The sequence below is a fragment of the Sphingosinicella humi genome (assembly GCF_003129465.1).
Classification (GTDB): Bacteria; Pseudomonadota; Alphaproteobacteria; order Sphingomonadales; family Sphingomonadaceae; genus Allosphingosinicella; species Allosphingosinicella humi.
The window spans coordinates 390,445-839,605 of record NZ_QFFF01000001.1 but is presented as its reverse complement, the minus strand read 5'-3'; the positions used below and the strand labels follow the sequence as shown (position 1 = coordinate 839,605).

The following is a 449,161-nucleotide window of genomic DNA, read 5'->3' as shown; positions in this document are numbered from 1 at the left end:
GGCGATGCTGGAGGCGCATTATGCCGGCCGGGGCGGGCTCACCGAGGTCCGGCTCCGGATGGCGCGGGTGCCTGCCGGCGCGGAGCTGATCGAGAACATTCGGTCGGGCGCCCCCGGGATCAGGTGCGGCAATATATTCATGCTGGCCGGAGTGCCGCACATTGCGGCGCAGATGCTGGAGGCTTTGACGGGGACGCTGGAAGGCGGCCGGCCGCTCCTGTCGCGCACGATCGGCTGCTGGGTGCCGGAAAGCGAGGTCGCCGATCTGCTGGCGGCGACGGAAAGGGCGCATGACGGATGCCGGATCGGCAGCTATCCCTTCTTCCGCGAGGGCGGGGTCGGCGCCAATTTCGTGATCCGCAGCCCGGACGAGGCCGCGCTGGAGGCCTGCGCCGCCGATCTCGTCGCGCGACTTGAGGAGACGGGAAGGCCGGTCGTCAGGGGCGGGATCTAGGCCGAAGGCTCCGTTTCGACGCGGTTCCGGCCCTCATGCTTCGCTTTGTAGAGCAGGGCGTCGGCCCGCTGCATGATCGTTTCATAGGCCTCGCCCTTGGCGGCAGCGACCACACCGGCCGAGAAGGCGACGCGGCCGAGCGGCGCGTCGGTTTCGCGGACCGTAAACTGGCGCTCCGCCACCGCCTCCCGCGCCGCATCGACGATCGCCGCGGCGGCGGCGGCTTCCTTGGCGGGGAAGAGGATGGCGAATTCCTCGCCACCATAGCGGGCGACCGTCGCGCCCTCGCAGCTTTGCTGCAAGATGCTGGCGACGGTCTTCAACACGCGGTCGCCGACGGCGTGGCCATGGCTGTCGTTGATGCGCTTGAACCGGTCGATATCGCAAAGCGCGACCGCGAACGGCGTGCCCTCGTTCGACAAGGCGGCGAATCGATCGCCGAAGGCGCGCCGGTTGGGAAGGCCGGTGAGGGGGTCGCGACGCGCCTCCTCCTCCGCGCTTGCGAGGCGCGCCCTCAGCGCCCTTGCCTCGCCGGTGGCCGCTTCGAGCCGGCCCTCGGCCGCGCGCGTGCGCTCGATCATCGTGCCGGTGACGCGGATGAGCTCGGCGATGGATTCAGCACCGGCTGCGGCGGCGAGCTGCGCGGCGCCCGATTTGAGGTCGCGCCCATAGACCTTCACTTCGGCGCGGGTGGTGTCGACGATGCCGGCAAAGTCGTCCATCTGCCGCCGCACTTCCTTGATCGCCGCGTCGGCCGCGGGGGAGGGAGGCGCCGGCGGGGCCTCGCCGATCATCGCCAGGATGCGATCGGCTTCGTCCTGGCTCAGGCGCAGGCCGTCTTCGGTCGCTTCTTCGACGGCGGCGACGGCGGAGGCGTTGCTGCCCGTCACCAGCATGTGGACGAGCATATAGTTGGCGGGGCTGGGCTCCAGACGGTGATCGAACAGGAATTGGCCGATGCGCTCGTACAGACGCCGGCGATCCTGCTCTGCTTCGGATTTGCCTGTCACAACGCTCCCCCACTCCCATGGAGTAACCGGAAATCAACTGTGTGGAAAGCTGGAGCGGGTGAAGGGAATCGAACCCTCGTCGTAAGCTTGGGAAGCTTCTGCTCTACCATTGAGCTACACCCGCTCGCGGCCCGATATCTAGAAAGCGTGGCGGGGCTTGTCGAGAGGCTCGATCAGGATCAAAAGCGGCGTCACGCAGCACAGAGGAGACGGACCATGGCCGAGGCTCTTCGCAGGCGGGTTTGGACGGCAAGGCTCAGCTGGACGGCGCTGGCGCTGAGCGTTGGTGCGGTGGCGGCGGCGCTGATCGCTGCTCTCGGCACCCGCGAAGGCGCCTGGCACTTCAGCGACGGCTTCCTGATTCTGAGGTGGGCGTTCTACGCGGCCGTGGCCGGCGGCCTGCTGGCGATCGCCGCCTGGTTGATGGCGCGGCGGGCGGCCGGCTCGCTCGCGGCCGTCAATCTCGCCGCGCTGATCATCGCGCTGCTGTTTGCCGGCTATGTCGCCAGCCTCGCGATTGCCGCGCGGAGCGTGCCGCCGATTCACGACGTCACCACCAATTTGGAGAGCGTGCCGCGCTTCTTCCGCCTCGCCCTTCGCGAGGACAATTTCGACGTCGTCCCCGCCCAGGGCGATCCGCGGCTGATGCGAATGGCGCCGGTCGAGCGCTGGCGAATGCTTCACGCCCGGGCCTATGGCGACCTTCGCACCGCCGAAGTGCCGTGGAACGTCGAAGAGACGGTGCGGCGTGCCGAGGCGTTGGCGCGCGATCGCGGATGGGAGATCGCCAGCGCCGACCCGAGAGGAGTCGTCGAGGCGACCGACACCAGCACCTTCTTCGGCTTCAAGGACGATGTCGTGATCCGCGTGACACCCAACCCGGCCGGCGGCAGCTTCGTGGACATGCGCTCCGTCAGCCGCGTCGGCGTCAGCGACCTTGGCGTCAACGCCGATCGAATCCGGAACTTCCTGGAGGATCTGCGGCAGGGCTGAACCAACGCCCGGGCCCCGCGCGTTGCAGCGACATGCGGCCCAGCCTTCATCCTTCGCTCGTTAACGGGCGCTTCGGCGATCCGGCCTTGTTCGTCGAGCGGCTCCACCACCGGGGCGCGCTTCTGTTCGACCTCGGCGACCTGGCCCCGCTCAGCGCCCGGGACCTGCTGCGCGTCAGCCATGTCTTCGTGACGCATTGCCACATGGACCATTTCATCGGCTTCGATGCGCTGCTCCGCGTGTCGGTGGGGCGGGAGAAGAGCGTGACGCTGGTCGGTCCGGTCGGCTTCCGGGACCGGGTCTGGCACAAGCTCCAAGCCTATGATTGGGACCTGGTCGGCCGCTACGATACCGAACTCGCCTTCCATGTCACCGAGCTCATGGCCGATGGCCGGGCCGCTTCGGCATCCTTCCGATTCAGCCATGCCTTCGCTCGGGGAGACGAAGGAGAGCGGGCGATGGCGGATGGCGTGGTTGCGGACGAGCCCGATTTCCAGGTCCGCGCCGTAACGCTCGATCATCACGGCCCGTGCCTCGGCTTCACGGTTGCCGAGCGGGCGCACGTCAACGTCTGGAGGAACCGGCTGGACGAACGCGGCCTTCCAACCGGGCCGTGGCTGCAGGCGCTGAAGCAAGCCGTGCTGGAGGGGCGCGGCGACGACCATCCGGTCGCGCTGCCGGACGGCGGCTCCGCGCCCCTCGGCGAATTGCGCCCGCTCGTCAGCGTCTCGCGCGGCCAGAAGATCGCCTATGTCACCGACGTCGCCGACACGGCGTCCAATCGAAACGCCATTGTCCGCCTCGCGGCCGACGCGGACCTGCTCTTCATCGAGAGCCGCTTCGCCGCGATCGATGTCGAACGGGCGCGCGATCGGGCTCACCTCACCACGACGGCGGCCGGCGAAATCGGCCGCGCGGCTGGGGTTCGCCGGTTGGAGCCCTTCCATTTCTCGCCCAAATATGAGGGCGAGGAACTGCGGATGCTGGACGAGGTGGCGGCAGCGTTCGGTGAACCCACCGGCTCAGGGCGCCGCTAACCGCGTCAGATCAGCCAGATACCGAGGCCGAAGGCGAAACCGCCCCAGATGATCACCGCCGCCGAGCGCAACACCGCGTTGACAAGGAACTCCCCGATGCCGTCGTCCCGGTAATATTTGTAGAGGATGCGCTCGCCGGTCGCGAGACAGATGCCCGCGACCAGCGCATAGGCCAGCAGATCCTCGAACCGGGAATCGAGATAGCCGATGTAGAAGGGGAGCGCGATGATCGCGACCAGGCTTACGACGGCGTCGAGCCAGATATCGTCTATCAGGTCCACCTGGCGATCCTCGCATCGATGCCGTCGCCTTTCAACGGACCGGCTCCCCTTCCAGCTTGCCGCGGACTAGGCGGCATTCACCCGGCCCCACACGTACCAGCAGATGGCGGCGAACGGTGTCAGCGTCATCAGCAGGAACAGTGCATATTCCTTGGGCCCGAGCGCGAAACGCTTGCGATGATCGCGTTTGAACGTCTCGATGCGGGGGCGAACGCCTTCGCGCGCACCGAGCAGGCCGATCTCGAGATGGCTGCCTTTCTTCAGGAACTGGACGATCTCATCGGTTTCGTCCGCGTCGATGTCCGGATAGCGCAAGAGCAGTTGCTCGCATCTCTTGGCGAGAGGCGAGAGCTTCGTATTCGTCATGATGATTTTCCATTGCCGTGCCGCGCCGCAGCCCGCCCCTTCAGGCGAAGGAGCGGCGCCGGGCGCTGGCGATTTTCCGATAGTCGCCGCCGAAGCGGCGGCGGGCGGTCAGGCGATGGATGGCGGCGCCCGGGCACGGACGCCCTGCCACGGGCGTTGGCGCGGAGGGATTTGAGTGTCGAAGCCGAATGGCTTCGCCGCGTAGGCCTGCGGGAGTTGGACAATGGGGGCCGAGCCCAGGCCGCCGGCGCCGTCGAAGCCAGGCTGGTCGTCCTGTGAATGCGTGCCGCGAAGACTGGCGAGGCGCCCGGTGTCGCGAACATCGGCGAGGGCGGCGCGCGGCGCGATCGCCAATGGCGGCGCTTCGCTCAGGCTCGCCGGCGCGGAAAGCGAGGTCGGCGCCGGAGCCGGTGCAGGGAGCTGCAGCGCGAGTAGACCGAGCCCGAGCCAGGCGGTGAGGAGCGTGAGCAAGCTCCCGGTCCACCCTCTCTCCACTCGCGGCTTCGCCGTCACCTTCCTGTGCACCTCGTCAAATTCGCAGATCCTTTATCGATTTAGCCATCAACGGCAGAATTGGAAGGCGTCGACGGGAGAAGGAGCCGCCGCTCTTCGCGCAAACAGAAAGGGCGGCGCCTTTCGGCACCGCCCTTTCCATGGTCGAACAGGGTCCGATCAGCGCTTCGAGAACTGGAAGCTGCGGCGGGCCTTGGCCTTGCCGTACTTCTTGCGCTCGACCACGCGGCTGTCGCGGGTAAGGAAGCCCGCGCGCTTGACGGTGGTGCGCAGCGCCGGCTCGTAGCGGGTGAGCGCCTGGCTGATGCCGTGCTTCACCGCGCCGGCCTGGCCGGAAAGGCCGCCGCCGGTGACGGTGGCAACGACGTCATACTGGCCGCGGCGCTCGGTGATGTCGAACACCTGGTTGATGACGAGACGCAGCGTCGGACGCGCGAAATAGATCGCCTGGTCGCGGCCGTTGACGGTGATCTGGCCGGTGCCCGGCTTCAGCCACACGCGGGCGACGGCGTCCTTGCGGCGGCCGGTCGCGTAGGCGCGGCCATGGGCGTCGAGCTGCTGCTCGCGCAGCGGCGCTTCGGGCTGGGCCGGCTGGACCGGAGTCTCGCCTTCAGCCGGAGCCGTGGCGGCCGCCGGAGCGGCACCTGCGCCCTGGGCGAGGTCCTTCAGGTCGGACAGGGATTGACGGGTATCGGACATCAGGCACCCACCTTGTTCTTGCGGTTCATCGCCGCGACATCGAGAGTTTCGGGGTTCTGGCCGCCGTGCGGGTGCTCGGCGCCGGCATAAAGGTGCAGCGCGCGCATCTGGTCGCGGCCGAGCGGGCCGCGCGGGATCATGCGCTCGATGGCCTTTTCAAGCACGCGCTCGGGGAAGCGGCCCTCGAGCACCTTGCCCGCGGTGATCCCCTTGATGCCGCCGGCATAGCCGGTGTGCTTGTAATAGACCTTGTCGGCGAGCTTCTTGCCGGTGAACTTCACCTTGTCGGCGTTGATGATGACGACATGGTCGCCGCAATCGACGTGCGGGGTGTAGCTCGGCTTGTGCTTGCCGCGCAGGATGTTGGCGACGATCGTGGCGAGACGCCCGACCACCAGCCCGTCGGCATCGATCAGATGCCACTTCTTCTCCACCTCGGCGGGCTTCGCCGACTTGGTGGTCTTCATCAGCGCCTTCATGGGGCAGACCTCTTTTAAACGATTCGCGCCGCCCGTGCTGGAGCGGCGCCGACGGGCGGCCAAATGGCAGCGGCAGGGCGGAAAGTCAATAAATCCGCGACCTTCCTGGAAGGTAATATATTACCGGCTATTGTCCAGCACCCAAGACTGGTAGGCCAGGGTCGTGGCCGCGATGGGCCAGATCGCAATGGCCGGAACGTCGTAGCTGTGGCTCTCGACGATGGCGGCAGCGAGGGATTCGCTCGATTCCCAGCTGGTCTTGAAGATCGCCGCCACTTCGGTGGCTTCCTCGACCGCGTCTTGCCACCGATAGACGGAATGGCAGGGGCCGAGGATGTTGACGCAGGCGGCGAGGCGGCGCTCGACCATCTCCCGGCCGATGCGTCGGGCCTCATCGTCGGAGCCGAAGACGACGTAGACCGATACCGTCTCCGTCTTGGGAAGCGTGGTCACGCCCGTCGCTCGCCGAGGCGATGCGCCGTCCAGACGACGCTCCCGAGGAGGATGGCGGCCATGCCCTGATGGGCGACGGCGACATGGATATGAACGCCGGTGAGTAGAGTCACGATGCCGAGGACGATCTGGAGGAGAACCGCGGCTACGAGGACGACTGCCTCGGTGCGCTTGCCCCGCCGCCACGCCTCGGCGGCGAGAATGCCGACCACCGCCGCGACCGCGAAGGCCAGCCAGCGGTGCACGAACTGGACCACGATTGGATTATCCACGAAGTTGCGGACGAAGGGCTCCAGCATCGGCGTGCCGCCGGGGAACCATTCGTCGCCCATCTTGGGCCAACTGGAGAAGGCGTATCCCGCCTCGAGACCGGCGGTATAGGCGCCGAACAGAAGCTGCAGCGCCAGGATCGACAAAGTCCAGATGGCGAGCGTCGGCATCCGCGCCGGCCTCGCGTCAGGGTCGCGGGCGAGCTGCCGAAGGTCGAGCGCGGCCCAGATCAGCGCCGCAAAGATGAGCAGCGCCGCCAGCAGGTGCACGGCAAGGCGGATGTGGCTGACTTCCGGCCGGTCGACGAGACCAGAGGCGACCATCCACCAGCCGATCGCGCCCTGCAGTCCGCCCAACCCCAGGAGCACGAGGAGGCGCCAGCCGTGGCCGGCCGGAATCGCGCGCTTGATCCAGAACCAGAGCAGCGGCAGCGCGAAGGCGAGGCCGATGATGCGGCCGAGCAGCCGGTGGACATATTCCCAGAAGAATATCTCCTTGAACTCGGCCATCGTCATGCCCCGGTTCACCTGCTGATATTGGGGGCTCTGGCGATAGGCGTCGAACTCCGCCTGCCAGGCCTCGGCGTCGAGCGGCGGGATGGCGCCCGACACCGGCTCCCAGCGCACCATGGACAGGCCGGACTCGGTCAGTCGCGTGATTCCGCCGACGACGATCATCAGCAGGACGAGCGCCGCGACTGCGAACAGCCAGTTGGAGATCGCACCCGGTCGCGCGCGTCCCGCGGCCGCGGGAGCGGTGGATTGTGCCTGGGAAGCCATGGCGGGCGATATGGCCCCGTCGGCGGCACTTGCCAACTCGTACTTTTCAACACATGTGATGTTGTAACTTCACGCCCGCCATATTATAAACGAGCGCAAGCAAGGACGATCGAAGAATGTTCGCGGAAACGGCAAGAGGAGGAACGCTCGACCGGTGGGCCATCGGCCTGTCCGGCCTGTGCCTCGTCCATTGTCTCGCGAGCGCGGTGCTGCTCGCCGTACTGGCCTCCGCCGGTGGGCTGCTTCTGAGCCCGATGATCCACGAGGTGGGCCTACTGCTCGCGATCGGGCTCGGCATTCTCGCTCTCGGGCGCGGGGTCGTCCAGCATGGTTTCATGATGCCGGCAGCGGTCGGCGGGCTCGGCCTCGGCGTGATGGCGGGGGCGCTCGGCATGCCGCACGATGGCAGCGAGGTGCTCTACACCATCATCGGCGTGGCGATCCTCGCCCTTGGTCACGATCTCAACCGGCGGGCGGCCGTCTAGCGACTCGGGCGTCCGGCCCCAGCCGGCGCAGCCACTGCTTGTCCCGACCGTCATATAGGCCTAAATCGCAGCCATGGCCCATGTTCACTCAGTTCATGCCGGCAAATCGCTGGCCCAGGCCGCCCAGGCGACGATGGAGCGGTCCGGAGAGCAATGGACGGCGATGCGCGCCGCCGTGTTCGACGCGTTGTCCAGCTTCCAAAAGCCGGCCTCGGCCTATGACATCGCCGATCGGGTTTCGAAGAACCAGGGACGGCGGGTCGCGGCCAACAGCGTCTACCGCATCCTCGACCTGTTCGTCGGCGCCAACCTCGCCCATCGGGTGGAAAGCGCCAACGCCTACGTCGCCAACGAGCATCCCGATTGCCTGCACGACTGCATCTTCCTCATCTGCGACCAGTGCGGGCAGGCAACTCATATAGACGACGACCTGCTGGCAGGCGGCGTCCGGGACGCCGCGCGGCAGGCCGGTTTCGCGCCGGAGCGGCCGGTGATCGAGGTCCGGGGCCGCTGCAGCCATTGCGAAGCCGACTAAGGCGCCAGCTAATATTCGACAGCGCGGGGTTGCCGGTCTAAGAGCGGCGGCCGAGAAGGACCACGCATTTTCATGACCGACCGACCCAGCACCCCGCTCCTCGACACCGTCCAGACGCCCGACCAGCTCCGCGCGCTTCCCAAGGATCGGCTGCGCCAGTTCGCCGATGAGCTGCGCGCCGAAACCATCTCGGCTGTCTCTGTGACCGGCGGCCATCTCGGCGCCGGCCTCGGCGTGGTCGAGCTGACGGTGGCGCTCCATTATGTGTTCGATACGCCGCGCGACCGGCTGGTCTGGGACGTCGGACATCAATGCTATCCGCACAAGATCATCACCGGGCGCCGCGACCGGATCCGCACCCTGCGCATGGGCGGCGGCCTGTCCGGTTTCACCAAGCGGTCCGAGAGCGAATACGACCCGTTCGGCGCCGCCCACAGCTCGACCTCCATCTCGGCAGCCCTTGGCTTCGCCGTCGCGAACAAGCTCGCCGGCGCACCGGGGAAGGCGGTGGCGGTGATCGGCGACGGCGCGATGAGCGCCGGCATGGCCTATGAAGCGATGAACAACGCCGAGCAGGCGGGAAATCGGCTGGTCGTCATCCTCAACGACAACGACATGTCGATCGCGCCGCCGGTGGGCGGCCTGTCGCACTATCTGGCCCGGCTCGTCAGCTCGAACAAATATCTGTCGGTGCGGCACCTGGCGCAGCGCTTCGCCCGTCGCCTGCCGCAGCCGCTCCACAATGCCGCCCGCAAGGCCGAGGAATATGCCCGCGGCATGGTCACCGGCGGCACCCTCTTCGAAGAGCTCGGCTTTTATTATGTCGGCCCCGTCGACGGCCACGACGTCGAGCGGTTGGTCGATATCCTCGAAAATGTCCGCGATGCCGACGAAGGGCCGATGCTCGTCCATGTCGTCACCAAGAAGGGCAAGGGCTACGGCCCGGCCGAGGCGGCGGCCGACAAATACCACGGCGTCCAGAAGTTCGACGTCGTCTCCGGCGTGCAGGCCAAGGCGCCGGCCGGGCCGCCGAGCTACACCTCGGTCTTCGCCAAGGCCCTCGTCGCCGAGGCGCAGCGGGACGACAGGGTGGTGGCGATTACCGCCGCCATGCCGGCCGGCACCGGGCTGGACAAGTTCCAGGCGAAATTCCCCGACCGCACCTTCGACGTCGGCATTGCCGAGCAGCACGCGGTCACCTTCGCCGCCGGCCTCGCCGCGCAAGGCTACCGGCCCTTTGCCGCCATCTATTCGACCTTCCTGCAGCGGGCCTACGATCAGGTCGTGCACGACGTCGCGATCCAGAACCTTCCGGTCCGTTTCGCCATGGATCGCGCGGGGCTGGTCGGTGCCGATGGGCAGACCCATGCCGGCAGCTTCGATCTCGCCTATCTCTGCACGCTTCCCAACTTCGTGGTGATGGCGGCGGCGGACGAGGCGGAGCTGGTCCACATGGTCCACACCATGGCGCTGCACGATAGCGGCCCCATCGCCGTCCGCTACCCGCGCGGCAACGGCACCGGCGTGCCGCTGCCGGAGACGCCGCAGAAGCTGGAGATTGGCAAGGGCCGGATCGTCCGCGAAGGCAAGAAGGTCGCCATCCTGTCGCTCGGGACGCGGCTGGAGGAGGCGCTGAAGGCCGCCGAGGCTCTGGAGGGCAAGGGTCTTTCGACCACCGTGGCCGATCTCCGCTTCGCCAAGCCTCTGGACGAGGCGCTGATCCGCCGCCTGCTCACCAGCCACGAAGTGGCGGTCACCGTGGAGGAGGGCGCCGTCGGCGGCTTCGGCGCACATGTTCTTACGCTCGCCAGCGACGCAGGCCTCACCGATGCCGGCCTCAAGCTGCGCACCATGCGTCTTCCCGACCGTTTCCAGGACCAGGACAAACCGGAAAAGCAATATTCGGAAGCCGGGCTGGACGCCGAAGCGATCGTCGACACGGTGCTGAAAGCGCTGCGCCATAACAGCGCCAGCGTCGTCGAGGGCGCGCGAGCCTGAAAAGGAAGGCTCCGCCGCGAAAGGGGAAAAGCGGCGGAGCCGCCCGATACCGCCCTCACTCTCGAGCAAAAACCGATATAGGATTGCGGGATCGTCATTTCACCTGCCGAGCGGGCACGGGCCACTGATTTTATGTCAAAGCAGCGAGCCGATCAGCTTCTCGTCGAACGTGGCCTCGCCGAAAGTCGCGCCCGGGCGCAGGCTCTGATTCTGGCGGGGCTCGTCTTCTCGAATGAGCGGAAGATCGACAAGGCCGGCCAGGCACTGGCCGCCGATGCGCCGCTGGAGGTGAGGGGACGGGAGCATCCCTGGGTTTCGCGCGGCGGAATCAAGCTGGCCCATGCGCTCGAACATTTCGGCTGGAACGTGGAAGGCGCAGTGGCGCTCGACGTGGGCTCGTCCACCGGCGGTTTCACGAACGTTCTCCTGCAAAGGGGCGCGGCCAAGGTATTCGCGGTCGACAGCGGCACCAACCAGCTCGCCTGGAAATTGAGGCAGGACCCGCGCGTCGTCGTCCACGAAAAAACCAATGCGCGGTATTTGACTTCTGAAACCGTCACCGAGCCGGTCGATCTCATCGTCTGCGATGCGAGCTTCATCTCGCTGGCCAAGGTGCTCAACGCCGCGCTCGATCTCGCCAAGCCCGACGGACGGCTGATCGCGCTCATCAAGCCCCAGTTCGAAGCCGAGCGGAACGAGATCGGCAAGGGCGGTGTTGTGAAGGACGCGGCCGTGCACGAACGGGTTTGCGCGCAGGCCGCTAAATGGCTCGAATCACGAGGCTGGACGGTGCAAGGCCTGACACGAAGCCCGATCACCGGACCGGAGGGGAATGTCGAGTTCCTGATTGCGGCAAACCGCACTTGATCGGCGACGAACCACAAGGTAGCGGCCTCCGGTGAACAGGTTGAGGAATATCATTTCCTTTGCGCTGCTGGGACTTGCCGCCTGCAGCAACGGCGAAGGCGCCGAGCGCGAGCGGGCCGCGCCAGTGGTCAGTGCCGCGCCGGCCACGACCATGCGTTTCGTCGAGGCGATCCAGGCGGTCGGCACCGCCCGCGCTGCAGAACAGGTCACGCTTTCGGCCCCGGTGACAGAACGGCTGGTGCGGCTGAACTTCGACGACGGCGACTATGTGACGCGCGGCCAGACCATCGCGATGCTCGCCGCCGCCGAGGAGGGTGCGCAACTCAACGAGGCCCAGGCGCGCGCGCGCGAGGCGCAGCAGCAGCTGGAACGGATCGAGGCGCTGAAGGAGCGCGGCTTCGCCACCCAGAGCAGCCTCGACGCGCAGGCCGCGCTCGCCGCCCAGGCGCGGGCCTCCGCCGCCGGCGCCCGGGCGCAGATCGGCGACCGCATCGTCACGGCGCCTTTCTCGGGCTGGGTGTCGCTCCGCACCATCTCGCCAGGCGCCGTGGTCAACGCCGGCACCGAGATCGTCACCATCAGCGACATCAGCTCGATCAAGCTCGATTTCCCGGTGCCGGAGACGATGCTGTCGGCGATCCGGCCGGGGCAGCCGATCGTAGCCCAGGCGGCGGCTTGGCCCGGCCAGCCGTTCCGCGGCCAGATCAACACGATCGATCCGGTCATCGATCCGGCCACCCGGGCGGTGACGGTGCGTGCGCGCCTTCCCAATCCGGACCGGAAGCTCAAGCCCGGCATGCTGCTGACGGTCGCGATCGAGACCGCGCCGCGCATGTCGCTGTCCGTGCCGGAGCTCGCCGTGATCGGCGAGGGCGACGCCCGCTTCGTCTTCGTCGTCGGCGAGGACGAGGTCGCCCGGCGCACCGAGGTGAAGACGGGCATCCGTTCCGGCGGACGCATCGAAATCGTCGACGGATTGCGCCCCGGCCAGCGCGTCGTGACCGAAGGTGTGGTAAAGCTGACCGACGGCATGAAGGTCCAGCTGGCGGGCACGCGCAATGCCGAGCCGCCCGGGGTCGGTCGCACGGCAAAGGGCGGATAGTGAGGCGGCGATGAAGCTATCCGACGTCTCGGTCAAACGCCCCGTCTTCGCTGCGGTCCTGGCGATGCTGACCATGGTGGTCGGAATTGTCGGCTTCTTCAGCCTCTCCATCCGCGAATATCCGGACGTCGATCCGCCGGTGGTGTCGGTCGACACCGTCTACACCGGGGCGGCGGCCAGCGTCGTCGAAAGCCGGGTTACCCAGGTGCTGGAGGAAAGGCTCTCCGGCATCGAAGGCCTGGAGACGATCACCTCGCGTTCCGAGGACGGCCGATCGGACATCACCCTGGAGTTCGCCCCCGGCCGGGATGTCGACGTCGCCGCGAACGACGTGCGCGATCGCATCGGCAGCGCTGCCGACGATCTTCCGGACGAGGCGCGGCCGCCGGAAGTGCGCAAGGCGGATTCCAGCTCCTCGCCGATCATGTTCCTGGTCATCTCGAAGCCGGGTTGGGATCGCCTTCGCCTCAGCGACTATGTCGACCGCAACATCGTCGACCGCTTCTCCTCGATCGACGGCGTCGCGCGGGTGTTCGTTGCCGGCGACGCCCGGCCGGCCATGCGCATCTGGCTCCAGCCGGGCCGCCTCGCCGCCTACGCCCTGACGCCGGCCGACGTCGAAAATGCGCTGCGCACCCAGAATGTCGAGCTGCCGGCGGGGCGGCTCGAATCCGCCGCGCAGAATGTCACGCTTCGCGTCGACCGCCCCTTCTCCACGCCGGCGGAGTTCGCCTCGCTCATCATCGGCCGCGGCAGCGACGGCTATCTGGTGCGGCTGGGCGACGTCGCCCGCATCGAGGAGGGGCCGGAAAATCCCTATGCCGCCTTTCGTGCGAACGGCCAGCCGGCGGTCGGGCTCGGCATCGTCCGCCAGTCGGGCGCCAATACGCTGGGAGTGGCCGAGGCCGCCAAGCAGACGGCGGCGGATATCGCGCCGACCCTGCCCGAGGGCATGACCATCACGGTCGGCTCCGACGATTCCGAGTTCATCAATCGCGCCATCGAGAAGGTGTGGGTGACCCTGGCCGAAGCCGCGGTGCTGGTCGTGCTGGTCATCTTCCTGTTTCTGGGAAGCTGGCGCGCGACTTTGATCCCGGCGGTGACGGTGCCGATCTGCATGCTGGCGAGCTTCGCCGTCCTGTGGATGCTCGGCTATTCGATCAACCTGCTCACCCTGCTGGCGCTGGTGCTGTCGATCGGCATTGTCGTCGACGACGCCATCGTCATGCTGGAGAACATCTACCACCGCATCGAGGAGGGCGATCCGCCGCTCCTCGCCGCCTATCAGGGCGCGCGGCAGGTGGCGTTCGCGATCGTGTCGACCACCCTGGTCGTCTGCGCGGTGTTCGTGCCCGTCATGTTCATCGCCGGAACCACGGGCCTATTGTTCCGCGAGCTCGCGGCGGCGATGATCGGAGCGGTGGCCTTTTCGGGTTTTCTCGCGCTCAGTCTCGCGCCGATGCTTTGCTCCAAGCTCCTCCGCAAGGAGAAGCGGGGGAAGCTCGCCCACTGGATCGACGATCGCTTCAAGCGGCTCGAGGCCTGGTATGCCCGGCGGCTCGACGCCGTTCTCACCCGGCCGCTTATTCCGATGGCAGCCGTTGGCGGCATGCTCGCCCTCGCGGGCGTTCTGTTCCTGACTTCGGAGTCTGAGCTCGCGCCGGCCGAGGATGTCGGCGTCCTTTCCGCCAATATCTCGGCGCCGCTCGGCACCGGCTTCGAGCAGATGGACCAATATGTGCTGGCCGCGCAGGACAAGCTGCTGCCGCTCCTCGGCGACGGCGCGGTTCGCACGGTGATCACCCGCACGCCGGGCGGCTTCGGCGCCAGCGACGATTTCAACAGCGGCGCCATCACCGTCTTTTTGAAGCCCTGGGAGGACCGCGAGGAGACGACGCAGGACGTGGTCGACGAGGTGAACCGGCGTTTGGGCACCTTGCCGGCCGTGCGCGGCAACGCCTCGGTGCGCTCCTCGCTCGGGCGGGGACGCGGCCAGCCGATCAGCTTCGTCATCGCCGGAAACACCTATGAGGATCTGGTCGTGGCGCGCGATCGCATCCTCGCCGCCGCGCAGAGCAATCCCGGCATCATCAACCTCGATTCCGATTACAAGGAAACCAAGCCCCAGCTGCGCATCGAGGTCGATACGACGCGGGCGGGCGATCTCGGCGTCTCGGTGAACGAGGTGAGCCAGGCGCTCCAGACCCTGCTCGGGTCGCGCCGCGTCACCACCTATATCGACCGCGGCGAGGAGTATCGCGTCGTCGTCCAGGCCGAGGGGCCGGAGCGGGCGACCAAGGCCGATCTCGCCTCCATCTACGTGCGCAGCCGGACCGGCGTCCTGGTGCCGCTGTCGAACCTCGTCACGACGCGGGAGACGGCGGGTGCGCGGGAGCTCGGCCGCTTCAACAAGATCCGCGCGATCACGCTCGAGGGCGGCCTCGCGCCCGGCTATTCGCTCGGCGCGGCGCTCGAATGGCTGGAGACGCAGGCGCTGGCCTCGCCCGAGGTGACGGCGATCGGCTATCGGGGCGAGAGCAAGTCGTTCAAGGACACTGGCGGCTCCATCGCCGTCGTCTTCCTGCTCACCATCCTGATCGTCTATCTGCTGCTCGCCGCCCAGTTCGAAAGCTTCGTCCATCCGGCCGTGATCATCACCACCGTGCCGCTCGCCGTCGCCGGCGGCATCATCGGCCTTGCCGTAATGGGGCAGACGCTCAATCTCTACAGTCAGGTCGGCATCGTCATGCTGGTGGGCCTGGCCGCCAAGAACGGCATCCTGATCGTCGAATTCGCCAACCAGCTGCGCGATGCCGGCAAGGACATCGACACCGCCATCCGCGAAGCCTCGAAGCGGCGCCTCCGCCCGATCCTCATGACCTCGATCGCCACCGTTGCCGGCGCGGTGCCGCTGATGATCGCGACCGGCGCCGGCGCGGCGGCGCGCTCCACGATCGGCGTCGTCATCGTCTGGGGCGTGTCGATCGCCACCGCGATCACACTATTCCTTATTCCCTTGCTTTACGCCCGCTTGGCGCGCTTTACCGGCTCTCCGGAAGAAGTGAGCCGCAAGCTGGAGGCGCAACTCGCGCAGCCGCTGCCGGCCGAATAAGGGGGGCCAGAATGACCGGAATCGCGTCGAAGGGACAGCTGCGCATGTCGTTCCTGCGCATCGCATTGATCGCGGTTCCGCTCGTGCTGCTGCTCGGAACCCTTTCCGGCCGGGCATCGGGCAGCGGCTATGGCAATCCCTGGTTCGATGCGCTGGTGAAGCCCGACGCGATGCCGCCGGGCTGGATGTTCGGAGTCGTCTGGACTTTGCTCTACATCTTTCTTGGTCTCGCGCTGGCGATGATCCTCCACGCCCGCGGCGCGTCGGTGCGGGGGAAGGCCTTGGCCGCATTCATCATCCAGCTGCTTCTCAACTATGCCTGGTCGCCCGTTTTCTTCGCGCTCCACAAGGTGGAGACGGCGCTGACCCTGATCGCCGCGATGATCGTGATCGCCGCCGCCGCGACGGTGCTGATGGCGCGAGTCCGCAAGGCCGCGGCGCTCTTGATGCTGCCCTATCTCGCCTGGCTCTGCTTCGCGGCCTATCTCAACTACCAGATCGTCGTCCTGAACCCCGATGCCGAAACCCTTGTGCCGGGGACGGCGAGCGCCGATATCAGCCTCTGAAAGCCCTAGGAGAGACGTGCATGCAGTCCGAAAACCGCCTGTTCGACGATTTCGTCAAGGTGCTGAACGGCGCCGCCGGCACCTTCGCCGGCATGGGCCGGGAGGCCGAGGCCAACTTCCGCGAGCGGGTGCGCGAATGGGTCGGCGGCATGGACATGGTGAGCCGCGACGAGTTCGAGGCGGTGAAGGCCATCGCCGTCGCCGCCCGCGAGGAGAATGAGGCGCTGAAGCGGCGGATCGAGGCGCTGGAAGGCGGCGCCGCGCCAAGGAAGCCCGCGGCGAAGAAGAGTTCCGGCGAGCCGCCCAAGCCGAAGCGCGAGCCGTCCGGCCGCGGCGACTAGGTTTGTCCACCGTCGCCGCGATGAAGCGGAGAACGGATGGCTTTCGTCGTCCCGCTCCTCCGCTGGCGTTAAAGGGCGACTAATCCACAACTTTGTGGCGCTGTCCTCAACGCTTCTCTTGCGCTTGCCCCAAGGCGGGTGCACGATTCTTTTGTTGAATATGGGTGCAGGACTTGAGGATGAACGTGGACGAGTTTGAGCTGGAGCGCGAAACGAGCGCCCCGATCGACATGCTCGAACATTATTTCAGCGCCCATGGCTGGGCCTATGAAAGAAATGGCGACGAAGAGATCGTCGCCAACTTCCAGGGGAGCTGGGCCCAATATGAGCTGCGGGCCATCTGGCGGGACGACGACAATGTCCTCCAGTTCCTCGCCCTTCCAGATATTCGCGTCGCCGCCGACAAGCGGGCCCAGACCTATGAGACGATCGGCCTCATCAACGAGCAACTCTGGCTCGGCCATTTCGAACTGTGGCAGACCTCCGGCCTCGTCCTTTTCCGCCATGCGGCGCTGCTGGAAGGCGAGGAGGGCGGCACGCTGACCTTGCAGCAGGCGGAGACGCTGGTCGAGACCGCCATCGAGGAATGCGAGCGTTTCTACCCCGTCTTCCAGTTCGTCCTCTGGGCCGACAAGTCCCCCGCCGAAGCCATCGCCGCCGCCCTGATCGAGACGCAGGGCGAAGCCTAGACCCTTCCCGCTCGCCCTGAGCTTGTCGAAGGACTGTTCTTCTCCCTAAGGCAGGGCTTCGACAGGCTCAGCCCGAACGGAGTAGATATGACAGCGGCGCTTTCCCTTCCCGGACCCTTCTGGCTGATCGGCTGCGGCAACATGGCGGGCGCGATGCTGGAAGGCTGGCTCGCCGCCGGCCTCGACCGTTCTCAAATCACCGTCATCCGCCCGAGCGGCCGCCCGCCGGCCGAAGGCATCCGAACCCTCACCAGCTTGCCCGAAGACGAGGTTCCCGCCTTGGTGATGCTCGGCGTCAAGCCGCAGAAGCTCGACGAGGTCGTCCCTTTCGTCGCGCCCGTCCTGGAGCCGGAAACGGTCGTCATCTCGATCCTCGCCGGGGTGGAGCTCGCCTCGCTTCGCCAGCGCTTTTCCAAGCCTCGGACGCTGGTGCGGGCGATGCCGAACCTTCCGGTGCGGCTTGGCAAGGGCGCGATCGGCCTGTTCGGAGAGACTGTCGGGCCCGAGCCGCGGGAGGAGGTCGAGCGGCTCATGTCCACGCTCGGTCGGGCGGAATGGGTAAGCGAGGAGCCGCTGATCGACGTGGTGACGGCGCTCGCCGGCAGCGCGCCCGCCTTTCTCTACCGCTTCATCGATGCCCTGGCGGAAGCCGGGGTGGCCGAGGGCCTGCCGCGCGAACAGGCGGAGCGGTTCGCGCTCGCCACGGTCGAGGGCGCAGGCGCGATGGCCGCAGCCTCCGACGAAAGCCCCTCGCAACTGGTCGAGCGGGTGGCCAGTCCGGGCGGAACGACCCGCGCGGGGCTGGAAGTCCTCGACGGGGAAGGGGGGCTGCGGCCGCTGATGCGACGCACGATGGCCGCCGCCGTCGGCCGCGGCCGCGAGCTGGCCGAGGCGGCGCGGCGTTAGCCTGCGACCCAAGTTGACCGCCCCTCGGGTCAGCCCTATCGCCGAAACAGCTTCCCACATGGAGAATCGGGGCCGAAATGACGGACCAGCGCAGCTATGACGATCGCGACGGGTGGATCTGGTTTGACGGCAAGCTAGCGCCCTGGCGCGAGGCCAATATCCATGTGCTGACCCACGCGCTCCATTACGCCTCCTCGGTCTTCGAGGGGCAGCGCGCTTATGGCGGCGAGATCTTCAAACTGACCGAGCACAGCACGCGGCTGAGGCGGAGCGCCTCCCTTCTCGGCTTCGAGCTGCCCTGGTCGGTCGAGGAGATCGATGCCGCCTGTCGCGAGACGTTGAAGGCCAATAACCTCGAAGACGCCTATATGCGCCCCGTGGCCTGGCGCGGCTCCGAGCAGATGGGCGTCGCCGCACAGCGGACCAAGCCGCACATGGCGATCGCCTGCTGGGAATGGGGCGCCTATTTCGGCGACGAAGCGGCGCGCAAGGGCATCCGCCTCGACATTTCCCCCTGGCGCCGGCCCGCCCCCTACACGGCGCCGACCCAGTCCAAGGCGTCCGGCCTCTACATGATCTGCACTCTGGCCAAGCATGCGGCGGAGAATAAGGGCTATAACGACGCGCTGATGTTCGATTGGCGCGGCCAGGTGGCGGAGGCGACGGGCGCCAACGCCTTCTTCGTCAAGGACGGCGCGATCCACACGCCGACGCCCGACTGCTTCCTCGACGGCATCACCCGGCGCACGGTCATGGAGCTTGCCCGCCGCCGCGGCATCGACGTGATCGAGCGCACGATCTGGCCGGAGGAGCTGGAGGGCTTCGAGCAGTTCTTCCTCACCGGCAGCGCCGCCGAGGTGACGCCGGTCGCGTCCGCAGGTCCCTGGAACTTCGAGGTGGGCGATCTCACGCTCCAGCTCCGCCAGGACTATCTCGACCTCGTCAACCGCCGCCTCGCCAACGCCTGATGTTCGAGTCCGTGCAGGAAGCCCGGACGCTTTTCGAGAGGCTCGGGCTGCCGCAGGAGGCGATTGCGTCGGGCGACCTCGCATCGCGCTCGCCTATCGACGGCACGGTTATCGGTCGCGTCGCGGCCGCAAGCCCCGACGAGGTCGAGGCGGCGATCGGCCGTGCCTATGAGGGCTTCCTCGCCTGGCGCACCGTCCCGGCGCCCCGGCGCGGCGAGCTGGTTCGCCTGTTCGGCGAGGTCTTGCGGGAGGCCAAGGAGCCTCTGGCGCGCCTGGTGAGTCTGGAGGCGGGGAAGATCCTCCCCGAGGCGCTCGGCGAGGTCCAGGAGATGATCGACATCTGCGACTTCGCCGTTGGCCTGTCGCGGCAGCTTCACGGTCTCACCATCACCACTGAGCGGCCCGACCATCGCATGATGGAGACCTGGCATCCTCTCGGTGTCGTCGGCGTCATCTCCGCCTTCAATTTTCCGGTCGCTGTCTGGGCGTGGAACGCCTGCCTCGCTTTCGTCTGCGGCGACAGTGTCGTCTGGAAGCCTTCGGAAAAGACGCCGCTGTCGGCGCTTGCCGTTCAGACGCTGTTCGAGCGCGCCGTCGAGCGTTTCGGCGATGCGCCCGCGAACCTGTCGGTGCTGGTCCAGGGTGGACGCGCTACCGGCGAGGCGCTGGTCGACGATCGCCGCGTCGCGCTTGTCTCCGCCACCGGCTCCACCCGCATGGGCTGCGAGGTCGGGCCGCGCATCGCCGCCCGCTTCGGCCGCTCGCTGCTCGAGCTGGGCGGCAACAACGGCATGATCGTCACGCCCTCGGCCGACCTCGACCTCGCCGAACGCGCGATCACCTTCGCCGCCGTCGGCACCGCCGGCCAGCGCTGCACGTCGCTCCGCCGGCTGTTCGTTCATGAGGATGTCTACGATCGCCTCGTGCCGCGCCTCAAGCGCGTCTGGTCTTCGGTCGAGGTCGGCAATCCGCTGGAAGGCCTTGCCCTCGTCGGACCCTTGATCGACGAGGCCGCCTACGACGCCATGCAGACAGCGCTGAACGACGCCCGTTCCGAGGGCGGCGTGGTCCAGGGCGGCGAGCGGCTTCTGGCCGACAGCTTTCCCGACGCCTGGTATGTGCGTCCGGCTATCGCCGAGATGCCGGGTCAGACGCCCGTCACGCAGAGAGAGACCTTCGCGCCCATTCTCTACGTCATGCGCTACCGCACCTTCGACGAGGCGATCGCCCTCCATAACGCCGTGCCGCAAGGCCTCGCCTCCTCGATCTTCACCACCGATCTCAGGGAAGCCGAGCGCTTCCTCTCCGCCGCGGGCTCCGATTGCGGTATCGTCAACGTCAATATCGGGCCGTCGGGCGCCGAGATCGGCGGCGCGTTCGGCGGCGAGAAGGAGACCGGCGGCGGGCGCGAGAGCGGCTCCGATAGCTGGCGCGCCTATATGCGCAGGTCTACCAACACGATCAATTACGGCCGCGATCTGCCGCTCGCCCAGGGGATTGATTTTTCGGTCTGATCGGGACGCCGTGAGGGCTTTCCCTCTCGGCAAGGACGGCTATAAGGCCGCCGTCTGCTGGGGCGTCGCCAAGTGGTAAGGCAGCGGCTTTTGGTGCCGCCATTCGCAGGTTCGAATCCTGCCGCCCCAGCCAAGCACATCCGCCGACCCAGCCAATGTGGCTGTAAGTGACTGAAATTGCTGACTAACTAGAGTCGGCTAGTCACTGAGGCATCCCCTGATTGTGCATCAGAGTGTGCCAATGTGCTGGCCCGAAAGGTCAGCCATGGCGTCCCTTCACACCTACCGACGCGGCCATATTTTCTGGTGGCGGCGAATCCACCCAATCTCCGGTGGCCGAAAGCTCGATATTCGCTTATCTTTGAAGACGTTCGACCGGATTGAAGCGAGCCGCAGGGGGGCGGCTCTCACGACCGCGTCGGGGGATGTAATCGAGATGTTGAACCAGCGCGTCGCAGCCGATGGAGGCCTGACGGAGGCCGAACTGCAGGCCATTGCAAAGACGGCTTACGAGCAGTTGTTGGCGGAGCTATGCCAGGATCAGCGCTCGACGCCCTACTATGCTCCGCTCCACAGCGTCTCGAACCTGGCGTTCGCCCATTATTACCAGCGCCTGGCCGATCACGGGGGCCACCTCTCGCTGCTGCCGGCGGAGGAGCAGCGCCTCGCCGAGGAGGCAGGGTGGGATCCACAGCGGATCGAGGATCTGAGGACGATCATCAAGCTCCGCGAAGAACAGGGCGTCACCCGCTTCCGGCCCGACTATATCGACGGGTTGTTGCGTCAGCACGGTCGCGCGCCGACCGACATGCTGCGATGGGCGGTCGAGCTCGCTCTCTATCCCGCCTTCCGGGACGCCCATATCGACGCCGAAGAGGCGCTACAGCGTCAATTGGCGGTGCGGTCCTACCCCACGGGGGCTGTGCCGGGCCCCTCCGTGCCAGCCAGGATTGCTAACGATCAGGACGAGACCGCCGGGTCGGAAGCATCCGTTCCCTCCGAGTGGCTCCATGTCACCGCCACCGAGGCGGCCGAACGGCTGATCGCTGCAACGCCGAAGATGTTCGAGCATCGCAAGACCGGCAAGCGCAAGGAGGAGCAGGTCGGCGAGCAGACGCTCCGTCAGATACGATGGGCGGCGGCGTTGCTCGAGCGGTCAATGGATGGCCGACCGTTGTGGTCGCTCACCTTTGGGGACCTGAAGGTACTCGATCAGTGGTTCGACCGGCTTCCGGTCACTTGCGGGAAGGCGCCGTGGCACCGGTCACCGGAGACGACGCTCAAGGAAATCTGCCGGGACGCCGAGGAGAAGATCGAACTTGGCGACTATGAGGCCGATGCGATCGGCTTGCTATCGGGAACGACCAACAAACACTTCCGCAAGCTCGCCCAGATTCACAGCTTCCTGCGCGACCACGTCCCATCGGTTGCCGAAGTCGACTTCGGAAAATTCATGGTCCCGGACCGCAAGGACGAGCGGAACGCCCGCGCGGCCTACACACTGGAGCAGGGACGGGAGCTCTTCAATCTCCCGCCCTGGACCGGCTGCCGATCGGTCGAGGAGCGCCTCGAACCCGGAAACCAGATCTATCACGACAGCCTGTTCTTCGTGCTCCTGCTCGTGTGGTATACGGGCATGCGCAGGGAAGAGGTTTGCAAGCTCCTCGTGACCGACGTCGACTGCGTCGACGGCATCTGGTTCATCAGCATCGACTTCACCTCCGCCGGCCGCGTCAAGAACCGATCAGCGGTACGCCTCATCGCGATCTCGGACGAGCTGGTCCGCCTCGGCTTTGTCGAGTATTTCGAGGCGATAAGGACGGCCGGCCACGACGCCCTTTTCCCGGAGCTGGTTTCCGAACGGGCCGGCGCCAAGAAGGGTGATACCTTTTACAAGCTCTGGTGGATCTACGTCGCTCCCCATTTGAAGACGCTTCAGCGCGGTCAAGCGCTCCATGCGGCTCGTCATACCGTCAGCACGGAGCTGAAGGAGCTCGAGGTGTTCGAGGAGCACCGTAACGACGCGCTCGGGCACAAGGGCAAGGGCGAGGGATCCACCCGCTATTCCAAGGCGACCCGTCTCGCCAAGCTCAAGGCGCTGGTCGACCAGATTCCCATCGTCACAGACCATCTCCCGGATTACCGGGAGATTCACCTGCTTCCCGCTGCCATGCGGCGGCCTCGTCCGCGCCGCGGGCAGAATTTGACGGGAGCTGCGGAGTGAGGCGACGGGACGGGTAAGAAAGCTCGAGACGGAGGGTGTAGCGACTCCCCCGTCATAGCTTCCGGACAGCGCCTGAACCAGAAACCTTCACTCCCTTCACCAACCCGGCAGCCGCCGCCTGAAGCAGCAGGTCCACCTCGTTGTCCTCTGAGTCCGCTACGGTGGCTCGCACGGCAGGGTCGTTCGCTAGAGTCGCCACTGCTTCGAACGCCGGTGTTCTTCTGAGGGTATCCCGCTCCACTTCAGGGACGGCGTTGTAGCGTGCCATGAAGGTCTTCACCGCCTCGGTCACGGTGTCCACGAGGTCGCTTGCCTTCTGCTTGGCCTCGCTTTCGATCTCCGCCGCTTTCGCGGCTGCTCGCTGAGCAAGGGCGACGACCGCTTCCCATACTTCGGTCCACGCAGGCAGAATCAGGGGTTTGACACGCTGTTTGGTCGCTTCATCCCGCCATTTGAACCCCGGCCCGCCATCCTTCGTCCGTCCCGCCAATACGATGTCGCCGGCCGCCCATGCTTCAAGGCCAGCCTTGAACGCCCTTGCCTTGGCGCCCTCGTCCGCCACTTTCGCCGCGAGGGCCTCGATTTCCGCTTGGCGAGCTTCAAAAGAAGCTTTCCGGGATGCCAGCTCCTCCTCTGCCTCAGCGAGACCTTCCGCCTTCGCTCGGGCCCGTTCAGCGTTCGCCGCCGACAACGCCGCTGCCGCAGCGTCGCGATCCTTCTTGGCTGCTGCCCTCGCTTCCGCCGCAGCCTCCTGATCGCTTTGGATCAACGCCCGGGCGTCGGCCAAGCCCTTCTCTCTGGCGGTGTGCTCGGCGGCCGCCTTGATCTCGTTCGCTTCCGCCTCCGCCTTGTCACGCTCCGCCTTTGCGTCGGTCTCCGCATTCTCGCGCGTGACCCTCGCATAGGCATCTGCATCGCGGCGGGTGTCGTGGGCTTCTCGCTGCAAGTCTTCCTTCGCCGAGGCGATCTGAAGCCGTTCCGAAATCTGATCGGCTTCCCGGATAGTGATCCGCTTTTCCCTATCATCCAGAAGCCGCTCGCGCGCGGCGCGATTCTGTTCGGCCGCCGCGAGACCTTCCTCGTAACCGACTTTTCGAGCTTCTTCGCGTGCCCTCTCGGCACTCGCAATCAGCTCGTCGAGTTCTTCCATCCGGAGTTCCTCGGCCGACTTGTGGTCCGGACCCGCGAATTCCTTGGGGGACCCGCGTTCCACATCTTCTAGGCCCATTTCGTCACGCAGATATTCGAACCATGCTGTCTGAAGGGCTCGACCCGTTCCCTGGGGAATTGGCGGTTCGCCATACTTCTTGGCGAGAGCCTTGAGGTCTCTTGTCATCGAGACCGCCACCTTGGCTGTGTGCTTGGTTGCCTTGAGATATTTCGGCGCAATGAGCAGGTCGACAACGTGCTGGCTCTTTTCGTCCCGGTCGACCCGGTCCGCGAAGATCGCATTGTCGCCGAACACCCGCCTCGCGAATGCGCTGGCGTGATACAGCATCCCGTCGGCATCGCTCCCGTCAACCAGATCGGTCGGGAACTGAACAATCATGTGCATTGCCTTCGATTTCGCGCTCGGCACGAAGGCGTCCGCCACATGAGCCTGATAAAGATCATTAAGATCCAGGCCGGTCGACGAGATGGGAGGCTCATCGTTGATGACGCGAGCCTTGCTGGTCTTATCGAGGCGTTTCCCGTGAAGCTCAGTGCGGGTGAGCCCAGCCATCGTGAGCTGGTTGATCCGGACAGCTCCCGCCACACCCGACACAGCACTTTTCATGACACCCTCCCCACGGCCCGGAAACAGGATAGCGGTAGCAAGGCAGAAAAAGAAGAACATGCTCTTCTTTTTTTCCTGCGTAAAAAAAGGCATGTCGGGGGAGCGCCCCTGAACCCCCTGCCAAGTGGTTGCACCCTTGGATCCCGCCCCCGCTGCGCGGCAGGGCGTCGCGCCCTGGAAGGGAGGCCCCAACGCCATCGGCCTATACCATGAGCGTTCCCGCCATCTTCGCGTTGCCACTTGACGCTGTCGCCCACCGGTGCCGCGGACTCTGCCGGCGCCTCCTGGCCCACCCGGCAGCGGGTGTAGCGCGCCGCCGGCCGGCGCTTCGGCGGGCCAAGAACAAGGGACGGAAGGGGAGAAGCGAGCTTCCCGTTGAGATGAAATTCGAAGGGGGGCTTAGGCCGGCACGAGCCGGACCTCACGCTATCGGAGTTCCTCCTTATGAATATCGTTGTTTTGGGTGACGGCACCTCCCGCACTGCTCGTCGAATGATCAAGTTTCTCCACGCGGCGGCGGGAGGGGGCGCGGCCTCGGTCGCCCCAGACCTGCTTCCGGCCGGGGCGATCTATCTGGAGCAGGAGAGGCTCATCCTCGCCACAACCCCCTGCGGCAAAGGGGTCTTCAACGAGGCGATGCTCGACGTTGCTACCCAGACGGGGGCAGACATCATCCTCGCCCATCAGGGGCGCTATCCGATCCCGGAGATCTTGGACGAGGTGACCTTTACCGCCCTGGTCCATGTGGACAGCGACCCGCGCATCATGGAGGACATGGTTCTCTACTGGCTGCCTGGAGACGGCTACTGGCTTCTTCCACCCGGACCGGCTCCATTCGTAGAGCTCAATGCGGACGGTTCGCGAGTGTCCTTCTGTTCACCATTCGTCGACCGATTGGAGCGTGCCGACGGCGTCGACGCGGCGGCCGCGAAGATGATCCGGGCCACTCGGTATGAGGAGGCCTTCTGATGTCGATCAAAAAGCACGCCCCGATGCCGAATGGCGACTACGCTCCTGTGACAGGGGCGCATCCGGAGATCAGCTTCGGCGTCGTCCGAAATCCCGCCCCCGATGGAATGGTGATGACAGCCGAGAGGGCCGTCTTCCGGCGGCTCTATCCTGTCGCGAAGCCCGCAGATCCTACTGCCCCTTGGGACCGGCCGACCTGCGCGCGTTTCGACGTCCTGTTGCCACCCGGAGCGCCAGACCACTTCATGGACGCGCAGACCCTCTGCAGGGCCTATGACGAGGCGTCCTTCGGCACGATCCGCGACATCGTTACGAACGTCACAGTGCGATTCGCCGAAGCCGACCTCATCGAGGCGCCTCTGCGGCTGGCCGAGGTCTGGGAGATCGGCAGGAGCTATTTCTTGGGCCTGGCCCGCACCTATCAAACTCCGATCGTGCTCTGCCTCCACCTCCCGGGTAGGGCGGCTCGCCCGGGCGTGCCTCACCTTCACGGGCTGCTCCTGGGACGCACCTGTTTGCCCAGCGGATGGTCGCTGTTCTCGAAGCTGGCCACTGATGAGGCCCGCGCCATCATCGACGAAAGCTGGGCGAAACACCGGGAGGAAGTGCGCCTTGGAGAGTGAGGGCGACCTACTCCTGAAGCTTGAGCGGTGGCTCGCGACGCGCTCGCGACCACCGACTCTCGGTGACGTTCTGGAGACCCGCGATATAGGCTTGCTCGGAGCCTATATCCTCAAGGGTTTCAGGGCCGCCGCAGCGGAGGCTGTCGAACAGCGGGAGCGTGTGGCGCGGGTGCGGAGGGCGGCCATCAAGGCGTTTGATGGGTGTCAGGATCAAGCTGAAGACTTCCTTCGCTCTCACCATGATGAGCTTGGCGGAGGGACTCCGCTTCATATAGCCGTTTCATCTGATGAGGGTGCCGAGGCGGTCCTCCAGATCCTGGCGCATAGATAGCTCGTCACAGGACAATTGCTCAGACGGTTTATCAGGTTCTTTCCATCCGGGCGCGCCCCTCATCTTCCCAGTCAGATTTGCAGGGTTGAGAAGCGAGGAGTCTAGAAGGTACTCGCGACCTCGGGCGCACCGGGTTCGCCTCGGATCCGCCTGGCCAGCCCGGCAGCAGTCAAGCCCAGCCGTGACTTGACGGTGAGTTCGCACTCCCACGCAACGAAGACACGCCAACCCAGCGCTTCCAGCTCCCGGGTGACCTTCGCATCGCGCTCGACATTCCGGTCGAACTTTGCCGTCCAAAAGCCAGTGTTCGACTTTGGTGTTGACGCGACTTTACAACCACGATGACGATGCCAAAAGCAGCCATGAACAAAAACCACGGCACGATGGCGCGGCAGTACGATATCAGGGCGACCGGGAAGCCCTGCGCCTCCGAGACGAAAGCGTAGGCCGAGCTCGTGCAATGCTCGCCTCAGGATAATTTCGGGCCTTGTGTCCTGAGACCTGATGCGCCCCATGCGCCGCGATCGTTCGCCTGGTTCAAGGAAGTCCGCCAACTTGCCTCCTAGATGTATGCTACGAACAGCTAGATGGTGGTAGTCGCGGACTTTGCCAGGGGGAGGCGTCGAGGAAGCGCGGGGAGCCAGCCAAGCGCCGCAGAGCGACCAGAATCGAGCAACCAGCCATCCTCGCGGCGATTGTTTCGCTATCAAGCAAGAGTGAGATAAGCCCTTCGAATGACGACGCCAGAATCCTTCCGAATCAGTACCCACCTCAAGGACATCATCGGGCGCGATCTCGTGACGAACGAGTTCGTGGCCATCTTTGAACTTGTGAAGAATTCGATCGACGCCGGAGCAACGAAGGTCGACATTGAGTTCGACCCCGATGAATCAAGCATTGCAATAGTCGACAATGGACGCGGAATGACCGCTAACGACATTCGCGATAAGTGGCTCTTTGTGGCGTATTCTGAGAAAGCGCTCGCCTCCACGGACAATTACCGTGATAAAATCAAGCCAGCTGGACAGTTTGCCGGAAGCAAGGGGATCGGGCGTTTTGCATGTGATACTTTAGGCGAACAACTAGAACTTTATAGTCGTTCCAGCGGCGGAAAATCTATCACAAAACTCGATGTGGATTGGACCAGATTCGAGAAAGATAGCACCAAAGAGTTCCAAACAGTTTCGGTAAATCTAGGTTCGGTTTCATCGTTTCCTAAGATCTACAATGCGGATTCTCCCAAGGACGGCGGGACGATACTAGTAATTAAAGAAACGCGACAGGAATGGGATGAGGACGCGATCCGTTGGCGATGGCCCGGCCCTGCAGGGGTTGAAAAGGGCCTATCCCGATGTGTCTTTCACGGGCGTGCTGTCGGGCGCGGATCTGGCCTCGGCTTATGCGGCCGCAGACGTGCTGGTCTTCCCCAGCCGGACGGACACATTTGGGTTGGTGATGATCGAGGCGCTGGCCTGCGGAACGCCAGTCGCGGCCCTCCCCGTTGCGGGCCCGGCGGACATCCTGCGGGAGGACGTCGGCGCAATGCACGAGGATCTTGAACGGGCCATCGTGGAGGCCGCCGGCAAATGCCGGAACCGATGCGCACATTATGGGAAAGGTTTCAGCTGGTCAGAAAGCGCGCAGCAGTTCTGCGGCGCGCTCGTCCCGCTATAGGCTGCAACGATCGATCGTCGGCTGCGCGACCACTTAATAGGCGTTTGTCATCAGAGCGTCACCCAGCTGTCGCCAAACGAACGCATGCGACCCGTATCGAAGCCCCGGGGCATCGATAGGAGACGTCTGTTGGCGCAATTGGGTGTTCACACGGTCAAGGCGTTCGATGAGGATCTCGAGCAGCTCCGAGCGCTGGTGGCCGAAATCGGCGGGCGTGCGGAGGCCGCCCTCGCCAACGCGATGCAGGCCCTGGCGATGCAGGACGAAGCTCTTGCTGCGGAGGTGGTCGACGGCGATCGCAAGATCGATGCGCTGGCAAGCGAGATAGAACGCCAGAGCGTACGCCTGATCGCGCTCCGCGCTCCGATGGCCGATGACCTGCGCGAGATCCTCGCGGCCTTGAAGACGTCGATCGTGATCGAGCGGATCGGCGACAATGCGAAGAAGATCGCGCGCCGCGCCTTGCCGGCTCGAAGCGGTCGCGACCCGGAGGCGGTCGCATTGTTTCCGACGATGGCAGAATGTGTGGCCGCGATGATAAGATCGGCGCTCGATGCTTTCATCGCCCGGGACGCCGACGCCGCGCGGCGAACGGCGTTGGCGGACGAAGAGGTCGATCAGCTCTATCACACCATCTTCCGTCAACTCGTCGCCGAGATGATCGAGAGCCCGTCGACGATCGGCCGCGCGACGGACTTCATGATCATTGCCCAAAGCCTCGAGCGCATCGCGGATCATGCCGTCGACATCGCCGATGCGGTCTGCTTTGCCGCGACAGGGGATCGCCTCGCGGCCGAGGCGCAGGCCCATGCCCAAGCGGTCCCCGCCTGAGATGAGTACGGCAAGCCGGATCCTCCTCGTGGAGGACGATGTGGCCCTGGTCGAACTGCTGCGTTGGCACCTCGAGCAGGACGATTTCGAAGTCCAAAGCACGCCCAGCGGCGAGACCGCATTGCGCCTCGTCCAGGAGCAGTCTCCCGATCTCATCCTGCTCGACTGGATGATCGAAGAACTGTCGGGGCTGGAGGTCTGCCGCCGTCTTCGAAATGGCGGTGACTATCCGAACGTCCCGATCATCATGCTGACCGCCCGAGGAGAGGAGGTCGACCGGGTCAATGCGCTAGAGACGGGAGCGGATGATTATATCACCAAACCCTTCAGTCCGAAGGAGCTTCTGGCCCGCGTCCGCGCCGTTCTGAGACGGGTTCGGCCGGTTCTCGCGACCGAGCGGTTGCGCTTTGCCGATCTCGAGATGGACCTGGCCAGCTACCGCGTCAGGCGCGGCGGCCAGTCGGTATCGATCGGGCCGACCGAGTTCCGTCTCCTCCGCCACTTCATGGAGAACCCGCGCCGGGCCTTCCCGCGGGAGCGGCTGATGCACAATGTCTGGGGCCCGAGCAGCGACATCGATGCTCGAACCGTGGACGTCCACATCCGGCGGCTGCGCCTGGCCCTCGCTTCGGTGGAAGGACCGGAACTCATTCGAACCATCCGCGGCGTCGGCTATTCACTCGACGACGATCTGGGTTGATGTCGCGAGCGGGGGCGCCGGCAGGCGTGAGGCCGCTTCCGCGCGTCTAGGTCGCGACGAACAAGGCGGTCACTGCCTCCGTCAGCCGCGCCTCCATGTCTTGCCGCAATACCTGCGACACCGCTTCACCCGTGATGAGGGGCAGCGCGACGGCGCCGATCAGCATCAGCAGCGCTAGCTCGGGATCGACAGCCGGAACGATGCCTCCATCGATCCCTTCCCGCAGCAGCGGGAGCAGGGCGCGCCGGTTGGGCAGCCAAAGCCGCTCCAGCACATAGTCTCGCCGCTCGCCGGGCCGAGCGACTTCGTTGACGAAAAACTGCCCAAGTTCGGGATGAGCCGCATTGAAGGCGACGAAGCCATGGAGCGCTCGGCGGAGGCGCTCGGCGAGTGGCATTCCGGCCGACGGCAGCTCGCCAGTGTCCGCCTGGGCGTCGGCCATCCGCTGCGCGATCGTGTCGACCACGGACTTCCACAAGCCCATCTTCGATCCGAACTGGCGCGCCACCAAGGCAACGTCCACCCCCGCCTCAGCGGCGATCTCGCGCAGGTTGGTGCCGTCAAAGCCGTTGCGCGCAAATCTTGCGAGCGCCGCCGTCCTGATGGCCGCCGGATCGGGCGCGTCGCTGCGCCTGGGCCGTCCCCGCTTTCGCCTCGTGCCTTTTTCGCCCGTCGGCATCGTGCCCCCCTTCTTCCAGTTGACTGGCACAAGGCCGGTATTTAATCAACATATGTTGAAATAATCTTTCAGGAAATCCTTCGTGCCGTCCTTCCGCCTGAGTTACTGGATGCACGCCGACGAGGCGCCCCGGCTGCTGGCGTTTGAAGCGCCCGATCTAGAGAGCGCCCACGCGGTCGGCGCGAAGATGATCGCCGAGGCTTTGGGGCGCCCGAAAGACTTCGCGCTGCTGGATCGAGAAGCGGGCCGCTACGTCGTAGGGGCGGCCGTCTGGTCACGCAGCGGCTTCTATCGCCTGGAGGTCGAGGAGGCGGGAGCCCCGGCTCACGCCGATCTAGACGAGCCTCAGGACTATCACCCATGACCTGGCTGGCGCTCACCCGCGGACGCCGACGCGTATTGGAGCTGATCGACGAAGCGATCGCGTCCCTCGAACGGGATGTGAGGGCGCTGCTGACTTCGGAGCGCCTGCGGAGCAGCGAGCGAATCCCGCTCGAATGCGCGATCTTCATCTACTGGTCCGTCCACGTCGGCATCGTGAATGCGCAAACCTGCGCCCTCGACCGCTGGTTGGCTCGGCGGGCGCTCGATCGCGAGCTTCGCCGCGTCTCACGGCCGGCCGGGGGCGGCGTCGGTCCGATGAGCGAGCTCGTTGCGGGCTACGAACAGCGACGCCGGGAAGTGCTGGCGACGACCCGCAACATCTATCTTTACGCAGGACGCGGAGCCGATCGCCCGATTGTTCCGGTGACCCAGGCCAGCGCCAAGCTCTTCCTGCGCAAGCTCGGCTATGGCCACATTCTCCCCCACGTCGCGCCCCGCCTGGCGGAGACGCTCAGCACCCATTTCTGGTCATGCGCCCGCCACTTCCAGCCGCTCATCCGGACCAGCTTCCCCTGATCGCGCGAGAGAAGGCGAGGTCGTGAAACGGTGCAAGCTGCCGATCCTGCGCCGCTTAATCTGAGACGGCGCCGAGCGGCCTTACTTCGTTAATGAGTGCCTTCAACGTCCGCCCCGGCTCCTCGATCATGGGCAAATGTGCCGAATGCTCGAACCAGATCACCTGTTTCTTCGGTGCGCTCAGATCTCCCATCCACTCGTAGGTGATCGAGGACGGTGTCGCGTAGTCATGGCGACCGAGCAACATGATGACCGGCACCTCCAGGCGGCGCACATCCTTGAAGCTGAGGTCTGCCAGGCGAGGGAACAGCGTCTTCACAGTGAAAACCGCGCCGTCTGCCCACGCCTGCCGATCCTCGGCGGAATATTCGGGCGAAAGCCGCGGTGCACGAAGATAGAAGTTCGCGTCCGGACGGTAGGCGGCCAGCGCACCGTAGCGGATCGCCCATTTGCGCCATCCGTCAGCCTGATCGATCGTGAAGGCGCCGCTGTCGGGATAGGGTCGCAGCGCCTCCACTTCGCGAACGGCCGCCTCGTCGCCGCGCTTGTGCGCCTCCTCCACGGTCCATGCCATGCCGACGCGCTCGTTCTCGCGGAAGTCGATGATCTGGCCCATCCCGACATAGGCGTGGAGCAGGTCTGGACGCTTCGCAGCGACAGCCAAGCCGACGGCCGAGCCCCAACTGTGCCCGAGGACGAATATCTTGCGCTTTCCGTATTTGGCGCGAAGCATCTCGATCAGCTGAATCGCGTCGTCCCGGTAGCGCTCCAACGTCATAGTCGGCGCGATCGCCTCGGGATCGTTCAGCGGATAGGAGCGCCCCGCGCCCCGCTGGTCCCACTGGACCACGGTGAAGAAGTCCTCCCACGGTCGCTGGAAGGACCAGGCGATCGGCATCTCGACAGCGCCCGGGCCGCCATGGATGAAAAGGAGGACCGGGTTGGCGCGATCGGCGCCGCGGACGTTGACGACCTGGCGCGCCCCGCCCAGCTCCACGGTAAATGTCTCCTGCACCCCGTCAGGTGTCACGATCCGGCCTATGTCCGCGACGATGTCACGGCTCGCGGCATAGGGATCGGCCGTGTCCGGCGCTGCCGCCAGAACTGGAGCGGCGCACAGTGCGACAGCGGAAAGGAACAACGGCAGTCGAAGCAATATAACCCCCCAAAAGCGAATGGCGGCTCTAGCGAACCTATGCGAACCGCCACAAGTCCGCCATCGTAGCAAACGAGCTTGGCGATATCAGTCGTTGCCAATGCTGCCGGTGGGCGGCGATAGTTCGATGATGTGCGTTCTGGCTTTTGCTTGGCGAGCCCATCCGCGATGGCCTCTGGTCGTGGCCGGCAATCGGGACGAGTTTCATTCCCGTCCCGCCGCGCCGCTGGCGCGATGGCAGGCGGCGGATCACCTGATCGCCGGCCGCGACCTGCAATCGGGCGGAACCTGGCTGGGCGTCTCCGAGCGGGGTCGGTTCGCAGTGGTCACCAATCTCAGGGGCTATGATGCGGCCGATACGGCCCGCACCTCTCGCGGCGCCCTGGTCACTAGCCTGCTCGTCGATGATGCGCCGGTCACCGAAGTCGGGAAGACTGAGCTTGGCGATTTCAACCCGTTCAACCTGATTTTCGCGGATCGGGAGCAGGCCTGGTTCCTGTCGAACCGGCCGAAGCCTTTCCGCAGCCGCCTGGCGCCCGGCCTCTACGGCCTGTCGAACGGCGCGCTCGACGAACCTTGGTCCAAGACGCTGCAGCTAAAGGCGCACTTACTCGATTGGATCGTAAAAGGGGCCCAACGGCCCGAACTGCTACTCGACGCCCTTCGCGACGAGAGGCTGTCCGATGCGGGAATAGCCTCGGGGCTTCCGTCCGATGTGCCGCAAGAACCGACGCTTTCCCCGATATTCATCCGCAACCCGATCTACGGAACACGTTGCAGCACAGTCGTGGCGATCGACGATCGGGGAAGCGGGATCATCGCGGAACGGCGCTTCGACGATACCGGCGAGCCGGCGGGCGAGACCGCTCTCGCCTTCTCCTGGCACGGCTGAAGCGACGGCAACGTCCGCTCGGGGCTGGCGCAGCCTGCCAGCGACGAGGTGAGACGGTCGGAGGCCGGCCGGCCCTCCGGCGCGGCGCGGGTCGCGTCAGAAACGGAATGGCACGCGGACGCTGAGCACCATGTCCGGAGCGTCGCTCGTCATCCCGACGCCGAGATTGGTGAGCAGCGCGATCTTCTCGGAAAGGGAGAATGTCGCGCCGACATTGAAAATGCCGACATTGGACTGACTGCCAATGATGAACTGGCTGCGTCCGCCATCCCGCTGGATCCTGGCGCGCTCGCCGAAGCGCTGGGTGAAGGAGAGGCTGAGGCTGGATCGCTCGTTGAGGGCGAAGGCGACGCCGGCGCCATATTGGATGGCATCGCCGATCTTGGTTTTGCCGGGCTGGTCGCCAAGGGCTTCATCGATGTCGCGGAAATGCTCGCTGAAATTATAGAAATAGGTGAGGCTGCCGAAGACGACCATCGGGTCGAGCGTTTTCAGCACGGAGATGCCGGCCGAAGCGCCCCATACCCCGCTTCCGGTGGACAGGCGTTCGGGCACCTTGAGATTGCCGGCTGTACCGGGGATCTCGACCAGCTCGACGCCGAAGGGATGCTGACCCGTCGGCGCCTTGACCCTCGCGTTGAGGACGATGTCCGGACGCCGGAACGTCTCTCTCAGCAGCCGATAGCTCGCGCCCACGCTGATGTCGCCGATCCCTGATTCGGTGACGTCCACTTCCGCGGTGCCGGAGGCGCTTCCGCCCGCACCGGCGGATTGGAAGTTGGAATGGCGGAAGAGATAAGGGACGCTCACATCGAACTGGAGCCGATCCGTGAGGCCGTAGCGAGCGACGAATTCCGACGTGATGACGTCCGCGGTGATCTCGTCGAGGCTGATGCGGCCCAGGAAGATGGCGTCGAGGGCCAGGAAGCCGCTGAGGTTGATCTGGGCGTCGTCGAAATGCGAGTAGGTGACGCCGGCTTCGAAACTGAGCCGATCGCCGAAAATGCCTTGTTCCACCTCGGCGACGGTCTCCACCGCTTCTGAGGGCGCCGGCGTCTTACGGGTTGGCTCTTCGACCGGGTCCGCGGTGCCGGCGTCCGGTGGCACTTCCATTTGAAGGGCTACCGTGTCCCCATAACGGCGCGGCTCGAGGGAGCGGGGATCGCCGCGGCCGCGAAGGGCCGCCTGATCCTCATCGGAAAGAAGGTCGGCATCCTGAGTTCCCAGACCGGCGGCGGCCTCCAGCGCCTCCAGCCGGTCTTCAAGCGCTTCGATCCGGGCCTGAGATTCCGCATTGCGGACCTGCATCTCCTGCAATTGTTGCCGAAGATCCTCCCCCACGGCTGAAACTATTTGCGCTTCGGCGGGGGCGGCGAATGTAAGTGCGAGGGGTAGGGCAGCTGACAACAGGAACCTGGATGACCGACGCATGCGCACCCCCCACTATCACTTATTTTATTATCTAATCGCCCTGGTTCCTATAGTCTTATCTTCGCCTCATGGGTTCAGGAGCACCCACAAAGTAGCCGCGTCGGGTATACCATTGGGCTGCAGCTTTGCCAAACGCTGAAATTCAGTCAGCGCAGCCTTCGTTTCGGCCGAGAACTTGCCGTCGACTTCGCCATGATACAGTCCCTTCCGGGACAGTTCGGTCTGCGCCCGCTTCAAGACTGTCTCGTAGAGGAGGGCGTTGTCGGCTCCCGCGCCAACCTCGACCATCTTGGAGAAGTCCGCCAGTCGAAACGGCTTCATCGCGAGGACCAGTTTCTGCGCCACCATGGCGAGCGCATCCTTCGCATTCTTCTCCTTCTGACAATGTTTGTAGAGGATGAGCGCGAACGCGTTGGCGTTGTGCCAGGGCGTAAGGTCGAACGTATTGGGTTCATAGCGGTTCGCCGCCGTAAGATAGCCTTCGATGAAGCCGACATAGCGCGCATAGGCTTCGGACTTCTCGGCCCGCGCCTTCACGAAGGCAGGACAGAGCGCGCGTCCCGCCTCTTCGACCGCGAAGACGCCGTCCTGCGTGCCGGCCCGCGCCGCCGACGCCCAGCCCAGCAATCCCAGGCAGATCGCCAGGGTCAGCCCCCCATTCACAACTCGCCTGTCCGTCATGTCTTCCCTCCGCCGCTCGCTGTTCAGAATCCGCGTCCCTTCATCGCGGCCAGGGCAGTCTGCGTCCGGACCGCATCCGCCTGCATCAGCTCGTTAAGGCCGACGGTGATGCCGATGTTGTTGTGGATGCTGTTGAAATCGCTCGCCAGGAGGACATGCTGGGCTGCCTGGCTGAAGTGTCCATCGATTCCTTGCCGCACGGCGTCCGGTCCCTGGCCGCTGGACATCGCCAAGGTGAGCGAATTGGACCCGAGCAGCACATGGACCGAGTCTCCGTCGGAGAAGGTTTCCGACGCGCTGCCGGTCACTTCGGTCAGACCGTCGGCCTGCAACGTCGGCAGCGAGCTCGCGGGCACGACCGCGATCTGCATGTCGTTGCGAACCTGGTTGTCGGAGCCGCTGATATTCTGGCTCTGCACCGCGCCCTGCACAGTGCCTAAGCCGCCGACCTGAAGACCGCCCGAACCGGTGTCGATCGCGACATAATCGTCCTGTGCCGCGGGGCCGAAGGTCGTCACGTCCATCGCGGGATCGCCGCACCCGTCGCAGTCGCGGCTCCATCCCACGAGCAGCCGCGGCGTGGCGCTCTCCGCCTGGGCCCCCAGCGAGGCGAAATCGACGCTGAACAGGACCGTCGCATAGGTCGTGACCCCGTCGGTGCCTTGCCAGCTCGTCTGCAATTGCAGCCCGAAGAAGGAGACCCCTTCGGAGTTGATGAACTTGCCGCGCATCTCGGCCAGCTCGGCGTCGGGAACCTTCACGCCTATGCTCTCGATTCCGGTCGAAAGCGGCGCGAAGCCGGTGACAAGGGGATAGCTGCTCGCGAGACACAGCACCGCCAGCGCTTTCGAGGGGACGCTGGACCAGGGCGAAGGCCGATCCGATCGCCTTTCGAAGCCGGTCATGATCCCGTTCCTTTCATAGCACGAAGTTGAACGCCGGTCCGAAGCCGAAATCGTAAACCTCGGCATTGGCGACGGGCGATCGCATCTCGAACAGGCGACGCGCCGACAGGGGCGGCGGCGGATCCATCAGCACCGTGTCCGGGTTGAAGCCCTCGCCGACGATGACGAAAACGACGCGGTTCCACGCCTTTTCGAAATCGCCGCGTCCCATCACCCGATTTCCGAGCGCCGGATCGGCAAGGTGGATCCGATCGTCCTCCGCCTTACGGACGACGACGAAATGCTTGTAATTCTTGATGTTGAGCAGAACGATCGCGGGCACCTTGAGCTGGCGAAGCGCCTGATAGGGCACTTCATAGCCTTCGCTCGTCATGCCGATCGCGTTGGTGTAATTCTTCATGTCGAGCAGCGAGAAGCCTTTCTCGCGCACGACGTCCGGGTCGGCGACCTTGAGCATGTTGACGAGGACTTGCTGCTCGCTCGTGTCGCGCCCGTAGGCATAGTTGAAGATCGTCGCGAGAGCCGCGGCACCGCAGCTGAAGTCGGTCTGCTGCCGGACGAGGTTGGTGAATTTGAGTTCTTTCCAGCTCTTGACCGGCTTGGCGAAGGTCTGGCGACCTTCGGCGACCTGCCCCATCCAGATCCGGGCATCCCCCGGCGGCGCGGTCATGCAGCCTGACGTGGCGCACGCAAGCAACAGAGCGGTCGCCGACACGAGCCGAGGCCTGGAACGAGAAAAGGTCTCGCTGATCCGCATAAGGTCATCCCTGAAAAAGAGTGAGGGAAGCCGGAGGGGGGGCACGGCTTCCCTCTAGTGGGGCGGGCGCTTTACTGCGGTCCGCCGCCGTTTCCGCCGTTTCCGCCGTTGCCGTTGTCACCGCCGCCAGAGGAGAAGGCGATGGCCAGCGAGTTGATCTGCTGGTTGCCGACGCCGGCCGCCAGGTTAACGCCGAGGTTGCCGGTATTGTTGGTGATCGTCGCCGTTCCGGTGAGGTTCTGGCTGTCGACCGCCATGACCGTGTTGCCCAGGCTGGCCTGGATCACCGCGGCGCTGGCCTCGGCCATGGAGGCGTTCGACGCAGACGCGATGGCAAGCGCGTTCTTCTGCTGGTTGAAGGCACCGGCCGCCACGTTGACGCCGAGATTACCGGTGTTGCCGCCGATATTCGGCGAGCCGGCAATGTTGCGGTCGCGGAAGTCGTTGTCCGGATCGAACGTCTCCTCGTCCTCGTTGGTGTCCTCGAGGTTCGGGCCGTAATAGTTGCCGAGCGAGCCTTGAGCCGCCGTTATCGACGCTTCGGCCATGCCGCCCGAATCTTCCTCGGCGTCGGAGGCGTCGAAATCGGAGGCCGCGATCGCCGCGACATTCTCCTGCTGGTTGTAGTAACCGGCAGCGGCGTTGACGCCGGCATTGCCGTCGCCATTGGTGACAGCGAGGTCGCCGACGACGTTGATGATCGGCGAGAAGTGGCCGACATCGGATTCGCCATTGTCCGCGACGCCGTCATTGTCGTCGTCGAGATCGCCGAAATAGTCGGCGTCGTCGTCGATGGTGCCGGAGACGCCGCCCTCGGTGTCGGGGTTGCCGTCATTCAGCTCACCTTGGCTGTTCTCATCGACGGTTTCGCTGAAACCACCCGTCTGGGTTTCCTCGCGGAAGGTGACGGCATTTTCGATCAGCAGCTGCTTGTTGTCGACCACGGCGACCGCGGCGCTGTTGACGTCGATGTCGCCGTCGAGCTCGATTTCGCCCGCAAGCGTCACGTCCTTGGTGAAGGCGACATCCGTCACCACACTGGTGTCAATGTTGTTAGCGTAGTTGATGTCGACTCTGCCGTTGTCCAGTTGAGCATTTGCCGCTGAGGTGAACGCCACGGCAGCCGTGGCGATGCCTGTCATTAGCCATACCTTGCGCATTTTCTCTTCTCCCTAATGAACGGGCCCTTCCGGCCCCGCTAATTCGCGCCGCCCTGGATGGAGAGCGCGAAAACGTTGGCGGAAGTGTTCCTTTCGCCCCCGACAAGGTTCACCTGCACGAGTCCGCTGCTGCCCTCGAATGCGCCCGGGCTGATCCCGGTCACGGCCGCGGGCGGCGCGGTCTCGGCAAGCTCGCCGATCGGCTGTTGCGAGGCGCGGGTCTGACTGAGCGCGGTTTCGGTCGCGACCTGCCCCTCGGATCCCAATGCGATAAGCGCCAGATTGGCCTGTTGATTGTCAGAGCCGCTGGCGACGTTGACGGCGATGCGGCCGCTGCTGTTGGCGAACGCGCCGCCTTCGATCAGCGACGTGACCCGGCCGCCCCGGCCCCTGGAGGTCTCGTCCAGACGCTGAATGAGGACGCCGGTCGCGATGCCGGTGCCGCCAAGAGCGATGGCGGCGCCATTGGCCTGCTGGTTGTTGTTGCCGGCGGCTGCGTTAACTCCGATGTTCCCGGCGGAGCCTTGATGGTCTTGGCCGCCGATGATCGCGGAATTCTCCGGTTGAGCGAGCACCGCCTCGCGGGGGAGAGCGAGCGTGGCGAATGCCGCCGCCGACAACAAGGTGAGACGGCGCAGCGATGCCGCCGTCGGAAGGTGGTGGTCCGGCATCAGTGGCCCCCGCCCGGCAGGTTCGCCAGCGGCGCCATCGCGCCCTCAAGGGCGCCCATGCCGGCGTCGACGACGCCGGTGAGGGCGCCCGTGGCCCCGCCCATGGCCTCACCGAAGGCGCTTCCCGGCGCGAACTGCGGGTCCGCAGCGCCCCGTGTCAGCGCCCCGGAAAGAGATGCGTTGAGCGTCACGTCGATCGTGCGCGCCGCCGAGGACAAAGTGGTGTCGAACGGAAGGTCGGCCCCCATGGTCGCGCTTTCGACGTCGCTGATCGGAATGAGCTCGTCGATCTGGTCCGTGAAGGCTTCCACGCCAGGATCCGTCCTGGCAAAAGTCACGATGCCCGGCTCATAGGCCTTGGCCATGTTGCGGTGCGGGACGTCGCGCTCGATGGTGATCGATCCCGGAGGCGCTACAGTTGTCTGGCCGGAGGACTTGTCATCCTTCGCCCCCTGCGCATGTGCCGGGGTGACGACCAGCAGCGCGGCCAAGGTCGAGCTCAGCACGAACAGCGAACGGCCGCCCGCGGACCGGGCACGCAGCATCGAACGGAGAAGGATGATCCCCACGACGTCCTCCCTGTTTTTCATGCATCAGGACAATAACAGCCATTGTCGAAAGCCCTTGCGGACTCCCGCATTATTACGGTCTGATGTGAAATGGTCCTGACGCTTACATTTGGAACTGTATCGGTGATTTGGCCGAGTCGCGTCACAATTTGTGGTGAGGCAAGTTTAATGGCGGGCCATAGTGAGTTTGCGAGCCGTCATCAAAGCCATTGCAGACGCGCTGCTGCCGCAGCGCTGCAGCCGCCCGGCTCTCCTTGAGAGCCGGTGACGAGCGCCAAGGGATGGGAGCAATTTCAGTTCAGGCGGTATGGCGCCAGCCGGTGCCACATCTGATCGCGCGACGAGACATTGAGCTTGTCATAGGCATGGCGGATATGGGTCCTGATCGTGTCGAGCGACAGGCCGTGGGCCTCCGCGATCTGCTCCGCGCTCAGGCCGGCCAGCAGGGACCTCACAACCTGATTTTCTGCCTTGGTGAGGTGAAAGGCCTGCTTGAGATCGGCCCAGCGGGGGCTGAAGCCGCGGCCGACGATCCGGATGGCAAGTCCGATGAGCGTCTTGCCTTGGCGTTCGCAGATCTTGGAGGCCTGGACAATGAGGTGCCCGCCATGGCTTCCTTTCAGACCCAGGGACTCCAGCCCGGTCCTGGACTCGATCAGCTCTTCGAACGCCGGAAGATCATCGGCGTTGGCAGGTTCCACTCGACTATCGCGCAGCCTCAGCCCGCCGCCCGGCTTCAAAACCGTCCGCCCCCGCTTGTCGGCGCAAATCAGTGTCCGCGTTTCGTCGATCACGAGCCGCGCCCGATCGTCGAGAGCGCTCCAGCATCTGAGCCAGTCTTCCGGAGCGATCGACTCCAGGATCCGGTCATGGTCGGACTGCGCGGCTGGCGGCGAATGAACAGCGGTAATCGTCCAATCGTCTGCGATGCCAGCGTCTGATCCTGCTCCAAAGAAAATCCTTCGATTGGCCATAGCAACGTCCTCCCACCCGAGCGATTCAGCCAAGGCGCACTTGCAAGCTAAGCTACAAATTGAACGTCGGTCAGAATGTTGGCCGAAGTGAACAGGTTACCACAATCCAGAGGCAGGAGGAATAGGCGCCTGTCCCGGGCTGTTAACGCGATCGACTGGCAACCGAGGCAACAGACTTGCGCTCAGACGAAAAAATTGGGCGAGACACGGTGGAGAGTCTGGAAACAGCCTCATGGAAACGGCTGAGTTCGTTGAGAGTTCAATGGCCTATAAGCCGGACGATTTTCAGGAGATAGTCACTGCCTGGCCAGAAGGGCAAGCTCAACGACAAGAAGTCATCAGATACTAAGGAGAGGAGGCCGTTTCACATGCCGAAAGCGGCTATTCTAGACAATATTCTGTGCCCCGGCCCCAGGTTTTGGGCGATCGACGTCGCGTCCCGCAACGCGCTTCGCGCGAAGGACAGGCGCGAGATGCTCCAGGCTGGGTTGAGACTTGTAGATCTTAGTCGTTGGCGGCGGAAAAGAGTTCCGGTTCCAGGCGCCCGACCAGCCGGTCCTGCTGCCAGACTTCGATCACCTCGGAGCGTTGGAGTCGTCGCGCATGCTGTAGGGCGCCGTCATCGTTGAAGAAGCCAAATTCACGAACGCGATTGTTCTTGCGATCCGATCCGATGCGGCTGAATCGGTACATCGGCATAGTCCAGCCCCTTGTTTATTTAACTTACGCTCGCTTGGCAGCGACAGGGGTTATAGTGCGAAAGCCCGCACCCGCGTCAATGGGCATCCACCCGCACGTCCGAACGGCGCGCCGATTTTATGGAGTTGGTGGCCAATTTGCAGCTTGCGGATATATCGGCTCGGATGGTCGACATGACAGGGGGCGTGGGAGAGACATGAACGCCAAGCGTTTGACTCGCCGTGCCGTTCAAAAGCCCTGGGGTCGCCCTGATCTGCCGGCATGCTTCGCGTCAATGGCAGAGGGGACGCAGCCGATCGGCGAAATCTGGTTCGAGGACGGCCCCGTTCCGCACCGGCCGCTGCTCGTCAAATATCTCTTCACCTCCGAGCGGCTGTCGATCCAGGTTCATCCGGGGGAAGAGGCTGGCCGGAAAGCCGGCCATTCCGGGGGCAAGGACGAGGCTTGGTTCATCACCCAGGCGGAGGAGGATGCCGTGCTCGGGCTCGGCCTCACGAACAGCATCTCGCGGGCCGCGCTGCGCCAGGCGGCGGTGGATGGGTCGATCATGGATCTCGTCGACTGGCGGCCGGCCGCGGCGGGCGACTTCTACTATTCGCCGGCCGGCACCGTTCACGCGTTGGGAGCTGGCCTCGTGCTAATCGAAGTGCAGCAGAATGTCGACGCGACCTACAGGCTATACGACTATGGCCGCGAGCGGGAACTCCACCTCGACCAAGCCGTGGCGGTGGCCAACCCGGCCCCGTTCAAGCCTTTGGGCACCGGCCGCGACCTGGGCGGCGGGCGTGCCGTCCTGATCGATGGAGGCGCTTTCGTCGTCGAACGCTGGAGCCACGGAGCGAGCGGCCTGCTGGAGGCGAGCAAGGCCATGCCGGTCTGGATCATTCCGCTGGCCGACGGCGGCGACATCGACGGTAAGCCGTTCCGGGCGGGGCATGTCTGGATAGCGGACGGGCGCGCCGGGGTGGATGTTGGCCAGGGCGACATCCTGGTCGCCTATGAAGCGGGGCGCCATGTTCCGGGGCTGATCGGCTAGCGCGAGCCGGGGTTCGCGTCAGGGGAGCGCTTGGCCAGGAGGTCGGCGATTTCCCTTACCCTCTGGCTCTCGCCGCGCGGCAGGACGAGAACGGACCCATCGCTGACCAGGATCAGCAGGTCCCGGACTCCAATGGCGGCGACAGTCGGTCCGTCGGAATGGATCAACGAGCCTTCCGTGCCGAGCGCCAGGACGTCGCCGGAGAGGGCATTCCCCTCAGCATCCTTGCCGCTGAACTCATAGACCGCATCCCAGCTGCCGATATCGGACCAGCCCATCTCGACCGGGACCACGGCCGCGCGCTCGGTCTTCTCGATGACGGCATAGTCGATCGAGAGGGAAGGGGAGGCGCCGAAGGCTTCGGGGTCGGGGCGGATATGGATGCCGTCCTTCCGGGCAAGCTCAAGCGAGCTTTGGGCGGCCACCGCTATCGCAGGCGCGTGGCGCGCCAGCGCGGCGAGATAGTCGCCAGCGCGGAACAGGAAGATGCCCGCATTCCACGAATATCCGCCTTCAGCCAGATAGGCTGTCGCCCGTTCCAGCTCCGGCTTCTCGACGAAGGCGTCCACAACATGCACGCCCTCGGACAGCCTCTCGCCGATCCGAATATAGCCATAGCCGTTTTCCGGCCGTGTCGGCTCGATGCCGAAGGTGACGATCCGGCCATCGAGGGCGGCGGGAAGGGCGAGGTCCACGGCCCGCCGGAAAGGCTCTGCCCGTTCCACGAGATGGTCGCTGGGCATTACCAGCAGCGCCGTCTCTGGCGCGACGCTGGCCGCGGCGAGCGCGATCGCCGGTGCCGTATTGCGGCTGGCCGGCTCGACGATCATCGTCGCCGGTGCGGCGCCCGCCTCGACAAGCTGATTCTCGACCTGCCGCGCATGCAGAGTGCCGCAAACGACAATCGGTGCGGCGTAGCGCGTGCGGTCGCTCACCCGGTCGGCGGTAAGCTGGAGCATGCTCTTGTTGCCGACCAGGGGCAGCAGCGGCTTCGGCTGTTCCGGGCTGGAAAGCGGCCATAAGCGCTGTCCGGCGCCGCCGCACAGGATCACCGGATGAATCAGCGCACTCGCCACGGCCCACCGCTCCCCTTGCCGGTCATGCCAGCGCCGCCTGCACCGGCCCCGCCAGCTCCGGCGGGCAGATCAGCAGGTCCGGCAGGCGCGGGTCGGGCCGGTTATATTCGAGCGGCGCCCCGTCGAGGCGGGTGGCGTTGAGGCCGGCCGAAAGCGCGACGGCGGCGGGCGCGCAATTGTCCCACTCATATTGGCCGCCGGCGTGTAGATAGACGTCGCCGGTGCCGAGCAGGACCGCCATCGCCTTGGCCCCCGCCGAACCCATCGGCACCAGCTCCGCCTCGAGCGCCGCCGCGACCCGGTCGGCCTCGACCGGCGGGCGGGTGCGACTGACGAGAAGGCGCAGCGGCCCCGACGGCGCCTGCGGCACGGCGGGAGGTGCGTCCGATCGGAAGAGGACGCCTTGCGCGGGCAGGGCGACGGCCCCGACGGCTGGTTCGCCGTTGATGCTGAGCGCGATATGGACCGCCCAATCGGCGCGGCCTTCGCAATATTCCCGGGTGCCGTCGAGCGGGTCGATGATCCAGACACGCTTGTGGGTCAGGCGTTCCGGGGTGTCGACGCTCTCTTCGGAGAGGATGCCGTCATGGGGACGCTGGGCGCGCAGGGCGTCGAGAATATAATGGTTGGCGATCCTGTCGCCGGCGATGCCGAGCGAGCGCCCGTGCAGCAGGCCGGCCTTCCGGATCGCCAGCAGGATCTCGCCCGTCGACTTCGCCAGCACGGCGGCGAGCTCCGCATCGGTCATGCGAGCAGCCTGTCGACGATGAGGTCCGCCGCCTGCTCCGCGGACAGACGGGTCGTGTCGATCCTTATCTCAGCCTGCTCGGGCGGCTCGTAGGGACTGTCGATGCCGGTGAAGTTGCTGAGCTGGCCGCGGCGGGCCTTTTTGTAGAGGCCCTTTTCGTCGCGCCTTTCCGCGTCGGCGAGCGGGGTGTCGACGAATATCTCCATGAACTCCCCTTCCTTCATCATCTCGCGCACCATGCGGCGTTCCGCGCGGAAAGGCGAGATGAAGGCGCACAGCACGATGAGGCCGGCATCGCTCATGAGCTTCGCCACTTCGCCGACACGGCGGATATTCTCGACGCGGTCGACGTCGGTGAAGCCCAGATCCTTGTTGAGGCCGTGGCGGACATTGTCGCCGTCGAGCAGGAAGGTGTGCCGTCCAAGGCCGTGCAGCTTCTTCTCGACCAGATTGGCGATGGTGGACTTGCCGGCACCGGAGAGGCCGGTGAACCACAGCACGCGCGGCTCCTGGTTCTTGAGGCGGGCATGGGCCGCCCGATCGACCTCGAGATGCTGCCAATGGATGTTGTGCGCGCGCCTCAGCGCGAAATGGATCATGCCGGCGCCGACGGTGGCGTTGGTCAGGCGGTCGATGAGGATGAAACCGCCAAGATCGTGGTTCTCCCCATAGGGTGCGAAGGGGAGCGGACGGTCGGTGGAGAGGGTGGCGACGCCGATGCCGTTCAGCGACAGCGTCTTCGCCGCGCGCCGCTCGAGTGTATTGACGTTCACCTCATGCTTGAGCTCGTTGACCGAGGCTGTCACCGTCGCCGCGCCGATCTTCAGCCAATAGGCGCGGCCGGGGAGCAGCGGCTCCTCTCCAAGCCAGACGAGGGTCGCCTCGAACTGATCGGCGATCTCGGGCGGAGCGTCGGCGGCCGCGATCAGGTCGCCGCGTGAGCAGTCCAGCTCATCCGCCAGGGTGAGGGTGACCGACTGGCCGGCGACGGCGCAATTAAGATCGCCGTCCATGGTGACGATACGGCCGATCGTCGACGTGCGACCGGAAGGAACAAGGCGTACCGCGTCGCCCGGTCGCGCCGTGCCGCTGGCGACCAGGCCGCTGAAGCCGCGGAACTCATGGTTGGGTCGGTTCACCCATTGCACGGTCATGCGAAAAGGCGCGGAGCGAAGCGCGTCCTGGTCAAGCGGAACCGTTTCGAGATGATCGAGGAGGGCGGGGCCGTCGTACCATGGCATCGCATTGGATAGGGCGGTGACATTGTCGCCCCTGAGGCCCGACACGGGGATGGCCACGAACGGGTCGATGCCTATCTCTTTCGCGAAGGCGCGGTAGTCGGCGACGATCTCTTCGAACCGGGCCCGGTCATAATCGACCAGGTCCATCTTGTTCACGGCCAGCACGACGTTGCGGATGCCGAGGAGGCTGGCGAGATAGCTGTGCCGCCGCGTCTGCGTCAGCACGCCCTTGCGCGCGTCGATGAGGATGACGGCGAGCTCGGCGGTGGAGGCGCCCGTCACCATGTTGCGCGTATATTGCTCGTGGCCGGGCGTATCGGCGACGATGAACTTGCGCTTGTCGGTGGCGAAAAAGCGATAGGCGACGTCGATGGTGATGCCCTGCTCGCGTTCCGCGGCAAGGCCGTCGACGAGAAGGGCGAAATCGATCTCCTGACCCTGCGTCCCATGCCGCCGGGAATCCGCCTCGAGGGCAGCGAGCTGGTCCTCGAAGATCATCCGGGAATCGTAGAGAAGCCGGCCAATCAGCGTCGACTTGCCGTCGTCGACGCTGCCGCAGGTGATGAAGCGGAGCAGGCTCTTGCGCCTGTGCCGTTCCAGATAGGCGCCGATGTCCAGATCGATCAGATCCGTCGTCCCCTGAAGCTTAAGGGTCATCAGAAATAGCCCTCCTGCTTCTTCTTCTCCATGCCGGCGTCCTCATCCTTGTCGATGGCGCGCCCCTGTCGCTCCGAGGTCGTGGCGAGCAGCATCTCGCGGATGATCTCGGGAAGGGTTGCGGCGCTGCTCTCGATGGCGCCGGTAAGGGGATAGCAGCCGAGCGTCCGGAATCGGATCGATCGGGTCACCGGCTCCTCGCCGTCTTTCAAGCGGAAGCGTTCATCGTCCACCATGAGGATGAGGCCGTCTCGCTCGACGGTCGGACGGGGCGCGGCGAAATAGAGCGGCACGATCGGGATGTTCTCCAGATGGATATATTCCCAGACGTCGAGCTCGGTCCAGTTGGAGAGCGGGAACACGCGGATGCTCTCGCCCTTGGATTTGCGGGCATTGTAGAGGCGCCAAAGCTCCGGCCGCTGATTTTTCGGGTCCCAGCGGTGGTTGGCGGAGCGGAAGGAGAAGATCCGCTCCTTGGCGCGGCTCTTCTCCTCGTCCCGTCGCGCACCGCCGAAGGCCGCGTCGAAGCCATGTCGGTCGAGCGCCTGTTTGAGGCCTTCCGTCTTCCACATGTCGGTATGGAGCGGCCCATGATCGAACGGGTTGATGCCCTGGGTTTCGGCCTCGGGATTGCGATGGACGATAAGCTCCATGCCCGCTTCGCGCGCCATGCAGTCGCGCATCTCGTACATGGCCCGGAATTTCCAGGTCGTGTCGACATGGAGCATCGGAAAGGGCGGCGGGGCCGGATAGAAAGCCTTGCGGGCAAGATGCAGCATGACCGCGCTGTCCTTGCCGACGGAATAAAGCATCACCGGCCGCGCCGCCTCGGCGACCACCTCGCGAAAGATATGGACGCTCTCCGCCTCCAGCCGATGGAGATGGGTGAGACCGCTGCTGGGAGAGGTCGTGAACGTCTCTGCCTTCAAGCCTTCCGCTCCAAGGGTCGGCCCGGGCATATGCTCACCGCAGCCCGCGCTAGGGTCGAACCAACAGGATAAATGATCGTGTTTCCTCTGACCAGAAGACGTGAAGAGATGGCCGGACCTCGTGTGCAGCCGGGTGGCTGCCACAAGCCTTGACAGTAGCATAGCTCCCGTCCCGTTCACCAGGAGGACCGCATCCCATCGAAACCGGCGGGTGATGTCGATAAGTTAATTCTTCATCATTGGCTGCTACACCCTTGCCAGCGGGCGAGGGGCGGCATCGGATAGTGAAGGTCCTGAGCGTTTTCGGAACGAGGCCGGAGGCGATCAAGATGGCGCCTGTCGCCTTGGCGCTCGCTGATGATAGCCGTTGGCAGCATTCCTCTTTCATGGCGATACCAGCACCTCGATTGCGGCGCGTTTGCGGCCTTTGACGCGGCATCCGGTCGGCATTGTCGAGGCTTTATTGGGGCGCGCAACCTAATATCGCCCTGGCCGGAAGAAGCCAGCCGCCAAGTGGCCGTTGACGCCGCACTGATCGCAGACGTCATTGCCTTCCTCACTGTCCCAGGCGCCTCCTGCTCCGAGCCCACTTCTGAACAAGAGATTTCCCCCTACGAAAACCCGGAGTCCGGAGACTTTATCGGAGGTCTGCTCCCGCTTGCGCGGCGGCCGGAGCATGATGCAGATGGCCGGCGGCGTGTGGCAAAAAACCATCACTGTAGGGTCACCATGTGCGGGTCTGCAGAGCTAGCCAGGCTGGGATTTAGAGAGAAACACATGATCGGGCTTTGACAGACTGTGTCGCAAAGCTATCAGGGCGGTCAATGTAAGGGGATAGAGCCCCAGTGGGCCAGCAATTATGAATGAGCAGCAGCTGCCGGATCAGGGCACGACTTCGCTAATAGATCGATTGCGGGTGCTTCCTCGCCATTGGAAAATACTGATCGTCGTCGGCTTCGACTGCACCGCATGTGTAATGTCGATGTTGCTTTCGGTTTACCTGCGTGTTGGGCACATCCCTCGGATCACGCCTGCTGTCGCAGTCGCTACCCTAGTCGCCGTGCTCATGAGCGTTCCGACGTTGGCGATGGTGGGCTGCTATAAGGCTGTGTTCCGACACATCGGCTCGGCGGCTGTCGTTCGGATTGGCCGGGCGTGCGCGATATTCGCCATTCCCTACTCTACCGTTTACACGCTCTGGGGCATAGACGGCGTTCCAAGAACCGTCGGCTTGCTGCTGCCGATGATCCTGTTTCTGCTGCTCGTCGGTGGTCGGTTGCTGGGGAGTGAGATCTTCCGGCGCCATGATTGCCAGATGCCGAATGGCTCTCGTGTTCTCGTCTATGGCGCGGGAATGGCAGGGCGTCAGCTGGTCTCTGCCATCCGATCCGCGCGTGAGATGATTGTTATTGGCTATATAGACGACAATCCGGAGCTGGTGGGCAGGACGATCGACGCATTCCCGGTATATGCAATCGACCAAGTGCCCGACTTGGTGGAGCGGCGCTCGATTACTCATATCATGCTGGCTATCCCTTCGGCGGGTCGTCGTCGACGCGCCGCGATCATAGAGGCGCTGCAGCCCTTGCCGGTGAAGGTCCAATCCTTGCCAGGAGTTATGGATCTTGCGCGGGGTAAAGTCCAGGTGAGCGATCTACACGACCTGGATATTGAAGACTTGCTAGGGCGAGGAGCCGTCGAGCCGAATCACGGCCTTCTCGAGAAAAATATCCGTGGAAAGGTGGTGCTCGTCACCGGCGCCGGCGGGTCGATTGGGAGCGAGCTCTGCCGTCAGGTGCTTGCCTTTGCGCCCGAATGTCTGATACTGGTCGATAATAGCGAGTTCGCGCTCTACCAAATCAACGAGGAGCTGCGTCGGCGCATAGCAGCAGGCGAGGACGAGGTAGGAATCTTCCCTTACCTCGGTTCCGTGTTGGACCGCGCTCGGATGGACCGGCTCCTGCACTCCCGGCGCCCGCATATCATATTTCACGCGGCGGCTTACAAACATGTGCCTTTGGTTGAACATAATCCCGGGGAAGGAATTCGGGTGAACGTGTTCGGCACCCTGATCATGGCCGAATTGGCGCATCAGCATCGTGTGTCGAATTTCGTGCTGGTCTCCACCGACAAGGCTGTTCGCCCAACCAATGTCATGGGCGCAAGCAAGCGTTTGGCCGAAATGGTACTTCAGGCGCATACGGCGCGTGGCAGCGGCACACGATTTTCGATGGTCCGGTTTGGGAATGTTCTCGGTTCGAGTGGTTCAGTCGTGCCCTTGTTCCGGCGCCAAATCGCTGATGGCGGGCCGATCACCATTACACATCGTGAGATGACCCGCTATTTCATGCTAATACCCGAGGCGGCCCAGTTGGTCGTCCAGGCCGGCGCCATGGCCCAAGGCGGGGAGGTGTTCCTTCTCGACATGGGCGATCCCGTTCGCATTCGGGATTTGGCCCGGAACATGATTGAGCTTTCCGGCCTCAGCGTTCGCGACGTCGACAATCCCGATGGGGATATAGAGCTCCTGGAAATCGGTCTCAGGCCTGGCGAGAAGCTCTATGAAGAGCTGTTGATCAGCGGCGACCCGGAGCCCACTTCCCATCCTCTCATCATGAAAAGCAGAGAAACCTTCATGCCATGGGAAGATCTGGAGGTGCGGCTGGATCAACTCCAGCGGCAGCTTGCGGCGCAGGACGATAGCGGCGCCGTCGCTCTTCTCCGGCAAATCGTGCCCGATTACAGGCCCGATAAGGGTAGCCAACGCGCATCTGTGTCGGTAACGGTCGAGCTGGCGGCGGAATAATCCTAACCACAGAGCAGTCTTGACGGTCCGGGCAAACGTGAGCAGACACTTCCACGCCTCCTATCCGTTTTGGGTCACCGTGTTCTTTCTCGCTGCCGTCTTCCTGATGGGGGGCGGATCGAGAGGCGATATCCAATCGCTGGTAATCTTACGCCCCCTGACGGCGCTTTGCATCGGGATCTCACTGTTGAGCATGACCAAAGAGCAGTTGGCCGCGATACGAGTTCCGCTGCTGCTGGCCCTGCTGCTGCCTCTAGTCATGGTCATCCAGCTCATTCCCTTACCGCCGGCGATATGGACGAAGCTGCCTGGGCGCGAATTATATGCCATGGCCGCGCCTCTGGCTGGGATTGAGCAGCCATGGAGGCCGATTAGTCTCGTGCCGTATCGCACTTGGAACAGCCTGTTCGCCTGGCTCGTGCCGATTGCCATGCTCCTTCTGGTGGCGAGACTGGATCGGGAGCAGAGGTTTGCATTGCTGCCAATCTTGATCGGTCTAGGGTTCATTAGCGGAATTGTCGGGCTGGCACAGGCAATCGGCCCCTCCAACGGACCGTTCTATTTCTACGAAATCACGAATAACGGTTCGGCTGTCGGGCTGTTCTCGAACCGGAATCATCAGGCGGCGCTACTCGCCTGTCTCTTTCCGATGTTGGCAGTTTATGCATCCATCGATCACCCTTCAGTCTCGAGGGTGCGGCTGACGACGCTCCTTTGTGGTGCCGCAGCCACGTTCATTCTGCCGTTGCTTCTGGTCACCGGATCGAGGGCTGGCTTGGTGCTAGGCATGATTGGATTGGTGGCAGGCGCACTCCTGTATGGAAATCCCATGCATGGTGTAGGAAGGCTGGGGTCGAGGCGTTCTTGGAATGGTTGGCTTTTCATCGCTGGAGCGGCCATAGTACTGCTCATCGGGGTGACGGTTATGGCATCGCGAGCAACGTCCCTCCAACGACTTCTCGCTAGCGACGAAACGGAAGAGCTGCGGATTCAGTTGCTCGCACCAATCTGGGAAATGATAAAGGTTTATTTCCCAGTGGGAATTGGATTCGGCGCATTTCCCGACGTTTATAAGGTTCATGAGCCATTCGAGCTCCTGTCAACGCAGTACGTGAATCACGCGCATAACGATTTACTGGAGTTCATCCTTGAGGGCGGCCTTCCCTCTATATTTGTTCTGCTGACCGGCATTGCTTTCTGGAGCGCTGGTGCCTACCAGCTCCGCCTAGTCAACGGTGGACACCCAACCCGGACCGTTCTCTTTGCTCGTCTCGGTGCAACGATCATCCTGATTCTTGGACTCGCAAGTATTGTTGACTATCCCTTGCGTGTGCCTTCGATCTCAGCTGTTTTCGGCTTATCCATGATATGGATGTCATTCGGGCCTAAGCATCCTATACGTGGTGGGGCCGCTCTTCGGATGACGAAGTGTTCAGTGGACTCTCGAGCTTAGGAATGTCTAATGAAGTGTAAGCTTTTCATCCTGGCAGCGGCCATTATTGTGTCGTCCTGCGCCGGCCCCGGGCCGATCGGAGGGCCGGGCCTTCAAGTCACTCCTCTCGGCGAGTTGCCGCCACCCCATGGCACAGATCCTGCTTTGGAAGCGAGGCCGTACCTGATTGGTCCCTTCGACAAGTTGCAAGTGAATGTGTTCGGGGTGAAAGAGCTTACTGGCGAGGTTCAGGTGGACGGGAGCGGCCGTATCGCCCTTCCGCTGGCTGGCTCGGTTGAAGCCGCCGGCCAGACACCTGCCCAAGTTGCCGATGAGATCGCCCGGCGCCTACGGGGCGGCTACGTGCGAGACCCGCAAGTTGCTGTGAATCTGTCTGAGTCGGTCAGCCACGTCTTCACTGTCGAGGGTGAAGTGGAGAAGCCAGGAGCTTATCCCGCGGTCGGAAAAATGACGTTGCTGCGTGCCATTGCTCGTGCCGAAGGAACGACGGATTTCGCCGGCCTCGATGATGTCATCATCTTTCGTACCGTGGGCGGAGAGCGTATGGCGGGTGTGTACAACCTCGCCGCGATACGTCGCGGAAACTACGATGATCCCGAAGTGTACGCGGATGACTTGATTGTCGTGGGCGAATCTCCGACGCGCAAGATATTTCGTGACGTGCTGCAGGTCGCGCCCGCTGTGGTGACGCCGCTCGTATATATACTCACCCGATAATTGGGATGAACTTCGTGAATAATATCAATACTGCAATTATAGCAGAGCCCCTCGCGAATGGCATGGATTCTCCTGCTTGGGCAGTCAGGGTGGCTAATGAGCCTCTTCTTAGGCAATATTGGCGAGTTATCCTCAGGCGCAAATGGATCATCGGCGGTGTGATTGCGGCGTCGCTGTTGGTGGCTCTCATTGTGACGCTTTTGATGACGCCGATGTATACTGCCACAGCAACGATTGAAATCGCTCGTGAAGACGAGAATATAGTAAATATCGAAGGCATTAAAGCGGAAAGCACATCGTCTGCTGCCGATCTTGAGTTCTATCAAACGCAGTATTCCTTACTAGAAGCTCGATCACTGGCGGAGAGGGTGGCCGAAGATCTTCAACTTTCTCGAAATGCAGTGTTTTTCGAAACCTTCGGGGTAAACCCGATGGAGGGAGGCCTCTTCGGCGAAGCCAACGACCCTAATTCTCTGGAGCAGAGACGCGAGAGACAAAAAAAGGCTGTCGACGTTCTTCTCGATCATGTTGAAATATCGCCAATACGAGGTTCAAGTCTGGTCGAGGTGAGCTTCACGAGTCCTGATCCCGCTCTTTCCAGACGCATTGTAAATAGCTGGACCGAACACTTCATTGGGTCGAATCTCGATCGACGCTTCGAGGCGACATCGTACGCTCGCAAGTTCCTGGAGGACCGGCTTGAACAGTTGCGACAGAGGCTCGAGGCCTCCGAACGTCAACTCGTCGCGTATGCAGCGCAGCAAGGCATAATCAACGTTGTCTCCGAAGAGCGTGGAGCTGCCGGAAGCACGGTTCGAGAACGTTCCCTTTTAAGCGAGGAGCTGTTGAGCCTCAGCAACGAACTAGCGAAAAGCACTGCCGATCGAATTCGCGCCGGTAGTCTCGTGAATGGTGATGCGGGTGCGAGTGCCAGGGCACTCGAGAACGACGCGCTGAACATGATGCGACAAAAGCGGGCTGAGGCCGCCGCCGAATATTCGAATATGATGGCCACGTTTGGACCTGACTACCCTCCTGCCCAAGCATTGGAGCAGGAGTTGGCTGCCCTAGAGCGTAGCATAACTGCGGAAGAAGCACGCGTTGCGAAGAGCATCTCTGGCGAGTATCAAAATGCCCTGCGGCGTGAACAGGTACTAGCCAGTCGCGTTGGAGACCTAAAGAGGCAGATGATCGATTTGCAGCGTCGAAACATTCAGTACAACATCTTTCAGCGGGACGTGGATACGAACCGCGAGCTCTATAACGGGCTCCTTCAGAGGTACAAGGAAGTAGGAATCGCCGGAGGCGTCGGGACGAACAACATCTCTATCGTTGACCCCGCTATACTGCCGGAAGAGCCGTCCAGTCCCAACCTCATTCTGAACCTTCTGATGGCGCTTATCGGAGGCTGTATTGTAGCCGCGGGCATCGTCCTTGCTCTTGAGCAGATTGATGAAGCCGTGAAGGAGCCTGCGGATGTTGTGGGATCGCTAGGTACTGCCGTCTTGGGTGTTATCCCGAGTTCTGTCGGAGACCCTTTAGATTATCTCCAGGACCGCAAATCCGATATTGCCGAAGCTTATTTATCTCTGCAGACAAGTCTTCAGTTCTCCACTGACCATGGCGTACCAGGGGCTATCGCCGTTTCGAGTACAAGAGCGGCTGAAGGGAAGTCGACGACTGCTTACGCGATAGCTCAGTCGCTAGCTCGCACGGGTCGATCCGTGGTGCTGATCGACGCTGACATGAGATCGCCATCGATCGCACATATGACGAACGTGCCAAACGACAAAGGAGTCAGCAATTTTCTTGCGGGTGACGACGATCTCGATCGGTTCATCAGGAAACCTGAGGGACACGACTTCGCTGTCATCGCGGCAGGCCCGAACCCGCCAAATGCGGCTGAACTCCTGACGGGTGCTCGCTTGAACTTGCTCTTGAGCGAGTTGCTCAAGCGCTTCGACCACGTCGTTGTCGACTCGCCGCCGGTATTGGGATTGGCTGACGCGCCGCTAATTGGCAGCAAAGTTGAAGGTGTGGTCTATACTGTCGAGGCAGGCGCAGCGAGAACAAGTATGGTCAGGTCTGCGCTCAATCGTCTCGCGGCGGCAAACGCGAACGTGCTCGGGATAGTACTCACCAAGTTCGAGGCGAAGCGCGCAGGCTATGGCTATGGCTATGGCTATGACTACGGCTATGGCTACGGAAAAGACAAGGCCAACACGGCGTGATGCCAGCAAGTTTGCCAAGTAAACGGCGCCACTTCTTGGGCGAGCGGAATTGGATTCGCATCGTCCTGATCGTCGTTTCAATGTTGGTGCTGGCGTGGTTTTCGGCGGCTCAAGCCGTAGGCGATATTGCCGCTGCGCGAGCCCCCAGGTTGGCTGCGCGTTTTTCCCCATCCCATGCCGCTGCCCTCGCTGAGCTCGCTGCCCTCGAAGCCGGAATTGGCAATCGAGCACTTGCAGTTCGTCTCGCGGAGGAATCCATACGGCAGACCGCTGTGCCGACCCCCGCAATAAGCGTGTTGGCTTCCTTGGAGGCAACCGAGGGCAATCGGCGTGTAGCGAGCAATCTGTTCAATTATGTTTCAAGCCTCAGCAGGCGCGAGGCTGGAGCACAGATGTGGCTGAGCCAAGATGCGATGCTCGTTGGCGATTCCGACGCGGCTCTTAAACATCTGAATGCGGCACTGCGCGTGTCCAAAAGCAACCAAACGCAGCTTTTCCAGCTTTTGACATTGTTGCTGTCAGTGGACACGCTCGTGGATCCAATCAGTCAGGTCTTCCGGTCGGACCCGCCTTGGTTGGCGGGCTTCATTGCACATGCTACGCAACATCCTCGATCCCTTCCGAACTTAGCTCGTATCATGATCCAGTTGCCTGACGACTCGTCAGCTAAACGTCCTGGAACTCAGGAACAAATCAGCGACGCAATGGTCGAAGCAGGACTTTACCCTGACGCACATCGGTTTCTTAAAACGTTGGTGCCTGGCTATGGATCCGCGGCCGTCTGGGATCCAGGATTTACGTCTCAGAATAGCTATGGACCCCTTCAATGGGAATACGAGCAACATACCGCGAGAGGCGCGTATCAAGAACGCGGAGGGGGCCTCCGTTACGAAGCTGACAGTGGGAAGGGAGGGCTAGTTGCTAGGCAGATTCTATCACTGACGCCGGGCGCCTACATCTTGACGACCATCGGCACCAGTCCATCGCCCTCTTCGGATGGCGAAGCCATATGGCTCCTGCGTTGCGCCGGAACAGGGGCATTAGAACTGGTGAGACTGGCAGTCCCCGACGGGAAAGAGAAATCGGGATCCGATGTTGCCTTTTCTGTTCCGCCAGAATCATGTTCGAATCAATCACTCGAGCTTCATCTGCTTGCTTCTTTTTCGCCTGGGGGGTTGGAAGGAACCGTACATAAGGTTGATATTCATTCGATCGCGAAGAATTGATCTGCGCGAGATCCGGACGAGTGCTCCTTGGCGCACTTGGCAGATAACACTGGCTAGGGGGCGTGTCGGGACGGTACGGTTCTTAAAGAATCTCGGATGAATCGGTGGGGCATTGTCGAGGATCGAAAGTTCAACAGGCCCCTTGCGGGGACTTGCGCGACATCATCCGCCGGGAGGATCTTTCATCGTCACCTGAACCTAGGCGCACTTACTTAGGTGCTTCGTCAGTGGTAGCCCCAGTTCAAATTAGTTATCTCACGGTCCTGTGAGGCGCATGACCAGGTCGCAGCTGCTGCCTAGGTTAGATGTGCTCTAGAATCGGAACCATGTGCAGACCGGGCGGCTTCCCTTCGGACTCCTATCTAGGGTGCTCAAGCCGCCGCGGTGACTGCCTCAGATGTCGTCGGCGCGACCTTTCGAGGGTGGCTTGTTCCTTCGACCGTTTAGCACATTCAAGGTCTCATTAGTTAACAAGTGGTGAAAGGATACTGGATGAAGGTTGCAGTAACGGGGGCCAGTGGTTTCGTTGGAAGACACTTGATACCGCGACTGGCTGCCTCGGGTATTACAACGGTGTTAATCGGGAGGGATCCTGCGCGGCTGAAGGCTCAGTTTCCAGAGAGCTCTTGTTTCGGATATAACGAGCTCGAGCATTTAGCAGGATGCGCGGCCATCATCCACTTAGCCGTTATGAACAACAATAAAGCGGGGACTGTTTCAGAGTTTATATCTGCCAACGTCACTCTTCTCTCCAAAGTGGTAGAAGCGGCTGAATTGTATGGAGTCAAGCGAATAGTCAACATCTCATCATCGCACGTTCTAGATAATACTGTCCGAAGCGGCTATGCGATTTCAAAAACAATGGCCGTAGAGCTTCTCAGAAGTAAGGAAAATGTGGAGACTGTCAATATCGTTTGCTCCAAAATTTTCGACAAGCCAAAAGATGGAAGCGGAGTTAGGAGCGGTTTTGTAGCCAACACAGTTTGGGCAGTTATTTCCGCGATTAAACCAGTGGTCGACGTGTCTGAGGTTGTCGATAATGTGATTGAAGCGTGTTATGGGAGGCGTCGGGGAACGATAATTTGTTCAAGCGACCAAGCCGATAACTATGTCTATCGTTTCGGAAAAAGAACGCTAGATCTTTGCGTAGCGACAGCTGTGAGCTTGTTCCTGAGTTGGGCTATTGCATTGATCTGGATCGCTGTTCGTTTGACCTCGTCCGGACCCGCCATCTTTGCTCAAGCGCGCGTCGGCGAAAATGGACGGATTTTTATATGCTACAAATTTCGAACGATGCATTCTGGGACTCGACAAGCTGCGACCCATGAAATCTCCAGCAGCGCCGTCACTCCTCTTGGTTCTTGGCTTCGGAGGACCAAGCTTGATGAACTGCCGCAGGTCTGGAATGTTTTTAGGGGAGACATCAGCTTTGTCGGGCCCCGTCCGTGCCTGCCAGTTCAATCGGAGCTCATAGAGGAGCGGATGCGTCGTCGGGTTTATGCGGTGAAACCTGGAATCACAGGACTGGCCCAAATTAACGATATCGACATGAGTCACCCTGGGCGCTTGGCCGAGTGGGATGCTCGATATGTTGCACTTCGCTCCCTCTGGAACGACATTCGAATTATGATGCTGACGATCCTTGGGCGAGGTAAGGGCGATCGGACGATCGCGAACTGAGAACAATTATCGTGTCGGGTTGCGCGCCAGCGCAATGATGTCGGCCGCCATTGCCTGCATAATGGAGCTTCTTGCGAAATTTTGGGCGAAGGCAGTGCGCGCAATGTGCGGTGGGCCAGAGCGCAGGCGATCGAACGCGGCCACCATCCCGTGCGCATCGCATGGGTCAAATACCTCTACTCCCGCCACATGGTCACGAAGAAATTCGGCAGCGTAACCTCCAACACCGGCTAATATCGGCTTTCCGGTGGCAGCATATTCGAAAAGCTTTGACGGAAGGACCTTTTTGAACGCTTCAAGGTCGTTCAAATGCAGGAAAAGGATGTCCGCATTCGCATAGTAATTTTTGAGCTCGTCTCGCGCGACGGGTGAATGCAATTCTACGTTATTGATGTTCTGATTTTCTAGTTCCGTCACAAGATGTGCTTTTCGTCCCCCATCTCCGATGATGCGGATGTTCGCTCGATCCCCGAGAATAGTGGCAGCAGCCGGCACTATGTTATGCAAGCCCTGACCCTCACCTATGTTTCCGGCATAAAGTATTGAGGCGGGTACAGTATAGGAGTCGCGTACATTGAAAGACGCATCAATGAACTCGTCGTCAATTCCATTCGTGTACAAACGAAACGGATATCCGGGCTTGAGCTTTTGAAAATAAGGTAGAAATCCCGCCGAAACAAGATTAACTCCGGTGGCTCGCTGGATTGTTCGGTTCTCTAGCCATCGGAAGACCGGCAGAGTTAACCGTAGCGGGCTGGACTGAAGAATGTCATTCATCGTGTCGGTGAATATGTCGCGAATATCAAGATAGAGGGCACTACGTGTGCGCTTTGCGACCTGCGCTCCTAGGGCGGCTGTCATGAGTCGGGACGATGTGGCCACGACCATGTTCCGTTGGTGGCTACCGACGTAAGCTAGAACTCGCCGAGCGAAATGAATAAAACTAATAGCCTGATCGAACATTCCGCTTTCGTGATTTGGCACCGCGAAGCGGCGGATCTTTAGCCAGCCATGATCTTCGAAATCCAATGTGTCATTCTGAAAGCTTGAATACCGATTTGGCTTGCTAGTTATGATTTCCAACTGAAGGTCGGCACCAGCGACTTTGCGTAGAGCGCTAGCAAGCGCTTCGGCTCGAAAGGAACCAGCGCAGAGGTCCGGTGGAAAGTAGAACGTTATCATTAGTATTTTCATCGATTCACCAGCTGAGTCGCGTTGTGTGTTTCTGTGGTAGGTCGGCCCGGCCGGTTAACCGTAGTCGGAAACTGGCGATTGGTTTTCCAAACTCCGGGTGCCAACATGAGGGTTCAATAACTATTGTGGTCGCATCATTGCTGACAACGGAAGCCACGGAGGCGTCGCTCGTAGTATCAACCAGATGAACCTCCGACCCGCTCTGGGAGACAGCTTTGATGCCGGGTGCCAAGTGAAGGAGAATATCGACCTGATGGATGCCTTTGCCTGTAACCTCATCCTCAATGAGCAACTCGTGGTCCGTGAGCCGCCATGTGCGCCTGTGCAGTGGCCGACCTGGCAAATGGGTATAGCCGTCGTGAGTGCCTGAGAGGACAACGCCCAGATGATCAGATGAGGCGCGTACGTCCAGGGGATAGGCGCGGCGGCCTACGCGAAAGCTCGCCCACACCTCCGAGGAGTTTTGCCCGTCAACGACAGCGGTCGAATGAGCGTCCGTCGACCTGTCGCGCGAGCGTGCGGGCCCCACGCCATAGTTAGACGTGCCAGAATTCACGATCACCCTACGGCTTCCCAATGATAGCTCGAAACTCAGCGTGTCGGCGTGCGCGTGGCCCGGTAAATAGTCCGGCCCGATACGGGCGACGTCTGCTAGAACAACGGCGGGACCACGCTGCAATCGAACATACCCGCTGTGTTGGAAGTAAGTTATTGGCTCTTGCGCATGGTTAGCAGCAAAGCCAACACGGCTTGCATAGGAAAAAAGCTCGTGTGGACTTGGTGCAATACCCATGGCTGCATCGTTGAAAAACGAGATCTCCCCGTCGGGGTGGCACATGCGGTCGAGCCATGCCAGCATCAGGGGTACCTTCCCTGCGAGGCGCTGCCTTGTCTCGTTAATACTAATTCGAACGGAAGCCGGTGCCGCAGCAAAAAGGTTGATGAGGTCAAGCAGGTCTTCGATCGCTAATGCGTGGTACATTGTACTGAGTTCAAAGTGTCCTCCGTCGGGAAGAATCTGTTCGTCTAACTGTTTTTCGACTACATCCAGCCCGGTGTCGAGCCATCTGGACGCTTCCGCTCCTTCGAAATAGATTCCCGCGAAGATCAACGCCTTGGCGTTACAAAACAGGTGATTTCCTAGCAAGTGGCGCTCAAGGCGACGCATCAGCCAGCGAGCTTGAACGGCAAGGCTCTGGACAGCTTGGGCAGAAAGCTGTCGATGCTCCAAATCCCATTTTATCCAGTTAACGATCCGAAGCGAAGTTGGATAAGGTGCCCATCCCGTCCCGGTAGAAGGCGGATTGTTGCGCAACCAACTCTCGATGAGGGCCGAGTGCCAACTCGCCCGAGCTAGCCCACCATCTGCATTAAGGTCATCAAAATAATGCTGATTATAGCGCCAAAGGGTTTCGAGTGAATCACCATCCCAGCCATAATCATCAAGACTGGCGCGCTTATTCAAGAAGCAGAATTCGGTCGGCCCGATCAAGCTCGGCCGCCGCCTCGCAGGCAATGCCCAGCCAACAAAGGGCTGCCGGACGGGAGGTGCAGGAGAATGATCTGGGCTCGGCTGTGAACAGCGGAGATACACGCGCCAATATATTTGCTCAGGCCGAAGATGCCGAAGGGTGCGCCAATATCGGGTGATCGAGGATAGTATGTGCACAAACGTGCTTCCATTGCATGTGGGGATCGTGCCTCTTGGGCCGGTCGTGCGGTGGGTACCGCCGGTTATCTCGAATGTTCGAGGAAATCTACACTGGCGTTGGCCTTTTCCGGGCCCGAGGTCCCGCCTCGAAGGACGGCCTTGGTAGCGCTCAGCGTCTGTCTTGCGCCCGGCCGGTCCCTGAAGATTGTGCGCCGCACTAGAACAGTCGGCTTGCCACGGCCGGATGCGGGCGGGCCGATGGAGGTTGCTGCTTGCCGATACGGCAGCCACCTGTTAGCGAGCCGACCTGAAAATGCCACAAGGATGAGGGCCCTTCCTATCCTCAGATAAACATAAAACCACCGGTCGAGTGCCGCTCTTCCGTCGCGCGGGGTGCACCCGCGTCTCACCATCCGGCACCCGAATCTTAGACATGCGCAATCGATATGGACACGGGCCCGGCTCGATGACACACAAGACTAAAATTCTACTTGTCTTTGGCACAAGGCCTGAGGCCATAAAAATGGCTCCAGTGGCTAAGTGTTTAGCCGGCTTGGATTGGGTGGATCTGCGTGTGTGTGTCACAGCGCAGCATCGCGAGATGCTTGATCAGGTCCTCAATCTATTTCGCATCGTCCCAGATTACGACCTCGACCTCATGCGGCCGGGACAGGATTTGTTTGATATCACTTGTGGTGTCTTATCTGGATTGAAGCCCATCCTCAGGGATTTCAAACCCGATCTAGTGTTGGTTCACGGTGACACGGGCACGACGCTAGCTGGCTCGCTAGCTGCTTATTATGAGAGAGCGACCGTCGGCCACGTGGAAGCAGGCTTGCGCACCGGAAACATTTATTCGCCCTGGCCTGAGGAGGTCAATCGACGAGTTGCGGGTGCAATCACCCGGCTACACTTCGCCCCGACGAACGGTTCGGCTGAAAATTTGCGCGCTGAGAACGTGCCTTCGGAGCACATTTTCGTGACCGGGAATACCGTGATTGATGCGCTTCACGAGGTGGTTGGTAGACTAGATCAAGACCAATCAATGCGCGATGATGTCGAGGCTCGCTTCAACCTGGATTCAGCGAGGCGGCTGCTTCTTGTCACAGGCCATCGACGCGAAAGCTTCGGCGGAGGGTTCGAAAAGATTTGCGCAGCCCTGGCCCGGCTTGCCGAGCGAGATGATCTGCAGATCGTCTACCCTGTTCATCTCAATCCTAACGTGAAAGAACCGGTCGAGGCTCGTCTGGGAAAGCTCCCAAATGTGCATCTCGTCACTCCGCAGGATTATCTTCCATTCGTTTACCTGATGAACCGGGCAGATGTCATACTCACTGACTCGGGTGGCGTGCAGGAGGAGGCGCCGTCGCTTGGCAAGCCGGTGCTTGTCATGCGTGATACGACCGAGCGGCCTGAGGCCGTCGACGCGGGCACCGTGCGGTTAGTGGGGACCGACGCCGACCTCATCGTCTCCAGCGTCACTCGTCTGCTCGACGACCGTGCCGAGTATGAATCTATGAGCTTTGCTCACAACCCCTATGGTGATGGTCAGGCGGCAGGCCGAATTGTGGCTGCCATCGAGCAATGGGCGACCAATCGCTGAGCGTATCAAAGAGGAGTGCAATGGCCTTCGAGTTTCAGACTGTGTCCGTCATCGGCCTCGGCTATATCGGGCTGCCGACGGCAGCGATGTTCGCCTCGCGAAGGCTCAAGGTCATCGGCGTAGACGTAAATCCCCGTGCGGTGGACACGATCAACCGGGGCGAGATCCACATCGTTGAACCCGATCTCGACATCGCGGTTCACTCGGCGGTGACTGAAGGGTATCTTCGCGCGACATCGCACCCAGAGAGGGCTGACGCCTTTCTTATCGCCGTGCCTACTCCCTTCCGAGGAAACAATCATGAGCCGGATCTTAGCTATATCGAAGCCGCGGCGCGAGCGATCGCACCAGTGCTGCGTCCGGGTAACCTGGTGGTACTGGAATCTACGTCGCCAGTGGGTGCAACGGATCAACTCGTACTTTGGTTAGCTGCAGCGCGTCCGGATTTAAGCTTCCCGCACCAGTGCGGCGACGCTTCAGATATCCGTGTGGCGTATTGCCCTGAGCGTGTGCTCCCCGGCAAGGTCATGATGGAACTGATCCACAACGACCGAGTGATCGGCGGTATGACGCCGCGTTGCTCCGAGGCCGCGGTCGCGCTTTACCGTATCTTCGTGGAAGGCGACTGTGTGGTCACAAGCGCTCGGACGGCCGAAATGGCGAAGCTGACGGAAAACAGCTTTCGCGACGTCAATATCGCGTTCGCTAATGAGCTGTCGATTATCTGTGACAAGCTTGGCATCGACGTATGGGAGTTGATCGGGCTTGCGAACCGCCATCCCCGGGTAAGCATTCTGCAACCCGGCCCCGGCGTCGGTGGGCATTGCATAGCGGTTGATCCTTGGTTCATTGTTTCCAGCGCGCCTCATGAGGCTCGGCTGATCCAGACGGCGCGCGAAGTCAACGACGCTAAACCCGCTTGGGTGGTGACTAAGGTCGACGAGGCGGTTGCTGGTCATTTGACGGAGTTTCCTGATAAAGAGCCCATCGACGTGACGATCGCGTGCTATGGCCTGAGCTTCAAGGCTGACATCAATGATTTGCGTGAGAGTCCCGCGTTAGCGATCGCGGAGGCTATCGCCTATAAGCATCCCGGCCGAGTTGTTGCCGTAGAACCAAACATCGACGCTTTGTCATCCGGCTCGGGCAAGCTCAAATTTCTGCGAAATGTCGACGGAGTCGCTGCTGACGTTCATGTGATGCTGGTCGATCATCGGCAGTTCAAGGACATGGCTAGACCGAGCGGTGCCGTCGTTGACGTGCGGGGTCTCTGGCGCCCCTGAAGGCCGAAACCCGTAAGATGGTCGCTCAACGCAGGAAGCGCAATGAACAAGTATGTGTCGAAACGAACTGCCATGTCCGACGGGAGTGATTACTTGTCTCCGAACTCGGAGTATCATTCTTCACGGTTTAAGTTCGTCTTCGCTCTGTTGTTTTTTAGGGTCGTGCTCGACCTTTGCTACGTCTTTTATATGCACTTGGCGTTCGGTACCCATTTTCTCACTCCGATGCCGCTAGCCTTCGATCCGTTCCGTTACTTAATGTCTTATGTGATAGCGATCATACCGTCGCTCTTCGTGCCCTATGACAAACGCGATTTCAGCGGAATGTTTTTTCTGATCGTGCTTCTGTTCCTGTATATCCCGATGACGTGCATGTTCGGGCTTGACGTTCAGAAGAGCTATACTGCTATCATTATGTGTTTGATAGCCATTGCAACTTGTTTCGTCATTTCCAAGGTAGAGCTAACTAACGCGAGACTTCCTATTTTTGCCAACGGCGAGAAGTATGCCATATTCATTTCGTATATATTTGTCGCGTACTTCGTATTATACGTATTTTACTCTGGTGCGCTGTCCAATGTTAATTTCGATCTAGAAAAGATGTATGACTACAGGGAGTTATCGACCGAAATATTGGACACGGGTATATTCGCCTATCTTAATCTTTGGACTCAGAAAATATTCAATCCGTTTATCTTGGCCATTGGGATATACCGCCGAAATCGTCTTATGGTGATTACAGCTATTCTTGCTCAGATTTTCTTTTTTGCTGTTACTCAGCACAGGTCTCATTTATTCCTTCCGATACTAGTATATCTCGCCTCCCAGCTTTATGTTCGAAGAGTTTCCATAAGTGGGCTAATCGCAGGTTCTGGTATTTTGATCGGAACGCTCCTGTCGGTGACGGTTGTAATGGAGCTAGAAACAATTCCATCTCTGGTCATTAGAAGAGCGTTTTTTGTTCCGGCCTCCATTACATTTGACTGGATTGAGTTTTTTTCGGATTTGCCAAAGATTTATTGGTCCGACGGTATTTTGAGCTTCTTTATTGATACTCGCTACAATGGCCAGTCCATTCCATGGTACATCGGCTACTATGTTTCCAATGGAATGGAAGTCGCATTCAATGTCGGCCTTATCGGCTCCGGATATGCTCAAGCCGGCTATTTCGGAGTGATTTTATATGCGGTCATTTTGGGACTGATGGTCAAAATGGTGAACACCATGATCCATAGTGGCTTGCCGGCATTCTTGCCGGCGGCATTGCTCTTCAGCCCGGTCCGTGTCGCGTGGGCCGATGCCGACGTGTTGACCGCATTGCTGAGCCACGGCATTTTCGTCGGAATTGTCGTGATGTGGCTGTACGGATCGCACAACGCGTCTCGCCGGGTTTCGAAACGCCTGCGGGCCGACTCTACGGGTGGCGGGGCCGAGCAGCCAGCTGCCTCAGTTCACTGACAGACTAATGCGGAATTAACGAGGGCATGCGCGGACTTGTGAGGCAACGTGCTCTAGTGCAACGCGTGCGGATTCTCGCCGAGCGATTCCCCTTTATCACGAACGTTGCGCTGCTCACGTCGGGAACAATCGTGGGCCAAGCCATCACAGTGCTGGTGCTGCCAGTATTGACGCGCTTCTACTCGCCCGACGCATTCGGCTTGCTCGGCATCTACATGTCGGTCCTTATGATGATCTCTCCGGCCGCCTGCGCGCGGTTCGAACTCGCGATCCCGCTGCCGCAGCGCGATGAAGACGCCATCAACCTGCTAGCGCTTTCGATTATAGCCGCGACCGTGGTTTCCGCCGTTCTCGGGATCATAACGGTGGCTGGCCCGTCCGTCGTGGCTGCTATGCTGCGGCAACCCCGTATCGAACCTTACCTATGGATGATACCGCTTGGTATCTGGTTCACAGCTCTCTATTCGGCCATCCAACTTTGGTCGATCCGAAAGGGTCGCTATCGCGACGTTGCGCGGACGCAACTGATCCGTGCCATTGGCGGTTCCGGTGGTCAGGTTGGCTTCGGTGTCGCCGCCTGGTCGCCTTTTGGGCTGTTGTTCGGCTATTTGCTTTATTCGGGGCTGGGATCTTTCGGACTGGGGCGCCTGCTCTGGCTGCGGGAACGGAAGCTGCTGCATGCGATCAGCTGGACGGCCCTGCGCCGCAACTTGCGAGAGCAACGGCGGTTTCCATTGTTTTCCGTGCCCGAGTCATTGTGTGACGCGGCGGCAAACAACCTGCCCCTATTGCTGATTGCTTCAATCGGAGGCGCGCGCGAGGCAGGATTCATGTTACTGGCGCAGCGGATAACCAGCATCCCCGTCGCGCTGATCGGGACGAACATCTCCCGTGTCTATCTTGCCGAAGGGGCAGGGCGCCATCGGCGCGGGGAACTGGGGGCATTCACTCGCAAGGTCATGCGCCACCTGCTTTTCGTCGGTGCGGGACCGTTCCTTATTCTGGCGATAGTGGCTCCAATCGCGTTTGCCTGGGTCTTCGGCAGTGAATGGGATCGTGCTGGCGTAATGGTGACGTGGCTGGTCCCTAGTATGATGCTGCAGTTCTTGGCGTCGCCGGTCTCCACCATTATGGCGGTCACGCAGAAACAGCATGTATCTTTCCTGCTTCAGCTGTACGGCCTCGTGACAATGATCGCAGCGATTGGACTAGCGGCCGCGATCGCGCCAGATGCGAGCTTCGAGTTCTTTGCCGTCGCATCGGCGAGCTATTATGCGGCCTATGTCATAGTCGTTCTCCATCGCACCTGGCGCTGCGCCGCCGCCGAGTAGGATTTTTAGCGTATGTGTGGAATTGCCGGCTGCTTTACCGTCCATCCTGCGGAAACGGATGGCGAGGCCTTGAAAAGAGCACTTCTCCGTCTAGCCCATCGGGGCCCGAACGGCCGAGGGGCCAAGTCACTCGGGACCGACGCCGGTCAATTGTCGCTAGGGCACCGCCGGCTTTCAATCATCGATCTTTCCGATGCCGGCCTGCAGCCAATGACTTCGGCTGATGGTCGGTTTACGATCGTCTTCAACGGCGAGATTTACAACTACGTAGAGCTGCGCGATGAATTGCGTGGCCGCGGACGCACTTTTCAGACTCGTACGGACACCGAAGTGCTGCTGCAGACTTGGGCAGAATGGGGGTCGAATGCCTTGGACAGGCTGGACGGAATGTTCGCCTTCGCAATCTATGACCGCGTAAATCAAACGCTGTGCTGCGCGCGGGACCCGTTCGGCATCAAGCCCCTATTCTACAGCGCGTCAGCAAAGGGTTTTGCGTTCGCCTCGGAAATCCCCGCATTGCTTGAATTCGGCCTTTTCCCGCCGCGGATCAACCGAGCTCGCGCCCACGCTTTTCTCTGCTGGGGCGACTACGACGACGGCGCTGATACGTTCTACGAGAACGTTTTTCATCTTCGTCCTGGCGAGTTGATGACGATTGACCTCAGACATGAGCCGCTTGCCCAACCGTCACTCAAACGTTGGTGGAAACCCGAAATCACGGAACGCACTAACATCAGCTTTGAGTCGGCCGCCGATGGAGTCCGCGAACTATTTCTGCAGAGCGTTCGCCGTCAACTTCGCAGTGACGTTGCAGTCGGGGCGACCTTGTCGGGGGGTGTTGATTCGTCGGCCATTGTCTGTGCTATAAGGCATCTCGAACCGGATTTTCCCATCCTGACCTTCAGCTATGCCGCGGATTGCGACCGTTTAGGTGAGCGGAAATGGGCGCAGGTCGTCAACTCCCATGTGGGAGCTGTGCCGCACTGGGTTGACGACCGATCGGACGATCTGTTTGGTGAGCTTGACGACATCATAGCTGCTCAGGGCGAGCCGTTCGGATCGACCAGCATCGCTGCGGGTTATCGCGTATTACGCCTGGCCCATGACAACGGCGTTACCGTCACCCTCGATGGTCAAGGCGCCGACGAGATGTTGGCGGGCTATAATGGGTATCCGGCGGCGGCTATTCGCAGCCGACTTGATCGTCATGCTTATGGCGAATTGGTGCGCTTCATCTGGCGTTGGAAGCAATGGCCGGGTCGGAGCTGGAAATGGGCGGCGTTGCATCTTGGCGATGCGATAGTCCCGTCAGAGCTGCGTGATGCAGCTTTCCGCATGATCGGCCACAGCCCCACGCCTGCTTGGATAAACGAGGGGCGCCTAAGGGACTCTGGGGTTATCCCGGAGCCTGCAGCGCGACTGCCGGAAGAGGCGGAGGGACACGGCCGCAGACTGGCTGAACGGCTGCGAACTGCGTTGACAATAAACCGCCTGCCCGCGCTGTTGCGGCATGGCGATCGGAACTCAATGCGCTGGTCAATAGAAAGCCGCGTTCCCTTTCTAACCCCCGACCTGGCGCGCTTCACCCTTGCCCTGCCGGAAGACTATCTACTCAGCCCGAATGCGCAGACGAAACATGTCTTTCGTCATGCTATGCGAGGGATCATGCCCAATGCCATACTCGACCGCCGCGACAAAATCGGGTTCGAAACGCCGGAGCGCGCAATGCTGAACCGTTCGCGCGAAAGAGTCGATAAATGGTTGGACGCAGCCCGCGACGTCGATTTCCTCAACTTTGAACCCTTACGGCGCGAAGTCCATCGGATATTGGATGGGGCCGCACCGTTCAGCTTCAAGGCGTGGCGCATTATCAATTTCTGTCGGTGGATTGAACTGCAGACGGGTCAGATTCGGTAGAGCAGAAGGACGTGTGCGGATGATCGGCACCTGGATTGAAGCATTTTTGTACGCACTTGCTCGAATACAGAAAAAGACGCGTTTAAGTGCCGTTCGGTCTAGTGTTATCGATCCTACTTCTGCGGTTGAGGCTGGCAGCCAAGTAGTTGACTCATCGTTCGGTAGGCATTCTTACTGCGGTTACAACTGTACAATACTCAATACATCAATCGGGTCTTTCTGTTCTATATCAGACGAAGTATACATAGGGGGATCATCGCATCCGATGCATTTTGTCTCAACGAGTCCGGTGTTTCTGAAACACGAAGATAGCGTGAAGGCTAAATTCTCGCGACACGGTTACAACCACATGCCGCGGACCGTCGTAGGCAACGATGTTTGGATCGGGCACGGAGCCAAGGTTCGCGCGGGTGTCAGGATCGGACACGGAGCGGTCATTGGAATGGGTGCCGTTGTTACGCGGGATGTCGGCCCCTATTCGGTTGTAGCCGGCAATCCCGCTCGCGAACTAAGGCGTCGCTTCGATGAGGGCACGATAGAACTGCTCTTAAAGAGCGCGTGGTGGGATTTCGATGATCACCACTTAACTGAAGCCGCCAAGAATTTCCCGGACCCGAAAGCGTTCATCAGGGCAGAGAAGCTCGCATGAGAATAGCACATCTCTGCCTATCTTGCTTCTACGTCGATGGCATGAGCTATCAGGAGAACGAACTAGTAAGGGAACATGTTCGTGCCGGCCATGATGTCGAGGTGATCGCGTCCACGGAGACGATGAATCCTCGTGAGGGGCTGATATATGTGGAGCCCACGCGCTATCTGGGAGAGGACGGTGCGTGGGTAACACGCTTGCCCTATCGCCGCTGGCTTCCTCACAAAATCATGAGAAAGCTACGAGCCCATCCCGGAGTCTATGATCGCCTGCGAGCGTTTCGCCCGGATGTCATTCTCTTTCACGGCGCATGCGGCTGGGAACTTCGAGCCGCCGCACGCTACGTTCGCGATCATCCCGGAGTGCTATTGTACGTCGACAGCCACGAGGACACAAATAACAGTGCACGAGGTTTCATATCACGTGAGTTCCTGCATAGACGCTTCTACGGACCTGTCTTGCGTAGTGCCTTACCGCAGGTGAGCAAAATACTAGCGGTTTCCATCGAGGCGGTAGATTTCGTCAAAGACATCTACAAGGCGCCACCGGATATGCTGGAGTTTTATCCGTTAGGTGGGCACCCGCTTCAGGACGTCGACTACTATTCGCGACGCCGGCGAATGCGCGAACGGCTCGAAATCGGCGAAGGGCAAGTCGCAATCGTCCAGTCGGGCAAGCAGACTCCGCGCAAGAAGCTGATCGAGGCGCTCGACGCTTTTAGTCAGGTTAGCGATCCTTCATTGCGCCTGTTCATTGCTGGGGCACTGCAGAAGAGCATTCGCGCGGCTGCTGAGCAGCGCTTTGCGGCCGATGATCGGATACGCTTCATTGGTTGGCAGGATCGTGAGGCTCTAACTGATCTGCTTTGCGCTGCCGACATCTATCTGCAGCCCGGTACGCAGTCTGCGACGATGCAGCACAGCCTATGCTGCCGGTGCGCCGTGATTCTTGACGATGTGCCGGCGCATGTTCCTTATCAGCGAGAGAACGGTTGGTTTGTGTCCGATCAGGCCGGATTAGTGGCTGCGATGCGGGAGGCTAGCTCAGCTGACCTCATCTCAATGCAGACAAATTCTCGGCAACTCGCTATGGACATGCTTGACTATTCGGTTCTCGCAGAGCGCATCCTGCGATAGGTGCAGCGCTGCTCCCAGTTCGGCAAGGAAGAACCGCGGCGTAGTCCAGCGGAACGACAGAAGGTTTGATATGGCGGATCGTCAGTACCAGATTTGCGTCAATTGCGTGATGGACACGAGCGACAGCGAGATCGTGTTCGATGATCGCGGCGTTTGCGACCATTGCCGCGGCTTCGAGCGAAATGTGCTGCCGAAATGGCACCCCAATGAGCAAGGGCGACAGATGGTCGCCAAGACCATCGAACAGATCAAGGAGAGCGGAAAGGGAAGGCAATTCGATTCGATTCTAGGGATGTCGGGTGGACTTGATAGCTCCTACATGCTGCACCTGATCGTGAAGAAATTCGGCCTAAGGCCGCTCGTGTTCCATGTGGACGGGGGCTGGAACAGCGACATCGCCGTGAATAACATCGAAATGCTCGTTAGTAAGTTAGGGTTGGACCTTTACACGGAAGTAATCAATTGGGATGAAATGCGTGACTTCCAGCTTGCCTTCTTTAAATCAGGCGTACCGCATCTCGACATTCCTCAAGATCATGCCTTCGTTGCTACTTTATACCATTTCGCGCATAAGCACAAAATAAAGTATATCATGAACGGTGGGAATATCTCTACGGAATGCGTGCGCAATCCCAAAGAATGGCTGTACTACGGAACGGACATGGCGCAAATCAAAGATATTCACCGTCGTTTTGGGTCAAGGCCGTTAAAAACATATCCCCTTAGCTCAATTCTGTTTCATAAGGTTTACCTGCGATATCTTCGTGGCGTTCGTGTGTTCAAGCCGCTCGACCTATTGCCATATACTAAGCAGCACGCGATAGATACACTCTCCAGTCTATACGGTTGGAAGCCGTATCCGCAGAAGCATTTCGAAAGCCGTTTCACGAAATTTTTTGAGGGCTATTGGTTGCCGACTCGCTTCGGTTATGACACTCGACGAGTGCAGTTCTCATCACTCATTTTGACGAAGCAGATGACGCGGGACGAAGCGTTGGGTGAACTGAAAAAGCCAGCGTACGACCCGGAATCGATTGCCGACGATTTCGAATACATGGCTAGCAAGCTTCGCATCAGCACCGAAGAGTTGAGGCGATATCACGAGATGCCACGCAGAACTTATCGCGACTACCGCAATCAAGAATGGATGTTCGACCTAGGCGCAAAGGTATTGCAGACGCTCGGGGTCGAGCGGGCGATCAAGAGATGAGCGGCAATGATCGGAATCATTGATTATGGGTCGGGCAATGTCGCTGCCATCATGAACATTCTTCGACGGCAGCGTATCCCCCATGTGCTGTCGGGTGTTCCGCGGGAGCTCGCCGCTGCTGACCGCTACATTCTGCCTGGCGTTGGCGCGTTCGATCCCACAATGGATAGTCTGCTGCGATCCGGCATTGTCGCTGCGTTGAATGAGCAGGTCATCGGCAAGGGCAAGCACGTACTTGGTATCTGCGTGGGCATGCATTTGCTTGCCGAAGGCAGTGAGGAGGGCAACCTCCCGGGTTTGGGTTGGATTCAAGGCCGGATTCGCAGGATCGACCTCGCAGGGCTGGAGCGCCCCAAGTTGCCACATATGGGCTGGAACTCGGTCTCAGGCTGTGAACGATCGCCGCTGTTCCACGGCATCGATTCTCGCCACGGCTTTTACTTTCTGCACAGCTATTACTTTGATGCTTCGGTCGGGAGCGAGGTAGTTGCGCATGTCGATTATGGAAATACGTTCCCTTGCGCCGTCGAGCGAGGCAACATTTTCGGAGTTCAGTTTCATCCTGAAAAGAGTCATTCCAATGGCGTCCGCATCCTCAGAAACTTTGCGGAACTAGCCTGATGCTGCGTTCGCGTATCGTGCCATCACTGTTGTTGCGGGGCGGGGGTCTGGTCAAAACGCGTCAGTTTGCGGGCGAAAAATACGTTGGAGATCCGATCAACGCGGTCAGGATTTTCAATGAGAAGGAAGTTGACGAACTCGTTATCTTCGACATTGATGCAAGCGCGCAGGGGCGTGAGCCAGACTATGATCTCCTAAAGAGCATCGCAGCGGAGAGTCGCATGCCGCTGTGCTACGGGGGAGGTGTCTCGAGTGCTGACCAAGCTTCACGAATACTAAAACTCGGCTTCGAGAAGATTTCAATCAGCAGCGCCGCGGTAGCGCGTCCCGAACTCGTGCGCGAAATGGCGGACGCGATCGGTCGGCAAAGCGTTGTAGTGACAACCGATGTACGTAAGGCCGGGCTGCTCGGACGCTACTATGTTTACACCCACAACGGCCGCCACAAGACCAAATTGAAGCCGATAGAGTTTCTTCAAGAGGTTGAGCGGCTTGGCGCGGGGGAGGCCGTCATCAACTCAATCGATCGTGATGGCATGATGCAGGGTTATGATATCGAACTCGCGAGTTCAGTGCGCGACGCCATTTCAATTCCCCTTACAATCCTCGGGGGAGCAGGTTCGGTTGGAGACATGAAACAGTTGATCGACACAGTAGGAATTGTGGGCGCGGCTGCAGGAAGCCTGTTCGTCTTTACCGGCGTTTATCGCGCCGTCCTTATTTCGTACGCTCGTCCCTGACGCGCTAACCGAGCAGGCACATCGCAGTCGACATGAAACAAATTCTTCAGAATCTCCAGTCGGGGCAGTCGGAGCTTGTTATGGCGCCGGCGCCACAGGCCCGCCCAAACCATGTTCTGATCGATACGACCAAGTCTCTGATCTCGTCCGGCACCGAAAGAATGTTGGTCGATTTTGGAAAAGCCGGCTTGTTTGCAAAGGCACGCCAGCAGCCGGAAAAGGTCGCGCAGGTGCTAGCAAAGGCTCGTGCCGACGGCGTGATGACGACTGTTGACGCGGTGCGATCCAAATTGTCGCAGCCGCTTCCACTCGGTTACTGCAATGTTGGACGAGTGGCCGAGACCGGTGCAGGCGTTGCCGGCTTCAAGCCTGGTGACCGTGTTGTTTCGAACGGTCCGCACGCCGATGTGGTCAGCGTGCCGAAGAACCTATGCGCTCGCATTCCAGACAGCGTTAGCGACGAGGAGGCCGCGTTCACAGTCGTCGCGAGCATAGGTCTGCAGGGTATCAGGCTGGCCCAACCGACTCTGGGTGAGGCGTTTGTAGTGACTGGCGCCGGGCTAATCGGGCTTTTGACGATTCAGCTTCTGCTGGCGCACGGGTGCCGCGTTCTCGCGATTGATTTCGATAACGACAAGCTTGCCTTGGCCCGAGTTTTTGGCGCTATGACGTGCAATCCAGCCGAAGGCGAGGATCCGATCGCTGCCGGAATGACGTTGAGCCGCGGCATCGGGGTCGACGGCGTGATTATAACCGCCTCTACCAAATCCTCTGAACCGGTGAGCGAGGCTGCGCGAATGTCGCGCAAGCGTGGGCGCATCGTGCTGGTCGGCGTCACGGGTCTCACGCTCAACCGTGCTGATTTCTACGAAAAGGAATTAAGTTTCCAAGTCTCATGTTCATATGGTCCTGGCCGTTATGATCCCAGCTACGAAGAGCATGGGCAGGACTATCCGGTAGGCTTCGTACGCTGGTCGGAGCAGCGCAATTTCGAAGCGGTAGTGGACATGATGGCGTCGGGACGCCTACGGGTGATGCCACTCATCTCTCACCGCTACGCGTTCGAGGATGCGGCTTCGGCTTATTCCGTGCTCACGCAAGATAAACGCGCGCTCGGGATCCTGCTAACCTACGACCATCCAATCGATGATCGCCATGGTCGTTCCGTACAACTACGAGAACCGTCCCCGACCCCTCACGCTAACACGCCCATTGTGGGCTTCATCGGTGCCGGCAACTACGCGTCCCGTATGCTGATTCCGGCTTTTCGAAATGCCGGTGCAGCATTGCATAGCGTTGCATCCGCCGGTGGTGTCAGCAGCGTTGTGCAGGGGAGGCGGCTCGGCTTTGATCGCGCGACGTCCGACACAGGAGCTTTGCTAGCCGACACGGAAGTGAACACTATCGTCATTGCCACCCGTCATGACAGTCATGCGAGCCTCACCGTCGAAGCGCTTAACGCAGGCAAGCACGTCTTTGTCGAAAAGCCGCTCGCGTTGACGCTCGACGAACTAGCGGCGATCCGCGAAGCCCAACTCGCGGGGGGGCGGCTGCTAATGGTCGGGTTTAATCGTCGCTTCGCGCCGCTCGTAAGAACGATGAAGCGCCTACTCGATTCGACAGGCGAACCAAAATCGATAATCATGGTGATGAACGCGGGGAACATTCCCTCTGACCACTGGACGCAGGATCCGGCGGTCGGGGGCGGACGCATCATTGGTGAAGCGTGCCACCACATCGACCTGATGCGTTTTCTGGTCGGGGCGCCGATCACCTCGGTAACAGCGCGGCGGATGGGTGATTCCGACGCTGTATCCGTTACCGAGGACAAAGCGGTAATCACGCTCGGATTTGCGGACGGATCCTTTGGAACGGTCCATTATCTTGCCAATGGTGGGGTGTCGTTCCCGAAGGAGCGAATAGAGGTCTTTTCGGCGGGTCGAACGCTTCAACTGGATAACTTCATCCGGCTCCGCGGATACAATTGGCCTCGTTTCCGGCGGCAGAGACTCTGGCGCCAGGACAAGGGGCAGGATGCTTGCGCCAAGGCTTTTTTGGCTGCCGTGGAACAGGGGGGCGAGTCCCCCATTTCATTCCCCGAGCTCGATGAGGTGACTCAAGTCACCATTCAAGCCGCGAACTTGCTGCGCAGGCAGGAATAAGGCAGAAACTGCGGTGCTGAGGTAAGCGATGACCCTAGCAGTCTCTCGGCGCCGGTTGGTTAGTTTTCTCGGCGCAGTGTCAGCATTGTCACTGCTCGGCGGCGATCAGAATGCCTTCGGTGCGGAATATTCGGTAACCCGCGCGTTCGAGACTTTTCTTGAGAGCAGCGCTTCGGATTTCACTGCAGCCCTTGAGGCGGCGGTCGATTGGTCTTCACGCACTCGAGGCGTCGTCACGTTCTCTGGAACGCATCGCCTGAGTCAAACCGTCATCGTGAAAAAGCCGGTCCGTTTCCGGTTTCTAGATGCTCTATTCGAAATCGAAGGCAGCCCCAAGGCGGCGATATCCAATGGTGCCGTTGGGCCGATGGGCTTCCTTTTTCAGGACGTCCCCGACTTGCAGCTATCTGGCAAGGCATATTTCTCTGGCGTAAGCACAGGCTCCGAAAGCGAGTTGGCCGGTATTGTCATCGATTCCTGTGAACGCGTCCGATCAGAGGCGCATTTCACGTTTAAGCAGCTGGCCATCGGAATGTTCGCGCTGTGGTGTGACGATGGGATATTCGGAGATATCGACGCGACAATGATGAAGGGACGACAACCATTTGGATCAAATGGAACTGCTGGAAGCGCTCTTGTGCTGGTCGGCTGCCGAAATTCGCATTTCGGGCGAATTAGTTCCCGCTCGAATTACAAGCCGGTCCTATACTGCTCCGTGGGCTACGATCGAAACAACCGCGCGATCGACAATGAAGGGTGCACCGTCGGGCCTATCCATGCTACCGCATTTCCCGGCTCAGGAGAGTCTGCATTGATTGCCGTGCGGTCCGCGCGAAATTGCGAGTTTTCTACTGCGACCGGTCAGGGCTTTGCGTTTGGTTATTATATTGAGCGCTACGACACCGACGAGGACTTCAGTGTCGACGGTAACTTGTTTGGTCCTCTGACGGGTGATTTCCAAGATACTGGAGCCTCCGCCGATGCGGCAATCATCCAATCAGCCCAGACGGCCGCCGTACCCGTTGGGTCTAATCACGTTCAAAGCGTTGAAGTCTCGTGCGGAGGCGAGTTCGGGATCGCCATATTATCAGGTGCCCTGTCATGTGATCGAATTGAAGTCACAGGAGGGGACAGGCCGATCGTTGTAGCCAATGCTTCGCTGAGCGCGAAATCCATCACCGTAAAGGGTCAGCGAAGGGAAGCCATAACAACGGGGGGGGCGGCAATGTTGGCGGTGCAGGTGATTAACATAGATTCTGGCAGCATGAGTGGCGCTGCTAGCGCGCTTCGCTACCATCCTGCGTTCGGCAATGATGTGTCCGCATCCATGAGAGTGGGCACCATCCGCTACCGTCATAACGGTGCGGGCACACCACTCCAGTATATTATCTATGATCCCGAACACTCGCAGAACCACTGGAGCATTGGGACGATCGACGGAACTCCGACGGTCGCGGACGGGCAGTTCCGCTCCGGAGTAAGGGTGAACTTCCGTAATGAACACGCGCTGCCGGTGGAAAAGTAACAAGGCGCAGCGATGGCGCTCCTCGACGGAGCGCCGACCATCGCGGCATGAGATGGAAATAGGGTTGTCTGCGTGCGGCCGAGTCGATAGAGCCCGCTCCCGTAACGTCTGTATGTCCCAGGATTTATGGGTATCCAAAACTCGCAGCATCAATCCGCGGTCGAGCGGTATCGGTCGCGCCAAGCGACCATTGGCATTGTAGGACTTGGCTATGTCGGCCAGCCGCTTGCATTTTGTTTTGTCGAGGGCGGGCAAAAGGTGCTCGGTTTCGACGTCAACCGGCGTGTCGTGGACCTACTTAATTCGGGTCAAAGCACGATCGAACATATCGGCGCTGATCGCGTTGCTAGCGCGCTTTCGTCCGGATTTGAGGCGACCACGGACTATGCCCGCGTCGCCGAGGCTGATTGCCTCATTATCTGTGTGCCTACGCCGCTGAACCGCAATCGTGAACCGGACATGTCGTACATTCGTGCGACCATGGCATCGATCGAACCTCATCTGCGGGAAGGCCAATTCATAGCACTTGAGAGTACTACCTTCCCCGGTACAATCGACGACGAGGTATTGCCCGTCGTCCATCGGCGGGGGCTGGTTCCTGGCGAGACGATATTCGTAGCGTATTCCCCGGAGCGGGAGGATCCGGGCCGCAAGGACTATTCCACGCGCACCATCCCGAAGCTCTTGGGCGGCGTAACGCCTGTATGCACCGAAGTGGGGGTTGCCTGCTATGAGGCGGCGATCAACACGATCGTGCCTGTATCGTCGACCAAAGTTGCCGAACTGGCTAAGCTACTCGAGAATATTCAGCGGGCGGTGAACATAGGTTTGGTGAACGAGATGAAGATCGTGGCCGACCGGATGGGCATTGATATCCACGATGTTATCGATGCTGCGGCGACTAAGCCCTTCGGTTTCGTACCCTATTATCCTGGACCTGGCCTCGGCGGTCACTGCATTCCCATCGATCCATTTTATCTGACATGGAAGGCGCGGGAATACGGGATCAACACGCGCTTCATTGAGCTTGCCGGCGAGGTGAACGGCGCCATGCCTGACTTCGTTGTGCACAAGATTGCAATGGCGCTCAATGATCGGTTTAAATGTATCAAGGGTGCGCGAGTACTGGTGTTGGGTATCGCGTACAAGCCGGATGTTGACGACATGCGCGAGTCGCCGTCGGTCATCATCATGGAAAAGCTGCGTGATCTTGGAGCTGAGTTATCTTACAGCGATCCCCATATTCCTGTATTTCCCGAGACGCGCGAACACCACTTTACGATGACTAGCGTTTCTCTAGATCCTGAAACGCTCAAAAGCTACGATTGTGTGCTCCTAGCTACCCATCATGCTGCGTTTGATTATGACATGCTCCTTGAGCATGCCCCACTGATCGTGGACACTCGCGGCCGATATCGTGGCGACAATCTGAACGTCGTGTGCGCATGAGGGGCGATAGGGTGGCCATCGCCCAGGTCGGATGCGGCTATTGGGGTCGTAATCTCGCACGTAATTTTGCTGAGCTAGGGGTGCTCGTCGGCGTAGTCGACGGAGATCCTGCAGTGGCTGAGCGGATTTCGGCGGCGACCGCGGCGCCCGTCCGCAGTCTTGAGGAAGTACTCGCTGATCCTATGATTGACGGGATTTCCTTAGCGACACCAGCGGTGAGTCACTCCTCGTTGGCGCTCCGCGCGATTGCGGCGGGCAAGCATGTCTTCATAGAAAAGCCCTTGGCGCTCACTCCGGATGATGCCGAGCGGGTGGTTGCTGCGGCTGCTGCGACCGATCGCGTGCTGATGGTCGGGCATCTGCTGCGCTACCATCCAATTTTTCTTGCGCTCCAAAAACTCGTTGAGAGTGGCGCACTGGGCCGGTTGCGCTACATATACTCGAACCGGCTGAGCCTCGGTAAATTTCGTACCGAAGAGGACGTGCTCTGGTCGTTCGCGCCTCACGATCTTTCGATGGTGCTAGCCCTAGCGGACGCCATGCCGGATCGTGTCTCCGCCCAAGGTGCATCCTTTGTCACGGACGGTATTGTGGACTGGTGCACCTGCCAGCTCGGCTTCCCGTCGGGCCTTTCTGGGCACATTCAGGTTAGTTGGGCGCATCCCTTCAAGGAACAGAGACTTGTCGTTGTAGGCGACGAGGCGATGGCCGTGTTTGAGGATAGCGAGCCCGAATGGGGCCGGCGGCTCGCACTGTACCGCCATCGCATCGACTGCAACGGACCAGTGCCTGTTCCGGATAAGGCTGAGGCTGAGTTCGTGATGGTGCCTAGAGCGGAGCCACTTCGAAGCGAATGTGAGCACTTCATAATGAGCATTGTGTCAGGTGTTACGCCGCGGACGGATGGCGAGGAAGGCCTGCGTGTGCTCAAGGTACTCGACCGGGCCCGTCGAGACCTGATGCAGATGCGGCCGGTCGCCTAGCGACGGCACGGGAGATTCACCATGTTCAATATCGATAAGCGCGCTAGACTCCGCGAGTTCGCCACGTACTTTGACGAAATTGCACGCGACATTGATTTCTATACAATAGGCAAAGTCCCGACGCGCGTCGAATGCCGGTTGGTACCTATCACCGACCGCCGCCATATTCGGGAGGCCGCATCTTGTTCCGGTATCGTCGGCTTTATTTGCCCTGCTGATCTGGTCGACGACGTTCCGCCCGATGTAGGCTGTGCCATTTCCAGCGATCCGATCGCAGCAGCCTATTACGTCCACCGGGAACTATGCGGGCGAAGCGGCTACTTCTGGAGCGATTTCGACACTGTGATCGCTCCGGATGCGTTCGTGCATCCGCGCGCCTACATCGATCCGCGTAACGTTCGGATCGGACCGGGAAGCTGGGTCGGCCCGAATGCAGTGGTCCAAGAGCGCTCTATCATCGGCTCGGGATGCCGGATAGGCGCCGGCACGGTCATTGGCAGCGAAGCCTATGAAATTGCCCCCATCGGTGGCCGTAATCGGCTACAGGCTCATGCGGGCGGCGTATGGATCGGGAACAATGTGGTTTTCTGTAGTAATAGCGCCGTGGCCCGCAGCATTTATCCGGTATTTACTCGGATCGGGGACGATTGCTCTTTCGACAATCTGGTTCATGTAGCGCATGATTGTGAGTTGGAAGCGGGGTGCAAGATGACCGCCTGCTCGATGTTGTCGGGACGGGTCGATTTAGCGGCGGGAGCCTATCTCGGGCCCAATTCCACTGTCTCCAACGGTTTGCAGATTGGCGAGAAAAGCGTGGTGACGATCGGAGCGACGGTCGTACGCAACGTACGGAATGGGGCCAGAGTAACTGGCAACTTCGCGATTGATCACGACAAATTTATCCGAAATCTCAAGGCGACTGTGCGCTGATTCAGCGGAGATTCGCCTCGCCCTTTCACTAGGACATGCCATGACCATCCAGTTTATCGACCTAGCCGCACAGCAGCAACGCCTTCGCGGCCGGATTGATCAGGCGATCGGCGAGGTGCTCGATCAAGGTGCTTATATCATGGGGCCGCAAGTCAAGCACTTCGAGGCTGAACTAGCAAGATTCTGCGGCGCCAAGCATGTTATAAGCTGCGGCAACGGCACCGATGCGCTTCAGCTTACTCTGATGGCGCTGGGTGTTGGTGCGGGCGATGCGGTGCTGGTGCCAACCTTCACATTCGCGGCTACCGCCGAGGTAGTGCCAATGATCGGCGCGACTCCGGTGTTCGTCGACAGCGACGAAGCGACCTTCAACATGGACCCTTCGAGCCTTGAGCGCGCGATTGGCGAAGCGCGCGCCCAGGGGTTTAATCCTCGCGTGGTGATCCCGGTAGACTTGTTCGGTCTTCCGGCAAATATGCCTAGGATAGAGACAATCGCGGCGCGCGAAGGACTCGATGTAGTGTGCGACAGCGCACAAGGTTTCGGTGGCATCATTAACAGCAGGATGACCGGAACGTTTGGACGGGCGACCACAACCTCTTTCTTTCCAGCCAAACCGCTTGGCTGCTATGGAGATGGCGGTGCGATCTTCACCGATGACGACGAGCTCGGCAAGTTGATCGATTCGCTCCGTGTGCACGGCAAAGGCTCGGACAAATATGACAACGTGCGCGTTGGAATGAATAGCCGGCTCGACACTCTTCAGGCGGCAATTCTGTCCGTTAAGCTTTCCGTCTATGCGGACGAGATTGAAGCGCGAAATCGCGTGGCGGCCCGATATCATGAGGGGTTGTCGAACGTAGTTACGACCCCTTCGGTGCCCGAGGGATATCAATCGGTATGGGCTCAATACACTATCAAAGTCGCCGATCGGGTGGAGCGTGCCCATGTTCAGGATTCGCTGAAGGCGGCTAGCATTCCAACTGCTGTCTATTATCCGCTGCCGCTTCACCAGCAAACGGCGTACAGCGAGTATCCGCGCGACCCCGACGGCTGTGCGTCCGCTGACTCGCTGAGCCAGCGCGTGCTGAGTTTGCCAATGCATCCCTATCTCGATGAACTGAGCCAAAGCCGCGTAATAGACGCGCTCCACGAGGCTTTAACGGCCGGCAGCTAACTTGGACTCCTTCAATCGCATGATCGCATGATGTCGAGCGGGTTCGATCGGATTGCTTGAAGGCGCCAAGCCTTGGGGCTAAGCACGAAAGTGCTAGGTTCTCTATGTAACTGATGGACTTGTCGTGTAAGCTCCTAGCGCGCGAACCCTTACGACAAATGTCCGCGTTGAGCCGTGTCCCGGACATTCAGAGCGCCGCTAATTCGCCGAAAGGTGGCGGGCAGTGCGACCATATTTGGCCGGTTGCGACCCTGGCCCTCTTTGCGACACATTTTTTTCCCTCGGCCGCGCCATCAGTGCGCAGCAGGCGGCGAAGACGGCGGCGAGGGCGGCGGTGCGGAGGGGATAGCCGACTGCGCTGTGCACCAGGATCGTGCCGGAGGCGATGGTCGCGGCGCGCTGGAGGGGGCCGGATTCGTTCGACAGCCAGATCGCATGGGTGCGGCGGCCCCACCACAGCAGGAAGGCGATGATCAGCGCCAGGCCCGGAAGGCCGGTCTCGAGCAGCAGCTCGACATAATCGTTGTGCGCGTGGTTGAGATAGACCCGTCCCACGCTGTCGGCATCCTCATAGCGGCGGTAAATGTCGGGGAACGTGCCTATGCCGGACCCCATCGGCTGGAAATCCAGCGCGGCGGCGATGCTCTTGCCGAGAGCCGGGTGACGGGAATCGGGACCCCCGATCGCTTCGTTCCATATCGAGCTGTTCTGGAACGAGGTGAACGACACGACGCCGATGTAGAGAAGGGCGAGAAGGCCGATGGGAAGGGCCCAAAGCCGCGAGATCCTGCGCTTGCGCCGCAGCCATATGCACAGGCAGGCGATCGCTACCGGCAGGGCGAGCCCGAGCGCGGTGAGAGAGGCGCTGAGGATGAGGCCGGCCGCGATCGCGAGCAGGGCCGTGAGCAGGATCAGCGTCTGCCGATCGATCGTCTTTTCGCCTCGTCCCCGCCGTGCCGACCCGACATAGAGGGCGACAAGCAGGGGAAGGGCGACGAGCAGCAGCAAGGCCAGGTGTCCGGCGTTGGCGAAGAGCCCGGTATAGAGGCCGAAGTCGCTGATCTCGTAGATGTAGAAAAGCGAGCCGGCCGTGACCTGGACCAGTCCGAGCGGGAGCGAAAGGGCCGCCACGATCACCACCGACCAGGCCAGCCAGTCGCGATTGAAGCCGAGCCTCAGCATCCCGATCAGGACCGCGAGCGCGGGCAGGAGCCATAGCGCGGACGCCACTGTGTCGTAGGGGGCGAGCGAGATCGGCAGCCAGGGCAGCGGCATGCCGAGCATCTGGTAGCCCTCGACGATCGCTTGGCGTCCTGGCAGCAACGACCAGAGGGCAGGCGGCAGCGGCACGAGCTGCAGCGCGACGAGCGCCACCGCCAGCCCCGCCAGCAATATCAGGCGCCGCGCCGGAGGCGAAAGGGACGAATCCGGCGAGCCGACCAGCGACCACAGGATGATCGGTATCGCCAGCAGCTGGAGCAGCATATTCGCCCAGAGGCCGGCGGCGCTGGCGCCGCCCAGAACCAGGCAAAGCAGCAGATAGGCGGGGGCCAGGCCCTCGCGGATACGGTCCGTCATGCCCCGTCCCATCCCGCGATCTCAAGGTCGCTGATGATGAGGTTGGAGATGCCGGTCTCCTGACCAGGCACACCGACCAGACTCAGCCATTGGGCGGAGCAGCCGGCGGGGACGGTGAACTGCGCCTCGTTCGACTGGGCGATCACAGCCGATGGATTCACTCGAAGCGATGCGAGCCGTGCTCCGGAGCCGTGGCAGGTCAGCGTCCAGACGAGACCGCTTCCGCCGGCCGCGCTCTCGCCCTTGGCTTCGTAGGAAAGCCTATAGGAACCCGGTGGCAGCTGCAGGAGCTGGCGGGCGAACTGCGCCCTGGCCTCGCCAGGATAGGCGATCCTCAGACCATTGCCGAGCTCGGCGGAACCGGCCTCACCACTCTCAACGAGCCAGTTGAATGGCGGAGCGGCGGGCAGATCCTCGAAACCGCCGTTGAAGACGCCGGCCGCGGCCGCGCCCGCCGGGAAGCCGGAGAAGCGGCGCCACGCGGCATAGGCGCGCGGCACCTCGTCGCGCTCGATGAGCGCCGCAATCACCGCCTCGGGCCATCGCGCCCCCGGCGCCGGGCGGGCGCCGTTGGACAGAGTCAGAATAAGCTCAGGCGACTCCGACGAGGCGGCGAGATGCTCCAGCACCGCGTGCCGCACCGCCGGATCCCCCTTCAGCACTTCGGCGATCGCGCCATTGTCGGGCATGCTGGCGGCGAAGCGGGCGAGGCCTGCGATCAGCACCGGCCGAGCGTCCGGCATCAGCCGGGTGAGGGCGGCCATCTCCTGGGCCGCGGCCGCGGGCTTCCCGACGCGGACATGATGTTCGAGGAGCAGGAAGCGAGCCGTGCGGGATCGGGGGTTGCGTTCCTTCGCCTCGACGAGGAGGCGTTCGGCACGGTCTTCGTCGCCGGCCCGGAGCGCATTGGCTCCGGCCAAAAGAAAAGGAGTCTCCTCGAGCGGGGCGCCTTGGGCGGCGTCGAAAGCGCTGTCCAGGGCCGCCTGGGCGACGGGGCCGCGCTCGCGCCGAACCACGGCATCGGCCTGGGCGAGGACCACGCGCGGATCGCTGGGCGATACCGCCGCGGCGGCCGCCAGATCCTGTTCCAGGAGCGCATTGACCGCGGCCGAACGCACGACCAGCCAAGCCAGCAGCACGCCCGCCGCGACGGCCACAACCAGCCTGAACAAGCCGGGCCGGGCCTGAGCCCCGGCAGCGTCACTCGCCATGAGCATCGAGTTCGGCGGCTTCGGCGACCAGGTAGCGGCGGCGATCACCCTCGACGACCAGCGCGGTCAACCGCCCAGTCTGGTAGGCCCCGGTATCGATGGCGATCCGGTTGGACCGTTCGTCCACCGCTTCGACGATCGTATGGCCGTGAACGACCATGAAGCCGTGGGTCCGCGCCTCGCTCAGGAACGGTTCCCGGATCCAGCGCAGGTCGGACAGGTTCTGCTCCTCCAGGTCGATGCCGGGGCGAATCCCGGCATGGACGAAGAGATAGTCGCCGAAGCTGAACGTGTCAGCGAGCTCTTCCAGGAATGCGCGATGCGTGTCCGGCACGCGGTCCCGGACGATCTTCAGGCCGGCCCTTTCCTCCATGCGGCGCAGCTCCTGGCCGTCGATGCCGTAGCTCTCGGCGCATTCCATGCCGCCGAATTTCAGCCAGGACGAGAGAATGCCGCGCTCGCCGTGGAGGAGTCGCAGCAGCACTTCCTCATGATTGCCCGCGAGGAATACAGGCGTTGCGCCCGCCGGATCATAAGTGCGAAGCCGCTCGATCACGCCGGCCGAATCGGGGCCCCGATCGATATAGTCGCCCAGGAACACGATGAACGTCCTGCGCGCGTCGCGCGACGCCATGTCCTCTTCGATGTGGGCCAGGATCATGTCGAGAAGATCGAGGCGACCGTGAATGTCGCCCACTGCGTAGGCGCGCGCGCCGGCCTTTCCCCGTGCCCCAGTCGCTGGCTCGTTCTTTCCGAGAATCTTCTTGAAAAAAACCATGCTTTATCCGCGACTGCCGTTCTTGCTGATTGACCGGTGGCACCGACATGCCGAACCGCTGACGAAGCCCTCGGCTCCCACCGGCGTCCCTTTATAAGCGCGGGTGCCGGGAGGCAAATCTCCATAGGACGGAAAGATCGGCGGCTGGTCTGTCGCGACGCTTGGCGACGTTGGCCGGTACAGCTAAGGAAATGGGCAGCTTCTGGGGGATGCTCATTTCTTCGGCCATTTCCAGTTCAGGCTCAGCGTGTTGACATCGGAACCGCCTCTCCCGTCCAGGCATTTTGAGGGGGAAGGGCGGCTGGCGGGCGCCGGCCGACAAGCAGTGACGACGGGGATGCCATGTATCATCTATCTCGATTAGCGCTTTTCCTCTCCGGTGCCTTGGTCGCGGTGCCCGCGGCCGCGCAGCTGTTGCCCGGCGAGGCGCCGACACAGGAGCAGATCCAATCCGGCGAGGTGCTGAGCGCCCGGCCCGCGCCGCCCGCCGTCGAGGCCGTGCCGGTGATCGCACCGCCGCCGATGCCGGTCGCCAAGTGGGATCGCCGCGACGTCGAGGAATTGCTCGGCTATGTCGAACGCATCGGCGAGGAAGGGCTCGATCCGGCCGATTATCAACCCGATCGCCTTCGCGCCGTCCTCGGCGGAACGGACGAGGTTGAGCTCAACCGCGCCGCGACCGACATTTTCCTTCGCCTTTCCTCCGATCTTAGCCTCGGCCACGCTCGCGGCGACGCTCGCCTCGGCTGGCACATCGAGGACGATGAGATAAACGGCAATCAGCAATATTTGCTGATGGCCAAGGCGACCGAGGACAATAATGTCGGCGACACGCTCACCTCGCTGCTGCCCACCCACCCGCAATATGCCGAGCTGAAGGCCGTGCTCGCGGCGACGCCGAAAAGCGATACCGAGACGATCGACAAGATCCGCGCCAATCTCGACCGCTGGCGCTGGATGCCGCGCGATCTCGGGCAGAAATATGTAATCGTGAACGTGCCCGCCTACACGGTGGCGCTGGTCGAGAACGGCCAGGTCGTCTCAAGACATCGTGCCGTGGTCGGAAAGCCCAAGACGGCGACGCCGCAACTCAGCGCCACCATCAGCGGCGTCATCTTCAACCCCTGGTGGAACCTGCCCCAAAGCATCGTCAAGGAGGTCGGAGCCGGCGCCAAGGGCTATGTCACCACGCGCGGCGAGGACGGGACGGTCTATATGCGACAGCGGCCCGGGCCCAACAACGCGCTCGGCCGCATGAAGATCGTGATGCCCAACGACTACGCCATCTATCTTCACGACACGCCCGCCAAGAACCTGTTCGCCAAGAAGGAGCGTGCGTTCAGCCATGGCTGCATCCGCACCCAGGACGCGCTCGGCTTCGCGGCGACGCTGCTGGGGCCGACCGGCGAGTGGGACGAGGCGCGGATCGACGAGACGGTGGCGTCCGGCAAGACGGTGCAGGCGGATCTGGCGGCGCCGCTGCCCGTCTATATCACCTATTTCACCGCCGCGGCGGCCAAGGACAGCGGCGGGATCATCGCCTATGACGATCTCTATGAGCGCGACCATCCTGTGGCATTGGCGCTGAACGACAGTGACGGGACGGTGTTAGCCTCGAACGGCAACTAGACCTTGTCGGCGTAGAGCAGGCGGCCGGGACCGAGGCGGGCCAGCATCTCCCGGTGGCTGGCGGCACCGAACGCGAAGCAGCCTTCGCTGCGGCCGAGCTTGCCCTGCTGCCGCGCGATCTCCGGCTCGGCATACCAGGCGGAATGGACCACGATGGCGCGGCCTTCGGCGTTGCTGTTGGTGGGGTCCAGCCCGGAGAGGCGCAGCGAATACCCATATTTGCCGGTGTAGAAGTCGCCGGTGACGTAGGATCCGCGCGACGTCGCCAGCGAATTATATTCGTTCGAGAATGCCTCGAGCCAGCCGCAATGGTCCGGATCGGAGCCGCGGCCGTGAGAGACATGATGGGCGCTGACGCGACCGCTCATCACGTCGAGAAGGTAGAAGCGGGGATCGGCTGAGGGCCTCGAAAAGTCGGCGATGCCGATCACGTCCGCGTTGCGGATGCTGGACCGCTTGGCGGCAAGCGCAAGCAGCGCCCGCGCCTTGAGGCGCGAATCGATCTGCGGCGCGAAGGACGCGGCGGCCGTGACGCTGGGGCGCCCGGCAATGGACAAAAGTCCGGCGGCGGCGCCTGCATGAAGAAAATGTCGGCGAGTAAGGTTCAGTTTCCCCTCCCGGTGTTCCTTCACCATTTCTATCCTCTTTTTCCTGTCCCCTCAATGAATTGACCTGCGCCGCAGGGACATCCATCGCGCTATCGTCGCGCTTCGCCGCATCATGGGGAACCATTGTTAACGCCCGGTTGGCGTCTCCTCACGCGGAACCAGTCGGGCGGGGGAGGCGTCGTGGCTCCATGAGTGGTTTTGATCGTCTGCCGGTGCAGCCGGGCCTCCTTCCGATGGAGGCGAAGCTCGTCGATGCCCTGCCGGAGGAACCGGGCTGGCAATATGAACCCAAATGGGATGGTTTTCGCTGCCTCGTCTTCCGCGACGGCGACGCCGTCGACCTTCGCTCCAAGTCGGGCAAGCCGCTGGGTCGTTACTTTCCCGAGGTGGAAGCGATGATCGCCGCCCTCAAGCCGAGCCGGCTGGCGGTCGATGGCGAGCTGATCATCCCGGTGAATGGCGCGCTGTCCTTCGAAGCCCTGCAACTGCGTCTCCACCCCGCCGAAAGCCGCGTCAGGAAGCTGGCGGCGGAGACGCCGGCCCAGCTGATGCTGTTCGATTGCCTCGTCTCCGCCGACGGAGAAAGCCTGCTGGAGAGGCCGCTATCCGAGCGGCGTGAGGCGCTCGAGGCCTTTTATGCGGGTGAGAAGCATGGCGCCTTGCGGCTGTCGCCTTGCACGCACGACCGGCGAAAGGCCGAGGGTTGGCTCGAGGGCGCCGGCGCTTCACTCGACGGGGTGGTCGCCAAGCGGATCGACGGCTCCTACGTCCCAGGCGAACGCGCGATGCTGAAGGTGAAGCGTCTCCGGACCGCCGACTGCGTGGTCGGCGGATTCCGCTATGCGGCGAGGGGCGGCGAGGTGGGGTCGCTGCTGCTCGGGCTCTACAATGCCGAAGGCAAGCTCGATCATGTCGGCTTCACCTCGGCCATCCCGGCCGAGGAGCGAGCGGATCTCACGCGGCGGCTGGAGGCGATGGTCGAGCCGCCCGGCTTTACCGGCAACGCGCCCGGCGGCCCGAGCCGCTGGAGCACGGAGCGGAGCGGCGAATGGCAACCGCTTCGCCCCGAGTTGGTGGTCGAGGTCAGATACGACCATGTCACCGGCCGGCGCTTCCGCCATGGCACCAAGTTCCTGCGCTGGCGGCCCGACAAGGCGCCGGAACAATGCCGGATGGATCAACTTGCAGAAGGTTCGATCGATTCGCCGGCACTTCCATAGGCTGCCGAGTCGACTAGCCGAAATCGAGTTCACTGCCGCGGCGACAGGCGAAGAGTGGATGCCTCCGCCCAATCGGGCATCAAGCGGCTATAGGTTGAACTTAATGGAATCTCTTCGAAATTCATTGAAGCCTCTACTTTTCATCAGGAGACCTTGCGGTTACTACGGTATATCTTGCGCTTGCCTTCGCCGGTCGGGGAGTGTCTAACTCGGCCCGCATCAACTGGTCCTGATGCACAAAAAGGCGGCGGGACCCCCACTCCCGCCGCCGCACCAGCCTTTCCTGGCCCATTGTCTTGATATAGATTAGTCGCCGGTTGACTTGCGACGGTCTGATCCCCCATTTGGGGGACGTCGGACGCAAAATTTGGTCCTGAAGGAAATCGCTCTGTCTTCTCAACATGTTCATGTGGTGGATGACGATCGTGACGTCCGCCGTTCGATCAGCTTCATGCTCGGCACGGCCGACATCAACTCGCGGCCGTTCGCCAGCGGCGCGGATTTTATCGAAAGTCTGGGCGAGCTCGAGCCCGGCTGCATCCTGCTCGACATCCGCATGCCGGAGATCGACGGCTTCGAGGTGATGGCCGAGCTGTCGCGCCGCGGAATCGACTGGCCGGTGATCGTGATGACCGGTCATGGCGAGGTCTCGATCGCGGTGCGGGCGATGAAGCTCGGCGCCGTCGATTTCATCGAGAAGCCGTTCGACGAGGGCCTTCTGCTCAGCAGCCTTGATCGGGCCTTCGGGCTATTGAAGGATCGGGGCGAGAAGGCGGAGCGCAAGCGTCAGGCGCAGGAGCGGATCGCCGCGCTCACGGCTCGCGAGCATGAGGTGCTGCAGGGGCTGATGGCGGGCCTGCCCAACAAGGTGCTGGCGCGGCGCCTCGGCATCAGCCTGCGCACCGTGGAAATGCACCGGGCCAATATGATGGACCGCCTCCAGGCGGGCAGCCTTGCTGAGGCGCTCACCCTGGCGGTCCAGGCGGAGATCGAGCCACTCGAGGCAATGGGCAGCAACTAGCTGCGGGGGAAGTTGGAGGCGTTAAAGTCGGCGCGGAAAGGCGGGGAAGGGTGCCGGGCTTTCAAAATGGAATGAACGAACCGGGCTTTGCCATTCTCGCGCCGGCCTCCGACGGCGCGCTCATCGAGCAGGTACTTTGCGACGGGGGCCATGATTGCGCCCGGATCGGGCCCGACGCACTCGTCGACCTCGTCAGCCGCGGCCGGATAGGCGTGCTCGTCGTGGCCGAAACCATGCTGGAGGCCGTGGACCATGTCGCCTTGCGGCGGGCGATAGAGGAGCAGCCGACCTGGTCGGATCTGCCCATCCTGCTGCTGGTCAATCGGAACGAGGCGCCGCGCTACGCGCCGCTGCTCGACAAGCTTGGGCAGGTGCGGATCGTCGAGCGGCCCGTCGAGGCCTTCATCCTGGAACGCGCCGCGACGGCGGCACTTCGCTCGCGCAACAAGCAACGCGGCTCCCACGCGCTTCTAGAGCAGCTGGAGGAGACGCAGGCGAGTTACCGCCATCTCAGCGAGACGCTGGAGCAGCGGATCGACGAGCGCACCCGCGAGCTAGAGGCAGCTTACGACCGGCTTGTGCGCGAGGCGGAGGAGCGCCGGGCGACCGAGGAACGGCTCCGCGAGAGCGAGGAGCTCTACCGCTATACGGTCGAGCTCAGCCAGCAGCTCGCCTGGACCGCCGCTCCCGACGGCACCATCCTGTCGATCAGTTCCCGCTTCGCCGACGTGACCGGCATCGAAGTCGATCCGTCCGCGCATGACGGATGGATGAAAGCGCTGCATCCCGACGACATCGAAATGACCCTGGCCCATTGGCGAGCGGGGCTGGCTTCGGGTGAGCCGAGTGCGATCGAGTTTAGGATGCGCGTCGCGGACGGCACCTATCGCACGTTCCGCGCCCGCGCGGCGCCGCGCCGCGACGAGAAGGGCCGGATCCTCCGCTGGTACGGCACGGCCGAGGACATAGAAGACCAGAAGCGGATCGACGAGGAGCGGCGCGCGGCGGAGGAGCGATACCGTCTCGCCGCCCATGCGGCCAACGATGCGATCTGGGAGCTCGACCTCTCCCGAAACCAGGTGCATCGGGCCCCCTCCGTCGACGGCTTTCTCGGGCATCCGCAGGTCGAGGCGACCCTGCCCCTCGCCTGGTGGGAGGAGCAGCTGCATCCCGACGACAGGGAGCGCGCTGCCTCCGGCCTCGCCGCCGCGATCGAGGGCAACGCCAGCTATTGGGCCGATTCCTACCGCATCCGCCGCGCCGACGGCGATTATGCCGAGGTCGAGGACCAGGGATTCATCATCCGCGACAAGACCGGGCGGGCGGTGCGGGCGGTGGGCGCCATGACCGACATCACCGAGCGGCGGCGCGCCGAAACCGAGCTCGGGCGGATGCAGTCGGACCTGATCCACGTCTCCAGGCTCAGCGCGATGGGCGCGATGGCTTCCACCCTGGCGCACGAGATCAACCAGCCGCTCACCGCTATCACCAACTATGTCCGTGGCAGCCGCCGCATCATCGACACCGCGCCCAGCGAGCGCCTGCCCGAGCTCAAGCAGGCGCTGGAAGCCGCGGAGGCGGGCGCGCTGCGCGCCGGCCAGATCGTCCGTCGCCTGCGCGAGTTGGTCGCCCGCGGCAACGTCTCGATGCGAACCGAGGACCTGCCGCGCCTGATCGATGAGGCCGGCGTGCTCGGCTTCATCGACTCGCAGCTTCTCGGCATCTCGCACAGGGTCGATGCCGTGCCGGCCGCGCGATGGGTCTATGCCGACCGCATCCAGATCCAGCAGGTGCTGATCAATCTCATCCGCAACTCGGTCCAGGCGATGAAGGAGCAGCCGACGCGCGAGATCCGAATCAGCACCGCCCTGTCGTCCGACGACATGGTGGAGGTGTCCGTGGCGGATACGGGGATCGGGCTTTCGCCGGATATCCGCGACGCGCTCTTTTCCCCGTTCCGCAGCACCAAGGCGGAAGGGATGGGCATCGGCCTCTCGATCAGCCGCACTATCGTCGAGGCGCATGGCGGGCGGATATGGGCCGAAGACCGCAAGGGCGGCGGCACCATATTCCGCTTCACCCTGCCGCGCGCCGACGAGGGCATCGGGGAAGCCACGGACAAGGGCCGCGCCGCCGAGCCGGAACCGGCCGACCCGTTATAATCCTCCGCCGTCCTTCCTATCTGATGGCGGAGCAAGCAAGCGAGGTGACGATCATGGCCGAACAGCAGGCGACATTGGCGGGTGGGTGCTTCTGGTGCACCGAGGCGGTTTTCAACGACGTGATCGGCGTCTCCGGCGTCGAGAGCGGCTATACCGGCGGCACCGTTCCCAATCCGACCTACAAGCAGGTCTGCGGCGGCGACACCGGCCATGCCGAGACCATTCGGGTGACGTTCGATCCCGACGTCATCACGTATGACGACATTCTCGACATTTTCTTCGCCACCCACGATCCGACCCAGCTCAATCGCCAGGGCAACGATATCGGCACCCAGTATCGCTCGGCCATCTTCCCGCACTCGCCGGAGCAGGAAGCCGCCGCCCGGGCAGCGATCGAGCGCGCGCAGGCCGATCGGGACCAGCCGATCGTCACCGCCCTGGAGCCACTCGGCGAATGGTATCCGGCCGAGGATTACCACCAGGATTATTGGGAGGGCGAGGGCCAGCAGAGCTCCTATTGCCTCGCCGTCATCCCGCCCAAGATCCAGAAGCTGCGCAAGAGCTTCGCCGCGCGGGCGAAGAGCTCACAGGCGGCCGCTTAGCGACTGGCCGCCTTAACCGCGTCGCCGCCGCGATAGGCGACCGTGTCGATCGCGGTCTGGCCTTGTATTTGGTCTTGGGGTCGACGGTAGTGAACGGCATTTTCCGCCCCGGCCGGGCCAGTCCTCATTCGCACCCAGCTAAACGCGAGGGCGAGGCTTCGGGCAAGCCTCGGCGCGTATGGGGCTACAGGGCAGAATGATCGACGGGCGCGTGGCGGTCGAGGTGCCGTGATTGATCGGACATGGGATATTTGAGTCCCGTCGCGCAGTTGAACAGCACGACCCTGTCCGATGAGCGGATCAGCCCCTGTTCCAGGGCCTTCCGGCACGCCGCCAAGGTCGCGCCGCCCTCCGGACAAAGCAGCAGGCCGTCGACCCGCACCGCCTCGTCGACCGATGCTCTCAGCTCGGCATCGGACACGGCCATGGCGAAGCCGCCGCTTTCCCGCACGGCTCGGAGGATCAGGAAATCGCCGATCGCCTTGGGCACGCGAATGCCGGCGGCGACGGTATGCGCGCCCTCCCAGCGCGGCGCATGTTCTTCGCCTTGCTCGAAGGCCTTGACGATCGGCGCGCAGCCTTCGGCCTGGACCGCGACCATGCGCGGTCGCTTGCGGGCGATGAAGCCCAGCGACTCGAGCTCCGCGAACGCCTTCCACATGCCGATCAGGCCCGTGCCGCCGCCGGTCGGATAGAAGATGACATCGGGCACCTCCCAGCCGAGCTGCTCGGCGAGTTCGATGCCCATCGTCTTCTTGCCCTCGATCCGATAGGGCTCCTTGAGGGTGGAGAGGTCGAACCATTCCCCCGCCTCCGCCCCTTCCGCGACGATCTTGCCGCACTCGTCGATGAGGCCGTTGACCCGGTAGACCCGGGCGCCGCGCGCGGCGATTTCGCGGACGTTGATCTCGGGCGTATCCTCCGGGCAGAGGACCACGGTCTCGATCCCGGCGCGGCTGCCATAGGCGGCGAGCGCGGCACCGGCGTTGCCGTTGGTCGGCATCGCGATCTTCGTGACCCCCAGCTCCTTCGCCATGGAAACGGCCATGCAGAGGCCGCGCGCCTTGAAGGAGCCTGTCGGAAGGCGCCCTTCGTCCTTAACCAGCAATGTGTCGAGGCCCAGCCGTTTGCCGGCCGCCGGAAGCGCCACCACCGGCGTCGCCGTTTCGCCGAGGGTGGCGATGTTCCTGCTGTCGCGGACGGGGAGCAACTCGCGATAGCGCCACAAATCCATCGGCCTCAGCGAAAGCGCCTGCGGGGTGAGCACTCGGCGCACGCCTCCAAGATCGTAGCGGACGAGCAGCGGCCATCCCGCACGCGACAAGCCATGGAGCCGATCCGCCTTGTAGCGCTCGCCCGTCATCGAGCATTCGAGATGGGTTACGAAAGTGTCTCGGGGACTGGACAGATTGTCGTCCCACATGATCGGCATCGGCTTCTCCTGTTATCGTGGTGCGGCGGCGCGGCGGAGGCGGTCGTTGATGGCGGTGCCAAGGCCCCCCTCGGGGACGGGGGCGACGGCGATGGCGGGCCGATCGGCGGCTTCGGCTTCGTGGAGCCGATCGAACAAGGTGGCGGCGGCTTCGACCAGGTCCCCGGTCGGACTGAGATTGCTGTCGCCGCCGATTGCGCCGAAGCCGATCAGCCATTCGTCGGGGCCGGCTTCGGTCGCGCCGAGGCGGAGCGGCTTCAGCGGAGCATAATGGCTCGCCATCTGGCCGGGGGCCTCGATGGCCCCGGTGCCGCCGGGCGCGAGCGGAAAGCCGAGATCGGAAAGGGGCCCGGGCCGGAGCAGCCTGAGCCCGTCGCCGGCGACAGCGACGATGGTGGATTCGAGGCCGTGCGCCGTGGGGCCGGCGTCGATGATGAGCGGGATGCGCCCGCCGAGGCTCGCCGCGACATGCTCGGCGCGCGTCGGGCTGATCCGGCCGCTGGCATTGGCCGAGGGGGCGGCGAGGGGCCGACCGGCGGCTTCGAGCAGGTCGCGCATGGCCGGATGGGCAGGCGATCGGATGGCGATGGTCGAAAGCCCGGCCGTCACGATCGAGGCAATGGGGCCATCGGACTTGAGCGGGAGGACCAGGGTGAGGGGGCCGGGCCAAAAGCGCGTGGCGAGGGCGCGCGCGGTCTCGTCGAACTCGGCGATTCTCTCGGCGTCCGCCAAGGTCAGCACATGCACGATGAGTGGGTTGAAGCTCGGCCGTCCCTTCGCCTCATAGATGCGCGCCACGGCCTCGCCGCTGGTCGCATCGGCGGCGAGCCCATAGACGGTTTCGGTGGGCACCGCGACCGGCTGCCCCTCCCGGATCAGCCTTGCCCCCGCCTCGATCGCGGCCGTGCCGTAGCGGCGGATTTCTGTGGCATAAACGGGGTTGGGCGCGCTCACATCCTAGCGCTATAGCCGGGGCCTAATCGACGCAATACCGGGACCCTCGCATCTTGACCTACACACCGCCGATCGCCGAGCAGCGCTTTGTTCTCCAGAATATCGTCAAGGTCGACGAGCTTTCCGGCCATAACGTCTTTGCCGACGTCACGTCCGATCTGGTCGACGCCATCCTCGAAGGTGCCGGCCAGTTCGCCGCCGGCGAGTTCGCGCCGCTCAATCGGGTAGGCGACGAAGTCGGCTCCAAATGGTCGCCCGAGGGCGTCACTACTCCGCCCGGCTTCAAGGAGGCCTATGGCGCCTATGTGGAGGGCGGCTGGGGAACGCTGACCGGACCCACCGAATATGGCGGGCAGGGCTTGCCGCTCAGCCTTTCCAGCGTCGTGATGGAGGATCTGGGCAGCGCCAACATGGCCTTCTCGCTGATCATGATGCTGAGCCCGGCGGCGGTCGAAGCGCTGAAACATCATGGCACCGAGGAGCAGCGGCGGACCTGGATGCCCAAGCTCGTGACCGGCGAGTGGAACGGCACCATGAACCTCACCGAGCCGCAGGCGGGCTCCGATGTCGGCGCGCTCAAGACCCGCGCCGTTCCCCAGGGCGACGGCACCTACCGCATCAAGGGCCAGAAGATCTTCATCACCTTCGGCGAGCACGACCTCACCGACAATATCGTCCACCTCGTGCTGGCGCGAACGCCGGACGCGCCGGAGGGAACGCGGGGCATTTCGCTCTTCCTCGTCCCCAAATTCCGGCTGAACGACGATGGCACGCCCGGCGAATTCAACGACGTCCGCTGCGTTTCGATCGAGCACAAGATGGGCATCCACGCCTCGCCCACCTGCGTCATGTCCTATGGCGATCGTGACGATTGCGTCGGCTGGCTGGTCGGCGAGGAGCAGGGCGGCATGCGAGCCATGTTCACGATGATGAACAATGCCCGCCTCAATGTCGGCCTCCAGGGCGTCTCGATCGCGGAGCGCGCCACGCAGGCGGCGACCCGGTATGCGCGGGAAAGGGTGCAGTCTGCCAAGGCGGGATCGGCCAGCCGCGAATCCGTGCGCATCATCGAGCATGCCGACGTCCGCCGCATGCTGCTCAGGATGAAGGCGCTGACCCAGGCGGCGCGGGCACTCGCTTATTACGCCGCCGGCCTCACCGATCGCGGCCAACTCGGCGATGCCGACGCCCAGGCGCGCGTCGATCTGCTGACGCCGCTGGTCAAGGCCTATGGCACCGATGTCGGCGTCGAGGTGACCAGCCTCGGCGTCCAGGTCCATGGCGGCATGGGCTATATCGAGGAGACCGGCGCCGCCCAGCATTATCGCGACGCCCGCATCTCGCCCATCTACGAAGGCACGAACGGAATCCAGGCCGCCGACCTGGTCGGTCGCAAGCTGGGCCTTGAGGGCGGCGCCGTCCTCGCCTCGCTGCTGTCGGACATGCGTGCCGGCGCGGCCGGGGAAGCGCCGCTGATGGCGCTGATCGAAGATTGCGAAGCCGTGGCAGGCCATCTCGCTACATCCTCGACCGACGACCGCATGGCCGCCGCCTATCCCTTCCTCACCCTGCTTTCCGTCGCTGTCTGCGGCTGGCTGATGGCGCTCCAGTTGCGCGCGGCCGAGCGCGAGGACGGCGATTCCCGGTTCCTGGCGATGAAGAAGGCCGCGGCGCGCTTCTATCTCGATCAGGTGGTGCCGGAAACACGCGGGCTCCGCGCGGCTGCCATGGCTCCGGCGGAAAGCCTGTTCGGACTCGATGAGGAGGCGTTCTCGGCCTGAGACTCAGGCGAGGGCGCGTTCGATCAGCTCTTCCGCGTCGAGATTGAGGCGGCGAATCTGGGCGGCGATGGCGGGCCAGCGATTTTCGAGGAAATCCTTGCGTTCGGCGTCGCGGAGGCGGCGGGTGGCGCCCTCCGCCACGAACATGCCGACGCCGCGTTTCACGACGACGAGGCCTTCGTCCTGGAAGGTCTGATAGGCCTTGGCCACGGTCAGCGGATTGGCGCCATATTCGGCGGCCAGGCTGCGCACGGACGGAAGAGGGTCGCCGTCGCGGGCCTCGCCGTCGAGGATCGTGGCGGCGATGACGTCGCGCAGGCGCAGATAGACCGGACGATCATCACTTTTCATTGCGCTATGCTGTACTAATACAGCGTCGCAGTCAAGTTGGCCTGACGCAATTCTTCAGGTCGCGGGCGACCATTCCGCCGCGATTTCCGACAGTTCCGGCCGCGGCCGTTCTTGCAGCAGGACGCCGGGCGTGCCGAGGAAGATGAAGGCGGCGATGCGTTCGTCCGCCGTTCCAAACGCGTCCCGAACCGTGTCGGAATAGGCCGCCCAGCCGGTCACCCAGCCGCCGGCGAATCCCATCGCATGGGCGCCGGCGAGCAGACTGAAACAGGCGGCCCCGCAGGAAAGCTCCTGCTCCCAGGCCGGAATCTTGTGGGGGACGACCGGGCAGGAGAGGGCGACGATCAAGGTCGGTGCCTGATGGGCGAAACGCTCGTTCGCCTCGAGCTCCAGCCGACCCGGCTCCGGCCGTTCTTCCCGATAGGCGCGGTCCAGCAGCGCGGCGAAGGCGGGCCGCGCCCGGCGAGGCACATGGACGAAGCGCCAGGGGTGTAGCTTGCCATGATCGGGAATGCGGCTGGCGATGCGGAAGATCGTCTCCAGCTGTGACGAATCCGGGCCGGGTCCGACAAGGTCGCGGGGGCGCGCGGAGCGGCGGGTCTGGAGAAAGGAGAGGGGGGTCGAAAGATCGTTGAGCATATCCTCAAGGGGCTAGCAGCGTCCTGGGTGGGCAACAATCCGCTTCACATGAGCGTTTATCGCGTTAGTCTGCCGCTCCAACGAGGCCGCCTCCGAGGAGGCCGGCCACTCACTCTGTTGGAGTATCGATCCAGTGGCCACCGATGCAATGAGCGCAAGCGTGGGCGGCAAGACCTTCCTCGGTCATCCCCGCGGCCTGTTCGTCCTCTTTTTCGCCGAGATGTGGGAGCGCTTCTCCTATTACGGAATGCGCGCCATCCTCATTTTCTATCTGCTGCAGCATTGGCTGTTCTCGGAGGAAAAGGCTTACATCATCTACGGCGCCTACACGGCGCTGGTCTACATCACGCCGGTGATCGGCGGCTATCTGGCCGATCGCTACATCGGCCAGCGAAAGGCGGTGGCGTTCGGCGCGGTCCTGCTCACCATCGGCCACGGCCTGATGGCGTTCGAGGGAACGGGCGGCCAGGATTCGCCGATGATCAACGTCTTCTGGCTGGCGCTCGCCTTCATCATCATGGGCGTCGGCTTCCTGAAGGCGAACATCTCCGCCATCGTCGGCCAGCTCTACGGCCAGGGCGACGCGCGGCGCGATCCGGCCTTCACCATCTTTTACATGGGCATCAACCTCGGCGCGTTCCTCGGCTCGCTGATCGCCGGCTATCTCGGCCAGACCTATGGCTGGGCTTATGGTTTCGGTGCCGCCGGCATCGGCATGTTCCTGGGCCTCGTCGTCTTCGTCTGGGGCAAGCCGGCGCTGATGGGCCGGGGCGAGGCGCCCGATCCGGAGCGGCTGAAGCAGCGCGTGATGGGCGTGCCGTTCGAATGGATGATCTATCTCGCCGGTCTTGGCGGCGTGGTCGTCGTCTGGGGCCTCATCCAATATCAGGACGTGGTCGGCTGGCTGCTCGCCGCTTTCGGCGCGGGCGTCGTCCTCTACCTGTTGATTACAGCCGTCGCGAAGCTCGACCGCATCGACCGCGACCGCATATTCGCCGCCCTTTTCCTGATCGCGCTGCAGCCGCTCTTTTGGGCGCTATTCGAGCAGGCTGGCTCGTCGCTCAACGTCTACACGGACGAGCAGGTCAATCGGAACATCCTCGGCTGGGAAGTCCCCGCTTCGATGTTCCAGTCGATCAACGCCTTCTACATCGTCACCTTGGGGCCAGTCTTCGCCGGCCTGTGGTTGTGGCTCGCACGTCGCGGATGGGAGCCGTCGACACCCGCCAAGTTCGGGCTGGGCCTGATTCAGCTGGGCGCAGGCTTCCTCGTTCTCGTCGGGGGCGCGTTCGCGGCCGGAACCGGCAATCCGACGCCGGTGATCTTCATTTTCCTCATCTATCTCCTCCACACGACCGGCGAGCTCTGCCTGTCACCAGTGGGCCTCTCGGCGATGACGAAGCTCGCCCCGGCCCGAATGGTGGGTCTCATCATGGGAACCTGGTTCCTGGCCAGCGCGGCGGGTAATTTCATCGGCGGCCTGATCGCGCAAGCCACCGGAGGCGAGGGGGCCGCGGAGGGCGCGGCGGCCACGCCCGTGCTCGACGTCTACAGCACCATCGGTTGGGTAGGGATCGGCGTCGGCGTTGCGGTTATCGCGGTATCGCCATTCGTCCGACGCCTGATGCATGAAGATGTCGACAATGCGGATCATAGCCACGTGCTCGCGGGGCAGCGAGAGGTCGGCGAGCCGGCGGCGGCTGGGGTCCACACAGAACAAGAACTGAAGCCGGGAGAGGCACGCTACTAATGAAAATAAGATTGGTCGCGGGGCTGCTCGCTGCAGCCTCGCTCACCGGTGCCTGCGCCGGGGGGAACGCGGAGCCGGGGACCGCATCTGATGCGCCGGTCGAAAGCTACTCGCGCAATCCTTATCCATCGACCTACCGTCCCTATCCCAGCGTTCCGACGCTGATCACCAACGTCACCATCTATGACGGCGAGGGCGGGCGGATCGACAACGGTTCCATCCTCCTGGCCGACGGTGAAGTGGTGGAGCTCGGCCAGTCCATCGCTGCGCCGGACGGTGCGACCGTGATCGATGGTAACGGCAAATGGGTTACCCCCGGGATCATCGACGTCCACAGCCACCTCGGCAACTATCCATCTCCGGGGGTCGAGGCCCATTCCGACGGCAACGAAGCGACCAATCCGGTCCACCCGGACGTCTGGGCCGAACATGCCGTCTGGCCGCAGGATCCCGGCTTTTCGCGAGCGCTTGCCAATGGCGGCGTGACCAGCCTGCAGATTCTGCCGGGCTCCGCGGACCTCTTCGGCGGCCGGTCGGTGACGCTCAAGAACGTGCCGGCGCGCACCATGCAGGGGATGAAGTTTCCCGGCGCGCCCTACGGCCTCAAGATGGCCTGCGGCGAAAACCCCAAGCGTGTCTACGGCAACCGCAACCAGATGCCGGGCAGCCGCATGGGCAATGTCGCGCTCAATCGCGCGACCTGGGCGAAGGCGGTCGAATATGACCGCAAGTGGGACAAATATGAGAAGGACGGCGGCGATCCGCCCGAGCGCAATATCGGCATGGACACGCTCCGCGGCGTGCTCGACGGCGAGATCGACGTCCACAATCACTGCTATCGGGCGGACGAGATGGCCGTCGTCATCGATATGGCCAAGGAGTTCGGCTACACCGTCTCCACCTTCCACCACGCCGTCGAGAGCTACAAGATCGCCGACCTGCTGCGCGAGAACGGCATCTGCTCGGCGATGTGGGCCGACTGGTGGGGCTTCAAGATGGAAGCCTATGACGGCATCGAAGCGAATATTCCGATGGTCCACAATGCGGGCGCCTGCACCATCGTCCATTCCGATGATGCCAACGGCATCCAGCGTCTGAACCAGGAAGCCGCCAAGGCGCTCGCCGCCGGCCGCGCGGTCGGGATCAATATCCCGGACGAGGTCGCCTGGACCTGGCTCAGCTACAACCCGGCCAAGGCTATCGGCGTGGACGAGATGACCGGCAGTCTGAAGCCCGGCAAGATGGCCGACGTCGTGCTGTGGAACGGCGATCCGTTCAGCGTCTACACTCGGCCCGAGAGGGTCTGGATCGACGGTGCGCTGCTCTACGATGCGCTCGATCCGAAGCGTCGCCCGGTCAGCGACTTTGAGCTGGGCCAGCCCGGCCAGGGAGACGTGAAATGAGGCTGAGCAGGATGAGAACTCCCCGTTCGTGCCGAGCGAAATCGAGGCACGCCGGCACCGTCGGGAGTGGGTGCGCCCCTCGACTTCGCTCGGGACGAACGGCGTTGCTGCTTGGCATAGCCGCTCTGGTATCCGCCCCCGCCATTGCCCAGACGGTGGCGATCACCGGCGGCACCGTCGCGCTCGGCGACGGCTCGGCGCCGATCGAAGGGGGCACCGTCGTCATCGAGAATGGCCGGATCGCCGCGGCCGGCGCCAATGTCGCCGTGCCGGCCGGCGCCACCGTCGTCGACGCCACCGGCAAATGGGTGACGCCCGGCCTCGTCGCGGGTTTCTCGCGCGTCGGTCTCGTCGAGGTTGATGCGGTCGATGCAACCAACGACACGCAAGCGAACGGATCGCCCTTCAGCGCCGCCATCGATGTCGAGCCGGCGATCAATCCGCGGGCGTCCGCGATCGCCGTCAGCCGGGCCGCCGGCGTCACCCGGGCGGTCGTCGCTCCGGTGACGGCGCGCAGCATCTTCGCCGGGCAGGGCGCGGTTATCGACCTTGGCGCCGACATGCAGCCGATCACGCGCGCCCGCGCCTTCCAGTTCGTCGAGTTCGGCGAACAGGGCGCGCGCGAGGCGGGCGGCAGCCGTCCGGCGGCCTATACCCTGTTCCGCAATGCCCTTCGGGAAGCGCGCGACCTCGGCCGTGACATTCGCGGCACGAGCCGCGAACGCGGCCTTGCAACGGGCGAGCCCGTGCAGCCGCAGGAACTGCCGCTTGAGGAGATTCCGGAAAATCCGCTCCTCTCCTCCGCACTCGAGCGGCCGGAAGACGTGCTGCTTACCCGCTTCGACGCGGCCGCGCTGGTGCCGGTGCTCCAGGGCCGCCAGCTTCTGCTCGTCCATGTCGAGCGGGCCAGCGACATACTGAGAACGCTGGAGCTTAAGCGGGAATTCCCCAATCTCCGCCTCGTGCTCGTCGGCGCCGCCGAAGGATGGACGGTGGCGGACAGGATCGCGGCGGCGGGCGTTCCCGTCATTGCCAACGCGCTCACCGACCTTCCCGCCAGCTTCGAGCAACTCGCCGCCACCCAGTCCAACATCGGCCGCATGGTCGATGCCGGAGTCGAGGTGGCGATCGGCATGTTGGGTGAGGACGAGGCGCGGCAAGTGCGGCTCTCGACCCAGAATGCGGGCAACCTCGTCGCTCTCAACGACGTGCCGGGGGCAAGCGGCCTGACGTGGGGCGAGGCTCTGGCGGCGATCAGCTCCGCGCCCGCCAAGGCGCTCGGCCTCGGCAGCGAGATCGGATCGCTCCAGCCCGGCCGCCGGGCGGACGTCGTTATCTGGAACGACGACCCGCTCGAGCTGTCGAGCGGGGTCGAGGCGGTCTGGATCGACGGGGTACCGCAGCCGCTCGAGACCCGCCAGACGCTGCTTCGCGACCGCTATCTGGAGATCGATCGCGGCGCCCTACCGGAGGCCTACGACCACTAAGATCATGCTGCCGGGCGGGCCCCGGCAGCCGCGCAAGAAGGGGAGGGGCGGGTGATGGTCCTTAGGAAGACGGGCATCGTTGCGGGCGCCATCGCCTGTCTGGCGACATCCTTGCCGGCGATGGCTCAAGCCTCGGGCACGCCCGCGCCCCAACCCATCACGGAACGGGTGAATGGGCAAGCCCAGCTGATGGACGGTTTCGCCGCCCACTGGATTGTCCTCGCGGCCATCGCATTGGGGGTGGTCGTCCTGGTCGTGTCCGACGGTGGCGAGGACCCGGTCAGCCCCTGACACCCGCCAGTCGGTGGGATCCGGCTGCAGGCTTTGCCTACTCGCGTTTCTTGTTCAACAAAAATGACTGCTGGCCGTTCTCCAGGCCATGCATCTTGAGCGTGTAGATGCGGGCGAGCCTTTCATGCTCCCGCCTTTCTTCGGCCGTCGGCGCTGAGCGTGCCTCCCGCAGTTCGAAGGTCACCAGCCAGGCATAGCGTTCAATATCGGTTTCCATGGCCTTTCCTTCGGCCGTCACCGCGCACAATACCAGAGTGCGGACCGATCGTCTCCGGGCGGCCGCCGTCGCGGCTCGCTTACGGGCCGAGGCGGTGTATTATAAGGCTAAGTAGCCTGACTCAGTCGGCCGCTTCCGGGCCGGCCTGGAGCAGCCGGTCTTCCCGGGTCAGCGGCTCCGCCTCGTCGAAGCCGCTCCGCCGGGTGACGGTCGCGGTCGCGGCGACGTCCATCGCGACGTTGCCGAGCGTGCGGAAGATGTCCGGGATGGTCTCGACCGCGATCAGAAGCGCGAGCGGCGCGATGGGAACGCCCATGGCGAAGCAGATGGGCGCGATCGACGTGATGAAGCTCGCCTGCCCCGGCACGCCGGCCGCGCCCATGGTCGTGATCGCCGCCGCCGCCACGCCCGCGGCGATCTGGGCGGGACCGAGCGACATGCCGAACCAGTGGGCGATGTAGATGACGACGGCGAGGTTCATCGCCGGCCCGGTGAAGCGGAAGATGGCGACGGCGAGCGGCAGCACCACGCCCGATGCCCGGACCGGAATGTCGAGCTTTTCGGCGCCGCGCAGCATCGCCGGCAGCGAGGCGAGCGAGGACTGCGTGCTGAGCGCCACCGCATGGCTGGGGCCGGTCGCTCGGATGAAGCGGCCGAAGCCGACGCGTCCGCCGATCGCGCCCAGCGGGAAGGCGAGCAGCCAGATGACGACGCCCACGGCGGAGATAATCAGCACATAGTGGAGCAGCGCCCCGAAAGCGGATCCCCCGGCCTTCGCCCCCACCACATAGGCGAGCGCGAGCACCCCGATCGGCCCGACCCACAAGATCCAGCCGATCATCACCAGCATCACGTCGGATACGGCGCGGAAGAAGACGGTCAGCGTCTCACGCGGCTCGACGGGAAGGCGCGTCATGGCGAAGGCAAAGACCACGGTGAACAGGATCAGCGGCAGGATGGCGTCGTTGGCGGCGGCGGTGACGGGATTGGTCGGCAGGAGCGAGAGCAGGAAGTCGCCGAAGGTCGGCACCTGGCCGACCGCTTCCGTCCCGGCGAGGGCGGAGCGAAGCGCCGTCGCGGCCTCGCTCGGCAGCGGCCAGAGATCGAGGAACAGGGGCGTCAAGATCATCGCCAGGATCGACGAGGTCCACAGCAGGACGATGAACAGGACGAAGGCCCGCCCCGCCAGCCGCGAGGCCCGCGCCGCCTCGGCGCTGGCGGCGATGCCCGTGATCAGCAACGAGACGACCAGCGGCACGATCGTCATTTGCAGGGCGTTGAGCCACAGGCCCCCGATCGGCTGCACGATCGAGATGGCGCGCGAAACCCAGGCGCCGCCGCTCGCCGCGCTGATGAGGCCCAGCAACAGGCCGGCGACCAGCGCCAGCAGGATACGGGTCGGCTGAGATAGTCTCAAATTCGTCGCCCTCCGGCTTGCATGGCGCTATGGTCCTCGCGCATGCCGATCTCGTAACGAGCAAGGCAATAAGGGACCAGCCTTAGATGACACGTAAATTCTTCGGCACCGACGGAATCAGGGGCCGGACCAACACGATGCCGATGACGGCGCAGATGGCGCTGCGCGTGGGGCAGGCGGCCGGTGCGCATTTCGTCCGCGGCGATCACCGGCACCGGGTGGTGATCGGCAAGGATACGCGCCTCTCCGGCTATATGATGGAATCGGCGCTCGTCGCGGGCTTCACCAGCGTCGGCATGGACGTGGTGATGGTCGGGCCGATGCCGACGCCGGCGGTGGCGATGCTGGCGCGGTCGATGCGGGCGGACCTTGGCGTCATGATCTCCGCCAGCCACAATCCGTACGAGGACAACGGCATCAAGCTGTTCGGCCCGGATGGCTACAAACTGTCCGACGCCGACGAAGCCGCGATCGAGGCCCTCATCGAATGCCAGCCCAAGCTGGTCGCCTCGCCCGACATCGGCCGGGCACGGCGTATCGAAGACGCGCGCGGCCGCTATATCCATGCGGCGAAGATGACCTTTCCGGAGCATCTCCGGCTCGATGGCCTCAAAGTGGTGGTCGATTGCGCCAATGGCGCCGCCTATGAAGTCGCGCCCTCGGCCTTTTGGGAACTCGGCGCCGACGTGACGGCAATCGGTGTCTCGCCGGACGGGCTCAACATCAACGACGGCTGCGGCTCGACCGCCACCGCGCTTCTTCAGCGCACCGTCACCGAGGTGGGCGCCCATATCGGCATCGCCCTCGACGGCGATGCCGACCGGCTGATCGTGGTCGACGAGAAGGGCCGCATCGTCGACGGCGACCAGTTGATGGCGCTGATCGCCTCCTCCTGGCGGCGTCAGGGCAAGCTGCGCGGCAACGGCGTCGTCGCCACGGTGATGTCCAATCTCGGCCTGGAGCGTTTCCTGGAGAGCGAAGGCCTGACTTTGGAGCGGACCAAGGTGGGCGACCGCTACGTGCTGGAAGCGATGCGCGCGGGCGGCTTCAATGTCGGCGGCGAGCAATCGGGGCACATCATCCTTTCCGATTATGCGACGACGGGCGACGGTCTGGTCGCGGCGCTGCAGGTGCTGGCCGAGCTGGTGGTGAGCGGGCGTCCGGCCAGCGAGCTGCTGCGGCTGTTCGATCCCTTGCCCCAGCTTCTCAAGAATGTGCGCTTCGACGGTGGCGCCGCGCCGCTCGAGGCCGGCCATGTGCAGGCGGCCATCGCCAGCGCCGAGGCGCGACTCTCGGGCACGGGTCGGCTCGTCATCCGCAAATCGGGCACCGAACCCCTCATCCGTGTCATGGCCGAAGGCGAGGACGAGGCTCTGGTCGCCGAGGTCGTCGACCAGATTTGCGAGGCGGTGAAGGCGGCGGCGTGATGATGGTCTTCGTCTCCGTTCGTGCCGGCGGGATCGCTTCGCTGAGCGTGCAATGACTACAACCCCCCGCATCCTCATCATCGCCGGCTCCGATTCCGGCGGCGGTGCCGGCATCCAGGCAGACATCAAGACGGTGACGATGCTCGGCGGCCACGCCATGACCGCCATCACCGCCCTCACGGCCCAGAACACGCTCGGCGTGCAGGACGTCATGCTGGTGCCGGCGGACATGGTCGTGGCGCAGATGGACTCGGTGGTGAGCGACATCGGCGTCGATGCCGTCAAGATCGGTATGATCGGCTCGGCCGAAACCGCGCATCGGGTGGCGGATCGCCTGGAGCCGCTTTCCGTGCCGATCGTGTTCGATCCGGTGATGGTGGCCACCAGCGGTGCGGTGCTGGCCGACGAGGCGACGATCACCGCCTTCCAGCGGCTGATGCAGCTGGCGTCGGTCGTGACGCCCAACATCCCCGAGCTGGAGGCCCTCGGCGGTGAAGCGGCGGTCCTCCGCCACGGCTGCCACCTGCTCGCCAAGGGCGGCCATGCCGAGGGGTGGGAGATCGTCGACCGGCTTTTGTCCCCGGGCGGTGGAAAGCGCGAGTTGCGCGGCAAACGGTTCGACACCGACGAGACGCACGGCACGGGCTGTACCCTGGCCAGCGCGCTCGCCTGCGGCCTGGGCGCCGGCCTCCCGATCCACAAGGCGTTCGAACAGGCCGTCCGCTTTGTGCGAATCGCGATCTTGGAAGCGCCCGGACTAGGCCAGGGGCACGGCCCGTTGGGGCAGCAGTTCGTGACCGATTTTCAGTGGGAGGATCCGGAGTGAGCGCTGGCGTCCGGCCTTATCCACAGGAAAGGAAAAGCGGATTCCAGCTTTCGCTGGAACGGCGGACCCTCCGGGCATAGGCTTGGGGCGATGCCGCGTCCCTGCTTCAAGATCGAACGGGAATTCCCCGAGCCGCTCGCCGGCGTGGACGAGGCGGGATGCGCGCCGCTGGCGGGGCCTGTAGTCGCTGCCGCCGTGGTGCTGGATCGCACGCGTTTCCCACGCGGCATCGATGATTCCAAGGCGCTGCCTCCCGCCACGCGCGAGGCGATCTACCTCAAGCTGCGCGAGACGGCGCGGATCGGCGTCGGCATCGCCTCGGTCGAGGAGATCGACTCGCTCAACATCTATTGGGCGCGGATGTTGGCGATGGCGAGGGCCGTGGAAGCGCTGGGCTTCGATCCCGCCTGGGTGCTCGTCGACGGTAATGCCTGTCCGCGCTGGGAGCGGCCGTCCAAGGCGATCGTCGGCGGCGACGCCCGCTGCCGCTCGATCGCCGCGGCCTCGATCGTCGCCAAGGTGACCCGCGACCGCCTGATGGCCGACTATGCGCGGGAGCATCCCGGCTATGGATGGGAAAGCAACAAAGGTTATGGCACGCCCCAGCATCAGCGCGCGCTCGCCGAACTCGGGCCGACCCCGCTTCACCGCCGGAGCTTCGCGCCGGTGCGGCAGCTTCTCCTCGCCTTGTGAGTCTTTCCCGCCACACCACTCCATATTGAGTCCGGGCTCCGCGCTCGCGCACCAGATGTAGCGGAGACTCCTTTCGTTCCCGCAACATGTTGGAAAATATTAGCATCGCGGCCCAAGTCATTGTACTTGACCCGGGACTCCCCGTGACTCAGCATGGCTCTCTTTTACGAACCAGCCGGGGGCGGACACGATGCGAATGGAGACGGTGGGAACGGGCGCGCGGCGCTCGAAAGCGGCGCCTGCGCCGGATCTCCCGCTCGACCGCATCATCGAGGACGATTGCATCCGCGCCATGGCGGCGTTGCCGGACGCCTCGGTCGACATGATCTTCGCCGATCCGCCCTACAATCTTCAGCTCGGCGGCGACCTGTTCCGGCCGGAAGGCGGCCGCGTCGACGCGGTCGACGACGATTGGGACAAGTTCGACACCTTCGAGGCCTATGACCGTTTCACCCGCGCCTGGCTGGAAGAGGCGCGACGCATACTGAAGCCGGACGGCACGCTCTGGGTGATCGGCAGCTACCACAACATCTTCCGCTGCGGCGCCGCGCTCCAGGATCTTGGCTACTGGATCCTGAACGACATCGTCTGGCGCAAGTCGAACCCGATGCCGAACTTCCGCGGCACCCGCTTCACCAACGCGCATGAGACGCTCATCTGGGCGTCGCGCTCGGAGGACAGCCGCTACACCTTCAACTACCGGACGATGAAGGCGCTGAACGACGACCTGCAGATGCGCTCCGACTGGGTGCTGCCCATCTGCTCGGGCGGCGAGCGGGTGAAGACGGATGGGGTGAAGGCCCACCCGACCCAGAAGCCGGAGGCGCTGCTTTACCGCGTGTTGCTGGCCTGCACCAATCCGGGCGACGTCGTGCTCGATCCCTTCTTCGGCACGGGCACGACGGGCGCCGTTGCGCGCCGGCTGGGGCGTCACTGGATCGGCATCGAGCGCGAGAAGAAATATGTGAAGGTCGCCCGCGAGCGCATCGCCTCGACCCTGGCGCTCGACGAAAGCGCCATGCGCACGATGGTCTCCAAGAAGAGCCAGCCGCGCGTCCCCTTCGGCGCGCTGGTCGAGACCGGCATGGTCGAGCCGGGCGCCATCCTCACCGATTCCAAGCGCCGCTGGCAGGCGAAGGTCGGCGCCGACGCCTCGGTCGCGCTCGACGGCAAGCAGGGTTCGATCCACCAGATCGGCGCCGCCGCCCAGGGCGCGCCCTCCTGCAACGGCTGGACCTTCTGGCATGTGGCGCAGGGCGACAAGCTCGTCTGCCTCGACGATCTGAGGCAGAAATATATCGCGGCGCTGGACTAGGGATTAAGGAGAGGCCTTCCTCAAGAAGGCTTCGTTCCGATGCGCGAGCGCCCTAGAAGATCAGCACCAGAATGATGATCAGAAGGATAAGGCCGCCAAGGCTGATGCCGATTCTCATCTCGTCTCTCCCGACCGCTCGAACGTGGCGGCTTGAAGGAACAACCGTCTCGCCTTGCTCCGGTTCCGGAACGAGCCGGTCTATGCCAAGGGAGCGGGCATGACACGCGTCTATCTTCGTCCCACGGCTTTCGTGGATGCCCCCTTCGGCTATGACGGACGGGTGGCTCGGCTGGCCGGCGGCATGAGCTGGTTTTCCGCGGTCGAGATCGACACGCTGGACGGCAATCACCGCGTCTCGACCGAGCTGGTGCCGGTCGAGCGGATGGGCGACGTGCTGGAGCGGCTGGACCACGCGGCCCGGACCGCCTGGATCAATCTCACCACCGCCCGGCAGCCGCTCACCCTGGGCGAACGCCTGATTCCGCTCGACCAGCCCCGCGTGATGGGCATCGTCAACGCGACCCCCGATAGCTTCTCCGATGGCGACCGGTACGACGGCGATCCCGACGCCGCGGCGGAAACGGGCTTTGCCATGACCGCGGCTGGGGCGGCCATGATTGACGTGGGCGGGGAATCCACCCGGCCGGGCGCGAAGCCGGTCTGGGAAGGCGACGAGATCGCCCGCGTTCTGCCGGTGGTGCAGAAGCTGGCAGCCTCCGGCGCGGCGGTGTCGATCGACACGCGCAAGGCCGCCGTGATGGAGGCGGCGCTGGGCGCGGGGGCGAGGATCGTCAACGACGTGTCGGCGCTCGGCTGGGAGGAGCGATCCGCCGCTGTCGTCGCCGTGGCGAAATGCCCGGTCGTGCTGCTGCATCATCTGGGGACCCCCGAGACGATGCAGCAGGCGCCCCATTATGAAAAGCCGGTGCTGTTCGCCGTCTATGACTGGCTCGAAGAGCGGATCGAAGTCGCGGTGGCGGCGGGGATCGCGCGCGAGCGGATCATCCTCGATCCCGGCATCGGCTTCGGCAAGATGGTCCAGCATAATCTGGAGCTGATGAACGGCCTAGCGCTGCTCCACGGGCTCGGCTGTCCGGTCCTGCTGGGCGCCAGCCGAAAGCGCACCATCGGCGCCCTGGCGAACGAGGCGCCGGCCGACCAGCGGCTCGGCGGATCGCTGACCTTGGCATTGAAGGGAGCCGAGCAGGGCGCGCAGATCCTCCGCGTCCACGACGTGCCGGAAACCGTCCAGGCGTTGAAGGTCTGGCGCGGCCTTCGCGACGCGGCGCTGACGCCGCCTCGCTACAGCGAATAGCCGCCGTCGGTGACGAGGCAGGTGCCGGTCATGTAGGCCGCCCGATCCGAGAGGAGGAAGGCGATCTGCTCGGCGATCTCCTCCGGCTTGGCATAGCGCCCCATCGGCGTTGCGATCTTCGCCATGGCTTCGAAAGCCGCCGCCTCGCTTCCCATGTCCATCACCATGTCGGCGAAGAAGGGAACACGGCTCCAGATCGGCGTCTCGACGCCACCCGGTGCGATCGCATTGACGCGGATGCCGTCCGGCGCCCCTTCCTTGGCGGCGATCCGGGCGAGGTGGATGACGGCGGCCTTGGAGGCGCCATAGGCGGCGGTGCCGGGCTCGGCCTTCACGCCGGCGACCGAAGCGGTGAGGACGATCGATCCGCCGCCCGACTTCATCGCGCGCATGGCCGCCCTCAGGCTCAGGAAGGCGCCGTCGAGATTGGTCGACATGACGCGCCGCCACTCCTCGAACTCCAGTGCCTCGATCGGCTTGCCCGCGGCCGTGCCGGCGTTGACGAGGGCGTGGGTGAGGCCGGTGAGATCTGCGTCGTTCCACAGCGCTTCGTCGGCGACGTCGCCGATGAGCAGCGCGCGTTCGCAGGGGAGCGAGAAGGCGAAGTCGGAGAGCGCCTCCTCGTCCCGGTCGGCGAGGATCAGCTTCTTGGCGCCGCGCTTGGCGAGCAGGGTCGCGGTCGCCGCGCCGATGCCGGAGGCGGCACCGGTAACGAGGATGCGGCCGCCGGAGAAATCGTCGGTCATGCGCCGAGCCTTATCAGGCGGCGTCGCCGATCCCAAGCTCGCCGAGCTTGCGGTAGAGGGTGGACCGGCCGATGCCGAGGCGTCGGGCGACTTCGGTCATGCGGCCGCGATAATGGCCGATGGCGAGGCGGATGACGTCGGCCTCGATCGCCTCCAGGCTCCTGAGGTTGCCGTCGGACTCGTAAAGGGTGATGCCCGGCCCGTTGGAAAGCGCGGCGCTGTTGGAGGCGCCGCTGAGGCGCGGGGCGTGATAATCGTCGGCGCGCTTGCTGAAGGTCGATTCCTGGGCGATGTGCGGGAAGTCGGCCGCGGTCAGCGCATTGCCGTCGCACAGTACGGCGGCGCGGAAGAGGGCATTTTGAAGCTGGCGGACGTTGCCCGGCCAGCCATAGGCCATCAGCACCGCCAGCGCGTCGTCGGTGATGCTGAGATAGCGCATGCCGGGCTGCTCGGCGATGCGGGCGAGCAGGTGGCGGGCGAGCGCCGGAATGTCGCTGGCACGCTGGCGGAGCGGCGGCACCGCGCAGTGGACGACGTTGAGCCGATAGTAGAGATCCTCGCGGAAACTGCCCTTGGCCACCTCTTCGGCGAGACGGCGGTTGGTGGCGGCGATGATGCGGACGTCCACCGTTTGGATGGCGCGGCCGCCGACGCGTTGAATCTCGCCCGTCTCGAGCGCGCGGAGCAGCTTGACCTGAGTGTCCAGCGGCAGCTCGCCGACTTCGTCGAGGAAGAGGGTGGTGCCGTCGGCGTCCTCGAATCGGCCGATGTGCCGGTCGAAGGCGCCGGTGAAGGCGCCCTTCTCATGGCCGAACAGGACCGATTCGACGAGGTTGGCGGGGATGGCGCCGCAATTGACGGTGACCATCGGCTTCTTGCCGCGAGGGCTTGCCGTGTGAATCGCCTGGGCGAGCACTTCCTTGCCCGATCCGCTCTCGCCCTCGATGAGCACCGAGACGCGCGCCCGGGCGGCCTTGGCGGCGATGGCGAGGGCGGCGCGGAATTCGGGCGCGGAGCCGACGATCTCGTCGAAATTGAGCGGCTGCGCGATCTTCTCGGACAGCGGGCGGAGCTCGCTGCGGGACTTGCGGCGGTCGGTGGCGGCGTTGAGCGCGGCGAGCAGCCGGTCGGGCGTAATCGGCTTCACCAGGAAGTCGTGGGCGCCGGCGCGCATCGCCTCGACCGCGAGCGCGACCGATGTCTGGGCGGTGAGGACGAGGAGCGGCAGATCGGGACGGACACCGCGGATCTGCTGGATGATCTCGCTGCCGGCCTCGCCCGCCATCCAATGGTCGAGCAGGATCGCGTTGACGTCCTGCCCTTCCTCGCTGCGGAGCAGTTTCTGCGCCGCCTCGACGTCGGGCGCCCCCATCACCCACCAGCCGGCGCGCGCGCCGATCGCAGTGACGAGGCGGCGCTGGGCGGGCTCGTCGTCGATCAGCAGCAGGCAGCGGGTCGAATCCGGCCGGAGACTTGGGCTTGCGGTCATGCCGGCTGCTTTAGGGCGATCGGGTAAAGGTCCGCTTAAAGGCAGCGAGAATGCCAACGCGACACCCCAAGGAACTTTGGGCTTGGGTCATCGTGCCGGCGTTGATAAGGGTTGGCCCGGAACCTGGATAAAAGAGGACCCAAATGGCAGGCGAAGGTGACGTGCAGACCGACATGAAGCCGCATGAGAAGAGCTACGCTCTCTTTTCGGGCGTGATGAAATGGGGCGCCGTCGCCACCTTCATTGTCGCGGCGATCGTCGTCCTGCTCATCGCCAGCTGACGAAGGGCCGCGGGGGGTGAAGATCGCGGTTCTCAAGGAAACGGCCGACGGCGAGCGCCGGGTCGCCGCCACCCCCGAAACCATCAAGAAGTTCATCGCGCTGGGCGCCGATGTCGCCGTCGAGGCGGGGGCGGGTGTCCTGGCCTCCGTGGACGACGAGGCGATGAAGGGAGCCGGCGCCACGGTCTCGAGCCGCGCGGACGTGCTCAAGGATGCCGACGCGGTGTTGGCCGTGCAGGGGCCGCCGCCGGGCGATCTTGGCGCGGCGAAGCCCGGCGCGCTGGTCGTCGCCGCCCTCAATCCTTTCGGCGAGCGGCAGCGGGTGGACGCCTATGCGGCGGCGGGTGTCGAAGCGCTGGCGATGGAGTTCATGCCGCGCATCACCCGCGCCCAGTCGATGGACATATTGTCGAGCCAGGCGAACCTCGCCGGCTACAAGGCGGTGCTCGACGCCGCCTCCGAATATGGCCGCGCGTTTCCGATGATGATGACGGCGGCGGGCACGATCTCGGCCGCGCGCGTCTTCATCATGGGCGTCGGCGTCGCCGGCCTTCAGGCGATCGCGACCGCGCGTCGGCTGGGCGCGGTCGTCTCCGCAACCGACGTCCGCGCCGCGACCAAGGAACAGATCGAAAGCCTCGGTGCCAAGGCCATCTTCGTCGAGAGCGTGGCCGGCATCGAAGGCGAGGGCGCCGGCGGCTACGCCACCGAAATGTCCGACGAGTATAAGAAGGCGCAGGCCGAGCTCGTCTCCGGCCATATCGCCAAGCAGGACATCGTCATCACCACCGCCCTCATCCCGGGCCGACCCGCGCCGCGACTGATATCGGACGCGCAGCTCGCGACGATGAAGCCGGGCAGCGTCATCGTCGACCTAGCCGTCGAGCAGGGCGGCAATGTCGAGGGGGCCGTGGCGGGCGAGATCGTGGAGCGCCACGGCGTTCGCGTCGTCGGCCACCGCAACGTACCGTCCCGCCTCGCCGCCGACACCTCCGCCCTCTACGCCCGCAACCTCTACAATTTCCTCAGCGCCTTCTGGGACGCGGAAGCAAAGAGAGTCGTGCTGCCGGACGACGACGAGATCGTCCAAGGCGTGCGGCTGACCAAGGATGGCAAGGTGGTTAGCGAAAGGCTGCTAGCCAGCTGAACGGAGACGAGCGAATGGACTTCATTTCGATCCTGTCGATCTTCGTGCTGGCCTGCTTCGTCGGCTACTATGTCGTCTGGTCGGTGACGCCGGCGCTGCATACGCCGCTGATGGCCGTCACCAACGCGATCTCCTCCGTGATCATCGTCGGCGCGCTGATCGCGGCGGCGACGGCGGGAGTGCCGCAGGCGAAGTGGATCGGGCTCGTCGCCGTGGCGCTGGCGAGCGTCAACATCTTCGGCGGCTTCGCGGTCACCGAGCGGATGCTGGCCATGTACAAGAAGAAGGAGCGCAAGGGGTGAGCTTTCTTCACGTCATGCCAGCGCAGGCTGGCATCCATAGTGAGTCAGCATGGACCCCAGCCTTCGCTCGGGTGACGGGGGAATAACCGATGCATGAAGTTGCCGACGTTCCGGTCTGGGTGCCGCTTGCCTATCTGATCGCCGGCGTCTGCTTCATCCTCGCGCTGAGGGGCCTGTCCTCGCCCGAGAGCAGCCGGCGGGGCAACCGGTTCGGCATGATCGGCATGGCGATCGCCGTCGTCACCACGCTCGTCACGCACGAGATCGGCAGCCTGGTCGAAATCCTGATCGCCATCGCGATCGGCGGGGCGATCGGCTTCATCATCGCCAGGCGCATCGCGATGACGGCGATGCCGCAGCTGGTGGCGGCGTTTCACAGCCTAGTCGGCATGGCCGCGGTGCTGGTCGGAGCGGCGGCCTTCCTCAACCCCGACGCCTTCGGCATCCTCGGGCCGGACGGCGAAATATTGGATGTCAGCCGCGTCGAGATGGGCCTCGGCGTCGCGATCGGCGCGATCACCTTCTCCGGCTCGGTGATCGCCTTCCTCAAATTGAACGGCAACATGTCGGGCAAGCCGATCATCCTGCCGCTGCGGCATGTGATCAATCTCGGAACGCTTGCCGTCATCCTCGGCCTCATCGGCTATTTCACCACCGACCAGTCGGCCTGGGTGTTCTGGACGGTGACGGCGCTGAGCTTCCTCATCGGCTTCCTGCTGATCATCCCGATCGGCGGCGCCGACATGCCGGTCGTGGTCTCGATGCTGAACAGCTATTCGGGCTGGGCGGCGGCGGCGATGGGCTTCACCCTGCAGAACACGGCGATGATCATCACCGGCGCCCTTGTCGGCAGCTCGGGCGCGATCCTCTCCTACATCATGTGCCGGGCGATGAACCGAAGCTTCATTTCCGTGATCTCGGGCGGCTTCGGCGGCGAGACGGCGATCGCGGGCCCGGCAGGAGCCAGCGACCGGCCTTGGAAGCGGGGCTCGGCCGAGGACGCCGCTTTCCTGATGAAGCAGGCCGAGCAGGTCATCATCGTCCCCGGCTACGGCATGGCGGTGGCGCAGGCCCAGCATGCCCTTCGCGAGATGGCGGACATGCTGAAGGAGGAGGGGGTGACGGTAAAATACGCCATCCATCCCGTCGCCGGCCGCATGCCGGGACATATGAACGTGCTGCTCGCCGAGGCGAGCGTGCCCTATGACGAGGTGTTCGAGCTGGAGGACATCAATTCGGAGTTCGCCCGCTCCGACGTCGCCTTCGTGATCGGCGCCAACGACGTTACCAACCCCTCCGCCAAGACCGACAAATCCTCTCCCATCTACGGCATGCCCGTGCTCGACGTGGAGAAGGCGAAGACGGTGCTCTTCGTCAAACGCTCGATGGGCGGCGCCGGCTATGCCGGGGTGGAGAACGAACTGTTCTTTCGCGACAACACCATGATGCTTTTGGCCGACGCCAAGAAGATGGTGGAAGACATAGTGAAGTCGCTCGGCTAGGAGCGACTCATCCCCTCGGCAGCGGCCGCGGGGCTAGCAAAAGTCTATTTCGAGTAGGTCGGGCGCCGCGAGGGTTGCGTCCGGCGCGGGAGTGCAGGTGCGCAAGCTGGGTATCATTGGCGGCATGAGCTGGGTCTCGACCGCGCTTTATTATGACGCGATCAATAAGGGCGTGAGCCGGCGGGTTGGCGGGCTCGCCTCGGCGCCGCTGCTGATCGAGAATCACGACTTCGCGCCCATCGCGGCGCTTCAGAGCGCGGGCGAGTGGGATGCGCTCGGCGACATGATGGCTGCCTCGGCCAAACGCCTGGAGGGTGCGGGCGCAGAGGGGCTGATCATCGCCAGCAACACGATGCACAAGGTGCACGACCGGATCGAGGCGGAGGTCGAGGTCCCGATCCTCCACATCGGAGACGTGACGGCTCAAAAGCTGTTGGCCGACGGTGTGAAGCGGGCAGGCCTCATCGGCACCCGCTTCACCATGTCCGAGCCTTTCTACCGCGAGCGGATCGAGGCGCACGGCATCGCCGTTTCCGTCCCGGACGCGGGGACGGCACGCGAGATCGACCGAATCATCTTCGAGGAGCTGACCCGCGGCGTCGTCAGCCGGATCTCGCAGCGGACTTTGAAGACCTGTCTCACCATCATGAGCCAGGCCCATCAGCAGGGCGTGATACTGGGTTGCACCGAGTTGGTGATGCTGGTCGATCCCAAGGCCAACGTGCTGCCCGTCTACGACACGACCGCGCTCCACAGCCAGGCGGCGGTCGACTGGATATTGGCGGGCGAGGGCGGTGCGGCCTGAAGACCGGCGAGCACAGCCACGGCGGAGGTAATTGACTCCGAAACGGACCTGATTGTTGGCCGGCCGGCCGCCGGGCCTGTGCCCCACTTTCAATCTCATCAGTGGGATAGGCGGACAGACCGCACCGATATGGAGGAGTTCGGCCCACCAGCTCCTCCGCATCGGCTATAGATCGGAGGCGGAACGAGGGTGATGGTCATGCCGCCGAACATCGCGCATGATGCGCTGGAGATGATCGAATATCGGGATATGCCGGCGCTGCTCGTCCTCGCCGACAGCGACGCGGCGGGCGAGCGGGCGCGTCGATCGGCGGAGCGGGCCGGCTGCCGCGTGGCCGCCGTGACCCCTGTCGACCAGGCCTTGGAGCGCCTCGAGCGGCAGGCGGCCCTCGACGCCGTTTTCCTGGATGTGGAGCGGGATCATGGTGCGACGCTCGATCGGTTGCTGGAGAGGCTCGAAGCGGCGGCGCGAGCCGAGCGGTTTGGGAGCGTCATCTCCGCGCCCGTCGAACTGATCGATCCGATCGCGACAAGGGCCTCGCATGCGGCCGTCCACCATCTGTGCGACCCTAGCGAACCGGAGCGCGTGGCGGCGATCGCGGCGGCAACGGCGCCGCGGCCGCCGCGTCTCCACGATGTGCGGCGGGCGCAGGGCCTGGGCCTTCAGCGCCTCAGCGAAGAGGTCGGCCGCATCGCCGACCGTCTCGCCAGCCTGTCCGAGCAAGCGGCGGCGGCCGAGATGCTCGTGCGCTCCACGACGGCGGAAGGGGAGGAGGAGATCACGGTCGACCGGATCCGCGCGATCATCCGGGCGCGGCGGTTGCGCGATCAATATTTCCATTCAGACCTGTTCGCCGATCCCGCCTGGGACATGCTGCTCGATCTGTTCGCGGCGCGGCTTGCGCAGGAACGGGTGGCGGTCTCCAGCCTGTGCATCGCTGCGGCGGTGCCGCCGACGACGGCGCTTCGCTGGATCAAGGGCCTTTGCGAGCACGGGCTGTTCGAGCGCTCGGCCGATCCTGAGGACGGCCGCCGCGTCTTCATCGGCCTGTCGGACGAGGCGGCCGCAGCGATGGAGGCCTATCTCAAGGCGGCGCTGCGAATCTCGCCGCTTCCGGTCTAGCCCGCTATCGGACTTCGTCGTCGCGCCCGCTGTTGGCGCTGAGGAAGACGAGCGCCATCAGGCCGCCGCCGAGCAGCACCGTAAAGCCGACGCCGAGCACCGTCGCGATGATCATGTGCCAAGGCATCGCCACCCCGGTCAGTGCCAGATAGACGAGGGCGCCGACGATCGCGAGGAAGGCCGCGACCCCGGTCCATAGCATCAGGCGGCGGAAGGAGGCGGCAGGATCGGTGTGCGGTTGAAGGTTAGGAGTCACGCGCTTTTCCTCGCAAGTCAGGCAGTGGCCGTCGCCCCGGGCGGCAGGCGGAAAAAGAGGCCGAGCTTCAGGCTCTCGGCGATGTTGGCGGCCTTGGCCTGCAGCGCCGCGGCGGCCGGAGCGGGCATAAGCTCCTCCGTCACCTCGCTCCAGATCGCGAGCCACCGGTCGAACATGGCCGGGGTGATCGCTGCGACGTGCCGGCGATGGGCCGTCATCGGGCTGCCTTTGTAGCGGCCGCTGGTCAGCATCACAGCCGACCAGAAGCGGGTCAGCCGATCGAGATGCTCATCCCAATCCTCGACCGCGGCGTTGAAGAGCGGGCCGATCTGATCGTCGCGCCGAACGCGCGCATAGAAGGTGTCGACCAGCTCGGCGAGCCGGCCTTCGTCGAGGCCGAACGGCCCCGGGATCGGGGAAGTCATCGAACGCGCATCCATCTATAGTCAACAGATAGGGGGCCGGCTAAAAGATGTAAACGCGATATATGATTATTCGGATCGGATCGCGTCGATCGAGGGATGAGAGATGCGACTGACGCTCCATACCGACTATGCGCTTCGCGTCCTCATCTACGCGGGCACCCATGCGGACCGCCTGTGCTCAGTCTCGGAGATCGCCAAGGCCTATGGCGTGTCGCGCAATCATCTCGTCAAGGTCGTCCACGGTCTCGGCAGGGCGGGTTTCCTCGAAAGCGCTCGCGGACGATCCGGCGGCGTTCGACTGGCCCGGCCCGCCGCGAAAATCCGCGTTGGCGACGTCGTGCGTCACGCCGAGGACGGTTTCGATCTGATCGACTGCGGTCCTTGCCGCATCACCGGCGCGTGCCGCCTGCCAGGCATGCTGGGGGAGGCGCTCGCGGCCTTCGTCGGCGTCCTCGACCGCTACACGCTGGCGGACCTGGTGGAGCAGCCGGCCGAAATCAGGGCGATGCTCGCCGAGATCCAGGGCTTGCCCTCCGGCGCGTCAAGTGGCAGTGCGCGGGCGCTGCGCGAGGGCGCGGGCGCTTAGCTCAGTTGGTAGAGCATCTCGTTTACACCGAGAGGGTCGGCGGTTCGAGCCCGTCAGCGCCCACCAGCCGCGTCAGATCCAGCCGAGCAGCGCCAGCAGCACCAGCGTTCCGATCGCCGACAGGGCGAGCGAGGCGAGGCAGCCCAGGCGATTGGAAAAGAAGACGAACAAGGGCCGCTAGTTTCCGGCGTAAACCGGATCCCGGTCCAGGCGCCGGGGAAGCGGCTCGCCGTCGGCCACGAATTCCAGCGAGACGGAATTGAGGCAATAGCGCTGATAGGTGGGCGGCGGACCGTCCGGGAAGACATGCCCCAGATGCGCGTCGCACCGCGTGCATCGCACTTCGGTTCGGATCATGCCGTGGCTGGTATCGCGCAGCTCGCGGATATGATCGGGATCGAAGGGCTCGGTGAAGCTCGGCCAGCCGGTCCCGGATTCGAACTTGCTGCCCGATCGGAACAGCGGCAGGCCGCAGAGGCGGCAGGCATAGAGGCCGCCTTGCTTGTTGTTGAGCAGCGTGCCGCAGAAGGCGCGTTCCGTTCCCTGGTGGAGGATGATCTCGCGCTCCTCGTGCGTGAGGCCCTGGGCGAGCTCATCGCGCTCCGCCTCATCGATGGGAGCGATGTCGTAGCCGCTCGCGCTCTTCATGGTTGGATCCTTTCCAATGTGATTCGAGAACGGGCCGGTACCTGGCCGGTTCCGGTCAGAACGACCGGATCAGCTTCACGGCCACGGCGGCCCAGGGTGGATCGGTGACGACGAGCTGGCGGTGGCCGGAACCCAGCGGCAAGACGTGGAGCTTGCCGTCGTCGCGCCCGATCAGCCGTCCGAATAGATAGCGGCCGGCCGGGCGGGGGATGAGCACGTCCTTGTTGAGCGCCTGTCCGAACCGATCGGGGGCAAGGCGCGACAGCCAGATTTCATCGCCGCCGCGATAGTCGCCGACGCCCGCCGCGACCGTCATGGCGACGAGCCCGGCTTCGGTTTGCGGCGGAATCACAACGCCCTCCCGGCGGGGGGCATGCGCGCCGTCATGCTCCAATATGGCGGCGACCGGTATGTCTTCGCGATCGGGAAGCTTCACCAGGTCGGCGGCTTCCACGCCCAGCGCGCGGGCGATGCGGTTCAGCCAGCCCACCGAGACAGTCCGCGTGCCGGTTTCCAGGCGGCCGATCGTCTGCGGCGTGGTCGGCGGGTCGCAGCGGTCGGCGACGTCCTGCAGTGTCATCTTCTTGGCGCGGCGAACCTCACGAATACGGGTGATCATCATTGCCCCTCATGAACCCCAATGGTTATTTATCTTTCCTACACGCAAGCCGAAATGGCAAGTGCTTCCTTCAGCGAGTCGAAGGAGAGGGCGATGGCGGGGTTGAAAGCGAACCGGCTTTTGGTGGAGCGGGCTCTGCCTCAGGAAGGCGAGGCGCGTGGCCGCGGGAACGGGCCGCCGGCGCGATCGGTGACCGTCAATGCAGCCGAGTCCCCGCTGGGTTGGCTGCGCGCGCGCGGCCATGTGGACGCGCGGCAATTCGAGGCTGGGGAAAGACTGCGGGCGGATTGGGAGCGGGCGCGGCTCGCCCCCGGCATCACGATGAAATGGGACGCGGCGCCACTCGACAAGACGGCGCGCGGCGCGCCGGGCGGATACGACCCGACGATGGCGCAGATCGAAGCGAAGCGGCGTTTCGAAGCGGCTGTCGGCGCCGTCGGTCCGGGGCTGAGCGACATGCTGTGGCGAACGGTGTGCGCGGGTGAAGGCATGCGCGAGGCGGAACGGGCACTCGGCTGGCCCGCCCGCGCCGGCAAGCTGGTGCTGGGTCTGGCCCTCGACCGGCTGGCCGACTTCTACCGGATGCCGCCCACCGCCGGTCGCGGCGGACACCCTAACTCGCCAATGGAGGTTTAGGCGGCGGAAACGCCGTCAGCTGTGTTGCCTGGCGAGGTCCCCTTTACGCCGCATTCTGCTCCGGCCAGGAGGGACTTACCCGGTGACCATGGTTATGGAGGCCGGCGCCCATCAGGCCGGTATCGGTCAGCGCCAGCGCGGTCGCGCAGAAGCCGCACTCGGCCGAGAAGCGTCCGATGATCCAGTGCGAACGGCCGCAGCCGGGGCAGTAGTTGATCTCTCCCGCGCGGTAGACGGCGTGATAGCCGCGCAGCGCCGGATCATGTGCGAATGCCTGTTCCCCCTGCCGATGAATGATCGAGCCGAACATGTTTTTTTTCCTCCTGGTCCTTGTATATCACATCGAGCAGGTGCGACGAAGCGTTAGATTTCATCGTTGAGTTGAGCCATCTCCTTGTGGCGTTCCGGCCACAGCTTGCTGCGCCTCCTCCTTTCGATCGGTCATGACCTTCATCCAGGCAGCAGCCGCCCGCCTGTGTCTTTCGACGAAGCCGGCGGGCCGGTCGGCGGGGCGGATAGAAGGGCGACCAAGGATTCGATCGGCGCGACGAAGCGTTACGGCGGGAGGGGCTTGGCTCCGTGGCGGTGCTGGACGTCTAGAAACAGGGCCTAGCGGGAAGTGAGCCCCAGCGCGTCTCTCCGCATCCAGCGCGTCACCATCAGCACGGCGACGACGGCGAGGCCGAGCGCCAAGCCGGTCCAGATGCCGATCCCGCCCCAGCCCAGGCCGAAGGCGAGCGCGACGCCGCTTCCCAGGCCGATCACCCAGTAGCCGAGCGCCGCATAGATCATCGGCACGGTCGTATCGTGAAGGCCGCGCAGCATGCCGGCGCCGACCGCCTGGGCACCGTCGACGATCTGGAACAGCGCGGCGACGGCGAGGAAGGAGACGGCGAGGGTGATCACCTCCGCATTGCGTGGGTCGGTCTCGTCGAGGAAGCCGTGGACCAGGAGATAGGGGGCGGTGAGCATGAGCAGCGCCATCAGCGCCATGAAGCCCTCACCCAGCGCGAAGCTGGTCCAGCCGGCGCGGGCGATGCCGGCGGGGTCGCGGCGGCCGGCGGCGAGGCCGACGCGGACGGTGACCGCCTGGGCCAGGCCGAGCGGCACCATGAAGGAGAGGGCGGCGATCTGGATCGCGATGGCATGGGCGGCAAGCGCCGCAGTCGAGATGAGGCCCATCAGGAAGACCGCCGCGTTGAAGATGCTGACCTCCATGAAGAGGGTGACGGCGATCGGGAGGCCGAGGCGCCAAATCTCCCGGAAGCGCTCCCAATCGGCGCGCCAGAAGCGCCCGAACAGGCGATAGCGACGGAAGCTTCTGTGCCGGACTACGACGACCGCCAGGCCCACGAACATCAGCAGGTTGGAAAGTGCGCTGCCGATGCCGGCGCCGAGCAGGCCGAGCGCCGGAAATCCGAACGCCCCGAAGATCAGGCAATAGTTGAGCCCGGCGTTGAAGATCACCGCCACGCCGCCGACGATTAAAGACCAAATCGGCTTTTCCAGCGCCGAGATGAAGGAGCGCAGGATGAGGTAGAAGAAATAGGGGAGAAGGCCCCACATGACGGCGCGGACGAAAAGTGCCGCCTCGGCCGCGAGGTCCGGCTCCTGGCCGAGGAAGAGGAGGATGGACGCGGCCTGCCAGAGGAACATCCAGCAGGGGATGGCGACGGCGACGGCCGCCCACATCGCCTGTCGCACGGTGCGGCGGACATCGCGCACGGAGTGGCGGAAGCGGCCGAGCTCGCGCGCCATCATCGGCGCGGAAGCGGTGACGAGGCCGGTGCCGAAGATCAGGCAGGCGTTGAAGAGGTTGACGCCCAAGGCGCCGGCGGCGAGCGCGCGCGGCCCGACCCAGCCGAGCAACACGACGTCGGTCGCATGGATCGTAGCCTGGGCGAGGTTTGTGAGGATGAGCGGATAGGCGAGCAGCAAGGTCGCGCGCACCTCGCGGCGCCAGAGTCCGATTTCCGATATGGAGGTGCCCCTGAGCATCGGCGCGCTTTAGGGCCGGGCGGGCTCAGGTGAAAGCGTTCTCGGGCTTTCGCCTTGCGGTGGACCGCCGACGCAGGTGCTACAGCCTATCCATCGTCAGCCAGCGGCGGTCGCCGAGCCAGGCGCGCTCCAGCGCAGCGTCGGCGGCGGCGGCCTGGGTCGGGCGACCCTGGGCGCGCTCGGTGGCGGCGAGGCCGTAGAGGGCCCAGCCATTATTGGGTGCCTCGGCGAGCGCCTTCATGAAGGCATTGCGCGCTTCGTCGTAGCGGCCGGCGCGGTAGAGGGCTGCGCCGAGCGACTGATGGACCGGATAATACCAGAAGGGCGGCTCCATATAGGGCAGTTGGTCCTCGATCGCCGCGGCCTGCTGATAGAGACGGATCGCCTCGTCATAGCGGCCGGAGGCGTAGGCGAAGCGTGCCTGCGCGGCGGCGTCGGCGAGGTTCAGCAGGTCTCTCGCCGGAACGCCCTGGTCCATCATCGGCTGGAAGTCCTGGCCGTCGCGGATGGCTCGCAGTGCCGCCAGTTCGGCCCCGAAGCCGCGCCGGTCGCGCTCGCGGGCGTAGGCGGTGGCGCGGGCATAACGGCGCATGGCGGCGACATAGGGGAGGCGCTTGTCGGCCTCGCCCAGGGCGAGCACCGCGCGAGGCGGGGCGAACTGGGCATAGGCCAAATAGGGCGCCGCCGTGATCGGCTGGACCCAGGCCACCTTGGAGGCGAGCTCGGCATCGAGGATCGAGCTCAGGCGGCGGGCTTCCCGGATGGCTGTGCCCATGTCGCCGGCCATCTGGGCCGAGGTGACGATGAAATGCACATTATGGGGGTAGTAGCCGTAGCGATAGAGGCCGGACCCGCCGCCGCTTCGGAAGAAGGCTTCGTCGGCGCGGGCGGCGGCGACATTGGCCTTGATCGAATCCTGCCAGCGGCCGAGCCGGTAATAGATGTGCGCCGGCATGTGGACGAGATGCCCGGCGGCCGGGACCAGCGGCGCGGCCAGCCGGTCGGCGGCGGCCTCGGCGCGCTTCGGATTTATCGACGCTTCCATCAGATGGATCTGAAGGTGCGCCGCCTGGGGGTGGTCGGGACTGTGGGCGAGGACGCGGTCGACCAGCGCGATCGCCTCGCCGATGCGGCCCTTGGGCGTCCGCCCGTCCGCTTCCCAATAATCCCAGGGCCGCGTGTCCATCGCTGCCTCGGCGGCGAGGAGGGCGATCTGGTCGTCCTCGGGATAGCGCTTGGCCGCGTCCAGCATGGCGTTGGCGTAGAGCATATCGAGCGCCGGGCGGTCGGCCTCGGGATCGGCCGAGTAGCGGGTGGCGAGCGCGGCGATCAAGGCGCGCTCCGCCGGCTGGGCGCGGCCGGCCAGGGTTTGGGCCCGTTGCAGGGCGGCCATCGTCTCACCGAGGCTGCTCGCGTCCATCGGCGCGTTGATGTTGGGCCCGTGGGCCAGCGCCTCGCCCCACCAGCACATGGCGCAGCCGGGATCGAGCCGCTGCGCCTCGCGGAAGGAGCGGATGGCGGCGGCATGGTTGAAGCCGTAGGCGAGCGTCAGCCCCTGATCGAAATAGCGCTGTGCCAGCGGCTTGGACGTCGTGATCGGAAAATGGACTCTCCCCATGCCCTCGAGCAGCGGCATCGACGCGCTTCCCTCCGGCACGGCGGCGAAGGCGGCGTTGGAGGCGAGGAGCATCAGGCGCGATCGAAGCGTCGAAGCGCCCGGCCCCTTGTTCCCGCAGAGGGTCGCGGCCTGGCGCGAGGGATCGAGCCGGGCGAGGGTTTCGTCCGACATATCGGGGCCACCGCCGGGCGTGATGCTGATCAGCGCGCCGCCGGCAGCGGCAAGGGCGAGGCTTTTGGCGAGGCCGGTCATTCGCGATCTCCCACGAACGGCAACGCGAGGAACCCGGGCCGGCCGCTGCGCGGCGGGGGATCGGCCCGTCCACAGTATAGCAGAAGCGCTTCGGCCCCGCACCGCCCCGCGATCAGCGGCGGCGTTTCCTAAACCAGCTGCCGAGCGCGTGGAACGCGCCGAACAGGGCGAGGATGGCGCTGACGAAAAGGAAGAGACGCAGCGGCAGTCCGCCCAGGGTTCCGATGTGGAGCGGATAGAGGAGATTGTAGAGACGGGGGCCGGCACCGGCTTCGGGTTCGCTGGTGGCGGCGGTCGCGGTAGCGCTGGCCGGATCCCAACTGAGGGTGGAACGGCCGTTCGGGTGGCGCTCTTCAGGCTGGCGGAGGCGGAGCGTTACCGTGCCGTCCGGCTCCGCCGCCGGTATGTAGAGGCGCGGCACGGCCCTGGGGAAGCGAGCCTCGACCAGCGTCGCAAGCGTGCCGGGCTTCGCCGGCACGTCGATCGCCGGGTCCTTCGCGCCGAACGCGCCCGTCAGGACGGCGGTAGTCTGTTTGTGAAAGACGACGGCAGCGCCGGAGAAGGCGGCGAGGAACAGGGCCGGCGCCATCATGATGCCGATCGTCGTGTGGGCGGCGAGGTGAGAGGCGCGGGTCGGACGGTTGGCGCGGGCGTTGGCAAACCGCCAGCCGCGGCGCCACGGCCACCAGAGATAAAGGCCAATCAGCACCAGCCCGGCGATGGCGACGCCGAAGGCGCCGGAGACGATCTTCCCTGTTTCGCCGGCGAGCAGATAATGGTGCAGCTCGAACAGCCAGTCCATGGCCCGAACGAGCCCGAGACTATCCTCGAGCGGAGCGAGGCTGTTCGGGTCGTAGAGCGTGGTGCGATGGTCCGGCAGATAGACGGTGAAAGCGCGCAGGGTCTCATCCGGGAATCTGATCGACGTGAAGCTGCCGGGCTCCAGGTTGGAGGCGAGGCGCTGAGCCTGGGTGACGGTGTCGGCCGGGACGGGGCCGAGCTCCGAATGGGCGAGGGCCAGAATTTCGGGCTTGAAGAGAAGCAGCGTGCCCGTCGCCGCCGCCATCAGCAGATAGACGGCGGCAAACAGGCCGAAGGTGGCGTGGACCCAGCGGAGGATCGGGCGCACCGCCGATTTGCGCCTTGTTCCGCCATTCCCGGCAAGGCGGAAATCCAGACGGCGTCGGCGACTGGCGCGGCCTCGGGCTGGACTCTCGCTTGCGCGGGAATGACGGGGAAGGCTCGTCATCAGAACTCCGTGGAGTAGCCCAGCGTGAAGGTCCGGCCGCGGCCGGCGAAAAAGTCCTCGTCGAGAGTGGAGCCGGCCTGCCCGAAATAGGTGATATACTGCTTGTCGGCCAGATTCTGGACGGCGAAGCTCAAGGTCCCGAAATCGGTGCGGTAGCCGGCATGGAGGTCGAAGAGCGTATAGCCTTCGAAGTTGGCGGTGTTGAGGCCCGCCGCATTCTCGAAGTTGCGGTCGAACAAGGTCGCCGACTGCAGGCGGAAGGAGAGGGCGTCGTTCGACCAGCCGGCGTAAAGATTGAGGCGGTTGGGGCCGATGTTGATGGCGTCGAGATCGGCATCGAGGCGGCCGTCATTGTCGGAATCGACCTCGCCCTTCAGCACCGACAGGTTGCCGCCGACGCGGAAGCCGGAGCCGAGCGCCGCTTCCAAGGTCGCCTCCAGGCCTTCGACGCGGGTCTTCTGGCGCACCACGCTGAAAATTCCCTCCGCATCGGCGACGAGGCGCGATCCCTGGTTCGACTTGGAGATGAAATAGGCGAGCTGCGCGGTCAGGAAACCCTGGCTGACGGTAAGGCCGGCCTCGTAATTGTCGGCGATGACGGGCGACAGGGTGAGGAGATCGTCGACACTGGTATTCGGCACCTTGATGGCGCGCAGCACACGGCCGACATCGGGCACGGTATAGCCCTGCGAATAGCTCGCATAGGCGCTGACGCCATCGAGGAATTCGTAGATGGCCGAGCCGTTGAAGAGCAGCTCGTCGAAGCTGGGGCTGCCGCCGATGACCGGCGTCTCGACCAGATCGGGGCGGTTGCCGGCGATGCTGTTATAGTCGTCGACCTTCAAGATCGCATTCTCCCACCGAAGGCCGCCGGCGAGGGTCAGCCGGTCGGTCAGCGGCAGGTCAAGCTGGATGAAGGGCGCGATATTCTCATAGGTTGTCTCCGGCACCCAGAAGCGGCCGGTGTGGATCAGCGCCTGGCTGGTCGTGTCCTCGAGATAGTCGATGCCGCCGATCACGTCCGCGCCGGAGCCGGCAATGTCGGTGTAGCGCTGGGTGAGGCGGGCGCCGAGCTTCTCGGAGCGGTTCTGCGACTGGTCGAACAGGGTGCCGACGGGCGCGATCGCCGGGTCTTGGAAGATAGCGAAGCGGTCGCCGCCGAATGTCGACTTGAAATCCTGCCGGTAGAGCTGGCCGGTGAAGGTGCCGCCGAGGAAGGCGCGGTGGGTGTAATCGAGCGACATCGTCAGCACGTCGTTGAGCGGCGGCTCACCCTCTGGGGCGCCGCGCTGCGAGGTAACCGGGATACCGGCCGCGCGATCGCCGGATTCGGGATCGGTCGACCAGTCGCCGTCGCCCTCCAAATCGAACTTGTTGATGGTGAACTGAAGGCGCTGGTCGTCGGTCGGTTCCCAGCCGAACTTGCCGAAGAAATTGGTCTGCATGGAATCGGCGAGATCGCCCTGGGTCGCGTCAACGGCGATGGCGCGGCCATGGCCGTCGAAGAAAAGCCCCCGCTTGTGATAGCTGGCCGAGCCTAGGAAATCGAAGTCGCCGAAGCGCTTGGAGGCGTAGACGCCGGCACGATGCTCGAAGCCGTCGTCGCTGAAATCATCAGCGGCGGTGACGGCGGTCTCGATGCCGACGGTCCATTCACCGGACCGATCGGGCTTGCGAGTGACGAAATTGACGATGCCGCCCGTCGCCCCCAGCCCCTGGATGGCGTTGGCGCCGTTGATCACCTCGACCCGCTCGACGGCGATGAGGTCGATCGTGTAGCCGTCGCGCGACCCGTTGCGGAGCGGGTTCGACTGGGGCACGCCGTCGATCAGATAGAGCGGGTCGCGGCCGCGGAAGGATTCGCCGAAGCCGGAAAGCTTCTGCCGGCTGGGCGAGAAGCTCGGCACCAGATTGGCGAGGAGCGAAGAGGTGTCGGTGGCAATCAGCCGCTGCTGATCAATCTCCTCCTCGTCGATGACGGTGACCAAGGCGGGGATGGAGTTCAGGGGTTTCTCGGCACGCATTGCGGTGACGATGATGGAGCCGTCGTCTCCCCTTTGGGCCGTGTCCTGAGCGTGGGCAGCGGCGGGAAGGATGGCGATCAGGGCGGCGGACAGCAGGAAACGGGACAAGGAAACCCCCATGCGATTGCAAGTCATTCTCAATAGCCCCCATAGGGACTGCCATCGCGCTGTCAACAGGGTTGTCGGGAGCGTTCGCGTTGCATATGAAAACCGGATCAGGGAGGCCGTTTATGATCGTCTACGGATCGTCACTATCGCCGTTCGTCCGCAAGGTGCTGGTTTACGGGGCAGAAAAGGGAATCGAGCTGGAGCTGAAGCCGACCCGGCTCGGATCAGACGAGGCCGAGTTTCGCGAAGCCAGCCCGTTCGGCAAGATCCCGGCCTTTCGCGACGGTGATTTCACCCTCGCCGACTCGACTGCAATTGTCACCTACCTTGAGGCAATCAAGCCCGAGCCGGAGTTGGTTCCGACCGAGCCGAAGGCTCGTGCCCGTACAATCTGGTTCGACGAATTTGCTGATACCATCCTTTTCGGCTGCGGGAGCAAGATGTTCTTCAACCGTATCGTTGCGCCGCGCTTCCTCGGGCGGGCGGGCGACCTGGATGAGGCGGAGACCGCGGAGCGCGAGGAGTTGCCGCCGATCCTCGATTATCTCGAACGGACCATCCCCGACAGCGGCTGGCTGGTCGAGGACCGGCTGACCCTCGCCGATATTTCGGTTGCCAGCCCCTTCGCCAATTTCCGCCACCTCGGCATCGATGTCGATGCGACGCAACGTCCGAAGCTCGCCGCTTTCGTCGACAATATTCTGTCGCGGCCGAGCTTCAGCGGCTGGTTGGAGCGCGAAACGGCGTTTCTGGCTCGGACGGCGTAGAGGCCGTGGCCGGAGGCGATTCCTTCCAGGAAGGATAGCGCCGGGCCCGCCGCGCTCGGACATAATAAAGACGAACGGCGATCGTCGCACCGACAAGGACGAGGATAAGCAGATACGCTACGACAGTTCTCAGTTCCATGCGTCGGTAACGAGCCGCGGCCCTTAATGTGCCTGGCCTTCTTGGCCGCTCGCCGCGCCAAGCGCTCGAACGGCCCCGAAACGTTTCTCCGCCGACGTCGGCACCCTAGTAGTTATAGTCGTTCGGTTGAGCGCAGGCGGCGCGATCGCCGGCCCGGCAGGCACGAACGCGCTCGAGCCAGATGGCATGGTTGCGCTCGGCCTCCCGTTGCGTCCGCTCGAGCTCGGCCCGATAGGCGGCCTCGGCTTCGGCGATAGCGGCCTCGCGTTCGGCGAGGCGCTGCTCATATTGGGCCTGCGCCGCTTCCAGCGCTCGTTGACGGGCAGCCTCGCGTTCGGCCCTCGCCCGGTCGAGGGCTTCGAGCCGCGCGCGCTCGGCCGCTTCCCACTGCGCCTGGCGCTCGGCCTCGGTGAGCTCGGGCGGCGCCACGGCCTCCTTCTCTCCGTCCAAGACGTCCTCCTCTTCGCCCAGGACGACGTCGCCGATGATGGCTTCGGTCTCGCTGACGCCTTCCGCCTCCTCGGGCGGCGGCGTCGGCGGACCGAACGGCGTGTCGATGCGCGACGGGGGCAGCGGCGTCGTGCCGATACCACTGGGCGGCACCGGCTTGTGCGGGACCGGCTCGGGCGGAGGCGGCGGCTCGGGCTGGGTCGCTTCCTCGATGGACTTCCAAATGTCGCCGAGCGGCTCGTCGCGCGATTGCGCCGCCAGCGGAGCTCCGAGCGAAAAGCCGAGAAGCAGGACGAGAGGCAAGGATCGGATCGTGGCGTTGACAGTCATCAAGCTTCAATGTCCCGCTGCGAAGAGAGTTGCGGGTCTAGAGCGTCGGCCCTGAACGAGTCCTTTCCATAGCCCTGGTCCCGTCCGGAATGGAAGGCGTCGATCAACTTGCTGAACTGGGTGGCGGCGGGTGGGCCGGCCTGGGCCCACGCGCCTTGGGATCTCAGCATGGTTGACCTCCGCCTAATTCTTTTGTCTTTGACGCTTACGTAATGGAGAGCAGCCGCATGGCCGACCTGGAAACGTTCCGCCGCGAAGCCCGCGCCTGGCTGGAGGCGAATTGCCCGGCCGAGATGCGCGAGCCGGTGCGGGACGAGAGCGACTATTGCTGGGGCGGGCGCAATCCCCTGTTTAAAAGCGACGCGCAGAAAGCCTGGATGGAGCGGATGGCGGCGCGGGGCTGGACCGTGCCCGACTGGCCCAGGGAGTATGGCGGCGGCGGCCTCTCGCCCGCCGAAACCAAGGTCCTGCGCCAGGAGATGGCGGCGGCCGGCGCGCGCAATCCGCTGATGAGCTTCGGCATTTCGATGCTCGGACCGGCGCTGCTCAAATATGGCACCGAGGCGCAGAAGAAGCGCTTCCTGCCGGAGATCGCGCGCGGCGAGATACGCTGGTGCCAGGGCTATTCCGAGCCCAATGCCGGCTCCGACCTCGCCAGCGTCGCCACCAAATGCGAGGACAGGGGAGATCATTGGCTGGTCAACGGCCAAAAGGTCTGGACCTCCTATGCCGACAAGGCGGACTGGATCTTCTGCCTGGTGCGCACCGATCCCGAGGCGCCCAAGCACAAGGGGATCAGCTTCATCCTCTTCGATATGCGGACGCCCGGCGTCTCGACGAAGCCGATCCTGCTCATCTCCGGCAATTCGCCCTTTTGCGAAACCTTCTTCGACGACGTGAAGGTGCCGAAGGATCAGGTCGTCGGCGAGGTGAACAAGGGGTGGGACGTCGCCAAATATCTCCTCGGTCACGAGCGCGAGATGATCAGCGGCATGGGGCTCGGCGGCACCGGCGAGAGCTTGGGCGCGGCGCTGGCGGAGCGGCTGAAGGACGATCCGATCCTTCGCGCCGATGTCGCCCGCTTCGACGTCGACGCCATGGCGTTCCGGGCGATGTCGGAGCGATTCATCGACGAGTTGAAGGCGGGGCGGGCGCATCCCGCGCAGCCGTCGATAATGAAATATGCCGGCACCGAGCTCAACAAGGCGCGGCACGAGCTGATCATGGCCGCGGGCGGCTCGGGCGCGCTCGAATGGGAGAGCGAGCGCTCGAAGGGTGGCAAGGCGCCGCGCGAGTGGCTGCGCACAAAGGCCAATTCGATCGAGGGCGGCACCAGCGAAATCCAGCTCGGCATCGTCGCCAAGCACATATTGGAGCTGCCGGGGACGTGATTTTTCCCGTCATTCCGGCCAAGGCCGGAATCCAGACGGCGGATGGATACAAAATAGTATGGACCCCGGCTTTCGCCGGGGTGACGTGGAGGGATCGACACTTGCCGCTCTACCTTACCGATGACCAGGCCATGCTCCGTGATACGGCGCGCGAGTTCATGGCGGCTGAAGGGTCGATCGCGAAACAGTATCGCAAATATCGCGACATGAACTGCAAGGACGGCTTCGGCCATGCCTTGTGGAAGCAGTTCGGCGAGATGGGCTTCACCGGCATCCTGATCGACGAGGCCGATGGCGGGCTGGGGCTCGGCCATGTCGAGGCCGGGATCGTGCTGGAGGAGATCGGGCGCAACCTGACGCCTTCGCCTTTCCTGGTCACGGCGGTCGCCGTGGTCGAGGCGCTACGCGGCACCAGACACGGCGAGCGCTGGTATCCGGGCATTCTCGCCGGCGAGACGGTGGCGGCGCTGGCGGTCGACGAGGGGTCCAAGCATCGGCCGGAAGCGATCGCCATGACCGCCGAGCGGTCGGGGAACGGCTTTCGTCTCAGCGGCCGCAAGCAGTTCGTCGTTCAGGGCGCTTCGGCGGATGTCTTCGTCGTTGCGGCCGACACGACGGATGGGCTGACATTGTTCTCGGTCGAGAAGGGGACGAAGGGGCTGGAGATCGAGGGCGTGCGGCTGGCCGACGCCAGCATCGGCGCGCGGCTGGAGTTCGATCGGGTGGAGGTCGATGCCGACGCGGTGATCGGCGAGGTCGGGCGAGGCCGGGACGTGCTCCGGCGGGTGCTGAACGCCGGCCGGGCGGGCGCCGCCTCGGAGCTGGTCGGTGTCGGATCGCAGGCGATGGCGATGACCGTCGATTATCTGAAGCAGCGCAAGCAGTTCGGCCGGCTGATCGGTGAGTTCCAGGCGCTGCAGCATCGGGCCGCACATCTCTATTCGGAACTGGAGATCGCGCGCGCGGCCACTCTGAAGGCGCAGCAGTTGCTGAGCGAAGATGCCGAAGAGGCCGATATGATGGTGTCTGTCGCCAAGGCCAAGTCCGGGCAGGCCTCGGCGCTGGCGGTGCAGGAGGGGGTGCAGATGCATGGCGGCATCGGCATGACCGACGAATATGACATCGGACTCTACATGAAGCGGGATCGCGTGCTGAACGAGCTGTTCGGGGATGCGAGCTATCACGCCGACAAGGTGGCGCGGCTGAACGGTTATTGAGGCTGAACCAGCCGGGTCGTCCTCGTCATCCCGGCGAAAGCCGGGATCCAAGAACACCTCGGCTGGGAAAGTAGCACGAAAGGCCGAGCCTTCCTGAATGCAGCAGTGTTCTTGGGTCCCGGCTTTTGCCGGGATGACGGCAGCTAGAACTTCGGCCCCACGTCCCGGCCGGGGAAGCGCTTGTCGATCTGCTGGATCAGCTTGTCGGCTTCGTCAGGCTTCACCGCCCGCAAGATCTCGTCGAGCTTTTCCTCCAGCCGGTCGTCCTCCTCCTTCGATTGGGGCGAGCCAACGAACAGGAAGAAGGCGAGGCCGCAGACCTGCCACATCAGTTGCAGAAATTCCGACTGCCAATTCTCCAGCGTGTCCCGCATCATTTCGGTGAAATAGCCTGCGAACTCGATCGGTTCGCCGTGCGCCTGCTGTTCGGAGACATAGGCCGACCAGCCGAACAGCCAGTGTCCGATGAGCGAACCCAGGAACAGGATCAGGGTGATCCAGAGATAAGCATATTTCTTCCATGCCGACATGGTGAGCCTCCTCGGCGTCGATAACGGCAGCGAAAGGAACCGGTTCCGGCCACCCCCGTTCTGGCTCTGCAACGAGAATGGAAAGCCTGATGGCCAGCCAGGTCGGCGTCGATGCCAAGGATGCTAACCGCGATTATGCGGTCGGACTCGCTCGCGCGTTCGGCGGCGCGATCATCTTTGGCCTGCCGATGCTGATGACGATGGAGATGTGGTTCCTCGGCTTCTACATCGAGCGGGAACGGCTGCTCCTTTTCCTGGTGCTCAACCTGCTGATGCTGGTCGGACTCTCCCGCTTCGGCGGCTTCGAGCGGACGGAAAGCAGCTTCGACGACATCCTCGACGCCTTCGCCGCCTACGCGGTCGGCGTGATCGCCTCGGCGGCGGTCCTGTTCATCTTCGGCATCCTCACGACCGACATGCCGTGGACCGAGATCGTCGGAAAGATCGTAGTGCAAAGCGTGCCTGCGAGCTTCGGTGCGATCATCGCGCGCAAGCAGTTGAGCGGCGGCGCCGAAGAACGCGACGATGAAGAGGAGGAACAGGAGGCGCTGGAGCAGGCGAGCTATGGCGGCGAGCTGTTCCTGATGGCGGCGGGCGCGCTGTTCCTCGCTTTCAACATGGCGCCGACCGAGGAGATGATCCTGATCGGCTTCAAGATGTCGCCTTGGCACGGCATGGCGCTCGTGCTCTTCTCGATCCTTCTCCTCCACGGCTTCGTCTATGGCGTAGGCTTCGCCGGCCAGGAGCAATCGCCGGAGGGGAAGGGGTTCCGCGCCCGCTTCCTCGGCTACACGATCGCCGGCTACGGCATCGCCCTGCTGGTCAGCCTCTATGTGCTGTGGACGTTCGGCCGCACCGACGGTGTCAATTTAAGCCAGATCGCAACGATGACGGCGGTGCTTGGATTTCCGGCGTCCGTCGGCGCAGCCATCGCGCGGCTGGTCGTTTGAAGGAAATATCGTGGCCGAGGACCGAAAGACCGGACGGAAGAGCAGGCGAGGCGGAGCTCATCCCGACACGCCGGCGCTGGAATGGATCGCAGCCGCCATCGGATTGGTGCTGACCTTGGCGATCCTGGGCGCGATGGCCTGGGAGGCCTGGGTCGGCAGTGGCGACCGGCTGCCCGCCATCGAGGCGCGGATCGAGCGGATTGTGCCCGCCGGCACCGGCTATGTCGCGGAGATCGTGCTCGACAACCGCTCGCCATCGACCGCGGCCGCGGTGGAAGTCGAAGGCGAGCTGACCAAGAGCGACGGCACGACGGCGACGAGCACCGCGACCATCGACTATGTGCCGGGCGCCTCGGTTCGGCGGGCAGGCCTGGTCTTCACCGACGATCCCCGGCGCGGACGCCTCGAGATTCGCGTGCTGGGCTATTCCGAGCCCTAAAGCATGATTTTCCGATACCGAGCACGCCGGTCATTGCGAGGAGCGAAGCGACGAAGCAATCCAGCCTCGCGGCAGGCTGGATTGCTTCGCTGCGCTCGCAATGACGATTAATCGAGTATCAATTCCGGCGCAGCAGCAGGTTCATGTGCGCGGCCGCGATCGGCTTGGCACGGTCCTGCTGCCAGGCATGCGCCTCGACATTGGCGACGCGCTTGCCGAGGCGGGTGACGACGGCGGAGGCGCAGGTTTCATGGTCGGTGCCGCCGCGCATGAAATCGACGGTGACGTTGATCGGCTTCACCGTCACCCCCTCGCGCGAGCCGAGCGCTTCATAGAGGGCGCCGAGCGCGGCGAACTCGAGCAGGCCGGCGATGGCGCCACCGTGGAGATAGCCGGGACGGCCGATCACCTCTTCGCGGAACGGCATGATCCAGACGAGCTCGTCGTCGTCGCCCCGCCGCGTGCTGAGGCCGAGCAGCCGGGCATAGGGAGGAAGGGGATCGGTCACCCATGCGCTTATAGTCGGCGCGCTCGCCGACGCTAGCTTTGGCAGGGCGTGCCCCTCGACACGAAATGAAGATCTGCGAAGGCGGCTCGGGCGCTGCCATGGGTATTGTCGGTGTCTGAGGCGACGGCGATCTGGACCGGCCGGCCCGGGTCGCCTTCGAAAGCGGCGTCAAAATCGGCGCCGACATCGGCCCGTTCTGAGACCCACCGGCCGGCCTCGGCGCCGCCCGATTCGGCAACGATCATCTGGGCGCGATCGGTGTAGGCGCTCTTGCGGCGGGTGCCGACCGGGTTGCGATTGTCCCACACATAGGTGACCGCGGCGTCGGGCACATGCTTGCCGAACAGGCGACGGGCGATGCCGAGCTTGAGGCGCGTGCCGACGCTCAAGGCGCTGTCCGGCATGTCGAAGGCAACGTAGACGCGCCCAGCATAATCGTCTCCGCTCTTCCTGCGCATGTCGGCGCCCTCGACGGGCGCGTCGACATACCAGCGCCAGCAGAGGATCGGGGTCTTGGAAAGGTCGACGGAGATCGGTCGCACGAGGATGGCCATGCTGTTGTTCGATCGCGCCTCCAGCGCGCGCCTGCCGCCGACCGTCGTGACGCTATAGCGGGTCGGCGCGACGTCCTTGTCGAGGCGAACGACGCGCCAGGGCGAAGGGAGCGCGCCGTCCGTATCGAACCGCCCTACCCAGATCGGCGTGCCGGCGGCGAGGGCGGTGGCGAGGAGGGTGATCACGGCAGGCTGGCTCCCAATAGGGCGAGGTCTGCAGGCTCGTCTATGTCGCGCAAGGTCTCGCCGATGTGCAGCGACCAGTCCAGCGCCTCGATGCGCTCGGCCGTCTTGCGGGCGACCGTCCCGGTACTCCAGGCGATGCTGGTGAAGAGCGATCTGTCGAGCCTGTTCAGTCCGAGAAGGGCATAACCGCCATCTTCCGCCGGGTGCAGGAACGCGTCGCAGCCGCGCAATCGGTCGGCGGCGGCCCCGAGGCGTCTTCGGTCCAGCTCGGGGCAATCGGCGCCGATCAAGAGCAGGGGTGGCCCGGATCGCTCGGCCGCACGCCAGAGGCGGTCGCCGAGGTCGCCCTCCCCTTGAGCGGTAAGCGTCACGCCGGCCGGCGGCGCCTCCGTCCAGCCCGGGTGATCGGCAAGGCAGAGCTCGACGGGTCCGACCTTGGCGGCCAGCGCTTCCTGGCAGGTGTGGAGCAGCATGCGGTGGGCGAGCTCGGCCGCCCCGTCGGCACCGAGGGCGGGGATGAGGCGGGTCTTCACCTGGCCCGGCACGGGCGCCTTCGCGAAGATGACGATACGCGTCACCCGCGCCTCCAGCCGTGATAGCGCTCAACCCAGCGGAGCAGGCGCTCGGGCTTGTGCGCCTTCTTCCACTCGCCGGCGGCATATTTGTTCGCCTCCGCCATGGTCGGATAAGCGTGGATGGTGCCGAGCAGCTTGTCGAGGCCGATGCCGTGTTTCATCGCCAGCACGATTTCGGCGATCGTCTCGCCGGCATTGTGGGCGACGACGGCGGCGCCGAGGATGCGATCCTTGCCCGGTGCGATCAGCAATTTGACGAAGCCGCGATTGGCGCCCTCGGCGACGGCGCGGTCGAGATGACCAAGGTCGAAGCGGACGACTTCATGGTCGATGTTCGCCGCGCGTGCCGACCGCTCGTTGTGGCCGACAACGGCAACTTCGGGGTCAGTGAAAGTGACGCGCGGGATGATCGAATAGTCGGCGCGGAAGCGCCGAAGCGAGCCGAACAAGGCATTGACGGCCGCATACCAGGCCTGGTGCGCGGCGAAATGGGTGAACTGATAAGGGCCAGCCACGTCACCCACGGCGAATATGTTCGGATAGAGGGTTTCGAGATAATCGTTGGTGACGACGCTCTTGTCCGTCCGGATGCCGAGGTCTTCGAGGCCGTAGCCGGTGAGGCGCGCTTTACGCCCGACGGCGACGATGAGTTCGTCGAACGGCACCGCCACCTCTTTGTGGTCGGCACGAGTGATCAGCGTCTTGCCCTCCACCCGCAGGGCTTCATGGCCGGTGCGGATATCGACCCCTTCCTCGCGCAGCCGCTCCTCCACGAAGGCCGAGACCTCCGCATCTTCCTTGGCGAGAAGGCGGGGGCCGTGCTCGATCTGGGTCACCTTCGAGCCGAGACGCGCGAATGCCTGCGCCATCTCGGTGCCGATGGGTCCGCCGCCGAGGATGAGGAGGCGCCCGGGCAGCGCGTCGCGATGGGCGAGCTCATTCCACATCGTGTCGCTGGTGAGGTAGCCGGACTCGGCGAGGCCGGGGATGTCGGGCACGGCCGGCTCACCGCCCGCGGCGATGACGATGGCGCGGGCCGTGAGGCGTTCGGCGCCGTCTATCTCCACCGTCCAGGGATCGACGATCCGGGCGTGGCCGAGGCGGACGTCGACGCCGAGGCTGGTGTAGCGTTCGACGCTGTCGGCGGGCTCGATGATCTCGATGATGGTGCGGATGCGCTTCATCACCGCCTTGAAGTCGAAGGCCGGCTCGCGCGGCGCGAGCCCGTACCAGTCGGCGTTGCGGATCTCGTGGGCGAGGCGGGCGGTGCGAATGAGCGCCTTGGAAGGGACGCAGCCGGTGTTCAGGCAGTCGCCGCCCATCCTGTTCGCTTCGATCAGGGTCACCTTCGCGCGAACGGTGGCGGCGATATAGGCGGTAACGAGGCCGCCCGCGCCGGCGCCGATCACGATGAGGTTTCGGTCGTAGCGGCGTGGGCGACGCCAACCTTTATAGGCGTGACGGCGGCGAAGGCGGCCGATGACGAATTTCGCAATCAGGGGGAAGAGTCCGAGCAGGGCGAGCGAACCGATCAGGCCGGGCGAGAGAATGTCGCCGACATTGTCGATCGCGGCGAGCTGCGTGCCGGCATTCACGTAGACGAACGTGCCGGCCAGCATGCCGATCCAGCTCACCGCCGCATAGGTCGCGACGCGCATCGCCGTCAGCCCCATGGCGAGGTTGACCAGGAAAAAGGGAAAAATGGGGATGAGCCGCAGCGTCAGCAGGTAGAAGGTGCCGTCCCGTTCGATGCCCTCGTCGATCGCCTTCGCGCGCCGCCCGAAGCGCTTTCGCACCCAGCCGCGCAGCAGATAGCGCGAGGAGAGGAAAGCGAGCACTGCGCCGGCGGTCGAAGCAAGCGACGCGATCAGCGTCCCGAGCCACAGGCCGAAGACGGCGCCCGCCGCCAGGGTCAGGATCGCCGCGCCGGGGAGCGAAAGGGCGGTTACCGCGACATAGACAAGGAAGAAGCCGGCGATCAGCGGCAGCGGATCGGATTCGAGCGCGGTGGCGAGGCCGGCCTGCTGTGCCTTGACGAATTCGAGGGTCAGGAAACGGTCGAGATCGAGCATGAAGAATGCGCCGATGGCCGCGGCGATGAGCAGGAGCAGGCCGGCCTTGCCGAGCTTCATCGGCCTTGCCTCCGCCGAGCCGTCCTCATGCCTCGTCTCTCCTCTGGCGAAGGTGTTGAGACAGGCGTAGCATGACCTTGTCGCCGCGCCGAGGGAGAAGCGCCATCGCCACCGTCCCCGAAGTAACGCTTTCCCCCTTCCTCGACCCGGCGAAGCGGCCGCTCGATCCGGAGAAGTTTGGCGACCCGTTCGTCACGGCCAAGGGGGAGGCGCGGGCGCATGTGGCGCTGGATCGGTTGGAGACGCTCTGGATCAACACCGGCACGCTCTGCAATCTTGCCTGCAAGAGCTGCTATATCGAAAGCTCGCCGACCAACGACGCGCTCGTCTACCTGACCCTGGCCGAGGTTGACGCCTATCTCGACGAGGCCGAACGGATGCGGTGCCGCGAGATCGGCTTTACCGGCGGCGAGCCTTTCATGAACCGCGACATGGTGCCGATGATGCGTTCGGCGCTGGAGCGCGGCTTCGAGGTCTTGGTGCTCACCAACGCAATGCGGCCGATGCGGCGGTTCGAGGCGGAGCTGATCGAGCTCAATCGCGAATATGGGAAGCGGCTGACGATGCGGGTCAGCCTCGACCATCCCGACAAGGCGATCCACGAAGCCGAGCGCGGCCCGGGCACATGGGACAAGGCGATCGACGGCCTCAAATGGCTTTCCGAGCGAGGCTTCAGGCTCGCCGTTGCCGGGCGCCTGCTTCCCGGACAGAGCGAGGCCGCGGAGCGGGCGGGCTATGCGCGTCTGTTCGAGCTGCTGGGCATTCGCGTCGAGAGTGGGCTGGTGCTGTTTCCCGAGATGGACGCGTCGGCCGACGTGCCGGAAATCACCGAGGCCTGCTGGGGGATATTGGGCGTGTCGCCTTCAGCGATGATGTGCGCGTCGAGCCGGATGGTGGTGAAGCGCAAGGGAGCAGTGCGATCGGTGGTCGTCGCCTGCACTCTGCTCCCTTATGACGATCAGTTCGTCATGGGCGAGACGTTGGCGCAGGCGACGGGCGAGGTGAGGCTCAATCATCCGCACTGCGCCCGCTTCTGCGTTCTCGGCGGGGCGAGCTGCACGGGCTGATGCTGTCCATCGTCATTCCGGCGCTGAATTCGGCGGGGGAGCTGTCCGCCTGTCTGGCGGCGCTGGAAGGCGCCGACGAGATCGTCGTCGTCGACGGCGGCTCGGCGGACGAAAGCGTTGCCGTGGCCGAGGCAATGGGAGCCCGTGTGGTCCACTCCCCAAAGGGTAGAGGGGTGCAGCTTCGGGCCGGAGCCGAGGCGGCACGCGGTGATTGGCTGCTTTTCCTTCACGCCGACACGCGGCTGGTCCCTGGATGGCGCGAGGCGGTCGCGGCGCATGTCGCCGAGTGCGCGGGCGAGGCGGCGTGCTTCCGTTTCCGACTGGACGACCGGGCCTGGCAGGCGCGGCTGATCGAGGCCGGCGTCGCCCTCCGCGCGGGTCTGCTCCGCCTCCCTTATGGCGACCAGGGCCTGCTGCTCTCGAGAGCCAGCTATGACGCGACTGGCGGCTTTCGCCCCTTGCCGCTGATGGAGGATGTCGACTTGGTGCGGCGGCTCGGGCGGGTGCGGGTGCTCGACGCCGACGCTGTGACGAGCGCGGCGCGGTGGCGCAAGGACGGCTGGTTCAGGCGCTCGGCCCGCAATGCGCTTTGCCTCGGCCTTTACGGCGCGGGCGTGCCGGTCGATCGTATCGCCCGCGTCTATTCGCCCTCCTGACGCGACCGCACCCTCCCGCAAATCGCGTCCAGCTTCGCCATCAGCGCCGGGTCGCGGCCCGCGGGCGGGGTGATGAGCGCGGTGTCGAGGACGGTGTCAATGGGCGAGGGCAGACGTTGTTTCGGCAATCCCGTGGCCAGCTCGGCGATCAGCTTTTGCGCGGTGGCCGCATTGTCCTGGAGCTGGGAGAGGATATCCGTGATGTCGACATCGTCGCCGTCGCCGCGCCAGCAATCATAGTCGGTGACCATGCCGACAAGGGCGTAGGGAAGCTCCGCCTCGCGGGCGAGGCGGGCTTCCGGCATGGCGGTCATGCCGATCACGTCCGCGCCCCATTGGCGGTAGAGGCGGCTTTCGGCGCGGGTCGAAAGCTGCGGGCCTTCCATGGCGAGATAGGTGGCGCCGCGCGCGACCTTCGCTTCCGCGGCATCGGCCGCCCCGGCCGCCAGGTCGGAGAGTCGGGGGCAGACGGGATCGGCCATCGGCACATGGGCGACGACGCCGGGGCCGAAGAAGCTCCGCTCCCGCGCGAAGGTGCGATCGATGAACTGGTCGGCGACGACAAACGTGCCGGGCGTCAGCTCTTCCTTGAGCGAGCCGATGGCGGAGAGGGCGAGGACATCGGTGCAGCCGGCCCGCTTCAGCGCATCGATGTTGGCGCGGGCGTTGACGTCGCTCGGCGGCAGGCGATGGCTGCGGCCGTGGCGAGGGAGGAAGACAAATTTGACGCCATGGATGCGGCCGATGAGGAGTTCGTCCGAAGGCCGGCCCCAAGGCGTGTCGACGGCGATCCATTGCGCCTCCTCCAGCGCGTCGGTCTGATAGAGGCCGGAGCCGCCGATGATGCCGATGGTCCATTCGCTCATGCGCGGCTCCCGCTGGGGTCGATCAGGATGGTTCTGAGGTCGTTGACGTTGGTGCCGGTGGGGCCGGTCACGAAGGCGTCGCCGAGGGCGGCGAAGAAGGCGCCGCTGTCGTTGGCCTGAAGGGCGGCCGAGGCGTCGAGCTTCCGCGCCTTCGCCCGCGCCAGCGTGGCGGGATCGATGAAGGCGCCCGCGGCGTCGTGGCTGCCGTCGAGGCCGTCGGTGTCTGCGGCGAGGGCGGTGATTCCGGCTGCGCCGTCGAGCGTCAGAGCCAGCGCCAGCGAATATTCGCGGCTGGGGCCGCCGCTGCCCTGTCCCGATAGAGTGACGGTCAGTTCCCCGCCGGAGATAAGCGCGACGCGGCTGCCGGAGCGCAGCGTCTCAAGGGCAATGGAGGCGTGGCGCCGAGCGACGTCGCGCGCTTCGCCCTGGGCATGAGCGTCGATCGGAACCGCCTCCCAGCCGAGGCGCACCGCTTCGCTCGCGGCGGCCTTCAATGCCGTGTCGCCGCCGGCGATGATTCGATAGTCGGCGTTCCAACCCTCCGCCTCGTCGGGCTTCACGGTCTCGCTCCAGCCGCGATCGGGAGCGACGATGCCGTGGCGGCCGAGGATCGCCTTGGCTTCCTCAAGGCTCGTCGGGTCCGTGACGGTGGGGCCCGAGCCTATATCCTCCGGCCGGTCGCCGACCACGTCGGAGATGGCCAGGGTCACCAGTCGCGCCGGCTGGGCGGCGCGGGCGAGGCGGCCGCCCTTGATGCGGGAAAGGTGGCGGCGGACCGTGTTGATCTCCTCGATCGGCGCGCCGGAGCGGAGGAGAGCGGTCGTGAGCGCCTGCTTGTCCGCCAGCGACAGCCCCTCACCGGGTAGGCAGGCAAGAGCCGAAGCGCCGCCGCTCAGCAGGACGAGGACGAGGTCCTCGGAGCCTGCCTGTTGGGCAAGCGCAAGAAGCCGCTCGGCGGCGGTGAGGCTTGCCTCGTCCGGCATGGGATGGCCGGCGCTGATGCAGTCGATCTGTTGCAGGAGCTCGGCGGGCCCGTGCGGCACGACGGCCAGCCCGGACAGTGGGCCGTGCCATGCCGCCTCTACCGCTCGGGCCATGCCGCCGGCCGCCTTGCCGATGGCGAGGAGGATGGTGTGGCCCTCCGGCGGTTCCGGCAGGTATGCGGGGACGACATCGGCGGGGTGGCAAGCGGCGACGGCCGCGCGAAAAATGCTTTCGAGGTCCTGGCGCGCCGTCACGGGGCGATGATGAGGGGAAGCGGGCGGTTCATCAAGACGCGGTGAATCGAAGTAGCCGGACGAGTGCAAGGGTACGTTCGGCCCGAGCGAAGTCGACGGGCGCTGGCACAGAGTCATCACACACGCCCCTCGACTATGCTTGGGACGAACGACTGATGCGCAGGACACTGGCCCGGCTTTCGCAAGCAACCGACTGGCTTTAGTCTCCCGGCCTGATGGCGACGCGGGCGACATGGTGGAGTGTAGGGCATGTTGCTCTGAAGGCGCTGGGTGTGCTGCTGCTCGTGCCTTTGCTCTATCTGCTGGCGGTGACCGTTGGCGGCACGCTCACCGCCAACGCCGACTGGCGCGAACCTGAAGAGGGGGTGACGCTTTTCATCCGCACCAACGGCGTCCACACCTGGATCATGGCTCCGGCGGTGACGCCGGAGATGGACTGGCGGGCCTTGGCACCGGCGGCGGATATCAAGGAACCTCGCCTGGCGGGCAACTACATCGCCTTCGGCTTCGGCAATCGGGATTTCTATCTCAACACGCCGACCTGGGCCGACCTTACCTTCAAGACCGCTTTCGCCGCGGCGATCGGCGGCGGCCCGAGCCTGATCCATGTCGATCATGAGACCGATCCCGTGGAGGACGCATATACCCGGCGGCTGGTCGTCAGCCATGAGGAGTATCGGCGGCTGGTCCGCTATATCCGGGACGGTTTTCAGCTGGACGAGGCGGGGCACTCGATGCCGCTGTTGGGTCGGGGTTATGGCTGGTCCGACGTCTTCTATGAATCCGTCCGCGCCTATAATTTCGTGCGCACCTGCAACGAGTGGACCGGCGAGGCGCTGCGGACGGCAGGCATCCGAATGGGGGTGTGGACGCCGCTGTCGCAAAGCATCATGTGGCGGCTGGAGCGCGAGGAGAACGAATGAGCGAGCGGCGGACGACCATCTTCGAGCATATGTCCGGCCTCGCCCGGGCGCATGACGCGGTGAACCTGGGCCAGGGCTTTCCCGATTTCGGCTGGCCGGAGGATGTCGTCGAGTGGGCGGCCGAAGCGTTACGCACGGGCTCCAACCAATATCCGCCGATGCGCGGCCTGCCGGCACTGCGCGAGGCGGTGGCGGAGCATTATGGGCGGCATCAGAAGCTGCGCGCGGCGCCGGATGAGGTCACGGTCACCTCCGGTGCGACCGAAGCGCTGGCAGCGACCATCCTCGCGCTGGTGAAGCCCGGCGACGAGGTGCTCCTCTTCCAGCCGCTCTACGACGCCTATCTGCCATTGGTGCAGCGGGCGGGCGGCGTGGCGAAGCTGGCACGGTTGGCGCCGCCGGACTGGCGGCTGACGGCGGAGGTGATCGAGCAGGGCTTCACCGAGCGGACACGCGCGGTCGTCTTCAACAATCCGCACAATCCGACTGGGCGGGCGTTCGATGAAGAGGAGTTGGCGCTGCTCGCCGACGCCTGCATCCGCCATGATGCCGTCGCGATCAGCGACGAGGTGTGGGAGCATGTGCTGTTCGATGGGCGAAGGCATATCCCGCTGTCGGCGCTGCCGGGCATGGTCGAGCGCACGGTGAAGATCGGCTCGGCCGGCAAGATCTTTTCGCTCACCGGCTGGAAGGTCGGCTGGACCATCGCGCCGGCGCCGCTGTCGGAGGCAATCGCCGACGCTCACCAGTTCCTCACCTTCACCACAGCGCCCAACCTCCAGGCGGCGGTCGCCTACGGCCTCGCCAAGGACGACGCCTATTTCGAGGGGATGCGCGCCGATTTCGCTCGCTCCCGCGACCATCTGGCGGCGGGACTTCGCGACGCCGGCTTTGCGGTGCTCCCGGCCGAAGGCACCTATTTCCTCGCCGTCGACCTTGCTGCCTCCGGCATCGCCCTCGACGACGTGACCTTTTGCGAACGCGCCGTTCGCGAAGCCGGCGTCGCCGCCATTCCCGTGTCCGCCCTCTACGCCCAGGATGCCGCCCGCAATGTCATCCGCCTCTGCTTCGCCAAGCGGGCGGAGACACTGGAGGCGGGGATTGAGCGCTTGCGCGAAGCCCGGCGGCTATTCGCCTGAGAAACGCAAGTTAGGGCAGGCCCGCTCGTTCACTCGCGCCAGGCGAGTGTGACCGAGATGCGCCGGTTCCTTGGATCATAGCGATCCTCCGGCACATAGGGCTCCCTGTCCGCCACGCCTTCGATACGGGCGAAGCGTTCGATGGTGACGCCGGCGGCGCCTAATTGGGCGCGGGTGGCTTCGGCGCGAGCCGTCGAGAGCATCCAGTTGTTCATGGTTCGGCCGGCGGCATAGGGGAGGGAGTCGGTGTGGCCGCGGACCATGATGTCGTTCGGCACGCCCTCGATCACTTCGGCGACGGCGCCGATCAGGCGGACGGCGGCGGGGAGCAGCCGGTCGGTGCCAAGCGCGAACATGGAGAAATCGGCTTCCTCGACCAGGTCGATGCGCAGCCCCTCCTTGCTCTCGGTGAAGCGGACATGGGGCTTGAGGTTGCGCAGCTCGGGCGTCCGCTCCATCCGCTCCTCCAGAGTCTTCTTCAGCCGCTCGAAGCGCTCGCGATCCTCGGCCCGCTGCTTGGCGGAGCTTTGCTGGGTACCACCGATCGACGAATCCGGAATGACGATCGCCTTGGTGCCGGTCTGGGTCGGCTTGTGCGGATAATTCTCCGCCGCGATAATGGAGGCGCCGCCGAGGAGACCGTTCGATCCGGCGCTGTTGTCCCTGAGCTCGACGAGCGTGGGCGTGAAATAGTCGGCAAGGCCCTTGCGCTTGGCCTCGTCGGTCGCGCCCAGGATCCAGAGCAGCAGGAAAAAGGCCATCATCGCCGTCACGAAATCGGCATAGGCGACCTTCCAGGCGCCGCCATGATGGCCGCCATGCCCTTCGGAGACGATCTTCTTGACGATGATCGGGCGCGGCTCGGGCTCGTTCTTGCCGCGCTTGTTCGCAGCCGTCGCCATGGCTCAGCGGCCCCGCATGCCGTCGAAAACGTCGGCGAAGGCCGGCTGGTTGGTGTGGCTGATGCTGGAGCGGGCGGCCTCGATCACCAGCGGCAGCGGATGGCCGTGGAGCGAGGCGACGATGATCTGCTTCACGACGTGATAGATGGCGGCGTCGCTCTCGATCACCTGGCGGGCACGGCTCGCGAACGGGCCGACGATGCCATAGGCGAGCAGCACTCCCAAAAAGGTCCCCACCAGCGCCGAGCCGATCATGGCGCCGAGGATGGCCGGCGGCTGGTCGATCGAGCCCATCGTCTTCACCACGCCCAGCACGGCGGCGACAATGCCGAGCGCCGGGAGGGCGTCGGCCAGGCTCTGCAGGGTATCGGCCGGGCGTATGGCGTCGTGGTGGTGGGTCTTGAGGCTGTTGTCCATCACCTCCTCGACCGCGTGCGGATCGAGCGTGCCCGACGAGACGACGACCAGCCGCAAGGTGTCGGCGATGAGGTGGATCAGCGTATCGTCCTTCAGCAGCCGCGGATATTCGGCAAAGATGGCGCTGGTCTTCGGGTCCTCGATATGCGGCTCGACGGCGACGGGGCCGTCGGTGCGCAGCATCTTCATCAGCTTGGAGACGAGGAAGATCGTGTCGAGGAAGTCCTGCTTGTGGTAGCTGGGGCCCTTGAAGATCTTGGCGATGCCGCCGCCGAGCTGCTTCAGCTCCTTCATCGAATTGCCGGCGATGATGGCGCCGGCGCCGGCGCCGCCGATGATCAGCATCTCGTGCGGCAGGGCGTGCATGACGGCGCCGAGGTCTCCCCCGGTGATGAGGAAGCCCCCGAACACCATGACGAGCACGACAAGCACGCCAATTGCTGGAAACATAAGATCATCCCCGCCTTGCAAGTGGAGCGACGAGAACGCCTCGCTCCGATGTGATTAACGGCGCGGCGGAGAAGTCTTTATGGTGAACGCGAAATTAGGGCTGATGGTGCCGCGGCTGGAGCGGTGAGCCAAAGGCGTCATTGCGAGCGCAGCGAAGCAATCCAGCCTCCCACCGGCCGGATTGCTTCGTCGCTGTGCTCCTCGCAACGACGATGGGTGCTAGCGCAGCAGGTCGAACAGCGTGTTCTGATTGACCCGGGCGAAGACGGCTTGGGCGGCCTGGAGGCTCAGCTTCTTGGCCTCGAGCTCGGCGATCACCTTGACGAGGTCCGTCGACTCTATGTCGGTGCGAAGCTCTGTCAGCTGAATATCCGATTCCGTCAGCCGCTCGCGAATATTGTCGACGCGGGCGGCGCGGACGCCTTGTTCAGCGCGCGCGGCGGTGATGTGGGCGGATCCATCGTTGACCGCCTCGATCGACGCAGCGATCGCGGTCTTGCGTAGGGCTGGATCGGCCTCGGTGAGGGCGGCGGCGGCCGTGTTGACGATGGCGACCAGGTCCGCCGGACCGCCGGCCGTGGCGATATTCTCGAAAATGTCCGCCTGGCTCGCGACCGGCGCGATGCGCAGCCCCGAATTGACGGGGATCTCAAGGGCGTCGCCCCGACTGAACAGCAGGGCTCCGCGGGAATCGCGCGTGTCGATCAGACTCGCGATATCCTCGGCAATGCCACGGAGCTCGGCGGCGATCGTAGCTCGGTTCTCATCCGACAGCGTCTCGGATGCGCCGGCGACCATCAGCTCCTGAGCACGGACCATTACCTTTTCGACCGCCTCTAGCGTCGTGTCGGCGCGGGCCGCCAGCGCGGCCGCCGTCTCGACGTTGCGCAGCCAGGCCTCCTCGTTCGCCTGGGTGCGGTCGATCTCGGCGACGCGGGCGGCGCCGATCGGGTCGTCGGAAGGATTGAGGATCCGCTTCTGCGTCGAAATCTGCATCTGCGCGCGGGCGATGTCGCGCGCCAGATCGGACTGGCGATTGATTTCGGCAGTGAGGCGATAGCGGGTGCCGCTGATCATGAGCGAATGCCTTCCTTAGAGAATGTCCATGATGGCCTGGATCGTCTCGCGGGCGATCTGGAGGACCTTGGCGGCGCCGTTATAGGCCTGCTGGAAGCGGACCAGCTCGGCCGCCTCGCGGTCGAGGTCGATGCCGGTGATCTCGTCGCGCGCGGCGAAGCTGTTGTCGCGGCGGATGGCGGCGGCGTCCGCTTCGGAGCGAGCGGCGGCCAGTGCCTGCGACTGGGCCGCGACCATGGCGGCCCAGCGGGTTTCGGCGCCGCCGTCGGCCCTGAGTGAGGTCAAAGCGAGGAGATTTCCATTCGGAGTGCCGTCCGCGGAAGCGGCCGCGACGGTCGTGGGATCGCTGGTGAGGACACGGAGCGAGATGGCACCGGTGGTGATCGCCAGCAGGTCGGCGCCCGGATTGCCGTTCTGGTCCACGCCCTGGCTTGACCAGGCATTGAGGTCCGCCGCGAAATCGGCGGCGATGGAATCCAGCTCGCGGCGCTTGTCGGCGGTGGAGGCGGCGACGTCGACGAGGGCAGCGAGGCTGCCGCCGGTCGCGGGCAGGGGGACGGTGGTCCCGTTCGCCTGGAGCTCGAGCGAAAGCCGCCCGTCCGACGCTTCGGTGAGAGTGACGAGGGCCCGGCTGGTCGGATCGATCAGCGCGACGCCGGTGGCTCGGGCGAGGGTGAGGGCGACGGTGCCGTTCTCCGCAACCGCGACGGTGACGTCGATCCGCTTAGCGATTGCGTCGACCAGCCGGTCGCGCTCGTCGAGCATCGCGGCGATGGCGGTGCCGCCCTTGGCGGCCTGGCGAAGGGCGGTATTGACCTTGGCGAGGGCCTCCAGCTCATCGTTCAAGCCTTGGACGTCGAGATAGGCGGATTGGGAAATGCCTTCGGCGACGCGGGTGAGCGACTCCGCGGTGGTGCGGATCGCGCCCGCCGCCTGCTCCAGCGCCTGGAGGATGGCGGCGCGGCCCAGCCGTTCGTCGGGGGTTGCCGAGGCCGAGACGGCGGCGTTGAAGAAATTGCCGAGCAGCGAGCCGACGCCGGTCGGGCCGTCGGCCAGCGCCGTCTCGGCGGCGGTGAGCCACTGCTTTCGTGTCTCGGCGCGACTGGCGGCGGCGGCGGAATAGCGCGCGTCGGCGGCACGGAACGCGTCCCAGGCGCGCTCGATGCTGTTCGCCTCTACGCCGGAGAAGAGCAGGGCTTCGCGATAGATCGGGCTTTGCGAGCCGGCGTTGGTCGCCTGCCTCAGGTTCACCTCGCGGCGCGAATAGCCGGGCGTCTCGGCGTTGGCGACATTCTCGCCGATAGCCGCAAGGGCGCTTCGGTAAGCCGAAACGCCCGAGGATCCGATGCTCAAAAGATCGCTCATTTCTTACCCTCCGTGCCGCCGAACTGGGCGAGCAGCAGCTCGGCGATGCCGAACGAGCCGGTCTTCGCCATGGATTCGGCGAGCTTTGCGTCCTGCATGTCGCGGAACTGCTCGGTCGCACGGCTGCCGAACAGCTCTTCGCCGAGGTTCGCCTGGCGCATCGAGCCGATCATCTGCCGCATGAAGATGGCCTCGAAAGCCTCGGCGGCCTTCTTCAGCTCCTCGTTCTTGGCATTGGCTGCAGTCTCGTTCCTCCCGAGCGAAGTCGAGGGGCGCACGTGGTGAGTCTGCGTCAGCGCCCCGAAGGGCTCGGGACGAACGGACATAGGGGAGGCGCCGTTGATGTCCATCACAGGATCACCAGCTCGGCCTTGAGCGCGCCGGCCTGCTTCAGCGCCTCCAATATGGCGACCAGGTCCGACGGGGCTGCGCCGAGGGCGTTGACGGCCTTGACGATATCGGAGAGCGAGGCGCCCGCGAAGGCGTACATCGGGGCGGTCTGCTCGATCACTTCGATGTTGCTGTCTTCCTCGATCGCGGTGCGGCCGCGCGAGAAGGGCTCCGGCTGGACGACCATCGGATTCTCGTCGACCGAAACGGTGAGCTTGCCGTGGCTCACGGCCGCCGGGCTGATCCGGACGGCGCCGTTGATGACCACCGTGCCCGTGCGTGCGTTGACGACCACGCGGGCAGCCGCCTCGGCGGGATCGACCAGCAGGTTCTCGATGCGGCTCATCAAGGTGGCTCGGCTCTCGGCGCCGGGCGGTGCCTGGATGGAGATGGTGACGGCGTCGGCCGCGCTGGCGATCTGGCCGAGATCGCGGTTGATCGCGTCGGCCACGCGCTGGGCGGTGGTGAGATCGGCCTGGGCGAGGTTGAAGCGAAGCTCGGGCGAGGTGGCGAAGCCGGCATCGACCGCGCGCTCGACGGTGGCTCCGCTCGGAATTCGGCCGGCCGACGGAATATTGACGGAGACTTTGGAGCCGTCCGCCGCGTCCACGCCGAGGCCGCCCACGGCGAGGCTGCCTTGCGCCATCGCATAAATCTCGCCGTCGGCGCCCCGCAGCGGCGCCATGACCAAGGTGCCGCCGCGCAGCGACTTGGCCTTACCGAGCGCGGAGACGGTGACGTCGATCGTCTGGCCGGGCTTGGCGAAGGCAGGAAGCTCGGCGGTGATCATCACCGCCGCGGCGTTCTTCAGCGCCGGATTGATGCCGGGCGGAAGGGTAAGGCCGAAGCGCGAGGCCACGCCCTTCATGGCGAGCGTCGCATAGTCGAGGCTGTCGTCGCCCGTGCCGGCGAGACCGACGACGATGCCGTAGCCGGTCAGCTGGTTGGTGCGCAGCCCCTGGAACGTGCCGAGGTCCTTCACCCGCGCGGCCTGCGCCGGCGCGGCGAGGATCATGAAGGCAGCGAGGACGGTGGCGAGATGCTTGAACATGCGCATGGTCCTAGAAGGGGCTGACGGCGGTGAAGAAGCGCTGCAGCCAGCCCTGGCGGCTGGCACGGGCGATCTCGCCCTTGCCGGAATAGGCGATGCGGGCATCGGCGACGCGGGTCGACGGCACCCGATTATCCGGACCGATATCGGCCTGGCGGACCAAGCCGGAAATCTGGATATATTCGTCCCCGCGGTTGATGTTGACCAGCTTCTGGCCCTTCACCAGCATCGTTCCGTTGGGATAGACTTCCGCCACCGTCACGCTGATCTCGCCATTGAGGCGATTGGACTGGGCGGCTTCGCCTTCGCCGTTGAACGACAGGTCGCCTCCCGTGGCGATATCGGTCGGATCAAAGAAGGACAGCGGCCCAGTCGAGGGCGGCGTGATGCCGAACTCGCCCGAGCGATCCGTGCTGGCGCTGTTCGACTTGCTGGCGACGGTCCGCTCGACGAGCGCGATGGTCAGGATGTCGCCGACCTGGCTCGCGCGGGCACCGCTGGTGAGCGGCGTGTAGCCGTACGATGCCTGGAAGATCGAGCCGTTCGAATGGGGCACCGGCGGAGGCGGCGGCGCGTAGCTCGCCGCAAATTCGGGCGACAGCCCGCCATTCCCTCCGCCCATGCAGGCGGCGAGCGCGAGAAGCGGCAGGGCCGCGGCGATCTTAAAGCTGCTGGTTCGCATTGCGGAGCATCTCGTCGGTTGCGGAGATCATCTTCGAATTCACTTCGTAGGCGCGCTGGGTCTCGATCATGTCGACCAGCTCCTGGACGACATTGACGTTCGAGCCCTCGAGCATCCCCTGGCGGATCGAACCGCGGCCATCGAGGGCGGCGGGGCCCACCTGCGGCGCGCCGCTGGCGGCGGTCTCCAGGAAGATGTTGCCTCCCTTGGCCGTGAGGCCCGAGGGGTTGATGAATCGGGCGAGCTCGATCTGGCCGAGCTCGGTCGGCTCGGCGTCGCCGGCGACGAGCGCCGAGACGGTGCCGTCGGCGCCGATCGTGATCGTCTGCGCGCCCTCGGGAACTTGAATGGCGGGCTGCAGCGGCATCCCGTCCGACGTCACGATCTGACCCTCCGGCGACAGGTTGAAGCTGCCGGCTCGGGTATAGCCGATCGTGCCGTCCGGCATCGTCACCTGGAAGAAGCCGTCGCCCTCGATGGCGAGGTCGAGCGGATTGTCGGTGGTGGCGAGCGCGCCCTGGCTGTTGACGCGGGCGGTGCCGGTCATCTCGACACCCGAGCCCAGCGACAGGCCGGTGGCGTAGCGGTTCTCGGCCGAGGCCGGAGCGCCGGGCGCGGTCATGATCTGATAGGCGAGCGTCTCGAAGGTCGCACGGTCGCGCTTGAACCCTGTCGTGTTCACGTTCGCCAGGTTGTTGGCGATGACGCGCATCCGGGCCGACTGGGCGTCGAGGCCGGTGCGGGCGACGTGGAGGGCGGCGTTGGTCATCTTTGGCTCCTCGGGTGAATCTTAGCTGGGCAGACGCATCAGGTCGGCGGTGGCGCTGTCGAGCTCGCGGGTCGTCGTGATGAGCTTCAGCTGCTGGTCCCAGGCGCGGCTGGCCTCGACCATGTCGACGAGCGCCTTGGTCGGGTTGACGTTGGAGCCTTCGAGGCTGCCGGCGTTGACGCTGGCCAGCGGATCGGCCGGCAAGGCACCGCCGCCGACGACGCGGAACAGGCCATCGAGGCCCTTGGCGACGTTGGAGCCCACCGGCGAGGTGAGCTTCAGGCGCCCGACCTGTTGCGGCAGGTTCGGATCGCCGCCGGTGGGGACGATCCAGATGGTGCCGTCCTTGTCGATCTTGACGGAATCGGCCGGCGGCAGGGTTACGGGACCTTGGTCGCCCAGCACCGGATTGCCGGCACCGGTGGTGAGCAGGCCCGTGTCGGACAGCTGCAGGTCGCCCCGGCGGGTATAGGCTTCCTCGCCATTGTCGGCCTGGACGGCGAGTAAGGCGTCGCCCTCCATCGCGATATCCAGGGCGCGGCCCGTCTCGCTCACCACGCCTTCGCTCATGTCGGCGGCCAGCACTTCCTCCGAGGCGAGGGCACGGGCGTCGAAGCCCTGACCCTGCACCCAGAGCGCGCGCTGGTTCGCGATCTCGGCGCGAAAGCCGACCGTGTTCGCGTTGGCGAGGTTGTTCGCCGTCGACGCCTGGCGGGCCATGGCGCCGCGCAGGGCCGACAGCGATGTGTAGACGAGCCTATCCATGGTCTAATCCTCGATCAGCTCCTGAGGTTCATGATCGCCTGGGTCATCTGGTTGCCCGTCTCGATGGCCTTGGCGTTGGCCTGGAAGTTGCGCTGGGCGGAGATGAGGGCGACCAGTTCCTCGGTGATGTCGACATTGGCGCGTTCGAGCGCGCCCGACTGGATGCGGCCGATGCCGTCGTCGCCGGCCGTGCCGACCACCGCGGCACCGCTGTCGCCGGTCACCGACCAGCGCGCGTCGCCGAGCTGCTTGAGCCCCTCGGGATTGACGAAATTGGCCATGGCGAGCTTGCCGACTGCCTTGGTCTCACCGTTGGAGAAGGTGGCGGTAACGAGGCCATCCTGGCTGATGGTGACGTCGTTCAACGTGCCGGCGGCAAAGCCATCCTGCTCGAGGATGCGCTGCGTGAAGGGACCGGCGGCCTGGTTGGTGGTGCCGAGATCGAGCGCGATTGTGAGCGGCGCCGAGGCGCCCGCCGGATAGACGGGATCGAACACGACCGGCGCGGCGGGCGAGGTCCGGTTGCCAGCGGCATCGAACTCCAGAGCGACAGGCCCGGGCGTCACTTCCTCCGAGCCGACGAACATGCGCGCGTCCCAGGTGCTGGGCGTGCCGTTGCCGGTGCGGATGTAATAGACAGTCGCCGCGACGCTGTTGCCGGCGCTGTCGTAAACGGTGGTCTGGGTCGAATGGTTGTAGCTGTTCGGGTCCAGACGATCGAAGGCGTAGGGATTGGCGGCCGAGTAGACGGGGCGGTCGGCCGGAATGTCGGCGTTCGCGGGCAGCGACACGGTGAGGTCGATGCGGCTGGTTGCCTTCGGCTCGCCGGAGGTCTGCGGAATCTGGATGTTGGTCGCCGCCGCCAGTCCGGTCGCCGTGACATTGCCCTCGGGGTCGACCGGCAGCCCCTGGACGAAGCCACCGTTGGAGTCGACGAGGTAGCCGCTGGCGTCGGTCTTGAACTTGCCGTTGCGGGTGAAGGCGGTGTTGCCGCCGGTCAGCTCGTCGCGAGTGATGAAGAAGCCGGAGCCCGCGATGGCGAGGTCGAGCTCGCGCGAGGTCGCCTCGAAGCCGCCCTGGCTGAACTGCTGCTCGATCGCCTTGAGACGCGTGCCGTTGCCGGGCGTGGTGCGCGACGAGGAGATGATGTCGCCGAACTCGGTGCGGCTCTTCTTGAAGCCGTAGGAGCCGACATTGGCGATGTTGTTGGCGACGGTGCCCAGATCGGTCTGGGCGCCCTTGAGGCCGGAAAGCGAGGTGTAGAAGGACATTTGGGAAGCTCCCTCAGTTTGATCGTTTAGGCGAGGCGGATGGCGTCTTCGGGCGCCATCGCCCCGAGGCCGGTGAGAAGCTGGGTGGCGCCGCCGCTGGCGGGCGACTGGATGCCGGTGACGGTGGCCCAGGTGGCGATGACGGGCGTCGCCGCCTCGCCATTCACGCTGGCGTTCACCACGACCTTGAGCGGGCCGGTGGCGACCGTCTCGCCGGCGGCGTTCTTGCCGTCCCAGGCGAAGGGCAGGGTGCCGGCCTTCTGACCGGCCAAGGTCTCGGAATGGACCATCGCGCCGGTGGCGTCGACATAGGAGATGGTGACATTGTCGGCGCCCTTGGGCAGCGCGATCTCGCCGGCATAACCGCCGTCCTTGCCCGGCGTCGTGGCGTCGGAGGCGACGAGGACGGAGCGGCCGATCCAGCTGGCGGCATCGGTGAGGCGGCCGGGCGCGGCCATGTTCTGGACCAGCGCCTTCAGGCTCGCATTCATCTCGGCGATGCCCGCGACCTGGCTGAACTGCGCCATCTGCGCGACCATCTGGGTGTTGTCCATCGGGTTGAACGGATCCTGGGTGGTGAGCTGCGTGGTCATCAGCCGCAGAAAATCGTTCTGGTCCATCGAACCGACCGGCTTGGTCGCCGTCGGCACGCCCGCAAGCGTCGAGCTGGTGTCGGTGATCGTCGTCATTGGCCGAGCCTCAAGGTGTCGAGGGTGAGGGTCTTGGCGGTCTGAAGGACCTGCACATTGTTCTGATACTGGCGCGCGGCCTCGACCATCTCGACCAGCTCGGCCGCGGTATCGACGCCGGCGGCCCAGACATTTCCGTTCTCGTCCGCCAGCGGATGATCGGGGGCGTGGCGCATCTCCGGGTCCTTGCCCGCCGCGACGACGCGGTCGACGGAGACGGTGGCGACGCCTTCGCCGTTGGTGACGGTGCGGAACACCGGCTTCAGCGCCCGGAAGGCGTCTTCCTTGCTGCCAGAGACGGAACCCGCGTTGGCGAGGTTCGAGGCCGTCGTGTTGAGGCGCACCAGCTGGGCGGACATGGCCCGGCCGGCGATGTCGAAGACGGAGAAGGGCTTTTCCATCGCTTACTCTCCCTTCAGAGCGCGCTTGAGCGTGTTGATGCGGCCCTCCAGGAAGGAGAGGGTGGTGCGATACTGGACCGCATTTTCCGCAAAGAGGGTTTGTTCGGTCGAAAGCTCGACCGTATTGCCGTCGAGCGAGGGCGTGACCGGCACGCGATAGGCGACGGCGGCATCGACCGCGTCTGCGGCCGTGCGGCCGTTGCTCGCGAGTGCCAGCGCCTTCTCGAAATCGATGTCGCGCGCCTTGTAATTGGGTGTCGCGGCATTGGCGATGTTGGACGCCAGCATCTCCAGGCGCTGCGAGCGCAGCCGCAGGGCCGTCCCGTGGATGCCGAAAATGCCGTTACCGTCGGCCATTTCGTTGAACCCCCTAAAAAGCTTCGTCGACCTGTCGTTATTCTGACGGACAGGCCTGTCGGGGCGGCTTGCTGCAATGGCCGTGCCAAATGAGCGCGGCTGCGCGAAAGGCCGCGCATTTCATGGGCCTGGGCCCGGAGGCGGCAAAATCTTGCCGGCCGGCGGCAAAATCTTGCCGGTCAAACGGCAGGGTGGGGAGAAGGAGTTATGCTCGATCTGGCCGCGCGCCTGCTGGACCCGACGGCGCTGGCGCTAGTCCTTGGCGGGACTGTGGTGACGGCGGCGATCCGCGGCACTCGCCAGGAAGCGGCCCGGGCAGTGGCAGCTCTCAAGCCTCTCTTCCGGGCGCGGCCCGCCGCCGACTCGCTGGTCGCCCGACGCGCCGTCCGCGAGATCGAGCATATCGTCGAGCTGAAGGGCGTTGCCTGCGCCGACCATGTGAAGACCGACAACGCCTTCATGCGCCGCGCCGCGCTCCAATTGGCCGATGCCCCGACCGCCGACTGGTTCGCTAGCTGGGCGAGGAAGGAGCTGGACGAGCGGGCAGCCCGCCATGAAGGCGCCATCTCCTTCTGGCGCGCGGCCGCCGACAGCGCGCCCGCCATGGGCATGATCGGCACCGTCGTCGGCCTCATCGGCATGTTCGTGGCGATGGACGACCCAGCGACGATCGGCCCGGCCATGGCGCTGGCGCTCCTCACCACCCTCTACGGCCTGTTCGTCTCCGCGGTCATCGCGACGCCGATCGCCGGGCGGCTGGAGCGGCTGTCGATCGCCGAACGGCGCTGGCAAGCGGCGGCGCTTGCCCGGCTCGAAGCGCTGGCACGGGCGGAAACGCCGGTAACCACCGCCGAGTGGCTGATCCGCCGCGCCGAGGCTTCGGGATGACTCCGACCCCAGTGTCGCGCTGGGCGATGAGCTTCGCCGATCTGGCGCTGCTGCTTCTCGGCTTCTTCATCCTCCTCTACACCGGCCGCGCCGACGTGCGCGATGTCGCGAACAGCGCCCGCGCGGCGCTGGACAGCGAGGCCGTGGCGGATGCGGACCGGGTCTTCGAGTGGGCGGGCGCTGCCCTGTTCGTCGAGGGTGAGGCCCGCCTTGAAGATACGGCGCGCGCGAGGCTGGTGCGGATCGGCGCCGCGGCGGCCCGCGGCGGGCAGATCATCCGCATCGAGAGCTTCGGCGGCGATCCGGCGGCCCGGCGATTCGACGGCTGGGAGCTGGCCGCGGCCCGGGCAGCCGCCGCGGCCCGTGCCGTGCGGGAAGGTGGCCTCGCGGAAGAGGATGTGGAGATCGCCATGCCGGCGCGCCACGACCGCAAGGTCGCGCATCGGCTGGTCGTCAGGGTGAAGGGGTAAATAGGGCGGCCTAGCCAATCACAGCCTTCCGTTCGAGCCTCATCGAGACTTGCCCCGCACTTGGCACGCCTGTTGCTTCGAAGCTCCCCGAAACACTGGGAGCATGATCATGGTGACGCTTTTCCGACGCTTGGCCCTTTTGTCCGTGCTGTGCGCGGCGCCGGCGGCCGCGCAGGGCTTCGAGGATCTGGACATGCTGGAGTCGCGGTTGGTCGCCGCGCTCGGCGCCGGCATCGGCGAGGCAGGCGGCCCGGCCAATCCCATCGATCGGCGCCTGAAGCTCGCCGCCTGTCCGTCTCCCGCCATGTTCGACGCGCCGAGACTGGGTGCTGCGACGATCAACTGCGAGCCGCTCGGCTGGCGCATCCGCGTGCCGCTGGCGCGCAGTGCCTCGGTGACGCTCGCAGCGGCAAAGGCCGAGCCGGTCATCCGCCGGGGCGACCAGGTCGAGGTGATCGCCATGGGCGGCGCCTTCCGGGTCAGCACCCTCGCCGTCGCCGATGAGGACGGCTCGCCGGGCGAGCGCATCCGTCTTCGCTCCGACCGCAAGAGCGCGCCGATCTTCGGCCAGGTGACCGAAGACGGCCGTGTTGCGGTGACGGGATTTAATTGATCGGGCTTGCGGCCGTATATGTATTCAGGTGCGTAGGGCAGGATCCCCAGCGCGAGGAAGGATCGGGCGATGATTGACGGTATCGGCAAGACGGGAGCGACGGGGCGGATCGACGTCGCGCGCGCGACGCTCGAGCGAAGTCAGGCGGCCGCCAAGGCCGGTGATGCGCTGAGCCGGGATGCCGTGTCGGCGCCGGCGACCCCGGCGGCGGAGATGGCCGCCTCCGGCGCGCCGGTCGATTCGGAGAAGGTCGCTGCGATCCGCGCCGCCATTGCCGAAGGCCGCTACCCCGTCGATCCGGACAAGATCGCCGAGAAGATGCTCGAGCTCGACCTGCCGCCGCGGAGCGGCGCGTGAGCCTTACCGCGCTGGACAGGCTGCAGGCCTGCCACGAAGAATTGATCGGCGCGCTCGATGGCCATGATGTCGAGGCGATCCAGGCGAGCGTCGCCCGCTTCAGCGAGGCCGTCCAGGAAGTGCGCGCGCTCGGCGGCTGGCGCGATAACCCCGACGTGAAAGAGCGGGCTGCGCATATCGCCCGCCTCGCCGACGCCGCCCAGGGCCGCGTCAATTTTCTGACGGACCTCAACCGCCACCGCATCGACTCGCTCGATGCCGCCCGCGGGGGCGACACCGGCGCCTGTTACGGCCGCGACGGCGGGCTCACCCGCCCGTAACTTGTCATTCCCGCGAAAGCGGGAATCCACCTTTTCTTTCCCGCAGTCTCGGCATCAGGCCCGGACGCTGTCCGGATTCCCGCTTTCGCGGGAATGACGGGAGGCGGCATCCCAATCTGGCACGGCAGTTGCTTCTAGTCCCCTGACCAACAGGGGGCGTCATGATTCCGACGACGTTGACAGAGGGCTATGAAAGGGTGCCGCACGACCGCGTCGGCAGCGCCATCTTTCGTGCCGCCTCGGCAACCGGCGTCGATTTCGACTATCTGCTGGGCCAGGCGAAGATCGAGAGCGGGCTCAATCCCAACGCCAAGGCGAAGACGTCGAGCGCGACGGGCCTCTTTCAGTTCATCGAGCAGACCTGGCTCGGCACGGTCAAGGAGCATGGCGCAAAGCACGGCCTCGGCTGGGCCGCCGACGCGATCCATCAAGGGTCGAACGGGCGCTTCTATGTCGTCGGCGGAATGCGCCAGACGATCCTCGATCTTCGCAAGCAGCCGGAATCCGCCTCGGCCATGGCTGCCGAATTCGCGTCCGACAACAAGGCCTATCTGGAATCCCGCCTCGGCCGCCAGGTCGAGCCGGTCGATCTCTACCTCGCCCATTTCCTCGGTGCGGGCGGCGCGCGCGAGTTCCTCGGCGCGCATGACGCCGATCCGAACGCGCCCGCGGCGTCGGTTCTTCCCGCCGCGGCGCGCGCCAATCGCTGGGTCTTCTACGACCGTGACGGCAGCCCGCGCAGCTTCGCGGAGATCCGCGCGCGCTTCGCCGACAAGCTCGGCGTCGAGGGCGTGCCCATGCCGCGCCCGGCGGTGGCGCCGGCGCCCGTGGAGCAACCCGTATTTCCGACGGTGCGGATGGCGGCGCTCACACAAGTGCCCGAGCCGCTGACCCGTCCGTCCCCTCAATATGCAAGGCTGGCGTATCTGATGCTGGCCCAGCTCGGAGCCTGATGCATGCTGAATGCCGCGGTAAACCGCAACGTCTGGATCAGCACGAGCAAGGGGGCCATTCTCCCGCTCGCGACCTTGATGCTTGTCATGCTTATGGTCGTGCCCGTCGCGCCGACTTTGCTCGACATCGGCTTCATCGCCAACATCATGATCAGCCTCGCGGTGCTGATGGTGGCGCTGAACGCGGCCAAGCCGCTCGATTTCTCTTCCTTCCCGACGGTGTTGCTGTTCGCGACCCTGCTGCGGCTTGCGCTCAACGTCGCCTCCACCCGCGTCGTGCTGGTGCAGGGCCATGAGGGATCCGACGCCGCCGGCCACGTCATCGAGGCGTTCGGCAATTTCCTGATCGGCGGCGACTATGCCGTCGGCCTCTTCGTCTTCTGCATCCTGATGATCATCAACCTGGTCGTCATCACCAAGGGCGCCGGGCGCGTGTCGGAAGTCTCGGCGCGCTTCACCCTCGACGCCATGCCCGGCAAGCAGATGGCAATCGATGCCGATCTGAACGCCGGCCTGCTGACGCCCGAGGAAGCCAAGTCGCGCCGCGAGGAAGTCGCGACGGAGGCGGATTTCTACGGCTCGATGGACGGCGCCTCCAAGTTCGTGAAGGGCGACGCCATCGCCGGCGTGCTGATCCTCGTCATCAATATCGTCGGCGGGCTGGTGCTCGGCACGCTCAGCCACGGCCTCTCGCTCGGCGAGGCCGCCGAAATCTACATCCTGCTCGCGATCGGCGACGCGCTGGTCGCGCAGGTGCCGGCGCTGCTGCTGTCGATCGCGGCGGCCTCGATCGTGACCCGGGTCAAGTCGCCTTTCGACCTCTCCGGCCAGATCACCCATCAGTTCGGATCGGCCCGCGCCTGGACTCCGGTGGCGGCGATCCTCGCCTTCCTCGGCGTCCTGCCCGGCATGCCGCACCTCGTCATTCTTCCGGCGGCGGCGCTGGCCGGCTTCATGGCGTGGAAGCTGCGCAAGGCGAAGCTTGCCGCCGACGCCGAGGCCGCGATCGAGCCGGAGCCGGTCGCTTCGCCGAGCGCCATCGGCTGGGACGAAGTGAGCGACGGCGCCGCCCTGGGCCTTGAGCTCGGCTACGCCCTCATCGGCCTCGTCGACGAGCGCAAGGGTGCGCCGCTGATGACCCGCATCACCGGCATACGCCGCCAGCTCTCGCGCGAACTTGGGTTCGTCATTCCGCTGGTCCGGGTGCGCGATAATCTCGCGCTCGGGCCCAACAGCTACCGCATCACCGTCGCCGGCGTGATCTGCGCCGAGGACGAGATCTGGCCGGAGGACCTGCTCGCGCTCGATTCCGGCGACCTGCTCGAGAAGATCGAAGGCCGGGCCGTGAAGGATCCAACCTTCGGCCTCGACGCCGTCTGGATCAATCCCGCCAAGCGCGCCGACGCCGTCGTCGCCGGCTACACCGTGGTTGATCCCGCGACGGTGGTGGCGACCCATCTCAACCAGATCGTCCAATCGGCCGCCTCCGAGCTGTTCGGCATGGACGAGGCGCAGAAGCTACTCGACGCGCTCAAGGACAATGCGCCGCAGCTTGTCGCGGGCCTGACGCCGCAGCCGCTTCCCCTGGCTTCCATCGCCGCGCTGTGCCGCTCGCTGCTCGCCGAAGGCGTGCCGCTCAAGGATTTCCGCCGTATCGCCGAGGCGATGGTCGACGCCGCCCGCGAGGAGAGCGATCCCGTGCAGTTGGTCGAGGCCGTCCGCCAACGGATCGGGGCGCTCATCGTCCAGACCCTGGTACCGGTGAAGATGCCTCTGCCGGTGCTGACGCTCGATCCCGGCCTCGAGAGCCTGCTCAACCAGGCGGTCCGCGCGGGCCCGGAGGCCAATCACCCGATCGAACCCGGCCTCGGCCGGAAGATCGTGCAGGCGGTCGGCGAAGTCGCCGGTCCGCTCCTCAACGAGGCGCGACGCTTCGCCGTGGTCACCTCGCCCATCGCGCGCCGGCCGCTCGCCCGGCTGCTCGCGCCGCACATGCCCGATGTGCCGGTCATGTCTTTCCTGGAGATTCCCGATGGTAAGCCCGTGGATGTGATCGCGGTCGTAGGCGGAGCCGCCGCCAAGCCGATGCTCTCGGCGGAGGCCCAGGCATGATCTCGCTTCGCGAAAGAAGTGCCCGCGTCATCGCCGTCACCAGCGGCAAGGGCGGGGTCGGCAAGACCAATATCAGCGTCAACCTCTCGGTCGCGCTCGCCCGCCTCGGCAAGGACGCCATGCTGGTCGACGGCGACATGGGGATGGCCAACGCCAACATCCTCCTGGGCATGAACGCGACGACCACCATCGCCGACGTGCTGGCGCGCGATTGCGGCCTGGAGGATGTCGTCCAGCAGGGGCTGTCCGGCGTCCGGATCGTGCCCGGCCATAGCGGCAGCGGCATCTTGCCCGGTCTCGACCGGAACGACCGCCGGCGCCTGGCCGAAGCCTTCCGGCCCTATGCTGGGAAGCTCGACCATATCATCGTCGACACGGCGAGCGGCATCTATCCCGAGGCGATGGAGCTGGTCGCTTCGTCCGACATGATCCTCGTCGTCCTCTCCGCCGAGCCGACCGCCTTCATGGACGCCTATGCGCTGGTGAAGGTGCTCTCGCTCGATCATGGCTGCAACGCCGTCTCGGTCGTCACCAACATGGTCGAGGACGAGACCAGCGGCCGCGCATTGTTCCAGCATTTCAGCGAGGTGGTGCGGCGCTTCCTGCCGATCCGCCTCAGCCACCTCGGCTCCGTCCCGCGCGACGATCATGTCCGCGAATCCGTGTTCCGCAAGCGCTGCTGCCTGGAGGCCTATCCGGACTCCCGTGCGAGCGCGGCCTTCACCCGCATCGCTCGCGTCGTCGCCGACGCCGAGCTGCCGGCCACGGAGGGCGGCGATCGCTTCTTCGGCATGGAGGTCCTCCATGGCGCTTGTTGATCCCGGTGAGGGTGTGGTGACCTATCAACGCAAACCGGCCAAGGCGGCGCCGGAAATGCTGGCGCGCCAGCATATGCCGCTGGTGCGCAAGATCGCCTGGCACGTCCACGGCCGCGTCTCCTCGGCGATGGAGGTGGAGGACCTGATCCAGGTCGGCATGGTCGCACTGGTCGAGGCCGCCAACGGCTTCGAGGATCGCGGCCACGCTTTTTCCACCTACGCCACCATCCGCATCCGCGGCGCGATGATCGATCATCTGCGCCGCCATGCCACCATCTGCCGATCCGCCATGGCGCGCCGGCGCGAGCTCGCCGCCGTGCGCTCGCGGCTCGAAACGCGGCTGGGCCGTGGAGCCACCGAAGCCGAAATGGCCGAGGAAATGAACCTTGGCGCCGCCGAATACCGCGCGATGGTCGACGACACCCAGTCGATCCAGCATGAATCGCTGGACGACGCCTATTCCGACCAGTCCATCTGGTTCGCCGATGTCGAAGACCGCGCCGACGAGGCGCTGGAGCGGGAAGGGCTGAAGGCGGCCATCGCCCAGGGCATCCGGACCCTGCCGGAGCGAGAGGCGATGATCCTGCAGCTCTACTTCGTCGAGGAAATGAACCTCGAGGAAATCGGCCTCACCCTCGGCGTCGGCGCCGCCCGCGTCTGCCAGATCAAGAAAGCCGCGCTGGACAAGCTCCGCGCCTCCCTCGCCGACTGGGCGTAACGAATTTCAGGACGCTGCGTCCCAGCGCCGCCTTAGCCTTGGGACCGGAGCTGCTCCCGCTTGCTCTGGTGGTGGCGCTTTTCCAGCGCGCGCCGGCGCCTGGGCTTGATAATGGCCACTGCCGAAATCGCGCCGACGACGGCAACGGCCATGGCCGCGGAGAAATAGGCTACGAACTCAATCATTGTTTACTCGTTGAATCTCTGGCGGCCTGCAATAGCCCCAATTTGCCGCGCGCGCCCGCAGGCAGCAAGCCCTTTTGGAGCTTGTGAGCGACAAATGCACCCCGCCGCCGTGTCACGCTGATGATCATCAGACAAAGAAGAACCCCGGCGCGGATCGATCCGCGCCGGGGCTTTCTTGTTCCGCTTGGTTAAGCTTAGCGGAGCAGGCTCAGCACACCCTGCTGGCTCTGATTGGCCTGGGCCAGCATCGCCTGCGAAGCCTGGCTCAGGATCTGCGCCTTGGCGAGATTGGTCGTCTCGGCAGCGAAGTCCGTGTCCTGAATGCGCGACCGCGCATCGCTGAGGTTCGTGACATTCGAGCTGAGGTTGTTGACGACCGACTCCAACCGGCTCTGGCCAGCGCCGAGCGTCGCACGACGCGAAGCAACAGCGTCAAGCGCGGTCGTGAGCGTGCCGAGCGCAGTGGAGGCCGCAGCGGCGTCCGCGAACGACGCTGGAACCGCCGACAGGTCCAGGGCGGCGAAGTCCAGATCCACAACGTCCGTGGCGTCCGAACCGACCTGAATGGTGACCGTTCCGGTAGTGCCGGCATTGCCGGTGAACAGCTCGACGCCGTTGAACTTCGTGTTGTCGATCACGCTGGTGATCTGCTCCTGGAGCGCAGTGACTTCCAGGTTGATGTTGGTGATATCGCCAGCGTCGTAGGTGCCGCTCGAGGCCTGAACCGCGAGTTCGCGGATACGCTGCAGCATGTTCTCGACTTCGCCGAGAGCGCCTTCGGCGGTCTGGGCCATCGAGATGCCGTCATTGGCGTTGCGGATGCCCTGGTTCATGCCGCGGATCTGCGAAGTCATCGAACTGACAATGGCGAGGCCGGCGGCGTCGTCCTTGGCCGAGTTGATGCGCTTGCCGGTCGACAGACGCTCCATGGCGGTCTGCAGGGACTGGTTGGCGACGCGGCTGCCGTTCTGGGCGCGGAGGGCCGCGGTATTGGTGTTGATAACAGTCATCGGAATTTCCTTTCCCGCTCAATCAAGGCGGCCCGGTATCTCCCGCGGCAGCCACGAAACCAGTAACGGCAGGGGTCAGCGGGGCTTTAATCACATTTTTTCGCGTCGGCTTTCCGACGCCCTTTCCCGTCGATCCTTTGACGCGCGCGTGAACGCTCGCGCGTTGCAGGCGCGAAACATGGCCTTTTGAGGGCTTGGCACGTCGCTTGCTTCTTCCTCCGGCGAACCGGGGCAAGAAGGGGGTCTGAATGATCGGATTGAGCGAAAAGGCGGCGGCCGCGAACCCGGCGCTCGCCCGCTGGCTCGCCGGAGCGGGATTGCCCTGCGGCCCGATCGCGGCCGCGGTCGGTCCCAATATTCTCGACGCGAGCGAGGAGGCAATGGCGCGCGCCGGTGATCTCCTCATCGAATTTGCCGAAGGCGCGCCGTCCCTGACCCTGGGCGACGCAAATGCGCCGGCACAGCTCCGCTTCGGCTTCGACGACATGGCTTTCGGTCACGCGCTCGCCGCCGAGCTGGTCCGCCCCGCCCACCGGCCCGCCTGCGGGGAGCCGGAGAGTGCCCGTCTGCTCGCGCTCGCGGAGCGGATCGCCGGCAGCGACGCCACCGCCCTCATCCTCGGCGAGACCGGTACCGGCAAGGAAGGCCTCGCCCGTTTCATCCACGCCGCCTCGCCCCGTGCCGCCAAGCCTTTCGTCGCCGTCAATTGCGCCGCGCTGCCGGACACGATGCTCGAGGCCATGCTGTTCGGTCATGTGAAGGGCAGCTTCACCGGCGCCAGCGCCGAAGGGGAGGGGCTGTTCCGCGCCGCCAATGGCGGCACGCTTCTCCTCGATGAAGTCTCGGAGCTGCCGGTCGCGCTCCAGGCGAAGCTGCTCCGCGCGCTCCAGGAGAAGGAAGTCCTTCCCGTCGGTGCGGTGAAGCCGGAGCCGATCGACGTCCGCGTCATCGCCTGCGCCAACCGAGACCTCGCCGCCGAAGTGGCGGAAGGCCGCTTCCGCGCCGATCTCTACTGGCGTCTCAACGTACTGCCGCTCCAGCTTCAGGTGCTGGGGCGCCGCCGGCTCGACATCCGCGCCATCGCCGCCGCGATCCTGGTTCGCCATGCGCCCGAAGGCGCCGCCGTGCCCTGGCCGACTGCGGCCGCGCTCGACCGGCTGATGGCCCATAGCTGGCCCGGCAATGCGCGCGAGCTCGACAACGTTCTCCAGCGCGCGCTGCTGCTGCGTGAAGGCGACTGCATCGACGCCGCCGATCTCAGCATCGACGCGCTTCCGATCGTTCAGGACAATGAGCCGCAGCGGCTCGGCGACATCGGCCGTTCGGCCGAGGCGGAAGTCATTCGCGCCGCGCTCGCCGCGACCGGCGGCCACCGCGTTCGCGCCGCCGAACGGCTCGGGATCAGTGAACGGACGCTGCGCTACCGGCTCGCCGATATGCGCGCAGCCGCGGCTTAAGGGGAACCCATGACATCGATCGACAGCAGCAAGCTGCTCGCCATGCGGACAGCCATTCTCGAGCAGAACAGCGCCCTCCAGCGCGCCGCCGGCGCGGGGATGCCCGGCGGCATCGCCGGCACCACCGACGCCAAGGGTGTCAGCGGTTTCGGCGATGCGCTCCAGAGCGCGCTCGCCGAGGTGAACGCGCTCCAGGATCAGGCCTCAACCGCCACGACCGCATACGAAACGGGCGAGACCACCGACATCGCCGCGGTGATGCTCGCCCGCCAGAAGGCGTCGATCGGCTTCGAGGCGACGCTGCAAGTCAGAAATAAACTTCTGTCCGCCTACAAGGACATCATGAGCATGCCGGTCTAACCCATGAGCGAACTCGCAGTATCCCCGACGGATATCGTCGCCACCCCGACCCGCTCGGTCGCCACCACCCGCCCCGCGCGCGGCGGCGCCGGCTTTGAGGGCTTCGTCCAGCAGCTGAAGGCGTTCACCGCCCAGCCCGCGGTCGCCAAGAGCCTGCCGGCGATTGCGATGATCGGCCTTCTCGGCCTCGCCGCGATCGTCTGGATGGCGTTCAGCGCGCCGCCCAGCCGGCCTCTGTTCTCGGGCCTTCCCGATGCGGACCGCGCCGCCATGGCCCAGAGCCTCCAGGCAGCGGGCATGGACTATACGATCGATCCGGACACCGGCGCGGTCGCAGTCCCCGAGACCCGCTATCACGAGGCGAAGATGCTGCTCGCTTCGCAGGGGCTGCCCAAGAGCGCGCCGGACGGCAACTCGCTGATCAGCGACCTTCCGCTCGGCTCGAGCCGCGCCGTCGAGGATCAGCGGCTGCGCAGCGCCCGCGAGCTCGACCTCGCCCGCACCATCGAAGCGATCGACGTGGTGCAGAGCGCCCGCGTCCATCTCGCCGTCGCGGAGCCGAGCGTGTTCGTCCGCGACCGCTCAGAGCCTGCTGCCTCGGTGATGCTTCGTCTCGCCTCCGGACGCTCCTTGAGCGATGCTCAGGTCCAGGCAATCGTCCACCTCGTCGCCTCCTCGGTCCCCGGGCTTTCGACCGACGGCGTATCCGTTGTCGACCAGAATGGCCGTCTTCTCTCCAGCGAGGGCACGGGCGGCGCCGCCGAAGCGTCGAGCAAGCGCATCGCCGTCCAGAGCCAGGTGGAGGAGCGCTATCGCCAGGCGATCGCGTCGCTGCTGACGCCCATCGTCGGCGCCGACAACTTCACCGCCGAAGTCCATGCCGACGTCGATTTCACCGAAGTTCAGGCGACGCGCGAGGCCTTCCCCGAAGAAGCGACCACGCTCCGGGCCGAGGAAGGCGCCTACACGGTGGCCCAGCCCGAAGCCGAGGCGATGGGCATTCCCGGCGCCTTGTCGAACGACGCGCCGCCCGCCGCCCAGGTCGCCGCGGCGCCTGACGGCACCGTCACCCCGGAGGTGGCCGCGGGCGCAACCGCCGTTACCGACCCGATGAAGAAGTCGGAGAACTACAACCGCAGCTTCGCCGTCGGCCGGGAAGTGTCGGTCACCCACAGCCAGCCGGGCCAGGTAAAGCGCCTGACCGTGGCCGTGGCCCTCAAGAACCCGGAAGGCGGCCGGCCGCGCAGCAAGGAAGATCTCGCCGCGCTGGAGACGCTGATCAAGGGCGCGGTCGGCTTCAGTGCCGAGCGAGGCGACGTGGTGGCGCTGAGCGCCCGCAGCTTCGCGCCGGTCGAGGAAGTCACCGAGAGCTGGTGGCAGGCCGATTGGGTGGCGATGCTGGCCCGTAACCTCACGGCTCTGGCGCTCGCCGCGCTCGTCGTCTTCGGCGTCGCCCGGCCGCTGCTGCGGAAGACCGGTGCCGCCGTCGCCAAGCGCAGCGAGGCGTCGAAGGCCGCGAAGACCAAGATGGGCGGCGAGATCGCCGCCGCGCTCGCCCAGGAGACGGGCGAGGAGGGGCAGATCACGCTCGGCATGATCGAAATGGCGCCGACCTATGAGGCGCGCGCCGCGCTCATCCGCAACTTCGTCCGGCAGGACCCGGCCCGCGCGGCGCTGGTCGTCCGCGACCTGATCCGCGGCGACGACCAGATGGAGGTCAAGAATGGCTGAGGCGGATCCCGTGAAGGAGCCGGTCGCCGGTCAAGCCGGTCATCCCAACGGCAGCGAAGCGGCGGCGATCCTTCTGATGCTGCTCGGCGACGAGGAAGCGGCCGACGTGCTGAGCCGGCTCGAGCCGGACGATGTCCAATCGCTCGGCAGCGCGATGTTCAGCGTCGCCGACGTCAGCGAGGAGCAGGTGGAGGATGTCTTCGACCTCTTCTTGAACAGGGCGAAGGCTCGGACCACCATCGGCTTCGGCGCCACACCCCGCATCCGGGCGGTCATGCAGCATGCGCTGGGCGAGGAGCGGGCAGCGACGATGCTGGCGCGCATCACCCCGCCGGCCCGTAGCCGCGCCTTCAACTCGCTGCGTTGGATGGACGCCAAGACGATCGCGATGCTGGTAGAGAACGAGCATCCGCAGATCGCGGCGCTCGTTCTCGCCCATCTCGAATCGGCGATCGCGGCCGACGTGCTTCAGCTTCTCCCGACCGACATGCAGTCGGACGTCATCTACCGGGTGGCGACGCTGGGTGAGGTCACGTCCGAAGCGCTCGACGAGCTCGAGCGTATCCTCGCCGAGCAGGCGACCAAGCCTTCTTCCTCGCCGGCGCCCTATCGTGGCGGTGCGAGTGAGGCGGCCAAGATCATGAACAATACGCGGCCGGGTGCCGATCAGCGCATCATCAAGGCGGTCGCCAAGATGGATAAGCGTCTCGCCCAGACGATCGAGGAGGAGATGTTCATCTTCGACAACCTCATGGAGCTGGACGACAAGAATCTCGGGATCCTGCTGCGCAACGTCGAGAACGACGTGCTCGTGGTCGCACTGAAGGGTGCCAACGATGTCCTGCGGGACAAGATGTATGCCTGCATGTCGCAGCGCGCCGCCCAGTCCGTCCAGGACGAGATGGAGGAGCGGGGGCCGATGCGTCTCGCCGACGTGCTCGAGGCACAGCGCGAGATGCTCGGCATCGCCCGTCGCCTCGCCGACGCCGGCACCATCATCCTCGCCGGCCGTGGAGACGATTATGTCTAATCTCTGGCCGCGCGAATTCGCCAACTCCGCCGCCAGCCTCGGCAGCTTCGTCGTCGATCGATCGACGACCATGTTCACGCCCTGGGGCTCGTCGGAAGACGCTCCGCACAGGGCGAACGATCTGGATGAGTCCGCCGAGCCCGCCGTGTCCGATCCCGCCGCGACCCACGCCGATTCATTCGCCCAAGGTTTCGACGCGGGCCGCCGCACGGCCGAGCTCGAATTTGCGGGCGAGCGCCAGGCCATTGCGCGCCTCGCCGAGCAGCTCGAGGCGTTGAGGCCGGAGCCGACTTCGGCGCTGGCCGCGCTGATCGCCGAAACGGTCGAGCGGCTGGTGACCCAGATCGTCGGCTCGGTGGAGATCGACCGGGCACTGCTGCAGCAGCGAGCCGAAACCGCCGCGAAGCTGATCGGCGAAGATACGGAGCCGGCGAAGATGAGGGTGCATCCGGATGATGTGCCGCTGCTCGATGCCGCTCGCATTCCGGTGACGATCGTCGGCGACGACAGCCTTCGCCGCGGATCCATCGTGCTCGATACGGGCTCCGGCTGGGTCGAGGACGGCCCGGCCGTGCGGCTTGAAAGGCTTCGCGCCGCACTCGATTCCTTCGGGACCCATCCATGACCGGTTCCATCGCGGAGCGGGCGCGGGCGATGCTGGGCAGTATCGATCTGTCGGAGGATCGTCCGCGCCTTGTCGGCCGGCTCGTCGCCTATGACGGGCTGATGCTGGAGGCGACCGGCTTCAACCGCCCGATCGGCTCGGGTGCGCGAGTGATCGCCGCCGACGGCCGTGCCGCCAAGGCGGAAGTGGTCGGCTTTCGCGGCGACCGCACGCTCTTGATGGCATTGGACGGCGATGCCGCGCACGCCAGCGGCGCGCGGGTCGAGCCCGATAGCAGTGGCGGCATCGCCGATGTCGGGCCCGAGCTCCTCGGCCGCGTCGTCGATGCCCTTGGCGCCCCGCTCGACGGCTTGGGTCCTGTCGCCACGACCGAGCATTGGCCGCTCGCCGGGCGTCCGGGCAATCCGCTCGACCGCGACCGGGTCACCCAGCCGTTCGACATCGGCGTCCGCGCGGTCAATGCGGTGCTCACCGCCGGCGTCGGCCAGCGCATTGCCATCATCGCCGGCTCGGGTGTCGGCAAGTCGGTGCTGATGGGCCAGATGATCGCCGGTGCCGAGGCCGATGTGGTCGTTGTCGGCCTCATCGGCGAGCGCAGCCGCGAGGTCAGCGACTTCCTCGCCACCAAGCTTCCCGGGCCGGTACGGCAGAAATCGGTGGTCGTCGCGGTTCCGGCCGATCATGCGCCGCTGCTGCGGCTCCGGGCCGCCATGCGCGCCACCGCCATCGCGGAATATTTCCGGGCGAGGGGCCAGAAGGTCCTGCTGCTGATGGACAGCCTGACCCGCGTTGCCCATGCGCAGCGCGAGATCGGCCTCTCCCTGGGCGAACCGCCGACGGTCAAGGGCTATCCGCCCTCGGCCCTCGGCCTGATACCGCGCCTGGTCGAGCGGGCCGGCGCCGACAGCCGCACCGGCGGCTCCATCACCGCGCTCTACACGGTGCTCGCCGACGGCGACGACACCGATGATCCAATCGTCGATTCGGCCCGCGCCATCGTCGACGGTCATATCATCCTGTCGCGTTCGCTCGCGGAGCAGGGCGTCTACCCCGCCATCGACGTCGGCCGATCGCTGAGCCGCGTCATGGCCGATGTGGTGGGGCCGGAACATCTTGCCGCAGCCGCGACACTGCGCCGCATCTGGTCCGCCTATGAGGAGAATCGCGACCTCATCCTGATGGGGGCTTACGCCGCCGGCGGCGATCCGATCATCGACGAGGCCATTGCGCGACGACCCGATCTGCTCGCCTTCCTGCGCCAGACACCCAAGGACCGCGTCTCCTACGCCGAGTCGGTGAAGGCGCTGATCGAGGCGTTTGGGTCATGAACCGCGCCGGCCTTCGCCAGCGGGCGCGTATCGTTCGCGTGCGCCGCGTCCAGCACGACCTGGCCGCCGCCGCCGCCGCGAAGGCGACGGCGCAGCTTCGCGCGCTCGAGCAGAGCGAGGAGCGGCTGAAGCAGCTCCGCCATGGTTTGGGGGCGAGCGAGGGACAGCTTTTCGGTTCCGCGCTGGCAAGTGTCGGCGAGCTGGCGATGCGTCTCGACAAGGCCCGCGAGGGACTCGGCCGGACGATCGACGGCGCCCGCGTCCAGGTGGCCGCGCGCGAAGGCGTGCGCCTTGCCGCCCGGCGCGATCAGGAAAGTGCGGAAAAGCTTGAGGAAAGGGCCGCTGCGGCGGCGCGCCGGGCGGAGGAGCGGAAAAGGTCCGCCATCCGGCCGGCGCGTCCGCGTTTCGGCATCAAGGAAGAGAGGTCATGATGATGACAGTGGGACCCAGAATCGGGATCGCGTCCAATCCGCTGGAGGCTGGCTCCGCCGATGGCGCCGCCGTCGCGGCTGGCATGGGCGATGCTTTTCTTCGCATGCTGTGCGGAATGGACTCGTCATTAACCCTCGAAACGGGCGCAGAGCCATCGATTGAGGGCGTGCCTGCTGCTGAGGGCCAGGAAAATTTAACCATAAAAACCTTTCAGAAACTTTTGGCCGTCAATTCAGGGGAAACGGAGCCGCAATCGGCTCCCGGAGACGACGAGTTGACCAAGCAAGAGGCAGACAAGCTGGCGGAAGGCACCGAGGCGGCAGCGATGCTGTCGATCGGAATCGCCGTGCCGACTCCGCTTGCGCCGCCGACGCTGGAGGGCTCGTTCGCGCTGCCCCCGGCTGCCGGGCAGGCGACCAATAGCGATGCCCGCGCCGCCTTGCTCGCATCCGCCTTCGCCACGTCTCCGGCCGCGGCGATGATCGTGGCCGGCAAGGCGGTGACCGCTGGCACCGCCGGCGATGATGCTCCGACAGCGGAGCCGCTCGCGAAGCCCGGCATGGATTTCAAGATGCCGCTTGCGCAGGAGGAGGCGCAGCCCGTTTCGCTGAAGCCGGCCGACGCCAAGGCCTCACAGCCTCAGCTGGCCGACTCGGCGGCGCCCGTTGAAGCGGCCAGTGTCGATGCACGCCCGATCCAGCCGACAGTCCTCAACAGTTTCCTGTCCGCGGCGTTGCAGCCGGTGACCGGACAGCCGGCGCCGCTCGAAGCCGCAGCGCCGACCGCCCAGCCTGGGGAGATTGTCGACGTCACGCTCGAGCAGCAGCTCGACCTCGCCCATGAAGGCGAGTGGCTCGATCGTCTCGCCCGCGACATCGCCCGCACCGCGGGCGCCGAGGGTGGGCTGCGGTTCCGGCTCAATCCCGAGCATCTGGGTTCCCTCCATGTCGAGCTGACCCAGGGTCAGGCCGGTGCGTCGCTGAAGCTTACCGCCGAGACGGAAGCGGCGCGCGCCATCATCGCCGATGCCCAGCCGCGCCTCGTCGCCGAAGCGCGCGCCCAGGGCGTCCGCATCGCGGAGACGCATGTCGATCTCGGCTCCGGCGGACACATGCAGTCCGGCGAGCAGCGCCGCCAGGACGCCGAGCAGGGTCACGGGTTCGTGAGGACCAGCCGATCGGGGGCCGCGTCCGAGAGCGAGACGCCCGGGACGGCCGCGAACGCGTCTGAACGGTACGCGTGAGGGGGATGGAATGAGTGACGAACGGAAAGCGGCGAAGAAGCCCGGCAAGAAGAAGCTGATCGTGATCGGCCTCGCGGTCCTCCTCATGGTGGGCGGTGGCGTCGGTGCGGGCCTTTACGCCAGCGGGGCCATCGCTGGCGGCGCCTCGCATATCGACCCCAAGCTACCGCGACTCGTCCTCCGCGACGGCGTCGACGACAGCGTGGCGGCCAAATATTTCTCGCCCACGGGCGACAAGGCGGTCGATCCGACCAAGTTCGTCGCCAGCTACTATCCGCTCGGCGAGCAGTTCACCGTCAACCTCAAGGACGAGGACGGCTTCATGCAGGTCGGCATCGGCATGTCGACCTATTATGACCAGCGCGTCCTCGACAATGTGAAGCTGCACGAAATGGCGGTCCGCTCCGCCGTGCTGACGACCTTGTCGCAGCAGGGCCTGGCGAACGTCAGCAGCGCCGAGGGCAAGGAGGCGCTGAAGAAGGATCTTCGCAAGGCGGTCAACGAGGCGCTGAAGTCCCGCGAAGGCTTCGGCGGCATCGACCAGGTCTATTTCACGAGCTTCGTGGTGCAATGAACGACACCACCTCATCCCTTTCCGGCGAGGAAGTCGATGCGCTGATGACCGGCCTCGGCGAGCATGACGCCGCCGATCCGGGCAGCGACGTCGCCAAGCCATACAAGCTCGGCGGTGCGTCGCTGCGTCCGATGACGGCCTTGCCGGCGCTGGAGCGGATGGGGGAGCGGCTGGCCCGCCGGCTGCGCGAGGTGATCGAGCCTTTCGCCCGCGCCAAGCCAAAGGTCGTCGCCGAGACGGTGTCGATCCGCCGCTTCGAGAGCTGGCGCGCCGAGCAGCCCGAATTCATGAGCCTCAGCCTCTATCATCTGAGGCCGATGAAAGGCGGCGTCCTGCTCGCGATCGAGCCGGAGTTCATCAACCGCCTGGTCGACACCTTCTACGGCGGCAGCGGCACCAAGCGCCCGGGCAAGCCGAGGGAGTTCACGGCCACCGAAGAGCGGCTCGTCGGCCGACTGAGCGAGGCGCTGATCGGGGCCGTCGCCGAAGTCTGGTCGGAAGTGAAGCCCGTCCAGCCTCGTCTCAACTCGCGCGAGACCAACACCGCTTTCGCCAGTCTCGTCCGCGACGAGGAGCCGGTGGCGATCGCCCGCTTCCTGGTCACGCCGCCGCTGCAAAGCGCGACGGGAACGATCGACATCCTTTATCCAGTCTCGGCGCTGCGCACCGTGGAGGCGGAACTCAACGCCAATCTGCACGACGACGGCGGCATCGCCAGCCGCCACTGGCGCGACCGCATGTCGATCGCCTTGTCCGATGTGAGGCTCGAGGCGCGGAGCGTCCTCGCCCGCCCCAATATCTCCGTCGCCGAGCTGCTTCAGCTGAAGCCGGGCGACGTCATTCCGATCAGCGTTCCGCAACTGGTGCCGCTGCTGGTCGCGGGCCGTCCGGTGGCGGTCGGCCGGATCGGCGACCAGGACGGGCGCGCCGCGCTCAAAATCGAAAGGGTCGAAGGGGGTTTCCACAATGAGTAAGGTCGAAGAGGCCGTCCTGGCCGACGAGCGGGAGAATCCGCTCCTGGGCGGCCGCAACTATGGCTTGCTGGCCGATATTCCGCTCCGCCTTTCGGTGGAGGTGGGGAGCACAGCGCTGAAGCTGTCGGAGCTGATGAACCTCGGCGAAGGCAGTGTGGTCGAGCTCGACCGCCAGGCGCATGAGCTGCTCGACATCATGGCCAACGGCACCCTCATCGCCAAGGGCGAGATCGTCACCGTCAACGGCCGCTTCGGCGTTCGCGTGGTCGACGTGGTCTCGGCGGACGCGAGGCTCGCGGGGCTCGAGCGCCGCAAATGACCGCCTACATATTGAAGCTTCTCATCATGCTGCCGCTGGTGGCGGGGCTCGCTTACGGCGCGCTCTGGCTCTGGCGGTGCGCTCAGCCGGGCATGGCGCTCGGCCAGCGTGACCGGGCGCTGAAGATCGTCGACGCGCTGCCGCTGGGCGCCGTCGGCCGTCTCGCCGTGGTGGAGTTCGGCGAGAAGCGCCTGCTGGTCGCCGTCTCGCGCGGCCGCATCGAGCTTCTCTCCGAGACCAGTGCGCCGAAAGCTGCCGACGGTGAGTGACCTCGCTCCCAGCTTCCCGGCCAAAGCCGGGGCCCAGTACGGCCGCACGACTGAATCCCGGCTTTCGCCCGGGACCAAGATTCTTCTTCTCGTCCTTGCCGCCGTGTTGATGCTCGCCTTGGCGACGCCGGCGCTGGCCCAGTCCGCCGGCGGGCAGCCGGGTGCGCTCGATCGGGCGCTCGACACCATCTCCGGCGATGGCCGCCCGCTGTCGCTCTCGCTGCAGATCCTCATCCTGATGAGCCTGCTGACGGTGCTGCCGTCGCTGGTGCTGATGATGACGAGCTTCACGCGCATCATCATCGTGCTGTCGATCCTGCGCCAGGCGCTGGGGCTTCAGCAGACACCGCCGAACCAAGTGCTGGTCGGCCTCGCGCTGTTCCTGTCGATCTTCGTGATGAGCCCCTTCATCGAGCGCATCAACGAGACCGCTTTCACGCCCTATGGCGACGGCGCCATCTCGATCGAGGAAGCCGTCAGCCGCTCCGGCGACATATTGCACGGCTTCATGATCCAGCAGACGCGCGAGACGGACCTCAAGCTCTTCGCCGACCTCGCCGACGCGCCGGCCTTCGCCTCGCCCAGCGACGTGCCCTTCTCGATCCTGTTGCCGGCCTTCGTCACGAGCGAGCTCAAGACCGCCTTCCAGATCGGCTTTCTGATCTTCCTGCCCTTCCTCATCATCGACATGGTGGTCGCCTCAACCCTGATGGCCCTGGGCATGATGATGTTGTCGCCATCGATCATTTCGATGCCGTTCAAGCTGCTGCTGTTCGTGCTCGTCGACGGCTGGGCGCTCACCATGGGCTCGCTCGCCGCCTCCTTCAACGGGGTCTAGCGTGGAGCAGCCGGACTATTTCATCGGCATCGCGCAGCAGGCTCTCTGGATCCTGTCGCTCGCCGCGGCGCCGATCCTGATCCCGGCGCTGCTCGCGGGCCTGGTGCTCGGCATGATCCAGGCGGCGACCTCGATCAACGAGGCGACGTTGAGCTTCGTGCCCAAGCTCATCGTCGTCGCCATCTGCCTGGCGCTGTTCGGCGGCGCGATCCTGATGCTGATCGCCGACTTCACCCAGGACATATTCGCTCGGATTCCCGAGCTGACGCGCTGATGCCGGCGGGATTCGCAGGACTGGAGGCGCAGCTCTGGCTCTGGCTGGTGGCGATGATCCGCCCCGGCGCGGCGTTCCTCGCGGCGCCGGTGTTCGGCGCATCCTTCGTCCCCGTCCAGCTCCGCCTGATCATCGCCCTCGCCATCGGCATTCCGTCGCTCGCCGCCACCGATTTCACCCTGCCGGTCGATGGTCTGGCGACGATCGAGGGCTTCATGCTGGTGCTGGGAGAAGTGATGGCTGGCCTCGCCTTGGGGTTCGCGGTCCAGATCGGCTTTTCCGCCGCCCTGGTCGCGGGCGAGACGATCGGCAACGCCATGGGCCTCGGTTTCGCGGCCATGGTCGATCCCTCGACCGGCCAGAACAATCCCGTCGTGGCGCAATTCCTGTCGATCGTCGGGACCTTGCTGTTCCTCGCCATCGACGGCCATCTCGCGCTCGCGGCTCTGGTGGTCGAAAGCTATCGCGCGTTGCCGCCCGGCGATGCGTGGATGAGCGCCCAGAGCCTCTACGGCCTCGTCGTCTTCGGCGGAATCCTGTTCGCCGCGGGCCTTTCCATCGCGCTGCCGGTGGGTTTCGCCATCGTGCTGGTCCAGCTCGTCATGGGCATGCTCGCCCGCTCGGCCCCGGCCCTCAACCTGTTCGCCGTCGGCTTCCCGGCCGCCCTGCTCGCCGGCATCGTGCTCATGGCCATGGCCGCACCGATCATGGGGGAGGGGATCATCGCGGCGATGCGTCAGGGCCTCGAAGAGGCGGCGCGGCTGGCGAGGGGCGGGTAGGCCATGTCGGAGGCACCCGAAAAAGACCAGAAAACAGAGGCGCCGACCGAAAAGAGGCGCCGCGACGCTGCCGAGAAGGGCGACGTCCTTCAGTCGAAGGAGCTAGGCACGGCGCTCGTCGTCCTCGCCGGCGCGGCCTGGCTCGCGCTGGCGGGTCCGCTCTTCCTCGGCACGCTCGAGGTCATGCTGTCGGACGCGCTGACGTTCGGCGCCGCCGACGTGCGCGGCTTCGATCCCGGTTCCGAGACGTTGCGCCTCGTCGGCATCATCATCGTGCCCTTGATCGGGCTCTTCGCCCTCACCATCGCGGCGGCGATCGGCGGTCCGGCCATGCTCGGCTCGCTGGGCTTCCGCTCCAAAGCCCTCAGCTTCAAGGGGAGCAAGCTCAACCCCTTGACCGGTATCAAGCGCATCTTCGGCATGCAGGGCCTGATCGAGCTCGTCAAGTCGCTCGCCAAGGTGATCCTGCTGGGCGCGGTCGGTATCTGGCTGCTGATCGACCAGTCGCGTACGCTGATGGGACTCACCGCCCAGGAAATCCGGCCGGCGCTGGCGTCGCTCGGCTGGACCTTCATCCTGGCGGTGCTGGTCATGTCGCTCGCGCTCGCCGCCATCGCCCTCATCGACGTTCCCGCCCAGATCATGCAGCGCGGCACCCGCCTGCGCATGAGCAAGCAGGAGGTGAAGGACGAGCATAAGCAGACCGAGGGCTCGCCCGAGCTCAAGGCCGCCGTCCGCCGTCGCCAGCATGAGGTGCTTCGCGCTTCGGCCCGTGCCGCCGTGGCCGAGGCGACGGTCGTGCTCACCAATCCGACCCATTTCGCCGTAGCGCTACGTTACAAGCCTGAGATGGATGGCGCGCCGGTGGTCGTCGCGCGCGGCCGCGGCGCCACCGCAGAGGCGATCCGCGAGCTCGCCAAGGATCATGAGGTGCCGATCCTCAGCTATCCGCAGCTCGCCCGCGCCGTCTATTTCACCACCCGCACCGGTCAGGTCATTCGCGAGGACCTCTATCTCGCCGTCGCCACGGTCCTGGCCTTCGTCTTCAACCTCGATTCCGCCGTGGCGGCGGGCGCGGCGCAGCCATCGGTCACGGTGCCTCCGGGCGCGCGCTTCGACGAAAAAGGTCGTCCCGAAAGTTAAGTTTTTCTGATCGCCGCCGTTGCTATTGCCGGCGAGGCAGAGCGTGGGGCGGTGATGGACCGGAGAAAATCGGGCATATCGGAGAAGGAGCTGGGCGCCGCGATCGATCATATCGAGGCGGCGCTCAATCTCGCCTTCTCCAGCGAGCCCGGATCTCGGCGGCTGGCTCTCGAGGCACTCGCCCGATCGCAGCCGGAGCCGCCGCCACCGCCCGCCAGCGCCGTCCGCAGTCATACAGGTCATCTTGCCGCCGCAGTCGCCGAACTGGATCGACTGCGTATCCGCGCCGCGCGTTCCGGGGTGCCGATGGACGAGTGGCTCGAAGCCGTCGCCGAAGACATCAAGTCCGCCGCCCCGGCGCTCGATATCGTCGCGCTGGAAGGCGTAATTTCGCTCGCCAGGCGCATGGCCGAGGATCCGCGCCGCTCGCTCGGCGCCCAGGCCCACCTTCCCGGGGGAGCGGTGCGCACTTTGACCGGCTGAATCCCCTAAAGAAACCTCGTCTCCGGCCGTCAATAGCCAAGACGGAAGGGGATCCCCATGACGACTTCGATCGCATACAGCCTCGGCATCGGTTCGGGCATCGACACCCAAGCGCTGATCAAGGGCCTCTCGGATGCCGTCCGCGCGCCCAAGGAAGCCCTTATCGCCCAGCGCGAAGAGCGGAACGCGGCGCAGATTTCTGCGCTCGCCGAGGCCTCGGGGGCGATCGACTCCTTCGCCACGGCGTTGTCGACCCTGATCGCCGGCGGCACCCTCTTCAGCCAGCCGAACGTCTCCGACACCAATGTCCTCACCGCCACGGCGCTGCCCGGCTCGCGGCTCGGCGACTTCTCGGCGCAGATAGAGGTCGTGCAGCTCGCCCAGGCGCAGACTCTCGAATCCATCTCGCTGGCCAGCGCTTCCGAGCCGGTCGGCCAAGGCGACCTGACGCTCGTCACGTCGCGCGGCAGCTTCACGGTCACGATCGATGCCACCAACGACAGCCTCGACGGCCTCGCCAAAGCCATCAACGACCAGAATGCCGGCGTCACCGCCACCGTCATCACCCAGGCCAACGGCGCACGTCTGATGCTGAAGGGCGCCACGGGCGAGGCCGCGGCTTTCACCCTTGGCGTCCCCGCCGGCACGGCGACCGGCCTGGAGCGCTTCGCCTACGATCCCAACGTCGCTGGCGGCATGACGCGGGCGCAGGTGGCGCAGGATGCGATCGTCAACCTGGACGGCGTCCAGGTGAAGCGCTCCTCCAACTTGATCAACGACTTGATTGCCGGCGTCGAGCTCAACCTAAAAAAGGCGGTTCCGGGGACGACGATCGCGATCGGCATCACCCGTCCGACGGCTTCGATCGAGCTCGCCGTCAACGACTTCGTCGCCGCCTATAATGAGCTGCACTCGATGCTGTCGGAGTTCACCGCCGCCGGCGTCAACGGCGCCGGTGGACCGCTGCGCGGAGACCTCGGCATTCGTGAACTTCAGCGTCAGCTGAGCAAGCTTCCTTCGACGGTGCTGAATTCGCAGGGCGACGGTCCCTCGACGCTGGCGGAGATCGGCGTCAAGACCAATCGGGACGGCACGTTGAGTGTGGACGGCGCCCGGCTTTCGGAAATGCTCGCGTCCGACCCAGAGGGCGTGGAAGCGCTGTTCAATCCCGGCCAGTACAGCAGCAGCCCCTTCGTTCAGATCACCAGCAAGATGGGCAAGGTCAAGCCCGGCACCTATACGCTGACCGAGTTGGTCGCGGCCGCGGGCGGCACTGACGCCACGGGCAAGATCGACGGGATGAGCATGATCTCCTCCGGCGAGAGCCTGATCGCTCCGGTAGGCTCGGCGGCGATCGGTCTCGTCGTGAAGCTGTCCGGCTCCGTCTCGAGCGCGACGATCACGATCGATCCGGGTCTCGGCGGCGCGCTGCAGTCGATCCGTGACGCGCTGAAGGCCAGCTCGGGCCCGTTCGCGGCCAGCAAGGAGCGGCTGAATGGCGAGGCCGAGCAGATCGCCGAGGACCGTGAGGCTCTGGAGCGGCGTTCGCAGGCCTATCATGACCAGTTGGTAAGCCAGTTCACGGCGATGGAGCGTCAGGTGTCGGCCTTCAAGGCGACGCAGAGCTATCTCGAGCAGCAGATCAAGATGTGGAGCGGCGACAACGACTGAGGTCGTCTGGCGCGGTGATTTGAGGAAAGGGAGTGACGGGAATGTTGATGAGGCATGGTCAGTTCGGGGCGGCGCGGGCGCGCTACCAAAGCATCGATATGGCCAGTCGCATCGAAGGCGCCTCGCCTCACGGGCTGGTGGCGATCCTGTTCGACGAGCTGTTGAAGGCGCTCGACGCCATGGCCGCCGCCATCCGCCGCGGCGATCTGGGGCAGCGGGGCACGCGACAGGCGCGGGCGCTCTCCATCCTGCACGGCCTCGAGGGAAGCCTCGACTTCGAAAAGGGCGGCGATATCGCCAAGGGACTCTCGGCCATCTACCGCGAAGCGCGCCGCCTCACCATCGCCGGCGCCCAGGCGAACGACGCGGAGCCGATCGTCCAGGCGCGCGAGATGCTGAACGAAATCGCCTCGGCCTGGAACCAGATCGGCTGAACTAGGCGGCCGCCTGATGGAGGCCGTATTTGCGCATCTTCTCGATGAGGGTCGTCCGCCGGAGCGACAGGAGGCGGGCGGCCTCGGCGACGACGCCTTGGGCATGGTCGAGAGCCTCGGTGATGTAGCGATGCTCCAGGTCGGAGACCATCGCCCGCAGGTCGACCGGCCCTTCGCTGATCAGGCTCTCGTCGGATTTGGCCGGCGCGGCGTCCGGGGCGGGCGAGGAAAGGGGCGCAGTCGGCGCGGCGCGCTCGCTCGCTTCCCAGACGGCCGCGCGCTCGGCGCGATTGACGCGGGTGCGGCGGTGGAGGAGCAGCTCGACTTCCTCGGCGCTCACCGTCTGGCCGGGAAAGAGTATGGCGGCGCGCTCGATGACGTTGCGCAGCTCGCGGACGTTGCCGGGCCAGGGATGGGCGACCAGTCGGTCCATCGCCTCCTTCGTGAAGCGGACCGTGCGCTTGCTGTCGGCGATCTGGCGGAGGAAATGGCGGACCAGAAGGGGCACGTCCTCGCGCCGTTCGGCGAGGCTCGGCAGGTCGATCGGAAAGACGGCGAGGCGATAGAACAGGTCCTCGCGGAAACGCTGGTGGGTGATCGCCTCGTCGATGTCGCGATGCGTGGCCGAGACGATGCGGCTGTCGACCGCGATCTGGCCGCGGCCGCCGACGCGCTGGATGGCGCGCTCCTCGAGGACGCGCAGCAGCTTCACCTGCATGTCGGCCGGCATGTCGCCGATCTCGTCGAGGAAAAGGGTGCCGCCATGGGCTTCCTCGAAACGGCCGCGATGCTGGGTGACGGCGCCGGTGAAGGAGCCCTTCTCATGGCCGAACAGCTCGGATTCCAGGAGGTCGCGGGGGATCGCGCCGCAGTTCACCGCCACATAATTTTTGGACGCCCGCTGGCTTTCGGCGTGGATGGCGCGGGCCACCATTTCCTTGCCGCTGCCGGAGGGTCCGGTGACGATGACCGAGGCGGAGCTGGGCGCAACCTGCCGGACCAGCCGGCGGAGCTCGACGATGGCCGGGCTCTCGCCGACGATCAGGCTTTCGACGCTGGCCGCCCCTTGGGCGACGGGATTGAACGCGACTGACATTGGTTTACGCGCTCTTCTGCCTGGAGCGCTGAACGCGACACATCAAAGTTCATTCCCCCCGTTCACGGCTCTTCCGTGTGACGAGACTTTGTATGGGGGGCATTGGTTAACGTCGGATAAAGACTAACGATGGTGAAAATTCGACTGTCGTCTTCCGGATAAGCTTGTGTCTCTCCGCTGAACTAGCGGCTGTAGCGGAGGCCGATCCACAAGGTGCGCGGAGTCGCACGTTCGATGAGACCATCGCCCGAGATCCCCGCCAGGACGCGCGCGTCGGTCAGATTCTCCGCCCGCGCCTCGACGGTTAGCGCCGGCGTCACCGGCAAGCTCGCAGCGGCGTCGAAGGTCAGCGCGTCGGGCAAGCTCTGGGTGTTGAGGTCGTCCTCGAACTGGGCGCCGACATAGCGGGCGGTGAGGGAGGCGCGGGCGCCGCCGCCATCTTGCCATGCCAGCGTCGAGGCCAGGCTGTGCCTCGGCGTCTGCGCGGGTCTCAGACCATCGAGCGGCCGGGCCAGACCGCCGGCGCTCACCTCGGCATCGACGAATGCATAGCCGGCCGAAAGCGACCATGCGCCAAAATTGACCGCGCCATCTATCTCCACGCCGCGCGCATCGATGGCGCCCAAGTTGCGGCGCTGGCTGAAGGTCCCGCTCGGGCCGACGAAGCCGACGCCCGGGAACATTCCAGGTCCCCGGCCAAGCGTCACATTGGCAATGGCATCCTCGAGGCGATTGACGAATAAGGTGGCGCCGATCCGCGCGTTCGGCACTGGCCGGACGTCGATCCCCAGCTCGGCCCCGCGCAGCCGCTCCGGTGCCAGCTCGGCATTGGCCGCCGTCGCGTCGGCGCCGACCCGAAAGGGACGAAAGAGCTCGTTCAGGGTCGGCAGGCGCCAACCGAGATAGCCCGCCGCCCGCACCGTCACCGCCTCGGCAGCGCGCCAGGCAACCCCGGCCCGGCCGGTCGGCTCCCAGCCGGCGCGATCTGTGAAGGCGACATCGTTCAATATCTCCCCGGTGGCGAACACCCGCTCGAGGAGCGCGCCGTCCTCGATCCACCAGCGGTCGATCCGGGCGCCGCCGGTCAGGGTAAGCGATCCGTTTTCCCAGCCGATCTCCGCGAAGCCGCCCAAGGTGCGGGTCCGGCCGCCGGCGACCCGACCGCGCGTGCCGACGCCGTCGACGAACAGGAATCGCTCCTCCGTCCGCCCCTCCGTCTCGCGCCAGTCGCCGCCGAGGCGGAGCTCGATATGGTCGCCGAGCGGCGGGCGATATTCGGCCCGCGCGCCGACGCCCGTCGAAGGCACGCAATATTGCTCGGCCACCCGCGCCGCCGCGCTGCGATCGTCCTCGACGCTCGCGAAGCTGTTATAATAGTCGCGCGTCTGGACGTAGCCGAGCGCCGACCAGCGCTCGCCGACCAGCCTCAGCGACGCGTCCGCCCCGGTCGTGCTGTTGCCGGTGAACGGCACGCCGCGCTCGCGCTCGTCGCGGAAGAGGAGGCCGTTCGCCTGCAGCTCCACTCCGGCCGAAAGCGGCGCCACCGCCCGCAGGCTCGCGCTCGCCTGTTCATAAGGCGAGGGGCGGTCCACCGGCCCGCGCTGTGTTTCCACAATGGGGATGAAGCCGTCGCCCCGGCCATAGTCGCCCGAAAGCGTCAGAAAGCCGCTTCCCAGTTCCACGCCGATGCCGGCGGACGCGTCGATGCTGTCGCGGCTGCCGTAAGCGAGGCTCGCCCGTGTGCCGTCCAGATCCTCGGGGTCGGCGCTCAGCAGCTCGATCGTGCCGGCGAGCGCACCGGAGCCATGGACACCGCTGCCGCCGCCGCGCGTCACTCGCACCTCGCCAAGCCGTTCCGGGTCGTAGGCCGGCCAACTGATCCAGCCGCCGAACGGATCGGTCTGTGGCACGCCGTCGAGGATCAGCAGCGCCCGGCTCGACGCGTTGCCGCCGAGCGCGCGCAGGGTCACGCCCTGGCTGGTCGGATTGGCCGAGCGCGCGTCGGACCGCCGGAACAGCTGCAGCCCCGGCACATCCTTCAATATCTCGTCCATTCGCCCCGAGGCGGAATCGGTCAGCCGTGCCCGATCGATGACGACGGTGGAATAGACCGCGTCGCCCAGGCTCTCATCGAGCCCGCGTCCGGTGACGACGATGTCGGCAGGCTGGGCGTAAAGCGGCGCCGCGGCGGAAAGGCACAATGCCGAGATCAGGCGGCGCGGCACGGCTACTCCCAACTATTCGGCACGGCCTCAAGGCTTCGGCGCGCGATGACTGGGGCCCTTAGATCATCGGCCAAATTCTGTCCATCTGACCCTATGAACGCGCGTGACGAGCAGGGCAGGATCATGGGCGACCGTCACCGAAATCTCCTCGCGCTCGACGGAGCGCAGGACCATCAGCGTCAGGCGCTCACCCGCTCCGGTCAGCCCGACGACGTTTCGCAGCGAGTGGCGGAATGTGACGCGTCGATATGATTGCACCTCGCGCCTCTGGGGGATGGTCTAACTTGCATCCGGGAGCATGCACAAGCTTGCGCCTATCCCCAGGGTTGATTGCAGAAGTTTGCTCCTTCGCGCTTAGCAGTCAGTCGTCGCGCGGCCGCGACTGAGGCAAATATGGGATCTGGAGGTGAGATAGCCCAGCGGGCGGGGCGCATCGGCGCGGCCCCTTAACGAGGACCGCGCCGTTATGAGGGGTCAGGCCGCGTCGGCGAAGATGAGCTTCTCGGCATCCCGGCGGCACCAGCCTGCCTCGCCAAGGAACGTGACACCGATTCTGCTAGCCAAGTTGAAGGCGGATCGTGAACTGATGCCGAGCCGTGCACCGATCTCTGGCGCGCTGATGTGCGTCGTTGCGAGTTGAAGGACATCGTGGACGCGGACGAACTTCGCCTCGGCCGACCTGCCGATGATCGCGTTGATCACGGGAGTGTATGCCTTAGGCCCGACGTTGAGGGTTTCGCCGGCGTCGAAGCGCGTCATCGAGTATTCGAACGTCGACTCGGGATAGTCGGAGGCGGCGAACTCGAGGGCAATAAGCTGCGAAATGGCAGATCGGTCAACGATGATCCGTTCCGTCAGTGGACCATCTTCATCGTTCAGCTGAAACGGAATGCCGCCGGTGAGGAGGGCATGAAATATTGGCCCCCAAGGCTTTAGCCGCCCACCGATTGCCAGGGCTGCCTTCCGAAGCGTGATCGGGGCCGTGCAGGGGATGTCTTCACTTGCGCGCTGCAAGCGACAACGGAAGTCGTCCATCGCGGTTTCGGTGGTCTGACGAGAACCATAACGAACTTGGCAGTAGCGATCCTCTGTGGTCGCCAACAGTCGCATGGTGACCAGTTGCTCGACACCATGATACGAAATCCCGATGCGCCAAGAGGCGGCAGCGAAGCCTAGCCGTTCCTTGATGAAGGACGAAATGGAGCGCACCTCGGCGGCGTCGAAGAGAGCCACGGGCCGCTTCTCCTTGATAGCGAAGATCGTTTTCAGCCCACCTTGCCGGCGAATTTCAGCGGTTTCCTTTGTTCCACGGCCGAGCGCGGCGGCGACCTCCTTGATGCCCATGGTGCGTTCCTTGAAAAGACATTGTTCGGGGCCGTCGAGTTGGACGGACAGCCTCAGGCGAGCGATCGCATCAGCCACGTCTTGGCGAAGGCCAGGCACTCGCGGGAGCTTCAGGAAGCGGACCGACAGTCCTTCGTTGCCGTCGACGTGCCGAGTTGGCGCCGTTTGAATGCGCTCGCCCATGAACTCGGTCACGGCACCTGGCCAGCCGGCCAAGAGCGGCCAGGCTCGCGCTATTGCTGACGTTATCCTTGCTGCGGGGAGCGACCAAGTCGAGAAGGTGCCCACACGGTTCTTGGCCATCTCTCCGTCGACCAAGGTCGTCAGGCGCACCAGGAGTTCGAAGGCAGCCGCCGGTCCGAGCGCCTGCAATTCGGCCGGAAGTTCGAAAAGACTCCGCTGCCGAAGCGCTGGGTCCGCATGAACCAGCCCGATCGCAAATCGCAGGGCAGGCCGTTCCTCATCCGGAACAGTTTCTGCTGGTGCCAGGGAGAGCTCTTCGACGCATTGATCGCACCGGTCGATGCCATTGGCGTGATACCAGCGCTGAACGGCACCGCATCGCGGGCACTGGTCGACGAGATACTGCCAGGTCTCCGAGCAGAATGGGAAAGGTCTCAGCTGCCACATGGCGCGATGATGGGGTGATAACGCCAACGAGGCTGGAGCGAACCGGCGCACGCGGGTCTCGATGTCTCGCCGTTCAACTTCCACACCGAAGAACTGCCGCCGGTCCGTGCCCTCGATCGCGGGATAGGAGCGGCAACGGAGTTCTTCCACATCGACCTGGAGACAGTCGGCAAGTATCGGCAAGCCGTCCCAGCCGTGCGTAGCGAGTGTCGGCTTGTGCCCGTAGGTGACGCCCGCCAGGTTGGTGATGGTGAGCGCGTTATCGATCCAGCTCGCAGCGGCGACGCGGGCAATGAAGCCGTCCAGCGACTCCCCTCCAATGGGCTGGAGGGGAGCCTCGACACGCCAGGGCGCTTTGGTGATGCTGGTATAGACCCCCATATTAGGCCGCCTCGAACGGGTTGTAGCCGATGCACTGGTTCGGGATGGACCATTCATCCACTGCCACCGACAGGTCGTCGCGGCTGATCGCGTCATCGTCCCGGCGAACGACGGCCGCCATGGCGGTTTCAACGATGTGAGAAATTTGCCGGATATTGCCGTTTGAGGCCTCGCACAGAAGACGAGCCAACTCCGGCTCTGCCAGGCCGGAGCTGACGCGAAGAATACCGCGCTCGACCATCTCCTCGTCCAGGCCGGCGAGAAAATCCATAAAGAGGTCGCGATCCTCCTCGATCAGCCAGTCCAACGGATTCATTGTCACCGGAGCATCGAGGCGGCCTGCAAGATCAGGGCTGCGCCTGAAAACGTCGCGGGCCTCCTCGGTCGCGAGGAACGCAAGCGGCGCAACGCCCTGGTCCATGAGGTCGCGAAGAGCGGTCGCGATTGCCGAGCTCATTGTGGGCCGCCGCGCCGCGCGATTGAACTCGTCGATGATCAGGATTTGCGTTTCGGAGCGGCGGAGCGCGTCGATTGCCCGCATCCACAGCACCGGCTCCGTGCCCTGCTCGGGCCGGGGCACTTCCATAGCCTTGAGGATGCTGGCCGGAATGGACCTGGTGGTGCCGCTGCCATCGATGGTGGCGATGACGATCGGCTTGGAGCGAGGATCATGCTCCTCGGCGGCTTCGACATAGGTTTTGAAACGCTCCGCGCCGATCGTTTTTCCAGAGCCAGTCTCGGCGATCAGGCGGACGCCGCCCTGTGGCTTACCTTTGGTGAGCAGGCCCGTAAGGCGGAGTTCGTCCAAGGCCGCTACAAGCTCGTCCTGACGAGGATAAGGGAGGAGGATGTCCCGGAAACTCGCCCGCGCTTCGGCGACCCGGCGGGACCGGTCGGAGGGGCGCTCAGGGCGCCCCTCCTCGTCATCAATGCAGATGGTGTCAGCGGACTGGATGTTTGATTTTTGTGCCATGGTGATGATCCTTAATTATAGCTGCCGCTGACCCGGCGAGTGCGGGGCCGCTGGGGCGTTTGGGTGGACTGCTGCGCCGATTGATGCGGTTGGCCTGCATCGCGGCTGTCGCGGTCCTTGCGCTTGCGCTTGCGAGGTTCGGCGACGGGAAGGCGTGGCGCGAGAATCTCGTCGTCGAGCATCGTGGTTGCGGCGAGGTCGTGAGAGATGAAATCCTCGAGCGAGACGGCCTCTGGTTCGTCGGTGTGCAGATGAACGAGGTTGCCGGTGATCTGACGAAGACGCGGAATCTCGTAGAGCCGCGCCACAAGCTTCCGTTCGCGCTGTTTTGCCTCGGGCGAGATGTTGCGGATCGCCTTGATGCGCTTGGCGCGGGCAGCGAGCCGTTCTTCCTCGGTGTTGAAGGCCTCAGCCTCGGCGCGGGCAGCCTGCTGGATCTGCTCGTGGAACCACAACGGCATGCCGTCGGCGTAGGTTTCGTCGGCGCAGCGGAGCGTCACATACTTCTTGGTGACGCGGTTCCAGACGTAGATGACGGAGATGTCCTGCGGGTCGAACTTTACCTTGACGGTGGCCGTCGCCTCGTCCCGCCGCTGTCGCCGGGGCTCCACTGGCACGAGGTCGTTGAGCAACGCCGGCACGGCACGAGCGCATTGGTAACGGAGGCTGAAGAGGCGCGCCCCGGACTTGGAAATCTGCACTCCGAGACGGACATCGAGGCACTCGAGCTGAAAGCCCCTGAGGTCATGGATAAGGTCTATGCCATGCTTGTTGACGCTCTTTTCGAAGACGAGGGCGGGTTGTCGCCCGTGCAGTCCTTCATGCGTCTCGATGTGGTATTCGGCGACCGCGTAGTTCCCCAATGCCTCCAGCTCCCCGGTAGTGGCAAGGGCTTCCTTCTCCGGATTGTGACCAAGCTTTCGCGCGAGCGCGATTGGCTTGATTGCACCTGGAATTGACTTTGTCATCTTCAGCTGGAGAGTGGGGAAAACCCGTTCCCCGATGGCGCGATAGGTCGGCTTCTTGATCGGACAGCGCCGAACGGCAAAGCCGGCCGCCTTCGCTGCGTCCTCGAAGGCCTGGCTGCGAAATTCCGCCGCATTGTCGACGATGACCTCGGCGGGCTTTCCGCAAATACGCCGGAGGATAGGGTAGCGCTCGATGAAGCAAGGCGGCGGCCGCTTCGGAAGACTCGCCCGCCGAAGCAGCTCGCCGACCGTCCAGACCGACGGTGGAAGGTAGGAAATCAAGTGGGCGAGAATGGCGTCAGAGTGGACGTCGATCATGACTGACAACCACGGCTGGCCCGCAATCATCTCGCGCTCGGGATCGACAACGAAGTAGCCAGAGAGCGGCGTGTGATCGATGATACAGAGCTCAAGCGCCCGGCTCGCTGTGAGCGGTTTTCCAGAGCCGCGCCAGTCGGCCTTGACGCCCTCCTTGCCGTCGCGGGCTTCGACCGTGTCCGCGCATTCAAGCGCGATGCAGGCGCGGCGGACGGTGTCATACGAAGGGCAGCGATAGGGCCGTTCGGGCTTCGGATACTGTTCTGACCGGCCTTCGTTGATCGCCTGGATCTCGTCAGAGACCTCGGCATGGGCATCGACGTAGCTCGTTTGCAACGTGTAGTAGCGAAGCGCCGCCTTTTGCTTCGTCTCCTCAACGACATCGTCGGAGTAGGGAGCGCGCGGCACCTTGCCCCACATCCGGACCATGTCGCGGCCGTTGCGATTGCCGATAGCGCCGCGCTCGGAGCGCCACCGCTTGATCGTGTGGGGGTTATCATGTTCGCCGAACTTCTGGCGAAGCTCATCGGTCCAATGGTCGGTGAGGCCTATCGTGATGGCCTTCACGCCGTTCTTGACCCCATGGTCATCCAGGATCTGGCACTGGACCAGCATTTTGCGAGCGTTGGGATCAAGAGCTTCGCAGTCGGCCATGTCCCATTCGGCGTCGGAGGCGATCTTCCGAGCCAGAATGGCGCTTTCCGGCTCCTTAACGATCAGGCGACCATCGAGCAGCAGCTCGTCGTAGGCCTCAGGCGTCAGGAGTTCGAGCTGGCCGGTCGGACCGGTGATGCGATACGGCTCGCCGGAATGGAGATGCATAAGGTGGACACGACCAGGAATGGTCGCGCCCAAATATTTGTATGGAGCCCCATCGATCTCGATGATGGCGTTTCGCGGATAGTTATAGTGTGCCATGTTGTGTTTCCCCTGTTGGCAATAGTTTTCTCGATCGCTGCGCCGAGGGCGCAGCGAGGATTCAGGCGCTTGCAGGCGCCTTGGCTGTCTCCTTGTTTGGGTGGTGCGGTTAGATGATCTGCACAGGCGTCTCTTCGTAGAGAAGCTGGGTCAGATCGATGTTCACCCGCCGCCGCACGAGCAGAGCCTGAAGGACGGCTTTGCCTGCAGGAGCGAAGTCCGGTTCGAGAACCTCCGAGAGCTCGCCATAGGTGCTTTCCTGACCATGGCGGTATGCGAAGTCTTCGAGGCGCCGGAGATGTTCGGGGCCGACGCGGGCGAAGCGCCGGGACTGGAAGAGTTCGACGTTCTGCCGGTGATGACGACCGGTGAAGATTTCGCCGGCGAGGACGATCTTGAACGTCCACCCGCACCGTCGACAGATTTCGGCCACGCCAGCAAGGGTCAGGCGATAATCATCGTCGTCGAGATCACGTTCGTCGCGCTTGAGCTCGACGATCTCCGTGGAGCCATCGGTTTTCCGCACCTCGACGTCGCATGTGTAGCGGTGCCTGCGGCCGCCGAGAGGGAATTCGAAGCGACGGGCCTCGCTTTGTGCCCAGTCGACATCGGGATCGACCTCGCACCGCAGCAGGTAGGCGCGCTGCGTCATCCCCTCCCAATATTGGAGGCGGCGGCGCTTGAAGGACGGCCACCAACCATTCTCGTGGGCAAGGTTGCCGGTGAAGGTCCGGATCGAGCCGCCATGTTTGGTGACGAACATGTCGCCCATGCTGACGAGTTCGTCGCCAGCCTCCGGCAATTGATCGAGGCGCCGCAGGCGAGTCCGATCAGGCGTCACCGCTGGGTCGATAAGCTGGCGCATAATGCCGGGCCTCGGATCCGCGAATGCCGCCAAAGGCGCCCTCACGAGCCGCTCGATCGTGTCGTCGGCTTCCATCACGCGGCCACCGCTGAGCGCTGACGAGAAGACATCCACGGCCGAGACGAACGACGACGCCATGTTCCCCGACGGTAGGAGGCCATAGAGCCGATCCATGCCGGGACGCCGGCTGGCACGTCCCCTACTATTTCCTGCACGGGCTCGTGCGGCGGATTCTCGTCATCCTGCGGTGCTTTTTCATCGCAGGTGGCTGGGGGCAGGTTGGACGACATTGTGACCTCATGTTCGGGCTGTTGTGCAATGAACATGAGGTCGGTGCAGGCTTATGTCAAATCCTATTGTTCAATCTGCCGAACATAAATTGATTGTCGATCTCCTCCGGCGCCGTTATCAGCGCGCCTAGGAGGGCACGCGTGTCGGATGATCCCAGGATTGATTTAGTTGGTGACCACCTCTTGGAGGGTGTCTCTGCGTCGTCAGAGCTCAGGGCGCTTTCCACGCTGCCGCGCGAGAAGCAGGAAGCGGTTCTTTCACGCTTAGCGGTGATCGACCGCTATCTTCGGATCGACGCACCTCGAGCAGGGGATGCTCAGAAGGCCGCCGCTGATCTCGGGATGCAACAGCGCAATTTTTATCGCCTTTTGGATAAGCTGCGTCGACACGGTCCGGTGGCAGGCCTCGCTCCTGGCTATCGGACGCGGCGGCCGCCTTCTGCGGCCGAGGGATTGGGCGATGTCGCCGATAACGCTATCTTCGACATACTGGCAGATCATCCGACAGCTTCTCTGAGCGAAGTTCGAGCATCTGTCATTCAGGCATGTAAGCGAAAGGGCTCTGCAGCACCCTCGGACGCGGCGATCAGGCGACGGTTAAATGCTCTGCGTTCGCCGGCGAGCGCACCGGAGCCTGCGGCGGACAAGGCCGAGCGCACGTTTGGACGGTCCTTTCTTGTCGACCAAGCGGCGCTCTCCCTTCCGGTCGAAGGGGCCGAAGGGTCCAGCTTTGTCGTTGGCACCTTTGTCGTGGACACAGAAACGCGACTTGTTCTGGGGCTCGGCCTTACCCTTTCGAAGACCCCCGGGGCGGGCCTTGAGCACGCGATAGAGGACATTGAGGCTCGACATGGAACGATAGCCACCGGCTCCTTCCCGATTGCAGAGGTGCTGGAGGAGCTTCATTGGGTGGTGCCAGACAGCTTGGAAGATACAGCTGAACGATGGGCGCGCGACGCGGCGACGAACGGCATCTTGGGTAGCTTCAGCGCCCAAGGTGAGCGCCGCCACGGGCAAAGACTGTTGCGGCTTCTGGGAGCGAAATTTGGCGGATATGAACTGATGCCGCGTTTGACGGCGTCGCCTCAGATCAAACGACGTGAGGGACTCCCGCCCCCTGTTGACGCGGTTCAGGCCCGCACCTTGCTCGCGGGTGCGGTTGATGACTGGAACTACGAGATCGTTCGCGCTCGTGAAGGGGCACAAGAAGGCGGCGATGCTGACCAGCGAGCGGGGAACCTCACCAGGTGGAAGAATCTCAATCCCCGGCTGCTGCGCATGGGGGCGGAAATGCGGAATTTATTCCGGGTTGTGTTGCCCACCTAGCCGTTAGGGAGACCAGCCAATGATTTCTCCAGCTGCCGGGCGGCATTCCTGCCCAAGAGGTCGCGGAGCGACGCCACGTCGTTGGAGGGCAGCGACGCGTTGCGCTGGTCGAGAATTTCAGCGACCGTAAGCCTGACTTGGTCGAGTGAAACCGCCGTGCCAAATCCCCGAACCGATTGTGGCGCCTTGAAGGTCGCTCTCGGGGCGAACGGGATTCGCCCTAGTTTCAAGCCCAAGACTCGAGTGATGCTCCGTCCAGCGGAGCGGTCTGATATTTCTCGAGGAAGCGGCTTGATGCCTCCCTGTTGAAGCGCATCGATGATGGTATCCCAGATGGGCTCTTGGCCTGCATGGAACCTGAGTTCGACCGGCAGTCGTGCGCGACACCCCGCACCAGCGGGTTGGCTCAAGGCATTGTTTATGGCGCTGATCATAGCGGTTGCGCCGGGGGATCCGAGGCCGAGATAGTGACCCATAACCCGGCCGGTGGGCGTGTGGATCAGCGCGGTGAGGACGGCCGTTTCAACCACCCCATTAGGGTCAGTTGCCTGAAGCTTGAGACCGCAATGATCGACAATCAGGTCTGGAAGGAAATTCGTCCCCGGATTCACGACACGGGCCGCGTTAAGGCGCGTTCTGATCGTCGTGGATGATGGCAAGGTGATTCCCCTGTCGCGGCATCGCCGCTGAACTTCTTCTTTGACGTGAGCGAGCTTGGCATCGGGTCCAAGTTCGGCAATGACTTCTTCGACAGTGGCGGAAGCCTCCGGGTCGATGACCGCCCGTTTGTATTGCTTATCGATGTCGATCGTCCGGGCGGCGCGACGTTCCCGAAAGATGCGGACGAGCACGTAAAAATATCGACGGCGAATGCCTAGCTTACGGGCATGTTCGTCGACATCTGCCACGGTCGGGTTCGCTATTTTCAGGTACTTGGCGATGATAGCTGCGCGCTCAAGCGTCTGTGGCCAGAGATGCGGCGGCACCCCTACCAGCTGCTCTTCAAAGGCTTCAGCCATTTCCTTCTCCAACGAATATCGTCGGAGTGTCTTCACCACCTGTCGGCGGGCGGGAGTTCCGTTCAGTTGGTCTTCTTCAGCATCTGAGGGACGGCACGACAAAGGCTTGCGCCGACCGATTGGGAGGCAGCTCTACGAGCAGTTCGATAATCTCGTTGATCATCTTTCCTCCGATGAGGTCCATCGGAGTCATTCATTTTGTTATTCAAATCGAGAGAGACTCGCGGCTTCAGCGCGGTATCGGTAGATAGCGGTGATGGTGGCAACGCGAACTCGAGTATTTGCTGCGCGATGTCCTATCATCGCCCCGTTGGCGGCGATGGTCGGATGCGCAGCCGACCCACCCACTACTGACGACATCCGCCATGCCTATGCGCAGCACATGGAGAGCGATCCTGTCCATGAAGTAGGTTTGAAGGCAAAGGAGCCGCCTGCGGTCATTCCCAACCAGGAACCGGAATGTTCATCGGACGGGAGTGGACATTTCGATTGCCGCATCAGGGTCATCTACGAGACCAAGGCGGCCCGGCGAAGTGAGGAGCAGACCATCCATATCCGGCGAGCGGATGGCAGATGGGTAATCGATAGCCTCGACTGATGATTGCCAACCATGGAAGCTGCCCAGCTTCGGTTTGATCTGCGAAATAGCCTCTTCGTGCTCGTCGCCTCCTATTTCGGATGACTATGTGGGGCGGCGGCGTGATCGCCACCCTGCTCGTCGAGACAGGCTTCGAGGGTCGCGTGCCCGATAGAGAAGCGCTGTCGCAGCATGCCACGCGCGTCGGCCTTCACCTGCTCGAACGCTTCCAGCGAGGATACGGCGGGCACGAGGTGCGCCTCAAGCGCACGCTCATGCTCGTCGAGGCTCCAAATGTGCACATGGTGCAAATCCTTGACGCCATCGGTCTCGCGCAATGCCTTCACGATCGCATCGAACTCGACGTCGTCGGGAACCGCGCCCATCAAAAGCTTGATCGTCTGCGGCAGCAGCGAGAAGCCTTGGTAGAGCACGTAGCTGGCGATGAGCACCGTCATCACGAGGTCGGCGATGTAGAGGTCGTAGAGCAGAATGAGCGTTCCCGCGATGATCACGCCCACCGAAGCCAGCGCATCGGAAACGTTGTGCAGAAAGGCGGCCTTGATGTTGAGGCTGTGTTTCGATCCCGCATAGACGAGCAGGGCTGTGATGATGTCGATCACCAACGCGATGCCGGCGACGATCACAACGATCCAGCCGCCGACCGGCTGCGGGTCCAGGAACCGGTTGATTGCCTCGACGAGAAGATAAAGGCCCACGATGACCAGGGTCGTAAGGTTGATGAGCGCCGCGACGATTTCGGCGCGGCCGTATCCGAACGTCATCAGCTTGTCCGCCGGCCGTCGCCCTACGCGGCGTGCAAATAGCGCGAGGCCCAGCGAAGCGGCATCGTTGAGGTTGTGAAGAGCGTCCGCGATCAGCGCGAGCGACCCCGAGACCGCGCCGCCCACGATCTGGGCGACTGTCAGGAGGAGGTTGACCACGACCGCGCCGACGAGGCGGCCATCACTCATGTTGCGTTCGCCATGATCATGTCCTGCGCCCATGTCTCAGCTCTCCTTTGCCTTTACCGCCTCATGGTGGGCGTCCCGCAGGATATCGATCCCGCCGTAAATCGCGATCGCGGCGACGCCGATCCCGACGATGAGGTCGGGCCAGTTCTGTCCGGTCCACAGCACCAGAGCGCCGCCGATCAATATCCCCCCGTTCGAGATGAAGTCGTTGAAGCTGAACGTCGTCGCGGCGCGAAGGTTTACGTCCTTCCCCTTCAGCCGCTTTAGCAGAAAGAGGGAAAGGAGGTTCACGGCAGCGGCGACGAGCGCCATGATCATCATAGTGATGCCGAGGGGATCGGAGCCGGTGAGAAAGCGGCGGCCGGCGTCGATGACGACACCGATGGCGAACGCGAGCAGCATGATACCGGAGAAGCGGGCGGCGATCCGCTTCCATCGTGGAGGCCGGGAGAGGGCCATCAGGCTGATGGCATAGACAATCGCGTCCGAGCTGTTGTCGAGGCCGTTGGCGATGAGTGCGCTGGAGTCGCCCAATAGCCCAGTCGCGAAGAAGCCCGCCGCAATGGCGACGTTTAGGGCGAGCACGATCCAGAGGATCTTGCGTTTGTCTTGGCTCCCGAGATCGAAATGCCCTTCGCTCACGGCCTCTCCTCCCGTGGCGCGTTGTGGAGCCAGGCCTCGGCATCTGAGGCCCCAGCTTTCTCGAAGAAGCGCATTTCGGCCGGGAAGAGAGGCGCGGACGCCTCAGTGCCCCACTTCTCCCATTCTTTGTCGCCGACGATGGCTATTCGGCCGAACTGCTTGCGGTGCTCGACATCGAACTGGAGGTCTCGCCACAGTGCACCCAGCGTCCAGCCGGTGAAGCCGGGACCGAGCTCGATCAGCACCGGTCTCGGTTGGTCCGCCAGACGCTCGAAGCGCGGCACGAAATCCACATATTCTTCGGTCGTGAGTTGGCCATCGGCGACGATGTGAAGGATGCCGTCGGGTCTTTGTTCTATCGTCAGCATCGGCTGCCTCCTCTCTTGATCTGCATGATCACTTCGCCGGCAACGGACTGCCGAACCTGTCGACGTCCTCATATTCGCCCGTCTCGTGCTTCTTGCCGCGCACGCGCAGCAGCAGGTGGCTAATCGCGGGCAGCACGAACAGCGTCAGCAAGGTCGCGACGATGAGGCCGGAGATCACGACGATCGCGAGGGGCTTTTGCACCTCCGCGCCTCGACCTGTCGCGATCGCCATCGGGATAAAGCCGATGGCGGGCACGATGCCGGTGATGAGGACCGCGCGGACGCGCTCCATCATTCCATCGATCACCGCTTCATCCACTGGATTTCCGGCGTCGATCCGCTGGCGAATGCTCGTCATGACGACGAGTCCGTTTAGGACCGTGACGCCTGAAAGGACGATGAAGCCGACCGCCGCCGATATCGAGAAGGCGAGGCCCGATATCGCTAGACCGAAGACCCCGCCGGCAAGGCCGAGCGGAACCGCCGAATAGACCGCGAGCGCGGGCATCACGCCTCTGAGCGCGACGAAGAGGATCCCGAAGATCAGGATGAACACGGCGGGGATTACGACCGCCAGGCGGGCCGAGGCGGCTTGCAGGTTCTCGAACTGGCCTCCCCACTCGATGAAGACGCCAGGCGGCAGGTCGACTTGCTCCGCGACGCGGGCTTGGGCTTCCGAGACGTAGGAGCCAAGGTCTCGCCCGCGCACATTGGCTTGGACCACCACGCGGCGCTGGCCGTTCTCCCTGCTGACCTGGTTGATGCCTTCGGAGAATTGGAAGCTGGCGAGCTCGCGCAGCGGGACGGATTGACGGGGGCCTGCGGCGCCTGTTTCGGGCAGCATCACTGGCAAGGCGCCGATCGCGCCGAGATCATCGCGGGTGGCGTTCGCCAGCCTCACGACGATATCGAAGCGCCGGTCCCCCTCGAAGACGAGGCCAGCTTCCCGCCCGCCAAGTGCGGCGGCAACGGTGTCGGTCACATCCTCGATGGACAGGCCATATCGGGAGATCGCATCCCGATCGAACTGGACGTCGAGCGTGGGGAATCCCGCCGTCTGCTCGGTCCTGAGGTCGGCCGTGCCTTCCACCCCGCTCATCGCACTGGCAATTTGCCCGGCGATCCGCTCCAGCTCGTCCAGATCATCGCCGAACACCTTGACCGCGATGTCGCCTCGCACGCCAGCGATCAGCTCATTGAAGCGCATTTCGATGGGCTGGCTTACCTCGTAGGCATTGCCGACCAGGCCAGCCATTTTTGCCTCGATACGTTCGACGACCTCTTCCTTGGTGTCGATCCCCTCCGGCCATTGCTCCTTGGGTTTGAGAATGATGAAAGCGTCCGAAATGTTCTGTGGCATCGGATCGGTGGCGACTTCGGCCGTGCCCGTCTTGGCGTAGATGTAGGCGACCTCGGGCAACGAGGAGATGGCCCGCTCCACCTGGAGCTGCATTTCCAGCGACTGTTCGAGCGATGTCGACGGGACGCGGATTGCCTGCACCGTCAGATCGCCCTCGTTAAGCTGAGGGATGAACTCGCGTCCGAGCGTGGTGAAGATGAGCGCGGCAACGACGAAGGTGCCGACGCCGGCGCCGATCCACGGCCACGGCCGGGCCACGACGCGGCGGAGCACCGGCTCGTAGCGTTCCTTGACCCAGCCAATCGCCTTCACTTCCTTCTCCGCGACCTTGCCGCGAATGAGGATAGCGACCATGGCGGGCACGAAGGTCAGCGACAGGATGAACGCGCCGACCAGCGCCAGCATCACCGTGATCGCCATCGGCGTGAACATCTTGCCCTCGACGCCGGTGAAGGTGAGGAGCGGCGCGAAGACGAGCAGGATGATCGCCTGGCCGTAGATCGTCGGCCGCACCATCTCCTTGGAGGCCTCGAACACCTCGTGCAGCCGCTCGGGAAGGTTGAGGACGCGGCCTTCCAGATGTTGTCGCTCCGCAAGGCGTCTCAAACAGTTCTCGATGATAATGATCGAGCCATCGACGATCAGACCGAAATCGAGCGCGCCGAGGCTCATCAAATTGCCCGACACGCCATATTCGTTCATGCCGATCGCCATCATCAGGAACGACAGCGGGATGACGAGCGCGGCGATGATCGCCGCCCTGATATTGCCGAGCAGCCAGAAAAGCGCCGCGATGACCAACAGCGCGCCTTCGACCAGATTCTTCTCGACTGTCGCGATGGTGGCTTCGACGAGGGTTGAGCGATTGTAGACGGGCGTGACCGAAATACCTGGCGGCAGCGATCCCGCCACCTCCTCGAGCCGCTCCGCGACGTCCTCGGCGACGATACGGCTGTTGCCGCCCGCCAGCATCAGCGCAGTCCCAATCACGGTCTCTTTACCATCGATTGACGCGGCGCCGGTGCGCAGGTCGCCACCGATGGTGACATTCGCGACGTCGCCGACCGTGACTGGAACACCGTTGCGCACCGCGACCGTGGTGCGCGCGATCTCGTCGATATGCCGGATGCGGGCATCGGCCCTGACGAGGAACGCCTCGCCGCCCCGTTCGATGAAGTTCGCGCCGACCGATATGTTCGCGCGTTCGAGGGCATCCGCCAGCTCCGAGAAGGAAATGCCGTAGCCGGCGAGGCGGCCAGGGTCGGGCTGGACTACGAACTGCTTTTCATAGCCGCCAATCGAGTCCACCCCGGCCACGCCTTCGACGGTGCGGAGCTGGGGTCGCACTATCCAATCCTGAATAGTGCGGAGATAGGCGAGCTTCGCGACCTCCGTCGTAAGCAGGTCGCCGTCGGGTGTCAGATAGGATCCGTCGGGTTGGAAGCCCGGTCGGCCGGCGATCTTTGGAGACTCGGCGGTGGCGGTCGGCGCATAGCTGACCGTCCACATCAGCACTTCTCCGAGGCCGGTCGATACCGGCCCCATTTGGGGTTCGGCGCCTTCCGGCAGGCTCTCGCCGGCCTGGGTGAGGCGCTCCGACACCTGCTGGCGGGCGAAGTAGATGTCGACGTCCTCGTCGAAGACGGCCGTCACTTGGCTGAAGCCATTTCGGGAGATGGAACGCGTATGGTCGAGGCCTGGAATCCCCGCCAGGGCAGTCTCGATCGGAAAGGTGACGAGCCGTTCCATATCGAGCGGGCCGAAGGCGGGCGCGGCCGTGTTAACCTGCACCTGCTTGTTGGTGATGTCCGGAACGGCGTCGATCGGAAGCCGGAAGAGTTGGAATGCGCCATAGGCGGCGACAATCAGGGTGACGGCGACCACCGCCCAGCGGAAGCGGACGGCGGTATCGAGAATGCGGTCTATCATGGTGTAGCTGTCCTGTGGCCGCGCGCACGAGGGGCGGCTCGAAAATGGAAGAAGGGGCGCGGGCGCTTAATGGCCGGCCTCGCTGGCGCCGAGCTGCGACTTGAGAACGAACGCCCCCTGGGTCACGACCTGAAGACCGGGCTTCAGCCCTTCCAGGATTTCGATGCGGCCGCCGCTTCTTGATCCGACGGTGACCGGCACCGCCTGGAATCCGCCTTTGACCCGCACGAAGACCACGTCGCGGCCTTCTACCGACTGCACCGCTTCTTCCGGCAGGACGATCCGCCCATCCGTGGGCGCCCCGCGCGGCATGATGCGGACGCGGACGGCCTGGCCCTGGGTCAGGCCGGCCGGCGTTCCCGAAGGCGCGAGCACCAGGGTCGCGGCTCTGCTTTCCGGATTGAGCGACGGGGTCGCCGAACGCACAACGGCGTCGACAGAGCCGCCGCCGGGCAGCTCGATGATGGCCGGATCGCCGGGTCGGATCCGCTGGGCATCGACGGAGGGGACCGATGCTTCGATCTGTATCCGGTTCGGATTGGCGACGTGGAACAGCTCTGCTCCCGCCAGCACATATGCGCCGAGCTGAGTGCTGACCTCGGTGATGCGGCCGCTGATGAGGCTGGTGACGGCGAGATAGCGGCCGTTCCCGGTGACGTTCGCCGCCGCCGTCGCGGCCTGCGTGCGCCTGAGCTCAGCCTCGGCTTCAGCCAACGCGGCTTGAGCCGCTTCCAAATCCTGCCGAGCCGTGATCTTGGCTTCGAACAGTCGCTTTTCTCGGGCATAAGCGGCGCGGGCAGCCTGCGCCCGGGCCGCCGCCGCGCTTCGTTCGGCGACAAATGACGCGGCGTCGCGGCTTTCTATCAGCGCTACCGTTTCTCCGGCCTTGACTGGGTCGCCGAGGCGCTTGTTTATCCGCACGACGGCACCGTCGGCGCGCGCAGTGAGCGCCGCTTCACCTTCCGGCGGCGCGGCCACAGTCGCCTGCGCGATGATTTCGGACGCGAGCGACCCTGCCTCCACCTCAGTCGTGCGGATGCCGCTGGACTGGAGCCGCGTCGGCGTCATCTCGACGAAGCCTTCGCGGCCGTGACCCTCTTCCTCGCCTTCTTCGCCCGCTTCGGCAGCGGCTGTCTGGTCCGGCTGAGAGGGCGACATCGATTGACCGATTACGATTCCGCCAATGGCTGCGACGAGCGCTATGGCCGTTCCGCCCGCGAGGAGCTTCTTGTTGTCTTGCGTGAGTTCCATGTTCGGGAATCCTTATTGAGCGGCGGCGCGGGCGAGCGCGGCGGCGGCCTGCGCTCTGGCGAGGCGCGCCTCGATGAGTTCGGTTTGGGCGGAGGCGAAGGCTTCCTGAGCGTCGAGAAGCTCGATCAGGTCGATCTTCCCCGCCTGATAGGCGAGCTGCGCCAGCCGCAGCGCCTCGCCGGCCTCGGGAATGGCGGCCTCTTCCAAGGCTTCCACCCTCGCATCAGCGGCGACGAGATTGGCCTCCGCATTGTTGATGCGGGCCGAGGCCTGGGCGAGGACATTGTTGAGCCGCGCCTCGGCTGAGCGCGCCTCTGCGCGAGCCGCTTCGATATTGCCTCTGTTCCGGTCGAAGATCGGGAGCGGCATTGAGAAGCCGGCGACGAAGGCTTGGTCTCCCGTCTCTTCGATTCGGCGGACGCCGATCCCCACGGAAGGATCGAGCCGGCGGGCCGCCAGCTCCTGTCCCACTCCGGCTTCCGCGACCGCGATTTCGGCGGCGGCGAGCCTGGCTTCGAGAGTTTGGCTCGCGACTATTTCGGCCGGCCGGATCTCCCCGAGACCGCCGAGGACTGACGATGGGCTAGTGTCGACACCGAAGAACGACGCCAGGGTTCGTCTGGCCGCTTCCTCTGCGGCTTCCGCTGCCCGAAGGGCGGCGGTCGCCTGCGCGGCGGCGGACCGGGCACGGATTGCGCGAAGCGGCGGTTCGCGGCCGACATCGACCAGCACTCCGGCTATGCGGGCGAGCTCGCGCGCGCGCTCCTCGTTTTCCCTAGCCAGCCGGAGCCGTTCGCGTGCCGCGACGGCCACCGCGAATTGCTCGCGCACGGATTGAGCAAGATCGGCTTCGGCGATAGCCAGCCGGAGCTCCTGCGCGGCGAGCCGCGCTTCCGCTGCCGAGACACGGGCCCGTCGCCTACCGCCAAGATCGAGACGTTGGTTGATGGAGACGGTCGTCTCGGTTCCGGAGATGCCAGAATAGGGGCCAGTGCCGGCGAAGTTCTCGACTTCCACGCTTAGCTCGGGATTGGAGCGTACCCCGGCCTGTCCGACCCGGGCGCGCGCCGCGTCCACCTCAGCGCGTGCCGCGACGATAGCGGGCGACCGGGATGCGGCTTCCTCCAGCGCCTGGTCGAGCGTCAGCGACGATGGTAGGGGACCGGTCCGAGGCGCGACGACCGGCGGCGGCGCGGGCGGGCCCATTACCTGTGCCTTGGGTCGAGCCTCTGCTCCGCTTACAGCTCCGACGCGGGGCGTAGCAGCATCGTCGATCTGAGCGACGGAAGTTGCAGGCACCGCCAAAGCGAATGTGAAGAATATTCCGTAGCGTCGCAGCGGCGACCGCGCCGGCGAGAACATCGCCGCGCGACGTGTCGACGCCTTCCGCCCACTATCGGTGGACGAGGCAGTTAGGGTCGCGCCGCTAGCGGAGCGCCCCCCATTTTGAGCAAGTGGCATATTGAATCCTGAAAACCATGGACGTGCAGGATCGCCCGGCTAAGGGCGGCGACGTTGGTCTTCAGGCTTGCGGAGGGTGGTAAGGTCCGTCGGGAGCGGTCGCCGTGAGCGGACGCGCATCGGACCAGAGATGTGTCTCTTTGTCGGTGGAGTGATCGACGCTGGTGGCGGCTGTCACTGGGATAGCAGATCCATGCGCGCCGTGGTTGAAGGCGCAGTGTGCCGGTTGCGGCTGCGATCCTCGATCACCGTCATCCGGAAAGGAATTCTCGATGACTTGGCCGCCCTCATCATGGGCGTCGCCGGCGACTTCCATGTGGGAGATGCTGTCCTCCAGGCACCCGACTTCGGCAAGTGCCGGGGTGAAGGCCGCCAGCATCATCAGCACGGCCAGCGCCGTCCTGATGATCTTTCCAATGGAGAAGGCTGCCCCCGACATTAGCGGCCCCTTACCTGAAAGCCGTGGGCGGCGAAAGGGCGCAAGCTCAAAACCATCGCGGCACGCGCTCTTTGTAGGCCGTGTAGCTCTCGCCGAAGCGACGGGAGAGATAGGCTTCCTCTCGCTTGACGATGGCCCGATCGATGATGATCATCGCCGGCAACAGAAGGATGAGAGCGCCAAGACTTTCAAATCCGATCGCGGCCGAGAGATGAAGGCACGCCATGCCGAGATACATCGGATTACGGGTGCGGCCGTAGATGCCGCTCTCGGCAATCGTCTTCGTCGGCCGCCAGGGCTCCGGCGGCGTCCCCGCACGGCGGAAGAGTGACAATGCGCCGACGACGAGTGTGAGACCCGTAGCGCCGAACAGCGTGGCCAGGCTCCACCGCAGCCACGTCGAAAGTGGGAGCGGCGCGATGGCGAATAGATGATCGAGCCCCATGCCGAGAAGGATGAAGCTTAGAAAAATGAGTGGCGGCGGGAACCGGACGCCCGCATCATCGGGAGCGCTCATGTCCATGCTTCTTGCTCACGAACGGAGCGAAGCTCGCGGCGGGCGAGGCTCATGATCTGCCAGCCGCCCGAAATCCCGAGTAGGGCCATCACTGAGGCAACGATGATGTCGGGCCAGGCGGTCCCGGTGCCGAATACGCCCAACGCCGCCGCGACGACCGCTAAATTGCCGATGGCGTCGTTGCGGGAGCATATCCAGACGGAGCGCATGTTCGCGTCGCCGGTTCGGAAGCGGTAGAGCATCAGCGCCACGAAGACATTGGCGGCGAGCGCCAGCACGCCGATGGCGCCCATTGCGATCGGCTCAGGCGACGTTCCAACCCATAACGCCCAGAGGGACGAGGCAAGCACCCAGACGCCGAGTAGAACGAGGGTAGCGCCTTTCACGAGGGCCGCGCGGGCTCGCCATGCCAGGGCCATTCCGGCGACTCCAAGGCTGATGGCGTAATTTGCCGAGTCACCGAAGAAGTCGAGCGCGTCCGCCTGGAGCGCGCGGGAATCGGCTGCCACGCCCGCGACCATTTCGACGAGAAACATTGCGGCATTCACGCCTAACGCGATCCAAAGGGCGCGGCGCCACGACCCACCTGACGGGCCCGCGCTCAGATTCGCACTACCGCAGCAATGGTCAGCCACTAGGATCGCCTTCGATTCGTTTCATTCACCTGCAGATATGCACCCTGTAGCAACTAGAGGGTCAAGAAGGGCCCTATGAAGATCGGCGAACTCGGCGCGGCAACCGTCACGAAGGTGGAGACGATCCGCTATTACGAGCAGATCGGGTTGCTGCCGCCGCCAGCGCGGTCTCCGTCGAACTATCGGTCGTATGGACCGGAGCATCTGCAACGCCTTGCATTCATTCGGCGCGCCCGCGACCTTGGGTTCCCCCTGGATCAGGTGCGAGAGCTTCTTAGCTTAGCCGACGATAAGGACCGGTCTTGTGAAGCTGTCGACGAAATCGCGCGGGCTCACCGGGCGACGGTGAAGCGGAAAATGGCCGAACTCCGGGCGCTCGGCGACGAGCTCGATAGGCTCATCGGTCAGTGTGGACACGGCGTGGTCGCCGATTGCCGGATTATCGAGGCGCTTGCCGACGTCGAACGGCAGCAAGACGAGAGCGTATCAGGCTGAGCTTAGGTCTTGCCATAAAGCTAAGGTGGGTAGCGCCTTCAGGGCTTGCCGCGCCCGATGATCCATCGAAACTCCCGTCGACGGAAGCTCTTGAAGAGCAGGTAGAAGCCGGTGAGCGAGAGCCAGAGCGCGCTGAAACCGGCGAAGATTATCAGCGGGTGATTGAAGCTCGTCCGGTTTACATAATCCATGTTGTGCAGCATCCAGAAGAAGTCCCAGACGCGCCAGGTGTCGGAGCGATCGACCAGCGGCAGTCCCGTCTCGGCCGAGATATAGCTGCTGCTATTGTCTTCGTTGGCGAAGTCGACACGCCACATCGGACCGGAAAAATCCCGCGCCTCGATGTTGGGCTCCTCCAAGTACGTGACTGAGCGGACTGGCGCATCATGGTGATATGCCGACCGAGCGAGCCGCGCCGCTAGATTCTTGTCGATCACGATCGGCTCGCCGCTACGCGCGTCGAGGAGGCGCAGACCGCCTTGGCCTCGGAGCTCATAAATCGGCCGATCCAGAATCCTACGAAGCGTAAGGCCATCGACCGGTCCGGCTATTTTGGGCGCAGCGATATCTTGGGGCCAAGGAGCCGCAGCGACACTCGCGGGTGCGGCGCTATGTCCGCCGACCTTCTCCATGTCCAATAGCGCCATCGTGGCACCGCTGACGGTCCAGAGCACGAACTGGATTCCCAAAACCAACCCGACCCACTTGTGGATGCGGCGGAATAGGATTGGAGAGATCCGGAAGTGCTTCCTTTTTTGAATGTTGAGGTCGATCCTCATGCCTTTTTCCTCTTCCGGCGTGGGAAGGACCATAACAGCAGCCAAGCTCCGCTGATCGCCATAAAGACGGCGCTCCACGTCGCCACGCGCAGCAGCGGGTTGTTCACGTCCGTACGGTTCTCATAATCCATGATGTGAATCATCCAGGCGAAGTCGAAGACTCGCCACAGATTATGTCGCCTCGAGATGAGTTCGCCAGTCGCCGGCGAGATATAGAGCGTGGGACGGTTCCAGCCCTTGAACTCGATTTGCCAAAATGGCGGCTTCGCCGTCTGCATTTCCATCGGGGCTTCGGTCAGCAAGCGGCTTGAAACGATAGTCGGATCGCCGGTGTAGATCCGCCGCGCGACCTGGTGAACCCGTTCCTCAGTTAGGGGGGGAAGCTTCTTCCCGGTGGCGGCGTCCACCAAGAAGGCCCCATCGGCCGAGCGAACGCGCCAGACTGGTTGGCCCAGGAGGCGCTGCAGTTTGACTTCCTCTGCATGCGGGTGCGTCGCAACCACGCGGGGCGCTTCGATCAGCTGATCCAGTTCGAAAGGACTCACCGCCGGCGCCCGGACCAGATGATCTCCATGAATGTAGTCGATGTGGACCGTGACCATGTAGAATCCGGTTAGGGTCCACAGCACGACCTGAATGCCGACGAAGAGCGCCAGCCATTTATGCGTTCTTCTAATAACAAGCGGCCAGCGAATATTCGTCATTGCCAATTTCCAGATCAAGTCGGTAACCCCTTGTATAGAAGGGGTTTCGCCGAGATATCAACGCCTACAGAGCGTCACGGATTCCTCAAACGCTGAAGGCGACGTGGCATGTTCTGGCGGGGTTGTGCGGTCTTTTTCAAGCTGCGCCCGCCCGGGGTTACCGTGCATCTCAGTGCGACATATTGCTCATATTCCCCATGTCATGCCCGGCATGAGGATCGGCAGGCGGCGCCTCCGGCGTCTTCGCCGGCGCCTTGGGCGTCTCCGTTTCGGCCTTTGCCTCCGGCTGGGTCTTCGCCTGCGGTTCGCGGGCCGGCGTGGTGGGTGCGGGCGCGTCGTTCGAGGTAGCGGGAGCAGGAACGCCGCCGCCTTGGAGCATCTGCTCGAGCTCGTTGGCTTCCTGCGTCTGCTTTTGGGCTGTCATCCGAGCTTTCTCGAGCACCCTAGGGTCGCCGCCTAGGCCCAGCAGGACGTTCGACATTTCTGCGCCGCCACGATGATGCTCGATCATCTTGCGCATCCATGTTTCGGACGGGTTCGCACCCGTTGCCGCCATCATCCGTTCGTGCATCTGGCTTACCGCCTGAGCATAGGGATTCTCTCGACCAGCAGACGTCTGGGAGCTTCCGGCGGGAAGCAGCGCCTCGAGTTCCGCGATTTCCTTGCGCTGCATTTCGGATGTCATTCGGGCCTTCTCCAGCACCTGGGGATCTCCGCCTTGAGCGAGGAGGATGTCGGACATGGCTATGGCGCCCCGATGATGTTCGATCATCTTGCGCGTCCAAGTCTCCGATGGGTTGGCGCCTCGCGCGGCCTCCATCCGCTCCATCATCTGCATCTCGGCCTGCACATAGATGTTGGACGGATTGGCCATCATAACGTTGGCGTCTGCGGTCTCCTGCTGATTGGTAGGCACCTCGGCTTCTTGCGAACATCCGCTGGCGAGGATCAACGCGGCCGTCACCGCGAGCGTGCTTCGAATTGATTTCATGACGAACTCCGTGGCTTGATGATCGGCTTCAACATGTGATGGAGAAGGATCGGGCGACAGGCAAAATGGGGCGGCGATGGCTGCTAGTGACTGGCATCGCGGAGGGTCATGAGTTTCTGTCGCGCGCGGTAGAGGCGGGTTTCGATGGCTTTCTCGCTGATCCGAAGGACAATCGCGGCCTCGGCCTGGGAAAGGCCTTCGATGGTTCGCAGGATGAGCGGCTCCTTGAGCGTGCGAGGCAAGTCGGCGATGGCCTGCCACAGCCGCTCGAGTTCCTGCCGGTCGCCAGCAGCCTCGTCGGCGGGAGGGGTCGGATCGGGCACATCCGCTGCCTGAGACGCCGAGCTCGAGGAGAGGAGCAAGCGCCGGACCGCACGCCGCCTTGCCCAATCCCTGCATTTGTTGATCGCGATGCGGGAGAGCCAGGCGCGGAACGGACGCGCCTGATCATACCGATCGAGAGCCTTGAAGGCGGAGGTGAAGCAGTCCTGGACCAAATCAACGGATTCCTCCGGATCTCCGGTGTAGCCTCGAATGAGACGGTAGATCGGTTCCCTGTGCCGCCGCATGATTTCGGCGAAGGCGTCCTGTCGACCAACCAGAGTCAGCGCGGCCAGCTCGCCGTCCGAGCAATCCGCAGTGCCGCACTTCATTTCGCATCGGCGGTCAGGGCCTTCACCACGGCGCGATCGAACTTCTGCGCCTGATCGGGCCGAAGGATCGCTCGCATCGCAAAGATATGCGACATCGTTTCCTTCTGGAGCTCGCCCATAGCCTGGTGCGACCGGTCGATCTCGGCGGTGACCCGTGGGCCGTAGCCATGTTCCGCCTGTATGGCGGCGGCGAGCCGCGCATTGTCGGCGCGGAGCTCGAACTCGAGAGCCCGCTTCTTAATCGCGAACTCCCTCTCCAGCTCTTCGATCTGGGCCAGCTGCCGATCGTCAAGGCCGAGCTCCTCATGGAGCAACTCATGCAACGCATGGGGCTCTTGAGGGCGTTGGTCGGAGATGCTCCGCCCCACGAGCACGCCGGCGATCGCCGCCAGGAAGGCAACGAGAGCAAGCAGCCATATACGGCGGGCGCCGACGCTCACCATCCCTCCGCCAGCAAGGTAGATGGCGCAAGATCGGCCGCGCCGCCCAGGGGTGAAAGCGATGGCTTCGCTGTCGCGGACTCACCAGGCATGAGGCCTCCGAGGATTCCTATCATGAGTGCGGCCGCGACGGCCGCGATCCGAAAAGGGCGCGAGGCGTCGTGGCTTCGAGGACTTCCACCCGTAATTCGGTCCAAGACCAACGCCTCGGTCGCGGCGAGACGGGAGGGGACTTGGTCCTGCGATAGTCGCAGCAGCGCTGCATCAATCTCGTTCATCATTCGATTCCCCGCATTCCAGTCTCAAATACGCGCGAAGCACCTGAAGCCCTCACTGAAAAGAGAATTCGAAGGAATGTCGTTTCGACTTTTCCTCGGCGGGAGCGTGCTGACCGCTGACGATGGGTGGGCGGTGCCTATGGAAGACACCGCCTAGAATCCCGTCAGGCCGGCTCAACTAGGCTTTCGGTGCGAGACCCGGCTCCTGCCGAGATAGACTGCATCGCCTCGCGACAAGCCTTTTCGCAGCGACGGCACGATTCCGCGCAGATCCGGCAATGCTCATGCTTGCTGGCATGGCGCTCGCATTCTTCCGCGCACACCCGGCAAGCCTGAGCGCAAGCTTCGAGGGTGGCGAGGATCACGCTTTCATTGCTGCCCGTCCGGCGCGTTGCGAGGGCGCCTGAGGCGACACAGATGTCGGCGCAGTCGAGATTGAGGCGGATGCATTGCCGGAGTTGATCGACCATCTCCTCGGCGAGACAGGCATCGGCACAGGATGTGCAGCTCTGCGCACAAGAGTAGCACTCCTCGATGCAGCGGATGAGGACGTCGTTTGTATTTCCCTGGACGTCGGGATGGGCGGAAATCATTTCGCGCATGTGGTGCATGAGGCATCTCCCTAAGTTGATGTGATCCCCGCTCTCTCAAAGATACGCGCGCCCTCGCCCGAGGCCTCATGATATTCGCTGAGCAGCGATGAAATGGCTCATGGGTAAGGGGAAACGATCCGGCGCGCGTATAGCGGTTGAGGGAGGCTCATTCACTATGTTCAAGCGAGTTGCGTTGCGTTTAGCGGTCCTGACGGGGCTGATGCTTGGGTCGCCAGCCATGGCCCATGAAAATCATGAGGAACTGGGCGCCGGCCCCGGACCGGTGGTCGAACAGAATGTCGCCGCCACCGAGAAGGCGGAGGCTGTCGAAATGCATAGCGAAATGGCCACCGCGCATGGCGAGGCGATGGGCCAACATATGGAGGCGGCCGAGGAGAACAAAACATTCGCGCAGCGATTGTTAAGCTGGCTCGGCCGTCTTCACTCGCTCGTCGTCCACTTTCCGATAGCGATGTTCCTGGGCGCTCTTGGCGTGGAGTTGTTCGGCCTCTGGAAGGGGCGCCGGAATTATGAACGTGCCGCCCAAGTGATGCTCGTCGTAGGAGCAATCGGGGCTGTCGCGGCCGCATTCCTTGGATGGTTCGCCGGCGGCTTCTATCTGACCGACCGGAATACTGTTTTGATGGCCCATCGGTGGCTGGGAACAGCGATCGCCGTTGCCGGGTTACTGCTGCTTTACCTGTCGGTCACGGCTCGGCGAGCCCCCGATAAGCCCAGACGGGTTTATTGGGCATTACTGGGAGCCGTGACGGTCGCAATCGCCATTCAGGGGTGGATGGGCGGGACGTTCATGCACGGGGGCGTCGACCATCTGGCATTCTAGGTTCTGGAGTATTTAGCATGACTATCGACCGGATGAGCGTTCGGCCCAGATCGAGGCGTGAATTCATCTATGGCGGCCTAGCGTTCGGAGGGCTTGCGCTGGTCGGCTGCTCTCCGTCCAGCGACGAACGGGCTGCGACAGATCCGAAGGGCGGGAGCGCTGGCGGAGCACCCGCTACAGTCCAAAAGGCAGCTATGACCGTTTATCGCGATCCGAGCTGCGGCTGTTGCGAAGCGTGGGCGAAGATTGCCGAAGATGCCGGCTACCAAGTCACGCTCCTGGACGACAACAACATGACGGCGGTGAAGCAGAGGCTCGGCGTTCCTGCCGAGCTCGCCTCCTGCCACACGGCTGTTGTCGGCGACTATGTCATCGAGGGCCATGTGCCGCTGGAAGAGGTGGATCGCCTCCTGCGCGAGCGGCCCTCCGACATCAAGGGCATTGCTGTTCCCGGAATGCCGCTCGGATCGCCCGGCATGGAAGTGCCGGACGGCACGAAAGAACCCTTCCAGGTCATCGCATTCGACGCGACCGGGAGGACTTCGATCTACAAAGCCTAGCCATTCCGCTGGGTAACAGGAGGGGAGAGTGAGAATGAAGAGATTGTGTGGTGCGGTGATTGCCGGGCTGATGCTTGTGCCTGCGGCGGCCTATGGCCAGCAGAACCAGCCGACGACGCAGAGTGCGTCGGATGCGCGCGCCGCCGACCGAGAGGCGATCAAGGTCGTCTTGGCGAACTACAAGGCGGCGATCGAGCGGCTGGATGCCAGCGGGACCGAGGAGTTGTTCGCGGCCGATTCCCAGATTTTCGAGACGGGAGGCGTTGAAGGCACCTACCAGAACTATCACGCCCATCATTTGGGGCCTGAGTTGGATCATTTTCGATCCTTCAAATTCTCTGACTACAAGGTGGATGTGCGCTTCGAGGGGCCTGTTGCTCTTGCAACGGAGACGTATCGCTATCGGATTGAAACAGAGTCGGGCGAGGTTGCCGAGCGCCAAGGCGTCGCGACCAGTGTGCTGAAAAAGGTCGATGGCGAGTGGAAGATCCTCAATATGCACAATTCGGCGCGGCGGCCGAGGGGCTCCTAGCCAGCGGTAGAAGAGTGAGGGTGTTACGTATCGAAGCGACCGAACGAATTCGCTCCCGCAAACGGTCGTAGTCGTAAAATCCAAGAGAGGTCGTTCAAACTGACAAGAAAGGACACTGGCATGGAACAGGGGAAGAAAATGGAAACAATGGGATGGGGAAGATTTGCCGCGATGATCGCGGTCTCCACCTTCATCATGTTTTTCCTCATGTACCAGCTGGTCTATTCGGCTGAACATCTAATGTTCAGCCTAAATCGATTGATCGCAGCTTTTATCATGGGCTGTGTGATGACGATCGTCATGCTTGGCTTTATGTGGTCGATGTACAAGGGCATGGCTTTCAAGGTCGGCATTCTGGTCGGAGCCCTGATCCTGGGTGTTGCGCTGCTGGCGATCAACAGGAGTCAGGCGTTGGTCGGCGACGTCCTCTTCATGAAGGCGATGATCCCTCACCATTCGATCGCCATCAATAATGCGCGCAGAGCCGATATCAGTGATCCGCGCGTCCGTGACCTCGCCGATGAGATCATCGCGAGCCAAATCCGAGAGATCGCCGAGATGAAGCTTCTCATCCAAGACATCGATCGGAACAGAGAGCGTGGGACGGCTCCACTGCCCGCGCGTCCCGCCGAAGTCACGCCGGATATGTTGCCGGAGATTAGGAACGCGGTGGAGTGATGACGCGACCTCGGAATGAAGGAGGCATCGCTCCAATCGAGATCGACTGACTCTTCTCTATTGATCCGGATCGTACCGTCGAAAGATGTCGCGTATCGCGGAAGCACCTATCCGATTTGCTTACCCCAGAAGACTCGCTGGATCCCGTGAGTGCCTACGATCGTCATGAACTTGGGATGGAATTGGCCGGGAACTGCATCGGTTCTGAGGAGATCTGGCTCGGCCGGTGCAAATCCGAGCTGCCTCAGGACGGATCCAGCCGCTGCATTTCTGTCGGTCGGGTTGAAAACGATCTCGACGAATGAGGCGCACCATTCCGGACGCGTGCAAAGGTGATGCAGCAGTGCATTCTCAATAAATTTGCCCTGGATCCGGCAGGAGAGCATCAGGTCTTCGATCCTGATGCCATCATCAACACGCCTCGCCAGGCAGAAGCCCACAGTCCCGTAGGATCCGTATCTGTCGGAGCAGTCAATGACGTGGCGCTCGGCAGTTCGGTCGAGCATGATCTCCTCGAGTTCGGTTCGCTGATATTTTCGCCCCGAGAAGTTTAGCTGGTTCGTGCGCTGGACAAGCTCTGCTACCCGGTCGAAGTCTTCGGGTTCGCTGGGGCGGATATCTACGCGGATGTCGCATGAGGCGAGGAACTCCATGTAATCGGAGCCGAGCGCCGCTTCGGCAGTCTGGCGTTCCATCGATTGCCGATACATGAGGCGGCGACGCTTCGACTCTTCTGTTACGCTGCCCTGAAGGCGGGGATGTTCCGGAAGGGTGGGAATTGCGCTGTCTGGCAGAACGTCCACCTCCGGTAGCGACCGAGACACTTCGTCGCGCTCGAAAGGGCTGTCATCGACGAAGATGACCGAGTCCAGGCCAAGGCCCAATCGCTCAGCGACTTGTCGCACGCTCTCGGATTTGGCGCTCCAGCCGATGGCTGGATAGAGCGCATATTGATCAAGTCCGAACACGCGCAGCCGCTCCATGGCGTCGTCATGGGCGTTCTTGCTAGCGATGGAAATGAGGATGCCCCTCTCGTCCAGCTGTCTAATCACGTTGGTGACGGCTGGTCGCAGCGTCACGTCGCCCTCGAGCAGGACACCGTCCCAAAGGGTATTATCCAGATCGAATATCACGCACTTCGCCGGAGGGCGCTTGACTCGTTGCTGGTGTTTCGCGGTTAATCCGCCGGCTGCCTGGGCGTAGCTAACGAAATCGAGGCTGAGGAATATGAGGTGCGTCCCCTCGTCGGCCTCAGGTGTAAGCGCAAGGTTGAACGGGAGGCCGGAGCCGATCAGCTCGGCGTATGTTTCGCGGGCGATGTCTTCGCGAAAATAGCCTGGCGGGAGTGTGAGCTTCGCCACTACCGGCCTTGGAAGGTCGGCGGCGGTTATCCCGGGCGTGAGCTTCGTCCGGTCGATTCCCATCGTGAGCATCAGGACGACGTCAGCAGTTCCCGGATTGTAGATTTCGATGACGAACGCATCAGGAAGATCGTGCGGGCTATGGCGGCGATGCAGCGAAGCATTCATCCGCTCCAGCAGGGAATGTGTGAGGTAGGACCAACGGATGTCCCCAAGGAGCTTGGCGCCAGCAGTGCCGATCCGATTGGTGATTGGCGCCAACAGCTCGATCCCACGTTCGAGCAGGCCCACGACCTCATTGCGCAGAAGTAGAGCATTTCCGCGCGCTTCAAGCTTGGCCCAGCGTTTGAAGATGACCTCCGCGCCATAGCCGGAGGACGACTGGAAGGCAGTGTTCTTGAACGCGCCAAAACGGAAGCGTCTGCAGCGCCGATCGGGCCGCGCCTGATACAAATCGCATGAGACGAAGCAATCAGGAGCCGCACACTCGATGCAATGTTCGCCCCACAGCAATAGGGCGCGCTTCCGACCGCCTTCGAAGGGGGTATAGGATATTTTAGGTGAAGCCGGCTGGTGCGCTGCTTCTCGATCATATTTGTCGAACTCGAACATCCCGCCTCCGCGCGAGACAGTCCGTTCGCCCCGCTCATATGGATACGCGGCTTGCGGTCTATTCCCGCAGCGACGGTGACTGAGCGCAATCAGCTTTCCCGGATTCAGACAGAAAGCCGGAGGGAGATTAATCTGGACAGGCATTGTCCACTGCCACCACGGCTCACGAGGCGCGCAGAGGCAGCGGCTAAAGAAAGGGGCGCCCGCTCAAGAGAGCGGACGCCCCTCCGATTTGCTTTAGTTCCTGTCGCCCCCAACGATCCGCAAATAGGCGGCAGCGAGGCGGCTCGCCGCGCCGCCTTCTACGTCCTCCAAGAGGGAGCCGCCCTCAAGCCTTTCCAAGGCACACAGGAGATGCTCGGCTACATCCAGCCGGCCGCTGTCGCACGCGTGCTGGAAGGCCTCCAGTACCGTCTCTTCGAGGCTGCCATGCCAATCCATTCGATCATTCCTCAGACTAGGCATGGGCGCAATCAGACCATTTGCCACAGTATCGGAGTCAAGGAGCTTCCTACGCGCTCCCGATGTTGATGCCGCCTTGCTCGGATTCATGACGTCTGACGGCACAGGCTTGCGGCTGCCGAGGTATATCATATATTCTCGATATATGGATATAGACTCGGCATTGAGTGCACTCGCGGCCCTTTCGCAACGGACGCGGCTCGACACCTTCCGCCTTCTGGTCCGGCATCAGCCTGATGGCTTGCCGGCGGGCGATATCGCGCGGCGGATGGACGTCCCCCAAAACACGATGTCGACGCACCTCGCGGGTCTGGCGCGGGCTGGGCTTGTAGTCTCCGAGCGGCAGAGCCGTTCTATCGTCTATCGCGCTGACCTGGACCGGCTCCGGTCGCTCACCCTATTCCTGGTGAAGGACTGCTGCGGCGGCGAAGCCGAGCTGTGCGAGTCTCTCATTGCCGAGCTCGTGCCCTGCTGCTGAGCCAAGAGGAAGTGCAATGACCGCGATCGACGTAATCATCTACCACAATCCGGATTGCGGAACGTCCCGCAACACCCTCGCGATGATCCGCAACGCCGGCATCGAGCCCCACGTCATCGAATATCTGAAGGCGCCGCCCAGCCGCGCCATGCTTGACCAGCTGATCGAGCGCGCGGGCATCACGCCGCGTGACCTGCTGCGCCAGAAGGGAACGCCATACGCCGAGCTGCGCTTGGACGACGAGCGCCTGACCAATGAGCAACTCGTGGATGCGATGATGGAGCATCCGATCCTCATCAACCGCCCCATCGTCGTATCGCCCCTGGGCGTGAAGCTGTGCCGACCATCCGAGGCAGTGCTGGATCTCCTGCCCACGCCTCAGCAGGGCGCCTTCGCCAAGGAAGATGGCGAGTGGGTTATCGGCACCGGCGGCGAACGACTGATCTGAAGGAATATACATGAGCACAGCAGCTGCGGCTGCGCCGGCCAAGCCGGCGATCAGCTTCTTCGAGCGCTATCTGACGCTATGGGTGGTGCTCTGCATCGCCGTGGGCATCGGGCTCGGCCATATGTTCCCCAGCCTCTTCGCCATCATCGCCTCGGCTGAGGTGGCGCGGGTCAATCTGCCGGTGGCGGTCCTCATCTGGCTGATGATCATCCCGATGCTGCTCAAGATCGATTTCGGCTTGCTCGGTTCGGTGAAGCAGCACTGGAAGGGAGTCGGCGTCACGCTCTTCATCAATTGGGCGGTGAAGCCCTTCTCGATGGCCGCGCTCGGCACCTTCTTCATCGGCTGGCTGTTCGCGCCGATGCTGCCATCGGCGGAGATCCCCTCCTACATCGCCGGCCTCATCATCCTCGCCGCCGCGCCGTGCACGGCCATGGTGTTCGTCTGGTCGAACCTGTGCGAGGGCGAGCCGAACTACACGTTGAGCCAGGTGGCGCTCAACGATCTCATCATGGTGTTCGCCTTCGCGCCCATCGTCGGCCTGCTGCTGGGCGTCGCCGCGATCACCGTCCCTTGGGGCACGCTCCTGCTGTCGGTCGTGCTCTATATTGTCATCCCGGTCATCGTCGCGCAGTTGCTTCGCAAGGCCACGCTGGCAGGTGGCGGTCAGCCCGCGCTCGACAGCTTGCTGAAGACACTCGGGCCGATCTCGCTGGTGTCGCTGCTGACCACGCTCGTCCTGCTGTTCGGCTTCCAGGGCGAGCAGATCCTGGCCCAGCCGCTGGTGATCGCGCTCCTCGCGGTGCCGATCCTGATCCAAGTCTACTTCAACGCGGGCCTCGCTTACTGGCTGAGCCGGCGCTTCGGCGTCGCTTGGTGTGTAGCGGCGCCGGCTGCCCTTATTGGCGCATCCAACTTCTTCGAACTCGCCGTCGCGGCGGCGATCTCGCTCTTCGGCATTAACTCCGGCGCGGCGCTGGCGACGGTGGTCGGCGTCCTCGTGGAGGTGCCCGTGATGCTCTCCGTGGTCGCCATCGTGAAGCGGTCGCGCGGCTGGTACGAGCAGGGGGCGATGGCATGAGGCTGCGCACCCTTGTCGATCCAGACCATCTACCGGCGCTCGATCCGAGATACGTCCACCGGCGGCTTGCCATTGGCCTTGGCGATGATCAACCGCCGCCGCGCATTCTGCTGCTCTACGGTTCCCTTCGCGAACGGTCCTACTCCCGCCTCTGCGTCGAGGAGGCGGCGCGGCTGCTGCAATTTTTCGGCGCGGAGACCCGGATGTTCGACCCGTCCGATCTGCCGCTACCCGACCAAGTGAAGGGTGACGATCATCCTGCCGTCCACGAGCTGCGTGAGCATTCGATGTGGTCGGAAGGGCAGGTCTGGTGCAGCCCCGAGCGCCACGGCCAGATCACGGGCATCATGAAGTCTCAGGTCGATCACCTGCCGCTTAACATGGGCGGACTGCGGCCCACCCAAGGCCGAACGCTCGCAGTCATGCAAGTGTCGGCAGGCTCGCAGTCCTTCAACAGCGTCAACACGCTTCGCGTCCTCGGCCGGTGGATGCGGATGTTCACGATCCCCAACCAGTCCAGCGTCGCCAAGGCGTTCAATGAGTTCGATGAGGCCGGCCGGATGAAGCCCTCGAGCTACTATGATCGCATAGTGGACGTGATGGAGGAGCTGATCCGCTTCACCATCTTGCTGCGCCCTCACGCCCAGCAGCTTGTCGATCGCTATTCGGAGCGTAAGGCGGCGGGGTTGGAGATCGAGGCGGCGACGGATACCTCAACGTTGCGACGACGCGCGTTCGATAATCGATCTTCGATCTAGGATCGGTCCACCACCGCTCAGAACCAGGCCCGTATGCCGAGCAGAAGGTTCCAGCCTCCTACGTCTTCACCCGCCGCTCTGGCGAAGTCTGCCGTGTTGCCGAGCCGTCGTTCATATTCGACGCCAATGTAGGGTGCGAATTCGCGAACGATCTCGTAGCGGAGCCGCAGGCCTGCTTCGATTGTGGATAGGCCGGAACCGATGCCGATTTCCGGGACATCTTGAGCGGCCAGGTCGAACTCAATCCTGGGCTGCAGGATCAGCCGCTGAGTGATGCGCTGGTCATATTCCGCTTCGAAGCGCGCGGTGAGATCACCCTCGTCCGAAAGAAAGGCGGCGGCATCGATCTCGAATTGATAGGGGACAAGACCCTGTAATCCGACGACCAGATGACCGCGCTCGGGGTCCGGTCGAAAGTCGTAGCGAATGCCGGCTTGGAAATCGAACCATGGCGTGATGGCGCGGCTCCAGAGCGCCTGCACTTCAACCTGCTCAGGACTCTCGCCGAGATTCCCTTCGCCCTCCGTCTTGAACCAGAACTTGTTGATATCGCCGCCGTACCAGCCTTGAGCGTCCCAGAGATAGCCATCCTCGCCGTCGCGTATCCGTGCCTCCAGCTGATCGATCATGAGCCAGAAGGTTTTGATTTCGCCCTGGTCGGAGCGCAAATCCTCGCGAGCGGCGGCCATCTCGGCATCATCGAAAATGGTGTCAGCGGCGTGTCTGGGACCGGAGAAAGCTGCCGGTGGAGGCGGAGCTTCCGGCGGAGGCGGCGGCGCGGCTCCTGGGATCCTGTTGGACCCAGTGCCATGGATGGTTGGAGAGGCCGGCTGGGCAGGCTGCATGCCTGGCATCTCGTGCTGCGCATGGGGGTCCGGCTCAGCGGGGGGCACTGGCTGCGGCATGGCATTCATATCGTGCCCGGCGTGAGGATCGGCGGTTTGGGATTGGGGGGCCGGCTGCGCTTGCGGTGAGGAAGGAACAGGTTCCGTCTCGCTTGCGCTTGGCGGCTGGGGCGGAGGCATTTCGTGGCCCGTATGCTGGGCCAGAGCGGGTGTCGCGAAAGTGGAAGCGCCTAGGGCGATCAGGAGAATTTTCATGCCGCTTCTCCGTCCAGGGGGCGAACGGTGACGACGTTGAACATCCCCGCATGCATGTGAAAGTCGAGATGGCAGTGAAACGCCCAATCACCGGGATTGTCCGCCGTCAGATCGAAGCTGATTTTGGTGCCCGGCAGAACATTGACGGTATGCTTCCTTGGATAATGCCCGGGGTGACCGTTCACCACGTCGAAGAAGTGCCCGTGGAGATGGATCGGGTGCTGCATCATCGTGTCATTCACCAGCGTCACCCGGACACGCTCATCGCGAGCAAAGCGGATTGGCTCCACGATCGAACTGAACTTGCGGCCGTCGAACGACCACATGAAGCGCTCCATGTTGCCGGTGAGATGGATTTCCATCGAACGCGTCGGCTGACGAGGATCGGGGTTCGGCTCGAGCGCGACGAGGTCGGTGTAGACGAGCACCCTATGCCCCACATTTTCGAGACCAAGCGGAGGTTTTCCCGCTGAATCCTGAGGGTTCATCGCGATCATGTCGACGCCCACTCCGACCTTCATGTCGGGCGGAGCCAAGGATTCATCCCGCATGTTCATGCCGCCCATGTCCATCGACCCCATGTCCATGCCACTCATGGCGTCGCCAGCGCCCTGACCCGTGCCCATCGCACCATGGTCCATCCCGGCCATGGACCCGGAACTCATGCCGCCCATCGATCCGTGCGACATTCCGGCCATTCCCATATCGTCCATGCCGAGCGTCGGCCGGGGGCGAAGCGGCGGCACCTCGGCGGACATTCCCAGGCGCGGCGCCAGTGTTCCCCGGCCAATTCCGGACCGGTCGGTGGACTCCGCGACTATGGTGAAAGCCCTGTCCTCCATGGGCTGAACGATCACATCATAGGTTTCCGCAACGGAGATCATGAATTCGTCGACCGTAACTGGCCGAACATTATTGCCATCGGCCTGCACCACAGTGATCGGCAGACCAGGGATGCGGACATTGAAGATCGACATTGCCGAGGCGTTGATGAAGCGCAGGCGCACTCGTTCGCCTGGACGAAAGAGGCCGGTCCAGTTTTCATCGGGTCCATGCCCGTTGACGAGATAGGTGTAGGTGGAGCCAGTCACATCTGCGATGTCGGTGGGATCCATGCGCATCCGCCCCCACATCAACCGATCCTTGAGCGGCATCATCTGCTCGGGATCGCCATCGCGAAGCAGGCCAGCTAGTGTCTGCTTCTGATAGTTGAAATAACCCTCCGCCTTCTTGAGCTTGGCAATCATCGTGTGCGGATGCATGAAGCTCCAATCGGAGAGCACGATCACGTGCTCGCGATCATATTCCACCGGATCGGGGCCGGCAGGATCGAAGATCAAAGGTCCGACTTGACCGAGCGCGAGGTGAAAATTCGAGTGGCTGTGGTACCAGAAGGTGCCGGAATGCCGGATGGGAAACTTATAGACGAACGTCTCGCCTGGCTTGATGCCGGGAAAGCTCACGCCGGGAACGCCATCCATCTGAAATGGCACTAGCACACCGTGCCAATGGATGGATGCGTCTTCGCCTTCGACGGTGTTCGTAACCGCGACCCGGAAGGTTTCTCCTTCGCGAAGGCGGATGAGCGGCGAAGGAAGCGTTCCGTTGACAGTGATGGCACGGCCGGTCCTGCCGCCGACGGAGAAGGGTGCCGGACCTATGGTGAGAGCGATATTGTCGCCTGAGAGGGCTTTAGGATCTCGTAAGACCCCTTGGGTGCCGCTTCGAGCCCAGGAGGGGAAAAGGCCGGAGAGACTAAGACTCGCGGCTCCCAACGCCCCGGCTTGCAGCAGTTTACGCCGGTCCACGAAGTCAGCCATGACGGGTTCTCCCCTTTGAGGCAGTTGAGTCTGTTCTTTTCCTCTAGAACTATACGCGCACCCGCAGCGTTCCCCTCGCGGGGGCAGGCCTGCCGCTGTTATTCGGCCGAGATGAGTCTTGTTAAGAGCGCGAGCGCGATCGGCTCAAAGGCTATCCTTGGCGCGGACTCGATCAAATCGCCGTGCTGAGGCTGGCTCGTCAGGAGCCAGCCTCAGCGGTAAGCGCGTTCGGACACGATTTACCAGCCACACGTTCAGGCTTGAGCTACCCTCAGAACCAGCTCCGGAGGCCTACTAGGAAGCTCCAGCCACCGACGTCTTCGCCGGCCGCGCGTGCGAACCGGGCCGTGTCCCCAAAAGAGCGCTCATATTCGACGCCGACGTAAGGAGCGAATTCGGGCACGAACTCATATCTCAGCCTCGCACCTATCTCGGCCGAGGAAAGGCCTGAGCCGATGCCGAGCTCCGGGATATCCTGTGCCGCGAGGTCGAACTCAACCAGCGGCTGGAGGATCAGCTTGTTGGTAATGCGCTGGTCATATTCCGCCTCAAAGCGAGCGGTCACGTCGCCCTTGTTGGACAGGAACAGCTGACCATCGACTTCGAACCAGTAAGGCGCCAACCCTTGGATGCCGACGACAAGATGCGTCCGATCGGAGTTCGGCCGGAAATCATGTCGGATACCGGCCTGGAGATTGAACCAGGGATCGAGCGCCCGGCTGTAAAGGGCTTGGACCTCGGCCTGCTCGGGAGAATGGCCGAACTCACCTTCGCCCTCACTCTTTAGCCAGAGCTTGTCATAGTCGCCGCCATACCAGCCCTGAATATCCCATTTATAACCATCGCGGCCCTCTTGCGCCCTGTACTCGAGCTGGTCGGCCAAGACCATCCAGGTGACATAGCCGCCATGCTCCCTGATGAGCTCTTCTTCCCGTTTGCGGAGGAACAGCTCCGGATCGAAAATCGTGGTTCCGGCATGCTCTGGCCCCGAGAACGCTTCCGGCGGAGGCGGCGCTACCGGCGGGGCTTGGGTTTGCGACATGCTTGGCATGGCATGACCGGCATGGGGGTCGGACGACTGCCCCGGCATCGCATGGCCCGCGTGCGGATCCTGCGTCTGAGGCTCCGACATACTGTGTCCCGCATGCGGGTCCGGCTGTTGAGCTGACGACTGGCCGTGGCCCGCATGAGGATCCGTAGGTAAGGTCTCCGGCTCCGCGCTATGGCCTGCATGCGGATCGACGGACCGGTCGGCGGGCATCTCATGCCCGGCATGCGGATCGCCAGTCGGTGGCGCTGCCGTCATCGGCTGTAGGGTGCAGTGACCCATCGCAGCGTGCTCGGGCGTGCAGCTGTCCGCCGGCGCGGGCGTATTGGCCCTTGGCTGCGTCACGTGACCCGCATGTGGATCGGGGGCCGCACCGCTATGGCCGGCCTGTTGGGCCCAAGCGGGTGACGCGAGTGTCAGCACCGACACTGCAGCAAGCAGAAGTGCGCGCTTCATGCGACCTCTCCTTCATCATCCATGGGCCGGACCTTGACCACGTTCATCATGCCGGCATGCATGTGGTAGAGGAGGTGGCAGTGGAACGCCCAGTCGCCGGGGGCGTCGGCGGTAAGATCGAAGCTCGCCTTGCCGCCGGGCATGACGTTCACCGTGTGCTTGACCGGATTGCCGTGCGGCATCCCCGTCACGACCTCGAAGAAATGGCCGTGTATGTGGATGGGGTGACTCATCATGCTATTGTTGATGAGGTTAACCCGAACACGTTCGTTGCGGGCGAAGCGGATCGGCTCGGCGCCTTCGTTGAGCTTCACCCCGTCGAACGACCACATGAAACGCTCCATGTTGCCGGTGAGGTGGATGTCGACGCTGCGGGTCGGCTGGCGCTTGTCGTGGAAGGCCGTCAGCGGGGCGAGATCGTGATAGGTGAGGACTCGGTGCGGCACCTCCTCAAGCCCGAGGGGTCGGTCGCCGGTGCGGTCGACCGGCATCGGCGCAATCATGTCGACGCCAACGCCCACCTTCACATCCGGCGGGACCAGCGACTTGTCCCGCATGTCATGACTCATGCCGGCCATCGCCTCGCTGGAGGCCCCGTTGTTCATATCTGAGGTGGAGCCGTGCTGCATCGAGCCGTGGCCCATCGCTCCATGGTCCATGCCGCCCATGCCCATGTCCTTCATGCCGAGGAGGGGCTTTGGACGCAGCGGAGGGACCGGCGCCTGCATGCCCATGCGCGGCGCCAGGGTTGCTCGTCCCATGCCTGAGCGGTCGATCGATTCCGCGACGAGGGTGAAGGCCTTGTCCTCGGTCGGCGTGACGATGGCGTCATAGGTCTCAGCCACCGATATCTGGAATTCATCAGTCTCGACGGGACGTACATTCTGGCCGTCGGCCTGGACGATGGTCATCGGCAGGCCGGGAATGCGGATGTTGAAAATTGACATGGCCGAGGCGTTGATGAAGCGCAGACGCACCCGCTCGCCGGGACGGAAGAGGCCAGTCCAGTTCTCGGCGGGACCGTGGCCGTTGATGAGGTAGGTGTAGGTCGAGCCCGTGACGTCGGCGATGTCGGTCGGGTCCATACGCATCTTGCCCCACATCAGCCTGTCTGAAAGAGACATGTTCCGCGCAAGATCGTCATCACCTCCAACGAGACCTGAGAGCGTTTGCTTCTGACGGTTGAAATAGCCGCCCTGCTTCTTGAGCTTGCCGAAGAGCTGGTGTGGATGGAGGAAAGTCCAGTCGCTGAGGACGATCACATGCTCGCGGTCGTAGGCGACCGGGTCGGGCTCGGCGGGATCGATGACGATCGGGCCGTAATGGCCGACCTGCTCCTGAAGACCGGAATGGCTGTGATACCAATAGGTGCCGTTCTGGACGATCGGGAATTCGTAGGTGAATGTGGTCTTCGGCAGAATGCCGGGGAAGCTGATGCCCGGCACGCCGTCCATGTGGAAGGGCAGGATGAAGCCGTGCCAGTGGATGGACGTGTCCTCATCGAGCGTGTTCTCGACATGGATGCGGACATTCTGTCCTTCGCGCAGGCGAATGAGGGGGGCCGGGAGCACGCCGTTCATCGTGATCGCGTGGCCGGTGCGGCCGCCAACGGTGAAGGGGCTGTGCGCAACCTTCAGGCGGATGTCTTCGCCCGAGAGTGTGGGCAGGGTCGGCGCGAGGCCAGCACTTCCGCTCTGAGCCCAAGCCGGAAAGAGGCTTGAGAGACCGACGCCGGCGGCGCCGATCGCGCCCGCGCGCAGCAGCGCGCGTCGTTCGATAAGCTGATTCATTTTGGGATCCCTGACTGCTCCGAAGGAGCTGGGTTTCGGCTCTAGAAAACTGGGAGGCGATGCGTGCACCGCCTCCCAGGAGCCATTACTTCTGACTCATATTATGACCGGCATGCGGGTCGGCTTTCGCCTTGGAGCCCTGCATGTCGCAGCCCTCCATCGTCTTGCCTTCGGCTTTCATTTTTTCGCAGTGAGCCTTCATGGCCTGGGCGTTCATCATCCCACCCATATTGTGGCCGGCATGCGGGTCCGTCGAAGGCTTGGCCTTAGTTGTGCTCATTTGGCCATGTCCGGCGTGAGCATCTGCAAGGTTGGCAGTCTGAGCGAGCGCCGGCGTGGCGATCGTCAAAGCGATCGCGGTCAAAAGCATTTTCATTGTAAACTCCAAGAAACTTTGAGTGAGGTTCAAATCTCTGGAGTGATACGGGGAGGAGGAGTCTCCCCCTCAGGCTGAATGCCAATCAATTTCTGAAAGCCAGCCGGCGTGAGCTCTGCCCTGGGCGGTGCGATCCGATCACTGACCATCGGCTCTGCTGCCGGGACCGCCGCCGCACAGGTGATTGCGCAGCTTATATCCATGCCCGATCGATGGCTGCTGGACGGACTGTGCTTCCCAGCACCATCTTTGATTTTCACCATAGCGGGTGCCGAGCTATGCGGCGCAGCCATGGCTTGCCCATGGGCCATCGCTACCGGTGCGAACATCAGGCCCAAGGCAACCAGCAGGGACGCAAGGAAGCGAAACATGTTGGCGGCCAAGTAGGGCTTCGCAGATGAGCTTGCAATGAACGTTGGTTGATTGCGATGCCTGAGCTTAAGCGACATGCGCCATGTCCTCTAGGATCGGGCAGTCTGGCCGCTCATCGCCATGACAGTGCCGAGCTAAATCCTCCAGTGAAAGGCGCATCGCCCGGATTTCTCCTTCCTTTTGCTTGAGTTCTGCGACCCTTGCCAAGGCGAGTGCCTTCACGTCCGCGCTTGTCCTATCGCGATCTCGCCACAACGCCAGAAGCTGGCCGATCTCTTCGATCGGAAAACCGAGATCACGTGCCCGCCGGATGAAACGGAGCGTGTGGACGTCCTTCTCGTCGTAATCGCGGTAGCCGGAATCCCGCCGCGCCGCCTTGGGGGTGAGGCCGATGGCCTCATAGTGGCGGATCATCCGCTGGCTGACGCCGGACTGCTTCGATGCTTGGCCGATGTTCATCGGAACGGACTTCCTCGCTTCCTCACCAACGGATATGGACTTTGACACAGTGACAAGGTCAAGGGGTGAATACGCGGAGGTCTCTCGCCGCTTTTAGCTGCTCGCATGCGAATGGCCACGAGGCTTGCTTTCTGGAGTAGAGGACGAGGTCCGGCTGATATCGATCGCCTCGGCGCCTTTTTCCGAATCCAGACACCGCTCCTCGATCTGGGTGGTCGAGAAATAGATGTTGTAGCGGTCGCGCAGCAGCTGGCTGACCTCGCCCAGCACCCGCTCACCCTCGGACCAATCTCGCACGCAGACATGGCTTGAGAAGACGTTCATTCCGGAGGTGAGGCTCCAGGCGTGGACATGGTGAACATCGGTCACTCCGTCCACCGCTCGAATGGCAGAAATCGCGCCCTCGAAATCGAGATCCTCCGGCGTTCCCTGCAGCAGGATGTGCAGCGACTCCTTGATGATGCCCCACGAGGCCCAAAGCAGCACGACACCAAACGCCATGCCCAGCAGCGGGTCGATCGCGAGGAAGCCCGTGAAGCGGATGACGAGCGCCGATATGATGATCAAAAAGCTGCCGACAAACGTCTGGATAATGTGCCAGTAGGCGCCCCTCATGTTGAGGTTCCCCTTCTGCCGCTCATAGAGGAGCCAAAGAGCGATTAGCTCGGTGACGATGCCGCCTCCCGCCGCGATGAGCATCGGGGTCGTCGGAAGCTGGATCGGCTCCATCAGCCGCATTGCGCCCATCCAAAAGACGACCAGCGCCATCCCGAGCAGGAAGAGACCATTGAAGAGGGCGCCGAGAATCCGCTCGCGTATAGCCGAACGTCCGCGCCGGATTGGATTTTCTCTCACCAAGCCGCATCGCCACCAAAGCGATTAGAATCCCGCCCACGGCTGAGAATGTATGAAAGGCATCCGAGAGTACGGCGACCGAGCCTGTCCATATGCCGATACCGAGTTCGACGACGAAATAGAGGCCGGTGAGCCAGCCGGAGGCGATCAAGGCCTGCCGGTCCCCTTTTGGGGTCATGTGACCAGAATGTCCGTGCTGCATCGATCCAACCTCCGAGCTAGGCGGTGCCGACCTCCGGCTCCTATTCGTTACGCATGGCTAGCGCTTCACCCGCAGTCGGCGCCCGACCAAGCTCAACTCGCCTGCGGCTTCCACCTCCTGAGCGTCAGCGCGTTGGTGACGACGCTGACGCTGGAAAACGCCATCGCTGCGCCTGCAAGCACCGGGCTGAGATAGCCCAAAGCCGCCAGCGGAATGCCGACGACGTTGTAGATGAACGCCCAGAAGAGACCTTGGCGGATCTTCGAATAGGTCCGCTTGGAAATGTCGATGGCGTCCGCGACCAGGCGCGGGTCGCCCCGCATCAAGGTGATCCCCGCCGCGTGCATCGCGACGTCGGTGCCCGTCGACATGGCGATTCCAACATCTGCCGCCGCCAGTGCCGGCGCGTCATTCACGCCATCGCCTACCATGGCGACGGTGCGGCTCTCCCCCCGAAGCGAGGCCACGGCGTCAGCTTTCCCCTCGGGCAGCACGTTTGCGATCACCTCGTCGATGCCGAGCTGTTTTGCCACCGCGTTGGCGCTGCCGGCATTGTCGCCGGTGAGCATGATGCTGCGTACGCCCCGCCGATGAAGGATCTCGATGGCCTCTTTGGCGGAGGCCTTGGCTTCGTCGCCGAAGGCGAGGAGGCCGATCAGCCTCTTCTTCGGCGAGATCGCGGCTATCCAGGAGACGGAACGTCCGTCCCCTTCCAGATCTTCAGCGTGCGCGGCCAGCGACCCGCGTTCGATGCCTTCCTCGTCCATGAGGCGCGAGCTTCCGAGGACGAGCCGGTCACTCTCAATTTCAGCAGTGACGCCTCGACCGGGTAGTGCCTTCATCGACCGCGTATTCGCCGGCACCACTCCTTGTTCCTTGGCGGCGGCCATGACGGCCTTGGCGAGCGGATGCTCGCTTCCGCTCTGAAGCCCCGAGGCCAGTTCAAGGAGGTGCCGATCATCGACGCCGGGCGCGGCGATGGCGGCAACGAGCGAAGGTTTGCCCTCCGTCAGCGTCCCCGTCTTGTCGAAGGCAACGGCGCTAATGCGGTGCGCGGTCTCCAGCGCCTCTGCATCCTTGATGAGAACGCCCGCCCGGGCGGCAACGCCGGTGCCCGCCATGACTGCCGTGGGGGTGGCAAGGCCGAGCGCGCAGGGGCACGCAATCACCATGACCGCCACCGCATTGAGGATGGCGACCTCGACTCCGGCGCCAGCAACGATCCAGCCGATAAAGGTGACGGCCGCGATGCCGAGGACGATCGGCACAAATACTGCGCTGACCTTGTCGACCAGCCTTTGGATCGGCGCCTTCGCGCCTTGGGCGCTTTCAACGAGACGGACGATCCGCGCGAGTGTGGTTTCAGCCCCGACTGCGGTGGTCTCGATGAGCACGAGGCCATCGCCGTTGATGGAACCGCCGGTCAGCTTGTTCCCGACACTCTTAGAGACGGGCATGCTTTCGCCGGTGAGCATCGATTCATCGACGCTTGTCGCACCCTCGATGAGTCGCCCGTCAACCGGAATTCGCTCGCCCGGCCGGACGCGAATGCGGTCGCCAGTTTTGACGTCCTCGACGGAAACCTCTTCCTCGATCCCGCTTGAACGCATGACACGAGCCTTGTCCGGACGCAGCGCCATCAAGGCGCGTATCGCTGCGCCCGTCTGTCGTTTGGCTCTGCCTTCAAGCCACTTGCCGAGCAGGATGAGCGTGATGATGACGGCGGATGCTTCGAAATAATAATGGCCGTCGGCCCCTTGGCTCGGTCGGAACATCAATTGATAAAGACTGAGGCCATAAGCGGCCGATGTGCCGATAGCGACGAGCAGGTCCATGTTTCCGGTGCGCGCTTTCAGCGCCTTCCAGCCGGCCCGATAGAAGCGGCCGCCGAGCCAGAATTGGACAGGTGTTGCGAGAAGCAGCTGGACCCATCCCGGGATCATCGCGTCGACGCCGAACGGCGACAGGAGCATGGGGATAACGAGCGGAAGGGAGAGGGCCGCCGCGATGATGACATGGCGCAGTTCGCGAGAGGCGACCTCCGACCGCCGGGCCTCCTCTTCATCCGCTTGCCGTACGGGAGATGGGCTGCGCAGCGATGCGGAGTAGCCCGCCTTTTCGACGGCCCGAATCAGATCGGTGTCGGCCGTGGTCGCGACAGCCTCGATGCGGGCGGTTTCAGTGGCGAGGTTTACGTCGGCCTTGAGGACGCCAGGCACCGCGCGAAGCGCCTTCTCCACACGTCCGACGCAGGACGCGCAGGTCATGCCGGTAACCAACAATTCCGTCGTCTTGGATCCGGGCATGTAGCCTGCCTTGAAGACGGCCTCGGCGACTGTTCCAATGTCGGAATCTTCGTCATCGAACGTCACCTCGGCGCGCTCGGTGGCGAGGTTTACGGCAACATTCGAGACGCCCGGCACTTGGCGGATGGCGCGCTCGACTCGGCCGACGCAGGAGGCGCAGGTCATGCCTTCAATCGGCAACGTGAGCGTGGTCTCGGCTGCTCCATCGTCCGGCGCCCGTGACAGCGTCTGCGCGTCCAATTTTCGTCTCCTCAAAAAGAGTGGACCCCTCATATGGTCCTTGACATCGTGTCAGGGTCAAGGCGCAAAAATTAGGTATGGATTGGAACCTGTAGTGGGAACGGCTTTGTTCGACTGAAACGGAAGCTCATGAGTGACGCACTGGAGAAAAGCAGATGGAGCAAACCTACGATCTAATCGTCATAGGCACCGGCACGGCTGCCATGGTCGCCGCGACGCGCATGCGAGACGCGGGGTGGACCGTCGCCATCATAGACGAGAAGCCATTTGGCGGAACGTGCGCGCTGCGCGGCTGTGATCCGAAGAAGATGCTCGTCGCGGGAGCAGAGGTGATCGACAGCAGCCGCAGATTGCATGGTCGGGGGATCATTGAGCCGGCCGAGATAAATTGGCGCGATCTGATCGCGTTCAAGCGGACCTTCACAGACGCGATCCCGGCGAAGCATGAGCAGCGCTACCAAGAGAAGGGTATCGTCACCTTCCACGGCCAAGCATATTTCACCGGTCCCAATTCGATATCGATCGCCGAAGAGCCGTTGCACGGGCGGCACATCCTGATTGCCGCTGGCGCGGAGCCAGTGCGGCTCGGCATACCCGGCGAGGAGCATCTGATCGACCACGAGGACTTCCTGGCGATGGACAGCCTACCGGCTCGGGTCTTGCTCGTTGGCGGCGGTTACATCGCGGCTGAATTCTCTCATGTCGCCGTCCGCGCCGGAGCGAAGGTCACGATCCTCCAGCGCAGCCACCGTCTATTGCCGCAGTTCGAACCGGAGCTCGTCGGCTGGCTGATGGAGGCATTCGAGAGGAGCGGCGTGGATGTGCGCACGGGTACCACGGCGATCGGTATCGAAAAGACAGGTGAGGCTTTCACCGTGCACGCCAGCGCCGAGGACGGCTCTCGGATGTTCGTGGCTGATCTGGTCGTCCATGCCGCCGGCCGAAGACCGGCTCTTGATCGCCTCGATCTCCCGACCGGCGACATCGCCAGCGAACGAGGCCGGCTCCAGCTGAATGAGCATCTCCAAAGCATCTCCAACCCGGCAGTCTACGCCGCAGGTGACGCAGCTCAGATGGGGCCTCCGCTCACACCCGTCTCAAGCCATGATGCAAAGGTTGTCGCGGCGAACCTGATCAAGGGCAACCATGCGAGACCCGACTATCGTGGTGTGCCGAGCGTAGCATTTACGCTGCCTCCAATCGCGGCGGTCGGGATGAGCGAAGAGGCGGCACGAGCTTCGGGATGCCGCTTTCGTGTCAAGTCGGAGCGGGCCTCGCACTGGTATACAGCGCGGCGCGTGGCCGAGCCCGTCTACGGCTATAAGACGCTTGTCGAGGAGGACACGGACCGTATCCTCGGGGCGCACCTCGTAGGGCCTCACGCTGACGAGGTCATCAACCTCTTCGGTCTCGCCATCCGGCACGGCCTCACAGCCGGCGATCTCAAGACGACGATGTTCGCCTATCCGACGGGTGCATCTGACATCGGCTACATGCTTTAGCGGGTTTCGACAGCCTGGAAGACCCTCGCGCAGCGGACTATCAGACGGTCGCGTCTTCGATCATGTCGATGACAGCACAGTCAGCATCGGTGCCGCCAGAACATTGCTCGATGGTGGAAGCCAACAAGCGCTCCATTTCCGCGAGATCGGCTATTTTGGCGCGGACTTCTTTCAGGTGATGGGCTGCGATCTCCCGGACTTCGCCGCAGCAGGCTTTACCGGGGCCACCCAAGTTCAGGATCGCGCGGACCTCCTCAGGCGTGAAGCCAAGCTCTCGAGCGCGACGAATGAAGCCGAGCGCCCGAACATGGTCCTCGTCATAGACCCGATGGCCGCCTTCGGTACGGGGCGGCGTGGCAATAATCCCTACTTTCTCGAAATAGCGGATCGTCTCAATGTTGACCCCGGAGCGCCGGGAAAGCTTGCCTATGCTAATGCGCGCCATGGAGAATCTTCTTGATCCTGTAGTGACTACAGATGGCACATAGCAGCGAATCGAATTGGAGAACACACTTGGCAGAAGCAAAGATCGTGCCTGTGGCCCCATTGGATGGCCCCCCATTGAAAGGGGCTGACGAAGGTGTTGCCGCCGTGGGAAGCGTGATCAGTTTAGGGGCGCTGTTTTCGGCTGCCGCCTGTTGCGTGTTGCCCTTGGCACTGGGGGCCTTGGGCTTGGGAGCAGGCGGACTTGCGGCGGTCGTGCCCTTCCACTGGCCGCTGACAATAGCGGCCATGATCGCCGTGGCAGCCGGATGGCTTTTCTATTTACGGAGGCGGCGCGCATGCGCCGCAGACGGAGACTGCTCGGCTGCACCCCCCAAGCGTATGACATTCGCGATCCTATGCCTGGCAACAATCTTCGTGACGGTTTCTGCTCTGTGGAGCTTAATCGAGGCGCCGCTGATGCGGCTGCTTGGAGGGGCATAATGCAACTGATCTCGACTCTGACCTGCCCCGAGTGCGACCATCGGGCGACCGAGACGATGCCGATCGACGCCTGCCAGTTTTTCTACGATTGCCCAGGATGCAAAGCCGTTCTTCGACCGAAACCCGGTGATTGCTGCGTCTACTGCTCTTACGGCGATGTGCCATGTCCGCCGATTCAGGAAGCTCGCGAGAATGGCTCGCAGGCCAGTTGCTGCGGAGGATCCTAAAAGCCGCCGACCTTGCCCCTTAGCCTCACCGCTAGGCAGCTCTTGACCCTGACACTGTGTCAAACACCACATCGTTCTCACAACAATCGAGTTGGAGAACGAACATGATAAATTTCCGTGTCTTGGGAATGACCTGCGGTGGTTGCGCGAGGGCGGTTACGAACGCCGTGCAGCGCGTCGATGAAAACGCCAAGGTCGATGTCGATCTTGGTGCGAAGCGCGTCTCGGTCCAATCTTCCGCCGATCCGAAGCTCTTCGAAAGCGCGATAGGGGATGCGGGCTATGAGGTGAGCCTGCTGCCCGCCTGATATTTTCCGAGGGCATCGCGGCATTGAGACGTATCTAATAAGGGACGGCACTTCGTCAGCATCAACTCGTTGGCGTAGTGATCGTCTCGTTGGGCAACGATGGAAGGGGTCTTATGGCAGAGGAAGCTCGGCTCTCGGACTCGCCCAGCGAAAATGCGAAGGGAGTCGTTCTTGTAACCGGGGCGAGCGGCTTCATCGGCTCCGCCGTCATTCGAAAGCTCGGCAACGATTACCAGGTCGTCGGACTTGACCGCGCCGGACCCCCGGATCCTCCATCACCAGCGGTGGCGATCGACTTCGACCTAGGATCGGACGAGGCGGTCCGGAAGGCCCTTGAAGAAGTCAGGGATCAGTTTGGTAGCCGAATCGCGTCGGTCATTCACCTCGCCGCCTATTATGACGTTTCGGGAGAGCCCAACCCACTTTACGAGAAGATCACGGTCGAGGGCACGAGACGGTTGATCGATGGCCTGCAGTCTTTCGAGGTCGAGCAGTTCGTCTACGCAAGCACGATGCTGGTTCACCGGGCGACGAATAGCCCCGACGAGCCCATCGACGAGGATTCGCCCATCGATCCGAGCTGGGCTTATCCCGAATCCAAGGTCCGTACGGAGGCCGTTCTCAAGGAACGGCACGGCGACATTCCCGTGGTCTTTTTGCGCATCGCCGGCGTCTACGAGGACGAGGGGCACCAGCCATTCATCGCGGAACAGATTGCCCGGATTTATGAGCACCGACTGATCGCGCACGTCTATCCCGGCATGCTCTGTGCCGGGCAGTCCTTTGTGCATCTGGACGACCTCACCGACGCGATCGCGAGGCTCGTGGAACGTCGCCGCGATTTACCGGCCGAACTGCCGCTGCTTATAGGCGAGCCCGAAGCGCTTGGTTATGCCGAGGTGCAGGACATTATCGGCTGCACGCTCCACGGCGAAGGGTGGGACACTTTCCGCATTCCGCAGCCGATCGCGAGAGCAGGCGCTTGGGTTCAGAGCGAGGTGCTCGGCTCGGGAAGCTCGATTAAACCCTGGATGGTCGAGGCGAGCAACGACCATTACGTGCTCGACATCAGCCGGGCGCGGCAGTTCCTCGGTTGGGAGCCGAAGCACCGCCTGCGCGATGCGCTTCCGAAGATGGTCGCGGCGCTAAAGCGCGATCCGCAAGGCTGGTACAAGGCCAACAAGCTCAATCCGGCCCTCGTCGCCTGGTATGGGCAGCGCCCCGTCGCACCCGCTCATGCCGAGCATGACGGCGGTGCCGATCCCGGCATGGATCACATGGCGATGGGTCATACGGAAGGCCGCCACGAGTCCGATGATATGAGCCACGGGCAGGATGCGGAGCCCGCGATGGCGCATGGCGGCGATCACGATGATATGGCTATGATGGATGCCGACGCTCGCCGCACGCGCTGGGTCCATTTCGCGACGATCGGTCTGGGCGCCTGGCTTGCCGCAAGTCCGCTAGTCTACGACGCCGTGACGAGTGGAACCGTGGACGACGCCGTTCGTGCCGTGACGGTCGATCGCGGGCTGCCGTCCGTCGAATGGCGCGCGGGTGTGCTGATGATCAGCGACGTGATCAGCGGCATGCTGCTGATGCTGTTCGGAGCGATGTCGCTCTCGAAGCGAACGGCTTGGTTTGGTCAGTGGGCGTCCTGTTTCGTCGGCATATGGCTGCTGTTCGCGCCGCTCATCTTCTGGAGTCCAAGCGCGGCCCAATATCAGAACGACATGTTGATCGGCGCGCTGGCGATCGCCTTCTCTGTGCTTGTGCCGATGATGCCCGGGATGAGCATGGCCGGCATGATGGATCCGAAGTCCGTTCCGCCCGGCTGGACCTATGGGCCGTCCACCGCCGCGCAGCGCCTTCCGATCGCCGCCCTCGGCCTGATTGGTCTCCTCATCTCGCGCATGCTGACGGCGTACCAGCTTGGCCACATCGACTCCGCCTGGGAGCCGTTCTTCATGGGATCGCCCGCCGATCCCCGCAACGGCACGGAGGAGATCATCACGTCCGATGTCTCCAAGGCCTGGCCAATCCCCGACGCGGGACTGGGGGCGGTAAGCTACATATTTGAAATCCTGATGGCGGTGATGGGCACGCGCGACCGGTGGCGGACGATGCCCTGGATGGTGACCTTTTTCGGCATATTGGTGATCCCCCTTGGGGTCATCTCGATCTACTTCATCATCATCCAGCCCATCATGATCGGCACCTGGAGCACGCCGGCACTGATTGCCGGGCTCGCCATGGTCGTCATGATACCGTTCGCCTTGGACGAGGTCATCGCCATGGGACAGTTCCTCTATTGGGCGCATTGCCGTGGCAAGCCGTTGATCCGGACGTTCTTCAAGGGCGATGCGGTCGACAAGGGCGAAGAATATACGGGCGATGCGCTGTCCGCCTCTCCCTCAGCCGCATGGGCCGAAGCCAGACGGGGCGTGACGCTTCCCTGGACGCTGGCCGTCAGCACCGTGATGGGCGCATTCCTCATGCTGACGAGGCTGGTGTTCGGCACCGACGGTGCGATGGCGAACAGCGACCATCTGGTTGGTGCGCTAGTTATTACGGTCGCCATCATTGCCACGGCCGAGGTCGCGCGGGCCCTGCGGTTCGTCAACGTCGCATTCGGCGCCTGGCTTGTCGCCGCACCGTTCCTGCTTGAGGGGGCCAACAGCACCGCGACTATCGCCAGCATAGCGATTGGTCTTGCGCTGGTGGCGTTGAGTTTGCCGAGAGGCAAGCGGAGCACCGAACATTATGCGGGATGGGACAAATATGTCGTCTAGAGGTGCCAGGATTGACATGAAGCGACACCTGCCTAGGCTTAAGGGGTGACAAGATTCATCTTGGCCATATTGGTGGCGCTGTCGCTAGTCGGCAGCCCGGGGCCGGCGTTCGCGGCGCCTTCACCCACCTGCTCGATGCCTGGAGCGGCGGTCGGCAATCCTGTCGATCACGACAAAATGGGTTGCTGCACTCCGGACTGTGCCGTGTCTTGTCCTGCCGCCGTGGTGCCTGCCGATGCGTTGCCTGAACCGACGGTCGTGCTTACCGGTGATGCAACTTGGGTGCCGATGGCCACTGGTCTTCACTCGATCAATCCGGCTGCGGTAGACCCTCCTCCAAGACCCTCGCTCGCCTGATTTCTTAAGCTCGGCCCCCACTCGGCGGCCGTGCGGCTGTGGTGGGCTCTGAGCTCATCCGCGAACTCAATTTACGAGCCAACGCTGATTCCTCACCGGGCTTTGCCTGTGCTGCGCTGCTGCTGAGCAGCGGCATCGAAGGGATTGGCGTCGAACAAGGGTAATTCGATGAACAAGATCTATTTTGCCGGTGCCTTGGCGCTGCTTTCCGGCGTCGCTGCCTGCAGCGAACAACCAAACGCTAACCGTGAAGCCACTAGCGCTCCCGCAGAACAATCGGCGACCGTGCCGACGGACGCGGTTTACTCGGCTACGGGCGAAGTGACGGGCATCGCCGGTGAGACCGTGACGATTTCGCATGGGCCGGTGCCGGACCTGCAGTGGCCCGCCATGACGATGGAATTCCGGGCGCCCAGCTCGGACATGCTCGCCACCGTTGCGGCCGGAGACCAGGTCGCCTTCGCCTTCCGCCAGGCGGACGGCGGCTATGTTCTGACGTCGCTGACCAAGAACTGAGGATGAGGCGGGCGGAGGCTCGCACGCGCCTTCGCCCGCCCTTGGCAGGATAACACCCATGAAACCTTTCGCCTCTTCCTTGCGTGGATCGGTGGCAACGGCGCTCGCCCTCGCCGTCGCTCAACCGCAGCCCGCGCTCGCCCAAGCTACTCTCAGCCTCGATGAGGCGCTCGCGCTGTCGGTCGAGCGGCAACCCGCGCTCAGCGCTTTCACGCGGACCGCGAGAGCGGCCGAGGAGGCCGCCGTCGCCGCGCGCCAGCTCCCCGACCCGCAGCTGACGATCGGCATTCAGAACCTCCCCGTCACGGGCTCCGAGGCGTTCGACCTCAATGCCGACTTCATGACCATGAAGTCGATCGGCATCATGCGCACCCAGGTCAGGGAGGCGAAGCGGGACGCCGCGTCCGCCCGTTATCTGGCGGAAGCCGCCGTATCGCTCGCCGAGCAGGATGTGCTCGCGCGCCGCATCCAACGTGAGGTGATGCTGGGCTGGATCGAGGTCATCGAGGCTCAGCAGAAGCGGGAGGTACTGAATTTCCTGATCGAGAAACTGGAAGCCCGTCAGTCGCTCGTTGAAGACAGCATACTCGACGGCACCGCCACGCCGGCGGACGTTATCGCCATCGAAGCGGAGATATCGGCTGCCCGCGCCGAGCTTCTCGCCGCGCAAGACGCCGAAGCCGCCGGCCGCGCGATGCTCACGAGGTGGATCGGCGATGCCGCCCAGCGGCCACTCTCGACGAATGAGCTTCCCATCTGCCGGCCCTCTAACAAGCAACAGGCCTTATCGGCGGTGGCTGAGCATCCGCTGATTGAGGTGGCGCGGCGTCGGGAGACCGTGGCGGAACGCGCCATCGACATCGCTCGCGCCGATCGAAAGCCCGACTGGGGCTGGTCGGCGATGTACGGCCAGCGCGGCGGCGGGCGCTCGGACATGGTGACGCTCCAGGTCACTATCGATCTGCCGCTCAACAAGGCGCGCCTTCAGAACCGGCGGATCGCCGAGGCCTCGGAACTCGCCGCCGCCGCCCGCGACAGGGCGGAAGACACGCGCCGCGAAGTGGTGTCGGATTTCGAACAGGCGTGGGCCCAGTGGAGTGCCGCCAACGCCCGGCTCACCACCACCCTTGGCGATACCTTGCCGGCACTGGAGGCGGTCGAGCGCGCCTTGGAGGCAAGGGTCGCCGGCGGCCAGCCGGCGCTGACCGACGTCCAGGCCGCGAGCGAACGAACGACCCGGACTGCGCTCGAAGTCATCGAGCAGCGCGCTGCGCTCGCCCGCGCCAGTGCGGATCTGAGCTTCTATGTCGAGGAGTGCGCCTGATGGTGGCTGACCGCATTATTGGACCGCTGCGTTCCATGGACCGCCAGAAGCGAACGATGATCGTCGCCGGGCTGGCGCTGGCGATCTCGACCGCCGGCGTCGGCTATTGGGCCGGCTCATCCGGCGTATTCACGGAGAACGGATCGCCCGCCGGAGCCGTAGAGGGCGAAACCATCGATGGCGTCGTTCAGGACGGCTCTGGCCGGAAGGTGCTCTACTGGTACGATCCGATGATTCCGATGGAGCGCTACGACGCTCCCGGCAAATCGTCGATGAACATGGAACTCATTCCGAAATATGCGGATGAGGCCGCTGACGGCGGCGTGAGAGTATCGCCGGCCATGGCCCAGAGCCTTGGGGTGCGGATCGGGGAGGCGCAGGTTCGCGACCTTGCGCCGATCGTACAGGGTGTCGGGCGGGTGCAGATCGATGAACGTCTGATCGAAGAGGTGCAGACCTTCGCACCCGGCTTCGTCGAGGGCCTGGCGGTGCGCGCCGAAGGCGAGCCGGTGCGGGCGGGGACCAGGATCGCCAGCGTCTATTCGCCGGAGCTGCTGACCGCCCAGCATGAATATAAATCGCTGCTCGGCATGTCGCGAGACGTGGCGCCCCCGAGCCTGAGACAGGCCGCCCGTAGCCGGCTCCGGCTTCTCGGCCTCTCCATTGGCGCGATCCAGCGTCTCGAAGGCGGCGGCGCTCCGCAGCGCACCTACGCCGTTACCGCACCCGCGTCTGGGATAGTGACGGAAATCGGCGCCCGCCCCGGCGCCAGGGTCGAGCCGGGTCAGTCGATCGTGACCATCGCCGGTCTGTCGCGGGTCTGGGTCGTGGCAGAAATCCCCGAAGCAGCTCTTGGCGAGGTAAAGGTCGGTCAACCGGTGCGGGTGACCTTCGCCGCTTATCCCGGCGAGGTACGCGAGGGGCGCGTCGATTACATCTACCCCTCGCTCAATCCCGAGACCCGAACAGCGCGCGTTCGTGTCACGCTCGCCAACCCCGACCTTCGGCTGAAGGAAGGTATGTTCGCTAATGTGACTGTGCAGGGGACCGGCGGCACGACGCTAACGGTGCCGAGCGAGGCGGTCATCGCAACTGGAGATCGAACGGTCGTCATCACCCGGCGGGATGGAGCCTTCGTCCCGGTCGAGGTACGGACGGGCACGGTGGCGAACGGCTTCACCGAAATCGTCGACGGACTCGAACCGGGCGACGATGTCGTCCTATCGGGTCAGTTCCTGATCGACTCCGAAGCCTCGCTCTCGGGCGTGATCGACCGCCTCGAAGCGGCGGCTCCAACGGCCGACGAAGCCGCCGCGCGGCTCGCCCGAGGCACGGGCACCATCCAGTCGCTCGATTCGACGCAGCGCCGCATCACCATCGCGCATGGGCCGATCCCGACGATGAACTGGCCAGCGATGACGATGACGTTCGGCGTCCGGCAAGCCGAAATGCTTCGCGGCTTCAAGCGCGGCGACCGCGTCGACTTCGCCTTTCCAAAAACCCAGCAGGGCGGCTTCTATGTGATCGAGCAGCTTTCGCGGGACGCCGGTCGATGATCGCAAGCATCATCCGCTGGTCTGCCGCGAATCGACTGCTCGTCCTCCTCGGCGCCCTCTTCATTGCGGTTATCGGCGCCTATTCGGTGTTGCGGACGCCGCTCGACGCAATACCCGACCTCTCCGACGTGCAAGTGATCATACGGACTCCCTATCCCGGCCAGGCGCCGGAGATCGTCGAGGCGCAGGTCACCTATCCGCTCACCACGACGATGCTCTCGGTGCCGAAGGTAAAGGCCGTGCGCGGCTACTCCTTCTTCGGCGACTCCTACGTCACGGTCATTTTCGAGGACGGCACCGACCTTTATTGGGCCCGCTCCCGCACGCTCGAATATCTGAGCCAGGCGGGCGGGCTCCTGCCCGAGGGAGTGACGCCGGCGCTGGGACCGGATGCCACTGGCGTCGGCTGGGCCTTACAATATGCTTTGGTCGACCGCACCGGACAGCATGATCTCGGGCAGCTCCGCGCTCTTCAGGACTGGTTCCTCAAATATCAGCTGAAGCAAATCCCCGGCGTCGCCGAGGTCGCATCCCTCGGCGGCATGGTTCGGGCCTACCAGATCCAGCTCGATCCGGAGCGGATGCAAATCTACGGTGTGTCCGTCCAGGAGGTGATCGAGGCCGTCCAGGAGGCCAATGATGAAGCCGGCGGGGCGGTCATCGAGCGCGCCGAGGCCGAATATATGGTCACCGTCGGCGGCTATCTCGAAGATCTGGACGATTTTCGCAATATCCCGCTGTCGGTGAGCGAGGGCGGCACCCCCGTCACCGTTGGCGATGTGGCCCGGGTGCAGATCGTGCCCGACTTCAGGCGCGGCATCGCTGAGCTCAATGGCGAGGGCGAAGTAGTCGGCGGAATCATCGTCGTCAGGCAAGGCGCCGACACGCTGTCGGTGATCGAGCGCGTCAAGGAAAAGCTCGCGGAGATCAAGGACGGACTGCCGCCGGGCGTGGAGGTGGTCACCACCTATGACCGCTCTTCGCTGATCGAGCGAGCGGTCGAGAACCTCTGGGAGAAGCTGTTCGAGGAGTTCCTGGTCGTCGCGCTGGTGACCGCCTTGTTCCTCCTTCACCTCCGCTCCGCGCTGGTCGCCATCATCATGCTGCCACTGGGCGTGCTGGCGGCGTTTACGGTCATGTATTTCCAGGGCGTCAACGCCAACATCATGTCCCTGGGCGGCATCGCGATCGCCATCGGAGCGATGGTCGATGCGGCGGTCGTCATGATCGAAAATGCGCACAAGAAGCTCGAACATGCCAAGGCCGAAGAGGGCGACCTCAACGAGCAGAGGCGCCGACAGGTGCTTACCGAAGCGGCGGTCGAGGTCGGTCCGGCGCTGTTTTTCTCGCTGCTCATCATCACTCTTTCCTTCCTGCCGGTCTTCACACTGGAGGCGCAGGAGGGTCGGCTGTTCAAGCCGCTGGCTTTCACCAAGACTTATGCGATGGCGGCGGCGGCCGGCCTTTCGATCACGCTCGTGCCGGTTCTGATGCTGATGTTCATCAAGGGTCGGATTCGGCCCGAAGCCGACAATCCGGTCAACCGAGCCCTCATCGCCGCCTATCGCCCGGGCCTTAGCTGGGTGCTGCGTTGGCCGAAGCTCACCCTGGGTCTGGCGGCGGCGGCGCTGGCGCTGACCTTCGTTCCGGCGAGCCAGCTTGGCAGCGAGTTCATGCCAGCCATGAACGAAGGCGACATCCTCTACATGCCGACGGCACTGCCCGGCCTGTCGGCATCGAAAGCTTCGCAACTCCTGCAGGTGACCGACCGCATCATCAAGACCGTGCCCGAGGTGAAGACGGTGTTCGGCAAGGTCGGCCGCGCGGATACCGCCACCGATCCCGCACCACTCGAAATGTTCGAAACGCTGATCCAGCTGAAGCCGCGCAATGAATGGCGGCCCGGCATGACGATGGAGAAGATCATCGAGGAGCTGGATTCCAAGCTCAAGATACCGGGCCTCGCCAACGTCTTCGTGCAGCCGATCCGCAATCGCATCGACATGTTGGCGACCGGCATCAAGACTCCCGTCGGCGTGAAGATTTCAGGGCCCGATCTTGCGACGCTGGACCGCCTCGGCCGCCAGGTAGCACAGGTGGTGAAGGGGATCGAAGGAACAAGCTCGGCTGTTTCGGACCGTATCTCCGGCGGCCGTTACATCAACATCGAGATCGACCGTCTCGCCGCCGCCCGCTACGGCCTGTCTGTCGAGGACGTCCAGGCGACCGCCGCGATGGCCGTGGGCGGAGAGCAGATCGGCGAGAAGATCGACGGGCTCGCCCGCTTCCCGATCGAGGTCCGCTTCCCGCGCGAGACCCGTGATAGCGTCCAGGCGCTTCGCCAGCTGCCGATCATTGCGCCCTCGGGCGCGGTCGTGACGCTCGGCATGGTCGCGGACATCGCGATCGACGACGGTCCAACGATGATCAAGAGCGAGAACGCCCAGCCATCGGTCTGGGTCTATGTCGACGTCCGCGATCGTGACGTGGTTGGCTATGTCAACGAGGCGCAACGACGGGTCGCCGAGGCCATCGATCTCCCGCCCGGTTACTCAGTCGCCTGGTCCGGCCAGTTCGAATATGCCCAACGGGCCGCTCAACGGATGATGTGGGTGGTGCCGGCGACGATCGGCATCATCTTCCTGCTGCTGTTTCTCGCCTTCGGCCGAGCGCGGCAACCGCTGATCATCCTGCTGACGTTGCCGTTCGCGCTCGTCGGCGGCGTATGGCTCATCTATCTCCTCGGCCACGCCGTCTCCATCGCCACGGCGGTGGGCTTCATCGCCCTCGCCGGCCTCGCGGCGGAGTTCGGGGTCGTGATGCTCGTCTATCTCGACCGCGCCATCGAGGAGCGCGTGCAAGCGGGACGCTTCTCGAGAGAGGAGCATCTCGACGAGGCGCTGATGGATGGCGCGGTGCTGCGGGTGCGGCCGAAGGCCATGACGGTGGCCGTCATCCTCGCCGGGTTGTTCCCGCTTCTGATCGGCACCGGCACCGGCTCAGAGGTTATGCAGCGCCTCGCCGCGCCGATGATCGGCGGGATGATCACTGCCCCTCTGCTGTCGTTGTTCGTGCTGCCGGCAATCTACAAGCTGCTCGGCCACAGTCGATTCAGCAGAGAAGCTCGGGATCCCGACACACCTTCGGTCGATTCAGGCGGCAGGCCGGAGCTCAGCGTTTGAGGACAAGAAGAGGAGACAGACCATGAAACCTGGACCACGCTACGCGGTAGTTGCGGCGGCCATGCTCTTGGCGGCGTGCTCGCCCGGAGAGAGTGAAAGCTCCGCGCAAGACATGACGATGAGCGCCGACATGCCGATGATGGGAGAGCAATCCAACGCGACATCTTCTGATGGGATGATGGGCATGATGGGTGAAGGCATGATGGAGGACATGGGCTCCATCCGCAGCCTGCTCGCCGATCATGAGAAGGTCGAGCGGCAGGTGGAGGATATTCCAAACGGTGTCCGCACCGTGACCACCAGCGATGATCCGAAGGTCGCCGCCCTCATTCGCCAGCATGTTCGGCAGATGGACGCCCGATATGACCGCGATCAGCCTATCCGCATGATGGACCCGGTGTTCCGAGAACTCTTCCGAAACAGGGACCGAGCTTCACTGGAGTATGAAGACATTCCGGGCGGCATCCGCGTTACCCACACGTCCGATGATCCTAACGTAGTCCTCCTGATTCGGCAGCACGCCCGCCACTTCGTGAGCGAAGCCGCCGAGGAAGGGATGGCCCGCGCGATGCGACCGACGCCGCTTCCCGAAGGTTACAGACCGAGGCCGGAATAGAGACCGCCAACCGGAAGAGGTGAACCAGCCACAGTCTATTTTGGATACATCGGCATGGATCAGGTCATTGAAGCGCTGCAGACGGGCGCGGGAATGCTGTGGAAGGCGCTTTGGGCGCTGATCTTCGGCTATACTATCTCCGCCGCCATCCAGGTATTGGTAACACGCGAGCAAATGGCAGAGCTGCTCGGCGAACACGGTGCGAAGGAGGCGGGGCTGGCCGGGTTCTTCGGCTTCATCTCCTCCTCCTGCTCGTTCGCAGCACTCGCCGCCTCCCGCTCGGTCTTGGTCAAGGGCGCTCATCCGGTGAACGCCATCGCTTTCCTGATCGCCTCGACCAACCTCGTCATTGAGCTAGGTATCGTCCTGTGGGTGCTTGTCGGCTGGCGATTCACGCTGGCGAACATCCTGCTCGGCATCATCATGATAGCCTATGCCTATCTGCTGAGCCGCTTCTGGTTTCCCGGCAACCTGGCAGAAAAAGCAAAAGGCTATGCTGAGCAGGCCCAGAAAGACGAAGGCGTGGAGATGGAGATGGGCGGCGGCGACTGGCGCCGAAAGCTCACATCGCGCGAGGGGTGGCACCGGATCGCCCGCGCCTTCCTGATGGAATGGAAGATGGTCTGGAAGGAGATCCTCTTCGGATTCACTATCGCCGGCTTCATCAGCGTCTTCGTGCCACAGGAATTCTGGAACGCTCTCTTCCTGAAGGGCGGAGGTACGCAGCAGGCCCTGCCTTTCTGGGCTGTCCTCGAAAATGCCGCCGTCGCGCCCGTGGTCGCCTTCTTCACCTTCATCGGATCGATGGGCAATGTCCCGCTCGCCGCCATGCTGTGGTCGCGTGACGTGTCGTTCGGGGGCGTCATGGCGTTCCTCGGCGCTGACCTCGTCGCCGCGACCGTCGTGTGGGTGCATCACAAATATTATGGCTGGCGCTACACCTTCTACATCTCGGCGCTTCTCTACGTCTGCATGGTCGCCGCCGGCGTGACGGTCCATTATCTGTTCGCACTCGCCGGCGCGATACCGGAGCAACGGCCCGCCCTCGAGGAGATGGTCCGCTTCGCGATCGACTACACCTTCTTCCTCAATCTCGGATTCGCCGCCGTCGCCGCCGTCCTGATCTGGATGGCCGTTCGCGGCAGCAATCTGGCGAAGTAAGCGCGTGCTCCCAGCTTACAGAGCGTCACGGCCGCAAGCGATCGCAATCACAGCCGAGGAGAAGTTCGATGATGGAAGGATGTCCGATGATGCAAGGCGGCGGAATGATGATGCTCGGCATGGGCCTGATCTGGATTTTGATTGTCGTAGCGCTGCTTCTCGCGATCGCTGCACTCGTGAAGTACCTGCGCTCCGGTCCTAAATGACGGCACAAAAGCTCAACCTTGGTTGGGCGTCCAAAACTGATGATGATCGCCCAGGTTTGTTTCACGATGGCACTAAAGTTGGCGCACACCTTGTAGTGACTATAGGGTTTGATTAGATAGCTTCACGGCCCGCTTTTCGGGTCGTGGGGGTAGAGAGACCCCGTGCCACCATCGGCCGACTGCCAGCGGCCGAAACGTCCTCCAATGTCGAGTAACTGACGGCTTTGAACGATGATGCTTCGAGCACGAGATCTCGGATTCCGGCTTCGGCCGACTTGCCCCGAAAAGATAAGGGAGCATGCCATTGACGACGCAAATCACTTCTTCCGCCCCCACCAACTCTCTGCCGCCGGTTCCGGTCACTAGGGGCTTGGATAGCACCTCCCGCTCGACCGATTGTTGCGACTTGGTAATCCCTGATCCGCTCGATTTCGACCGGCCGGACGATCCGGTGGTTGTGCTTTCACATCGGCAGGTTGGTCGGTTGGTGTTCGTCGCTGCGGAGACTGGATCTCGCTTCACCCGCGAACGCTCTCCCCATGATCCGGCGGCATGGATGTGTGCACCTAGGCGCCTCTTCGGCGGCAGCAATGCGGTGAGTGCCTGTGTCGACCGCGACATGTTCATTCGCGCTCTTGTCTTGCACGGCATCTCGCCGGCGCTCGATATGGAGCCGGCCGAGATGGACATGCTCCTCGAGGATGGGAGCGAGCTTCCTGATCGGGTTGAAGAGTCCTCGGCGGCGCGGTCCACCAGCGTCGGACCGGCTACTCCGGTCTTCAATCGGTTGAAGACGCGACTTCTCTTCACCGCCACCTTTGTCGACGAGTTTGGAGTTGGGGTCTCACACATCTTTTTCGCGACAGTGGCCAGGGATGAGGATGAGGTTCGGAACAAGTTGACCAGCCGTGTTGGCGCACGCGTCTCCTACATGGCGACCGTGGATATTGGCTTTGATCCATCGGAGCCTGTCGCACTGTCCCTTCTCTCGGATGCGATGGCGGAGATGCTTCGACAGATCGAGGATGCGCCCACGTCGCCGCTGAGTGACGGCTTCAGTCTCTTGGTTGAACATCGGTTCGATGCCTGATGATGCCGATGTCGCTGTCGGGAGCCCCGCGCTCCCGACAGTGCTGACGGGCCGTGCTTTGCTGAAAGAGATGGTCATTCCCAAGAGCGATCCATTCATGAATGCGGACGATTGTCGCCGAATGTCGCCAGCTGCGCTTAGAGCCACTCGAAAAATTGGACTGGCATGGCGGATGGAGCTGGCAGATGTTGCTCGGCTGCTCTGCATATCCGAGGTCGATTATGCCCATGCGATAGAGGCACCGGCGGATGCCTCTCTGAGTGAAGATCAGATGTTTCGGGCTGGCCTAATGATTGGAATTTACGGCGCACTCGGGTCGTTGTTCGACATTGAAGCAGCCGAGAGTTGGCCGAACCGTCCAAACAAGGCCCCATTATTCAATGGTCGATCGGCGATCAAATACATGCTGGCGGAAGGCGGTGATGCGATGATCAACGTGCTGAGATATCTGCAAGCCATCCGTATGGGTCTGTAAGAATGGCGATCGAGGCTATCGCCTTCGATTGCTATGGCACTCTGCTACAGATCCATGATCGACGGCATCCCTATGGAACGCTCGCCGCACTGTCTGGCGGTCGTCTGGACCCGTCACCGATGATTGTGCCGCTCGAGCTGGCTGGCGTCGTGTCTACGAACAAGAGGTCGATTGAGATTGACCAAGCGAAATTGCGTGCCCTGGAGGCCGATCTAGCAGCGGAGTTGGCCTCGGTTCGACCGATCTCTGGAGCACGGGAGACGCTGCGGGCGCTCCGGCGTCGTGGCTATCGTCTCGCGACCGCGTCTAACCTCGCGCCGCCCTATGCCGAGCCGCTGCGGCGGCTGGTAGGTGGGCTGGTCGACGTCGAATGCCTCTCTTTCGAAATCGGGGCGGTGAAGCCGTCCGCATCCTTTTACGCTCAGTTGTGCTCGTTACTCGGTTGCGAGCCGAGCGAAGTGCTCATGGTTGGCGATTCACTGCCTAACGACCGTGACGCCGCGATGGACGCTGGCTTAAGTGCGCGACATATCGCGGCCGGGGATACGATTAGCCGCGCGCTGGCAGACCTATGCTGACCAGGCGTGGGACTGGTCACACGCTCGCTGTTGAGGCGGCTATGGAAATTTTTCGATGGTGACAACGGAAAGGCGCTGACGTCCTCACCAAGACGTGAACCCTCGAATATCAGGCGCCAGCCTCAAGGAGCTCGCTCGGCTGTTCAGCGCTATCGCCGTCAAATGCGTCATCCGCTCGTTCATTTTTGATGTCGTCTTCGAGGGCCTGAATGACGGATGCGTGGGAGACCTGCGCGCGTTCGAGGAGCGCCCGCACGCCGATTACAAGCCAATCGGAGCTGGGCCCACTCTTCTGCATTTCGGATAATAGTAGTCGCTCGTCGTCGTTCGTCGTTTTCTCGTCCGGCATTGCGCCGATGAGGTAGCCGTGGACCGTGACCGACCTGTGCAGCTCGTTCTGACAATAGGTGGCCACCTTCGCCATGTATTTCTTCAGCTGCGTAAGGTGGTCGTGGTTGAGCGGCAGCGACGGGCTCTTCAGTTCGACGATCGTAATGAGGTGCGGCATGTCCGTGTCGCTGAGCACGAAAACGAGGTCGGGCCTGGTTGGATCATCGAGTTTGGCCGCCTTGTCCACGGCCAGGTGCTCGGCGATGGCAGTGGAGACGTTGCTGAGGCGCTCGTCGCTCGTGAGGTAGCGCGAATATTCCGCCTTGATCAGCCAAGGGTCTCGCTTGAGCAGGTTGTGGAGGCGATTCTCGATGCCCTTCTTTTTCCAGAGTTCGCCTTCGCCTTCACGGATGAGTTTGAGCAGCGCGTTGATGCCGTTGCGACGGCCACGGTAGATCTTCAGGGCGTCGCTCTTCTCGATTTCGGCGAGCTCGGCAAGGTTGATGGCAATCTGTTGGATTGATTTCGGATCATGGCCCATTTCGCTAAGACGTAGCAGCACCTCGCCGGCGTTGACCGATTCTACGACGAGCGGCGCGAGTTCGTTGAACTCCTTGGAATCCGGCCCATGTTCAACAGCAAGGGCTCGCAGCAGCTTTTTCGCCGAGGTCTTTGCTTTGCCTTCAAGCGAGTTGGTCAAGCGGAGCATGCGCTTGGCCGTGTCCGATTTCTCGATCTCGTCGTCGACTGCAGCTTCACGCCATTTTGCGTGGGCGGCGAGCGATTTGCGCATCGCCTCTTCCACGAAGGCGATGAGGCTGCCGACGATTTCATTGTCTTCGCGCAGCTGGGTGCGGTTTGTGTTCACGAGATCGATGCCATGCTGGTCGAGCGCATCGGCGCGCACGATGGACTGCATGTAGCTCTGGCTATGGAAGTTGTGCATGCCGGTTGGCAGACCGAACATGGTTGGCCCGGCTGCCAGACGACCGTTGCAGTAGATGCGGGCGCCGCGCTTCGAAACGGGCAGGTTTTGCCCGCGAGGCAGGAAGCCGACCATGTATCGCACCGGCAGCTTAGTTAAGCCTTCGACCTCGATCTCAGCCTCAGCGAGGTCGTCTACAGTTGCGCCTTCTGGATAGACGAACTCATAGTCGATCTTCTCGGGCTCAATGGCTTCGTCATTGATACTGATGGCGAGTTCGGCGGCCTCGATGCCATAGAAGGCTTCTCGAATTGCATCGGCTATGACGCGCGTCGAGAAGCGGACAGCGTCAGATTTCAGGCTGGACAGCGTGATGCGCGTCCCTTGCTCGTCTGTCGACAGGCCGTCTTCATAGCTCGCCGGGATCTCGACATCAGCCATGTCCTCGGCGCTCCGAATGATGGAATCGTCGAGGGTGAAGGTGGTGGCGTAAGTCTCACCGGAACGCTTGGTGCGGATGACTACCTTGTTGGCGGCGCCAAAGCCCGCGAGTTTGCCGAGGCCCTTTCGACCCATCACTTTGCGGGCGCCGCTTTCGGAGGTCAGGCGGGTCTCATTGCCCTCATCGTCCAGCCGACGCTTTCGATTGATCGGAAGGAACTTGGTTTCCACATCGTGCGGCGACATGCCATGCCCGTTATCTTCGATGATGATGGCGACGTCGTCCGGCAGCGGCGTCAGCAAGACGGTGAATGGATCGCGAAGGTTCTCCTCGACCTCGCGCTTCGCCTGCGCCCTGGCCTCCTGGCGAGCCTTTGCGATGCCTTCGACTGGAATGGTGATTTCGACGCGCTTGGCCTCACCATCGTAAGCGTTGGCCACGAATTCGACCAGGCACTTGCCGATCGTCGAATACATGTTGATGCCGAGCGCTTCGAGCATCCCGCCTTGGATGCGCAGCGGGAATGCCGAGGGACGGTCGGTCACCGTCCCGCGCATGTCGCGGGTTTGATCGTTCATGGATTGATGATGGCCTGAAAACGGCCGGGACGGAAGCCCCGCCGCGTGACGTTCAAGCAGCCGTTCGGTAGCGCCAGGCCTGGATTGCATCCGAAACGGACTGGGCGACTGCCTCGGCTAGTGGCACCGGCACACCGTTCCCGATCTGCCTTGCGACCGGGTAGGGCCGACCGACGAACTGCCAATTGTCTGGAACGCCTTGCAGCCTGGCGCCCTCTCGGAGTGACAGGGTGCGGTTTTCGGTAGGGTGTAGGTAGCGGCCCTTTGATGGGTTCTGGAAGGTGCAGCGAAGCGTGTTGACCGGTTGATCGGGATCTATGCGGCCCCAGACGTCGGTCGCTTGGCAGCCTACCGTGGCCCAGGAGGGCGGGCACAATCCGGGGGCTAGGCGCATGAGGTCGCGCTTATCTCCGTTGACGGGGATTAGCTTTATACGTTCGGCAGCGACGCCTTTCGGTGTGGGCCAGACATGCATGGCATCGCCGTCAGAGACCGGACGCGATAGGACTTCGCCGGCGGTTGCGTGGGGGCTTGCCAGCGGCTTGGGCTTCTCGATCTCACCGATAAGCGACGCGATTGTAAAGGACCGGCGGCGGAGCTGTGGGGCGCCATAGTCGGCGGCCTCGAGCTCCCAGGTCTGGATCATGTAGCCGTCCCGCTCGAAGCAATCTGCGAGTTCCCGCCACTTTGTGGAACGCAAGAACGGCGGGACGTTCTCGACCACGACCACGCTGGCGCCTGTGCGCCGTGCCCATGTAGGCACCTCGAGTGCAAGGGAGTTGCGGACGTCGAGAGGGTCTTGTCGGCCGAGAGTCGAAAACCCCTGACAGGGCGGTCCGGCTAACAGGACATCCACCTCCGGCAGTTGGTATTCGTCGAGCACGGATCCAACGATACCGACCGAGGCGACATTGGCGTTGTAGGTCGCGATCGCGTCCTTCGAGAGGTCGATAGCGAATAAGGGTGTCATGCCCGCACGCGTCGCGCCAGCGCTGAACAGGCCGGCGCCGCTGAACATGTCCGCAAAAGTGATCCGCATATTCATATATTTTTTAATGCAAATATGCGATATATGCAAGGCTATATGAGCGATCGAGAGAAGTTGGCGGATCTGGCCCGACGGCTGAAAACCCGTGGTCTTCCTTCGCAGGAGTCGCTTGCGAAGGGCGCGAATGTAGATCAGCCGTTAGTTTCTAGGGCTCGCAACGGGCGGATCGTGCGGTTCACCGATCGCGTGCGGCAGCTTTCTGATTATGTGGATATGCGGATCGCTTCGCTGCCGGCATCGGCAACGCAGGGTCGTAGCGGAACATCGCGGCGACGAGAGACGGCCCATGCCGCCGAGGCCGAGGCGATGAGAAGCTGCCGCGACTATCTGCGAGACGGATGTGATCCGAACGTTCTTCTCGACCAGCTAGCGATCCTGCGGCGCGCGCAAAGGGCTCGCTCCGGCAGACCCCCTAAGTCACCAAGCGCCTGACGCTGGCGCCGATCATCGAAGATCTCATTGAAGGTCGCTGACGCTCGCTACTGGGGCTAGGAGCAACCCTGTGCCCCGGCGGGCGCAGGTAACTAGGAAATTCCCGCGCTCGCTTCCTTCGTTTAACGGGAGATCAGGCGGCAGCGCCTTTCAGCAGCCCTTCGGTGATCGACTGCGCCTTTTGGACGAGATGTCGCGTATGTTCTCGGAACATCAGCTGATCGATGATCCGCTGGGCGAGCATCGGATCCATCGCTCGAGCGACCGCTTGGGCGGCTGCGAGGCGGTCGGCTCCGCACTGCTTGAGTGCATGCTTCACATGATCGGCGCCAAGGGACTCGGCCACGGCGGCGATATCGAACATGTCTCGCGGCTGCAGGCGTGAGCCGCGATAATACACCTTTTTGGCGACAATCTCTGCGGGGGTTTCAAGATCGACTTCTCTATCCCGGACCATCGCCTTTTTGGATGGGGTATTCGTCACGTCTGCGCAGCAGATGAAATCGATCTCCCCGATGTCCTGGAAGATGAGTTTTGTGACTTGCGCACCGTCTGTGTCGTAGTCGTCGGGCTGGCGCGAAAGCTTATAATCTTGGGTTGCTGGGTTTAGGAACGGTAGGATCTGCGGATCGTCGATAAACAGGTCAATGTCGTGGCTTTCACGATGATGAATCTGGAGCATGAGGGCGGTGCCGCCCCCGAAGCTCCAGAGAAAGTCGTGATCTACGGCTGTACGGGCGTTATCGATGATTCCGAGTGCGAGATCGAACAGCAGGGCCCATTGACTAGGCCTTTGTACTGACATGTCGTCAGTTCGCGAGTGCGAGCGGGAATCCCGACTTGGCCGCAAACTGGCTTGCGACGCAGTGGGCCTTGTTCTTATCTACGCCCATCGCTTCGATGAACGCCGTCTGGAGCACCGGCTTCACTTCCGAAAAGAAGGAGAAGACGGAGGCGTCAAAGGAACTCGCGCTCTTAGGATCGGCGATTTTCGCTGCAAGCTGGCACGCTGAGAGGTTCGCCCCGTATGGGGCGTTGACGGTCGACAGCACCTTTGTTTCTACATGGGTCATCATAGACCTATAAATTCAGCCTTGCCCTTTGAGCCTTGATATAGACGACTCTGGTTATCGAAACAAGAACGACCAGCCGCCGCCTCGGTTTCATGAACTTCTTGGCAACCTCTAAGCCCATTCCGCAGGAGATCACTGCTCTAGACCGCACCGAGGCACGCGAATGCGCGCTGAGGCGGCATTGAACCCGATCTTCACACCGAGGAGGTGTGGGACTGGTCACACACGCTCGTTGTGGAGGCGGCTATGTAAATTTCAACGGCGGTAACGGAAAGGGGCGGTCTTTCGGCGGTGGAGTTGATGCGAGCCGGCGTCTGGAGAGCATGAAGGAAGTGCTTAGGTATTTTACGGACCATCGGTCAGGGACTCTAGGTCGCAGTGGATCGTGCATCTTCCGCCGGACACGTTGAGCAAAATCGCGGCGTCCCAGTATTTTATTAGGCGTGAACGCCGGCGTCCACGGCTTCGATATAACCCAACACCTCGTCCGCCCGACCAGCGCGGACAAGTTGCATGGCGGTCGCGCCGGCGAATCCCGCCAAAGGTTCGGACTCATACCAATTGCGGGCGAGCCTCGCTGAGCCGAACCTCGGCTCGACCGTGTTAATGATCTCTAGCTCTCGTCGCGTCTCGTCTCTCATGCGGGCGAACCTACCATAGCGATCATGTTTCTCCCACTCAGCTGGTGACACTAGCCACATTGGATTGAAACAATCTTGAACCTGCTCCAAAGAGCGCCTTCTTCAGGATGGGCTAGCTGATCGGGATTCAAGTTTGGCTTGCGCTCGGCCTCGGCAGGCCTTTTAGATACAGAAACACCAGGTGAGGACTAGCCTGACCTGGTGCTCATAATCCTGTGTCGAGGGCGCATAGCGTTAGCCAGTGGGGCCGCTTCGACTGCTGCAGTGGAGTTAAGCTCATTAATGGCTGACAGTCAAGTTCCTTACCCCAATTTTCCTTACCAAATTCGCTCTATCCGATCCTCAATTTCCGAGCCTCGCTTCAGCACCTACCTTACCAAGGGCGGCGGCGATGAAGCCTACGCCCTTGCTCTCTATCTGTATAATGCACGGGTGGCGAAGGCGTTCCTTTACCCTCTGGGGGTCGTGGAGGTCACCCTTAGGAATGCCATCGATGCGCTCCTAGTCAGCCGCTTTGGCCTCACGTGGCACACAGATGAGGCGCTCCGGGTGGGGCTGCTGACCGAACCGGGCTTGGCCACTTTGGAGAAGGCGATCGACCGTGCCGGCGCTGGGGCCTCTCGAGGCCAGGTGGTCTCAGAACTCACTTTCGACTTTTGGTCGAACCTCTTTCGCCCCGACTATCATGACCTGTGGCGCACAAATCTAAATGTCGTTTTCCCAAATTTAGAACGGGGGACGAAACGGCACGATATCCAGGCGATGGTGAAGGCGATTAATCGATTTCGAAACCGAGTTGCCCATCACGAGCCCGTTTTGGATCTGAACGTCACGGATATTTATTCGAAGATTGTCGAGATCGTAGCGCTCCGCTGCAATGAGACGGCCGCTTGGCTCAAGCATCATTCCACCGTGAGCGCGGTGACACGCACACGGCCTCGAGGATCTACAGCAGGGTTCGTCCCGATCTCCTCTCGCCTATCCGCCGATTTTCTCCAGGTTCAGGAAACGACACCGCTCGACACGGTGTTCTCCGGGCTAACGCGGAAGTGCCAGGCAGCCGTTTGTGTGGATAGTGACGGCTCACCGACAGTTGCGTTCACGGCTTTCGCTTTGCTCCCCTTCCTTGCTGGCCATGCCAGCAAAGACGGCGGCTTGGTTGAGCCCGGCGGCTGGACCGTGGCTGACCTGCTAGGGTCGATCGACCTCAGCGAAAGCTGGGCAATGATCAAGGATGACCTTCCCCTTGCTACAGCCGTGGACACGCTAAAGCAGCCCAAGGTCCAGGTGGTGGTTGGCACGACTGCAACTGGAGCGCCCTCGGGTATCATCCTCCGCGCCCACCGCCGATATTAGATCTATCAGCTAGCCGCTATTATCGTCGATCTCTGGGCACTGCGCTGATTCTGAATCGGGACGCTCGCCATCGATGACCCGGAGCAACCATCTGCGTCTGCGGTGCAACTATATTGGTGCATCCCACGGAAGTGGCGCGCCCGGCAGGATTCGAACCTGCGACCCCAAGCTTAGAAGGCTCGTGCTCTATCCAACTGAGCTACGGGCGCGTTGCGGTTGCTCTAGCGTGCTTTGCAGGGGAGCGGAACACCGCTAGTCACGCGGGTGATGGACGGGGGCGATATCAGGCGGGTGGATGGCGCGGCGCTGGCATGCGAGCGCTTCCGCTATTTCGATTTCGTGATGGCGGCCTTCGTCACCGTCCTGCTGCTCTCCAACGTGCTCGGCGCGGGCAAGGTCGCGACGGTCGATCTGCCGCTGATTGGCGACTGGCCGTTCGGCGCCGGCATCCTCTTCTTCCCGGTCTCCTATGTGATCGGCGACATATTGACCGAGGTCTATGGCTATGCCCGCGCCCGGCGTTGCATCTGGGCCGGCTTTGGCGCGCTGCTTTTCATGGCCTTCATGGCCTGGGTGGTGGTGGCGCTGCCGCCGGCCGCGACCTGGGAGGGGCAGACGGCCTATGAGCAGGTGTTCGGCCAGGTGCCGCGCATCGTCTTCGCCTCGATCATCGCCTTCTGGGCCGGCGAGTTCGCCAACAGCTACGTGCTGGCCAGGATGAAGATCTGGACGGCGGGCCGCTTCCTCTGGACCCGCACCATCGGCTCGACCGTGGTCGGACAGGGGATCGATAGCCTGATCTTCTATCCGCTCGCCTTCTACGGCGTGTGGGACAATGACACGCTCCTCATCGTCCTCGTGACGCAATTCGCGCTGAAGGTCGGCTGGGAGGCGCTGCTGACGCCGGTCACCTACGCCGTCGTCGGCTGGCTGAAGCGCCGCGAAGGCGTTGAAGTCTTCGACAAGGGCACGAATTTCACCCCGTTCAGGACCGAGGTGTAGCGATGAGTCTGTTCCAGGATGCCAAGCTCCTCCTCGTCGAGGCGACGAACCTCAGCAAGGACGCGCTCCATATCTATGTGGGGCTCGGCGTTATGCTGCTCGCCGCCATCCTGCTGCGCCGGTCGCTCAAGGACTGGCGCCCGCTAGCCGCCGCCGCCCTCGCCGCGGTAGCGGGAGAGGTGTGGGACGTGATCGACACGCTGAGCCATGGCGGCACGCCGCGCTGGAGCCTCAACTGGAAGGACGTCTGGAACACGCTCTTCTGGCCGATGATGCTGTTCGTCCTCGCCCGCTTCACGTCCGTGCTCAGGCGTTAGCGCCGCGAAGGAGGCGCGCCGGGTTGCCGGCCACCGTCGCCCCCGCCGGCACGTCGCGCGTCACCACGCTTCCGGCGCCGACGATCGCATCATCGCCGATGGTGGCGCCCGGCAGGATGATGGCGCCGCCCCCGATCCAGACATTGGCGCCGATGGTCACCGGCCGCCCGAACTCGAGCAGGCGGGCGCGCTGCTTCGGATCGCGCGGATGATCCGCGGTGAGGATCTGGACGCCCGGGCCGATCTGGCTCCCGCTCCCGATCTCCACCCGCGCGACGTCGAGGATGACGCAGTTGAAGTTCAGGAAGACGCCGTCGCCCAGGAGGATATTGTAGCCATAGTCGCAGTGGAAGGGCGGCCGAACCGTCACGCCCACGCCGACGCGGCCCAGAGCTTCCTCCAGCATCGCCCGCTGCGTCTCGGGCGGAGCAGACGCCGAGTCGTTGTAGCGCTCCATCCAGGCGGAGACGCGGGCCCGGTCCGCCGCCAGTTCGGGGCAATCGGCGACGTATAGCTCGCCGGCGAGCATCTTCTCCTTTTCGGACTTAAGGCTCACCGCGCTCCTCCTGATAAACCGTGCCCGTTAGATCGGCGCTGTCTCCAGCGTCCGAAATGGGTGGAAGGCGGGGCGTCCACCTTGTTTCACTTGGAGGCTGTTTGGGTTGCAAACGGGTCGGTGACTCGCAGAATGTCGAGGACAGACACCCGGTCCCACCATCTCTGCAGAGCGAGATGAGGAGAAAGGGCCGCTTTTCCCTCCTCGGCTCGAACAAAATAATCCATCATCGGAGCGAGATGGCAGTCGGCAAGCGTGATGTCGCGTCCGGTCAGGACTTCGCCCTCTCCTGCAACGACATCGAGGAACGCTAGAACTGTCTTTGAAGCCTCCAGGCCCGCATCAACCTCCTCACGGCTCGACTGCTCACCGAAATAAGGGCGGAAAAAGGCGTGGGAAGCCACCTGCCTTACCATTGGCCAATAAGCGTAGGCGTCGATGGCCGCGATGACCTGGTCCATTCTGGCCAAGGCAGCTGCAGTCTCGGGTTGCAATGCCCGGCCTTTGAATGCCCGATCGACATAGCGCGTGATTGCGCTCGTCTCGAAAAGCTTGAACGCTCCATGTGTTAATACGGGAACCCGGCCGAATGGATGCAGCATCAAATATGCTTCGGAGAGCTCGGCGAACGGATTGACCTCGATCGTTTGGTGCTCGACCTTCTTCAATAGCAGAGCCAACCGAGCGACCCGGTTGTAGACACTGTATCGGTATCCATGGAGATGGACCGGGTCCGCCATCTAAGCCTCTACAAGCCTTTCTCGGTAAGGGTAGTTGTCACTGCTAGCTGGCACAACCGGATCGAGTCCTCACGGGAGCGAACGCGGACATTTTATCCGAGTCCGTCAATGTCTCGCCTTGCTCATCAGATGATGGAGGACGATGCCGCTGGTCGTCGCGACGTTGAGCGAATCGAGGCCGGGCGTCATTGAGATGCGGACGCTGGTGGCGCGGGCGATAAGGTCCGGAGCGAGGCCGGGGCCTTCGGCGCCGAGTAAGACCGCGGTGCGGGGCGTCGGCTTCAGGTCGGCCAACTCGGTCTCGCCGGAGGGGCTGAGGGCGATAGCCGTGAAGCCGTGGCGGGCGAGCAGGGCGAGCCCGTCCTCACCGCGCGCGAGGCGGGCGAAGGGGACGAGCAGGGCTGCGCCGACCGAGACCCGGATCGCCTTGCGATAGAGCGGGTCGCAGCAGTCGCTGTCGAGCAGCACCGCGTGTGTGCCGAACGCCGCGGCGTTGCGGAACAGCCCGCCCATATTGTCGTGATTGGCGATGGCCGAGAGCATGAGCAGGGTGGCGCGGGGCGGCAGGCGGGCGAGCAGTGCGTCTGCGTCGGGCGTGTCGATCCGGCGGCCAATAGCGAGGATGCCGCGATGAAGCGGGAAACCGGCGATGGCGTCGAGCACTGCCCGCTCGGCCGTGAAGACCGGCACGCCCTCCGGCACCTGCGCCAGCAAGGACGCCAGCGCCTCGGCCCGGTTCGCCGCGATCAGCAGTGACAGCGGCTGGTAGGCCCGGGACAGGAGCAGCTTTTCCAGCACCACCCGTCCTTCGGCGACGAACAGGCCCTGGCGGCCCACCAGGTCGCGCTCGCGTATGTCGCGATAGGCCTCGATGCGCGGATCGGCGGGATCGGCAACGGGAATGAGGGTCGGCATCACGCCGCTTTATCGACGGCCGAGGCGAAAGACGCGGACGGGGCCGTTCAGGCCAGCGCCTCGATCAGCCCCTCGAACAGGCGGCGGCCGTCGGTGCCGCCATGGGCGGGTTCGATCATCCGCTCGGGGTGCGGCATCATGCCGAGCACATTGCCCGCCTCGTTGACGATGCCGGCGATGTCGCGGGCAGAGCCGTTCACTTCGTCCTGGTAGCGGAAGACCACGCGGCCTTCGCCCTCCAGCCGGTCGAGCGTCTCCTCGTCGGCGGTGTAGTTGCCGTCATGATGGGCGACGGGGATCGTGATCGCCTCGCCCGCCTGGTAGCGGCTGGTGAAGGCCGACTGGCTGTTCTCGACCTTCAGCGGCACGTTGCGGCAGACGAAGTTGATGCCGGCATTGCGCATCAGCGCGCCGGGGAGGAGCCCCGTCTCGGTCAGGATCTGGAAGCCGTTGCAGACGCCGAGGACGGAGACGCCGCGCTCGGCCGCCTCCTTCACCGCGCGCATCACCGGCGACTGCGCCGCCATCGCGCCGGAGCGCAGATAGTCGCCATAGGAAAAGCCGCCCGGGATGGCGATGAGATCGAGTCCCTCCGGCAGTTCCGTCTCCCGGTGCCAGATCATGGCCGGGGCTTCGCCGCTCACGTCGCGGAGGGCGACGGCGAGGTCGCGATCGCAGTTGGAGCCGGGAAAGACGATGACGGCGCTTTTCATGTCGGCTTGTTCCTTCAGGCGGCAGCGCGCTCGATGCGGAAATTCTCGATCACCGTATTGGCGAGGAGCTTGCGGCACATGGCCTCGATGTCGGCGTCGCTGACGCTCTCTTCAAGGTCGAGCTCGATGAGCTTGCCGGCGCGCACGTCGTTGACGCCGGAGAAGCCGAGTCCCTCGAGCGCGTGATGGATCGCCTTACCCTGCGGATCGAGAACGCCGTTCTTGAGCGTGACGTAAACGCGGGTCTTCATCGGGGTCTCCACTGGGCTGTGCGGGGGTTGGCGGCTCTATGGCCGCAAGGCGCGCGCGGCACAAGCTTTTCACTCGGAGTTTACATTGTTGTGGCATTGAGCGGCGGTTTGGTTCGTCGCAACTCCGGGAGGCGGCCCATGATGGGTTTGGCGCTCACTATGTTCATCGCGCTGTTCGGCTTCGGAGCCGAACTGCTCGGCTGGAGCGATCCCGAGGGCAATGTCCGGCTGGCGCTGTTCATGGCGTTCCTGTTCGGCATCATCTGCGGCTACCGCACCCGTTAGCTTGCCCCTTCGTGGCGGGCCTCCTATCTCGGAAGCATGATCGAAACGGCTGAAATCGACATTACGCCTTCCGCCGCCGCGCGCGTGGCCGCGATCGCGCAGAAGCAGGGGAAGGCCCCGATTCTTCGTCTTGCAGTGGACGGTGGCGGTTGCGCCGGGTTCCAGTATCGCTTCGGCCTCGCCGATGCGGTCGAGGCGGGCGACACGACCGCGGTCCGGGACGGCGTCACGCTCGTCGTCGACGAGGTCAGCCTGGACTTGGTGCGCGGCAGCGCCGTCGATTTCGTCGAATCGCTGGGCGGCGCCTCCTTCCAGGTCACCAACCCCAACGCGGCTTCGGGCTGCGGCTGCGGAACGAGCTTTTCGATCTGATCTTCTGGCTGGCGCAAGTAGAGGCCGGATTCCGGCTTTCGCCGCGACGGCGGAAAAGGCTAAGCCCTCCCCATGAAGATCGTCACTTATAATGTGAACGGCATCCGCGCCCGGCTGCCGCGGCTGCTCGAATATCTGGAAGAGCAGACGCCCGACATCGTCTGTCTCCAGGAACTGAAGAGCGCCGACGAGAACTTTCCCGCGGCCGATATCGAGGCCGCCGGCTACAAGGCGGTCTGGCACGGCCAGAAGGGATTCAACGGCGTCGCCATCCTGGCGCGCGAGATGGAGCCGAAGCTCCGCCGCATGGGCCTTCCTGGCGATCCCGATGACACTCACAGCCGCTATATCGAGGCCGAGGTCGACGGGGTCGTGGTCGCCTCCATCTACCTTCCCAACGGCAATCCGCAGCCCGGCCCCAAGTTCGACTACAAGCTCGCCTGGCTGGAGCGGCTCGGGGCGCATGCCGGGGCGTTATTCGCGGAAGAGGTTCCGGTCGTCCTCGCGGGCGACTGGAACGTCATCCCGACCACCACCCATGACGACGTCTTCTCCCGCCGCGCTATGGCCAACGACGCGCTGATGCAGCCGGAAAGCCAGGCGGCGTTTCGCACCATCGTCAACCAGGGTTGGACCGACGCCATCCGCGTCCGCTATCCCGAAGGCGCCGTCTACACCTTCTGGGACTATACGGCCAGCTGCTGGCCGCGCGACGCCGGCTTCCGCATCGACCATCTCCTGCTTTCGCCCCAGGCCGCCGACCGCCTCCTCGATGCCGGCGTCGACAAGGAGTATCGCGGCCGGGAAAAGGCGAGCGACCACGCGCCGACCTGGGTGACGCTGGACAGCTGAACGGCCCGCGTCAGATCACGCCTCTAGTTCACTGGGACCAGCGTGAGGGAGATATGAGTGGATGATGGCGGACATTCTCGGGTGGGTAGTGGATTGGTTTTGGGTGGGATTCGTCGAGAACATTCGAAAAGAACGCGGCGGTGTCGCCGGATTCTTTGCTGCCATATCACCACTTATTTTCCTCGTCGGCCTGATATTGGGAGGCTTCCTTCTGTTCAGGTAGCGTTACTTACGGCCGTCGTCAGAGGGTCTTTTCGTAGATACGGTAGATGCGGTTCACGTGGCTGTCGATCGTCTCGGCGATCGAGCGCATGCCCATATTGTCGTCGAGGATCCAGCCGATCTCGCCCCGCACTGCGCCGTAGCGGGCGATCGCGTCGCGGCGGATATATTCGATCATCATGAAGGCGAGCTGGCTGGCGAGGCGGCTCGTCTGCAGTCGCTTCACCACCCCCATCAGCGGCACTCGCATCGTCCTCACCTTCGGGTTCCTGAGGCGCCACAGCAGCTTCGCCCAGTTGAAAGGGAAGAGGCGGCCGTCGAAGTCGCGGGTCAGCTCGTTGAGGTCGGGCAGGGTGATCATGAATGCCACCGGCTCCCTGTCCACCTCGGCGATGCGGATCAAATCCTCGAAGACGATCGGCTTCAGCTTCTTGCCGGCATAGGCGATCTCCGCGTCGGTCAGGGGAATGAAGCCCCAATTGTCGGACCAGGCGTCGTTCAATATGCCGAGGATGATCGCCGCCTCCTCGTCGAAGCGGGACTTGTCGACCCTCCGCACCTCGATGTGCTCGTTGCGCTCGCCCATCGAGACGATGCGCTGAACCAGCGGCGGCATGGTCTGGGTGACGTCGAGATCGTAGGTGAAGAGGTCCTTCACGCCGCGATAGCCGGCGCTCTCCACCCAGCCTTCATAGTCGGCCTTGTTGTGCCCCATCATCACCGTCGGCGAATGATCGAAGCCGCGCACCAGGAGGCCCGGCTCGTCCCAGATGGAGAGGCTGAAGGGCCCGAGTGAACGGGTCATCCCGCGGCCGCGCAGCCATTCCTCGGCGCAATCGATCAGCGCATGGGCGACCGCTTCGTCGGCTGCCTCCAGCATGCCCCATTGCCCGGTTCCCGACCCGCCGCCCCGCTCCGCCGGCGCCGCAAGCACCAGCTGGTCGACCTGGGCCGAGATGCGGCCGACGAGCTTGCCGTCCCGCTCGGCGAGGAAGAAGCGGGCCTCGCCATGCTCGAACCAGGGGTTGGAGCCCGGATCGAGCAGGCCGTGCACCTCCGCCTTGAGCGGCGGCACCCAGTGCGGGTCGTCCCGGTTCAAGTCCCAGGCGAGCTTGACGAAGGCCTTGGTGTCGCCCGCCCCGTCGACGGGACGCACGGTGATGCTGCTCGCGCTCCCCTCCCGCGCGCGGGAGGGGCCGGGGGAGGGCTTGTTCATGCGCCGCTGGTAGCGCGCTCGCCTCGCCCTGTCACGGCCTCCTAAAGTGGGCCGGTGCCGCGACGCCTCTATTAGGCGCTCGGCGGGTTTGTGCTGCTTTCCAGCCCGAAACGCGCCCGCCAGGCGGCGTCGAGCAGATCATGCTCCTCCGCATGCTTTTGCATGTAGGCGGCGAAAAATGGGCAGATCGGAATGACCTTCAGGCCGCGCTCGCGGGCGGCCTCAAGGCCGGCGCGGATCAAGGCGCTGCCGAGCCCCTGGCCTTCATGGGCTTCCGGCACCTCCGTGTGGGTGAACATGATCTTGCCGGTGAGAAGATTGTAATCGGCAAAGGCAAAGGTGCCGTCACCGAGATCGATCTCGAACCTCTTGCGGTCCACATTGTCTCGGACCGGATGGACTGTCTCACTCTTCGTCATGGCCACCTCGAGATGCCCGCGCACGGGTTTTTCCGCGTCGTCGCGGACGCCTGGACCCGCTCAGGCAGGTCAGACTCCAAGCCTACTCTCGTATCTCGGCCGGCTCCAGCCAAGGCCGGCCGCGGGGCTCAGTCCTCGCCGCGCTTCCTCGGGTGCCCGGTTGCGACGCCGCCTGACAGCCGCGCGACCCACGGCCACTTGTCCGCGACCTCCGGCGTGTAGCCGAGGTTGAACACGGTCGGGCTCTTCTCCGGCCGCTCGGAGCGGTCGTAGAAGGTGCCGAAGGCCTTGTCCCAGAAGAAGGTGGTGATGCCGTAATTGCCGTTCTCGTCGTGGAAATGATGAGCCATGTGGCGCTTCTTCATCTCCGCGATCCATTTGGACTTCGGCTTGTAGGCGAGATGCTGGATGCAGTGGACGAACTCGTAGAAACAGGTCGTCAGCAGCCCGGTCGCGAAGGCGATGCAGGCGCCGCCGAAGCCGGCGTCCCAATAGCTGCCGATGGCGTAACCGACCGGTGCCGTCGCCAGCGCGATGGTCGGCACCGTCGTGTGCAGCGCGCCGAACAGCACTTCCAGGTGATTGGGGTCCTGGTGATGATCGTAATGGATGCGCTTCCAGGTCGAGGCGAGGAAGGGCACCTTGAACATCCACTGGCTGTGCAGCACCCAGCGGTGGAGCATATACCAGACGAGCGGATAGACGAGCGAGGCGACGCCGACGGCGAGCAGCGTCGGGACGACAGGCGCCGGCTTCCAGGCAAAGAGGCCGATCGCGATCAGCGACAGCAGCACATAGCCGATGATCGCCGGATACTGCACATAGGCGATCACCAGCTCCCTGAACGTCATCTTGTCGAGATGATGCGAGCGGCGCCAGAAGGCCGGGCGCGGGGACTGGGCGATCTTCACTTTACCAATTCCTCGAAAAGACGGCGCGGACATCGGGATCCGCTTTGTGCCGCTCAATATGTGTCTCAGTCATGAATTGGCAATAAGGCGGTTTCTGGGCGGCGGAAGGGCAAGAGCCTGTCCGTTCGCGTTCAGTCCGTGTCGTCCGATTCGGGCTCTCCCGCCGCGAGCGCCTCCCTGGCGATCCGCGTCATGCTCGAGCGCTGCAGGCCGGCCGAAACGGTGCGCCGGGTCTCGTAGAGCGACTTGAGGAAAGCTTTGTCCCAATCCGTGATCGCCTCCACTGGCGACCGTCCCGCCCCGCGATCGGCGAAGAGGCTGAGGATCGTCGGCTGCCCCGTCGCCGCCGCTGCCTCCGGATCGGTCTGCGCCAGCGCGCGCATGGCGGCGTGATCGCCGATCTGGGCGAGGCTGAGGCCATCCGTGGCGCCCACGTCGATGACAACATAGGAAAGCGCCAGATCCTGCCGTAGCGGACGCGTGAGCTTGGAGGAAACCACTCCGTCGACGACCTTGCCTCGTGGAAGGAAGAGCACTTTGCCTCTTGGCAGCGCCCGCGCGTCGACGAAGTTAACCCGCCGCACGAGCCGTCCATCCGATCCCCGCGCGTCGAGCACCTGCCACGCCCGTACCGGCCCATCCTGGAGCACCAGCCCCCGGTTGTCCGACGCGTCGCGCCCGGCGAACATGGACGGATGCTCGGCGCGGAGCCGCGCGATCAGCTCCGAGCCGTCGTCGGCGACGAACACCGCGATATTCACCCGGCAATCCGCGTCCGCCACTTCGATGCCGGCATCTCGGGCAACCGCGCGGATGCGATCCTCGATCACCGCATTGAAAGCCTCGGGAAGCCCGAAGCTCTTCGGGCAAACCGGCGCATGGAAGGCGGCGAGCTGGCCGCCCTCCGCCTCGACGGTCACCGCCTTCACGAACTCGGCGACGGCATCATCGCTGATCGCGCTGCCTGTGACGACGATCGTGTCGGCGTCGACCTTTGTGCCGGGTGGGGTTTCGGTCCGCTCTTGCGCGGCGGCGGACGTGGCGAGGAGCGTCAGCGCAAGGGTCGCGAGGGCTGTTCGCATGGCGATCTCCGGCGGTGATTCGGGAGACGCTTACGGGCCGGCATCGGTCCGGCCCCGTGATGAAGCCCGAAAGGCGGGCGAGGGTCAAGGGTCAGACGAGCCGCAGCTTTCGCGCGACGGTGCCGAACGCCTCGCGGTCGCTGCGCTGGAGGCCGAAGCGGAGCGCGCACCAGCTGGTGAGGGCCCAGAGCGTCAGCACCGCGGCGAAGCGGGCGGGGCCCTGGGTCAGATGCTCGGCGAGCGCCATTAGGCCGACGCCAGCAACGGCTATAGCGAGCGCGAGGGCGAGCTTGCGGTCGAACGGGGAGAGGCCGTCGCTGAGGCGGAGTTCCATCGTCGCGGCATAGGCGATGAGCAGCGTCGCGGCGCCGACCGCCAACGCCATGCCCATCGCGCCCATTGGCGGCACCAGCCAGGCGACGAGGGTGGCCCAAAGCGCGACTCCGGCGAAGCTGTTGACGACCGGGAGCAGGCGGTGGCCGGTCATCTCGACGATCGGCGTGGCCGGGCCGACGATCGCCTCGATCGCGCGGGCGGTGACGAGGACGTGGAGGAGGGGGAGGGCGGCCGCCGCCTCGGGCCGATAAACGCTCAATATGTCTGCGCCGGCGAAGACGAGAAGCCCCGCAAGCGGCACCACCAGCGCCGTCGAGACCCGGCTGGCGAAACGGTAGAGCGGCCCGAGCGCGCCCCGGTCCGCCCGCGCCTGCGCAGAGGCCAGCGGCGCCATCACATATTGGAACGCCTGCCGCACGACGAGCGGAACCGTGGAAATCTTCCGCGCAATTTCGAACAGGCCGGCGGCGACGGCGCCGCGGGCGCCCGGTAGCAGCAGGTTGAGCACCACCGGCGGCGCATCGATCAGCAGGCGGCGCGACAGGTTGGCGGGAAGGAGAGCGAGGCCGGAGGCGAGCAGCGTTCGTGCCATCGTTCCACCCATGGACGCGCGGAGGAGCAGGCGAAGATCGTAATAGCGGGCGAGGAGAGGGACGCACAGCGCGGCAGTCAGCGCCAGTGAGCATAGGTGGGCGGTCATCAGACCGATGCTGTCAAATCCGACGGCGAAGAACAGGACGGCGAAGGCGATGCGGGCGATCTGCTCCCAAAAGATGCGCAGGCGTATCTCCGGGCCGAAGGCGCGGCGCGCGCGGGCGGCCGAGGTCGCGACCTCGATGAAGGTCCACAGCGGCAGGGCCCAGACGAAGAGGCGGATCGCCTGCGGCAAAGCGCCTTGATCTTCCGGCGCCGCCGAGACGAGGCCCGCCACCGCCTCGGCATTGAGCGCCACCAGCGCGGCGATCAGCGTCGCCGGCAGGACCGAGACGAGCAGCGCGAACTTGACGGCGCCATGCGCCCGCTCTTCCTCGTCGATCGTGGGAACGACCCGCTGCAGGGCGCTGGTCATGGACAGGTCGACGATGTTGGAGACGAGGTTGATCGCGCCCCACAGCACGACGTAGAGGCCGTAAGTAGCGAGGCCGAACAGCCAGATGAAGAGCGGCTGGGCCAGCGCTTCGATCAGGGCGCCCGCCCGGGCCAGCCCTGCCAAGCCCGCGCCTCGCGCCACATCCCCCCGCGTGATGTCGCTCACTCTTCCGTCCGGATCAGCACCGTCTCTCCAATGAGCAGGAACAACCCGAACGGCGCCCACGCCGCGAGCAGCGGCGGATAGGCGCCCAGATTCCCCATCGCGAGCGCGAAATTGTCGACGACGAAATAAGCGAAGCCCAGCGCCATCCCGAGCACCGCGCGCAGAAACAGCTGGCCGGAGCGGGCGAGGCCGAAGGCCGCCACCGCGGCGAGCAGCGGCATCAGCACCGCCGACAAGGGGCCGGAGATCTTGTGCCAGAGGCCGGCCTCCAGCGCTTCGGTGGGGAAGCCGGCGGCCTTCAGGTCCTTGATGGAGTCTATCAGGGTCGCGAAGCCCTGCTCGTCGGCTCTCACGTCGGACAGGGTGAACTGATCGGGCTCGACCCCGCGCGCGGCGATCATGGTGGGTGATTGAACCGCCGTGGTCGTATTGACGTCGAAGCGCTCGACCTCTTCCAGAAGCCAGCCCCCATCCGCCGGCCGGGCGCGTTCGGCGGTGATGACGGCGATCAGCCGTCCGCCGGAACGGTCGAAGAGGCTGATGTCGTGGAGCCGCGTCCCGGCGCCGCTGCCCGTCACGCGCTCGGCCAGGATGAGGTCGTCGCCATCGCGCACCCAGGCGTTGGTGGTGATACCGTTGCTACTCTCCAGCGGGCCGTATTTCACGGCCTGCCAGTCGTTGAGCGTGGCCGTCGCCCGAGTGACGACCCGTTCGTTGAAGATGAAGGAGATGCCGGCGATGAGGACGCTCGCCGCCACCAGCGGCGCGATGATCTGGTGCGCCGAGATGCCGGCCGCCTTCATGCTGACGATCTCGCTGTTCTGATTCATGGTCGCCAAGGTGATCAGCGTCCCGAGCAGCACCGAGAAAGGCAGGAAACGCGCGACCAGCTGCGGGAAGCGCAGCGACACATAATACCAAAGATCGCTGTCGCTATTGCCGGGCTGGGCCAGGATCTTGCCCGACTCCCCCAGAAGATCCAGCGTCTGCAGCACGAGGATGAGCGCGACGAGCACCGCCAGGCTGCGCAAGACGAACGTCTTGGCCATGTAGAGCGCGATACGCCGCGAGGGGAAGAACTGGACGTTGATCATTCGGCAGGCTGCAGCCTTCGCCTCCGCCGCCGGCCAAAGCCGAGCAGCCGGCCGATCGCCTTCGCGACCTTGGCAAAGGCCCTCTCGAGGGCTCCAATGGGTTGGCCTCCGGGTTTGTGCGCCAAGGTCCAGTACATCCAGACGATGAGGGCGGCGAAGACCACGAACGGAGTCCAGAGGGCGAGGGTGGGATCGATGCGGCCCTGGGCGCCCATTTGCTCGGCATATTGGTTGATCTTGTGATAGGTGACGACCATCACGATCGAGATGAAGATGCCGAGGCCGGACGTGCTGCGCTTGGGCGGCACGGCGAGCGCTACGGCGAGCAGCGGCAGCAGCGCCATCATCACCACCTCGACCAGGCGGAAGTGGAAATTGGCGCGGGCGCGGTTGCGCAGCTCTTCCGGCGTCTCGTCGCTGCCGCCGATGCGGACCAGCTCCGGGATTGTGAGCTCGTCATTGTCGTCGCCGCGGCCGCGAAACGCCTCGATCGTGGGGAGATCGATCGGCAGATCGTGGCGCTCGAAGCTGAGGACGCGCGGCGCCCTGTAGCTCGGGGAATCGTGGACAAGGCGGCCCTCGGTCAGGCGAAGGATGATGGTGTCGGGATCGTCGGTGGCGAGGAAGGTGCCCTGGTCGGCCGTCACCGCCAGCGTGCGCCCATCGCTCGCCTCCGCCCGGACGAAGACGCCGTGCAGGTCGCGCCCTTCGTCCTCGCTGCGCTCGACCCGGAGGGTCATGCGCTCGCCAAGCCGGTTGAACTCGCCGACCTTGATCGAGGCGCCCAGCGCACCGGAGCGAAGCTCGAACTCCAGGCTGTCATAGGCATATTCGGCGTAGGGCTGGACGAAGCCGACGATGCCGAGATTGAGCGCCATCAGCGCGGCCGCGAACATGTAGGGCACCCTCAGTAGCCGACCGTAGCTGAGCCCGACGGCGCGGAGCGTGTCCAGCTCCGACGACAGAGCCAGCCGGCGGAAGGCGAGCAGGATGCCGAGCATCAGGCCGATCGGGATGCCGAGGCCCAGATATTCGGGGATGGTGTTGGCCAGCATCCGCCAGACGACACCGACCGGCCCGCCTTCGCTGACGACGAAATCGAACAGCCGCAGCATCTTCTCGAGCAACAGCAGCATCGCCGACAGCACCAGCGTCGCCACCAGCGGGACGACGATCAATCTGGCGAGATACCGGTCGGTTAGCGTGCCGATGCTCAACTTTTAGACGCCCCATGACCACATTTTGGCCGCAAGAGTAGCCGATCTAGCGATGCATGGGGGCTTGAGACAACCGAGCCACGACCGCGAACAGCGCGTGGCTATAGCTGTCAGGAGCGATCTGGTCATGTTCAAACTGATGTCTACCATCGTCGTCGGCGCTCTCGCCATCGTGGCTCCGGCCGCGGCTCAGGCGGCGCTCGGTCCCGATGCGGCATCCTGTCGGCCGGGCGCGAGCGAACCTGCCTTCCTCGTCAACGTCGACGGTTTCAAGAATCGCGACGGGCGAGTGCGCGTCCAGCTTTATCCCGCGAATTCCAAATTCCTTCAAAAAGGCGAGTGGCTGCGCCGCATCGATCTGCCGGTCACCCGCTCGGGCCCGATGCGGGTCTGCGTCGCCGCGCCCAAGGCCGGCACCTATGCCATCGCCGTCCGCCACGACACCAAGGGCAACGGCTCCGATTGGAACGACGGTGGCGGCTTCTCACGCAACCCGAGCATCTCGCTGTTCGATCTGAAGCCCAAATATCAGGAAGTGGCGATCAGCGTCGGCGACGGCGTGAAGCCGGTCGATGTGGTGCTCAACTATCGCCGCGGCCTCTCGGTCGGGCCGGTCCGCCACAACTAGGCCATGGCCCGCGTCGCCCTCCTCTCCAATCCGCACTCGACCGGCAACCGGTCGCTGCTGCCCGAGGTGAGGAGCTTTTGTGCCCAGCATCGCGACATTTTCCACTATGAGGTGGAGCATGTCGATCAGATCGGCACAGCGCTGAAGACGATCGCGCGGGTGAAGCCCAAGGTGCTGGTCATCAACGGCGGCGATGGCACGGTGCAGGCGGCGCTGACCGAGTTGCACCATGGCGGGCATTTCGGCGGCAGCAAGGACGGACCCCCGCCGGTCGCGGTGCTGCCCAACGGCAAGACCAACCTCATCGCGCTGGACCTTGGCGCCGAGGGCGACCCGCTCAAGGCGCTGAAGCGGGTACTTGAGCTCGCCCGCGGCGACATGGCCCCGCACATCGTCAGCCGGGAGCTGATCCAGCTATCCGACGGCAGCGTCGGCGCACGACCGGTGCTCGGCATGTTCCTGGGCGGCGCCGGGCTCGCCGACACGATGCTCTACTGCCGTCACAAAATCTATCCGCTGGGCCTTCCCAACAGCCTCAGCCATTTGGTGGCCGCGGTTGCGGCGATCCTGGCCATATTGTTCGGCATCCGCGGCGCTTTCCTTCCGCCCCGGCCGGCGCCGGTGAAGGTATCGGTGCTGAAGCAGGGTGAGCTGCAGGGCCAGTTCGCCGTGCTGCTCGTGACGACCCTGCAGCGGCTACTGTTGAGCGGGAAGCTGCCGGGCGCGAGCCAGCCGTTGGGGGCGATGCAGCTGATGGCGATCGAGGGCAAGAGGGGCGTCCTCTTCCGCGCGCTCGTGGCAGCGCTCCGGGGTCAGCTCTGGCGGAGCCACCTTTCCGGCGTTCATCTCGAGCGCGGCGACGAAATCCGCATCGAGGGCGACCATTCGAGCGTCATCCTCGACGGCGAGCTGTTCGAAGCAAGCCTCGGGCGACCCATCGTTCTGACACCGACCCCGCCGGTGCCGTTCCTGAAATTGGCTGCGTAAGGCAAGCGACTGTCGTCAACGGGGCTCCCGTTGGCGCGGGCGGCTGTGTAGGGCGAAGTGATGGACTCCGGGTCGGACACCCTTCGCAGCCTTGTCGCCGCCGAGCTGGCGGAGCCTGTCGATCCGCGCGTGACCCAGATGGCGGCGGCGCTGGCGGCCCTCTATCCTGGGACGGCGCGGGCGGTGCTGTTCTACGGCTCCTGCCTCAGGACGGCCGAGCTCGACGGCCAGATGCTCGATTTCTACCTGATCGTCTCCAGCTATGAGGCCGCCTATGGAAAGCGCTGGCTGGCGCGGGCGAACCGCGCGGTGCCGCCCAACGTGTTCCCTTTCGAGCATCAAGGGCTCGCCGCCAAATATGCGGTGCTGAGCGAGGCCGACTTCATCCGGCTGAACGGACCGCGGACGCTCAGCGTCTCGGTGTGGGCGCGCTTCGCCCAGCCTTCGCGCCTAGTGTGGGCAGCCGACGAGGCGGCAGGGATCAGCGCCGCCGATGCCATTGCCCTCGCGGCGCCGACTCTGCTCGGCGAGGCCGCGCCGCTGCTGGGCGGAGGAATGGTCGATCCCCTCGTCCTATGGCGGCAGGCGTTCGCGCTGACCTATTCGGCCGAGCTTCGGGCCGAGCGCCAAGGGCGGGCGGTCTCAGTCGTCGAGGCCGATCCGGAGCGCTACCGCCACTTCACCGGCCCCGCAGCCGAGGCGGCGGGCCTCGGTTCGCTGGTTGGCGACGCCCTGCACCTGAACCCGGCGTCGGAGCGGGAGCGGCGGCGGGCGGCGCAGCGCTGGGCTCGGCGGCGGCGGGCGGGCAAGGCTCTGTCGGTACTGCGCCTCGCCAAGGCCAGCTTCACCTTCGCCGGGGGCGCTGACTATCTCGCCTGGAAGATCAACCGCCACGCCGGGACCGACATCGTCCTCAAGCCGTGGCAGCGGCGCTGGCCGCTGCTCGGGGCGGTCACTCTGCTGCCGCGGTTGCTGAAGCGGGGTGCGATCCGCTGACCCGGCGAGCGCGCGCCGCGGTGACGGCGTCGGACAGGGCCAGTACGGTGAACGGCTTTCTCAGCAGATCATGGCCGGTCAGCTCGTCGGCCTCGCCGGCCTCGCCGACAAAGCCGGTAACGAAGAGCACGGCGATTTCGGGATAGCGCTCGGCGACGATGCGGACCAGCTCGGGGCCCGTCATCTCGGGCATCATCACGTCGGTGATGAGGAGCTCGATGTCGCGATTTTTCTCCAATATCTCCAGCGCCTCGCGGCCGCTGCCGCAGGCGATGGGAGAATAGCCCAACTCCTCGAGCGCGCCCACGGTCGAGCGGCTGACGCGGGGATCGTCCTCCACGACCAGGATCGTGGTCCCGGCCGCAGCGGCGGCGGGCTCGTCCCGCTTCGGCACCGGCGCCGTCTCGACGCGCTCTTCCTCCACGCGGGTCGAGCGCGGCAGATAGATTGCGACGGTGGTGCCCACATTCTGCGTCGAGTCGATGGTGACGTCGCCACCGGACTGGCGGGCAAAGCCGAATATCTGGCTGAGCCCAAGGCCCGTGCCCTTGCCCACCGGCTTGGTCGTGAAGAACGGCTCGAAAACCCGCTCGAGATGCTCCGGCGCGATGCCGTGGCCGGTGTCGGAGACGCTGATGCGGACATAATCGCCCGGCTCCAGCTCGCCCACCTCGCCCGGACCGAGCACGACATTGTCGATGGCGATGCCGAGTTCGCCTTCGCCCTCCATCGCGTCGCGAGCGTTGACGCAGAGGTTGAGGATCGCGTTCTCGAGCAAATTGGGGTCCGCCCAGACACGCCACGGCTCCTCGGCGAAGCGGGTGCGCACGGTCACCCGTTCGCCGATAGAACGATCCACCAGATCGAGCATATTCTCGATCAACTCCGCCGGCGCCGTCCCCTGGGGCTCCAGTGCTTCGGAGCGGGCAAAGGCCAATAGGCGGCGCGTGAGGGCGGCGGCGCGGGTCGCTCCCTCCATGGCGTTGTCGAGATGGAATTCGACCTCCCGCTTGGGGCCGCTGAGCTTGCGCTTGGCGAGATCGAGCCCGCCGACGATGACGGCGAGCATATTGTTGAAATCGTGGGCGATGCCGCCGGTCAGCTGGCCGACCGCCTCCATCTTCTGGACCTGGCGGAGCTGCGCCTCCGCCGCGGCCCGTTCGGCCGCCTCGGCGCGGAGACGATCGTTGGCGTCGCGCAGCTCGCGCGTGCGCTCCTGCACCGCATGTTCCAGTGCCATGGCGCGGCTCGATTCGCTGTCGGCCTCCCGCCGGGCGATCAGCCGCTCGGCAAGCGCCCGATAGGCGAGCAGCCCGAGGACGATCGCGGCGCCGCCGATGAGGACGGCCAGCCAGCCCAGCCACTCGGTGAACTTGTCCGCTTCCTCGTCGAACATGCGTGTCTGCGCCATGCGCTCAACCAGATTCTCCTGCTCGTTTGCGGCAATCTGATCGAGCTTGGAGCGCAGCGCCGGCCCCGTCTGCGTCATGCCGGCCTGATAGAAGAGGGGAACGCCGCCGCTGTCCTGCTTGCTGGCGGCTGCGCGGGCGGCGGCGGCGAGCTCCTGGCCCCGCGCCTCGTAGAGCCGCCGCAGTTCCTCGACCAGCTCGCGCTGCTCGGGACTGCGGACGAGACGATGAAGCTGGCCGATCTGTCGTCCCGCGCGGCGCCATTCATTATAATAGATGGTGCCGGTCGCCTGCTCCTCGTCCAGCACGTAGCGCCCGAGCGCCGCCTCCGACCGGGCCATGGTGGCGTCGACGGTGCGGGTCAGCAGCATCACGTCATAGGTGTGGCGCTCCCATTGAAGCGCCTCGTCGCGAGCGCGGTTGCTGAACGTGACCATCACGACCAGCAGGATAAGCGCTATGGTCGCGACGATTGCGCCCGCGCTGGCCCACCCGCGCCGCCAGGTGCCGGACCGTTCCTCCGGCGCGACGTCGATCTCATCCTCCGCCATAGCGGGCTCCATCCTAAATGAAGCCCCGACTCGTGGAAAGGTGCTTGGTCGTTCTAGGCAATACAACCGGTCGCGCGGCCGGCGGCGGCGAACATGTCGATGATGTGGCCGACCTGTTCGGACGAATGTTCCGCGCACAGCGAGCAGCGCAGCAGATACATGCCCGCGGGGGTGGCCGGAGGACGAGCCATGTTCACATAGACGCCCTGCTCCAGCAGCGCCTGCCACATGCGCACCGTCTTGTCCTGGTCCGGGAGCAGCACGGCGATGATGGCGGATTCCGCTTCGGGCGTAGCGATATTGAAGCCGAGATCGCGCAGGCCCTTATGGAGGCGCTTGCTGTTTTCCCACAGGTGGGCGCGTTTGGCGCCGGCGTGCATCAGCTTGCGGATCGAGGTTGCGGCGGTCGCGACCACGGAGGGCGGCAGCGACGCGGTGAACACATAGGGGCGGCAGACGAGCCGCAGCACCTCGAACTTCGGATGGTTCGAGACGACGAAGCCGCCGACCGTGCCCACCGACTTGGAGAAGGTGCCGACCACGAAATCGACGTCGGCCTCGACACCGGCCTCCTCGAACACGCCGCGACCGTTGGGGCCGAAGAAGCCCATGCCGTGCGCCTCGTCGACGACGATCATGGCGCCGTGCTTCTTCGCGACCGCCACCATCTCCTTTAAGGGCGCGATGTCACCGAGCATTGAGTAGACGCCTTCCAGCACCACCAGGCGACCGCCGGTGGCGGGCAGGCGGCCGAGGCGTTTGTCCAAGTCCTCGACGCTGTTGTGGCGGAAGCGGACGATATTGGCGGACCCAAGCGCGCACCCGTCATAGATTGAGGCGTGGCTGTCGGCGTCGAGGATGATGTAGTCGTCCTTGCCGGCCAGCGTCGACATGAGGCCGAGATTGGCCTGGTAGCCGGTCGAGAAGACCATGGCGTGCTTGGTTCCGTAGAACGCCTTCAGCGCCTCCTCGCATTCCTTGTGACCCTGGTAGGTGCCGTTGAGGACGCGGCTGCCGGTGGTGCCGGATCCGAACTCGTCGAGCGCCTTCTTGCCGGCCGCGATCACGTCCGGATCGAAGGTCATGCCCATATAATTATAGGTGCCGAGCAGGATCGTCTCCTTGCCCTGGATCACCGCCAGAGTGGGGGAGAGCACCTTGTCCATGACGATGGCGAAAGGGTCTCGCACGCCGGTGTCGAGCAGCGCCTGGCGCTCGGCGATCAGCGGGTCGAACTTGGAGAAGAGATCGGCCGCCGGCGGCGTCTCCTCCCGCATCAGGGGCTGGCTGCTCATTCCTCGTTCCTGAGATCCTCGACGGCGTCGACCAGCTGCCCCACGGTCTCGATCTCGGCCTGCATGTTCATGGTGATGAGAATGTCGAACTCGTCCTCGATCGCCGCCACGAAATCCATGACGGTGAGGCTGTCCCACTCAAGATCGCCGGCAAAGGTGGTCGACTCCGCAAGCGTCACGCCCTTCTTGTTGAAGGGGGCGATCAGCTCGCTCACCTTGGCGAAGGTCTCTTCTCGATCGTTCATGATGGCCCTTTATGTCCGTTGCCACGCTCTGCCAAGGGAATAGGGCCGAATAGGGGCGGATGCTTGGCAGGGCACTTTCGACATGCGATTGTCGGGCGAAGTTTGAAGGGGCGGGCCATGGACGATCAAACGCCTGAAACATTGCGATTTCCCGCGAATGCCGTGCATCTCGTGCGGACGACGCAGATGATTCATGTGCAGCTTTCGGCGATGGCGGACCAGAAGGCGAGCATCCTGATGGCGGCGACGTTCGTCATTTTCACCATCACCATCGGCCAGGCGCGCGGGACGATGGTGCCGATCCCGCTTCTGATCCTCGGCGCCTCGGCCTTCTTCTCGGCCGTGTGCGCGGTGCTCGCGGTGCTGCCGGCGACCAAATACAAGCGGAAGGGCGGGCTCAACCTGCTCTTCTTCGGCTCCTTCACGCAGCTGGAGGAGGACGATTATCTCGAGCAGATCACCGAGCGGCTGCAGACGGACGAGGGCATCTACCTCACCATGGCCCGCGACATCTACCAGAACGGTGTCGTGCTCGCCCGCAAGAAATACCGGCTCCTGGGCTATGCCTATCGCATCTTCCTGGTCGGGCTGGTCGCGAGCTTCATCGCTTTCATCGTTCAATATGGGCGGCACAGCCTTTGAGACTGAATTGTCATTCCGGCGAGAGCCGGAATCCAAGAACAGGGCAATCGTCGTTTGACGATGAGCTGGTCTTTTCCATCTCTGCGCGCAGATGTTCTTGGGTCCCGGCTTTCGCCGGGATGACGCGAGTCAGCGAAGCCAACCCTCCGAGCGATACCAGTCGGCCGTCGCCTTGAGGCCGTTCGACGTCCGCACTTCCGGCCGCCAGAGCGCGTGCGGTGGGCGGCGTTCGGCGGCCACGACCCAGTCGGGATGGCAGAAATAGTCGACGCGGTCCGGGGTCAGCTTGGCGTGCTGGCGGCGGAAGAGGCGGTCGAGGCCGGCGGCGCCGCGCAGCAGGAATTTGGGCATATGCCACGTCGAGGCGCGCTTGTCGAAGACGCGGCAGAGGGTGCGGGCGAAGTCGCTATGGTCCCAGCCCTCCTGCACACCATCATCGGGCTCGTAAGTCTCGGCGATCGTGTCCGGTTCGTCGATCACCGCCAGGATCAGGCGGCACAAATCCTCGACATGGATCACCGAGAAACGGCCGCGCGGGGGGAGGGCGACGAAGCCGCGCCGCGCCATCCTGAACAGTTCCAGCGTCTCCCGGTCACCCGGTCCGTAGACGGCGGGTGGGCGGATGGTCGTCCATTCGAGGCCGGAGGCGGCGACCAGTTTTTCCGATCTCGCCTTCGACCAGCCATAGGCCGAGAGGTCCGGCTCGCGCGCGGCGAGGGAGGAGATGTGGATGAAGCGTCGCACGCCCCCCTTGCGGGCCGCATCGATCATGGCGGCTGTCCCACCCGCGTTCACGGCCTCGAACGCCTTGCGGTCGCCGTTGATGAGCCCGGCAATGTGGATTACGGCATCGGCGCCGGCCGCCAGCTTCTCCAGGCTCTCCGGCCGATCGAGCGCGCCGTTGACCCAGACGATGGCCTCCTCGGGCGGCTTCCATCCCCGCGTCAGCGCACGCACGTCATAGCCCGACGCCAGCGCCATCTTCAGGAGATGCTGCCCGACGAACCCCGTCCCGCCGGTGATGGCGAGGGTGCGGCTTTTGCGATGCGGGCTCATAGCGGCGACCAGTCGCCGCCTTCGGCCTGCTCGGGCTCCGCCTCGGCGTCGAGATGGGCGAGGATGGCGTCCAGCACGGCCTCGCTGCCGGCCCCAGTGGCGCCGGAGAGGGGGAGGGGGCGCTTGCCGCATTCGGCCTCCAACTCCGCAGAGAGCGCCTCGACCAGCTCCTCGTCGAGCGTGTCGGCCTTGTTCAGGGCGACGACCTCGGGCTTGTCGGCGAGCCCTGCGCCATAGGCATCCAATTCGCCGCGAACCGTGCGGTAGGCTTCGGCGACATTCTCGACATTGGCGTCGACCAGGTGGAGCAGCACTCGGCAACGTTCGATATGCCCCAGGAACCGGTCGCCGATGCCGGCGCCCTCGGCAGCGCCCTCGATTAGCCCGGGAATGTCGGCCATGACGAACTCGCGGCCGCGATGGCTGACGACGCCGAGCTGCGGGTGGAGCGTGGTGAAGGGATAGGCGCCGACCTTGGCCTTGGTGTTGGTGACCTGGTTGATGAAGGTCGACTTGCCCGCATTGGGCAGGCCGACCAGCCCGGCGTCGGCGAGCAGCTTGAGGCGCAGCCACACCCACATCTCCTCGCCCGGCCAGCCCGTGCCGTGCTGGCGGGGAGCGCGGTTGGTCGAGCTCTTGTAGCTGGCATTGCCGCGCCCGCCGTCGCCGCCGCGCAGGAGGACGATGCGCTGCCCCACTTTGGTGAAGTCGGCCAGCACATGCTCCTTGTCGTCGGACAGGATTTGGGTGCCCACGGGTATCTTGATGACGAGATCGTTGCCGCCGGCGCCGGTCCGGTTCTGGCCGGAGCCGCCCTTGCCGCGCGGCGCCCGAAAATGCTGGGTGTAGCGGAAGTCTATGAGGGTATTCAGCCCCTCGACCGCTTCGAACACGATATCGCCGCCCTTGCCGCCATCGCCGCCGTCGGGGCCGCCGAACTCGATATATTTCTCGCGCCGAAAGCTCACGGCGCCGGGGCCGCCGGCACCGGAGCGGATGAATATCTTGGCCTGATCGAGAAAGTGCATCGTTACGGAATATCCAGAATCGTTCGTCCCGAGCGAAGGTCGAGGGGCGCGGGCATGGAGTCATCACTCACGCCCCTCGGCTTCGCTCGGGACGAACGGAGGTTTGCGACCGCTCTAGCCGCTGCGCCCGTCCTCCGCCAGTCCGGCCGCCGTGAGCAGGTGCCGCCTCGCCAGGTCGCGGGCTCTGTCGCGCGGGAGGTCCAGCGCTCCCGCCATGGCTTCGCCCAGCAAGGAATCGCCGAGCGCGGCGAGGACCAGCCACAGGGTCGTCTCGTGCACCGGCCGGTCCTCATGGCCCTGGCCGAGCTGGTCGACGAGATGGTGGATCGATTCCAGGATAGGGTTCAACGCATCGCGGTTGCCGGACAGGATCATCCAGGCGGCGAGCGCCCCCGCGCCCTCGCGATCGAAGGCGTCGAAGGTGCGCGCGACGATCTCGCCCGCGTCGGCCTCGCCCTGCCGAGCCCGGCGGACCGCCTCGGCGATGCCGGCCGTCACCCGCTCCCCGATGTGATGGGCGAGAGCCGACTGCAACCCCGCAGCCGAGCCGAAATGATGGAGGAGGTTGGCGTGGGTCTTGCCGATCTCCGCCGCCACCGCCTTCAAGGTGACGGCCTGAGGGCCCGCCTCGATCAGCAGCCGTCGCGCCGCCTCAAGTGCGGCGGAGCGGCTTTCCTCCGGGCTGAGGCGCTCACGTGTTATTGACATTAATGTAAGTAATTCTAAAACACGTCATGCCGGACTTGATCCGGCATCCATGAACACTGAGTCCAGCGAAAAGCAGCAATGTGGTGTTCTTGGATCCCGGCTTTCGCCGGGATGACGGGAAGGAACGGAATAGTATGGCCCGCGATGCGACACCTTCCGATCTGACGATCACGCCCCGCGACCGTCGTTTCGGCCGCGGCGTACGCACCGAGCGCTGGTGGAATGGCGGCGATCCGGTGGCGACGGCGCTTTACAATGCGCTGTCGGCGACCTTTCCCAAGGGCGAGGCTTTCTTTGTCGAGAGCGTGAGGCTGTTCCGCGACGGCGCGAACCCGAAGCTCGCTGCCGAGATCAAGGCCTTTACGACCCAGGAGGTAATGCACAGCCGCGAGCATATGCAGTTCAACAAGCGGGCGCATGAGGCGGGCTACGACCTTTCCGCGCTCGAGGATCGCGTCGACTGGCGTCTCGATCTCGTGCGCTCACGCCCGCCGATCGCCAGCCTCGCCGCAACCATGGCGCTGGAGCACTTCACCGCCATTCTTGCCCATGAGCTGCTGAGGGACCCGCGTCATCTCGCCGGGGCCGACGCGGAGACGGCGGCGATGTGGCGTTGGCACGCGATCGAGGAGATCGAACATAAGGGTGTCGCCTACGACACCTGGCTCCACGCGACGCGCGACTGGCCGCGCTTCAAGCGATGGAAGGTGAAGGCGAAGGTGATGCTGCTCGTCACCCGCAATTTCGTCGTCGACCGGACGCTGGGCTCGCTTGAGCTGCTGCGCCAGGACGGCATCACCGGGCCTGGAGCGTGGGCGCGGCTGTTCTGGTTCGCCTGGGTGCGGCCCGGCATGTTACGAAAGATCTTCGCCGCCTGGGCGAGCTTCTTCATGCCGGGCTTCCACCCCTGGAACCACGACGACCGCGCGCTGATCGAGAGGGAAGAGAAAACTCTCTCAGCGCAGGTGGCGTAGTTTTTCCTCCCCGAGACAAGCTCGGGGAGGCATCAGGCCGCCATCTCCAGGCAGGGATTGAACGCCAGGTCGTTGGTCCGCTCCGCGCACAGGTCGAGCTCGAACAGCTTGCACGGCGCGTCGGCGTCCCGGCCACAGCTGTAGCGCGATGCGATAACGCCGGTCGGCCGGAAGCCGAGCTTCTCGAGCACCCGTCCCGAGGCGGGGTTGTCGAGGAAATGGCCGGCGCTCAGCTTCTTCAGCCTCAACCCATGGCGGGCGATGTCGATGATCGCGCGGGCGGCTTCGGTCGCATAGCCGAGGCCCCAATGCGGGCGCGAGATCCAGTAGCCGAGCTCGACACCGTCTTCGGGGCTGCGCCCGAGTCCGGCCGCCCCGATCAGGCGCGGCGCGCCGTTGGTGCGGCGGAAGATGAGAAAGCTCGCCTCGTCCGGCTGCCGTTCCGTTTCAAGGAAGGCCCGGGCGTGGGTCAGATCGTAAGGCCAAGGTGCGCTCGCCAGGTTGCGGACGATCGCTTCCTCGCCGATCGCGCGGGCCAGGGCGGCGGCGTCCTCGGCCCAGCCCGGCCGCAACAACAGTCTCTCGGTTCTCGCGAACATTGTTTCTTCCTCTCTTCCTTCTCGCGCCGGCCCTTGGCCCAAGAGGGTGACAGGCCGGCGACAGTTTTGAGGGAGAAACAAAAAAGGGAGACGGGGGTGGCCCCTTCTCCCTCTGGTCGGTTCTTGATTGTGAACCTGGGGCCGCCCCTTGAAGGACGACCCGTTATCGATCGTCCTTTATTCCGCTGCTTGCGCCATAATCGGGTCTACACACACGAATTTGCGGCCAAGCTTGCCGTCGCGGAACGCGACTCGGCCGTCGGTAAGTGCAAAGAGGGTATGATCCTTGCCCATGCCGACGTTCGCGCCCGGATAATATTTGGTGCCGCGCTGACGCACGATGATGTTGCCGCCGACGACCGCTTCGCCGCCGAACTTCTTCACGCCAAGACGACGGCCTGCGCTGTCGCGACCGTTGCGTGAGCTACCACCTGCCTTCTTATGTGCCATGACGTAATACTACCTTCGTATCTCTTTACGCGTTCTTATCAGCCGCGGGCTTCTTGGTCGACGCCTTTTTGGTGGCGGCTTTCTTCACCGGCTCCTTGGCTTCGGCCTTGGGCGATGCCTTCGTCTCACTCGTGTCGGCGACGGGCTTCGCTTCCTTCTTGGCGGCCGCCTTCTTGGGCGCGGCTTCCTTGGCTTGTGGAGCCGGAGCGGCCACTTCCTTCTTCGGCGCGACCTTCTTGGCTGGCGCCTTCTGGTCGCCGATCGCCGTGATCCTCAGGATCGTGTGCTGCTGGCGATGGCCCCGCTTGCGACGGTAATTGTGCCGACGACGCTTCTTGAAGACGATGACCTTCTCGCCCTTCGCCTGCGCGACGATCTCGGCCGAGACGGTAAGGCCGTTGGTGTCCTTGAGGTCGGAGCCGTCGCCCGCGAGCAGGACGTCGTCCAGCGTGACGGTGTCACCGGCCTCGCCGGCCAGCTTCTCGACGACGATCTTGTCTCCGGCGGCGACGCGATACTGCTTGCCGCCCGTGCGCACGACTGCGAACATGGCTCTTTTCCAATACCTTCTAATCTTGGCCGCGCGAGATCGGCGTGAGGCCAAAGGCCCCGCGCGGGAAACCGGGCTGCTACTGGAGGCGGGCGAAGCTGTCAACGGCCAAAGCCGCGTCGCCGGCGCCTAATGGCGATGTTCGCGCCGCAGCTCGTAGCGGCCGTCGACAAAGCCGTGGAAGATGCCCGAGATGGCGGGATGATGGACCGGTCCGCCTTCGTCGTCCGCGATCAGATTCTGCTGGCTCACATAGGCGACATAGCTGCTCTCCGCATTTTCGGCGAGCAGGTGATAGAAGGGCTGGTCCCTGGACGGACGCATGCCCTCGGGAATCGCCTCATACCATTCCTCGCTGTTGGCGAAGACGGGGTCGACATCGAAGATCACGCCGCGAAAGTCGAACAGGCGATGGCGGACCACGTCGCCGATGGCGAACTCGGCGTGCGTCACCGGCGGCGCCTTGATCGCGGCCCACAGGTCGGTGAGGAGGGACTCGTGTCTGGGCATCACGCCTGTAATGTAGGGTCCGCGTCAAAAGAGGCAAGGAACTCGCCGGCGCGGGATGTCGAAGCATCGGCACGGCAGGGCCGTCGCCTTCGCTCAGGACAGGCTTGGCAAGGCGAAAAGCTTCGGCTAGAGCCCGCCGCCTATCGACCGGCCGCGGATGACGCGCGCCCGCCCAATCTTCGCGGAGAGGTGCCAGAGTGGTCGATTGGGGCGGTCTCGAAAACCGTTGTGCCCTCGCGGGTACCGTGGGTTCGAATCCCACCCTCTCCGCCATTCTTTTTCAGAGATTCGTGCCGGCAGGGTAAATCGCCTGCCTATTTGCGGGCAGGATCGCTGACGGAGCCAGAGGCTAGCGGTGGAGCGGGTAGCGGGAATCGAACCCGCATCACAAGCTTGGAAGGCTAGTGCTCTACCATTGAGCTATACCCGCGAAACGCGTCTGGCGCGCCGGACGGGGCGCTCAGTGCCATTACAAGCGTCTCGCCGTCAACAGGTCTCCGATCAGGTCTGAAAAATCAGAATAGCAGCGAACCGGAAAAGCCGATCGTCCGGGGGCGGGGCGTCAGCTGCCGGAGCGGAGCGCCGGTCGCCGGCACCAAATCGGCGCTGCTGAACAGGATCGAGCGGTCGTCGAGCAGGTTGTCGACGAAGGCCGAGACGGTCCAGCCATCCCCCTCCATGCCGGCGCGGGCGAGGAGGTTGCCATAGGCTTCGCCGCGATAAACGCGGGGATCGTATCCCACCGCCACCTCGGACGGCGCCCGGCGATAGCGGCTCGAATATTGATATTCGGCCGCAAGGAAGCCCTCCAGCGAACGGGCAAGCGCCGCCCGATACCCGCCCGCAAGCCGCGTGGTCCAGCGCGGCACGTAGGGAACCCTATCCCCCCGCTCCACGATGATGGCGCGCTCACCGCTGGGCATGGCGCCGCCCAGGATGGTGCTGCGGAAGCGTGCGTCGACATAGCCGATGGCGGCGGTCAGCGTCAGCGGCGGCACCGGCCGCGCCTCCGCCTCCAGCTCGAAGCCCCGGCTTCGGGCGGTGCCGAGATTGTCGACGAAGGAGAAGCCGCAATCGGACAAGCTCACCGGCTGCTGGATACCGTCCCAGTCGATGTGAAAGAGCGACAGGCCCAGTTGCAGCCGCCGCCGCGACCAGGAGGACTTGGCGCCGATTTCATAGCTCCACAGCGAATCCGAATTGAAGGAGACCGGCGCCTCGGCGCGCCCGAAGGCGCGAAGATCGGCCGCGCACGGACCCGCCGGCACCGGCGGATTGGCGCCGCCGACACGGAAGCCCTTGCCCACGCTGGCGTAGAGAAGCCAATCCTGCGTCGGCCGGTACGCGAGGCCGAAGCGAGGCGTCACGGGCGTCTCCCTCTGCGTCCGTTCGTCCGGCTGCGTGATCGATCCGCCTGCATAGGGACCTTCCGACAGCACGCGTAAACCGAGCCGGGAGCGAGTGACGCGCACGCCGGCGGTGGCCTCGAGCGCGTCTGAGAGGCGCCAGGAGACTTCACCGAAACCGGCGAGCTGCGTCTCGCGCACCCGCTCGGTGCCGCGATAGCTTATGCCGCCCGGCAGGAGCGGTGCGCCGAACACGGCCTCGATCGAGGCGCCGAAAAAGCTCTCGACGAGATCGCTGATGCCGGGCTCCACCACCGATTGGGTCAGCCCCAGGCGCGACCGGCGATAGAAGGCCCCCACGACCCAGCGCAGCGGCGCTTCGGCCGAGGCGGAAGACAGGCGTGTCTCGTGGGTGAAGCTTCGCTGCGTCACACGGGTGAGGCTGCGGGTGCCGCCCTCGGGCACGAGGCCCGGAACGAGGCCGCCAAGGACAAGCTCGCCGAAGGTCAGCGAATAATCCGTCACCTGCCGGTCGTCCCGATCGAGATAGGCGGTGACGCTGGTGAGCTCCGCGCCGCCCAGTGCAGCCTTGGCGGTGAGGCTGGGGAGGATGAACTCGTCCTCGCCCGGCTGGCGGTGCAGGGCGCTCTGCCGATGCGGCCCCAAGTTGCTCTCGAACAGCGGGTAATCGTCCCGCCGGCTCTTCTGGTAGAGGAGCGACGGGGTCAGTTCGACGGTTTCGCCGACCGCCGCCTTCAATCCCGCGCGCAGGGCCAGGGCGGAGACGTCGTTGATGTTGCGCTCACGCAGCGCGCCCGACCGGCGGTCGACCCGATCGACATAGCCGGCGTCGAGGCGATAATAGGCACCGGCCCGGAAACCGAGCCGTCCCGGCACTATCGGACCGCCTACGGCACCGTTGATCTCGCGACTGATGCCGCCACCCTTCGTGAAGCCGATTTCGGCCTGGGTCCGGACGTCGGACAAGTGAAGGTCGGGCTGGCGGGTGATGAACCGGATCGTGCCGCCCATCGAATTGGCCCCGAACAGCGTCCCCTGCGGGCCGCGCAGCACCTCCACACGGACCAGGTCGAAGGTTCTTATGTCGGCATTGCCGGCAAATCCGAGCGACCGAATCTGGATCGGCACGTCGTCGATGTAAATGCCGACGGTGGATGAGCCGGCGGGCGAGAAGATGCCGCGGATGGCCGGCTGCTCGGCGCCGAGCACGCCGACCGGAGCGACGATGAGGTTCGGAACGGCGCGGGCCACGTCGGCCAGCGTTTCCGCTCCCATTCCGTGCAGGGCGTCATCATCCAGGGCGGTGACGCTGATAGGTACGACCTGAAGTGGCTCCTCCAGCCGCCGCGCGGTCACGATGATCGCCGCCTTGTCGGCTGAGGCGGAAGTCGTGGCTTGGGCGTTGGCGGGGGTCGGCGCGAAGCACAGGGCTCCGGTGGCAAGGACAGTAAGGCCTTGCAACACGGCCGCGAATGAAATGGGCATGGCGTCGTTGAACCGGCATCCTATCCAGCTGTCAACGCGCAATTATTTCCAGGCCGGAATGGCGTGGGCGACGGGGAATACTTGTCCTGCTCTAAAACGGGAAGTCGCCGCCCTTTGGTCGCAAAGACGCTTGCCTGTTCCCCTCATATTCTTGATGAAGAAGACCAGCAGAGGAGTAGGGGGTGAATGCTCGGACCGATCCGTCCCGAGGCGATCTACGACGCGACGGTGGGCGACGAGGCGTTCGGTCGTCTTGCCTCCCATGTCGCGGAGACGATCGGGGCCCGGTCCGGCGTCATCCATTGGCGCGATCCGCAGTCCGAAACGGTTGAGATATCCTATTCCGGATATTTTGCCGAAGAGCATATGGCCGTGTACGAGCGGGAATTCGCGGACTGCGACGTTTGGGCGGCGGCGACGGCGAAACTGGACTGCGCCAACCGCGTCTGGAATTGCGACGAGCTCGTATCGCCGGAAAGCTACGAGAGCAGCCGGATCTACAATGAATGGATCCGGCCGATGGGCGACGACACGTTTCGCTGCGTCGGCGCCGTGCTTCGGTTTGAAGGAGGCATCGGCGAGATGGGCTTCCATCGCGGCAAGGGCCAGCCCGCCTTCGACGACGAGACGATCCGCGCCCTCGAGGCGAGCCTCGACCATCTGCGCCGCATGATCGTGATGCGCAGCAGGCTGGCCGCGGCGGAGCGGCTCCGCGCGAGCGCCGCGGCGACGCTGAACGCCATCGGCCATGCCGTCTTCACCCTCCACCCCAAGGGCCATCTCCTCCATTGCAACGAAGCCGGCGAGACGCTCCTGCAGCGGGGCGACGGCCTGACCTTGCGAGACCGACGCCTGGTCGCGCGCCTGCCTGCGGATCAGGCGTCTTTGCAGGCGGCCATCGACCGGGCTCTGTCGCCTTCCGCCGCGCAAGCTGGCGGTCTTTTCATCAACCGAGTGGAAGGACGACCCTATGAGCTCACGCTCGCATCGGTCGGCGTCGGCCCGGCCGGGAGGCAGGTCGTTATCATCGCGACCGATCCCGAGGCTCGCGATGGGACTCTGCCGGGGCGGCTCGCTGCCCTCTACGGGCTCACTGCCGCCGAGGCCGAGGTAGCGGTGCGCCTCTCCCAGGGCGCGTCTCTGGACAGGCTCGCCGAGGAGAGGCGGGTCGCGATCAGCACGGTCCGCAGTCAGCTGAAGTCCATCGCCGCCAAGCTCGGATGCGGGCGCCAGTCCGAGATGGTGGCGCTGATCAACAATCTGCCGCGTCTTCACAATCTCGGCTGAGGCCGCGGCGGCCAGAGCGGCTGCCAGAACGTGGCGTCGCGACAAAGTCAGCTTGGCCGCAGAGCTTTCGGTGAATAGCGCGGTATCTGGCCTAGGCTATTCTCGAAGACGAAAGATGATGCCGGTTGTCATCTTGGATCACACAAATAGGGATTCAATAGATAGTGGTCACCAGTCTATTAACATCATTAATACCTTAAGTAGTTCAGCGAAGCGCGGTGCGACAGTGTCATCAAGAAGATTTGGAGAAGTTTTCAATTCAGGAATCGATAAACTTCAAGCATTCTATTACTGTTTCATAACGGAACAGAAATAATATAGTTGCGCCCAGGATGAGACACTTTCTCCCCTAAATGAGGGATGCGCATCACTGCATACCTGCCCTAACTCTTCGTAAAGCAATCAGAAGTCGCGAGTCGCGAGTGCTCCGGGGGGAGATGCAGTGTCCAGTCAAATGAAGTTGTTCCGACGACGGCCGGGTCGGGCCTGGGCGGGGATAAGGGAGCAATGGCTTGTCCTGAGCTCAGCGCCGCGGCGTGCGGCGACGGCGCTAATTGTCGGTATCGCCTTGTCGGCTACGCCGGCCTTCGCTCAGGACCTGGTCTACGAGCCGATCAATCCCTCCTTTGGGGGCAATCCGTTCAATTCGGCGCATCTTCTCGGCATCGCCAATGCCCAGAACGACTTCAAGGACCCCAAGTCCCAGTCGAGCAGCTCGCAGGCCGACATCTTCGCCCGCCAGCTGCAGTCGAGGCTGCTTTCGGCGTTGTCGTCGCAGATCGTGGACGCCATCTTCGGCGAGAATCCGCAGCAACAGGGCACCATCTCGTTCGGCGGCCAGACGATCGATTTCTTCCGCGATCTCGAGAGCGTCACGCTGAACATCACCAACAACGAGACCGGCGAAGTGACCGAGATCGTCATACCCACCTTCATCGAGGTCAACTGAGTTATGCGTAAGGGGGGTATGCTTTGTTGTGCGGCGGCGTTGCTGCTTTCGGGCTGCGTGGCGCTTCCGGACATTCCCGAGACGTCGCGGCTTGCCGTCTATCCGGAAAAGACCCAGACGCAGGAGCTGCTGGGCGCGCTGCCGCCGCCGGCGCGGCCGGTCGCGGTCGCGGTCTACGATTTCGCGGATCTGACCGGCCAGTTCAAGCCGAGCGAGACGGGGCAGACGCTGTCGCGCGCCGTCAGCCAGGGCGGCGCCTCGATCCTGGTCAAGGCGCTGCAGGATGCCGGCAATCGCAGCTGGTTCACGATCGTCGAGCGGGAATCGCTCAACAATCTCTTGAACGAGCGCAACATCATCCGGGAGATGCGCGAACGCTATCTCGGCGAGCAAGGGGTCAATCCGCAGGCGCTGCCGGCGATGCTGTTCGCCGGCGTCATCCTGGAAGGCGGCATTGTCGGCTACGACAGCAACACGCTGACGGGCGGCTCGGGCGCGGCCTTCCTGGGCATCGGCGGGCGAACCGAATATCGGCAGGATACGGTGACCGTCTACCTGCGCGCCGTATCGGTGCGCACGGGCGAGGTGCTGACCTCGGTGCAGACGTCGAAGACGATCGCTGCCTATGCGCTCGGCGCCAGCGCCTTCAAGTTCGTCGAGTTCAAGGAGCTTTTGGAAGCCGAAGTGGGATTTACCACAAACGAGCCCGATCAACTCGCGCTACAGCAGGCCATCGAGAAGGCGGTCTATGCGCTCGTGCTCGAGGGGGTCGATCTGAAGCTTTGGGAATTCGCCGACGCCGAGGCCGGCTGGCCTTTTCTGTGGCGCTACCGCCAGGAGCGGGAAGGCGTGTTCTCGGCCGAACAGGTTCAATCCGCGATGGAGCAGATGCGCAAGGCCGCGCCGCTCAGGATAAAGGAGGAGGAATCGTCGGACAAGGATGACGCGGGCAGAAAAGACGGCGCGCGCTAGCGCGCCGGCCCGTCCGCGATCAGCGGTTGCTTCGCTGTAGCGATGAAACCGCAAAGTGTCGGTCGAGAGCGTCCCTGGCGTCTCCGAACCTCGAATACGCGACCAGGGCAACGAAAATCACGCACCGGAGCGGCAACTCCGATGCGTGAGGAAAAATAGGCGTTTGGAACTATTTAGCCATGTTGCCCCGGGTCTCGTGCCCGGGCGCTCCATGGTTATCACCCCCGCTATGAGGAATGACAACCATGAAACGCACAATTCTCACTTCGGTTTCCGCCCTGGCGCTTCTGACCGCCGGCAGCGCGATCGCCCAGAACAACACGTCGGACATCAATCAAAGCGGCAGCGGCAACACAGCCACCGTGAACCAGCCGGGTTCGAGCAGCGATTCCGATATCACGCAATCGGGCAATGACGCGACGGCTACCGTCACGCAGGCGGGAGCCAACAACCTCTCGAACGTCGAACAATCGGCAGCCGCGAGCGGCGCTTCTGCGACGGTCGACCAGGACAGCGGCACCGACAGCCCGAACAGCACCGATCCGACCAACGATTCAAACGTCATCCAAAGCGGCGCTTCGACCGCCGGCGTGACGCAGCGCGGCGAAGGCAACGCCTCCGACATCGATCAGTCGGGCGCGCGCTCGACGGCGACCGTTAGCCAGACGAACAACAACCGGAGCACGCCGCCGCGCGTAAATCAGGCAACGGTCGATCAGGACACCGACGACGCGGATGCCACGATCGATCAGGATGGCGAGGGCGACAGCTCCACCATCTTCCAGAGCGCGACTGCGACCAATTCGAGTGCTATCTCGACCCAACGCGGCGAGGACAACAGCTCGATCATCAACCAGACCGGCGTCGACTCCATCGCCAGAGTCAGCCAGTCTTCCGGTCCCGGAATCGCAGGCAACGGAAGCATCTCGACCGTCGACCAGGGCGGGATCAGCAACGATGCGTTCGTCGTTCAGAATGGCGCGCTGAACCTTTCCGACGTCGACCAATCGGGCGGCAACAACTCGGCGACCGTCAATCAGCTTGGTAGCCGGAACTCCTCGGACGTCGACCAAAGCGCGAGCAACAACACCGCTAGCGTCCTCCAGGAGGGTGATGACAACATCTCGACGCTCCGTCAGGCCGGAAATGCCGGCAATGTCGGCGTGAGCCAGACGGGCGATCGGAACAATTCGGACGTCTTCGAGGCCGGTCGGCGCAATACAGCAAATGTCGACCAGAGCGGCGACGACAATGTGTCGATCATCAACCGGCAGTTCGGCGAGGACAATCTGGCCAACGTCGCGCAGGCTGGCGACGACGGTTTCTCCCGAATTCGCCAGTTCGGCACCTTCAACGAGGCCAATCTCAACCAGAGCAGCGGGTCAGGCAACACGAGCCTGATCCTGCAGGGCGTCGATGAGACCAACACGATGGCCGTCCCTGCCGCGACGCTAAACGAGGCTTCGGTGGCTCAGAGCGGTGACACCAATGACAGCGTCGTCGTCCAGACCGGCAGCAACGGTATTGTCGATGTCGACCAGAGCGGCGACGGAAACGGATCCCGTGTCGAACAGTCGGGCGATGGAGCGAGCGCAACGGTCGCTCAGACGGGTACCGGTAACCTCTCCAACGTTCAGCAGTCGATGGACGCCGGAGCTTCAGCAACCATCAACCAGAACGGGTCGGGCAACAATTCCTTCGTCAGCCAGACTGGCCCCGGCGGCGGCACCAACGGCCAGGTTGTGACTGTCGACCAGACCGGTTCGAGTAACATTTCGACTGTCGACCAGAATTCGGTGACGCCCGGCATCACGAATGTTGGGAACCTCGTCGATGTCGACCAGAGCGGAACGAATAACAACTCAGACGTCAATCAGAACGGCGCCAACAGTCGTGCAGTCGCGAACCAGCAGGGCAGCGACAATAGTTCGGTCATTACGCAGAACACGCGTTCCAATCGGGCTGAGGTCGAGCAGATCGGCAGCAGCAACGACTCGGCGATCGTGCAGAACGGCCTCGGCAACAACGCCTTCGTCGATCAGCTCGGGACCAACGGCCGCTCGTCGGTCATCCAGAACGGGCCGAGCAACGTCGTCAACGATCAGGCGCAGGCTCCGACCGACCAGGGTGGCGCCGGCGTCCTGCAGCGGGCGGGCAGCGTCGATGCCGAGTCCGACATCTTGCAGAACGGCCGTCAGGGCTACGCGGAGGTCGATCAGGGTGGCGTCAGCAACTACTCGTCGATCAACCAAGGCAATGCCGGAAATAATGGCGCCATGTTCGCCAACGTGACCCAGACCGGGGACAACAATAGCTCGTTCATCGATCAGGGCCTGGCCGACGCTGACAATACCAATGACAATCTCAGCGCAACCGTGACCCAGTCCGGCAGCGACAACCTGTCGACGATCACTCAGGCGGGCGATCTCAACACCGCCACGGTAACTCAGTCGTCGAACTTCAATGTCTCGACGATCACCCAGGGCGGCACCGGCAACACCGCCATCGTCAATCAGTAACCGCTGACCCGATCGGCGTGCCTTCGGGGACGCCGATCGGCTTCGGCCATTTTCGGGAGGACCTAAACATGAAGCGTACCATTCTTAGCTCGGTTTCCGCCATTGCGCTCTTTGCCACCGTCCCGGCTTTCGCCGCGGGCACCAACGAGGCGACCGTCACGCAGGGCGGCCTCGCCCAGCAGGCGGAAGTCATCCAGACCAACACGACGGGCAGTGATGCAACCGTCACCCAGCAGGGCGCCGACAACTGGACGGTGCTTCGCCAGGGCGCTGGCAGCGAAAACAACACCGCCACTATCAATCAGGACGGCGCCGACGTGCCCCCGACGGGCGTTCCGCAGAGCGAAGAGCCCTACAGCCAGCAGCTCAGCAACATCGCCGATGTAACCCAGAACGGCGACAACGGCTCGGTGCAGATCGACCAGACGGGCAACAACCGTGCCCAGGTCGCCCAGGCTTATGCTCCGGGCGAGGGCCAGCAGGCGGTTATCGACCAGGAGACCGTTCCTGGCGACGGCACCGAGAACTATGCGGCGACCCATCAGCGCGGTGACAATCTCTATGCCATCACCACGCAGAGCGGAGGCGGCAACCGCGGTACCGTCGCGCAGCAGCTCAGCGGCAATGCCAGCTCCGACATCAACCAGGTCGGCAACAGCAACGAAGCCGCGGTGACGCAGAGCGGCGAGGATACCGATGGCGTGTCGTCGGCCATCGATCAGCTCGGCAACAGCAACGATGCTTTCGTCGACCAGAGCGGCGTCGGCGCGACTTCGCTGATCCTGCAGAACGGCAACGGCAACTTCGCCGACGTGACGCAGGCGGGCGACAGCCGCTCGGACGTCAACCAGTTGGGCAATGGCAACGACGCCACCGTCGACCAGGATGGTGACGGCAACAACTCGGACATCGATCAGCTCGGTAGCAACGCCGCGGCGACGGTCAGCCAGACCGGCACCGGCCTCACGTCCGTCATTCTCCAGCAGGACGATGCCGGCGCGACGGCCTCGGTCACGCAGACGGGCAGCACCAACAGCTCGGATATCGAACAGACGTCGTCCGGCGCCACGGCGACCGTCGTCCAGGGCGGGTCGAACAATATTTCCGATCTGTCCCAGGGGCGTGTCGCGGGCACCCCCTACCAGACCAATGGTCAGGAAGCTCTGGTTACACAGACGGGCAGCAGCAACGAGTCCTACGCCACGCAGTCGGGCACTTCGGGCGATCTCAACGTTCTGCAGTCCGGCGACCGCAACCTGTCGAACGTCAACCAGTCGGGCTTCGCCAACTCCGCTGGCGATGATGTCGGCTTAGTCGGCGTCACCCAGAGCGGCAGCGACAACGACGCCTTCGTCACGCAGGCTGGCCAGCTGTCCGATGCATTCGTCGAGCAGATCGGTGATTTCAACACCGCCACGATCAACCAGAGCGTGAACAATGCGCCGAACCCCGCTGGCGGGCCCGACCCGATCGTCGCCACGGCTTCGATCACCCAGGGCGGCAGCAGCAACACCAGCACCATCAACCAGTTTGGCGGTGATGGTACCAACAGCGCCCGTCTGATGAGCGCGTCGTCCAGCCAGGGCGGCAGCAACAACAGCAGCACGATCAACCAGACCAACACGCTGATCGCCGGCGCCTCGTCCGGCAACTTCGCCAGCGCGTTGCAGGGCGGCAATTTCAACACGTCGACCATCTTCCAGGACGGCGCCGAGAACGATGCCATCCTGGATCAGTCCGGCTCGAACAACCTGTCCGGTATCTCGCAGCAGGGCAGCGGCCACTCGGCCACTGTCACGCAGGCTTCGGACAGCAACGTGTCGAGCGTGATGCAGACCGGCACGGCCAACGTGGCCGTGGTCAACCAATAAGACGGACGGCCGGCGTCCTTCAGGGACGCCGGCCGCTGTCCGCCCTCAGAGAGGAAGGACGAAGACAATGAAATGCATTCTCTTCACCAGCGCGTCGATTGCGGCGCTTCTCGCGACAGCCCCGGCGATCGCGCAGAGCAACGATTCGGAAGTTGGCCAGACTGGCAATGCCAATCAGGCGAGCGTTACTCAGGGCGGAAGCGACAATGAATCCGATGTAAGTCAGAACGGAACGCTCAACTCCGCGAGCGCAAGCGGGGACGGCATCAGCAACGACGCTTCGGTCACCCAGAATGGCGCCGGTGGCTATTCGCAGGTCAACCAGACCGGCGACAACAACGCCTCCGTCGAGCAGACGAGCGCCAGTTCCGACATGAACTCCGAAATCAACCAGACGAACGCCTTTGGCGGCGCCAGCAACAGCGCGGAGGTCGTGCAAAGCGGCTCCGGCCAGGGCAAGGGCTCGCTGACCGGATCGTTCATCGACCAATCCGGCCGGGGTGGCCAGGCCTATGTCAGCCAGGGTGCCGGCACGAGCGACGCCGTCAGCGATATCAACCAGACCGGCCTCGATCAGCGCGCGAGCGTGATCCAGGAAAGCGGAAGCGCCAGTTCGATCATCACCCAGAATGGCGGCCCGCATAATGCGGCGGTCTACCAGGACGGATCGAGCGACTCGAACATCCTCCAGACCAATCTCTACAACGAGGCCAACGTCCGCCAGATCGGCGACGGCAACCGTTCGGGCGTCATCCAGACCGGCGTCAATGGTGATGTCGGCGATCCGGACAACGACCTGGAGAACGAGGAGCCGACGGCGAGCGTGGGCGTGCTGCAGGACGGCACCGGCAATCAGTCCGACGTCAATCAGAGCGGCGGAAACCAGATCGCCGATGTCCAGCAGTTCGGCACCAGCAACATCTCCAACATCGATCAGGACGGCGATTTCGCGCAGGCGAACGTCTACCAGGACGGCACCGGCAACAATGCCAATGTCATCCGGCAGACGGCCGACGGCACGGGCGACGCCAGCCCGCCGAACCTGCCGGCCGTTCCGGCCGAAAACGCCTTCGCCGACATCTTCCAGGAGGGCACGGGCAATCAGGCGCGGATCACGCAGGACACCTCGCCCGCTTCGGCGACCATCGCGCAGGACGGAATCGGCAACGATTCCGAAATCAACCAGGCTTCGGGCGATGCCACGGCGGCGACGGACCAGGATGGCGCTTCAAATACGAGCCTGATCAATCAGGCCGGTGGCGTGAACCTGGCCGACGTTGTCCAGACCGGCGATCGCAACGCATCGAACATCGATCAGACCGGGGATGGTGGAAGCGCGATCGTCGAGCAGACGAGCAGCGACAACACGTCGCGGATCACCCAAACGGCGGGCGCTTCGGCCAATGTCACCCAGACTGGAGGGGCCAACACGCTCGGCTCGCGCAACTGGGACGGCGACACGCTGCCGCCCTCGTCGGCGGGTGAAGCCTTCGCCAACAACGTCTCGCTGATCGATCAATCTGCCGACGGCGCCAGCGCGACGCTGGGGCAGAACGGCACGCTCAATCGCTCCAGCATCGACCAGAGCGCGGCCGCCAGCGCGGGCGTGACGCAGAGCGGCGTCTACAACACCTCGGTGATCGATCAGACGGCAGTCGGCTCGGCCACCGTCGACCAGGGCAGCGTCGCGCCCGGCGATTTCGCCCGGAACGCCTCGCGCATCACCCAGTCCGCCGACGGCACGTCGGCGTCGGTGACGCAGCGCGGCGCCAATCTCGGCGATCCGCTGAACGCGCCGACCAACGTCTCGCTGATCGACCAGTCGGGCGAGGACTCGACCGCTATCGTGAGCCAGATCGGCGACGACAACAGCTCCATCATCAACCAGAGCACGGCCACAAATCGGGCCGTGGTCAGTCAGAACGGTGCCAATTTGACGTCGACGGTGAACCAGTCGTCGGCCCAAGGTGCGGGCATCTTCTCCGACGGTTCCGGGAGCTATACGGCCGGCCTCGCTTATGTGACCCAGGTCGGACAGGATAACAGCTCCGATGTCACCCAGACCGGCGCGTCGAACTTTGCCCTCATCAATCAGGCAGCGAGTGACAACCGCTCGACCGTTCTCCAGACCGGTCACGCAACCGTCGCCAATGTCAGCCAGACCGGATCCGGCAACACCTCGGAGCTCAACCAGTCCGGGTTCCTCACCAACTTCAACCTGAGCACCGGCGTTCGCCAGTCGGGCGACGGCAATAGCTCTGTGATCAACCAGACGGGTAGCGCGACCTTGGACGGCGATGTCAACCTGTCGCTCGATAACACGGTCGACGTCGCCCAGTCCGGAGACGGCAACGTCTCGCTCATCGACCAGGGCGGCAACGACAACGAAGCGCGCCTTGTCCAGTCGGGCAGCGGCAACAACTCGACCATCACTCAGGGCGGCGGTCTGAACAACGCCTACGTGACCCAGGCAAGCGACGGGAATTTCTCCACCGTCACCCAGGGCGGCACCGGCAACACCGCCATCGTCAATCAGTAAGCGTAGCCGGCCGGCATCTTCGGAGCGCCGGCCGGTTCCTCTGACGATCAGGAAAGGAACTGAACATGAACCGCATTCTTCTTACTGGCGCGTCAATCGCAGCCCTTCTCGTGGCCGCTCCCGCCATGGCGCAGAACAACAGCTCGACAGTAGACCAGACGGGCAGCAGCGCCGTCGCCACGGTCGACCAGACTGGCGCGACAGATATTTCGACGATCACGCAGACGGGCGGGGGCACCGTCAACGTCAACCAGGACGGCGTCACCGGATCGACGTCCACGGTGACGACCAGCGCTGACGATCGTCCGCCGGAGAGCACCGTCGACGTGACCCAGAGCGATGACGGCACCAGCAGCGCCGCCACCAGCCAGGCCAACGTGTCGACGGTGGTCCAGGACAATGTGAACGGCTTCGGTCTCAGCGGCACGGGCTCGACGGTCAGCGTCACCCAAACTCACAATGCGGGCGGTTATGGGCAGAACAGCTCCATCGTTCAGCAGGGCCGCAACGCCGTCAGCGGACAGGTGACGGTGAGCCAGACGGGCGGCGAGAACGTCTCCGACTATGGTTCCTTCACCTCCACCGATAACGACGCGAGCATCACTCAGGCCGGCGTCCAGAACACGTCGTCGGTCGTGCAGAATTTCCAGAATGGCGGTGCGCTCGCGACGGTCAATCAGAATGGCACTGGTGGCACCAACAGCGTCTATATCCAGCAGGTTTCGGACGGTTTCTCAGCCACGCCGCCGGAGTTTGCCCTGGGCGCTGAAGCGTCGGCCATGCAGAACGGCTCGCTCAACACCTCGACGATCAGCCAGACCGGCTTCAGCGAGACGGCGGCGACGGCCAACTTCGCCAGCTCCAGCCAGACCGGCAACCTCAACACGTCCACCATCGCTCAGACCGGCGTCGACGGGTTCGCCTCGCTGACCCAGGTCGGCAACGGCAACGACTCGCTGATCACGCAGGGCGGCAGCGGCAACTCGGCCACGGTCAGCCAGATGAGCGACAGCAATGACTCGGTCGTCGCTCAGACCGGCACGGGCAACACCGCCATCGTCAATCAGTAACGAAGTGACCGGCGCCTCTCGCGAGGCGCCGGTCCGTAAACTGCTCAAAAGGGGGAAATAACAGTGAAGAAGATGTTTCTTACGGGGGTCTCGGTTGCGGCGATTTTCGCTGCTGGCCCGGCGCTCGCTTCGGACTCCGTCGTCAATCAGAATGGCCTCGGCAACGACGCCGCCGTCAATCAGACGGGATCGACCGGCGATACGGACTCGACGATCGAACAGAACGGCACCAACAACCAGGCGAATGTCACCCAGTCGGGCGACAACAACAACGTCACCATCAGCCAGACGCAGTCCATCGCCCTCGGCTCGACCGACCCGTCCAATGAAGCGACGGTGACCCAGCAGGGTGTCGACGGTGACCTGACCATCCTTCAGGAAGGCGACAACCGCGCAACCGTCACCCAGGGCGAAGCCAGCGTCGACGATGACGGCCTTATCGTCCAGGTCGGACTGGAGAACAGCGCGGAGCTCACCCAGGAAGGCGACAGCCAGGCCGCCGGAGTTCTCCAGATCGGTGGCGGCAACACCGCCACGATCAGCCAGACCGGAGCAGGCACCGATCCGGCCATCCCGACCGTCGAGGAAGTTCTGGCCGGTGAGGCCGACGGCGCGGGCATCGCTCAGCTGGGCACTAGCAACATCGCTAGCATCACTCAGACGGGGCTGAACGACGGATCGGGCGTACTCCAGGTTGGCGATCGCAACACGGCGATCACCAACCAGGCCGGAATCTCCTCCTTCTCAGGAGTGATCCAGACGGGCACTGACAACGTGGCTGGTGTCTCCCAGAATGGCACGGACGGTTATTCGCTCGTCCTGCAGGAAGGGAGTGCCAATACCGCCGACGTTGCTCAGAATGGCGGCGACCTCTCCACCGTCAATCAGCTGGGCGAAGGCCATAGCGCTACGGTGAGCCAGGACGGCGGCGCGATTTCGGATATCGCACAGTCCAACGAGGCCGCGGGCGCTCCGGGGAATCGCGCGACCGTGTCGCAAAATGGAGCCAGCATTTCCACGGTGACCCAGCTCGGCCAGCGCAATAGTGCCGGCGTCACGCAAACGGGTGACGGAAATCAGTCGCTGCTCGACCAGGGCGGTCCGCCGCCCGCCGAAGCCAATAAGATCGGCGACTCGAACAGCACGGCGACGATCGCGCAAAACGGCTCCGGGAACTACTCGCAAGCCTCGCAGCGGGCTGATGGCGCGTCGGTCAGCGTCGATCAGGATGGCGTGGACAACCGCTCCACCATTTTCCAGGGCGCGGGCACGTTCAATCCGGCCGACGAAAACGGTGACAACGCCGTGGCGTCGGTCGCGCAGACGGGTAACAACAACGTCTCCGACATCCAGCAGCGCAACGACGATGTCAGCGCTACGGTCACTCAGACCGGCGATGCGAACGATTCCGGCATCATCCAGAATGCGCGTTTCGGGATCGCCTCCGTGACCCAGTCGGGGGGCAGCAACGAATCCGACGTCTCGCAGGGGACGGCGGCGCGCGGCGCCGATGCGATCGTATCGCAGACCAGCTCCCTCGCCGGCATCGGCAACTATTCCAACATCACGCAGAGTGCCGAGGACGGCTACGCCAACGTCACGCAGGACGGTGAAGGGAACGACTCGAACGTCTCGCAGTCGGGCGCCAACAGCGCTCCGCCGCGGATGGAAGCGTTCGTCACCCAGACCGGCCTCAACAATGAGTCCGACGTCATCCAGACGATCACCGGCGCCGGTGCGCTGGCCGATGTGGACCAGGACGGGGCGGAGAATGTGTCCACCGTCTCGCAGCACGGCAATGCGGAAGCCTATGTCTCGCAGATCGGCGATTCCAATGCGTCGACCGTGACGCAGAATGTCGGATCCGACGGTTCACAGGCCTTTGTCTCCCAACTCGGCGACAGCGGCTCTTCGCTCGTGACGCAGAATGCCGGCGACAACACCGCCACGCTGACGCAGACGGCGAGCAGCCTCTCGGCTTACTCGGAGATCACGCAAGGCGGCGGTTCCAACAACTCGGCGTCGGTGACGCAGAGCGCCGAGGCTGACTCCTTCGTGACGCAGACCGGCAACGGCAACATCGCCACCGTCGATCAGTCGGGCGCCGGCGCCCTGTCCACCATCACGCAGAATGGCACGGACAACAGCGCGCAGGTGACGCAGGCGAGCGCGTCGATCTCGACGGTCAGCCAGACCGGCATCGGCAACCTCGCCATCGTCAGTCAGTAAGTAACTACGGCTGGCGCCCGAACTGGGCGCCAGCCGGCTTTTTGAACGTGAAGGAGCCGATGATGGGCAGACGAATACTAATCACCGCATGTGCCGTGCTGGGGTTGGTCTCGACGACGCCCGCATGGGCCGACAATGACAAAATTCCACCCGGCGATCCCTGTGGTATCGGCCCCGGTGTCGGCACGGGAAATCCGTGCAACGGCAATAATGGCAACGAGGGAGAACAGGGCAACTCCGGCAATGGCCATGGTGGCGAGGTTCCCGACTTCGAAATTACGCCCCTCCCGGGCCATGGCGCCTACATCACGCAGATCGGCGACTATAACCGCGCCGATGTAACCCAGACCAATTCGGACTCCCTCGCGATCGTTTGGCAGCATGGCGACGACAACCAGGCGGACGTCACGCAGAAGGGCACCCATCGCGATTTCGCGCTGGTCAAGCAGCTCGGTGAGAAGAACCGGGCCGCCGTCTCGCAGCAAGGCGCTGGCGAGACCGTCCTCTATGCGGTCCAGGCGGGCGATCGTAATCAGCTGACCGCGAGCCAGACGTCCACCGCGGCCAGCAATGGCGCGATCATGGCCCAATTCGGCTCCGACAATCAGATGTCGCTTGTCCAGAACGGGTCGGACAATCAGGCCCTGCTCAAGCAACAGGGCGACGAGAATGAGATGCACGCCACCCAGAACAACGACGGCAACCGCCTCGTCTGGGTCCAGAACGGCAACAATCTCCCCAAGGGCAACCAGCCGACCCAGATCACTCAGAATGGCGGTGGGAACTTGCTCATCACCCAGACTGGTGGATGGTAGCCCTGGCGTCCGGCAACATGGCTGGCATTTCGTCTCCGTCACCGGCCCTGCTATAACCTGCGTGCAGGCATGACCCAGCGTGGGAACAGGACAGCGACCATGACACAGTCCAGCGGTGAGAAGCGCACGCTTCAGGTGGCGCTTGGCCTCGGCCTTCTCGCCCTGCTTTGCGCCCCGACGGCGGCGCAGGAGCCGCTCGGCCAGGTCGAGCAGGTGCGCTCAGCCGGCGATTCCTCCGGGCCGATCGAGCAGGTCTCGAGTGGAACCCGCGAGGTGATGACGCCGCGCGCGACGGGGGCGCTCACGCCGTCGGTGCAGCAACTGAGCCCGGCCGGGGAGGAACGCACGCCGCCGACGCAGCTTGGCGATGCCGAACGCGATGCCGCGCCGCCGGCGCAGCTCTATCGGGGTGGCCCGACGGCGCAGCCGCCGCAGGCGCTTTCCGAGCGAAGTGAGGGCCGCACAGGCGCGATCGCGCCCGTCGAGGGCGGCGAGGATGCGTGCGATCCCGCCGACGAGGCGCAGGCGAAGGCCAAGGTGTGCGCGCGCGTTATCGAGACACGCTCGGCCGAGTTCGTCCGGCCGGACCCCACGCTTCTCTCCCCCGAGCAAAGGCTGATCGTCCAGCAGCGCCTGCGCGAAGATCCCGCGAGCCGCACGGAAGTGACGCGCCGCCTCGCCAAAGAGGGAGACGCGGCCACGTTGGAAGGGCTGGGCGTCGCCTCGATGGTGCTCAACCAGCCCGCGTCGGCGCCTACGGACCAACCGAAGAACGACCCCGCGGAGAATCCCGCGATCGATGCCGCTGCGGCCGCGATATTGGAGATCATCGGCCAAGGGGTGAGTGTGACGCCGCCGCAATGAAGCGGAACCAATCGGGCATGAAAGGAACAGCGCAATGGCAGGCCTCTTCGGACCCTTGGCTTTCTTTGCGGCCGCGATGACCGGTGCGCCGGCATCCGAGGCTGTGCCCATCCGCCTCGCCGCCGAGCCCGTGGGCGAGGGCGTCCGGCTGACCGTGATTGGAGACTCGGACGTCGCGATGACCGCCCGCTATTCGTTGGAAGTGGTAGCGAGCGAGGGGGGCAATCGCTCGGTGCAGCGGGGGGAAGCGCATCTGCAGCCCGGAAGGGCGGCGACGCTCGCGACCGTCACTCTGGGACAGGCGGACAGGGGTTGGTCGGCCATACTCAAGGTCTCGCCCGAGGGCGGGGCGGCCTATGAGAGAAGCGCGGCTTCTACGAACCGCTAAGTCGCGCGCTGGGCGGGCAACCACCCTCGAAAGGGTGGTGGACAGGGCTGGATTCGAACCAGCGTAGGGCGAAGCCCGGCAGATTTACAGTCTGCTGCCTTTAACCACTCGGCCACCTGTCCCCGAAAGCGCCCTCGTTCGGGCCCCTTGGATGGGCAGGCGGTTCAATGGCGAAAGGGGGCGCCGCTGTCAACGCGGCCATTCCTCAACTTTCTTTCAGCCAGATCATCAACTCTCGGAACGGGATCACCTGGTTGAAGGCGATGCCGGCGAAGCCGTCCTGATACCAGCGCACGGCGCCTGGGATTGGACGGAATTTCTCCAGCGACAGGACCACCTCCTGGCCCGGCTCGAGCGGTTGGTCGGTCTCGATCTTGATGCCGCCCTGGGAGATGTCGCGGGTGTTTACCCAATGAATGGCGGCGCCGACGCGCAGCGTCGCCAGGCGATCGATCTCGACGCGCGGGAGACGCGGCTTCCATCCATTGGGGAGGACGGGTTCGACGGTGAGCAGCTCCTCGACGTCGATCGGCTCGTCGAACCCGACGCCGATGTTGGACCCGTCGCACCAGGTGACGCTGCCGCTCACCTGGTCGTTCGTCTTGAGCTCGACGGAAAGGCGCTGCCCTTCCTCGAAGGTGGAATAGACATGGGCCATCAGCCCGCCGGCCGAAATATTCCGGATAAGGCAAAGCTCGCGGCGTCCGTCGACGATCAGCGTGCCGACGCGCAAGATGGTGAGATACCGCGCCTCCCGCCGGCGCTCCGGTGGCCGGGCCGGCACGTCTCGAGAAAAGGAGAAGGTCGTCTCCTCCAGGGCGCTCGTCATCAGCAACATTCCCTCCGTCGGCATCGGCCCGGGGAGAGCCCTTCGCCCGGGCAGGTCTCCCAGTAGCGTGGCAGAGGTTTAAGAAGACCTTACACCCGCCCCCGCGCTGCTACGGCAACCCCCGAGTGCCGGCGGCCGTCTTCACGGCTTGCTTACCAGTTTTGGCTATTCCGCGCGGTCATGAACGCGGAAAGCAGGATCCAAGCCGGCGCGCTTCGGGACGCGCGGCCGCGGTCGGCGGTTAGCACCGGCGTCGGCCTAGCCGGTCTGGCCGGCTTCCTTGCTTGGATCGTGGTGGCTCGTGCTTACGGGATGGCGGGGCCCGCGGCATCGCTCATCGGTCTTCTCGCCTGCGGGCTGCCGATGGTTCTCTGGTCGCTGCTCGTCGACAAGGTGCATCGCAGCCCCAGCACCGGCATCGACTGGGATTCGCCGCCGCGCCCGCTGCGGGACAGCATCGACATCAGCCTGGTGAAGCTGGTGGGCCTGTGGGCGATCTGGGGCGTGATCGGCTGCCTCTACTGCATCGCCCGCTGGTATTGGCGCGGCAATTATCTGTTCGCGATGCAGGCGCTGGCGATCGGGTCGGTCGCCGCATTGATTCTCTCGATTCCCTATGTGCTGTGGCTCGACCGCCGCCTTGTCGAACCTCGCGACGGCGCATGGCACTTCGGCCGGCTGCTGATCGGGCGCGGCCGCAACCTCGACAAGGACCTTCTCCACGACTTCTTCCGCAGCTGGGCGGTCAAAGGCTTTTTTCTCGCCTTCATGATCTCGATCGTGCCGGGCAACTGGACGCATGTGATCCAGGCGCCCGCCTCGGACATCGCGGCCAATCCGGTCAGCCTCTCCTTCTGGCTCGTTTCAGCCATGTTCCTGATCGACGTGTCGTTCGCGACGGTCGGCTACGTGCTGACGATGAAGCCGCTCGATGCCCATATCCGCTCGGCCAATCCCTATGCGACGGGCTGGGTGGCGGCGCTCATCTGCTACCCGCCCTTCATCCTGATGAACGCCGGCGGCCCGCTCGATTATCATCAGGGCACCGCAGGACCCGACGGGTGGACCTACTGGCTGGGAGGATATCCGCTGGTGATGGCGATGACCGGCATGCTCCTGGTGCTGCTCACCGCCGTCTATGCCTGGGCGACGGTCGCGTTCGGCCTGCGCTTTTCGAACCTTACGCACCGCGGCATCCTGACCCACGGTCCATATGCCTGGACCAAGCACCCGGCCTATGTGTCGAAGAATCTCTTCTGGTGGCTGGCGACGCTGCCCTTCCTGGCGACCAGCGGCAGTCCGGTCGACATGATCCGCAATTCCGCGATCCTCGCGATGGTGAGCGGCGTCTATTATTGGCGTGCCCGCACCGAGGAGCGGCACCTGATGGCCGATCCCGCCTATCGGGACTATGCCGAATGGATGGCGCGGAACGGCCCGCTGCCACGATTTGTCCGCGCCCTGAAAGGCGTCGGAAAGGTGGAGCCGGTGGCAGCGGAATAGCGGGGCACCCCGGCCTTCACGGCCGAGGTGCCTCAGCACGGATCAAGGGCTGACCGGTATGTTATCCCCGTCATCGTCATCGTCGAGGAATTTGACGAAGCCGAAGATAAGGCCGCCAAGGACGATGGCCGCGACTACATAGGCCGCGGTATTCTCACCCATCTGGGCGCTGCCCTGAAGCGAAGTTTCCGGCGCCGGCACGGGAGCCGACGCCTGAGCGAAGGCCGGGCTGGCTGCCGTCATGGCGACGGCGGTGAGCAGCGTTGCTACCCTCTTGGCAATCATGTCATTCCCCTTATTCTGGTTGGTAGGGCCCGATCTCCTCAATTCGGCGCGGTGCGGAATCGTTGCGGCCCCGCGGCCGTTACACCGCTGAAATGGCTCGGCTTGTCCCGCGCTGCGGGTGAGCCGTGCGGAGGGTAGGACGAGCCGCGCTGACTAGTGCGCTTCCTGCATGCTGAGCGCTTCGGCTTCCTGGACCTCCTGCCAGAGGACGTCGAGGAGCCCGGTAAGCTCGGCAATGTGGGGCACGTCGTGGCGCCTCACGCAGCGATATTTGCGGGTAAGAAGCGCCACTTCCGCCAGAATGAGACGGGTGAGTTCGCCGTGGGCGTCCAGTGAAGGGATCGCCTCATAGGCTTCGAGGGCCTGGGCGCGAAGCAGGCCGTCCTGGTCGTGCATCATGACTCACCTCCAAGGAAAGGAAGGGCGTTGATCGGAAGCGTGGCGAGGCCCGCCAAATGGAGGGCGGCCGCGCCGGCGAGGATCAGGAGCAGGAAGGCCACCGCGATCCAGGCGATGCGCCCTCCGCGTCCGGCTTCCTTTTCCTCCTCGACGAGGTGGGCGGGCACCCATTCCGGCTCCAGGTTAAGCGTTCTCGGCGCATCCGGTTCGGCAATGGGGGCCGGCGGCGCGACGTCCTTGGGCCGGGCGAGGGATGGACCTGAACGGCCGGCCGCGAAGATCAGCTTTTCGGACGCGAGCACGGCCTTCTGGGCATCGAGGCGCCGCGTCATTTCGCTCAAAGCGTTATCGGCAGGCGGCATATCCTCGATGAAGCCCTTGAGCTCATTGTCGAGGGCAACGAGACCGTCGAGCGCCTCCATGGCGAGCCGCCGGTCGCTGCGCTCCATGGCAAGCTGGAGCCGCATCACATTCATGTTGCTGGCGCGGAGCAGGAGCATGCCGCGCGCAAGATCGCCTTCCGATGCCGGGCGCGACACCCAGTTCGCGCGCCCGATGAAGCCTGGGGTGTCCACGCCTGGTCCGGTGGTCGCCATGATAATGCCTCCCGCCCCGAACGGTCTCCCCCTACCGATTCGCTGTTATAAGGAGGAGGGTAGCGCGAAGCGCGGCGGCTGGAATCCCTTAGGAGGGCGGAACCCGATTAGACGTTGCGGATGCGGGACGAGCGTGGGATTTCGTCACCCCGCGGAAGCCGGGGCCCAAGAACACATGGGTAGGGAAGATGCGAAGACGTCCTTCCCCGTCCTGAGAGAAGGGTGTTCTTGGGTCCCGGCTTTCGCCGGGATGACGCTCGGAACTCTAGAAGCTCATTTCCTCATAGACGTGGCTGACGTCGCCCTGCCAGTCGCCATGGTAGCGGCCGAGGAGCTGGTCGGCGGGCGATTGGCCCTTGGCAAGGATCTCGCGCAAGGGGTCGAGGAAGCCTTCCTCATTGTCGCCCGCAGCGTTGAGGTGGGCACGCGCCTTGAGGCCCGATTCGGCAATGGCGAGGATGCGTCGCCCGAATTCGCGCAGGGGCTCGCCGCCCGGCGCCACGGCCTTGAGACCGAGCTTCGGCACCGCGTCGCGGAGCGTCTGGCGCTCCTCCAGCGTCCAGTGCTTTACCTCGTCCCAGGCGGCGTCGAGCGCGGTCTGGTCGTAGAGGAGGCCGACCCAGAAGGCGGGGAGGGCGCAGATGCGCGCCCAGGGGCCGCCGTCGGCGCCGCGCATCTCGAGGAAGCTCTTGAGACGCACCTCCGGGAAGGCGGTGGAGAGATGGTCGGTCCAGTCCGAAAGGAGGGGCTTTTCGCCAGAAAAGCCGGGAAGACGGCCCTCCATGAAATCGCGGAAGGACTGGCCGGCGACGTCGATGTAGCGGCCGTCGCGGTAGACGAAATACATCGGAACATCGAGCGCATAGTCGAGATAACGCTCGTAGCCGAAGCCGTCCTCGAACACGAAGGGCAGCATGCCGGTGCGGTCCGGATCGGTGTCCGACCAGATGTGGCTGCGATACGAAAGGAAGCCGTTGGGCTTGCCGTCGGTGAAGGGCGAGTTGGCGAAGAGTGCCGTCGCGAGCGGCTGCAGGGCGAGGCCGACGCGGAACTTCTGAGCCATGTCGGCTTCGGAGCCATAATCCAGATTGGTCTGGATGGTGCAGGTGCGGAGCATCATGTCGAGGCCGAGATTGCCGACCTTCGGCATGTATTTCAGCATGATGGCATAGCGGCCCTTGGGCATGATGGGCATGTCCGCGCGCGTCTTGTCGGGCCACATGCCGAGTCCCAGGAACCCGAGGCCGAGCCGCTCGCCCGCTTCCTTGCAGCAGGCGAGGTGACGGCCCGTTTCGGCGCATGTCTGGTGGAGATTTTCCACCTGGGCGCCGGAAAGTTCGAGCTGACCGGCGGGCTCCAGGCTGACGGTACCGTCGGGGCCGGCCAGGGCGATGGCGTTGCCGTTTTCGAGCACCGGCTGCCATTCGCCGCAACTGGCGAGCGCCTCCAACAGGTCACGAATGCCGCCGGGCTCGTCATAGGAAGGGGCGCGGTAGTCGGACCGGCGATAGACGAACTTCTCGTGCTCGGTGCCGATCCGCCACGCCTCCTTCGGCTTTTCACCCTTGATGAAGGTCCGCAGAAGATCGTCTCGACTCTCCATCACGGGATCGGCGGCGGCGGAGGCGGTGCGCGTCGTCATGGCGGCCCCATAGCCGGCGCGGAGCGGGGCCGCCAGCCGGTTTCGGCCTGCTAACGTTCGGCGTGACGCTCCCAGTCTCCAGCTTTGGCCATCCAGAGGGAGACGGCGGCGAGAGCGGCGGTGTCGGCGCGGAGGATGCGTGGGCCGAGTGAGACCGGTTCAACCTGCGCAAGTTCGCGGATGCGGGCGCCTTCCGCGTCGGTGAAGCCGCCCTCTGGGCCGATCAGGATGGCGGCGGGGCCCGGCCTGGCAGCCGCGGCGAGGGGAGCGCCGCCCTGCTCGTCGGCGAAGAACAGGGTGCGCTCGGCGGGCCAGGCGGCGAGAAGGGCGTCGAGCTTTTGCGGCTCGGCCAGTTCGGGCAGGGCGGTGCGCTCGCATTGCTCGGCGGCTTCGACCATGTGGGCGCGAAGACGTTCGGTGTTGACGCGGTCGACGATCGTGCGCTGGGTGAGCACGGGCACGAGCCGCGCGACGCCCAGCTCGGTCGCCTTCTCGGCGATCCAGTCGATGCGGCCGCGCTTGATCGGGGCGAACAGGAGCCAGAGGTCGGGGACGGTCTCGCGCTCTCGCAGATGCGAGACGACGCGAAGGGCGATGCGCTTCCGCCCCGCTTCGCTGATCTCGGCCAGCCATTCCCCGGTGCGATCGTCGAACAGCTTCACCTGTCCGCCGGGGCCGAGGCGAAGGACGTTGGCCAGATAATTGGCCGGAGCCCCGTCGAGCGTGAGGGCGGCATTTTCGCTCAGCGCCGCCTCCACATAGAGGCGGGGAAGGCTGGAAGGCGGCCAGGCGGGAGTGGCAGGCATGGTTCACCCCTAATCGTTCGTCCCGAGCCTCGTCGAGGGGCGTTGGCACAGCCTCATCGCATGCGCCCCTCGACTTCGCCCGGGACGAACGGCATGGGATCGGTTCATGAGTTCACTCGAGACCGACATCGTTCCCGACAGCGAGCGGCGCGGATTGATCGGAGCGTTGCCGCGGGCGCTGCGACCCTACGCTTCGCTGATGCGGCTCGACCGGCCGATCGGGGCGTGGCTGCTGTTCTGGCCCTGCGCCTGGAGCGTCGCGCTGGCAGGGATGGGAAGCGACGGCGTGGCGCTGATCCTGTGGCTGGGGCTCGGCGCCTTCGCGATGCGCAGCGCGGGATGCGTCTACAACGACATCGTCGACAAGGATCTCGATGCGCAAGTCGAGCGGACGCGCCTCCGGCCGCTAGCGAGCAAGCGGGTTTCGTTGAAAGGGGCCTGGGCGCTGCTGGTGGGGCTGAGTCTCGTCGGGCTGGTCGTGCTGCTGCAGCTGGACATCACCGCCGCGCTGGTGGCGCTCGGGAGCCTGGCATTGGTTGCGGCTTATCCGTTCATGAAGCGGATCACCTGGTGGCCGCAGGCCTGGCTTGGTCTCGTTTTTTCCTGGGGCGCGTTGGTCGGCTGGCCGGCGGTGAGGGGCGAGATGGATCCGGCGGCGCTGTGGCTGTGGGCGGGCGCCATTTTCTGGGTGATCGGCTACGACACCATCTATGCCATCCAGGACAAGGAGGACGACGCGCTGGTCGGCGTCAAATCCTCGGCGCGGGCGCTAGGGCGGCATGCGCGAAGGGGCGTGGGCGTCTTTTATCTTGTCGCTCTCGCTCTCTGGGCGCTGGCAATCTGGCAGGTGCGGCCGGACGGGCTGGGCCTTGTCGCGCTGCTGCCGATGGCGTTGCATCTCCTCTGGCAGGTCACAGCCCTCAGTTCCGACGATGGCGCGGACGCATTGGCCAAGTTTCGGTCCAACCGCTTCGCGGGGCTTCTGATGTTCCTCGCCTGCTTGGCGGTCGGTACGACCTGACCTTTTGCTTTTGCGGCCGCGGAGTCCTAAGCGGCGGCGATGCTAGACGTGAAAGACGCCGAGGCGCGCGCCGCCTCCCTGGTCGAGGCCGCCCGTAAGGCCGGAGCCGATGCCGCCGACGTGCTCTATATCGGAGATGCCGCGACCGAGGTTCAGGTGCGGCTCGGCGAACTGGAAGACGTGCAGCGCTCCGAAGGCGAGGAAATCGGATTGCGCTTTTTCCTGGGGAAGCGCTCCGCCAGCGTCTCTTCATCCGACCTGTCGGAAGAGGCATTATCCGCTCTTGTCGAGCGCGCGGCGGCGATGGCTCGCGAGGCGCCGGAGGATGATTCCGCCGGACTGGCGCCCGAGGATCGGCTGCTACGGGGCGCCGGCGTGGATGTGGACGGGGACGATGGCAGGGATCCCTCGCCGGCGGACCTCAAGGAGCGCGCGCTGGCTGCCGAGGCGGCGGCGCGATCGATCGAGGGCATCACCAACAGCGAAGGCGCGGCGCTCAGCGCCGGCCGTTCGGTGATTGCGCTGGCCACGAGCCATGGCTTTTGCCGCGGCTATAGGACGAGCGGCTACGGTGCCTCGGCGAGCGTCATCGCCGGGATCGGGAGCACGATGCAGCGCGACTATGCCACCCATAATGTGCGGCATCTGGAGGACCTGGACGCGCCCGAAGCGATCGGGCGGCGTGCCGGCGAGCGGGCGTTGGCGCGGCTCAATCCGGTGCGGGTGCCGAGCGGGGCGATGCCGGTGGTGTTCGATCCGCGCGTGGGCGGCAGCCTGATCGGCCACATGCTGGGCGCGATCAGCGGTCCGTCCGTTGCGCGCAAGACCAGCTTCCTGCTCGGCCGCGAAGGGGAGCAGGTCTTTGCCAAGGGGATCGTCATCCGCGACGACCCGCATCGGCCACGCGGCCTGCGCTCCAAGCCGTTCGACGGCGAGGGGATGGCGACGAGCCCGAGCAACCTCGTCGAGGATGGGCGCTTGACCGGCTGGCTGCTGGACAGCGCATCGGCGCGGCAGCTGGGGCGCGAGCCGACGGGCCATTCGACGCGCGGCATCGGCGGCCCGCCCGGCGCCGGCGCGACCAATGTCGACCTCCTCCCGGGCACGGTGAGCAAGGGCGACCTCATCCGGGACATCAAGCGCGGCCTCTATGTGACGGAGTTGATCGGCCATGGCGTCAATCCGGTGACCGGCGACTATAGCCGCGGGGCCTCCGGCTTCCTGATCGAGGATGGTGAGATCACGGCGTCCGTCGCGGAGATCACCATCGCCGGCAATCTCATCGAGATGTTCATGGCGCTGACGCCGGCCGGCGATCTGGAACATCGCCGTGCCGTCAATGTTCCGACCGTCAGGATAGAGGGAATGACGGTCGCCGGTGCTTGAAGAGGTTTCCAGGATTACTCGCGAGGCTGGACGGATTGCTGCCAGCCGCTGCGGCAGCGCGTTCAAGCAGTGGGAAAAGGTGCCGGGGCATCCGGTCTGCGACGTCGACCTGGAGGTCGACGCCTATCTTCGCGAGCATCTGGGGGCGTTGGATCCGGACGCAGGCTGGCTGTCGGAAGAGACCCTGGATGCCACCGATCGTTTCGAGCGCCGCCGCGCCTGGGTCGTCGATCCGATCGACGGCACGCGCGACTATCTGCGCGGGCGCACGGGCTGGTGCGTGTCGGTCGCCCTCATCGAGGATCGGACCCCGCTGATCGGGGTGCTCGACGCGCCGCAGCGGGGAGAGCATTGGACGGCCGAGCGGGGCAAGGGCGCCTGGCGCAATGGCGAACGCCTCCAGGTAAGTAGCCGCACCGAATTCATCGGCGCGCGCGTGCCGGCGGACCAGCTCCCCCAGATAGACAGCGATCTCGTTGCGGTCGCGAAACCCAATTCGATCGCGCTTCGCATCGCCATGGTCGCCGCCGGCGAGGCCGACCTGGTGGCGACGCTCCGCTGGGGGTTTGAATGGGACATCGCCGCAGCCGCCCTGATCGCGGAAGAAGCGGGCGCCACGGTCACCGGAGCGCTCGGCCAGCCGCTCACCTTCAATACGATCACGGGCGAGGCGTTCGGCGTCCTGGTAGCGACGCCCGGTATCCACGCTGCCGCCGCCGAAAGGCTGCGCAAGCGTGCGCTGGCGGTGGTTTGAACGGCGCGGAATCATGATAATCTGATCCACTGTTTGCGTCGCCTCTATCCAGGAGGAAGTCGCGCATGTCGCTGGGCCCGGAAGACCGATCGCGCTCGCTGCCGCCCGAGGCGTTCCTCGACAAGACTCTCGCCGCGGCCGCACAGTGCGGCGTCACGCGCCTCGCCGATATCACCCGGCTCGATCGTCTGGGCCTCCCGGTCTGGCAGGCGGTACGGCCGGCCGGGAAGGCGCTCAGCGTGCATCAGGGCAAGGGCGTCTCGCCGCTGGCCGCGAAAATAGGCGCACTCTGCGAGGCGATCGAATGCCACTGCGCCGAAAATGCGCCGGCCGATGGGCCGCTATGTCGTTTCGCCGCCTTGCCGTCGAACGAGCGGGCGCCCGACCTGGCCGATTATGCCGACAGCCGAGACGCTCCGCCGCCCGGCGACGAGCCGATTCAATGGTCCGTTGCCAAAGATTTGGTCACCGGGCGCGACCACTATCTGCCGCATCTGCTTGTATCGCTGGACTGCACTTTGGGTCTTCCCAGCCGGTTCGATCGGGAAAGCAACGGGCTGGGGACTGGCGCCGACGAAGACGACGCCCTCACCATCGCGCTTCTCGAGATCATCGAGCGCGACGCGTTGGGGGAGTGGCAACGGGTGGATTTCGAAAAGCAGGCGGCGACGTCGATCGCGCTCAGTACCGTGCCCTTCGATTGGTTTCGAAACTGGCTGTCATGCTTCGCGGAGCATCGGATCGAGCTCCAGCTGTTCCGCCTGACCTCCGACCTGTCCGTCCCCGTGTTCCTGTGCGTGATTGGCGGCATGGAGGAATTCGGGCCCGCTTACCGCCGCTTCTACGGCAGCGCAGCCCATGGCGATCCCGAGCTCGCCTTGTTCAAGGCTCTCGCCGAAGCGCTGCAATCGCGGCTGACGGTGATCGCCGGCGTGCGCGACGATATCCTGCCGTCCTACTATAGCTCCAGGCCTCCCGCGACGGCCCAGATCGCGCGGGACAAGCCCGCGGGCGCGCTGGTGTGGGAGGATACGCCTTCACTGCCCTGGGAGTGGGAGCCGCTCGTCGAGAGCCTGGCTCGCTGCGGATATCGCCAGGTCGTCGCCAAGCGTCTCGACGATGGGCTGGGCCTGGTCGTCACGCGGGCGTTCGTGCCGGGCCTCGGCTCGACGGACCGGACACGCAGGCATCCTTCATGACGATCATCGCCTTCGCCGGACCGTCGCTCACCGAGGAGGACCGCCGCGAGTTCAGTGGCGTCACCTGGATGCCGCCGGCCGAGGCGGGCGACTTGTTGCGGCTCGATGTCAATGCCTCGACGAGGCTGTGCCTCATCGACGGCTATTTCGACCATCGGCCTGCCGTGCGGCACAAGGAGATATTGCTGCTGCTCTCCGAAGGCATTCGCATTTTCGGGGCCAGCAGCATCGGTGCCCTTCGAGCGGCGGAGATGGACGGGTTCGGCCTGATCGGAGTGGGCGCCATCTATCGCGCCTACGCCAGGGGCAACCTGGTTGGCGACGACGAGGTCGCGCTGGTGCATGGGCCCGAGGACTGGGATTGGCGTCCCTTGTCCGTGCCACTGGTGGATGTTCGAGCCACGCTTTGCCGCGCGCGCAGGCGTGGCCTCATCGACGCCGAGGAGGCGCGCGCTCTGCTCCAGGCCGCTGCGTCGATCCATTACATCGATCGGACCTGGAGTTTGGTCGTGCAGCTGGCCTCGCTTCCACGACAGCATCCGCCGCTGGAATCATCGCTGAAGCAGTGGGCGGTCGAACAGAAGCGGCTCGATGCCCGCGAGTGCCTCCGGATGGCCGCCGGAGAGGTTCCGGCCCTCCGGCGGCCTGCGATGGTCAGGACGGTGTTCCTCGACAATCTCGCCCTCGAATGCGGCGTCGATCTTGATCGACGATGCTTGGCAGGCACGGCTGACGGCAGAGTGACAGATGATCCTATTAAGGTTAATAAAAGGCAGTAATCCAGTTGGAGTCGCGTTCCGTCCTTCACGGAGGCAAATCATGGCTGGCAGCAAGAAAAGCGGTACCGAGACGAGCAAAGGCGGCGGCAAGAAGACGACCGACGGCGCAACGACCGACGCGACCACCGAAGCCAATATACGGCCGACCAAAAGTTCCGCGAACATCGACCCAAACAAGAAATAGCCGGGGCTGACCCTTAGGGTCTCGGAGGACGTTCGGCGCACGGCTGCTTTTTAAAGCATGCCCACCGTAACGCTGAGGCGTTCGAAGCGCTTGTTGCGCTCGCGACCCGGGTTCCGCTCGGCCTCGCGACCTGCCGCCATCGCGCGCTCTAACAGGTCGACGAGCCAGCTCCGGCGCGCGGCGCTCTTCAGCGGGTTGTGGAAAAGGACCCACTGCTTGAGCCGTTCGTCCGTCAGCGGATCCGGCGCGCACCAGCGAGCGGCCACGGATCGACGCCAATGCTCCGCTCGCTCCGGCAGGTCGGGCAGCTGGACTCCGACGGCGGCCAGAAGCGCGTACAGCTCGCTCATCACCGTCGGCTGCGTACGGGCGAGATCGTCCGGGTGATCGCGGCGGACAAGCGACAGCTGCTCGACCGCCCGCTCATAGTCGCCGCTGAGCAGATACAGGAAACCCTGTTCCTCATAAGGCGCTTCGGTGACGAAGGGCGTGAGGTCGAGGCATCTTTGCAGGAGGTTGGCGGCGCCGTCGAGGTCGTCCAGATACATGAGCGCGGTCGCCACCTCGACCAGCCGGCGCTCATTATAGGGGTTGAGCTGCAGTGCCTGGTCGAGATGCTGGCGGGCGAGCAACCATTCGCCGGCCCAGAGATGCGACCAGCCCTTCATGGTGTGGAAGTGGGATTCGGTCGGGTCGAGGGCGAAGGCCCGATGGGCGAGTTCATAGGCGCGCCGCCGCTCGGCTTCCCCGGTCGAACCCAAGCCCGAATAACAATAATCGGTGTCGTAGAGGCGAGCGAGCGGCGGGTAGGCGAGGGCGAAATTCGGGTGCTCCTCGATCATCGTCTCCCATGTGGCCGCGATTTCGCGGGCCGCGGCGTAGCTGGTCTGCCCCCGCATCTTGAGCCGGGTGAGGAAATAGAGATCGTAGACGTCGTGCGGCTGGGCCGGCAGGTTGCCGAGAAGATCGTCCTGCATGCGGGGCAGGGCGGCCGCCGCGATCCGGCGCACCAGCCGATCGACGTTGGGACCGAGCTGGCCGTCCGAAAGTTGGATGTTGTCAGCCCAGATGATTGCGCGGGTGGCGAGGCGGCAGAGGCGGGTGAAGGCGCGAAGGGAGCTGCCGTCATGCACCAGGCGGAGCGACAGCTGATAGTCGCGCTCGCCATAACCTTTCGCGGGGAGAGCCGTCGCCATTTGATCCGAGACGAGCCGGATATCGCGGAAGCGCGACAGGGCGAACAAAATCTCTTCCCGGACGACGGCGGCGAGGTGAGGGGCGGAATCGCGCACCGCCAGATCATCGAACGCGCCGAGATAGAGGAGCGGCGGCGCACCGAGGCCACTCGCCATCTTGTCCGAGAAGGCGCGTGGAGCCGTCCGCGGTCTTCGTTGCGCGACCGCCTCGACCGGGTCTACCGGCGGCAAGAGGCGATAGCCTCTGCCATAGACGCTTTCGATGTAGCGGGGCGACTTCGGGTCGTCGCCTAAGGCGTGTCGCAACTCCTTGATGACGGACGTCAGCGCGGATTCCGACACGATGGTGCCATCCCAGACCGAGGAGAAGAGGGCATCCTTGGTGAGGAGCCGCCCGTCGTGTTCGGCAAGCATCAACAGGACGCGATAGGCCTTGTTGCCGAGCTTCACCGGCCCGCTGGGGCCGAGCAGCCGTTCGTCCGCCCGGTCGATCGTGAAATCGGCGAACGCGAGGTTTGTGCCATAATTCGCCTCGGTCGACATGTTCGTCGCTCCGCTTCGCGAGGGCGATGGCCTCGCCATGTATTTACCACAGCCACGCTCCCGTTTCGACGCCAAACGGATCGTGGAAAGATTCTGGGAAAACGCATCCCATGATCTTTCCAGTCGCCGCTCAGGATGCGTCGGGCCGGTTCCCGTAGACCCGCCTCCAGCCGGCACTATCGTCGGCCCGAACAGGAGACGAGAGATGTTCATGCAAAAAGGCTTTTTCGCCTTCGTCGCGTCGCTGATGACGATGATCGCCTTCAGCGGCACGGTCGCCGTGATGACGGTCGACGGGGGCGCCGGGTTTCCCGACCGGGGGCCGGGTCGATATCAGGCCGCCTGAAGCCGGCCTGCCTCATCCGGAGCGCGATGTTTCGCGTCCCAGGCGGACGGTTCGGGCCAGAGCCGGATCGTCCGTCCCGCCGCCGCTCGCATAGGAATTGGATCGGAGCGGTGGCGGCCGTCAAAATCCTCCAACGGGCGCAATTCCGAGACGCGGAATCTCGATCTTGGGGCAGCGGTCCATGACGACCTTGAGGCCGGCCGCCTCGGCCCGGGCGGCAGCTTCCTCATTGATGACTCCGATCTGCATCCACACCGACTTGGCACCCGCGGCGATCGCCTGGTCGACCGCCTCGCCGGCGGCCTGCGGACGCCGGAAGATGTCGACCATGTCGATGGGCTCGCCGATCTGGCCGAGCTCGCGCCAGACATATTCGCCATGAACATGCTCGCCCGTGATCTGCGGGTTGACCGGCAGGACCCGATAGCCGTGCGATTGAAGGAACTTCATCACGCCGTAGCTCGGCCGGTCCGGGCGGTCGGACGCGCCGACCAGGGCAATGGTGCGCGTGTTGGCGAGAAGCTCGGCAATGTCCTGGTCGCTGGTCAGCGGCATGTCGTTCCTCCTTGTGCCCCAACACCGCCCGAGGACAACCGCTCACATCCGCTTTCGGTTCACTTCGTCCAGAAGCCGCGCCGCAATAGCCGCGAATATCTCCGCCTCCTCGCCCTCGCCGGCGGCGGGCGGCGTCCCCGCGTCCGAGGACCGGCGGATCGAGAGGGTAAGGGGAACGCGGCCGAGGAAGGGAATGTCCATGACCTTAGCCGCCGCTTCCGCTCCGCCCGCGCCGAACGGGTCCGAAACCTCGCCGCAATGGGGGCAGGCATAGCCGGCCATATTCTCGACCAAGCCGAAGACCCGCACGTTCATCTTGCGGAAGAGGTCGATCGCCCGAGTGGCGTCGATGAGGGCGAGGTCCTGCGGCGTCGAGACGATGACGGCGCCCGCCGGGGCATATTTCTGAACGAGCGACATCTGGATGTCGCCCGTGCCCGGCGGCAGATCGACGATCATCAGCTCGGCATCGCCCCAGTCGCCCTCCATCAGCTGGCCGAGGGCGCTCGCCACCATCGGGCCGCGCCAGGCGAGCGCGGTGCCGGCGTCGACGAGCTGACCGATGGACAGCATCTTCACGCCATAGGCCTCGACCGGGATGATCTGCTTGTCGGCCAGTTCCGGCCGCTCGTCATTGCCCATGATCCGCGGCTGCGAGGGACCATAGATGTCGGCGTCCACCAGGCCGACCTTGTGGCCGGCGCGGGCGAGGGCGATGGCGAGATTGGCAGCGACGGTCGATTTGCCGACGCCGCCCTTGCCGCTGCCGACGGCGATGATGGTGCGACTTACCTTGTCGGCCGTCATGGCGATGCGGATGTCGCTGACGCCGGGAAGGCCGATGGCCGCAGCGCGGATCTGTCGCTCCAAGGTCGCCCGCATTTCGGCGGTGAGGCCCGTGACGTCAAGGATGAGGCTGGCGATGCCGTCCTTGATCCGGGGCGGTTGGACGCGGCCTTCGCTCACCAGGTCCCGGCCGCCGGGTACCTTCAGCCGCGCCAGGGCGGCCATCAGGGCTTCGGAATTTTCGGTCATGCCTGGCAGGCGATAGGCATATCGGCGGCGGATGCCACTGTTTTTCCGTCAAACCGCTTCCTATAAAGGCCCCATGAACAAATTTTTTGGGTGGGGCGCTCGTGTCGGCGCCGTCTTCAATGAGAATAAAGGCGGCCCCTGGGGCACGGGCGGAAGCGGCGGATCGGGCGATGGCGGCGGCAGCGGCCCGCGCAATCCCTGGGGTCAGCCTCCGCGCAAGCGCCGGCCCACCGGCACGACCGGCAACGTCACCTCCCTCGACGACTTCCTGAAGAAGAGCCGGGAGCGCTTCGGCGGCGGCCGTTTTCCTTCGACCGGTGACGGGAAGCCTTATTGGCTCTACGGGCTCGCCATCTTCCTGGTTCTGTGGCTGCTCTTCACCAGCATCCACCGCATCGGCCCGCAGGAGCGCGGCGTCGTCACCCGCTTCGGCAACTACACGGCGACCATGGGCCCCGGCATCGGCCTCACCCTGCCGGCGCCGATCGACAGCGTGCAGAAGGTGGACGTCGAGGAGATCCGGACGATCGACATCGGATCGACCGACGCCAATAGCGAGAATCTCATCCTGACGGGTGATCAGAACATCATCGATCTTGCTTATTCAGTGCGCTGGAACATCAAGGAGCCGCAGCTCTACCTGTTCCAGATCGCCAATCCCGAGGATACGATCCGTGAGGTCGCCGAAAGCGCGATGCGCGCGGTCGTCGCCGGCGTGTCGCTGGACGACGCGATCGGCTCCGGCCGGAGCGAGATCGAGCAGCGCGTCGCCCAGGTGATGCAGCAATTGCTCGACGATTATCGCGCGGGCGTGGACATCCAGGGCGTGGCCATCAAGCAGTCGGACCCGCCGGCGGCGGTCAACGACGCCTTCAAGGAAGTCTCGGCCGCGCAGCAGACGGCCCAGAGCTATCTCAACGACGCGCGCGCCTATGCGCTTCAGCTCACTGCCAAGGCGCAGGGCGAAGCGGCGGCGTTCGACAAGGTCTATGAGGAATATCGTCTCGCGCCCGAAGTGACGCGGCGGCGCATGTATTACGAAACGATGGAAAAGGTTCTCTCCCGCGTGGACAAGACGATCGTCGAGGCGCCGGGCGTCACGCCCTATCTGCCGCTGCCCGAAATACAGAGGCGACAGCAGGAAGGAGCCGCCCGATGATCCAGCGCCTGGGCCGCAATCCGATCGCGCTCGCCTTCGTCGCGATCCTGGTGCTGATCCTGGTCGGATCGACCTTCGCCATCGTGCCCGAGACGAAGCAGGCGGTGGTCGTCCGCTTCGGTGAGCCGCAGCGCATCGTCAACCGCTTCAAGCCGAACCAGGATTTCGGCCAGACCGGGGCCGGCCTTACCGCCCGCATTCCGTTCATGGAACAGATCGTCTGGATCGATAAACGCATCCTCAGCGTCGACATGGATCGCCAACAGGTGCTCTCGACCGACCAGTTGCGCCTGCAGGTCGACGCCTTCGCCCGTTACCGGATCGTCGATCCGCTGCGCATGTATATCGCCGCGGGCACTGAGCAGCGGGTGAGCGACGCGCTCCGCCCGATCCTCGGCTCGGCGCTCCGCAACGAGCTCGGCAAGCGGCCGTTCGCCGCGCTGCTGAGCCCCGAACGCGGCCAGATGATGGACAATATCCAGACGGCGCTGAACCGGGTCGCCCGCCAATATGGCGCCGAGATCGTCGACGTCCGCATCAAGCGCGCCGACCTTCCCGACGGCACGCCGCTCGAATCCGCCTATGAGCGGATGCGGACGGCACGGCAGCAGGAGGCGCGTTCGATCCTCGCCCAGGGCCTGAAGCAGGCGCAGATCATCCGCGCGGAGGCCGATGCGGAAGCAGCGTCCACTTATGCCGAGGCCTTCGGCAAGGATCCCGATTTCTACAATTTCTACCGGGCCATGCAGTCCTACGAGACGACTTTCGTCAACAATGGATCGGGCGAGCCGATGGGACGGTCCTCGATCGTATTGTCGCCGAGGAACGAGTATTTGGAGGAGTTTTCCGGCGGCCAATAAGTCGGGTGCGCGGCTTCATCCATTCAATTGACGTTAAGCCGCGCGCCATAGCTTTAAATCCGTCTGAACGACCCGTCCGGGTCCGCCCGGCCGGGCTACGAAACGCAAGGAGATCGACAACGTGCGCTACGTCTATGGCATCACCGCCGCACTGCTACTGGGTGGAACCGCCGCGACGCTGACCGTGGGTCCCGTCGGAGCGCAGACCGCTCAGAACGATCCCAGCGTCATCGCCCGCGCCGCGCCGAGGCCGGGCGCGCCGATGAGCTTCGCCGATCTCGCCGCTCGGCTCCAGCCGGCCGTGGTCAACATCTCGACCAAGCAGTCGATCGAGGTCAACCGCTCGCCCTTCCCGCCGGGGTTCGAGGAGTTCTTCCGCCGGTTCGGCGGGCAGCTTCCCGAAAATGACAACACCATCACCCAGCGCGGCGGCTCGCTCGGTTCCGGTTTCATCATCTCGCCCGACGGTTACATCGTCACCAACAACCATGTGATCGCGCCCGCGCGCGACGGCGCGACCGTCGACGAGATCACCGTCACCCTCTCCAATCGCCGCGAATATCAGGCCGAGCTGGTCGGCCGCGACGTCGCCTCGGACCTCGCCGTGCTCAAGATCAAGGACGATAACCTGCCCTTCGTCCGCTTCGGCGATTCCACCCAGACCCGCGTCGGCGACTGGGTGTTGGCGGTCGGCAATCCGTTCGGCCTGGGCGGTACCGTCACCGCCGGCATCGTTTCGGCCCTGCATCGCGGCATCACCGGCTCCGGCGCCTATGACCGCTACATCCAGACCGACGCCTCCATCAACATGGGCAATTCCGGCGGCCCGATGTTCGACATCAACGGCAATGTGATCGGGATCAACACCGCCCTCATCTCGCCCACCGGCGGCAATGTCGGCATCGGCTTCGCTATCCCGGCCGAGCAGGCGCGGCCGGTAATCGACGCGCTGCGTCGCGGCGAGCGGCCGGTCCGCGGCTATATCGGTGTCAGCCTGCAGCCGCTCGACGAGGGCATCGCCGACTCCCTCGGCATCCCGCGCAACCGCGGCGAGCTGATCCGCGGCGTCCAGCCCGGCAGCCCGGCCGCGCGCGCCGGCATCGAGCAGGGCGACGTCATCATCACCGTCAACGGCGAGCCGGTGACGCCCGATCAGACGCTCTCCTATCTCGTCGCGCAGCAGCCCGTCGGCTCGCGCATCCCGGTCGAGCTCATCCGCAGCGGCCAGCGTCGGACCGTGACCCTGGAGGTCGCGGAACGGCCGACCGAGGAGGAGCTGGCTCAGATCGGCGGCACGGGCGAAGAGGCCGAGATAAAGCCCCAGCCGGAAGAGCAGCAGTCGGACAGCCAGCGCCAGGCGCGCGAGGGCCTGGGCGTTACCGTCCAGACGCTCACGCCGGCCATGGCCCGGCAGCTCCGGCTCAATGAGACCAATGTGCGCGGCGTCGTGATCGCGGCGGTCGATCCGTCGAGCGACGCGGCCGCCGAGGGACTGCGGGCCGGCGACATCATCCTGTCGATCAACCAGCGCGAGACGCCGACGCCGGAAGCGGCGGCGGCGGCGGTGGAAGCGGCTCGGCGCAGCAATCGCGGCACCGTGCTGCTGCTCATCCGCCGGGGCAACAATCCGCCCCTCTACGTTGGGGTCGATCTGGTCCGGAAGTAAGTTTCCGGCCGTCCAGCGGAGGCAGTGGGGAGAGGGCCTTCGTTCGGGTACTAAGGCGGATCGCGGTGCTGCTCTTGACCTGCTTGCCGGGCGCAGCGCGTTCGGGAATAGTCGCGGCCGACCAGTGAGACAGGGGAGGACGCCGTGGACGATGCCGCCAGTATTTTCATCGGACTCGGCGAGGGCGGACCGCAGCGGCTGGTCCTGAGCCGTGCCAATCGCCACGGGCTGATCGCAGGCGCGACGGGAACCGGCAAGACCGTCACGCTCCAGGGTCTGGCGGAAAGCTTCTCGGCCGCGGGCGTCCCCGTGTTCGTCGCCGATGTGAAGGGCGACGTTGCCGGCATCGCCATGGCGGGCTCGCCGACGCACAAGGCGCATGAAGCGCTGACCCAGCGGGCGCGGGAGATCGGCTATTCCGGCTGGTCCTACGCCGACAATCCGGCGGTGTTCTGGGACCTTTACGGCGAGCAAGGCCATCCGGTCCGGACCACCGTATCCGAGATGGGTCCGCTGCTGCTGTCGCGCCTGATGAACCTCAACGAGACGCAGGAGGGCGTGCTCAACATCGCCTTCCGCCTGGCGGACGAGGACGGGCTGCTGCTCCTCAACCTCGAGGACCTGCAGGCGCTGCTCGTCCGTTGCGCCGAGAAGGCGTCCGAGCTCACCGCCCGCTACGGCAATGTCAGCAAGGCCAGCGTCGGCGCTATCCAGCGACAGCTCCTCCAGCTCGAAAGCCAGGGCGGCGATCGCTTCTTCGGCGAGCCGGCGTTGGAGATTGGCGACCTGCTGAAGATCGACGAGCAGGGTCGCGGCTACGTCAACATCCTCGCCGCGGACAAGCTGATGGCGAGCCCGAAGCTCTACGCCACCTTCCTGCTCTGGCTCCTGTCGGAGCTGTTCGAGGAGCTGCCGGAAGTCGGCGATCTTCCCAAGCCCAAGCTCGTCTTCTTCTTCGACGAGGCGCATCTGCTGTTCGAGGATGCGCCGAAGGCGCTCCAGGACAAGATCGAGCAGGTCGTGCGCCTCATCCGCTCCAAGGGCATCGGCGTCTATTTCGTCACGCAGAATCCGATCGACATTCCCGAGGATGTGGCGGGCCAGCTCGGCAACCGGATCCAGCATGCGCTGCGCGCCTACACGCCGCGCGACCAGCGGGCGATCAAGGCGGCGGCGGAGACCTTCCGGATCAATCCGAAGCTGGACGTCGAGACGGCGATCACCGAGCTGAAGGTCGGTGAGGCCCTGGTGTCGATGCTCCAGGAGGATGGGGCGCCTTCGCCGGTTGAGCGGACATTGGTGAAGCCGCCCCGTTCGCGGCTCGGACCGCTGACCGCTAAGGAGCGGGCGATCATCCAGTCCATCTCGCCGGTCGAAGCCAAATATGACCAGGCCGTGGACCGCGAGAGCGCCGAGGAGATTCTGAAGGCGCGCGGCGAGGAAGCGGCCGCTGCCGCTGCCGCCGCCGAAGCGCGGGAGGCCGAAGAGAAGGCGGCCGCCGAACGCGCCAAGGTCGAGGCGAGGGCGCGAGCGCAAGAGGCGCGGGAGCGCGCGCGGCTGGAGCGGGAGCGTCGAGCCAATCCGTCGATCGGCGACGCCATGGTGCGCCAGGTCGGAAAATCGCTCCAACGCCAGGTGGCGAACAAGGTCGCACGCTCGCTCGTGCGAGGCCTGCTCGGCGGATTGTTCAGGGGGAGATAGGAAGATGAACAAGGCCATGGCGGGCGGGGCGATGACATTGCCCGAGCTGACGGTGCGCGGCATCGCGCTGGGCGGGCTCATCACCCTGCTGTTCACGGCCGCCAACGTCTATCTCGGCCTCAAGGTCGGCCTCACTTTCGCCACGTCGATTCCTGCGGCGGTCATCTCGATGGCGGTGCTGCGCTTCTTCGCTTCCTCGAACATCCTCGAAAACAACATCGTCCAGACGGTGGCGTCGGCGGCAGGAACCCTGGCGGCGATCTGCTTTGTGCTGCCCGGATTGGTGATGGTCGGCTGGTGGCAGGGCTTTCCCTTCTGGACGACGGCGCTCGTCACTGCGCTCGGCGGGCTCCTCGGCGTCATGTTCTCGATTCCGCTCAGGCGGGCGCTGGTCGCCGAATCCGATCTTCCCTATCCCGAAGGGCGCGCCGCGGCCGAGGTGCTGAAGGTCGGCGAAGGCTCGCGCAGCGGTGATGCGGAAAGCGCGGCCGGGCTTCGGGTGATCGTCACCAGCACGATTGTCGCGGGCGCCTTCAACGCGCTCACCTACATGCGTTTCGCGGTCTCGGAGGCGAGCCACTTCTTCCGGATCGGTCCTTCGGCGACCGGTATCGCGGGCGGGCTTTCCTTCGCCCTGCTCGGCGCCGGCCATCTCGTCGGCCTGACCGTGGGCCTTGCCATGTTCACCGGGCTCGTCATCGGCTGGGGCATCGCGACGCCGTGGCTGACGGCGCTGGCCGCCCCCGCGGGCGATGCCGAGAGCTTCGCCACCGGCGTCTGGCTCAATCAGGTTCGCTTCATCGGCGCCGGCGTGATCGGCGTCGCGGCGATCTGGACCCTGCTGCGCATCATCGGCCCGATCCTGTCCGGAATCCGCAGCGCCATGGCGGCGTCCCGCGCGCGCCGCGTCGGCGGCGAGGGGCTGCCACGCAAGGAGCGTGACATTCCCATCGGCATCGTCGCGCTGGTTTCCGGCGCGGCACTGATCCCGATCACCTTCCTGCTCATGGACTTCATCGACGGCGGACCCTTGGCGGGCATTTCGGTGCCGCTGATCGCCGTCACGCTGGTCTTCGTCCTCCTCGTCGGCGCCTTCATAGCTTCGGTCTGCGGCTATATGGCGGGCCTCATCGGCGCGTCGAACAGCCCGATCTCGGGGGTCGGTATCCTCGCCATCCTCGCCGCCTCGATGCTGTTCGGCCTGCTCTTCTCCTCGGGCCTGGGCGAAGGGTCGGAGGATGCGCTTATCGCCTATGCGCTGCTGGCGACGGCGATCGTGTTCGGCGTCGCCACCATCTCCAACGACAACCTCCAGGACCTCAAGACCGGTCAGCTGGTCGGCGCGACGCCGTGGCGGCAGCAGGTGGCGCTGGTCTTCGGCGTGCTGTTCGGCTCGATGGTCATCCCGCCGGTGCTCGAGCTGCTCAACGCCGCTTATGGTTTCGCCGGCGCGCCCGGGGCCGGGCCGAATGCCCTGCCGGCGCCCCAGGCGGCGCTCATCTCAGCGCTGGGAAGCGGCGTGCTGGGCGGCGATCTCGACTGGAGCCTGATCGGCATCGGCGCGGCCTTGGGCGTCGTCATCGTCATCATCGACGAGCTGCTGGCTCGCACCGGCAAGGCGCGGCTGCATCCGCTCGGCGTGGGCATCGGCATCTATCTGCCGATGGGAACGACGATGACGGTAGTCGTCGGTGCCGTCCTCGGCTGGTTCTACGATCGCGCCGTCGAACGCCGCGCCGCCGATCCGGAACGGGCGAAGCGGATGGGCGTGCTGACCGCGACCGGCATGATCGTCGGCGAGAGCCTGTTCGGAGTCGCCTATGCCGGCCTGGTCGTCGGCAGTGGGAGCGACGCGCCGCTGGCGCTGGTCGGCGACTCCTTCCGGCCGATCGCGCTTATCGGCGGCACCTTGCTGTTCGCGGCGACGGCCTGGTGGCTCTACCGCCGAGCCATCCGCGCGAGCGCGTCGCTGGCCGCGACCTAATAGCCGAAGCCCCGAACGACCTGGTGCCCTTCGAGAATATGGGCCCGCAGTTCGGCGGCGGACCATGTGCGGTTGATGCCCATCTCGGCCTGCTTGACCAGGTCGACGATGTGGCTGTTGACCGGCGCCTCGCGGCCGAGCGAGCGGGCGAGCTTCACCACCTCGCCGTTCAGATAATCCACCTCCGTCTCGCGGCCGGCGGCGAGGTCTTCCGACATGGAGGAGCGGGCCTTGGGATCGATCTTCTGGACCCGGAGGAGGAAATTGCGGAACACGAAGTCGGGCGCGCCGATGGCGTGGGGCAATAGCCTGGGCGGGATCGGGCCCGTCGCCACGGGCTCGATGCCGGCAAGCTGCAACAGCTCCAGCGTCTCGATCATCGCCGCTGCCAGCACGCGCCGATAGTCGCGCTGGTTGAGCTCCTCGAGGATGGTGAGGCCGGAAAGCGCGTTGATCGCGTTATTGAGATTGAGGAGCAGCTTGCCCCAGGCGACCGGAAGCATGTCCCTGGCCAGCAGCAGCTTGCCGGGGCGGTCGCCGATGCGGGCGGCGAGCGCGCGGGTCGCCTCGCTCTCGGCGGCGGTGAGGTCGCCCCAGGTCGCCCGGTGCCAGCGGCCGGCGCCGGTGCGCACGACATTGTAGGGGACCATTCCCTGGACGACGTCGAACCTCGGCAGCAGGCGCTTCAGGGTCTCGGCGTTGCTGATGCCGTTCTGGAAGCTGATGACGGTGGTGCCGGGCCGGGCGTGCCGGGCGATCTCCTTCGCGGTCGCCTCGGTGCCCGTGCTCTTGACGGTGAGGAGGATGATATCCGCCTTTTTCAGCGCCGCGGCTTTGGTCGTGAAGTCCACAAGCTCAGGCGCGAGATGGATGCGCCATCCGTCCTGGTCGCTGAGGCCGAGGCCATGGTCGGCAATCTCCTGACGGACGCGCTCCCGGCCGAGGAAGGCGACCTTGCGCCCGGCCGCCAGCCAGGCCCCCCCGATGAAGCAGCCGACCGCACCGGAGCCGAAAACGACGATGCGCGGATCGTCCTTCAAGGCTCAGCCGCGGCCTCGATAGGCGGGGACACCCTGATCGGGCAGCCACAAGCCGGCCGGCGGCTCGCCCGACTGCCAGAAGACGTCGATGGGAATGCCGCCCCGCGGATACCAATAGCCGCCGATGCGCAGCCAGAGCGGCTTCATTTCGGCGAAGAGGCGCTCGGCGATGCCGACGGTCACGTCCTCGTGGAAGCCGTTATGGTTGCGAAAGGAGGACAGGAAAAGCTTCAGCGACTTGGATTCGACGATCGTCTCGCCGGGGGCATAGTCGAGGACCAGGTGGGCGAAATCGGGCTGGCCGGTCACCGGGCAGAGCGAGGTGAATTCGGGCGCGGTGAAGCGGACCAGATAGGGCCGCCCGGGACGCGGGTTGGGCACATAGTCGAGCCTTGCCTCCTCCGGCGAGGCGGGGAGGGGGCTCGTCTGGCCGAGATGGGTGATGGTCATGGCGCGATCTCTAGTGCGTCGCGCGCGCCCTGTCATGACAGAAGCGGTGCCTACATGCGGACGACATCGTCATTGCGAGCGTAGCGAAGCAATCCAGTGAGGCCTCGGCGAGGCTGGATTGCTTCGTCGCTTTGCTCCTCGCAATGACGGTTGGATCGCTGACTATAGCGCCTGGCGCTTCAGCCGGGCCCTGAGGTCGTGCATGCCGATGCCGTCGATCGCCCCGTCCTTGTCGTCGGCGACGACGACGCGGGCGATATGGCCGAGGATCTGGCTCATCAGGTCGAAACCCTGCAGGGCGCGCGAGTGACGCTGGAGGATGACCGGGTCGCCAGCGAGCTGATCGCCCATCATCTCCAGCAGGCGCTGCACATATTCGATCTCTTCCGAGAGCCGCCTTTCGACCAGCTTGGGACACATGGGCGACGCCGCGGACGGCGTGGCGGGCGGCTGGAACTGCGGCTTCCAGATTCCCCGCTTCGCCTCGGCAACGATCGCGTCGACGCGCCGCTGCGCCTCGGAACCGCCGGGACCACCCTGATACTGTCCTGCCTCAGCCTCGCTCGACATGAGTTCGGCGCCCTCCCCAAAGGCACAATGAGTGCTTCTCGTTGGCTCAAGCGGCCACCAGTGGCGGGCTTTAGTGAATTTTCCGTCAACCCCGATCGGGAGCCCTATTTTTTGCGGAGTATACGGTATTCCGCAGTCTTTTACGGACCCGGAACGCGTGCGATAGAGGCAGCATAACAGGAGAGATTGGACCGAAATGCGCTTAAGCCACCGTACCGTTTCGATTGCCCTAGCCCTTGCCCTTTCGGCCTTTGCCGCACCGGGAGCAGCGCAGGAAAGTGAGGACAAGCCCGCCGCGGAGAAGGAGGCGGGCAAGCCGATCCCGCCGCCCCAGGTGTCGGTGACGCGGCACAAGGGTGTCTTCGGGGGCAAGACCGTCTCCTACACGGCGACGGCCGGCGAAACCTATTTGAAGGCCGAGGACGGCACGCCGCGGGCTAGCATCTTCTCGACCTCTTACGTCAAGGAGCCGCGCGATCCCTCGCGCCCCGTGACCTTCCTCTTCAACGGCGGGCCCGGCTCCGGTTCGGTCTGGCTGCACATGGGGGCCTTCGGGCCGAAGCGGGTGGCGATCCCGTCCGACGGCACCGACGACGGCGCGCCGCCCTATCCGATCGTCGACAATCCCGACAGCCTGCTCGACGTTACCGACATCGTCTTCATCGATCCGGTCGGCACCGGCTTCAGCCATGCGCTCGGCAAGACCGATCCCAAGGATTTCTGGGGCGTCACCAAGGACGCGGAGTCGGTCGCCCAGTTCATCCGCCTCTGGCTCAACGACAATGGCCGCTGGAACAGCCCCAAATATCTGGGCGGCGAAAGCTACGGCACCACGCGCTCGGCGGCGGTCGTGAACCAGCTGACCGGCGCCTATAACGACGTTGCCCTGAACGGCGTCATCCTCATCTCGACCGTGCTCGATTTCGGCGCCGGCGCCGACACGCCGGGCAACGAGATGGTCCACGTCCTCAACCTGCCGTCGATGGCCGCGACCGCGCTCTATCACGGCAAGGCGCAGGCCTCCTCCACCGAGGAGTTCGTCGAGGAAGCCCGGCAATGGGCGATCGGGCCCTACGCGACGGCGCTGCTCAAGGGCAACGATCTCCCCGCCGAGGAGCGGGCGGCGGTGCGGCGCGAGCTGTCGCGCTTCACCGGCCTTTCCGAGCAGTATCTTGAGTTGGCGGACCTCCGGGTCGAGCCGTCGCGCTTCTACAAGGAGCTGCTGCGCGATCGCGGCCTCACGGTGGGCCGCCTCGATGCGCGCTATACCGGCCGGGACTATGACAATGCCGGCGAGCGGCCCGACAACGATCCGAGCTTCTACGGCATCGACGCGGGCTACACCGCCGCGATCAACGCCTATGTTCGGGGCGACCTCGATTACCATACCGACCGCAGCTATGTGACGATCGGCCGGGTAGGCCCCTGGGACTGGCGGCTGGGCGACGGGCGGGACAGCGACGCCTATCTCAACGTCGCGCCCTATATCGGCCGGGCGCTGCGCGAGAATAACCAGCTCCGCGTCTTCGTCGGCCAGGGCTATTATGATTTCGCCACGCCCTTCTTCGCCGCCGAATATTCGCTGAACCGCACTGGCATGCCCGATGACCGCATCCACTTCGAATATTATGATTCGGGCCACATGATGTACGTCCGCGACGAGGACCGGGCGAAGCTCAGCGCCGACATCCGGGAGTTCATCCAGAGCCGCTGACTGGCTTTCGTCATTGTAAGGAGCGGAGCGACGAAGCAATCCAGTCCGACGCGGGAGCTGGATTGCTTCCCCCGGCTTTCGCCGGGGTCGCAATGACGCGGAAGATGGGCTAGCTGATCCCATTCCGCCGCGCGTCAGGAGGTGTCGATGGAAAGTCTCGTATCCACCGAATGGCTGGCGGGGGAGCTGGGCGCGGACGATCTGAAGGTCATCGACGCCACCATCTTCCTGCCGGGCGCCGGCCGCGACGCGCGGACGGAATTCGAGGCGGAGCATATCCCAGGGGCCGTGTTCCTGGACCTGGACGAGATCGTCGACACGTCCAACCCGGCGCCGCACATGCTGCCGCCGGCGCATAAATTTGCGAGCCGCATGCAGTCGCTGGGCCTCGGCGACGGCAACCGCTTCGTCGTCTACGACAATTCGCCGCTGCACAGCTCGGCGCGCGCTTGGTGGATGCTGAAGGCGTTCGGCGCGCATTATGTGGCGGTGCTGGATGGCGGCCTTCAGAAATGGAAGGCGGAGGGGCGGCCTCTGGAGAGCGGCAAGGCCCATGTCCGCCACGGCCATTTCACCGCCTTCCTCGACAAGGATGCCGTCGCCGACAAGGCATATGTCAGCGGCCTCGTCCACTCGCCGGCCCATGAGATTGTCGACGCCCGGCCGGCGGCGCGCTTCGCGGGCGAGGACAAGGAGCCGAGGCCTGGCGTGCAGCCGGGTCATATTCCGGGCTCCAGGAACCTGCCCCAGGGCGAGCTGTTCAACGCCGACAACACATGGAAGCGCGGGGACGAGCTGCGCGCGGCCTTCTACGATGCCGGCGTCGAGCTCGACAAACCGATGGTGACGACCTGCGGCTCGGGCGTCACCGCCGCCGTCCTCCTGTTCGGGGCGCATCTGCTCGGCAAGAACGACGTCAAGCTCTACGACGGCAGCTGGTCCGAATGGGGCGCAGACCCGTCCACTCCCAAGGCGACCGGACCGGCATGAGCGACGGCGAGGATGTAAAGCCCGATACCCGGCTGGTCCAAGGCGGGCGGCGCAAGGCGTGGACGAGCGGGATCGTCAATCCGCCGGTGTGGCGCGCCTCCACCATCCTGTTCGACGATGTCGAGGCGATGCGCGAGGCCGGCATCGGGCGCGTCGGCACGCTCCATTATGGCCGGAGCGGGACGCCGACCCAGTGGGCGCTGGCAGAGGCCCTGACGGAACTCGAGCCGGGAGCGGCGGGAACGAGGCTCTTTCCCTCCGGCGTCGCCGCCATTTCGATCGCGCTGATGGCGGTGCTGCGGCCGGGCGACGAACTGCTGATGGTCGACAGCGCCTATGCGCCGACGCGCGCCTTCTGCGACGGCGTGCTGGCGCGGCAGGGAGTGACGACGCGCTATTACGACCCGCTGATCGGCGCGAACATTGCCGATCTGATCGGCGACAAGACGCGCGCGATCTTCCTCGAAAGTCCCGGCTCGCTCACCTTCGAGGTCCAGGATGTGCCCGCTATCTGCGCGGTGGCGCGCGAGCGGGGCGTCGCCACGCTCCTCGACAACACCTGGGCGACGCCGCTCCTCTTCCCGGCGATCGCCGCCGGCGTCGACCTCACCATCCTTTCCTGCACGAAATATATCGTCGGTCATTCCGACGTGATGCTCGGATCGGTCACCGCCAATGAAGGACATTGGAAGGCGCTGGAGCAAACGAGCCGCGCCTTCGGCCAGCATGTCAGCCCCGACGACGCCTGGCTGGCGACCCGCGGCCTCAGGACGATGGGCGTGCGCCTCCGCCAGCATGAGGCCAGCGGCCTCAAGGTCGCCCGCTGGCTGGCGGAGCAGCCGCAGGTGGCCCGGGTGCTGCACCCGGCGCTGCCCGGCTGCCCGGGCCATGACCATTGGACGCGCGACTTCCGGGGCGCGTCCGGTCTCTTCTCCTTCGTGCTGAACGGGGGCGACGAAGCGGCGCGGGCGCGGCTGATCGACGGCCTCCAGCATTTCGGCATCGGCTATAGCTGGGGTGGGTTCGAGAGCCTGGCGCTGCCGGTCGACCCGGCCAAGCTTCGCACCGCCACGAGCCATGAACAGGAAGGGCCGATGGTGCGGCTTCATATAGGCCTGGAAGACGTGGACGATCTTATCGCCGATCTTGCGCGCGGCCTCGCCGGCTATGGAACGGCGGCGTGAACGCGGTTCGCCGCCTTATCGCCGACATCGGGATCGCCATCCCCTCTGATCCCGATCTTGTAACCGCAGCGGTAGCGCTGGGGCTTTCGATCGCTGCCTGGGCCCTGGCCTGGTGGATCGGGCAAAGGCTGGGACCGCCTCTCGCGACCTTGTGGGAACAGCATGCCGGCGACCGGAATGAAGGCATAGGCCCGCGGATGTGCAGCCTTGTCCGGAACTTGTCGGCCGCCGTGCTGCTGGCGATCCTGCTCAAGGCCTATGCCTGGCCTATCTTGGCCTCCTTCATCATCGGGCTCGCCCTTGCCGTCGCGGTGGCGATGCTCGTCACGGCCATCGCGCGAGGGCTCCACCTCGCCCGCTGGATCGCGGGCTCGCTCGCGCTCGTCGCCTTCGTGATGGTGCTGACGGAAGCGGTCGGCGACCTGACGCCGGTCAGCGAAATCCTCGATCAGGTCGGCTTCACCATCGGCGAGCGCCGCTTCTCGCTGCTGACTTTGCTCCAGATCGGCATCACCGTCCTCGCGCTCTATGCCGGTGTGAAGCTGGTGAACCGCCTCGTCCGCCACTCTGTGAAGCGGGCGTCGGGGCTGGATTCCACCCAGCAGCTCCTCGTCGAGAAGCTGGTCGCGATCGGCCTCCTTGTCATCGCCTTCTTCGTCGGCATCGATCTGGTGGGGATCGATCTTACCGCGCTCGCGGTCTTCTCGGGCGCGCTTGGACTTGCCGTCGGCTTCGGGCTCCAGAAGACGTTCGGCAATCTGATCGCCGGGATCATCCTGCTGATGGACCGCTCGATCAAGCCGGGCGACGTGATCTCCGTCGGGCAGAGCTTCGGATCGGTGAACAAGATCGGCGTCCGTGCCGTCTCGATCGTCACCCGGGAGGGCAAGGAGCATCTGATCCCGAACGAGATTTTGATGACCGAGGAGGTCATCAACTGGTCCTACTCCACTCGCGACGTCCGCATGAGCATCCCGGTTGGGGTCGGCTACGGCGCCGATATAGAGCTGGCTCAAAAGCTGATGATGGAAGCTGCGATCGCCTCCGCGCGGGTCCTGGAAAGCCCGCGGCCGAATGTCTGGCTCACCGCCTTTGGCGAGCGGTCTGTCGAGCACGAGATACGCATCTGGATCCGCGACCCGGAGGCGGGGGTTGGCAGCGTCCAGTCGGAGATCCTCAACCGGCTGTGGGTGCTGTTCAAGGAGAACGGCATCGAGCTGCCCTTCCCGCAGCGCGACATCCGCATCAAGGAATGGCCGGAACGGCCGGAGAGCCTGCGGCCGGAGCGATAGTTCCCGTCATTCCGGCGGAAGCCGGAACCCAAGAACACGATGACCTTCGAAGACGCACGATGGTCGATCCCGAGCGCAGCGTACTTGGGTCCCGGCTTTCGCCGGGATGACGTTAGATGCGGAGCAGCGCGATGAGCCTGACGAGGGCGTGGTCCAGCTCGTCGGCCAGGGTCGCGGCGGCGGCCTTGGGCGGCTCGCCTTCGCGGCCGGCGGCGATGAGGGCGGCGACGCCGGCGGCGGCCCAGGCTGCGGTCTCGGCGGCCAGCGCATCGAAGCGGCGGCGGAGGATCGGCAGGGCATCGTCATAGGCGGCGGCGATACGAGCATTCTCGTCGAGCGCGGAGTCCTCGCCCCCGGTCTTCGGCTCGCGCCCCGCGATCTGGCCGACCAGCACCAGCACCTGACGCAGCTGCGCGACCTGCCGGCCGGCATCGGCCACGGTGGGCGCGACGAGAGGTGCGGACTGGTGCGTCATGGCCCCGCTTTCTATCGCGCGGGCGCTAAGGAAGGGCTAACGGCTTTGCGGATCGGCGCACCGGACGGTAGGACGGAAATCGGCCCGCAAGCCCCAGTTCCCGCGTAAAGAGGTCCTCCCATGAAAACCGTTTCCCTTCTCCCATTCATCGCCCTGTCGTTCGTGGCCGCGCCGGCGGCGGCGCAGCTGCCGGACGGCGGCATCACCATTTATGGTGAGGCGAAGGCGGTGTCCGATTATCGCTATCGCGGCATCTCGCGGTCCGACGAGGATCCGGCCTTGCAGGCGAACGTCACCGTGCAGGGCGACAGCGGCTTCTATGCCGGGGCCTGGGGCTCGACGCTCGGCGGCATCGACGATGTGACCGAAGGCGATATCGGCGATGTCGAGCTGGACCTTTATGCAGGCTACGGCACCAGCCTCGGCCTCGGCACCTCAGTGGATGCGGGGGTGCTCTATTATTATTTCCCCGACGGCGAGGGGAAGACCGACTATTTCGAGCCCTATGCGTCGATCTCGCAGCAGCTGGGGCCGGTGCAGGCGACGGCGGGCGCGAAATATGCCTGGGATCAGGCGGCGCTCGGCGGCGAGGACCTGCTCTACCTGTTCGGCGAAGTGGAGGCGGGCATTCCGCTGACGCCCTTCACGCTGACCGCCGGCGGCGGCCGCCAGAGCGCCGGCGCCTTCGGCGACTATTGGAACTGGCACCTGGGCGCCGAGGCGACGATGGGGCCGCTGAACGCCGGCGTTCGCTATGTCGACACCGACCTGCCGGCCGAGCTTCCGAACGTCGATGCCGGCCTGGTCTTCTCGGTCGGGGTGAAATTCTGATCCCCCCTCTCCCTTGAGGGGAGAGGATACGAAGCCTTAGCGACGAAGGAGCTTAGGCGGAGTTGGTGAGGGTGACACCCGTCGAGATTTTTCTCCGAGTCTGTCACCCTCACCCAGCTACGCCTAAACTCGCCGTCGGCTCATTGAGGCTGCGCAACCCTCTCCCATCAAAGGGAGAGGGAATATTATTGCGGGGTCGTGACCGTCGCTTCCTGGCCGGCGCCCTCGGGGACGGCGAGGATGGTCTGGGTCGTGGTGCCCTTGTCGACCACCAGCGTGTCGGGCGAGCCGGCGACCGAGCGGGCGCCGGGAGCGGCGGAGACTTCGGCGTTGGTCTCGCTCATGATCTGCTGCTCGACGCCGCTGCGCGGAGCCTCGCCGCCGAACAGGGCTTCGAGCGCCTCGGTGCGGCTGTCGGCCACGGCCGGGGCGGGTGCGCCGGGGGCGGGCGGAACGAGGGCGAAATCGGGCGGCACGACCAGCGGCTGGGCGCGGGTGACGGCGAACTCGTCCGGCCGGTTGCGACCGCCTCCGAACGCGCCGCACGCCGTCAGCAACAGCGAGGCGGCACTGGCGGCCAGGATGATCTTCGCGATACGCATGATTTCAAACTTCCTTGGCTGGGGGCTTGCGCTCGCGCGTGAGCAGCGCCCGGAACAGCAATAGCAGAACGCCGATGGTAATGGCAGCGTCGGCGACATTGAAGATCAAAAAAGGCCGCCATTCGCCGAAATGAAGGTCTGCGAAGTCGACTACATAGCCGTAACGCACCCGATCGACGATATTGCCGAGCGCGCCGCCGAGCACGAACGACAGCGCGACGGCGTCGTCGCGCCTATTCTCCCGCCAGAGCCAGATGGTGACTCCGATCGATATGGCGGCGGTTAGGGCCACCAGCAGCCAACGCCCGGTATCGGTGCCGGCGGTCAGGAAACCCATGGAGACGCCCCTATTCTCGACCCAGCGAAGGTCGAAGAAGGGGAGCAGCTGCATCACTCCGCGTTCCTGGAGCTGGAGCGGATAGGTGACGATATATTTGGTGACCTGATCGACGATGAAGATCAGCGCGGCCACCGAAAAGCCGAGGACGCGGTGGTTCTTCTCCGCCGTCCTCTCGCGCAGCAGGGCGGACACGCTCTCAGCCATTCACGACTTCCTCGCAGCGGGCGCAAAGGGCGCCGTCTTCCTTCACCTCGGGCAGGTGACGCCAGCAGCGGCCGCATTTGTCGTTCTCGGTGCGGGCGACCGAGACGCGGTCCTCCTGGCCTTCGCCGGCGGCCAGCTCCGAGACGATGCAAAGCTCGTCGAAATCGACCGAGCGGACGGCGGTGAGGAGCTCCGGCTCTGCTAAGGTGAGGCCGACTTCCGCCTCCAGGCTGGAGCGGATGATCTTGTCCCGCCGCATCGGCTCGATCGCCTCGGTGACGCGGGTGCGAAGCGCGCGCAGCAGCTCCCATTTTTCGCCGAGCGCATCGTCGCGCCAGGCGCCGTCGACCTCGGGCCAGGTCTCGAGGTGGACCGAGCCCGCCTCGGGATAGCGGCTCGCCCAGACTTCCTCGGCGGTGAAGCAGAGGATGGGGGCTACCCAGCGCACCAGCGCCTCGAACACATGGCTCAGCACCGTCCGATAGGCGCGTCGCTTCAGTGACGAAGCCGCGTCGCAGTAAAGGCTGTCCTTGCGGATGTCGAAGAAGAAGGCCGAAAGGTCGTCGTTCGAGAAATTGGTGATGGCGCGGATGTAGCGGTTGAACTCATAGCCGTCCGCCGCCGAGCGAAGCTCCGCGTCGAGCAGGGCGAGGCGGTGGAGCACCCAGCGCTCCAGCTCGGGCATCTCGGCGGGGGAGACCGCCTCCGCTTCGGAGAAATCGCTGAGCGCGCCGAGCAGATAGCGGAAGGTGTTCCTGAGCTTGCGATAGGCGTCGGAGGTGCCGGCGAGCACTTCCTTGCCGATGCGGACGTCCTCGAAATAGTCGGTCGAGGCGACCCACATGCGCAGGATATCGGCGCCATTGTCGCGGATGATGGCGAGCGGATCGACGACGTTGCCGAGGCTCTTGGACATCTTGCGGCCGTTGCCGTCGAGCGCGAAGCCGTGGGTCAGCACCCCCTCATAGGGCGCGCGGCCGCGAGTGCCGCAGCTTTCGAGCAGGCTGGACTGGAACCAGCCGCGATGCTGGTCGGTGCCCTCGATATAGAGGTCGGCGCGGACGCCCTCGCCGTAGCGTTCCTCGATCACATAGGAATGGGTCGAACCCGAATCGAACCAGACGTCGAGGATGTCGCCCACCGGCTCCCAGTCGGCGAGATTATAGTCGTTGCCGAGCAGATCCTGGTGATGGGCGGTGAACCAGGCGTCGGCACCGCCCTGCCGGAAGGCTTCGATGATGCGCGCGTTGACCGCCTCGTCGCGGAGATAATCGCCGGTCTTGCGGTTGACGTAGAGCGCGATCGGCACGCCCCAGGCGCGCTGGCGGCTGATCACCCAATCGGGGCGCCCCTCGACCATCGAGCGGATGCGGTTCTTCGACCGCGCGGGGACCCAGCGCGTCTCCTCGATCGCTGCAAGGGCGGTTTGTCTGAGAGTGCGTCCCTCCGCAGGCCGGTCCATCGGGATGAACCATTGCGGGGTGGCGCGGAAGATCACCTTCGCCTTGGACCGCCAGCTATGCGGGTAGCTGTGCTGGAAGTCGTCGCTGGCGGCGAGCAGTGCTCCCGCTTCCTTGAGGTCCGAGCAGATTGGGCCGTCGGGAGCGTTGAACTTCTTGTTGATGACGCTGCCCTGGCCGCCGAGCCAGAGCCAGTCCGCGCGATAGCGTCCGTCGTCCTCGACCGCGAAGACGGTGTCGATGCCGTTCGCCTTGCAGAGCAGGAAATCGTCCTCGCCATGGTCCGGCGCCATGTGGACGAGGCCGGTGCCCGCGTCGGTGGTGACGAAATCGCCGGGGAGGAAGGGGCGAGGCCTGGCGAAGAAGCCGCCCAGCTGATGCATCGGATGACGGGCGATAGTGCCGGCCAGCTTGGAGCCCGGAACGAAATGCACGGTGAGATCGGGCGAGGTTTCCGGGTTCGCGATCGCACCGGTGCGGTGCAGGAAGGCGGCGAGCAGGTCGGAGGCGACCAGCACCTTGCGGCCCTCGGCCGACCCGCTGGCCGGCGTCACGAGGACGTAGTCGATCTCCGGCCCGTAGGCGAGGCCCTGGTTGACCGGGATCGTCCACGGCGTGGTCGTCCACACCACGGCATGGGCGCCGACCAGCTCCGGGACCGGGCTCTCGACGATCTCGAACGCCACGTCGATCTGGGTCGAGGTGATGTCCTCATATTCGACTTCGGCCTCGGCCAGCGCCGTCTTCTCGACGGGCGACCACATGACCGGCTTGGCGCCCCGATAGAGCTGGCCCGACATCGCGAACTTCATGAGCTCGGCGACGATCGCGGCCTCGCTCTCATACTTCATCGTGAGGTACGGGTCGTCCCATTCGCCCATCACGCCTAGGCGCTGGAACTGCTCCATCTGGATGCCGACCCATTTCTCGGCATAGGCGCGGCACTGGGCGCGGAATTCGGCCGGGGGCACCGCGTCCTTGTCGAGCTTCTTCTTGCGATATTCCTCCTCGATCTTCCATTCGATTGGAAGGCCGTGGCAGTCCCAGCCGGGGATGTAGGGCGCGTCATAGCCCATCAGCGAGCGCGAGCGCACGATGATGTCCTTCAGCACCTTGTTCATCGCGTGGCCCATGTGGATGTCGCCATTGGCGTAGGGCGGGCCATCGTGAAGGATGAAGCGTTCGCGCCCGGCGCGGGCCGCGCGGAGCTGCTCGTAAAGCCCCGCCTCCGCCCAGCGCGCGAGAATGGCCGGCTCCTTGTTCGCAAGGCCGGCTTTCATCGGGAAATCGGTCTTGGGCAGGAAGACCGTGTCTTTATAATCGGGTTTTTCGGACATTGGCGGCGGCTTTAGCGAGGCTGGAGGGAATTGGGAACATCCCTCTCGTCGTCATGCCGGACTTGATCCGGCATCCAAGAACAGGGCCGGGGTGGGTTCGGCAACGGCGGTATTCCTGGGCCCCGGATCAAGTCCGGGGTGACGAATGGGAAGTGAGGACCCGCCTCGCCTCTTCGCAATCCGCTTTGATCTGCGCCGCGAGGGCGCCCAGTCCGTCGAACCTCGCCTCCTGGCGGAGGAAGCTGATCAGCTCGACCTCGATCGTCTGGCCGTAAAGGTCGCCTGAAAAGTCGAAGAAATGCGGCTCCAGCAGCTCCTTGGGCGGGTCGAATTGCGGGCGGATGCCGAGGTTGGCGGCGCCGTCCAGCACCCGGCCGTCGGCCAGGCGGCCGCGGACCGCGTAGACGCCGAACTTGGGGCGCAGATAGGGGCCGAGGGCGATATTCGCCGTCGGGTAGCCGAGCTCTCGGCCGCGCTTGTCGCCATGCTCGACCACGCCCTCGATGGCGAAGGGGCGGGTAAGGAGGCGCGCGGCCGTCTCGGGGTCGCCGGCTTCCAGCGCCTCCCGGATCCGGCTGGAGGAGACGGGCTCACCGTCCGCCTCGACCGGCGCAACGGCGTCGACCGAAAGACCATGTTCGGCGCCCAGCCGCTTCAGCACCTCGACATTGCCGCCCCGCTTGTGGCCGAAGGTGAAGTCCTCGCCCGTCGCCACTCCCGCCGCGCCGAAGAGGCGGACGAGGCGTTCGGTGACGAAATCCTCGGCCGTGACGGAGGCGAAGGCAGCGTCGAAGTGGAAGACCAGCATCGCGTCCGCGCCCGCTCCGGCGAACAGGCGCTGGCGTTGATCCAGGGTGGTGAGGCGGAAGGGCGGCAGGTCCGGCTTGAAGAAGCGCACCGGGTGGGGATCGAAAGTCGCGACCAGCGCCGGCCGACCTTCCGCCCGAGCGCGTTCGACGGCACGGCCGACCACCGCCTGGTGCCCCTTGTGAAATCCGTCGAAATTGCCGAGCGCGACGATGCCGCCACGAAGGTGAGCCGGAACCGCCGAGCCGCCGTCCAGCCGCTCCATGGGGGGCGTATAGGAGCGCCGGAGCGGGATTCCAATTCTCTCGTCATTGCAGCGGAAGCTGGAAACCGCTTGCTCCGTCATTGCGAGGAGCGTCGCGACGAAGCAATCCAGTTTGCGCGGCTGGATTGCTTCGCTGTGCTCGCAATGACGGAGCAAGCGTTCAGCGTCGCTCCAACCTGACAAAGCTGTAGGCCGGGCGATCGCCTTCCGCCGGATGCTCCTCCCGCGACACTTCGCGCCATTCGGCGGGATCGGGCGCGGGGAGGGTGGTGTCTCCCTCGGCATTATAATGCACTTCGGTCAGCTCGATGGCGGCCGCTTTGAGCAGGAACAGATCGATGATCTCCGCCCCGCCGATCACCGATAGGGGATCGGAACCGCCGAGGCGCATCGCCTCGTCTACCGAGTGGACCACCTCGGCCCCTTCCGCCCGCCACGCCTTGTCCCGCGTCAGCACGATGTGCCGCCGTCCGGGGAGCAGGCCCGGCAGGCTGTCGAACGTTTTGCGGCCCATGATCATCGCCGTGCCGCCGGTGACCCGCTTGAAATGCTTGAGGTCGGCGGGAAGGTGCCAGGGAAGCTTGCCGTCCTTGCCGATCACACCGTTATCGGCGCGGGCGACCACGATGGTGATTTCAGGTGCGCTCATTCCGTCACCCCGGCGAAGGCCGGGGTCTCGTGGAGACGCGCCGTGACCTCTTGTCCTAAGACCCCGGCCTCCGCCGGGGTGACGTTAGGCATCACACCGCCACCGGCGCCGCGATGTGCGGATGGGGATCGTATTCGCTGATCTCGAAATCCTCATACTCATATTCGTCGATCGCGGCCGGGCGACGCTTGATCGTCAACTTCGGGAGCGGGCGCGGCTCCCGGCTCAGCTGGAGACGAGCCTGCTCCAGATGGTTGGAATAGAGGTGACAGTCGCCTCCGGTCCACACGAACGTCCCGGGCTCCAGGCCGCATTGCTGGGCGAGCATGTGGGTGAGCAGCGCGTAGCTGGCGATGTTGAAGGGGACTCCGAGGAAAACATCGGCGCTGCGCTGGTAGAGCTGGAGGTTCAGCTTGCCGGCCGCGACCTGGGTCTGGAACAGACAGTGACAGGGGGCGAGGGCCATCTTGCCGATCTCGGCCGGGTTCCAGGCGGAGACGATCTGGCGGCGCGAGGCGGGATCGCGGTTGATGAGGGCGATGAGCTCCGCGATCTGGTCGATATGGACGCCGTCAGGACCCTCCCAGTCGCGCCACTGCTTGCCGTAGACGGGGCCGAGGTCGCCATTCTCGTCGGCCCATTCGTCCCAGATGCTGACCTTGTTCTCCTTGAGGTAGCGGACGTTGGTGTCGCCTTTCAGGAACCATAGCAGCTCGACGATGATCGAGCGCAGGTGGAGCTTCTTGGTGGTGAGGAGGGGGAAGCCCTTCGACAGGTCGAATCGCATCTGGTGGCCGAAGACCGACAGGGTGCCGACGCCGGTCCGGTCCTGCTGCGGCACGCCTTCGGAGAGAATCCGGGAAAGGAGATCGTGATAGGGCTGCATGAATGTCGTTATGGCGAGTGCCGAAGGGCTTTCCAAGCGTCGCCGCAGTCCATCCGAAATGAACTCCGATCCGGATCAATCGGGCTCCCCAAGGCAAGGCGTTGATGGCAAGCTTGGCCCATGGCCGCCGCCGCTCCCCGGATCGTCAGGACCGCCCGCGACGCGGCGTGCCTCTTCGAGCCCCGGCTGGTGGGCCGCCGCCGCGAGGCGCTTCTCATCGCCCACCTTGCCGGCGAGCGGAGGCTGCTTCGGCTCACCGAGGAAGGGAGGGGCGAAGCGGGGCGCATCGCCCTTCCGGTCCGCGCCATCATAGCGGACGCGATGCGGCTCGAATCCGCCGGCCTGATCCTGGCGCACTGCCATCCGAGTGGCGAACCGGAGCCCAGCCACGCGGATATCGTCGCGACGCGCAAACTCAGGGAGTTGGGCGCGGCGCTCGGCCTTACGCTGCACGATCATCTGATCTTTGCCGGCGGCGAGTGCCGGAGCTTCAGAGCGCTGGGGCTGCTCTAGCTTTCCCGCTCTAGGGCGCAGACGGGGATGTCGCGCGGCTCCGGCCGCTGTCCCGTGGCCTGGAACTGGGCGAAATAGGAATCGGAGTTCGGCAGCCGCTCGAACCGCGTGAGCTCATAGCCGACCGCGGCGAATTCGCAGACGAGCATCCTCGGCGGCGTGCCGTGGCGCGGTGTCGAGCGGTCCGGCTCCACGACGACGACGCTGCCATCGCGCTTCAGCGCCGGCCGCAGATTCCACAGGAACTCGCTCGGCCGCTCGATCTCATGGTACATGTGGATGAGGAGGATGCGGTCGAACGAGGCGGCGGGCAGCATCGGATCGCTGGGGAGACCGAGCTTCACGGCGACATTGTCGAGCCGCTCCCGGGTGACGCGCTGCGCTAGCGCGTCCCGCGTCTCCGGAATGATGTCCTGAGCGAGCACCCGGCCTTCCGCGCCGACCAGCGGTGCCAGGCGAACGGTATAATAGCCTTCGCCGGCGCCGATATCGGCGACGGACATGCCGGGCTGGATGCCCGCCAGCTCGACCACCTTCTCGAATTCGCCCGCGCTGTCGCGGGCGTCCTCGTTGGAGTAGCGGGGCGAAACGATGGGCGCCACCGGCCGCTGAGGTTCGGGAAAAGGGGATTCGTTCGGCGTTTCCCGGCAGCCGATCGCCAGCAGCGACAGCGCGAGGACCCTAGTCGACATCTTCGACTTCGACGCTCTCGCCGGTCACGCGCTGCGAAAGCGCCGCGGCCATGAACCGATCGAGGTCGCCGTCGAGCACGTCGGACGGCGCGGTGGAGGTGACGCCCGTGCGCAGGTCCTTCACCAGCTGATAGGGCTGGAGCACATAGGAGCGGATCTGGTGGCCCCAGCCGATATCGGTCTTGGTCGCCTCGGTCGCATTGGCCTCGGCCTCGCGCTTCTGGAGCTCGAGATCGTAGAGGCGGGCGCGCAGCTGGTTGAACGCCTCGGCACGATTCTTGTGCTGCGATCGCTGGTTTTGGCACTGAACGACGATGCCGGTCGGAAGATGGGTGATGCGCACGGCCGAATCGGTGGTGTTGATGTGCTGCCCGCCCGCGCCCGAGGCGCGATAGGTATCGATGCGCAGCTCGCTCTCGTTGACCTCGATGTCGATATTCTCGTCGATCACCGGATAGACCCACACGCTCGAAAAGCTGGTGTGGCGGCGGGCGTTGGAATCATAGGGGCTGATCCGGACCAGCCGGTGCACGCCGCTTTCCGTCTTGGCCCAGCCATAGGCGTTCTCGCCCTTCACCAGCAGGGTGGCCGATTTGATGCCGGCCTGCTCGCCGGCATGATAGTCGACCAGCTCCACCTTCATGCCGTGGCGCTCGGCCCAGCGCGTGTACATGCGCTGGAGCATCTCGGCCCAATCCTGGCTCTCGGTGCCGCCGGCGCCGGCATTGACCTCGATATAGGTGTCGTTGCCGTCGGCTTCGCCGGCGAGAAGGGCCGAGACCTTGTCCTTCTCCGCCCGCTCGGCGAGCGCGGCGAGGGCGGTGACGGCGTCGTCGACCAGGCCCTCATCGCCCTCGGCCTCGGCCATCTCCATCAGCTCGATCGTGTCCTCGAGTTCCTTTTCGATCGCCTTGGTCGCACCGATCGCCTCGTCCAGGCGGCGGCGCTCGCGCATCACCGACTGGGCCTGCTTGGCATCGCTCCAAAGGTCGGGGTCCTCGACGCGCGCATTGAGCTCGTCGAGCCGGCGCAGCGCCCGGTCCCAATCGAGGAAGCGGCGCAGGAGGTCGAGCGCGGACCTGATCTGATCGACATGGGCTTGCGCTTCAGCGCGCATATTGGGTTCCCTCGAATTTGGTCGTCATTCCCGCGAAAGCGGGAATCCAAGCGGCGGCTACGCCTCATCCCAACTTCGTATGGATTCCCGCTTTCGCGGGAATGACATTTTCCGGGCGGCGTTAGTAAATCCCGCCCTCTCTTTGCAAGAAGTCGCTGTCGTCCGCCTGGCGCGTCGCGGTGGCGCGGCGGACCGGAGCCGTTGCCGATTCCCGCTCGGCGATCTGCTCGCGGCGGATCGAGCGGCGCGGCTCGGTTTCCGGCTTGAACGCTTCCCAGATCACCGCGGCCTTGGGGTCTTCGCCCGTGGGCCAGGTGCCGAACACCTTGCGACCCGAGCGCCGGTCGATCCGCACCCAGCGAATGCCGGCCGGGGCCCGGAACTGGACCTTCGGACGATCGACGATGGTGGCGCGGGCGAACTCCTCGAAGATCGGCGCGGCGATGCGGCCGCCCTGCGCCCAGCCGCCGAGGCTTCGGGGCCGGTCGTAACCGACATAGACGCCGGTGACGATGTCGGGCGTGCCGCCGATGAACCAGACGTCGTTGGGGCCGGAGGTGGTGCCGGTCTTGCCGAACAGCGGCCGGTCAAGGTCGCGCAGTCGCTGCGCGGTGCCGCGAGTGACGACGCCCTCCAGCATGTGGACGACCTGATAGGCGGTCATCGGGTCCATCAGCTGCTTCGTGCGAAGCGGCGGCCGCGGCATCGGCTTGCCGTCCCAGTCGGGCGCGTCGCAGCCTTCGCAGGGTCTGGTATCGGTGCGGTAGATGACCTTGCCGTGCCGGTCCTGGATATAGTCGATCATCGTCGGCTTCACCTCCTTGCCGTTGTTGGCGAGGATGGCAAAGGCGTTGGTCATCTGCATCACAGTGGTCTCGCCGGCGCCTAGCGAGATCGAGATGTAGTTGGGATAATCGCCGACGCCGAGCGCCTTGGCCAGGCGGGTGATGCGCTCCATGCCGGTCTGGTTGGCGGTGCGCACGGTCATCAGGTTGCGCGACTGTTCGAGGCCCCAGCGCATCGTCTGCGGCCCCGCGTTGCGGCCTGAATAGTTGCGGAAGCATTTCTGCCCCAGGCCCGCGCCTTGCCAGACGCAGAACGGGCCGTCGACGATGATCGAGGCCGGCGTCATGCCGCTGTCGAGCGCGGCCGAGTAGACGATCGGCTTGAAGGTGGAGCCGGGCTGGCGCTTGGCCTGGGTGGCGCGGTTGAAGACGGATTCGCGCACGTCCCACCCGCCCTGCATGGCGAGGACGCGGCCGGTCGACACCTCCTCGACCACCATGCCGCCCGACACCTCGGGGATGGAGCGGAGGGCGTAGCTGTCGCCGTTGCGCTTCACGGCGATGATCATGCCCGGCTGCAGGAAGCTGAAGGCCGGCGTGCCGGTGCCGCGCTTCGGCATGTCCGCAGCCGAAGCGGGGAGGGTCCCGGTCGATCCGTCGGTGAAGCCGATCGTGGCGCTGCCGCCCTCCTTGGACAGGACCACGGCCGCGCGCCAATCGTCGTAGCCGACTCCGAAAGGCGCGGCGGCCAACTGGTTCCGCCAGCCCTCCGACACGTCGATGCTGAGCCCCGGATCGCGCCAGCCCTTGCCGCCGGCAAAGCGCATCAGCCCGTCGCGGAATGCCTTTTCGGCGGCTTTCTGCATCTCCGGATTGTAGGAGGTGCGAACCCACAGGCCGCCCGAATAGACGCCGTGCGGCCCGTCCTCGATGTCCTCGCCGAATTTGGAGACGAGCAGGCGGCGGACCTCCTCCATATAATAGCCGCCGACATTCTCGACGCTCTCGCGCGGGCCGTTGATGATGCCGAGCGGCGCGGCCTGCGCCTCGGCGCGTTCGGCGGCGGTGATGAAGCCGTTCCGCTCCATCTCGCCCAGCGCCCAGTTGCGGCGGGCGATGGCGCGCGCCTCTTGGTGCGGGCGGTTGTAATTATTCGGGGCCTTGGGGAGAATGGCCAGGTAGGCCATTTCCGCTAGGGTCAGATCGTCGACATCCTTGTCGAAATAGGCGCGGGCTGCCGCCTGCACGCCATAGGCGTTGCGGCCGAGGAATATCTGGTTGAGGTAGAGTTCGAGAATCTGCTCCTTGGTCAGCACGTCCTCGATGCGGCGGGCGAGGAAGGCCTCCTTGACCTTGCGGGTGTAGCTGAGCTCGTTCGACAACAGCAGGTTTTTGGCGACCTGCTGGGTGATGGTGGAGGCGCCGACCGGTCGGCCGCTGCTGGTGAGGTTGGTGAAGATGGCGCGAATGATGCCCGGATAGTCGATGCCGCCATGTTGGAAGAAGGTCTTGTCCTCGGCCGAGATGAAGGCCTCGATCATCTGGCGCGGATATTCCTCATATTCCAGCTCGACGCGCCGCTCGCGCGCATAGGTCTGTACGATCTCGCCGTTGATGCCGCGGACATGGGTGGGAAGAGCCGGCTCGTAGGTCAGCAGCGTCTCGGCCGAAGGCAAACCGCGCGCGAAGACGAGCCAGAGAGCAATATAGGCGAGGATCGGGATCGCCAGCAGGACAGCGGCGATCTTGGCCCAGCGATGAGCCCATAGCCGGCGAAGCGCCGGGCCGATCTCGCCCATGTCGCGCCGGAGGGTGAAACGCATGCTGCTATTGCTGGTCTCGGTCATGCCGTCCGCTCTAGACGATCATCAGGGCGGGGTGAAGGACTGCGCTGACGTTGAAATGCATCTCGTCTCAACTTTGAGCGGCAACGATCTCGTCGGCGAAATGAGCCTCGATCGCGCGGCGCATGCCGATAGCAATCTGTTTCTGGCCCTCGGCTGAATGGATGTAGGCCGCATCCTTCGCGTTGGTAAGATAGCCTGACTCGAACAGTATGGAGGGGATGTCCGGCGCCTTCAGCACGATCAGCGAGGCGAAGCGGTGATAGTCCGGCCGGAACGGGAAGAAGGGCGAGGCTTCTCGCTTCAGCAGCTGGGCGAAGTCGGCCGAGCGGTTCATGCTCTCGCGCTGGGCAAGGTCGATGAGGATGCGGTCCACGCCCGCATCGCCGGCGAGCCCTGCGCCGTTGATCAGGCCGGTCCGGTTCTCGCGCGCGGCGAGCAGGGCCGCCTCACGGTCCGACGCCACCTCGGATAGCGTGTAGATGGTGGCGCCATGCGCCTCGTCGTTGCGCGGCGCCGCATCGGCATGGACGGAGATGAACAGGTCGGCGCCGAGACGGCGCGCAATTTCATAACGGTCGCGGAGCTCGATGTAGCGATCGTCGTCGCGGGTGAGGGCAACGCGCACCCGGCCGGAGGCGGCGATCTCATCGCGAATGGCGCGGGCCAGGGCGAGCGTCACCGCCTTCTCGAAAGCCGCATCGTGGGGGGAAGTGGCGCCGGGGTCCCGGCCACCATGGCCCGCGTCGATGACGACCAGCGGCCGATCGGGATCGTCGGGGCCCAGTATCGGTGGTAGGTCGGCGTCGTTGAGCGCGGGTTCGTCGAGGACGATAGTAACCCCCGCGGCTCGCTTGTCATCGGCGTCGGTTACCGAACGCAGCGCCAGGTCCGGCACGAGGGCCAGGAGCAGGGAAAGCAGGACGGAAAGGAGCCCCATGAGGGCATATTGCCGCGCCACGTCCCGCCCGGTCCAGTGAAAAGGGCGGCGCCTAAACAGTTGCCGCTTCGCTCCCTAAATGCTAGCACCGAGCTTCGGTTCGAGAGGACACGGGACCAGTCTCCGTCAGCATCGAATCGAGCGAATTACGCCGGCCGTCTCGCGCCGGCCACCTAGGTTGACGCTGCATGAGGCATAATTCCCCGAAAATTCAACGCCCCCTTATGGGTTCAGGCGTGGCGGGGACTTTGCAACCGGCATTAGCGATCCGGCAGCTTTGCGCAGCAGACGCACTTTTGACTTCAACCCGGACAACCAAGGCGCGCGCCCCATCGGTCGCGCCTTCGTCCCTATTCGAGCGCGCGCGCCGCCTGCTCAATCAAGCGTCGTGCGCGTGGAGTGATATAAATGACAATGCGCATGTTGATCGACGCGCGCCACCAGGAAGAAACCCGGGTGGCGGTGGTCAAGGGAAATCGGATCGAGGAGTTTGATTTCGAATCCGCCGAGCACAAGCAGCTCAAGGGGAATATCTATCTAGCCAAGGTCACTCGGGTTGAGCCGTCGCTTCAGGCGGCGTTCGTCGACTATGGCGGCAACCGCCACGGCTTCCTGGCTTTCTCCGAAATCCATCCCGATTATTACCAGATCCCCAAGGAGGACCGCGAGGCGCTGCTTCGCGAGGAGGCGGAGCATGCCGCCGAGGAAGAGCGGCTCCGCGCGGCCGAGGAGAAGCGCCTCGACGAGAGCGGTTCCACCGACGAATTCGAGGCTGAGGGTGAAATCGAAGGCGACGAGGTCGAGGTCTCCGATGAAGACGCTCCGCCGCCGGCTGAGGAGGCCGAGAGCGCGCCTGAGGAAAATGCCGCCGACGAATTGAGGAAGAAGCGCCAGGCGCTGCGCCGCCGCTACAAGATCCAGGACGTCATCCGGCGCCGCCAGGTGCTGTTGGTTCAGGTCGTCAAGGAAGAGCGCGGCAACAAGGGCGCGGCGCTCACCACCTATCTCAGCCTTGCCGGCCGCTATTGCGTGCTGATGCCGAACACGAGCCATGGCGGCGGCATCAGCCGCAAGATCTCGAACGGTGCCGACCGCAAGCGCCTGAAGCAGATAATGGGGGAATTGAACCTGCCCAAGACGATGGGCTGCATCGTCCGCACGGCCGGCCTCTCCCGCACCAAGACCGAGATCAAGCGGGACTTCGACTATCTCGCTCGGCTCTGGGACGAGATTCGCGAGAAGACGCTCCAGTCCTCGGCTCCGGCGCTGATCTACGGCGACAGCGACCTCATCAAGCGCGCGATCCGCGACATCTACAATCGCGACATCGAGGAAGTGATGGTCGAGGGCGAGGAAGGCTATAAGGCCGCGCGCTCCTTCATGAAATTGCTGATGCCCAGCCATGTCCGGCGCGTGAAGCAATATGCCGATCCAGTGCCGCTGTTCCAGCGCCACGGGGTCGAGGACCAGCTGGCTGGCATGTATCAGCCGCTCGTCCAGCTGAAGTCGGGCGGTTACTTGGTCATCAACCCGACCGAGGCTCTGGTTTCCATCGACATCAACTCGGGTCGCTCGACCCGCGAACACAATATCGAACAGACCGCCTTCGCGACCAACATCGAGGCCGCGAACGAGATCGCCCGCCAGCTGAGGCTGCGCGACATGGCCGGCCTCGTCGTCATCGACTTCATCGACATGGAATCCTCCGGCCATATCCGGAAGGTCGAGAAGGCGATGAAGGAGGCGCTGAAGAATGATCGCGCCCGCATCCAGGTCGGTCGCATCTCTTCCTTCGGTCTTATGGAGATGAGCCGTCAGCGGCTGCGCACCGGCGTGCTCGAAGCGTCCACCAAGCCCTGTCCGCATTGCGAAGGCACCGGCCTGATGCGCACGGCATCCTCGGCCGGCCTCTCGGCGCTCCGGATGCTGGAGGACGAGGCGGCGCGCGGACGCGGCAGCCGCATCGTGCTGCGCGCCGGCCGCGAGGCCGCCGTCTATGTGCTCAACAAGAAGCGCCACGAGATCGCCGAGGTCGAGGAGCGCTACGGCGTCGTCGTCGAGGTGCTGATCGACGAGAGCTTCGAAGGCGCCAAGATGAGCGTCGAATCGGTCGGCCCGCCGCCGACGCAGCGGCCGCGCTTCGAAAAGGTCGCCGAGCCCGTCGTCGACGAGGAAGAGGATTTTCTCGAAGAGGATTTCGAGGAAGAAGAGGAAGCGGCCGAGGAGCCGCGCCCGGCGCGCGGCGAGCCTCAGCGCGAACGCGAGCGTTCCGAAGAGGGCGAGGGTGAACGCGGCCGCAAGCGCCGTCGCCGGCGCGGCCGTCGCGGCGGCCGCCGTCGTGGCGGCGAGGAAGGCGGCGCCGAGCGGCCGCTAGCCGAAACCCAGGAGGCTGTCGCTACCGAGGAGGTCGCGGTGGACGCGACCGAGTTGGAGGCTCAGCCGGTGACTGAAGCTCCGGTCGACGAGATAGCCCCGGAAGAGCCGAAGAAGACCCGCCGCCGTCCACGTGCCCGCAAGAAGGTCGAAGCGGGGGCGGAAGCGCCGGCCGCGGAGGAAGCGGTCGAGACGCCTTCCGCCGAGCCGGCGGTCGAACCCGTGCCGGAGATGGCCGAGGAGCCCGCGCCCACGCCCAAGCCCCGGCGGAGCCGCCGCAAGAAGGATGAGGCCGAAACCCCGCCGGCCGAGCCGGCGCCCGTGGCCGAAGCGCCGCCGGCCGAGCCGGAGCCGACTCCCGAGGCGGCCAAAGACGGCCAGGAGCTTCCCGAAAAGCCCAAGCGGCGGAGCCGCGCGCGCAAGGCGCCCGAACCCGCGCCCGAGGCCCCGGTTCTGGAGCGGCAGTTGGCCGAGGACGGCGAAGTCTCCGATATCGAAAGCGACGGCGGGACGCCCCGTCGCGGCTGGTGGCAACGCACGTTCGGCGGTTGATCGGCGGCTGCTATGATCGGGTCCGCGCCTCTGCTAAATCCGGCGCGGACCCGTTTCATGTCGGGTTCAGGCGTGGACGTAGATAGGGCGAGCCATGGCTGAAGCATCCGAGGCAGCGCGCGAGCGGGGCCGTTTTCTAGCCCGGCTGGTCATGCTGCTGAGCCTGAGCTTCGCGCTCATGGTGCAGCCGGCGATGGCGCAGTCGATCCTTCGGGATGCCGAGACGGAAGCCTTCTTCCGCGACATGTCGCGGCCCATCGTCGAGGCGTCCGGCCTCCAGCCCGACAACGTCAACATCGTGCTGTTGCACAGCGACGACATCAACGCCTTCGTCGCCGGCGGCCAGATAGTGTACGTCTATTCGGGCCTGCTCACCGCCGCCGAGTCGGCGAACGAGGTGCAGGGCGTGGTAGCCCACGAGCTCGGTCACATCACCGGCGGGCACATCGTTCGTTTCGGTGAAAGCGCCAAGGCGGCGACCGGCATTACCCTGCTGTCGCTGGTGCTCGGCGCCGCCGCCATGGCGGCCGGCGCGGGCGAGGCCGGGGCCGGCATCATGGCGGCCGGGCAGCAGGCGGCGATGAGCCAGTTCCTCGCCTATAGCCGCACCCAGGAATCCTCGACCGACCAGGCCGGCGCCAAATATCTGTCCAAGGCCGGCATCAGCGGCAAGGGCTCGCTCGCCTTCTTCCGGCGGCTCCAGAACATGGAATACCGCCTCGCCATCCCGCAGGACAATGCCTATGCCCGCACCCACCCGCTGACGGGCCAGCGCATCAGTGTCCTCGAAAATCTCTACGAGAATGATCCGGCCTGGGACACGCCGACCGACCCCGAACTGGAAGCCCGCTTCCAGCGGGTCAAGGCCAAGCTCGCGGGCTATGTCCTCGATCCCAAGCAGACGTTGATCCGCTATCCGGAGACGGACCAGAGCATCCCCGCCCGCTATGCCCGCGCCTATGCCTGGCACAAGAGCGCCTATCCGGACAAAGCCGAGGCGGAGGTCAACAGCCTGCTCGCTGAGAAGCCGAACGATCCCTATTTCCTCGAGCTGAAGGGCCAGATCCTGCTTGAATCGGGAAAGCCCGCGGAGGCGCTCGCCTCACTCCGCAAGGCGGTGGCGATCGCGCCCAGGGAGCCGCTCATCTCGGCGCTGCTCGGCCACGCCCTGATCGCGACCGAAGATCTCGACAATTTCGAAGAGGCCAAGAAGGTGCTTCGCGCCGCCGTGGTGCGGGACAACAGCAACCCCTTCGCCTGGTATCAGCTCGGCATCGTCTACGACCGGGAGGGGGACCATGCCCGCGCCTCCCTGGCCACGGCCGAGCGCTATAATCTCGAGGGCCGGGCGAAGCTCGCGCTGGCCAGCGCCGAGCAGGCGATGAAGGGCATACCCACCGGCAGCCCGGACTGGATCCGGGCCCAGGATATCGCCATGGTCTCCCGCGCCGCGGTGGAGAAGGACAAGAGACGCTAGTGGAGACGAGCCCGGGGGGAGTGCGCGGCTCGGCCGAACGCATGTCGAAGGACTGGAAGACGATCGTGGGAGCGGGGCTCGCCGGCCTGCTGCTCGGCGGCGGGGCGGTGGCGCTCGCGCTCCAAAGCGGCGCTGCGGGCGACCCGGACCGGCAACAGGTCGAGCGGATCGTGCGCGACTATCTTCTGGCCAACCCGGAAATCATCCCGGAGGCGGTGCAGGTTCTCCAGGGACGGCAGCTCGCCAAGGCCGTCGACGCCAACCGCGCGGCCTATGAGACGCCGTTCGGAAGCGCCTGGGCGGGCAATGAGAAGGGCGACGTCGTGCTGGTCGAGTTCTTCGATTATGCCTGCGGCTTCTGTCGCCAGAGCAATCCCGACGTCGAACGCCTCCTCAAGGAGGACGAGAATCTGAAGGTCGTCTGGCGCGAGCTGCCGGTGCTGGGGCCGGGCAGCGAGGCGGCGGCCGAGGTCAGCCTCGCCGCCGCGCGCCAGGGCGACTTCCTCGCCTTCCACGAGACGATGTTCGATCTGGGCCGGCCCACCGAAGCCAATATCGCCGAGGCTCGGCAAAAGGTGGGCGTCGCCTCGGCCCTGCCGGCGCCGACGGTCCAGGCGGAGCTGGAGAAGAATTTCCAGCTCGCCCGCGCCATCGGTGCCACCGGCACGCCGACCTTCGTCGTCGGGGATCAGGTGCTGCAGGGCGCGGTGGGCTACCAGGCGCTCAAGGAAGCCATCGCCGAAGCGCGCGCGAAGGGATAGCAGCGGCCTCTTGAAGCCGCGATTTCGAGGGAGTGATCATGGCGAGAGAGCATCATTATACCGTCGGGTTGAATTGGACCGGCAACGAGGGGAGCGGCACGGCTTCCTATCGGGGTTACAGCCGCTCCCATGTGCTGAGCGGGAAGGGAAAGCCGGACATTACCGGCTCCTCCGATCCGCATTTCCGGGGCGATGCGGCGCGCTGGAACCCGGAAGAGCTGCTGGTCGCCGCGCTCTCCGCCTGTCATCAGCTCGCCTATCTCCACCTGTGCGCGGTAAACGGCGTCGTGGTGACTGCCTATGAGGACGAAGCCGAAGGCGTCATGGTCGAGGAGCCGGGCGGGGCCGGCCAGTTCTCCAGCGTCGTGCTTCGCCCGAAGGTCACGGTTTCGGCGGATTCGGATGCCGAAAAGGCGAAGGCGCTCCACCATGATGCGCACGCGGTCTGCTTCATCGCCCGGTCGATGAACTTCCCGGTTTCGCACGAGCCGGTGATCATGGTCGAGGAGCGGGAGACGGCATGAGCAAGCTTCGTCGGGAAGACGCGGTCAATGCGGACTGCCCCTGGTCAGGCGAGCCGATCAGCCGGGATGCGCTCACCCTCTATCGCGGCCATGTCGTCGGCTTCTGCAACCCCGGCTGCCGCGACAAGTTCGAGCGGGCGACGGCGGCGTTCGACCAGGCGATTGGCGAGTAACCGCTACTCGCCCTTGAAGCCCTGAGCGACGACGTACCACTCCGACGAGCCCTTGCGGCTGGCCGGGGGCTTGGCGTGCTTCACGGTCACGAAATTGCGCTTGAGCTCGGCCACCAGCGCCGAATCCGCTCCGCCTGCCAGCACCTTGGCGACGAACGCGCCGCCGGGGCGCAGCACCTCGGTCGCGAAGAGCAGGCCCGCCTCGACCAGCGCCATGGTGCGCAGGTGGTCGGTCTGTGGATGACCGACGGTATTCGCCGCCATGTCGGACAGGACGAGGTCGGCGGGGCCGCCCAGTGCCTCTTTCAACAGCTCCGGCGCCTTCTCGTCCATGAAGTCCATCTGGAGGAGGGTGGCGCCCTCGATCGGATCGGTGGGGAGGAGGTCGATGCCGACGACGGTCGATTGCGGCAGCCTCTGCCGCACCACCTGGCTCCAGCCGCCCGGCGCCACGCCGAGGTCGACGATGCGCTTGGCGCCCTTCAGGAAACCGAACCGCTCGTCCAGCTCGATCAGCTTGTAGGCCGCGCGCGAGCGATAGCCTTCCGCCTTGGCGCGCTTCACATAAGGGTCGTTCAGCTGCCTCTCGAGCCAGCGGGTCGAGCCGACCTTCCGACCCTTCGCGGTCTTCACGCGGGTCTTCAGACCGCCGCTCCTTCCGGACACGTCCCGGCTCATATGCGGTGGCCGTCGCGCGCCATCAGCGAGCGCAATATGCCTTCGCGAATGCCGCGGTCGGCGACGCCTAGGATCTTGGCGGGCCAGATGTCCATGATGGCTTCCAATATGGCGCAGCCGGCGACCACCAGGTCGGCGCGCTCATGACCGATGCAGGGCAGCTCCGAACGTTCGGCCAGCGACATCCGCGACAGCTTGGTGCTGACCTCCCGCATCGAATCGACCGGCACCATCAGCCCGTCGATCGCCCGGCGGTCGTAGCTTGGCAAGGCGAGATGGACGCTGGCCAGGGTGGTGACGGTGCCGCTCGTTCCCATCAGCCGGATATTCTCCTTCTCCGCCGGCAGCAGCTCGACGAAGCGGCGGAAGGCGTTGCGCACCCGCTCGCGCATCCGGCCGTAGGCGGCGAGCCGCTCGTCGGCGTCGGCGAAGTCGCGGCCTTCGCTTTCGGTCAGGGAGACCACGCCCCAGGGCGCGCTCCACCAGCATTTGATCCGCGGCACCACGCCATCCGTGTCGATCAGCACCAGCTCGGTCGAGCCGCCGCCGATGTCGAAGATGAGGGCAGGGCCCTCGCCGGGCTCCAGCAGCCGATGGCAACCGAGCATCGCCAGGCGTGCCTCTTCCTCGGGGGAGATGATGTCGAGCGCGATCCCGGTCTCATTATAGACCCGCTCGACGAAGTGGCGGCCGTTGGCGGCGCGGCGGCAGGCCTCGGTCGCCACCGAGCGCGCGAGCGAGACCCGGCGCCGGCGCAGCTTCTCGGCGCAGACGGAAAGGGCGGCGAGCGCCCGGTCCTGCGCCGCCTCGCTGATCCGGCCGCTGGCGGCGAGGCCTTCGCCGAGCCTCACCACCCTGGAAAAGGCGTCGATGACGGTGAAGCCGTTATCGGCCGGGCGCGCGACCAGGAGCCGGCAATTGTTCGTGCCGAGATCGAGCGCGCCGTAGGTGTGGCGAGGGGAATACCGCCGCGGTTGAGGGCGGATTTGGGCCGCATGAGCCGGCACGGGTCCCGGCGTTTGCGGAGCCGTGGCGGCTATGTGCGCCATGCTCGAAACCACTCTTATGTTCTCGTTCAGGCGACGTTTTGCCGCCTTTGACTTGCCGTCAAATTACATGGGATACCGCTTTGGGGCAAGCGGCGGCGCCCAGGGCCGTTGACAGCCTCCGCGCCGCCGCCTATTTCGCGCCCCTCTCTGCCCCGTCGTCTAATGGTAAGACTACGGACTCTGACTCCGTCAATCGTGGTTCGAATCCACGCGGGGCATCCATATACTCCCTCGCTTGCAAGCTCACCGGCGGATCGCACTGGTTGCGGGGCGCGTGATCGCTTATTGTCGCATGGCATCGGCGGGAGCTTCGCACCTTGCCAGGCGATCACCATTGCGCCGTATCGGCCCTGACGCATGTCGGCCTCGTCCGGTCGAGCAACGAGGATATGTGCGCCGTTCCCGGATGGACATCCGGGCCCGGGCGGGAGCGCTGGAGCGGCGGGCTTTCCGCCGACGGCGGCTGGGCGTTGGTCGCGGACGGCATGGGCGGCCATGCGGCGGGCGAGGTGGCGAGCGCGCTGATCGTCGAGGCGCTGGCGCCGCTGATGAGCGGTCTCGAGGATCGGCGCGATGTCACCGCCGCGCTCGATGAAGCCAATGCGCGCCTCCACGCTGCAACGGCCGCCGACCCCGTGCTGGCCGGAATGGGCACGACCATCGCCGGCCTGGTGCTGCGCGGGGAGGAGGCGCTGGCCTTCAACATCGGCGACAGCCGCATCTATCGGTGGACACCGGCCGGTCTCGCTCAGATCAGCATCGATCATGCGCTGGGCGGCGGCGTGTTGACCCAGTGCCTCGGCGGCACCGCCCGGCCTATGCCGCTCGACCCCTTCGTCGGGCGATGCCGCTGGGAGCCGCAGGGCCGCTTCCTTCTCTGTTCCGACGGGCTCACCAACATGGTGCCGGACACCGCCATCGCCCGCCTCCTCGCCAGCCGTTCGGAAGGGGCTGCCGATGCGCTGGTCGAGGCGGCGTTGGACGCTGGCGGCGTCGACAATGCCACCGTCGTGGTGATCGATCCGCCGCACTGAGCGTGAGAAACTCCGCGCCGTTGCCGTTCCAATTTTCACGCGTCGCCGCTAAGCCACGGCAGACAAGCTTTGAGGAGAGAGCGATGCGTAGGACGATCCTGGCGGTGCTGATGATGACGACGGCGGCCTGCACGACAACGCCGCCGGTCGAAACGCCGCCGCTGCCTCCGGCATCCGAATCCGCCCCGGCGCCCGAGGCGCCCGCGCCGACCCAGGAGGAGGGCTACGATCTTGCCGCGCAGCGCGCCAAGATCGCCCGCATCGACATGAATCCGGATACCAGCTTCCTCAGCGCCGAGGAGCGGCAGGTGGTGAACCTGCTCATCCAGGCTGCCGAGCTGATGAACCCCATCTACCTGCGCCAGCGCTACGTCCAGAATCCCGAGGTACGGAGCGCCATCGAGCGGACGCGCCGCGCCGATCAGGCGCTGCTGCTCGACATGTTCGATCTCCACTTCGGGCCGTGGGACACGCTCGCCGAGAACCGTCCCTTCTGGGGCACGACGCCTTGGCCGGAGGGCGCGGGCTTCTATCCGACCGATCTCACCAAGGCCGAGTTCGACGCCTATCTGGCCGCTCATCCGGACCAGCGCGAGGCGCTGACCAGCGGCTACACCGTGGTGCGGCGCCAGGGCGACGGCCTCGTCGCCATTCCCTATAGCGAGGAATATAAGCAGTGGCTCGAACCGGCGGCCAAGCTGCTGGAGCAGGCGGCGGCGATCACCGGCAATGCGAGCCTGAAGCGCTTCCTGACCCTCAGGGCCGAAGCCTTCCGCACCAACGAATATTATGAGTCCGAGCTCGCCTGGATGGACCTTGCCGACACGCCGATCGAGGTCGTGATCGGGCCCTATGAGGTCTATACCGACCGCCTCTACGGAACGAAGACGGCGTTCGAAGCCTTCGTCACCGTCAAGGACCCCGAGGCGAGCGGCGACCTCGACAAATACAAGGCGCTGCTGCGCGACATGGAGGCAAATCTCCCGGTCGAGGATCGCTACAAGAATTTCCAGCGGGGTTTTGAATCGCCGATCCTGGTCGCCGACCAGGTCCATGGCGGCGGCGACAATGTGCCGGGCGTCCAGACGATCGCCTTCAACCTGCCCAACGACGAGCGCGTGCGCGAAGCCAAGGGCGCGAAGAAGGTGATCCTCGCCAACGTGCTCGGAGCCAAATACGACCGCATCCTCGCGCCGATGGCGCCGTTCATCCTGGTGCCGGAGCAGGCCAAGCTGGTCGCCAAGAAATATATGACCAACGAGACTTTGTTCCACGAGCTGTCGCACAGCCTCGGGCCGGGCACGATCACCGTCGACGGGCGGCAGACGACCGTCAATGCCGAGCTGAAGGAGGTCTATTCCGCCAGCGAGGAGGGGAAGGCGGACGTGATGGGCGTCTACAACATCCTCTACATGATGGATCGGGGCGAGCTTCCCGCCGCCGAGCGGGAGCAGGCGCTGGCGACCTATTTCGCCGGCATCTTCCGCGCCGTCCGCTTCGGCATCGACGAGGCGCATGGGCGCGGCGCGGCGGTGCAGTACAGCTATTTGAAGGAGAAGGGTGCGTTCGCCTGGGACGAAAGCCAGCAACGCTTCCGGGTCGACTATGACAAGCTGGAGGCCGGCATCCGCGATCTGGTCGCCGATCTCGTCCGGCTGCAGGGCAATGGCGATTACGAGGGCACCAAGGCCTTCTTCGAACGCTATGCGCGGCTTGACGAGCATGCCGAGGCGGTGCTGGCCAATACCCGCGACATACCCGTCGATATCCAGCCCATCTATCCTGAGGCGGTGTAGCGGCCCATCGGCCTAGGTCGCGGGTGGCGACGGCACGTCCTCGTGCTGCGGGGCGGGTTCGTGCGGCTGCTCGGTGAAGCCTTCGATCCCGGCGAGTTCCTCGGTGTCGCGGCTGATTTCCACGTCGCTGGCGGCGTAGAGCACGGTCAGCTTCGCCAGTGACTCGAGCGCGTGCATGTGGATGCGCTCGTAGCCGTGGCTGGCGTCGATGCCGAAGGTGATGAGCGCCGTGCGCACGTCCGCGCCGCCCTCGAGCGCCGAGGCGCTGTCGGAGCGATAGTAGCGGAAGACGTCGCGCTGGTGAGGGATGCCGTTTTCGCGGGCCAGGCGGATGAGCTTGCGGGTCAGGTGATAGTCGAACGGCCCGACCTGGTCGGCCATGGCGATGGTCGCCCCGAATTCGGAGCTGTTCTGCCCGGGCGCGGTCGTGCCGTTGTCGATCGAGACCATCGAGACGACATGATCGAGCAGCACCGCCGAGGCGCCGGAGCCGACCTCTTCGGTGATGGTGAAGATGAAATGGACGTCGACCGGCGTCTCGATCTTGGCGTCCACCATGGCCTTCAAGGCCGCGAGCGAGACGGCGCAGCCCGCTTTGTCGTCGAGATGACGGGAGACGATGTAGCCATTGTCCAGGAATTCGGGCTGCGGATCGATGGCGACGAAGTCTCCCACATGGACCCCGAGCGCCTCGGTGCTCTTGCGGTCGTAGCTGTCGGCGTCGATGCGCACCTCGACCTGGCTCCAGGCGACGGGCTGCGTATCCACCTCCTCGTTGAACGTGTGGCCGGAGGCTTTGAGCGGCAGAATCGAGCCGCGGAAACTGCCTTCGTCGGTGAACAAGGTGACTCGCGCACCCTCGGCGAAGCGGGACGACCAGTGGCCGATCGGGACCAACTCGAGCCGGCCATTGTCCTTGATCCGCTTCACGGTCGCGCCGAGCGTATCGAGATGGGCGACGACGGCGCGCGCGCCGTCTTGCCTGTGTCCGCGATAGCAAGCGAGGATGGCGCCGCGGCGGGTGACGCTGTGATCGATGCCGAGCCGCCCCAGTTCCTCGCTCACATAATGGACGATCGTGTCCGTATAGCCGGTGGGGCTGGGGATCGAGAGCAGCGCCTCGAGCTGCGCCTTCAGATAATCGGTATCAATGGCCGGTGCCGGCATCGGTCTTCCTCATATGATGGTCCCGCGCCGCCGCCGGCATGCTCATCGGGAAGAGCAGGTCGATGAAACGCTCCGCCGTCGGCTGCGGCTCGTGATTGGCAAGGCCGGGGCGTTCATTGGCCTCGATGAAGACGTAGCCGGGCTCGGCGGGGTTCCTCACGATGAAGTCGACCCCCACCACCGGTATGTCGATGGCGCGGGCGACCGTCACCGCCGCCTCGACGAGCCGCGGATGCACCAGCGTCGTCACGTCATGGATGGTGCCGCCGGTGTGGAGATTGGCGGCCTTGCGCACGGGAAAGGCGATGCCTTCCTTCGGAACGTCGTCGAGTGTGAAACCAGCCTTGTCGACGCAGCGCTCCGTCTCAGCGTCGAGGGGGATGGTGGATTCCCCGCCCGTGGCCGCCGCCCGCCTGCGGCTCTGCCGCTCGATCAGGGCGCGCACGCTGTCGCGGCCATTGCCCATCACTTCGGCCGGCCGGCGGATCGCGGCGGCGACCAGCTTGAAGCCGATGACGATCAGGCGAAGATCCTCGCCCGGATGATAGCTTTCGACGATGACGCGTCCCGGATGGGCCGACGCGTTCTCGACGGCGCGATCGACGCTCTCCATCGTGTCGAGATCGACGGCGACGCCGCGCCCCTGCTCCCCGCGCGCCGGCTTCACGACCAGCGAACCGTGGCGCTCCAGCAGCGCCGCCACGGCCTCGCGATCGCCCGCCTCGACCTGATCGGGAACGCTCACACCGGCCGCCTCGACGATGCGGCGGGTAAGGGCCTTGTCGTCGCAAATGGAGAGCGCGACCGCGCTGGTGAGCTCGCTCAACGACTCCCGGCACCGGATGACCCGCCCGCCGGACGAAAGCTGGAACAAGCCGCCCGCCGCGTCGAGCACGTCGACGCCGATGCCGCGCCGCCGCGCCTCGTTGATGATGATGCGGGCGTAGGGGTTCATGTCCTTGGCGGGATCGTGCCCGACGAACAGCCGCTCGTTGATGACGTTGCGGCGCTTCACCGAGAAAAGCGGCAGGCGGGCGAAGCCGAGCTTCTCGTAAAGCGCGATGGCGCCTTCATTGTCGTGCAGCACCGACAGGTCCATGCAGCCCGCGCCCCGCGCGATGAAATGCTCGGCGAGCCAGCGCACCAGCGCCTCGCCGACGCCGGCATGTCCCGTCTGCGGGTCGACCGCGAGGCACCAGAGCGAGGAGCCCTTCTGCGGATCGTCGAACGCACGGGCGTGATCGACGCCGGTGACCGTGCCGATCACGGCCCCGGTCTCCTCATCCTCGGCCACGAAATAGATGAGCTCGCGCCGCTCGCCCCGGCTCTCGAAGAAGTCGGGACGGACCTGGACCATGTTGTTGAGCGCGTAGATGCGGTTGACGGCATCGGCGTCCTGCTCCGCGATCATCCGCCGAATGAAGAAGCCGGAGGGCTTGCGATCCCAACCGCGATAGTTGGTGAGGTTCAATCGATAGGTGTGCGAGGGGTCGAGGAACAGCTCGGCCGGCGCAGTGCCGATGAGGACATGGGGGTCGCTCACATAGACGGCGATGTCACGCTGCTCCGGCCCTTCGGCCCGGATCTCCGAGACGAGCGTCGCCACATCGTCGAACGTGTTGGCGAATAGCAGCCGCCCCCAGCCGCAATCGACGATCGCGTTCGGCTCCGGCTTCTCGCCCTCGACATAATTATGCTGGCGATGGACGCGCTCCAGCCGCGCTTCGGTTTTCCGCTGTCTACGCCGCATCAGCCGACACCCTGCTGCTGCAGCCAGAGCTCGAGCAGCCCGACCTGCCACAGCTCCGAGCCCCGAAGCGGAGTGATATGCCCCGTGGGATCGTCGAACAGCGTCTGGAGATAGTCGCGCTCGAACAGGCCCCGCTCCTTCGCCGACTCCGACGTGAGCGCATCCCGCACGAGATCGAGATACGGGCCCTGGATATATTTGAGCGCCGGCACCGGGAAATAGCCTTTGGGACGGTCGATCACCTCCGACGGTATGACCTTCCTCGCCACGTCCTTCAGGATGCCCTTGCCCCCGCCGGCGAGCTTGAGGTCGGACGGGATGCGCGCGGCGAGTTCGGCCAACTCATGGTCGAGGAAGGGGACACGCGCCTCCAGACCCCAGGCCATGGTCATATTGTCGACCCGCTTCACCGGATCGTCGACCAGCATCACGGTGCTGTCGATGCGCAGCGCCTTGGCGACCGGATCCGCGGCGCCGGCGCGCGCGAAATGATCGCGGACATAATCCAGCGGCAAGGTCGCGCCATTGCGCCAATCCGGCCCGAGCTGGCGGTTCAGTGTCCCGGCGTCGCGGTCGAAAAAGGCCTTGGCATAAGTCGCGACCGGATCGTTCGCCCCGGCCATGGGCGGATACCAGTGATAGCCGCCGAATATCTCGTCGGCGCCCTGGCCGGACTGCACGACCTTGATGTGCTTCGCGACCTCGCGGGAGAGCAGATAGAAGCCGACATTGTCGTAGCTCACCATCGGCTCGGCCATCGCGGCGATGGCGCCGGGCAACTCCTTCAAGAGGTCGGACGAGGGGATGAAGAGCTGGTGATGATTAGTGTCGTAATGGCTGGCGATGAGGTCGGAATATCTGAACTCGTCGCCCTTCTCGCCATGCGCCTCCTCGAAGCCGATCGAGAAGGTGGAGAGGCCGTGCTGGCCCATCTCGGCGAGAAGGCCGACGATCAGGCTGGAATCGACCCCGCCGGAAAGCAGCACACCCACCGGCACGTCCGCCACCATCCGCCGCTCGACGGCGGTGCGGAGGGCGGAGAGTAGCATCTCCTCCCAATCACCCTTGCTGCGCTCGGCATCTCCGGAAGCCAGGCCGAAGGGCGGGTCCCAATAAACATGCTCCTGGGATGACCCGTCCGCCTCGATCACCCGCACCGTCGCCGGCGCCATCTTCCGGACGCCCTTCAGGATGGTCCAGGGCGGCGGCACGACCGCGTGCCAGCTCATGTAGAATTGCAGCGCCTCGGGATCGATCGACGTGTCGACGTCCCCGGCCGCGACGATGCCCGGCAGGGTCGAGGCGAAGCGCAGCCGCCCCGGCGTTTCCGAATAATAGAGCGGTTTGATGCCGAACCGGTCGCGCGCCAGCACCACGCGTCCGCTCTCCCGCTCGTGAATGGCGAAGGCGAACATGCCGTGGAAGCGCTCGACGCAGTCCGTGCCCCAGGCGTGATAGGCCTTGAGGATCACTTCGGTGTCGCCGCCGGAGAAGAAGCGGTAGCCCTGCCCCTCCAGCTCCTCGCGCAGCGCCCGGTAATTGTAGATGCAGCCGTTGAAGACGATGTCGAGCAACAACTCGGGATCGCTCATAGGCTGGGCGGAGCGGTCGGAGAGGTCGATGATTTTCAGCCGCTGATGGCCCAGGCCCACCCGTCCGCGCATCAGCTGGCCGCAGGCATCCGGCCCGCGGCGCTCCTGGCTCGCCATCATCCGCGCCACCGCGGCGGCATCGGCGATGCCGCCGTTGAAATGAATCTCGCCCGCTATGCCGCACATGGGCAGCGGGCCTGGTCGTTGATGTGTGGCATGCCTTTAAGGGTAAGGATGTAGACGGTCATTACAAGTTGGGCTCGGTCTTTCGAGCACGTAAATCGTCATTCCGGCGAACGCCGGGACCCAAGAACACCGTTGATTTTCGGTGAAGCGGCGACCTCATAGCATTTCTGGCAACCACTATGTTCTTGGGTTCCGGCGAACGCCGGGATGACATTCTTTGCAAATTCGGCTCGGCTCTGGGACAATCTTCGGTATGGAAATGGAGGCCATCCTTGCCGAGGTCGCCGCCGCCGTGGAGCCGCACCGCGGCGCCGGGAAGGTGGCGAGCTACATCCCGGCCCTCGCCGAGGTCGATCCCCGCAAGTTCGGCATCGCCATCGTGGACGGGCAGGGGCGGTATCACTGCGCCGGCGACTGCGACGAATCTTTCTCGATCCAGAGCATTTCCAAGGTCTTCACCTTCGCCCTGGCGCTGGAGCGGGTCGGCCCCGTCCTGTGGAAGCGGGTGGGGCGCGAGCCTTCCGGCAGCCCGTTCAACTCGATCGTCCAGCTCGAGCGCGAGAACGGCATCCCGCGCAATCCCCTGATCAATCCCGGCGCAATGGTCGTCACCGACCAGCTTATCGGCGATCGCGGCGCCGATGCCTTCGTCGAGGAGCTTCTCGCCCTGCTGCGCGAAGAGGCGGAGGACGACAGCGTCTTCATCGATGATCGTGTCGCGCAATCGGAATCGGAAACCGGCGCCCGCAATCGCAGCCTCGCCTGGTTCATGAAGGCGTTCGGCCGCCTCGACAATGACGTGGAGACGGTGCTCTCCGCCTATTTCCGCCACTGCGCCCTGGCCATGTCGTGCCGCCAGCTCGCCCGGGCCGCCCTTTTCCTGGCCTTCGACGGCCGCGATCCGGTGACCGGCCGCCGCGTGGTCGCCTCGCGCCGCTGCCGCCGCGTCAATGCGATGATGATGCTCTGTGGCCATTACGACAATTCGGGCGAGTTCGCCTTCCGCATCGGCCTTCCCGGCAAGAGCGGCGTCGGCGGCGGTATCCTCGCCATCGCGCCGGGCAAGGGCTCGATCGCCGTATGGTCCCCCGGCCTCAACGCCGCCGGCACGAGCCAGGTTGGCGCGATGGCACTCGAAAAGCTGGTCGAACGAACGGGCTGGTCCGCGTTCGTGTGACTGGACGTCACCCCGGCGAAAGGCGGGGGCCAAGAACAGGGGATTTGGCAGCTTGGGAGGGCTCCCCGTTTCATCCCAAACCGCCGGTGTTCTTGGCTCCCGGCGTGCGCCGGGATGACGGCGCGGCTCGGGATAGTGGACACGTCACCCCGGCGAAAGCCGGGGCCCAAGAACAGGGGATTTGGGTGATGCGCGCGGGCGCTTGCCGCTCCACCTCCAATGAAGCTGTTCTCGGTTCTCGCCTTCCGCCGGGATGACGGCGCGGCTCAGAAAATAATCGCTCCCGCCAGGAAGGCGACGGCGGCGATGATCCAGTCCCGCTGCTGCATGCTTCTGATGAAATCCATGACACACTCCTTTTGAGGGCGGAACGAAGAAGCAGGGGTCCTGGTTGCAGCACCCGCAAGCGGCTGACCGCGTTTCGCAGACGTCCGGGGGTGAATATTCCAACCCGATCCGTTAGAGGGGTCCCGCCGAACCACCGGAGTCGAGAACAGGGTGACGGACGCTGAGACAGCCCTCCTGCTGGCGCGGATCCAGTTCGCGTTCACCATCTCGTTCCACTTCATCTTCCCGGCCTTCTCGATCGGCCTCGCTTCCTATCTGGCGGTGCTGGAAGGGCTGTGGCTGAGGACGGGAGACAGCGTCTATCTCAACCTCTTCCGCTACTGGATGAAGATCTTCGCCATCGCTTTCGCGATGGGCGTCGTCTCCGGCATCGTCATGTCCTACCAGTTCGGCACCAACTGGTCGGTCTTCTCCGACAAGGCAGGGCCGGTGATCGGGCCGCTCATGGCCTATGAGGTGCTGACCGCCTTCTTCCTGGAGGCCGGCTTCCTCGGCGTCATGCTGTTCGGCATGAGCCGGGTGGGGAAGGGTCTTCACTATTTCGCGACCCTGATGGTTGCGGTCGGCACGTTGCTTTCGGCCTTCTGGATTCTGTCGGCGAACAGCTGGATGCAGACGCCGACCGGCTGGGCGATGAACGATGTGGGCCAGTTCGTGCCGGCCGGAAGCTGGATCGACATCATCTTCAACCCGAGCTTCCCCTATCGCCTCGTCCACACCGTCATCGCCGCCTTTCTGACGACCGCCCTGGTGGTCGGCGGGGTAGGGGCCTGGCACTTGCTGAAGGGCCGCGACCTGCCAGGCGTGCGCAAGATGTTCAGCATGGCCATGTGGATGGCGGCAGTGGTGGCGCCCATCCAGATTGTCGTCGGCGACTTCCACGGCCTCAACACGCTGGAGCATCAGCCCCAGAAGGTGATGGCGATGGAGGGCCATTTCGAAAGCTATCCGAACGGCGCGCCGCTGATCCTGTTCGGCATCCCGGATTCGCAAGCGGAGACGGTGCATGCGTCCGTCGAGGTCCCGTACCTTTCGTCGCTCATCCTTCATCACGGCCTGTACGAGCCGGTCGAGGGCCTGAAGACGGTGCCCCGCGATGAGCGGCCGCCGGTCGGTATCGTCTTCTGGTCGTTCCGGGTGATGGTCGCGCTCGGTTTCCTGATGCTGGGGCTTGGCCTCTGGAGCCTTCTCGCCCGTGCACGCCGGCGCCTCTACGACTGGCGAAGGCTGCACCGTTTCGCGCTGATCATGGGGCCGGCGGGCTTTGTCGCCGTCATCGCCGGATGGGTTACCACCGAGGTCGGCCGCCAGCCCTACGTCATCTACAATCTCCTGCGCACCGAAGATGCCGTCTCGCCGCTCGCCTCGCCCGCCGTCAGCGCCTCCCTGATCGCCTTCGTCATCGTCTATTTCACGGTTTTCGCGGCCGGGACCGTCTACATATTGAAGCTGATGGCCCATCCGCCCCACCCGGCCGAGCCGGAGCCGGCCGAAGCCCCGATCCGCACCGCCGGCATCACCCCCGCCGCCTCGGTCGAGCATGGCGGCGCAAACCCGAGGCCGGACAGAAGCGAGGAGGCGGAGCGATGAGACGACATCCAGATCCTCCCCGGAACGGGGAGGGGGACCATGCGAAGCATGGTGGAGGGGTCGAGGCCTCTCCATGCTCGCTGGTGCTCGCGACCCCTCCACCACGCCGCTTCGCGTCGCGGTCCTCCTCCCCGTTCCGGGGAGGATTGAGGAGGCCGCATCCATGAACCCCGATCTCACAGTCCTCTGGGCCTTCATCATCGCGTTCGCGGTCGCGGCCTATGTGGTGATGGACGGGTTCGATCTCGGCATCGGCATCCTCTTCAAATTCTTCACCGTCGGCAAGGAACGGGACCAGGCGATGAACGCCGTGGCGCCCGTCTGGGACGGCAACGAGACCTGGCTGGTTATGGGCGGCGGCGGGCTGATGGCCGCCTTCCCGCTGGCCTATGCCATCGTCCTTCCCGCCCTTTATGCGCCGATCATCGCCATGCTGCTGGGGCTCATCTTCCGGGGCGTCGCCTTCGAGTTCCGCTGGCGCGATCCCCGGCATCGGCGCGGCTGGGACCTCGGCTTCATGCTCGGTTCGCTCATCGCCACCTTCGCCCAGGGCATCACGCTCGGTGCGCTTCTTCAGGGCATCATGGTGGAGGGGCGAGCCTATGCGGGCGGCTGGTGGGATTGGCTGACGCCTTTCAGCCTTCTCACCGGCCTCAGCCTCGTCATCGGCTACGCCCTGCTCGGCGCGACCTGGCTCATCTGGAAGAGCGAAGGACGCCTGCACGACGACGCGCGCCGCTTCGCCAAATGGCTGATGCCGGCGCTGCTCGTCGCCATCGGCGCGGTCAGCCTCGCCACGCCCTTCGTCGAGCCCAAATATTATGAGCGCTGGTTCGAGTTTCCGGGGCTGCTCGTCGCGGTGCCGATGCCGCTCTTTTTCGGAGCCGCGGCGCTGGCGCTCTGGTGGAGCATCGGCCGCGGGCGGGACTGGATGCCGTTCGTCTTCACCCTCGTCATCTTCGCCCTCACCATGCTCGGCCTTGCCATTTCGATCTGGCCGGACGTCATCCCCGGCCGCGTCTCGATCTGGGAGGCGGCCGCGCCGGAGAGCAGCCAGATCTTCATGCTGGTGGGCTCGGCCGTGCTGATCCCGCTGATCCTCGCCTACACCGCCTGGTCCTACTGGGTGTTCCGCGGCAAGGTCGGCGAGGAAGGCTATCATTGAGCGAGACCGCGCCGGCTCCCTGGTGGAAGCGCCTCGCCTGGTTCGTGGGGCTCTGGGCGGCGGGAGTGGCCGTGGTCGGCGCGGTCGCCTATGGGCTGAGGCTATGGATCCATTGAGCCCCGCTTCGACCTCCGCTGCCTTCTCCCGCCCGATCCTGGTCGCCGGCGCTTTGCTGGCCGCCGTGGGCGTCGCGCTGGGCGCCTTCGGCGCCCATGCGCTCCGGGACGTGCTGGGGCCGCGCGAGGCGGGCTGGTGGCAGACGGCCGTCCAGTATCAGATGTGGCACGCCGTCGCGCTGATAGCCTTGGCGGCTCTGCGCGGCGTGCGCTCGGCCGTCCCCGCCCTGTTCCTCGCCGTCGGCGCCATCATCTTCTCCGGCACGCTCTATCTGATGGCGCTGACCGGCCTCACCTGGCTCGGCGCGATCACGCCCGTGGGCGGCGCGCTCATGATCGCCGGCTGGCTTTGGCTCGGTTGGCACGCCTGGCGCCATCGCGGCGCCTAGAGCAGCAGCACCGTCGCGAGCGAGAGGAAGATGCCCATGCTGGCGACGTCGCTGGCGGTGGTGAGGAAGATGCTCGACGCCGTCGCCGGGTCGGCGCCCAGCCGCTTGAGGGTGAGCGGGATGAGCGCGCCGGCGAGGCCGCTGATCACGCAGCTCGCCACCATCGCGGTCAGCGCAACCAGGCCCATCAGCCACGCATTCGCTTCGCCCTGCATGGTCGCATAGACGAACATGCCGAGGCCGGCGCTGATGCCGACGAAGAGGCCGTTGAAGAAGCCGAGCATGCCCTCCTTCATGACGAGGGCGCGTTCGGTGCCGGGCTTCAGGTCGCCAAGGGTCATGCCGCGCAGCGCCACCGCCAGCGCCTGGCAGCCGGTATTGCCCGACTGGCCGGCCATGACGGGCAGGAACACGGCGAGGATGACGAGCTGGGCGAGCGTATCCTCGAACACGCCGACGACCGCCGCGGCGACGAAGGCGGTGACGAGATTGACCTGCAGCCAGGGGTGGCGGAGCAGCAGGCTCCGCTTCAGCGGGGTCGAGAGCCGCTCCTCCTTCTCGACGCCGACCATGGCGCCGGCCTGGGCGCTGATCTCGATCGCCCGCTCGGCGAACAGCCGCTCGCCGCGGATCAGCCCCTTGAGGACGCCGTGCCCGTCGACCACGGGATAGACCGGAAAATGCCGGACGAGCGCTTCCTTCAGCGCATCGGCGAGCGGCATCGTCTCCGGAAGCGCGAAGACGTCCCTCAGCATGATCTCCTCGAGCCGCGCCTCGGGCCTGGCGAGGAGCATGTCGCGCATCACCACCAGGCCCAGCAGCTTCCCCGCCGGGTCGGTTACGTAGCAATAGGTGATGAAGGCGGCCCGGGTCAGCTCGCGCAGTTGCTCCACCGTCTCCGCCACCGTCATCTGCGGTCCGAACACGCCCACCGGCGGGGACATCAAATCGCCGGCGGTCTCGTTCCTGGCCGCGATCTTGACCGAATCCGCCGCGGGCTGGACCGGCATCGCCGTCTCTAAGCTGGTCGCCACGAATACCTCCCGCAAGTTGCGCGTTGGAAGGTGAATGACGGGCGCGAGGACCGCCACTTCTTGTAGTCGAGGACGCCGATTTGAACGATAAACTTTTCAAATACGAGACGAACGCCGCACTTGTTGCGGCGCACCATCGCCGCTATATGCGCGCCTCATTTCGCTCCATCGGGAATTTTGCATGAGCCTTCGCAACGTGGCGATCATCGCCCACGTCGATCACGGCAAGACGACTCTTGTCGACCAGTTGTTCCGCCAGTCCGGCACCTTCCGCGACAACCAGCGCGTGGACGAGCGGGCCATGGACTCGAACGATCTGGAGAAGGAGCGAGGGATCACCATCCTCGCCAAGTGCACCTCGGTCGAGTGGAACGGCACCCGCATCAATGTCGTCGACACGCCCGGCCACGCCGATTTCGGCGCCGAGGTGGAGCGCATCCTCTCGATGGTCGACGGCGTCATTCTGCTCGTCGATTCGGCCGAGGGGCCGATGCCGCAGACCAAGTTCGTGACCGGCAAGGCGCTCGGCCTCGGCCTTCGCCCCATCGTTGTCGTCAACAAGATCGACCGTCCCGACGCCCGCCCGGCCGAGGTGCTGGACGAGGTGTTCGAGCTGTTCCTGAGCCTCGATGCCAATGACGAGCAGCTCGATTTCCCGGTCCTCTACGCCTCGGGCCGCAACGGCTATGCCGGCGAAACCGATGACGTCCGCTCGGGCGACCTGACGCCGCTCTTCCAGAAGATCGTCGACCATGTCCCGGCGCCGGGCCTCGATCCCGCGGGCGAGTTCAAGATGCTCGCCACCCTGCTCGACCGCGATCCCTTCCTCGGCCGCATCCTCACCGGCCGCATCGAAAGCGGCCGGCTCGACGTCAACATGCCAATCAAGGCGCTCGACGTCTCCGGCAAGGTCGTCGAGGAAGGCCGCGCCACCAAGGTCTTCGCCTTCCGCGGCCTCGAGCGCGTGCCGGTCGAGAGCGCGCAGGCGGGCGACATCGTCGCCATCGCCGGCCTCACCAAGGCGACCGTCTCCAACACCATGGCCGCGCCCACGGTCACCGAGCCGCTTCCCGCCCGCCCGATCGATCCGCCGACGCTCGCCATGAGCTTCGCGGTCAACGACAGCCCCTATGCCGGCCGCGACGGCGACAAGGTGCAGAGCCGCGTCATCCGCGACCGGCTGGAGCGCGAGGCCGAGGGCAATGTCGCCATCCGCATCACCGAGAGCCAGGACAAGGACGCGTTCGAAGTCGCCGGCCGCGGCGAGCTTCAATTGGGCGTCCTCATCGAGACGATGCGCCGCGAAGGCTTCGAGCTCTCGATCAGCCGCCCCCGCGTCCTCTTCCGCGACGGCCCGAACGGCCGCGAGGAGCCCTATGAGACCGTCGTCGTCGACGTCGACGACGAGCATAGCGGCACGGTCGTCGAGAAGATGGCGCTGCGCAAGGCCGAGATGACCGACATGCGTCCCTCGGGCGGCGGCAAGACGCGCCTCACCTTCTCCGCCCCCAGCCGCGGCCTCATCGGCTATCATGGCGAGTTCCTCAGCGACACGCGCGGCACCGGCATCATGAACCGGCTGTTCGAGAAATACGGCCCCTACAAGGGCCCGATCCAGGGCCGCCAGAACGGCGTGCTCATCTCGATGGAGCAGGGCGAGGCCGTCGCCTATGCGCTGAACGCGCTGGAGGAGCGCGGCATCCTCTTCATCGCGCCGGGCGAGAAGCTCTACGAAGGCATGGTGATCGGCGAGAACGCCAAGCCCCAGGACCTGGAAGTAAACCCGCTCAAGAGCAAGCAGCTCACCAACTTCCGCGCCTCAGGCAAGGATGAGGGCATCCGCCTGACCCCGCCGCGGCGGATGACCTTGGAACAGGCGATTGCGTATATCCAGGACGACGAGCTGGTGGAGGTGACGCCGAAGGTGATCCGGATACGGAAGCGGTATTTGGATCCCCACGAGCGCAAGCGGCAAAGCCGCAAGGCGGAGGCGGCCTAGTTGGCCGCCTCTTGGATTAGGGCTGATACTCCTAATCAGCGCTCGAGAAGAATATGGCCGATCGTGATTTCCTCACAGGAGCAATTAGTCGGCCTCTTGTGCAACGTATCGAAATCGACCGCAGGCCCATGTTTGGATGGGTCCCCGTACTCCGGATGAGTGATCGGCTGTAGGGCGAGGGAAGCTTTCGTGCTCGCTAGCCTGAGATACTTCAGCAAGCCTGCCTTTTCGTTAGTCGCCGATCCCTCCACCAGCCCGACCATGAGAGCGGTGTCATGCGACGGGGCATACTTACCTGAGACGAAGCGCGAAACGCCCTGAGAGAAGTATTTTTGCCGGAGAGGAGACTTGTTGTTCAGTCGTTTGAACTCAATCGTCAATCGCGGCCCCATATGAGCGGCATACGCAAACTGGATGTCCGTACGTCCAATCGGCTTTGGCATATTTGTCTTCGGATTGATCTCAACCTCTGTCGGTTCATAGAAAAAATGTCCGAATCCAACGCCATGTCGAAGCTGTGATTCATCGTCGTTTAGCATGACATAGAAACCACCAACGAGATCGGTTTCTTTCTTGGCGGTCCACCACTTTGGGCTAAGCGCCTTTATCTCGGCCCACACCGCGCGGAGATAAGCTAAGAATGCGTCGAAATCGACGGAGGGGAAGAGAGTAGGCGCTGCGCCGGATGCGTTGATAATGCGCTTCAAGCGACCGCCGCCTCCGCGGGTTCGCTAACCAAAAGCTCCACAACCTCGTCGGCATCACGAAGGGCGGCGCTCTTCGTCCAGAAGCGCTTGCGGGAGGGTTTCACCAGATAAACGTCATTACCCCAGACAAAGATTGAGTTCGGCATCGAAAAGAAGTCGATGCTCGAGCCCTTCTCAATCCGCGAAGCAATGGCAGTCAGCAGCTCTCGGACAGTAGCAGCCTGTGGGGGCGAACGCATTACTTCGCTTATTGTCTTGCCTAAGGCGATATGCACTACGTCGATGGGAGTTCGGTCACCAGCACGATCAACTCGAGCGACGCTTATTGCGCCCTCGCCACCGCTACTTTCCGACCAACGGCATAGAGTCTCCTGAAGTTGGGCTAAATACGCTGCAACATCATCGCGCTGAACGGGGTCCTGCAATGGCGTGTGCAGCTCAGGATAGCTCGTTGGCTGAAGACTCTTGGCCACCAGGTCGACCATATCTCGGATCAGAATTTGCTCATGCTCGCTCAGGCCAAAATATCGGAAAATCAGCTCGTCGATTCCGTCGCGCGCAAATTCGTATGCGCCTTGCGCGAAGACCATCCCGCCCGGTCTTTCGAACCGCGCAAGCTGCGTATTAGCCTCTGTGAGAGCTTGCTCGGCCACTTCTGCGCGAGGATGCTGTTCCGGCCTGATGAAGGGAAGCGAGCGAATTTCACTTACCGTCACACGTGCTCGCTCCGCGGAAGCGGAATAGCCAGTGAGAATTAGCCAGTACTTCGCCAAGCTCGATCGGAGATAGCAAGTTAGTAGACGCGCCGTTCTGCGCTCGGCCTCTGGAAGGCGCAATCCGCCCACCGCAGATGAGAAGCAGAACGGCGTGTCAGAGAAACCAGCTCGTACTTCGATTTCGGGAGATGTCCCGTCGGGCCACAGCACGCGCGGCCCTTCGTACATGGCCAAATTCCCGTGACTTGCCACACCGCGTTCCACGGGCAAGTGGGTCAGCAATGCCGTATCGACAACCGGGCTCTGGCTGTTGAGTGCGTTGGTGGGGAGATAACGGAGATGAAGCAGCGGTTCGGGCGAGGCAGTCTTATTGCCGTCCCGCATGTGATAGCCCTTGGCGGCAATCCAGCCTCCGTCTCGCATCGCATCGCCAAGGCGCGGCAACTGCGCGAGGCGTTGCACAAGGCCGGCGTCGCGCCGCCCGCCCCAGAACCGTCGCCGGAGCACAGCGTTGTCTTCGACAAGGCAGCTACGTGGAAGGCTGAGCGTATCGTATTCGTGCAGTGTTAGGCGGTTGAAGGCGAAGCTAATGTCCACCTTCGGCATCCAATACTCAAATGAGCCAGTAATCCGCTCGCCGCGTAGACCTGGGAGGTTGGATGCTCGCACTATCGTGCAAGCATGCTCCGCCTGAGCAAAAAGGAGGCGGCGGAAATCAGCGAGATTTATCATGCGTTCGATCGAGAAGCGCACGGTGAATTGGCGGAGGAAGTCAGCGTTCGTAGGGGCCGTAATGAGCGAGCTCGGGAGGATCAGAACAATCCGACCGGCGGGGCGCGCTGCCTCGGTCGCCTTCGCTGCAAAGGCTGCTGCGAACTGTCGGTGTGGCATGCGGATGCGATTCTTTGCGGCCCAAGCGACTGCCGTTTGACCTTCGTCTGCGCGCAACTCGCGCCAAGGTGGATTGGAGATCACTACATCGAAGGAGGATGAAGAGGAGAAAGTGTTCTTCGGTGAGAAGAAATCACCCTCTGATGTGCCCTCGGCGATGTTGGATCCGATCAACTTCGGTAGTCTGCAATCATGCTCGCGTTGGAGGCGAGCGAGGTCTCGTGGCGACAATCGCTCTAGGAGGCACAGATAAAGACTGAACGCCGTCACTCGGCACGCGATGTGATTGATATCCCCCCCGAAAATCGTGTCTTGCAGCAGCTCAATCCGCTCATTGATATCTAGCGCGCGATCCAGAGCAGCTTCGCGATAGGCGACGACCTTTCGAAACGCGGTAGTAAGCAGGATTCCCGAGCCGCATGCCCCGTCGTAGATGCGTAAATTGGACGGGTCGGCGATGTCCCGAAAGGCCTCTTCAGCAGCCAATTCCGCGAGCATTCGCGGCGTGTAGTACGCTCCATCCACCTTCCGTTCTTCTTGAAGGAATGTCTCGTAAATACCGGATAGGAGTTCCACCGGGATCTGACTAAAATCGTAATTCCAGAAGTCGCGCTGCCCAGTTTCCAGATTGATGCGCGAGAGAAGACTGTCGACGACGCCAAAAGCTCTTCCATCCAAACGCGCCCAACTTATCTCGCTCGGCTCCAGAAAGTCGCCGTTAAAGTCGTGCTTTAGTTGTTTGATGAGCGCGTCGAGCGCCGCCCCGTCACGAGCTTTCACGAGTTCGTGGAACGGACGTAGATCGTGTTCTCCCCGGTAATCGTCACCCACGATCGTACGATGTTCAAGGTATGAAACAAACAGAACCTGTGCGAGGAGCATCTGCGCTTCGAGCTGGCGCTCGATGGGTGGAGTGGCCCCACCCGTCAGTTGGGTAACGGCGATGCTGAGCTGGCGTAGGAGATCACGATCAACACGGCGGTTTGGATCGAACCAATCCGAAAGCCGTCTCTGCACTTCGGATGACTGTATTTCCCCTGCTGACCAGTGACCGTCGAGCCGAGCTTCGGCGCGCCCAATTCTGTCGGTCGCAAGAGCGTTTTTCCATTTCGGGACGGAATAGGCGCACAACTCGCCCGAGTGCAGAACAAGTAGCGCAGAAGCCAAATTCTGGTTCCACAGACGCTGGCGCAAAGCGTCGATCAGGGCTTGATCATGAACCTGTGCCCCCTCAATGAAACAAATAGTCGGCGTGTTTTCGACCAAGAATACCGCATCTAAGCGATAGTCACCCGCAGGGTCGAGTAAGTCATAAAGTTCAGAGGCATAAGGTCGGCGCCCAATCTCGTTGACGTCGCTGACTAGCGCGTCTCCAATTCCCTCGTAACCGAGGGCTTCCAGCCAACCGGTTACCAGCGCTGCCGTCATTATCGCTCCCTCGTCGGAATGTGGCAGTTTTTATAAGCTGGTGCAATAGTTATTTCGAATCAATGAGTTCACAGAAAATACTGAATCAGACGAGCCACTTAGCAGCTCCGCTCACCAAGGCCGGCAGTTTGGGATGCATGACCCATGCGCCCATCGTCACGACGTGACCTGCCGACGCCGATTAGCACGGCAGGCAGAACCAACCAAGAACAAACTATTTCCTACAGGCCCTCTCTTGAGGCATATCCTGGTCGATTCGCCTTTTGTTCCAAAAGCCGGGAGACAGCTCATGCAGAAGAAAGGTGCCCTCCCGCCCGCTTCTCGGGAGGCTTCGCATCCGCATCGTGGCTCAGGGCAGGCCGGTTGGGAAGTCGCTCCCTCCGCCCCCATGGCCACTGCGAACATCGGGACCATTCGCGGGGGGGGGCGGTGGGGTCGCCCGGGCGGCTCAGCCCGCCATCTTCAGCACCAGCGCCCACTCATCGCCACGGACGGGAGAGACCGAGAGACGCGACTGCCGGACCAGTTCCATCTGCGCCAGGCTGGGTTCGGCCTTGATCGCCTGCAGCGTCACCGGCCGTTCCAGCGCCCGCACCGGCTCGACGGGGACCTTGACCCAGCTGCCGTCCTCGCCGTCGGGCTTGCCCTCGCCGGTGATGCGCATCATGCCGACCACCGCCCGCTCGGCGCCGCTATGGTAGAAGAAGGCCTCGTCGCCGGGCTTCATCGCGCGGAGGTGCAGGCGGGCGGCGTTGTTGCGGACGCCGTCCCAGTCGGTGCTTCGATCGCGGACGAGATCGTCCCAGCTATAGGTGTCGGGCTCGGACTTCATCAGCCAATAGGCCATGGGTCTTCCTTAGTTGTGTCTGCCCGTCATTGCGAGGAGCGACGCGACGAAGCAATCCAGAACTTGCGCGGCCTGGATTGCTTCGCTCCGCTCGCAATGACGGGCGGTGCGCTAATTCACCGGCGCCGTAGGCGTGCGGTCGCGTTCGCGGAAGGGGGGCATGCGGCCTTCGGCGCGGCTGTGGTCGACGAACTGGTGCTTCAAGGCGGCGAGCACGTGGATGACGATGAGCGCGATGGTGACCCTCACCAGCAACTCGTGGATGCCGCCGAAGGTGTCGCCGAGCGCCTCCGAGATGCCGGGGATGAGCGGCAGCGGGATGCCGCCGACCAGTCGCGTGGTTGCTTCGTTGGCGCCGCCGGAGACGGTGAGGAGCCCTGTCAGCGGCAGGACGATCAGCAGGACATAGAAGGCGCGGTGGTTCCAGACGGCGGCGATGCGCTCCCAGCGCGGCAGCTCGACAGGGAAGGGCGGCGGCTTGTGCGCGAGGCGCCAGGCGAGGCGGATGAGGGAGAGGACGAGGATCGTGGCGCCGATGGTCTTGTGCCAGGTGAACCATTCGGCGCGCTCCGGCCCGCGTTCCATATTGTGGAAGGTGAAGCCGACATAGACCTGGGTCAGCAGCAGCACCACGGTCAGCCAGTGGATGGCGGCGGCGACATTGTTGTAGCGCAGGATCGTTTCGGGCTGCGGCACGGCTTCGGGCACGGTCGTGGTCATGAGCGACTCCTTGGGGCCTCGTTACGAGATCAGAACATTCACCGGACGCCGACGTTCCGCAAGGGCCAATGTGACCACAAGCCCCGCTCTGGATTTCCCAGGCCGCAGCCGCCAGATAGGTCCCATGCGCCGCCTCATCCTTCTCGCCCTCGCGGGCCTCGCCGGTTGCGGCGAACCCGTCCAGGACAATCATTTCGCCGAGAGCATCGAGCTGGAGCGGTCGGAGCCGGCGCCGGTGACGGTGGGTTCGGTGCCGGTGCGGATCGGCGAGCTGGGCGCCAGCTTCAACGCCTGCAACGCCGCGGGCACCACCCGCAATCTCGCCGAGGGCGGCCGCCTGCCGGTGCGGGCGGCGCCGTTCGACGCGGCCGAGGAGACGGGGGCGATCGCGGCGGGGACTCGCTTCTTCGTCTGCACGCGCTCGCACGATCAGGACTGGATGGGCGTCGTCTTCCACGAGGGCGGGACGCTCGATCCCTCCTGCGGCGTCGCCGGGCCGGTGACGGTGCGCCAGCCCTATGAAGGGCCGTGCGGATCCGGCTGGGTATCGAGCGCCTTCGTCAAGCTGGTCGCCAATTAACGTTACGCGTTCGGCGAGGCGAGCCAAATCAACGACAAGTCAAATGGTTCCATCGGGTTGTCGCAGGATTCGGCTCGATTCGACGATTAGAGTATTTCTACTAATTGATCTCTCCGATCAGTCCGGCCAAATTGCCCTCAGCACTTGACTGAAAGAGCGGGGACCGCCGGTAAGACCTACGGGCACGCGGCCATGCAAGTCGGGGGGCGGATCCGGATGCGTCCTGCATCCAGGGGGTCGGCCGAACCGCACATATTTGAGAATTGATGATCAACATGCTTCGTGCCGGCGGCGCTGCCGCGGCCGCGTTCGCCTTCGTCGCGACCGCCACCTTCGCCGGACCTTCAATGGCGACCGATGTCGATGCCGCGCCGGCCGTCAATCCGGTTGCTGACCATGCCAACGCGACCATCGACGCCGGCCGTCTGGCCGAGGCCAGCGCCAACAGCGCCGAAGCCGTCGCTGCGGCGGCCGAGATGGTGCAGGTCGCCAAGGCCGCCCTGCCGCGGCCGCGCGGGCTGGAAGAGCTGGTCGTGGCCTATGCCGGCGCCGAGCCCGCCGATGAGGAGGAAGAATGCCTCGCCGGCGCCGTCTATTTCGAGGCGCGGGGCGAATCCCTGCTCGGCCAGCTGGCGGTCGCCGAGGTCGTGCTGAACCGCGCCGCTTCCGGCAAATATCCGACGACCTTGTGCGAGGTCATCACCCAGCCCTGGCAATTCTCGTTCGTCAACGCCACCGGCAGCATCCCCGCCGCGGACCGCAGCTCCGAGGCATGGAGCAAGGCGGTGGCGATCGCCAGGATCGCGACGGAGAAGGTGGCCGGGAAGCTCGACGACGACGTCCTTTGGTATCACGCCGACTATGTCGCGCCGTCCTGGGGCAAGCGCCTGGAGCGCGCCGACAAGATCGGCACCCACATCTTCTACAGCTAGACGGACGACCGGCGCGGGTCGGAGTCCTCGCGAAAGCTCCTGAAGGTGATCGAGTAGCGCAGGCGGTCCATGGCCGGGATGCTGTGCTCCCATTCGGAGCGGGCAGGGCCCCTCAGCAGATAGGCGGAGCGGGGCCGGGCGACGAGCGTCGCGCGTTCCCAACCGGCTGCGCGCTTCCGCCTGAAGCGCAGCCTGGCCTCGGCGAGCAGCGACACGCCGATCACATCGTCGAACACGGGGCGGTCGCGATGCCAGCCGATGCCGGCGCCGGGCGCATATTCGATGACCAGAACATGTGGAAGCGCTGGCGGCGCGAGCCCGGCGAAGCGGGCGGCACGGTCGCGCAGCGGAAGCAGGAAGGGCGGGATCGGCTCCGTTTCCTGAAGGCCGCTGCCATCGAAGGCGTAATGCCAGCCGAACGAGACGGTGCGGCGATTGCCCTGGAAGCCGTGAAATTCGAACGGTTTGAACGGCAGTTCCGAGATATGGGCGGCCAAGAGTCTTTCCTCTTCAACCGAGACGAAATCGTCCCGATAGGCAAGCCCCTCCGGCCGGGCTGGTTCTGTTTCGAACAATCCGAACTGATGCGCCGTCATGAGGCGCTCAACGAACCGGTTGAACCGCCGGCTCCACATTAAACCCGGTGGTTTACAGTTGACGCCTGTGCCGCTAGCGTTCGGCCATGGTCCGGCAAAGCTCCGCCTCGCTCGACGCCCTCTTTCACGCTCTCGCCGATCCGACGCGCCGGGTGATGCTGCGCAGCCTCGCGCTGGGCGAGCGCAATATCGGCGAACTGGCCGCGCCCTTCAGCATGTCCTTCGCCGCCGCTTCCAAGCATGTGCGGGTGCTGGAGCGGGCGGGGCTGATCAGCCGCCGCAAGGAAGGGCGATCCTATATATGCCGGCTGGAGCCCGAACCGCTCAGGCTTGCGGATCAGTGGATCCGCTTTTACGAAGGCTTTTGGGACGGGCGTTTCGCCACGAGCGAATGACGCTGGGAGGAACGGCCCGATCCGTGGGGCGATACAGTGACTGGCGCAACGCCGTAGTTTTGGCGTGCGGCGTTAACCAAACCATAACTTTGCCGTTGCAGCGTGTATGTGCAGTGGTTCCTTGGGGGTTGAGTCATGGAGTCCGATCAAAGCTATTACTCACGCCGTGCCGCGCAGGAAGCTATGGCGGCAGTGCGGGCGATAACACCCACCGCCCAGGCGTGGCACCGACATCTCGCCGAAGAGTTCAGCCGTCGCGCGCGTGAGTCGGAACGAATGACCGTCACGGCCTAACCGCCGCCTAGGAACCGCAGCGCCCCGCCGCGAATCACTTCCTTCCTCCTTCCAAGTCTTACCAAGGCTCGACTCCGAGCCAGCGGAGCCGTTCGCGACGCTGGTGCGTTTTTACGTTCGTGACCGAACCCGCTGCGCTCTCCTGGCTCTGGCACCGTTCCGGGCGACTTGCCCTGCTGACGGCGCTGTCTCTCGTCGCCGAGTCGTCGGCCCAGGCGGAGTCGGAAAAGGCCTATTCGGAGGCGCGCGCCCGGCTGGTCGAATCCATTCGAGGCTATGCCCGATCGATGGGCGAAAAGGCAGACCCGCAGGTGCTGGCGGCGATGCGGACGGTGCCCCGGCACCGGTTCGTGCCCGACGCTCAGCGGAGCGACGCCTATCGCGACCGTCCGCTGCCGATCGGCGAAGGACAGACCATCTCCCAGCCGACGATCGTCGCCATGATGACGCATCTCCTGAAGCCGGACCCGGGCGACGTGATGCTCGAGGTGGGCACCGGGTCGGGATACCAGGCGGCGGTGCTGTCGCGACTGGTGGATCATGTCTATTCGATCGAGATCGTTGAGGCGCTGGCGCGAACTTCGGCGAAACGGCTGGCCGCGCTCGGGTATGACAATGTCACGGTACGGCATGGCGACGGCTATGCGGGCTGGCCGCAGCATGGGCCTTTCGACGGGATTATCGTCACCGCCGGCGCCAAGCATGTGCCGCCGCCGCTGGTCGAGCAGCTCAAGCCCGGCGGGCGGATGGTGATCCCGGTGGGCCGGTCGCTCGGCACGCAGGAGCTGAGACTGATCGTCAAGGACGGCAAGGGACGGGTGACGTCGCGGACGATCACCCCGGTGCGGTTCGTGCCGCTGACGCGCAATCCGGACTAAACGGCTGAACGGCAGATTAATAGCGCGTTTTCAGGCGGTTCATTGGCCGAGTAGAGACTCCTGCCTTAGGAATCGGATGGTCCGAAGAGCGGGTCGGCAGGAAAGGAGTGCGACCCCATGACGACTTGGATCAGCAAAGGCCTGCTCGGCGCGATGGCGGTGGTGACGGTCGCGGCGACGGCGGCGCCTGCAGAGGCGCGGCGCTGGCGGCACCGGGACGATGACGACATAGGCTGGGCCATCGGCGCGGGAATCCTGGGCCTCGGCATCGGTGCCGCGATCGCCTCCTCGTCGCGCGGCCGCCATTACGACCGCTACTATGATGGCTATTATGGCGGCGGCTATGGCGGCGGATACTATGGCGGCGGTTACGGCGGCGGATATTATGACGACCCCTATTATTACGACCGCCCCCGTTATCGGGACCGGCGCTACTATCGGGGCTATCGCCACGGCTACTATCGCCCGCGCTGCTATACGCGGCGTGTGTGGGATCCCTATTGGGGCCGCCGGGTTAGGGTGCGCTACTGCGACTGAGGCTGGCTAGCGGGTGAGCTTTTCGCCCGCCGCGGCCTTGTCGGTGAGCAGCCTGGAGAGGGTGAAGTCCTTTCCGAGCCGGTCTTGCTGGCGCTCAAGACCTGCGACGATCTCCTTCAGGCCCACCGTGTCCGCCCAGAACATCGGCCCGCCGCGATAGACGGGCCAGCCGTAGCCGTAGACCCAGACGACATCGATGTCCGAGGCGCGCTGAGCCATGCCTTCCTCGAGGATCTTCGCGCCCTCGTTGACCATCGTGTAGATGGTGCGCTCCATGATCTCCTGGTCGGTGATGTCGCGCTTCTCGACGCCAACCTTCTGGCGGAACTCCTCGATCACTTCGGCCACCACCGGTGACGGCGAAGGGCGGCGCTTGTCGTCATAGTCGTAGAAGCCGGCGCCCTTCTTCTGGCCCCAGCGCTCCATCGCGCAGAGCTTGTCGCGGATATTCTCGATGCGGGTCGGGTCGCGGTGCCAGCCGATGTCGACGCCGGCGAGGTCGGCCATCTGGAACGGCCCCATCGGCATGCCGAACTCCACATGAACCTTGTCGACCTGCTCCGGCGTCGCACCTTCGAGGAGGAGCTGCATCGCCTGCATCTGGCGCGGGATCAGCATCCGATTGCCGATGAAGCCGTAGCAGACGCCCGCGACGACCGCGACCTTGCGGATCTTCTTGGCGAGCTGCATCGCGGTGACGAGCACGTCCGGCGCCGTCCTGGCGCCGCGCACGATCTCCAGCAGCTTCATGATGTTGGCCGGCGAGAAGAAGTGGAGGCCGAGCACATCCTCAGGCCGCGAAGTGACGGCGGCGATCTCGTCGATGTTGAGGTAGGAGGTGTTGGAGGCCAGGATCGCGCCGGGCTTGGCGATCTTGTCGAGGCGGGTGAAGACGTCTTTCTTGACGTCCATATTCTCGAACACGGCCTCGATGATGAGGTCGCAATCGGCGAGCGCGTCGAAATCGAGCGTCGGGTTCAGGAGGCCCATCGCGCCTTCGACCTGATCGGCGGTCATCTTCCCCTTGGAAGCGGTCGCCTCGTAGTTCCTGCGCATGATGCCGGTGCCGCGATCGAGCGCGGCCTGCTCCATCTCCACGATGGTGACGGGGATGCCGGCCGAAAGGAAGTTCATCGAAATGCCGCCGCCCATCGTGCCGGCGCCGATCACGCCGACGCGCCTGATGTCGCGGGGTTTCGTGTCCTCGGGCAGGCCCTCGATCTTGGAGGCCTTGCGCTCGGCGAAGAAGAAATATTGCTGCGCGCGGGCCTGGGTGCCGGTCATCAGCTCCATGAACAGGCGGCGCTCCTCGAGCACGCCCTCGGCATAGGGTTTGGCGACGGCAGCCTGGACGGCCTTGATCGTGGCCTCGGGGGCGTCGAAGCCGCGGAACTTCTTCGCGTTGGCTTTGCGGAATTCGTCGAACAGGGCGGGGTTCGCGCGCGCCTCGGCGAGCTTGTCGTCGCGCTCGCTGCTCTTGGGAATGGGACGGACGTCGCGCACTTCCTCGGCGAAGGCGACGGCGTGCTGCTCCAGGTCGCCCTCGATCAGGCGATCGACCAGGCCGAGACCGTGGGCCTCTTTGGCGCCGATCGGATTGCCCGTCGCGACCATCTCCAGCGCCTTCGGCACACCGACGAGGCGCGGCAGCCGCTGCGTGCCGCCGGCGCCGGGGATGATGCCGAGCTTGACCTCGGGCGTGCCGAGCTTCGCCGAGGGCACGGCGACGCGGTAGTGGCAGGCGAGGGCCACCTCCAGCCCGCCGCCGAGCGCGGTGCCGTGGATGGCGGCGACGACCGGCTTGGCGCAGGCCTCGATCCGGTCGACAACCTGCGGCAGCATCGGCGGCTCGAACGCTTTCGGCGTGCCGAATTCGGAGACATCCGCGCCGGCGAAGAAGGTGTTGCCTTCGCAGACGATCACCACCGCCTTCACCGTCTCGTCGGCGTCCGCCTCATCGATCGCCTTCACCAGCCCCTCGCGCACGGCATGGCCGAGGGCGTTCACCGGCGGGTTGTTCGACGTGACGATCAGGATGTCGCCATGGCGCTGGGTGGTGATCGGGCTCATCTGGGTCTCCGGGTTGGCGGTTCGGGCCGGGATAGGCGTTAGTTTACGTGAACGTCAACTGGCGGGACATTCCTCGGCACACTCATTCAAAGCGCCTGCGCCTCTTTCTCCCCTCCCTGGAAGGGAGGGGTCGGGGGTGGGTGCCGCCGAGGCACTCGGCGGCTTTGGACAGGATCGCTTCGGCGACGCCTTCAGGGTTTTCATTCACATCGCTGTTCCAGAAGCGAATGACGGTCCAACCCTCGCTTTGCAGGCGGACGGTGCGGCCTTCGTCGGCCTTGGAATCCATATGCTGGCTGCCATCGATCTCGACGACCAACCGGGCCTCGCGACAGGCGAGGTCGGCAACAAAGGGTGGTATCGAAAGCTGGCGAGTGAATTTTGGGCGATAACGCGAGAGCAGGCGCCAGAGGATGCGCTCTTGCGGCGTCGCGTTGTTGCGAAGATCGCGGGCACGGTCAGTCAGACGCTTCGGGATGCGACGCTTCATTTCGGCAGTGTATCAGAGCGGCGCTTCGCGCCTACCCACCCCCGACCCCTCCCTTCCAGGGAGGGGAGGTCCTATGCCGACGTCACGCCCCAATCCTGTTTGTTGTACGGATGCGACACGCTCAGCCCCCCATCCACTACCAGCGCATGGCCGTTGACGTAGCTGCTTTCGCTCGAGGCGAGGAAGAGGGCGGCTTGGGCGATTTCCTCGGGTTCGCCGCCGCGTTTCAGGGGGTTTAGGTGGCCGAGGCGGTCTTCATGGCCCTTGGCGCGGGCATGGTCGTAGAAGGGCCGGGTCATGCCGGTCTCGGTGAGGCCGGGGCAGATCGCATTCACGCGGACGTTCGAGCCGGCGAGCTGGGTGGCGGCGAGCTGGACGAGGTTGATGAGACCGGCCTTGGAGGCGGAGTAAGCCGGGCCGCCGGCGCCGGCGCGGAGGCCCGCGACGGAGGCCGTGCAGATGATCGAACCGCCGCCGCGATCCTTCATCAGCGGCGCGGCGTGCTTGATGGCGAGGAAAGGACCGATGAGGTTGACGCGCAGGATCTCCTGCCAGTCCTCGGGCGTCTGTTCGAAGATCGAGGCGAGGCCGCCGGAGATGCCGGCATTGGCGTGGAATATGTCGAGGCCGCCGAAGCGGGCGGCGGCGCTGCGGACGAGGTGGGCGACGTCCTCCTCCTTGCCGGCGTCGCAGCGCATGGGGACGGCAGCGGGGCCGATGCGGGCGGCGGTTTCTTCTACCGCTTCGGCAATGTCGGAGAGGATGAGATAGGCGCCTTGCCTGGCGAACAGCTCGGCGGTGGCGCGGCCGATGCCGGAGCCGGCACCTGTGATGATGGCGATTTTGTTCGCGAGCCTCATGCGCGCCTCCTCTCGTCATTCCGGCGGGGGCCGGAACCTAAGAACACCGGCTCGGCTAGGACGGGAACGGTCGTGTTCTTGGGTCCCGGCTTTCGCCGGGATGACGAGGAGGTCATAGGCCGACTCCGATGGTGCTGCCGCCGTCGACCACGATCGTCTGGCCGGTCATGAAGGTGGAGGCGGGGGAGGCTAGGAAGACGGCGGCGCCGGCGATCTCGTGGGGTTCGCCGATGCGGCGCATGGGGGTGAGGCGCGTTACGGCCTTCAAGGTGTCGGGATTTTCCCAGAGGGCGCGGGCGAAATCGGTGCGGACGAGGCCGGGGGCGATGCAGTTGACGCGCACGCCTGCGGGGCCGAACTCGGCGGCGAGGTTGCGGGCGAGCTGGAAGTCGGCGGCCTTGGAGATGTTGTAGGCGCCGATCGTGGTCGAGCTGGTAAGGCCGCCGATCGAGGAGATGATGATGATCGAGCCGTCCTTGCGCTCCAGCATCTCCGGGGCGACCATCGATATCAGCCAGTGATTGGCGATGATGTTGTTGTCGAGGATCTTGCGGAACTGATCGTCGCCGATGCCGGCCATCGGGCCGTAATAGGGGTTGGAGGCGGCGTTGCAGACGAGGATGTCGATGCGGCCGAAGCGGCGGCGGGTCTCGTCGACGAGGTTCTGGAGGTCCTCCTTCGAGGAGATGTTGGCGGGGACGGCGAGGGCGGTGTCATCGCCGTGCGCGGCGTTGATGGCGGCGGCGGTCTCGGCGCAGACGTCGGCCTTGCGGCTGGAGATCACGACCTTCGCGCCCTGATCGGCCATGGCCTCGGCGATGGCGCGGCCGATGCCCCGGGAGGAGCCGGTGATGACGGCGGTTTTGCCGGTGAGGTCGAAGAGGCTCATGCAATCTACTCCTTCGTCATCCGGGCGAAAGCTGGGATCAAGCACACCGCCTGCGGGAATATGGCCAGTTTCGGTGTTCTTGGGTTCCGGCTTTCGCCGGAATGACGGCGGGGCTCATCCCTCCGGCGCATGTCTGGCGAACTCCATGAGGGCGATCGAGCGGTTGTGGACTTCGTCGGGGCCGTCGGCGAGACGGAGCGTGCGGATGCCGGCCCAGCTGGCGGCGAGGTTGAAGTCCTGGGAGACGCCGGCGCCGCCATGGGCCTGGACGGCGTCGTCGATGATGCGAAGCGCCATGTTCGGGGCCTGGACCTTGATCATCGCGATTTCTTGGCGAGCCGCCTTGTTGCCGGCCTTGTCCATCATGTCCGCGGCCTTGAGACAGAGGAGGCGGGACATTTCGATGTCGATGCGGGCCTGAGCGACGCGCTGCTCCCAGACGCTGTGCTCGGAAAGGCGCTTGCCGAAGGCGGTGCGGGACTGGAGGCGCTTCACCATGGCCTCGAGCGCTTCCTCGGCCGCGCCGATGGTGCGCATGCAGTGATGGATGCGGCCGGGGCCCAGGCGCCCTTGCGCGATCTCGAAGCCGCGGCCTTCGCCCAGGAGCATGTTGGCGGCCGGGACACGGACATTGTCGAGCGCTATCTCCATGTGGCCGTGAGGCGCATCGTCATAGCCGTAGACGGTCAGCGCCCGCTCGACGGTGACGCCCGGCGCATCGAGGGGCATCAGGACCATCGACTGCTGCTGGTGCCTGCGCGCCTCCGGGTCGGTCTTGCCCATGACGATCGCGACCTTGCAGCGAGGGTCGCCGGCGCCGGACGACCACCATTTGCGGCCGTTGATGACATAATCGTCACCGTCCCGCCGGATCTCGCACTGGATGTTGGTCGCGTCGGAGGAGGCGACGGCGGGCTCGGTCATCAGGAAGGCGGAGCGGATCTCGCCGTTCATCAGCGGGCGGAGCCACCGCTCCTTCTGCTCGGCCGTGCCGTAGCGGTGGAGGACCTCCATATTGCCGGTGTCGGGGGCGGAGCAGTTGAACACCTCGGCCGACCAGAGGATGCGGCCCATCTCCTCCGCGCACAGGGCATATTCGAGATTGGTGAGCTGAGTGCCTTCGAACTCGAAGCTCTCATCGACATGGGCGAGGGCGTGACCGGGCGGCATGAAGAGGTTCCACAGGCCAGCCGCCTTCGCCTTCGGCTTCAACTCCTCGATGAGGGGCAAGGGCTGCCAGCGCTCGCCGCTTGCGAGCTGGCTCTTATAGTCGTCCATTCGCGGGCGAATCTCGGATTCGATGAAGGCGCGCACCCGGTCGCGGTAGAGGGCCTCGCGTTCCGTAAGGTCAAAGTCCACGCCGTCGCCTTCCTTACCATCGGTTGCTGTCCTTCCCTGTCAGATACGCCCGATTTTCGCCAGTCTCCTTCCCTTGGACGAGAGGCGTTGCTAGCAAACCGGCGGGAGACAGTATTTGATGCGCGCATTGCCTTTCGTCCTTGTTGCCGCCAGCCTGCTTTCGGCCTGCGTCAAGGGGAATCTCGCCGATCATGTCGGGCCGAAGGCCGATATCGTCAGGGCGCAGCTGAGCCGCTACGGGCTCGACCTGCGCCAGACGCAATGCGTGAGCTCGGCGCTGGCGGACCAGTTGACGCCGCTGCAGATGCGGCGGCTGGAACGGCAGGCGCGGTCGGTGACGCAGGGCTATTACGAGTCCGATCGGCTGACGTTGCGCGATCTCACCTATGTCGCCAGCACGCTGCAGGACCCGGTGGTGGAGCGCGAGCTGGTGCGGGCGACCGTCGCCTGCGACGCCATCCCCAAGGTCGTCATCGCGGCCCCGCCCGCGCCGGTCGAGCCGGAGCCGCGGCCGGCGGCCTGGCTCAATCTCGGCGCGGCGCTCTCCGGCCAGTCGATCGCGATCGACGCTTCGACGCTCGAACGCGAGGAGACGCTGCGGCAAGCCTGGTTCCGGATGACCGATCCGGGCAAGGCGCCGAGCGACGACATCTTCCTCCTGAAGGTCGACTGCGAAGGCAAGACGATCAACGCCACGGAGCGGCGCAAGCTGGCCGCGGAGGGGGACGTCGTCGAGAAGGTCGAATATCCCGACAATCCGCTGCCGGTGGAGGAAGGGACGGTGATGCAGATCGCCTATCTGGCGCTCTGCACCTAAGCCGCCGCGGGCGGGCCCCCGCACTGCCATGTTCGTCGCATGTTGAGCCGTGCCCGTCGCACGACGGCGCGGTCTTTACCATTTGTTAACCGTATCGGGCGCGAAAGGGTTCGCAGGGGGATCACGAAGCGCGCGAGGCGGGTTATGATCATCCTGTTCGAAGACCGAGACCGGGGGGCGAAGAAGGCCGGGAAAAGCCCCTCCAAACCGAGATCATTGTTGGGCCGCGCCAGCTGGCGCAAGGCACGGGCCGTCGCCGACGTCGCCGAGGGGCTGCTGACGCCGGAAGCCGCCTGCGAACGCTATGGCATCGACGCCGAAGAGCTGGCGACCTGGCAACGGGCGGTGCAGAGCTTTGGCCTTAAGCGGCGGCGAAAGCCGGATGCGACGGTTAGTGACGAACCAGATCGGTAAAAAGACTTGACAGCGTGACGCTGATGTGGCACTAAATAGACAAGCTGGAAAATTGCGATTCGGGCCGGTCCTCGCCGAGGGAGCGGCCCTTTTCTTTTGCGTCGAGCAAAGGCAGCAGAAAGCTGTGCTGCACCCGACGGCGCCAGCGGATGTCGATCTTAGACCATCCAAGTGGAGATCAGCATGAAGTGGTTCGGGCGGAAGGCCGGGGTTCAGCCCCGGCCTTTTTTGTTGCGGCTGTGGCAAGGGCCGACGGCGGCGGGGGAGTGGCCGCGCTCGTACGAGGCGCAGGTGCGGGAGGCCTATCTCGGCAATCCCGTGGCGCAGCGGGCGGTGCGGCTGGTGGCGGAGAGCGTCGCCTGGGCGCCCGTCTATGCGGATCAAAGTGGCGCTTTCATCCGGAAGGAAGGGAATGGGAGGGCTTCGACAGACCCAGACCGAACGGCTTCACTGATTTCCCCGCAGCTCCTGGAGACAATCGCCGGGCAGTTGCTACTGCATGGCAATGCGTTCGTGCAGTTGCTGCTGAACGCGGATGGGAAGCCGGCAGAGCTCTATCCGCTGCGGCCGGAGCGGGTGTCGGTCGAGGCGGATCCGGCGGGATGGCCGGTCGCCTATGTCTACAAGGCCGGCGAGGCGAAGAGCCGGATCGCGGCGCGGGACGGGCTGGGGCGGACTAGTGTCGTGCATCTCAAGGCCATGCATCCGCTCGACGACCATTATGGCCTTGGGTGCCTCGGCGCGGCCGCGGGCGCGGTGGCGATCCACAATGCGGCGACCAAATGGAACAAGGCGTTGCTCGACAATGCGGCGCGGCCTTCCGGGGCGCTGACGTTCGAGCCGGCGGATGGGGCGGCGTTGTCGAGCGAGCAATATGAGCGGCTGAAGGCCGAGTTGGAGACGGGCTTCCAGGGCGCGGTGAATGCGGGGCGTCCGATGCTGCTGGAGGGCGGGCTCAAATGGCAGGCGATGAGCCTGTCGCCGGCGGACATGGATTTCGTTGGCCTGAAGGCGGCGGCAGCGCGGGAGATCGCGCTGGCCTTCGGCGTGCCGCCGATGCTGCTCGGCCTGCCGGGCGATGCCACCTACGCCAATTATCGCGAGGCGAACCGGGCGCTTTGGCGCCTGACGGTGCTGCCGCTGGCGGAGAAGATATTGAGCGGGATCGGGGCAGCGCTGTCGGCCTGGTGGCCGGGAACGAAGCTGGCGATCGATGTCGACCAGGTGACGGCGCTTTCCGAGGACCGGGAGCGGCTGTGGGCGCAGGTGACGGCGGCGGATTTCCTGAGCGACGGGGAGAAGCGGGAGATGCTGGGCTTTTCTCCATCGCAGGCGCTGTCGCATCAGCCCAGGCCCTCACCCTCCCAAAGCTGACGCTTTGGACCCCTCCCTCTCCCGAAAATGAGAGAGGGGCTTTGGAAGGATCACGACATGACGGACGAACATCGCGCCATGCTGGCGCGGCTGATGGCGCTTGCCGAGGGTCAGGGGGCGGATCTCGTTACCCTTCGGGCGCTGATCGAGGAGGCGAGCGAGGCCGGGGCGGAACGGGCGTTGGGAACGCTCGGGCTGGAAGGGCAGGGCGCTCGGCGGGACGTCGACGAATTGAGGGAACTCTTGCAGGCATGGCGCGACGCCAAGGCTTCGGCCTGGAAGGCGGTGGTAGGATGGGCGGTGCGCTTCGGCCTTGCCGCCTTGTTGGTCGGGATGGCCGTGAAGCTGGGGCTGACGGATTTGATCAGCTCATGACCGCTCGTGCCGAGCGAAGTCGAGGCACGGCGGCATGGACTCATCACATACGCCCCTCGACTTCGCTCGGGACGAACGAACGCCTTCGTGGAGCTTGAACATGAGATTTGCGGGATATGCGGCGATCTTCGATCGGCCCGATCGGGGCGGCGACGTGGTGCGGGCGGGGGCGTTTGCGCGGTCGCTGAATCGTGGGGCGGGGGCCGTGCCCTTGCTGTGGCAGCATGAGGCGGGGCGGCCGATCGGGCGGATCGAATATCTGAAGGAGGACCGGCGCGGCCTGAGGGTGATCGGCCAACTGTCCTCCGGCGCGGCGGGGCGGGAGGCGGCGGCGCTGCTCAAGGACGGAGCGGTGTCGGGGCTGAGCTTCGGCTATCGGGTGCGGGAGGCGCGCGGCGAGGCGCCGAGGGAGTTGACCGAACTGGAGCTGGTCGAGGTCAGCCTGGTGACCTTGCCGATGCAGCCCAGGGCGCGGGTGCATGCGGTGGCGGGCGAGTAGGGCCGCGGAAATTCCGGCGCGGCGGGGGCTTTCCCGGCCAGCGATCCGGAGGACAGGCTGATCGACCTGGTGCAGGCGCTGAGGCCGCCGTACCGCCAGGGCGCGGTGTTCGTGATGAACTCGGCGACCGCCTCGGCCATCCGCAAGTTCAAGACCGCCGACGGGGCCTTCCTGTGGCAGCCGGGGCTGGTGTCGGGGCAGCCCGACACCCTGCTCGGTTACCCGCTGATCGAGGCGGAGGACATGCCGGACATCGGCGCCGACAGCCTGTCGATCGCGTTCGGGAACTTCAAGGCCGGCTATCTGATCGCGGAGCGCAGCGAGACGCAGATCCTGCGCGATCCGTTCACCAACAAGCCCTTCGTGCATTTCTACGCGACCAAGCGGGTCGGCGGCCAGGTGGTGAATTCGGAAGCGATCAAGCTGATGAAGTTCGCGATCTAAGGCCCGCTCGCCGTCCCGAGCCTTGGGCTTGGGACCCTATGCGCCGCGCCGGTTCCCCCTTGCCGGCGCGGCGCAACCCATTCGCCAGACAAACGGGAGCGGGATGATGAGTCTTGAGAGGATGATGCGCGTCCGGGCCGGGGCGGCGCGATGATTAGCGGCGATCCATTGGTGCCGGGCGCGGAGGCGCTAGGCGAGGCCAAGGCCTATTTGCGCGTGGAAGGCAGCGACGAGGATGCGATGCTCGAGCGACTGATCGGGAGTGCGGCGGAACTGTGCGAGCGGTTCGTGCGGCAGGCGCTGCTGAGGCGCGGGTTCAGCGAGACGCTTGAGCTGAGCGGCGCCTGGACACGGCTGGGGGTGGCGCCGGTGCAGGCCATTTCGGGTGTCGAGGGCGTGCGGAGCGACGGCTCGGCCTTTGCCATTTCCGCCGAGGCTTATGCGATCGACATCGATGCGCATGGCGAGGGCTGGGTCCGAGTGAGCCAGGCGGGCGACGCGGTGCGGATCAAGGTGGCGTATCAGGCGGGGCTGGCGGCCGACTGGGCTTCGCTGCCGGAAGCGCTGCGCCAGGGGATGGTCCGGCTGACGGCGCACCTCTTCACCCATCGTGACGGCCCGGGCGATGCGGGACCGCCGGCGGCGGTGACGGCGCTTTGGCGACCGTGGCGGCGGATGCGGATAGGTTGAGGAGGGCGTGGATGTTCAAGCGGTTCCTCAGGCGCGTCGAGGACGCGGCGCAGCGCCGGGCGGACGCGCGCGCCGCCAGTTTGGCGGAACGGCTGCGCGAGACGCTGCCCGGTGGAATAGGCGCCGAAGCGGTGGAGGCGGGAGTCGGCCTGTCCGGCCGCGGTCTCCTGCGTCGGCTCATGACCGAGGCGGGGTTACGATGGCTCGTCCTGGAGTGTGCCCGGGATGAGGGGAGGAAAGGACAATGACGGCGGCGGAAGCGATCATGACGGCCGCGACGGCGGCGCTGCAGGCCCTTGAAGGCGTCGGCGTCTATGACGGCGCGCCCCTGCGGGCTTCCTTCCCCTATGCGGTAGTCGACGCGGGGGCGGAGACGGACTGGAGCCACAAGAACGGCGTCGGCCGGGAGCTGCGGATCGCCGTCACGCTACGCGACGGGGGCGAGCGGCCGACGCGGCTACGACGGCTGATGGGCGAGGCCGAGGCGGCCCTCGCGGCCGTGGCCGAAATGGCCGGGTGGCACCTCGTTACCCTGCGTCATGTGCGCAGTCGGCTGGTCCGCGAAGGCCGGGGTGCCGAACCCCGCGGCTGGATGGGTGTGATCGAGTTTCGAGCGCGGATGTTGGCGCTCGACACCGTCTGAAAGCCCTGTCGGCCTATTTAGGACGGGAGCCGTCTTCCAGATAGAAGCGGTAGAGATCCCGCATGCTTCCGGCGAGATCCTCGACCTCCATATGGGCGAGCTCTTCGGCCTCCGCGCGACTTGAGCCGGCGGCGGTCTCCGCGGCCAGGATCGCGTTGCGGAAAGCGGCTGCCCGCGCGGCGCACCCCGTCGTCGCCGCCCGGTCGAAGGCGGCCGCCGACGCCCTGCTCTCGAGATTGGAACGCAAGGCATCGTCGAGGCAGGCGGCATAGGCTTCCCGGGCCTGGGCGGTCGATCCGGACTGGAGCAGGAAAAGCATAGAAGCAAGCACATGAGAGATCATGGTGAGTCCCCCGTGCAACAGTTTGAACAATGGGAGAATAAACGATGAGTGCCGAAAAGGGTAGCGCTTTTCTGCTGAAGATCGGTGATGGTGGCGATCCGCCCGTCTTTTCCACGGTCGCTGGCATGCGGACAACGCAGATGCAGGTGAATGGTGAAGCCGTCAACGTGACGTCCAAGGATTCAGGCGGTTGGCGCGAACTTCTTTCGGGTGCTGGGCTAAGATCTATCTCGGTATCTGCAAGCGGTATCTTCACCGGTTCTGGCTCGGAAGGCCGAGTTAAGTCCAATGCTCTCTCCGGTCTGCTCGATGATTATGAGCTGAGTTTCGAGGGCGCGGAACGGATGCGCGGCAAGTTCCTGGTGACGCGGCTCGACTATAGCGGCGACTATAATGGCGAGCGGAACTATACGCTGAGCCTGGAGAGCAGCGGTCCGGTGGTGACGTTATGAGCGGCGGCGCCAATGCGGCTCGCGGCGAGGCGGCGATCGTGGTGGCGGGCGAGACGCTGGTGCTGCGGCCGTCCTTCGAGGCGCTGGTCGCGACGGAGGAAGAACTGGGGCCGCTGTTCGCGCTGGTCGAGCGGGCGGCCGAAGGCGGACTGAGGCTGGTCGAGGTGGCGGGGCTGTTCTGGCATTGCATCAAGGACCGTCCCGAGCATTGCACGCGGGAGAGGATCGGTGCGGCCGTCGTGGAGGCGGGGCTCGCCGGGATGACGCCGGTGCTGAAGACGTTGCTGACGCAGATATTGCAGGGACGATGAGCGCGACCTTCGCGCGCGCCGCGCGGCATCTGGCCGGCGCCGCCGGCCTGCTGCTGGGGTGGCGGCCGAACGAATTCTGGCGGGCGACGCCGGCCGAGCTGGCCGCGGTGCTGGGCCTGCTGGCGGGCGAGGCGGCCGTCTCCGCTACCGGCGACGACCTCAGGCGATTGATGGAGATGTTTCCCGATGGATGAGGAAATCGAGCGGCTGGTCGTCGGTGTGCGGGCCGACACCTCCGCCTTCGCGCGGGACGTGGCGGAGATGCGGGCGCAGCTGGAAGGCCCGCTGGCGGCGGGCGCGGACCGCGCCGGTCACGCCTTGGAGCATGCGCTGCTGCGAGCCGTGCGCACGGGAAGGGTCGGGTTCGAGGACCTGAAGCGGGTGGCGCTGTCGGCCATGGCCGAGATCGCCGCGGCGGCGGTGCGAGGCGGGGTCGCGTCGCTGTCGGGAGCCCAAGGTTTGCAGGCGAGCGGCTTGATGGCGGTCGCGGCGCAGGTACTGGGCGCCGCGCTCGGTGCGCCGGGGCGGGCGACCGGCGGGCCGGTGGCGCCGGGGCGTGCCTATCTTGTCGGCGAGCGCGGGCCGGAGCTGTTCGTGCCGACAGCGAGCGGGCGCGTGGAAGCGCCGCGCGCCGGGGAGCGCGACATCCGGATGAGCATCACGATCAACGCGCCGACGGGGGCTGAGCCGCAGGCGCTGGCCGCGTCGAGCCGGCAGGTGGCGCGGGCGGTGAAGCAGGCGCTGATGCGGGTGGAGGATTAGAATGGGACACTGGCTCGCGCCGGCCGGTGCGGCGAAACAGCTCGGCTTCATCAAGCGGTTCGATGCGCGCTTCTGGTCGGTGAATTTTCCCCGGCCGATGATGGCCTCGGTGGTGACGACCGGGCCGAACGCCCTTCGGGTCGACGCGGTCTTCTACAAGGCGAACGACCTGGCCGGGCTTATCTGGGAGACGGAGGACCGGTTCGATCATCCGCTCACCGCCTATGAGACGGCGCGCGACTTTCGCACCTGCCGGCTGAGCTTCCGGTGGCGAAGCCAGGGCTTGAGAGGCCTGGATGCGATAGACGGCCCGACCCTGACGATCGAGGGGCGGGATTCGTCCGGCGCTGCGCGGAGCTGGTACGTGCGGCTCTGGAACTATGCGGTCGGCACGCCCGAGGACGCGGTCGTGAGCCTCGACTTTGCGGACGTGGAAGGCGGCTTCCTGTTCCCGCATGAAGGGGAAGCGGTCTGGGCCGGCGACGTCGATCGGATGTTCATTAGCCTCGTGCCGCCGGGATACACCAAGGAGGATGTGCCGCTGGCGACGCCAGCGGAGGGCTGGGTCGAGATCAGCGATATCGTCTGCGACGGATCGGGATCGGTGCTGTCGATCGGCGATACATTGGTGCCGGAGCACCGGCTCCGAATGGCGACGGGCTATGACGACCTTTACCATGTGACCCCGGCGCGGCTGCTGAGGAACGTGGTTCATCTCGGCTATCGCCGCATCATCAACCACTATGTCGGGATGAGCCATTATTTCCGGCTCGAGGCGCTCGGGAGCGACTTCTATGTAAGCCTCGCCGGGAGCGCGCTCAATGTGGCCTGCTCGGCATGGCACCGGGACTTGGTGACGCGGGCGAAGGAACTCGGCTTCGACCTCATTCTGTCGCTCTCCTACGAGCTGCTGGACCAGCATTGCTGGAACGATTGGAAGCAGCGGGCGGAGGACGGTTCGCCGGCGTTGACCGGGTGGGAGCCGCCTTCGACGCTGCTGTCGCCGGCCCATTCGGGGGCGATGTTCTATCTGCAGGCGGTGGGCCGTGCCTTCGCGGCGATCGCGCGCGATGCGGGCGCGGCGGTGCGGTTCCAGGTCGGCGAGCCCTGGTGGTGGGTGAGGGCTGATGGTCGCATCTGCCTCTACGATGCGGCGGCGGTGTCGGCGTTCGCGCCGGTCTCCATCGCCGATGTGCGGGTGCCGCTCGACGAAGAGCAGAAGGCGACGCTCGATGCGGCTGGGGCGGTGCTGGCGCAATCCACGGCGGATCTGGTGGCGGCGGTGAGGGCGGAAGCACCGGGGGCGGAAGCGCTGTTGCTCGTCTATCTGCCGACGGTGCTCGAGGGAACCGAGGTGAAGCGGGCCAATGTGCCTGTCGCCTGGTCGGCGCCCGCCTTCGATGTGCTGCAGCTCGAGGATTATGACTGGGCGACCACCGGCAATGGCGGGGCCACGGCCCGGGGCGTAGCGGAGACGTCCGTGCGGCTCGGCTATCCGGTCGAGGAGCAGCATTATTTCGCAGGGTTCGTGCTGAACCTGGAAGACAAACATCAGTGGAAACCGATCGCGGCCGCGGCTGAGGCTGGCTTCGCGCGAGGGACCGCGGAGGTGTTCGTCTGGGCGTTGCCGCAGGTGCTGCGCGACGGCTTCACCTGGTTTGGAGAAGGAGAGGCGGCCGTGGAGGCTTTCGAGGATGTGCGCTTTCCAGTGGCGTTGGGACGCGAGGCGGTGGTCGAGCCGGCCTTTTCTACGGCGGTCGTCACCACGGCGAGTGGTGCTGAGCAGCGCAACAGCGACTGGGCGGACGCGCGGATGCGGTTCGACGCGGGGCCGGGCGTGCGCGGTGAGGCGGAGCTTCAGGCGCTGATCGCCTTCTTTCGCGCGCGACGGGGTGCGGCGGTGGGGTTCCGGTTCGAGGATCCTTACGACAATAGCTCAAGCGGCATGACCGGGGAGCCGCACCCGACTGACCAGCCGATCGGGGTCGGGGACGGGCTACGAACCGAATTCGAGCTTGTGAAACATTATGAAGGCCAGGTGCGGCGGATCACTCGACCCGTCGCCGGGAGCGTTCGAGTGTCGGTCGACGGTGCCGAGCAGATGATCGGATGGACGCTCGCGGCGAAAGGGATGGTGCGCTTCGAGGTCGCGCCGGCCGCCGGTGCGGAGGTGAGGGCGGGGTTCCGCTTCGACGTTCCGGTCCGCTTCGCCGAGGACCGGCTGAGCGTGAGCCGGGCGACCTTCGCGGCGGGAGAGGCGGCCAGCGTGCCGCTGGTGGAGATACGGGAGGGATGATCGTGACGGACTTCCTTCAGCCCGACCTCACCAGCATCGCCTTTTGCTGGCGGGTGGAGCGGCGGGACGGCGTGGCCATGGGCTTCACGACCCATGATCGAGACCTGGAGATCGCGCATCTCATCTACCGTGCGGCACCTGGGATGCTGCCTTCGGCGATCTCGCGTTCGGACGGGTTCGATGTCGACGCGCTCGACGTATCCGGCGCGCTCACCAGCGACGCGATCAGCGAGAGCGACCTGGCGGCCGGACGCTGGGACGGCGCCGCGGTGACAATGTTCATGATCGACTGGGCCGCGCCTGAAGGGAAGCAACTCCTTCTGGCGCGAGGGTGGCTGGGCGATGTGAGCGCGGAGGGGAACGGCTTCTTGGCCGAGCTCAAGGGACCGACAGTGCTGCTCGACGTGCCGGTGGTTGAGCAGACATCGCCCGAATGCCGCGCCCAACTCGGCGACAAGAGGTGCCGGGTGGATATGGCGGCGCGGACCCGAGTGACTCGCGTGGCGGCGGTGATCGACGAGGATGTTATCCAGGTGGAGAGCGCGGCCACCGCTGCGAATGCCTATGGCTATGGGCGGCTGCGCTGGATTTCAGGTGCCAACAGCGGATTGGAAAGTGCGGTGCTTTCCTCCGCTGGGGCGGTGTTGACGCTGCGGGAGCCGTCGCATTTCCCGCCCGCCGCAGGCGACCTCGTCGAGATCAGCGAAGGATGCGACAAAAGGTTGGTCACCTGCTCCGGCCGTTTTGCGAATGTGCCGAATTTCCGAGGCGAACCGCATCTTCCGGGCATCGACCTGTTGACTCGGTATCCCGGGGCCTAGCGAGGCCATCATGAGAACGGACGAGATCGTCGCCCGCGCAAGGGCGCTCGTGGGCGCGCGCTTCCGGCCGCAGGGGCGGTCGGCGGAGCAGGGGCTGGATTGCATAGGAGTAGTGGCGGTGGCGAACGGGCTGGACGGCGTGCGAAGCGACTATTGCCTGAGGTCTTCCGATGCGAGCGAGGTGCATCGGGAGTTCAAACGGCATGGCTTCATCCGGGTGACGCCGACCGAGGCCACTGAAGGAAATGTGTTGCTGGTGCGACCCGGACCAGGGCGGCTGCACGCCGTCCTGCTGACGCGGGAGGGTTATCTTCACGCGGACATGGGGCTGCGGCGCGTGGTGGAGGTGCCGGGCGCGGTCCCGTGGCCGATCCTTTCAGCCTGGGGGCGTCCGGAGCGGAATGCCGAGCGTCACGCCGGGACGGAGGCGCGAGGCTGATGGCAACGCTGGTCCTCACCGTCGCCGGGACGGCCGTCGGAGGTCCGGTCGGCGCCGCGATCGGCGCGATGATCGGGCAGCAGGTCGACAGCCGCCTCTTCGCGCCCAAGGGGCGGCACGGGCCTCGCCTCGGCGAGCTCAGCGTGCAGACCTCATCCTATGGCACGCCCATCCCCAAGCTCTTCGGGAAGATGCGCGTGGCAGGGACCGTCATCTGGTCGACCGATCTTCAGGAGACGCGGTCGACCAGCGGCGGAAAAGGGCGGCCGAAGACGACGAGCTACAGCTATTCGGCATCGTTCGCGGTGGCGCTGTCGGCGCGGGCGATCCGTGGCGTCGGGCGGATCTGGGCGGACGGCAAGCTGCTCCGCGGCGCCGGTGGAGAATTCAAGAGCGAGACGGCCTATCGGCTCTATCTCGGGAGCGAGGACCAGGTCGCGGATCCGCTGATCGTGGCCGCGGAGGGTGAGAGCCAGGCGCCGGCCTTCCGCGGTATCGCCTATGCGATGTTCGAGGATTTCCAGCTCGCCGATTATGGGAATCGCATTCCGTCGCTGAGCTTCGAGGTCGAAGCGGATGAGGGACCCGTGACGATTGGGACGATCGCGGAGGTGCTGAGCGGCGGCGCAGTGACCAGCGGCGCCACGCCGTCGCTGATCGGCTATGCCGCGGGCGGAGACAGCGTTCGCGGGGCCATCGAAGCCCTTGGCCAGGTCGTCCCGCTGACGATCAGCGATGACGGTGTGTCGCTGGTCCTTCGCGCTCAAGCGGAGCCGACGGCGACGATCAGCGAGGCGGAAGCGGGCGCGAGCGGGCCCGGCGAGAGCGGCGGCCGGAGCGAATTCGCTCAACGGGACTCCAGCCGCATCCCGGCGGAGGTGAGCGTCGCCTACCATGACGTCACGCGCGATTATCAGGTCGGCCTCCAGCGGGCGACGCGACATGGTCCGACGGCGAGAACCGAGCGCCTGCAGCTGCCGGCGGTGCTCGGCGCAGGGGCGGCCAAGGCCATCGCGGAACGCCGGCTGGCGGCTTTATGGGCGAGCCGGGCAACGGCGAAGCTGCACCTGCCCTGGCGACGCGCGGACATCGTTCCCGGCATGGTCGTGAGGATCGAGGGTCGAACCGGATTGTGGAAGATCGAGCGCTGGACCGTGGATCGGATGGTGACGAGCCTGGAATTGGTGCGCGTGCAAGCGGGGCCGATGCCCGATACCGCGGAAGCTAGCGAAGGGCGGCCGATAGGGCACGCGGACCTGCTTCACGGCCCGACGACCCTGCGGCTGCTCGACCTGCCCCTCTCGGGCGTGGAAGCGAGCGAGCGTCCGCATCTGCTCGCGGCTGCCGCCGGTGTCGAGGCTGGCTGGCGGCGGGCCGCTCTCATGACGAGCTATGACGGTGGAGCAACCTGGCAGGAGGCGGGCCCGACTGCGGCGCCGGCCGTCATGGGAACCGCCGTGACCACGCTTGGTTCGGGCGGGGCGGCATTGTTCGATGGGGTGACGAGCGTCGAGGTGGAGTTGCTCAACGACGCCATGTGGCTGGAGAGCCGAAGCGACGACGCGTTGGTCGGCGGTGACAATCTCGCCCTCATCGGCGACGAGCTGATCCAGTTCGGTCTCGCGGAACCGCTGGGCAATCGTCGTTTCAGGCTGTCGCGATTGCTCCGGGGGCGGAGAGGGACCGAATGGGCTGTCACCGGTCATCTCGCCGGCGAGCCCTTCGTGCTGATCGAAGCCGCGAGCCTCGCGGTGATCGAGCCGCCACTTGCCCTGATCGGCGGCGAGGCGCGCCTGCTGGCGAGCGGGCTGGGCGATACCGAACCCGCCGAGGGGACGGTCGTGGTGAGCGGCGAAGCCGTGCGGCCGCCCTCGCCGGTGCATGTCACGGCGGAGCGCTCCGCCAATGGCGATCTGGCGATCAGTTGGGTGCGGCGGAGCAGGGCCGGCTGGACCTGGCTGAGCGGAACGGACACGCCGCTCGGCGAGGAAAGCGAGGTCTATGAGGTCAGCTTGTCCGGGAGTGGATTGACCAGAACCGTCACGATCTCGGCCTCTTCCTTCATCTACTCGGCAGCGACACAGGCGGCGGACGGCGCCGTGGGCGATATCACCATCGGCGTGCGCCAGCTCGGCACGTTCGCGCCGTCCCGCCCGGCGCAGATAGTCGTTCCAGCCTAGTTACGAAGCGGACCTCGAAGAAGAACGACGCGGAGCGGCTCACCGTTTCGAGAAATATTCTGAATCTGTTGGAGAATTTATCCATGAGCGGCACGGCCCGATTTCAACTGCCCTTCATCCTTCCGGGACAGGCGCAAAAGGAGGTCTTTCACAATGAGGCGCTGACGCATCTCGACCTGGCGGTCCACGCCGCCGTGGAGGAAGGGCCGCTCTCGACACCGCCGCCGGCGCCCCAGGTCGGGGAAAGCTGGATCGTCGCCTCGGGAGCGGTCGGCGACTGGATCGGCAGGGATGACCAGGTCGCCGGCTGGACCGAAAGCGGCTGGCGCTTCATCCTTCCCCAGCCCGGCATGGCCGCTTGGAACAAAAGCGCAGGGCTGTGGCTGCATTGGACCGGCAGCGGCTGGAGCCTGGGGGAGTGGCCCGTCGCGCGCATCACAGTCGGCGGCCAGCAAGTGGTGGGCGAGCGGCAGCCGGCCGTGCCAAGTCCTTCAGGTGGAACGACAATTGATCAGGAAGCGCGCGCGGCTATCGATGCCCTGATTGCGACATTAATGTCACACGGCCTGATCGATTGATCTTTTTTGTTCCTGCGGTGAAACCGATGACCTTATGCCTCGTTTGTGGGGGCGTCTGGCGAGGGGTCTTGGTTGTTATCCATAAACTGAGGCATTTCGGCAACAATTGGAGGGATAAGCGTGCTTGCACGGAAACTCCGCTTACCGTATTGAGTTCTAGGTCGTTCCCGTTGGGACGCGAATAAGAAAGGGGAAAGATTTATGCGGAAGCTCGCCATAGTTGTGGCGCTGTCATCCACCGTGCTCGCGACTCCGGCACTTGCGCGCGATGGCGCCTGGTACGTCGGCGGCGAATTCGGCGCGATGATCGTCGAGGACTACGATGTCCGAATCGCCGGCGAAACGGCCCAGCTACCGGGTTCGAACGGCCAGATCCGTGTTTATCACGACTTCGGCTATGACGGCGCTCTGTTCGCCGGTTACGACCTCGGCGGTGCCCGGATCGAGGCTGAAGTGGGCTACAAGAAGGCCCGCGTCAACGACGGCACGTTCAGCATTCCGATCCCGGGTGATCCCGTCGTGGGCCAGGGTGAGGACGACGCCGCGGGCTCGACCAGCGCGCTTAGCTTCATGGTCAACGGTATGCTCGACTTCGGCGACGACGACGGCCTTCAGGGCTTCGTCGGCGGCGGTATCGGTCTGGCCAAGATCAAGGCGAACAACTGGCGGCGTTTCGACAATGTCGCGCCGTTCATCGACGACAGCGATTCCCGTCTTGCCTGGCAGGCGATCGCCGGCGTTCGCGCTCCGATCACCGACAACATCGACGTCCAGCTGAAGTATCGTTTCTTCAACGTTGCCGATCTGGACTATGTCGCGTTCAACGGCGCGCCGGCGGAATATCGCTTCCGCAGCCACAGCCTGCTCGGCGGCATCATCTTCAACTTCGGAGCTGCGCCGCCTCCGCCGCCGCCTCCGCCCCCGCCGCCTCCGCCGCCTCCGCCGCCTCCGCCGCCTCCGCCGCCTCCGCCGGCTGTCCCGGCTGGGCCGTTCATCGTGTTCTTCGACTGGGATAAGTCGGACATCACGCCGCAGGCGGCTGCCATCCTCGACAACGCGGCCGCTGCCTATCAGCAGACCGGCCAGGCGCAGGTCGTGCTGGCGGGTCACGCGGACCGTTCCGGTTCGGCGGACTACAACGTCGGTCTGTCGCAGCGTCGTGCCGACGCGGTCCGTGCCTATCTGGCCGGCCGCGGTGTGCCGGAAGGCGTCATGACCACCGAGGCGTTCGGCGAGAGCCGTCCGCTGGTCGAAACCGCCGACGGTGTCCGCGAGCCGCAGAACCGGCGCGTGGAGATCACCTTCGGTCCGGGTTCGGGCATGTAAGGTCGTCCTCGGCCGCTCCGGCGGCTGGGAACCAAATGAGAAGGGAGCCGGTCCGCAAGGGCCGGCTCCTTTTCTTTGGTCAAGCTGCGGAACGATTTAGTCTCGATCAGCCTCGTGCAGCCTCGATGAGAGGTCTGTTCCGAAGGGGCCGGCTTTGTTAAGTTGGCGCGGCCTTTATCGTTTCAGGGAAATCCCATGCGCATTGCGATGATCGGAACCGGCTATGTCGGGCTGGTTTCTGGAGCCTGCTTCTCCGATTTCGGCCATGATGTGGTCTGCGTGGACAAGGACGCGGCCAAGATCGATGCGTTGCGCCAGGGCGTAACGCCGATCTTCGAGCCGGGCCTCGACAAGCTGGTGGAACGCAACGTCGCTGACGGACGCCTTTCCTTCACGACCGATCTCGGCCCTGCGGTCGCCGATGCGGAGGCCGTGTTCATCGCGGTAGGGACGCCGTCCCGCCGCGGCGACGGGCATGCCGACCTCAGCTATGTCTTCGGGGCAGCGGGAGAGATCGCCCGCGCCTTGCGCCAACCCACCGTGGTTGTGACCAAGTCCACGGTGCCGGTGGGAACGGGCGACGAGGTGGAACGGATCATTGCCGCCGCCGCCCCGGACGCAAAGGCCATGGTCGTATCCAATCCCGAGTTTCTCCGCGAGGGCGCGGCGATCGAGGATTTCAAGCGGCCCGACCGGATCGTCGTCGGCACGGAGGACGAGGACGCCGCCGAGATCATGCGCGAGATCTACAGGCCGCTCTATCTCAACAAGGCTCCGCTGGTCGTCACCAGCCGGCGAACCGCCGAGCTCATCAAATATGCGGCCAACGCCTTTCTGGCGACGAAGATCACCTTCATCAACGAGATCGCCGACCTGTGCGAGAGGGTCGGTGCCGACGTGCAGGATGTGAGCCGCGGCATCGGCCTCGATAATCGGATCGGACCCAAGTTCCTCCATGCAGGTCCCGGCTATGGCGGCTCCTGCTTCCCCAAGGACACGCTGGCGCTCCTGAAGACGGCCGAGGATCATCAGGCGCCGCTCAGGATCATCGAATCGGTCGTCAAGGTGAACGACCTCAGAAAACGAGCCATGGGACGCAAGGTGATCGGCGCCCTAAACGGGGGCGCGCGAGGCAAGACGATCGCGCTGCTCGGCCTCACCTTCAAGCCCAATACGGACGACATGCGGGACGCGCCGTCGATCGCCATCGTCCAGGCGCTGCACGATGCCGGCGCGAAGGTCCGAGGCTATGATCCCGAAGGGGTCGAGCAGGCGAGACCGTTGATGCCCGACGTCGAGTTTTGCGCCAGCCCCTACGAGGCTGCGGAGGGCGCGGACGCCATCGTCCTCGTCACCGAGTGGGACGTGCTGCGCGCGCTCGATCTCAAACGCCTCAGCGCCTCAATGGCGCGGCCCGTGTTCGTCGATCTGCGCAACATCTATCCGCCAGAAGAGGTGGAGAATGCAGGCCTCGAGTGGCACGGACTGGGCAAGCCCGCGCGTGACAGCAAACGGGTCGACGTCGAAACCGTTGCGGCCCCGGTTCGTTCATCCGGTAAGACAGGAGGAGTATGACGATGAAGATGCCTATCCTGACCATCGGAGCGGCGGCCGTGATCGGTGCTACGGCTTGCACGAGCGTGAACAATGAAACCTATTCGGACACGTCCCCGGCCGCTTCGACGGCAAGCGCGGAACTGCGCGACGCCACGGGCCAGGTGGTCGGCTCGGCCACGGCGAGCCAGTCGGGCGACAGCATCCGGGTCCGGGTCGAGGCTTCCGGCCTGCCGCAGGGAGCTCATGGCGCGCATGTTCACATGACCGGCCAATGCGCCGCGCCGGGCTTCGACACTGCCGGCGGCCATTGGAATCCCACCAACATGCAGCATGGCAAGGACAATCCCGCCGGAATGCACAAAGGGGACATGCCCAACATCCTGGTCGGTACCGATGGCAGCGGCACGCTCGAATACACGATTTCGGGCGCCCAACTGGCGGGCAGCGGCGGGGCCATGCTGGATGCGGACGGTGCAGCCATCGTCATCCATGCCGGTCCCGACGACTATCGCACCGATCCCTCCGGCAACAGCGGCGCCCGCATCGCCTGCGGCGTGTTTGGGCCGGCCTAGCCTGTCCGCGGGCACGACGACCCCAATGACGAAATCGGTTCTGTTCGTCTGCCTCGGCAACATCTGCCGCTCACCCCTCGCCGAGGCCGCTTTCAAACGCGAGGCCGAGGCGCTCGGGCTGGATGTAGAGATCGACTCCGCCGGGACGGGTGACTGGCATATCGGCCATCCCCCCGACCCGCGCGCCACTTCGGTCGCGGAGCGGAACGGCGTCGACATCACGCATCTGCGGGCGCGGCAGGTGACGCCGGACGATTTCCGGCGCTTCGACCACATCGTCGCCCTCGACGCACAGAATCTCGACGATCTGGAGCGGATGCGACCGGCGGGCGGCACGGCGGAGCTGTCACTGTTGCTGGATCATGTCGAGGGACGCGAGGGTGAGGCGGTGGCCGATCCCTATTACGGTGAGGACGAGCATTTCGACCTTACCTGGGCCGACGTCACGGCCGGTGCGAAGGCGCTGGCGCGGAGGCTCGCCCGAGGGTGAGCGCCTTCGCCGCAAAGGTCGCGGCTTTGACGGGGGTTGCTGAGGCGCGGCTGGAGCGGCTTGCCGGCGGGGATCTGTCGGAAGTGTTGCTGATCCGCCGGCCGGATGGACGTCGGATCGTCGCCAAGGGCGGGCCCGCGGTGGCGACCGAGGCGGCAATGCTGCGGGCGCTCGCCGCCGCCGGCGTCGCGGCGCCGGCCGTGGAAGGCGAGCATGAGGGCGTGCTGCTGCTCGAACATGTCGAGCATGACGGCCTGTTCAGTCCGCACGCCTGGGCCGATATCGGGGCGGCCGTCCGCAATCTCCATGCTCGGCGAGGTCAGGGCTATGGCTGGCCCGTGGATTATGCGCTCGGCTCGGTCGCACTGGACAACCGGCAGCGAAGGGAGTGGCCGGAATTCTGGGGCGAGCAGCGGCTGGTCTCGACGGCGCGGGTGCTCGACCGACCCTGGCGCGACCGCATCGGAGGGCTTGCGAAACGGCTGAGGGAGTTGTTGCCCGCTGATCCGCCTCGGGCCCTACTCCATGGCGACTTGTGGAGCGGGAACATCCTGGTAGCCGAAGGGAGGCTTGCCGCCCTTGTCGATCCCGCCTGCTATTACGGCCATGCCGAGGTCGACCTCGCCATGCTGACCCTGTTCGGATCGCCGCCTCCGGAATTCTGGGATGCCTACGGGCCGCTGGAGCCGGGCTGGGAAGAGCGCCGGATCATCTATCAGCTCTTCCCGGCGCTGGTGCATCTGCGACTGTTCGGCGCCAGCTATGCCGGCATGGTCGAGCGGCTGCTCGAACAGGCTCGGGCCTAGTCAAGATCGTATCGTTCCACGATCGAGTAGACGGCGCCTTCGGGCGTCAGATGGCTTTCATAAAGACAGAAGCTGCCGACAGCGAACGGCGCGCTTGTCAGCCCGCCCGAGCGTTCGAGCAAAGCCGAGATCGAACCGGAACCGCGTTTGAGCCGAGCCAGCGTGATGTGGGGCAGATAAGCGCGCTGATCGGGCGCGACGCCCGCCCGGGCGATGGCTTGGTCGATCTTGTTGTGCAGCGTCTTCAGCGGCTCCTGAGGCGTGATCCCGGCCCAGAGGGTCTCCGCCTGGCCTCGCCGCTCGAAGCCGCTAATGCCGTCTAGCGCGATCTCGAAGCGCGGGTGGTGGATCGCGCCGAGGGCGGCATGGATATCGTCGCCGACATGGCTCTCCACCTCGCCGATGAAGCGCAGCGTCAGGTGGAGTTGGTCGTCGGTTTGCCAGCGTGCGCCGCGAACGCCTCCCATGGTGGCGAGCAGCTGTTCCCGGATATGGCGCGGCGGGCGAATGGCGACGAACAGGCGGTGCATGGCCGCACGGTAGCCCGGTCCGGTTTTCCTTGAAAGACAGCGCGATTCTCCCGATATTGCGCTGAGCGGTTGGGCGTTCACCCGCCGCCAAAGGAGAAGTTCGAAATGGCAAATGGATTTGACCCGCGGGCGACCGCATCGCCACAGCCGACCACGGTCGGCAGGGAGGGCGTGGCCTTCGACGCGGGCCTGCGGTCCTACATGCTCTCTGTTTACAATTACATGGCGTCCGGTGTGCTGCTCACGGGCATCGTCGCGCTGCTGTTCGCGGGCAGTGGATATGCGGCTCAGATCCTGATGGGGCCGGGCATCCTCAAATATGTGATCATGTTCTCGCCGCTCGCCTTCGTCATGGTGCTGAGCTTCGGCATTACCCGGCTCTCGACCGGCACGGCGCAGCTGCTCTTCTGGGCTTTCGCGACGGTGATGGGCCTATCGATGGCCTCGATCTTCCTGGTCTTCACCGGCCAGTCGATCGCGACCACCTTCTTCGCGACGGCCGCGGCTTTCGCCGGCCTCAGCCTCTGGGGCTACACCACGAAGAAGGATCTCTCGGCCTTCGGCACGTTCCTCATTATGGGCGTGGTCGGCTTGCTGGTCGCGATGATCATCAACCTGTTTGTGCAGTCGACGGCGTTCCAGCTGGCGATCAGCTTCATCGGCGTGCTGCTGTTCGCGGGGCTCACCGCCTATGACACGCAGCGCATCAAGAGCCTCTACTTCCACGTCGCCGGAAGTGATATGATGGGCAAGACGGTGATCATGGGCGCGCTGTCGCTCTATCTCGATTTCGTCAACATGTTCACCTTCCTCCTCCAGTTCATGGGCAGCCGCGAATAGGCACGGCCCTGATGGAGAAGGGGAGAAGGCCCGGCGGAAACGCCGGGCCTTCTTCCTATTGCGGAAGGTCCAGGTCGACCTGCGGTATCTCTCCGGTCTCGTCGGCGGAGGCGGCATGCCGACGTCCGGCGGGGCGAGGGGCACCGACAGTAGTGTCCTCCAAGGTCTGAAGCTCGATCTCGGCGTTGAGCTTCGCGCCGAGCAGCAGGATGAAGGCCGACAGATATATCCACAGCTGGAGCACGACGACGGCGGCCAGCGAGCCGTAGCTGATGTCGAAACGCCCCACCCGGGCGATATAGAGGCCGAAGGCAAAGGTCGCCAGCAACCACAAGCCGGTGGTCATGAGCGCGCCGGGCAGAATCCACTTCCAGCGGGCGTGGCGCCGCGAAGGCGCGTAGCGGTAAAGAAGGGCGCTGCCCCCGCTGATGCCCAATGTGATCAGTAGCCAGAAGCCAAGCTTCGCCACCCCCCAATCGAGCGGTATACCCTCCGGCATCAATTCTCCCACATAGCCGAAGAGAGCGATCGCCAGCAGCGCCAGCAGCATGAGCGCCGCACTTCCCAGCGCCACGAGGATGGGGATGCCCCAGCGCCGGGCAAAGCGCTGCACGTCTCCCTCCCCGTAGATGACGTTGAGGGCGGCCGTGATCGATCGTGCGCTGCGCGCACCTCCATAGACGGTGAGCAGCAAGGCGATCAGCAGGGCGGGGGCGCTGCCGCGATGGTCGGTGATCGCTTCGACGACGCGCTGGGCAACCAAGGGCTGCGCCGGATCGGGAATGATCGACACCAGCTTGCTCACATCCCGGACCACCTCGGCGGGCGTGCTCACCAGCCCGTATATCATTGCTGTCGCGGCGATCAGCGGCAGCAGCGCGAGAAAGGAGTAGAAGGCGATCCCGGCGGCGAGGACGTTGAGATTGTCGGCCTTGGCGTTGCGCCACACCCGGATCACGATGTCACGCCAGCCCACCAGTGGAATGGCGAGCGGCGAGGCGGCGTGGCGGCCGCGGTCGCCGGAGCCCCTGCTGAGCACCAGCGTCAGCCACCGCACCGCCTTGATCATCATCGATCGTCTTTCACTTGGGACGCGGCGGATGTCTGTCAGCGGTCGGCTCCGCGACGCTGCCAGACCAGGAGTGCCGGTCCGGTGGCCAGGGCGGCGAGAAGATAGATGGCGGCGTTGCCGGTGTAGACCGCGGTGCCGATCAACAGCAGGATCGCCAAGACGGCGAGAACGAGCAAAGCCCTGCGGCTATTATCCATCGGTTTGCCCCCTTTCGCGCGCGTCAGCCGAGATGGCGTCCAAGGAAATCCATGGTGCGCTTCCAGGCAAGGTCCGCAGCCGCTTTATCGTACCGGGCCGCCGAACTGTCGTTGTTGAAGGCGTGCTCGACGCCGGGATAAAGATGGGCGGTCACGTCCACTCCTGCTCTCTTGAGCGCCTCCGTCCAGGGGCCGCCGGTCCTGTTAACTCGCTCGTCATTGCCGGCATAGTGGAGGAGCATCGACGCCTTGACCTTCTCGGCTTCGGAAGGGTCGGGCGCCGGGCCGTAATAGGCAACGCCGGCATCGAGCTTGTCGCCGGCCGCGACCGCCAGGCGGTTGACGAAGGCGCCGCCCCAACAGAAGCCGATCGCGCCGACCTTGCCGTTGCTGTGATCGAGCTTGCGGGTGGCATCGAGGAGGGCCACGGCATCGGCGACGCTGCCCTGTAGCTCCAGCCGGCCGATCATCTCGCGCGCCTTGTCTTCGTCGGCGGGGGTGCCCCCCATCTCGGACAGGAAGTCGGGCGCGACCGCGAAATAGCCGGCAAGCGCCACCCGCCGCGTCACATCCTCGATGTGCCGGTTGAGGCCGCGATTTTCATGGATGACGATGACAGCCGGGATCTTCTTTCCGGTGGCCGCCCGGGGCGTGGCGACATAGCCGTTCAGCGTCCGGCCTTCGACGCCGAGCGAGCCGCGGCGGACGATGAGGCGCTCGTCATTCTCGGGCACGACGGCCGCCGCGACCGGGCTGGCGGCGATGCCGAGCAGAAGGGCGTTGGCCGCGGCCGTGCCCCCCGCGATCCTGCTGAGTTCCGCCATGAAGCTTCGGCGATCCATGCCTTCATGCGTGAAGCGGTCGTAAAGCTTGATCGCCGCTTCTCTGCGATGGCCCGGCAAGGGCCCGCGGTCGTCCTCGCTCATCTCGCATCTCCTTAGGCGGGTTGGGGTTGGGGCTCCGGCTTGGGCGTCGCCTCATCGTCGAGCTGGTTCGCACGCTGCGCGGCCGGGCGGAACTGGAGACGCGCCACATAATCTTCGAACAGCGGTCGCTTGTCGATCGTGCCGAACATCATGCCCCAGCCGATCTGCGAACCTACATAGACGTCGGCGGCGGTGAACTGATCGCCGCAGATATAGGGCCCGGCGGAGACGGCGCGTTCCAGCGCGTCGATCGTCTCCTCATAGCTGCCATAGCCCACCATCTGCTTCTTGTCGGCGGGGGCAAGGAGGCCGAGCGCCTTGCTGGTCACCGCCGCCTCGACGCAGCCGGCCGCGAAGAACAACCAGCGGAAGTAAGTCCCCCGGCGCGGATCGCCGAGTGGCGGCGCGAGGCCCTTCTCCGGAAAGGCGTCGGCGAGATAGGCGCAAATGGCGGCCGCCTCGGTGACGACCGTGTCGCCATGCTTGATCGCGGGCACCTTCCCCATGGGGTTGATCGCGAGATACTCGGCGCCCTTCATCGTCGTTCCATAATCGAGAATGACGGTTTCGTAGGGCTCGCCCACTTCCTCGAGCATCCAGCGAGCGACCCGCCCGCGCGATCGGGGATTGGTGTAGAAGGTGAGGCTCGGCATGGCGATGCTCCTTCAATGAGCGCGCCACAATAGCCTCAGTCGCGGCGGAGCGGGAGTCCGCTTGTCACAGGGGGGCGAACGGTCCTATGCCCAAGGAAACTCGTCATCGCGAGGAACGGAGCGACGAAGCAATCCAGCTTGATTGATGCTGGATTGCTTCGCGCCGTTGACGATCAGGCCTTCTGCTCTTCGGCTTTCTTCTTGCCGCCGCCCCGCTTCTTGCGCGCTTTGGGAGCGGCGGGGACGATCTCGAACGCGGGAGCGTTGTCCTTGATGGTGACCTTGACCTCGCCGCCGTTGAGGAGCTTGCCGAACAGCAACTCCTCGGCGAGCGGCTGCTTGATCTTCTCCTGCATCAGCCGGCCCATGGGCCGAGCGCCGTAGAGGCGATCGTAACCGCGGTCGATGAGCCACTTCTTGGCGTTGTCGTCGAGGCTGATGTGGACGTTGCGGTCCGCCAGCTGCAGTTCCATCTGGAGGATGAACTTGTCCACCACCCGGGCGACCACCTCCGGCGGCAGATAGCCGAACGGCACGATCGCATCGAGACGGTTGCGGAACTCGGGGGTGAAGAGCTTCTTCACCGCCTCCTCCTGCACATCCTCGCGGGTGATCTGGCCGAAGCCGATCGACTCCTTCGCCATGTCGGACGCGCCCGCATTGGTCGTCATGATGAGGATGACGTTGCGGAAATCGACCGTCTTGCCGTGATGGTCGGTCAATTTGCCGTTGTCCATCACCTGCAGGAGGATGTTGAACAGGTCCGGATGCGCCTTCTCGATCTCGTCGAGCAGCAGCACACTGTGCGGGTGCTGGTCGACGGCATCGGTCAAGAGGCCGCCCTGGTCGTATCCGACATAGCCCGGAGGCGCGCCGATCAGGCGGCTGACCGAATGCCGCTCCATATATTCGGACATGTCGAAACGCTGGAGCGGGATGCCCATGATCGAGGCGAGCTGGCGCGCCACCTCGGTCTTGCCGACGCCGGTGGGGCCGGAGAAGAGATAGTTGCCGATCGGCTTGTCGGGATCGCGAAGGCCGGCGCGCGACAGCTTGATCGCCGAGGACAGCACCTCGATCGCCTTGTCCTGGCCGAAGACGACCCGCTTCAGGTCGCGGTCGAGATGCTCGAGCGCCTTCTTGTCATCCGTGCTCACGCTCTTCGGCGGGATGCGGGCGATGGTCGAGATGACCGCCTCGATCTCCTTGGTGGTGATCGTCTTCTTGCGGCGCGACGGCGGCACCAGCATCTGCATGGCGCCGACCTCGTCGATCACATCGATCGCCTTGTCGGGCAGCTTGCGGTCGTTGATGTAGCGCGCCGAAAGCTCGACGGCCGACTTGATCGCGTCGGACGTGTATTTGACGCTGTGATGCTCCTCGAACGCCGAACGAAGGCCGGCGAGGATCTTGATGGTGTCCTCGACCGTCGGCTCGTTGACGTCGATCTTCTGGAAGCGCCGGAGCAGCGCCCGGTCCTTCTCGAAGTGGTTGCGAAACTCCTTGTAGGTGGTCGATCCGATGCAGCGGATCGTGCCGCCCGACAGCGCCGGCTTCAGCAGGTTCGACGCGTCCATCGCGCCGCCCGATGTGGCGCCGGCGCCGATCACCGTGTGGATCTCGTCGATGAAAAGGATCGCATGCGGCAGCTTCTCGAGCTCGTTCACCACGGCCTTCAGCCGCTCCTCGAAATCGCCGCGATAGCGGGTGCCTGCCAGCAACGCGCCCATGTCGAGGGCGTAGATGGTCGCTTCCTTCAGCACGTCGGGCACGTCGCCCTCGACGATCTTGCGCGCCAGCCCCTCGGCGATCGCCGTCTTGCCGACGCCCGGATCGCCTACGTAGAGCGGGTTGTTCTTGGAGCGGCGGCACAAGATCTGGACGGTGCGGTCGACCTCGGGCCCGCGTCCGATCAGCGGGTCCACCCGGCCGGCCTGGGCTTTTTCGTTGAGGTTGACGGTGAACTGCTTGAGGGCGCTCTCGCCCTTCTTCTTGCCGCTCTCGTCCTTCTTCTCTTCCTCGGTGCCCTTCACCTCGACCGGTTCGGCCGCGGTTTCGCCCTTGCCGACGCCGTGGCTAATGTAGCTCACCGCGTCGAGGCGGCTCATGTCCTGCTGCTGCAGGAAATAGACGGCATAGCTCTCGCGCTCGGAGAAAAGCGCGACGAGGACATTGGCGCCGGTCACCTCGTCCCGGCCCGAGGACTGGACGTGGAGGATGGCGCGCTGGACGACGCGTTGGAAGCCGCTGGTGGGGGAGGGGTCGGTTTCCCCATCGACCTTCAGCGCCTCCAACTCATTGTCGAGATAGAGGCGGACGCCTTCGCGCAGTTCCTTGAGGTCGACGCCGCAAGCCGACATGACCTTGGAGGCGTGGGCGTCCTCGATAAGGGCGAGCAGAAGATGCTCCAAGGTCGCATATTCGTGCCTGCGGCCGCTCGCTTCGGCGAGCGCCGTGTGGAGCGTCTGTTCCAATTCGCGGGCGAATGACGGCATTAACTTACTCCTTTGGCCCGCAATGGGTTTTCACGGGCAACTTATCCTTAATGTCGGGGCTGGGTGTCCGGGCATCAAGGACTCGCTCCTATTAACGGCGGAGGTCATCGGCGGTTGCCCCGCCTGCTTCATTTCTTGAATAGCGCGTCGGCGCTTGCGCGATGGTTAACGGCGGCTTCAATTTTCGCCTTAACGCGCGCTATTTCGCCTTCGAGGATGGCGATGCGCGCATGAAGCTCCTCGACCGACAGCGGATCGAGATCCTGCTTGACGAGCAGCGTCAGCGGGTCGCCTGGCTTATCCGGAAAGAGTTCGTCCAGATCCATGTCGCGAAGAGTCCGCCGATGGCGCGCTTGAGTCAATCACGGCCCCGAAATATCCCCAGATTTCTTTTGGAGAGCGTGACGTGATGACCACCCTTCCAGCCACCACGGCCGCGATCGACCCGGAGGGCCCCGGCGGCCCCGAGGTCCTCACCTTGGTGGAGCGACCGGTGCCGAAGGCCGGTCGGGGCGAGGTGCTGGTGAAAGTGGCGGCCGCGGGCGTCAATCGGCCGGACGTGGCACAGCGGATGGGCGTTTATCCGCCGCCCACGGGGGCGCCGACCATTCCCGGCCTGGAGATCGCCGGAGAGGTCGTGGCCGTCGGCGACGACGTCGATTCGGCCATGGCGGGACAGAAGGTCTGCGCCCTTGTCGGTGGCGGCGGCTATGCCGAATATTGTGCCGCGCCCATCGGACAATGTCTTCCCGTGCCGGCACCGCTCACCATGCTCGAAGCGGCGGCCCTTCCGGAAACCTTTTTCACCGTCTGGAGCAATCTCTTCCAGCGCGGCGGGGCGCGGGAAGGGGACACGGTCCTCGCCCACGGCGGCACGAGCGGCATCGGCACCACGGCCATATTGCTCGGGAAGGTCTTCGGGCTCACCGTCCTCGTCACCGCGGGTTCCGAGGAGAAATGCGCCCGCGCGAAGGAGATCGGCGCCGCCCACGCCATCAACTACAAGACACAGGATTTCGTCGAGGAGGTGAAGCGCCTCGCCCCGAGCGGCGTCGCCGTGGTGCTCGATATGATCGGCGGCGACTATGTCCCGCGCAACCTCGCCTGCCTGGCCGAGGAGGGCCGCCACGTCTCCATCGCCGCGCAGCGTGGAGCCAAGGCCGAAATCCCGCTCTGGCCGATCATGGCCAAGCGCCTCACCCTCACCGGCTCCCTCCTCCGCCCCCGCTCGGTCGAGTTCAAATCGAGCGTGGCGGACGACCTGCGCCGCCAGGTCTGGCCGCATTTGGAGGCCGGGCATATCCGCCCCGTCATCGACAGCACTTTCCCACTCTCACGCGCCGCCGACGCCCACCGGCGAATGGAAAGCAGCCAGCATGTGGGAAAGATCGTCCTCACCATTTCTTGACATGACCAGTTGCAAGCCCTATTAAAAGGTCATGGGCGCACATCCATTGCTTGATCAGCTTCTCGCCGGGGCGAGCGTCAGCATCAGCGACCTCAAGAAGAATCCTTCAGCCGTAATCGAAGCGGCCGAGGGTTTTCCGGTCGCTATCCTCAACCGCAATACGCCTTCCGCCTACCTCGTGCCCGCGGCAGCATGGGAAGAACTTGTCGACCGACTTGAGGATATCGAGCTGGCGGCGATGGTTCGTGAGCGAGCCGGTGAAACCCCGATAGAGGTTTCGCTTGACGAGCTATAGGCTCGCCTTTCTGCCGACCGCGCTCAAGGAATGGGAAAAGCTCGGCTCCAATGTGCGGGAGCAGTTCAAGAAAAAGCTGGTTGAAAGATTGGTGCAGCCGCATGCGCCCGCCTCGCGCCTGTCGGGGATGCCAGGATGCTATAAGATCAAGCTTCGATCGGCAGGTTATCGGCTCGTCTATCGTGTCGAGGATGAGACGGTGACAGTGGTTGTCGTTGCCGTGGGAAAGCGCGACCGCAACTTGGTTTATAAGATAGCGGCAGGACGCGTCGGTTCGGACTGACTGACGACTTCTACTCCACCCAATCCAGGCCGATGTCCCGGTAGAGCCCCCGATCCTCCTCCCAGTCCGGCTTAACCTTCACATGCAGGAAGAGGTGGACCTTGCGGCCGAGGAGCTGGCTCAGCTCCTGGCGGGCGGCGGCGCCGATTTCGCGGATGCGGGCGCCGCCCTTGCCCAGCACGATCGCCCTTTGCGTGGGGCGGCCCACGAGGATCTGCTGGTGGATGGCGACCGAACCGTCCTTCCGCTCCTCATATTTCTCGGTCTCGATCGCGCTGGCATAGGGCAGTTCGGCGTGGAGCTGGTGGTAGAGCTGCTCGCGGGTGACTTCGGCGGCGAGCATGCGGTCGGTGGCATCGGAGACCTGCTCCTCCGGGAAGTGCCAAGGGCCTTCCGGCATGCGCGCGGCGAGGGCGGATTTGAGGTCGCCGACGCCGTCGCCGGTGGTCGCGGAAACCATGAAGATCTCCTCGAAATCGAGCCGCTCGCTAAGCCGTGCGGTGAGTGTCAGCAACTCCTCCTTGGCTGTCACGTCGACCTTGTTGAGGACGAGGATCTTCGGCTCGCGGCGGCCCTTCAGCGTATCGAGCATCTCCTCGATCCGCGTCGAGAAACCCGTCTTGGCGTCGATCACCAGGGCGATCAGGTCCGCGTCCTGCGCGCCGCCCCAGGCGGCCGCCACCATCGCCCGGTCGAGGCGCCGCCGCGGCGCGAAGATGCCGGGCGTGTCGAGCAGCAATATCTGCGCCTCGCCTTGGATGGCGATGCCCATCAGGCGGACGCGCGTGGTCTGCGCCTTGGGGCTGACGATGGCGACCTTCTGGCCCACCAGCGCATTGACGAGCGTCGACTTGCCCGCATTGGGCGCGCCCACCACGGCGACCAGGCCGCAACGTTCGGTCATGTCAGTTTCTCCAGCAGCGCCTTGGCGGCGGCCGTCTCGGCCTCCTGTTTGGACAAGCCCTCGGCGCTCGCCTCGCCGACACCCTTGATCGCCACCTCGACAATGAATCTCGGGGCATGGTGCGGCCCCGAGCGACCCTTGAGCTCGTAGGCCGGCGGGCGCCGGTTGTTCGCCGCCGCCCATTCCTGGAGGGCGGATTTGGGGTGCTTGGGGGCCTGGTCGTCCTGCCTCAGGCGATCTGCCCAAGCCCGTCGGACGAAGGCGGTGGCCTTGTCGAGCCCCGCTTCAAGGTAGAGCGCGCCGATCAATGCCTCGACGACGTCGCCCAGCACATTGTCGCTGTCGGCGGCGCCATCGTCGCGAGCCTGCTTGCCGAGGATGACATGCCCGCCGACGCCGAACGCTCGCGCCACCTCCGCGCAGGTTTCGCGCGAGACGAGGCTGTTGAATCGGCGCGAGAGCTTGCCCTCCGGCTCCTCCGGGAACAGCTCGTAGAGCCAGCTCGCCATGACGAGGCCGAGCACGCGGTCGCCGAGGAACTCCAGACGCTGATAATGTTCGTCGCCCCGGCTGCCATGGGTGAGGGCCCGCTTGAACAAGGCGGCGTCGGCCGGGCGGTGGCCGAGCGTCTGCTCGACCCAGTCGGCGATCCCTTCGGCGCTACTCATGCTTAGAAGGTCTCCCCGATCCGGTCCCAGCGCGCGGCCGAAATCCAGGTCCAGGGTTTCAGCCATTCGGCCGCGCCGTCGGTCGAGAAGAACACGATCATCGCCTCGCCGATCAGATAGTCGTGGGGAAGATAACCGACGCCCTCGGCAGCGAGCGAGAAGCGGCTGTCGAGGCTGTCGTCGCGATTGTCCCCCATCATGAAATAATGGCCTTCCGGGACGACGTGGAGCGGCGTGTCGTCGGCGATGCCGTCGATCTGGTCCAATATGTAGTAGGATTCGCCGCCCGGGAGCGTCTCGCGATAGCGCTCATAGGCGCAGAAGCGGTTGCCGTCCTCATCTTCCACCACGCGGGCGGCCTCGGGATCGACGGTGCGGCAGGGGCTGTTGGGGGTGATCGGCATCAGCCAATCGGCGACGCGGACGCGCGGCACTTCCGTCCCGTTCAGCCACAGCGCCCCGTCCTTCATCTGGACCGTGTCGCCGGGAAGACCGATGACGCGCTTCACATAATCGTCGTCGCCGCCGCCGGGATAGCGGAACACGGCGATGTCGCCCCGCTCCGGCGCGTCGGCGAGGATGCGGCCGTCGAAGCTGCCGAGGCCGAACGGCAGACTGAAGCGCGAATAGCCGTAAGGCCATTTGGCGACGAACAGATAGTCGCCGATCATCATCGTCGGCAGCATCGATCCCGACGGGATACTGAAGGGTGCGACGATGAAGCTCCTCAGGACCAGCGCGAAGACGAACAGCAGGAGGAGGAAGCGCGTCGTCTCGCGAAACCCCTCCTTCTTCCTTTCCGCGGGCGGCGCCGAAGAGCGGGTCTCGAGGCGGGTTTCGCTGTCCATCGACGCTGCTTTCGCTTGGGCGGCGGGGCCGGTCAAGCGATCAGGCGATCTGTTCCTCGATGGGGCCGGCTACCGACGCTAGAAGCACGAGGCGACGAACTCGCCGAGCGCGATCATCGTCCCCTGGTCGCGCCAGAGCCAGGCGCCGCCCACGAGCAGCGGCGCCACAGCGGCGAGCAGCAGGAGGTGGCGCTTCATGCCGGGGTGGGCTCCAGCCGCGCGACCGGTCGGTCGCTGATGGGAAGGTGCAGGATGGCGGCGACGAAGCCCAGCCCGATCGCGGCGGCCCAGGCCGCGTCGTAGGACCCGCTCCGGTCGTAGATGAGCCCGCCGAGCCAGGCGCCGAAGAAGCTCCCCAGCTGATGGCTCATGAAGACGATGCCGTAGAGGGTAGAGAGATAGCGGACCCCGAATATCTGGCCGACGAGGCCGCTGGTGAGCGGCACCGTGCCGAGCCAGAGGAAGCCCATCACAGAAGCGAAGACGAGGGCGCTCGCAGGCGTCAACGGCAGGGCGAGGAACAGCAGGATGACGAGCCCGCGCACCGCATAGATGCCGCTCAACACATATTTCTTGCGCAGATAATCGCCGGACAGGCCGAAAATGTAAGAGCCGAAGATGTTAAACAGGCCGATGAGCGCGAGCGACTGGGCGCCGACGGCGAGGCCAAGGCCGTTATCCGTCAGATAGGCGGGAAAATGGGTGGCGATGAAGACCAGCTGGAAACCGCAGACGAAGAAGCCGGCGTTGAGCAGCCAATAGCCGCGATGTCCGGCCGCTTCGCGCAAGGCGGCGCCGAGGGACTGACTCGGTCCCCCGTCGGGCCCGCCCTCCGGCCGCCCGGCGACGCCGAGCGCGAGAAGGGCGATCAGCGCGACCACACCGGCCAGCACGATCAGCGCTATCCGATAGCCGAGCTCGCCGATCAGCATCTGCGCGCCGGGCACGACCAGGAACTGGCCGAGCGATCCGCCGGCGGTGACGATGCCGAAGGCGAGGGTCCGGCGCTCCGGCGCGACCACTCGGCCGACGGCGCCGAGCACGACGACAAAGGTGGTCGCCGCCATCGCAAGACCGATGAGCAGGCCGAAGGAGAGGTGCAGGCCGAGCGCGCTTCCCGTCCAGGCGGCAAGGGCGAGGCCGGAGACATAGACGAGCGCGCCCCAGAAGACGACGCGGCCGGCGCCGTGCCGATCGGCGATGGCGCCGACGAAGGGCTGGGTGAGGCCGAACAGCAGATTCTGGATGGCCACCGCCAGCCCGAACGTCTCGCGGCCGATGTCGAGCGCCATGCTCATCTGGGGCATGAACAGGCCGAAGGACTGGCGCACGCCCATGGCGAGCGTGACGATCAGGGCCGCCGAAAGGATGACGATCCAGGGCCTGCGCATGGTCATGCCCGCATCTCCTCGATCCGGTCCAGCATCTCGAACAATTTGCCGTGGTCGGGCCCGAGCGCGGCCTCGATCCGCGCCTGCGCCTCTTCCCAATGCGGTTGGGCCCGGCGCATCGCCTGCGTCGCCTCGCCGGTGATGGCGACGATACGGCTGCGCCGGTCCTTGCCGGGCTTGGACTCGACCAGCCCCTTCGCCTCCAGCGGCGCCAGGGTGCGGTTGAGTGTGGTGCGGTCGTAACCGCTCGCCTCGGCGAATTCGCTGAGCGAGGACGGGCCGGCACGCTGAAGCATCCGCAGCAGGGAGAATTGCGCGACCGTCAGCCCGGACGGCGCCAGTGCCTCATCGTAGAGCGCGCTGACGATACGGGCCGAGCGGCGGAGCTTGTTGCAGGCGCAGAGCGTGCTGAGCATAAGCGTGTAATTACACCTATCGGCGATAGCGTCAATTGGCATTGCCGCGAAGCATCCCTAGATAGACCGCCAGAACAGGAGGAAAGCGAATGAAGGACGCATGGAAGCCGCTGGAAGAGGCCGAGGTCCAGCCGCTCAGCACCCTGTTCGAGTCCGAACCCGATCGCCTCGCGCGCCTGTCCGTCGAGGAGGCGGGCATCCGCTTCGACTTTTCGAAAACCCATTTGAGCGAGACATTGCTCGCCGGCTTCGAAACCCTGGCCGAAACGCGCGATCTGGCCGGCGCCCGAGAGGCGCTTTTCTCCGGCAAGACCGTCAATGTCACCGAAGGCCGGGCGGCGGAGCATACGGCGGAGCGGGGGCAGGGGGCGCCCGAGAGCGTCGCCCGCGCCCAGGGCTTCCACGCGCGCATGCGCGCCCTGATCGACGCGATCGAGGCGGAGGCGTTCGGGCCGATCCGATCGATCCTCCACATCGGCATCGGGGGTTCCGCGCTTGGCCCCGATTTCCTGATCGACGCGCTCGGCCGCGACGAACAGCGCTATGAGACGGCTGTGGTCTCGAATGTCGACGGCGCGGCCCTCGAAGCCGCGCTCGGCCGCTTCGATCCGCAGACCACCCTTCTGGTCATCGCGTCGAAGACCTTCACCACCTCCGAGACGATGCTCAACGCCCAATCGGCGCTGCTCTGGATGCAGGAGTCGGGGGTTGATGACCCTTATGGCCGCATCGTCGCGCTGACCGCCAATCCCGATAAAGCCGTGGAGTTCGGCGTCGACGAGACCCGCATCCTACCTTTCGCCGAGACGGTGGGCGGCCGCTACTCGCTCTGGTCGTCCATCGGCTTCCCCATCGCGCTGGCGCTAGGCTGGGAAGCGTTCGAGGAGCTGCTCGAAGGCGCCGCCGCGATGGATCGGCATTTCCGCCTGGCGCCCCTGGCCGAGAACGCGCCCATCCTCGCCGCCTTCGTCGATCGCTATTATGCGAACCTCCGCGCTGCCGAGACGCGCGCCGTGTTCGCCTATGACGAGCGGCTGCGCCTGCTCCCGGCCTATCTGCAGCAGCTCGAAATGGAATCGAACGGCAAGAACGTGACCTCGGATGGAAAGCCCGTCAGCCGCGCCACTTCGCCGATCGTCTGGGGCGGCGTCGGCACTGATGCACAGCATGCCGTCTTCCAGCTCCTCCATCAGGGCACGCATCTGGTGCCGGTCGAGTTCGTCGCCGCGATCGAGCCGGAACACGGCCTCGCCTTCGACCACCATCGCCAGCTCCTTATCAACTGCTTCGCGCAGGCCGCGGCGCTCATGGCGGGCCGGGAGGCGGACGATCCGGCGCGCAGCTACCCCGGCGACCGGCCCTCGACGACGATCCTCCTCGACCGCGTCGATGCACGCACGCTTGGTGCACTCATCGCCTTCTACGAGCATCGCACCTTCGCGAATGCGGTGCTGCTCGGCATCAATCCGTTCGACCAGTTCGGCGTCGAGCTTGGCAAGGAGATCGCCAAGGCGATCGATGGCGGCGGCGATCTTGACTTCGATCCGTCGACCAAGGCGCTGATCGCGCGTGCATTTGGAGAGGAACAGGCGTGAAATCGATCCACTGGCTAGGGGCGGCTCTGCTCGCCGTGGCGCCGCTCGCTCCAGCCATGGCCGAACCGCTGGAGATGTTCGGCAATCGCCTTTTCCTTCCGGTGACGGTGAACGGGCAGGCCAGCACCGCCCTTCTCGATTCCGGGGCCGAGATGACCATCCTCGACGATGACTTCGCGGCGAAGCTCGGCCTCGCCTCCACCGGCAGTGCCACTGCCCGCGGATCGGGCGCGAACGAGATGGAAGCGAGCTTTGCGGAAGGCGTCGCCGTCGACGCGGCCGGCGTGAAGCTGAACCAGAAGGTTGCCATTCTCGACCTCGACGAAGTGTTGTCGCGGCTGATCGGGCGGCCTGTTCCGATGATTCTTGGCCGCGAATTGTTCGATCGCGCGCGGTTTCGGATCGACCTCGAGGGCGGCTCGATCGCTCTCGCCGACGCGGCTCCGGCGACGGGCGATCCTCTTCCCGTAACCGATCAGCGTGGCATCCCGACCATTCCCGCCGCGATCGAGGGGCATGGGCCTGTCCAGGCCGCCTTCGATCTCGGCAATGGCAGCGACGTGATGGTAGGGCGCGCCTATGCCGAGAAGATCGGCCTCACATCGTCCGACCGCATCGTCGAGCGACGCAGCGGCGGCGGGCTGGGTGGCGCTGTCGATCGCGACATAGTGCGGCTCAAGAGCCTGACCCTCGCCGGCCGCACCTTTCATGACGTGCCGGCCGCCATCGACCCGGGCGAGACCGCCACCGACCTCAATATCGGCACCTCGATCCTCAAGCATTTCCTTATCACCACCGATTTTGCCGGGCGCTCCGTCTGGCTGGAGCCTCGTGAATGAGCCAGAAATACGACTACGACCTTTTCGTCATCGGTGCCGGCTCCGGCGGCGTGCGCGCCTCGCGGGTCTCGGCGGCCCATGGCGCGAAGGTGGCGATCGCCGAGGAGCATAAGGTTGGCGGCACCTGCGTCATCCGGGGCTGCGTTCCCAAGAAGCTGCTCGTCTACGGCGCCCATTTCGCGGAGGACCTGCAGGACGCCCGCCGCTTCGGCTGGGAAGTGCCGGACTGTCGCTTCGATTGGCCGACCCTGCGCGACAATGTCCTCGCCGAGGTGGACCGGCTGGAAGGCCTCTACACCGAGAATCTCGAGCGCCATAAGGTCGAAATCATCAAGGAGAGGGCGACCGTCGCTGGGCCGCATGAGGTGAAGCTTTCCGGCGGCCGCACCGTCACCGCCGGCAAGATACTGATCGCTACCGGCGCGACGCCCGTCATGCTCGACTTTCCCGGCGCCGAGCACGGCATCTCGTCGAACGAGGTTTTCCACCTCGACGCGTTGCCGAAGCGCATCCTGATCACCGGCGGCGGTTATATCGCCAACGAATTCGCCGGCATCTTCCACGAGTTCGGCAGCAAGGTGACGGTGGTGAACCGCTCCGACACCATCCTGCGCGGCTATGAGGAAGCGCTGCGCGATCGGCTGCTCCAGATCTCGATCACCAAGGGCATCGATTTCAAGTTCAATGCCGCCTTCCAGAAGATCGAGAAGGGGGAGGATGGAACGCTGACGGCTTACCTCACCGGCTGCGAGCCGATCGAGGCCGACGCCATCCTCTTCGCCATCGGGCGCAGGCCGAACACCGACAGTCTCGGTCTCGAAACCGCAGGAGTCGAGCTCGACAAGAAAGGCGCGGTGATGGTCGACGCCGACAACAAGTCCAGCTGCGACAGCATCTACGCCGTCGGCGACGTCACCAACCGGGTCCAGCTTACCCCTGTCGCCATTCGTGAGGGCCACGCCTTCGCCGACACGGTGTTCGGGAACAAGCCGACGCGGGTCGATTATGAAAGCATCCCCTCGGCCGTCTTCAGCCACCCGCCCGTTGCCAGCGTCGGGCTTACCGAAGGCCAGGCACGCGATCGGCTCGGCACGGTGAAGACCTACCAGTCGGATTTCCGCCCGATGAAAAACGTCCTCGCCGGCCGCAACGAACGGGCGCTCTACAAGCTCGTCGTCGATGGCGAGACCGAGGAAGTGGTCGGCATCCACATGATCGGCCCGGACGCGCCCGAAATCCTCCAGGCCGCTGCCATCGCCGTCAAGGCCAAGCTCAAGAAGAGCGATTTCGACGCCGTGGTTGCGCTTCACCCGACCATGGCGGAAGAACTGGTGCTGATGCGATAGGTCCTTCGATACGGGACTTCGGCAAGCTCAGTCCCTACTCAGGATGAGCGAGTTGATATAAGCCGCTCATCCTGAGGAGCCGTTGAGCTTGTCGAAACGGCGTCTCGAAGGACTTCAGCTAGGGACAAGGCAGCGTGACCATTAAGGGCTACATGAGCGGCTTTGGCAGCCATTTCGCGACCGAGGCGGTGCCGGGTGCATTGCCACAAGGGCGCAATTCGCCGCAGAAGCCGGCGCACGGCCTCTACGCCGAGCAGCTGTCCGGCACTGCCTTTACGGCGCCCCGCCACGAGAACCGCCGCTCCTGGCTCTATCGGATGCGTCCCAGCGCCGAGCATCCGCCCTATGGCCGCTACCAAGGGGCCAAGCTCTTCGCGCCCGGCACCGCGAACGAGCCGCTCGCGCCCAACCGCCTGCGTTGGGACCCGCTCCCCATGCCGGACGGCCCGACGGACCTGATCGACGGCCTGGTGACCATGGTCGCAAACCGCGATCCCGCCGAGTTGGAGGGGGTGGCCGTCCACGTCTACCGCGCCAATCGCGACATGGAGGACCGCTTCTTCGTCGACGCCGACGGGGAGCTGCTGTTCATCCCGCAGATGGGCCGCCTTGCCCTTCTGACGGAGCTCGGCCGCATCGACGTGGCGCCGGGCGAGATCGCGCTCGTCCCTCGCGGCGTCCGCTTCCGCGCGCTGCTGCCGGACGGGGAGGCGAGGGGCTATGTCGCCGAAAATCATGGCAGCCTCTTCCGCCTTCCGGAGCTGGGGCCGATCGGCTCCAACGGCCTCGCCAACGCTCGCGATTTCGAGACGCCGGTCGCCGCCTATGAGGACCGGGACGGCGGATTCGAGCTTGTGCAGAAATATCTGGGCTCGCTCTGGACGACGACGCTCGATCATTCGCCCCTCGACGTGGTCGCCTGGCACGGCAATCTCGCCCCCTGGAAATACGATCTCTCGCGCTTCAACACGATCGGCACGGTCAGCTTCGACCATCCCGACCCGTCGATCTTCACCGTCCTCACCTCGCCGTCCGACGTGCCCGGGCGAGCCAATGCCGATTTCGTTATCTTCCCGCCGCGCTGGATGGTCGCCGAGGACACGTTCCGCCCGCCCTGGTTCCACCGCAACGTGATGAGCGAGTGCATGGGCCTGATCCACGGCGCCTATGACGCCAAGGCGGAGGGCTTTGCACCGGGCGGCATGTCCCTGCACAATATGATGTCCGGCCACGGCCCCGACGTCGCCAGCTGGAAGGGCGCGAGCGAGGCGGAGCTGAAGCCCCACAGGATCGAAGGCACGATGGCCTTCATGGTCGAAAGCTGCTGGCCTTTCCGGCCCACGGAGTTCGCCCTCAACTGCGAGCAGATGCAGCTCGATTACGACCAAGCCTGGGGCGGCTTCCCGAAGGCGAAGCTGCCCTAGCCATCCTCGTTCGTCCCGAGCGAAGTCGAGGGGCGTATGCGATGAGTCCGTGCCAGCGCCCTCGACTTCACTCGTGACGAAGGGGTAGGAGGCGGCACGACAAGGAGACCCGCATCATGAAGACTCGCGCCGCCGTGGCGTTCGAAGCCAAGAAACCCCTCGAGATCGTCGAGCTCGACCTGGAGGGGCCGAAGGCCGGCGAGGTGCTGGTCGAGATCATGGCGACGGGCATCTGCCATACCGACGCCTACACGCTCGACGGCTTCGATAGCGAGGGCATCTTCCCCTCGATCCTCGGTCATGAAGGCGCGGGGATCGTGCGCGAGGTCGGCGCGGGCGTCGGCTCCGTGACCCCGGGCGACCATGTGATCCCGCTCTACACGCCCGAATGCCGCCAGTGTAAATCCTGCCTCTCCGGCAAGACGAACCTCTGCACCGCCATCCGCGCAACGCAGGGCAAGGGCCTGATGCCCGACGGCACGACGCGCTTCAGCTACAAGGGCCAGCCCATCTACCATTATATGGGCTGCTCCACCTTCTCGAACTTCACCGTCCTGCCCGAGATCGCTGTCGCCAAGATCCGCGAGGACGCACCGTTTCAGACGAGCTGCTATATCGGCTGCGGCGTCACCACGGGCGTCGGCGCGGTGGTCAACACCGCCAAGGTGGAGCCGGGCGCCAACGTCGTCGTGTTCGGCCTCGGCGGCATCGGCCTCAACGTCATCCAGGGCGCGAAGATGGTGGGCGCCGACAAGATCATCGGCGTCGACATCAACCCCGACCGCGAGGAATGGGGCCGCCAGTTCGGCATGACCGACTTCCTCAACAGCAAGGGCCTGTCGCGCGAGGAGACGGTCGCGAAGCTCCTGGAGCTGACCGACGGCGGCGCCGACTATACGTTCGACGCGACGGGCAATACCGAGGTGATGCGAACCGCCCTGGAAGCCTGTCACCGCGGCTGGGGCGAGAGCATCATCATTGGCGTCGCCGAGGCGGGGAAGGAAATCGCCACCCGCCCGTTCCAGCTCGTCACCGGCCGCGTCTGGAAGGGCACGGCCTTCGGCGGCGCCAAGGGTCGCACCGACGTTCCGAAGATCGTCGACTGGTACATGAACGGCAAGATCGCGATCGACCCGATGATCACCCACGTGCTGAGCCTCGAAGAGATCAACAAGGGCTTCGACCTGATGCACGCGGGCGAGAGCATTCGCAGCGTCGTGGTCTATTGAAGTCATCGCCACAGGGAGAGGAAAGCATGTTTTCACACGTGATGCTCGGCGCCAACGACGTCGAGAAGTCGAAGACCTTCTACGATGCGGTGCTCGGAGCGCTCGGCTCGAAGCCAGGCCGCATCGATGACAAGGGCCGCGTGTTCTATATGCACAATGGCGGGCTGTTCATGCTCAGCAAGCCACTCAACGGAGAGGCCGCCTGCCATGCCAATGGCGGGACGGTCGGCTTTGCGGGCGCGTCCCCCGAAGAGGTCGATGCCTGGCACGCCGCCGGCCTCGCCCATGGCGGAACGACCTGCGAGGATCCGCCGGGATATCGCGAGGGCGGCTTCGGCAAGCTCTACCTCGCCTATCTGCGCGACCCGGCCGGAAACAAGCTTTGCGGCCTCTATAGACCGGCGCAATGATGGCGCTCGATACCGTCTCGACCAACAAGTGTTTCGGCGGCGTGCAGGGCGTGTATCGGCACGCCTCGGCCGAGACCGGGACGGACATGGTCTTCTCGGTCTATGTCCCGCCGCATGCCGAAGGCGTGAAGCTGCCGGTCGTCTGGTATCTCTCCGGCCTCACCTGCACCCACGCCAACGTGACCGAGAAGGGCGAATATCGCCGGGCCTGCGCCGAGCTCGGCCTGATCTTCGTCGCCCCGGACACCAGCCCGCGCGGCGACGATGTGGCGGATGACGAAGCCTATGATTTCGGCAAGGGCGCCGGCTTCTATGTCGATGCGACCGAAGCGCCCTGGTCGAAGCATTTCCGCATGGAAAGCTACATCACGCGCGAGCTGTCGGAGCTGATCGCCGAGCATTTCCCGGCTGACATGGAGCGCCAGGCGATCACCGGCCATTCGATGGGCGGCCATGGCGCGCTCACGCTCGCGCTCAAGACTCCGGACCGCTTCAAATCCGTCTCCGCCTTCGCCCCTATCGTCGCTCCGGCGCGGGTGCCGTGGGGGGAGAAGGCGCTCACCGGCTATATCGGTGCCGATCGTGCCGCCTGGCGCCGCTACGACGCCACCGCTCTGATCGAGGACGGGGCGCGGGTGCCCGAACTGCTCGTCGACCAGGGCATGGCCGACAACTTCCTGGCGGAGCAGCTAAGGCCGGAGCTCCTCGCTGACGCCTGCGAAAAGGCCGGCATCCCGCTCACCCTGCGGATGCAGGAGGGCTACGACCACAGCTATTATTTCATCGCGACCTTCATGGAGGATCACCTCCGCTGGCACGCGGAGCGGCTAGGCAGTTAGGGCATCTGAAGTAAAACCTTCGTCCCCCGGGAGACCGGGCTCAGTCACCCTTGATGCGCTGGTGGAGCCGCACGACCTCCTCGATCGGCAGCCCCTCGATCCGGCCCTGATGGCCGTCCATCGTCTCCGAGGCGAACAGGGAGTTGATCACCGCCTCTTCCGTCGCTTCGGCGGCGGCCTGGAAGAGCGGCGACATCATCTCGTTCGGCAGCTCTCCGATCGTGCTCGCCGCCTCGCGCCGGGCGGGGGGCCGGCGCACCGCCTCGTGGGTCGAGAAGGCGACGGCATAGTCGCCCGAGCCGTTGGTGATCGGCGACCCCGTCCGCGCGATCCCGACGAAGGCGCGATGGGCGAGGCGCTCGAGATTGCGATCGGATAGCGGGGCGTCCGTCGCGATCACGATGATCACCGAGCCGTCGGCCTCGTCCGACGCGACCTCGTTCTTCAGATAATATTTTCCGAGCGCTTCCCCGACGCGCGCGCCGTCGACGACGAGGGCGCCGCCATAATTGCTCTGCACCAGCACGCCGACGGTATAGCCGCCAAGCGTCTGCGGCAGCTTGCGCGAACTGGTGCCGATGCCGCCCTTCCAGCTGAAGGCGATGGTGCCGGTGCCGGCGCCGACGGAGCCTTCCTGAACCGGACCGGATTGCGCCGCGTCGATGGCCGCGATCGCGGCCTCCTTGCGGACGCGCCGGGCGCGGATGTCGTTCAGATAGCCGTCGTTCGTTTCGCCCACCACGGCGTTGACCGACCGCACTTCCTCATTGCCGGGCTGTGCGATCGTCCATTCGATGATGCCCGCCGCTGCTTCAGGCACCGACATGGTGTTGGTGAGGAGAATCGGCGTCTCGATCTCGCCCAGCTCCCTGATCTGGGTCGAGCCCATGAACTTGCCGTAGCCGTTCGCCACCGCAAAGCCCGCCGGGACCTTGTCCTGATAGAGGTTGCCGCCGTGGGGACGGATGGCGGTGACACCCGTGCGGATCGTCTGGCCTTCGATCAGGGTGACGTGCCCGACCTCGACACCCGCCACGTCGGTGATGGCGTTGAGCGGCCCCGGCGAGAGGATGCCGATCTCGATCCCCGCCTCACGTGCTCTCGGCCTGGCGTCGCTCATGGACGGCACCAACAGCAGCAGCGCCGCCAAGGCAAGTCCTCGCATCATGCCCCCCGTTCTTGCGCTCAGATGATCGGATGCCGTTCCCAATTGGGCGCATCGACCCGCCTGGCGATGCCCCGGTGCATGTCGCGCACCGTGTCGCTGGCGGTATGGACGAACAGGAACGGGAACACCGCGTGGATCAGGCAGGCAAGGCCGCTTCCCACCAGTCTCAAGCCGGACCGGCCCGCGTGGGCGAAATGCTCGCCATAGGTTTCGCCGACTTCATGCGGGTGGTGGGTGAAGGGATTGCCCGTCATTGCGCTCGTCCGTTGTTGTAAGGGGCGAAAGGCACTTGCCCCGGCCGTGTCTAGGCCGTCATAGCGCCATCCGTCCTGGCTATCCAGACTGAGGGGCTGTCCATGTTCGATCGATTTCCCGAACCGCTTGCCGATCCGCTCCACGCCGTCATGGCCCGCTTCCGCGCCGATCCGAGGCCGGAGAAGATCGATCTCGGCGTCGGCGTCTATCGCGACGCCGCCGGCCACTCACCGATCATGCGGGCGGTGAAGGCGGCCGAGGAGGCGATCCTCGGCGAGGAGGACAGCAAGGCCTATCAGGCCCTGCACGGCGACGACGCCTTCGTCTCGGGCATGACGAACCTGGTTTTCGGCGCCGACCATCCCGCCGTCCGGGACGGCCGCATCGCCGCCATCCAGGGCACGGGCGGCACCGGCGCGCTCCGCATCGCCGTCGACTCCGCTTTCGCCGCCGACCCGTCCGCGCGGATGCACCTCGGCCTGCCGAGCTGGCCCAACCACGCCACCCTCGCCGGCGCGGCGGAGCTCGAGCTGGTCACGCATCGTTACTTCGACACCGACCGCCAGGCCCTCAATCTCGAGGCGATCACGGAAGCGGCGACCAGCGCGCGTCCCGGGGACCTGTTCGTCTTTCACGGCCCCTGTCACAACCCCACCGGCGCCGACCTCAGTCGCGACGAGCGACGCGCGCTTCTCGCGATGCTCGTCGAACGCGGCGCCGTTCCGATCATCGACGCCGCCTATTACGGACTCGGCGACGGGCTGGAGGAGGATCTCGACATCATCCGCGAATCCGCCGCGACCGTGCCGCGCGCCTTCATCGCCGTCTCCTGCTCCAAGGCGTTCGGCCTCTATCGCGAGCGGGTGGGCATTCTCTTCGCGCTGTGCGCCAATGCGGACGAGCGGCGCCGGGTGCAGGGGCAGATGGAGCGGATCAGCCGCTCGCTCGTCTCCATGCCGCCCGCTCATGGCGCGGGAACGGTCGCGCATATCCTCCGCGATCCGCGCCTGCGGGCTTTGTGGGAGGAGGAGCTTGACGCCATGCGCCGCCGCCTGCTGGAGCTCAGGAGCGAACTGGGGGGCTTCTCGGGCGAGGTGCCGATGCTCCGCCATGTCCAGTCGCAGCGCGGGATCTTCTCGATGCTCCCGCTCAGCGCCGAGCAGACCGAGACGCTGGGCCGGGACCATGCCATCCACATGCCCCAGTCCGGCCGCATCAACATCGCCGGCCTCAAGACCGGCGACCCCGAGCGGCTGGCGAGGGCACTGGCAACGGTGAGTCGCTAAAACCGGATAACCCGTGTTCGGTCATCGCGAGGAGTGGAGCGACGCGGCAATCCAGCCTGCGCCGCGGCTGGATTCCTTCGCTCTGCTCGCAATGACGGCGACGGTTCAGGCCACTGCCTCGCCCTCCGCCGCGCGTTCGGCGGCGGCGATATCGACGCGCTTCATTGGCGGCATTGTCTCCGCCGCGCGCGCTTCTTGAAAATCAGTAGTTCACCTTCGGGAAGAACTCCTTCCCGCGCCCTTCGGGCGTCGTGTCGAGCATGCCCCAGACGGGGTCCATGAAATCCAGCCCGCGATGATCCTGGCCGGGATCGTCGGGAGCGAAGACCAGTTCGCTGCCCCAGAAATGGCGGATCGTGCCGCCGTCGCGGACGAAGACGTTGAGCATCGGTTCATCCCAGACCTCGCCGTCTTTGTAGCCCCGTTCGGCGCGCATCGCAGGCGTCAGCGCGCCGGTGTCGCCGTAATAATGGGCGTCGTATTCGTTGCCCGCCGTGGACAGCAGCTTCAGGTGGTTCCAGCCGCGATCATGAGCCCAGGCGGCGAGCCGCGCGATCGGCGATTTGGCGACCGCATAGAGCGCCGCGCGCTGCGGCACATGTCGGGCGGCGCCGTCGATGCAGTCGAGCAGATGCGTGCAGCCGGGGCAGGGCGCATCGCGCTCGGGGCCGAACATGTAGCTGTAGAGGAGCAGCGTCGAATGCTCGCCGAACAGCTCGGAGAGCTTCACCATCTCCGGCCGGAAATCGGCGCCTATCCGCTCGAAGACATAATCCTCGGGCACTTCGCCGCCCGGCGGAAGCGCGCGGCGCATCTCGGCCACGGCTTCGGTTTGGCGGCGAAGCGCGATCTCGGCCCCGAGCAGTTGGTTGCGCGCTTCCCGATAGGCAGGGCTTTCGTTGGGGAAAGCCATATGCGCGAAGCCGCTCGCCATGGCTCAGGCGTCCGCCGTCTCTTTGCCGGCGATCGCCGCCTCGATGGTGGCGATGTCGATCTTGCGCATGGTCATCATCGCTTCCATCACGCGTTTCGCGACGGCTGGATCGGGATGGGTCATGCCTTCCATCAGCACGCGCGGGACGATCTGCCAGGAAAAGCCCCAGCGATCCTTGCACCAGCTGCATTCGCTCTCCTGCCCGCCATTGGAGACGATCGCGTTCCAATATCGATCGGTCTCCTCCTGGTCGTCGGTGTAGACCTGAAAGCTGATCGCCTCGTTGGGCTTGAAGTTGGGGCCGCCGTTGAGGCCGACGAAGGCCCGGCCGAGGACGGTGAACTCGACGGTCAGCTCAGTGCCCCGATGGCCGCCGGGATAGTCGGCACCGGCGGTCATGGCTGGCCCGACATGGCTGTCGGGAAAGGTGGCGGCGTAGAACTCCGCCGCCTTGCGCGCCTCGCCATGGTCGAACCACAGGCAAGTGACGAGTTTGTTGTCAGTCTTGGTGGCCATGCTTCGCTCTCCTTATTTCCTGGGGCCGACGAGACCGAAGGCGGCACCCTGCGGATCGATGGCGTTGACGGCATATTCGCCGCCCGGAATCTCCTGCGGGCCGAAGGTGATGGTGCCGCCATGGGCGCGGACGGCCTCGGTTGCCTTATCGATGTCCCGAACGCCGAAATAGAAGTTCCACATCGGCCGCTGCTTGCCGCCCATGCTGTTCATCATCGCCCCGATCATCTCGCCGTGATGATTGATGAAGCGATAGTCGCCGGCCTCGCCCCCCTCGGCGCCGCTCGGGACAGGCATCGGCATGGCGTCGCCCTTCTCCCAGCCGAACTGGTCGATGTAGAAATCGAGCGCGGCGGCTTGGTCGGTGGCGACGAGCTCGTTCCAGCGGCAATGGCCGGGGCTTTGCGCTGCAAAGGCCGTGCTCGCCTGATCCATATTCCCGCGCATGACGTAGAAGACGACGCCCTGCGGGTCCGCCACCATCGCGAAGCGCCCGACGTTGGGGATGTCGGTGGGCGGAACGTGGATCGAACCGCCGGCCTCCCTGATCCGGGCGGCCGCGGCGTCGACGTCGTTGACGCCGATATAGCCGAGCCAGACGGGTGGAGGCATCCCTTCCTCCGATCTCATGAGTCCGGCGACATCGGTGCCGTCCATCGAGAACAGCCGGTAGTCCATGCCCGCCTGGCCCGCATTTCGTGCGTTCCAGCCGATGACCTCGCCGTAAAACTCGGCAGCCGCGTCGGGATCGCTGGTGAGCAGCTCATACCAGATGAAGCTGCCATGCGGGTTGCGGCCTTCCTCGCTTCCGGAGAGCGTTGACGAACGTTCGGCTGTTGGAGCGTGGTCGGACATGGACAAGTCCTTTCATCGGTAGAGAGGAGGGAGGTCGCGGCGCGGCCTCCCTGAAGGCCAATCAGGCCGGTTCGCGGGACGGGACTGTCTCCGCGGCGGTGTCGAGCACGGGCCTGAAGCCGCCCCAGAACATGCGCATTCCGTCGAAGGGCATCTTGTCCTTGTCCGGCTGCATGTCGGGATCTTCCATCATTGCCTTCCAGCCCGCGTCGCGGGTCTCCTTGTCCGGCCATTCGATCCAGGAAAAGACGACATTCTCCCCCGGCTCGGCCTTCACCGAGCGCTTGAAGTCGGTCACCTTGCCGTCGGGCACGTCGTCGCCCCAGGCTTCGACCACGCGCACGGCGCCACATTCCTTGAACTTCGCCGCGGCTTTGGAGGCCATGTCGCGATAGGCCTGCTTGTTGCCCTCCGGGACCGGCGCCACGAAGCCATCGACATAAGCGCCGCGTCCGCCGGTGGACTCATCGATGAAGGAGTCGAAGCCCCCATAGATCATCCGCTGACCGTCGAATGGCATGGACTCGCCCATCGTCTTCATCCGCGGATCGCTCATCATTTTCTCGTTGGCGGCGTCGCGCGTCGCCTTGTCGGGATATTCGAACCAGGCGAAGACGACGGTCTCGTCAGGCTTGGCCTGCACCGAACCCTTGAAGTCGGTCACTTTGCCGTCCGGCACGTCGTCGCCCCAGGCTTCGAAGTGGCGCCTCACGCCGAACGCCTTGAACAGCGGCGCCGCATCGGCGGCATGCTGGCGATAGGCTTCCTTGTTGGCGCTCGGGACCGCGCAGACAAATCCTTCCACATAGGTCATGCTGCTTCTCCTTCTTGCCGCGGCCGTTCAGGCCGCTTCCGCGGGTTCATGTTCCTTGAATGCAGCGAGCTGCGCCGCCAGCGCCCGAGCGAAGGCGGGCCGCGCCTCGCAGCGGGCCTGATAGGCGGCGAGATTGGGATATTCGGCGACGAAGTCGGTGCGGCGTAGGATGCGCAGTACCGTCGTCATCATCAGATCGCCGGCGGTGAAGCGGTCCTCCAGATAATCGCTCTCACCGAGCCAGTCGGAGATCTGGCCGAGCCGCCGCCGGATCGAGTCCTCGACTTCGGGGCGGCGCAGGCGGCCCCATTCGGAGCCGCCCGAGATGTTGATCTCGACGAGGTTCCAGATCGGCTTCTCGACGCTGTCGATCGCGGCGATCACCCAGGCGAGCGTGCGGGCGCGGCCGGCGGGGTCGGACGGCATCAGCGCGTCCGAATTCTGGGCGATGTGGAGCACGATCGCGCCGCTCTCGAACAGATGGACGTCGCCTTCCCTATAGGCCGGCACCTGGCCGAACGGCTGCTCGGCAAGATCCTCGGGCGAACGTTCGCCGAGGAATTCGAGCAGGCGTTCGCGATAGCTGAGGCCCGCCTCCTCGAGCGCCCAGCGGACGCGGATGTCGCGGACCAGACCATGGGCCATCTCAGGCACCCATTTGAGGGCGGTGATCTCGATCTCGGCGCTCGGGTCGACAGGCATGATGCTCTCCTCCTGGGGCTCAGGCCGCCGCTCGGTCCGTGGTCGTTTCCCCGGCTTCGGCCAGCTCGGCGAGCTGGTTGGCGACCTGCCCCCAGCCTTCGTGGAAACCCATCGCCTCATGCGCCTTCAGCGCTTCCTCGTCCCAGTGGCGGACGCGGGCGGTGTAGCGGGTGCCTTCGCCCTCGGCCTCGAAGGTGACGATCGCGACCATGCCGAAGTCGCAGCCGTCGCCGCTTAGCACCTGCGGATTCCAGCCGGCGGTGAAGGCGTTGGTGAAGACGACCTTCTCGTTCGGCACCACTTCCAGGAAGATACCGTCGTGGGGCATATCCTCGCCCTCGGGCGACCGCATCACCGTGAAAGCGCGTCCGCCAGCCTTCAGGTCCCACTCGACCACGGGTGTCGTCCAGGGCTTGGGGCACCACCATTCGCCGGTGCGCTCCGTCCAGACGCGATAGACGGCCTCGGGGCGCGCATCGATATAGCGGGTAATAGACAGTTCATGCTGTGCGGCCATTTCGACACTCCTTGTCTTCGCGTTCAGGCCTCGGCCGGCTGGGACATCGCGGCCGTCGCGGCCTCCATGTCCATGAAGAACGGCTCCCAGATATGGCCATCCGGATCCTCAAACGGGCGGCTGTACATGAAGCCGAGATCCTCGGCGTCGCGCGCCTCGCGGCCGCCGGCCGCCAGCGCCTTCTCGGTGATGCGGTCGACGCCTTCCCGGTTGTCCTCCGAAAGGGCGACCATCACTTCGCTCGTGGCGTGCGCGTCGGCGATGCGCTTGGGCGTGAACTGCCGGAACTTATCATGGGTCAGCAGCATCACGTGAATGGTTTCGGAAAGGACCATGCATGCCGCCGTATCGTCCGAAAATTGCGGGTTTTTCTCGGCCCCGATGGCCTCATAGAAGGCAACGGAGCGTTGAAGGTCGGTCACCGGCAGGTTCACGAAGATCAGCTTGGACATGGTCGTCTCCTCCGAATCGCTGATTGCCATTCATGCCGACGTGAGTTAGTAAAAGCAACTATGAAGTCACAAAAAGTAACTACCGAGCGCCAGGCCGCCTCGAAAAGGCGATATGACGACGCCTGCGGCACCGCCCATGCGCTCGATCTGGTCGGCGAGCGCTGGGCCCTGCTGGTATTGAGGGAGCTTATGCTCGGACCGAAGCGCTTCTCAGACCTTCGCGCCGATCTGCCCGGAATCAGCGCCAATGTGCTGACCCAGCGGCTGGAAGGGCTGGAAGCGTCCGGCCTTTTGGTCCGCAGGAAGCTGCCTCCGCCCGCCTCGACTCAGGTCTATGAGCTGACCCAATGGGGCTATGAGGCCGAACCTATCGTGCAGAGCCTCGGCCGCTGGGCGGCCCGCTCTCCCGCGCACGACCCGACGCTGCCGATCAGCTCCACTTCGATCATCCTCAGTTTCCGCACCATGTTCGATGGCGAGCGGGCGAAGGGCATGCGGGCCAGTCTCGGCCTGCGCCTCGGCAGGGAGGCGTTTCGCGGAAGCATGGCGGACGGCCGGCTGGAGATCGCGCGGGGAGACCCCGAAGGTGCCGACTTCATCTTCACCGGCACGGCGGCGGCGCTGGCGGCGGCGGTCTACGGCAAGCAGCCTCTCGACGCCCTGGCCGAGGCGGGCGCGCTTACCCTAGAAGGTGATCGTGCCTTGGCGGAACAGTTCCTGACCTTGTTTCCTCTTCCGCCGAAGGTTGAATAGCCAAGCTTGTCGAGCGGCGTCTCTTCCCTCTAGTGAACCGCAAACGCATTCGCTCGATCGGAAGGGGAAAACATGAAACTCGACGGTTCAATATCCGCGGTCGTCACCGGCGCCGCGTCCGGCCTCGGCGAGGCCACCGCGCGCGCCTTGGCCGAAAAGGGCGTGAAGGTCGCCGTCTTCGATCGCGATGCGGAGAAGGGGGAAAAGGTCGCTGCCGAGATCGGCGGCATCTTCTGCGAGGTGGACGTGACGTCCAACGAGGCGGTCGATGCCGCCTTCGCCAGGGCGCGCGAGGCGCATGGGCAGGAGCGGATCTGCGTCAACTGTGCCGGCGTCGCCAACGCCGTGAAGACGGTCGGGCGCGACAAGGAAACCGGTGCGGTTAAGCGCTACCCTGTCCATCAATTCGAGCTCGCCATACAGATCAACCTTATCGGCACGTTTCGCGTGCTCGCCGCCTCCGCCGCCGGGATGGCAGATCTGGAACCGCTGGAGGATGGCGAGAAGGGCCTCATCATCAACACTGCCTCGGTCGCCGCGCAGGACGGCCAGATCGGCCAGGCCGCCTATTCTGCCTCCAAGGCAGGCGTGCTTGGAATGGCCTTGCCGATCGCCCGCGACCTGATGGGCGAGGGCATCCGCGTCAACACCATCCTTCCGGGCGTCTTCAAGACCCCGATGGTCGCGATGATGCCGGAGCATGTGCAGGATGCGCTCGCCGCACAGGTGCCTTTCCCCAAACGCCTCGGCCAGCCTCAAGAATATGCGCGCCTTGCCGTATTCATGGCCGAGAACCCGTATCTCAACGGGGAATATGTCCGCCTCGACGGCGCCATTCGCATGGCGCCGCGCTGAGTCCGTTGTTCAACCGAACGGTTTCACTAACAGGTGATAAACCGTTCGGTTGAACATCATCGAGGCTTGCCCCTTCGCTGCGCCCGGGCCAGCATGAGCCGATGAAGCATATCGGCATCCTGGCCCACAGCGCCGAAGGGGCGACGCTCTGCTACCGCACGGCCTGGATGGAAGGCATTCGCCATCTGGGCCCGCATAATCATCCCGAGATCACTCTCACCGGCGTCGCCATGCACCAGGCGCTGGACGCCTGGGAACGGAACGATCTTCCGGCCCTGCGCGCGCTCTTCATGGAGGACGCGCGAAAGCTCGCGGCCGCCGGGGCCGACTTTTTCGTCCTCCCCGACAATACCGCCCATATCGCGCTCGAGGTGCCCGGTGAGGCCTTCCCGATCCCCTGCCTGCACATCGCCGAGGTGGTCGCCGACCGCGCCGCGACGGATGGCCGCCGCCGCATCGCCATCCTCGGCACGCGCTGGACGATGGAAGGCCCGGTCTATCCTGGCGCCTTCGCCCGTCGCGGTCTCGGCTGGGACATACCGGACGAGGCCGACCGCAAGATCATCCACGACATCATCTTCGACGAGCTTTGCCTCGGTGTCTTCACCGACGCCTCCCGCGCCGAATATGTCCGCATCATCGAGACGATGGCGGAGCGCGGCTGCGACGCGGCGGCGCTGGTCTGCACCGAGATTCCGCTACTGATCACAGAGGCGGTGTCGCCCCTCCCGATTCTCGACTCCACGCGACTCCTTGCCGCCGCCGCGGTGGACGTGGCCCTCGGCCAGCGGGAGATGCCCGGCTGGCGGGGCGGACCCTTGTGAAGCCGCTCGCCGGCCTTCGCATCCTCGAATTCGCCGGGCTCGCACCGGCGCCCTTCGCGGCGATGATGCTGGCGGACCATGGTGCCGAGGTGGTGCGTATCGAACGGGCCGGCTGGGCGCCCCCGATCCCGCCCGACAAGGACATTCTTCGCCGGGGCCGAGCGGAAATACTGACGCTGGACCTCAAGGCCGAGGCCGACGCGGCTCGCGCGCGGGATCTGGCGTGCTCGGCCGATGGGCTGATCGAGGGGTTCCGCCCAGGCGTTATGGAGCGGCTGGGGCTGGGGCCCGACCTGCTGTGCCGGGACAATCCGCGCCTCGTCTACGGCCGCATGACAGGATGGGGGCAGGAGGGGCCGCTCGCCGGGGCCGCCGGGCACGACATCAACTACATCGCGCTCGCCGGCAATCTCCACGGCTATGGCCGCGCCGACGGCAAGCCGACGCCGCCGCTGAACGCCGTCGGCGATTTCGGCGGGGGCGGGATGCTGCTCGCTTTTGCCATGCTCGCCGGCATCCTCTCCGCCCGCGCGACGGGAAAGGGCAGCGTGATCGACTGCGCGATGGTCGACGGGGCCGCGCTCCTGGCCGCCCAGACCTGGAGCCTCCTCGCCGCCGGAATGTGGAAGGACGAACGCGGCGCGAACCTGCTCGACGGCGGCGCCGCCTTTTACGACAGCTATGAATGCGCCGACGGCAAGTTCATCGCAGTCGGCGCGCTGGAGCCCCAATTCTTCGCCGCCTTGGCGGGAAAGCTAAACCTTTCGGTTCCACAAAACGACCCCGGCCTCCGCGACCGCCTGTCCGAGCTCTTCCGCACCCGGCCGCGCGACCAATGGTGCGCGCTGCTGGAAGGCTCCGACGCCTGCGTGGCGCCGGTGCTGTCGATGGCCGAAGCTCCCGCCCATCCCCACAACGCCGCCCGCGGCACCTTCATCGAAGCGGACGGCTTGGTTCAGCCGGCGCCTGCCCCTCGCTTTTCGCAGCGAGTGGAAGACGATCCGGCCGGCTGATAGACTTGCTTCATGCCCGGCTTTCTGCCTGTCGATCCGCTCGTCGCCGTCACCCTGGCGGCGACGATCCTGGCGGCCCAGCCGTCTTCGGACCGGCACGAGGACAAGCGGCAACGCCTTGACGAAGAGCGGCGCGAGCTGTCGGCGAATATCGCGGACCCGCAATGGATGCAGGATCAGGGCCGCGCGACGCTCGCCCGCCTCGCGGTCGAACGCGGCTGGCGGGAATGTGCCGAGAACGAGGCCGGCGCCCTGGCGAAGACATCCGAAAAGCCGCCGAGGCTCCTGGCCGAGGCGGCGCTCACCACCTGCCGGGAGTGGGAAAATCTGCTCCGCCTGGCGCTCGACAAGGGCGCCTATCCCTATCTGGAAGGACCGATGTCGAAGGACGACATGATCCTGCGGGCGGAGCTGGAATCGCGCGACGGCGCGCTCGCCCGCATAGCCATGTGGAGGGCTGGAGGGGGTGGCTCCCCGGAGTCTGACCGGCCGGATCAGGAGAGGGAGGTCGCCACGCCTCTTCCGGAGACCCGTGTTCCGGCATTCGCCCCGCTACCGCCGCCCTCGGCCGGAAAGGCCGAGCCGCCGGCGACCGACCCAGGCGCGGAGGACGCGGAGACGATCGTCGTCACCGGCACCCGCGTCGGCGGATGCCGGGTAAGGCTGGCCGATCGCACGCTGACCGAGCGGCAGCTCGCCGCGCGCGCGAAGGAATGGGCCGCCAACGGGACGCCGCTACGCGTGATCCGGCCCGCTCGCGCCGACTATCATTGTCTCGCCCGTATCGTGTGGAGCCTCAGCAAATATGGCGTGACGCTATTTCACTTCGTCGAGCCGTCAGAGGCCCGCTGACGCCCCGCGTTCTACCGGTTCCTCCGCCCCTCGATCAGGCTGTCGACCAGCCCGGGGTCGGCCAGGGTCGAGGTATCGCCCAGCGAGCCATATTCATTCTCGGCGATCTTGCGGAGGATGCGGCGCATGATCTTGCCGGAGCGGGTCTTGGGCAGCGCCGGCGTGAAGTGGATGAGGTCCGGCGTCGCGATCGGGCCGATTTCCTTCCTCACATGCTGCCTCAGCTCCGTCTCCAGCGCGTCGCTCGGCTCCTCGCCCGCGATCAGGGTGACGTAGCAGTAGATGCCCTGGCCCTTGATGTCGTGCGGATAGCCGACCACCGCCGACTCCGCGACCAGCTTATGTGAGACCAGCGCCGATTCCACCTCGGCCGTGCCCATGCGGTGGCCGGAGACGTTGATGACGTCGTCGACCCGGCCTGTGATCCAATAATAGCCGTCGTCGTCGCGGCGGCAGCCGTCGCCGCTGAAATAATGGCCCCGATAGGCCGAGAAATAGGTCTGCACGAAACGCTCATGATCACCGTAGACGGTGCGCATCTGCCCCGGCCAGCTCGTGGCCATGCAGAGGTTCCCCTCCGCCGCGCCGCCCCGCGCCTTGCCCTCGGCGTCGAGCAGTTCCGGCACGATGCCGAAGAAGGGCTTGCCCGCCGACCCCGGCTTCATGTCGTGCGCGCCGGGTAGGGTGGTGATCATGATCCCGCCCGTCTCGGTCTGCCACCAGGTGTCGACGATCGGGCAGCGCTCGTCGCCGACCACTCGCCAATACCAGAGCCAGGCCTGCGGATTGATCGGCTCGCCGACGGTGCCGAGGATACGGATCGACGAGCGGTCGTGCTTCTTCACCGGCGCCTCGCCCTCGCGCGCCAGCGCGCGAATGGCGGTGGGCGCGGTGTAGAAGATGTTGACCTTGTGCCGCTCCACCATGTCCCAGAAGCGGCTGCAATCGGGATAGTTGGGCACGCCCTCGAACATCAGGCTGGTCGCGCCGTTGGCGAGCGGGCCGTAGACGACATAGCTGTGGCCGGTGACCCAGCCCACATCGGCCGTGCACCAGAACATTTCGCCGGGCCGATAGTCGAACACATAATGGAAGGTGAGGGCGGTCCACACCGCATAGCCGCCGGTCGTGTGCAGCACGCCCTTGGGCTTGCCGGTCGAGCCCGACGTATAGAGGATGAACAGCGGGTCCTCCGCATTCATCGGCTCGCAGGGGCAATCGTCCGAAGCGTCCGCCGCCACCTCGTCATACCAGCGGTCGCGGCCCTCCATCATGGCGACGTCGTTGCGGCAATGGCGGATGACCAGCACGGCGTCGACCTCGGGGCCGCCATCGAGCGCAGCGTCGACATTGGCCTTCAGCGGCACCACCTTGCCGCCGCGCATACCGCCGTCGGCGGTGACGACGATGCGGCTGCGGCAATCCTCGATGCGTCCCCTCAGCGCCTCGGGCGAGAAGCCGCCGAACACCACCGAATGGACGGCCCCGATCCGCGCGCAGGCGAGCATCGCCACCGCCGCTTCCAGGATCATCGGCAGGTAGAGGGTGACGCGGTCGCCCTTCTTGACGCCCTGCGTCTTCAGGACATTCGCCATGCGCACCACCTCGGCGTGGAGCTGCCGATAGGTGAGGCTCCGCGTCACGCCCGGCTCGTCGCCCTCCCACAGCAGCGCGACCTGGTCGCCGCGCTCGGGCAGATGCCGGTCGACGCAATTGTGGCAGAGGTTGAGGACGCCGTCCTCGTACCAGCGAATGTCCACCGGATCGAAGGACCAGTTGGCGATCTCCGTCGGCGCCTTGAACCAGTCGAGCCGCTTCGCCTGTTCCGCCCAGAACGCATCCGGCTGCTCGACCGATTGCCTGTAGAGCGCCTCATATTGCTCGGGCGTGCAATGGCTGCCCTGGATGGCGGCTGCCGGCGGAGAGATGCGCTCGTTCATGGGGTCCTCGGATCGTTTGGCCCTGTCGGAATCGACAGTAGCGTTTCGGCCGGAGCGACGCCAGCGCGGCACAAAAGGGTCGTCCCGGACATTGTGAACGAAGTTTGCAACGGACGGGAGAGACGGTTTTGACGGTGCTGACCACGCTCAGGACAAGAGAGGAAAGCGGCGGAGCGTCGAACGGCGCGGTCGTGCTCTACGTGCGCGGAGAAGGCGAGTTCGCCAACCAGCACGACGCCGCCACGCGCCGCGAGGTCGGCCGCCGGCTCGCTGCTCTCAAGGGCTTCGACTTCGCCGGCGAGCATGACCCGGAGGTCCACTATCCCGGGCCGCTCTATTTCGTCCCCAGCGACACGATCCTCACCGACGAAGCCGCCGCCCTGGGCATCGAAGGCGAGCATGACCTTTTCGGCGGCGTGGTGCCCCATCGCTTCGTCGCGACCAAGGCCATCACCCATGCGCTGGTCGATCCCGCCGCCGCGGCGCCCCCCGGCTGGTCCCACGCCTTTGCCCGCCACATGGAGGGGAGCGTGGTGGCGGGCTTCACCGTCTTCACCCTGGACGATGCCCGCCGCGCCGCGCGCGAGCTGCTGGAGCGCGGGCCGCTGCGCCTCAAGCCCGTGCTCGCCACGTCCGGCCAGGGTCAGGCCACGGTCGAGAGCCTGGAAGCGCTCGCCGCCGAGCTCGAAGCCCAGGACCTTTCGCAGCTTTCGGAATGCGGACTGGTCCTGGAAGAGGATCTGGCCGCCGTCGAGACCTATAGCGTCGGCCTCGCCCGTGTGGGCGAGCTGCTGGTGAGCTATGTGGGGACGCAGGGCACCACGCCCAGTGGCAAGGGCGAGGAGGTCTATGGCGGCTCCGACCTGCTCTTCGCCCGCGGCGGCTTCGATGCGCTCCTAGCGCTGGACCTTACCCAGCCCATCCGCCTCGCCGTCATCCAGGCCTCGCAATATGATGCGGCGGCGACGGAATGCTTCCCCGGCCTTGTCGCCTCCCGCCGCAATTACGACGTGGCGCAGGGGACGAATGCGCGCGGCAAGCGATGCTCCGGCGTGCTGGAGCAAAGCTGGCGCCTCGGCGGCGCCACAGGTGCCGAGATCGCGGCGATGGAGGCGTTCCAGGAGCAGCCGGACCTGAACCAGGTCCGCGCCTGCACGGTCGAGCGCTATGGCGATTTCGATCCGCCTCCGGCCGGCGCGGCGATCTATTTCCAGGGCATCGACGAGGCCGAGGGGTCCATGGTCAAATATGCGATGGTGCGGCCATGAGCGACGGCAGGGGCAAGGTCACGATCGGGGTCGACGGGCAGAAGATCGAGGGCACCATCCTCGCGCCGGAGAAGCTCGTCCCCGGCATCCTCTTCGTCCATGGCTGGGGCGGCAGCCAGGCCCAGGATCTGAGGCGTGCCCGCAAAATCTCGCGCCTTGGCTGCCTGTGTTTCACCTTCGACCTTCGCGGCCACGCCGCCACCGAGCCAATGCGCGAGAGGGTGACGCGCGAGGAGAATCTCAACGATCTCTGCGCCGCCTATGATTTCCTCGCCGGCCAGCCGCAGGTCGACAAGTCCGCCATCGCCGTCGTCGGCAGCAGCTATGGCGGCTATCTCGCCGCCATTCTCACCTCCATGCGGCCGGTCAACTGGCTCGCCCTGCGCGTCCCCGCCCTCTACCGTGACGAGGATTGGGAGACGCCCAAGGCCGCGCTCGATCGCGACGATCTCAACAAATATCGCCAGACCTGGCTGAGCTACAGCGACAACCGCGCGCTGCGCGCCTGCTCGGAATTCGAGGGCGACGTGCTGATCGTCGAATCCGAATGCGACGAGATGGTGCCGCACCCGGCCGTCGGCGGCTATATGGCCTCCTTCCGCAGCGCCCGCTCGCTCACTTACCGCGTGCTGAAGGGCGCCGACCATGCCCTCTCCACGGAAAAGGACCGCGCCGCCTACAACAAGATCTTGAACGGCTGGGTCACCAACATGGTCCTCGGCGCCCGCATGGGGGATTGAGCGGGCCACGGGGAATTGGTGGTGGAATGGTATCGGCGCTCGCGTCATCCCGGCGAAAGCCGGGACCCAAGAACACCGCCCGTCAATCTAAGGCACAAGCGCCGGCACCCACACTCGAACGCCTCCGTTCTTGGGTCCCGGCTTTCGCCGGGATGACGTGTCCCTAGAAGCTCGTGCCCAGCCGGACCCCCGCGCCGACGTCCGGCGAGCCCTCCGACAGTCCGGCCGAGCCGTAGACTCCCAGCGACAGACTCTGCGACACACCCGCGTTCAGCCCGGCCGAGACCTGCTGTTCGTCCGGCACCAGCGGGCTTACGCTCTGGGCGTAGCCATAGGCGACATGGCCGCGCACCCTCTTGCCCATCTGCACCGCCGCGCCGGCGCGGGCGGACAGGCTGTCCTGAAGCTCGAAACTCCCCGGATCGCCCGGCATGGTGTAGCCGACGCCGACGAACGGCGTGACTCGGCCGAACGTCTTGGAAAGCTCCGCGCCCACGGCATAGTCGAACTCGCCGGTGCCGAGGCCCTTGGCGGCGGAGGCGGTCGGCACCTTCACCTGTCCCGACAAGGTGAGGCCGACGGCCTCGCTCGGCACGATATAGGCGGCGCCAAGCTCCAGGTCGCCGACCCCCTCGCGGCGCACGCGCCCCGGCGGTTCGGTCGGATCGACGATGATCGGTAGCCCGAGGATGCCGCTGCCGCCGCCGACGACATTGCCCGGCGCATCGACGCGCAGATAGGGGAGGGTCGCGCTGACGATCACTCGGCCCGATTGGACGCGGACGCTCGCCGGAATTTCCCAGGTCTCAATGCGCTCGCCCGTGCCATATTCGCCTTCGCGATAGTCGAGGCCGGTGGAAAGCTCGACCGCCGGCGCTGCAGCGGCCGACGCCGGGATCAGCACCATGGCCGCGAAAAAGATGGATGGAATACGCATGGACTCACTCCCGCTCTGACTGATGGTTCGGGAGAGAAACGAAGGCCGCGGCGGCTTTAATCCCGATCGGCGGCGGGATTTTCCCAGCGGGCTGCCACCGCCGCCCGCTCGGCTTCGGCATCGAGCGGCGCCCCGGCCATCATCTCCTGCGCCGCTTGGAGGATGACGGACGATCCCGCCTGCCGATACTGCGCCTCGCCGCCGCCTTGCGCGGGCGCGGTCATGATGACGCGCCAGTCTTGGCCCTCGCGGCAGGCGAGCCCGGCGAAGGCCGGTGCGTCGAAGGATCGGCAGAAGCGCCCCTGCCGGTCCGCGAAGCTGACGCCGATCCGTGTCGCCGCGCCGGGCGCCTGGGCCGAGGCGAGCTGGCTGTCCAGCGCTTCGGCGAGCCCGCCCTCGGCTACCAGGACGCCGTCGTTCACGGCCAGCGGGTCGCCCCTCTGGAGCGAAACCATCTGCCCCGCCAGCAGGCCGACGGCCAGGCTGGCCGCGATCGTGCCGAGCTGGCGCCACGACGGCCGCCGTCGCTTCTCGCGCGCGGCGCTCAGCGAAGCGACATCCGCCCGTCCGGTCTCGGCGCCCAGCATCGCCAGCAGACGCTCGGGCACCTCCTCGGCCGCGACCGGTCCGTAATGGGCGGCGAGCGTCGCCTTGAGGCGTTCCTGCTCGGCGAGCTTCTCGCGCAGGGTCGGGTCCTTCGCCAGGGCGCGTTCCATCGCCTCGCGTTCGGCGGGTATCAGCTCGCCGTCCACATAGGCCATCAGCTTCTCGTCGTCGGTCATCATGCCGCCTCCAGCCGCCGCACCAGCGCCTGCCGCCCTCGCGTCAGCCGCGACGTCAATGTTCCGATCGGGATGTCCAAAATTTCCGCCGCTTCCTTGTAGGCGAGCCCTTCGACCAGCACGAGCGCGATCACCTCGCGCTGCTCGTCCGGCAGCTCGCCCATCGCCCGATCCACGTCGTACATTTGCACCTTCAGCTCGGCATCGCCTTGGCCCGCCACGTTCATCCCCGCTTCCTCCGGCGCGAATGTCTGGGCGCGGCGGGTCCGCGCCCGCACTTCGTCGATCCAGCAGTTGCGAATGATCCGGTACATCCAGGCATCCAGTCTCGTCCCCGCCTGCCATTGTTCCTTCGCCTTCAGCGCGCGCTCCAGCGCGACCTGGATAAGGTCGTCGGCATCGGCCGCGTCGCGGGCGAGCGAACGGGCGAACCGGCGGAGCCGGGGCAGCAGCGTCAGCAGCTCGCGTTCGAAGGCCTGGACAGGCATCTCCATCTGTCGTCGGGGAGGAAACGGGCGGGGCGGACCGTTTAATCCGCGATACAGGAAAAAAATGCAAAGGAGCCGCCGTCATGAAGCCCGGCCGACACATTGCGACGCTGGCGCTCGGAGCGCTTGCCCTGTTCGGCGCGACCGCGGCCGGGGCCCAGCTTCTGCCGGGCGGTCTCGGGCAGGGGCTTCCGGCCGGTGTCGGACAGGTGATCGATCGCGTTGGCCGCACCGGCATCGACGCGCTCGATAGCGCCACGCGTACCGTCGACCGGATCGGCGAGACCGCCCGCCGTCTTGCCGATAGCCGCCTCGGTCGCATGCGTGATCTGGTCCGCGCTCATCCCGAGGCGCTGGAGATGACGGACGTCGGCCCCGCCGTGCGCGGCGAGATCATCGCCGTCGACCCGGCGCCCGCCACGCTCGCCGCCGCGCGCAGCGCCGGCTTCTCCATTATTGCCGACGAGGATTTCGAAGGGCTCGGTCTCCGCTCCGTCACCCTGGTCGCGCCGCGCGGCCTGTCGCTCGAAGAGGCGATGGAGCGGCTCGAGGATATCGCGCCCGGCGGCGATTTCACGCCCAACCACATCCATCTGCCGAGCGGCGCCGCGTCCGTCACGGGCGCCGCCGCGGCCGCGCTGGCGCAGAGCGGCGGCCGCGTCGAGGCGAAGGTCGGCATCATCGACGGCGGTGTCGGCGCCCATCCTTCGCTCAGCGGCGGCATCGAGCAGAAAGGCTTCGTCGCCGGCGCCCCCGCGCCCAGTGCCCACGGCACGGCGGTGGCATCCCTGGCGGTCGGATCCGGCCCGATCCAGGGTGCCGCGCCCGGGGCGGGGTTGCTCGTCGCCGATATCTACGGCCGCGATCCCAAGGGCGGCAACGCGCTTGCCCTGTCCAGGGCTCTCGCTTTCATGGCCGCGCGCGATGTCCCAGTCGTCGGCGTCAGCCTGGTCGGCCCGGCCAATCCTCTCGTCGCCAGGATCGTCGAGAAGGTGCAAGCGCGGGGGACTCGCATCGTCGCCGCCGTCGGCAATGACGGGCCGGCCGCCCCGCCGTCCTTTCCGGCCTCGTACAAGGACGTGATCGCCGTCACCGGCGTGGATCGGAAGGATCGGGCGCTGATCGAGGCCGGTCGCGCCCTCCATCTCGATTATGCCGCGCCCGGCGCCGACATGGCCGCCGCCGACGTCGCGGGTGGGATCAAGGAAGTGCGCGGCACCTCCTACGCGGTGCCGCTCGTGGCCGCGCGTCTCGCCCGGGCGGGCTCGGTCGCCGCGCTCGATGCCGAGGCCAAGGATCTGGGTCCCAAGGGGCCGGACAAGCGCTTCGGCCGCGGCCTCGTCTGCGGCACCTGCCGGACTCCCGTTCCGTAGAAATTTTTGCCGGGGCCGGATTAAACCGGGAAGCCGTCTCGTTAGCCGGGGTGAGGACTTCGATCGCCTCATCCGAAAGGCAAGGAGACAGGATATGAAATTCAGGCTCGCAACCGTCACGGCCGCGCTCGCGCTCGTCGCCGCGCCGGCCTCCGCACAGCTTCTTGGCGGCGGCGGACTTGGCGGAACGCTGGGCGGCACCGTCGGCGGCACGCTCGGGGGCACCCTCGGCAATCCCGTCGGCGGACTCGGCAACGCAACCCAGGGCGCGGTGAGAAGCTCCACCGCGACCCGCATCGATCGCAATGTCGACACCCGCTCGGGCAGCGCCAGTGCCGGCGGCAGCGCCTCCGGCTCCGTCGCCGGTTCGGTGACCAGCGCCACCTCGTCGCTGCTGGGGTCCGGAAACGTCTCGGCGAACGCCGACGCCGGCGCCTCGGGCAATGCCGGCATCGGTGTCGAGGCCGTCGGCACGGACGCGGTGCGCGGCGCGCTCGATAGCGCCGTCGGCACGGCCGCGGAGGTAGCGGGAGGCGCGGCGACCGGCGCTGTCGGCACCGCCGGATCCGCTTCCGGCTCCGCCTCGGGCGCGGCGTCGGGCGTCGCCAATGCCGGCCTCGGCTCGCTCGCCGCGGCGGGATCGGCGGCCGCCAATTCGGCCGGCGCCGTCTCTGTCTCGCCGGGCATGATCGTCCGCGACACGAGCGGGCGCGCCATCGGCACCGTCAACCAGGTCCGCGGCACCGCGAACGGCGCCGTCGATACGGTTCTGGTTGCCGTTGGGGATCGGGTCGCGGCGCTGCCGGCGGACAATTTCAGCGTCTCGGGCGAGGCGCTGGTCTCGGCGATGAGCCGCGGCGAGATACAGGGCCAGGCGGACTGACGCCGCTGCCAAGGCAGTATCGCAAGGGCTCGGGGCGTCCGCTCCGGGCCCTTTTTCGTGGGCGCCGCCCGCTGCAACGCCGCAATTCATCGTCTTTTCAGCGGTATCGGTCGAATCGGCCTTTTGGCGGCGGACGTAAATCCATGCTATAGGCGCGCGCTTCGCGGGAGGGAGGCGTCCTGCTTGAAACTTGTGATGTGGCGAACCGACAGGGGGTGCCGGAGGTCCAGCGCGGCCTCGGTGGCGGGTTCGTTCCGTGGAGTCGCTGGATGTTGACAGCCATCAGGTCCTTGCCGGTCCCGAGTCTCGACCGCCGTCATTGGCCGACGACCTTGGTGCTCGCTACGCTGGTGGGGCTGTATCTGATCGCCGGGCTCAATGTGATGGGCGTGACCGGCATCGAGAGCCGCGCCGTGGCCCGGGTGGCGCCGGACCTGCCGCGCGCCCTGCGTCAGGTCGCCCCGCCCGCGCCGGAGCCGCTCGAATTCCGCCATGTCGACCCCAATGACGCCGTCGCCTTCAACGCCTCGATTCCGCTCGTCGACGGCCCCAATCCCGCCGCGCGCGCCTTCGACCAGCGCTCGCACAGCGCGGCCGATTACCAGCGGGCGCTCGAATGCCTCGCCAACGCCATCTATTACGAGGCCGCGACCGAGCCGCTGGAAGGCCAGCGCGCCGTCGCCCAGGTGGTGCTGAACCGCCTCCGCCACCCCGCCTACCCGAACAGCGTCTGCGGCGTCGTCTATCAAGGCTCGGAGCGCGCCACCGGCTGCCAGTTCACCTTCACCTGCGACGGCTCGCTCGTCCGCGCCCCGATCGCGCCCTATTGGCAGCGCGCCAAGAAGGTCGCGGAGGAAGCGCTCGCCGGCAAGGTCTATGCCCCGGTCGGCTATGCCACCCATTATCACACCAACTGGGTGGTCCCTTATTGGAGCTCGACCCTCTCCAAGGTCGCCAATGTCGGCACCCACATCTTCTACCGCTGGGCCGGCGGCTGGGGAAAACCCGCCGCCTTCACCGATCGCCACAGCGGCAGCGAGCCCGCCCTCGCCGCGCCCGCGCGTCTCGCGGCCCTGACCCGATCGAACGGGTCGGCGGAGGGCGCTGACGCGCTCGCCGCCAAGGCGGCCGAGGAGGCGGGGGAGGGCGGCGCCAGCATCGACAGCTTCCAGCGCGCCGTCCTGCGCCGCTACGAGCCCGCCAGCCGCGAGGGTGTCGCCACCGTGCTGGCCGCCCAGACCCGCAGTGGCGCTGCCGTCGCCGCCGCCCACCGCTGGGCACTCACCGGCGCCGGCGCGGACGAGGCGGCCCAGGCGCCGCTCGGCCAGTCCGCCCCGGTAAAGGTCGAGCCGCCGCAGCCCACCTGCCTCGCCGGCGTCAAGAAAGCGCCGGCCGAGGGCGCCCCGTCCCAGCCGCTCGCCTGCTAGGCTTCCTTATCCCGCCGCTTTGGCCTATGGCCTCCTCATCCCCCGGGGGACCGCACGCATGCGGTTGAGAGGCGGCGCTGACACGGCCCGCGACCCGTTGAACCTGATCCGGCTGACACCGGCGTAGGGAGGGCGTTCGGCACATCCGATCTCCCTCCAGTGAAGAGGAGACGATCCATGGCCGACATTCCCGCCCGCACCGAACTGAAGGTCACCACCGGCCCCATCCGCGGCAGCCGCAAGATCTACGTGGAGGGTAGGGACGGCATGCGCGTCGCCCTGCGCGAGATTGACCTCGAGCCCTCCTCCGGCGAGCCGCCGCTGCGCGTCTACGACTGCTCCGGCCCCTACACCGATCCCGACGCCCGCATCGACATCATGGCCGGCCTCCCGGAGCTTCGCCGCGACTGGATCCGCGGCCGCGGCGACGTCGAGGAGGTGACCCAGCGCGAGGTCCGTCCCGAGGACAACGGCCAGCTCGGCCCCGACCGCTCCGGCGGCGTCCAGCCTTTCCCCAACGTCCGCCGCAAGGTCCTGCGCGCCAAGCCCGGCGCCAACGTCAGCCAGATGCACTATGCGCGGAAGGGCATCATCACTCCCGAAATGGAATATGTCGCCATCCGCGAGAATCTGGGCCGCGAGCAGATGCGCGACCACGTGCGCGACGGCCAGGATTTCGGCGCCTCAATCCCCGATTACGTCACCCCCGAATTCGTCCGCGACGAGGTCGCCCGCGGCCGCGCCATCATCCCCAACAACATCAACCACCCGGAATCCGAGCCGATGGCGATCGGCCGCAACTTCCTGGTCAAGATCAACGCCAATATCGGCAACAGCGCCGTCGCCTCCGACGTCGCTTCCGAAGTCGACAAGATGGTCTGGGCGATCCGCTGGGGCGCCGACACGGTCATGGACCTCTCCACCGGCCGCAACATCCACGACACCCGCGAATGGATCCTGCGCAACTCGCCCGTCCCGATCGGCACCGTCCCCATCTACCAGGCGCTTGAGAAGGTCGGCGGCATCGCCGAGGACCTCACCTGGGAGATCTTCCGCGACACCTTGATCGAGCAGGCCGAGCAGGGCGTCGACTATTTCACCATCCACGCCGGCGTCCGCCTGCCCTACGTGCCCATGACCGCCAAGCGCGTCACCGGCATCGTCAGCCGCGGCGGCTCGATCATGGCCAAATGGTGCCTCGCCCACCACCAGGAGAGCTTCCTCTACACCCGGTTCGAGGAAATCTGCGAGATCATGAAGGCGTACGACATCGCCTTCAGCCTCGGCGACGGCCTCCGCCCCGGCAGCATCGCCGACGCCAACGACGAGGCCCAGTTCGCCGAGCTAGCGACACTAGGCGAATTGACGCAGGTGGCTTGGAAACACGACGTCCAGGTGATGATCGAGGGCCCCGGCCACGTGCCGATGCACAAGATCAAGGCCAACATGGACAAGCAGCTCGAAGCCTGCGGCGAGGCGCCCTTCTACACGCTTGGGCCGCTCACCACCGACATCGCGCCCGGCTACGATCACATCACCAGCGCGATCGGCGCCGCGATGATCGGCTGGTTCGGCACCGCGATGCTCTGCTACGTCACTCCCAAGGAGCATCTCGGCCTCCCCGACCGCGACGACGTCAAGGTCGGCGTCGTCACCTACAAGCTCGCCGCCCACGCCGCCGACCTCGCCAAGGGCCACCCCGCGGCGAAAATGCGCGACGACGCCCTAAGCCGCGCGAGGTTCGAATTCCGCTGGCGCGACCAGTTCAACCTCAGCCTCGATCCCGACACGGCCGAGCAATATCACGACCAGACGCTCCCGGCCGAAGGCGCCAAGACCGCCCACTTCTGCTCCATGTGCGGCCCCAAATTCTGCAGCATGAAGATCACCCAGGAAGTGAGGGACTTCGCCGCGAAGCAAAATGCGAGCGCGGACACCTTCCTGGCAGCCTCCCCCAGCCTCTCTCCCCTTGCGGGAGAGAGCGACTCAGCGCAGCTGAGCGGAGAGAGGGGTCGCCTCGACGAAGTCGAGGCGGAGAAAGGCATGGCCGAGATGAGCGAGAAATTCCGCGAGAAAGGCGGCGAAATCTACCTCCCGGCGGCTGAATAGAGTCTAGGAGCCAGGCTCGCCTCGGCTTTCCTGAAGCACGAGGCGAGCCCGCCTTCTTCCGAGCGCCACCAGCGTAAGCCCCACCGCAAGCGCCGCCAGCGCCAGCAACAGGTTCGGGTCGAAACCAGTCGCCCATTCCAGCAAACCGATGAGCGGCAGCGCGAGACTCCCCGCCACGATCATCCAGCCCACGATCCTCGGTGTCCAGCGGGTCGACTCCATTCCCAGCTTCTCGATAAGCGGGCCCACGGCCTCCGGCTGCTTGTTGATGGCTTCGCGGATCGTCCGGTTCGAAATCCAGTGACGGATGAGTTCCACAACGGCGCGCAGATACAGGTAGAGGATGAACAGCACCCCAAGCGGCAAAAGCAATTCGATCATCCCGGCCTCCCCTCGCTCGAAGATGCATCGCCTTGCCGACACAGGCAACCCGATCCCAATCGCCCCCAGTCGCGCTCGCGAAGGCCAGCGGCGTTCGCCCGCGCGATCTGGCCCGGCTCGGGGAGGAAGGCCGAGGGTCCCTTAGCGCTTGCGCACGAACTCCGCGCGCAGCACCAGCCCCTTGATCCCCTCATATTTGCAGTCGATCTCCTGGGGATCGCCCGTCAGCCGGATCGACTTGATCAGCGTGCCCTGCTTCAGCGTCCGGCCCGCGCCCTTGACCTCAAGGTCCTTGATCAAGGTCACCTGGTCGCCGTCGGCCAGCAGATTCCCAACCGCGTCGCGCACCTCGACCGCCCCCTCGGCCGCCCGCTTCGCCGCCAGCTCGGACGCCGGCATCCACTCGCCGCTCTCCTCGTCGAACACATAGTCGTCACTGCCGGGCATGTCGGGTCTCCTGTGAGGGGCCGCATACACAGGCGTGGAGCTGTTTGGCCAGTCGGGATGGCGGGGTGCGACCCTGCCTAAGCCGCGCCCGCTCCGAATTCCGCTTGCGCGACCAGTTCAACCTAAGCCTCGTCCCCGACACCGCCGAACAGTATCACGACCAGACCCTTCCCGCCGAGGGAGCCAAGACCGCCCACTTCTGCTCCATGTGCGGGCCGAAGTTCTGCAGAATGAAAATCACGCAAGAGGTAAGAGACTTCGCGGCGAATCAAAATGCGAGTGCGGACACGTTCATAGCGGCCGAGGAGGCTGAGGCCGGGATGGCGGCGATGAGCGAGAGGTTTGGGGAGGTTGGGAGCGAGATATATGTCGGCGCGGGCGGCCGCGAGCATGACTGAGATTGCTATGACTACGCTAAATTGAGAGACACTTAGCATGTATGCCTACATCGACGAGACCGGGAACACGGGAGCGAACCTTTTCGATGACGCTCAACCCCTATTTCTTACTGCGGCACTTATCACGAAGACGGATTTCGACTTAGCGTATAAGCGTGAATATGATCGGATTTGCCGCCGGATAGGGGTACCAGCGCTCCATGCATCCGAGCTTGGCTTTGGGCCTCTTGAAGAGGTCGCAGACGACTTGTTGAAGTTATTGAAGAAGGCGGATGCTCGGTTTTTTATTTCGCGCGTGGAGAAGCGGTATCTCCTTGCGACTAAGATCTTCGATACGTTTTTCGATAGCGGCGAGAACCCGGCAGTCCCTTGGCAGACTTATAACATTCGGCCCTTGAGGCTGATTCTGGCGTTCAAGGTGGCCTTTCTCCTGGATGAGCATGTCGCGAAGCTGTTCTGGTCTATGCTCATGGAACGGTCGGAGGTGCGGGCGCGCGCCTTAATTCCGGAAATATGCCAAGCGATAATAGACAGAGTTGACCTCCTTCCAGACAAGCGCTCGCGACAGGTCATCACCGACGCCCTGGAATGGTCAAAGGCGCATCCGGAGGGCCTCGATTTTCATCAAGCGGGCAGGCAGGCTAAGAATGGCCATATGCCCAATATGGTCGCGTTCACCAATTTGCTTGATGGGCTTGAGGATCTGTCGAAGAAGTGGAAACGCCCTGTTCGCCGAATCCGGCATGACCGACAATCTCAGTTTGAGAGCACGCTTGCCGAGTGGCATAAAATGGTTGCGAATGCTCTGCCAGACCCAATCCACTTGCCTGGTGAAACGCGGGTCTTACGAAAGGTCCACAATTCGGATTTTGAGGTTTCTGCCTCTGATAGCAGTCCCGGCATTCAGGTAGCTGATTGCATCCTGTGGATATTCAAGCAGTTTCTGGCCGGCCGAGACATTCCCTATCGCTGCGCAAGGCTTCTTAACTTTGCCATGAGGCGAGGAATGCAGAGCGACTTCTCGTTTGAAGGCGTCAGTCGGGCAATGCAGGAGCAGTTCGGGCCTATGCTCAATGCGGAAGTTACCGAAGAGCAACTTGAACGCGCAAGGGAGCTGCAGGAGCGATACGAGGCGATCCGGTTGGATAATATCGCAGCTTATGATCGTGATGGCCTCATGCCCTTTGAACGGCAGGCATTGTCGCAGGGGACTGAGCGGGGCCCCGCCGCCAGCCGTTGAGCTCACCGGAGCCTGACAAGGGCTCGATGTGTCAGTTGCGGCCTTTTTCTTCTTCGGTTTGTTCGGTTCAGCATACTTGCCAGCGACCGCTTGGGCTTTAAAATTCTCAGGGTCTGCCTTGTATCGGGTGAAGTCCTCGATCGAATTCTGTGTCCGGTCGCGGTAGACCCTGAGACTCTTCGACCGCTAACGAGGCCGAGCAATACGACCCGAAAGATACAATGTGAACCTGACCGAACTCCTCGTCCCCACCTACCGCAACATGCTCCGCGGCCTGGGCGGGCTGCTCGACAAGGCGGAGGCGCAGCGTGGGGCCGACGGCGCCGAAGTCTTGCTGCGGGCGCGGCTCGCGCCGGACATGTTCCCGCTGGCCACCCAGATCCGCTTCGCCTGCGTCCAGGCGCAGGAGGCGCCGCTGCGCCTGATGGGCCGGCCGCTGGAGGGGCTCGACGCGCTGCTCGACGAGGGCCGGGGTGCCGGCGACCGGCCCGGCACCCTGGCCGCCGCCCGCGCCCGCATCGACGAGGCGTTCGCCTTTCTGGGCGGCCTCGCCCCGGACGCGCTCGATCAGGCGCCCGCCGGGGACCCGCTCGCGCTCACCCTGCCGATGGGCCTCACCTTCGATCTCACGCGGGAGCAATTCGCGCGCGACTGGGCGCTCGGCCAATTCTACTTCCACCTGATGGCCGCCTACGCGATCCTGCGGAAGGAAGGGATCGAGATCGGCAAGGCCGATTACGTGCCGCACATGTTCGCCTATCTGCGCGAACCCGGCCCGCCTCCGGCCGAAGCCTGACCTGTTAGCCGGCGCCGACGGCCCTTGAACGCGGTCGCTTGGATTGTTGGATACAAATAGGATTTCGCCTGTCAGGCTGGCGAATCGGAAGGCGTTTTCCTTGTCCCGGCTCTTTTCATCGTCCGCTCCTCCGTCGCCGCGGCGCGTTCAGGCCCGTCCGGCAAGCCCCATGGCCAGTGCGACCTTTGGTGACCATTCGCGGAAAAATTAGGGTGACCCCGTCACCCCGCCCGCAGGATCTTCTCCATCGCCTTGCCCTTGGCCAGCTCGTCGATCAGCTTGTCGAGATAGCGTATCTCCCGCATCACCGGCTCCTCGACCGCCTCGACCCGCACGCCGCACACCGTGCCGGTGATCGCGGAGCGCGCCGGGTTCATCGCGGGCGCCTCGGCGAAGAAGGTCTCGAAGTCCGTGCCCGCGTCGAGCCGCGCCTGCAGCGCTTGCCGAGAATAACCGGTCAGCCAGCCGATGATCTCATCCACCTCCGCCTTCGTCCGCCCCTTCTTCTCGGCCTTGGCGACATAATGCGGGTAAACGCTCGCGACGCTCGTCGTGTAGATGCGGTGCTTGGCCACTTTTGTGCAGCCTCCGTCGATTGCGGTTGGACAATCCTACGCCATTTCGGGAAGGGCGCCAGTGGAGCGCCCGCTCGCAGGGCGGGGCCGAAAAACGGGAGACGCTGATGGAAAGCATGGAGCTGCACCGCGGCCGCCTGATCGATCATATCCAGCTCGTCGTCGCCGATCTGCGCGCCAGCCGCCGCTTCTACGAGGCGGTGATGGACGTGCTCGAAATCCCGCTCGGCGGCGGCGCGGAGGCCCATTTCTGGTACGACGAATTGTTCGTCTCCTCGGCCGACAGCCCGGAGGCGATGGGAAAGCTCACCGGCCGCCACCATCTCGCCTTCCAGGCCAGGGACCGCGCCACCGTCGACGCCTTCCACCGCGCCGGCCTCGCCGCCGGCGGCACCGACAATGGCGCACCGGGCGAGCGGACCTATCATCCCGGTTATTACGCCGCCTTCCTGCTCGATCCCGACGGCAATAATATCGAGGCGGTCCACCATGGCGAGGCCACGCGCAGCGCGCCCTCGGTGAAGATCAGCTTCTAGCGGGAGCGGGGAGGGTGGGACGCATTGGCCGCCACCGCCGCCCGGACGAGCGCCTTCAGCGCCTCGCCGTCGATCGCATCGCCCTCGCGGATGTCGATCGCCCGCCGCGTGCCGGCGTCGAGGCTGGCGTTGAACAGGCCCGCGGGGTCGTCGAGCGAAGCGCCCCTGGCGAAGGTCAGCTTCACCTTGTCCTTGTAGGTCTCGCCGGTGCAGAGGATGCCTCCATGCTCCCACACCGGCACCCCCGCCGGATTGGAGGGCTTGCGCCACTTCACCGCCTCGACCACCTCCGGGTCCGCCTCCCGGATCAGCCCCCGCACACGGCGCAGCACCTCGCCCCGCCAGTCGCCCAGCCCCTCGATCTTCGCATCGATCAGCTGGGAAGGGTTCTCGTCGCTCATCGTTCTTTCCTCACATCTTCTCATTCGGCAATTGACTGGCCTGCTTCACCCAGTCGGCGAACTGCGTCTCGTCGAGCGCGTCGTCCTCATGGATGTGGAAATAGCGAATGTCCGGATATTTGGACGTCTCGGGCGGCGCCGGCCGCAGCGACGCGCCTTGGAAGAAGGTCACCTTCACATAGCGGTCGAAGCAATGAAAGCTGACGAACCAATGGTCCGGCGGGGCATCCGGCGCGCCGTAGAGGGGCGAGTTCCACTTCACGCCCTTTTGCACGCCAGGGACGGCGCGCTCGATCAGCGCGTCCAGGCGGCGGCCGACCTCCTGCTTCCACCCCGGCATCGCCTCGATATAGGCCTGCACGGGAGCCTCGCCATGGCCTTTCGGGATCTGCGGGTTCCCGCCCGAAAGGAGGACCGGCTTGGCCGCCTTCGCGGGAGTGTTGGAGCTCTTGTCGGCCATCGCGTTCACTCCTTTCTATAGGCGCACTGACAATGACGCGGCCTTGAGTTATCGAAAAGCCACGTCGACGCGAATGGTCGCTCTCGACAATCCCTCCACCGCGTGAAACAGGTCGCCTCCATGCCCCACTATCTCCTCAGCTACGATCTCGCCGCCGACTATCTCGATCGCCGCCCTGCCTTTCGCGATGCGCATCTGGCTCTTGCGTGGGAAGCCGCGGACAAGGGCGACCTGCTCCTCGGCGGCGCCGTCGGCGATCCCGTCGAGTCCGCCATGCTGATCTTCACCAATCCCGACGCAGCCGCCGCCTTCGCCGCGGCGGACCCTTATGTTCGCGAGGGCATCGTCCGGGCCTGGCGCGTCCTGCCCTGGACCACCGTGGTCGGAAAGGGCGCATCAACCCCCGTCCGACCCTAGCCCGAGAGCCGGCGGCCGGCTGACCGCAATTGCCCCGTCTTGCACCCGGCCTCGGTGCCGGTGCAGGAAGGCGGCTTCTCATCGGGGCCGTGGCTGGGACGCCCCACATCAGGGGAGCCGTCCTGCATGAATCGTCGTCAGTTCCTGTCCACCGCCGCCGCCTTCACCGCCGCCGCTTCCTTACCGGCGATGGTCCGGGCGCGGCCGGCGAGCCGCCTTCGTCTGGGCGTCATCGGCACGGGCATGCGCGGCCAGGTGCTGCTGAAGGAGCTGGCCCGCCGCGACGATGTCGAGGTGGCGGCGCTGTGCGATGTCGAAAAGTTCATGCTCGACCGCGCGCTGAAGCAGGTCGCCGAGGCCGGGAAGCCGGCGCCTGAGGTCTTCACCGGCAGCGACCAGGCCTGGCGGGAGATGCTGGCCCAGGCGCGGCTCGACGGCGTCATCGTCGCCACGCCCTGGGAATGGCACGCGCCGATGGCGATCGAGGCGATGAAGGCCAAGGTCGCGGTCGGCTGCGAGGTCGTCGCCGGCATCACCCTCGACGATCATTGGAACGTGCTGCGCACCCAGCTCGCCACCGGCACGCCCTACATGCTGCTCGAAAATGTCTGCTACCGCCGCGACGTGCTCGCGGTGCTGAACATGGCGCGGCAGGGGCTGTTCGGCGAAATCGTCCATCTGGAGGGCGGCTATCAGCACGACCTTCGCGCCGTGAAGTTCAACTCGGGCGAGCCCGGCAAGGCCTATGGCGGCGGCGTCGAGTTCGGCGAGAAGGGCTGGTCGGAGGCGCGCTGGCGGACCGATCACGGCGTCGCCCGCAACGGCGATCTCTACCCCAGCCACGGCATCGGTCCCTGCGCGATGCAGGCCAACATCCATCGCGGCAACCGCTTCACCCGCCTCACCAGCTACGCCAGCAAGGCGCGCGGTCTGCACGATTACATCGTCGACCAGGCGGGGCCGAGCCACCCGAACGCCAAGGTCCAATTCGCGCTCGGCGACATCGTCCAGACGCAGATCGCCTGCGCCGATGGCGAGACGATCCTGCTCACCCTCGATACGTCGCTGCCGCGTCCCTATTCGCTCGGCTTCCGGGTGCAGGGGACGGAAGGACTATGGATGGACGTCAACGATTCCATCTACATCGAGGGCAAGAGCGAGCCGCACCAATGGGAGCCGGCGCAGCCCTGGCTCGACCGATACGACCATCCGCTCTGGCGGCGCCACGGCGCCCAGGCGGAGGGCGCGGGGCATGGCGGCATGGACTTCTTCGTCATCCACGCCTTCATCGAGGCGCTGAAGGCCGGCGATCCGATGCCGATCGACATCTATGATGCGGTGGCCTGGAGCGCCATCACGCCGCTGTCCGAACAATCGATCGCCAACGGCAACCGCACGCTCGATTTCCCCGATTTCACCGACGGCGCATGGCGGGAGCGGAAACCGATCTTTGCGCTGAACGATCGCTATTAGAGAGGGCGCGCGCGGCGGCTCGCGTCCGCTCAGCGCTGCTTGGCCTTCCACGCCTGCACGGCGGCCAGCGTGTTCTTCACATGGTCGCGCCAGTCCATCGCGCTGTGGACGTAGACGATCCGCCCGTCGGGGGCGATGACGTAGGAGGTGCGGTCGGAAAGCTCCGGCTTCTGCGCCAGGGCGACGTCATAGGCCTTGATCGTCGCCGGGCTGGCGGTGGCGACCGGGAAGGCGTTGCGGCACGCCTCGACCGAGAATTTGGCGAGCGTCTCATAATCGTCCGCCGACAGCCCTATCACCCGCGCGCCCGCCGCCCGAAACTCGTCGGCGGCCTCCGAAAAGGCGTGGGCCTCCAGGGTGCAGCCCTCGGTGAAGGCCTTGGGGAAGAAATAGAGCACCACCGGCCCCTGCTTCAGCTGCTCCTCGAGGTGCAGCCGGAACGGGTTTCCCGCCAGCGCGCCGCGAGTCGTGAAATCCGGCGCTTCCGCGCCCACCGGCAGCGCGGCGGCGGCAGGGACGGCGGCAAGGGCGAGGGCCAGGGTGGAGGCAAGGGCGGCGAGGCGCATCGGGCAATCTCCCATGAAAGGCGCGCGGACTTTAGCCGCAGCGCGGCGGCGCCACCAGCGTCAACTCCACGGCGCCAGGAATGTTGAATTTAGTTGACTCCGTCAACAATGCACTAGCAATTGGTACCATGAGCGATGCCGTGACCGCCCTCCGCGCGTTCAACCGCTTCCACACGCGTTTCGTGGGCGCGCTCGACGCTCATTATATGCGGAGCGACCTGTCACTCGCCGAGGCGCGGCTGCTTTACGAGATCGCGCATCGGGAAGCTCTTACCGCCTCGGAGCTGCAGGCGGAGCTCGGGCTGGATGCGGGCTATGTCAGCCGTCTGCTGCGCCGCCTCCAGGCGCGGGGCTGGATCAGTCGCGGACGAGGCAAGGATGCGCGTCGGCGGCCGATCGCCATCACGCCGGCGGGTCGGGCGGCGTTCGGCGCGCTCGATCGGCGGACGCGGGCGGAGGTGGAGACGCGGTTGGCGCCGCTCGGTACCACCGACCGGGAGACGCTGGTCAAGGCGCTGGAGACGGCGCAAGCGCTGCTCGGCGGCGGCGAAGGCGCGGATTGGACGCTGCGCACCTTCCGGCCCGGCGACATGGGGTTGATCGCCGCCCGCCAATCGATCCTCTATGCCGAAGGCTGGGGCTGGGGCAGGCCGATGGAGATACTGCAGGGCGAGATCACGTCCGCTTTCCTCCGCGATTTTCAGCCGGGGCTCGAGCAATGCTGGGTGGCCGAGCGGGCGGGCGCGATGGCAGGCTCAGTGCTGCTGGTCGATGGCGGCGATAACATCGCCAAGCTTCGCCTCCTCTATGTCGAGCCTTGGGCGCGCGGTCTCGGCATTGGACAGGCGCTGGTCGCCGAATGCATCGCCTTCGCCCGCGCCGCCGGCTACGCGAAGATGCAGCTCTGGACCCACAGCGTGCTCCTCAGCGCCCGCCGCATCTATGCCGCCGCGGGCATGACGATCGTGAAGACCGAAACCCACCATGTCTTCGGCAGGCCGGAGGAAGGCGAAATCTGGGAGATGGCTCTCTAGCCTTTGATATCCAAACCTCGTTCGTCCCGAGCGAAGACGAGGGGGCGCTGGCACGGACTCATCATATACGCCCCTCGACTTCGCTCGGCACCAGCGGCTAGGGGGCGGCATGTCCGATCGTCCGCGTTTTTCCTTCTCCATCTCCGCTACCGATGGCGCCGGACGCACCGGTGTGATTGCCATGAAGCGGGGCGACATCCGCACGCCCGCCTTCATGCCCGTCGGCACGGCGGCCACCGTCAAGGCGATGAAGCCCCAGGATGTGCGTGCGTCCGGGGCGGACATCATCCTTGGCAACACCTACCATCTGATGCTCCGTCCGGGCGCCGAGCGGGTGGCGCGGCTGGGCGGGCTGCACGCCTTCATGGGCTGGGAACGGCCGATCCTCACCGACAGCGGCGGCTATCAGGTGATGAGCCTCTCGGACCTCCGGAAGATGAGCGAGGAGGGGGTGAGCTTCAAAAGCCATCTCGACGGCTCGGCCCATATGCTGACGCCGGAGCGTTCGATGGAGATACAGCGGCTACTGGGCTCCGACATCGTCATGGCGTTCGACGAGTGCACGCCCTTTCCCGCCACCCGCGACGAGGCGGCGCTGTCGATGGAACGCTCGATGCGCTGGGCCAGGCGTTCGCGCGACGGCTTCGATGCCGGCCAGGATCATGCCTCGGTCTCGGCCCTGTTCGGGATCCAACAGGGTTCGATGCACGAGGATCTGCGCCGCATCTCCGCCGATCGGCTGACCGACATAGGCTTCGACGGCTATGCGGTGGGCGGCCTGGCGGTAGGCGAGGGGCAGGATGAAATGTTCCGCGTGCTCGATTTCGCCGTGGGCATGCTTCCCGCCGATCGGCCCCGCTATCTGATGGGCGTCGGCAAGCCTGACGACATCGTCGGCGCGGTCGAGCGCGGCATCGACATGTTCGACTGCGTGCTCCCGACCCGCTCCGGACGCACCGGTCAGGCGTTCACGCGCGACGGGCCGATCAACATCAAGAACGCCAAGCATGCGGAGGACCCGGAGCCGCTGGATCCCGACTGCCACTGCCCCGTCTGCGGCCAGTGGAGCCGCGCCTACCTCCACCATCTGATCCGCTCGGGCGAGATATTGGGCGCGATGCTGATGACCGAGCACAATCTCAACTTCTACCAGGCGCTGATGGCGGACCTGCGCGCCGCCATCGCAGAGGGCCGCCTCCGCGCCTTCGCCGACGATTTCAGGGCTCGCTATCTCCGCGGCTAGGCGGCGTTCGCCAGCGGCAGCAGTTCGGCCGTCCTGACGACATCGCAGAACTCGTAGGCGAGGGTCGCGACGTGGGCGTCGTGGATCGCGCGGCCGGGAATGATCCCGCCCTGACCGTCCGGCAGATCGAAACAGTCGGAGGCGTCGGCGACCAACACCATCTTCCACCCGAGATTGGCGCCGGTGCGGATGGTGGTCGAGACGCACATGTCGGTCGAGATGCCGAACGCCACCACCGTCTCGGCGCCAAGCCGGCGCAGCCTCAGGTCCAGGTCGGTGCCGATGAAGGCGGAATTGACGCTTTTCGAGACGACCGGCTCACCGGCAAGAGGCTCGAAGCCGGGGCGGAAGTCGTTGCCGGGCTGGCCGGGCGTGAAGGGAGAGCCCGGCTGCACCGAATCGTGGCGGACATGGATGACCGGCCTGCCCGAGGCGCGCCAGTCGGCGATGAGGGCGAGCGCATTGGCTTCGAAATCCGGGTTCCATCTTTTGGGCCAGCGCGGATCGTCGAAGCCTCGCTGAATGTCGATGGGCAGCAGCACAGCCCGGCCGAGGTCGAGTGTCATGAGCGGTCTCCTTTCGACGCCATCCTTGCCGACCCTTTCTGCCGCTTTCATTAGGCAATAAGACGGAAGCGCCGGCAGAATGCCGGTCGGGGAAGGCGGGAAGATGGACGATAAGGACAGGCTGCTGCTCACTCTCCTCAAGCGCGATGCCCGGCGTCCGATCGTCGCCCTTGCGCGCGACCTCGGCCTGTCGCGGACCGCCACGCAGGAGCGTCTGGCCAAGTTGCAGGCGTCCGGCGCCATCGCCGGCTTCACCCTGGTCGAGGGCAGCGCCGTCGGAGCGCGCGAGAGTGCCTGGCTGATGCTGCGCCTCGAACCCGGCCGGCGCTGCGCCGACATCGTGCCGAAGCTGAAGCGCATTCCCGCCATCGCCACCATCCATTCGGTCGGCGGCGCCGTCGATCTGATTCTCCGAGTTGACGGCGACAATGTCGCCGCCATAGAGGACGCGCGCGCCGCAATCGCCGCGGTTCCCGGCGTGGGCGAAGTCTCAACGCACATCGTCCTGGAACGTCATCTCGGCTGAGGAAAAGATGAAGATCGAAATGCTCATCGACCGCGAAGCGGCCGAGCGGAGCGGCGCCGACGCCGTCACCCGCCTTACCGAGGCGGCCACTCGCGCCACCTTCTATCGCGACAACCTCACCGAAGCGCAGATCGCTTCCAACCGCCGCATCGTCGCCATCAGCGCGCCGACCTGCCTGGCCGCGGCATCGAACGCGCATCAGCATTTCGTCGCCGCCTTCGTCGATGGCGCCTTCGCCGGCTATGTGATCGCCACCGTTCATGCGCCGGACAATCGCGAGCTCGACTGGATGATGGTGCATCCCGATTTCCACGGCACGCCCGTTTCGGCCGCGCTGATGGAGGCTGGGATCGATTGGCTAGGGGCGAAGCGGCCCCTCTGGCTCAATGTCATCCGCCACAACGAGCGGGCCATCCGCTTCTATCGCAAGTTCGGATTCGAAGTGGACGCCGACGCGGTGACGGACCATGTCATACCCCATGCGATCATGAGGCGGGCGCCGCGCTGAGCGGTGCCGGCCGGCACCGCCATTCAACTGTCACATTCCGGCATTCGTCGAGTCCCGGAAGCGCCCGCGGCCTGACACGGCGTTCCTCCATCAAGCCCCCGCAGTCATGCACGAACAGGGGCTTTCTAATGGACAGTTCAAACCTTTTCCCGGTCGGCTATTCGGACGGAGACGTCGACACCAACCGCTCCGGCAATCCGACCTTCGCCAGCATCGTCGGCGAACGCTATTCGCGGCGCCAGACCCTGTTCGGGGGCGTCGCGGCGCTGACCATGGCGACCGTTTCGACTGGGCTGCTGGCCGCTTGCGACGACGGCAACGGCAACAGCGACGTCACCGTCGATGCCGGCGAGGACGCGCAGACCAGCGCCGGACGAGTGGTCGTCCTGAGCGGCACGACCGACGGCGATCCGGATTCGGCGGAATGGGAGCAGGTTTCCGGCCCGAAAGTGACGCTGACCAACGCCGATTCGGCCACCGCCAGCTTCATCGCGCCGAGCGTGGAGGAATCGACGCCGCTGGTCTTCCGCTTCAGCGCCGCTGACGCGCGAGGCCGCGAGGTCTCGGACGAAAGCACCGTCACGGTCACTCCCGCGCGCCTCGGTTTCGACGCGGTATCGAAGAGCCTTGAGGACAAGGTGATCGTCCCGGCCGGCTATAGCGTCACCGTCCTTTACCGGCTGGGCGATCCCATCAAGGGCGGTGTTCCGGCCTATGCCAATAATGGCGGCGACAGCGGCTTCGACGACCGTGCCGGCGACCATCACGACGCGCTTTTCTATTACGGTCTCTCCGCGAGCGGGGACCGGGACGATGCGAACAGCAATCGCGGGCTCCTGGTCATGAACCATGAGAACATCACTCAGGATTTCCTGCATCCGAACGGCCCGACCCCGGCGCCCCGTCCGGAATCGGAGGCGCTGAAGGAGATGGAGGCCCATGGCGTCAGCGTCGTCGAGGTGACCCGCGACGCCGCCGGCGGCTGGAGCTATGTCCAGGGCTCGGCGCTCAACCGCCGCGTCACCCCGCTCACCGAAACCGAGCTCAGGGGGCCGGCCGCCGGCAGCGATCAGATGCGCACGCGCTTCTCGCCCGACGGCACGCGCGGCCGCGGCACGATCAACAATTGCGCCAACGGCTACACGCCCTGGGGCACGAACCTCACCTGCGAGGAGAATTGGGCCTTCTACTTCCGGCGCGACGAGGGCGACGATGCAGCCCGGACTCCGGCGGAAGCGACCGCGCTCGGCCGCTACGGCGTCAGGGCGGGGAACGGCGGCAATTTCGCCTGGACGACCGTCCAGCCCGCCGACCGGAGCAGCACCGCCTATTCCCGCTGGAACGCCACGGCCGATCCGGAGGCGGCCGATGCGACCGGGGATTTTCGCAACGAGCCCAACCAGTTCGGCTGGGTCGTCGAGATCGATCCCTACGATCCCTCGAAAGCGCCCCGGAAGCGCACCGCGCTCGGCCGCCTCGGCCATGAAGGCTGCTGGCCGGGCCTGTTCAGCGACGGCGCCCGCCCGGCCTTCTACATGGGCGACGACGGCCGCGGCGAATATATCTACAAGTTCGTCTCGGCGGCGGCCTGGTCGGCGGGGGATGCCCGGGCGGACGACCGGCTCGCCATCGGCGACAAATATCTCGACCGGGGGACGCTCTATGTGGCGCGGTTCAACGCCGACGGCACGGGCGATTGGCTTCCGTTGATCTTCGGCCGGGGACCGCTCACGCCGGGCAATGCGTCCTATCCCTTCCGGGATCAGGCGGACGTGCTCATCCACGCCCGTCTCGCCGCCGACGCCCTCGGCGCCACGCGGATGGACCGGCCGGAATGGAGCGCGACCAACCCGGTCACCGGCGAAATCTACTTCACCCTCACGAACAACAGCGCGTCGGGGCGTCCGCTGAACGGCACGGACGCCGCCAATCCACGCCACTATAATGATCCGACAACCGACGGCGAGGACCAGCGGGGCAATCCCAACGGCCACATCCTGCGTCTCAAGGAAGCGAACGACAGCGGGGAGGCGACGCGCTTCGCCTGGGACGT

The 449,161-nt window shown here is 65.0% G+C and carries 447 protein-coding genes, 8 tRNA genes, 8 pseudogenes and 1 riboswitch (2 of these 464 running past the window's edge); of the genes and pseudogenes, 254 read left to right on the top strand and 209 right to left on the bottom strand.

Going from position 1 to position 449,161, the window contains the following annotated elements:
- A protein-coding gene (locus tag DF286_RS04210; protein WP_109270298.1) for a competence/damage-inducible protein A crosses the window boundary here: on the top strand, positions 1–454 show its 3' portion. 305 nt of this gene lie to the left of the window's left edge; only the last 454 of its 759 coding nucleotides appear in the window; its start codon lies off the left edge, out of view; its stop codon occupies positions 452–454.
- Here the strand turns inward: DF286_RS04210 and DF286_RS04205 are convergent.
- Together DF286_RS04205 and DF286_RS04200 are read right to left on the bottom strand one after the other, a co-directional pair.
- The gene (locus DF286_RS04205; RefSeq protein WP_109270297.1) at positions 451–1,464 is read right to left on the bottom strand and encodes a GGDEF domain-containing protein; all 1,014 of its coding nucleotides are present in this window, start codon (positions 1,462–1,464) and stop codon (positions 451–453) included. The two genes, DF286_RS04210 and DF286_RS04205, sit on opposite strands and share 4 nt — an antisense overlap.
- A gap of 50 nt (positions 1,465–1,514) precedes the next feature.
- A tRNA-Gly gene (locus DF286_RS04200) sits at positions 1,515–1,588 on the bottom strand.
- A 92-nt stretch (positions 1,589–1,680) separates the two neighbouring features.
- Here DF286_RS04200 and DF286_RS04195 point away from each other — a divergent pair.
- Together DF286_RS04195 and DF286_RS04190 are read left to right on the top strand one after the other, a co-directional pair.
- Positions 1,681–2,457, top strand: coding sequence for a DUF1499 domain-containing protein (locus DF286_RS04195; protein ID WP_109270296.1), 777 nt, complete (start codon positions 1,681–1,683; stop codon positions 2,455–2,457).
- A gap of 32 nt (positions 2,458–2,489) precedes the next feature.
- Positions 2,490–3,494: a ribonuclease Z gene (locus DF286_RS04190; RefSeq protein ID WP_109270295.1), complete on the top strand. Its 1,005-nt coding sequence runs from the start codon at positions 2,490–2,492 to the stop codon at positions 3,492–3,494.
- Between the two features lie 5 nt (positions 3,495–3,499).
- On the opposite strand, the gene DF286_RS04185 is transcribed toward DF286_RS04190, so the two are convergent.
- From DF286_RS04185 to DF286_RS04155, 7 genes are all read right to left on the bottom strand, one after another.
- A complete protein-coding gene (locus tag DF286_RS04185) occupies positions 3,500–3,775 on the bottom strand; it encodes a hypothetical protein (RefSeq protein ID WP_109270294.1) in 276 nt (91 codons plus the stop codon).
- A gap of 66 nt (positions 3,776–3,841) precedes the next feature.
- A complete protein-coding gene (locus DF286_RS04180) occupies positions 3,842–4,141 on the bottom strand; it encodes a hypothetical protein (RefSeq protein WP_109270293.1) in 300 nt (99 codons plus the stop codon).
- Between the two features lie 108 nt (positions 4,142–4,249).
- A complete protein-coding gene (locus DF286_RS04175; RefSeq protein WP_109270292.1) occupies positions 4,250–4,612 on the bottom strand; it encodes a hypothetical protein in 363 nt (120 codons plus the stop codon).
- 201 nt (positions 4,613–4,813) lie between these two features.
- The gene (rpsI, locus tag DF286_RS04170; RefSeq protein ID WP_109270291.1) at positions 4,814–5,353 is read right to left on the bottom strand and encodes a 30S ribosomal protein S9; all 540 of its coding nucleotides are present in this window, start codon (positions 5,351–5,353) and stop codon (positions 4,814–4,816) included.
- A complete protein-coding gene (gene rplM / locus DF286_RS04165) occupies positions 5,353–5,832 on the bottom strand; it encodes a 50S ribosomal protein L13 (protein WP_109270290.1) in 480 nt (159 codons plus the stop codon). Before rplM ends, rpsI begins: the two co-directional genes overlap by 1 nt.
- A 120-nt stretch (positions 5,833–5,952) precedes the next feature.
- The gene (gene cutA, locus DF286_RS04160) at positions 5,953–6,285 is read right to left on the bottom strand and encodes a divalent-cation tolerance protein CutA (protein ID WP_109270289.1); all 333 of its coding nucleotides are present in this window, start codon (positions 6,283–6,285) and stop codon (positions 5,953–5,955) included.
- Positions 6,282–7,334 (bottom strand): COX15/CtaA family protein, encoded by a 1,053-nt coding sequence (locus DF286_RS04155; RefSeq protein ID WP_170303930.1) that lies wholly within the window; start codon positions 7,332–7,334, stop codon positions 6,282–6,284. The genes cutA and DF286_RS04155 overlap by 4 nt, the downstream gene beginning before the upstream one ends.
- Before the next feature lie 116 nt (positions 7,335–7,450).
- Between DF286_RS04155 and DF286_RS04150 the strand changes: the two genes are divergently transcribed.
- The 14 genes from DF286_RS04150 to DF286_RS04085 all read left to right on the top strand — a co-directional run bounded on the left by DF286_RS04150 (position 7,451) and on the right by DF286_RS04085 (position 22,641).
- A complete protein-coding gene (locus DF286_RS04150) occupies positions 7,451–7,819 on the top strand; it encodes a MerC domain-containing protein (RefSeq protein ID WP_109270288.1) in 369 nt (122 codons plus the stop codon).
- Positions 7,820–7,892: 73 nt separating this feature from the next.
- On the top strand, positions 7,893–8,354 hold the full coding sequence (locus DF286_RS04145) for a Fur family transcriptional regulator (RefSeq protein WP_109270287.1): 462 nt from the start codon (positions 7,893–7,895) through the stop codon (positions 8,352–8,354).
- A 72-nt stretch (positions 8,355–8,426) separates the two neighbouring features.
- Complete coding sequence (gene dxs / locus DF286_RS04140; protein WP_109270286.1) at positions 8,427–10,352, top strand: 1-deoxy-D-xylulose-5-phosphate synthase; 1,926 nt, start codon at positions 8,427–8,429, stop codon at positions 10,350–10,352.
- Between the two features lie 132 nt (positions 10,353–10,484).
- Positions 10,485–11,219, top strand: coding sequence for a TlyA family RNA methyltransferase (locus tag DF286_RS04135; protein WP_109270285.1), 735 nt, complete (start codon positions 10,485–10,487; stop codon positions 11,217–11,219).
- 40 nt (positions 11,220–11,259) lie between these two features.
- A complete protein-coding gene (locus DF286_RS04130; protein ID WP_243444846.1) occupies positions 11,260–12,321 on the top strand; it encodes an efflux RND transporter periplasmic adaptor subunit in 1,062 nt (353 codons plus the stop codon).
- A gap of 10 nt (positions 12,322–12,331) precedes the next feature.
- Entirely contained in the window at positions 12,332–15,433 is a 3,102-nt protein-coding gene (locus DF286_RS04125) for an efflux RND transporter permease subunit (RefSeq protein ID WP_109270284.1), read from the top strand.
- 11 nt (positions 15,434–15,444) lie between these two features.
- Positions 15,445–15,999 (top strand): TspO/MBR family protein, encoded by a 555-nt coding sequence (locus tag DF286_RS04120; protein WP_109270283.1) that lies wholly within the window; start codon positions 15,445–15,447, stop codon positions 15,997–15,999.
- Between the two features lie 20 nt (positions 16,000–16,019).
- Entirely contained in the window at positions 16,020–16,340 is a 321-nt protein-coding gene (locus DF286_RS04115; protein WP_109270282.1) for an accessory factor UbiK family protein, read from the top strand.
- A gap of 179 nt (positions 16,341–16,519) precedes the next feature.
- Entirely contained in the window at positions 16,520–17,029 is a 510-nt protein-coding gene (locus DF286_RS04110; protein WP_109270281.1) for a type III secretion system chaperone family protein, read from the top strand.
- A gap of 87 nt (positions 17,030–17,116) precedes the next feature.
- The gene (gene proC / locus DF286_RS04105; RefSeq protein ID WP_109270280.1) at positions 17,117–17,935 is read left to right on the top strand and encodes a pyrroline-5-carboxylate reductase; all 819 of its coding nucleotides are present in this window, start codon (positions 17,117–17,119) and stop codon (positions 17,933–17,935) included.
- A gap of 77 nt (positions 17,936–18,012) precedes the next feature.
- Positions 18,013–18,903, top strand: a complete 891-nt coding sequence (locus tag DF286_RS04100; RefSeq protein ID WP_109270279.1) for a branched-chain amino acid aminotransferase — start codon at positions 18,013–18,015, stop codon at positions 18,901–18,903.
- Positions 18,903–20,417, top strand: a complete 1,515-nt coding sequence (gene amaB / locus DF286_RS04095; protein WP_109270278.1) for an L-piperidine-6-carboxylate dehydrogenase — start codon at positions 18,903–18,905, stop codon at positions 20,415–20,417. Before DF286_RS04100 ends, amaB begins: the two co-directional genes overlap by 1 nt.
- Before the next feature lie 58 nt (positions 20,418–20,475).
- Positions 20,476–20,550, top strand: a tRNA-Gln gene (locus DF286_RS04090).
- A 303-nt stretch (positions 20,551–20,853) separates the two neighbouring features.
- Positions 20,854–22,641 carry a tyrosine-type recombinase/integrase gene (locus DF286_RS04085; RefSeq protein WP_158274625.1) on the top strand — a complete coding sequence of 596 codons (1,788 nt, stop codon included), beginning with the start codon at positions 20,854–20,856 and terminating at the stop codon, positions 22,639–22,641.
- A gap of 52 nt (positions 22,642–22,693) precedes the next feature.
- Here the strand turns inward: DF286_RS04085 and DF286_RS14950 are convergent, their stop codons facing one another.
- Positions 22,694–24,511 carry a hypothetical protein gene (locus DF286_RS14950; RefSeq protein ID WP_146193557.1) on the bottom strand — a complete coding sequence of 606 codons (1,818 nt, stop codon included), beginning with the start codon at positions 24,509–24,511 and terminating at the stop codon, positions 22,694–22,696.
- A 351-nt stretch (positions 24,512–24,862) separates the two neighbouring features.
- Here DF286_RS14950 and DF286_RS04065 point away from each other — a divergent pair, with 351 nt between their 5' ends.
- Both DF286_RS04065 and DF286_RS15090 read left to right on the top strand, forming a co-directional pair.
- Positions 24,863–25,387 carry a hypothetical protein gene (locus DF286_RS04065; RefSeq protein WP_109270273.1) on the top strand — a complete coding sequence of 175 codons (525 nt, stop codon included), beginning with the start codon at positions 24,863–24,865 and terminating at the stop codon, positions 25,385–25,387.
- On the top strand, positions 25,387–26,010 hold the full coding sequence (locus DF286_RS15090; RefSeq protein ID WP_158274623.1) for a hypothetical protein: 624 nt from the start codon (positions 25,387–25,389) through the stop codon (positions 26,008–26,010). Before DF286_RS04065 ends, DF286_RS15090 begins: the two co-directional genes overlap by 1 nt.
- Positions 26,011–26,442: 432 nt before the next feature.
- Here the strand turns inward: DF286_RS15090 and DF286_RS15460 are convergent, their stop codons facing one another.
- Positions 26,443–27,111, bottom strand: a complete 669-nt coding sequence (locus DF286_RS15460; RefSeq protein ID WP_279379308.1) for a very short patch repair endonuclease — start codon at positions 27,109–27,111, stop codon at positions 26,443–26,445.
- Here DF286_RS15460 and DF286_RS15335 point away from each other — a divergent pair.
- The 4 genes and pseudogenes from DF286_RS15335 to phoB form a co-directional block, all read left to right on the top strand.
- Positions 27,076–27,510: pseudogene (locus DF286_RS15335) on the top strand (ATP-binding protein); the annotation flags it as partial. The gene DF286_RS15460 and the pseudogene DF286_RS15335 sit on opposite strands and share 36 nt — an antisense overlap.
- A 136-nt stretch (positions 27,511–27,646) precedes the next feature.
- Positions 27,647–28,015 (top strand): annotated as a pseudogene (locus tag DF286_RS15245) (glycosyltransferase); the annotation flags it as partial.
- Between the two features lie 129 nt (positions 28,016–28,144).
- Positions 28,145–28,846 (top strand): phosphate signaling complex protein PhoU, encoded by a 702-nt coding sequence (gene phoU / locus DF286_RS04045; RefSeq protein WP_243444711.1) that lies wholly within the window; start codon positions 28,145–28,147, stop codon positions 28,844–28,846.
- Positions 28,824–29,546 carry a phosphate regulon transcriptional regulator PhoB gene (gene phoB / locus DF286_RS04040; RefSeq protein WP_243444710.1) on the top strand — a complete coding sequence of 241 codons (723 nt, stop codon included), beginning with the start codon at positions 28,824–28,826 and terminating at the stop codon, positions 29,544–29,546. Before phoU ends, phoB begins: the two co-directional genes overlap by 23 nt.
- A gap of 46 nt (positions 29,547–29,592) precedes the next feature.
- Here phoB and DF286_RS04035 read toward each other — a convergent pair whose 3' ends face one another.
- Positions 29,593–30,225 (bottom strand): TetR/AcrR family transcriptional regulator, encoded by a 633-nt coding sequence (locus DF286_RS04035; protein WP_109270267.1) that lies wholly within the window; start codon positions 30,223–30,225, stop codon positions 29,593–29,595.
- A gap of 82 nt (positions 30,226–30,307) precedes the next feature.
- On the opposite strand from DF286_RS04035, the gene DF286_RS04030 reads away from it, so the two are divergent.
- Entirely contained in the window at positions 30,308–30,589 is a 282-nt protein-coding gene (locus DF286_RS04030) for a hypothetical protein (RefSeq protein ID WP_109270266.1), read from the top strand.
- A complete protein-coding gene (locus DF286_RS04025; protein ID WP_109270265.1) occupies positions 30,586–31,125 on the top strand; it encodes a hypothetical protein in 540 nt (179 codons plus the stop codon). Before DF286_RS04030 ends, DF286_RS04025 begins: the two co-directional genes overlap by 4 nt.
- A 55-nt stretch (positions 31,126–31,180) precedes the next feature.
- Here DF286_RS04025 and DF286_RS04020 read toward each other — a convergent pair whose 3' ends face one another.
- Entirely contained in the window at positions 31,181–32,281 is a 1,101-nt protein-coding gene (locus DF286_RS04020; protein ID WP_109270264.1) for an alpha/beta fold hydrolase, read from the bottom strand.
- A 130-nt stretch (positions 32,282–32,411) separates the two neighbouring features.
- Here DF286_RS04020 and DF286_RS04015 point away from each other — a divergent pair, with 130 nt between their 5' ends.
- On the top strand, positions 32,412–33,173 hold the full coding sequence (locus tag DF286_RS04015) for an NRDE family protein (protein WP_109271997.1): 762 nt from the start codon (positions 32,412–32,414) through the stop codon (positions 33,171–33,173).
- A 96-nt stretch (positions 33,174–33,269) separates the two neighbouring features.
- Here the strand turns inward: DF286_RS04015 and DF286_RS15080 are convergent, their stop codons facing one another.
- From DF286_RS15080 to DF286_RS03965, 9 genes are all read right to left on the bottom strand, one after another.
- Positions 33,270–34,514 (bottom strand): hypothetical protein, encoded by a 1,245-nt coding sequence (locus tag DF286_RS15080; protein WP_207790000.1) that lies wholly within the window; start codon positions 34,512–34,514, stop codon positions 33,270–33,272.
- A gap of 156 nt (positions 34,515–34,670) precedes the next feature.
- Complete coding sequence (locus DF286_RS04000; RefSeq protein WP_109270262.1) at positions 34,671–35,285, bottom strand: peptidoglycan-binding domain-containing protein; 615 nt, start codon at positions 35,283–35,285, stop codon at positions 34,671–34,673.
- 23 nt (positions 35,286–35,308) lie between these two features.
- Complete coding sequence (locus DF286_RS03995) at positions 35,309–36,190, bottom strand: hypothetical protein (protein WP_109270261.1); 882 nt, start codon at positions 36,188–36,190, stop codon at positions 35,309–35,311.
- A gap of 13 nt (positions 36,191–36,203) precedes the next feature.
- Positions 36,204–36,860, bottom strand: a complete 657-nt coding sequence (locus DF286_RS03990; protein ID WP_158274620.1) for a C39 family peptidase — start codon at positions 36,858–36,860, stop codon at positions 36,204–36,206.
- 158 nt (positions 36,861–37,018) lie between these two features.
- The gene (locus tag DF286_RS03985; RefSeq protein ID WP_109270259.1) at positions 37,019–38,089 is read right to left on the bottom strand and encodes a hypothetical protein; all 1,071 of its coding nucleotides are present in this window, start codon (positions 38,087–38,089) and stop codon (positions 37,019–37,021) included.
- Positions 38,090–38,145: 56 nt separating this feature from the next.
- Positions 38,146–38,778, bottom strand: coding sequence for a hypothetical protein (locus DF286_RS03980; RefSeq protein ID WP_109270258.1), 633 nt, complete (start codon positions 38,776–38,778; stop codon positions 38,146–38,148).
- Complete coding sequence (locus DF286_RS03975) at positions 38,778–39,347, bottom strand: hypothetical protein (protein ID WP_109270257.1); 570 nt, start codon at positions 39,345–39,347, stop codon at positions 38,778–38,780. Before DF286_RS03975 ends, DF286_RS03980 begins: the two co-directional genes overlap by 1 nt.
- Before the next feature lie 293 nt (positions 39,348–39,640).
- The gene (locus DF286_RS03970) at positions 39,641–40,141 is read right to left on the bottom strand and encodes a helix-turn-helix transcriptional regulator (RefSeq protein ID WP_158274619.1); all 501 of its coding nucleotides are present in this window, start codon (positions 40,139–40,141) and stop codon (positions 39,641–39,643) included.
- Positions 40,142–40,825: 684 nt separating this feature from the next.
- Positions 40,826–41,020: a hypothetical protein gene (locus DF286_RS03965; RefSeq protein WP_146193556.1), complete on the bottom strand. Its 195-nt coding sequence runs from the start codon at positions 41,018–41,020 to the stop codon at positions 40,826–40,828.
- 274 nt (positions 41,021–41,294) lie between these two features.
- Between DF286_RS03965 and DF286_RS03960 the strand changes: the two genes are divergently transcribed.
- Complete coding sequence (locus DF286_RS03960) at positions 41,295–42,056, top strand: class I mannose-6-phosphate isomerase (protein ID WP_243444709.1); 762 nt, start codon at positions 41,295–41,297, stop codon at positions 42,054–42,056.
- Here the strand turns inward: DF286_RS03960 and DF286_RS03955 are convergent.
- From DF286_RS03955 to cysD, 4 genes are read right to left on the bottom strand one after another with little or no spacing between them, the layout of a single operon-like run.
- Positions 42,053–43,132 carry a mannose-1-phosphate guanylyltransferase/mannose-6-phosphate isomerase gene (locus DF286_RS03955; protein ID WP_109270253.1) on the bottom strand — a complete coding sequence of 360 codons (1,080 nt, stop codon included), beginning with the start codon at positions 43,130–43,132 and terminating at the stop codon, positions 42,053–42,055. The two genes, DF286_RS03960 and DF286_RS03955, sit on opposite strands and share 4 nt — an antisense overlap.
- 22 nt (positions 43,133–43,154) lie before the next feature.
- A complete protein-coding gene (locus DF286_RS03950; protein ID WP_109270252.1) occupies positions 43,155–43,880 on the bottom strand; it encodes a 3'(2'),5'-bisphosphate nucleotidase CysQ in 726 nt (241 codons plus the stop codon).
- On the bottom strand, positions 43,877–45,778 hold the full coding sequence (cysN, locus tag DF286_RS03945) for a sulfate adenylyltransferase subunit CysN (protein WP_109270251.1): 1,902 nt from the start codon (positions 45,776–45,778) through the stop codon (positions 43,877–43,879). Before cysN ends, DF286_RS03950 begins: the two co-directional genes overlap by 4 nt.
- Complete coding sequence (gene cysD, locus DF286_RS03940; protein WP_243444708.1) at positions 45,778–46,707, bottom strand: sulfate adenylyltransferase subunit CysD; 930 nt, start codon at positions 46,705–46,707, stop codon at positions 45,778–45,780. The genes cysN and cysD overlap by 1 nt, the downstream gene beginning before the upstream one ends.
- A gap of 859 nt (positions 46,708–47,566) precedes the next feature.
- Here cysD and DF286_RS03935 point away from each other — a divergent pair.
- The 6 genes from DF286_RS03935 to DF286_RS03915 all read left to right on the top strand — a co-directional run bounded on the left by DF286_RS03935 (position 47,567) and on the right by DF286_RS03915 (position 56,820).
- Positions 47,567–49,513, top strand: coding sequence for a polysaccharide biosynthesis protein (locus DF286_RS03935; RefSeq protein ID WP_109270249.1), 1,947 nt, complete (start codon positions 47,567–47,569; stop codon positions 49,511–49,513).
- Positions 49,514–49,706: 193 nt separating this feature from the next.
- A complete protein-coding gene (locus DF286_RS03930) occupies positions 49,707–50,966 on the top strand; it encodes an O-antigen ligase family protein (RefSeq protein ID WP_243444844.1) in 1,260 nt (419 codons plus the stop codon).
- Positions 50,967–50,975: 9 nt separating this feature from the next.
- Positions 50,976–51,683 (top strand): polysaccharide biosynthesis/export family protein, encoded by a 708-nt coding sequence (locus DF286_RS03925; protein WP_146193554.1) that lies wholly within the window; start codon positions 50,976–50,978, stop codon positions 51,681–51,683.
- Between the two features lie 14 nt (positions 51,684–51,697).
- Positions 51,698–53,914: a GumC family protein gene (locus DF286_RS03920; protein ID WP_207789999.1), complete on the top strand. Its 2,217-nt coding sequence runs from the start codon at positions 51,698–51,700 to the stop codon at positions 53,912–53,914.
- A gap of 35 nt (positions 53,915–53,949) precedes the next feature.
- Positions 53,950–55,140 carry a hypothetical protein gene (locus tag DF286_RS14940; RefSeq protein ID WP_146193553.1) on the top strand — a complete coding sequence of 397 codons (1,191 nt, stop codon included), beginning with the start codon at positions 53,950–53,952 and terminating at the stop codon, positions 55,138–55,140.
- A gap of 492 nt (positions 55,141–55,632) precedes the next feature.
- Positions 55,633–56,820, top strand: a complete 1,188-nt coding sequence (locus tag DF286_RS03915) for a sugar transferase (protein ID WP_207789998.1) — start codon at positions 55,633–55,635, stop codon at positions 56,818–56,820.
- Positions 56,821–56,826: 6 nt separating this feature from the next.
- Here DF286_RS03915 and DF286_RS03910 read toward each other — a convergent pair whose 3' ends face one another.
- Positions 56,827–58,002, bottom strand: coding sequence for a glycosyltransferase family 4 protein (locus DF286_RS03910; RefSeq protein ID WP_207789997.1), 1,176 nt, complete (start codon positions 58,000–58,002; stop codon positions 56,827–56,829).
- A gap of 16 nt (positions 58,003–58,018) precedes the next feature.
- A complete protein-coding gene (locus DF286_RS03905; RefSeq protein WP_146193552.1) occupies positions 58,019–59,506 on the bottom strand; it encodes a heparinase II/III family protein in 1,488 nt (495 codons plus the stop codon).
- 625 nt (positions 59,507–60,131) lie between these two features.
- Here DF286_RS03905 and wecB point away from each other — a divergent pair.
- From wecB to DF286_RS03825, 16 genes are all read left to right on the top strand, one after another.
- Complete coding sequence (gene wecB / locus DF286_RS03900; protein ID WP_109270244.1) at positions 60,132–61,268, top strand: non-hydrolyzing UDP-N-acetylglucosamine 2-epimerase; 1,137 nt, start codon at positions 60,132–60,134, stop codon at positions 61,266–61,268.
- A gap of 20 nt (positions 61,269–61,288) precedes the next feature.
- The gene (wecC, locus tag DF286_RS03895) at positions 61,289–62,551 is read left to right on the top strand and encodes a UDP-N-acetyl-D-mannosamine dehydrogenase (protein WP_109270243.1); all 1,263 of its coding nucleotides are present in this window, start codon (positions 61,289–61,291) and stop codon (positions 62,549–62,551) included.
- A 42-nt stretch (positions 62,552–62,593) separates the two neighbouring features.
- On the top strand, positions 62,594–64,009 hold the full coding sequence (locus DF286_RS03890) for a hypothetical protein (RefSeq protein ID WP_109270242.1): 1,416 nt from the start codon (positions 62,594–62,596) through the stop codon (positions 64,007–64,009).
- Positions 64,010–64,074: 65 nt separating this feature from the next.
- The gene (locus DF286_RS03885) at positions 64,075–65,340 is read left to right on the top strand and encodes a lipopolysaccharide biosynthesis protein (protein WP_158274617.1); all 1,266 of its coding nucleotides are present in this window, start codon (positions 64,075–64,077) and stop codon (positions 65,338–65,340) included.
- Positions 65,341–65,352: 12 nt separating this feature from the next.
- Complete coding sequence (gene asnB, locus DF286_RS03880; protein WP_109270240.1) at positions 65,353–67,257, top strand: asparagine synthase (glutamine-hydrolyzing); 1,905 nt, start codon at positions 65,353–65,355, stop codon at positions 67,255–67,257.
- 19 nt (positions 67,258–67,276) lie between these two features.
- Positions 67,277–67,906, top strand: a complete 630-nt coding sequence (locus DF286_RS15075) for a CatB-related O-acetyltransferase (protein WP_158274616.1) — start codon at positions 67,277–67,279, stop codon at positions 67,904–67,906.
- Positions 67,903–69,042: a glycosyltransferase family 4 protein gene (locus tag DF286_RS03870; RefSeq protein ID WP_109270238.1), complete on the top strand. Its 1,140-nt coding sequence runs from the start codon at positions 67,903–67,905 to the stop codon at positions 69,040–69,042. The genes DF286_RS15075 and DF286_RS03870 overlap by 4 nt, the downstream gene beginning before the upstream one ends.
- A gap of 70 nt (positions 69,043–69,112) precedes the next feature.
- Positions 69,113–70,252 carry an N-acetyl sugar amidotransferase gene (locus DF286_RS03865; protein ID WP_109270237.1) on the top strand — a complete coding sequence of 380 codons (1,140 nt, stop codon included), beginning with the start codon at positions 69,113–69,115 and terminating at the stop codon, positions 70,250–70,252.
- A gap of 6 nt (positions 70,253–70,258) precedes the next feature.
- Complete coding sequence (gene hisH, locus DF286_RS03860; protein WP_109270236.1) at positions 70,259–70,873, top strand: imidazole glycerol phosphate synthase subunit HisH; 615 nt, start codon at positions 70,259–70,261, stop codon at positions 70,871–70,873.
- Positions 70,873–71,613 carry an AglZ/HisF2 family acetamidino modification protein gene (locus DF286_RS03855; RefSeq protein ID WP_109270235.1) on the top strand — a complete coding sequence of 247 codons (741 nt, stop codon included), beginning with the start codon at positions 70,873–70,875 and terminating at the stop codon, positions 71,611–71,613. The genes hisH and DF286_RS03855 overlap by 1 nt, the downstream gene beginning before the upstream one ends.
- Before the next feature lie 32 nt (positions 71,614–71,645).
- Positions 71,646–73,775, top strand: coding sequence for a bi-domain-containing oxidoreductase (locus DF286_RS03850; protein WP_109270234.1), 2,130 nt, complete (start codon positions 71,646–71,648; stop codon positions 73,773–73,775).
- Between the two features lie 28 nt (positions 73,776–73,803).
- The gene (locus DF286_RS03845; RefSeq protein WP_109270233.1) at positions 73,804–75,300 is read left to right on the top strand and encodes a hypothetical protein; all 1,497 of its coding nucleotides are present in this window, start codon (positions 73,804–73,806) and stop codon (positions 75,298–75,300) included.
- 126 nt (positions 75,301–75,426) lie between these two features.
- Positions 75,427–76,749 (top strand): nucleotide sugar dehydrogenase, encoded by a 1,323-nt coding sequence (locus tag DF286_RS03840; RefSeq protein WP_109270232.1) that lies wholly within the window; start codon positions 75,427–75,429, stop codon positions 76,747–76,749.
- An 11-nt stretch (positions 76,750–76,760) separates the two neighbouring features.
- Positions 76,761–77,732, top strand: a complete 972-nt coding sequence (locus DF286_RS03835) for a Gfo/Idh/MocA family protein (protein ID WP_207789996.1) — start codon at positions 76,761–76,763, stop codon at positions 77,730–77,732.
- Positions 77,733–77,753: 21 nt separating this feature from the next.
- Positions 77,754–78,662 (top strand): LbetaH domain-containing protein, encoded by a 909-nt coding sequence (locus DF286_RS03830; RefSeq protein ID WP_109270230.1) that lies wholly within the window; start codon positions 77,754–77,756, stop codon positions 78,660–78,662.
- A 40-nt stretch (positions 78,663–78,702) separates the two neighbouring features.
- Positions 78,703–79,839: a DegT/DnrJ/EryC1/StrS family aminotransferase gene (locus DF286_RS03825; RefSeq protein ID WP_109270229.1), complete on the top strand. Its 1,137-nt coding sequence runs from the start codon at positions 78,703–78,705 to the stop codon at positions 79,837–79,839.
- A gap of 198 nt (positions 79,840–80,037) precedes the next feature.
- Here the strand turns inward: DF286_RS03825 and DF286_RS03820 are convergent, their stop codons facing one another.
- Genes DF286_RS03820 through DF286_RS03810 form a run of 3 tightly spaced genes read right to left on the bottom strand, consistent with a single transcriptional unit; the run spans position 80,038 to position 83,406 of the window.
- Positions 80,038–81,417: an O-antigen ligase family protein gene (locus tag DF286_RS03820; protein WP_158274615.1), complete on the bottom strand. Its 1,380-nt coding sequence runs from the start codon at positions 81,415–81,417 to the stop codon at positions 80,038–80,040.
- Positions 81,414–82,589, bottom strand: coding sequence for a hypothetical protein (locus DF286_RS03815; protein ID WP_207789995.1), 1,176 nt, complete (start codon positions 82,587–82,589; stop codon positions 81,414–81,416). The genes DF286_RS03820 and DF286_RS03815 overlap by 4 nt, the downstream gene beginning before the upstream one ends.
- Before the next feature lie 28 nt (positions 82,590–82,617).
- Positions 82,618–83,406, bottom strand: a complete 789-nt coding sequence (locus DF286_RS03810; RefSeq protein WP_109270226.1) for a metallophosphoesterase family protein — start codon at positions 83,404–83,406, stop codon at positions 82,618–82,620.
- 342 nt (positions 83,407–83,748) lie between these two features.
- Here DF286_RS03810 and DF286_RS03805 point away from each other — a divergent pair, with 342 nt between their 5' ends.
- A complete protein-coding gene (locus DF286_RS03805) occupies positions 83,749–85,035 on the top strand; it encodes a L,D-transpeptidase family protein (protein ID WP_109270225.1) in 1,287 nt (428 codons plus the stop codon).
- Here the strand turns inward: DF286_RS03805 and DF286_RS03800 are convergent.
- Positions 85,032–85,670: a murein L,D-transpeptidase catalytic domain family protein gene (locus DF286_RS03800; protein WP_243444707.1), complete on the bottom strand. Its 639-nt coding sequence runs from the start codon at positions 85,668–85,670 to the stop codon at positions 85,032–85,034. The genes DF286_RS03805 and DF286_RS03800 overlap by 4 nt on opposite strands.
- A gap of 161 nt (positions 85,671–85,831) precedes the next feature.
- On the opposite strand from DF286_RS03800, the gene DF286_RS03795 reads away from it, so the two are divergent.
- The 4 genes from DF286_RS03795 to msrA all read left to right on the top strand — a co-directional run bounded on the left by DF286_RS03795 (position 85,832) and on the right by msrA (position 90,648).
- Positions 85,832–86,863, top strand: coding sequence for an ATP-dependent DNA ligase (locus DF286_RS03795; RefSeq protein WP_109270224.1), 1,032 nt, complete (start codon positions 85,832–85,834; stop codon positions 86,861–86,863).
- A gap of 412 nt (positions 86,864–87,275) precedes the next feature.
- Positions 87,276–87,884 (top strand): response regulator transcription factor, encoded by a 609-nt coding sequence (locus DF286_RS03790; RefSeq protein WP_243444706.1) that lies wholly within the window; start codon positions 87,276–87,278, stop codon positions 87,882–87,884.
- Positions 87,885–87,934: 50 nt separating this feature from the next.
- Positions 87,935–90,046 carry a PAS domain-containing protein gene (locus DF286_RS03785; protein ID WP_146193550.1) on the top strand — a complete coding sequence of 704 codons (2,112 nt, stop codon included), beginning with the start codon at positions 87,935–87,937 and terminating at the stop codon, positions 90,044–90,046.
- Between the two features lie 53 nt (positions 90,047–90,099).
- A complete protein-coding gene (msrA, locus tag DF286_RS03780; protein ID WP_109270222.1) occupies positions 90,100–90,648 on the top strand; it encodes a peptide-methionine (S)-S-oxide reductase MsrA in 549 nt (182 codons plus the stop codon).
- Positions 90,649–90,832: 184 nt separating this feature from the next.
- Here the strand turns inward: msrA and DF286_RS03775 are convergent, their stop codons facing one another.
- Together DF286_RS03775 and DF286_RS03770 are read right to left on the bottom strand one after the other, a co-directional pair.
- Positions 90,833–92,080, bottom strand: coding sequence for a threonine synthase (locus DF286_RS03775; protein ID WP_170303928.1), 1,248 nt, complete (start codon positions 92,078–92,080; stop codon positions 90,833–90,835).
- Between the two features lie 12 nt (positions 92,081–92,092).
- Positions 92,093–93,034, bottom strand: a complete 942-nt coding sequence (locus DF286_RS03770; RefSeq protein WP_109270221.1) for an L-threonylcarbamoyladenylate synthase — start codon at positions 93,032–93,034, stop codon at positions 92,093–92,095.
- 50 nt (positions 93,035–93,084) lie between these two features.
- Between DF286_RS03770 and DF286_RS03765 the strand changes: the two genes are divergently transcribed.
- Complete coding sequence (locus DF286_RS03765; RefSeq protein ID WP_109270220.1) at positions 93,085–94,815, top strand: acyl-CoA dehydrogenase family protein; 1,731 nt, start codon at positions 93,085–93,087, stop codon at positions 94,813–94,815.
- 3 nt (positions 94,816–94,818) lie between these two features.
- Here the strand turns inward: DF286_RS03765 and DF286_RS03760 are convergent, their stop codons facing one another.
- Together DF286_RS03760 and DF286_RS03755 are read right to left on the bottom strand one after the other, a co-directional pair.
- Positions 94,819–95,166, bottom strand: coding sequence for a GntR family transcriptional regulator (locus DF286_RS03760; protein WP_109270219.1), 348 nt, complete (start codon positions 95,164–95,166; stop codon positions 94,819–94,821).
- A 54-nt stretch (positions 95,167–95,220) separates the two neighbouring features.
- Positions 95,221–95,805: a nitroreductase family protein gene (locus tag DF286_RS03755; protein WP_109270218.1), complete on the bottom strand. Its 585-nt coding sequence runs from the start codon at positions 95,803–95,805 to the stop codon at positions 95,221–95,223.
- A 133-nt stretch (positions 95,806–95,938) separates the two neighbouring features.
- Between DF286_RS03755 and DF286_RS03750 the strand changes: the two genes are divergently transcribed.
- The 4 genes from DF286_RS03750 to DF286_RS03735 all read left to right on the top strand — a co-directional run bounded on the left by DF286_RS03750 (position 95,939) and on the right by DF286_RS03735 (position 100,736).
- Complete coding sequence (locus DF286_RS03750) at positions 95,939–97,555, top strand: peptide MFS transporter (protein WP_424141236.1); 1,617 nt, start codon at positions 95,939–95,941, stop codon at positions 97,553–97,555.
- Positions 97,555–98,958 (top strand): amidohydrolase, encoded by a 1,404-nt coding sequence (locus DF286_RS03745; protein WP_109270217.1) that lies wholly within the window; start codon positions 97,555–97,557, stop codon positions 98,956–98,958. Before DF286_RS03750 ends, DF286_RS03745 begins: the two co-directional genes overlap by 1 nt.
- Positions 98,959–99,062: 104 nt before the next feature.
- Positions 99,063–100,445, top strand: a complete 1,383-nt coding sequence (locus DF286_RS03740; protein ID WP_243444705.1) for an amidohydrolase family protein — start codon at positions 99,063–99,065, stop codon at positions 100,443–100,445.
- A 54-nt stretch (positions 100,446–100,499) separates the two neighbouring features.
- Positions 100,500–100,736 (top strand): hypothetical protein, encoded by a 237-nt coding sequence (locus tag DF286_RS03735; protein WP_109270215.1) that lies wholly within the window; start codon positions 100,500–100,502, stop codon positions 100,734–100,736.
- 37 nt (positions 100,737–100,773) lie between these two features.
- Here DF286_RS03735 and DF286_RS03730 read toward each other — a convergent pair whose 3' ends face one another.
- Positions 100,774–100,953 carry a hypothetical protein gene (locus tag DF286_RS03730; protein WP_109270214.1) on the bottom strand — a complete coding sequence of 60 codons (180 nt, stop codon included), beginning with the start codon at positions 100,951–100,953 and terminating at the stop codon, positions 100,774–100,776.
- A gap of 121 nt (positions 100,954–101,074) precedes the next feature.
- The gene (locus DF286_RS03725) at positions 101,075–102,370 is read right to left on the bottom strand and encodes a dicarboxylate/amino acid:cation symporter (protein ID WP_243444704.1); all 1,296 of its coding nucleotides are present in this window, start codon (positions 102,368–102,370) and stop codon (positions 101,075–101,077) included.
- 86 nt (positions 102,371–102,456) lie between these two features.
- Between DF286_RS03725 and glmM the strand changes: the two genes are divergently transcribed.
- From glmM to folP, 5 genes are all read left to right on the top strand, one after another.
- Entirely contained in the window at positions 102,457–103,797 is a 1,341-nt protein-coding gene (gene glmM, locus DF286_RS03720; RefSeq protein ID WP_109270213.1) for a phosphoglucosamine mutase, read from the top strand.
- 52 nt (positions 103,798–103,849) lie between these two features.
- Positions 103,850–104,623, top strand: a complete 774-nt coding sequence (thiD, locus tag DF286_RS03715; protein ID WP_109270212.1) for a bifunctional hydroxymethylpyrimidine kinase/phosphomethylpyrimidine kinase — start codon at positions 103,850–103,852, stop codon at positions 104,621–104,623.
- 90 nt (positions 104,624–104,713) lie between these two features.
- A complete protein-coding gene (locus DF286_RS03710; RefSeq protein WP_109270211.1) occupies positions 104,714–105,316 on the top strand; it encodes a ribonuclease HII in 603 nt (200 codons plus the stop codon).
- Between the two features lie 190 nt (positions 105,317–105,506).
- On the top strand, positions 105,507–106,631 hold the full coding sequence (locus tag DF286_RS03705) for a site-specific DNA-methyltransferase (RefSeq protein WP_424141235.1): 1,125 nt from the start codon (positions 105,507–105,509) through the stop codon (positions 106,629–106,631).
- A gap of 217 nt (positions 106,632–106,848) precedes the next feature.
- Complete coding sequence (gene folP, locus DF286_RS03700) at positions 106,849–107,946, top strand: dihydropteroate synthase (protein WP_109271985.1); 1,098 nt, start codon at positions 106,849–106,851, stop codon at positions 107,944–107,946.
- Here folP and DF286_RS03695 read toward each other — a convergent pair.
- Positions 107,934–108,692, bottom strand: coding sequence for an SDR family NAD(P)-dependent oxidoreductase (locus tag DF286_RS03695; protein WP_109270209.1), 759 nt, complete (start codon positions 108,690–108,692; stop codon positions 107,934–107,936). The genes folP and DF286_RS03695 overlap by 13 nt on opposite strands.
- A 13-nt stretch (positions 108,693–108,705) precedes the next feature.
- Complete coding sequence (locus DF286_RS03690; protein ID WP_109270208.1) at positions 108,706–110,181, bottom strand: sigma-54-dependent transcriptional regulator; 1,476 nt, start codon at positions 110,179–110,181, stop codon at positions 108,706–108,708.
- A gap of 143 nt (positions 110,182–110,324) precedes the next feature.
- Between DF286_RS03690 and DF286_RS03685 the strand changes: the two genes are divergently transcribed.
- The 6 genes from DF286_RS03685 to DF286_RS03660 all read left to right on the top strand — a co-directional run bounded on the left by DF286_RS03685 (position 110,325) and on the right by DF286_RS03660 (position 115,340).
- Complete coding sequence (locus tag DF286_RS03685; protein WP_243444703.1) at positions 110,325–110,462, top strand: aa3-type cytochrome c oxidase subunit IV; 138 nt, start codon at positions 110,325–110,327, stop codon at positions 110,460–110,462.
- Between the two features lie 16 nt (positions 110,463–110,478).
- Positions 110,479–111,609 carry a Re/Si-specific NAD(P)(+) transhydrogenase subunit alpha gene (locus tag DF286_RS03680; protein WP_109270207.1) on the top strand — a complete coding sequence of 377 codons (1,131 nt, stop codon included), beginning with the start codon at positions 110,479–110,481 and terminating at the stop codon, positions 111,607–111,609.
- Between the two features lie 14 nt (positions 111,610–111,623).
- Positions 111,624–111,911 (top strand): NAD(P) transhydrogenase subunit alpha part 2, encoded by a 288-nt coding sequence (locus DF286_RS03675; protein WP_109270206.1) that lies wholly within the window; start codon positions 111,624–111,626, stop codon positions 111,909–111,911.
- 89 nt (positions 111,912–112,000) lie between these two features.
- Positions 112,001–113,413, top strand: a complete 1,413-nt coding sequence (locus DF286_RS03670) for an NAD(P)(+) transhydrogenase (Re/Si-specific) subunit beta (RefSeq protein WP_109270205.1) — start codon at positions 112,001–112,003, stop codon at positions 113,411–113,413.
- Positions 113,414–113,510: 97 nt separating this feature from the next.
- Positions 113,511–114,218, top strand: coding sequence for an aspartate/glutamate racemase family protein (locus tag DF286_RS03665; protein ID WP_109270204.1), 708 nt, complete (start codon positions 113,511–113,513; stop codon positions 114,216–114,218).
- Positions 114,219–114,416: 198 nt separating this feature from the next.
- Positions 114,417–115,340 (top strand): winged helix DNA-binding protein, encoded by a 924-nt coding sequence (locus tag DF286_RS03660; RefSeq protein ID WP_243444702.1) that lies wholly within the window; start codon positions 114,417–114,419, stop codon positions 115,338–115,340.
- 4 nt (positions 115,341–115,344) lie between these two features.
- Here the strand turns inward: DF286_RS03660 and DF286_RS03655 are convergent, their stop codons facing one another.
- Complete coding sequence (locus tag DF286_RS03655; protein WP_109270203.1) at positions 115,345–115,596, bottom strand: hypothetical protein; 252 nt, start codon at positions 115,594–115,596, stop codon at positions 115,345–115,347.
- Positions 115,597–115,613: 17 nt separating this feature from the next.
- Positions 115,614–116,021, bottom strand: a complete 408-nt coding sequence (locus tag DF286_RS03650; RefSeq protein WP_109270202.1) for a group III truncated hemoglobin — start codon at positions 116,019–116,021, stop codon at positions 115,614–115,616.
- Positions 116,022–116,124: 103 nt separating this feature from the next.
- On the opposite strand from DF286_RS03650, the gene DF286_RS03645 reads away from it, so the two are divergent.
- Together DF286_RS03645 and DF286_RS03640 are read left to right on the top strand one after the other, a co-directional pair.
- Positions 116,125–116,607: an Rrf2 family transcriptional regulator gene (locus tag DF286_RS03645; protein WP_109270201.1), complete on the top strand. Its 483-nt coding sequence runs from the start codon at positions 116,125–116,127 to the stop codon at positions 116,605–116,607.
- Positions 116,598–116,673: transfer RNA gene (locus DF286_RS03640), tRNA-Val, on the top strand. Before DF286_RS03645 ends, DF286_RS03640 begins: the two co-directional genes overlap by 10 nt.
- Before the next feature lie 111 nt (positions 116,674–116,784).
- On the opposite strand, the gene msrB is transcribed toward DF286_RS03640, so the two are convergent.
- The gene (msrB, locus tag DF286_RS03635) at positions 116,785–117,255 is read right to left on the bottom strand and encodes a peptide-methionine (R)-S-oxide reductase MsrB (RefSeq protein WP_109270200.1); all 471 of its coding nucleotides are present in this window, start codon (positions 117,253–117,255) and stop codon (positions 116,785–116,787) included.
- A 55-nt stretch (positions 117,256–117,310) separates the two neighbouring features.
- Positions 117,311–117,874, bottom strand: a complete 564-nt coding sequence (locus DF286_RS03630; protein WP_109271980.1) for a helix-turn-helix domain-containing protein — start codon at positions 117,872–117,874, stop codon at positions 117,311–117,313.
- A 93-nt stretch (positions 117,875–117,967) separates the two neighbouring features.
- On the opposite strand from DF286_RS03630, the gene DF286_RS03625 reads away from it, so the two are divergent.
- The gene (locus DF286_RS03625) at positions 117,968–118,510 is read left to right on the top strand and encodes a DUF6456 domain-containing protein (protein WP_109271978.1); all 543 of its coding nucleotides are present in this window, start codon (positions 117,968–117,970) and stop codon (positions 118,508–118,510) included.
- 43 nt (positions 118,511–118,553) lie between these two features.
- Here DF286_RS03625 and DF286_RS03620 read toward each other — a convergent pair whose 3' ends face one another.
- From DF286_RS03620 to DF286_RS03600, 5 genes are all read right to left on the bottom strand, one after another.
- Positions 118,554–118,820 carry a hypothetical protein gene (locus tag DF286_RS03620; RefSeq protein ID WP_109270199.1) on the bottom strand — a complete coding sequence of 89 codons (267 nt, stop codon included), beginning with the start codon at positions 118,818–118,820 and terminating at the stop codon, positions 118,554–118,556.
- Between the two features lie 299 nt (positions 118,821–119,119).
- A complete protein-coding gene (locus DF286_RS03615) occupies positions 119,120–120,508 on the bottom strand; it encodes an MATE family efflux transporter (protein WP_109270198.1) in 1,389 nt (462 codons plus the stop codon).
- Between the two features lie 79 nt (positions 120,509–120,587).
- On the bottom strand, positions 120,588–122,378 hold the full coding sequence (locus DF286_RS03610; RefSeq protein WP_109270197.1) for a tetratricopeptide repeat protein: 1,791 nt from the start codon (positions 122,376–122,378) through the stop codon (positions 120,588–120,590).
- 112 nt (positions 122,379–122,490) lie between these two features.
- Positions 122,491–123,507, bottom strand: a complete 1,017-nt coding sequence (locus tag DF286_RS03605) for a PepSY-associated TM helix domain-containing protein (protein ID WP_158274614.1) — start codon at positions 123,505–123,507, stop codon at positions 122,491–122,493.
- A 119-nt stretch (positions 123,508–123,626) separates the two neighbouring features.
- Positions 123,627–125,759, bottom strand: coding sequence for a TonB-dependent receptor (locus DF286_RS03600; RefSeq protein WP_158274613.1), 2,133 nt, complete (start codon positions 125,757–125,759; stop codon positions 123,627–123,629).
- Between the two features lie 122 nt (positions 125,760–125,881).
- Here DF286_RS03600 and DF286_RS03595 point away from each other — a divergent pair, with 122 nt between their 5' ends.
- On the top strand, positions 125,882–126,526 hold the full coding sequence (locus tag DF286_RS03595; protein ID WP_109270194.1) for a glutathione S-transferase family protein: 645 nt from the start codon (positions 125,882–125,884) through the stop codon (positions 126,524–126,526).
- 244 nt (positions 126,527–126,770) lie between these two features.
- Here the strand turns inward: DF286_RS03595 and DF286_RS03590 are convergent, their stop codons facing one another.
- Entirely contained in the window at positions 126,771–127,445 is a 675-nt protein-coding gene (locus DF286_RS03590) for a hypothetical protein (protein ID WP_109270193.1), read from the bottom strand.
- Positions 127,446–127,672: 227 nt separating this feature from the next.
- Here DF286_RS03590 and DF286_RS03585 point away from each other — a divergent pair, with 227 nt between their 5' ends.
- Both DF286_RS03585 and DF286_RS03580 read left to right on the top strand, forming a co-directional pair.
- Positions 127,673–128,836 carry an acyl-CoA dehydrogenase family protein gene (locus DF286_RS03585; protein ID WP_109270192.1) on the top strand — a complete coding sequence of 388 codons (1,164 nt, stop codon included), beginning with the start codon at positions 127,673–127,675 and terminating at the stop codon, positions 128,834–128,836.
- 101 nt (positions 128,837–128,937) lie between these two features.
- Positions 128,938–130,053, top strand: coding sequence for an acyl-CoA dehydrogenase family protein (locus tag DF286_RS03580; protein ID WP_109270191.1), 1,116 nt, complete (start codon positions 128,938–128,940; stop codon positions 130,051–130,053).
- A 143-nt stretch (positions 130,054–130,196) separates the two neighbouring features.
- Here the strand turns inward: DF286_RS03580 and DF286_RS03575 are convergent, their stop codons facing one another.
- Positions 130,197–130,583, bottom strand: a complete 387-nt coding sequence (locus tag DF286_RS03575) for a DUF6766 family protein (RefSeq protein WP_109270190.1) — start codon at positions 130,581–130,583, stop codon at positions 130,197–130,199.
- Positions 130,584–130,672: 89 nt separating this feature from the next.
- On the opposite strand from DF286_RS03575, the gene DF286_RS03570 reads away from it, so the two are divergent.
- Complete coding sequence (locus DF286_RS03570; RefSeq protein WP_207789994.1) at positions 130,673–131,533, top strand: TIGR02587 family membrane protein; 861 nt, start codon at positions 130,673–130,675, stop codon at positions 131,531–131,533.
- A 10-nt stretch (positions 131,534–131,543) separates the two neighbouring features.
- Positions 131,544–131,972: a hypothetical protein gene (locus tag DF286_RS03565; RefSeq protein ID WP_109270188.1), complete on the top strand. Its 429-nt coding sequence runs from the start codon at positions 131,544–131,546 to the stop codon at positions 131,970–131,972.
- Positions 131,973–132,090: 118 nt separating this feature from the next.
- On the opposite strand, the gene DF286_RS03560 is transcribed toward DF286_RS03565, so the two are convergent.
- The 4 genes from DF286_RS03560 to DF286_RS03545 are packed head-to-tail and all read right to left on the bottom strand — an operon-like array spanning position 132,091 to position 135,927.
- Positions 132,091–132,480, bottom strand: a complete 390-nt coding sequence (locus DF286_RS03560; protein ID WP_109270187.1) for a PaaI family thioesterase — start codon at positions 132,478–132,480, stop codon at positions 132,091–132,093.
- Between the two features lie 32 nt (positions 132,481–132,512).
- Positions 132,513–133,220 (bottom strand): DUF3047 domain-containing protein, encoded by a 708-nt coding sequence (locus tag DF286_RS03555; RefSeq protein ID WP_109270186.1) that lies wholly within the window; start codon positions 133,218–133,220, stop codon positions 132,513–132,515.
- Positions 133,217–133,798 carry a TIGR04282 family arsenosugar biosynthesis glycosyltransferase gene (locus tag DF286_RS03550; protein ID WP_109270185.1) on the bottom strand — a complete coding sequence of 194 codons (582 nt, stop codon included), beginning with the start codon at positions 133,796–133,798 and terminating at the stop codon, positions 133,217–133,219. The genes DF286_RS03555 and DF286_RS03550 overlap by 4 nt, the downstream gene beginning before the upstream one ends.
- Entirely contained in the window at positions 133,795–135,927 is a 2,133-nt protein-coding gene (locus DF286_RS03545) for an FAD-dependent oxidoreductase (RefSeq protein WP_109270184.1), read from the bottom strand. The genes DF286_RS03550 and DF286_RS03545 overlap by 4 nt, the downstream gene beginning before the upstream one ends.
- Positions 135,928–135,998: 71 nt before the next feature.
- On the opposite strand from DF286_RS03545, the gene DF286_RS03540 reads away from it, so the two are divergent.
- Together DF286_RS03540 and DF286_RS03535 are read left to right on the top strand one after the other, a co-directional pair.
- Positions 135,999–136,994 carry a radical SAM protein gene (locus DF286_RS03540; RefSeq protein WP_109270183.1) on the top strand — a complete coding sequence of 332 codons (996 nt, stop codon included), beginning with the start codon at positions 135,999–136,001 and terminating at the stop codon, positions 136,992–136,994.
- A complete protein-coding gene (locus DF286_RS03535) occupies positions 136,994–137,650 on the top strand; it encodes a TIGR04283 family arsenosugar biosynthesis glycosyltransferase (RefSeq protein WP_170303926.1) in 657 nt (218 codons plus the stop codon). Before DF286_RS03540 ends, DF286_RS03535 begins: the two co-directional genes overlap by 1 nt.
- On the opposite strand, the gene mtnP is transcribed toward DF286_RS03535, so the two are convergent.
- Positions 137,635–138,516: an S-methyl-5'-thioadenosine phosphorylase gene (gene mtnP / locus DF286_RS03530; protein ID WP_109270181.1), complete on the bottom strand. Its 882-nt coding sequence runs from the start codon at positions 138,514–138,516 to the stop codon at positions 137,635–137,637. The two genes, DF286_RS03535 and mtnP, sit on opposite strands and share 16 nt — an antisense overlap.
- Entirely contained in the window at positions 138,513–139,754 is a 1,242-nt protein-coding gene (locus DF286_RS03525; RefSeq protein ID WP_243444701.1) for a glycerate kinase type-2 family protein, read from the bottom strand. The genes mtnP and DF286_RS03525 overlap by 4 nt, the downstream gene beginning before the upstream one ends.
- Before the next feature lie 272 nt (positions 139,755–140,026).
- Here DF286_RS03525 and DF286_RS03520 point away from each other — a divergent pair, with 272 nt between their 5' ends.
- The gene (locus tag DF286_RS03520; protein WP_158274612.1) at positions 140,027–140,677 is read left to right on the top strand and encodes a TIGR02117 family protein; all 651 of its coding nucleotides are present in this window, start codon (positions 140,027–140,029) and stop codon (positions 140,675–140,677) included.
- On the top strand, positions 140,674–141,816 hold the full coding sequence (locus DF286_RS03515; protein WP_109270178.1) for an aminotransferase: 1,143 nt from the start codon (positions 140,674–140,676) through the stop codon (positions 141,814–141,816). The genes DF286_RS03520 and DF286_RS03515 overlap by 4 nt, the downstream gene beginning before the upstream one ends.
- 38 nt (positions 141,817–141,854) lie before the next feature.
- On the opposite strand, the pseudogene DF286_RS03510 reads toward DF286_RS03515, so the two are convergent.
- The 13 genes and pseudogenes from DF286_RS03510 to flgB form a co-directional block, all read right to left on the bottom strand.
- A pseudogene (locus DF286_RS03510) lies at positions 141,855–142,718 on the bottom strand (flagellar motor protein MotB); the annotation flags it as partial.
- Between the two features lie 3 nt (positions 142,719–142,721).
- Positions 142,722–143,585: a flagellar motor stator protein MotA gene (motA, locus tag DF286_RS03505; RefSeq protein ID WP_109270176.1), complete on the bottom strand. Its 864-nt coding sequence runs from the start codon at positions 143,583–143,585 to the stop codon at positions 142,722–142,724.
- Positions 143,586–143,804: 219 nt separating this feature from the next.
- On the bottom strand, positions 143,805–144,662 hold the full coding sequence (locus DF286_RS03500) for a flagellin N-terminal helical domain-containing protein (protein ID WP_109270175.1): 858 nt from the start codon (positions 144,660–144,662) through the stop codon (positions 143,805–143,807).
- Positions 144,663–144,677: 15 nt separating this feature from the next.
- Entirely contained in the window at positions 144,678–146,027 is a 1,350-nt protein-coding gene (gene flgK / locus DF286_RS03495) for a flagellar hook-associated protein FlgK (RefSeq protein WP_109270174.1), read from the bottom strand.
- Positions 146,024–146,353: a rod-binding protein gene (locus DF286_RS03490; protein ID WP_109271976.1), complete on the bottom strand. Its 330-nt coding sequence runs from the start codon at positions 146,351–146,353 to the stop codon at positions 146,024–146,026. Before DF286_RS03490 ends, flgK begins: the two co-directional genes overlap by 4 nt.
- Before the next feature lie 23 nt (positions 146,354–146,376).
- Positions 146,377–147,468 carry a flagellar basal body P-ring protein FlgI gene (locus DF286_RS03485; protein WP_109270173.1) on the bottom strand — a complete coding sequence of 364 codons (1,092 nt, stop codon included), beginning with the start codon at positions 147,466–147,468 and terminating at the stop codon, positions 146,377–146,379.
- 10 nt (positions 147,469–147,478) lie between these two features.
- Positions 147,479–148,150, bottom strand: a complete 672-nt coding sequence (locus DF286_RS03480) for a flagellar basal body L-ring protein FlgH (RefSeq protein ID WP_109270172.1) — start codon at positions 148,148–148,150, stop codon at positions 147,479–147,481.
- Complete coding sequence (gene flgG / locus DF286_RS03475; RefSeq protein WP_109270171.1) at positions 148,131–148,919, bottom strand: flagellar basal-body rod protein FlgG; 789 nt, start codon at positions 148,917–148,919, stop codon at positions 148,131–148,133. Before flgG ends, DF286_RS03480 begins: the two co-directional genes overlap by 20 nt.
- A gap of 21 nt (positions 148,920–148,940) precedes the next feature.
- Entirely contained in the window at positions 148,941–149,684 is a 744-nt protein-coding gene (locus DF286_RS03470) for a flagellar basal body rod protein FlgF (RefSeq protein ID WP_109270170.1), read from the bottom strand.
- A gap of 14 nt (positions 149,685–149,698) precedes the next feature.
- Positions 149,699–150,955, bottom strand: coding sequence for a flagellar hook protein FlgE (locus DF286_RS03465; protein ID WP_109270169.1), 1,257 nt, complete (start codon positions 150,953–150,955; stop codon positions 149,699–149,701).
- A gap of 26 nt (positions 150,956–150,981) precedes the next feature.
- Positions 150,982–151,644, bottom strand: a complete 663-nt coding sequence (locus DF286_RS03460) for a flagellar hook assembly protein FlgD (protein ID WP_109270168.1) — start codon at positions 151,642–151,644, stop codon at positions 150,982–150,984.
- Positions 151,641–152,045, bottom strand: coding sequence for a flagellar basal body rod protein FlgC (flgC, locus tag DF286_RS03455; protein ID WP_109270167.1), 405 nt, complete (start codon positions 152,043–152,045; stop codon positions 151,641–151,643). Before flgC ends, DF286_RS03460 begins: the two co-directional genes overlap by 4 nt.
- Before the next feature lie 3 nt (positions 152,046–152,048).
- On the bottom strand, positions 152,049–152,402 hold the full coding sequence (gene flgB, locus DF286_RS03450) for a flagellar basal body rod protein FlgB (RefSeq protein ID WP_109270166.1): 354 nt from the start codon (positions 152,400–152,402) through the stop codon (positions 152,049–152,051).
- A gap of 207 nt (positions 152,403–152,609) precedes the next feature.
- On the opposite strand from flgB, the gene DF286_RS03445 reads away from it, so the two are divergent.
- From DF286_RS03445 to DF286_RS03405, 9 genes are all read left to right on the top strand, one after another.
- A complete protein-coding gene (locus DF286_RS03445; RefSeq protein ID WP_109270165.1) occupies positions 152,610–153,290 on the top strand; it encodes a motility protein A in 681 nt (226 codons plus the stop codon).
- On the top strand, positions 153,287–153,760 hold the full coding sequence (locus DF286_RS03440; RefSeq protein ID WP_109270164.1) for an OmpA family protein: 474 nt from the start codon (positions 153,287–153,289) through the stop codon (positions 153,758–153,760). Before DF286_RS03445 ends, DF286_RS03440 begins: the two co-directional genes overlap by 4 nt.
- 109 nt (positions 153,761–153,869) lie before the next feature.
- Positions 153,870–154,373, top strand: a complete 504-nt coding sequence (locus DF286_RS03435; protein ID WP_109271974.1) for a flagella basal body P-ring formation protein FlgA — start codon at positions 153,870–153,872, stop codon at positions 154,371–154,373.
- Positions 154,374–154,442: 69 nt separating this feature from the next.
- Positions 154,443–154,730 (top strand): flagellar biosynthesis anti-sigma factor FlgM, encoded by a 288-nt coding sequence (flgM, locus tag DF286_RS03430; RefSeq protein ID WP_109270163.1) that lies wholly within the window; start codon positions 154,443–154,445, stop codon positions 154,728–154,730.
- Positions 154,727–155,050 (top strand): hypothetical protein, encoded by a 324-nt coding sequence (locus tag DF286_RS03425; RefSeq protein ID WP_109270162.1) that lies wholly within the window; start codon positions 154,727–154,729, stop codon positions 155,048–155,050. The genes flgM and DF286_RS03425 overlap by 4 nt, the downstream gene beginning before the upstream one ends.
- Before the next feature lie 161 nt (positions 155,051–155,211).
- Positions 155,212–156,003, top strand: coding sequence for a transglycosylase SLT domain-containing protein (locus tag DF286_RS03420; protein ID WP_109270161.1), 792 nt, complete (start codon positions 155,212–155,214; stop codon positions 156,001–156,003).
- 3 nt (positions 156,004–156,006) lie between these two features.
- A complete protein-coding gene (gene flhA / locus DF286_RS03415; protein WP_109270160.1) occupies positions 156,007–158,115 on the top strand; it encodes a flagellar biosynthesis protein FlhA in 2,109 nt (702 codons plus the stop codon).
- Entirely contained in the window at positions 158,112–158,933 is an 822-nt protein-coding gene (locus DF286_RS03410) for a MinD/ParA family protein (RefSeq protein ID WP_109270159.1), read from the top strand. The genes flhA and DF286_RS03410 overlap by 4 nt, the downstream gene beginning before the upstream one ends.
- Entirely contained in the window at positions 158,920–159,651 is a 732-nt protein-coding gene (locus tag DF286_RS03405; RefSeq protein ID WP_109270158.1) for a sigma-70 family RNA polymerase sigma factor, read from the top strand. The genes DF286_RS03410 and DF286_RS03405 overlap by 14 nt, the downstream gene beginning before the upstream one ends.
- A 32-nt stretch (positions 159,652–159,683) precedes the next feature.
- Here DF286_RS03405 and DF286_RS15070 read toward each other — a convergent pair whose 3' ends face one another.
- Together DF286_RS15070 and DF286_RS03400 are read right to left on the bottom strand one after the other, a co-directional pair.
- Positions 159,684–159,836, bottom strand: a complete 153-nt coding sequence (locus DF286_RS15070; protein WP_158274611.1) for a hypothetical protein — start codon at positions 159,834–159,836, stop codon at positions 159,684–159,686.
- A gap of 194 nt (positions 159,837–160,030) precedes the next feature.
- A complete protein-coding gene (locus DF286_RS03400) occupies positions 160,031–160,846 on the bottom strand; it encodes a flagellin N-terminal helical domain-containing protein (protein ID WP_109270157.1) in 816 nt (271 codons plus the stop codon).
- 248 nt (positions 160,847–161,094) lie between these two features.
- On the opposite strand from DF286_RS03400, the gene DF286_RS03395 reads away from it, so the two are divergent.
- The 19 genes from DF286_RS03395 (at position 161,095) to DF286_RS03305 (ending at position 176,810) form a co-directional block, all read left to right on the top strand.
- Positions 161,095–162,303, top strand: a complete 1,209-nt coding sequence (locus DF286_RS03395) for a sigma-54 interaction domain-containing protein (RefSeq protein WP_109270156.1) — start codon at positions 161,095–161,097, stop codon at positions 162,301–162,303.
- 9 nt (positions 162,304–162,312) lie between these two features.
- A complete protein-coding gene (gene fliE / locus DF286_RS03390; RefSeq protein WP_109270155.1) occupies positions 162,313–162,663 on the top strand; it encodes a flagellar hook-basal body complex protein FliE in 351 nt (116 codons plus the stop codon).
- Between the two features lie 3 nt (positions 162,664–162,666).
- Positions 162,667–164,394 (top strand): flagellar basal-body MS-ring/collar protein FliF, encoded by a 1,728-nt coding sequence (fliF, locus tag DF286_RS03385; RefSeq protein WP_109270154.1) that lies wholly within the window; start codon positions 162,667–162,669, stop codon positions 164,392–164,394.
- Complete coding sequence (gene fliG / locus DF286_RS03380) at positions 164,387–165,424, top strand: flagellar motor switch protein FliG (protein ID WP_109270153.1); 1,038 nt, start codon at positions 164,387–164,389, stop codon at positions 165,422–165,424. The genes fliF and fliG overlap by 8 nt, the downstream gene beginning before the upstream one ends.
- Positions 165,417–166,049 (top strand): FliH/SctL family protein, encoded by a 633-nt coding sequence (locus DF286_RS03375; protein ID WP_109270152.1) that lies wholly within the window; start codon positions 165,417–165,419, stop codon positions 166,047–166,049. The genes fliG and DF286_RS03375 overlap by 8 nt, the downstream gene beginning before the upstream one ends.
- Positions 166,050–166,078: 29 nt before the next feature.
- A complete protein-coding gene (locus DF286_RS03370) occupies positions 166,079–167,377 on the top strand; it encodes a FliI/YscN family ATPase (RefSeq protein ID WP_109271972.1) in 1,299 nt (432 codons plus the stop codon).
- The gene (locus DF286_RS03365) at positions 167,374–167,808 is read left to right on the top strand and encodes a hypothetical protein (protein WP_109270151.1); all 435 of its coding nucleotides are present in this window, start codon (positions 167,374–167,376) and stop codon (positions 167,806–167,808) included. The genes DF286_RS03370 and DF286_RS03365 overlap by 4 nt, the downstream gene beginning before the upstream one ends.
- 275 nt (positions 167,809–168,083) lie before the next feature.
- Positions 168,084–169,052 (top strand): flagellar hook-length control protein FliK, encoded by a 969-nt coding sequence (locus DF286_RS03360; RefSeq protein ID WP_158274610.1) that lies wholly within the window; start codon positions 168,084–168,086, stop codon positions 169,050–169,052.
- Positions 169,053–169,062: 10 nt separating this feature from the next.
- Positions 169,063–169,626, top strand: coding sequence for a flagellar basal body-associated FliL family protein (locus DF286_RS03355; RefSeq protein WP_109270149.1), 564 nt, complete (start codon positions 169,063–169,065; stop codon positions 169,624–169,626).
- Positions 169,623–170,600 (top strand): flagellar motor switch protein FliM, encoded by a 978-nt coding sequence (locus DF286_RS03350; protein WP_109270148.1) that lies wholly within the window; start codon positions 169,623–169,625, stop codon positions 170,598–170,600. Before DF286_RS03355 ends, DF286_RS03350 begins: the two co-directional genes overlap by 4 nt.
- The gene (gene fliN, locus DF286_RS03345) at positions 170,593–170,919 is read left to right on the top strand and encodes a flagellar motor switch protein FliN (RefSeq protein ID WP_109270147.1); all 327 of its coding nucleotides are present in this window, start codon (positions 170,593–170,595) and stop codon (positions 170,917–170,919) included. Before DF286_RS03350 ends, fliN begins: the two co-directional genes overlap by 8 nt.
- Positions 170,916–171,188 (top strand): FliO/MopB family protein, encoded by a 273-nt coding sequence (locus tag DF286_RS03340; protein ID WP_109270146.1) that lies wholly within the window; start codon positions 170,916–170,918, stop codon positions 171,186–171,188. Before fliN ends, DF286_RS03340 begins: the two co-directional genes overlap by 4 nt.
- Before the next feature lie 109 nt (positions 171,189–171,297).
- Positions 171,298–172,026: a flagellar type III secretion system pore protein FliP gene (gene fliP / locus DF286_RS03335; RefSeq protein WP_109271971.1), complete on the top strand. Its 729-nt coding sequence runs from the start codon at positions 171,298–171,300 to the stop codon at positions 172,024–172,026.
- Between the two features lies 1 nt (position 172,027).
- Complete coding sequence (locus DF286_RS03330; protein WP_109270145.1) at positions 172,028–172,300, top strand: flagellar biosynthetic protein FliQ; 273 nt, start codon at positions 172,028–172,030, stop codon at positions 172,298–172,300.
- A complete protein-coding gene (fliR, locus tag DF286_RS03325; RefSeq protein ID WP_109270144.1) occupies positions 172,297–173,079 on the top strand; it encodes a flagellar biosynthetic protein FliR in 783 nt (260 codons plus the stop codon). Before DF286_RS03330 ends, fliR begins: the two co-directional genes overlap by 4 nt.
- A gap of 3 nt (positions 173,080–173,082) precedes the next feature.
- The gene (flhB, locus tag DF286_RS03320; RefSeq protein WP_109270143.1) at positions 173,083–174,222 is read left to right on the top strand and encodes a flagellar type III secretion system protein FlhB; all 1,140 of its coding nucleotides are present in this window, start codon (positions 173,083–173,085) and stop codon (positions 174,220–174,222) included.
- A gap of 54 nt (positions 174,223–174,276) precedes the next feature.
- Positions 174,277–174,705 carry a hypothetical protein gene (locus tag DF286_RS03315; protein ID WP_109270142.1) on the top strand — a complete coding sequence of 143 codons (429 nt, stop codon included), beginning with the start codon at positions 174,277–174,279 and terminating at the stop codon, positions 174,703–174,705.
- A 57-nt stretch (positions 174,706–174,762) separates the two neighbouring features.
- Positions 174,763–176,376 carry a flagellar filament capping protein FliD gene (gene fliD, locus DF286_RS03310; protein WP_109270141.1) on the top strand — a complete coding sequence of 538 codons (1,614 nt, stop codon included), beginning with the start codon at positions 174,763–174,765 and terminating at the stop codon, positions 176,374–176,376.
- 41 nt (positions 176,377–176,417) lie between these two features.
- Positions 176,418–176,810 (top strand): flagellar export chaperone FliS, encoded by a 393-nt coding sequence (locus tag DF286_RS03305; RefSeq protein ID WP_109270140.1) that lies wholly within the window; start codon positions 176,418–176,420, stop codon positions 176,808–176,810.
- Between the two features lies 1 nt (position 176,811).
- Here the strand turns inward: DF286_RS03305 and DF286_RS03300 are convergent, their stop codons facing one another.
- The 6 genes from DF286_RS03300 to DF286_RS03275 all read right to left on the bottom strand — a co-directional run bounded on the left by DF286_RS03300 (position 176,812) and on the right by DF286_RS03275 (position 186,702).
- Positions 176,812–177,906, bottom strand: a complete 1,095-nt coding sequence (locus DF286_RS03300) for a sigma-54 interaction domain-containing protein (RefSeq protein ID WP_109270139.1) — start codon at positions 177,904–177,906, stop codon at positions 176,812–176,814.
- A gap of 182 nt (positions 177,907–178,088) precedes the next feature.
- On the bottom strand, positions 178,089–180,131 hold the full coding sequence (locus DF286_RS03295; protein ID WP_109270138.1) for a TonB-dependent receptor: 2,043 nt from the start codon (positions 180,129–180,131) through the stop codon (positions 178,089–178,091).
- Between the two features lie 474 nt (positions 180,132–180,605).
- Positions 180,606–182,486, bottom strand: coding sequence for a hypothetical protein (locus DF286_RS03290; protein WP_109270137.1), 1,881 nt, complete (start codon positions 182,484–182,486; stop codon positions 180,606–180,608).
- A 1-nt stretch (position 182,487) separates the two neighbouring features.
- Complete coding sequence (locus DF286_RS03285; protein ID WP_109270136.1) at positions 182,488–183,459, bottom strand: TniB family NTP-binding protein; 972 nt, start codon at positions 183,457–183,459, stop codon at positions 182,488–182,490.
- 11 nt (positions 183,460–183,470) lie between these two features.
- Positions 183,471–185,663, bottom strand: a complete 2,193-nt coding sequence (locus tag DF286_RS03280) for an integrase catalytic domain-containing protein (RefSeq protein WP_109270135.1) — start codon at positions 185,661–185,663, stop codon at positions 183,471–183,473.
- Between the two features lie 109 nt (positions 185,664–185,772).
- Positions 185,773–186,702, bottom strand: coding sequence for a hypothetical protein (locus DF286_RS03275; protein WP_109270134.1), 930 nt, complete (start codon positions 186,700–186,702; stop codon positions 185,773–185,775).
- 257 nt (positions 186,703–186,959) lie between these two features.
- Here DF286_RS03275 and DF286_RS14935 point away from each other — a divergent pair, with 257 nt between their 5' ends.
- Complete coding sequence (locus DF286_RS14935) at positions 186,960–188,144, top strand: hypothetical protein (RefSeq protein WP_146193549.1); 1,185 nt, start codon at positions 186,960–186,962, stop codon at positions 188,142–188,144.
- Here the strand turns inward: DF286_RS14935 and DF286_RS03255 are convergent.
- The 10 genes from DF286_RS03255 to DF286_RS03210 form a co-directional block, all read right to left on the bottom strand.
- Positions 188,141–189,163, bottom strand: a complete 1,023-nt coding sequence (locus DF286_RS03255) for a hypothetical protein (RefSeq protein WP_109270130.1) — start codon at positions 189,161–189,163, stop codon at positions 188,141–188,143. The genes DF286_RS14935 and DF286_RS03255 overlap by 4 nt on opposite strands.
- A 669-nt stretch (positions 189,164–189,832) precedes the next feature.
- Entirely contained in the window at positions 189,833–190,747 is a 915-nt protein-coding gene (locus DF286_RS03250; RefSeq protein WP_109270129.1) for a cation diffusion facilitator family transporter, read from the bottom strand.
- Between the two features lie 3 nt (positions 190,748–190,750).
- On the bottom strand, positions 190,751–191,356 hold the full coding sequence (locus tag DF286_RS03245) for a cation diffusion facilitator family transporter (RefSeq protein WP_109270128.1): 606 nt from the start codon (positions 191,354–191,356) through the stop codon (positions 190,751–190,753).
- The gene (locus tag DF286_RS03240) at positions 191,353–191,724 is read right to left on the bottom strand and encodes a SpoIIAA family protein (RefSeq protein ID WP_170303924.1); all 372 of its coding nucleotides are present in this window, start codon (positions 191,722–191,724) and stop codon (positions 191,353–191,355) included. The genes DF286_RS03245 and DF286_RS03240 overlap by 4 nt, the downstream gene beginning before the upstream one ends.
- A gap of 28 nt (positions 191,725–191,752) precedes the next feature.
- A complete protein-coding gene (locus DF286_RS03235; RefSeq protein WP_109270127.1) occupies positions 191,753–195,013 on the bottom strand; it encodes an efflux RND transporter permease subunit in 3,261 nt (1,086 codons plus the stop codon).
- 66 nt (positions 195,014–195,079) lie between these two features.
- A complete protein-coding gene (locus tag DF286_RS03230; protein WP_109270126.1) occupies positions 195,080–196,264 on the bottom strand; it encodes an efflux RND transporter periplasmic adaptor subunit in 1,185 nt (394 codons plus the stop codon).
- A gap of 12 nt (positions 196,265–196,276) precedes the next feature.
- Positions 196,277–197,470 (bottom strand): TolC family protein, encoded by a 1,194-nt coding sequence (locus DF286_RS03225; RefSeq protein WP_243444699.1) that lies wholly within the window; start codon positions 197,468–197,470, stop codon positions 196,277–196,279.
- A gap of 316 nt (positions 197,471–197,786) precedes the next feature.
- On the bottom strand, positions 197,787–198,164 hold the full coding sequence (locus tag DF286_RS03220) for a hypothetical protein (protein ID WP_109270124.1): 378 nt from the start codon (positions 198,162–198,164) through the stop codon (positions 197,787–197,789).
- 46 nt (positions 198,165–198,210) lie between these two features.
- Entirely contained in the window at positions 198,211–198,681 is a 471-nt protein-coding gene (locus tag DF286_RS03215; RefSeq protein ID WP_158274609.1) for a methyltransferase family protein, read from the bottom strand.
- Entirely contained in the window at positions 198,678–199,316 is a 639-nt protein-coding gene (locus DF286_RS03210) for a cation efflux transmembrane domain-containing protein (RefSeq protein ID WP_109270122.1), read from the bottom strand. Before DF286_RS03210 ends, DF286_RS03215 begins: the two co-directional genes overlap by 4 nt.
- A 75-nt stretch (positions 199,317–199,391) precedes the next feature.
- Between DF286_RS03210 and DF286_RS03205 the strand changes: the two genes are divergently transcribed.
- Positions 199,392–199,811 carry a MerR family transcriptional regulator gene (locus DF286_RS03205; RefSeq protein WP_109270121.1) on the top strand — a complete coding sequence of 140 codons (420 nt, stop codon included), beginning with the start codon at positions 199,392–199,394 and terminating at the stop codon, positions 199,809–199,811.
- A gap of 38 nt (positions 199,812–199,849) precedes the next feature.
- On the opposite strand, the gene DF286_RS03200 is transcribed toward DF286_RS03205, so the two are convergent.
- The 6 genes from DF286_RS03200 to DF286_RS03170 form a co-directional block, all read right to left on the bottom strand.
- Positions 199,850–200,590: a PepSY domain-containing protein gene (locus DF286_RS03200; protein WP_109270120.1), complete on the bottom strand. Its 741-nt coding sequence runs from the start codon at positions 200,588–200,590 to the stop codon at positions 199,850–199,852.
- Positions 200,587–201,294: a PepSY domain-containing protein gene (locus DF286_RS03195; protein WP_109270119.1), complete on the bottom strand. Its 708-nt coding sequence runs from the start codon at positions 201,292–201,294 to the stop codon at positions 200,587–200,589. The genes DF286_RS03200 and DF286_RS03195 overlap by 4 nt, the downstream gene beginning before the upstream one ends.
- A 169-nt stretch (positions 201,295–201,463) precedes the next feature.
- Positions 201,464–202,285, bottom strand: coding sequence for a DUF305 domain-containing protein (locus tag DF286_RS15330; RefSeq protein ID WP_158274608.1), 822 nt, complete (start codon positions 202,283–202,285; stop codon positions 201,464–201,466).
- An 83-nt stretch (positions 202,286–202,368) separates the two neighbouring features.
- On the bottom strand, positions 202,369–202,938 hold the full coding sequence (locus tag DF286_RS03185) for an RNA polymerase sigma factor (RefSeq protein ID WP_109270118.1): 570 nt from the start codon (positions 202,936–202,938) through the stop codon (positions 202,369–202,371).
- Positions 202,935–203,381 (bottom strand): periplasmic heavy metal sensor, encoded by a 447-nt coding sequence (locus DF286_RS03180; RefSeq protein ID WP_109270117.1) that lies wholly within the window; start codon positions 203,379–203,381, stop codon positions 202,935–202,937. The genes DF286_RS03185 and DF286_RS03180 overlap by 4 nt, the downstream gene beginning before the upstream one ends.
- A 439-nt stretch (positions 203,382–203,820) precedes the next feature.
- Positions 203,821–204,267, bottom strand: coding sequence for a four-helix bundle copper-binding protein (locus DF286_RS03170; protein ID WP_109270115.1), 447 nt, complete (start codon positions 204,265–204,267; stop codon positions 203,821–203,823).
- Positions 204,268–204,424: 157 nt separating this feature from the next.
- Here DF286_RS03170 and DF286_RS03165 point away from each other — a divergent pair, with 157 nt between their 5' ends.
- The 4 genes from DF286_RS03165 to DF286_RS03150 all read left to right on the top strand — a co-directional run bounded on the left by DF286_RS03165 (position 204,425) and on the right by DF286_RS03150 (position 206,863).
- Positions 204,425–205,093: a DUF2231 domain-containing protein gene (locus tag DF286_RS03165; RefSeq protein WP_243444697.1), complete on the top strand. Its 669-nt coding sequence runs from the start codon at positions 204,425–204,427 to the stop codon at positions 205,091–205,093.
- A gap of 17 nt (positions 205,094–205,110) precedes the next feature.
- The gene (locus DF286_RS03160) at positions 205,111–205,653 is read left to right on the top strand and encodes a DUF411 domain-containing protein (RefSeq protein ID WP_243444696.1); all 543 of its coding nucleotides are present in this window, start codon (positions 205,111–205,113) and stop codon (positions 205,651–205,653) included.
- 34 nt (positions 205,654–205,687) lie between these two features.
- Positions 205,688–206,185 carry a YybH family protein gene (locus DF286_RS03155; protein ID WP_109270114.1) on the top strand — a complete coding sequence of 166 codons (498 nt, stop codon included), beginning with the start codon at positions 205,688–205,690 and terminating at the stop codon, positions 206,183–206,185.
- A gap of 120 nt (positions 206,186–206,305) precedes the next feature.
- Positions 206,306–206,863, top strand: coding sequence for a DUF305 domain-containing protein (locus DF286_RS03150; protein WP_109270113.1), 558 nt, complete (start codon positions 206,306–206,308; stop codon positions 206,861–206,863).
- Between the two features lie 107 nt (positions 206,864–206,970).
- Here the strand turns inward: DF286_RS03150 and DF286_RS03145 are convergent, their stop codons facing one another.
- Positions 206,971–208,836 carry an HAD-IIIC family phosphatase gene (locus tag DF286_RS03145; RefSeq protein ID WP_158274607.1) on the bottom strand — a complete coding sequence of 622 codons (1,866 nt, stop codon included), beginning with the start codon at positions 208,834–208,836 and terminating at the stop codon, positions 206,971–206,973.
- 237 nt (positions 208,837–209,073) lie between these two features.
- Positions 209,074–209,277 (bottom strand): hypothetical protein, encoded by a 204-nt coding sequence (locus tag DF286_RS03140; RefSeq protein ID WP_109270111.1) that lies wholly within the window; start codon positions 209,275–209,277, stop codon positions 209,074–209,076.
- A gap of 166 nt (positions 209,278–209,443) precedes the next feature.
- Here DF286_RS03140 and DF286_RS03135 point away from each other — a divergent pair, with 166 nt between their 5' ends.
- From DF286_RS03135 to arsH, 4 genes are read left to right on the top strand one after another with little or no spacing between them, the layout of a single operon-like run.
- On the top strand, positions 209,444–209,776 hold the full coding sequence (locus DF286_RS03135; protein ID WP_109271961.1) for an ArsR/SmtB family transcription factor: 333 nt from the start codon (positions 209,444–209,446) through the stop codon (positions 209,774–209,776).
- Between the two features lie 16 nt (positions 209,777–209,792).
- Positions 209,793–210,224 carry an arsenate reductase (glutaredoxin) gene (arsC, locus tag DF286_RS03130; RefSeq protein ID WP_170303923.1) on the top strand — a complete coding sequence of 144 codons (432 nt, stop codon included), beginning with the start codon at positions 209,793–209,795 and terminating at the stop codon, positions 210,222–210,224.
- 10 nt (positions 210,225–210,234) lie between these two features.
- On the top strand, positions 210,235–211,305 hold the full coding sequence (gene arsB / locus DF286_RS03125; protein ID WP_109270110.1) for an ACR3 family arsenite efflux transporter: 1,071 nt from the start codon (positions 210,235–210,237) through the stop codon (positions 211,303–211,305).
- Positions 211,302–212,063: an arsenical resistance protein ArsH gene (arsH, locus tag DF286_RS03120; protein ID WP_109270109.1), complete on the top strand. Its 762-nt coding sequence runs from the start codon at positions 211,302–211,304 to the stop codon at positions 212,061–212,063. The genes arsB and arsH overlap by 4 nt, the downstream gene beginning before the upstream one ends.
- Positions 212,064–212,080: 17 nt before the next feature.
- Here the strand turns inward: arsH and DF286_RS03115 are convergent, their stop codons facing one another.
- The 9 genes and pseudogenes from DF286_RS03115 to DF286_RS03080 form a co-directional block, all read right to left on the bottom strand.
- Positions 212,081–213,163: a copper resistance protein B gene (locus tag DF286_RS03115; protein WP_109270108.1), complete on the bottom strand. Its 1,083-nt coding sequence runs from the start codon at positions 213,161–213,163 to the stop codon at positions 212,081–212,083.
- Positions 213,160–214,983, bottom strand: coding sequence for a copper resistance system multicopper oxidase (locus tag DF286_RS03110; RefSeq protein WP_109270107.1), 1,824 nt, complete (start codon positions 214,981–214,983; stop codon positions 213,160–213,162). The genes DF286_RS03115 and DF286_RS03110 overlap by 4 nt, the downstream gene beginning before the upstream one ends.
- 271 nt (positions 214,984–215,254) lie before the next feature.
- Positions 215,255–216,487, bottom strand: coding sequence for a copper resistance protein B (locus DF286_RS03105; RefSeq protein ID WP_109270106.1), 1,233 nt, complete (start codon positions 216,485–216,487; stop codon positions 215,255–215,257).
- Positions 216,484–218,277: a copper resistance system multicopper oxidase gene (locus DF286_RS03100; protein ID WP_109270105.1), complete on the bottom strand. Its 1,794-nt coding sequence runs from the start codon at positions 218,275–218,277 to the stop codon at positions 216,484–216,486. Before DF286_RS03100 ends, DF286_RS03105 begins: the two co-directional genes overlap by 4 nt.
- Positions 218,278–218,362: 85 nt before the next feature.
- Positions 218,363–218,653 (bottom strand): hypothetical protein, encoded by a 291-nt coding sequence (locus tag DF286_RS03095; protein ID WP_109270104.1) that lies wholly within the window; start codon positions 218,651–218,653, stop codon positions 218,363–218,365.
- A gap of 29 nt (positions 218,654–218,682) precedes the next feature.
- Positions 218,683–219,102 carry a hypothetical protein gene (locus tag DF286_RS14925; protein WP_146193548.1) on the bottom strand — a complete coding sequence of 140 codons (420 nt, stop codon included), beginning with the start codon at positions 219,100–219,102 and terminating at the stop codon, positions 218,683–218,685.
- Entirely contained in the window at positions 219,092–219,484 is a 393-nt protein-coding gene (gene cueR / locus DF286_RS03090) for a Cu(I)-responsive transcriptional regulator (RefSeq protein WP_109270103.1), read from the bottom strand. The genes DF286_RS14925 and cueR overlap by 11 nt, the downstream gene beginning before the upstream one ends.
- 93 nt (positions 219,485–219,577) lie before the next feature.
- Positions 219,578–220,517 (bottom strand): annotated as a pseudogene (locus DF286_RS03085) (cation diffusion facilitator family transporter).
- A gap of 116 nt (positions 220,518–220,633) precedes the next feature.
- The gene (locus tag DF286_RS03080; RefSeq protein WP_109270102.1) at positions 220,634–223,120 is read right to left on the bottom strand and encodes a heavy metal translocating P-type ATPase; all 2,487 of its coding nucleotides are present in this window, start codon (positions 223,118–223,120) and stop codon (positions 220,634–220,636) included.
- 122 nt (positions 223,121–223,242) lie between these two features.
- Between DF286_RS03080 and DF286_RS03075 the strand changes: the two genes are divergently transcribed.
- On the top strand, positions 223,243–224,589 hold the full coding sequence (locus DF286_RS03075; RefSeq protein ID WP_109270101.1) for a dihydrolipoyl dehydrogenase family protein: 1,347 nt from the start codon (positions 223,243–223,245) through the stop codon (positions 224,587–224,589).
- A 40-nt stretch (positions 224,590–224,629) separates the two neighbouring features.
- On the opposite strand, the gene DF286_RS03070 is transcribed toward DF286_RS03075, so the two are convergent.
- Positions 224,630–225,034 (bottom strand): MerR family transcriptional regulator, encoded by a 405-nt coding sequence (locus tag DF286_RS03070; protein ID WP_109270100.1) that lies wholly within the window; start codon positions 225,032–225,034, stop codon positions 224,630–224,632.
- A gap of 307 nt (positions 225,035–225,341) precedes the next feature.
- On the opposite strand from DF286_RS03070, the gene DF286_RS15595 reads away from it, so the two are divergent.
- From DF286_RS15595 to DF286_RS03010, 13 genes are all read left to right on the top strand, one after another.
- Entirely contained in the window at positions 225,342–225,743 is a 402-nt protein-coding gene (locus tag DF286_RS15595; RefSeq protein WP_481125052.1) for a GDCCVxC domain-containing (seleno)protein, read from the top strand.
- Positions 225,744–225,847: 104 nt separating this feature from the next.
- Positions 225,848–226,051, top strand: a complete 204-nt coding sequence (locus tag DF286_RS03060; protein ID WP_109270098.1) for a heavy-metal-associated domain-containing protein — start codon at positions 225,848–225,850, stop codon at positions 226,049–226,051.
- A gap of 113 nt (positions 226,052–226,164) precedes the next feature.
- Positions 226,165–228,843, top strand: coding sequence for an NAD-dependent epimerase/dehydratase family protein (locus tag DF286_RS03055; RefSeq protein WP_109270097.1), 2,679 nt, complete (start codon positions 226,165–226,167; stop codon positions 228,841–228,843).
- A 525-nt stretch (positions 228,844–229,368) separates the two neighbouring features.
- Complete coding sequence (locus DF286_RS03050) at positions 229,369–229,716, top strand: copper-binding protein (protein WP_109270096.1); 348 nt, start codon at positions 229,369–229,371, stop codon at positions 229,714–229,716.
- Positions 229,717–229,774: 58 nt separating this feature from the next.
- On the top strand, positions 229,775–231,040 hold the full coding sequence (locus DF286_RS03045; protein WP_109270095.1) for a TolC family protein: 1,266 nt from the start codon (positions 229,775–229,777) through the stop codon (positions 231,038–231,040).
- A complete protein-coding gene (locus DF286_RS03040; protein WP_424141234.1) occupies positions 231,040–232,596 on the top strand; it encodes an efflux RND transporter periplasmic adaptor subunit in 1,557 nt (518 codons plus the stop codon). Before DF286_RS03045 ends, DF286_RS03040 begins: the two co-directional genes overlap by 1 nt.
- Positions 232,593–235,778 carry an efflux RND transporter permease subunit gene (locus tag DF286_RS03035; protein WP_109270094.1) on the top strand — a complete coding sequence of 1,062 codons (3,186 nt, stop codon included), beginning with the start codon at positions 232,593–232,595 and terminating at the stop codon, positions 235,776–235,778. The genes DF286_RS03040 and DF286_RS03035 overlap by 4 nt, the downstream gene beginning before the upstream one ends.
- Positions 235,779–235,896: 118 nt before the next feature.
- Positions 235,897–236,394 (top strand): hypothetical protein, encoded by a 498-nt coding sequence (locus DF286_RS03030; RefSeq protein WP_146193547.1) that lies wholly within the window; start codon positions 235,897–235,899, stop codon positions 236,392–236,394.
- A gap of 54 nt (positions 236,395–236,448) precedes the next feature.
- Positions 236,449–237,555, top strand: coding sequence for a permease (locus DF286_RS03025; protein WP_109270092.1), 1,107 nt, complete (start codon positions 236,449–236,451; stop codon positions 237,553–237,555).
- Between the two features lie 68 nt (positions 237,556–237,623).
- On the top strand, positions 237,624–237,761 hold the full coding sequence (locus DF286_RS15060) for a hypothetical protein (RefSeq protein ID WP_158274606.1): 138 nt from the start codon (positions 237,624–237,626) through the stop codon (positions 237,759–237,761).
- A gap of 304 nt (positions 237,762–238,065) precedes the next feature.
- Positions 238,066–238,851: a hypothetical protein gene (locus tag DF286_RS03020; RefSeq protein ID WP_146193546.1), complete on the top strand. Its 786-nt coding sequence runs from the start codon at positions 238,066–238,068 to the stop codon at positions 238,849–238,851.
- On the top strand, positions 238,844–239,326 hold the full coding sequence (locus DF286_RS03015) for a hypothetical protein (protein WP_109270090.1): 483 nt from the start codon (positions 238,844–238,846) through the stop codon (positions 239,324–239,326). The genes DF286_RS03020 and DF286_RS03015 overlap by 8 nt, the downstream gene beginning before the upstream one ends.
- Before the next feature lie 2 nt (positions 239,327–239,328).
- The gene (locus tag DF286_RS03010) at positions 239,329–239,904 is read left to right on the top strand and encodes an HAD family hydrolase (RefSeq protein WP_109270089.1); all 576 of its coding nucleotides are present in this window, start codon (positions 239,329–239,331) and stop codon (positions 239,902–239,904) included.
- Positions 239,905–240,013: 109 nt separating this feature from the next.
- Here the strand turns inward: DF286_RS03010 and DF286_RS03005 are convergent, their stop codons facing one another.
- From DF286_RS03005 to DF286_RS02990, 4 genes are all read right to left on the bottom strand, one after another.
- Positions 240,014–242,179 (bottom strand): ATP-binding protein, encoded by a 2,166-nt coding sequence (locus DF286_RS03005; protein WP_158274605.1) that lies wholly within the window; start codon positions 242,177–242,179, stop codon positions 240,014–240,016.
- A gap of 52 nt (positions 242,180–242,231) precedes the next feature.
- Positions 242,232–243,218, bottom strand: a complete 987-nt coding sequence (locus tag DF286_RS03000) for a DNA cytosine methyltransferase (protein ID WP_158274604.1) — start codon at positions 243,216–243,218, stop codon at positions 242,232–242,234.
- 574 nt (positions 243,219–243,792) lie between these two features.
- Positions 243,793–244,464 carry a nucleotidyl transferase AbiEii/AbiGii toxin family protein gene (locus DF286_RS02995; protein WP_109270086.1) on the bottom strand — a complete coding sequence of 224 codons (672 nt, stop codon included), beginning with the start codon at positions 244,462–244,464 and terminating at the stop codon, positions 243,793–243,795.
- A 4-nt stretch (positions 244,465–244,468) separates the two neighbouring features.
- Positions 244,469–244,732 (bottom strand): hypothetical protein, encoded by a 264-nt coding sequence (locus DF286_RS02990; RefSeq protein ID WP_109271955.1) that lies wholly within the window; start codon positions 244,730–244,732, stop codon positions 244,469–244,471.
- A 923-nt stretch (positions 244,733–245,655) separates the two neighbouring features.
- Here DF286_RS02990 and DF286_RS02980 point away from each other — a divergent pair.
- Complete coding sequence (locus tag DF286_RS02980) at positions 245,656–246,729, top strand: Abi family protein (protein ID WP_109270084.1); 1,074 nt, start codon at positions 245,656–245,658, stop codon at positions 246,727–246,729.
- A gap of 132 nt (positions 246,730–246,861) precedes the next feature.
- On the opposite strand, the gene DF286_RS02975 is transcribed toward DF286_RS02980, so the two are convergent.
- Positions 246,862–246,938: transfer RNA gene (locus DF286_RS02975), tRNA-Arg, on the bottom strand.
- 58 nt (positions 246,939–246,996) lie between these two features.
- Here DF286_RS02975 and DF286_RS02970 point away from each other — a divergent pair.
- Entirely contained in the window at positions 246,997–247,731 is a 735-nt protein-coding gene (locus DF286_RS02970; protein WP_109270083.1) for a queuosine precursor transporter, read from the top strand.
- A gap of 2 nt (positions 247,732–247,733) precedes the next feature.
- Positions 247,734–248,048, top strand: a complete 315-nt coding sequence (locus DF286_RS02965; RefSeq protein WP_109270082.1) for a hypothetical protein — start codon at positions 247,734–247,736, stop codon at positions 248,046–248,048.
- Here DF286_RS02965 and DF286_RS02960 read toward each other — a convergent pair.
- From DF286_RS02960 to purS, 5 genes are all read right to left on the bottom strand, one after another.
- Positions 248,038–248,604, bottom strand: a complete 567-nt coding sequence (locus DF286_RS02960) for a sugar O-acetyltransferase (RefSeq protein ID WP_279379305.1) — start codon at positions 248,602–248,604, stop codon at positions 248,038–248,040. The genes DF286_RS02965 and DF286_RS02960 overlap by 11 nt on opposite strands.
- A gap of 86 nt (positions 248,605–248,690) precedes the next feature.
- Positions 248,691–249,344, bottom strand: a complete 654-nt coding sequence (locus DF286_RS02955; protein WP_109270081.1) for a glutathione S-transferase family protein — start codon at positions 249,342–249,344, stop codon at positions 248,691–248,693.
- Between the two features lie 105 nt (positions 249,345–249,449).
- Positions 249,450–250,259: a TrmH family RNA methyltransferase gene (locus DF286_RS02950; RefSeq protein ID WP_109270080.1), complete on the bottom strand. Its 810-nt coding sequence runs from the start codon at positions 250,257–250,259 to the stop codon at positions 249,450–249,452.
- A 47-nt stretch (positions 250,260–250,306) separates the two neighbouring features.
- A complete protein-coding gene (gene purQ / locus DF286_RS02945) occupies positions 250,307–250,972 on the bottom strand; it encodes a phosphoribosylformylglycinamidine synthase subunit PurQ (protein WP_109270079.1) in 666 nt (221 codons plus the stop codon).
- A 14-nt stretch (positions 250,973–250,986) separates the two neighbouring features.
- Positions 250,987–251,223, bottom strand: a complete 237-nt coding sequence (gene purS / locus DF286_RS02940) for a phosphoribosylformylglycinamidine synthase subunit PurS (RefSeq protein ID WP_109270078.1) — start codon at positions 251,221–251,223, stop codon at positions 250,987–250,989.
- 138 nt (positions 251,224–251,361) lie between these two features.
- Here purS and DF286_RS15240 point away from each other — a divergent pair, with 138 nt between their 5' ends.
- The 4 genes from DF286_RS15240 (at position 251,362) to DF286_RS15055 (ending at position 252,955) form a co-directional block, all read left to right on the top strand.
- The gene (locus DF286_RS15240; RefSeq protein ID WP_170303922.1) at positions 251,362–251,508 is read left to right on the top strand and encodes a hypothetical protein; all 147 of its coding nucleotides are present in this window, start codon (positions 251,362–251,364) and stop codon (positions 251,506–251,508) included.
- Between the two features lie 36 nt (positions 251,509–251,544).
- Complete coding sequence (locus tag DF286_RS02935) at positions 251,545–251,880, top strand: HesB/IscA family protein (RefSeq protein ID WP_109270077.1); 336 nt, start codon at positions 251,545–251,547, stop codon at positions 251,878–251,880.
- A 72-nt stretch (positions 251,881–251,952) separates the two neighbouring features.
- Positions 251,953–252,732, top strand: coding sequence for an exodeoxyribonuclease III (xth, locus tag DF286_RS02930; protein ID WP_109270076.1), 780 nt, complete (start codon positions 251,953–251,955; stop codon positions 252,730–252,732).
- Positions 252,733–252,796: 64 nt separating this feature from the next.
- Positions 252,797–252,955 carry a hypothetical protein gene (locus DF286_RS15055; RefSeq protein ID WP_158274603.1) on the top strand — a complete coding sequence of 53 codons (159 nt, stop codon included), beginning with the start codon at positions 252,797–252,799 and terminating at the stop codon, positions 252,953–252,955.
- A gap of 18 nt (positions 252,956–252,973) precedes the next feature.
- Here the strand turns inward: DF286_RS15055 and DF286_RS02925 are convergent, their stop codons facing one another.
- From DF286_RS02925 to lptF, 7 genes are all read right to left on the bottom strand, one after another.
- The gene (locus DF286_RS02925) at positions 252,974–254,170 is read right to left on the bottom strand and encodes an N-acetyltransferase (RefSeq protein WP_243444693.1); all 1,197 of its coding nucleotides are present in this window, start codon (positions 254,168–254,170) and stop codon (positions 252,974–252,976) included.
- Between the two features lie 71 nt (positions 254,171–254,241).
- Positions 254,242–254,589 carry a GNAT family N-acetyltransferase gene (locus DF286_RS02920; RefSeq protein WP_109271950.1) on the bottom strand — a complete coding sequence of 116 codons (348 nt, stop codon included), beginning with the start codon at positions 254,587–254,589 and terminating at the stop codon, positions 254,242–254,244.
- A gap of 128 nt (positions 254,590–254,717) precedes the next feature.
- Entirely contained in the window at positions 254,718–255,440 is a 723-nt protein-coding gene (locus tag DF286_RS02915) for a sterol desaturase family protein (protein ID WP_243444840.1), read from the bottom strand.
- A gap of 191 nt (positions 255,441–255,631) precedes the next feature.
- Complete coding sequence (locus tag DF286_RS02910) at positions 255,632–256,582, bottom strand: hypothetical protein (protein WP_109270074.1); 951 nt, start codon at positions 256,580–256,582, stop codon at positions 255,632–255,634.
- A 91-nt stretch (positions 256,583–256,673) separates the two neighbouring features.
- On the bottom strand, positions 256,674–258,173 hold the full coding sequence (locus tag DF286_RS02905) for a lipopolysaccharide biosynthesis protein (protein WP_109270073.1): 1,500 nt from the start codon (positions 258,171–258,173) through the stop codon (positions 256,674–256,676).
- On the bottom strand, positions 258,170–259,264 hold the full coding sequence (lptG, locus tag DF286_RS02900) for an LPS export ABC transporter permease LptG (protein ID WP_109271948.1): 1,095 nt from the start codon (positions 259,262–259,264) through the stop codon (positions 258,170–258,172). Before lptG ends, DF286_RS02905 begins: the two co-directional genes overlap by 4 nt.
- Positions 259,264–260,478: an LPS export ABC transporter permease LptF gene (gene lptF, locus DF286_RS02895; protein ID WP_109271946.1), complete on the bottom strand. Its 1,215-nt coding sequence runs from the start codon at positions 260,476–260,478 to the stop codon at positions 259,264–259,266. The genes lptG and lptF overlap by 1 nt, the downstream gene beginning before the upstream one ends.
- A gap of 133 nt (positions 260,479–260,611) precedes the next feature.
- Here lptF and DF286_RS02890 point away from each other — a divergent pair, with 133 nt between their 5' ends.
- The 3 genes from DF286_RS02890 to DF286_RS02880 are packed head-to-tail and all read left to right on the top strand — an operon-like array spanning position 260,612 to position 263,095.
- Positions 260,612–261,112 (top strand): DUF2141 domain-containing protein, encoded by a 501-nt coding sequence (locus DF286_RS02890; RefSeq protein WP_170303921.1) that lies wholly within the window; start codon positions 260,612–260,614, stop codon positions 261,110–261,112.
- 3 nt (positions 261,113–261,115) lie between these two features.
- Positions 261,116–262,099 (top strand): diacylglycerol/lipid kinase family protein, encoded by a 984-nt coding sequence (locus DF286_RS02885; RefSeq protein WP_109270072.1) that lies wholly within the window; start codon positions 261,116–261,118, stop codon positions 262,097–262,099.
- A gap of 60 nt (positions 262,100–262,159) precedes the next feature.
- Positions 262,160–263,095: a hypothetical protein gene (locus tag DF286_RS02880; RefSeq protein ID WP_109270071.1), complete on the top strand. Its 936-nt coding sequence runs from the start codon at positions 262,160–262,162 to the stop codon at positions 263,093–263,095.
- On the opposite strand, the gene DF286_RS02875 is transcribed toward DF286_RS02880, so the two are convergent.
- Genes DF286_RS02875 through DF286_RS02865 form a run of 3 tightly spaced genes read right to left on the bottom strand, consistent with a single transcriptional unit; the run spans position 263,052 to position 266,595 of the window.
- The gene (locus DF286_RS02875) at positions 263,052–265,055 is read right to left on the bottom strand and encodes an ATP-binding protein (protein WP_109270070.1); all 2,004 of its coding nucleotides are present in this window, start codon (positions 265,053–265,055) and stop codon (positions 263,052–263,054) included. The genes DF286_RS02880 and DF286_RS02875 overlap by 44 nt on opposite strands.
- Before the next feature lie 53 nt (positions 265,056–265,108).
- Complete coding sequence (gene spt, locus DF286_RS02870) at positions 265,109–266,350, bottom strand: serine palmitoyltransferase (RefSeq protein ID WP_243444692.1); 1,242 nt, start codon at positions 266,348–266,350, stop codon at positions 265,109–265,111.
- Positions 266,347–266,595 (bottom strand): acyl carrier protein, encoded by a 249-nt coding sequence (locus DF286_RS02865; RefSeq protein ID WP_109270069.1) that lies wholly within the window; start codon positions 266,593–266,595, stop codon positions 266,347–266,349. Before DF286_RS02865 ends, spt begins: the two co-directional genes overlap by 4 nt.
- Positions 266,596–266,712: 117 nt before the next feature.
- Here DF286_RS02865 and DF286_RS02860 point away from each other — a divergent pair, with 117 nt between their 5' ends.
- Positions 266,713–267,237, top strand: a complete 525-nt coding sequence (locus tag DF286_RS02860; RefSeq protein ID WP_109270068.1) for a Pycsar system effector family protein — start codon at positions 266,713–266,715, stop codon at positions 267,235–267,237.
- Between the two features lie 129 nt (positions 267,238–267,366).
- Here the strand turns inward: DF286_RS02860 and DF286_RS02855 are convergent, their stop codons facing one another.
- From DF286_RS02855 to DF286_RS02845, 3 genes are all read right to left on the bottom strand, one after another.
- Positions 267,367–268,293, bottom strand: a complete 927-nt coding sequence (locus DF286_RS02855) for an NAD-dependent epimerase/dehydratase family protein (RefSeq protein WP_170303920.1) — start codon at positions 268,291–268,293, stop codon at positions 267,367–267,369.
- Positions 268,290–269,321, bottom strand: coding sequence for a GTPase ObgE (gene obgE / locus DF286_RS02850; RefSeq protein WP_109270067.1), 1,032 nt, complete (start codon positions 269,319–269,321; stop codon positions 268,290–268,292). Before obgE ends, DF286_RS02855 begins: the two co-directional genes overlap by 4 nt.
- A 114-nt stretch (positions 269,322–269,435) precedes the next feature.
- Entirely contained in the window at positions 269,436–270,029 is a 594-nt protein-coding gene (locus DF286_RS02845) for a TetR/AcrR family transcriptional regulator (RefSeq protein ID WP_109270066.1), read from the bottom strand.
- 134 nt (positions 270,030–270,163) lie between these two features.
- Here DF286_RS02845 and DF286_RS02840 point away from each other — a divergent pair, with 134 nt between their 5' ends.
- Positions 270,164–271,003: a metal-dependent hydrolase gene (locus DF286_RS02840; protein ID WP_109270065.1), complete on the top strand. Its 840-nt coding sequence runs from the start codon at positions 270,164–270,166 to the stop codon at positions 271,001–271,003.
- A gap of 32 nt (positions 271,004–271,035) precedes the next feature.
- On the opposite strand, the gene DF286_RS02835 is transcribed toward DF286_RS02840, so the two are convergent.
- From DF286_RS02835 to hspQ, 4 genes are all read right to left on the bottom strand, one after another.
- Positions 271,036–271,602, bottom strand: a complete 567-nt coding sequence (locus DF286_RS02835; RefSeq protein ID WP_109270064.1) for a GNAT family N-acetyltransferase — start codon at positions 271,600–271,602, stop codon at positions 271,036–271,038.
- Positions 271,603–271,779: 177 nt separating this feature from the next.
- Positions 271,780–272,052, bottom strand: a complete 273-nt coding sequence (gene rpmA / locus DF286_RS02830) for a 50S ribosomal protein L27 (RefSeq protein WP_109270063.1) — start codon at positions 272,050–272,052, stop codon at positions 271,780–271,782.
- A 25-nt stretch (positions 272,053–272,077) separates the two neighbouring features.
- Entirely contained in the window at positions 272,078–272,602 is a 525-nt protein-coding gene (rplU, locus tag DF286_RS02825; protein WP_109270062.1) for a 50S ribosomal protein L21, read from the bottom strand.
- Between the two features lie 129 nt (positions 272,603–272,731).
- Positions 272,732–273,112, bottom strand: a complete 381-nt coding sequence (gene hspQ, locus DF286_RS02820) for a heat shock protein HspQ (protein WP_109270061.1) — start codon at positions 273,110–273,112, stop codon at positions 272,732–272,734.
- 183 nt (positions 273,113–273,295) lie between these two features.
- Here hspQ and DF286_RS02815 point away from each other — a divergent pair.
- Positions 273,296–273,385, top strand: a tRNA-Ser gene (locus DF286_RS02815).
- 83 nt (positions 273,386–273,468) lie between these two features.
- Here the strand turns inward: DF286_RS02815 and DF286_RS02810 are convergent.
- Together DF286_RS02810 and DF286_RS02805 are read right to left on the bottom strand one after the other, a co-directional pair.
- Positions 273,469–273,542 (bottom strand) — tRNA-Gly (locus tag DF286_RS02810).
- Positions 273,543–273,627: 85 nt separating this feature from the next.
- Positions 273,628–275,964, bottom strand: a complete 2,337-nt coding sequence (locus DF286_RS02805) for a TonB-dependent receptor (protein WP_109270060.1) — start codon at positions 275,962–275,964, stop codon at positions 273,628–273,630.
- Positions 275,965–276,150: 186 nt separating this feature from the next.
- Between DF286_RS02805 and DF286_RS02800 the strand changes: the two genes are divergently transcribed.
- The 11 genes from DF286_RS02800 (at position 276,151) to csgH (ending at position 291,467) form a co-directional block, all read left to right on the top strand.
- Complete coding sequence (locus DF286_RS02800) at positions 276,151–277,251, top strand: helix-turn-helix transcriptional regulator (RefSeq protein ID WP_109270059.1); 1,101 nt, start codon at positions 276,151–276,153, stop codon at positions 277,249–277,251.
- 568 nt (positions 277,252–277,819) lie between these two features.
- Positions 277,820–278,200, top strand: a complete 381-nt coding sequence (locus DF286_RS02795) for a curli assembly protein CsgF (protein ID WP_243444691.1) — start codon at positions 277,820–277,822, stop codon at positions 278,198–278,200.
- 3 nt (positions 278,201–278,203) lie between these two features.
- Positions 278,204–279,172, top strand: a complete 969-nt coding sequence (locus DF286_RS02790) for a CsgG/HfaB family protein (protein ID WP_109270057.1) — start codon at positions 278,204–278,206, stop codon at positions 279,170–279,172.
- 245 nt (positions 279,173–279,417) lie between these two features.
- A complete protein-coding gene (locus DF286_RS02785) occupies positions 279,418–281,691 on the top strand; it encodes a beta strand repeat-containing protein (RefSeq protein ID WP_158274601.1) in 2,274 nt (757 codons plus the stop codon).
- 68 nt (positions 281,692–281,759) lie between these two features.
- Entirely contained in the window at positions 281,760–283,562 is a 1,803-nt protein-coding gene (locus tag DF286_RS02780; protein ID WP_109270055.1) for a beta strand repeat-containing protein, read from the top strand.
- A 67-nt stretch (positions 283,563–283,629) separates the two neighbouring features.
- Complete coding sequence (locus DF286_RS02775) at positions 283,630–286,101, top strand: beta strand repeat-containing protein (RefSeq protein WP_109270054.1); 2,472 nt, start codon at positions 283,630–283,632, stop codon at positions 286,099–286,101.
- 65 nt (positions 286,102–286,166) lie between these two features.
- Positions 286,167–287,171 (top strand): hypothetical protein, encoded by a 1,005-nt coding sequence (locus tag DF286_RS02770; protein WP_109270053.1) that lies wholly within the window; start codon positions 286,167–286,169, stop codon positions 287,169–287,171.
- 72 nt (positions 287,172–287,243) lie between these two features.
- On the top strand, positions 287,244–289,400 hold the full coding sequence (locus tag DF286_RS02765; RefSeq protein WP_243444839.1) for a beta strand repeat-containing protein: 2,157 nt from the start codon (positions 287,244–287,246) through the stop codon (positions 289,398–289,400).
- 62 nt (positions 289,401–289,462) lie between these two features.
- The gene (locus tag DF286_RS02760; RefSeq protein ID WP_158274600.1) at positions 289,463–290,215 is read left to right on the top strand and encodes a hypothetical protein; all 753 of its coding nucleotides are present in this window, start codon (positions 289,463–289,465) and stop codon (positions 290,213–290,215) included.
- A 99-nt stretch (positions 290,216–290,314) separates the two neighbouring features.
- Positions 290,315–291,079, top strand: coding sequence for a hypothetical protein (locus DF286_RS02755; protein ID WP_109270050.1), 765 nt, complete (start codon positions 290,315–290,317; stop codon positions 291,077–291,079).
- Positions 291,080–291,113: 34 nt separating this feature from the next.
- Positions 291,114–291,467: a curli-like amyloid fiber formation chaperone CsgH gene (csgH, locus tag DF286_RS02750; protein WP_109270049.1), complete on the top strand. Its 354-nt coding sequence runs from the start codon at positions 291,114–291,116 to the stop codon at positions 291,465–291,467.
- Between the two features lie 35 nt (positions 291,468–291,502).
- On the opposite strand, the gene DF286_RS02745 is transcribed toward csgH, so the two are convergent.
- A tRNA-Tyr gene (locus DF286_RS02745) sits at positions 291,503–291,589 on the bottom strand.
- Between the two features lie 83 nt (positions 291,590–291,672).
- Entirely contained in the window at positions 291,673–292,296 is a 624-nt protein-coding gene (locus DF286_RS02740; protein WP_158274599.1) for a PilZ domain-containing protein, read from the bottom strand.
- A gap of 180 nt (positions 292,297–292,476) precedes the next feature.
- Between DF286_RS02740 and DF286_RS02735 the strand changes: the two genes are divergently transcribed.
- A complete protein-coding gene (locus DF286_RS02735; protein WP_109270047.1) occupies positions 292,477–293,799 on the top strand; it encodes a methyltransferase family protein in 1,323 nt (440 codons plus the stop codon).
- Positions 293,800–293,841: 42 nt separating this feature from the next.
- Here DF286_RS02735 and DF286_RS02730 read toward each other — a convergent pair whose 3' ends face one another.
- The 5 genes from DF286_RS02730 to DF286_RS02710 form a co-directional block, all read right to left on the bottom strand.
- Positions 293,842–294,084 (bottom strand): hypothetical protein, encoded by a 243-nt coding sequence (locus DF286_RS02730; RefSeq protein ID WP_109270046.1) that lies wholly within the window; start codon positions 294,082–294,084, stop codon positions 293,842–293,844.
- Positions 294,085–294,237: 153 nt separating this feature from the next.
- Entirely contained in the window at positions 294,238–294,483 is a 246-nt protein-coding gene (locus DF286_RS02725) for a hypothetical protein (RefSeq protein WP_109270045.1), read from the bottom strand.
- Positions 294,480–295,079 carry a hypothetical protein gene (locus tag DF286_RS02720; protein ID WP_109270044.1) on the bottom strand — a complete coding sequence of 200 codons (600 nt, stop codon included), beginning with the start codon at positions 295,077–295,079 and terminating at the stop codon, positions 294,480–294,482. The genes DF286_RS02725 and DF286_RS02720 overlap by 4 nt, the downstream gene beginning before the upstream one ends.
- Before the next feature lie 265 nt (positions 295,080–295,344).
- Positions 295,345–296,721: a glutamate--cysteine ligase gene (locus tag DF286_RS02715; RefSeq protein ID WP_109270043.1), complete on the bottom strand. Its 1,377-nt coding sequence runs from the start codon at positions 296,719–296,721 to the stop codon at positions 295,345–295,347.
- 50 nt (positions 296,722–296,771) lie between these two features.
- Positions 296,772–297,527: a 16S rRNA (uracil(1498)-N(3))-methyltransferase gene (locus DF286_RS02710; protein ID WP_109270042.1), complete on the bottom strand. Its 756-nt coding sequence runs from the start codon at positions 297,525–297,527 to the stop codon at positions 296,772–296,774.
- Between the two features lie 106 nt (positions 297,528–297,633).
- Between DF286_RS02710 and ubiA the strand changes: the two genes are divergently transcribed.
- The 6 genes from ubiA (at position 297,634) to DF286_RS15050 (ending at position 302,850) form a co-directional block, all read left to right on the top strand.
- A complete protein-coding gene (gene ubiA, locus DF286_RS02705; RefSeq protein WP_109270041.1) occupies positions 297,634–298,548 on the top strand; it encodes a 4-hydroxybenzoate octaprenyltransferase in 915 nt (304 codons plus the stop codon).
- Positions 298,549–298,587: 39 nt separating this feature from the next.
- A complete protein-coding gene (locus DF286_RS02700) occupies positions 298,588–299,934 on the top strand; it encodes a TldD/PmbA family protein (RefSeq protein WP_109270040.1) in 1,347 nt (448 codons plus the stop codon).
- A gap of 13 nt (positions 299,935–299,947) precedes the next feature.
- A complete protein-coding gene (locus tag DF286_RS02695) occupies positions 299,948–300,688 on the top strand; it encodes an inositol monophosphatase family protein (protein ID WP_243444838.1) in 741 nt (246 codons plus the stop codon).
- Positions 300,689–300,753: 65 nt separating this feature from the next.
- A complete protein-coding gene (locus tag DF286_RS02690) occupies positions 300,754–301,887 on the top strand; it encodes a YcaO-like family protein (protein WP_109270038.1) in 1,134 nt (377 codons plus the stop codon).
- Positions 301,884–302,666, top strand: a complete 783-nt coding sequence (locus DF286_RS02685; protein WP_109270037.1) for a TfuA-like protein — start codon at positions 301,884–301,886, stop codon at positions 302,664–302,666. Before DF286_RS02690 ends, DF286_RS02685 begins: the two co-directional genes overlap by 4 nt.
- Before the next feature lie 40 nt (positions 302,667–302,706).
- Positions 302,707–302,850: a hypothetical protein gene (locus DF286_RS15050; RefSeq protein ID WP_158274598.1), complete on the top strand. Its 144-nt coding sequence runs from the start codon at positions 302,707–302,709 to the stop codon at positions 302,848–302,850.
- Between the two features lie 50 nt (positions 302,851–302,900).
- On the opposite strand, the gene DF286_RS02680 is transcribed toward DF286_RS15050, so the two are convergent.
- Positions 302,901–304,589 carry a winged helix-turn-helix domain-containing protein gene (locus tag DF286_RS02680; RefSeq protein ID WP_158274597.1) on the bottom strand — a complete coding sequence of 563 codons (1,689 nt, stop codon included), beginning with the start codon at positions 304,587–304,589 and terminating at the stop codon, positions 302,901–302,903.
- Between the two features lie 205 nt (positions 304,590–304,794).
- Here DF286_RS02680 and DF286_RS15045 point away from each other — a divergent pair, with 205 nt between their 5' ends.
- Positions 304,795–304,935, top strand: a complete 141-nt coding sequence (locus DF286_RS15045) for a hypothetical protein (RefSeq protein WP_158274596.1) — start codon at positions 304,795–304,797, stop codon at positions 304,933–304,935.
- Positions 304,936–305,055: 120 nt separating this feature from the next.
- Here the strand turns inward: DF286_RS15045 and DF286_RS02675 are convergent, their stop codons facing one another.
- Both DF286_RS02675 and DF286_RS02670 read right to left on the bottom strand, forming a co-directional pair.
- A complete protein-coding gene (locus DF286_RS02675) occupies positions 305,056–305,490 on the bottom strand; it encodes a CoA-binding protein (RefSeq protein ID WP_109270035.1) in 435 nt (144 codons plus the stop codon).
- Positions 305,491–305,532: 42 nt separating this feature from the next.
- A complete protein-coding gene (locus tag DF286_RS02670) occupies positions 305,533–306,297 on the bottom strand; it encodes an Mrp/NBP35 family ATP-binding protein (protein WP_243444837.1) in 765 nt (254 codons plus the stop codon).
- A gap of 301 nt (positions 306,298–306,598) precedes the next feature.
- Here DF286_RS02670 and hflK point away from each other — a divergent pair, with 301 nt between their 5' ends.
- From hflK to DF286_RS02645, 5 genes are all read left to right on the top strand, one after another.
- Complete coding sequence (hflK, locus tag DF286_RS02665) at positions 306,599–307,684, top strand: FtsH protease activity modulator HflK (protein WP_109270034.1); 1,086 nt, start codon at positions 306,599–306,601, stop codon at positions 307,682–307,684.
- Positions 307,681–308,544: a protease modulator HflC gene (gene hflC / locus DF286_RS02660; protein ID WP_109270033.1), complete on the top strand. Its 864-nt coding sequence runs from the start codon at positions 307,681–307,683 to the stop codon at positions 308,542–308,544. Before hflK ends, hflC begins: the two co-directional genes overlap by 4 nt.
- A gap of 121 nt (positions 308,545–308,665) precedes the next feature.
- The gene (locus tag DF286_RS02655; RefSeq protein ID WP_109270032.1) at positions 308,666–310,210 is read left to right on the top strand and encodes a Do family serine endopeptidase; all 1,545 of its coding nucleotides are present in this window, start codon (positions 308,666–308,668) and stop codon (positions 310,208–310,210) included.
- Positions 310,211–310,354: 144 nt separating this feature from the next.
- A complete protein-coding gene (locus DF286_RS02650) occupies positions 310,355–311,911 on the top strand; it encodes a helicase HerA-like domain-containing protein (protein ID WP_109270031.1) in 1,557 nt (518 codons plus the stop codon).
- A gap of 4 nt (positions 311,912–311,915) precedes the next feature.
- Positions 311,916–313,895, top strand: a complete 1,980-nt coding sequence (locus tag DF286_RS02645; protein WP_243444690.1) for an OPT family oligopeptide transporter — start codon at positions 311,916–311,918, stop codon at positions 313,893–313,895.
- On the opposite strand, the gene DF286_RS02640 is transcribed toward DF286_RS02645, so the two are convergent.
- The 3 genes from DF286_RS02640 to DF286_RS02630 all read right to left on the bottom strand — a co-directional run bounded on the left by DF286_RS02640 (position 313,892) and on the right by DF286_RS02630 (position 315,955).
- On the bottom strand, positions 313,892–314,935 hold the full coding sequence (locus DF286_RS02640; protein WP_109270030.1) for a 2-dehydropantoate 2-reductase: 1,044 nt from the start codon (positions 314,933–314,935) through the stop codon (positions 313,892–313,894). The two genes, DF286_RS02645 and DF286_RS02640, sit on opposite strands and share 4 nt — an antisense overlap.
- 3 nt (positions 314,936–314,938) lie before the next feature.
- Complete coding sequence (queF, locus tag DF286_RS02635) at positions 314,939–315,385, bottom strand: preQ(1) synthase (RefSeq protein ID WP_109270029.1); 447 nt, start codon at positions 315,383–315,385, stop codon at positions 314,939–314,941.
- Between the two features lie 162 nt (positions 315,386–315,547).
- A complete protein-coding gene (locus DF286_RS02630) occupies positions 315,548–315,955 on the bottom strand; it encodes a hypothetical protein (RefSeq protein WP_109270028.1) in 408 nt (135 codons plus the stop codon).
- A gap of 196 nt (positions 315,956–316,151) precedes the next feature.
- Here DF286_RS02630 and DF286_RS02625 point away from each other — a divergent pair, with 196 nt between their 5' ends.
- The 4 genes from DF286_RS02625 (at position 316,152) to DF286_RS02610 (ending at position 321,135) form a co-directional block, all read left to right on the top strand.
- A complete protein-coding gene (locus DF286_RS02625; protein WP_109270027.1) occupies positions 316,152–317,669 on the top strand; it encodes a S10 family peptidase in 1,518 nt (505 codons plus the stop codon).
- Positions 317,670–317,816: 147 nt separating this feature from the next.
- Positions 317,817–318,659 carry a 3-mercaptopyruvate sulfurtransferase gene (gene sseA, locus DF286_RS02620; protein WP_109270026.1) on the top strand — a complete coding sequence of 281 codons (843 nt, stop codon included), beginning with the start codon at positions 317,817–317,819 and terminating at the stop codon, positions 318,657–318,659.
- Positions 318,656–319,843: a cystathionine beta-lyase gene (gene metC / locus DF286_RS02615; RefSeq protein WP_109270025.1), complete on the top strand. Its 1,188-nt coding sequence runs from the start codon at positions 318,656–318,658 to the stop codon at positions 319,841–319,843. Before sseA ends, metC begins: the two co-directional genes overlap by 4 nt.
- A complete protein-coding gene (locus tag DF286_RS02610; RefSeq protein ID WP_243444689.1) occupies positions 319,840–321,135 on the top strand; it encodes a mechanosensitive ion channel family protein in 1,296 nt (431 codons plus the stop codon). Before metC ends, DF286_RS02610 begins: the two co-directional genes overlap by 4 nt.
- A 112-nt stretch (positions 321,136–321,247) precedes the next feature.
- Here DF286_RS02610 and DF286_RS02605 read toward each other — a convergent pair whose 3' ends face one another.
- A complete protein-coding gene (locus DF286_RS02605) occupies positions 321,248–321,610 on the bottom strand; it encodes a hypothetical protein (RefSeq protein WP_109270024.1) in 363 nt (120 codons plus the stop codon).
- Between the two features lie 120 nt (positions 321,611–321,730).
- On the opposite strand from DF286_RS02605, the gene DF286_RS02600 reads away from it, so the two are divergent.
- The gene (locus DF286_RS02600; RefSeq protein ID WP_109270023.1) at positions 321,731–322,441 is read left to right on the top strand and encodes a TorF family putative porin; all 711 of its coding nucleotides are present in this window, start codon (positions 321,731–321,733) and stop codon (positions 322,439–322,441) included.
- A gap of 185 nt (positions 322,442–322,626) precedes the next feature.
- Here the strand turns inward: DF286_RS02600 and DF286_RS02595 are convergent, their stop codons facing one another.
- The 6 genes from DF286_RS02595 to DF286_RS02570 all read right to left on the bottom strand — a co-directional run bounded on the left by DF286_RS02595 (position 322,627) and on the right by DF286_RS02570 (position 328,991).
- Positions 322,627–323,037, bottom strand: a complete 411-nt coding sequence (locus tag DF286_RS02595; protein WP_109271934.1) for a DUF3035 domain-containing protein — start codon at positions 323,035–323,037, stop codon at positions 322,627–322,629.
- Positions 323,038–323,047: 10 nt separating this feature from the next.
- Positions 323,048–323,587, bottom strand: coding sequence for a signal peptidase II (gene lspA, locus DF286_RS02590; RefSeq protein WP_109270022.1), 540 nt, complete (start codon positions 323,585–323,587; stop codon positions 323,048–323,050).
- A complete protein-coding gene (gene ileS, locus DF286_RS02585) occupies positions 323,580–326,384 on the bottom strand; it encodes an isoleucine--tRNA ligase (RefSeq protein WP_109270021.1) in 2,805 nt (934 codons plus the stop codon). Before ileS ends, lspA begins: the two co-directional genes overlap by 8 nt.
- 127 nt (positions 326,385–326,511) lie before the next feature.
- Positions 326,512–327,456 carry a bifunctional riboflavin kinase/FAD synthetase gene (locus tag DF286_RS02580; RefSeq protein WP_109271933.1) on the bottom strand — a complete coding sequence of 315 codons (945 nt, stop codon included), beginning with the start codon at positions 327,454–327,456 and terminating at the stop codon, positions 326,512–326,514.
- A gap of 160 nt (positions 327,457–327,616) precedes the next feature.
- Entirely contained in the window at positions 327,617–328,105 is a 489-nt protein-coding gene (locus DF286_RS02575; RefSeq protein WP_109270020.1) for a dihydrofolate reductase, read from the bottom strand.
- 91 nt (positions 328,106–328,196) lie between these two features.
- Entirely contained in the window at positions 328,197–328,991 is a 795-nt protein-coding gene (locus DF286_RS02570) for a thymidylate synthase (protein WP_109270019.1), read from the bottom strand.
- 120 nt (positions 328,992–329,111) lie between these two features.
- Here DF286_RS02570 and DF286_RS02565 point away from each other — a divergent pair, with 120 nt between their 5' ends.
- Entirely contained in the window at positions 329,112–329,504 is a 393-nt protein-coding gene (locus DF286_RS02565; RefSeq protein WP_109270018.1) for a JAB domain-containing protein, read from the top strand.
- On the opposite strand, the gene DF286_RS02560 is transcribed toward DF286_RS02565, so the two are convergent.
- The 4 genes and pseudogenes from DF286_RS02560 to DF286_RS02545 form a co-directional block, all read right to left on the bottom strand.
- The gene (locus DF286_RS02560; protein WP_109270017.1) at positions 329,501–330,196 is read right to left on the bottom strand and encodes a methyltransferase domain-containing protein; all 696 of its coding nucleotides are present in this window, start codon (positions 330,194–330,196) and stop codon (positions 329,501–329,503) included. The genes DF286_RS02565 and DF286_RS02560 overlap by 4 nt on opposite strands.
- Complete coding sequence (gene prfB, locus DF286_RS02555) at positions 330,186–331,313, bottom strand: peptide chain release factor 2 (protein WP_109270016.1); 1,128 nt, start codon at positions 331,311–331,313, stop codon at positions 330,186–330,188. The genes DF286_RS02560 and prfB overlap by 11 nt, the downstream gene beginning before the upstream one ends.
- A 121-nt stretch (positions 331,314–331,434) precedes the next feature.
- On the bottom strand, positions 331,435–333,945 hold the full coding sequence (locus DF286_RS02550; protein ID WP_109270015.1) for a penicillin-binding protein 1A: 2,511 nt from the start codon (positions 333,943–333,945) through the stop codon (positions 331,435–331,437).
- Between the two features lie 67 nt (positions 333,946–334,012).
- A pseudogene (locus tag DF286_RS02545) lies at positions 334,013–334,798 on the bottom strand (N-acetylmuramoyl-L-alanine amidase family protein); the annotation flags it as partial.
- Positions 334,799–335,290: 492 nt separating this feature from the next.
- On the opposite strand from DF286_RS02545, the gene DF286_RS02540 reads away from it, so the two are divergent.
- The 5 genes from DF286_RS02540 (at position 335,291) to DF286_RS02520 (ending at position 340,742) form a co-directional block, all read left to right on the top strand.
- Positions 335,291–337,807: an Rne/Rng family ribonuclease gene (locus DF286_RS02540; RefSeq protein WP_170303917.1), complete on the top strand. Its 2,517-nt coding sequence runs from the start codon at positions 335,291–335,293 to the stop codon at positions 337,805–337,807.
- Between the two features lie 94 nt (positions 337,808–337,901).
- A complete protein-coding gene (locus DF286_RS02535) occupies positions 337,902–339,284 on the top strand; it encodes a M48 family metalloprotease (protein WP_109270013.1) in 1,383 nt (460 codons plus the stop codon).
- Positions 339,284–340,045 carry a DsbA family protein gene (locus tag DF286_RS02530; RefSeq protein WP_243444688.1) on the top strand — a complete coding sequence of 254 codons (762 nt, stop codon included), beginning with the start codon at positions 339,284–339,286 and terminating at the stop codon, positions 340,043–340,045. Before DF286_RS02535 ends, DF286_RS02530 begins: the two co-directional genes overlap by 1 nt.
- 38 nt (positions 340,046–340,083) lie before the next feature.
- Positions 340,084–340,569: an OsmC family protein gene (locus DF286_RS02525; protein WP_109270012.1), complete on the top strand. Its 486-nt coding sequence runs from the start codon at positions 340,084–340,086 to the stop codon at positions 340,567–340,569.
- Positions 340,566–340,742: a glutathione S-transferase gene (locus DF286_RS02520; RefSeq protein ID WP_109270011.1), complete on the top strand. Its 177-nt coding sequence runs from the start codon at positions 340,566–340,568 to the stop codon at positions 340,740–340,742. Before DF286_RS02525 ends, DF286_RS02520 begins: the two co-directional genes overlap by 4 nt.
- Before the next feature lie 3 nt (positions 340,743–340,745).
- Here the strand turns inward: DF286_RS02520 and DF286_RS02515 are convergent, their stop codons facing one another.
- Both DF286_RS02515 and DF286_RS02510 read right to left on the bottom strand, forming a co-directional pair.
- Positions 340,746–341,420, bottom strand: a complete 675-nt coding sequence (locus tag DF286_RS02515; RefSeq protein ID WP_109270010.1) for an RlmE family RNA methyltransferase — start codon at positions 341,418–341,420, stop codon at positions 340,746–340,748.
- Positions 341,417–342,469 (bottom strand): Ppx/GppA phosphatase family protein, encoded by a 1,053-nt coding sequence (locus DF286_RS02510; protein ID WP_109270009.1) that lies wholly within the window; start codon positions 342,467–342,469, stop codon positions 341,417–341,419. The genes DF286_RS02515 and DF286_RS02510 overlap by 4 nt, the downstream gene beginning before the upstream one ends.
- A 148-nt stretch (positions 342,470–342,617) precedes the next feature.
- Between DF286_RS02510 and DF286_RS02505 the strand changes: the two genes are divergently transcribed.
- The 3 genes from DF286_RS02505 (at position 342,618) to DF286_RS02495 (ending at position 345,299) form a co-directional block, all read left to right on the top strand.
- Positions 342,618–342,691 (top strand) — tRNA-Gln (locus DF286_RS02505).
- Positions 342,692–342,786: 95 nt separating this feature from the next.
- Positions 342,787–343,503: a PP2C family protein-serine/threonine phosphatase gene (locus DF286_RS02500; RefSeq protein ID WP_109270008.1), complete on the top strand. Its 717-nt coding sequence runs from the start codon at positions 342,787–342,789 to the stop codon at positions 343,501–343,503.
- A gap of 83 nt (positions 343,504–343,586) precedes the next feature.
- Positions 343,587–345,299: a dipeptidyl-peptidase 3 family protein gene (locus tag DF286_RS02495; protein ID WP_109270007.1), complete on the top strand. Its 1,713-nt coding sequence runs from the start codon at positions 343,587–343,589 to the stop codon at positions 345,297–345,299.
- A gap of 12 nt (positions 345,300–345,311) precedes the next feature.
- Here DF286_RS02495 and DF286_RS02490 read toward each other — a convergent pair whose 3' ends face one another.
- From DF286_RS02490 to DF286_RS02480, 3 genes are read right to left on the bottom strand one after another with little or no spacing between them, the layout of a single operon-like run.
- A complete protein-coding gene (locus DF286_RS02490; protein ID WP_109270006.1) occupies positions 345,312–346,466 on the bottom strand; it encodes an osmoprotectant NAGGN system M42 family peptidase in 1,155 nt (384 codons plus the stop codon).
- Positions 346,447–348,216, bottom strand: coding sequence for an N-acetylglutaminylglutamine synthetase (gene ngg / locus DF286_RS02485; protein WP_109270005.1), 1,770 nt, complete (start codon positions 348,214–348,216; stop codon positions 346,447–346,449). Before ngg ends, DF286_RS02490 begins: the two co-directional genes overlap by 20 nt.
- Positions 348,216–349,994 carry an N-acetylglutaminylglutamine amidotransferase gene (locus DF286_RS02480; protein ID WP_109270004.1) on the bottom strand — a complete coding sequence of 593 codons (1,779 nt, stop codon included), beginning with the start codon at positions 349,992–349,994 and terminating at the stop codon, positions 348,216–348,218. The genes ngg and DF286_RS02480 overlap by 1 nt, the downstream gene beginning before the upstream one ends.
- 253 nt (positions 349,995–350,247) lie before the next feature.
- Here DF286_RS02480 and DF286_RS02475 point away from each other — a divergent pair, with 253 nt between their 5' ends.
- The 5 genes from DF286_RS02475 (at position 350,248) to DF286_RS02455 (ending at position 354,779) form a co-directional block, all read left to right on the top strand.
- Positions 350,248–351,171 (top strand): glutaminase, encoded by a 924-nt coding sequence (locus tag DF286_RS02475; protein ID WP_109270003.1) that lies wholly within the window; start codon positions 350,248–350,250, stop codon positions 351,169–351,171.
- A gap of 498 nt (positions 351,172–351,669) precedes the next feature.
- Positions 351,670–353,109: a cytochrome ubiquinol oxidase subunit I gene (locus DF286_RS02470; RefSeq protein WP_109270002.1), complete on the top strand. Its 1,440-nt coding sequence runs from the start codon at positions 351,670–351,672 to the stop codon at positions 353,107–353,109.
- Positions 353,110–353,272: 163 nt separating this feature from the next.
- Positions 353,273–354,274: a cytochrome d ubiquinol oxidase subunit II gene (gene cydB / locus DF286_RS02465; RefSeq protein ID WP_109270001.1), complete on the top strand. Its 1,002-nt coding sequence runs from the start codon at positions 353,273–353,275 to the stop codon at positions 354,272–354,274.
- A complete protein-coding gene (locus DF286_RS02460; RefSeq protein ID WP_109270000.1) occupies positions 354,271–354,390 on the top strand; it encodes a DUF2474 family protein in 120 nt (39 codons plus the stop codon). Before cydB ends, DF286_RS02460 begins: the two co-directional genes overlap by 4 nt.
- The gene (locus DF286_RS02455) at positions 354,378–354,779 is read left to right on the top strand and encodes a DUF423 domain-containing protein (RefSeq protein WP_109269999.1); all 402 of its coding nucleotides are present in this window, start codon (positions 354,378–354,380) and stop codon (positions 354,777–354,779) included. Before DF286_RS02460 ends, DF286_RS02455 begins: the two co-directional genes overlap by 13 nt.
- Here the strand turns inward: DF286_RS02455 and DF286_RS02450 are convergent.
- Complete coding sequence (locus DF286_RS02450) at positions 354,776–355,813, bottom strand: magnesium transporter (RefSeq protein ID WP_207789993.1); 1,038 nt, start codon at positions 355,811–355,813, stop codon at positions 354,776–354,778. The genes DF286_RS02455 and DF286_RS02450 overlap by 4 nt on opposite strands.
- 181 nt (positions 355,814–355,994) lie before the next feature.
- On the opposite strand from DF286_RS02450, the gene typA reads away from it, so the two are divergent.
- On the top strand, positions 355,995–357,812 hold the full coding sequence (gene typA, locus DF286_RS02445; protein ID WP_109269997.1) for a translational GTPase TypA: 1,818 nt from the start codon (positions 355,995–355,997) through the stop codon (positions 357,810–357,812).
- 35 nt (positions 357,813–357,847) lie between these two features.
- On the opposite strand, the gene DF286_RS02440 is transcribed toward typA, so the two are convergent.
- The 4 genes from DF286_RS02440 to DF286_RS02425 all read right to left on the bottom strand — a co-directional run bounded on the left by DF286_RS02440 (position 357,848) and on the right by DF286_RS02425 (position 363,121).
- A complete protein-coding gene (locus DF286_RS02440; protein ID WP_109269996.1) occupies positions 357,848–358,519 on the bottom strand; it encodes a hypothetical protein in 672 nt (223 codons plus the stop codon).
- Positions 358,516–361,554 (bottom strand): N-6 DNA methylase, encoded by a 3,039-nt coding sequence (locus DF286_RS02435; protein ID WP_109269995.1) that lies wholly within the window; start codon positions 361,552–361,554, stop codon positions 358,516–358,518. The genes DF286_RS02440 and DF286_RS02435 overlap by 4 nt, the downstream gene beginning before the upstream one ends.
- A gap of 448 nt (positions 361,555–362,002) precedes the next feature.
- On the bottom strand, positions 362,003–362,401 hold the full coding sequence (locus tag DF286_RS02430; RefSeq protein WP_109269994.1) for an EVE domain-containing protein: 399 nt from the start codon (positions 362,399–362,401) through the stop codon (positions 362,003–362,005).
- A gap of 111 nt (positions 362,402–362,512) precedes the next feature.
- Entirely contained in the window at positions 362,513–363,121 is a 609-nt protein-coding gene (locus DF286_RS02425; protein ID WP_109269993.1) for a cytochrome b, read from the bottom strand.
- Between the two features lie 124 nt (positions 363,122–363,245).
- Here DF286_RS02425 and DF286_RS02420 point away from each other — a divergent pair, with 124 nt between their 5' ends.
- Positions 363,246–363,701: a hypothetical protein gene (locus tag DF286_RS02420; protein ID WP_109269992.1), complete on the top strand. Its 456-nt coding sequence runs from the start codon at positions 363,246–363,248 to the stop codon at positions 363,699–363,701.
- A 266-nt stretch (positions 363,702–363,967) separates the two neighbouring features.
- Complete coding sequence (locus DF286_RS02415; RefSeq protein WP_109269991.1) at positions 363,968–364,633, top strand: cell wall hydrolase; 666 nt, start codon at positions 363,968–363,970, stop codon at positions 364,631–364,633.
- Here the strand turns inward: DF286_RS02415 and DF286_RS02410 are convergent.
- Entirely contained in the window at positions 364,630–365,229 is a 600-nt protein-coding gene (locus tag DF286_RS02410; protein ID WP_109271930.1) for an alpha-ketoglutarate-dependent dioxygenase AlkB, read from the bottom strand. The two genes, DF286_RS02415 and DF286_RS02410, sit on opposite strands and share 4 nt — an antisense overlap.
- An 86-nt stretch (positions 365,230–365,315) precedes the next feature.
- Between DF286_RS02410 and DF286_RS02405 the strand changes: the two genes are divergently transcribed.
- The 3 genes from DF286_RS02405 (at position 365,316) to DF286_RS02395 (ending at position 367,333) form a co-directional block, all read left to right on the top strand.
- Positions 365,316–365,624 (top strand): ArsR/SmtB family transcription factor, encoded by a 309-nt coding sequence (locus DF286_RS02405; protein ID WP_109269990.1) that lies wholly within the window; start codon positions 365,316–365,318, stop codon positions 365,622–365,624.
- A 413-nt stretch (positions 365,625–366,037) separates the two neighbouring features.
- Positions 366,038–366,796, top strand: a complete 759-nt coding sequence (locus DF286_RS02400) for a protein-L-isoaspartate(D-aspartate) O-methyltransferase (protein ID WP_207789992.1) — start codon at positions 366,038–366,040, stop codon at positions 366,794–366,796.
- A 117-nt stretch (positions 366,797–366,913) separates the two neighbouring features.
- Complete coding sequence (locus tag DF286_RS02395; protein ID WP_109269989.1) at positions 366,914–367,333, top strand: hypothetical protein; 420 nt, start codon at positions 366,914–366,916, stop codon at positions 367,331–367,333.
- A gap of 6 nt (positions 367,334–367,339) precedes the next feature.
- Here DF286_RS02395 and DF286_RS02390 read toward each other — a convergent pair whose 3' ends face one another.
- The 5 genes from DF286_RS02390 to DF286_RS02370 all read right to left on the bottom strand — a co-directional run bounded on the left by DF286_RS02390 (position 367,340) and on the right by DF286_RS02370 (position 373,001).
- Positions 367,340–369,403 carry a 3-hydroxyacyl-CoA dehydrogenase NAD-binding domain-containing protein gene (locus DF286_RS02390; RefSeq protein ID WP_109269988.1) on the bottom strand — a complete coding sequence of 688 codons (2,064 nt, stop codon included), beginning with the start codon at positions 369,401–369,403 and terminating at the stop codon, positions 367,340–367,342.
- An 82-nt stretch (positions 369,404–369,485) separates the two neighbouring features.
- Positions 369,486–369,893 (bottom strand): endonuclease domain-containing protein, encoded by a 408-nt coding sequence (locus DF286_RS02385; protein WP_109269987.1) that lies wholly within the window; start codon positions 369,891–369,893, stop codon positions 369,486–369,488.
- A 71-nt stretch (positions 369,894–369,964) separates the two neighbouring features.
- Positions 369,965–370,753, bottom strand: a complete 789-nt coding sequence (locus tag DF286_RS02380; protein WP_109269986.1) for an SDR family NAD(P)-dependent oxidoreductase — start codon at positions 370,751–370,753, stop codon at positions 369,965–369,967.
- 112 nt (positions 370,754–370,865) lie between these two features.
- Positions 370,866–371,642: an SDR family NAD(P)-dependent oxidoreductase gene (locus DF286_RS02375; RefSeq protein ID WP_109269985.1), complete on the bottom strand. Its 777-nt coding sequence runs from the start codon at positions 371,640–371,642 to the stop codon at positions 370,866–370,868.
- A gap of 114 nt (positions 371,643–371,756) precedes the next feature.
- Entirely contained in the window at positions 371,757–373,001 is a 1,245-nt protein-coding gene (locus DF286_RS02370) for an acyl-CoA dehydrogenase family protein (RefSeq protein WP_109269984.1), read from the bottom strand.
- Between the two features lie 118 nt (positions 373,002–373,119).
- Here DF286_RS02370 and DF286_RS02365 point away from each other — a divergent pair, with 118 nt between their 5' ends.
- From DF286_RS02365 to gp17, 9 genes and pseudogenes are all read left to right on the top strand, one after another.
- The gene (locus tag DF286_RS02365; RefSeq protein WP_109269983.1) at positions 373,120–373,818 is read left to right on the top strand and encodes a hypothetical protein; all 699 of its coding nucleotides are present in this window, start codon (positions 373,120–373,122) and stop codon (positions 373,816–373,818) included.
- Positions 373,819–373,962: 144 nt separating this feature from the next.
- Entirely contained in the window at positions 373,963–374,232 is a 270-nt protein-coding gene (locus DF286_RS02360; protein WP_109269982.1) for a DUF1153 domain-containing protein, read from the top strand.
- A gap of 183 nt (positions 374,233–374,415) precedes the next feature.
- Complete coding sequence (locus DF286_RS02355) at positions 374,416–375,606, top strand: phage portal protein (RefSeq protein ID WP_109269981.1); 1,191 nt, start codon at positions 374,416–374,418, stop codon at positions 375,604–375,606.
- Between the two features lie 57 nt (positions 375,607–375,663).
- Positions 375,664–375,981 (top strand): DUF6127 family protein, encoded by a 318-nt coding sequence (locus tag DF286_RS02350; RefSeq protein ID WP_109269980.1) that lies wholly within the window; start codon positions 375,664–375,666, stop codon positions 375,979–375,981.
- 100 nt (positions 375,982–376,081) lie between these two features.
- Complete coding sequence (locus DF286_RS02345) at positions 376,082–376,480, top strand: HK97 family phage prohead protease (RefSeq protein WP_243444687.1); 399 nt, start codon at positions 376,082–376,084, stop codon at positions 376,478–376,480.
- A gap of 12 nt (positions 376,481–376,492) precedes the next feature.
- Positions 376,493–376,924, top strand: a pseudogene (locus tag DF286_RS02340) (phage major capsid protein); the annotation flags it as partial.
- Between the two features lie 150 nt (positions 376,925–377,074).
- Positions 377,075–377,614, top strand: coding sequence for a head-tail connector protein (locus DF286_RS02335; RefSeq protein ID WP_109269978.1), 540 nt, complete (start codon positions 377,075–377,077; stop codon positions 377,612–377,614).
- A gap of 11 nt (positions 377,615–377,625) precedes the next feature.
- The gene (locus DF286_RS02330; RefSeq protein ID WP_109269977.1) at positions 377,626–377,862 is read left to right on the top strand and encodes a hypothetical protein; all 237 of its coding nucleotides are present in this window, start codon (positions 377,626–377,628) and stop codon (positions 377,860–377,862) included.
- Positions 377,859–378,257: a tail completion protein gp17 gene (gp17, locus tag DF286_RS02325; RefSeq protein ID WP_109269976.1), complete on the top strand. Its 399-nt coding sequence runs from the start codon at positions 377,859–377,861 to the stop codon at positions 378,255–378,257. The genes DF286_RS02330 and gp17 overlap by 4 nt, the downstream gene beginning before the upstream one ends.
- Positions 378,258–378,270: 13 nt before the next feature.
- Here the strand turns inward: gp17 and DF286_RS02320 are convergent, their stop codons facing one another.
- The gene (locus DF286_RS02320; protein WP_109269975.1) at positions 378,271–378,576 is read right to left on the bottom strand and encodes a hypothetical protein; all 306 of its coding nucleotides are present in this window, start codon (positions 378,574–378,576) and stop codon (positions 378,271–378,273) included.
- 68 nt (positions 378,577–378,644) lie between these two features.
- Between DF286_RS02320 and DF286_RS02315 the strand changes: the two genes are divergently transcribed.
- From DF286_RS02315 to DF286_RS02250, 14 genes are all read left to right on the top strand, one after another.
- Entirely contained in the window at positions 378,645–379,052 is a 408-nt protein-coding gene (locus DF286_RS02315) for a phage tail tube protein (protein ID WP_109269974.1), read from the top strand.
- Positions 379,049–379,363, top strand: a complete 315-nt coding sequence (locus tag DF286_RS02310; protein ID WP_109269973.1) for a gene transfer agent family protein — start codon at positions 379,049–379,051, stop codon at positions 379,361–379,363. Before DF286_RS02315 ends, DF286_RS02310 begins: the two co-directional genes overlap by 4 nt.
- The gene (locus DF286_RS02305; protein ID WP_109269972.1) at positions 379,360–379,557 is read left to right on the top strand and encodes a phage tail assembly chaperone; all 198 of its coding nucleotides are present in this window, start codon (positions 379,360–379,362) and stop codon (positions 379,555–379,557) included. The genes DF286_RS02310 and DF286_RS02305 overlap by 4 nt, the downstream gene beginning before the upstream one ends.
- Positions 379,550–380,125 (top strand): tail tape measure protein, encoded by a 576-nt coding sequence (locus tag DF286_RS02300; RefSeq protein WP_109269971.1) that lies wholly within the window; start codon positions 379,550–379,552, stop codon positions 380,123–380,125. The genes DF286_RS02305 and DF286_RS02300 overlap by 8 nt, the downstream gene beginning before the upstream one ends.
- Before the next feature lies 1 nt (position 380,126).
- A complete protein-coding gene (locus tag DF286_RS02295) occupies positions 380,127–382,421 on the top strand; it encodes a DUF2460 domain-containing protein (protein ID WP_109269970.1) in 2,295 nt (764 codons plus the stop codon).
- 2 nt (positions 382,422–382,423) lie between these two features.
- A complete protein-coding gene (locus tag DF286_RS02290) occupies positions 382,424–383,242 on the top strand; it encodes a DUF2163 domain-containing protein (RefSeq protein ID WP_243444686.1) in 819 nt (272 codons plus the stop codon).
- 10 nt (positions 383,243–383,252) lie between these two features.
- Positions 383,253–383,681 carry a hypothetical protein gene (locus DF286_RS02285; RefSeq protein WP_109269968.1) on the top strand — a complete coding sequence of 143 codons (429 nt, stop codon included), beginning with the start codon at positions 383,253–383,255 and terminating at the stop codon, positions 383,679–383,681.
- Positions 383,681–385,861 (top strand): phage tail protein, encoded by a 2,181-nt coding sequence (locus tag DF286_RS02280; protein WP_109269967.1) that lies wholly within the window; start codon positions 383,681–383,683, stop codon positions 385,859–385,861. Before DF286_RS02285 ends, DF286_RS02280 begins: the two co-directional genes overlap by 1 nt.
- An 83-nt stretch (positions 385,862–385,944) precedes the next feature.
- Complete coding sequence (locus tag DF286_RS02275; protein ID WP_109269966.1) at positions 385,945–386,439, top strand: DUF2793 domain-containing protein; 495 nt, start codon at positions 385,945–385,947, stop codon at positions 386,437–386,439.
- A 201-nt stretch (positions 386,440–386,640) separates the two neighbouring features.
- Positions 386,641–387,765: an OmpA family protein gene (locus DF286_RS02270; protein WP_109269965.1), complete on the top strand. Its 1,125-nt coding sequence runs from the start codon at positions 386,641–386,643 to the stop codon at positions 387,763–387,765.
- A gap of 195 nt (positions 387,766–387,960) precedes the next feature.
- On the top strand, positions 387,961–389,340 hold the full coding sequence (locus DF286_RS02265) for a UDP-glucose dehydrogenase family protein (RefSeq protein ID WP_109269964.1): 1,380 nt from the start codon (positions 387,961–387,963) through the stop codon (positions 389,338–389,340).
- 2 nt (positions 389,341–389,342) lie between these two features.
- Positions 389,343–389,894: a superoxide dismutase family protein gene (locus DF286_RS02260; RefSeq protein WP_109269963.1), complete on the top strand. Its 552-nt coding sequence runs from the start codon at positions 389,343–389,345 to the stop codon at positions 389,892–389,894.
- Between the two features lie 25 nt (positions 389,895–389,919).
- Positions 389,920–390,384 (top strand): low molecular weight protein-tyrosine-phosphatase, encoded by a 465-nt coding sequence (locus tag DF286_RS02255; protein ID WP_109269962.1) that lies wholly within the window; start codon positions 389,920–389,922, stop codon positions 390,382–390,384.
- Between the two features lie 26 nt (positions 390,385–390,410).
- Positions 390,411–391,190, top strand: coding sequence for a fructosamine kinase family protein (locus tag DF286_RS02250; protein ID WP_207789990.1), 780 nt, complete (start codon positions 390,411–390,413; stop codon positions 391,188–391,190).
- On the opposite strand, the gene thpR is transcribed toward DF286_RS02250, so the two are convergent.
- The gene (gene thpR, locus DF286_RS02245; protein WP_109269960.1) at positions 391,187–391,720 is read right to left on the bottom strand and encodes an RNA 2',3'-cyclic phosphodiesterase; all 534 of its coding nucleotides are present in this window, start codon (positions 391,718–391,720) and stop codon (positions 391,187–391,189) included. The genes DF286_RS02250 and thpR overlap by 4 nt on opposite strands.
- A 105-nt stretch (positions 391,721–391,825) precedes the next feature.
- On the opposite strand from thpR, the gene DF286_RS02240 reads away from it, so the two are divergent.
- Positions 391,826–392,560, top strand: a complete 735-nt coding sequence (locus DF286_RS02240) for a Bax inhibitor-1/YccA family protein (RefSeq protein ID WP_109269959.1) — start codon at positions 391,826–391,828, stop codon at positions 392,558–392,560.
- Positions 392,561–392,615: 55 nt separating this feature from the next.
- Here DF286_RS02240 and DF286_RS02235 read toward each other — a convergent pair whose 3' ends face one another.
- The 6 genes from DF286_RS02235 to DF286_RS02215 form a co-directional block, all read right to left on the bottom strand.
- Positions 392,616–393,632: a YihY/virulence factor BrkB family protein gene (locus tag DF286_RS02235; protein ID WP_109269958.1), complete on the bottom strand. Its 1,017-nt coding sequence runs from the start codon at positions 393,630–393,632 to the stop codon at positions 392,616–392,618.
- Between the two features lie 35 nt (positions 393,633–393,667).
- Positions 393,668–393,829 carry a hypothetical protein gene (locus DF286_RS15040; protein WP_158274595.1) on the bottom strand — a complete coding sequence of 54 codons (162 nt, stop codon included), beginning with the start codon at positions 393,827–393,829 and terminating at the stop codon, positions 393,668–393,670.
- Positions 393,830–393,852: 23 nt separating this feature from the next.
- Positions 393,853–394,755, bottom strand: a complete 903-nt coding sequence (locus tag DF286_RS02230; protein WP_109269957.1) for a dienelactone hydrolase family protein — start codon at positions 394,753–394,755, stop codon at positions 393,853–393,855.
- 11 nt (positions 394,756–394,766) lie between these two features.
- On the bottom strand, positions 394,767–395,408 hold the full coding sequence (locus DF286_RS02225) for a glutathione S-transferase family protein (protein WP_109269956.1): 642 nt from the start codon (positions 395,406–395,408) through the stop codon (positions 394,767–394,769).
- A 173-nt stretch (positions 395,409–395,581) separates the two neighbouring features.
- Entirely contained in the window at positions 395,582–397,903 is a 2,322-nt protein-coding gene (gene clpA, locus DF286_RS02220) for an ATP-dependent Clp protease ATP-binding subunit ClpA (protein ID WP_109269955.1), read from the bottom strand.
- 128 nt (positions 397,904–398,031) lie between these two features.
- Complete coding sequence (locus tag DF286_RS02215; RefSeq protein WP_109269954.1) at positions 398,032–398,229, bottom strand: DUF1192 domain-containing protein; 198 nt, start codon at positions 398,227–398,229, stop codon at positions 398,032–398,034.
- Between the two features lie 83 nt (positions 398,230–398,312).
- Between DF286_RS02215 and DF286_RS02210 the strand changes: the two genes are divergently transcribed.
- The 3 genes from DF286_RS02210 to DF286_RS02200 are packed head-to-tail and all read left to right on the top strand — an operon-like array spanning position 398,313 to position 399,889.
- The gene (locus DF286_RS02210; protein WP_109269953.1) at positions 398,313–399,311 is read left to right on the top strand and encodes an NAD(P)H-quinone oxidoreductase; all 999 of its coding nucleotides are present in this window, start codon (positions 398,313–398,315) and stop codon (positions 399,309–399,311) included.
- A 31-nt stretch (positions 399,312–399,342) separates the two neighbouring features.
- Positions 399,343–399,606, top strand: coding sequence for a type II toxin-antitoxin system Phd/YefM family antitoxin (locus tag DF286_RS02205; protein WP_109269952.1), 264 nt, complete (start codon positions 399,343–399,345; stop codon positions 399,604–399,606).
- Positions 399,593–399,889: a type II toxin-antitoxin system RelE family toxin gene (locus DF286_RS02200; protein ID WP_109269951.1), complete on the top strand. Its 297-nt coding sequence runs from the start codon at positions 399,593–399,595 to the stop codon at positions 399,887–399,889. Before DF286_RS02205 ends, DF286_RS02200 begins: the two co-directional genes overlap by 14 nt.
- 10 nt (positions 399,890–399,899) lie before the next feature.
- On the opposite strand, the gene era is transcribed toward DF286_RS02200, so the two are convergent.
- The 5 genes from era to DF286_RS02175 form a co-directional block, all read right to left on the bottom strand.
- Positions 399,900–400,793: a GTPase Era gene (gene era, locus DF286_RS02195; RefSeq protein ID WP_109269950.1), complete on the bottom strand. Its 894-nt coding sequence runs from the start codon at positions 400,791–400,793 to the stop codon at positions 399,900–399,902.
- Positions 400,790–401,461: a ribonuclease III gene (gene rnc, locus DF286_RS02190; protein WP_109269949.1), complete on the bottom strand. Its 672-nt coding sequence runs from the start codon at positions 401,459–401,461 to the stop codon at positions 400,790–400,792. Before rnc ends, era begins: the two co-directional genes overlap by 4 nt.
- Positions 401,462–401,463: 2 nt before the next feature.
- On the bottom strand, positions 401,464–402,309 hold the full coding sequence (lepB, locus tag DF286_RS02185) for a signal peptidase I (RefSeq protein ID WP_109269948.1): 846 nt from the start codon (positions 402,307–402,309) through the stop codon (positions 401,464–401,466).
- 194 nt (positions 402,310–402,503) lie between these two features.
- Positions 402,504–403,706, bottom strand: a complete 1,203-nt coding sequence (locus DF286_RS02180) for an MFS transporter (RefSeq protein WP_109269947.1) — start codon at positions 403,704–403,706, stop codon at positions 402,504–402,506.
- Entirely contained in the window at positions 403,703–404,158 is a 456-nt protein-coding gene (locus tag DF286_RS02175; protein ID WP_207789989.1) for a MarR family winged helix-turn-helix transcriptional regulator, read from the bottom strand. The genes DF286_RS02180 and DF286_RS02175 overlap by 4 nt, the downstream gene beginning before the upstream one ends.
- Before the next feature lie 47 nt (positions 404,159–404,205).
- On the opposite strand from DF286_RS02175, the gene pgi reads away from it, so the two are divergent.
- The 7 genes from pgi to fghA all read left to right on the top strand — a co-directional run bounded on the left by pgi (position 404,206) and on the right by fghA (position 411,798).
- Positions 404,206–405,711, top strand: a complete 1,506-nt coding sequence (pgi, locus tag DF286_RS02170) for a glucose-6-phosphate isomerase (protein ID WP_109269945.1) — start codon at positions 404,206–404,208, stop codon at positions 405,709–405,711.
- The gene (locus DF286_RS02165; RefSeq protein ID WP_109269944.1) at positions 405,708–406,550 is read left to right on the top strand and encodes a retropepsin-like aspartic protease; all 843 of its coding nucleotides are present in this window, start codon (positions 405,708–405,710) and stop codon (positions 406,548–406,550) included. The genes pgi and DF286_RS02165 overlap by 4 nt, the downstream gene beginning before the upstream one ends.
- Positions 406,547–407,896: a glutathione-disulfide reductase gene (gorA, locus tag DF286_RS02160; protein WP_109269943.1), complete on the top strand. Its 1,350-nt coding sequence runs from the start codon at positions 406,547–406,549 to the stop codon at positions 407,894–407,896. The genes DF286_RS02165 and gorA overlap by 4 nt, the downstream gene beginning before the upstream one ends.
- A gap of 152 nt (positions 407,897–408,048) precedes the next feature.
- Entirely contained in the window at positions 408,049–409,320 is a 1,272-nt protein-coding gene (gene hmgA, locus DF286_RS02155) for a homogentisate 1,2-dioxygenase (protein ID WP_109269942.1), read from the top strand.
- A 116-nt stretch (positions 409,321–409,436) separates the two neighbouring features.
- Positions 409,437–410,549, top strand: a complete 1,113-nt coding sequence (locus DF286_RS02150) for an S-(hydroxymethyl)glutathione dehydrogenase/class III alcohol dehydrogenase (protein ID WP_109269941.1) — start codon at positions 409,437–409,439, stop codon at positions 410,547–410,549.
- A 26-nt stretch (positions 410,550–410,575) separates the two neighbouring features.
- A complete protein-coding gene (locus tag DF286_RS02145; RefSeq protein WP_109269940.1) occupies positions 410,576–410,959 on the top strand; it encodes a VOC family protein in 384 nt (127 codons plus the stop codon).
- On the top strand, positions 410,959–411,798 hold the full coding sequence (fghA, locus tag DF286_RS02140; protein ID WP_109271928.1) for an S-formylglutathione hydrolase: 840 nt from the start codon (positions 410,959–410,961) through the stop codon (positions 411,796–411,798). Before DF286_RS02145 ends, fghA begins: the two co-directional genes overlap by 1 nt.
- A 40-nt stretch (positions 411,799–411,838) precedes the next feature.
- Here fghA and DF286_RS02135 read toward each other — a convergent pair whose 3' ends face one another.
- Together DF286_RS02135 and DF286_RS02130 are read right to left on the bottom strand one after the other, a co-directional pair.
- Positions 411,839–412,966: a DmpA family aminopeptidase gene (locus DF286_RS02135; protein ID WP_341533226.1), complete on the bottom strand. Its 1,128-nt coding sequence runs from the start codon at positions 412,964–412,966 to the stop codon at positions 411,839–411,841.
- Between the two features lie 17 nt (positions 412,967–412,983).
- Positions 412,984–413,220, bottom strand: coding sequence for a DUF6356 family protein (locus DF286_RS02130; protein ID WP_109269939.1), 237 nt, complete (start codon positions 413,218–413,220; stop codon positions 412,984–412,986).
- Positions 413,221–413,322: 102 nt separating this feature from the next.
- Between DF286_RS02130 and DF286_RS02125 the strand changes: the two genes are divergently transcribed.
- The gene (locus DF286_RS02125; protein ID WP_109269938.1) at positions 413,323–414,507 is read left to right on the top strand and encodes an amino acid aminotransferase; all 1,185 of its coding nucleotides are present in this window, start codon (positions 413,323–413,325) and stop codon (positions 414,505–414,507) included.
- Between the two features lie 13 nt (positions 414,508–414,520).
- Complete coding sequence (locus tag DF286_RS02120; protein ID WP_109269937.1) at positions 414,521–414,706, top strand: hypothetical protein; 186 nt, start codon at positions 414,521–414,523, stop codon at positions 414,704–414,706.
- A gap of 3 nt (positions 414,707–414,709) precedes the next feature.
- Here the strand turns inward: DF286_RS02120 and DF286_RS02115 are convergent, their stop codons facing one another.
- The 8 genes and pseudogenes from DF286_RS02115 to DF286_RS02085 form a co-directional block, all read right to left on the bottom strand.
- Positions 414,710–415,441 carry a DUF899 family protein gene (locus DF286_RS02115; protein WP_109269936.1) on the bottom strand — a complete coding sequence of 244 codons (732 nt, stop codon included), beginning with the start codon at positions 415,439–415,441 and terminating at the stop codon, positions 414,710–414,712.
- Positions 415,442–415,444: 3 nt separating this feature from the next.
- Positions 415,445–415,957: a VOC family protein gene (locus tag DF286_RS02110; protein ID WP_109269935.1), complete on the bottom strand. Its 513-nt coding sequence runs from the start codon at positions 415,955–415,957 to the stop codon at positions 415,445–415,447.
- 12 nt (positions 415,958–415,969) lie between these two features.
- Entirely contained in the window at positions 415,970–416,812 is an 843-nt protein-coding gene (locus DF286_RS02105) for a VOC family protein (protein WP_109269934.1), read from the bottom strand.
- A 61-nt stretch (positions 416,813–416,873) separates the two neighbouring features.
- Positions 416,874–417,311 (bottom strand): DUF1428 domain-containing protein, encoded by a 438-nt coding sequence (locus tag DF286_RS15325; RefSeq protein WP_341533241.1) that lies wholly within the window; start codon positions 417,309–417,311, stop codon positions 416,874–416,876.
- 18 nt (positions 417,312–417,329) lie between these two features.
- Positions 417,330–417,626, bottom strand: a pseudogene (locus tag DF286_RS15320) (DUF1428 domain-containing protein); the annotation flags it as partial.
- 27 nt (positions 417,627–417,653) lie between these two features.
- Positions 417,654–418,328, bottom strand: a complete 675-nt coding sequence (locus DF286_RS02095; protein ID WP_109269932.1) for a glutathione S-transferase family protein — start codon at positions 418,326–418,328, stop codon at positions 417,654–417,656.
- A 19-nt stretch (positions 418,329–418,347) separates the two neighbouring features.
- Positions 418,348–418,845 (bottom strand): SRPBCC family protein, encoded by a 498-nt coding sequence (locus DF286_RS02090; protein ID WP_109269931.1) that lies wholly within the window; start codon positions 418,843–418,845, stop codon positions 418,348–418,350.
- A gap of 23 nt (positions 418,846–418,868) precedes the next feature.
- A complete protein-coding gene (locus DF286_RS02085; protein WP_109269930.1) occupies positions 418,869–419,297 on the bottom strand; it encodes a VOC family protein in 429 nt (142 codons plus the stop codon).
- Positions 419,298–419,357: 60 nt separating this feature from the next.
- Between DF286_RS02085 and DF286_RS02080 the strand changes: the two genes are divergently transcribed.
- The 5 genes from DF286_RS02080 (at position 419,358) to DF286_RS02060 (ending at position 423,594) form a co-directional block, all read left to right on the top strand.
- Complete coding sequence (locus DF286_RS02080) at positions 419,358–420,050, top strand: winged helix-turn-helix transcriptional regulator (protein WP_109269929.1); 693 nt, start codon at positions 419,358–419,360, stop codon at positions 420,048–420,050.
- A 72-nt stretch (positions 420,051–420,122) separates the two neighbouring features.
- Complete coding sequence (locus DF286_RS02075; protein ID WP_109269928.1) at positions 420,123–420,905, top strand: SDR family oxidoreductase; 783 nt, start codon at positions 420,123–420,125, stop codon at positions 420,903–420,905.
- A gap of 101 nt (positions 420,906–421,006) precedes the next feature.
- Entirely contained in the window at positions 421,007–421,729 is a 723-nt protein-coding gene (locus DF286_RS02070; RefSeq protein WP_109269927.1) for an aspartate/glutamate racemase family protein, read from the top strand.
- Positions 421,726–422,742: a CaiB/BaiF CoA transferase family protein gene (locus DF286_RS02065; protein WP_243444685.1), complete on the top strand. Its 1,017-nt coding sequence runs from the start codon at positions 421,726–421,728 to the stop codon at positions 422,740–422,742. The genes DF286_RS02070 and DF286_RS02065 overlap by 4 nt, the downstream gene beginning before the upstream one ends.
- Before the next feature lie 12 nt (positions 422,743–422,754).
- On the top strand, positions 422,755–423,594 hold the full coding sequence (locus DF286_RS02060) for a hypothetical protein (RefSeq protein WP_109269926.1): 840 nt from the start codon (positions 422,755–422,757) through the stop codon (positions 423,592–423,594).
- Between the two features lie 11 nt (positions 423,595–423,605).
- On the opposite strand, the gene acs is transcribed toward DF286_RS02060, so the two are convergent.
- Complete coding sequence (acs, locus tag DF286_RS02055; RefSeq protein ID WP_109269925.1) at positions 423,606–425,534, bottom strand: acetate--CoA ligase; 1,929 nt, start codon at positions 425,532–425,534, stop codon at positions 423,606–423,608.
- Between the two features lie 134 nt (positions 425,535–425,668).
- Between acs and DF286_RS02050 the strand changes: the two genes are divergently transcribed.
- Both DF286_RS02050 and DF286_RS02045 read left to right on the top strand, forming a co-directional pair.
- Positions 425,669–426,802: a DUF3182 family protein gene (locus DF286_RS02050; RefSeq protein WP_243444835.1), complete on the top strand. Its 1,134-nt coding sequence runs from the start codon at positions 425,669–425,671 to the stop codon at positions 426,800–426,802.
- The gene (locus DF286_RS02045; RefSeq protein WP_109269923.1) at positions 426,799–427,542 is read left to right on the top strand and encodes an alpha/beta hydrolase family protein; all 744 of its coding nucleotides are present in this window, start codon (positions 426,799–426,801) and stop codon (positions 427,540–427,542) included. Before DF286_RS02050 ends, DF286_RS02045 begins: the two co-directional genes overlap by 4 nt.
- A 163-nt stretch (positions 427,543–427,705) precedes the next feature.
- On the opposite strand, the gene DF286_RS02040 is transcribed toward DF286_RS02045, so the two are convergent.
- The 3 genes from DF286_RS02040 to DF286_RS02030 are packed head-to-tail and all read right to left on the bottom strand — an operon-like array spanning position 427,706 to position 429,749.
- Positions 427,706–428,479 (bottom strand): transporter, encoded by a 774-nt coding sequence (locus DF286_RS02040; protein WP_109269922.1) that lies wholly within the window; start codon positions 428,477–428,479, stop codon positions 427,706–427,708.
- 56 nt (positions 428,480–428,535) lie between these two features.
- Positions 428,536–429,264: an anti-sigma factor family protein gene (locus DF286_RS02035; RefSeq protein ID WP_109269921.1), complete on the bottom strand. Its 729-nt coding sequence runs from the start codon at positions 429,262–429,264 to the stop codon at positions 428,536–428,538.
- Positions 429,261–429,749 (bottom strand): sigma-70 family RNA polymerase sigma factor, encoded by a 489-nt coding sequence (locus DF286_RS02030; protein WP_109269920.1) that lies wholly within the window; start codon positions 429,747–429,749, stop codon positions 429,261–429,263. Before DF286_RS02030 ends, DF286_RS02035 begins: the two co-directional genes overlap by 4 nt.
- An 83-nt stretch (positions 429,750–429,832) precedes the next feature.
- Between DF286_RS02030 and DF286_RS02025 the strand changes: the two genes are divergently transcribed.
- The 4 genes from DF286_RS02025 to thiC all read left to right on the top strand — a co-directional run bounded on the left by DF286_RS02025 (position 429,833) and on the right by thiC (position 435,541).
- Positions 429,833–431,122, top strand: coding sequence for a S8 family serine peptidase (locus DF286_RS02025; protein WP_109269919.1), 1,290 nt, complete (start codon positions 429,833–429,835; stop codon positions 431,120–431,122).
- Between the two features lie 94 nt (positions 431,123–431,216).
- Positions 431,217–432,005, top strand: a complete 789-nt coding sequence (locus DF286_RS02020) for a hypothetical protein (RefSeq protein ID WP_109269918.1) — start codon at positions 431,217–431,219, stop codon at positions 432,003–432,005.
- Between the two features lie 269 nt (positions 432,006–432,274).
- The gene (locus tag DF286_RS15275; protein WP_243444684.1) at positions 432,275–433,432 is read left to right on the top strand and encodes a cell wall hydrolase; all 1,158 of its coding nucleotides are present in this window, start codon (positions 432,275–432,277) and stop codon (positions 433,430–433,432) included.
- A gap of 33 nt (positions 433,433–433,465) precedes the next feature.
- Positions 433,466–433,579, top strand: a riboswitch (TPP riboswitch).
- Between the two features lie 30 nt (positions 433,580–433,609).
- Positions 433,610–435,541 carry a phosphomethylpyrimidine synthase ThiC gene (thiC, locus tag DF286_RS02010; RefSeq protein WP_109269917.1) on the top strand — a complete coding sequence of 644 codons (1,932 nt, stop codon included), beginning with the start codon at positions 433,610–433,612 and terminating at the stop codon, positions 435,539–435,541.
- 3 nt (positions 435,542–435,544) lie between these two features.
- On the opposite strand, the gene DF286_RS02005 is transcribed toward thiC, so the two are convergent.
- Complete coding sequence (locus DF286_RS02005) at positions 435,545–435,922, bottom strand: hypothetical protein (RefSeq protein WP_109269916.1); 378 nt, start codon at positions 435,920–435,922, stop codon at positions 435,545–435,547.
- 141 nt (positions 435,923–436,063) lie between these two features.
- Positions 436,064–436,369: an alkylphosphonate utilization protein gene (locus DF286_RS02000; protein WP_109269915.1), complete on the bottom strand. Its 306-nt coding sequence runs from the start codon at positions 436,367–436,369 to the stop codon at positions 436,064–436,066.
- 77 nt (positions 436,370–436,446) lie between these two features.
- Between DF286_RS02000 and DF286_RS01995 the strand changes: the two are divergent.
- From DF286_RS01995 to DF286_RS01985, 3 genes and pseudogenes are all read left to right on the top strand, one after another.
- Positions 436,447–436,767 (top strand): annotated as a pseudogene (locus DF286_RS01995) (phosphomethylpyrimidine synthase ThiC); the annotation flags it as partial.
- Positions 436,768–436,804: 37 nt separating this feature from the next.
- Entirely contained in the window at positions 436,805–438,007 is a 1,203-nt protein-coding gene (locus tag DF286_RS01990; RefSeq protein ID WP_109269914.1) for a DUF3800 domain-containing protein, read from the top strand.
- Between the two features lie 223 nt (positions 438,008–438,230).
- Positions 438,231–438,803 carry a DUF1993 domain-containing protein gene (locus DF286_RS01985; RefSeq protein WP_109269913.1) on the top strand — a complete coding sequence of 191 codons (573 nt, stop codon included), beginning with the start codon at positions 438,231–438,233 and terminating at the stop codon, positions 438,801–438,803.
- A 221-nt stretch (positions 438,804–439,024) separates the two neighbouring features.
- On the opposite strand, the gene DF286_RS01980 is transcribed toward DF286_RS01985, so the two are convergent.
- Complete coding sequence (locus tag DF286_RS01980; protein ID WP_109269912.1) at positions 439,025–439,378, bottom strand: DUF2200 domain-containing protein; 354 nt, start codon at positions 439,376–439,378, stop codon at positions 439,025–439,027.
- Between the two features lie 107 nt (positions 439,379–439,485).
- Between DF286_RS01980 and DF286_RS01975 the strand changes: the two genes are divergently transcribed.
- A complete protein-coding gene (locus DF286_RS01975) occupies positions 439,486–439,914 on the top strand; it encodes a VOC family protein (protein ID WP_109269911.1) in 429 nt (142 codons plus the stop codon).
- Here DF286_RS01975 and DF286_RS01970 read toward each other — a convergent pair.
- Together DF286_RS01970 and DF286_RS01965 are read right to left on the bottom strand one after the other, a co-directional pair.
- Entirely contained in the window at positions 439,911–440,315 is a 405-nt protein-coding gene (locus DF286_RS01970; RefSeq protein WP_207789988.1) for a DUF1801 domain-containing protein, read from the bottom strand. The genes DF286_RS01975 and DF286_RS01970 overlap by 4 nt on opposite strands.
- A gap of 10 nt (positions 440,316–440,325) precedes the next feature.
- Positions 440,326–440,775 (bottom strand): DUF1801 domain-containing protein, encoded by a 450-nt coding sequence (locus tag DF286_RS01965; RefSeq protein WP_109269909.1) that lies wholly within the window; start codon positions 440,773–440,775, stop codon positions 440,326–440,328.
- 120 nt (positions 440,776–440,895) lie between these two features.
- Between DF286_RS01965 and DF286_RS01960 the strand changes: the two genes are divergently transcribed.
- Both DF286_RS01960 and DF286_RS01955 read left to right on the top strand, forming a co-directional pair.
- Positions 440,896–441,192 (top strand): YciI-like protein, encoded by a 297-nt coding sequence (locus DF286_RS01960; protein WP_109269908.1) that lies wholly within the window; start codon positions 440,896–440,898, stop codon positions 441,190–441,192.
- A gap of 126 nt (positions 441,193–441,318) precedes the next feature.
- Complete coding sequence (locus tag DF286_RS01955) at positions 441,319–442,665, top strand: Gfo/Idh/MocA family protein (RefSeq protein WP_109269907.1); 1,347 nt, start codon at positions 441,319–441,321, stop codon at positions 442,663–442,665.
- 29 nt (positions 442,666–442,694) lie between these two features.
- On the opposite strand, the gene DF286_RS01950 is transcribed toward DF286_RS01955, so the two are convergent.
- Positions 442,695–443,231: a peroxiredoxin gene (locus DF286_RS01950; RefSeq protein ID WP_109269906.1), complete on the bottom strand. Its 537-nt coding sequence runs from the start codon at positions 443,229–443,231 to the stop codon at positions 442,695–442,697.
- 128 nt (positions 443,232–443,359) lie between these two features.
- Between DF286_RS01950 and DF286_RS01945 the strand changes: the two genes are divergently transcribed.
- Both DF286_RS01945 and tgt read left to right on the top strand, forming a co-directional pair.
- Complete coding sequence (locus DF286_RS01945; protein ID WP_109269905.1) at positions 443,360–444,265, top strand: bifunctional helix-turn-helix transcriptional regulator/GNAT family N-acetyltransferase; 906 nt, start codon at positions 443,360–443,362, stop codon at positions 444,263–444,265.
- Between the two features lie 109 nt (positions 444,266–444,374).
- Positions 444,375–445,508 (top strand): tRNA guanosine(34) transglycosylase Tgt, encoded by a 1,134-nt coding sequence (gene tgt / locus DF286_RS01940; protein WP_109269904.1) that lies wholly within the window; start codon positions 444,375–444,377, stop codon positions 445,506–445,508.
- Here the strand turns inward: tgt and DF286_RS01935 are convergent.
- Positions 445,505–446,074, bottom strand: coding sequence for a cysteine hydrolase family protein (locus DF286_RS01935; RefSeq protein WP_109269903.1), 570 nt, complete (start codon positions 446,072–446,074; stop codon positions 445,505–445,507). The genes tgt and DF286_RS01935 overlap by 4 nt on opposite strands.
- A 103-nt stretch (positions 446,075–446,177) precedes the next feature.
- On the opposite strand from DF286_RS01935, the gene DF286_RS01930 reads away from it, so the two are divergent.
- The 3 genes from DF286_RS01930 to DF286_RS01920 form a co-directional block, all read left to right on the top strand.
- Positions 446,178–446,600 carry an Lrp/AsnC family transcriptional regulator gene (locus DF286_RS01930; RefSeq protein WP_109271924.1) on the top strand — a complete coding sequence of 141 codons (423 nt, stop codon included), beginning with the start codon at positions 446,178–446,180 and terminating at the stop codon, positions 446,598–446,600.
- A gap of 7 nt (positions 446,601–446,607) precedes the next feature.
- Complete coding sequence (locus tag DF286_RS01925) at positions 446,608–447,108, top strand: GNAT family N-acetyltransferase (RefSeq protein WP_109269902.1); 501 nt, start codon at positions 446,608–446,610, stop codon at positions 447,106–447,108.
- Between the two features lie 128 nt (positions 447,109–447,236).
- Positions 447,237–449,161, top strand: partial view of a PhoX family protein gene (locus tag DF286_RS01920; RefSeq protein ID WP_109269901.1) — the 5' portion only. 523 nt of this gene lie beyond the right edge of the window; 1,925 of the gene's 2,448 nt are visible here — the first part of the coding sequence; the start codon lies at positions 447,237–447,239; its stop codon lies beyond the right edge, outside the window.

Excerpts from the sequence above, each read along its gene's own strand:
- DF286_RS02990 (WP_109271955.1), bottom strand. The coding sequence starts at position 244,732 with ATGACCCATGTAGAAACAAAGGTGCTGTCGACCGTCAACGCCCCATAC.
- flhB (WP_109270143.1), top strand. The coding sequence starts at position 173,083 with ATGTCGGAGGCACCCGAAAAAGACCAGAAAACAGAGGCGCCGACCGAA.
- DF286_RS03420 (WP_109270161.1), top strand. The coding sequence starts at position 155,212 with ATGATTCCGACGACGTTGACAGAGGGCTATGAAAGGGTGCCGCACGAC.
- DF286_RS02260 (WP_109269963.1), top strand. The coding sequence starts at position 389,343 with ATGAAGATGCCTATCCTGACCATCGGAGCGGCGGCCGTGATCGGTGCT.
- DF286_RS04085 (WP_158274625.1), top strand. The coding sequence starts at position 20,854 with ATGTTGAACCAGCGCGTCGCAGCCGATGGAGGCCTGACGGAGGCCGAA.
- rplM (WP_109270290.1), bottom strand. The coding sequence starts at position 5,832 with ATGAAGGCGCTGATGAAGACCACCAAGTCGGCGAAGCCCGCCGAGGTG.
- obgE (WP_109270067.1), bottom strand. The coding sequence starts at position 269,321 with ATGCACTTTCTCGATCAGGCCAAGATATTCATCCGCTCCGGTGCCGGC.
- DF286_RS02240 (WP_109269959.1), top strand. The coding sequence starts at position 391,826 with ATGGCAAATGGATTTGACCCGCGGGCGACCGCATCGCCACAGCCGACC.
- DF286_RS03615 (WP_109270198.1), bottom strand. The coding sequence starts at position 120,508 with ATGCTCAGGGGCACCTCCATATCGGAAATCGGACTCTGGCGCCGCGAG.
- DF286_RS02420 (WP_109269992.1), top strand. The coding sequence starts at position 363,246 with ATGCGCCGCCTCATCCTTCTCGCCCTCGCGGGCCTCGCCGGTTGCGGC.
- DF286_RS03055 (WP_109270097.1), top strand. The coding sequence starts at position 226,165 with ATGGCAGAGGAAGCTCGGCTCTCGGACTCGCCCAGCGAAAATGCGAAG.
- DF286_RS03315 (WP_109270142.1), top strand. The coding sequence starts at position 174,277 with ATGGACCGGAGAAAATCGGGCATATCGGAGAAGGAGCTGGGCGCCGCG.
- DF286_RS03060 (WP_109270098.1), top strand. The coding sequence starts at position 225,848 with ATGATAAATTTCCGTGTCTTGGGAATGACCTGCGGTGGTTGCGCGAGG.
- DF286_RS02285 (WP_109269968.1), top strand. The coding sequence starts at position 383,253 with ATGAGAACGGACGAGATCGTCGCCCGCGCAAGGGCGCTCGTGGGCGCG.
- dxs (WP_109270286.1), top strand. The coding sequence starts at position 8,427 with ATGACCGACCGACCCAGCACCCCGCTCCTCGACACCGTCCAGACGCCC.
- DF286_RS02915 (WP_243444840.1), bottom strand. The coding sequence starts at position 255,440 with ATGACGTTCAGGGAGCTGGTGATCGCCTATGTGCAGTATCCGGCGATC.
- DF286_RS02765 (WP_243444839.1), top strand. The coding sequence starts at position 287,244 with ATGTTTCTTACGGGGGTCTCGGTTGCGGCGATTTTCGCTGCTGGCCCG.
- queF (WP_109270029.1), bottom strand. The coding sequence starts at position 315,385 with ATGACCATCACCCATCTCGGCCAGACGAGCCCCCTCCCCGCCTCGCCG.
- DF286_RS03280 (WP_109270135.1), bottom strand. The coding sequence starts at position 185,663 with ATGGCACACTATAACTATCCGCGAAACGCCATCATCGAGATCGATGGG.
- hmgA (WP_109269942.1), top strand. The coding sequence starts at position 408,049 with ATGAGCGGCTTTGGCAGCCATTTCGCGACCGAGGCGGTGCCGGGTGCA.
- DF286_RS03160 (WP_243444696.1), top strand. The coding sequence starts at position 205,111 with ATGACTATCGACCGGATGAGCGTTCGGCCCAGATCGAGGCGTGAATTC.
- DF286_RS02510 (WP_109270009.1), bottom strand. The coding sequence starts at position 342,469 with ATGGCGCACATAGCCGCCACGGCTCCGCAAACGCCGGGACCCGTGCCG.
- DF286_RS02365 (WP_109269983.1), top strand. The coding sequence starts at position 373,120 with ATGCGCGCATTGCCTTTCGTCCTTGTTGCCGCCAGCCTGCTTTCGGCC.
- fliD (WP_109270141.1), top strand. The coding sequence starts at position 174,763 with ATGACGACTTCGATCGCATACAGCCTCGGCATCGGTTCGGGCATCGAC.
- DF286_RS04150 (WP_109270288.1), top strand. The coding sequence starts at position 7,451 with ATGTTCGCGGAAACGGCAAGAGGAGGAACGCTCGACCGGTGGGCCATC.
- DF286_RS02925 (WP_243444693.1), bottom strand. The coding sequence starts at position 254,170 with ATGAACAAGCCCTCCCCCGGCCCCTCCCGCGCGCGGGAGGGGAGCGCG.
- DF286_RS04125 (WP_109270284.1), top strand. The coding sequence starts at position 12,332 with ATGAAGCTATCCGACGTCTCGGTCAAACGCCCCGTCTTCGCTGCGGTC.
- DF286_RS02080 (WP_109269929.1), top strand. The coding sequence starts at position 419,358 with ATGAAGTCACAAAAAGTAACTACCGAGCGCCAGGCCGCCTCGAAAAGG.
- DF286_RS03985 (WP_109270259.1), bottom strand. The coding sequence starts at position 38,089 with ATGACAGGCATCGCCACGGCTGCCGTGGCGTTCACCTCAGCGGCAAAT.
- DF286_RS02880 (WP_109270071.1), top strand. The coding sequence starts at position 262,160 with ATGGACTCCGGGTCGGACACCCTTCGCAGCCTTGTCGCCGCCGAGCTG.
- thpR (WP_109269960.1), bottom strand. The coding sequence starts at position 391,720 with ATGCACCGCCTGTTCGTCGCCATTCGCCCGCCGCGCCATATCCGGGAA.
- DF286_RS02320 (WP_109269975.1), bottom strand. The coding sequence starts at position 378,576 with ATGCTTTTCCTGCTCCAGTCCGGATCGACCGCCCAGGCCCGGGAAGCC.
- DF286_RS02490 (WP_109270006.1), bottom strand. The coding sequence starts at position 346,466 with ATGCCGGCACCGGCCATTGATACCGATTATCTGAAGGCGCAGCTCGAG.
- flgK (WP_109270174.1), bottom strand. The coding sequence starts at position 146,027 with ATGAGCGATCTTTTGAGCATCGGATCCTCGGGCGTTTCGGCTTACCGA.
- mtnP (WP_109270181.1), bottom strand. The coding sequence starts at position 138,516 with ATGAGCGAATGGACCATCGGCATCATCGGCGGCTCCGGCCTCTATCAG.
- lepB (WP_109269948.1), bottom strand. The coding sequence starts at position 402,309 with ATGGACAGCGAAACCCGCCTCGAGACCCGCTCTTCGGCGCCGCCCGCG.
- DF286_RS02330 (WP_109269977.1), top strand. The coding sequence starts at position 377,626 with ATGTTCAAGCGGTTCCTCAGGCGCGTCGAGGACGCGGCGCAGCGCCGG.
- DF286_RS02350 (WP_109269980.1), top strand. The coding sequence starts at position 375,664 with ATGACGGACGAACATCGCGCCATGCTGGCGCGGCTGATGGCGCTTGCC.
- DF286_RS02720 (WP_109270044.1), bottom strand. The coding sequence starts at position 295,079 with ATGGCGACCACCGGACCAGGCGTGGACACCCCAGGCTTCATCGGGCGC.
- DF286_RS02760 (WP_158274600.1), top strand. The coding sequence starts at position 289,463 with ATGGGCAGACGAATACTAATCACCGCATGTGCCGTGCTGGGGTTGGTC.
- glmM (WP_109270213.1), top strand. The coding sequence starts at position 102,457 with ATGACACGTAAATTCTTCGGCACCGACGGAATCAGGGGCCGGACCAAC.
- DF286_RS02805 (WP_109270060.1), bottom strand. The coding sequence starts at position 275,964 with ATGCCCATTTCATTCGCGGCCGTGTTGCAAGGCCTTACTGTCCTTGCC.
- DF286_RS15330 (WP_158274608.1), bottom strand. The coding sequence starts at position 202,285 with ATGAAATCAATTCGAAGCACGCTCGCGGTGACGGCCGCGTTGATCCTC.
- DF286_RS01945 (WP_109269905.1), top strand. The coding sequence starts at position 443,360 with ATGAGCGATGCCGTGACCGCCCTCCGCGCGTTCAACCGCTTCCACACG.
- DF286_RS02935 (WP_109270077.1), top strand. The coding sequence starts at position 251,545 with ATGATCGAAACGGCTGAAATCGACATTACGCCTTCCGCCGCCGCGCGC.
- DF286_RS02425 (WP_109269993.1), bottom strand. The coding sequence starts at position 363,121 with ATGACCACGACCGTGCCCGAAGCCGTGCCGCAGCCCGAAACGATCCTG.
- DF286_RS02970 (WP_109270083.1), top strand. The coding sequence starts at position 246,997 with ATGGACGGGGGCGATATCAGGCGGGTGGATGGCGCGGCGCTGGCATGC.
- DF286_RS02570 (WP_109270019.1), bottom strand. The coding sequence starts at position 328,991 with ATGCAGCCCTATCACGATCTCCTTTCCCGGATTCTCTCCGAAGGCGTG.
- DF286_RS02090 (WP_109269931.1), bottom strand. The coding sequence starts at position 418,845 with ATGGCCGCACAGCATGAACTGTCTATTACCCGCTATATCGATGCGCGC.
- DF286_RS03050 (WP_109270096.1), top strand. The coding sequence starts at position 229,369 with ATGAACAAGATCTATTTTGCCGGTGCCTTGGCGCTGCTTTCCGGCGTC.
- thiD (WP_109270212.1), top strand. The coding sequence starts at position 103,850 with ATGACTACAACCCCCCGCATCCTCATCATCGCCGGCTCCGATTCCGGC.
- flgC (WP_109270167.1), bottom strand. The coding sequence starts at position 152,045 with ATGGAAAAGCCCTTCTCCGTCTTCGACATCGCCGGCCGGGCCATGTCC.
- DF286_RS02920 (WP_109271950.1), bottom strand. The coding sequence starts at position 254,589 with ATGACGAAGAGTGAGACAGTCCATCCGGTCCGAGACAATGTGGACCGC.
- DF286_RS03105 (WP_109270106.1), bottom strand. The coding sequence starts at position 216,487 with ATGAAGCGCGCACTTCTGCTTGCTGCAGTGTCGGTGCTGACACTCGCG.
- DF286_RS02075 (WP_109269928.1), top strand. The coding sequence starts at position 420,123 with ATGAAACTCGACGGTTCAATATCCGCGGTCGTCACCGGCGCCGCGTCC.
- DF286_RS02685 (WP_109270037.1), top strand. The coding sequence starts at position 301,884 with ATGACGATCATCGCCTTCGCCGGACCGTCGCTCACCGAGGAGGACCGC.
- DF286_RS02095 (WP_109269932.1), bottom strand. The coding sequence starts at position 418,328 with ATGCCTGTCGACCCGAGCGCCGAGATCGAGATCACCGCCCTCAAATGG.
- DF286_RS03820 (WP_158274615.1), bottom strand. The coding sequence starts at position 81,417 with ATGACGGACCGTATCCGCGAGGGCCTGGCCCCCGCCTATCTGCTGCTT.
- DF286_RS02125 (WP_109269938.1), top strand. The coding sequence starts at position 413,323 with ATGTTCGATCGATTTCCCGAACCGCTTGCCGATCCGCTCCACGCCGTC.
- DF286_RS03220 (WP_109270124.1), bottom strand. The coding sequence starts at position 198,164 with ATGTCGGGGGCAGCCTTCTCCATTGGAAAGATCATCAGGACGGCGCTG.
- DF286_RS03340 (WP_109270146.1), top strand. The coding sequence starts at position 170,916 with ATGACCGCCTACATATTGAAGCTTCTCATCATGCTGCCGCTGGTGGCG.
- DF286_RS03355 (WP_109270149.1), top strand. The coding sequence starts at position 169,063 with ATGAGTGACGAACGGAAAGCGGCGAAGAAGCCCGGCAAGAAGAAGCTG.
- DF286_RS01970 (WP_207789988.1), bottom strand. The coding sequence starts at position 440,315 with ATGAGCGACGAGAACCCTTCCCAGCTGATCGATGCGAAGATCGAGGGG.
- DF286_RS01960 (WP_109269908.1), top strand. The coding sequence starts at position 440,896 with ATGCCCCACTATCTCCTCAGCTACGATCTCGCCGCCGACTATCTCGAT.
- DF286_RS03135 (WP_109271961.1), top strand. The coding sequence starts at position 209,444 with ATGGATATAGACTCGGCATTGAGTGCACTCGCGGCCCTTTCGCAACGG.
- DF286_RS02965 (WP_109270082.1), top strand. The coding sequence starts at position 247,734 with ATGAGTCTGTTCCAGGATGCCAAGCTCCTCCTCGTCGAGGCGACGAAC.
- DF286_RS02180 (WP_109269947.1), bottom strand. The coding sequence starts at position 403,706 with ATGACCATGCGCAGGCCCTGGATCGTCATCCTTTCGGCGGCCCTGATC.
- DF286_RS03470 (WP_109270170.1), bottom strand. The coding sequence starts at position 149,684 with ATGGATAGGCTCGTCTACACATCGCTGTCGGCCCTGCGCGGCGCCATG.
- DF286_RS02145 (WP_109269940.1), top strand. The coding sequence starts at position 410,576 with ATGTTTTCACACGTGATGCTCGGCGCCAACGACGTCGAGAAGTCGAAG.
- DF286_RS03255 (WP_109270130.1), bottom strand. The coding sequence starts at position 189,163 with ATGGCTGAAGCCTTTGAAGAGCAGCTGGTAGGGGTGCCGCCGCATCTC.
- folP (WP_109271985.1), top strand. The coding sequence starts at position 106,849 with ATGACACGCGTCTATCTTCGTCCCACGGCTTTCGTGGATGCCCCCTTC.
- DF286_RS02680 (WP_158274597.1), bottom strand. The coding sequence starts at position 304,589 with ATGTCGACCGAGGCGAATTATGGCACAAACCTCGCGTTCGCCGATTTC.
- DF286_RS03810 (WP_109270226.1), bottom strand. The coding sequence starts at position 83,406 with ATGGTTTTTTTCAAGAAGATTCTCGGAAAGAACGAGCCAGCGACTGGG.
- DF286_RS03705 (WP_424141235.1), top strand. The coding sequence starts at position 105,507 with ATGCGAATGGAGACGGTGGGAACGGGCGCGCGGCGCTCGAAAGCGGCG.
- DF286_RS02540 (WP_170303917.1), top strand. The coding sequence starts at position 335,291 with ATGACAATGCGCATGTTGATCGACGCGCGCCACCAGGAAGAAACCCGG.
- DF286_RS15070 (WP_158274611.1), bottom strand. The coding sequence starts at position 159,836 with ATGATTGAGTTCGTAGCCTATTTCTCCGCGGCCATGGCCGTTGCCGTC.
- DF286_RS03350 (WP_109270148.1), top strand. The coding sequence starts at position 169,623 with ATGAACGACACCACCTCATCCCTTTCCGGCGAGGAAGTCGATGCGCTG.
- ngg (WP_109270005.1), bottom strand. The coding sequence starts at position 348,216 with ATGCGGCGTAGACAGCGGAAAACCGAAGCGCGGCTGGAGCGCGTCCAT.
- DF286_RS03890 (WP_109270242.1), top strand. The coding sequence starts at position 62,594 with ATGAACAAGTATGTGTCGAAACGAACTGCCATGTCCGACGGGAGTGAT.
- DF286_RS04025 (WP_109270265.1), top strand. The coding sequence starts at position 30,586 with ATGACCTGGCTGGCGCTCACCCGCGGACGCCGACGCGTATTGGAGCTG.
- DF286_RS02525 (WP_109270012.1), top strand. The coding sequence starts at position 340,084 with ATGGCGAGAGAGCATCATTATACCGTCGGGTTGAATTGGACCGGCAAC.
- typA (WP_109269997.1), top strand. The coding sequence starts at position 355,995 with ATGAGCCTTCGCAACGTGGCGATCATCGCCCACGTCGATCACGGCAAG.
- asnB (WP_109270240.1), top strand. The coding sequence starts at position 65,353 with ATGTGTGGAATTGCCGGCTGCTTTACCGTCCATCCTGCGGAAACGGAT.
- rnc (WP_109269949.1), bottom strand. The coding sequence starts at position 401,461 with ATGAGTAGCGCCGAAGGGATCGCCGACTGGGTCGAGCAGACGCTCGGC.
- DF286_RS02780 (WP_109270055.1), top strand. The coding sequence starts at position 281,760 with ATGAAGCGTACCATTCTTAGCTCGGTTTCCGCCATTGCGCTCTTTGCC.
- fliF (WP_109270154.1), top strand. The coding sequence starts at position 162,667 with ATGAGCGAACTCGCAGTATCCCCGACGGATATCGTCGCCACCCCGACC.
- DF286_RS02645 (WP_243444690.1), top strand. The coding sequence starts at position 311,916 with ATGAACAAGGCCATGGCGGGCGGGGCGATGACATTGCCCGAGCTGACG.
- ileS (WP_109270021.1), bottom strand. The coding sequence starts at position 326,384 with ATGTCCGAAAAACCCGATTATAAAGACACGGTCTTCCTGCCCAAGACC.
- fliP (WP_109271971.1), top strand. The coding sequence starts at position 171,298 with ATGCTCGCCTTGGCGACGCCGGCGCTGGCCCAGTCCGCCGGCGGGCAG.
- DF286_RS03625 (WP_109271978.1), top strand. The coding sequence starts at position 117,968 with ATGGCGGGGTTGAAAGCGAACCGGCTTTTGGTGGAGCGGGCTCTGCCT.
- DF286_RS02535 (WP_109270013.1), top strand. The coding sequence starts at position 337,902 with ATGGCTGAAGCATCCGAGGCAGCGCGCGAGCGGGGCCGTTTTCTAGCC.
- DF286_RS03150 (WP_109270113.1), top strand. The coding sequence starts at position 206,306 with ATGGAACAGGGGAAGAAAATGGAAACAATGGGATGGGGAAGATTTGCC.
- msrA (WP_109270222.1), top strand. The coding sequence starts at position 90,100 with ATGGCCGAACAGCAGGCGACATTGGCGGGTGGGTGCTTCTGGTGCACC.
- DF286_RS03710 (WP_109270211.1), top strand. The coding sequence starts at position 104,714 with ATGCCGCGTCCCTGCTTCAAGATCGAACGGGAATTCCCCGAGCCGCTC.
- DF286_RS02785 (WP_158274601.1), top strand. The coding sequence starts at position 279,418 with ATGAAACGCACAATTCTCACTTCGGTTTCCGCCCTGGCGCTTCTGACC.
- DF286_RS03840 (WP_109270232.1), top strand. The coding sequence starts at position 75,427 with ATGGGTATCCAAAACTCGCAGCATCAATCCGCGGTCGAGCGGTATCGG.
- DF286_RS15075 (WP_158274616.1), top strand. The coding sequence starts at position 67,277 with ATGATCGGCACCTGGATTGAAGCATTTTTGTACGCACTTGCTCGAATA.
- DF286_RS03010 (WP_109270089.1), top strand. The coding sequence starts at position 239,329 with ATGGCGATCGAGGCTATCGCCTTCGATTGCTATGGCACTCTGCTACAG.
- DF286_RS03660 (WP_243444702.1), top strand. The coding sequence starts at position 114,417 with ATGCCGCCGAACATCGCGCATGATGCGCTGGAGATGATCGAATATCGG.
- DF286_RS03775 (WP_170303928.1), bottom strand. The coding sequence starts at position 92,080 with ATGCCGATCATGTGGGACGACAATCTGTCCAGTCCCCGAGACACTTTC.
- DF286_RS03445 (WP_109270165.1), top strand. The coding sequence starts at position 152,610 with ATGCTCGATCTGGCCGCGCGCCTGCTGGACCCGACGGCGCTGGCGCTA.
- DF286_RS03435 (WP_109271974.1), top strand. The coding sequence starts at position 153,870 with ATGGTGACGCTTTTCCGACGCTTGGCCCTTTTGTCCGTGCTGTGCGCG.
- DF286_RS02520 (WP_109270011.1), top strand. The coding sequence starts at position 340,566 with ATGAGCAAGCTTCGTCGGGAAGACGCGGTCAATGCGGACTGCCCCTGG.
- DF286_RS03870 (WP_109270238.1), top strand. The coding sequence starts at position 67,903 with ATGAGAATAGCACATCTCTGCCTATCTTGCTTCTACGTCGATGGCATG.
- amaB (WP_109270278.1), top strand. The coding sequence starts at position 18,903 with ATGTTCGAGTCCGTGCAGGAAGCCCGGACGCTTTTCGAGAGGCTCGGG.
- gp17 (WP_109269976.1), top strand. The coding sequence starts at position 377,859 with ATGACGGCGGCGGAAGCGATCATGACGGCCGCGACGGCGGCGCTGCAG.
- DF286_RS03735 (WP_109270215.1), top strand. The coding sequence starts at position 100,500 with ATGGTCCTTAGGAAGACGGGCATCGTTGCGGGCGCCATCGCCTGTCTG.
- fliN (WP_109270147.1), top strand. The coding sequence starts at position 170,593 with ATGAGTAAGGTCGAAGAGGCCGTCCTGGCCGACGAGCGGGAGAATCCG.
- DF286_RS02135 (WP_341533226.1), bottom strand. The coding sequence starts at position 412,966 with ATGATGCGAGGACTTGCCTTGGCGGCGCTGCTGCTGTTGGTGCCGTCC.
- DF286_RS04065 (WP_109270273.1), top strand. The coding sequence starts at position 24,863 with ATGAATATCGTTGTTTTGGGTGACGGCACCTCCCGCACTGCTCGTCGA.
- DF286_RS02410 (WP_109271930.1), bottom strand. The coding sequence starts at position 365,229 with ATGACGGCGCATCAGTTCGGATTGTTCGAAACAGAACCAGCCCGGCCG.
- DF286_RS02690 (WP_109270038.1), top strand. The coding sequence starts at position 300,754 with ATGTCGCTGGGCCCGGAAGACCGATCGCGCTCGCTGCCGCCCGAGGCG.
- DF286_RS03960 (WP_243444709.1), top strand. The coding sequence starts at position 41,295 with ATGGCAGAGGGGACGCAGCCGATCGGCGAAATCTGGTTCGAGGACGGC.
- DF286_RS02265 (WP_109269964.1), top strand. The coding sequence starts at position 387,961 with ATGCGCATTGCGATGATCGGAACCGGCTATGTCGGGCTGGTTTCTGGA.
- DF286_RS02105 (WP_109269934.1), bottom strand. The coding sequence starts at position 416,812 with ATGTCCGACCACGCTCCAACAGCCGAACGTTCGTCAACGCTCTCCGGA.
- DF286_RS03440 (WP_109270164.1), top strand. The coding sequence starts at position 153,287 with ATGACTCCGACCCCAGTGTCGCGCTGGGCGATGAGCTTCGCCGATCTG.
- DF286_RS02435 (WP_109269995.1), bottom strand. The coding sequence starts at position 361,554 with ATGACGGCAGCGCTGGTAACCGGTTGGCTGGAAGCCCTCGGTTACGAG.
- sseA (WP_109270026.1), top strand. The coding sequence starts at position 317,817 with ATGGAAAGTCTCGTATCCACCGAATGGCTGGCGGGGGAGCTGGGCGCG.
- DF286_RS03930 (WP_243444844.1), top strand. The coding sequence starts at position 49,707 with ATGACCAAAGAGCAGTTGGCCGCGATACGAGTTCCGCTGCTGCTGGCC.
- DF286_RS03290 (WP_109270137.1), bottom strand. The coding sequence starts at position 182,486 with ATGGGGGTCTATACCAGCATCACCAAAGCGCCCTGGCGTGTCGAGGCT.
- arsB (WP_109270110.1), top strand. The coding sequence starts at position 210,235 with ATGAGCACAGCAGCTGCGGCTGCGCCGGCCAAGCCGGCGATCAGCTTC.
- DF286_RS03595 (WP_109270194.1), top strand. The coding sequence starts at position 125,882 with ATGATCGTCTACGGATCGTCACTATCGCCGTTCGTCCGCAAGGTGCTG.
- DF286_RS02030 (WP_109269920.1), bottom strand. The coding sequence starts at position 429,749 with ATGCCTGTCCAGGCCTTCGAACGCGAGCTGCTGACGCTGCTGCCCCGG.
- DF286_RS03995 (WP_109270261.1), bottom strand. The coding sequence starts at position 36,190 with ATGACCGGCTTCGAAAGGCGATCGGATCGGCCTTCGCCCTGGTCCAGC.
- DF286_RS03515 (WP_109270178.1), top strand. The coding sequence starts at position 140,674 with ATGAGCGAGCGGCGGACGACCATCTTCGAGCATATGTCCGGCCTCGCC.
- DF286_RS02175 (WP_207789989.1), bottom strand. The coding sequence starts at position 404,158 with ATGCCAATTGACGCTATCGCCGATAGGTGTAATTACACGCTTATGCTC.
- DF286_RS03610 (WP_109270197.1), bottom strand. The coding sequence starts at position 122,378 with ATGACCGGCCTCGCCAAAAGCCTCGCCCTTGCCGCTGCCGGCGGCGCG.
- DF286_RS03480 (WP_109270172.1), bottom strand. The coding sequence starts at position 148,150 with ATGCGAACCAGCAGCTTTAAGATCGCCGCGGCCCTGCCGCTTCTCGCG.
- DF286_RS02775 (WP_109270054.1), top strand. The coding sequence starts at position 283,630 with ATGAAATGCATTCTCTTCACCAGCGCGTCGATTGCGGCGCTTCTCGCG.
- motA (WP_109270176.1), bottom strand. The coding sequence starts at position 143,585 with ATGTTTCCAGCAATTGGCGTGCTTGTCGTGCTCGTCATGGTGTTCGGG.
- DF286_RS04000 (WP_109270262.1), bottom strand. The coding sequence starts at position 35,285 with ATGACGGACAGGCGAGTTGTGAATGGGGGGCTGACCCTGGCGATCTGC.
- DF286_RS02840 (WP_109270065.1), top strand. The coding sequence starts at position 270,164 with ATGGCCCGCGATGCGACACCTTCCGATCTGACGATCACGCCCCGCGAC.
- DF286_RS03675 (WP_109270206.1), top strand. The coding sequence starts at position 111,624 with ATGGACTTCATTTCGATCCTGTCGATCTTCGTGCTGGCCTGCTTCGTC.
- DF286_RS04115 (WP_109270282.1), top strand. The coding sequence starts at position 16,020 with ATGCAGTCCGAAAACCGCCTGTTCGACGATTTCGTCAAGGTGCTGAAC.
- DF286_RS01990 (WP_109269914.1), top strand. The coding sequence starts at position 436,805 with ATGTATGCCTACATCGACGAGACCGGGAACACGGGAGCGAACCTTTTC.
- DF286_RS02310 (WP_109269973.1), top strand. The coding sequence starts at position 379,049 with ATGAGCGGCGGCGCCAATGCGGCTCGCGGCGAGGCGGCGATCGTGGTG.
- hflC (WP_109270033.1), top strand. The coding sequence starts at position 307,681 with ATGATCCAGCGCCTGGGCCGCAATCCGATCGCGCTCGCCTTCGTCGCG.
- DF286_RS03300 (WP_109270139.1), bottom strand. The coding sequence starts at position 177,906 with ATGTCAGTCGCGTTCAATCCCGTCGCCCAAGGGGCGGCCAGCGTCGAA.
- DF286_RS03170 (WP_109270115.1), bottom strand. The coding sequence starts at position 204,267 with ATGCACCACATGCGCGAAATGATTTCCGCCCATCCCGACGTCCAGGGA.
- ubiA (WP_109270041.1), top strand. The coding sequence starts at position 297,634 with ATGAGTTCACTCGAGACCGACATCGTTCCCGACAGCGAGCGGCGCGGA.
- DF286_RS03240 (WP_170303924.1), bottom strand. The coding sequence starts at position 191,724 with ATGCTGACGATAGAACAAAGACCCGACGGCATCCTTCACATCGTCGCC.
- DF286_RS03585 (WP_109270192.1), top strand. The coding sequence starts at position 127,673 with ATGGCCGACCTGGAAACGTTCCGCCGCGAAGCCCGCGCCTGGCTGGAG.
- purS (WP_109270078.1), bottom strand. The coding sequence starts at position 251,223 with ATGAAGACCCGCGTTTACGTCACGCTCAAGAACGGCGTTCTCGATCCG.
- DF286_RS15050 (WP_158274598.1), top strand. The coding sequence starts at position 302,707 with ATGGCTGGCAGCAAGAAAAGCGGTACCGAGACGAGCAAAGGCGGCGGC.
- DF286_RS02040 (WP_109269922.1), bottom strand. The coding sequence starts at position 428,479 with ATGCGTATTCCATCCATCTTTTTCGCGGCCATGGTGCTGATCCCGGCG.
- DF286_RS02150 (WP_109269941.1), top strand. The coding sequence starts at position 409,437 with ATGAAGACTCGCGCCGCCGTGGCGTTCGAAGCCAAGAAACCCCTCGAG.
- DF286_RS14925 (WP_146193548.1), bottom strand. The coding sequence starts at position 219,102 with ATGTCGCTTAAGCTCAGGCATCGCAATCAACCAACGTTCATTGCAAGC.
- DF286_RS02515 (WP_109270010.1), bottom strand. The coding sequence starts at position 341,420 with ATGAGCCGGGACGTGTCCGGAAGGAGCGGCGGTCTGAAGACCCGCGTG.
- DF286_RS03760 (WP_109270219.1), bottom strand. The coding sequence starts at position 95,166 with ATGAAAAGTGATGATCGTCCGGTCTATCTGCGCCTGCGCGACGTCATC.
- DF286_RS02875 (WP_109270070.1), bottom strand. The coding sequence starts at position 265,055 with ATGGCGGAGGATGAGATCGACGTCGCGCCGGAGGAACGGTCCGGCACC.
- DF286_RS02495 (WP_109270007.1), top strand. The coding sequence starts at position 343,587 with ATGCGTAGGACGATCCTGGCGGTGCTGATGATGACGACGGCGGCCTGC.
- purQ (WP_109270079.1), bottom strand. The coding sequence starts at position 250,972 with ATGAAAAGCGCCGTCATCGTCTTTCCCGGCTCCAACTGCGATCGCGAC.
- DF286_RS02430 (WP_109269994.1), bottom strand. The coding sequence starts at position 362,401 with ATGGCCTATTGGCTGATGAAGTCCGAGCCCGACACCTATAGCTGGGAC.
- flgM (WP_109270163.1), top strand. The coding sequence starts at position 154,443 with ATGATTGACGGTATCGGCAAGACGGGAGCGACGGGGCGGATCGACGTC.
- DF286_RS03370 (WP_109271972.1), top strand. The coding sequence starts at position 166,079 with ATGCTGGGCAGTATCGATCTGTCGGAGGATCGTCCGCGCCTTGTCGGC.
- DF286_RS01965 (WP_109269909.1), bottom strand. The coding sequence starts at position 440,775 with ATGGCCGACAAGAGCTCCAACACTCCCGCGAAGGCGGCCAAGCCGGTC.
- DF286_RS04180 (WP_109270293.1), bottom strand. The coding sequence starts at position 4,141 with ATGACGAATACGAAGCTCTCGCCTCTCGCCAAGAGATGCGAGCAACTG.
- DF286_RS02700 (WP_109270040.1), top strand. The coding sequence starts at position 298,588 with ATGCTAGACGTGAAAGACGCCGAGGCGCGCGCCGCCTCCCTGGTCGAG.
- DF286_RS02070 (WP_109269927.1), top strand. The coding sequence starts at position 421,007 with ATGAAGCATATCGGCATCCTGGCCCACAGCGCCGAAGGGGCGACGCTC.
- DF286_RS15275 (WP_243444684.1), top strand. The coding sequence starts at position 432,275 with ATGTTGACAGCCATCAGGTCCTTGCCGGTCCCGAGTCTCGACCGCCGT.
- DF286_RS02565 (WP_109270018.1), top strand. The coding sequence starts at position 329,112 with ATGGCCGCCGCCGCTCCCCGGATCGTCAGGACCGCCCGCGACGCGGCG.
- DF286_RS15045 (WP_158274596.1), top strand. The coding sequence starts at position 304,795 with ATGTTCATGCAAAAAGGCTTTTTCGCCTTCGTCGCGTCGCTGATGACG.
- DF286_RS15090 (WP_158274623.1), top strand. The coding sequence starts at position 25,387 with ATGTCGATCAAAAAGCACGCCCCGATGCCGAATGGCGACTACGCTCCT.
- DF286_RS01975 (WP_109269911.1), top strand. The coding sequence starts at position 439,486 with ATGGAAAGCATGGAGCTGCACCGCGGCCGCCTGATCGATCATATCCAG.
- hisH (WP_109270236.1), top strand. The coding sequence starts at position 70,259 with ATGATCGGAATCATTGATTATGGGTCGGGCAATGTCGCTGCCATCATG.
- DF286_RS15040 (WP_158274595.1), bottom strand. The coding sequence starts at position 393,829 with ATGGATAATAGCCGCAGGGCTTTGCTCGTTCTCGCCGTCTTGGCGATC.
- DF286_RS03005 (WP_158274605.1), bottom strand. The coding sequence starts at position 242,179 with ATGAACGATCAAACCCGCGACATGCGCGGGACGGTGACCGACCGTCCC.
- DF286_RS03535 (WP_170303926.1), top strand. The coding sequence starts at position 136,994 with ATGCTGTCCATCGTCATTCCGGCGCTGAATTCGGCGGGGGAGCTGTCC.
- DF286_RS03275 (WP_109270134.1), bottom strand. The coding sequence starts at position 186,702 with ATGGATCGGCTCTATGGCCTCCTACCGTCGGGGAACATGGCGTCGTCG.
- DF286_RS03935 (WP_109270249.1), top strand. The coding sequence starts at position 47,567 with ATGAATGAGCAGCAGCTGCCGGATCAGGGCACGACTTCGCTAATAGAT.
- DF286_RS02575 (WP_109270020.1), bottom strand. The coding sequence starts at position 328,105 with ATGAGCGCACCTGAAATCACCATCGTGGTCGCCCGCGCCGATAACGGT.
- DF286_RS02885 (WP_109270072.1), top strand. The coding sequence starts at position 261,116 with ATGGCCCGCGTCGCCCTCCTCTCCAATCCGCACTCGACCGGCAACCGG.
- DF286_RS02230 (WP_109269957.1), bottom strand. The coding sequence starts at position 394,755 with ATGAGCGAGGACGACCGCGGGCCCTTGCCGGGCCATCGCAGAGAAGCG.
- DF286_RS02550 (WP_109270015.1), bottom strand. The coding sequence starts at position 333,945 with ATGACCGAGACCAGCAATAGCAGCATGCGTTTCACCCTCCGGCGCGAC.
- DF286_RS02835 (WP_109270064.1), bottom strand. The coding sequence starts at position 271,602 with ATGTTCGCGAGAACCGAGAGACTGTTGTTGCGGCCGGGCTGGGCCGAG.
- DF286_RS03490 (WP_109271976.1), bottom strand. The coding sequence starts at position 146,353 with ATGTCCGTTCGTCCCGAGCCCTTCGGGGCGCTGACGCAGACTCACCAC.
- DF286_RS03070 (WP_109270100.1), bottom strand. The coding sequence starts at position 225,034 with ATGGCGCGCATTAGCATAGGCAAGCTTTCCCGGCGCTCCGGGGTCAAC.
- DF286_RS03395 (WP_109270156.1), top strand. The coding sequence starts at position 161,095 with ATGATCGGATTGAGCGAAAAGGCGGCGGCCGCGAACCCGGCGCTCGCC.
- DF286_RS02755 (WP_109270050.1), top strand. The coding sequence starts at position 290,315 with ATGACACAGTCCAGCGGTGAGAAGCGCACGCTTCAGGTGGCGCTTGGC.
- flhA (WP_109270160.1), top strand. The coding sequence starts at position 156,007 with ATGCTGAATGCCGCGGTAAACCGCAACGTCTGGATCAGCACGAGCAAG.
- DF286_RS02020 (WP_109269918.1), top strand. The coding sequence starts at position 431,217 with ATGAAATTCAGGCTCGCAACCGTCACGGCCGCGCTCGCGCTCGTCGCC.
- DF286_RS01930 (WP_109271924.1), top strand. The coding sequence starts at position 446,178 with ATGGACGATAAGGACAGGCTGCTGCTCACTCTCCTCAAGCGCGATGCC.
- flgG (WP_109270171.1), bottom strand. The coding sequence starts at position 148,919 with ATGACCAACGCCGCCCTCCACGTCGCCCGCACCGGCCTCGACGCCCAG.
- DF286_RS02390 (WP_109269988.1), bottom strand. The coding sequence starts at position 369,403 with ATGAGCCCGATCACCACCCAGCGCCATGGCGACATCCTGATCGTCACG.
- DF286_RS03915 (WP_207789998.1), top strand. The coding sequence starts at position 55,633 with ATGAAGGTTGCAGTAACGGGGGCCAGTGGTTTCGTTGGAAGACACTTG.
- DF286_RS03630 (WP_109271980.1), bottom strand. The coding sequence starts at position 117,874 with ATGATCACCCGTATTCGTGAGGTTCGCCGCGCCAAGAAGATGACACTG.
- DF286_RS02335 (WP_109269978.1), top strand. The coding sequence starts at position 377,075 with ATGATTAGCGGCGATCCATTGGTGCCGGGCGCGGAGGCGCTAGGCGAG.
- DF286_RS02670 (WP_243444837.1), bottom strand. The coding sequence starts at position 306,297 with ATGACGGCCGACAAGGTAAGTCGCACCATCATCGCCGTCGGCAGCGGC.
- DF286_RS03000 (WP_158274604.1), bottom strand. The coding sequence starts at position 243,218 with ATGCGGATCACTTTTGCGGACATGTTCAGCGGCGCCGGCCTGTTCAGC.
- cydB (WP_109270001.1), top strand. The coding sequence starts at position 353,273 with ATGAACCCCGATCTCACAGTCCTCTGGGCCTTCATCATCGCGTTCGCG.
- wecC (WP_109270243.1), top strand. The coding sequence starts at position 61,289 with ATGGCCTTCGAGTTTCAGACTGTGTCCGTCATCGGCCTCGGCTATATC.
- DF286_RS03375 (WP_109270152.1), top strand. The coding sequence starts at position 165,417 with ATGTCTAATCTCTGGCCGCGCGAATTCGCCAACTCCGCCGCCAGCCTC.
- DF286_RS15240 (WP_170303922.1), top strand. The coding sequence starts at position 251,362 with ATGATGGGTTTGGCGCTCACTATGTTCATCGCGCTGTTCGGCTTCGGA.
- DF286_RS02735 (WP_109270047.1), top strand. The coding sequence starts at position 292,477 with ATGAACGCGGAAAGCAGGATCCAAGCCGGCGCGCTTCGGGACGCGCGG.
- DF286_RS03825 (WP_109270229.1), top strand. The coding sequence starts at position 78,703 with ATGACCATCCAGTTTATCGACCTAGCCGCACAGCAGCAACGCCTTCGC.
- DF286_RS15325 (WP_341533241.1), bottom strand. The coding sequence starts at position 417,311 with ATGATCTATGGGGGCTTCGACTCCTTCATCGATGAGTCCACCGGCGGA.
- era (WP_109269950.1), bottom strand. The coding sequence starts at position 400,793 with ATGACCGAACGTTGCGGCCTGGTCGCCGTGGTGGGCGCGCCCAATGCG.
- DF286_RS02910 (WP_109270074.1), bottom strand. The coding sequence starts at position 256,582 with ATGCGAACAGCCCTCGCGACCCTTGCGCTGACGCTCCTCGCCACGTCC.
- wecB (WP_109270244.1), top strand. The coding sequence starts at position 60,132 with ATGACACACAAGACTAAAATTCTACTTGTCTTTGGCACAAGGCCTGAG.
- DF286_RS03590 (WP_109270193.1), bottom strand. The coding sequence starts at position 127,445 with ATGACTGTCAACGCCACGATCCGATCCTTGCCTCTCGTCCTGCTTCTC.
- DF286_RS03795 (WP_109270224.1), top strand. The coding sequence starts at position 85,832 with ATGAGTGGTTTTGATCGTCTGCCGGTGCAGCCGGGCCTCCTTCCGATG.
- DF286_RS04015 (WP_109271997.1), top strand. The coding sequence starts at position 32,412 with ATGTGCGTTCTGGCTTTTGCTTGGCGAGCCCATCCGCGATGGCCTCTG.
- DF286_RS03685 (WP_243444703.1), top strand. The coding sequence starts at position 110,325 with ATGGCAGGCGAAGGTGACGTGCAGACCGACATGAAGCCGCATGAGAAG.
- DF286_RS03620 (WP_109270199.1), bottom strand. The coding sequence starts at position 118,820 with ATGTTCGGCTCGATCATTCATCGGCAGGGGGAACAGGCATTCGCACAT.
- rpsI (WP_109270291.1), bottom strand. The coding sequence starts at position 5,353 with ATGTCCGATACCCGTCAATCCCTGTCCGACCTGAAGGACCTCGCCCAG.
- DF286_RS02955 (WP_109270081.1), bottom strand. The coding sequence starts at position 249,344 with ATGGCGGACCCGGTCCATCTCCATGGATACCGATACAGTGTCTACAAC.
- DF286_RS03990 (WP_158274620.1), bottom strand. The coding sequence starts at position 36,860 with ATGACCGCGCCGCCGGGGGATGCCCGGATCTGGATGGGGCAGGTCGCC.
- DF286_RS03080 (WP_109270102.1), bottom strand. The coding sequence starts at position 223,120 with ATGAGGGGTCCACTCTTTTTGAGGAGACGAAAATTGGACGCGCAGACG.
- DF286_RS02005 (WP_109269916.1), bottom strand. The coding sequence starts at position 435,922 with ATGATCGAATTGCTTTTGCCGCTTGGGGTGCTGTTCATCCTCTACCTG.
- DF286_RS02130 (WP_109269939.1), bottom strand. The coding sequence starts at position 413,220 with ATGACGGGCAATCCCTTCACCCACCACCCGCATGAAGTCGGCGAAACC.
- hspQ (WP_109270061.1), bottom strand. The coding sequence starts at position 273,112 with ATGCCCAGACACGAGTCCCTCCTCACCGACCTGTGGGCCGCGATCAAG.
- DF286_RS03145 (WP_158274607.1), bottom strand. The coding sequence starts at position 208,836 with ATGTTCGAGTTCGACAAATATGATCGAGAAGCAGCGCACCAGCCGGCT.
- tgt (WP_109269904.1), top strand. The coding sequence starts at position 444,375 with ATGTCCGATCGTCCGCGTTTTTCCTTCTCCATCTCCGCTACCGATGGC.
- DF286_RS02380 (WP_109269986.1), bottom strand. The coding sequence starts at position 370,753 with ATGAGGCTCGCGAACAAAATCGCCATCATCACAGGTGCCGGCTCCGGC.
- DF286_RS02415 (WP_109269991.1), top strand. The coding sequence starts at position 363,968 with ATGATCAACATGCTTCGTGCCGGCGGCGCTGCCGCGGCCGCGTTCGCC.
- DF286_RS14950 (WP_146193557.1), bottom strand. The coding sequence starts at position 24,511 with ATGCCTTTTTTTACGCAGGAAAAAAAGAAGAGCATGTTCTTCTTTTTC.
- DF286_RS03035 (WP_109270094.1), top strand. The coding sequence starts at position 232,593 with ATGATCGCAAGCATCATCCGCTGGTCTGCCGCGAATCGACTGCTCGTC.
- DF286_RS02205 (WP_109269952.1), top strand. The coding sequence starts at position 399,343 with ATGGGCGCACATCCATTGCTTGATCAGCTTCTCGCCGGGGCGAGCGTC.
- DF286_RS02215 (WP_109269954.1), bottom strand. The coding sequence starts at position 398,229 with ATGGATCTGGACGAACTCTTTCCGGATAAGCCAGGCGACCCGCTGACG.
- DF286_RS03305 (WP_109270140.1), top strand. The coding sequence starts at position 176,418 with ATGTTGATGAGGCATGGTCAGTTCGGGGCGGCGCGGGCGCGCTACCAA.
- DF286_RS04155 (WP_170303930.1), bottom strand. The coding sequence starts at position 7,334 with ATGGCTTCCCAGGCACAATCCACCGCTCCCGCGGCCGCGGGACGCGCG.
- DF286_RS03115 (WP_109270108.1), bottom strand. The coding sequence starts at position 213,163 with ATGAAAATTCTCCTGATCGCCCTAGGCGCTTCCACTTTCGCGACACCC.
- DF286_RS02480 (WP_109270004.1), bottom strand. The coding sequence starts at position 349,994 with ATGTGCGGCATAGCGGGCGAGATTCATTTCAACGGCGGCATCGCCGAT.
- DF286_RS03195 (WP_109270119.1), bottom strand. The coding sequence starts at position 201,294 with ATGACGAATATTCGCTGGCCGCTTGTTATTAGAAGAACGCATAAATGG.
- DF286_RS03800 (WP_243444707.1), bottom strand. The coding sequence starts at position 85,670 with ATGGTGAAGGAACACCGGGAGGGGAAACTGAACCTTACTCGCCGACAT.
- DF286_RS02800 (WP_109270059.1), top strand. The coding sequence starts at position 276,151 with ATGCTCGGACCGATCCGTCCCGAGGCGATCTACGACGCGACGGTGGGC.
- DF286_RS02300 (WP_109269971.1), top strand. The coding sequence starts at position 379,550 with ATGGATGAGGAAATCGAGCGGCTGGTCGTCGGTGTGCGGGCCGACACC.
- cueR (WP_109270103.1), bottom strand. The coding sequence starts at position 219,484 with ATGAACATCGGCCAAGCATCGAAGCAGTCCGGCGTCAGCCAGCGGATG.
- DF286_RS02375 (WP_109269985.1), bottom strand. The coding sequence starts at position 371,642 with ATGAGCCTCTTCGACCTCACCGGCAAAACCGCCGTCATCACCGGCTCC.
- DF286_RS02405 (WP_109269990.1), top strand. The coding sequence starts at position 365,316 with ATGGTCCGGCAAAGCTCCGCCTCGCTCGACGCCCTCTTTCACGCTCTC.
- DF286_RS02275 (WP_109269966.1), top strand. The coding sequence starts at position 385,945 with ATGAGCGGCACGGCCCGATTTCAACTGCCCTTCATCCTTCCGGGACAG.
- DF286_RS03400 (WP_109270157.1), bottom strand. The coding sequence starts at position 160,846 with ATGACTGTTATCAACACCAATACCGCGGCCCTCCGCGCCCAGAACGGC.
- DF286_RS02860 (WP_109270068.1), top strand. The coding sequence starts at position 266,713 with ATGGACGATCAAACGCCTGAAACATTGCGATTTCCCGCGAATGCCGTG.
- DF286_RS03670 (WP_109270205.1), top strand. The coding sequence starts at position 112,001 with ATGCATGAAGTTGCCGACGTTCCGGTCTGGGTGCCGCTTGCCTATCTG.
- DF286_RS03235 (WP_109270127.1), bottom strand. The coding sequence starts at position 195,013 with ATGATAGACCGCATTCTCGATACCGCCGTCCGCTTCCGCTGGGCGGTG.
- rpmA (WP_109270063.1), bottom strand. The coding sequence starts at position 272,052 with ATGGCACATAAGAAGGCAGGTGGTAGCTCACGCAACGGTCGCGACAGC.
- DF286_RS03695 (WP_109270209.1), bottom strand. The coding sequence starts at position 108,692 with ATGACCGACGATTTCTCCGGCGGCCGCATCCTCGTTACCGGTGCCGCC.
- DF286_RS02475 (WP_109270003.1), top strand. The coding sequence starts at position 350,248 with ATGGAAATGGAGGCCATCCTTGCCGAGGTCGCCGCCGCCGTGGAGCCG.
- DF286_RS02580 (WP_109271933.1), bottom strand. The coding sequence starts at position 327,456 with ATGGAGCGGCTGGACGGCGGCTCGGCGGTTCCGGCTCACCTTCGTGGC.
- DF286_RS02360 (WP_109269982.1), top strand. The coding sequence starts at position 373,963 with ATGATCATCCTGTTCGAAGACCGAGACCGGGGGGCGAAGAAGGCCGGG.
- DF286_RS02855 (WP_170303920.1), bottom strand. The coding sequence starts at position 268,293 with ATGAGCCCGCATCGCAAAAGCCGCACCCTCGCCATCACCGGCGGGACG.
- DF286_RS15060 (WP_158274606.1), top strand. The coding sequence starts at position 237,624 with ATGATGGAAGGATGTCCGATGATGCAAGGCGGCGGAATGATGATGCTC.
- DF286_RS03365 (WP_109270151.1), top strand. The coding sequence starts at position 167,374 with ATGAACCGCGCCGGCCTTCGCCAGCGGGCGCGTATCGTTCGCGTGCGC.
- phoB (WP_243444710.1), top strand. The coding sequence starts at position 28,824 with ATGCCCAAGCGGTCCCCGCCTGAGATGAGTACGGCAAGCCGGATCCTC.
- DF286_RS03730 (WP_109270214.1), bottom strand. The coding sequence starts at position 100,953 with ATGGAAACCGATATTGAACGCTATGCCTGGCTGGTGACCTTCGAACTG.
- lspA (WP_109270022.1), bottom strand. The coding sequence starts at position 323,587 with ATGGCTGAGAGCGTGTCCGCCCTGCTGCGCGAGAGGACGGCGGAGAAG.
- DF286_RS03500 (WP_109270175.1), bottom strand. The coding sequence starts at position 144,662 with ATGATCAGCGGCACCCGCTATCGCCTCACTGCCGAAATCAATCGCCAG.
- DF286_RS03095 (WP_109270104.1), bottom strand. The coding sequence starts at position 218,653 with ATGAAAATGCTTTTGACCGCGATCGCTTTGACGATCGCCACGCCGGCG.
- fliG (WP_109270153.1), top strand. The coding sequence starts at position 164,387 with ATGGCTGAGGCGGATCCCGTGAAGGAGCCGGTCGCCGGTCAAGCCGGT.
- DF286_RS03845 (WP_109270233.1), top strand. The coding sequence starts at position 73,804 with ATGACCCTAGCAGTCTCTCGGCGCCGGTTGGTTAGTTTTCTCGGCGCA.
- DF286_RS02115 (WP_109269936.1), bottom strand. The coding sequence starts at position 415,441 with ATGGCGAGCGGCTTCGCGCATATGGCTTTCCCCAACGAAAGCCCTGCC.
- DF286_RS02675 (WP_109270035.1), bottom strand. The coding sequence starts at position 305,490 with ATGCCGCTGACCAGCGACCAGGACATTGCCGAGCTTCTCGCCAACACG.
- DF286_RS03830 (WP_109270230.1), top strand. The coding sequence starts at position 77,754 with ATGTTCAATATCGATAAGCGCGCTAGACTCCGCGAGTTCGCCACGTAC.
- DF286_RS03545 (WP_109270184.1), bottom strand. The coding sequence starts at position 135,927 with ATGAAGCTCGGCAAGGCCGGCCTGCTCCTGCTCATCGCCGCGGCCATC.
- DF286_RS02235 (WP_109269958.1), bottom strand. The coding sequence starts at position 393,632 with ATGATGATCAAGGCGGTGCGGTGGCTGACGCTGGTGCTCAGCAGGGGC.
- DF286_RS02345 (WP_243444687.1), top strand. The coding sequence starts at position 376,082 with ATGAGATTTGCGGGATATGCGGCGATCTTCGATCGGCCCGATCGGGGC.
- DF286_RS03165 (WP_243444697.1), top strand. The coding sequence starts at position 204,425 with ATGTTCAAGCGAGTTGCGTTGCGTTTAGCGGTCCTGACGGGGCTGATG.
- DF286_RS03040 (WP_424141234.1), top strand. The coding sequence starts at position 231,040 with ATGGTGGCTGACCGCATTATTGGACCGCTGCGTTCCATGGACCGCCAG.
- DF286_RS03230 (WP_109270126.1), bottom strand. The coding sequence starts at position 196,264 with ATGGAACTCACGCAAGACAACAAGAAGCTCCTCGCGGGCGGAACGGCC.
- DF286_RS02865 (WP_109270069.1), bottom strand. The coding sequence starts at position 266,595 with ATGAACGATCGAGAAGAGACCTTCGCCAAGGTGAGCGAGCTGATCGCC.
- DF286_RS04145 (WP_109270287.1), top strand. The coding sequence starts at position 7,893 with ATGGCCCATGTTCACTCAGTTCATGCCGGCAAATCGCTGGCCCAGGCC.
- DF286_RS03155 (WP_109270114.1), top strand. The coding sequence starts at position 205,688 with ATGAAGAGATTGTGTGGTGCGGTGATTGCCGGGCTGATGCTTGTGCCT.
- DF286_RS04190 (WP_109270295.1), top strand. The coding sequence starts at position 2,490 with ATGCGGCCCAGCCTTCATCCTTCGCTCGTTAACGGGCGCTTCGGCGAT.
- DF286_RS02845 (WP_109270066.1), bottom strand. The coding sequence starts at position 270,029 with ATGTCAATAACACGTGAGCGCCTCAGCCCGGAGGAAAGCCGCTCCGCC.
- DF286_RS02225 (WP_109269956.1), bottom strand. The coding sequence starts at position 395,408 with ATGCCGAGCCTCACCTTCTACACCAATCCCCGATCGCGCGGGCGGGTC.
- DF286_RS04135 (WP_109270285.1), top strand. The coding sequence starts at position 10,485 with ATGTCAAAGCAGCGAGCCGATCAGCTTCTCGTCGAACGTGGCCTCGCC.
- DF286_RS02730 (WP_109270046.1), bottom strand. The coding sequence starts at position 294,084 with ATGATTGCCAAGAGGGTAGCAACGCTGCTCACCGCCGTCGCCATGACG.
- DF286_RS03755 (WP_109270218.1), bottom strand. The coding sequence starts at position 95,805 with ATGCTCAACGATCTTTCGACCCCCCTCTCCTTTCTCCAGACCCGCCGC.
- DF286_RS03745 (WP_109270217.1), top strand. The coding sequence starts at position 97,555 with ATGAAAATAAGATTGGTCGCGGGGCTGCTCGCTGCAGCCTCGCTCACC.
- DF286_RS02355 (WP_109269981.1), top strand. The coding sequence starts at position 374,416 with ATGAAGTGGTTCGGGCGGAAGGCCGGGGTTCAGCCCCGGCCTTTTTTG.
- DF286_RS03980 (WP_109270258.1), bottom strand. The coding sequence starts at position 38,778 with ATGCCGGACCACCACCTTCCGACGGCGGCATCGCTGCGCCGTCTCACC.
- DF286_RS03225 (WP_243444699.1), bottom strand. The coding sequence starts at position 197,470 with ATGGGCCCGCCCGCGCCGCCGCCGGTCGTCGCGCCTCGGACCGGTCCC.
- DF286_RS02890 (WP_170303921.1), top strand. The coding sequence starts at position 260,612 with ATGTTCAAACTGATGTCTACCATCGTCGTCGGCGCTCTCGCCATCGTG.
- rplU (WP_109270062.1), bottom strand. The coding sequence starts at position 272,602 with ATGTTCGCAGTCGTGCGCACGGGCGGCAAGCAGTATCGCGTCGCCGCC.
- cysN (WP_109270251.1), bottom strand. The coding sequence starts at position 45,778 with ATGACCCTTAAGCTTCAGGGGACGACGGATCTGATCGATCTGGACATC.
- DF286_RS03865 (WP_109270237.1), top strand. The coding sequence starts at position 69,113 with ATGGCGGATCGTCAGTACCAGATTTGCGTCAATTGCGTGATGGACACG.
- clpA (WP_109269955.1), bottom strand. The coding sequence starts at position 397,903 with ATGCCGTCATTCGCCCGCGAATTGGAACAGACGCTCCACACGGCGCTC.
- DF286_RS02000 (WP_109269915.1), bottom strand. The coding sequence starts at position 436,369 with ATGCCCGGCAGTGACGACTATGTGTTCGACGAGGAGAGCGGCGAGTGG.
- DF286_RS04195 (WP_109270296.1), top strand. The coding sequence starts at position 1,681 with ATGGCCGAGGCTCTTCGCAGGCGGGTTTGGACGGCAAGGCTCAGCTGG.
- DF286_RS03650 (WP_109270202.1), bottom strand. The coding sequence starts at position 116,021 with ATGACTTCCCCGATCCCGGGGCCGTTCGGCCTCGACGAAGGCCGGCTC.
- DF286_RS03140 (WP_109270111.1), bottom strand. The coding sequence starts at position 209,277 with ATGGATTGGCATGGCAGCCTCGAAGAGACGGTACTGGAGGCCTTCCAG.
- DF286_RS04035 (WP_109270267.1), bottom strand. The coding sequence starts at position 30,225 with ATGCCGACGGGCGAAAAAGGCACGAGGCGAAAGCGGGGACGGCCCAGG.
- DF286_RS02385 (WP_109269987.1), bottom strand. The coding sequence starts at position 369,893 with ATGAAGCGTCGCATCCCGAAGCGTCTGACTGACCGTGCCCGCGATCTT.
- arsC (WP_170303923.1), top strand. The coding sequence starts at position 209,793 with ATGACCGCGATCGACGTAATCATCTACCACAATCCGGATTGCGGAACG.
- DF286_RS02110 (WP_109269935.1), bottom strand. The coding sequence starts at position 415,957 with ATGGCCACCAAGACTGACAACAAACTCGTCACTTGCCTGTGGTTCGAC.
- DF286_RS03250 (WP_109270129.1), bottom strand. The coding sequence starts at position 190,747 with ATGGGCGCAGGACATGATCATGGCGAACGCAACATGAGTGATGGCCGC.
- xth (WP_109270076.1), top strand. The coding sequence starts at position 251,953 with ATGAAGATCGTCACTTATAATGTGAACGGCATCCGCGCCCGGCTGCCG.
- DF286_RS03045 (WP_109270095.1), top strand. The coding sequence starts at position 229,775 with ATGAAACCTTTCGCCTCTTCCTTGCGTGGATCGGTGGCAACGGCGCTC.
- DF286_RS02305 (WP_109269972.1), top strand. The coding sequence starts at position 379,360 with ATGAGCGCGACCTTCGCGCGCGCCGCGCGGCATCTGGCCGGCGCCGCC.
- fliE (WP_109270155.1), top strand. The coding sequence starts at position 162,313 with ATGACATCGATCGACAGCAGCAAGCTGCTCGCCATGCGGACAGCCATT.
- DF286_RS03405 (WP_109270158.1), top strand. The coding sequence starts at position 158,920 with ATGGCGCTTGTTGATCCCGGTGAGGGTGTGGTGACCTATCAACGCAAA.
- gorA (WP_109269943.1), top strand. The coding sequence starts at position 406,547 with ATGAGCCAGAAATACGACTACGACCTTTTCGTCATCGGTGCCGGCTCC.
- DF286_RS03205 (WP_109270121.1), top strand. The coding sequence starts at position 199,392 with ATGAAGATCGGCGAACTCGGCGCGGCAACCGTCACGAAGGTGGAGACG.
- DF286_RS03570 (WP_207789994.1), top strand. The coding sequence starts at position 130,673 with ATGGCCAGCCAGGTCGGCGTCGATGCCAAGGATGCTAACCGCGATTAT.
- DF286_RS02950 (WP_109270080.1), bottom strand. The coding sequence starts at position 250,259 with ATGCCGACCCTCATTCCCGTTGCCGATCCCGCCGATCCGCGCATCGAG.
- DF286_RS02605 (WP_109270024.1), bottom strand. The coding sequence starts at position 321,610 with ATGACGCACCAGTCCGCACCTCTCGTCGCGCCCACCGTGGCCGATGCC.
- DF286_RS02740 (WP_158274599.1), bottom strand. The coding sequence starts at position 292,296 with ATGACGAGCGCCCTGGAGGAGACGACCTTCTCCTTTTCTCGAGACGTG.
- DF286_RS03015 (WP_109270090.1), top strand. The coding sequence starts at position 238,844 with ATGCCTGATGATGCCGATGTCGCTGTCGGGAGCCCCGCGCTCCCGACA.
- DF286_RS02600 (WP_109270023.1), top strand. The coding sequence starts at position 321,731 with ATGAAAACCGTTTCCCTTCTCCCATTCATCGCCCTGTCGTTCGTGGCC.
- DF286_RS02085 (WP_109269930.1), bottom strand. The coding sequence starts at position 419,297 with ATGTCCAAGCTGATCTTCGTGAACCTGCCGGTGACCGACCTTCAACGC.
- DF286_RS03180 (WP_109270117.1), bottom strand. The coding sequence starts at position 203,381 with ATGGTGAGCGTCGGCGCCCGCCGTATATGGCTGCTTGCTCTCGTTGCC.
- DF286_RS03410 (WP_109270159.1), top strand. The coding sequence starts at position 158,112 with ATGATCTCGCTTCGCGAAAGAAGTGCCCGCGTCATCGCCGTCACCAGC.
- DF286_RS02025 (WP_109269919.1), top strand. The coding sequence starts at position 429,833 with ATGAAGCCCGGCCGACACATTGCGACGCTGGCGCTCGGAGCGCTTGCC.
- DF286_RS02980 (WP_109270084.1), top strand. The coding sequence starts at position 245,656 with ATGGCTGACAGTCAAGTTCCTTACCCCAATTTTCCTTACCAAATTCGC.
- hflK (WP_109270034.1), top strand. The coding sequence starts at position 306,599 with ATGAACAAATTTTTTGGGTGGGGCGCTCGTGTCGGCGCCGTCTTCAAT.
- DF286_RS03850 (WP_109270234.1), top strand. The coding sequence starts at position 71,646 with ATGAAACAAATTCTTCAGAATCTCCAGTCGGGGCAGTCGGAGCTTGTT.
- DF286_RS02770 (WP_109270053.1), top strand. The coding sequence starts at position 286,167 with ATGAACCGCATTCTTCTTACTGGCGCGTCAATCGCAGCCCTTCTCGTG.
- DF286_RS01955 (WP_109269907.1), top strand. The coding sequence starts at position 441,319 with ATGAATCGTCGTCAGTTCCTGTCCACCGCCGCCGCCTTCACCGCCGCC.
- DF286_RS03200 (WP_109270120.1), bottom strand. The coding sequence starts at position 200,590 with ATGAGGATCGACCTCAACATTCAAAAAAGGAAGCACTTCCGGATCTCT.
- DF286_RS03075 (WP_109270101.1), top strand. The coding sequence starts at position 223,243 with ATGGAGCAAACCTACGATCTAATCGTCATAGGCACCGGCACGGCTGCC.
- DF286_RS02630 (WP_109270028.1), bottom strand. The coding sequence starts at position 315,955 with ATGTCGAGCGAGGCTGAGGCAGGACAGTATCAGGGTGGTCCCGGCGGT.
- DF286_RS03100 (WP_109270105.1), bottom strand. The coding sequence starts at position 218,277 with ATGAATCAGCTTATCGAACGACGCGCGCTGCTGCGCGCGGGCGCGATC.
- DF286_RS03460 (WP_109270168.1), bottom strand. The coding sequence starts at position 151,644 with ATGACGACGATCACCGACACCAGCTCGACGCTTGCGGGCGTGCCGACG.
- spt (WP_243444692.1), bottom strand. The coding sequence starts at position 266,350 with ATGAGCAGCCAGCCCCTGATGCGGGAGGAGACGCCGCCGGCGGCCGAT.
- csgH (WP_109270049.1), top strand. The coding sequence starts at position 291,114 with ATGGCAGGCCTCTTCGGACCCTTGGCTTTCTTTGCGGCCGCGATGACC.
- DF286_RS02790 (WP_109270057.1), top strand. The coding sequence starts at position 278,204 with ATGCGTAAGGGGGGTATGCTTTGTTGTGCGGCGGCGTTGCTGCTTTCG.
- DF286_RS03965 (WP_146193556.1), bottom strand. The coding sequence starts at position 41,020 with ATGCCGATGTACCGATTCAGCCGCATCGGATCGGATCGCAAGAACAAT.
- DF286_RS02455 (WP_109269999.1), top strand. The coding sequence starts at position 354,378 with ATGGATCCATTGAGCCCCGCTTCGACCTCCGCTGCCTTCTCCCGCCCG.
- thiC (WP_109269917.1), top strand. The coding sequence starts at position 433,610 with ATGGCCGACATTCCCGCCCGCACCGAACTGAAGGTCACCACCGGCCCC.
- DF286_RS02395 (WP_109269989.1), top strand. The coding sequence starts at position 366,914 with ATGACGACTTGGATCAGCAAAGGCCTGCTCGGCGCGATGGCGGTGGTG.
- DF286_RS15055 (WP_158274603.1), top strand. The coding sequence starts at position 252,797 with ATGGCGGACATTCTCGGGTGGGTAGTGGATTGGTTTTGGGTGGGATTC.
- DF286_RS03110 (WP_109270107.1), bottom strand. The coding sequence starts at position 214,983 with ATGGCTGACTTCGTGGACCGGCGTAAACTGCTGCAAGCCGGGGCGTTG.
- DF286_RS03285 (WP_109270136.1), bottom strand. The coding sequence starts at position 183,459 with ATGGCACAAAAATCAAACATCCAGTCCGCTGACACCATCTGCATTGAT.
- metC (WP_109270025.1), top strand. The coding sequence starts at position 318,656 with ATGAGCGACGGCGAGGATGTAAAGCCCGATACCCGGCTGGTCCAAGGC.
- DF286_RS02210 (WP_109269953.1), top strand. The coding sequence starts at position 398,313 with ATGACCACCCTTCCAGCCACCACGGCCGCGATCGACCCGGAGGGCCCC.
- DF286_RS03950 (WP_109270252.1), bottom strand. The coding sequence starts at position 43,880 with ATGACCGATGCGGAGCTCGCCGCCGTGCTGGCGAAGTCGACGGGCGAG.
- DF286_RS03025 (WP_109270092.1), top strand. The coding sequence starts at position 236,449 with ATGGATCAGGTCATTGAAGCGCTGCAGACGGGCGCGGGAATGCTGTGG.
- DF286_RS02280 (WP_109269967.1), top strand. The coding sequence starts at position 383,681 with ATGGCAACGCTGGTCCTCACCGTCGCCGGGACGGCCGTCGGAGGTCCG.
- pgi (WP_109269945.1), top strand. The coding sequence starts at position 404,206 with ATGAAGGACGCATGGAAGCCGCTGGAAGAGGCCGAGGTCCAGCCGCTC.
- DF286_RS03465 (WP_109270169.1), bottom strand. The coding sequence starts at position 150,955 with ATGTCCTTCTACACCTCGCTTTCCGGCCTCAAGGGCGCCCAGACCGAT.
- DF286_RS03855 (WP_109270235.1), top strand. The coding sequence starts at position 70,873 with ATGCTGCGTTCGCGTATCGTGCCATCACTGTTGTTGCGGGGCGGGGGT.
- DF286_RS02270 (WP_109269965.1), top strand. The coding sequence starts at position 386,641 with ATGCGGAAGCTCGCCATAGTTGTGGCGCTGTCATCCACCGTGCTCGCG.
- DF286_RS02715 (WP_109270043.1), bottom strand. The coding sequence starts at position 296,721 with ATGACGACGCGCACCGCCTCCGCCGCCGCCGATCCCGTGATGGAGAGT.
- DF286_RS02035 (WP_109269921.1), bottom strand. The coding sequence starts at position 429,264 with ATGATGACCGACGACGAGAAGCTGATGGCCTATGTGGACGGCGAGCTG.
- DF286_RS02315 (WP_109269974.1), top strand. The coding sequence starts at position 378,645 with ATGAGTGCCGAAAAGGGTAGCGCTTTTCTGCTGAAGATCGGTGATGGT.
- DF286_RS04110 (WP_109270281.1), top strand. The coding sequence starts at position 16,520 with ATGAACGTGGACGAGTTTGAGCTGGAGCGCGAAACGAGCGCCCCGATC.
- acs (WP_109269925.1), bottom strand. The coding sequence starts at position 425,534 with ATGAACGAGCGCATCTCTCCGCCGGCAGCCGCCATCCAGGGCAGCCAT.
- DF286_RS01950 (WP_109269906.1), bottom strand. The coding sequence starts at position 443,231 with ATGCGCCTCGCCGCCCTTGCCTCCACCCTGGCCCTCGCCCTTGCCGCC.
- DF286_RS03030 (WP_146193547.1), top strand. The coding sequence starts at position 235,897 with ATGAGCGCCGACATGCCGATGATGGGAGAGCAATCCAACGCGACATCT.
- DF286_RS02060 (WP_109269926.1), top strand. The coding sequence starts at position 422,755 with ATGCCCGGCTTTCTGCCTGTCGATCCGCTCGTCGCCGTCACCCTGGCG.
- DF286_RS03575 (WP_109270190.1), bottom strand. The coding sequence starts at position 130,583 with ATGTCGGCATGGAAGAAATATGCTTATCTCTGGATCACCCTGATCCTG.
- DF286_RS03690 (WP_109270208.1), bottom strand. The coding sequence starts at position 110,181 with ATGACCGCAAGCCCAAGTCTCCGGCCGGATTCGACCCGCTGCCTGCTG.
- DF286_RS03185 (WP_109270118.1), bottom strand. The coding sequence starts at position 202,938 with ATGAAGTGCGGCACTGCGGATTGCTCGGACGGCGAGCTGGCCGCGCTG.
- DF286_RS15595 (WP_481125052.1), top strand. The coding sequence starts at position 225,342 with ATGGCTTTTCTATTTACGGAGGCGGCGCGCATGCGCCGCAGACGGAGA.
- DF286_RS01925 (WP_109269902.1), top strand. The coding sequence starts at position 446,608 with ATGAAGATCGAAATGCTCATCGACCGCGAAGCGGCCGAGCGGAGCGGC.
- DF286_RS03485 (WP_109270173.1), bottom strand. The coding sequence starts at position 147,468 with ATGTTCAAGCATCTCGCCACCGTCCTCGCTGCCTTCATGATCCTCGCC.
- DF286_RS02725 (WP_109270045.1), bottom strand. The coding sequence starts at position 294,483 with ATGATGCACGACCAGGACGGCCTGCTTCGCGCCCAGGCCCTCGAAGCC.
- DF286_RS02710 (WP_109270042.1), bottom strand. The coding sequence starts at position 297,527 with ATGCCTGCCACTCCCGCCTGGCCGCCTTCCAGCCTTCCCCGCCTCTAT.
- DF286_RS04120 (WP_109270283.1), top strand. The coding sequence starts at position 15,445 with ATGACCGGAATCGCGTCGAAGGGACAGCTGCGCATGTCGTTCCTGCGC.
- arsH (WP_109270109.1), top strand. The coding sequence starts at position 211,302 with ATGAGGCTGCGCACCCTTGTCGATCCAGACCATCTACCGGCGCTCGAT.
- fghA (WP_109271928.1), top strand. The coding sequence starts at position 410,959 with ATGGCGCTCGATACCGTCTCGACCAACAAGTGTTTCGGCGGCGTGCAG.
- DF286_RS04100 (WP_109270279.1), top strand. The coding sequence starts at position 18,013 with ATGACGGACCAGCGCAGCTATGACGATCGCGACGGGTGGATCTGGTTT.
- DF286_RS03540 (WP_109270183.1), top strand. The coding sequence starts at position 135,999 with ATGACCTTGTCGCCGCGCCGAGGGAGAAGCGCCATCGCCACCGTCCCC.
- DF286_RS03925 (WP_146193554.1), top strand. The coding sequence starts at position 50,976 with ATGAAGTGTAAGCTTTTCATCCTGGCAGCGGCCATTATTGTGTCGTCC.
- DF286_RS02560 (WP_109270017.1), bottom strand. The coding sequence starts at position 330,196 with ATGTCGACTAGGGTCCTCGCGCTGTCGCTGCTGGCGATCGGCTGCCGG.
- proC (WP_109270280.1), top strand. The coding sequence starts at position 17,117 with ATGACAGCGGCGCTTTCCCTTCCCGGACCCTTCTGGCTGATCGGCTGC.
- DF286_RS02625 (WP_109270027.1), top strand. The coding sequence starts at position 316,152 with ATGCGCTTAAGCCACCGTACCGTTTCGATTGCCCTAGCCCTTGCCCTT.
- msrB (WP_109270200.1), bottom strand. The coding sequence starts at position 117,255 with ATGAAGAGCGCGAGCGGCTACGACATCGCTCCCATCGATGAGGCGGAG.
- DF286_RS01935 (WP_109269903.1), bottom strand. The coding sequence starts at position 446,074 with ATGACACTCGACCTCGGCCGGGCTGTGCTGCTGCCCATCGACATTCAG.
- DF286_RS03910 (WP_207789997.1), bottom strand. The coding sequence starts at position 58,002 with ATGATAACGTTCTACTTTCCACCGGACCTCTGCGCTGGTTCCTTTCGA.
- DF286_RS03645 (WP_109270201.1), top strand. The coding sequence starts at position 116,125 with ATGCGACTGACGCTCCATACCGACTATGCGCTTCGCGTCCTCATCTAC.
- flgB (WP_109270166.1), bottom strand. The coding sequence starts at position 152,402 with ATGGCCGACGGTAACGGCATTTTCGGCATCCACGGGACGGCCCTGCGG.
- DF286_RS03805 (WP_109270225.1), top strand. The coding sequence starts at position 83,749 with ATGTATCATCTATCTCGATTAGCGCTTTTCCTCTCCGGTGCCTTGGTC.
- prfB (WP_109270016.1), bottom strand. The coding sequence starts at position 331,313 with ATGCGCGCTGAAGCGCAAGCCCATGTCGATCAGATCAGGTCCGCGCTC.
- DF286_RS02255 (WP_109269962.1), top strand. The coding sequence starts at position 389,920 with ATGACGAAATCGGTTCTGTTCGTCTGCCTCGGCAACATCTGCCGCTCA.
- DF286_RS02995 (WP_109270086.1), bottom strand. The coding sequence starts at position 244,464 with ATGTCAGTACAAAGGCCTAGTCAATGGGCCCTGCTGTTCGATCTCGCA.
- DF286_RS03215 (WP_158274609.1), bottom strand. The coding sequence starts at position 198,681 with ATGAGCGCTCCCGATGATGCGGGCGTCCGGTTCCCGCCGCCACTCATT.
- DF286_RS02045 (WP_109269923.1), top strand. The coding sequence starts at position 426,799 with ATGAGCGACGGCAGGGGCAAGGTCACGATCGGGGTCGACGGGCAGAAG.
- DF286_RS02295 (WP_109269970.1), top strand. The coding sequence starts at position 380,127 with ATGGGACACTGGCTCGCGCCGGCCGGTGCGGCGAAACAGCTCGGCTTC.